Origin of the sequence: Aquirufa nivalisilvae (assembly GCF_004307455.1) — a bacterium.
Taxonomy (GTDB): domain Bacteria; phylum Bacteroidota; class Bacteroidia; order Cytophagales; family Spirosomataceae; genus Aquirufa; species Aquirufa nivalisilvae.
Genome location: NZ_SEWX01000002.1, coordinates 1 through 417074, shown reverse-complemented (window position 1 = coordinate 417074; position 417074 = coordinate 1). Strand labels below are relative to the sequence as shown.

At 38.6% G+C, this 417074-nt stretch carries 371 protein-coding genes, 6 tRNA genes, 1 rRNA gene and 2 riboswitches; of the genes, 175 read left to right on the top strand and 203 right to left on the bottom strand.

Translation table 11 applies throughout. From position 1 onward, the window contains the following. Positions 1 to 221: 221 nt before the first annotated feature. Positions 222 to 758: a class I SAM-dependent methyltransferase gene (locus EWU22_RS05225; RefSeq protein ID WP_130924680.1), complete on the top strand. Its 537-nt coding sequence runs from the start codon at positions 222 to 224 to the stop codon at positions 756 to 758. Between the two features lie 67 nt (positions 759 to 825). After that, positions 826 to 1455 carry a uridine kinase gene (gene udk / locus EWU22_RS05220; RefSeq protein WP_130924679.1) on the top strand — a complete coding sequence of 210 codons (630 nt, stop codon included), beginning with the start codon at positions 826 to 828 and terminating at the stop codon, positions 1453 to 1455. Here the strand turns inward: udk and nadB are convergent. Next, positions 1441 to 3024: an L-aspartate oxidase gene (gene nadB, locus EWU22_RS05215; RefSeq protein WP_130924693.1), complete on the bottom strand. Its 1584-nt coding sequence runs from the start codon at positions 3022 to 3024 to the stop codon at positions 1441 to 1443. The two genes, udk and nadB, sit on opposite strands and share 15 nt — an antisense overlap. A gap of 111 nt (positions 3025 to 3135) precedes the next feature. Here nadB and EWU22_RS05210 point away from each other — a divergent pair, with 111 nt between their 5' ends. Further along, positions 3136 to 4077 carry a hypothetical protein gene (locus tag EWU22_RS05210; protein ID WP_130924678.1) on the top strand — a complete coding sequence of 314 codons (942 nt, stop codon included), beginning with the start codon at positions 3136 to 3138 and terminating at the stop codon, positions 4075 to 4077. A 294-nt stretch (positions 4078 to 4371) separates the two neighbouring features. On the opposite strand, the gene EWU22_RS05205 is transcribed toward EWU22_RS05210, so the two are convergent. Further along, positions 4372 to 4899: a CPBP family intramembrane glutamic endopeptidase gene (locus EWU22_RS05205; protein WP_130924677.1), complete on the bottom strand. Its 528-nt coding sequence runs from the start codon at positions 4897 to 4899 to the stop codon at positions 4372 to 4374. Between the two features lie 1534 nt (positions 4900 to 6433). Next, on the bottom strand, positions 6434 to 10897 hold the full coding sequence (locus EWU22_RS05200) for a translocation/assembly module TamB domain-containing protein (RefSeq protein ID WP_130924676.1): 4464 nt from the start codon (positions 10895 to 10897) through the stop codon (positions 6434 to 6436). Positions 10898 to 10966: 69 nt separating this feature from the next. On the opposite strand from EWU22_RS05200, the gene tsaD reads away from it, so the two are divergent. Continuing rightward, positions 10967 to 11968: a tRNA (adenosine(37)-N6)-threonylcarbamoyltransferase complex transferase subunit TsaD gene (tsaD, locus tag EWU22_RS05195; protein ID WP_130924675.1), complete on the top strand. Its 1002-nt coding sequence runs from the start codon at positions 10967 to 10969 to the stop codon at positions 11966 to 11968. A 64-nt stretch (positions 11969 to 12032) separates the two neighbouring features. Here the strand turns inward: tsaD and EWU22_RS05190 are convergent, their stop codons facing one another. From EWU22_RS05190 to EWU22_RS05165, 6 genes are read right to left on the bottom strand one after another with little or no spacing between them, the layout of a single operon-like run. After that, positions 12033 to 12677, bottom strand: coding sequence for a hypothetical protein (locus EWU22_RS05190; RefSeq protein ID WP_130924674.1), 645 nt, complete (start codon positions 12675 to 12677; stop codon positions 12033 to 12035). Positions 12678 to 12681: 4 nt separating this feature from the next. Beyond that, on the bottom strand, positions 12682 to 13962 hold the full coding sequence (locus tag EWU22_RS05185; protein ID WP_130924673.1) for an adenylosuccinate synthase: 1281 nt from the start codon (positions 13960 to 13962) through the stop codon (positions 12682 to 12684). 21 nt (positions 13963 to 13983) lie between these two features. Continuing rightward, a complete protein-coding gene (locus tag EWU22_RS05180) occupies positions 13984 to 14469 on the bottom strand; it encodes a Fur family transcriptional regulator (RefSeq protein ID WP_109322291.1) in 486 nt (161 codons plus the stop codon). A gap of 49 nt (positions 14470 to 14518) precedes the next feature. Then, positions 14519 to 16768, bottom strand: a complete 2250-nt coding sequence (locus tag EWU22_RS05175; RefSeq protein ID WP_109322290.1) for a RelA/SpoT family protein — start codon at positions 16766 to 16768, stop codon at positions 14519 to 14521. A gap of 3 nt (positions 16769 to 16771) precedes the next feature. Further along, positions 16772 to 17251: a 2-C-methyl-D-erythritol 2,4-cyclodiphosphate synthase gene (gene ispF / locus EWU22_RS05170; protein ID WP_130924672.1), complete on the bottom strand. Its 480-nt coding sequence runs from the start codon at positions 17249 to 17251 to the stop codon at positions 16772 to 16774. Positions 17252 to 17253: 2 nt separating this feature from the next. Then, positions 17254 to 18495, bottom strand: coding sequence for a M16 family metallopeptidase (locus EWU22_RS05165; protein ID WP_130924671.1), 1242 nt, complete (start codon positions 18493 to 18495; stop codon positions 17254 to 17256). A 93-nt stretch (positions 18496 to 18588) separates the two neighbouring features. Between EWU22_RS05165 and EWU22_RS05160 the strand changes: the two genes are divergently transcribed. Both EWU22_RS05160 and EWU22_RS05155 read left to right on the top strand, forming a co-directional pair. After that, complete coding sequence (locus tag EWU22_RS05160) at positions 18589 to 19701, top strand: hypothetical protein (RefSeq protein ID WP_130924670.1); 1113 nt, start codon at positions 18589 to 18591, stop codon at positions 19699 to 19701. Positions 19702 to 19703: 2 nt separating this feature from the next. Beyond that, positions 19704 to 20405, top strand: coding sequence for a class I SAM-dependent methyltransferase (locus EWU22_RS05155; RefSeq protein ID WP_130924669.1), 702 nt, complete (start codon positions 19704 to 19706; stop codon positions 20403 to 20405). Between the two features lie 150 nt (positions 20406 to 20555). Here EWU22_RS05155 and EWU22_RS05150 read toward each other — a convergent pair whose 3' ends face one another. Beyond that, positions 20556 to 21485 (bottom strand): NAD-dependent epimerase/dehydratase family protein, encoded by a 930-nt coding sequence (locus tag EWU22_RS05150; protein WP_130924668.1) that lies wholly within the window; start codon positions 21483 to 21485, stop codon positions 20556 to 20558. A gap of 108 nt (positions 21486 to 21593) precedes the next feature. Here EWU22_RS05150 and EWU22_RS05145 point away from each other — a divergent pair, with 108 nt between their 5' ends. The 8 genes from EWU22_RS05145 to EWU22_RS05110 are packed head-to-tail and all read left to right on the top strand — an operon-like array spanning position 21594 to position 31436. Then, positions 21594 to 22697: a glycosyltransferase gene (locus EWU22_RS05145; protein WP_130924667.1), complete on the top strand. Its 1104-nt coding sequence runs from the start codon at positions 21594 to 21596 to the stop codon at positions 22695 to 22697. A gap of 60 nt (positions 22698 to 22757) precedes the next feature. Continuing rightward, entirely contained in the window at positions 22758 to 24254 is a 1497-nt protein-coding gene (locus EWU22_RS05140; RefSeq protein WP_130924666.1) for a polysaccharide biosynthesis C-terminal domain-containing protein, read from the top strand. Next, positions 24251 to 25474 carry a glycosyltransferase family 4 protein gene (locus tag EWU22_RS05135; RefSeq protein WP_130924665.1) on the top strand — a complete coding sequence of 408 codons (1224 nt, stop codon included), beginning with the start codon at positions 24251 to 24253 and terminating at the stop codon, positions 25472 to 25474. Before EWU22_RS05140 ends, EWU22_RS05135 begins: the two co-directional genes overlap by 4 nt. A 27-nt stretch (positions 25475 to 25501) precedes the next feature. Continuing rightward, positions 25502 to 26605, top strand: a complete 1104-nt coding sequence (wecB, locus tag EWU22_RS05130; RefSeq protein ID WP_130924664.1) for a non-hydrolyzing UDP-N-acetylglucosamine 2-epimerase — start codon at positions 25502 to 25504, stop codon at positions 26603 to 26605. Next, positions 26602 to 27873 (top strand): glycosyltransferase, encoded by a 1272-nt coding sequence (locus EWU22_RS05125; protein ID WP_130924663.1) that lies wholly within the window; start codon positions 26602 to 26604, stop codon positions 27871 to 27873. Before wecB ends, EWU22_RS05125 begins: the two co-directional genes overlap by 4 nt. A gap of 2 nt (positions 27874 to 27875) precedes the next feature. Then, positions 27876 to 28640, top strand: coding sequence for a glycosyltransferase family 2 protein (locus EWU22_RS05120; protein WP_231962731.1), 765 nt, complete (start codon positions 27876 to 27878; stop codon positions 28638 to 28640). A gap of 22 nt (positions 28641 to 28662) precedes the next feature. Next, on the top strand, positions 28663 to 29427 hold the full coding sequence (locus tag EWU22_RS05115) for a hypothetical protein (protein ID WP_130924662.1): 765 nt from the start codon (positions 28663 to 28665) through the stop codon (positions 29425 to 29427). Next, positions 29427 to 31436: a TonB-dependent receptor gene (locus EWU22_RS05110; protein ID WP_130924661.1), complete on the top strand. Its 2010-nt coding sequence runs from the start codon at positions 29427 to 29429 to the stop codon at positions 31434 to 31436. The genes EWU22_RS05115 and EWU22_RS05110 overlap by 1 nt, the downstream gene beginning before the upstream one ends. Here EWU22_RS05110 and EWU22_RS05105 read toward each other — a convergent pair whose 3' ends face one another. Together EWU22_RS05105 and EWU22_RS05100 are read right to left on the bottom strand one after the other, a co-directional pair. Next, on the bottom strand, positions 31437 to 32183 hold the full coding sequence (locus EWU22_RS05105; protein ID WP_130924660.1) for a LytR/AlgR family response regulator transcription factor: 747 nt from the start codon (positions 32181 to 32183) through the stop codon (positions 31437 to 31439). A 7-nt stretch (positions 32184 to 32190) separates the two neighbouring features. Further along, on the bottom strand, positions 32191 to 33249 hold the full coding sequence (locus EWU22_RS05100; protein ID WP_130924659.1) for a sensor histidine kinase: 1059 nt from the start codon (positions 33247 to 33249) through the stop codon (positions 32191 to 32193). Positions 33250 to 33480: 231 nt separating this feature from the next. Between EWU22_RS05100 and EWU22_RS05095 the strand changes: the two genes are divergently transcribed. Both EWU22_RS05095 and EWU22_RS05090 read left to right on the top strand, forming a co-directional pair. Then, positions 33481 to 34155, top strand: coding sequence for a hypothetical protein (locus tag EWU22_RS05095; RefSeq protein ID WP_130924658.1), 675 nt, complete (start codon positions 33481 to 33483; stop codon positions 34153 to 34155). 358 nt (positions 34156 to 34513) lie between these two features. Next, complete coding sequence (locus tag EWU22_RS05090; RefSeq protein WP_130924657.1) at positions 34514 to 34903, top strand: outer membrane protein; 390 nt, start codon at positions 34514 to 34516, stop codon at positions 34901 to 34903. A gap of 69 nt (positions 34904 to 34972) precedes the next feature. On the opposite strand, the gene EWU22_RS05085 is transcribed toward EWU22_RS05090, so the two are convergent. From EWU22_RS05085 to EWU22_RS05020, 14 genes are all read right to left on the bottom strand, one after another. Continuing rightward, complete coding sequence (locus EWU22_RS05085; RefSeq protein ID WP_109322273.1) at positions 34973 to 35488, bottom strand: NADH-quinone oxidoreductase subunit J family protein; 516 nt, start codon at positions 35486 to 35488, stop codon at positions 34973 to 34975. Positions 35489 to 35496: 8 nt separating this feature from the next. Further along, positions 35497 to 36015 carry a NuoI/complex I 23 kDa subunit family protein gene (locus tag EWU22_RS05080; RefSeq protein WP_109322272.1) on the bottom strand — a complete coding sequence of 173 codons (519 nt, stop codon included), beginning with the start codon at positions 36013 to 36015 and terminating at the stop codon, positions 35497 to 35499. Between the two features lie 4 nt (positions 36016 to 36019). After that, positions 36020 to 37144 (bottom strand): NADH-quinone oxidoreductase subunit NuoH, encoded by a 1125-nt coding sequence (gene nuoH, locus EWU22_RS05075; protein ID WP_130924656.1) that lies wholly within the window; start codon positions 37142 to 37144, stop codon positions 36020 to 36022. A gap of 5 nt (positions 37145 to 37149) precedes the next feature. Beyond that, on the bottom strand, positions 37150 to 38181 hold the full coding sequence (locus tag EWU22_RS05070) for a 2Fe-2S iron-sulfur cluster-binding protein (protein WP_130924655.1): 1032 nt from the start codon (positions 38179 to 38181) through the stop codon (positions 37150 to 37152). A 40-nt stretch (positions 38182 to 38221) separates the two neighbouring features. Next, the gene (locus EWU22_RS05065) at positions 38222 to 39382 is read right to left on the bottom strand and encodes a glycosyltransferase (protein WP_130924654.1); all 1161 of its coding nucleotides are present in this window, start codon (positions 39380 to 39382) and stop codon (positions 38222 to 38224) included. 2 nt (positions 39383 to 39384) lie between these two features. Next, the gene (gene nuoF / locus EWU22_RS05060) at positions 39385 to 40725 is read right to left on the bottom strand and encodes an NADH-quinone oxidoreductase subunit NuoF (protein WP_130924653.1); all 1341 of its coding nucleotides are present in this window, start codon (positions 40723 to 40725) and stop codon (positions 39385 to 39387) included. A gap of 6 nt (positions 40726 to 40731) precedes the next feature. Beyond that, a complete protein-coding gene (locus EWU22_RS05055) occupies positions 40732 to 41226 on the bottom strand; it encodes an NADH-quinone oxidoreductase subunit NuoE family protein (protein ID WP_109322267.1) in 495 nt (164 codons plus the stop codon). Positions 41227 to 41229: 3 nt separating this feature from the next. After that, entirely contained in the window at positions 41230 to 42465 is a 1236-nt protein-coding gene (locus tag EWU22_RS05050) for an NADH-quinone oxidoreductase subunit D (protein WP_109322266.1), read from the bottom strand. Positions 42466 to 42486: 21 nt separating this feature from the next. Continuing rightward, positions 42487 to 42996: an NADH-quinone oxidoreductase subunit C gene (locus EWU22_RS05045; protein ID WP_109322265.1), complete on the bottom strand. Its 510-nt coding sequence runs from the start codon at positions 42994 to 42996 to the stop codon at positions 42487 to 42489. A gap of 11 nt (positions 42997 to 43007) precedes the next feature. Continuing rightward, positions 43008 to 43556 carry an NADH-quinone oxidoreductase subunit B gene (locus EWU22_RS05040; RefSeq protein WP_109322264.1) on the bottom strand — a complete coding sequence of 183 codons (549 nt, stop codon included), beginning with the start codon at positions 43554 to 43556 and terminating at the stop codon, positions 43008 to 43010. A 49-nt stretch (positions 43557 to 43605) separates the two neighbouring features. Further along, positions 43606 to 43974: an NADH-quinone oxidoreductase subunit A gene (locus EWU22_RS05035; RefSeq protein ID WP_109322263.1), complete on the bottom strand. Its 369-nt coding sequence runs from the start codon at positions 43972 to 43974 to the stop codon at positions 43606 to 43608. A gap of 65 nt (positions 43975 to 44039) precedes the next feature. Next, the gene (locus EWU22_RS05030) at positions 44040 to 45389 is read right to left on the bottom strand and encodes a Gfo/Idh/MocA family protein (protein WP_109322262.1); all 1350 of its coding nucleotides are present in this window, start codon (positions 45387 to 45389) and stop codon (positions 44040 to 44042) included. 25 nt (positions 45390 to 45414) lie between these two features. Beyond that, the gene (locus EWU22_RS05025; protein WP_130924652.1) at positions 45415 to 46377 is read right to left on the bottom strand and encodes a formylglycine-generating enzyme family protein; all 963 of its coding nucleotides are present in this window, start codon (positions 46375 to 46377) and stop codon (positions 45415 to 45417) included. Positions 46378 to 46390: 13 nt separating this feature from the next. Then, on the bottom strand, positions 46391 to 47392 hold the full coding sequence (locus EWU22_RS05020; protein ID WP_130924651.1) for an FAD:protein FMN transferase: 1002 nt from the start codon (positions 47390 to 47392) through the stop codon (positions 46391 to 46393). Positions 47393 to 47490: 98 nt separating this feature from the next. Between EWU22_RS05020 and guaB the strand changes: the two genes are divergently transcribed. Beyond that, positions 47491 to 48960 carry an IMP dehydrogenase gene (gene guaB, locus EWU22_RS05015; RefSeq protein ID WP_130924650.1) on the top strand — a complete coding sequence of 490 codons (1470 nt, stop codon included), beginning with the start codon at positions 47491 to 47493 and terminating at the stop codon, positions 48958 to 48960. Between the two features lie 196 nt (positions 48961 to 49156). On the opposite strand, the gene hemE is transcribed toward guaB, so the two are convergent. Next, positions 49157 to 50188, bottom strand: coding sequence for a uroporphyrinogen decarboxylase (gene hemE, locus EWU22_RS05010; protein WP_109322258.1), 1032 nt, complete (start codon positions 50186 to 50188; stop codon positions 49157 to 49159). A 434-nt stretch (positions 50189 to 50622) separates the two neighbouring features. Next, entirely contained in the window at positions 50623 to 50826 is a 204-nt protein-coding gene (locus tag EWU22_RS05005) for a hypothetical protein (protein ID WP_130924649.1), read from the bottom strand. Positions 50827 to 50990: 164 nt separating this feature from the next. Between EWU22_RS05005 and yihA the strand changes: the two genes are divergently transcribed. Next, positions 50991 to 51608 (top strand): ribosome biogenesis GTP-binding protein YihA/YsxC, encoded by a 618-nt coding sequence (yihA, locus tag EWU22_RS05000; RefSeq protein ID WP_130924648.1) that lies wholly within the window; start codon positions 50991 to 50993, stop codon positions 51606 to 51608. A 29-nt stretch (positions 51609 to 51637) separates the two neighbouring features. Continuing rightward, on the top strand, positions 51638 to 52168 hold the full coding sequence (locus EWU22_RS04995) for a DUF5606 family protein (protein ID WP_161566796.1): 531 nt from the start codon (positions 51638 to 51640) through the stop codon (positions 52166 to 52168). Between the two features lie 55 nt (positions 52169 to 52223). Here the strand turns inward: EWU22_RS04995 and EWU22_RS04990 are convergent, their stop codons facing one another. The 10 genes from EWU22_RS04990 to EWU22_RS04945 all read right to left on the bottom strand — a co-directional run bounded on the left by EWU22_RS04990 (position 52224) and on the right by EWU22_RS04945 (position 62687). Further along, the gene (locus EWU22_RS04990; protein ID WP_109322256.1) at positions 52224 to 52550 is read right to left on the bottom strand and encodes a c-type cytochrome; all 327 of its coding nucleotides are present in this window, start codon (positions 52548 to 52550) and stop codon (positions 52224 to 52226) included. 84 nt (positions 52551 to 52634) lie between these two features. Then, the gene (gene murQ / locus EWU22_RS04985) at positions 52635 to 53462 is read right to left on the bottom strand and encodes an N-acetylmuramic acid 6-phosphate etherase (protein WP_130924647.1); all 828 of its coding nucleotides are present in this window, start codon (positions 53460 to 53462) and stop codon (positions 52635 to 52637) included. Next, a complete protein-coding gene (locus EWU22_RS04980; protein WP_130924646.1) occupies positions 53462 to 54835 on the bottom strand; it encodes a dipeptidase in 1374 nt (457 codons plus the stop codon). Before EWU22_RS04980 ends, murQ begins: the two co-directional genes overlap by 1 nt. Before the next feature lie 54 nt (positions 54836 to 54889). Then, a complete protein-coding gene (plsY, locus tag EWU22_RS04975; RefSeq protein ID WP_130924645.1) occupies positions 54890 to 55534 on the bottom strand; it encodes a glycerol-3-phosphate 1-O-acyltransferase PlsY in 645 nt (214 codons plus the stop codon). A gap of 133 nt (positions 55535 to 55667) precedes the next feature. Then, complete coding sequence (locus tag EWU22_RS04970) at positions 55668 to 58190, bottom strand: DUF5686 and carboxypeptidase-like regulatory domain-containing protein (RefSeq protein ID WP_130924644.1); 2523 nt, start codon at positions 58188 to 58190, stop codon at positions 55668 to 55670. Between the two features lie 73 nt (positions 58191 to 58263). Beyond that, on the bottom strand, positions 58264 to 58863 hold the full coding sequence (gene rdgB / locus EWU22_RS04965) for an RdgB/HAM1 family non-canonical purine NTP pyrophosphatase (RefSeq protein WP_130924643.1): 600 nt from the start codon (positions 58861 to 58863) through the stop codon (positions 58264 to 58266). A gap of 4 nt (positions 58864 to 58867) precedes the next feature. Beyond that, the gene (locus tag EWU22_RS04960; protein WP_130924642.1) at positions 58868 to 59764 is read right to left on the bottom strand and encodes an FKBP-type peptidyl-prolyl cis-trans isomerase; all 897 of its coding nucleotides are present in this window, start codon (positions 59762 to 59764) and stop codon (positions 58868 to 58870) included. Positions 59765 to 59769: 5 nt separating this feature from the next. Continuing rightward, on the bottom strand, positions 59770 to 60624 hold the full coding sequence (locus tag EWU22_RS04955; protein ID WP_161566795.1) for an FKBP-type peptidyl-prolyl cis-trans isomerase: 855 nt from the start codon (positions 60622 to 60624) through the stop codon (positions 59770 to 59772). A gap of 118 nt (positions 60625 to 60742) precedes the next feature. Then, positions 60743 to 61606: an FKBP-type peptidyl-prolyl cis-trans isomerase gene (locus tag EWU22_RS04950; protein WP_109322249.1), complete on the bottom strand. Its 864-nt coding sequence runs from the start codon at positions 61604 to 61606 to the stop codon at positions 60743 to 60745. A 52-nt stretch (positions 61607 to 61658) separates the two neighbouring features. Continuing rightward, positions 61659 to 62687, bottom strand: coding sequence for a DHH family phosphoesterase (locus tag EWU22_RS04945; RefSeq protein ID WP_130924640.1), 1029 nt, complete (start codon positions 62685 to 62687; stop codon positions 61659 to 61661). 72 nt (positions 62688 to 62759) lie between these two features. On the opposite strand from EWU22_RS04945, the gene EWU22_RS04940 reads away from it, so the two are divergent. Next, positions 62760 to 63179 (top strand): nucleoside-diphosphate kinase, encoded by a 420-nt coding sequence (locus EWU22_RS04940; RefSeq protein ID WP_109322247.1) that lies wholly within the window; start codon positions 62760 to 62762, stop codon positions 63177 to 63179. Here the strand turns inward: EWU22_RS04940 and EWU22_RS04935 are convergent, their stop codons facing one another. Then, positions 63180 to 64838 carry an ArnT family glycosyltransferase gene (locus EWU22_RS04935; RefSeq protein WP_130924639.1) on the bottom strand — a complete coding sequence of 553 codons (1659 nt, stop codon included), beginning with the start codon at positions 64836 to 64838 and terminating at the stop codon, positions 63180 to 63182. It lies immediately after the preceding gene. Beyond that, positions 64816 to 65451: a phosphatase PAP2 family protein gene (locus EWU22_RS04930; RefSeq protein ID WP_130924638.1), complete on the bottom strand. Its 636-nt coding sequence runs from the start codon at positions 65449 to 65451 to the stop codon at positions 64816 to 64818. The genes EWU22_RS04935 and EWU22_RS04930 overlap by 23 nt, the downstream gene beginning before the upstream one ends. A 62-nt stretch (positions 65452 to 65513) precedes the next feature. Between EWU22_RS04930 and EWU22_RS04925 the strand changes: the two genes are divergently transcribed. The 17 genes from EWU22_RS04925 to ftsA all read left to right on the top strand — a co-directional run bounded on the left by EWU22_RS04925 (position 65514) and on the right by ftsA (position 81161). Further along, on the top strand, positions 65514 to 66089 hold the full coding sequence (locus EWU22_RS04925) for a YceD family protein (RefSeq protein ID WP_109322244.1): 576 nt from the start codon (positions 65514 to 65516) through the stop codon (positions 66087 to 66089). Positions 66090 to 66111: 22 nt separating this feature from the next. Next, positions 66112 to 66300 (top strand): 50S ribosomal protein L32, encoded by a 189-nt coding sequence (gene rpmF, locus EWU22_RS04920; RefSeq protein ID WP_109322243.1) that lies wholly within the window; start codon positions 66112 to 66114, stop codon positions 66298 to 66300. Positions 66301 to 66428: 128 nt separating this feature from the next. Further along, positions 66429 to 67373: a phosphate acyltransferase PlsX gene (gene plsX / locus EWU22_RS04915; RefSeq protein WP_130924637.1), complete on the top strand. Its 945-nt coding sequence runs from the start codon at positions 66429 to 66431 to the stop codon at positions 67371 to 67373. A 23-nt stretch (positions 67374 to 67396) separates the two neighbouring features. Then, the gene (locus EWU22_RS04910) at positions 67397 to 68398 is read left to right on the top strand and encodes a beta-ketoacyl-ACP synthase III (RefSeq protein WP_109322241.1); all 1002 of its coding nucleotides are present in this window, start codon (positions 67397 to 67399) and stop codon (positions 68396 to 68398) included. A 15-nt stretch (positions 68399 to 68413) separates the two neighbouring features. Next, the gene (efp, locus tag EWU22_RS04905) at positions 68414 to 68977 is read left to right on the top strand and encodes an elongation factor P (RefSeq protein WP_109322240.1); all 564 of its coding nucleotides are present in this window, start codon (positions 68414 to 68416) and stop codon (positions 68975 to 68977) included. A gap of 66 nt (positions 68978 to 69043) precedes the next feature. Then, positions 69044 to 69508 (top strand): acetyl-CoA carboxylase biotin carboxyl carrier protein, encoded by a 465-nt coding sequence (gene accB, locus EWU22_RS04900; protein ID WP_109322239.1) that lies wholly within the window; start codon positions 69044 to 69046, stop codon positions 69506 to 69508. 46 nt (positions 69509 to 69554) lie between these two features. Further along, positions 69555 to 70898 (top strand): acetyl-CoA carboxylase biotin carboxylase subunit, encoded by a 1344-nt coding sequence (gene accC, locus EWU22_RS04895; RefSeq protein ID WP_130924636.1) that lies wholly within the window; start codon positions 69555 to 69557, stop codon positions 70896 to 70898. A 227-nt stretch (positions 70899 to 71125) separates the two neighbouring features. Further along, positions 71126 to 71569: a 50S ribosomal protein L13 gene (gene rplM / locus EWU22_RS04890; RefSeq protein ID WP_109322237.1), complete on the top strand. Its 444-nt coding sequence runs from the start codon at positions 71126 to 71128 to the stop codon at positions 71567 to 71569. Between the two features lie 39 nt (positions 71570 to 71608). Continuing rightward, complete coding sequence (rpsI, locus tag EWU22_RS04885) at positions 71609 to 71998, top strand: 30S ribosomal protein S9 (protein WP_109322236.1); 390 nt, start codon at positions 71609 to 71611, stop codon at positions 71996 to 71998. 81 nt (positions 71999 to 72079) lie between these two features. Continuing rightward, on the top strand, positions 72080 to 72889 hold the full coding sequence (rpsB, locus tag EWU22_RS04880) for a 30S ribosomal protein S2 (RefSeq protein ID WP_109322235.1): 810 nt from the start codon (positions 72080 to 72082) through the stop codon (positions 72887 to 72889). Positions 72890 to 72902: 13 nt separating this feature from the next. Then, positions 72903 to 73736: a translation elongation factor Ts gene (gene tsf, locus EWU22_RS04875; protein ID WP_130924635.1), complete on the top strand. Its 834-nt coding sequence runs from the start codon at positions 72903 to 72905 to the stop codon at positions 73734 to 73736. 250 nt (positions 73737 to 73986) lie between these two features. Further along, positions 73987 to 75321 carry a UDP-N-acetylmuramoyl-L-alanine--D-glutamate ligase gene (murD, locus tag EWU22_RS04870; RefSeq protein ID WP_130924634.1) on the top strand — a complete coding sequence of 445 codons (1335 nt, stop codon included), beginning with the start codon at positions 73987 to 73989 and terminating at the stop codon, positions 75319 to 75321. Continuing rightward, positions 75311 to 76486 carry an FtsW/RodA/SpoVE family cell cycle protein gene (locus EWU22_RS04865; protein WP_109322232.1) on the top strand — a complete coding sequence of 392 codons (1176 nt, stop codon included), beginning with the start codon at positions 75311 to 75313 and terminating at the stop codon, positions 76484 to 76486. The genes murD and EWU22_RS04865 overlap by 11 nt, the downstream gene beginning before the upstream one ends. Continuing rightward, entirely contained in the window at positions 76486 to 77598 is a 1113-nt protein-coding gene (gene murG, locus EWU22_RS04860; RefSeq protein ID WP_130924633.1) for an undecaprenyldiphospho-muramoylpentapeptide beta-N-acetylglucosaminyltransferase, read from the top strand. The genes EWU22_RS04865 and murG overlap by 1 nt, the downstream gene beginning before the upstream one ends. After that, entirely contained in the window at positions 77588 to 78964 is a 1377-nt protein-coding gene (gene murC, locus EWU22_RS04855) for a UDP-N-acetylmuramate--L-alanine ligase (protein ID WP_130924632.1), read from the top strand. Before murG ends, murC begins: the two co-directional genes overlap by 11 nt. 13 nt (positions 78965 to 78977) lie before the next feature. Then, the gene (locus EWU22_RS04850) at positions 78978 to 79769 is read left to right on the top strand and encodes a cell division protein FtsQ/DivIB (protein ID WP_109322229.1); all 792 of its coding nucleotides are present in this window, start codon (positions 78978 to 78980) and stop codon (positions 79767 to 79769) included. Between the two features lie 66 nt (positions 79770 to 79835). After that, a complete protein-coding gene (gene ftsA / locus EWU22_RS04845; protein ID WP_109322228.1) occupies positions 79836 to 81161 on the top strand; it encodes a cell division protein FtsA in 1326 nt (441 codons plus the stop codon). Positions 81162 to 81289: 128 nt separating this feature from the next. Here the strand turns inward: ftsA and lpcA are convergent, their stop codons facing one another. From lpcA to prmC, 5 genes are all read right to left on the bottom strand, one after another. Further along, positions 81290 to 81874, bottom strand: coding sequence for a D-sedoheptulose 7-phosphate isomerase (gene lpcA / locus EWU22_RS04840; protein ID WP_109322227.1), 585 nt, complete (start codon positions 81872 to 81874; stop codon positions 81290 to 81292). Positions 81875 to 81888: 14 nt separating this feature from the next. Next, the gene (locus EWU22_RS13540; RefSeq protein ID WP_262708114.1) at positions 81889 to 82626 is read right to left on the bottom strand and encodes a TPM domain-containing protein; all 738 of its coding nucleotides are present in this window, start codon (positions 82624 to 82626) and stop codon (positions 81889 to 81891) included. A 25-nt stretch (positions 82627 to 82651) separates the two neighbouring features. Next, positions 82652 to 83077, bottom strand: coding sequence for a TPM domain-containing protein (locus EWU22_RS04830; RefSeq protein ID WP_109322225.1), 426 nt, complete (start codon positions 83075 to 83077; stop codon positions 82652 to 82654). Positions 83078 to 83079: 2 nt separating this feature from the next. Then, positions 83080 to 83673: a LemA family protein gene (locus tag EWU22_RS04825; protein ID WP_130924631.1), complete on the bottom strand. Its 594-nt coding sequence runs from the start codon at positions 83671 to 83673 to the stop codon at positions 83080 to 83082. Positions 83674 to 83803: 130 nt separating this feature from the next. Beyond that, positions 83804 to 84658 carry a peptide chain release factor N(5)-glutamine methyltransferase gene (prmC, locus tag EWU22_RS04820; RefSeq protein ID WP_161566794.1) on the bottom strand — a complete coding sequence of 285 codons (855 nt, stop codon included), beginning with the start codon at positions 84656 to 84658 and terminating at the stop codon, positions 83804 to 83806. 166 nt (positions 84659 to 84824) lie between these two features. Between prmC and EWU22_RS04815 the strand changes: the two genes are divergently transcribed. The 3 genes from EWU22_RS04815 to EWU22_RS04805 are packed head-to-tail and all read left to right on the top strand — an operon-like array spanning position 84825 to position 88212. Continuing rightward, the gene (locus EWU22_RS04815) at positions 84825 to 85394 is read left to right on the top strand and encodes a gluconate 2-dehydrogenase subunit 3 family protein (protein WP_130924690.1); all 570 of its coding nucleotides are present in this window, start codon (positions 84825 to 84827) and stop codon (positions 85392 to 85394) included. A 25-nt stretch (positions 85395 to 85419) separates the two neighbouring features. Further along, positions 85420 to 87132, top strand: coding sequence for a GMC oxidoreductase (locus EWU22_RS04810; protein ID WP_109322222.1), 1713 nt, complete (start codon positions 85420 to 85422; stop codon positions 87130 to 87132). 57 nt (positions 87133 to 87189) lie between these two features. Further along, the gene (locus tag EWU22_RS04805; RefSeq protein ID WP_130924629.1) at positions 87190 to 88212 is read left to right on the top strand and encodes an SMP-30/gluconolactonase/LRE family protein; all 1023 of its coding nucleotides are present in this window, start codon (positions 87190 to 87192) and stop codon (positions 88210 to 88212) included. A gap of 113 nt (positions 88213 to 88325) precedes the next feature. On the opposite strand, the gene EWU22_RS04800 is transcribed toward EWU22_RS04805, so the two are convergent. Further along, the gene (locus EWU22_RS04800; RefSeq protein WP_231962725.1) at positions 88326 to 88547 is read right to left on the bottom strand and encodes a hypothetical protein; all 222 of its coding nucleotides are present in this window, start codon (positions 88545 to 88547) and stop codon (positions 88326 to 88328) included. Positions 88548 to 88593: 46 nt separating this feature from the next. Here EWU22_RS04800 and EWU22_RS04795 point away from each other — a divergent pair, with 46 nt between their 5' ends. The 6 genes from EWU22_RS04795 (at position 88594) to EWU22_RS04770 (ending at position 93290) form a co-directional block, all read left to right on the top strand. Continuing rightward, positions 88594 to 89490: an alpha/beta hydrolase family protein gene (locus EWU22_RS04795; RefSeq protein ID WP_130924627.1), complete on the top strand. Its 897-nt coding sequence runs from the start codon at positions 88594 to 88596 to the stop codon at positions 89488 to 89490. A 259-nt stretch (positions 89491 to 89749) separates the two neighbouring features. Further along, positions 89750 to 90505, top strand: coding sequence for a carbonic anhydrase family protein (locus EWU22_RS04790; protein WP_130924626.1), 756 nt, complete (start codon positions 89750 to 89752; stop codon positions 90503 to 90505). Positions 90506 to 90773: 268 nt separating this feature from the next. Then, positions 90774 to 91121 carry a helix-turn-helix transcriptional regulator gene (locus EWU22_RS04785; RefSeq protein ID WP_130924625.1) on the top strand — a complete coding sequence of 116 codons (348 nt, stop codon included), beginning with the start codon at positions 90774 to 90776 and terminating at the stop codon, positions 91119 to 91121. Then, positions 91115 to 92407 (top strand): type II toxin-antitoxin system HipA family toxin, encoded by a 1293-nt coding sequence (locus tag EWU22_RS04780; protein WP_130924624.1) that lies wholly within the window; start codon positions 91115 to 91117, stop codon positions 92405 to 92407. Before EWU22_RS04785 ends, EWU22_RS04780 begins: the two co-directional genes overlap by 7 nt. A 231-nt stretch (positions 92408 to 92638) precedes the next feature. Then, the gene (locus EWU22_RS04775) at positions 92639 to 92992 is read left to right on the top strand and encodes a type II toxin-antitoxin system RelE/ParE family toxin (protein WP_130924689.1); all 354 of its coding nucleotides are present in this window, start codon (positions 92639 to 92641) and stop codon (positions 92990 to 92992) included. Further along, positions 92976 to 93290, top strand: a complete 315-nt coding sequence (locus tag EWU22_RS04770; protein ID WP_130924623.1) for a helix-turn-helix domain-containing protein — start codon at positions 92976 to 92978, stop codon at positions 93288 to 93290. Before EWU22_RS04775 ends, EWU22_RS04770 begins: the two co-directional genes overlap by 17 nt. A gap of 260 nt (positions 93291 to 93550) precedes the next feature. Here EWU22_RS04770 and EWU22_RS04765 read toward each other — a convergent pair whose 3' ends face one another. Further along, the gene (locus EWU22_RS04765) at positions 93551 to 94255 is read right to left on the bottom strand and encodes a 3-keto-disaccharide hydrolase (protein WP_130924622.1); all 705 of its coding nucleotides are present in this window, start codon (positions 94253 to 94255) and stop codon (positions 93551 to 93553) included. Between the two features lie 142 nt (positions 94256 to 94397). On the opposite strand from EWU22_RS04765, the gene rimO reads away from it, so the two are divergent. After that, positions 94398 to 95723: a 30S ribosomal protein S12 methylthiotransferase RimO gene (gene rimO, locus EWU22_RS04760; RefSeq protein ID WP_130924621.1), complete on the top strand. Its 1326-nt coding sequence runs from the start codon at positions 94398 to 94400 to the stop codon at positions 95721 to 95723. Here the strand turns inward: rimO and EWU22_RS04755 are convergent. Further along, complete coding sequence (locus EWU22_RS04755) at positions 95720 to 96823, bottom strand: HesA/MoeB/ThiF family protein (protein ID WP_130924620.1); 1104 nt, start codon at positions 96821 to 96823, stop codon at positions 95720 to 95722. The two genes, rimO and EWU22_RS04755, sit on opposite strands and share 4 nt — an antisense overlap. 62 nt (positions 96824 to 96885) lie before the next feature. Further along, positions 96886 to 97125 carry a 50S ribosomal protein L28 gene (rpmB, locus tag EWU22_RS04750; protein ID WP_109322213.1) on the bottom strand — a complete coding sequence of 80 codons (240 nt, stop codon included), beginning with the start codon at positions 97123 to 97125 and terminating at the stop codon, positions 96886 to 96888. 150 nt (positions 97126 to 97275) lie between these two features. Here rpmB and EWU22_RS04745 point away from each other — a divergent pair, with 150 nt between their 5' ends. Next, positions 97276 to 98394 (top strand): endonuclease/exonuclease/phosphatase family protein, encoded by a 1119-nt coding sequence (locus EWU22_RS04745; RefSeq protein ID WP_109322212.1) that lies wholly within the window; start codon positions 97276 to 97278, stop codon positions 98392 to 98394. Here the strand turns inward: EWU22_RS04745 and EWU22_RS04740 are convergent. Then, positions 98391 to 99656 carry an aspartyl protease family protein gene (locus tag EWU22_RS04740; protein WP_130924619.1) on the bottom strand — a complete coding sequence of 422 codons (1266 nt, stop codon included), beginning with the start codon at positions 99654 to 99656 and terminating at the stop codon, positions 98391 to 98393. The two genes, EWU22_RS04745 and EWU22_RS04740, sit on opposite strands and share 4 nt — an antisense overlap. A 53-nt stretch (positions 99657 to 99709) precedes the next feature. Between EWU22_RS04740 and EWU22_RS04735 the strand changes: the two genes are divergently transcribed. Together EWU22_RS04735 and EWU22_RS04730 are read left to right on the top strand one after the other, a co-directional pair. Further along, a complete protein-coding gene (locus EWU22_RS04735) occupies positions 99710 to 101041 on the top strand; it encodes an APC family permease (protein ID WP_130924618.1) in 1332 nt (443 codons plus the stop codon). Positions 101042 to 101219: 178 nt separating this feature from the next. Continuing rightward, on the top strand, positions 101220 to 102458 hold the full coding sequence (locus EWU22_RS04730; RefSeq protein WP_130924617.1) for an ROK family transcriptional regulator: 1239 nt from the start codon (positions 101220 to 101222) through the stop codon (positions 102456 to 102458). Positions 102459 to 102496: 38 nt separating this feature from the next. Here EWU22_RS04730 and EWU22_RS04725 read toward each other — a convergent pair whose 3' ends face one another. Then, positions 102497 to 103771, bottom strand: a complete 1275-nt coding sequence (locus EWU22_RS04725) for a D-alanyl-D-alanine carboxypeptidase (protein ID WP_130924616.1) — start codon at positions 103769 to 103771, stop codon at positions 102497 to 102499. Positions 103772 to 103845: 74 nt separating this feature from the next. Here EWU22_RS04725 and EWU22_RS04720 point away from each other — a divergent pair, with 74 nt between their 5' ends. Next, positions 103846 to 105234 carry a sodium:solute symporter family protein gene (locus tag EWU22_RS04720; protein WP_130924615.1) on the top strand — a complete coding sequence of 463 codons (1389 nt, stop codon included), beginning with the start codon at positions 103846 to 103848 and terminating at the stop codon, positions 105232 to 105234. Here EWU22_RS04720 and EWU22_RS04715 read toward each other — a convergent pair. Continuing rightward, complete coding sequence (locus EWU22_RS04715; protein WP_130924614.1) at positions 105209 to 105649, bottom strand: NUDIX domain-containing protein; 441 nt, start codon at positions 105647 to 105649, stop codon at positions 105209 to 105211. The genes EWU22_RS04720 and EWU22_RS04715 overlap by 26 nt on opposite strands. A 98-nt stretch (positions 105650 to 105747) precedes the next feature. On the opposite strand from EWU22_RS04715, the gene EWU22_RS04710 reads away from it, so the two are divergent. Together EWU22_RS04710 and EWU22_RS04705 are read left to right on the top strand one after the other, a co-directional pair. Further along, positions 105748 to 106839 carry a Nif3-like dinuclear metal center hexameric protein gene (locus tag EWU22_RS04710; RefSeq protein WP_130924613.1) on the top strand — a complete coding sequence of 364 codons (1092 nt, stop codon included), beginning with the start codon at positions 105748 to 105750 and terminating at the stop codon, positions 106837 to 106839. 40 nt (positions 106840 to 106879) lie between these two features. Then, on the top strand, positions 106880 to 107698 hold the full coding sequence (locus EWU22_RS04705) for a zinc ribbon domain-containing protein (protein WP_130924612.1): 819 nt from the start codon (positions 106880 to 106882) through the stop codon (positions 107696 to 107698). Positions 107699 to 107754: 56 nt separating this feature from the next. Here the strand turns inward: EWU22_RS04705 and accD are convergent, their stop codons facing one another. The 9 genes from accD to EWU22_RS04660 all read right to left on the bottom strand — a co-directional run bounded on the left by accD (position 107755) and on the right by EWU22_RS04660 (position 120721). Beyond that, the gene (gene accD, locus EWU22_RS04700; RefSeq protein WP_109322203.1) at positions 107755 to 108600 is read right to left on the bottom strand and encodes an acetyl-CoA carboxylase, carboxyltransferase subunit beta; all 846 of its coding nucleotides are present in this window, start codon (positions 108598 to 108600) and stop codon (positions 107755 to 107757) included. Between the two features lie 75 nt (positions 108601 to 108675). After that, complete coding sequence (locus EWU22_RS04695) at positions 108676 to 111303, bottom strand: T9SS type A sorting domain-containing protein (RefSeq protein ID WP_130924611.1); 2628 nt, start codon at positions 111301 to 111303, stop codon at positions 108676 to 108678. 101 nt (positions 111304 to 111404) lie between these two features. Continuing rightward, positions 111405 to 112823 (bottom strand): RagB/SusD family nutrient uptake outer membrane protein, encoded by a 1419-nt coding sequence (locus EWU22_RS04690; RefSeq protein ID WP_231962721.1) that lies wholly within the window; start codon positions 112821 to 112823, stop codon positions 111405 to 111407. A gap of 17 nt (positions 112824 to 112840) precedes the next feature. Further along, positions 112841 to 115873: a SusC/RagA family TonB-linked outer membrane protein gene (locus tag EWU22_RS04685; RefSeq protein ID WP_130924609.1), complete on the bottom strand. Its 3033-nt coding sequence runs from the start codon at positions 115871 to 115873 to the stop codon at positions 112841 to 112843. Positions 115874 to 116013: 140 nt separating this feature from the next. Next, positions 116014 to 116661 carry an HAD family hydrolase gene (locus EWU22_RS04680; RefSeq protein WP_130924608.1) on the bottom strand — a complete coding sequence of 216 codons (648 nt, stop codon included), beginning with the start codon at positions 116659 to 116661 and terminating at the stop codon, positions 116014 to 116016. After that, positions 116661 to 117425, bottom strand: a complete 765-nt coding sequence (locus EWU22_RS04675; protein WP_130924688.1) for an MBL fold metallo-hydrolase — start codon at positions 117423 to 117425, stop codon at positions 116661 to 116663. The genes EWU22_RS04680 and EWU22_RS04675 overlap by 1 nt, the downstream gene beginning before the upstream one ends. A gap of 13 nt (positions 117426 to 117438) precedes the next feature. Beyond that, entirely contained in the window at positions 117439 to 117807 is a 369-nt protein-coding gene (locus EWU22_RS04670) for a response regulator (RefSeq protein ID WP_109322198.1), read from the bottom strand. A 139-nt stretch (positions 117808 to 117946) separates the two neighbouring features. Beyond that, complete coding sequence (locus tag EWU22_RS04665) at positions 117947 to 118453, bottom strand: DUF2911 domain-containing protein (RefSeq protein WP_109322197.1); 507 nt, start codon at positions 118451 to 118453, stop codon at positions 117947 to 117949. Positions 118454 to 118477: 24 nt separating this feature from the next. Beyond that, positions 118478 to 120721, bottom strand: a complete 2244-nt coding sequence (locus EWU22_RS04660; protein WP_109322196.1) for a DUF5916 domain-containing protein — start codon at positions 120719 to 120721, stop codon at positions 118478 to 118480. Between the two features lie 182 nt (positions 120722 to 120903). Here EWU22_RS04660 and EWU22_RS04655 point away from each other — a divergent pair, with 182 nt between their 5' ends. Together EWU22_RS04655 and EWU22_RS04650 are read left to right on the top strand one after the other, a co-directional pair. Then, positions 120904 to 121620: a YebC/PmpR family DNA-binding transcriptional regulator gene (locus EWU22_RS04655; protein ID WP_109322195.1), complete on the top strand. Its 717-nt coding sequence runs from the start codon at positions 120904 to 120906 to the stop codon at positions 121618 to 121620. Continuing rightward, the gene (locus tag EWU22_RS04650) at positions 121583 to 122539 is read left to right on the top strand and encodes a hypothetical protein (protein ID WP_161566791.1); all 957 of its coding nucleotides are present in this window, start codon (positions 121583 to 121585) and stop codon (positions 122537 to 122539) included. The genes EWU22_RS04655 and EWU22_RS04650 overlap by 38 nt, the downstream gene beginning before the upstream one ends. Positions 122540 to 122556: 17 nt before the next feature. Here the strand turns inward: EWU22_RS04650 and EWU22_RS04645 are convergent, their stop codons facing one another. From EWU22_RS04645 to EWU22_RS04615, 7 genes are read right to left on the bottom strand one after another with little or no spacing between them, the layout of a single operon-like run. Continuing rightward, entirely contained in the window at positions 122557 to 123303 is a 747-nt protein-coding gene (locus tag EWU22_RS04645; RefSeq protein WP_130924606.1) for an NUDIX hydrolase, read from the bottom strand. Between the two features lie 11 nt (positions 123304 to 123314). Further along, positions 123315 to 123971, bottom strand: a complete 657-nt coding sequence (locus EWU22_RS04640; protein WP_130924605.1) for a GDSL-type esterase/lipase family protein — start codon at positions 123969 to 123971, stop codon at positions 123315 to 123317. 2 nt (positions 123972 to 123973) lie between these two features. Then, the gene (locus EWU22_RS04635; protein WP_109322191.1) at positions 123974 to 124966 is read right to left on the bottom strand and encodes a Gfo/Idh/MocA family protein; all 993 of its coding nucleotides are present in this window, start codon (positions 124964 to 124966) and stop codon (positions 123974 to 123976) included. Positions 124967 to 124976: 10 nt separating this feature from the next. Then, the gene (locus tag EWU22_RS04630) at positions 124977 to 126059 is read right to left on the bottom strand and encodes an aminotransferase class V-fold PLP-dependent enzyme (protein WP_130924687.1); all 1083 of its coding nucleotides are present in this window, start codon (positions 126057 to 126059) and stop codon (positions 124977 to 124979) included. A gap of 7 nt (positions 126060 to 126066) precedes the next feature. Next, the gene (serA, locus tag EWU22_RS04625) at positions 126067 to 127977 is read right to left on the bottom strand and encodes a phosphoglycerate dehydrogenase (protein WP_130924604.1); all 1911 of its coding nucleotides are present in this window, start codon (positions 127975 to 127977) and stop codon (positions 126067 to 126069) included. After that, positions 127967 to 128962 (bottom strand): YheT family hydrolase, encoded by a 996-nt coding sequence (locus EWU22_RS04620; protein ID WP_130924603.1) that lies wholly within the window; start codon positions 128960 to 128962, stop codon positions 127967 to 127969. The genes serA and EWU22_RS04620 overlap by 11 nt, the downstream gene beginning before the upstream one ends. A gap of 4 nt (positions 128963 to 128966) precedes the next feature. After that, on the bottom strand, positions 128967 to 129791 hold the full coding sequence (locus tag EWU22_RS04615) for an SDR family oxidoreductase (protein WP_130924602.1): 825 nt from the start codon (positions 129789 to 129791) through the stop codon (positions 128967 to 128969). A 104-nt stretch (positions 129792 to 129895) separates the two neighbouring features. On the opposite strand from EWU22_RS04615, the gene hemA reads away from it, so the two are divergent. Both hemA and EWU22_RS04605 read left to right on the top strand, forming a co-directional pair. Further along, on the top strand, positions 129896 to 131182 hold the full coding sequence (hemA, locus tag EWU22_RS04610) for a glutamyl-tRNA reductase (protein ID WP_109322186.1): 1287 nt from the start codon (positions 129896 to 129898) through the stop codon (positions 131180 to 131182). A 6-nt stretch (positions 131183 to 131188) separates the two neighbouring features. Continuing rightward, positions 131189 to 131638: a regulatory protein RecX gene (locus EWU22_RS04605; protein ID WP_109322185.1), complete on the top strand. Its 450-nt coding sequence runs from the start codon at positions 131189 to 131191 to the stop codon at positions 131636 to 131638. 21 nt (positions 131639 to 131659) lie between these two features. On the opposite strand, the gene EWU22_RS04600 is transcribed toward EWU22_RS04605, so the two are convergent. Together EWU22_RS04600 and EWU22_RS13215 are read right to left on the bottom strand one after the other, a co-directional pair. Beyond that, positions 131660 to 143440, bottom strand: coding sequence for a T9SS type B sorting domain-containing protein (locus EWU22_RS04600; RefSeq protein ID WP_130924601.1), 11781 nt, complete (start codon positions 143438 to 143440; stop codon positions 131660 to 131662). A 317-nt stretch (positions 143441 to 143757) separates the two neighbouring features. Then, positions 143758 to 143934, bottom strand: a complete 177-nt coding sequence (locus EWU22_RS13215; RefSeq protein ID WP_161566790.1) for a hypothetical protein — start codon at positions 143932 to 143934, stop codon at positions 143758 to 143760. 299 nt (positions 143935 to 144233) lie between these two features. Here EWU22_RS13215 and EWU22_RS04595 point away from each other — a divergent pair, with 299 nt between their 5' ends. After that, positions 144234 to 145409 carry a pyridoxal phosphate-dependent aminotransferase gene (locus tag EWU22_RS04595; RefSeq protein ID WP_130924600.1) on the top strand — a complete coding sequence of 392 codons (1176 nt, stop codon included), beginning with the start codon at positions 144234 to 144236 and terminating at the stop codon, positions 145407 to 145409. Then, complete coding sequence (locus EWU22_RS04590) at positions 145399 to 146262, top strand: prephenate dehydrogenase (protein ID WP_130924599.1); 864 nt, start codon at positions 145399 to 145401, stop codon at positions 146260 to 146262. Before EWU22_RS04595 ends, EWU22_RS04590 begins: the two co-directional genes overlap by 11 nt. Positions 146263 to 146369: 107 nt before the next feature. Here EWU22_RS04590 and EWU22_RS04585 read toward each other — a convergent pair whose 3' ends face one another. The 10 genes from EWU22_RS04585 to yidD form a co-directional block, all read right to left on the bottom strand. Beyond that, complete coding sequence (locus EWU22_RS04585) at positions 146370 to 148328, bottom strand: M1 family metallopeptidase (protein ID WP_130924598.1); 1959 nt, start codon at positions 148326 to 148328, stop codon at positions 146370 to 146372. Positions 148329 to 148340: 12 nt separating this feature from the next. Continuing rightward, positions 148341 to 150122: an acyl-CoA dehydrogenase gene (locus EWU22_RS04580; RefSeq protein ID WP_130924597.1), complete on the bottom strand. Its 1782-nt coding sequence runs from the start codon at positions 150120 to 150122 to the stop codon at positions 148341 to 148343. Positions 150123 to 150263: 141 nt separating this feature from the next. Continuing rightward, complete coding sequence (locus EWU22_RS04575; protein ID WP_130924596.1) at positions 150264 to 151322, bottom strand: DUF4249 domain-containing protein; 1059 nt, start codon at positions 151320 to 151322, stop codon at positions 150264 to 150266. Further along, entirely contained in the window at positions 151322 to 153772 is a 2451-nt protein-coding gene (locus EWU22_RS04570; RefSeq protein WP_161566789.1) for a TonB-dependent receptor, read from the bottom strand. Before EWU22_RS04570 ends, EWU22_RS04575 begins: the two co-directional genes overlap by 1 nt. Positions 153773 to 153813: 41 nt before the next feature. After that, positions 153814 to 155367, bottom strand: a complete 1554-nt coding sequence (locus EWU22_RS04565) for an FG-GAP-like repeat-containing protein (protein ID WP_130924594.1) — start codon at positions 155365 to 155367, stop codon at positions 153814 to 153816. A 3-nt stretch (positions 155368 to 155370) separates the two neighbouring features. Continuing rightward, positions 155371 to 158637, bottom strand: a complete 3267-nt coding sequence (locus EWU22_RS04560) for an FG-GAP-like repeat-containing protein (RefSeq protein WP_231962735.1) — start codon at positions 158635 to 158637, stop codon at positions 155371 to 155373. 58 nt (positions 158638 to 158695) lie between these two features. Then, entirely contained in the window at positions 158696 to 161998 is a 3303-nt protein-coding gene (locus EWU22_RS04555) for a VCBS repeat-containing protein (protein ID WP_130924592.1), read from the bottom strand. A 103-nt stretch (positions 161999 to 162101) separates the two neighbouring features. Continuing rightward, positions 162102 to 163571 carry a RagB/SusD family nutrient uptake outer membrane protein gene (locus EWU22_RS04550; RefSeq protein ID WP_109322174.1) on the bottom strand — a complete coding sequence of 490 codons (1470 nt, stop codon included), beginning with the start codon at positions 163569 to 163571 and terminating at the stop codon, positions 162102 to 162104. A gap of 46 nt (positions 163572 to 163617) precedes the next feature. After that, the gene (locus EWU22_RS04545; protein ID WP_130924591.1) at positions 163618 to 166617 is read right to left on the bottom strand and encodes a SusC/RagA family TonB-linked outer membrane protein; all 3000 of its coding nucleotides are present in this window, start codon (positions 166615 to 166617) and stop codon (positions 163618 to 163620) included. A 446-nt stretch (positions 166618 to 167063) separates the two neighbouring features. Beyond that, positions 167064 to 167267: a membrane protein insertion efficiency factor YidD gene (gene yidD, locus EWU22_RS04540; RefSeq protein WP_269013337.1), complete on the bottom strand. Its 204-nt coding sequence runs from the start codon at positions 167265 to 167267 to the stop codon at positions 167064 to 167066. Positions 167268 to 167421: 154 nt separating this feature from the next. Between yidD and EWU22_RS04535 the strand changes: the two genes are divergently transcribed. Continuing rightward, complete coding sequence (locus tag EWU22_RS04535; protein ID WP_109322171.1) at positions 167422 to 168651, top strand: serine hydrolase domain-containing protein; 1230 nt, start codon at positions 167422 to 167424, stop codon at positions 168649 to 168651. Between the two features lie 17 nt (positions 168652 to 168668). Continuing rightward, positions 168669 to 169181, top strand: a complete 513-nt coding sequence (locus tag EWU22_RS04530) for a nuclear transport factor 2 family protein (RefSeq protein WP_130924590.1) — start codon at positions 168669 to 168671, stop codon at positions 169179 to 169181. A gap of 69 nt (positions 169182 to 169250) precedes the next feature. Here EWU22_RS04530 and EWU22_RS04525 read toward each other — a convergent pair whose 3' ends face one another. Both EWU22_RS04525 and EWU22_RS04520 read right to left on the bottom strand, forming a co-directional pair. Next, positions 169251 to 170081 (bottom strand): inositol oxygenase family protein, encoded by an 831-nt coding sequence (locus EWU22_RS04525; RefSeq protein ID WP_130924589.1) that lies wholly within the window; start codon positions 170079 to 170081, stop codon positions 169251 to 169253. A gap of 55 nt (positions 170082 to 170136) precedes the next feature. Beyond that, on the bottom strand, positions 170137 to 170607 hold the full coding sequence (locus EWU22_RS04520) for a DUF3592 domain-containing protein (protein WP_109322169.1): 471 nt from the start codon (positions 170605 to 170607) through the stop codon (positions 170137 to 170139). Positions 170608 to 170913: 306 nt separating this feature from the next. Here EWU22_RS04520 and EWU22_RS04515 point away from each other — a divergent pair, with 306 nt between their 5' ends. Then, the gene (locus EWU22_RS04515; RefSeq protein WP_130924588.1) at positions 170914 to 172104 is read left to right on the top strand and encodes a nucleoside permease; all 1191 of its coding nucleotides are present in this window, start codon (positions 170914 to 170916) and stop codon (positions 172102 to 172104) included. Here the strand turns inward: EWU22_RS04515 and EWU22_RS04510 are convergent. Both EWU22_RS04510 and EWU22_RS04505 read right to left on the bottom strand, forming a co-directional pair. Beyond that, positions 172101 to 172898, bottom strand: coding sequence for an SDR family oxidoreductase (locus EWU22_RS04510; RefSeq protein WP_231962718.1), 798 nt, complete (start codon positions 172896 to 172898; stop codon positions 172101 to 172103). The two genes, EWU22_RS04515 and EWU22_RS04510, sit on opposite strands and share 4 nt — an antisense overlap. A gap of 2 nt (positions 172899 to 172900) precedes the next feature. Next, entirely contained in the window at positions 172901 to 173995 is a 1095-nt protein-coding gene (locus EWU22_RS04505) for a homoserine O-acetyltransferase family protein (RefSeq protein ID WP_130924586.1), read from the bottom strand. A gap of 8 nt (positions 173996 to 174003) precedes the next feature. Beyond that, positions 174004 to 174116, bottom strand: a riboswitch (SAM riboswitch). Between the two features lie 225 nt (positions 174117 to 174341). On the opposite strand from EWU22_RS04505, the gene EWU22_RS04500 reads away from it, so the two are divergent. The 6 genes from EWU22_RS04500 (at position 174342) to EWU22_RS04475 (ending at position 177749) form a co-directional block, all read left to right on the top strand. Beyond that, positions 174342 to 174701 (top strand): hypothetical protein, encoded by a 360-nt coding sequence (locus EWU22_RS04500; protein WP_130924585.1) that lies wholly within the window; start codon positions 174342 to 174344, stop codon positions 174699 to 174701. A 102-nt stretch (positions 174702 to 174803) separates the two neighbouring features. Continuing rightward, entirely contained in the window at positions 174804 to 175865 is a 1062-nt protein-coding gene (atpB, locus tag EWU22_RS04495; protein WP_109322164.1) for a F0F1 ATP synthase subunit A, read from the top strand. Positions 175866 to 175903: 38 nt separating this feature from the next. Then, positions 175904 to 176149, top strand: a complete 246-nt coding sequence (gene atpE / locus EWU22_RS04490) for an ATP synthase F0 subunit C (RefSeq protein ID WP_109322163.1) — start codon at positions 175904 to 175906, stop codon at positions 176147 to 176149. A 126-nt stretch (positions 176150 to 176275) separates the two neighbouring features. After that, complete coding sequence (gene atpF / locus EWU22_RS04485) at positions 176276 to 176770, top strand: F0F1 ATP synthase subunit B (protein ID WP_109322162.1); 495 nt, start codon at positions 176276 to 176278, stop codon at positions 176768 to 176770. 25 nt (positions 176771 to 176795) lie between these two features. After that, positions 176796 to 177332 (top strand): ATP synthase F1 subunit delta, encoded by a 537-nt coding sequence (gene atpH, locus EWU22_RS04480; protein WP_130924584.1) that lies wholly within the window; start codon positions 176796 to 176798, stop codon positions 177330 to 177332. 42 nt (positions 177333 to 177374) lie between these two features. Continuing rightward, positions 177375 to 177749, top strand: coding sequence for a DUF423 domain-containing protein (locus EWU22_RS04475; RefSeq protein WP_109322160.1), 375 nt, complete (start codon positions 177375 to 177377; stop codon positions 177747 to 177749). Here the strand turns inward: EWU22_RS04475 and EWU22_RS04470 are convergent. From EWU22_RS04470 to EWU22_RS04450, 5 genes are all read right to left on the bottom strand, one after another. Continuing rightward, a complete protein-coding gene (locus EWU22_RS04470; RefSeq protein WP_109322159.1) occupies positions 177746 to 178768 on the bottom strand; it encodes a hypothetical protein in 1023 nt (340 codons plus the stop codon). The two genes, EWU22_RS04475 and EWU22_RS04470, sit on opposite strands and share 4 nt — an antisense overlap. Then, the gene (locus EWU22_RS04465) at positions 178768 to 180003 is read right to left on the bottom strand and encodes an MFS transporter (RefSeq protein WP_130924583.1); all 1236 of its coding nucleotides are present in this window, start codon (positions 180001 to 180003) and stop codon (positions 178768 to 178770) included. The genes EWU22_RS04470 and EWU22_RS04465 overlap by 1 nt, the downstream gene beginning before the upstream one ends. A 12-nt stretch (positions 180004 to 180015) precedes the next feature. Then, positions 180016 to 181305: a rod shape-determining protein RodA gene (gene rodA, locus EWU22_RS04460; protein WP_130924582.1), complete on the bottom strand. Its 1290-nt coding sequence runs from the start codon at positions 181303 to 181305 to the stop codon at positions 180016 to 180018. Further along, positions 181302 to 183143 carry a penicillin-binding transpeptidase domain-containing protein gene (locus tag EWU22_RS04455; protein ID WP_231962715.1) on the bottom strand — a complete coding sequence of 614 codons (1842 nt, stop codon included), beginning with the start codon at positions 183141 to 183143 and terminating at the stop codon, positions 181302 to 181304. The genes rodA and EWU22_RS04455 overlap by 4 nt, the downstream gene beginning before the upstream one ends. A 103-nt stretch (positions 183144 to 183246) precedes the next feature. Next, entirely contained in the window at positions 183247 to 183432 is a 186-nt protein-coding gene (locus EWU22_RS04450) for an AtpZ/AtpI family protein (protein ID WP_130924580.1), read from the bottom strand. A gap of 91 nt (positions 183433 to 183523) precedes the next feature. Here EWU22_RS04450 and porW point away from each other — a divergent pair, with 91 nt between their 5' ends. From porW to EWU22_RS04435, 3 genes are read left to right on the top strand one after another with little or no spacing between them, the layout of a single operon-like run. After that, on the top strand, positions 183524 to 185638 hold the full coding sequence (gene porW, locus EWU22_RS04445) for a type IX secretion system periplasmic lipoprotein PorW/SprE (RefSeq protein WP_130924579.1): 2115 nt from the start codon (positions 183524 to 183526) through the stop codon (positions 185636 to 185638). A gap of 1 nt (position 185639) precedes the next feature. Continuing rightward, on the top strand, positions 185640 to 187952 hold the full coding sequence (locus EWU22_RS04440) for a penicillin-binding protein 1A (protein WP_130924578.1): 2313 nt from the start codon (positions 185640 to 185642) through the stop codon (positions 187950 to 187952). A gap of 1 nt (position 187953) precedes the next feature. Further along, positions 187954 to 189432, top strand: a complete 1479-nt coding sequence (locus EWU22_RS04435) for an FG-GAP repeat domain-containing protein (RefSeq protein ID WP_161566788.1) — start codon at positions 187954 to 187956, stop codon at positions 189430 to 189432. On the opposite strand, the gene EWU22_RS04430 is transcribed toward EWU22_RS04435, so the two are convergent. The 3 genes from EWU22_RS04430 to EWU22_RS04420 form a co-directional block, all read right to left on the bottom strand. Beyond that, on the bottom strand, positions 189421 to 192915 hold the full coding sequence (locus tag EWU22_RS04430) for a VCBS repeat-containing protein (RefSeq protein ID WP_130924576.1): 3495 nt from the start codon (positions 192913 to 192915) through the stop codon (positions 189421 to 189423). The genes EWU22_RS04435 and EWU22_RS04430 overlap by 12 nt on opposite strands. A gap of 72 nt (positions 192916 to 192987) precedes the next feature. Continuing rightward, the gene (locus EWU22_RS04425) at positions 192988 to 194745 is read right to left on the bottom strand and encodes a RagB/SusD family nutrient uptake outer membrane protein (protein WP_130924575.1); all 1758 of its coding nucleotides are present in this window, start codon (positions 194743 to 194745) and stop codon (positions 192988 to 192990) included. 30 nt (positions 194746 to 194775) lie between these two features. Continuing rightward, a complete protein-coding gene (locus EWU22_RS04420) occupies positions 194776 to 198015 on the bottom strand; it encodes a SusC/RagA family TonB-linked outer membrane protein (protein WP_130924574.1) in 3240 nt (1079 codons plus the stop codon). Between the two features lie 523 nt (positions 198016 to 198538). Between EWU22_RS04420 and uvrC the strand changes: the two genes are divergently transcribed. After that, complete coding sequence (gene uvrC / locus EWU22_RS04415; RefSeq protein ID WP_130924573.1) at positions 198539 to 200347, top strand: excinuclease ABC subunit UvrC; 1809 nt, start codon at positions 198539 to 198541, stop codon at positions 200345 to 200347. On the opposite strand, the gene nuoK is transcribed toward uvrC, so the two are convergent. From nuoK to EWU22_RS04395, 4 genes are read right to left on the bottom strand one after another with little or no spacing between them, the layout of a single operon-like run. Beyond that, positions 200344 to 200649 carry an NADH-quinone oxidoreductase subunit NuoK gene (gene nuoK / locus EWU22_RS04410; RefSeq protein WP_109322147.1) on the bottom strand — a complete coding sequence of 102 codons (306 nt, stop codon included), beginning with the start codon at positions 200647 to 200649 and terminating at the stop codon, positions 200344 to 200346. The two genes, uvrC and nuoK, sit on opposite strands and share 4 nt — an antisense overlap. After that, positions 200642 to 201163, bottom strand: a complete 522-nt coding sequence (locus EWU22_RS04405) for an NADH-quinone oxidoreductase subunit J family protein (protein ID WP_130924572.1) — start codon at positions 201161 to 201163, stop codon at positions 200642 to 200644. Before EWU22_RS04405 ends, nuoK begins: the two co-directional genes overlap by 8 nt. Beyond that, positions 201160 to 202500 carry a 4Fe-4S binding protein gene (locus EWU22_RS04400; protein ID WP_130924571.1) on the bottom strand — a complete coding sequence of 447 codons (1341 nt, stop codon included), beginning with the start codon at positions 202498 to 202500 and terminating at the stop codon, positions 201160 to 201162. Before EWU22_RS04400 ends, EWU22_RS04405 begins: the two co-directional genes overlap by 4 nt. Positions 202501 to 202502: 2 nt before the next feature. Further along, positions 202503 to 204923 (bottom strand): alpha-ketoacid dehydrogenase subunit alpha/beta, encoded by a 2421-nt coding sequence (locus tag EWU22_RS04395; RefSeq protein ID WP_231962712.1) that lies wholly within the window; start codon positions 204921 to 204923, stop codon positions 202503 to 202505. Positions 204924 to 205087: 164 nt separating this feature from the next. Here EWU22_RS04395 and EWU22_RS04390 point away from each other — a divergent pair, with 164 nt between their 5' ends. Next, positions 205088 to 205465 carry a DUF1573 domain-containing protein gene (locus tag EWU22_RS04390; protein WP_109322144.1) on the top strand — a complete coding sequence of 126 codons (378 nt, stop codon included), beginning with the start codon at positions 205088 to 205090 and terminating at the stop codon, positions 205463 to 205465. Positions 205466 to 205528: 63 nt separating this feature from the next. Here the strand turns inward: EWU22_RS04390 and EWU22_RS04385 are convergent, their stop codons facing one another. Together EWU22_RS04385 and EWU22_RS04380 are read right to left on the bottom strand one after the other, a co-directional pair. After that, positions 205529 to 207394, bottom strand: a complete 1866-nt coding sequence (locus tag EWU22_RS04385) for a hypothetical protein (protein ID WP_130924570.1) — start codon at positions 207392 to 207394, stop codon at positions 205529 to 205531. Between the two features lie 13 nt (positions 207395 to 207407). After that, positions 207408 to 209210, bottom strand: a complete 1803-nt coding sequence (locus EWU22_RS04380) for a family 16 glycoside hydrolase (protein WP_130924569.1) — start codon at positions 209208 to 209210, stop codon at positions 207408 to 207410. Between the two features lie 155 nt (positions 209211 to 209365). On the opposite strand from EWU22_RS04380, the gene EWU22_RS04375 reads away from it, so the two are divergent. The 8 genes from EWU22_RS04375 to tnpA all read left to right on the top strand — a co-directional run bounded on the left by EWU22_RS04375 (position 209366) and on the right by tnpA (position 216186). Then, positions 209366 to 210424 (top strand): sensor histidine kinase, encoded by a 1059-nt coding sequence (locus EWU22_RS04375; protein ID WP_109322141.1) that lies wholly within the window; start codon positions 209366 to 209368, stop codon positions 210422 to 210424. Between the two features lie 2 nt (positions 210425 to 210426). Then, positions 210427 to 211194: a LytR/AlgR family response regulator transcription factor gene (locus EWU22_RS04370; protein ID WP_109322140.1), complete on the top strand. Its 768-nt coding sequence runs from the start codon at positions 210427 to 210429 to the stop codon at positions 211192 to 211194. Positions 211195 to 211283: 89 nt separating this feature from the next. Beyond that, positions 211284 to 212786 carry a lipopolysaccharide biosynthesis protein gene (locus tag EWU22_RS04365; protein ID WP_130924568.1) on the top strand — a complete coding sequence of 501 codons (1503 nt, stop codon included), beginning with the start codon at positions 211284 to 211286 and terminating at the stop codon, positions 212784 to 212786. Positions 212787 to 212799: 13 nt separating this feature from the next. Next, a complete protein-coding gene (locus EWU22_RS04360) occupies positions 212800 to 213129 on the top strand; it encodes a hypothetical protein (protein WP_109322138.1) in 330 nt (109 codons plus the stop codon). Further along, a complete protein-coding gene (locus tag EWU22_RS04355; protein ID WP_109322137.1) occupies positions 213126 to 213416 on the top strand; it encodes a cell division protein ZapA in 291 nt (96 codons plus the stop codon). Before EWU22_RS04360 ends, EWU22_RS04355 begins: the two co-directional genes overlap by 4 nt. 61 nt (positions 213417 to 213477) lie before the next feature. Continuing rightward, positions 213478 to 215055, top strand: a complete 1578-nt coding sequence (gene rny / locus EWU22_RS04350) for a ribonuclease Y (protein WP_130924567.1) — start codon at positions 213478 to 213480, stop codon at positions 215053 to 215055. A 137-nt stretch (positions 215056 to 215192) separates the two neighbouring features. Next, positions 215193 to 215621: a GNAT family N-acetyltransferase gene (locus EWU22_RS04345; RefSeq protein ID WP_130924566.1), complete on the top strand. Its 429-nt coding sequence runs from the start codon at positions 215193 to 215195 to the stop codon at positions 215619 to 215621. Positions 215622 to 215790: 169 nt separating this feature from the next. Next, complete coding sequence (gene tnpA, locus EWU22_RS04340; protein ID WP_161566787.1) at positions 215791 to 216186, top strand: IS200/IS605 family transposase; 396 nt, start codon at positions 215791 to 215793, stop codon at positions 216184 to 216186. 48 nt (positions 216187 to 216234) lie between these two features. On the opposite strand, the gene bioB is transcribed toward tnpA, so the two are convergent. The 3 genes from bioB to EWU22_RS04325 form a co-directional block, all read right to left on the bottom strand. Next, positions 216235 to 217254 (bottom strand): biotin synthase BioB, encoded by a 1020-nt coding sequence (gene bioB / locus EWU22_RS04335; RefSeq protein ID WP_109322133.1) that lies wholly within the window; start codon positions 217252 to 217254, stop codon positions 216235 to 216237. A 49-nt stretch (positions 217255 to 217303) separates the two neighbouring features. Beyond that, positions 217304 to 219079, bottom strand: a complete 1776-nt coding sequence (sppA, locus tag EWU22_RS04330) for a signal peptide peptidase SppA (protein WP_130924564.1) — start codon at positions 219077 to 219079, stop codon at positions 217304 to 217306. Between the two features lie 94 nt (positions 219080 to 219173). Continuing rightward, entirely contained in the window at positions 219174 to 219791 is a 618-nt protein-coding gene (locus tag EWU22_RS04325) for an inorganic pyrophosphatase (RefSeq protein ID WP_109322131.1), read from the bottom strand. A gap of 156 nt (positions 219792 to 219947) precedes the next feature. On the opposite strand from EWU22_RS04325, the gene def reads away from it, so the two are divergent. From def to EWU22_RS04310, 3 genes are all read left to right on the top strand, one after another. Next, positions 219948 to 220520 carry a peptide deformylase gene (gene def, locus EWU22_RS04320; RefSeq protein ID WP_130924563.1) on the top strand — a complete coding sequence of 191 codons (573 nt, stop codon included), beginning with the start codon at positions 219948 to 219950 and terminating at the stop codon, positions 220518 to 220520. Positions 220521 to 220526: 6 nt separating this feature from the next. Continuing rightward, positions 220527 to 222962, top strand: coding sequence for a phenylalanine--tRNA ligase subunit beta (gene pheT, locus EWU22_RS04315; protein ID WP_130924562.1), 2436 nt, complete (start codon positions 220527 to 220529; stop codon positions 222960 to 222962). 171 nt (positions 222963 to 223133) lie between these two features. Then, positions 223134 to 223544 carry a hypothetical protein gene (locus tag EWU22_RS04310; RefSeq protein WP_130924561.1) on the top strand — a complete coding sequence of 137 codons (411 nt, stop codon included), beginning with the start codon at positions 223134 to 223136 and terminating at the stop codon, positions 223542 to 223544. Positions 223545 to 223598: 54 nt separating this feature from the next. On the opposite strand, the gene ffh is transcribed toward EWU22_RS04310, so the two are convergent. Together ffh and purU are read right to left on the bottom strand one after the other, a co-directional pair. Then, positions 223599 to 224933 carry a signal recognition particle protein gene (gene ffh / locus EWU22_RS04305; protein WP_109322127.1) on the bottom strand — a complete coding sequence of 445 codons (1335 nt, stop codon included), beginning with the start codon at positions 224931 to 224933 and terminating at the stop codon, positions 223599 to 223601. A gap of 54 nt (positions 224934 to 224987) precedes the next feature. Continuing rightward, a complete protein-coding gene (purU, locus tag EWU22_RS04300; RefSeq protein ID WP_130924560.1) occupies positions 224988 to 225821 on the bottom strand; it encodes a formyltetrahydrofolate deformylase in 834 nt (277 codons plus the stop codon). 136 nt (positions 225822 to 225957) lie between these two features. Here purU and EWU22_RS04295 point away from each other — a divergent pair, with 136 nt between their 5' ends. From EWU22_RS04295 to EWU22_RS04285, 3 genes are all read left to right on the top strand, one after another. After that, the gene (locus EWU22_RS04295) at positions 225958 to 227190 is read left to right on the top strand and encodes an isocitrate dehydrogenase (NADP(+)) (RefSeq protein WP_130924559.1); all 1233 of its coding nucleotides are present in this window, start codon (positions 225958 to 225960) and stop codon (positions 227188 to 227190) included. Between the two features lie 336 nt (positions 227191 to 227526). Beyond that, positions 227527 to 227817, top strand: a complete 291-nt coding sequence (locus EWU22_RS04290) for a nucleotidyltransferase family protein (protein WP_130924558.1) — start codon at positions 227527 to 227529, stop codon at positions 227815 to 227817. After that, positions 227810 to 228121 (top strand): HepT-like ribonuclease domain-containing protein, encoded by a 312-nt coding sequence (locus tag EWU22_RS04285; RefSeq protein ID WP_130924557.1) that lies wholly within the window; start codon positions 227810 to 227812, stop codon positions 228119 to 228121. Before EWU22_RS04290 ends, EWU22_RS04285 begins: the two co-directional genes overlap by 8 nt. 118 nt (positions 228122 to 228239) lie before the next feature. Here the strand turns inward: EWU22_RS04285 and rplI are convergent, their stop codons facing one another. The 4 genes from rplI to EWU22_RS04265 form a co-directional block, all read right to left on the bottom strand. After that, on the bottom strand, positions 228240 to 228683 hold the full coding sequence (rplI, locus tag EWU22_RS04280; protein WP_109322124.1) for a 50S ribosomal protein L9: 444 nt from the start codon (positions 228681 to 228683) through the stop codon (positions 228240 to 228242). Positions 228684 to 228721: 38 nt separating this feature from the next. Further along, positions 228722 to 228973, bottom strand: coding sequence for a 30S ribosomal protein S18 (gene rpsR / locus EWU22_RS04275; RefSeq protein ID WP_109322123.1), 252 nt, complete (start codon positions 228971 to 228973; stop codon positions 228722 to 228724). Position 228974: 1 nt separating this feature from the next. Beyond that, entirely contained in the window at positions 228975 to 229337 is a 363-nt protein-coding gene (gene rpsF / locus EWU22_RS04270) for a 30S ribosomal protein S6 (protein ID WP_109322122.1), read from the bottom strand. 87 nt (positions 229338 to 229424) lie between these two features. Further along, entirely contained in the window at positions 229425 to 230402 is a 978-nt protein-coding gene (locus EWU22_RS04265) for a hypothetical protein (protein WP_130924556.1), read from the bottom strand. A gap of 111 nt (positions 230403 to 230513) precedes the next feature. Between EWU22_RS04265 and EWU22_RS04260 the strand changes: the two genes are divergently transcribed. Further along, positions 230514 to 231191: a YggS family pyridoxal phosphate-dependent enzyme gene (locus EWU22_RS04260; RefSeq protein WP_130924555.1), complete on the top strand. Its 678-nt coding sequence runs from the start codon at positions 230514 to 230516 to the stop codon at positions 231189 to 231191. Positions 231192 to 231194: 3 nt separating this feature from the next. On the opposite strand, the gene EWU22_RS04255 is transcribed toward EWU22_RS04260, so the two are convergent. Together EWU22_RS04255 and greA are read right to left on the bottom strand one after the other, a co-directional pair. Beyond that, positions 231195 to 233198: a BatA domain-containing protein gene (locus tag EWU22_RS04255; RefSeq protein ID WP_130924554.1), complete on the bottom strand. Its 2004-nt coding sequence runs from the start codon at positions 233196 to 233198 to the stop codon at positions 231195 to 231197. A gap of 64 nt (positions 233199 to 233262) precedes the next feature. Next, positions 233263 to 233736 carry a transcription elongation factor GreA gene (gene greA / locus EWU22_RS04250; protein WP_109322118.1) on the bottom strand — a complete coding sequence of 158 codons (474 nt, stop codon included), beginning with the start codon at positions 233734 to 233736 and terminating at the stop codon, positions 233263 to 233265. A 212-nt stretch (positions 233737 to 233948) separates the two neighbouring features. On the opposite strand from greA, the gene fmt reads away from it, so the two are divergent. Next, on the top strand, positions 233949 to 234866 hold the full coding sequence (gene fmt / locus EWU22_RS04245) for a methionyl-tRNA formyltransferase (RefSeq protein ID WP_130924553.1): 918 nt from the start codon (positions 233949 to 233951) through the stop codon (positions 234864 to 234866). Here fmt and EWU22_RS04240 read toward each other — a convergent pair. Genes EWU22_RS04240 through EWU22_RS04225 form a run of 4 tightly spaced genes read right to left on the bottom strand, consistent with a single transcriptional unit; the run spans position 234856 to position 238165 of the window. Next, positions 234856 to 235854, bottom strand: a complete 999-nt coding sequence (locus EWU22_RS04240; RefSeq protein WP_130924552.1) for a M15 family metallopeptidase — start codon at positions 235852 to 235854, stop codon at positions 234856 to 234858. The genes fmt and EWU22_RS04240 overlap by 11 nt on opposite strands. A 10-nt stretch (positions 235855 to 235864) precedes the next feature. Next, complete coding sequence (locus tag EWU22_RS04235; protein ID WP_109322115.1) at positions 235865 to 236518, bottom strand: LysM peptidoglycan-binding domain-containing protein; 654 nt, start codon at positions 236516 to 236518, stop codon at positions 235865 to 235867. A 3-nt stretch (positions 236519 to 236521) separates the two neighbouring features. Further along, positions 236522 to 237010 carry a 5-(carboxyamino)imidazole ribonucleotide mutase gene (gene purE, locus EWU22_RS04230; protein ID WP_130924551.1) on the bottom strand — a complete coding sequence of 163 codons (489 nt, stop codon included), beginning with the start codon at positions 237008 to 237010 and terminating at the stop codon, positions 236522 to 236524. 12 nt (positions 237011 to 237022) lie between these two features. Then, positions 237023 to 238165 carry a 5-(carboxyamino)imidazole ribonucleotide synthase gene (locus EWU22_RS04225; protein ID WP_130924550.1) on the bottom strand — a complete coding sequence of 381 codons (1143 nt, stop codon included), beginning with the start codon at positions 238163 to 238165 and terminating at the stop codon, positions 237023 to 237025. A gap of 84 nt (positions 238166 to 238249) precedes the next feature. Between EWU22_RS04225 and EWU22_RS04220 the strand changes: the two genes are divergently transcribed. After that, positions 238250 to 238834, top strand: coding sequence for a DUF6580 family putative transport protein (locus EWU22_RS04220; protein WP_130924549.1), 585 nt, complete (start codon positions 238250 to 238252; stop codon positions 238832 to 238834). A 40-nt stretch (positions 238835 to 238874) separates the two neighbouring features. Here the strand turns inward: EWU22_RS04220 and EWU22_RS04215 are convergent, their stop codons facing one another. From EWU22_RS04215 to rsmH, 7 genes are all read right to left on the bottom strand, one after another. Then, a complete protein-coding gene (locus tag EWU22_RS04215) occupies positions 238875 to 240146 on the bottom strand; it encodes a metal-dependent hydrolase family protein (protein ID WP_130924548.1) in 1272 nt (423 codons plus the stop codon). 120 nt (positions 240147 to 240266) lie between these two features. Continuing rightward, complete coding sequence (locus EWU22_RS04210) at positions 240267 to 241508, bottom strand: 3-phosphoshikimate 1-carboxyvinyltransferase (RefSeq protein ID WP_130924547.1); 1242 nt, start codon at positions 241506 to 241508, stop codon at positions 240267 to 240269. 13 nt (positions 241509 to 241521) lie between these two features. Then, complete coding sequence (gene mraY, locus EWU22_RS04205) at positions 241522 to 242733, bottom strand: phospho-N-acetylmuramoyl-pentapeptide-transferase (RefSeq protein ID WP_109322109.1); 1212 nt, start codon at positions 242731 to 242733, stop codon at positions 241522 to 241524. Positions 242734 to 242795: 62 nt separating this feature from the next. Next, entirely contained in the window at positions 242796 to 244256 is a 1461-nt protein-coding gene (locus EWU22_RS04200; RefSeq protein WP_130924546.1) for a UDP-N-acetylmuramoyl-L-alanyl-D-glutamate--2,6-diaminopimelate ligase, read from the bottom strand. Position 244257: 1 nt separating this feature from the next. Beyond that, entirely contained in the window at positions 244258 to 246387 is a 2130-nt protein-coding gene (locus tag EWU22_RS04195; protein WP_130924545.1) for a penicillin-binding protein, read from the bottom strand. Between the two features lie 3 nt (positions 246388 to 246390). After that, entirely contained in the window at positions 246391 to 246780 is a 390-nt protein-coding gene (locus EWU22_RS04190) for an FtsL-like putative cell division protein (RefSeq protein WP_130924544.1), read from the bottom strand. A gap of 1 nt (position 246781) precedes the next feature. Beyond that, on the bottom strand, positions 246782 to 247696 hold the full coding sequence (gene rsmH / locus EWU22_RS04185; RefSeq protein ID WP_130924543.1) for a 16S rRNA (cytosine(1402)-N(4))-methyltransferase RsmH: 915 nt from the start codon (positions 247694 to 247696) through the stop codon (positions 246782 to 246784). 124 nt (positions 247697 to 247820) lie between these two features. On the opposite strand from rsmH, the gene EWU22_RS04180 reads away from it, so the two are divergent. Genes EWU22_RS04180 through nhaA form a run of 3 tightly spaced genes read left to right on the top strand, consistent with a single transcriptional unit; the run spans position 247821 to position 250915 of the window. Then, complete coding sequence (locus tag EWU22_RS04180) at positions 247821 to 249056, top strand: peroxiredoxin family protein (protein ID WP_161566786.1); 1236 nt, start codon at positions 247821 to 247823, stop codon at positions 249054 to 249056. Beyond that, positions 249056 to 249763, top strand: a complete 708-nt coding sequence (locus EWU22_RS04175) for a phosphatase PAP2 family protein (protein WP_130924541.1) — start codon at positions 249056 to 249058, stop codon at positions 249761 to 249763. Before EWU22_RS04180 ends, EWU22_RS04175 begins: the two co-directional genes overlap by 1 nt. An 18-nt stretch (positions 249764 to 249781) precedes the next feature. Further along, a complete protein-coding gene (gene nhaA, locus EWU22_RS04170) occupies positions 249782 to 250915 on the top strand; it encodes a Na+/H+ antiporter NhaA (RefSeq protein ID WP_130924540.1) in 1134 nt (377 codons plus the stop codon). 91 nt (positions 250916 to 251006) lie between these two features. Here nhaA and EWU22_RS04165 read toward each other — a convergent pair whose 3' ends face one another. Together EWU22_RS04165 and EWU22_RS04160 are read right to left on the bottom strand one after the other, a co-directional pair. Beyond that, complete coding sequence (locus tag EWU22_RS04165) at positions 251007 to 252209, bottom strand: pyridoxal phosphate-dependent aminotransferase (RefSeq protein ID WP_109322102.1); 1203 nt, start codon at positions 252207 to 252209, stop codon at positions 251007 to 251009. A 110-nt stretch (positions 252210 to 252319) separates the two neighbouring features. Beyond that, positions 252320 to 254149 carry an ABC transporter ATP-binding protein gene (locus EWU22_RS04160; RefSeq protein ID WP_130924539.1) on the bottom strand — a complete coding sequence of 610 codons (1830 nt, stop codon included), beginning with the start codon at positions 254147 to 254149 and terminating at the stop codon, positions 252320 to 252322. 72 nt (positions 254150 to 254221) lie between these two features. On the opposite strand from EWU22_RS04160, the gene EWU22_RS04155 reads away from it, so the two are divergent. Continuing rightward, complete coding sequence (locus tag EWU22_RS04155) at positions 254222 to 255163, top strand: glycosyltransferase (RefSeq protein WP_130924538.1); 942 nt, start codon at positions 254222 to 254224, stop codon at positions 255161 to 255163. Here the strand turns inward: EWU22_RS04155 and EWU22_RS04150 are convergent. The 5 genes from EWU22_RS04150 to EWU22_RS04130 are packed head-to-tail and all read right to left on the bottom strand — an operon-like array spanning position 255160 to position 258685. Further along, on the bottom strand, positions 255160 to 256053 hold the full coding sequence (locus tag EWU22_RS04150; protein WP_231962710.1) for a glycosyltransferase family 2 protein: 894 nt from the start codon (positions 256051 to 256053) through the stop codon (positions 255160 to 255162). The genes EWU22_RS04155 and EWU22_RS04150 overlap by 4 nt on opposite strands. Next, positions 256053 to 256928, bottom strand: coding sequence for a glycosyltransferase family protein (locus EWU22_RS04145; protein ID WP_130924537.1), 876 nt, complete (start codon positions 256926 to 256928; stop codon positions 256053 to 256055). The genes EWU22_RS04150 and EWU22_RS04145 overlap by 1 nt, the downstream gene beginning before the upstream one ends. A gap of 4 nt (positions 256929 to 256932) precedes the next feature. Further along, on the bottom strand, positions 256933 to 257424 hold the full coding sequence (locus tag EWU22_RS04140) for an NADH-quinone oxidoreductase subunit C (protein WP_130924536.1): 492 nt from the start codon (positions 257422 to 257424) through the stop codon (positions 256933 to 256935). 10 nt (positions 257425 to 257434) lie between these two features. Then, complete coding sequence (locus tag EWU22_RS04135; RefSeq protein WP_130924535.1) at positions 257435 to 257947, bottom strand: NADH-quinone oxidoreductase subunit B; 513 nt, start codon at positions 257945 to 257947, stop codon at positions 257435 to 257437. A 3-nt stretch (positions 257948 to 257950) separates the two neighbouring features. Beyond that, positions 257951 to 258685, bottom strand: coding sequence for a gliding motility-associated C-terminal domain-containing protein (locus EWU22_RS04130; protein WP_130924534.1), 735 nt, complete (start codon positions 258683 to 258685; stop codon positions 257951 to 257953). Between the two features lie 69 nt (positions 258686 to 258754). Here EWU22_RS04130 and recG point away from each other — a divergent pair, with 69 nt between their 5' ends. After that, positions 258755 to 260848, top strand: a complete 2094-nt coding sequence (gene recG / locus EWU22_RS04125; protein WP_130924684.1) for an ATP-dependent DNA helicase RecG — start codon at positions 258755 to 258757, stop codon at positions 260846 to 260848. Positions 260849 to 260856: 8 nt separating this feature from the next. Here recG and EWU22_RS04120 read toward each other — a convergent pair whose 3' ends face one another. Then, entirely contained in the window at positions 260857 to 261426 is a 570-nt protein-coding gene (locus EWU22_RS04120) for a YqgE/AlgH family protein (RefSeq protein ID WP_161566784.1), read from the bottom strand. 40 nt (positions 261427 to 261466) lie between these two features. On the opposite strand from EWU22_RS04120, the gene folK reads away from it, so the two are divergent. Next, positions 261467 to 261955 carry a 2-amino-4-hydroxy-6-hydroxymethyldihydropteridine diphosphokinase gene (gene folK / locus EWU22_RS04115; protein WP_161566783.1) on the top strand — a complete coding sequence of 163 codons (489 nt, stop codon included), beginning with the start codon at positions 261467 to 261469 and terminating at the stop codon, positions 261953 to 261955. Here the strand turns inward: folK and EWU22_RS04110 are convergent. Continuing rightward, positions 261950 to 262594 carry a sterol desaturase family protein gene (locus EWU22_RS04110; RefSeq protein WP_109322092.1) on the bottom strand — a complete coding sequence of 215 codons (645 nt, stop codon included), beginning with the start codon at positions 262592 to 262594 and terminating at the stop codon, positions 261950 to 261952. The two genes, folK and EWU22_RS04110, sit on opposite strands and share 6 nt — an antisense overlap. A 74-nt stretch (positions 262595 to 262668) precedes the next feature. Beyond that, entirely contained in the window at positions 262669 to 263832 is a 1164-nt protein-coding gene (gene bshA / locus EWU22_RS04105; RefSeq protein ID WP_130924531.1) for an N-acetyl-alpha-D-glucosaminyl L-malate synthase BshA, read from the bottom strand. 92 nt (positions 263833 to 263924) lie between these two features. Between bshA and purN the strand changes: the two genes are divergently transcribed. Next, entirely contained in the window at positions 263925 to 264494 is a 570-nt protein-coding gene (gene purN / locus EWU22_RS04100; RefSeq protein ID WP_130924530.1) for a phosphoribosylglycinamide formyltransferase, read from the top strand. Here the strand turns inward: purN and EWU22_RS04095 are convergent, their stop codons facing one another. The 7 genes from EWU22_RS04095 to carB all read right to left on the bottom strand — a co-directional run bounded on the left by EWU22_RS04095 (position 264495) and on the right by carB (position 274041). Next, positions 264495 to 265919: a TolC family protein gene (locus EWU22_RS04095; RefSeq protein WP_130924529.1), complete on the bottom strand. Its 1425-nt coding sequence runs from the start codon at positions 265917 to 265919 to the stop codon at positions 264495 to 264497. It abuts the gene before it with no gap. Between the two features lies 1 nt (position 265920). Beyond that, positions 265921 to 269040, bottom strand: a complete 3120-nt coding sequence (locus EWU22_RS04090) for an efflux RND transporter permease subunit (protein WP_130924528.1) — start codon at positions 269038 to 269040, stop codon at positions 265921 to 265923. 9 nt (positions 269041 to 269049) lie between these two features. Then, complete coding sequence (locus tag EWU22_RS04085) at positions 269050 to 270171, bottom strand: efflux RND transporter periplasmic adaptor subunit (protein ID WP_130924527.1); 1122 nt, start codon at positions 270169 to 270171, stop codon at positions 269050 to 269052. A 6-nt stretch (positions 270172 to 270177) separates the two neighbouring features. Then, on the bottom strand, positions 270178 to 270444 hold the full coding sequence (locus tag EWU22_RS04080; protein WP_109322086.1) for a hypothetical protein: 267 nt from the start codon (positions 270442 to 270444) through the stop codon (positions 270178 to 270180). Between the two features lie 93 nt (positions 270445 to 270537). Beyond that, positions 270538 to 270792, bottom strand: coding sequence for a hypothetical protein (locus tag EWU22_RS04075; RefSeq protein WP_130924526.1), 255 nt, complete (start codon positions 270790 to 270792; stop codon positions 270538 to 270540). Positions 270793 to 270945: 153 nt separating this feature from the next. Then, positions 270946 to 271194, bottom strand: coding sequence for a DUF4834 domain-containing protein (locus EWU22_RS04070; RefSeq protein WP_109322084.1), 249 nt, complete (start codon positions 271192 to 271194; stop codon positions 270946 to 270948). A gap of 18 nt (positions 271195 to 271212) precedes the next feature. Continuing rightward, entirely contained in the window at positions 271213 to 274041 is a 2829-nt protein-coding gene (carB, locus tag EWU22_RS04065; RefSeq protein ID WP_130924525.1) for a carbamoyl-phosphate synthase large subunit, read from the bottom strand. A gap of 208 nt (positions 274042 to 274249) precedes the next feature. On the opposite strand from carB, the gene EWU22_RS04060 reads away from it, so the two are divergent. Together EWU22_RS04060 and EWU22_RS04055 are read left to right on the top strand one after the other, a co-directional pair. Further along, positions 274250 to 274741 carry a dihydrofolate reductase gene (locus EWU22_RS04060; protein ID WP_109324931.1) on the top strand — a complete coding sequence of 164 codons (492 nt, stop codon included), beginning with the start codon at positions 274250 to 274252 and terminating at the stop codon, positions 274739 to 274741. A gap of 1 nt (position 274742) precedes the next feature. Beyond that, positions 274743 to 275162, top strand: coding sequence for a molybdenum cofactor biosynthesis protein MoaE (locus tag EWU22_RS04055; protein ID WP_130924524.1), 420 nt, complete (start codon positions 274743 to 274745; stop codon positions 275160 to 275162). On the opposite strand, the gene EWU22_RS04050 is transcribed toward EWU22_RS04055, so the two are convergent. After that, positions 275123 to 276202 (bottom strand): long-chain-fatty-acid--protein ligase, encoded by a 1080-nt coding sequence (locus EWU22_RS04050; RefSeq protein WP_130924523.1) that lies wholly within the window; start codon positions 276200 to 276202, stop codon positions 275123 to 275125. The two genes, EWU22_RS04055 and EWU22_RS04050, sit on opposite strands and share 40 nt — an antisense overlap. Positions 276203 to 276275: 73 nt before the next feature. Between EWU22_RS04050 and EWU22_RS04045 the strand changes: the two genes are divergently transcribed. Beyond that, positions 276276 to 276830 (top strand): hypothetical protein, encoded by a 555-nt coding sequence (locus tag EWU22_RS04045; RefSeq protein ID WP_109322080.1) that lies wholly within the window; start codon positions 276276 to 276278, stop codon positions 276828 to 276830. A gap of 71 nt (positions 276831 to 276901) precedes the next feature. After that, positions 276902 to 279025: a S9 family peptidase gene (locus EWU22_RS04040; protein ID WP_231962707.1), complete on the top strand. Its 2124-nt coding sequence runs from the start codon at positions 276902 to 276904 to the stop codon at positions 279023 to 279025. Here the strand turns inward: EWU22_RS04040 and EWU22_RS04035 are convergent. Beyond that, entirely contained in the window at positions 279020 to 280435 is a 1416-nt protein-coding gene (locus EWU22_RS04035; RefSeq protein WP_130924521.1) for a hypothetical protein, read from the bottom strand. The genes EWU22_RS04040 and EWU22_RS04035 overlap by 6 nt on opposite strands. Positions 280436 to 280595: 160 nt before the next feature. Between EWU22_RS04035 and EWU22_RS04030 the strand changes: the two genes are divergently transcribed. Both EWU22_RS04030 and EWU22_RS04025 read left to right on the top strand, forming a co-directional pair. Continuing rightward, positions 280596 to 281258, top strand: coding sequence for a phosphatidylserine decarboxylase family protein (locus tag EWU22_RS04030; RefSeq protein ID WP_130924520.1), 663 nt, complete (start codon positions 280596 to 280598; stop codon positions 281256 to 281258). Between the two features lie 75 nt (positions 281259 to 281333). Further along, positions 281334 to 281837, top strand: coding sequence for a DinB family protein (locus tag EWU22_RS04025; protein ID WP_130924519.1), 504 nt, complete (start codon positions 281334 to 281336; stop codon positions 281835 to 281837). A 5-nt stretch (positions 281838 to 281842) separates the two neighbouring features. Here the strand turns inward: EWU22_RS04025 and EWU22_RS04020 are convergent, their stop codons facing one another. From EWU22_RS04020 to EWU22_RS03995, 6 genes are read right to left on the bottom strand one after another with little or no spacing between them, the layout of a single operon-like run. Continuing rightward, positions 281843 to 282337: a GAF domain-containing protein gene (locus EWU22_RS04020; protein ID WP_130924518.1), complete on the bottom strand. Its 495-nt coding sequence runs from the start codon at positions 282335 to 282337 to the stop codon at positions 281843 to 281845. 3 nt (positions 282338 to 282340) lie between these two features. Further along, positions 282341 to 282835: a hypothetical protein gene (locus tag EWU22_RS04015; RefSeq protein ID WP_130924517.1), complete on the bottom strand. Its 495-nt coding sequence runs from the start codon at positions 282833 to 282835 to the stop codon at positions 282341 to 282343. Positions 282836 to 282839: 4 nt separating this feature from the next. After that, a complete protein-coding gene (locus EWU22_RS04010) occupies positions 282840 to 283622 on the bottom strand; it encodes a (Fe-S)-binding protein (protein ID WP_231962704.1) in 783 nt (260 codons plus the stop codon). After that, positions 283600 to 284499, bottom strand: coding sequence for a sterol desaturase family protein (locus EWU22_RS04005; RefSeq protein ID WP_130924516.1), 900 nt, complete (start codon positions 284497 to 284499; stop codon positions 283600 to 283602). Before EWU22_RS04005 ends, EWU22_RS04010 begins: the two co-directional genes overlap by 23 nt. Before the next feature lie 3 nt (positions 284500 to 284502). Then, positions 284503 to 285498, bottom strand: coding sequence for an alpha/beta hydrolase (locus tag EWU22_RS04000; protein ID WP_130924515.1), 996 nt, complete (start codon positions 285496 to 285498; stop codon positions 284503 to 284505). A gap of 4 nt (positions 285499 to 285502) precedes the next feature. Further along, on the bottom strand, positions 285503 to 286825 hold the full coding sequence (locus EWU22_RS03995) for a (Fe-S)-binding protein (protein ID WP_130924514.1): 1323 nt from the start codon (positions 286823 to 286825) through the stop codon (positions 285503 to 285505). Positions 286826 to 287027: 202 nt separating this feature from the next. On the opposite strand from EWU22_RS03995, the gene EWU22_RS03990 reads away from it, so the two are divergent. Then, positions 287028 to 287648: a hypothetical protein gene (locus EWU22_RS03990; RefSeq protein WP_130924513.1), complete on the top strand. Its 621-nt coding sequence runs from the start codon at positions 287028 to 287030 to the stop codon at positions 287646 to 287648. A gap of 64 nt (positions 287649 to 287712) precedes the next feature. On the opposite strand, the gene uvrA is transcribed toward EWU22_RS03990, so the two are convergent. Then, complete coding sequence (uvrA, locus tag EWU22_RS03985) at positions 287713 to 290550, bottom strand: excinuclease ABC subunit UvrA (protein WP_130924512.1); 2838 nt, start codon at positions 290548 to 290550, stop codon at positions 287713 to 287715. A 79-nt stretch (positions 290551 to 290629) separates the two neighbouring features. Beyond that, entirely contained in the window at positions 290630 to 293497 is a 2868-nt protein-coding gene (locus EWU22_RS03980) for a TonB-dependent receptor (protein WP_130924511.1), read from the bottom strand. Positions 293498 to 293835: 338 nt separating this feature from the next. On the opposite strand from EWU22_RS03980, the gene EWU22_RS03975 reads away from it, so the two are divergent. Next, positions 293836 to 294900 carry a mannose-1-phosphate guanylyltransferase gene (locus EWU22_RS03975; RefSeq protein WP_130924510.1) on the top strand — a complete coding sequence of 355 codons (1065 nt, stop codon included), beginning with the start codon at positions 293836 to 293838 and terminating at the stop codon, positions 294898 to 294900. Here EWU22_RS03975 and EWU22_RS03970 read toward each other — a convergent pair. The 3 genes from EWU22_RS03970 to EWU22_RS03960 form a co-directional block, all read right to left on the bottom strand. Then, positions 294893 to 295777, bottom strand: coding sequence for a MerR family transcriptional regulator (locus EWU22_RS03970; RefSeq protein WP_130924509.1), 885 nt, complete (start codon positions 295775 to 295777; stop codon positions 294893 to 294895). The genes EWU22_RS03975 and EWU22_RS03970 overlap by 8 nt on opposite strands. Before the next feature lie 61 nt (positions 295778 to 295838). After that, positions 295839 to 296471: a carotenoid biosynthesis protein gene (locus tag EWU22_RS03965; protein WP_130924508.1), complete on the bottom strand. Its 633-nt coding sequence runs from the start codon at positions 296469 to 296471 to the stop codon at positions 295839 to 295841. Between the two features lie 24 nt (positions 296472 to 296495). Beyond that, positions 296496 to 297116 (bottom strand): NYN domain-containing protein, encoded by a 621-nt coding sequence (locus EWU22_RS03960; protein WP_109322066.1) that lies wholly within the window; start codon positions 297114 to 297116, stop codon positions 296496 to 296498. Between the two features lie 168 nt (positions 297117 to 297284). On the opposite strand from EWU22_RS03960, the gene EWU22_RS03955 reads away from it, so the two are divergent. Continuing rightward, positions 297285 to 298640 (top strand): alpha/beta hydrolase family protein, encoded by a 1356-nt coding sequence (locus EWU22_RS03955; RefSeq protein WP_130924507.1) that lies wholly within the window; start codon positions 297285 to 297287, stop codon positions 298638 to 298640. A 252-nt stretch (positions 298641 to 298892) separates the two neighbouring features. On the opposite strand, the gene EWU22_RS03950 is transcribed toward EWU22_RS03955, so the two are convergent. From EWU22_RS03950 to EWU22_RS03920, 7 genes are all read right to left on the bottom strand, one after another. After that, positions 298893 to 298966 (bottom strand) — tRNA-His (locus EWU22_RS03950). Positions 298967 to 299059: 93 nt separating this feature from the next. Continuing rightward, positions 299060 to 299671 carry a superoxide dismutase gene (locus EWU22_RS03945; protein WP_109322064.1) on the bottom strand — a complete coding sequence of 204 codons (612 nt, stop codon included), beginning with the start codon at positions 299669 to 299671 and terminating at the stop codon, positions 299060 to 299062. Positions 299672 to 299766: 95 nt separating this feature from the next. Next, on the bottom strand, positions 299767 to 300207 hold the full coding sequence (locus EWU22_RS03940; protein WP_109322063.1) for a nucleoside deaminase: 441 nt from the start codon (positions 300205 to 300207) through the stop codon (positions 299767 to 299769). Beyond that, positions 300207 to 301292 (bottom strand): chorismate synthase, encoded by a 1086-nt coding sequence (aroC, locus tag EWU22_RS03935; protein ID WP_130924505.1) that lies wholly within the window; start codon positions 301290 to 301292, stop codon positions 300207 to 300209. Before aroC ends, EWU22_RS03940 begins: the two co-directional genes overlap by 1 nt. A gap of 6 nt (positions 301293 to 301298) precedes the next feature. Continuing rightward, complete coding sequence (locus tag EWU22_RS03930) at positions 301299 to 302720, bottom strand: BatD family protein (protein WP_130924504.1); 1422 nt, start codon at positions 302718 to 302720, stop codon at positions 301299 to 301301. A 43-nt stretch (positions 302721 to 302763) separates the two neighbouring features. Continuing rightward, on the bottom strand, positions 302764 to 303510 hold the full coding sequence (locus EWU22_RS03925; RefSeq protein WP_130924503.1) for a transporter: 747 nt from the start codon (positions 303508 to 303510) through the stop codon (positions 302764 to 302766). A 37-nt stretch (positions 303511 to 303547) separates the two neighbouring features. After that, complete coding sequence (locus EWU22_RS03920; protein WP_109322059.1) at positions 303548 to 304393, bottom strand: hypothetical protein; 846 nt, start codon at positions 304391 to 304393, stop codon at positions 303548 to 303550. 232 nt (positions 304394 to 304625) lie between these two features. Here EWU22_RS03920 and EWU22_RS03915 point away from each other — a divergent pair, with 232 nt between their 5' ends. Beyond that, positions 304626 to 305453 (top strand): phytanoyl-CoA dioxygenase family protein, encoded by an 828-nt coding sequence (locus EWU22_RS03915; protein WP_109322058.1) that lies wholly within the window; start codon positions 304626 to 304628, stop codon positions 305451 to 305453. A gap of 32 nt (positions 305454 to 305485) precedes the next feature. On the opposite strand, the gene ruvX is transcribed toward EWU22_RS03915, so the two are convergent. Both ruvX and EWU22_RS03905 read right to left on the bottom strand, forming a co-directional pair. After that, complete coding sequence (gene ruvX / locus EWU22_RS03910; protein ID WP_130924502.1) at positions 305486 to 305896, bottom strand: Holliday junction resolvase RuvX; 411 nt, start codon at positions 305894 to 305896, stop codon at positions 305486 to 305488. A 24-nt stretch (positions 305897 to 305920) separates the two neighbouring features. Next, positions 305921 to 306466: a YcxB family protein gene (locus EWU22_RS03905; RefSeq protein ID WP_109322056.1), complete on the bottom strand. Its 546-nt coding sequence runs from the start codon at positions 306464 to 306466 to the stop codon at positions 305921 to 305923. Between the two features lie 96 nt (positions 306467 to 306562). On the opposite strand from EWU22_RS03905, the gene EWU22_RS03900 reads away from it, so the two are divergent. Continuing rightward, on the top strand, positions 306563 to 307066 hold the full coding sequence (locus EWU22_RS03900) for a phosphoribosyltransferase family protein (protein WP_130924501.1): 504 nt from the start codon (positions 306563 to 306565) through the stop codon (positions 307064 to 307066). Here the strand turns inward: EWU22_RS03900 and EWU22_RS03895 are convergent. Genes EWU22_RS03895 through EWU22_RS03885 form a run of 3 tightly spaced genes read right to left on the bottom strand, consistent with a single transcriptional unit; the run spans position 307063 to position 309273 of the window. Further along, positions 307063 to 307821 carry a shikimate dehydrogenase family protein gene (locus EWU22_RS03895; protein WP_130924500.1) on the bottom strand — a complete coding sequence of 253 codons (759 nt, stop codon included), beginning with the start codon at positions 307819 to 307821 and terminating at the stop codon, positions 307063 to 307065. The two genes, EWU22_RS03900 and EWU22_RS03895, sit on opposite strands and share 4 nt — an antisense overlap. A gap of 1 nt (position 307822) precedes the next feature. Then, positions 307823 to 308461, bottom strand: a complete 639-nt coding sequence (locus EWU22_RS03890) for a VTT domain-containing protein (protein ID WP_130924499.1) — start codon at positions 308459 to 308461, stop codon at positions 307823 to 307825. 50 nt (positions 308462 to 308511) lie between these two features. Continuing rightward, the gene (locus EWU22_RS03885) at positions 308512 to 309273 is read right to left on the bottom strand and encodes a phosphosulfolactate synthase (protein ID WP_109322053.1); all 762 of its coding nucleotides are present in this window, start codon (positions 309271 to 309273) and stop codon (positions 308512 to 308514) included. 155 nt (positions 309274 to 309428) lie between these two features. On the opposite strand from EWU22_RS03885, the gene EWU22_RS03880 reads away from it, so the two are divergent. Continuing rightward, a complete protein-coding gene (locus tag EWU22_RS03880; protein ID WP_130924498.1) occupies positions 309429 to 309851 on the top strand; it encodes a DUF2147 domain-containing protein in 423 nt (140 codons plus the stop codon). A gap of 30 nt (positions 309852 to 309881) precedes the next feature. Beyond that, on the top strand, positions 309882 to 310331 hold the full coding sequence (locus EWU22_RS03875; RefSeq protein WP_109322051.1) for a PaaI family thioesterase: 450 nt from the start codon (positions 309882 to 309884) through the stop codon (positions 310329 to 310331). On the opposite strand, the gene feoB is transcribed toward EWU22_RS03875, so the two are convergent. After that, positions 310332 to 312458, bottom strand: a complete 2127-nt coding sequence (gene feoB / locus EWU22_RS03870) for a ferrous iron transport protein B (RefSeq protein ID WP_231962701.1) — start codon at positions 312456 to 312458, stop codon at positions 310332 to 310334. Positions 312459 to 312466: 8 nt separating this feature from the next. Beyond that, a complete protein-coding gene (locus EWU22_RS03865; protein ID WP_109322050.1) occupies positions 312467 to 312697 on the bottom strand; it encodes a FeoA family protein in 231 nt (76 codons plus the stop codon). A 185-nt stretch (positions 312698 to 312882) separates the two neighbouring features. Between EWU22_RS03865 and EWU22_RS03860 the strand changes: the two genes are divergently transcribed. The 7 genes from EWU22_RS03860 to EWU22_RS03830 are packed head-to-tail and all read left to right on the top strand — an operon-like array spanning position 312883 to position 319030. Continuing rightward, positions 312883 to 313548 carry a heme exporter protein CcmB gene (locus EWU22_RS03860; RefSeq protein ID WP_109322049.1) on the top strand — a complete coding sequence of 222 codons (666 nt, stop codon included), beginning with the start codon at positions 312883 to 312885 and terminating at the stop codon, positions 313546 to 313548. Then, entirely contained in the window at positions 313536 to 314216 is a 681-nt protein-coding gene (gene ccsA, locus EWU22_RS03855) for a cytochrome c biogenesis protein CcsA (protein WP_109322048.1), read from the top strand. The genes EWU22_RS03860 and ccsA (EWU22_RS03855) overlap by 13 nt, the downstream gene beginning before the upstream one ends. Beyond that, on the top strand, positions 314213 to 314422 hold the full coding sequence (locus tag EWU22_RS03850; RefSeq protein ID WP_130924497.1) for a CcmD family protein: 210 nt from the start codon (positions 314213 to 314215) through the stop codon (positions 314420 to 314422). The genes ccsA (EWU22_RS03855) and EWU22_RS03850 overlap by 4 nt, the downstream gene beginning before the upstream one ends. A 4-nt stretch (positions 314423 to 314426) precedes the next feature. Next, positions 314427 to 314876 carry a cytochrome c maturation protein CcmE domain-containing protein gene (locus EWU22_RS03845; RefSeq protein WP_130924496.1) on the top strand — a complete coding sequence of 150 codons (450 nt, stop codon included), beginning with the start codon at positions 314427 to 314429 and terminating at the stop codon, positions 314874 to 314876. Next, a complete protein-coding gene (gene ccsA, locus EWU22_RS03840) occupies positions 314873 to 317425 on the top strand; it encodes a cytochrome c biogenesis protein CcsA (protein ID WP_130924495.1) in 2553 nt (850 codons plus the stop codon). Before EWU22_RS03845 ends, ccsA (EWU22_RS03840) begins: the two co-directional genes overlap by 4 nt. Before the next feature lie 4 nt (positions 317426 to 317429). Continuing rightward, positions 317430 to 317702, top strand: a complete 273-nt coding sequence (locus tag EWU22_RS03835) for a hypothetical protein (RefSeq protein WP_109322044.1) — start codon at positions 317430 to 317432, stop codon at positions 317700 to 317702. A 5-nt stretch (positions 317703 to 317707) separates the two neighbouring features. Then, a complete protein-coding gene (locus tag EWU22_RS03830; protein WP_109322043.1) occupies positions 317708 to 319030 on the top strand; it encodes a hemolysin family protein in 1323 nt (440 codons plus the stop codon). Here the strand turns inward: EWU22_RS03830 and EWU22_RS03825 are convergent. From EWU22_RS03825 to EWU22_RS03805, 5 genes are all read right to left on the bottom strand, one after another. Beyond that, positions 319027 to 320175 (bottom strand): chorismate-binding protein, encoded by a 1149-nt coding sequence (locus EWU22_RS03825; protein ID WP_130924494.1) that lies wholly within the window; start codon positions 320173 to 320175, stop codon positions 319027 to 319029. The genes EWU22_RS03830 and EWU22_RS03825 overlap by 4 nt on opposite strands. Before the next feature lie 77 nt (positions 320176 to 320252). Continuing rightward, positions 320253 to 320777, bottom strand: a complete 525-nt coding sequence (locus tag EWU22_RS03820; RefSeq protein ID WP_130924493.1) for an NADPH-dependent FMN reductase — start codon at positions 320775 to 320777, stop codon at positions 320253 to 320255. A 57-nt stretch (positions 320778 to 320834) separates the two neighbouring features. Continuing rightward, positions 320835 to 321827 (bottom strand): LLM class flavin-dependent oxidoreductase, encoded by a 993-nt coding sequence (locus tag EWU22_RS03815; RefSeq protein ID WP_130924492.1) that lies wholly within the window; start codon positions 321825 to 321827, stop codon positions 320835 to 320837. 63 nt (positions 321828 to 321890) lie between these two features. Continuing rightward, positions 321891 to 322358, bottom strand: coding sequence for a hypothetical protein (locus tag EWU22_RS03810; RefSeq protein WP_130924491.1), 468 nt, complete (start codon positions 322356 to 322358; stop codon positions 321891 to 321893). 27 nt (positions 322359 to 322385) lie between these two features. Continuing rightward, positions 322386 to 322805 (bottom strand): hotdog fold thioesterase, encoded by a 420-nt coding sequence (locus EWU22_RS03805; RefSeq protein WP_109322037.1) that lies wholly within the window; start codon positions 322803 to 322805, stop codon positions 322386 to 322388. A gap of 67 nt (positions 322806 to 322872) precedes the next feature. Here EWU22_RS03805 and EWU22_RS03800 point away from each other — a divergent pair, with 67 nt between their 5' ends. From EWU22_RS03800 to EWU22_RS03790, 3 genes are read left to right on the top strand one after another with little or no spacing between them, the layout of a single operon-like run. Further along, complete coding sequence (locus EWU22_RS03800) at positions 322873 to 323514, top strand: histidine phosphatase family protein (protein ID WP_109322036.1); 642 nt, start codon at positions 322873 to 322875, stop codon at positions 323512 to 323514. Positions 323515 to 323516: 2 nt separating this feature from the next. After that, a complete protein-coding gene (locus EWU22_RS03795) occupies positions 323517 to 324554 on the top strand; it encodes a sensor histidine kinase (RefSeq protein WP_109322035.1) in 1038 nt (345 codons plus the stop codon). A 27-nt stretch (positions 324555 to 324581) separates the two neighbouring features. Next, on the top strand, positions 324582 to 325325 hold the full coding sequence (locus tag EWU22_RS03790) for a LytR/AlgR family response regulator transcription factor (protein WP_109322034.1): 744 nt from the start codon (positions 324582 to 324584) through the stop codon (positions 325323 to 325325). Here EWU22_RS03790 and EWU22_RS03785 read toward each other — a convergent pair. Beyond that, the gene (locus EWU22_RS03785) at positions 325311 to 326408 is read right to left on the bottom strand and encodes an AI-2E family transporter (protein WP_130924490.1); all 1098 of its coding nucleotides are present in this window, start codon (positions 326406 to 326408) and stop codon (positions 325311 to 325313) included. The genes EWU22_RS03790 and EWU22_RS03785 overlap by 15 nt on opposite strands. A gap of 107 nt (positions 326409 to 326515) precedes the next feature. Between EWU22_RS03785 and EWU22_RS03780 the strand changes: the two genes are divergently transcribed. The 3 genes from EWU22_RS03780 to EWU22_RS03770 all read left to right on the top strand — a co-directional run bounded on the left by EWU22_RS03780 (position 326516) and on the right by EWU22_RS03770 (position 329825). Beyond that, a complete protein-coding gene (locus EWU22_RS03780) occupies positions 326516 to 327214 on the top strand; it encodes a response regulator (RefSeq protein WP_109322032.1) in 699 nt (232 codons plus the stop codon). A 78-nt stretch (positions 327215 to 327292) separates the two neighbouring features. Continuing rightward, a complete protein-coding gene (locus tag EWU22_RS03775; protein ID WP_231962698.1) occupies positions 327293 to 328762 on the top strand; it encodes a glycoside hydrolase family 10 protein in 1470 nt (489 codons plus the stop codon). Between the two features lie 10 nt (positions 328763 to 328772). Beyond that, positions 328773 to 329825: a ferredoxin--NADP reductase gene (locus EWU22_RS03770; protein WP_317127089.1), complete on the top strand. Its 1053-nt coding sequence runs from the start codon at positions 328773 to 328775 to the stop codon at positions 329823 to 329825. Positions 329826 to 329911: 86 nt separating this feature from the next. Here EWU22_RS03770 and EWU22_RS03765 read toward each other — a convergent pair whose 3' ends face one another. Then, positions 329912 to 330727, bottom strand: a complete 816-nt coding sequence (locus EWU22_RS03765) for an aldo/keto reductase (RefSeq protein WP_130924487.1) — start codon at positions 330725 to 330727, stop codon at positions 329912 to 329914. Positions 330728 to 330975: 248 nt separating this feature from the next. Between EWU22_RS03765 and EWU22_RS03760 the strand changes: the two genes are divergently transcribed. Then, positions 330976 to 332703 carry a M3 family oligoendopeptidase gene (locus EWU22_RS03760; RefSeq protein WP_130924486.1) on the top strand — a complete coding sequence of 576 codons (1728 nt, stop codon included), beginning with the start codon at positions 330976 to 330978 and terminating at the stop codon, positions 332701 to 332703. A 73-nt stretch (positions 332704 to 332776) separates the two neighbouring features. After that, entirely contained in the window at positions 332777 to 333010 is a 234-nt protein-coding gene (locus tag EWU22_RS03755) for a hypothetical protein (protein WP_109322027.1), read from the top strand. A gap of 54 nt (positions 333011 to 333064) precedes the next feature. On the opposite strand, the gene EWU22_RS03750 is transcribed toward EWU22_RS03755, so the two are convergent. Next, on the bottom strand, positions 333065 to 333514 hold the full coding sequence (locus EWU22_RS03750) for a hypothetical protein (RefSeq protein ID WP_130924485.1): 450 nt from the start codon (positions 333512 to 333514) through the stop codon (positions 333065 to 333067). Positions 333515 to 333516: 2 nt separating this feature from the next. Continuing rightward, on the bottom strand, positions 333517 to 335490 hold the full coding sequence (locus tag EWU22_RS03745) for a protein-disulfide reductase DsbD family protein (RefSeq protein WP_130924484.1): 1974 nt from the start codon (positions 335488 to 335490) through the stop codon (positions 333517 to 333519). Between the two features lie 198 nt (positions 335491 to 335688). On the opposite strand from EWU22_RS03745, the gene EWU22_RS03740 reads away from it, so the two are divergent. The 4 genes from EWU22_RS03740 to EWU22_RS03725 are packed head-to-tail and all read left to right on the top strand — an operon-like array spanning position 335689 to position 339958. After that, on the top strand, positions 335689 to 336981 hold the full coding sequence (locus EWU22_RS03740) for a serine hydroxymethyltransferase (protein WP_130924483.1): 1293 nt from the start codon (positions 335689 to 335691) through the stop codon (positions 336979 to 336981). A gap of 9 nt (positions 336982 to 336990) precedes the next feature. Next, positions 336991 to 337857: a twin-arginine translocase subunit TatC gene (gene tatC, locus EWU22_RS03735; RefSeq protein WP_109322023.1), complete on the top strand. Its 867-nt coding sequence runs from the start codon at positions 336991 to 336993 to the stop codon at positions 337855 to 337857. A 9-nt stretch (positions 337858 to 337866) separates the two neighbouring features. After that, a complete protein-coding gene (locus EWU22_RS03730; protein ID WP_130924482.1) occupies positions 337867 to 339726 on the top strand; it encodes an ABC-F family ATP-binding cassette domain-containing protein in 1860 nt (619 codons plus the stop codon). 10 nt (positions 339727 to 339736) lie between these two features. Then, positions 339737 to 339958 carry a VF530 family protein gene (locus EWU22_RS03725; protein ID WP_130924481.1) on the top strand — a complete coding sequence of 74 codons (222 nt, stop codon included), beginning with the start codon at positions 339737 to 339739 and terminating at the stop codon, positions 339956 to 339958. Positions 339959 to 340002: 44 nt separating this feature from the next. Here EWU22_RS03725 and EWU22_RS03720 read toward each other — a convergent pair whose 3' ends face one another. After that, the gene (locus tag EWU22_RS03720; RefSeq protein ID WP_130924480.1) at positions 340003 to 343374 is read right to left on the bottom strand and encodes a ThuA domain-containing protein; all 3372 of its coding nucleotides are present in this window, start codon (positions 343372 to 343374) and stop codon (positions 340003 to 340005) included. A gap of 89 nt (positions 343375 to 343463) precedes the next feature. Between EWU22_RS03720 and EWU22_RS03715 the strand changes: the two genes are divergently transcribed. Beyond that, entirely contained in the window at positions 343464 to 344297 is an 834-nt protein-coding gene (locus EWU22_RS03715) for a dienelactone hydrolase family protein (protein WP_130924479.1), read from the top strand. 26 nt (positions 344298 to 344323) lie between these two features. Here EWU22_RS03715 and EWU22_RS03710 read toward each other — a convergent pair whose 3' ends face one another. The 3 genes from EWU22_RS03710 to EWU22_RS03700 all read right to left on the bottom strand — a co-directional run bounded on the left by EWU22_RS03710 (position 344324) and on the right by EWU22_RS03700 (position 348103). After that, positions 344324 to 345670, bottom strand: a complete 1347-nt coding sequence (locus EWU22_RS03710) for a flavin monoamine oxidase family protein (RefSeq protein WP_130924478.1) — start codon at positions 345668 to 345670, stop codon at positions 344324 to 344326. Next, a complete protein-coding gene (locus EWU22_RS03705) occupies positions 345657 to 346991 on the bottom strand; it encodes a C69 family dipeptidase (protein ID WP_130924477.1) in 1335 nt (444 codons plus the stop codon). Before EWU22_RS03705 ends, EWU22_RS03710 begins: the two co-directional genes overlap by 14 nt. Before the next feature lie 371 nt (positions 346992 to 347362). Continuing rightward, complete coding sequence (locus EWU22_RS03700) at positions 347363 to 348103, bottom strand: phytanoyl-CoA dioxygenase family protein (protein WP_231962695.1); 741 nt, start codon at positions 348101 to 348103, stop codon at positions 347363 to 347365. Positions 348104 to 348281: 178 nt separating this feature from the next. Between EWU22_RS03700 and EWU22_RS03695 the strand changes: the two genes are divergently transcribed. Further along, positions 348282 to 349169 (top strand): AraC family transcriptional regulator, encoded by an 888-nt coding sequence (locus tag EWU22_RS03695; RefSeq protein WP_130924475.1) that lies wholly within the window; start codon positions 348282 to 348284, stop codon positions 349167 to 349169. A gap of 106 nt (positions 349170 to 349275) precedes the next feature. Here the strand turns inward: EWU22_RS03695 and EWU22_RS03690 are convergent, their stop codons facing one another. After that, entirely contained in the window at positions 349276 to 350325 is a 1050-nt protein-coding gene (locus EWU22_RS03690; RefSeq protein ID WP_109322013.1) for a TerC/Alx family metal homeostasis membrane protein, read from the bottom strand. 49 nt (positions 350326 to 350374) lie between these two features. On the opposite strand from EWU22_RS03690, the gene EWU22_RS03685 reads away from it, so the two are divergent. After that, positions 350375 to 351115 (top strand): glycosyltransferase family 2 protein, encoded by a 741-nt coding sequence (locus EWU22_RS03685; RefSeq protein ID WP_109322012.1) that lies wholly within the window; start codon positions 350375 to 350377, stop codon positions 351113 to 351115. A gap of 61 nt (positions 351116 to 351176) precedes the next feature. On the opposite strand, the gene EWU22_RS03680 is transcribed toward EWU22_RS03685, so the two are convergent. Beyond that, positions 351177 to 353627, bottom strand: coding sequence for a TonB-dependent receptor (locus tag EWU22_RS03680; RefSeq protein ID WP_130924474.1), 2451 nt, complete (start codon positions 353625 to 353627; stop codon positions 351177 to 351179). Positions 353628 to 353718: 91 nt separating this feature from the next. Further along, positions 353719 to 353814, bottom strand: a riboswitch (TPP riboswitch). A 70-nt stretch (positions 353815 to 353884) separates the two neighbouring features. Here EWU22_RS03680 and mfd point away from each other — a divergent pair. Both mfd and gldJ read left to right on the top strand, forming a co-directional pair. Continuing rightward, a complete protein-coding gene (gene mfd, locus EWU22_RS03675) occupies positions 353885 to 357235 on the top strand; it encodes a transcription-repair coupling factor (RefSeq protein WP_130924473.1) in 3351 nt (1116 codons plus the stop codon). Between the two features lie 63 nt (positions 357236 to 357298). Beyond that, positions 357299 to 358558, top strand: coding sequence for a gliding motility lipoprotein GldJ (gldJ, locus tag EWU22_RS03670; protein ID WP_226998257.1), 1260 nt, complete (start codon positions 357299 to 357301; stop codon positions 358556 to 358558). A 9-nt stretch (positions 358559 to 358567) separates the two neighbouring features. Here gldJ and EWU22_RS03665 read toward each other — a convergent pair whose 3' ends face one another. Next, positions 358568 to 359248 (bottom strand): ComF family protein, encoded by a 681-nt coding sequence (locus EWU22_RS03665; RefSeq protein ID WP_130924472.1) that lies wholly within the window; start codon positions 359246 to 359248, stop codon positions 358568 to 358570. A 148-nt stretch (positions 359249 to 359396) separates the two neighbouring features. Between EWU22_RS03665 and fusA the strand changes: the two genes are divergently transcribed. Together fusA and EWU22_RS03655 are read left to right on the top strand one after the other, a co-directional pair. After that, positions 359397 to 361490 (top strand): elongation factor G, encoded by a 2094-nt coding sequence (gene fusA / locus EWU22_RS03660; RefSeq protein ID WP_130924471.1) that lies wholly within the window; start codon positions 359397 to 359399, stop codon positions 361488 to 361490. Between the two features lie 106 nt (positions 361491 to 361596). Beyond that, complete coding sequence (locus EWU22_RS03655; protein ID WP_130924470.1) at positions 361597 to 362172, top strand: YdeI/OmpD-associated family protein; 576 nt, start codon at positions 361597 to 361599, stop codon at positions 362170 to 362172. 102 nt (positions 362173 to 362274) lie between these two features. Here the strand turns inward: EWU22_RS03655 and EWU22_RS03650 are convergent, their stop codons facing one another. Continuing rightward, positions 362275 to 363306, bottom strand: a complete 1032-nt coding sequence (locus tag EWU22_RS03650) for an acyltransferase family protein (protein ID WP_130924469.1) — start codon at positions 363304 to 363306, stop codon at positions 362275 to 362277. Between the two features lie 155 nt (positions 363307 to 363461). Between EWU22_RS03650 and EWU22_RS03645 the strand changes: the two genes are divergently transcribed. Both EWU22_RS03645 and EWU22_RS03640 read left to right on the top strand, forming a co-directional pair. Further along, on the top strand, positions 363462 to 364169 hold the full coding sequence (locus EWU22_RS03645; protein WP_109322005.1) for an ABC transporter ATP-binding protein: 708 nt from the start codon (positions 363462 to 363464) through the stop codon (positions 364167 to 364169). A gap of 314 nt (positions 364170 to 364483) precedes the next feature. Next, entirely contained in the window at positions 364484 to 365092 is a 609-nt protein-coding gene (locus tag EWU22_RS03640) for a Crp/Fnr family transcriptional regulator (RefSeq protein ID WP_109322004.1), read from the top strand. 444 nt (positions 365093 to 365536) lie between these two features. Here the strand turns inward: EWU22_RS03640 and rplS are convergent, their stop codons facing one another. The 10 genes from rplS to purB form a co-directional block, all read right to left on the bottom strand. After that, positions 365537 to 365890 (bottom strand): 50S ribosomal protein L19, encoded by a 354-nt coding sequence (gene rplS / locus EWU22_RS03635; protein ID WP_109322003.1) that lies wholly within the window; start codon positions 365888 to 365890, stop codon positions 365537 to 365539. A gap of 130 nt (positions 365891 to 366020) precedes the next feature. Then, positions 366021 to 366800 (bottom strand): tryptophan synthase subunit alpha, encoded by a 780-nt coding sequence (gene trpA / locus EWU22_RS03630; protein ID WP_130924468.1) that lies wholly within the window; start codon positions 366798 to 366800, stop codon positions 366021 to 366023. After that, complete coding sequence (gene trpB, locus EWU22_RS03625) at positions 366801 to 367985, bottom strand: tryptophan synthase subunit beta (RefSeq protein ID WP_130924681.1); 1185 nt, start codon at positions 367983 to 367985, stop codon at positions 366801 to 366803. Positions 367986 to 367995: 10 nt separating this feature from the next. Further along, on the bottom strand, positions 367996 to 368613 hold the full coding sequence (locus EWU22_RS03620) for a phosphoribosylanthranilate isomerase (RefSeq protein WP_130924467.1): 618 nt from the start codon (positions 368611 to 368613) through the stop codon (positions 367996 to 367998). A 1-nt stretch (position 368614) separates the two neighbouring features. Further along, positions 368615 to 369403, bottom strand: a complete 789-nt coding sequence (gene trpC, locus EWU22_RS03615; protein WP_130924466.1) for an indole-3-glycerol phosphate synthase TrpC — start codon at positions 369401 to 369403, stop codon at positions 368615 to 368617. A 1-nt stretch (position 369404) separates the two neighbouring features. Then, positions 369405 to 370394: an anthranilate phosphoribosyltransferase gene (trpD, locus tag EWU22_RS03610; RefSeq protein ID WP_109321999.1), complete on the bottom strand. Its 990-nt coding sequence runs from the start codon at positions 370392 to 370394 to the stop codon at positions 369405 to 369407. A gap of 3 nt (positions 370395 to 370397) precedes the next feature. Then, on the bottom strand, positions 370398 to 370961 hold the full coding sequence (locus EWU22_RS03605; RefSeq protein WP_109321998.1) for an anthranilate synthase component II: 564 nt from the start codon (positions 370959 to 370961) through the stop codon (positions 370398 to 370400). 6 nt (positions 370962 to 370967) lie between these two features. Next, positions 370968 to 372389, bottom strand: coding sequence for an anthranilate synthase component I family protein (locus tag EWU22_RS03600; protein ID WP_130924465.1), 1422 nt, complete (start codon positions 372387 to 372389; stop codon positions 370968 to 370970). 205 nt (positions 372390 to 372594) lie between these two features. Further along, entirely contained in the window at positions 372595 to 372987 is a 393-nt protein-coding gene (locus tag EWU22_RS03595) for a VOC family protein (protein ID WP_130924464.1), read from the bottom strand. A 4-nt stretch (positions 372988 to 372991) separates the two neighbouring features. Then, positions 372992 to 374356 (bottom strand): adenylosuccinate lyase, encoded by a 1365-nt coding sequence (gene purB, locus EWU22_RS03590; RefSeq protein ID WP_130924463.1) that lies wholly within the window; start codon positions 374354 to 374356, stop codon positions 372992 to 372994. 120 nt (positions 374357 to 374476) lie between these two features. Here purB and EWU22_RS03585 point away from each other — a divergent pair, with 120 nt between their 5' ends. After that, positions 374477 to 375505, top strand: a complete 1029-nt coding sequence (locus EWU22_RS03585; protein ID WP_130924462.1) for a sensor histidine kinase — start codon at positions 374477 to 374479, stop codon at positions 375503 to 375505. Between the two features lie 157 nt (positions 375506 to 375662). Here EWU22_RS03585 and prfA read toward each other — a convergent pair whose 3' ends face one another. Further along, positions 375663 to 376733, bottom strand: coding sequence for a peptide chain release factor 1 (gene prfA / locus EWU22_RS03580; protein ID WP_109321993.1), 1071 nt, complete (start codon positions 376731 to 376733; stop codon positions 375663 to 375665). Between the two features lie 97 nt (positions 376734 to 376830). Between prfA and EWU22_RS03575 the strand changes: the two genes are divergently transcribed. Beyond that, a complete protein-coding gene (locus tag EWU22_RS03575; RefSeq protein ID WP_130924461.1) occupies positions 376831 to 377316 on the top strand; it encodes a hypothetical protein in 486 nt (161 codons plus the stop codon). On the opposite strand, the gene EWU22_RS03570 is transcribed toward EWU22_RS03575, so the two are convergent. Both EWU22_RS03570 and EWU22_RS03565 read right to left on the bottom strand, forming a co-directional pair. Beyond that, entirely contained in the window at positions 377309 to 378094 is a 786-nt protein-coding gene (locus EWU22_RS03570) for a DUF2520 domain-containing protein (RefSeq protein ID WP_109321991.1), read from the bottom strand. The genes EWU22_RS03575 and EWU22_RS03570 overlap by 8 nt on opposite strands. 2 nt (positions 378095 to 378096) lie before the next feature. Next, on the bottom strand, positions 378097 to 378612 hold the full coding sequence (locus EWU22_RS03565) for an HNH endonuclease (RefSeq protein ID WP_109321990.1): 516 nt from the start codon (positions 378610 to 378612) through the stop codon (positions 378097 to 378099). 111 nt (positions 378613 to 378723) lie between these two features. On the opposite strand from EWU22_RS03565, the gene EWU22_RS03560 reads away from it, so the two are divergent. Further along, positions 378724 to 379917: a M20 metallopeptidase family protein gene (locus tag EWU22_RS03560; protein WP_130924460.1), complete on the top strand. Its 1194-nt coding sequence runs from the start codon at positions 378724 to 378726 to the stop codon at positions 379915 to 379917. On the opposite strand, the gene EWU22_RS03555 is transcribed toward EWU22_RS03560, so the two are convergent. Further along, on the bottom strand, positions 379914 to 380705 hold the full coding sequence (locus tag EWU22_RS03555) for a Rossmann-fold NAD(P)-binding domain-containing protein (RefSeq protein WP_130924459.1): 792 nt from the start codon (positions 380703 to 380705) through the stop codon (positions 379914 to 379916). The genes EWU22_RS03560 and EWU22_RS03555 overlap by 4 nt on opposite strands. 142 nt (positions 380706 to 380847) lie before the next feature. Between EWU22_RS03555 and EWU22_RS03550 the strand changes: the two genes are divergently transcribed. From EWU22_RS03550 to EWU22_RS03465, 18 genes are all read left to right on the top strand, one after another. Next, positions 380848 to 382098, top strand: a complete 1251-nt coding sequence (locus EWU22_RS03550; protein WP_130924458.1) for a metallophosphoesterase — start codon at positions 380848 to 380850, stop codon at positions 382096 to 382098. 200 nt (positions 382099 to 382298) lie between these two features. Then, a tRNA-Cys gene (locus EWU22_RS03545) sits at positions 382299 to 382369 on the top strand. 214 nt (positions 382370 to 382583) lie between these two features. Continuing rightward, on the top strand, positions 382584 to 383789 hold the full coding sequence (locus EWU22_RS03540) for a c-type cytochrome (protein WP_109321985.1): 1206 nt from the start codon (positions 382584 to 382586) through the stop codon (positions 383787 to 383789). A gap of 51 nt (positions 383790 to 383840) precedes the next feature. Continuing rightward, positions 383841 to 386888: a TAT-variant-translocated molybdopterin oxidoreductase gene (locus EWU22_RS03535; protein ID WP_130924457.1), complete on the top strand. Its 3048-nt coding sequence runs from the start codon at positions 383841 to 383843 to the stop codon at positions 386886 to 386888. 32 nt (positions 386889 to 386920) lie between these two features. Continuing rightward, positions 386921 to 388318, top strand: coding sequence for an NrfD/PsrC family molybdoenzyme membrane anchor subunit (gene nrfD / locus EWU22_RS03530; RefSeq protein ID WP_109321983.1), 1398 nt, complete (start codon positions 386921 to 386923; stop codon positions 388316 to 388318). 28 nt (positions 388319 to 388346) lie between these two features. Continuing rightward, complete coding sequence (locus EWU22_RS03525; RefSeq protein WP_130924456.1) at positions 388347 to 388868, top strand: DUF3341 domain-containing protein; 522 nt, start codon at positions 388347 to 388349, stop codon at positions 388866 to 388868. A gap of 38 nt (positions 388869 to 388906) precedes the next feature. Next, positions 388907 to 389518 carry a c-type cytochrome gene (locus EWU22_RS03520; RefSeq protein ID WP_109321981.1) on the top strand — a complete coding sequence of 204 codons (612 nt, stop codon included), beginning with the start codon at positions 388907 to 388909 and terminating at the stop codon, positions 389516 to 389518. A 33-nt stretch (positions 389519 to 389551) separates the two neighbouring features. Next, positions 389552 to 390913, top strand: a complete 1362-nt coding sequence (locus EWU22_RS03515; RefSeq protein WP_130924455.1) for a quinol:cytochrome C oxidoreductase — start codon at positions 389552 to 389554, stop codon at positions 390911 to 390913. Positions 390914 to 390945: 32 nt separating this feature from the next. Then, complete coding sequence (locus tag EWU22_RS03510; RefSeq protein WP_109321979.1) at positions 390946 to 392031, top strand: cytochrome c oxidase subunit II; 1086 nt, start codon at positions 390946 to 390948, stop codon at positions 392029 to 392031. Between the two features lie 29 nt (positions 392032 to 392060). Further along, a complete protein-coding gene (locus EWU22_RS03505; RefSeq protein WP_109321978.1) occupies positions 392061 to 393965 on the top strand; it encodes a cytochrome c oxidase subunit I in 1905 nt (634 codons plus the stop codon). Between the two features lie 71 nt (positions 393966 to 394036). Then, positions 394037 to 394942 carry a COX15/CtaA family protein gene (locus tag EWU22_RS03500; RefSeq protein ID WP_130924454.1) on the top strand — a complete coding sequence of 302 codons (906 nt, stop codon included), beginning with the start codon at positions 394037 to 394039 and terminating at the stop codon, positions 394940 to 394942. A gap of 1 nt (position 394943) precedes the next feature. Then, positions 394944 to 395795 carry a heme o synthase gene (gene cyoE / locus EWU22_RS03495; protein WP_130924453.1) on the top strand — a complete coding sequence of 284 codons (852 nt, stop codon included), beginning with the start codon at positions 394944 to 394946 and terminating at the stop codon, positions 395793 to 395795. 1 nt (position 395796) lies between these two features. After that, positions 395797 to 396375, top strand: a complete 579-nt coding sequence (locus EWU22_RS03490; RefSeq protein ID WP_109321975.1) for a cytochrome c oxidase subunit 3 — start codon at positions 395797 to 395799, stop codon at positions 396373 to 396375. Positions 396376 to 396386: 11 nt separating this feature from the next. Next, positions 396387 to 397154, top strand: a complete 768-nt coding sequence (locus EWU22_RS03485) for a cytochrome c oxidase subunit 3 (protein ID WP_130924452.1) — start codon at positions 396387 to 396389, stop codon at positions 397152 to 397154. Between the two features lie 19 nt (positions 397155 to 397173). Further along, on the top strand, positions 397174 to 397491 hold the full coding sequence (locus EWU22_RS03480; protein ID WP_109321973.1) for a cytochrome C oxidase subunit IV family protein: 318 nt from the start codon (positions 397174 to 397176) through the stop codon (positions 397489 to 397491). Positions 397492 to 397515: 24 nt separating this feature from the next. After that, a complete protein-coding gene (locus EWU22_RS03475; RefSeq protein ID WP_130924451.1) occupies positions 397516 to 398235 on the top strand; it encodes an SCO family protein in 720 nt (239 codons plus the stop codon). A gap of 1 nt (position 398236) precedes the next feature. Beyond that, the gene (locus tag EWU22_RS03470; protein ID WP_109321971.1) at positions 398237 to 398776 is read left to right on the top strand and encodes a DUF420 domain-containing protein; all 540 of its coding nucleotides are present in this window, start codon (positions 398237 to 398239) and stop codon (positions 398774 to 398776) included. Then, positions 398769 to 399056, top strand: a complete 288-nt coding sequence (locus EWU22_RS03465) for a hypothetical protein (protein ID WP_130924450.1) — start codon at positions 398769 to 398771, stop codon at positions 399054 to 399056. The genes EWU22_RS03470 and EWU22_RS03465 overlap by 8 nt, the downstream gene beginning before the upstream one ends. 1 nt (position 399057) lies before the next feature. On the opposite strand, the gene murI is transcribed toward EWU22_RS03465, so the two are convergent. Further along, positions 399058 to 399867 (bottom strand): glutamate racemase, encoded by an 810-nt coding sequence (gene murI / locus EWU22_RS03460; RefSeq protein ID WP_109321969.1) that lies wholly within the window; start codon positions 399865 to 399867, stop codon positions 399058 to 399060. A gap of 105 nt (positions 399868 to 399972) precedes the next feature. On the opposite strand from murI, the gene EWU22_RS03455 reads away from it, so the two are divergent. The 16 genes from EWU22_RS03455 (at position 399973) to mutL (ending at position 411057) form a co-directional block, all read left to right on the top strand. Continuing rightward, entirely contained in the window at positions 399973 to 400521 is a 549-nt protein-coding gene (locus EWU22_RS03455) for an RNA polymerase sigma factor (RefSeq protein WP_130924449.1), read from the top strand. After that, on the top strand, positions 400518 to 401315 hold the full coding sequence (locus EWU22_RS03450; RefSeq protein ID WP_130924448.1) for a hypothetical protein: 798 nt from the start codon (positions 400518 to 400520) through the stop codon (positions 401313 to 401315). Before EWU22_RS03455 ends, EWU22_RS03450 begins: the two co-directional genes overlap by 4 nt. A gap of 4 nt (positions 401316 to 401319) precedes the next feature. After that, the gene (locus EWU22_RS03445) at positions 401320 to 402498 is read left to right on the top strand and encodes an outer membrane beta-barrel protein (RefSeq protein ID WP_130924447.1); all 1179 of its coding nucleotides are present in this window, start codon (positions 401320 to 401322) and stop codon (positions 402496 to 402498) included. A 101-nt stretch (positions 402499 to 402599) separates the two neighbouring features. After that, a tRNA-Tyr gene (locus EWU22_RS03440) sits at positions 402600 to 402685 on the top strand. A gap of 42 nt (positions 402686 to 402727) precedes the next feature. Further along, positions 402728 to 402800: transfer RNA gene (locus EWU22_RS03435), tRNA-Gly, on the top strand. A gap of 87 nt (positions 402801 to 402887) precedes the next feature. Further along, a tRNA-Thr gene (locus EWU22_RS03430) sits at positions 402888 to 402959 on the top strand. An 84-nt stretch (positions 402960 to 403043) separates the two neighbouring features. Beyond that, complete coding sequence (gene tuf, locus EWU22_RS03425) at positions 403044 to 404231, top strand: elongation factor Tu (protein WP_109321965.1); 1188 nt, start codon at positions 403044 to 403046, stop codon at positions 404229 to 404231. Positions 404232 to 404393: 162 nt separating this feature from the next. Beyond that, positions 404394 to 405140 (top strand): NIPSNAP family protein, encoded by a 747-nt coding sequence (locus tag EWU22_RS03420; RefSeq protein WP_161566781.1) that lies wholly within the window; start codon positions 404394 to 404396, stop codon positions 405138 to 405140. A 62-nt stretch (positions 405141 to 405202) separates the two neighbouring features. Continuing rightward, positions 405203 to 405276: transfer RNA gene (locus EWU22_RS03415), tRNA-Trp, on the top strand. A gap of 36 nt (positions 405277 to 405312) precedes the next feature. Next, entirely contained in the window at positions 405313 to 405504 is a 192-nt protein-coding gene (gene secE, locus EWU22_RS03410; protein ID WP_109321963.1) for a preprotein translocase subunit SecE, read from the top strand. Positions 405505 to 405540: 36 nt separating this feature from the next. Continuing rightward, the gene (nusG, locus tag EWU22_RS03405) at positions 405541 to 406137 is read left to right on the top strand and encodes a transcription termination/antitermination protein NusG (RefSeq protein ID WP_109321962.1); all 597 of its coding nucleotides are present in this window, start codon (positions 405541 to 405543) and stop codon (positions 406135 to 406137) included. Positions 406138 to 406944: 807 nt separating this feature from the next. Then, complete coding sequence (gene rplK / locus EWU22_RS03400; protein WP_109321960.1) at positions 406945 to 407382, top strand: 50S ribosomal protein L11; 438 nt, start codon at positions 406945 to 406947, stop codon at positions 407380 to 407382. A gap of 38 nt (positions 407383 to 407420) precedes the next feature. Beyond that, entirely contained in the window at positions 407421 to 408119 is a 699-nt protein-coding gene (gene rplA / locus EWU22_RS03395) for a 50S ribosomal protein L1 (RefSeq protein ID WP_130924446.1), read from the top strand. A 2-nt stretch (positions 408120 to 408121) separates the two neighbouring features. Continuing rightward, positions 408122 to 408655 (top strand): 50S ribosomal protein L10, encoded by a 534-nt coding sequence (rplJ, locus tag EWU22_RS03390; RefSeq protein WP_130924445.1) that lies wholly within the window; start codon positions 408122 to 408124, stop codon positions 408653 to 408655. A gap of 66 nt (positions 408656 to 408721) precedes the next feature. Then, positions 408722 to 409108, top strand: a complete 387-nt coding sequence (gene rplL / locus EWU22_RS03385) for a 50S ribosomal protein L7/L12 (RefSeq protein ID WP_109321957.1) — start codon at positions 408722 to 408724, stop codon at positions 409106 to 409108. Between the two features lie 95 nt (positions 409109 to 409203). Beyond that, complete coding sequence (gene mutL, locus EWU22_RS03380) at positions 409204 to 411057, top strand: DNA mismatch repair endonuclease MutL (RefSeq protein ID WP_130924444.1); 1854 nt, start codon at positions 409204 to 409206, stop codon at positions 411055 to 411057. Positions 411058 to 411061: 4 nt separating this feature from the next. Here the strand turns inward: mutL and EWU22_RS03375 are convergent, their stop codons facing one another. The 7 genes from EWU22_RS03375 to rrf all read right to left on the bottom strand — a co-directional run. Beyond that, positions 411062 to 411787 carry a hypothetical protein gene (locus EWU22_RS03375; RefSeq protein WP_130924443.1) on the bottom strand — a complete coding sequence of 242 codons (726 nt, stop codon included), beginning with the start codon at positions 411785 to 411787 and terminating at the stop codon, positions 411062 to 411064. 132 nt (positions 411788 to 411919) lie between these two features. Continuing rightward, entirely contained in the window at positions 411920 to 412720 is an 801-nt protein-coding gene (proC, locus tag EWU22_RS03370; RefSeq protein WP_109321954.1) for a pyrroline-5-carboxylate reductase, read from the bottom strand. A 3-nt stretch (positions 412721 to 412723) separates the two neighbouring features. Then, positions 412724 to 413836 carry a peroxiredoxin family protein gene (locus tag EWU22_RS03365; RefSeq protein ID WP_130924442.1) on the bottom strand — a complete coding sequence of 371 codons (1113 nt, stop codon included), beginning with the start codon at positions 413834 to 413836 and terminating at the stop codon, positions 412724 to 412726. 9 nt (positions 413837 to 413845) lie between these two features. After that, on the bottom strand, positions 413846 to 415300 hold the full coding sequence (gatB, locus tag EWU22_RS03360; protein ID WP_130924441.1) for an Asp-tRNA(Asn)/Glu-tRNA(Gln) amidotransferase subunit GatB: 1455 nt from the start codon (positions 415298 to 415300) through the stop codon (positions 413846 to 413848). A gap of 58 nt (positions 415301 to 415358) precedes the next feature. Next, on the bottom strand, positions 415359 to 415757 hold the full coding sequence (locus EWU22_RS03355) for a MerC domain-containing protein (protein ID WP_109321951.1): 399 nt from the start codon (positions 415755 to 415757) through the stop codon (positions 415359 to 415361). A 19-nt stretch (positions 415758 to 415776) separates the two neighbouring features. Beyond that, on the bottom strand, positions 415777 to 416328 hold the full coding sequence (locus tag EWU22_RS03350) for a hypothetical protein (protein WP_130924440.1): 552 nt from the start codon (positions 416326 to 416328) through the stop codon (positions 415777 to 415779). Between the two features lie 658 nt (positions 416329 to 416986). Beyond that, positions 416987 to 417074: ribosomal RNA gene (rrf, locus tag EWU22_RS03345) — 5S ribosomal RNA — on the bottom strand; the annotation flags it as partial.

The window sequence follows — 417074 nt, the reverse complement described above, 5'->3', positions numbered from 1 at the left end:
TGTCTCCTATTGCATTTGAAAAAAAACTACTAAATTTAAATCAAGCTATAAGCTAAACACCTAAAATACTTGAATATGAATCAAGTATAAGTGACACAAAACGGTCAACGTCATTCAGGCATTCACATGGAATCCATTTATCATTTATAATTCATCATTTACAATTCCCAAATTCTACATTTCCAATCAACACTAACAACAATTTTCCTTTTCTTTGATGCATGAAACAATTACTAGAGCATTTTCCCTGGAAACCATCTGATACCTTGCTTTCCTTAGGTTGTGGATCTGGGTGGTGGGAGGTGAATCTCCTATTGCATCAACCTTGTCGAGAAATCATTCTAATTGACCCCAATACTCAAGTATTAAGCTTGGAAGCTGTACAAGAAAGCATTGTGTACTTTGAAAAAAAACAATCCTCATCATTTTCCACTCAGGTCCAAATTTTTCATTCTCCCATAACTGAGATTCCGATTGCCGCACAAAGCATAGATGGTATTTTCATTTTCAATGCATGGCATGAATTAGCTCCTTTAGAAGAAATTCTCCCTGTTTTAAAACGAATAGTGAAACCCGGCGGATGGATTCTATTAGAAGAGGAATTGTCGGTAGATCAGCGCCGCATCCATGAAGGCTGTGCACAAGAGCTGTATTTCCAAGAAGAAATAGACCTACAAATGGCTAGCATAGAATTCGAAATGAGTCAAAAACTAGTCAAGGAAAAGCAGACTTTTTATTTAAAATACGTGAAACGGTGAAAACATGTATTTTTTTGAGGTATAATTAAATGCTTTTCGCAAATTTGCATTCGAATTCGCTACATCAATGACCCCAACCAACGAAAGACCCTACATCATCGGAATCACCGGTGGAAGTGCCTCTGGAAAAACATTGTTTTTACAAAGGCTCATGGCCCAGTTTCCTTCCGAAGAAATCTGTCTTTTATCTCAAGATAATTATTACCGCCCCAAGCAGGATCAAACTAAAGACGAAAATGGGATTGAGAATTTTGATTTACCGGGAGCCATTGACGATGAAGCTTTTGCCAAAGATGTAGAAAAATTACGTGCTGGAGAAATTGTAACTCGGGAAGAATACACTTTCAATAACTCGAGTAAAGTACCTGATATCTTGCATTTTTATCCTCGAAAAATTTTAGTGGTAGAAGGCATTTTCGTCTTCCATTTTCCTGAAGTTGCCAAATTGCTGGACTTGAAAATATTCATTGACGCACAAAACAAAATCAAATTGAAGCGTCGTATCAAGCGTGATAACGAAGAAAGAGGTTATGATTTACAAGATGTGATGTACCGTTGGAAATACCACGTTAAACCTACTTACGAAGAATTTATTCGTCCGCACAAAAAAAGCTGCGACATTGTTATTCCTAACAACATCCATTTTGAAAAAGGATTGGAAGTGATTGTTCACTACCTCAAATCACGCATTAAGTAAATCCAGGTTATAGTGCAATCCCTTATTTTCTCTCTGGGCACGAGCATGCTTAATGATTAAATATGCCACATTAATCATGTTTCTTAATTCACACAGAGGAACCGTGATTTTAGATTGTTTGTACAATTCCTCATGCTCCAAATAGATCAATTCCAAACGATCATAGGCCCGTTTTAATCGTCGATCAGTACGAACTATTCCCACATAATTACTCATGATGGACTCCAATTCACGAGTCATCTCGGTTACCAAAACCATTTCTTCTGGATTTCTAGTCCCCTCATCATTCCAATGAGGAATACCAGCTGGAATGGTCTGTGTCCCAAATTCACCAATGGATTTTTCAAATGCACGGTGGGCATATACGATAGCTTCCAATAAGGAATTAGATGCCAAACGATTAGCGCCATGCAAACCGGTATGAGAACATTCGCCAGCGGCATACAGGTGCTCAATATTGGTTTGGCTATATTCATTCACAATGATTCCCCCACATAAATAATGTTGGCAAGGCACCACAGGAATCATTTCTTGCGACATATCTATTCCCAACTGGTCCAAGCAGTAATGGTAGATCATGGGAAAATGAGCAATAATTTCTTCTTTGGGAATATGTCGAGTATCCAGGTAAACATGATCCGTACCATTTTTCTTCATTTCTGAATCGATGGCCCTCGCTACAATATCCCGAGGAGCTAATGATAGGCGCTCATCATACTTTTCCATGAAGGTTGACCCATCCAGATTTTTCAATATCCCTCCATGCCCACGAACAGCTTCAGAAATCAAGAAATTGGGTTTTTTGCCAGGTTGATACAAAGCTGTAGGATGAAACTGAATGTATTGCATCCCTTTCACAAAACCTTTGGCACGGTAGGCCATGGCTATACCATCTCCCGTGGCAATGGTCGGATTGGTAGTCGATTGATACACTTGACCAATCCCCCCTGTGGCAAGCAAAGTCGTTTTCCCAATAAAGGTTTCAACTTTTTTGGTTTTCTTATTTAAGACATACACCCCAAAACATTTTTTGTGTGGGGTATCTTTGGTCACCTTCTCACCTAAATGATGTTGTGTAATTAGATCTACGGCAAAATAATGAGTAAAAAAATCAACAGAAGGGAATGATTTCACCTTTTCTAGCAAAGCCCTTTCAATCTCATTTCCTGTAGAATCTTTGTAATGTAAAATGCGCTTATCTGAATGTCCTCCTTCTTTCACTAAATCAAAACTTCCATCTGATCTACGATCAAAGTCTGTCCCGTATGAAATCAACTCTTTCAAGCGCTCAGGTGCTTCTTTTACCACCAATTCCACGACCTTAGGATCACTCTCAAAATCTCCTGCTACTAAGGTATCTTGTATATGTTTATCAAAAGAATCTTGTTGATCCCAAACGGCGGCAATTCCTCCTTGTGCGTATTTGGTATTGGTCTCTTCGGCAACCGTTTTGGTAATTAAGGCAATCTTGATGGAAATTTGTTTATCCTGGAAGTATTGGGCTACCTTAACTGTGTATGATAAGCCAGCGATTCCAGAACCCACCACAATAAAATCATACGTAGGCATATTCATGTCTTTCAGAGGCGCAAATTAACCAAAAGCCTATTTAAAAGAAAATATTGAATATTAATGTTAAATTTGCTTTGAATTAAACCCTTAAATAAACATTTCAAGCAAATGGAAACATCCAACAACACCTCAAAGATTGCCTTAATTGTATTGGCTGTATTAACAGCAGTACTTGGCGTCTTGTATTTCCGTTCTAACCAACTAACACAAGAACAAGCAGTCAATATTGAAGAAAAAGCCACTGAATTAGCGAATACGCGCATGAAACTGGACTCCATTTCTACTCAATTGGATGCTAAAATTGAGGAGATCAAAGCCTTAGGTGGACAAGTGAGTGATTTAGAAGCATTAAAATTACAGTTAGAACAAGATAAAAGCTCTTTGAAAAAAGCGAACCACGCTACGATTGCCTCTTACGATGCGAAAATCAAAGAATACGATTTAGTGTTGACTCAGAAAGATGCTGACATTGTTGAATTGAAAAAGCAGAATGGAATTTTGACGGAGAACAACCAAGTGTTGACTACACAAAATCAAACCTTGAATACCGAGAATTCAGGCCTAAAAACAGAAAACAAAACTTTGGTAGATACACTATCTGAAGTAACGGCTAAGAACAAGGAATTAGCTAGAAAAGTGAGCATAGCAGCAGCATTAAAAGCGCAAAGCTTACGCGTGTTATCCGTGAATAGCAAAGGAAAAGAAGCAGAGAAATCTCGTTTCAATGGTAAGAAAATTGAGAAGTTGAAAATCACGTTCAACTTGGCTAGCAACCCAATCACTAAATTAGAGAACAAAACTATTTTTGTTCGTGTATTAGATGCTGATGGCGCCATCGTTTCTGACGAAGCAGCTGGTTCTGGTAAATTCACTCAAGATGGAAAAGAAATGGTCTATACAGCTAAACAAGTAGTGACCTATTCCAACAACAACCAGGCGGTAGATGTATTCTATTCTCGTGGTGGTGTGGCTTACAAACCAGGTAAATACACGATTGAATTATACTCAGAAGGTTTTGCGATTGGAACGGGTGGATTTGAGGTGAAATAAGAAACTAGTTATTAGGTTTTAGTGATTAGAAGGAACTGCGAAAGTGGTTCCTTTTTTAATGCAGAATGTAGAATGGGAATTACAACTTCTCATATTTTCGCTCATAAAACACTAAGATGATTCCTAAAAATGGGGCATGTAGAATAAGTAAAACTCGAATCAATTTATCAATGGGGGAATAATACTTTGATTTTAATGTGATAACTATGGCGATTACAAGGGCTATCAAATAAAGAATAGAAAAGAATATTAATAGCCCTTCAAAGGGCCCTAAAAAACGGGGAAAAGATATGCTCATAAGAATAAAATATGTATGCTTGTAGGAATTAAATTCCAACAAACATGAAGTAAAAATGTCAAAACAAAAGCCTTATTAGCATCAAATTCCTTTTTGGTAAAATAGTAAACCAATGCTAATACCAAACCTGAATCCAATACTAAAAAGGGATAATAAGGATCATTGCCATAATGGGCTGCAGCAAATGATATGCTGGAAATACCAATAGATAGCATTCGACAAATTCTTTCTGAGAATTTATAAAACAAACGTTGGCATACGTTAATAATCAACCATTGAAATACCCAAGTTTCTATAAATGGTCCAACAAAGACCACCATTAGAAAGAAAGCTGAGTCCAATTTATATAAATCAAATAAACTATTTATTCGATGCTGCAGCACACGTTCAATATAAAATGCTATTGATCCTGTAATAAAAAATTGAAGAGGAAAATAATATTTGATAATAAACCAAAGTCTTGCCCCATACAATGGTTTGCTTTGGTATAACTCCACCCAATGAATTAATTTATTCTTCAACATAAAAGCCAAATCTGGCCTAAATATTGAATGATAATTTTAGAAAAGACTTGCGAAAACTCAAGAAATTAAGATTCAAAAAGAAAAGATGGACTACTTTTCTACATTCTACCTTCTACATTTAAAAGTAAATCCTAACGAAAAATTGGAACGAAGCATGAGCGAAGCAAAAGGAAATGGTAAATGATGAATTATAAAATATAAATGTTGGTAGCTCATTTAAATTCTAATCACTCATACCTATTGAGGTTAATCCAACGAAAGATGGGAACCCAGCATGAGCGAAGCGGCAGGCGGATATTTGACCTTGCGCATAGGCTATGTGCGATGGCGTCAAAGATTAAAGCCGTATGCGGAGTGGACATCGGTTCTGCGAAGCAGAATTCGTCTTTGGATTAACCGTATTTCTTCTGTTTTTTTTGTTTCTTTTTTTATGAAAAAAAAGAAAGACCATATGAATTAAATCTTCGGTAAAGCTATTTTGTAGAAGTTTGAACAATAACACTATGTTTCAGCAAATACTCGGGATTTTCTTTTTTTGGAGAAAAAAAGAAACAAAAAAACTTCTTTTTTTGTCGTTCAGCAAAGGCGAATTCTGCTTCGCTGAACCGTGATTCACTCCGCTATCACCTATACTTTTGACGCCTACGCGCATCGCCCATGCTAAGGTCAAAACCTCGTCTACCGCTACGTTCATCACCTTTCGCTCGTGCTGACCGACGGTATTTTCTAGAATAAATCACAAACTGTATTTTAAAAAATAAACTTTAATAAAAAAAACTAAGCAGCTATTCGACATGTTCTACAAGGCATGTCGAATTGTTAATTAGAATCTTCGATTCGCTTTCATCAGAGTATATGATCTTTTAGGTTACCATTGGTGGGGAATGTAGATCCTCCCGATTTGTAGTTCGACATAGCATATGTCGAACAGCGGTGAGGAAATTGTAAATGATGAATTATAAATGATAAATGGATTCCATCCCTTATTCTCCATTCTACATTAAACGGTTAATCCCAACGAAAGATTGGAACGAAGCTTGAGCGAAGCGGCAGGCGGATATTTGACCCTGCGCATAGGCCATGTGCGATGGCGTCAAAGATTAAAGCCGTAAGCGAAGAGACAATCGGTTCTGCGAAGCAGAATTCGTCTTAGGATTAACCATATTTCTACGTTTTTTTTGTTTCTTTTTTTATGAAAAAAAAGAAATACCAAATGAATTAAATCTTAGGTAAAGCTATTTTGTAAGACTCTTTCTTGTTGTTTCAAAATAACACTTCGTTACAGCTTATACTTAGGCCTTTCTTTTTTTGAAAAAAAAGAAACAAAAAAACTTCTTTTTTTGTCGTTCAGCAAAGGCGGCAAGGAAATGGTAAATGGTGAATTATAAATGATAAATGGATTCCATTCTTCATTCTACATTAAATGGTTAATCCCAAAGAAAGAGAGGAGAGGAAAGGACAACACATGAATTATAAATGATAAATGGATTCCATTCTTAATTCTACATTCTTCACTCCTCATTCTACATTATTTTCACTTCCCAAACAGCTTATTAAAGCTTCGGTTATACAACAAACTAGCACCAATGGTTTGGTTAATTTGGTAGGAGTTTAAAGAGCCTAGTAGGGTGGTTTGCACGTTACGATTATAGGTTTTCAAGCGAAGAGACCCATCTCTTTTTACAAAATATTCCAAGGCCCAGTCGCCTAGTAAAATCAAAGGACTCGTCTGATTTCGAGCATCGGTGAAGCCCCCACTTCGGGTAATCCGTAAGCGGTCATTCATATTATATGAAGCGCGTAATTGTAAATTAGATAAGATATCTTGATTCAAATTTCCTCCTCCTAAATACACATCAATGTTCAAATCCTTATTGATTTGAGAGGCCAAATTACTCAATTGATTGGACAGCATTTCCGTGAAATTACCCACTAAACTACCCAAGGCTATACCACTTCCTCCAAAAGGTGAAACCAATTGACCAAACAATAAGACATTCGAAACTTGTCGAGTTAACTCCTGCTCATCCGTCTTAATCCGATTGGTAAAGGCTGTTACGGCACCATTCAAATGTACATCTTTCGGGTAATCCCGTATCCCAATATCAAAGGAAATATTGGGTGACAACAAGCGATTTTGCAAGTTGATGGTCACATCCACTGGATAGCGTCTTTTAAACTCGGGCAAGTTGGATTTATTAGTCGTATCCAATAAAATTGGGAACAAGGAAGCGTACTGTGTGTAAATAGCTTTGATATTAACATTGGCCTCCAAAGGATCTCCTGTCCATGAAATCTTAGAGCCACGCTGAATCGCAAATCGTTTATTGATCAAATTTTGTAAGGTGAAAGTATAGTCTCCCTGATCAATAGCATAATCCCCAATCATCCGAAACTGCCCCTTTTTATCCAAGGTCATATTGATATTTCCTGTGCCATAAATCCGCATCAAATCCCCCTTCTTCTTATCTATTTGCACCTCGCCATAAGCCTCAGGAGTGAATGCCAAATCCAAGTCTAAACTGATTCCTCCTTCCTTTAATTTGGAGGTCAATTGCTGGTTCTCTGTATTTACATCAACCTGTAAGGATTTACTAAAAAACTCATAATCTTCCTCATTATCCGTACTACTTTCTCGATCTAATGGAATGTATAATCGGGTACCTTTTTCACTTTTCAAATCGGCAGTAATCAACAAATCATGTACCGTACCACGGATAGACATGGGGCCTGATGTATAACCTGTACCATAGTAAAATGAAGTAGGATCCCGTTGCGTATTCAGCAATTTGAAACGATTTAAATTCGCTTCAATATTCATTTCAAAGGGACTTCCAATCGGAAAAATAAAGTTGGCATTCAGCTTGGCGGTATTACCTTCTGGGTCAGAAATTTTCCAATTTCGACCTATGATTTGTCGGGTCTTAAACTCAACGGTATCCGAAAATGCCATGCTGGTTTTCAGGTAATCAAAGAATAACTTAGCCTTCTGAAGCACTATTTTACCTTCAATATCAGGATCATTCAAGGTCCCTCTAACCTTCAATTTACCTGAGGCATCCCCTGCAAGTCCAGAAAATACACCTTGCGTAAACGGCTCTAAAATACTCAGATTAGTCTTATTCAGCTCTGCTGTAACATCCAATTTATTTCTCGTTTCAAAGGGTTTATAAGTACCATCTACCTCCATCACCGACTCACCCAAACGGTTTAAATGATAATTCAAATCCATTGTTTTTAAATCGGCATTATAGGTTCCTACCCCTTGTAAATTACCAATGTAAAATGTATTCAAACGCAGCGAATCCACCAATAACCATGTGTCCAAACGAGTATGCTGATACCAATCTTGGATATTGATTTCGGCATTCAATTCTCCTTGAACTTTCAAAGAAAACAAAGGCGCTAATGTCCCTAATTGAAACTTATTTGCTCGGAGTCGCAAGGTCTCCGTGGAGTCCATGGATAAACTCCCTTGCAATGCAATAGACTGCTTTTGATTCGAAATCAAAAAGTGTTCTGCATTCAATTCCTTGCCTTGAATCGATATTTTATTCTCAGGATCGACTGCCCAATCTTGTCCCAAAATACGTAAATAAGTATCTTTAAATCGAAGCGATAAACCATCTTTCTCAAAGCGCCAAACACCCCCTAAATGGGCAGAATTATCATCCCCTTGCTGCTTAAAATCCAATTCAAAATTGATTCGATCTTGGTCCCAAAGGCCATCCAATTTCAAGTTTTCTGTCGGTGTTAAAAAGTTCAAATGCTGTCTTCTAGATTGAAAAACCAAACTACTTGAAACTTCTGGCCCGCCTAAAAATTTAGAACTTTGGAAGGAGAAAATGGATTGATAAAACTTATACCCTCCTAATACCAAGGTATCCGGATATGACTCCAAACTCAGAGAAACGGATCTTCCTTTATTAACACTCCCTGAAAAAACAGTGTTTTTGGCTAAGTCGATGGTAGGAAACCAACGGGTTAAAATGGGCTTGGCATCATGGCAAATAACCGTAAAGTCGGACACATATTTGCGACTAGTTTCATGAGATTTAGCGGCATAATAAGCTGCTCTTTCACTCTCGTTTTTGGTAAAATACAAGGTGTATTCTTCCCACAACTGACCCATATCTTTTTGCAGTTGAGAAGGAACAAAATCTCCTTCAGCCTCCACCGAAATCAAATCTGAGTTTAATCGATAGCGACGTTTGGCTCCCTTCAAATCTGAACTAAAAGTCAACAAATGTATCGGTAAATCCATCTTCTTGGGAGTACCCAAAATGGCTTCAGAAAAGATGGCTTTCCCCTCTAAATCGTCCAAATCATTCATGGCGATGTTAACCTGAAAATCACTCACCAGTTGCATAGGTGTATCCGTAATCTTCAACCTTCCCAAATCCACATGGTCTATACGACCTTCCAAATTATAGATGGGTTTTTCCTGTCTCAAATTAATTTCACCAGACATTTGAGCCAACAAATTACTATCCTTAACAGAGACCAAGCCTTTGAATAATTGGCGCTGCAAATTACCTTTCAAACTTACCCGACGATACGCATATCGTTTAATATTGATCTCGGATACTTGACCATCAAAATCTACTTTGGCTGAATTACTTGAAAAGCCAGACCCTTTCACTTGAGCTTCTAGGTCAACTGTTCCTAAATACTCCTCTAAACTGAATAATTTACCTAACTTAAATTTCTTCAATTTCAACTTCCCTTGGTACTTAGAAAAAGCCATGGAATCACTCAAATTCATCATCACATCTCCCTCCATATACCCTAAACCCGTGTTTAATTTACCTGAAGTACTGAAGTCCTTATTGGTTCCGGAGAACTTCCCACCAAAGGAAACGGGGCCCAATATATTCATTTTTTCAACAGCTGATTTCGACAAAAAGACTTGTAAATCTTGCGGATGAAACAGGGAATTCACCATGTCAAAATCCATCACAGTTTTGTCTATCTCAGGTAATCCTTTAAAACTAAAATCCCCTCGCAGTACACTTTTACTACCAAAGGCCATCTCAAAATTCTTCAGATTTAAGCGGGCAACAGGGCCCTCTAAATTACCTTTCAACTTATACATACCTTTGTATTGGTACATATCCGATACAAACCTTCCTAGATCCTCTCCTCTAATTTGACTGTTGTCAAAATAGGCTTTCATCCTCACTTTCTTATTCCAAAACTTAAAATCTTTGGTACTTGTATAATCGAAAACAATCTGGTTTTTGATCTGAGAATCATTGAAAAATAGATTCAGTTGATCGAAACGCATTTGCTTATCAGCATACATGAATTTGGTATCCAAGGCCTTGATATTCAAACCAGTCATAGGATCCAATGCTTTAAGCCCAATGGTTTGTAAACCCAATGTATCCCCTTGCACATAAAAGTCTTTGACCTTGGCATTAATGTGGGTAAAAATGAGGTGGTTCAGGTCAAAATGCCTCGCTGTAGCTTCACTCTTAATTTGTTGATCATCCAACATAAAAGAGCCATCCACGACTTCGGCATCTAAAATTTCAAATTTAGAACTTGGACCTGCCACACTAGGGCCAGGATTCAGCCAGTGATCGATGCGCAGAATAAATTCATCTAAATTCATTTTTCCTGATTTTTTTTCAAAAATCAGATGAACTTTAGGTTGATATAAGCGGGCATAATCAAGGTGAGGATTGCTTCCTTTGAACAATAAATCGGACAAATTAAAATTGACATCCAATCGTTCGATATAGACCATTTCCTTTCCCCAAGGGTCTTTGACCCGTAAACCCCAGAAACTTATTTCATCAAAAAACTTCAGTTGGATAGCCCGAACGGTGAGTGGATAGCCAATGGCTTTCTCGATTTTGGGCGCAAAATACTGGGCTAAAAGGGTTTGATTGGAAGGTACTCGAAGCAAAAGGACTGTTACAAAAAACAACAAAAAAATCCCCACCAAACCGTAAAGAATGGATTTAGCGAAGATTTTGGTTGCTTTAATCATATTTTCTTTTTCAGAAAAACCAACGATTACGGCATATTTTGCCTTATTTTTGCAGAGTTTTTATCCGATATGAATCTACTGGCTATTGAATCTTCTTGTGACGAAACCTCCGCTGCCATTATGGTAAACGGTGAACTTCGGTCGAACATTGTATCTACTCAACTGATCCATACACAATGGGGAGGAGTAGTTCCAGAATTAGCCAGCAGAGCTCATCAAAAATCCATCATCCCTGTCGTTCACGAAGCACTGCAAAAAGCAAATATAAACAAAAATGAACTGAATGCCATTGCCTTTACGCGTGGCCCTGGTTTATTGGGAGCACTATTAATTGGCACCTCCTTTGCCAAGGCTTTGGCATTAAGTTTAGATATACCGCTCATTGAGGTAAACCATATGGAAGCCCATGTTTTGGCTCACTTTATTGAAGACCCAAAACCTAGCTTTCCTTTCCTTTGTTTAACAGTCAGCGGGGGACATACTCAACTGGTTTGGGTGAAGAGTCCATTGGAGATGGAGGTCATTGGGGAGACACAAGATGATGCCGTGGGAGAGGCATTTGATAAAACGGCCAAACTCATAGGACTTCCCTATCCGGGCGGCCCTATGATTGACAAATTAGCGAAAGAAGGTAATCCTAATCGTTTCCCTTTTCCTTTAAGTGAAATGCCCGGTTTAGACTTTTCATTTTCTGGAATCAAGACAGCCATTTTATATTTTTTACAAAAAGAGCAGAAGAATAATTCACAGTTTATCGAGGAAAACAAAGCAGACATTTGTGCTTCTGTACAAAAGACTTTGATCGACATGTTGCTCCGCAAAGTGAAAAAGGCGATGAAAGAAAAGAACTGTCAACAGATTGCTATTGCTGGGGGTGTTGCTGCCAATTCTGGGCTTAGAAATGGAATTCAAGAGTTAGGTGCTCAACAAAACTGGGATGTCTTTATCCCCGCGTTTTCCTACTGTACAGACAATGCTGGGATGATTGCTATGGCTGGCCACTTCAAAGCAGAAGCTGGTATTTTCTGTGGCCAAGACGTAAGTCCCCTGCCGAGAATGGCAATGAAATAAATGGTGAATGGTGAATTGTAAATGGTGAATATTTGAATTTCTTCCATTCACCATTTACAATTCATCATTTACCATTAGAAATGATTTCCTTCATGCTATTCCAAAACGCCAATTTCAATGGTTTTTCAGAGTCTTTTAGACTGGAAATATATCGAGGAAAGTAATAGATGGCTTTGTTGCTAATTTGACTGATTTTACCTTCTGGTAATTGTTCTTTCCATGATGGAATTTGATCTCCTAGGAATACATAGATTTGAGCTTGAGTGCCTTCAACAAATTCAGTTAAAGAAAAAGAATCCATAGGTTCCAAGACCTGCCAATCTGTAGGCTGAAGAGAAACCGGAGCTGCCGAAAACACCAATTGCAATCGCTCTTTCTCTGTAGGATTAATCTTTCCTACAACGACCAAACGACAATTGACTATAGGTAGGACATTTGAATCTTGAGGAACGCTAGGTTCCATTGACTTCACCTCTTCAACCAGGCTGGCTTGTAAACCTGGACCTGAAGGGATACTCGGTTTTTCCTGAACAGGGATATTGATTTTTTCTTCAACAATAGCTGCCATGGGCGCTTCCAAAGCAGGTGCTGAGGCCTCTGTAGGCGTAAAAGTAGCTTCGGATGGAATGTTAGGGCGATCTGCTGGAATCCAGTAAATCTCATCGAATTTATACAATTCTGCCAAATCCATTCGATCCGAAGCCATCATCTTTCTATGCCAATGACCCTCTCAAAACACAGGCCTCACGATCTGGGCCGGTTGAAATGAAGTTGATCGGTAAATTTAAATGCTTCTCTAAAAAGGCAATATAATTAGTCAATTCAGCAGGTAATTCATTAAAATCACGCATTCCCTCTAAACTGCAATGCCATCCTGGTAGACTCGCATAAATTGGTTTTACTTTAATATCCGTAATCTCAAATGGAATTTGATCCGTCACGGTGCCATCAGGCATTTCATAGGCCGTACATATTTGAATCTCTTCAAAGATATTCAAGACATCAGCTTTCATCATAATCAATTGAGTCACTCCATTGATCATCATAGCATATTTTAAAGCAGGTAAATCAATCCAACCACAACGACGAGGACGACCCGTAGTTGAACCAAACTCACGACCTTCTTGACGCATCGCCTCACCCACTTCATCTTCCAATTCTGTAGGGAAAGGACCTGAACCTACACGAGTAGCATAGGCCTTGAAAATACCGAATACTTCTCCTATGTTTTTAGGTGCAACACCTAAACCCGTACAAGCACCTGCTGAAATAGTATTGGAAGAAGTTACGAATGGATAAGAACCAAAGTCCACATCCAACAAGGATCCTTGCGCTCCTTCAGCCAAAATCGTCTTTCCTAAATTAATGGCATTGTTCACTGAATACTCAGAATCCACCAAGGCAAATTGCTTCATGAATTCTACTGCTTCAAAAAAGGCAGCTTCCGCTTCCGTCAAATCGTATTCGTATTTATAAACATCCAAAATCGCTTTATGGCGATCCACAAGCGTTTTGTATTTTTCTGGAAAATTAGGTGAAATCATATCTCCGACACGTAAACCCTGACGAGATATTTTATCCGTATAAGTTGGTCCAATTCCTTTCAAAGTAGAACCAATTTTTTCCTTTCCTTTGGCTAACTCATAGGCTGCATCTAACAAACGGTGCGTAGGCAAAATGATGGATGCTTTCTTAGAAATTTCTAAGTTTTTCTGCAAATCCAAGTTAAAGTGTGCTAAGCCTTCTATTTCTTTCTTAAAAATAATAGGGTCTAACACCACACCATTTCCAATGATATTCTGTACTTCCTGACGGAAAATACCTGATGGAATCTGATGCAACACATGCTTAAAACCATCAAATTCCAAAGTATGACCTGCATTAGGTCCTCCTTGAAATCTTGCCACAACCTGATAACGAGGTGCTAATACGTCTACAATTTTCCCCTTTCCTTCATCACCCCACTGTAAGCCTAATAATACATCAACTGCCATAAAAACTATTGTTAAATTCTTTTATTCTTGGGACCTCGCTTGGAAATTAGCTCGGTGTTCACAATTCTTGTTGGTACATGATCCGTAGAAAATCAAAGAATGATGCATGACATTAAAATGCAACATTTCTCCCACTAAACTTTGGATGGTTTGAACGCGTGGATCACAGAATTCTGTCACCTTATGACAATCTGTACAAATTAGATGATCATGCTGTCTACGTCCATAAGACTTCTCAAACTGCGCTTGATTACGTCCAAACTGGTGTTTTACCACCAAATCACATTCTACCAAGACGTCTAAGGTATTATAAACTGTAGCCCTCGAAACTTGGTATTTCTTGTTTTTCATGGAGATATATAACTCCTCCACATCAAAATGGTCGTCGCGTAAATAGATTTCCTCCAAGATAGCAAATCGCTCGGGTGTCTTGCGCAGACCCTTGTTTTCCAAGTAGGCTGTGAAAATTTTCTTAACCGAATCGAACTTATCTATTTCTGTGGACATTTAGCGAAAAAAACGACGTAAAATAAGCTATAAAAACTGAAAAAAGCTATTATTCTTCTCTTGCAACCTCAATTACTCCCGCCACTCGTTCCAATTCCCCTACTAGGGCAACCAAGTGGTCAGTATCTTGTATCATGAGTGAAATTCGACCTTCAAATAGTCCATCTTTCACTCCAATATTCAATGCAGTAATGTTCACTTTCAATTCATCCGAAATTACCCGAGTCACGTCATTTACCAAACCTACTCGATCAATACCTCGGATGACCAAATCCACCACAAAGGACATGGCTATTTGACTAGCCCACTGTGCTTTGATAACACGATCACCATGTCGCGATAATAATTCAGGGGAGTTAGGGCAATTAGTTCGGTGAATTTTAATTCCCTCATTGATGGTTACAAAACCAAACACATCATCGCCAGAAATTGGATTACAGCACTTAGCCAAGGTATAGTCAACCTTATCCATATCTTCCCCAATCAACAATATATCAGCATCCTTACGGTCATGCTGTACACGTTTCATCTCCTTGGTAAAACTCTTATTGTCGACAATAGGAACCTGAATGGCCTTTTCAGCCTGTTTCCGCTCGTGCATCTCTTTGTCGGACTTCCAATGTTTCAGTTGTTCGATCGCAACATAGCCTTTCCCAAAACGATAGAAAAGATCATTGGCATCCTTAGCATTGTAATAAGCTCTTAGCTGATTGGTAATCTCCAAGGTCAAACTTGGATATCCCAAAATCTTCAACCGGTGTTCTATCATATCACGCCCTTTGATGACGTGCGACTTATTCTCCTCTTTAATGAAATCCTTAATCCTTGCTTTCGCCTTGGTGGTAGTAACGATACGCAACCAATCTTCTGATGGTTTTTGCTTGGAAGAAGTTAAGATTTCAATTTGATCACCATTACTCAGCTTGTGAGATAAAGGCACTAATTTCCCTCCAACCTTAGCCCCGATACACTTGGCTCCTACTTCTGAGTGGATTTCAAAGGCAAAATCCAATGCAGTAGAACCCACCTGTAAGACTACTAATTTACCTTTGGGAGTAAATACAAATACTTCCTCATGATACAAGGAGTTTTTAATATCATCCACCAATTCCACGGCCGACTGGCTCTTATCATTGGTTTCAAGAGCTTCACGAACTTGACTTAACCAAGATTCAAATGCTTGACTAGTGCGCGTATCCGTTCCTTTGTATTTAAAGTGAGCTGCAACCCCTTTTTCCGCTATCTCATCCATCCGTTTGGTCCGAATCTGCACTTCTACCCAACGTCCCTCTTTATCGTTGCCATAAGGCAAACTCATCACGGTAGTATGCAGTGACTCATATCCATTGGATTTAGGAGTTGAGACCCAGTCTTTTAGCCTACTTGGGTTAGGACGATAATGATCCGTCACAATGGAATAGACTTCCCAACAATCTGCTTTTTCTCTTTCTAAAGGCACATCAATCACCACCCTCACGGCAAATAAATCGTAAATTTTATCAAATGGAGTATTGCTACTTTTGATCTTGTTGTAAATCGAGTAAATCGACTTAGGTCTACCTTTGATTGTATAATTCAGATGCAATTCATCCAGCGATTTTTTAATTGGGCGAATGAAATGGTCGACAAAACTTTCACGGTTACGTTTGTTTTCTGTCAACTTATTGGCTATCTCCTTAAATGCCTCAGGCTCAGTGTATTTCAAACCCAAATCCTCTAATTCTGTTTTGATCGCATTTAAACCTAAACGGTGCGCCAAAGGAGCATATAGATAAATTGTTTCTGATGCGATTTTCAATTGCTTTTCCTTAGCCATGCTGGAAAGCGTACGCATGTTGTGCAAACGGTCTGCCAGCTTGATTAAGATAACGCGAATATCATCCGATAAAGTCAGCAACATCTTACGGAAATTTTCCGCTTGTTGAGATGTTCCGTATTCAAATGTCCCTGAAATCTTGGTTAGTCCATCAATAATGGAAGCAATCTTGGGACCAAAATCTTTTTCAATATCCGCTAAGGTAGTATCTGTATCCTCCACCACATCATGCAACAAGGCAGATATAATGGAAGTAGTTCCCAGTCCAATTTCCTCAACACAAATCTGGGCCACTGCTAAAGGATGATAGATATAGGGCTCACCCGATTTTCTTCGCATCTCCTTGTGTGCCTCCGCCGAAATCAAAAATGCCTTTTTGATTTGCTTAGCATCATCATCTTTTAAAAAGGGTTTAGCTGTACGAAGCAACTTGCGGTACCTTTTTAAAATCTCTAATCGCTCTTTTTCTAAATTGATAGGCATAGCTTACTCAGCAGTAATTAGAGCCACTGCCATGGCCGATATTCCTTCTCCTCTTCCAACAAAACCCATCCCTTCTGAGGTGGTTGCTTTCAAGGTAATTTGATCCAACTCTACAGCCATCACTTGAGCCAAATTGGCCTGCATGGCGGGTATATGTGGATTTAAATGAGGTTGATCTAAAATAATGGTCACGTCAACATTTCCAAATCTCCATCCCTTTTCTCGAATCATTTCTAAAACGCGAGTCAATAAGGCAATAGAAGAAACCCCTTTCCATTGAGGATCTTTATCCGAAAAATGAAAACCGATATTTCGCAGGTTGGCGGCTCCCAATAAAGCATCACAAATGACATGACAAACTAAATCAGCATCTGAATGGCCCAATGGACCCTTAGCTGACTCGATTTCAATCCCTCCTAAAATACAAGGTCTTCCTTCCACCCAGCGATGCACATCATACCCTTGTCCTACGCGTATCTTCATGACTAATTCATTTCTTTCTTATACCATAAGGTATTCGATTTCCCATCAATAAACAAGCTTTTAGCCCAAGATTGTACTTCCGACAAGGAAACAGCTTGAATTTTTTCAGCTTCTGTATTTACCCAATTGGGGTAACCGGCATTGGCAGCCATAGCTAAATTCATCGCTCGGTTCAAGACCTCCACCTCCATGAATACCAAGCTGGCCTCCGCTTGATTCTTTACTTTTTGAAGTGCCCCTTCCACTATTCCTGATTGAACAAATTCCTGAATAACTTTTTCCAAAGCCTGATCCGCAGCTTCTATATCCACACCCTCAGTCACTTGTCCTTGTATCACCAAAATACCTGGATCAATGGAACCCATTTGATAGGCATTTAAGGAATCGAAAATGCGCTCATTTTGTACTAAATGCTCATATAAATAGGACGACTCTCCCCGACCCATTAAGTCGGCCAACATATCAATGGCATGAAAACCAGGATGATAACGTCCCACCATGGGATAGGCTTTGTAAATCCTATCAGAAGGAACTTTGGCCGTAATTTCCATATGACGATTTTCCTGTTGCACATCTTCCTGTACCAATTGACGAATAGGCTTCACTCCACCAGGAATAGGTCCAAACCACTTCTCGGCTAAGACCTTTACTTCGTCCAATTTCACTTTACCTGCCACCACCAACACGGCATTGGTAGGCACATAATGTTTATAAAAAAAGGCCTTGACATCTTCTAAAGTCGCCTCCTCAATATGTTGAATATCCGCTCCAATGGTAGCCCAGCGATAAGCATGTTTTTGATAAATCAAAGGTCTAAACTTGAGCCACAAATCACCATAAGGTTGATTCAAATAGCGTTGTTTAAATTCTTCAATGACCACTTTTCTTTGAACTTCTAGGGAATTCGGATTAAATGCCAATTGCTTCATACGATCAGATTCCAACCAAAAGGCCGTTTCCAGGTTTTGATAGGGTAAGCTGATGTAATAGTTTGTTAAATCTGGCGTGGTAAAAGCATTATTCTCCCCACCTACTCGTTGCAAAGGACTATCGTAATTTGGAATATTTTCTGAGCCTCCAAACATCAAATGCTCAAATAAATGAGCAAATCCAGTCCTTGATGGATCTTCATCTCGAGAACCTACATCGTAAATTACATCCATCACGGCCAAAGTAGTGCTGGGGTCTTCATGTACGATCACACGTAAGCCATTGTCTAAGGTAAATTCTTGAAATGAAATCATTCGGGAAGTTTAATTATAAAATAGAAACAAAAGTAAAAAATTAGGCCCAAAAACCACAGTACTTACGTATTTTTGCAATTCAACTGAGCATCTATGCGTGGAATATTTATTGTCCTTTTTTGGCTCTTGTCTTGGAGTATTTCTGGGCAAATTTTATCCGATAATCAAGCTAAAGAATGGATCTCCAATGGATTGAACCACATGTACAACCATGAGTTCAAAGAAGCTTCCGACGATTTCAATGCATTAAAAACAAAATACCCTAAACATCCTAGTGGTTATTTACTATTAGCCATGCAATGGGAAAAACAATATTTTCCACTTAAAGACCACCCGAATCAAAGTAAAGCGTATTTGGCCTATTTGGAAAGAAGTTTTGAATTGGCTGAATTGGCTTTTGAAAAAAATGAAAATGATTTAGAAGCTGTTTTCTTTTGTATTTCCTCTACGGGCTTTTTGGCCGCATATGAGGCTGATAATCAAAATTTCATGAAAGCAGTTTCATATACCCGCAAGTCGTATTCTTTCTTGAAAATAGCGCTTAAAAATACCGATAAGCAACCCGAGTTTTTGTATTCAGCGGGGATCTACAATTATTATCGAATCGTGTACCCCGAACTCCATCCTGTCATTAAACCATTAATGGTCTTTTTTGAAGATGGTAATAAAAGAGCTGGATTAAACTACTTAGATCAAAGTACTAGAAAAACCATTTTTGTAAAAAATGAAGGTCGGTTCTATTTGGGATATGTGTACAATAAATACGAGGGTACACCTGCTAAAGCACTTCCGTTGAACCAAGCTCTACTAGAAGATTTCCCAAACAATCATTTGTTTATACTTCAAAGAGCCGAATTATTGGCATTGACTAATAATTTTGAGGAAGGAGAAATCTACAATGATAAATTAGAGAAACTAAAAATCCCATATTATACTGGATCAGTCTGCGTATTTAGAGGTATGGCTGATGAGTTTGGTAAAAGAAAATTAGCCCAAGCAGAAGCCCACTATTTGAAAGCTTTACAATATCCATTTGAAGAAAGATTTACTAAAGATATCCGTGGCTTAGCTTATTTAGGTTTATGCCGGATCGCACATAAGTCGGGCCAAAGAGCCAAAGCAAAAAAATACTTACACCAAGCCAAAGAGTATATTGAATATAAAAATTCGCAGGATGAGTATCATCGCTTATCCAAACTATTGTAATTATGGAAAGTAGAGAAGCTGGAGTTGAACGTCTATATCCCAAAATCTGGGGAAGGATGTCGGCTCGTTATTATTATTTGATTCAACTTAGAAAACAGTTAGAAAGAGTCATTGAATTGTTTGTCAAAAACTCTCCGCACCAATTATTGGCCGACTATGGCTGTGGTAATAAGCCCTATGAACCATTATTTGGTCCTTTTGTAGAACAATACATAGGTTTAGATTTAGCGCTCAATACCAAAGCTGATGTGGTTGTAGATCCTAAAGGCATCATTGATATGCCTGATGAAAGCGTGGGCTTTGTGTTATCCACTCAGGTATTAGAACATGTGGAAGATCCAAAATCTTACTTGAAAGAGGCTTGCCGGATTTTACAAAAAGATGGCAAATTGATCCTTTCCACTCACGGCTATTGGATGTTCCATCCTGACCCGACCGATTTTTGGCGTTGGACATCGACAGGCTTGCAAAAAATTGTCAAAGAAGCTGGCTTTGAAATTGTTTATTTTGAAGGAATACTTGCTCGTTCTTCCATGGGGCTACAATTATTCCAAGATGGCCTATTATTTAAATTCCCGAAAGTCATCCGACCTCTCTGGTCTATGCTCTTACAACCTTTCATCATTTTCTTCGACAAAATCGCTGGAAATAAATCCAGAAGAGAAGATGCTTGTACGTTTATATTGGTAGCTAAGAAATTGTAAATGGTGAATTGTAAATGATTAATTATTGCTTTTCTGACTTTAATTAATGTAAATAAGTTCCGTTATCATACTTTGATTAAACAATTAAGTACCTTTTAAAAGTGTTTTATAAAACTAAAAACACTTTTAAATTCTATCACTTACCATTCATCATTTACCATTTCTTTCCCATTTCCACGTTCTCTCCAGCGCTACATCAAATGGCGTTTTTTCGAATGGAATGAGAGATTCTATTTTTTTGATATCTAAACAGACGTGAGGTACATCGGTTGGTTTAGCTTCTTTGTACTCGACCTGAAAACCAGGAATTAGACTTTTGATTTTATCTAAAATAGTCGATAATGAAATAGCGGAACCATAACCAATATTGATGGTATCGTTTTTGTGGCCCGACTGCCACAGTTGAAATATAGCCTTAGCAATATCCTCCGCAAAAATATAATCCTTGGTTTGTCGACCATCTCCCCAAACCGTAAATGTCTCTCCACGCAAGGCTTTACGCAAAGCAATATTGATAACACCTTGTTGATCCGAATGATGAAAATACCCAAATGGATTCGACAAGCGCAAAATCAAATAATCAATTTGGTGTATTTTAGAATAAAGCTGAATGTAATGCTCCACGGCTAACTTGATAATGCCATAGGATGAAATAGGCTTGCAAGCCTGATTTTCATTTAATGCATTCAATCCAGCATTCCCATACACCGCACCACCAGAAGAAAAATAAACCAAGAAGCGACAATCATGCTGCCTCATTACCTCCAACAATTGAATCGTAGGAGTCAAATTAGCCTCTAAATCTTCAGATACATTTTGGGTAGAAGTGGCGGGAACAATGGTACTGGCAAAATGGAATACCTGATTAAACTTTTCTTCTTGAAATAAACGATTCAATAAAACAGAATCCCCATAATCTCCTTGTACAAATTTCACGTGAGGAAACCTTGCTAAGTCGGCATGATGATGCCTCGATAAAACAGTTAATGCTACTTTGGGGCCAGCCACTTGGTTTTCGAGAAATTGAATCCAATTCAATCCTAAAAAGCCTGCTCCACCAATAAGTAATATTTTTTCCATACCTGTAAATGCCTTGCAAAAATAGAGCTAAGATTTGATTAACCTAGTCGGGAAGGCTTTAAAATAATTTCGTATTTTCGTTAATTCATTCACCTCGAACCCCATTCGATGAAGCTTCTTATTGCTCGATCCAATTACTTTTCTTATTCTGAAACCTTCATTGATGAGCAAATCAAACAGCTTCAACCACACTCGGTTCTTTATGAAGGTTGGCAGCCCAGTCGCTTGTACCAAGGTGGATCCATTTATCCCTTCCCCCTAAATCAACTGGTGGTTAGAGGTGGCCTTCGTCGACTGTTACCTGATTTATACCAAAAGATTTACACGTATTTTCTAAGAAAATACCTCAGAAATAATCAAATAGATTCATTTTTAGCTAATTACGGGCCATTGGGAACGCATATTTTCGAAGCTTGTCAGGCCGAAAAAATACCGTTTGGAATCGTCTTTTTAGGATTTGACGCCAATGAAACCAAAACCTTGGAAAATTATGGCGCTAAGTATGCTCAAGTCTTACCCAAAGCTAAGGCCATCATTGTAGTGGCATCTGCCATGAAACCTACCTTGGAAAAGATTTGTGGCCCTTTGCCCAATCTTCATGTTATCCCTTGTGGTGTTGATCTAAAACAATTTTACCCTGCAAATCAAAAGACTAAACCCGCTCCTTTTCAGCTTATTTCAGTAGCTCGATTTGCGGCTAAAAAAGGTTCTTTGCTAAGCATCAAATCCTTTGAAATCTTGTTGAAACAATTCCCAGATGCTCAATTCAATATGGTTGGAGATGGTCCCTTATGGCAAGAAGCCAAAGACTATGTTCAAGAGCATCAGTTAGAAAATAATATCCATTTTTTAGGCGCAAAATCGCCCGCTGAATATTTACCCTTATTGCAAGCTTCGGATGTATTTATCCAACATTCCATCGTCACTCCATCGGGAGATTCAGAAGGTACACCTGTGGCAATTTTAGAAGCATCAGCCACAGGTTTGGCTATCGTATCCACTCGACATGCCGGAATACCGGAGGCCGTGATAGAAGAAGTTACTGGCATATTAGTGGACGAACATGATGTAGAGGCTATGGGAAATGCCTTAATCCGCTTGGCCTCGAATCCCGAATTATGCGGACAAATGGGGATAGCCGCAAGAAAGCATATGCAGGAACATTATGAAGTAAGTAAATTAAGTCAAAGTATTAAACAGTTATTGGCCTAAAATTGAATTCGTTCAATGAAGGCAATTGTGTAAATTTGTTGATTATTCTAAAAAAATCGCATGGGGATCGTCATCCGACAAAGTTTAAAAGGCTCTATTGTTACCTATCTAGGTACGGCCATCGGGACGTTCAATGTCATTTTTCTATACAATAAATTTCTAACCCAAGCGGAAGTAGGTTTAATAGCTGGAGCATTGGTCAGTATTCCTTTGATATTTTCTTCCTTCACGCACTTTGGTATACCTCATATCGCTGTCCGCTTTTTCCCACACTTTGATAATCCAGAAAATCAACATGGTGGTTTTTTTACCTTTCTCTTACTCTCTCCTCTGGTAGGATTAGGATTATTTAGCTTGGGATATGTCGCATTAAGAGGGGTTTTTAATCAATTTTACGCCGAAAATTCCCCCTTATTACCTACCTATTTTTATTACATCATCCCATTAACAGCCAGTTTTCTATACATGAGTGTATTAGAATCCTATGCACGGGTCCATTTACGCATCGTAGTTCCAGCCATCATTCGAGAGCTTTATTTACGAATCGCTAATGCATTATTGATTGTCGCTTATGGCTGGGGCTTTTTAAATTTCCATCAATTGGTTCAAGGAATCACGGTTTCGTATATACTAGCCGTGGTAGCACTTTTGCTGTACATTAAGCAGTTAAAACGATTTTATACCAAAATGGATTTCTCCTTTTTGAGGAAGCCTATTTTCAAAGAAATGGTAGGTTATGGTGCCTGGGTAATTCTAGCAGGAGCCAGTTTCACGCTAATTCAACATGTAGAAAAAATCATGTTGCCAGCTTATGCTGGTGGATTGGGAACCACGGCTATTTTCGACATCAACTCCCGAATGGCCTTGATGATTGCCATACCCAGAAATGTAATTGCCGCTATTTCAACCCCCTTATTAGCCCAAGCTTGGAAAAGAAATGATACCAGCCAAATAGAAGATATCTACAAGAAATCGTCTTTAAACCTGCTCTTAGTGGGTTGCTTCTTGTTTCTTTTGGTATGGGTCAATCTGGACCAAATCTACCAAATCATCCCGAGAAGTGAAGTCTATGCAACTGGGCGATGGGTTGTCTTGATGGTAGGTATCAGCAAGATCATTGATATGGGAACTGGTTTAAATTCTGAAATTTTAATAAACTCAAAATTTTATCGCTACGACCTACTTTTTTACATCATTTTGGCCAGCATTGTGGTCATAGGAAACCTCATATTTATTCCACTTTACTCGTTTAATGGGGCAGCCTTTGCCAGCCTTTTGGCATTATTCATTTATAATACCATCAAATACGTCTTCATTTGGGCCAAAATGGGCTTACAACCTTTCGAAATTCGCACCCTAGGTATCTTGGTAGTAAGTGGAATTATTTACCTGTTGGTCAATCAATTACCTGAAATTGGTGGAGAAAAATGGCTCAGTTGGTTTTTAAATCTAAGTATTAAGACCATCAGTGTGAGTATCTTGTTTTTATTGGCAGCCTGGAAGCTTAATTTAAGTCCAGATATGAACCAATTGATTAAAAATTATTGGAAGAAATGAAATTAATGTCCCTGGCCGGCGGCCTTCCTCATTATTATAATTTGGTGCTGAATAAATTACAGCATGAATTTGGTGTGGAAGTAGTTGTGGTGGTTCCCTCTGGCAATGGGGCAACATTAGGTGCTGGCGTATTTGAGAGCAAAAGTGGCATAGAATTCAAGGTAATCTATGCCGAAGAGTATACTACCTACTATGGCAAAAAGTTCTTTAAAGGCTTAAAGGATTTAATCCTTCAAGAAAAACCAGATGTATTGATGGTCAATTGGCCATACCAATTATCCTATGTTTTTTATCCTTCTTGGTATCGCTTTTTGCGCCAACAAAACGTAGCACTAATTTCTAAAGAGATTCCATTTCAAGTACCCAGCTACCCTGATGCTATTGATTACTATTTACGAGGTGGAGGTATTACTGAAAATAATCAACAACATCAGAAAAGCACATCACTGCTAGCCTATGTAAAATATTGGATAGTAAGAGAAAGTAGAAAGCGCTTTGTCAACTTAGTGGATGCTCATATCAATTATTTGGATGAAGCCAAGCAAATACATGCTAGCTACGGAGTCTCGGAGGAAAAAGTCTTTGTAACCGCCAATTCACCCGATACAGATTATATAGCTCAGCAATATGCGGCCATAGAAAAAGAAGGACTACCTGAAACACAGCCCTATCGCTTATTGCATGTGGGAAGATTAGTCAAATGGAAGCAGGTCGACTTGCTCATTCAAGCAACGGTGAAGCTTAAAGCTCAATTTCCACAAACAGAATTACATATTGTAGGAGATGGTCCAGAATTATCCACGCTCAAACAATTGGTTGAAAGCCTAGATGCAAATGAGTATATTCACTTCTGGGGAGGCATTTACGACATGCAAGAATTAGGTAAAATCACCCTAGCATCGGGTATTTATGTGTTAGCTGGCATGGGAGGCTTATCCATTAATGAGGCCATGTGTTTTGGCAAACCTGTGGTATGTTCGGTGGCTGATGGCACAGAAAAAAGGTTAGTTAAAGAAGGCATCAATGGTCGATATTTTGAATCAGGGTCATTGGAAAGTCTGGAGGGAGTCATTGTTGAATTATTCCAGCATCCTGAAAAAATCACAGCCATGGGTTTAGCTTCCAAAAAGATTATTGAACAAGAAATCAACATCCATACGGTTTTAAACAATTACATGGAGGCATTTAAATTTGCCTTAAGCCATCAAAATAAGCGGTAGTATTATTATCCATTAGACGACATCAACATGAAAGTATTACAAATAGTAGGTGCCAGACCTAATTTCATGAAAGTAGCACCGCTACACCGTGCCATACAAGCTATGGAAGGCTGGGAATCCAAAATAGTACATACTGGTCAGCATTTTGATGCCAAAATGAGTGATGTATTTTTTACCCAATTGGAACTACCTAAACCCGACTTTTTCTTGGGGATTGGTGGAGGTTCACAATCTGAAGTTACCGCCAAAATCATGTTGGCTTTTGAACCCATTGTACAAGCAGAGAAACCGGATTTGATCATTGTGGTGGGAGATGTAACCTCTACCCTAGCCTGTACCTTGGTGGCTATTAAGATGGATATTCCAGTGGCCCATGTAGAAGCTGGTTTACGTAGTGGCGACCGAAAAATGCCCGAAGAGATTAATCGAATATTGACAGATTCGGTGGCTAATTACCTCTTTGTTACGGAAGAAAGTGGCATGCAACACCTTAAAAATGAAGGCATTGATCCCGAAAAAGTATTCTTTGTTGGGAATGTCATGATAGATTCCCTAGAACGTTACCGTGAAAAAGCCAAACAGAGCTCCATCATGGAGGATTTGCAAGTTCAATCCAATCAGTTTATTGTGGTTACGATGCACCGTCCGGCTAATGTAGATACCGAACAAGGACTTCATTCCATCTTGGAATTGTTGGAATTGAGTAATGCTCAAACCAAGGTTGTATTCCCAATTCACCCAAGAACAAGAGCCCATATAGATAAATTTCAATTAACGAATCGCTTAAATCAAATCCCGAATTTGATTCTTACCGAGCCTTTGGGATATTTAGAATTCATTCAATTGATGTCCAATGCTTCGGCTATCTTAACCGATTCGGGTGGAATTCAAGAAGAAACAACGTATTTAGGCATTCCTTGCTTAACCTTCCGTGACAGCACAGAAAGACCGATTACGGTTACTTTGGGAACGAATCAATTATTGGCCGATTTAGATCCTAAGAAAACATATGCCGCTTTGCTAGCTATTTTGAAAGGAGAAGTCAAAAAAGGGGAAGTTCCTCCTCTCTGGGATGGACATACCGCAGAAAGAATTGCCGCCATCATTCATCAATTGTTCCCACATTCATGAATCTTGATAGACCCTTGAAAATCGTTCTACTTTCCTACCATAATCACAATGGAGGGGCAGCGATTGCCTGTGGTCGATTGCATGAAGCTTTGGAAAAAGCTGGACATCGCGTAACCACGCTTGTTCAAGAAAAAACGGGACAAGACCAAACGATTTCCCTTGCCTCTAGTCGCTGGAAAAAGTGGATGGCCTTTGTACGTTTTGTCGCAGAAAGACTCTATTTCGCTCGCTTTGAACGTGATAAATCAATCCGATTTCTATTTAATCCAGGTATTTTTGGGCAAGATGTCTCCCAACATCCTGCTCTCCAAGAAGCGGATATCATTCATTTGCATTGGGTCAATTTCGGATTTCTATCCATTGATTCCATTGAAAAAATTTTACGACTCAATAAACCTGTATTTTGGACTTTGCATGATATGTGGACGTTCACAGGTGGGTGTCACCACAGCGGAGATTGTTTAGGATTTGAGAAAGACTGCGGAAGCTGTAAGTTTTTAGCTCATCCTACACCTATGGACCTTTCTCATCAATTATGGGTTAAGAAAGTTAAGCAATTTCAATACCCCAATTTACACATCATCACCTGCTCCAACTGGCTAGGGAATCGAGCCACAGCAAGCAGTATTTTAGATGGAATCGAGATTAAAACCATTGCCAATCCCATCAATTTACAGGTTTTCAAACCCGGCGACCAAAATCTGGCCAAAATTCAATTAGGCCTAAATCCTAAAAAAAGTTATTTATTGTTTGTTGCCATGCGCGTCTCCGCCCCTGAAAAAGGTTTTTCTTATTTAAGAACGGCATTACAACAATGGGCTGAAAAGCATCCTGACTTAGCCCAACAAACCGAACTTTTGGTTGTGGGTGAAATTTCAGATCCGGATATCATGCAATCGTTGGCCTTACCTATACATACTTTAGGTAAAATTCAAGATGCATCCAAGATGATTCTGGCTTACCAATCGGCGGCCATGTTTATTACCCCTTCTTTGGAAGAAAATCTACCCAATACCATCATGGAAGCTATGGCCTGCGGAACACCTTGCATAGGTTTTCAGGTAGGTGGTATCCCCGAAATGATTAATCATCAAATCAATGGATATGTGGCTCAAAAACTTCAAGCTGAAGATCTTTGCCAAGGAATAGATTACATCTTTCCTCGTTCAGAAGCATTGGGTTTAGAAGCCAGGAGAAAAGTGGAAACTCATTACGAAGCCTCCATCATAGCTCAAACACATCTTGAGTATTACCAAACTTGCCTATAGATATGTCGAAACTTCTCAGTATCATCACGGTCACATACCAAGCTGAAGCCTTTATTGAAAATACGCTACGGAGTATTTTTTCACAGGATGAGCAAGATTTTGAAGTTATCATCATGGATGGCGGCTCGCGTGATCGGACCTTAGAATTGGTACAAACCTACGTAAAACAGATTGCTCATATCGTTTCAGAGCCCGACAAAGGGATTTATGATGCAATGAACAAAGGAATGGCCTTAGCTACAGGAAAATACATTTATTTTTTAAATGCTGGTGACACTTTTGCAGGTCCAGATACGCTTCGACAAATCTTGAAAGATTTGCACAATAACCCCGACGTATTATATGGTGATGCCATATTTGTTAATCCTTCAGGTAAGGCAATTGGCTTGCGTTCTGAAGTTAGTCCACATGCACTGCCTGAGCAATTAACGTGGAAGGACTTCAACAAAGGTATGGTGGTTTGCCATCAAGCATTTATTGCTAGGCGAGAATTAGCACCCAACTTTTCTATGGATTATCGCATGAGCTCCGACATAGATTGGGAGATCAATTGCTTGAAATTGGCTCACCAAATCCAAAAGACCCAATATCCCATTTGTCGCTATTTAATGGGTGGGGCTTCCGTCAAAAATTTAAAAACAAGCTGGAAAGAACGCTTTCAAATATTGAGCAAACATTTCGGTTTTTTTACAACTTGCTTTAACCACTTGATTATCATTCTAAGAGGCTTTGTTTTTAGCTGGCAAAAAAGAGGTAAATACTGGTAATCTTTTTTAATTTTACAGGAATATGAAAAGACTAAGCTACTTACTACTACTATTTTTACTTTCATCCTCACAAATTAGTTGGGGACAAAAGTTCAAATTAGAGACCAGTGTAGGTACTAGCCATATTATGTGGTATGAAAACCAACAAACCATTGATTTCTCCACCCAAATCACTTTTCAAAAGCCTAATGCGAATAAACTATTTTTCCTACGTTTAAAAACTTACGGGAATACCCATTATTCGCCTGTTGACCTAGCCAACTACAGTTTTATTGAACCGCAAAATGCCCCAGCTAATTTAAATGATTTGGAATCTGCCTATCGAGGCGGTGAGGCTGAATTAGGATTAAAATGGCAACATAAAGCCAAAAAAACAGATCCTTTTTTCTATCCTATGGTGAGTTTTTATAGTAAATCTTTAGCGAGAAGAATTTCCACGCCAAGTTACAAATACATAGAAGAGGAGAAATATAGCTTGCATGGCATTACAGCAGGATTTGGATTAAAAATTCCAGGTAAAAACGACTTTGCCTTATCAGCACAAGTATTTGAACCCATCATCCGCGAAGTAACCTTGTTTGGGCGCTACGTGGGTGTACCTTTTCAGACCTTAAGTAGTGAAAATGACTTCTCTTTCAAGGGAAAATTAGAATATAAACGCCAACAAATCGGGGCAACTTTCATGTATGAATTACTTAACTTGGGCTCGTCCTCGAATCCCAATTCTAAATCGATTCCTGCGTCGAAAGTCCATTTTCTTTCTGCCTACCTTACTTACTATTTTTAATGAAATTACTCATTACATTTTTCAATAGGATTTGTATTTTGCTACTTATCCCTACGCTAGCTTGGTCACAAACCAAAGATGAATTTTCAAATAAAACATTAGCCAACGTAGAAGTTCAAGCCTTTGAAAAGAAACGAAATCCTCTTCGTTCACCGGATGCAATCGTTTTATTAGATTCTAGCAAACTGCAAGTAGGAAATGCATTAAGTTTTTTACCTGCTTTAAACTCGCAAGCAGGTATTCGAATGGAAGAACGCTCACCAGGAAGTTATCGTTTAGCCATCCGCGGTAGCTCACTGCGTGCTCCTTTTGGAGTCCGAAATGTTAAAATCTATTGGAATCAAATGTCCTTCACGGATGCTGGAAATAACTCCTATTTTTCTTTACTAGATCCAGAGCAATTTCAACAATTAGTTGTTTCTAAAGGCCCAAGTGGAGGTCTTTATGGCGCTGGTACTGGTGGGGTATTATTACTTTCTAGTCAGGCTTATCAAGCCCCCTCGGTACAGCATCAAGAACTTTTTCATTCTTTGGGAGGATACAAACAATCTTGGGATATCCATTTGGGAAAACCAAGCAGCTCTCACCGATTTTACACCTCATTTTGGCAACAAAACGGATACCGTGATCAGTCGGCAATGAAAAAACAATGGTTCTCTTATGAATGGAATAAAAGCTTTGGTACCACTGGAGCCATTAACTTAATTGCTTATTATGGAGATTTAGCTTATCAGACTCCAGGAGGTTTAACCTTGAAACAATATCAGGAAAACCCTATTCAAGCTCGTCCTGCTGCCGGTATAAATAAAGGTGCTATCGAGCAAATGGCTACGTTTAAGTTGAAGAGTTATTTTGTAGGCGCTCATGTATCCAATGCTTGGAATGCCAATTGGGCTTGGGATGCTATACATGCCGTTCAAGTAAATAGCATTGAAAACCCCACCATTCGAAACTATGAGTTCAGAGAAGAACCGAACCTGAATAATCGAGGTGTGATACATTATAAACAAGCCGCTGGAAAAGGACAATTTACTTGGGATTTAGGATATGAATTTCAAATAGGACAATTTGATAGTCGGACCTATGGCAACCGAAAAGGGGTGAAAGACACCTTACAATTTGAACAAAATACCCGTGTGCAACAAGGGGGTATTTTCACTCAATTAGAATATGACGGCATCAAAAATTGGGCATTTACTTTGGCTGGTAGCTACAATAAGCTTTGGACAGAATTCCAATCCAGCGAAGGAATCTTTTCACCAAGATTAGCTATCATTAGAAGAATAGGTGCCAATCAGAATATTGTCGCTAAAATAGCCCATGGTTTTTCTCCCCCAAGCATTGCAGAAATCAGACCCTCTACCAATGTCATAAACCGTTCGTTACGAGCTGAAAAAGGCTGGAATTATGAACTTAGTTATCGTGGATGGAGTCCAGCTACCCAATTGACTTGGGACCTAAGTCTATACCAATTCAATTTGGATGAAACCATTGTCTTGCGCCGAGCAGCTGATGGAGCCGACTTCTATGATAATGTAGGAAAAACAACCCAGCAAGGAATGGAATTGAGTTTACAATGGACGGCTACACCTTTCCTTCAAGTATTATCTGCCACAACTTGGCAAAATTTCAGGTTCACCGATTATAGCAACTCAGGAAAAAGCTTTAATGGGAATTTCTTAACAGGAACAAGTCCATTCCAGCAATCCCTTCTTCTTTCATGGAAATTATTACCTGGATTGAGCTGGAATCAGCAATTCTTGATGACAGACTATTTATACCTAAATGATGCCAATACAGACGTTCTTCCGTCTAGCAGGGTTTGGAATAGTAAAATATCTTACAGAAAAAATGGGGCAAAATATTCCTGGGAATTATGGCTTGCCGCAGATAATATTGGCGACGAAAAATACAGTGCAGGACCAGACTTAAATGCTGTTGGAGCCAGATATTATAATGCTTCTCCTGGAAGAAACTTCTCGGGAGGACTAAAATTGAGCTTCTTTTAATTAAGACGGTCGAGTAAAATTCAACTTTTCCATTAATTCACTTGCATGTGAATCACTCACAGGTATTTCAAATGTACCTATTTTGATTCGTTGCTGTTTGATGGACTCAATTTTTCTCATGTTCACGATGAATGACTTGTGCACCCGCATAAATAGATGATTCGTCACTTTCGCTTCTATGGACTTCATGGTCAATTTCGTCAAGATTGGTCTTTTCTCCCCTTCTAAATAGATTTTAACATAGTCTTTTAAACCTTCTATATGTGTAATTTGAGGGATAGAAATACGCACTAAAGCATATTCTACATTCACAAAAAAGAAATCTTCTTGGGCTTGTATTTCTTGATTGACAGCCTTAGGTCCAGCTTCCAATTTGCTTTTCTTATGTTGAAATAACTCCAATGCCTTATGTGCAGCTAAACTAAATCGCTCAATGCTCACAGGCTTCATCAAATAATCCACCACGTCCAATTCATAGCTTTCTACGGCATAATGATCATAGGCTGTAACCAGGATGGTCAAAGGCTTTTCCTTCAAGGTTTGTAAAAACTGAGTCCCTAACATACCTGGCATTTGAATATCCAGAAAAATTAAATCGACTGTTTGAGTCTGTAAAACCTCCATTGCCTCGAAAGCATTCTTGCAAGATGCCACCAAGTGTAAGAAAGGTAACTGTCTTACGTTCTCTTCCAATAACTTTCTGCCCATGTTTTCGTCATCGACAACAATACAATTCAATTTGTCCATATGCCTATTATTTATGCAATTTCAATCTTAGTCCAACTTTAAAGTCCTTATCTAAATCCTCAATTTTCAACACATGTCTATTTTGATATAGTAATTCCAAACGTCGGATAACATTTTTTAATCCAATACCGGAGCTCTCATCTTTGACATTGGGATCTCTGTCCCCTTTTTTATTCTCTACTTTAAAATCTAAAATACCATCTTCTATCCCAAAGCTGATTTTGATAACGGGATCTATTACAAATCCTACCCCATGCTTAAAAGCATTTTCTACAAATGGAATTAATAACATAGGTTCAATGATGCAATTATTTACTTTGCCAATAACTTCAAATTCAATTTTTACATCATCATCAAAACGCATTTTTTGCAAATCAATGTAATTCTTCAAATATTCTAATTCCTTATTTAATGGAATCATGGATTGATCCGAATCATACAGCATATAACGCATTAAATTCGATAAACGAATGGTAACATCTTCCGCTTGCTTATCCGCTTTGGTACGAATCAAATACACAATACTGTTCAGTACATTGAAGATAAAATGCGGTGAAATTTGTGAACGCAGAAAGGATAATTCCGATTTCATTTGCTCATTTTTTGATTCCTCATTTCTGGCTTCAATCGTGATAAATTCGAGCAACAAACCATAGGTGGAAGCGATTCCCGTAATCATGATTAAGGGGAAAAAGCCCTTCAATGTGGGCCATTCTAAGGCTCTTTCATCAAATGGCAATACATAAGCCATCACAAAATACTGGATGAACCAAAAGGAAACTACCAATAAAATAACGGAAACAATGTAAGATAAAACTCCTCCTTGGCGGAATACAATAGGAATTAGCACTAAGGTGATGGTATAGAACAGAGGAACTACGGTGCAAATCTCAAGCCAAATATGCTCAGTAAACTCAGGGTTTTGATGTGGATGAGGGTGATCGTTGGAGTGCGACTGATGTACAGGACTTAATAAAGGTAAACCGATCCACAAGCCCCATAAAATAAGGTTGAAGAGTATCTTAAAAGTGCGCTGAGATTTAGGTTGTAATAAAGCTTTCCACATAATCGCTATATAATCCTTACAAAGCTAGCCAATCTGTATCAAATTAGAAATCCACTCTTCTACTCAGCAAAATGCATCGACGAATGAGCAAATTTCGACTTCCATTAAATATTTCCATTCTTATCGACAAAATAGGGGTATATATCCTCCTTTCATCTAGGCTAATCGAATATAAAAATATAGATCAAAATTGCTTTCTATTTTCGTTCTGTCAATTCAAACCACCATGTTATGAAACTTTATTCAATCCGCCCCTTTTTAATATGCTGCTTATCCGTGTTTATATCAACAAGTAGCTTTGCTCAAACTACACTATCAGCCCAAGATAGAAAAGAAAGCAAAGATGCATCAGAAACCAAAACTTTGTTTAAAGGAGGAGTTTCTCCCAAAATCAAAAGTTTTGGTTTATCTTTTGCTCCAATAGTTCAATTTGGACAATTAGGTCCTCAGCAAGGTGGAATTTTAGCCTTGCATCTTAACAATAAATGGGAAATTGGTGCAAGCTTTTTAGGTAGTATGCGCCACAGAAATGAAATTTATTCCAATGATTTGAGACAAAATTTCTCTGCTTTATCATTAGCTTATACACCCAATGCCAATAAATTAGTTCACCTAAGTTTCCCCTTGATGATTGGAGTTATTCGTTATCAAGACGATGCTATTTTGGCAAGTATGCCTGGCCCAGGTGGACGATTTGATAATTTTTATTGGAGAAATGGTCGTAATGCCTTTGGTATACAACCAGGTATCAATGCGGAATTAAATGTCCACAAATACATTCGTTTATTCGCTGGGGCTAATTATCGTTTAGCCGTAGGAAATGATGAACTACCTGAGCTTTCGGGACTTTCAGGTCAGATTGGTTTAAAAGTGGGATTCTTTAATCAAAAGATTAGTAAGAAATAATATCTGCTCTCTGTAATACGGAAAAGGCGAACCAATTGGTTCGCCTTTTTATTTTTAGGTCACTCTAAACAACAGTTGATTTAACGGTAATATACTCGTTGAACTCATAGAATTCCATTCATTTGTATATACATTAGCAACAAGTAATCTGTATTTCATAGGTGTAACCACTAAGGTATTTATACATTATTCAATATAATTACTTGAAATCATGAGAGCACTTGTAAAAATTGGTGCAATAGGAATGTTCTTTTGTTTATTGAATTAATTCCACTCCTTTAGTCAAGAATACAATAAACTTCCCAAACATACGATTGGCTATCGTTACTCCACCTTATGTCAAGGAATCGCTTTCCGGATGAAAGTATCCCCAGGTTCACAAGTAGAAGCTTTTGCTGGTCCCATTGAAAACGATCAAAATCTAAAAACTACTATTATGGGCGGTCGATTCATCCATACGTTTTTACAACCGGTGACCATGCCCATCAACCCCTACATTTTCATTGGACTAGGCTATGCCGTCAGTGAAATAAAAACACCTATACATTCTTATTCTTCTGTCACTCAAACAGAAATTGCCAATATGTTGGGCTATAGTACTGGTATTGGACTTGAAGCTAAGGTTATCGAAAAAATATCCCTGTTAGTGGAAGCATCTAATATAACATTATATAATGCACATGGCCCCAATTTAGGAGGAATATCCATCAATTTTGGCCTAAATTTTAGATTTGGAGGTGAAGATTAAAATTGAATTGGCTTAAACAAAAAAAGGCTGATAGAATCCCTATCAGCCCATTTACAAATAAGAATATTTTTAGAAATTTCTTTCTCCAGCTTCTCTTTTACCTAATAAAACCGCACCTACCATCGCCACAAAGAACAAGATAGATACCAATTCAAAAGGTAATAAAAACTCTCCATAAAGAACTTGGCCTAGGTTTTCCACCATACCAGTTTGGGAATTAAACTTCTCTACAGCCGGCGCAGGAATCGTATTTTTACGAATAATCGCAATAAGTATGACTAATAGAGTTCCTGCTACCACAGAGCCCGCCAATTTGGTTAATGAACTCTTTGATTCAGGTATGTTTTTCTTTAGATCAAACATCATGATCACAAACAAGAACAATACCATAATTGCTCCAGCATAAACGATGATGTTTACCGCCATCAAAAACTGTGCATTCAACAACACATAATGCGCTGAAATACAGAAAAAAGTAAATACCAAATACAAGACACTGTGAATGGGATTTTTAGAAATAATCACCATCAGAGCACTCAATAAAGTCAAGGCCGATAAAAAGTACCAAATATTAGAAATCTCCATACATCAATTTATTTCCAACCATCGCGCAAATAGCGATGATCCATTTTTTCAACTAATTTATCCTTACCCCAAATCACTTCATCACGTTGGTGGAATACAGGCACCATTTTATCGTGCTGCAAAAATATAGCCTCTTTAGGGCAAGCTTCTTCACATAATCCACAGAAAATACAACGTAACATGTTGATTTCATAAACCTTCGCATATTTCTCTTCACGGTACATCGTTTCCTCTCCTGCTTTTCTTTCTTCCGCCACCATGGAAATAGCTTCCGCTGGACATGCTACCGCACAAAGTCCACAGGCTGTACAACGCTCTGCTCCAGCCTCATCACGCTTCAAAATATGTTGGCCACGATAAACTGGACCTAAATACCTTGTTTGCTCAGGATAACGAATGGTAACGGGCTTCGAAAAGAAGTGTTTTAAGGTAGTGGCCATACCACCTACAATGGCAGGTAAGTACATGCGCTCAGCTAGGGTCATTTCCCCTTGCTCCAACACCTTGGTTTTATTGCTTAATTTCATATACCTAAGCGATTTTTTTCTTAACTAATAGTTGATCATACACGAACAATGCCGCGATTAAAAGTACCAATCCTGCAATAGAAACCATGAATGGTTTACCAATCAAAATGCCGAATCCAGTGACAACCACATTATACATGGCCAAAGGAATTAAACCCGTCCAACCTAAATTCATCAATTGGTCATAACGGAATCTTGGGATGGTCCAACGTACCCACATGAATACGAATACAAAGCCTAATGATTTACCTATCAAAGCTCCTACACCTACAAAGCTAGCTACATTACTACCAAATTGTTGGGTAACAAATTCAACGCCTGGATAATCATAACCACCAAAATATAAAGTAGCCATTACCGCACCCGAAATAAACATATTGATGTATTCAGCAAATAGGTAAAAACCCAACTTCATGGAAGAATACTCCGTGTGGTAACCACCAATTAACTCTGTCTCACATTCTGGTAAATCAAATGGTGTACGATTACATTCAGCAAAAGCACAAATAATGAAAATAATGAATCCCAAAGGCTGATAGAATATATTCCAATGTCCGTTTTGTTGCACTTCTACAATCTCTTTTGTGGACAAGGAACCCGTGATCATCAAAATGGTGATGATGGCCATACCCATCGCCAATTCATACGAAATGTTTTGAGAAGCCGCACGAATAGCTCCTAAAAGAGCAAATTTATTGTTAGATGCCCAACCACCAATCATGATGCCATAAACACCCAAGGATACAATCCCGAATACCCACAAAATACCGATGTTCACATCAATACCTTGTAAATCAAATGTAGCCCCTCCAATAGTCACTGAGTCACCAAAAGGAACAACTGCTGAAGTCATCAATGCCGTCAACATAGACAAGCATGGTCCAGCTATGAACAACCATTTATTGGAATTGGCAGGAATAAAATCCTCTTTCATGAACATTTTCACAGCATCTGCCAATGGCTGCAATATACCAAATGGACCTGCACGATCTGGACCAATACGGTCCTGCATGAACGCCGCAATCTTTCGTTCAAAATAAGTTGAATAAGCAGCAACCCCTAGTGTAATCGCAAATACGACTCCTACGATGATGGCTTTTGCTATAAAAACGGTATTAAGTAATTCCATAATTATTATTTCTTTTCTGAACTGGGAAGACTCTTTCTAGCAGGTAAAAAACTACGATCACGATCATCGTCAATCAACTTATATTCCAAAGCTGCTTGCTTGATTGGAAAGGAAGGTTGAATCAAATTAGCTCCATATTTATTGGCTGAAATAACCGAATGACGGGCTATTTTGGTTGGTCCTTCAATCACCCAATCCGATGTCTTCTTACGCTCAAAACGACAAGTATTGCAAATGAATTCTTTCACTTCGCCCCATTCATTTTTACGTCCAGTTACTCGGATAACTTCATCTCCACGATACCATAAAGTCACATTTCCAGAGCATTTGTCACAGTCGCAATGCGCATCTTCTGGTTTAGAGAACCAAACACGGCTTTTGAATCGGTAGGTTCTATCAGTTAATGCTCCTACTGGACAAACGTCAATTACATTACCAGAGAAATCATTATCAATTGCTTTCTCAATGTAGGTACTAATTTCGGCGTGGTCACCACGGTGCATAACACCATGAACACGGCCTTCGGTCAACTGATCAGCGGCATATACACAACGGTAACATAGAATACAACGATTCATGTTTAGTTTAATGTAAGGGCCTAAATCTACCGGATCAAAGGTATTTCTATCTTCAACAGTACGCGTAGCTGAAACGCCATGCTCAAAGGAGAAATCCTGTAAATGACATTCTCCTGCTTGATCACAAACTGGGCAATCCAAGGGGTGATTTAACAATAAAAACTCCACAATACCTTTTCTCGTTTCCAATACCTGCTCATTGATGGTATTTTCAACGATCATCCCATCTTGAACCGTAGTGATACAAGAAGGAACTAATTTAGGCATAGGACGAGGGTCTTTTTCAGAACCAGCAGTTACTTTCACTAAGCAACCACGGCATTTCCCACCCGTTCCTTTCAAAGGTTCATAGTAACACATAGCAGGCGGAGCAATCTCCGGACCAATCATCCTTGCTGCCTGCATGATGGTAGTACCTGGTTCTACCTCTAAAGTGATGTTATCAATTGTTACTTTCATTTTTTATTTTTAAGGGTTTTGACCCTTGATCCATGTTCAATTAAAGATCTTTTTCTAATTCAGCCCACCGCTCCATAAAGGCTTTTACGGTATATTGGGTTGATCTAATTTTCAATTTTTCACCTATCGTTGATCGATCTATTTCCGAGGTATTCAGCCAATGTACAATTAAATCCGCCATTTGACCTTCATCCATATAATCTACCAATAAACCCTCTAGTCCCTGTGTGAAGTCTGCAATGCCTCCACTTTCCTTAAACCCTAACACAGGTTTACCTTGGTGGCCAGCTTCTAACATTACCAAAGGAAATGGATCCTCCCGAGAAGACAAGAAAAACAAATCCATAGCCTCAAAATAGGCTCTAGTATCTGCTTTGGCAGGAATTAAATGCACTTGTGCACTGATATCCCATTTCTCTTTTTCCTCTATGAGTTCCGCTGAATACAGATTATCTCCCATGCCTAACCAAACAAAATGAACTTCGGGTTTTAAGCGAATCACTTGTCTAGCTACACGGATAAAGACATCCGTTCCTTTTCTCCATTCGGCTAATCCGCAACCCAAGACCAAAGGGCTAGAAGCTGGGATATTCAATTGTTCTCTTACCTGCTCAGATGAACTAGATTTGGCTTTTGCCAATTCAGCTACCGGAGGAAGTAGATCCAATTTCTCAAAGGGAATCTCATATTTCTCCTTCAACAATACTTTCACTTGCTCTGAAACAGCATATACATGCTTCACTTTTTGCGCCAAAAACTGCATATCTTTTTCCGAGGCATACGTCTCGCAAGAAAATTTCAATTCATGGACATAAGCGCCAAAAGCTATTTTTAAGGAAGTCAGCTGTTGCATCAAGGATAAAGATGCTACCGTATTTCCTAAAATTAAATCAAACTTTTGCTGGCGAAAATCGCTCAACATGGCTTGGATTTCAGCTTTATTGGGTTCCCGATCTGGTGAACTTTCCTCTCTTTTGAGAAAAGGTATTTTTTTAAATATATTTCTCGACTTATTGTGCTCTCTCCTCCAAATCCAGACTTCCGCATATTTCCGGTAAGTCGCTAATAAATCCCCTCCTTTTTCTAATAATAAATAACCCTTATGGCCATTTGCCGCATTTTCCTTAAGCCAATGCAATAGAACCAATTGTGCTCCCGCACGGTTAGCGTCATGCCCAACAAAAAGAATTTTGGCCCCCATCTTTAATTAGACCAGCTAGCTCCTGGTCGCATATAAACAGCTCCAGGTTGTGTCGCTAATTCAGGATGTTCAATATGCCATTCAAACTCATCTCTAAAATGACGAATCGCGGCAGATACTGGCCAAGCGGCCGCATCTCCCAATGGACAAATCGTATTTCCTTCAATTTTCTTAGCAACATCTACTAACAAATCAATATCTTCTTTTCGGCCTTGGCCTAATTCAATACGCTTAATCACTTTATCCATCCAACCCGTACCTTCTCTACATGGCGAACATTGTCCACAAGACTCATGATGATAAAAACGAGCAAAGGTCAATGTATTATGAACGATACAAGTCGTTTCATCCATCACAATAAATCCTCCTGAACCTAACATCGTTCCTGTAGCAAAACCACCGTCAGACAATGACTCATACGTCATTAATCGCTTCTCACCAGTTGCTGTCGTTAAGATCATTTCTGCTGGTAAAATAGGCACTGAAGAACCTCCAGCAACTACAGCCTTTAACTTATGTCCATCACGAATACCACCGCACCATTCATCTGAATAGATAAAATCCTCCACCGTAATTCCCAATGGAATTTCATATACTCCTGGCTTGCGGATATGTCCTGATGCCGAAATCAATTTAGTCCCTGTGCTTCTTCCTACCCCAATCTGTGCATAAGCATCACCACCGTTGTTCACAATCCATGAAGTTGCTGCAATAGACTCTACATTGTTTACCACGGTTGGGCATTGCCACAATCCTTTTACTGCTGGAAATGGAGGCTTATTACGAGGATTACCACGTTTCCCTTCCAAAGACTCCAATAAGGCTGTTTCCTCACCGCAAATATAAGCACCGCCTCCCGACTGAACATACAAGTCCAAATCATAGCCTGAGCCTAAAATATTTTTACCCAATAAACCTTTATCATAGGCTTCTTGGATGGCTTTTTCTAAAATATGAATCACATACATCAACTCTCCACGAACGTAGATATAAGATGTATTAGCTCCCAAAGCAAAACTGGAAACGATCATACCTTCAATCAAGGTATGAGGAGATTTCCACATCAAATAATGATCTTTGAAAGTACCTGGCTCTGATTCATCGGCATTACAAACTAAATAACGAGGGACACCCTCTGGTTTAGCCAAAAATGACCACTTCATTCCCACGGGGAATCCTGCCCCACCACGACCACGCAATCCTGATTTTTTTACTTCTTCAGTAACTTCATCAGGAGTCATTTTTTTCAATGCTTTTTCTACCGCTTGGTACCCACCATGCTTACGAAATACATCGATCGTTTCTATTCCTGGTACCTCAATATGTTCGGTTAATATCTTCATCCTCGCTTATTTTCCTAATTCATCAATGATTTGATCTACCTTCTCCTTCGTCAAGTGCATGTAAAACTTCTCGCGAATCTGAAATACAGGTCCCCAGCCACAAGCTGCCAAACACTCTACTTCTTTTACAGTAAACTTTCCATCGGCCGATGTTCCACCGGTCTCAACACCTAAACGCTTTTTCAAGTGGTCATATACTTCTACACCACCCATTAGGCAACAAGGACCTGTGCGACAATACTCAATGACATGTTCTCCTACTGGTTCCAAATGAAACATGGTATAAAAACTTGCCACTTCGTACACCTCAATAGGTTTGATGGACAACAAAGAAGCCACATAATCCATCACTTCTGGACTACACCATCTCCACTCAGCTTGTGCCAAATGCAAAATGGGCAAAAGTGCTGATTTCTGTTTCCCTTCTGGGTAACGAGCAATGATTTTTTTCACTAATTCCAGCGTTTCTGCTGGGAAAACGATGTTATTCTTACCTTCCATGTATTATGTATCTAACTCACCTGCAATCACGTTCATCGATGACATCGTCACAATGGCATCAGATAAAGTCGAACCTTTAATCATCTCTGGGAATGCTTGGTAATATATATATCCAGGTCTACGGAACTTCAAACGATATGGGGTACGTCCTCCATCCGAAACCAAATAGAATCCCAATTCTCCATTACCACCCTCTACAGAATGATAAACCTCTCCAACAGGTGCATCAATTTCTCCCATCACAATTTTGAAATGGTAAATCAATGCTTCCATGTTACGGTAAACCTCTTGCTTGGGAGGCAAATAATAATGCGGTGCATCTGCATGGTAAGGTCCTTCTGGCAAATTATCCATTGCCTGCTGAATGATGCGTAAACTCTGCCACATTTCCTCTTCACGTACTAAGAAACGATCGTAGGTATCACCTTTAGTTCCTACAGGAATTTCAAAATCAAAATCTTCATACGACGAGTAAGGATTCAATGAACGAACGTCATAATCCACACCCGCAGCACGTAAATTAGGGCCTGTAAAACCATAGTTTAACGCACGTTCCGCTGAAATAGCACCCACGTTTTGAGTACGATCCATGAAGATACGATTGCGAACCACCATACTCTCGAATTCCTTCAAAGCAGCTGGCAACTCCGCCAATATTTTTTTGATTTTCTCAATGGCAACTGGGCTCAAATCCCTTTCCATACCACCAAAACGACCCATGTTTGTCGTTAAACGAGCTCCGCAAAGCTCCTCGTAAATCTCATAAATAAACTCTCTCCATTGGTATACATACAAGAAACCAGTCAAGGCTCCCGTATCTACGGCCAAAATGGAGTTACAAATAATATGATCTGCTAAACGAGCCAATTCCATCATGATGACACGAATGTATTGCGCGCGCTTAGGAACTTCGATTCCTAATAATTTCTCTACCGTCATGTGCCAGCCCATATTATTGATAGGTGCTGAACAGTAATTCATGCGGTCTGTTAAGGTCGTTATTTGATAGAATGGACGACGTTCTGCAATTTTTTCAAATGCACGGTGAATATATCCCACCGTTTGTTCGGCATCCACGATTGTTTCCCCATCCATCGTCAAGATATTTTGAAAAATACCGTGAGTGGCTGGGTGGGTAGGCCCTAAATTTAGGGTTGTCAACTCGTTTACATAAGGTCCGCTTTTAGGCGTCTTATCTAGACCTACGTTGGGGTTATTTACTAATGCTACTTCAGACATGTTTCGCTCGTTGAAGGTAGATTATCTACCAAATAATTCATCTATTTTATCGTGACGGGTGGCATCCTCCAATGGATATTCCTTGCGCATCGGATGGTAATCCATATCCTCTACGTTCAAAATACGAATCAAATTCGGGTGACCTTCAAAAATAATGCCGTAAAAATCAAAGGCTTCACGCTCCATCCAGTTGGCAGTAGCAAATAAGCCTGTCACGGTAGGAACTTCCGGTTTTTCAATCGGCACATAAATCTTGATCCACAAACGCACGTTATTCTCTAAGCTGTGCAAATGGTATATAACCCCCAATTCTTGTCCTTTTGCCTCAGGAAAATGAATTCCCGCCAAATCTGTCAAAAACTGAAACTTCAATACCGGATGTTGATAAAGAAAATGAAGCATCGGAACGATGTGTTCTACTTCTGTAGTTACTTGTAAGATTCCATGGGATTCAGCGATTCCATAAATGGCTTCCTCACCGAATTGCCCTTGCAAGGCATCTATAATTTGTTGATTACTCACGTTTTCCATGCTCGATTTACTTATTCAATACCATATGATTCCAACAAAGCTTTATACTCTGGTTGGTTTCTACGACGAATAGACTCATTTTTTGCTAACTCTTGGATTTGCATAAAACCATCTAAAATTTGCTCTGGACGAGGAGGACAACCTGGTACGTATACGTCAACCGGAATAATACGGTCAATCCCCTGTAATACCGAGTAAGTATCAAAAATACCTCCAGAACAAGCACAAGCTCCAACCGATAAAACCCAACGAGGTTCTGCCATTTGCAAATACACTTGTTTTACCACAGGAGCCATTTTCTTAGCTATCGTTCCCATCACCATCAACACGTCAGCTTGTCGCGCAGAAAAACTCAAACGCTCTGCACCAAAACGACCAATGTCATAGTGAGAAGCCATAGTAGACATGAATTCAATACCGCAGCAAGATGTAGCAAAAGGCAAAGGCCAGAGCGAATTCGCTCTAGCCATCCCTACTAATGAATCTAAACTGGTAGCAAAAAATCCCTGACCCTCTAAACCTGCCGGCGCTTCTACGATATTAATTTTTGCATCACTCATATATAATCTTCTTTTCTATTAAAAATAAACCCAGCAAAAAGCTAAATGTTTATTTTTCCCAGGTTAAAATACCTTTTTTAATTACGTAGATAAATCCAGCTAATAATAAGCCCATGAATACGATCATTTCATAAAATCCATTCCATGCTAATTGCTTAAAATTCACTGCCCAAGGGTACATAAATACAATCTCCAAATCAAACAAAACGAACAATATGGCAACCAAGAAGTACTTCACCGAAATCGGTGTACGGGCATCTCCAATGGACTCAATACCGCACTCAAAAGAATCATCCTTTTTCGCAGAATGGCGTTTGGGACCTAAAGCATGTGTCAAGACCATGACCAATACGATAAAAGCCAATGCCGCTGCTAATTGAACGAAAATGGGTAAAAAATCTTGAGGTTGATAGTTCATCTTGTACTTCGCTAAATTTGAAGCGGCAATTTACTCACTAAAATCTAATTTTGAAGATTATTTTATTAAAAATACTTGGTTTTTCCTGGCACTGCTACTGGGTACAAACCATTCGCATCTGGCTTCAAGGGCATATCTGCATCCCAAGCAAAGCGACTTGGTGCAATATTGATCCCAGAGTTAATGGCTTTGTCCCATTCGATAATCTGTCCTGAATAGGTAGCCATCCTTCCTAAAATAGAAGTCATGGTGGAATATGCCCCATTTTCAGCATCCGCAAATTTGTATTCTCCCGCTGCTACTGTGGCCCACAATTCATCATGCTCGGTTTGATATGGATTATTCTCTTTTGTCTTTTTGTCAAAAGCATAATTCACATTTCCCTTCAAATCCAAAATTTTGGCAGAATCAAAAAGCACTTTTCCTTTCGTTCCAATCAAATGTTCGTCGACTTTAGTCCAGGTACCAGGAATATGACGGCATTGGCTATTCAAAATAGTTCCATCAGCATATTCAAATTCTACGATATGGTGATCAAAGATTTCACCATAATCTTTCCCTTTTCTCACTTCTCTTCCACCCGTTCCTCTTGCTCTAACAGGATAACCGTTTTTCGCCCAGTTGATTACATCAATATTGTGAATATGTTGCTCGGTAATATGATCGCCACAAATCCAATTGAAATAATACCAGTTTCTCATTTGGTATTCCATCTCGGTCTGTCCATCCTTACGTGGTTTAACCCAAACACCGTCATTATTCCACCAACAAGAAGCTGAAACAACATCGCCGATTTGTCCGTCCTGCACACGTTTCATCAAATCACGGTATGAATTTTGATAATGACGCTGTAAACCCACTACCACGTTTAATTTCTTCTCTTTGGCTATTTTAGCTGCTGCCAAAACACGTTGGATACCCGCTGGGTCAGTTGCCACCGGTTTTTCCATGAAAATTTGCTTTCCTAAACGAACAGCCTCCTCGAAATGGTAGGGACGAAAACCTGGAGGAGTCGTCAAAATCACCACATCTGCCAAGGCCATTGCTTGCTTATAGGCATCAAAACCCACGAATTTATGATCTTCAGGAACATTAACTTTCTGATTCACGGGCACAGCTTTAGCCGAAGTATCTTTGGCACGGGAATTCATCACACTCTTATAACAATCATCCAATCGATCTTTAAAGGCATCTGCCATAGCTACCAACTGAATATTTTCTTTTGTACTCAAAGCCTGAATGATAGCTCCTGTACCTCGACCACCACAACCAATTAAAGCTACTTTTAAGGTGTCTCCTACCAAACTTTGGCTAAAACTTACCCCTGGATTAGCCTGAGCCACTAGCGGTGCCGCTAACAAAGCTCCAGCTCCCAGACTAGACTGAACAATGAATTCTCTACGTGAATTTTTCATGTTAATTAGGTATATATTTTGAAGGTTAATAATCTTTTAAATACTGATCAAAAAATGCCCGCACTTCTTCAGGGCTTGGCTGCTTGGCTGGTCGCATGATACGAAAACCCACAAACGGAGCATCCGCATTCCACCATTTACTCTTAGGTTCTTGAGGATCTCTTCTGTTCCAAACAGGATCCGCCGCCAACCTACTGGCACTTCGGGCCAAGCTAGCCTCATCACGATAACTTCCTCCTCTCACGATTGCATCCGCATACTTATCTTTGAATATTGCTTGATGAGCTTTCTTATTAGCAGAATAAGCTGGTTCATAATGATCCAATACCCATTCATGCACATTCCCAATCATATCATGTAATCCCCAAGCATTGGGCTTTTTCTGAGCTACTAAATGATACTTATCTCCAGAATTGGAAGCAATCCAAGCATAATCTTCTAATTTCTCATTGGCACTGAGGGAAGAATAAGCTCCTTTTCCACCAGCTCGACAAGCATATTCCCATTCTGCCTCCGTAGGCAAACGGTAAAATATTTGGGTTTTGGCATATAACCATTTACAATACATGAGCGCAGCAAAATGCTGCATGGAGTTCGCTGGAAACCCACCAACTTTTCCCATACCTAATGTAAAATCAATGTAAGGTGGACTTGGACGTGTAATGGCATCTGGCCCTTCCTTGGCTGGTTTTGGCGCCGGATCACGATCCTCTTCAAAAAACAATTGGTATTCATCATACGTCACTTCGGTCTTTCCCATCCAAAATGCTTCCATGCTCAATTTTTGTTGCGGCCCTTCATCAGTATTCCTCCCAACCTCTGTACTTGGACTACCTAATACTAAATTACCCGCAGGAATAGCCTGCATATCAAAAGCCACGGTAGAATTAGGAATGATTTGTCGGTATGATTTCAATTGTTGACCTATTCCTATTTGACAAATCCCAACGCTCAAGGCCAGTACTATTACACGTATTTTTCTATTCATTCTTAAATTAATTCTAATCGACTTTCAAGATACCATGATTCAATAATATTTCCAATTCCCCATTTTGGTATTCCCATACAAGCACCTGCACCCTTGGAAATCGCTGAAGCATGATTTTTATATCCTCTATTTCCATGATAGTAGCGGCAGTTGCTATCCAATCTGCCTGAGCTCCATCAGGAGCAATGGCAGTAGCCGATCGTGCGTGTTCCAATCCCAAACCCGTTTTAGGATTGATAACATGGGAATAACTTTTCCCCGCAATTTCTACTTGTTGGTATGTTTTTCCCGAACTAGCAATTGACTGATTTTTGATTTCTAAAAAATCAGTCGAGATTTTTTTAGAATTTGGCAATTCAAGGCCTACCTTCCAAGCATCTCCCTGAGGATTCACTTGGCTGGCACTAATTTTTCCTCCTGCATCCACCAAAGCATATGGATATCCTGATTTCACTAAAAAATCCAATACCCTTTGAGCCACAAAGCCCTTACCTATTGACCCTACATCCAATTGGCAAGCTGAATTTGTTAATCGAATGGCACTACTGTCTGCATTAAATTCCAAACAGGGTGATTGCAATGCCTTAACCCAATCTTGAAGCATATGAGAAGCAGGAAGCTCTTTCGTTTTTCTAGCATTTCTCCAGGCAGCCACTAATTTGCCTATGAAAATGGTTAGATTCCCTTGGCTGTATTGATATGCCAACAAAGATTCTTTCAATATAGCCTTAAATGGCTCTTGAATAGGATAAAACTGACCAGTTCCAGCTCTTTGATTCACTTGGCTTAAATCTGAAATTGGCTGGTAATCGCTCAATTGCATTTCTAAGTTTTCTGCCAATGTCTGAGCTTTTTTAATTGTATTCGACAAGCCTACCGAATCTTGAGTAGAAACGATGATGCGAAATGGAGATCCCATTCTGGCTGTTTCAAATCGATATTTGATCCATTGGGCTTGAGTCAAAAAGCTACAACAAATAACGTAGGCCGTGACTAAGAGTGATTTTTTGTTCATCTTTCAAATATTACAAAAAAAATTGTAACTTTGTCTCGCAAATAAGGGTATGGTTCGCCTTCATCCGATAAATCCAATTCCCGTTCAAACTATTTGCCATGCTTGATTCATCCAAATTTCTTTTCGAAGCTCTTACCTACGACGACGTACTATTGCTTCCTGCGTATTCTGAAGTCTTACCTCGTGATGTAAAGACTCAAACTCGACTGACGAAAAACATCAGTTTGAATATTCCCATTGTTTCTGCTGCTATGGATACAGTTACTGAAGCTGATTTAGCCATTGCCTTAGCACAAGAAGGAGGTATTGGAATCATCCATAAAAACATGACTATTCAGCAGCAAGCGGCACAAGTTCGTAAAGTAAAGCGCTCTGAATCAGGAATGATCATTGATCCAATAACATTACATGATACGCAAACTTTAGGTGATGCTCAGCGCATCATGAAAGAATTCAAAATTGGAGGTATTCCAGTCATTGATACTCAAGGAATTTTAGTGGGTATTTTGACTAACCGTGATTTACGTTTCCAAAAAGAAACAGCTAGACCGGTGCATGAAATCATGACAAAGGTAAACTTGATTACTGCCAATGAAGGAATCAGCATGGAGGCAGCAGAGAGTATACTACAAGAGCATAAAATTGAGAAATTACCCATCATCGACAAAAATGGCCGATTGATTGGATTAATTACTTATAAAGATATTTTAAAACGCAAAAGCCATCCATTAGCATCCAAAGATTCTTTAGGGCGCTTACGTGTAGGTGCTGCTGTAGGAGTTACACATGATTTATTAGACCGTGTACAAGCTTTAGTTCAAGTGGGTGTAGACGTCATTAGTATTGATACAGCACACGGACATTCCAAAGGCGTTATTGATGCTTTAAAAACGGTCAAAGCATCTTACCCAACTTTAGATGTGATTGTTGGAAACATTGCTACAGGAGAAGCTGCCAAGGCCTTAGCTGAAGCAGGAGCTGATGCCGTAAAAGTAGGTGTAGGACCTGGAAGTATTTGTACTACCCGTATCATTGCGGGAGTAGGAATGCCACAATTAACGGCCGTTTATGAAGCAGCTAAGGCCTTAGAACCTTACAATGTTCCGTTAATTGCCGACGGTGGAATTCGTTTTTCAGGTGATATTGCCAAAGCCATTGCAGGAGGTGCTAGCACGGTGATGATTGGCTCATTATTAGCAGGAACCGATGAGGCGCCAGGTGAAATGATTATTTTAGAAGGACGTAAATTCAAATCATACCGTGGAATGGGATCATTAGAAGCGATGGAAGATGGGTCAAAGGATCGCTATTTCCAAGATGCGGAAGATGATATCAAAAAATTAGTTCCTGAAGGAATCGTTGGACGTGTACCATTTAAAGGTTCTGTGACAGAAATTTTATACCAAATGGTGGGTGGTTTGAAAGCCGGAATGGGCTATTGTGGAGCAGGAACTATTAGCGATATGCAACAAGCTAAATTTGTAAAAATCACTTCTGCAGGTGTGAAAGAAAGTCATCCACACGATGTTAGTATTTCAAAGGAGGCACCTAACTATAGTGCTAAGTAAAAATACCATTTTGCTTAAACGCTGTCAAGGTTTGAAACCTTGCCAGCGTTGCAAAAACGAATGAGAATTTGGATGTATTGTCCAAGAAATTGATAATCAAAAAAGCTCAGGGTTTAAACCCTGAGCTTTTTGTTTGATATTACTAATATGCTACACCAATGGGTAGCTGGTTTGAGCTTTAATATTGTAATAAGTTTTAAACAGGATAATTATGTACCGTATCCACGAAACACTTTACTTTATCTGGGTGAATATCAGGATAAACCCCATGACCTAGATTGGCAATGTAGCGCTGAGTACCGAATTGATCAATCATCTTCTTAGTCTCTGCCTCTACCGTTTTAAAATCTCCATAAAGCGCACAAGGATCTAAGTTACCTTGAAGGGTTCTATTTGAACCAACCAAACGCCTGGATTCTTGAATATCCATATTCCAATCCAATCCTATGGTGGCACAGTTTAATTGAGCCATCTCTTCTCTCGCAAAAAATGCTCCTTTAGCAAATAAAGTAACAGGAACCTCTGTTAGAGCATCGCAAATTTGCTTGAGGTAAGGAGTAGAAAAAGCACTGTACTGTGCTGGCGACAATATGCCTGCCCAAGAATCAAATACTTGAATCAGGTTGGCTCCTACAGCCACTTGTGCCTTCAAATAAGCTATAGTTGAATCCGTAATTTTTTGCAATAATGCATGAGCCAATACTGGTTCCGCATAAAGCATTTTCTTCGCTTGAGAAAAAGTTTTAGATCCCTTCCCCTCTACCATATAGCAGAAGATAGTAAATGGCGCTCCTGCAAAACCAATCAATGGAATTTTACCTGACAAATCACGCTTCACTATTTTGATAGCATCTAAAACATAGGCTAAATCCTCCTCGGGAACTGCTGTTTTCAAAGCATCAACATCCTGTTGGGAACGAATAACCTGAGGAAAAAGAGGTCCTTTTTGCTCTTCCATGACATAAGGAAGACCCATGGCTTCTGGAACTACCAAAATATCTGAAAAAATGATGGCTGCATCTACATCGAAACGATCCACAGGCTGAATAGTCACTTCGGCTGCCCATTCAGGATGTGTCGCCAATCCAATGAACGAACCTGCTTTAGCTCTTACTTCTCGGTATTCCGGTAAAATTCTTCCTGCTTGACGCATCACCCAAACAGGGATTCGATCAACAGGTAATCCTTTTGCTGCCCTAATCAGGCGATCATTTTGTAATACTTCCATATGCTTATTCAAGCCACAAAGGTAGTCAAGAAATGATAAATTGTGAATGGTATATGGTAAATGAAAAAAGAAACTTATTTCTGTTTGAGAGTTGTTACCACCAATTTAAAATGTACTTCCCTGATTAAAGTTGACCGGTTTATCAATTTTCGAATTCTACATTGTTCATTTTAAATTCTACATTGAACGGTTAATCCCAACGAAAGATGGGAACGCAGCATGAGCGAAGCGGCAGGCGCATCTTTGACCTCGTGCGTAGGCTAAAGCTAAGCTTCAAAGATTAAAGCCGTATGCGGAGTGACAATCGGTTCCGAGCAGCGGAATTCGTCTTAGGATTAACCGTATTTCTTCCGTTTTTTTTGTTTCTTTTTTTTTGAAAAAAAGAAATGCCAAAGAAAGTTAAGCTCAAGAAAAAGTGATGAATTCAAAAGAGTTTAAAATACTTTTCGTTTCATCAATTCACATGGATTTTCTTTTTTTTTCAAAAAAAGAAACAAAAAAACTTCTTTTTTGTCGTTCAGCAAAGGCGAATTCCGCTGCGCGGAACCGTGATTCACTCCGCTATCGCCTATATTTTTGACGCCGACACGCATCGCCTTTGCTAGCGTCAAAACCTCGTCTACCGCTGCGTTCATCATCTTTCGCTCGTGCTGACCGACGGTGTTTGTACTTCCCTGATTAGAGTTGACCAGTTTCTAATAATTTTTCATTCTACTTTCTACTCTCTACCCCACTAATACCTAATCACTTACATCTAATAACTAATATCCTCGTATCTTTGTAATCCTTTAATATTTACCCTATGCAAGTAATTAGTGCACAATTCATCACCAGTAATACCGATTACTTAAAATGTCCACCGGACAAATTCCCTGAATTTGCCTTCATTGGTCGTTCTAATGTGGGTAAATCTTCTTTGATCAACTCCATTACCTTTCATAAAAAATTAGCAAAGACCTCTCAAACTCCAGGTAAAACACAGTTAATCAATCACTTTTTAATTAACGACAACTGGTATTTAGTGGATTTACCAGGCTATGGTTATGCCCAAGTAAGCAAAGAAAAGAGAAAGGAATTCGAAAAAATGATTTTGGATTACCTAATCAATCGTAAAAGTCTAACCTGTTTGTTCTTATTGGTCGATCTACGTTTAAAACCTCAATCAGTGGATATTGCTTTCATGGAAAGAATGGCGGAAGAACAAATTCCTTTTTACCTTGTGTTCACTAAGGCTGATAAATTATCTCAAAAACAAGTGGATGACAATTTCAAACATTACCAAGACTTCTTGTTGCAATCTTGGGAAGCATTACCGAAAATGTTCATCACTTCTGCTGAAAAACATCAAGGTAGGGAAGAAATCTTAGCCAGTATTCAGGAATTAATTGACACATCTCCCTATAAATCAAGGAAATCTTAATATTTTTGCGACCGAATTAAACATCACACATGGAATTATTAAATGAAATTGCCCACATATCAGGCAAAAGCGGATTATTTAGAGTGTTGAAACCGACTCGTACTGGGGTTATAGTAGAAACATTAGATGCTCTAAAGCAAAAATCTGTTGTTAGCGGTCAAACACGTATCTCGGTTTTAAAGGATATTTCCCTTTATCTAGACGATCATCAAGACAGCACATTGCCTTTAGGTGATTTATTTCAATTGATTCACTCTGTTTGTCAAGGTTCTTTGAACATTGAACCTAAAAAGGCAAGTGATGCTGAATTATTTGGATTATTAGCAAGTATTGTTCCCAATTATGACTCTGATCGAGTTTATGCTTCCGATATCAAAAAAATCCTTTCTTGGTATTTGATCTTGGTAACTAATACTCCTGACATGTTCCAAACAGCTCCAGCCGCCGAAGAACCGAAAGCGGAAAAAGTGGCGAAAGCACCCAAAGCTGCTAAAGAAGTAAAAGAAGCAACAGAAGAAAAAGCAGCGAAAGCTCCCAAAAAAGCAAAAGCGACTAAATAAGTCGCTTCACAAATAATGACATAAAAAAATCCCGATTAATTCGGGATTTTTTTATTTATTTCAAAGAGTTGATCCAAGAAGCAATCTTCATGGCATCCGCCTTTGGCACATTTTTCAATGCCATCATTGGTGGGTAACCAGGCCAGTTCTCAGGCTTTGGATTCGCAATTAATTCTACAATTTTTGCATTGCTATACTTTTTCTTAGCAACATCCGTATAAGCCGGACCCACTAAACGAGCATCTACCTTATGGCAAGCAAAGCAAGTATATTTTTGCATTAATGGCTTAATATCAGCAGGAAAATCTTCCGCATTGGCCTGAAATCCAAATGCAAATGTTCCTAAAGTTACAGCCAAAATAAATTTTGATATTTTTTTCATTTTGATTGAATGTTTAATTGTTCACAAAATAAGGGATTAATACGTTATTTTCTATATGCTCTTGCGCATATTTCTCCCTTTTTATTAAATAGAAGCATGAAATGCATCCACAGCTGCTCTTACACTTCCATGTTGATCCAATAATTCCGAAGCTTTTTCTTCTGAAACTCCCGTGGCTTCCTTCACCATACGGATTGCTCTTAAAACCAATTTGTGGTTACTTAACGCCATATCCACCATTTTATTTCCTCGAACTCGTCCCAGGCGAATCATCACAGCAGTAGAAATCATATTCAACACTAATTTCTGCGCCGTTCCAGATTTCATTCGGGTACTACCAGTGACATATTCAGGACCTACCACCACTTCAATTGGATATTGGGCCACTTGGGCAATAGCACTTCCTTCATTACAAACAATACAGCCTGTTAAAACACCATGCGCATTAGCATCACGCAAACCTCCAATAACGTAGGGTGTTCTACCTGATGCTGCAATACCTATCACCACATCATTTTGATCAATATCATAGGCCTTCATATCCAACCAAGCCTGCTGTTCATCATCTTCCGCATTTTCCACAGCCTTACGAATGGCTCCATCTCCTCCTGCAATTAATCCTATTACCCAGTTATGAGGTACACCATATGTAGGCGGACACTCAGAAGCATCTACCACGCCCAATCTACCACTAGTTCCAGCACCAATATAAAATAGCCTTCCCCCCTTTTCCATGCGGGACACAATTTGCCCAACCAATTTTTCAATTTGAGGAATTACCTTTTCCACCGAATATGGAACAGTTTTATCTTCAGCATTGATTTGTCGTAGAATCGTTTCCACGGACTGTTTATCCAAATCCAAATAATTAGAGTCAGACTCAGTTGCTAGCTTACTTAAATTCTCTGCCATTATTTTGTAGAAAGTGCGTAAAAGTGCTTAAAAAAATGAGGTATCGTTTCAATCCCTTTATAAAAATTAAACAATCCAAAATGTTCATTGGGCGAATGAATAGCATCCGAATCTAAACCAAAACCCATCAAAACCGATTTAATTCCCAATTCTTTTTCAAAAACAGTAGGTACAGGAATACTTCCTCCTCCTCTAGTAGGTACAGGCTCTTTCCCAAATGTCTCTGCCAAGGCTTTCGATGCCGCTTGATAGGCAATCGTATCTGTTGGCATCACATATGCCTCACCTCCATGATGCGGTGTTATAGTTACTTTAACTCCTTTAGGTGCAATGGACTTAAAATGATCCGTAAATAATTGGGTAATCTTCTCTGAACTTTGATTCGGTACCAAACGCATAGAAATCTTGGCATGAGCCAAAGATGGCAATACCGTTTTAGCTCCTTCTCCAATATAGCCACCCCAAATACCGTTAACATCCAAAGTCGGACGTATAGAAGCACGTTCTAAGGTTGAATATCCTTTTTCTCCATGTACCGAGGCGATGCCCAAGTCCTTTTGGTAGGCATCTAAATCAAAAGGGGTCTGAGCCATAGCCGCCCTGTCAGAGGCACTTAACTCTTGAACAGCCTCATAAAATCCAGGTATGGTAATTTGATTAAATTCATCGTGCATCGAGGCAATCATCTCACACAATATATTGATGGGATTAGCCACTGCTCCTCCGTATACCCCAGAATGCAAATCACGATTTGGTCCCTGTACCGTAACTTCCAAATAACTTAAGCCTCTTAATCCCACATCGATAGACGGGATATCATTGGCTATAATGGCTGTATCTGAAATCAAAATAACATCGGCTTGGAGTAAGTCTTTGTTATTAGCCACAAATATGGCCAAGTTATTGGACCCGATCTCTTCTTCCCCTTCTATCATAAACTTGATATTACAAGGTAAGCTGTTGGTAGCCAACATGGCTTCAAAGGCCTTTATATGCATGAAAACCTGACCTTTGTCGTCACATGATCCACGGGCATAAATTATTTCATCTTTGATGACAGGCTCAAATGGCGGACTTTCCCATAATTCCAAAGGATCGGCTGGTTGAACATCATAATGTCCATATACCAACACCGTAGGAGCTTTTGGATCAATAATCTTCTCTCCATAAACCACAGGAAAACCAGCCGTTTCTTCGAGGCGAACCTGCTCAGCTCCAGATTGACGTAAATTATTAGCTATGAATTCCGCCGCTCTTCGTACATCACCTGCATAAGCAGGATCCGCAGAAATGGAAGGAATACGTAATAAATCGAGTAATTCTTCTAAAAAACGTGGTTGATTAGCTTGAATATAAGCTTGTGTTTTTTTCATATTGAGAGGCGAATGGGATTAAATCATTCACGCACAAAGATAAAAAAAAACGACTTAGGATTGTTTCTTTCGAGGGATTAGATACATTCGATTTTCAGTGCCCTGAAGAATGCGGGCAATATTTTTACGGTGCATAAATATCACTAAGAAGGCAACGATAAAACCGAAATAAATCAAAATTGGAAATTCATCTCCAAAGACTTTAAATACCATCAAAAATGGAAACATGAGTGAAGCCACCATCGATCCTAAAGAGACGAAATTTGATAAGTAAAATACCAATAAAAAAACGGCTATACTGACCAAAGCAGCCTCAGGATGTAAGGCTAAAACCATCCCCATCAATGTAGCTACCCCTTTTCCACCTTTAAAATCACAAAAAACTGGTAATAAATGACCCAATACAGCTAAAAACCCAAATACAATCTTTAGGGATACGCAGGTTTGCCAATCAATTAAATGAAGATAAAATAGAAATGTAGAAAGTGACGTTGCTAAAAAACCTTTAAAAGCATCCACAAATAACACGATGCTTCCTGCCTTTTTACCCAATACACGAAAGGTATTGGTTGCTCCAGCATTCCCACTTCCCAAGGTACGTATGTCCACCCCATGATAGGCTTCACCATACCAAATGGCTGTTGGAATTGAGCCTAAAATATAGCTCAACAAACAAAGCCCAATGAGAATTAAAATCATAATAATATTAAAGGTCACCATAATATAGAAAGGCGCTGAACCCAAATATAGGGGGGCTAAAAGCCAAAATCAAGAAGATTAAAAACATTCTTGAAATGTTTAAATTTTCATCTTCATAATATACCAAAAAAGCCTAAAATGAGAAATTAACGGAGGCCATCAAGCGAAAAGCTTTCGGCGAACCGTGATCCATATATGACAGTCGATGAAAGGCCTGAATCCTAAATAACTTAAAAATATTATCGATCCCATAACCTACTTCCGCATAGGGTACATTAGGATTTAACGAATCGAAAGAATACATGTCTAAAAACTTTGACTTCAACGGATTATTCACATCCTTCATGATGTCTCTATTTTCTTTTCTTTGGCTACCCCACAATAAATTTCCACTGGCAATAAATCTCCATTTCAATTTCTTAATTAGAGGAATTCGATTGAACAATAAACCTTCAAAATTATGATTGTATTGTAAGGAAATAAACTGGTCACTGACAAACTCAAAATAATTCATGGTAGAATAAGCACTGCGCACAAAAAACAGCGTCTCATTCCCTAAATGAGGGAATAATAAAGGCGCAGGCAAATTGGAAGGAGTATATCCCATAGATAGCGTATAATCAGATCGACCAAATGTTCCAACCCTAAAAGTCTGGTATGCCTTCAAGGTAAAACGTTCATAATCAAAATCTCCACCTAAAAATCCTTTAAATCCTCGCTGGTAGCGGAAAGTAACGACAGGAATACGCTTGGTGGCTAAGGTGATGCGTTCATTACCATTCATAATGAAGGTCTCTCCTTTGGCAAATCTAGCTTCTAATGTAACGAATGACTCCTGATAATAATCTTGCACAGGTGAGGCATTACCTAACTCTGGATTTAAACGATATTGAAATCTAAATAATGGATCAAAAGAACGCGTGTTCATTTGAGCCGTAAAACTCAAGCCTTTGGTAACTTCTGTGCTAAAAAATGCTTCACTTTCTCTCCTGAAAAAAGCTCCAGAAAAAGCTCCCCAACGGGTGAATGCATAAAACAGTCGATTATCTCCAATCAATTCAGGCGTTAAACCGACTCGTTCTATATCATAAGAATGTCGCAAACCAGCAATGGTCCATTTGGCCTTCGAGAATAGATAATTGACTTCAATCGAATATTTGGGCACTAAATCTCTGGTACCAAATCCTACATTTCCACGTAAAATCCAATGCTTGTCGAAATTAGAATTGGTTCTAAATCCTAACCTAAATCGAGCTCCCTCCAGTCTATTGACCGCTATACTGCTCAAATAAGGCCCCACTTCAATGTCGTTAAACTTCTTATAGCCACTCAAAGCTATCTCAGCAATTTCAACATAAGTTCGAACGATGGGTAAATTCTTCACAGAATCGATCAAAGCAAAGGCTGTTAGATCTTGTCGACTCAATGGCTCATATCTAGCATGTTTCCAATATTCTGGATCAGGCTCTTTCGCATCTTCTGCCACCTCAGATGTCAAATCATAAAACTCTACAGCTTTGGGCTTATTGACGATAAAACCTTTATTGGAAATATACATCTTCAATAGCATCCCAGCAGAACCTTTGGTCAACTCTTCAATATCAATCAAAAAACGGGTTCGAGAAGGTAACCATGCTCCATCGGCAACTTGCTCTAACTCTTGAGAAATTTTAATCTTATCGATGAAATTCAAATTCGCCTGTTTATCAATAGCGGCATCAATTTGAACCAAAGCAAAGCTGGTAGTATCAATCCACATTTGACCTGTGAAAACGAGGTCTAGAGGATTTTTAGGGTCAAAATCCAATTGAAAACACACATGACCGTCAACATTGACCGTATCACCTAAAAAATATTTATAGTTTCCCTTCCAATTATCTCCAATGGGGCTTGCAAAGTCTTTGCCAAAAAAAGGAACATAATTTTGATAAAAATTATAATTCGCAATCAAGTTTCCGCCCACCAATTGGGAAATAAAGCCCCCATCTTGCACTCCTACCCCCTTAATGTTGGTTTTAATAATCTTTTCCTTCTTTCGTCTCGGAGACTCTCGATAATAGAATTTACTGATAGATTCAGAGATATATGTCGGAATTACAGGCTTTCCATCTTCACCGGCTTCTTTCTCAAACTTCTTAATGGAAGATTCAATTTCTCGCATGATTTTCGTATTCCTCAATTTCTCCGAAATATTATCTACATCCAGTTCCATTTTGGTGTAAGAATCATATTCGTAAGCGGATAATTTATTCCGATCATGCAGGTCTCGTTGTTTGACCACTTGGCGCAATATCTTAAAGGCGGGATTCTCTCCTGAATAAACGATAACCTCTTGCAAGGCCTTTTGAGCAGGTTCCATTTGGAAATCAACTTCTTGAACTGCCTTCTTTTTATCGATGAATTTGACCCGCTTTTTATATCCAACGAAGGATACAAAGAGGGAATCTGTTAATACTTTGGAATGAAAGGTATATTCTCCTTGAAAATTGGTGGTAGTACCCAGATTAAGACCCACTAAACCAACCGATGCAAAGGGCACAGGGTCTCCATTAGAAGCATCTGTCACTCTTCCCTTGATCACATATTGCGCAGAAGCCCAATGTACACCCACCAAAAGAATCAGTAGAGCCAAAAAAATACGACTTTTCCAATTCATTAATCTACCATTAAACAAGGTTAAAGCTTATTAGATACTGTAACAAAAATACAGATTGATTGGAACAATCCCACTATTTGTCGTGAGATTTTCGATTTTCGTCGACAAATACTTTAAATTTTTGTAAAGCACGGGCACGATGTGCCATTTGATTTTTTTCTGACAAGGTCATTTCAGCAAATGTCCTTGTTAATCCCTCTGGTTGAAAAACAGGATCATAGCCAAATCCAGCATTTCCTCTAGCTTCTTGGATAATATTCCCTACTATTTCTCCCTCAAACTGAACAAATTTCCCATTTTCATGAAATGTTAAAATTGTCACGAATCTTGCTCTTCTATTTACTTCATGATGAAGGTTCTGCAATAACAAATTTAGGTTGTTCAGGTCATTTTTAGGCTCCCCTGCATATCTGGCTGAATAAACCCCAGGAGCACCGTGTAGGGCTTTTACTTCTAAGCCTGAATCATCTGATAAACAAGTCACATGGTAACGATCTGCAATGAATTTTGCCTTCAACATGGAATTCTCTTCCAACGTTGAACCTGTTTCTGGAATCTCCTCTTCTAGCCCTAAATCTTGTACTGTTCTAACCTCAAATTGACCATGCAATAAGGCCTTAATCTCTTCTACTTTGTGAAGATTTTGCGTTGCTAAGTACAATATAGGTAGCATGAAATTATTGAACAGGAACTTCTATTTCAAAACACAAAGGAGAGTTGGCTGGAATAGATCCTTGATTATTAGCACCATATCCCAATTTGGATGGTAATATAACAATCGCTTTTTCACCCATTTTTAACTTCATGATTCCTTCATCAAAACCTGGAATGAGTTGACCAGCGCCTACTAACATGGAAGCACCAGTGCGGGAATCAAAAATAGGATCATATACAACTTTGCCAGCTGCATCCAATTTTAAATAACTAAAACCTAAACGACCCGTATAATTCACCAAATAAGATTGAGTAGGTATCAATGCTTTTCCTGTAGGATTAGAAATCGTTTTTTGAAAGATCAAACCAGTACTTGTCACTTCAGGATTATTGACATTGTAGGTTTTCTTCATTTCTTCGATTACTTGATTTTCTGTTTGAACGGAAATCAATTCGATATCAATTTTAATAACAGAATAGGCTGGGATTAAACCATTCCCGTATGAACTCCCTCCAAAGGCTAAACTAGCTGGTAAAATAAATACCCCTTTATCACCTTCCTTCATGTAACGCAAAGGAAGCGTAAACACACTCTCGAAACTTCCTGTTACATAGCCACGTGGCTGTTTCAATAATCGGGAGGTGGAATCAACTTTAGATCCATTTAATAAAGTCATCACATAGTGATACTTGACTAAATCTGTATAAGCAGCTTGCTTGCCAGAAGTTCCTGCTGATAAGATGGAATAATACATCCCTTCAGGTGATTTCTGAACATTTAATTTATTATCTGCAATGTATTTTTGAATATCTTTTTCGTTGTTTTCTACCTGCTGATCAATGGCATTAAAATCACAACTTGATAATCCGAAAAGCGTAAATATTAAAACAAAACTTAGGTAAAATGTACTTCTGGTCATGGTAACTACTCGTTAATTTTGGCTAAATATACTTCGAACATCAAAGGTGTAAAACCAGGAATACTCCCTGAACCTGCTTGTCCATACCCTAAAGTGGATGGAAACACTAAAATGGCTTTCTCACCTAAACGCATTTTTTCTATTCCTTTTTGGAAACCTTGTACCGTCTGAGTTCCTCCAATGGTGACTGATAAACTATCTGTTTTCAACATATTACCGTCAAAAGCATATCCATTTAAGAATCTTCCTGTGTATTTAATCTTGACAATTTTCCCTGATGCAGGTAAATCACCTGTTCCTTTAACCAATTGGATAAATCGTAAACCTTCCGTGGTAGTTTCTGTCACGTTAAAGCCTTTTTTGGCAATAAATTCTTTAATATTATCTTCTTGGCTACGAACTTTATATGACTTAATGGTCACTTTCATAGGGGTGTAGGCAGGAAGACCAGGAAATTCCTGAGCTGTTCCAGGTAAAGCCATGATTGCTTGCTCCCCTTCTCGAATAAATGCCATCAAACGACTAAAAACAGGGTTGGTAAAACCATAGCGATAAATGTAAGGTGTATTTAACTTACGATCGGTACTATCTAAAACCTGACCTGTTAGCAAATTTGCAAATTCATAATGCACTGAAAGCGTATCGCCTTTGGTCGCTAACTCACCAGCCGAATTAGCATTCGTAACGACGTAGTAGGCCCCGTTTTCCATGGCAACAGGACTTTGTCCCAATTTTGAAAAATAAGTAGCAATCTGAGCTTGGTTTTCTTTCGCTCTAATCTCATCCACCAATTCAACATTGCTTAAGCAAGCCCCCAAACCCAAAGTCAAAGCCAAAAAAGCACTAATTCTAACAAACATTCGATTGACCATCATCATATACATTCACTAATTCACTCATTTTATTCCATCCTAAACGAATAAGGTTTCGGATTCGTATGGAATAAAGAAGAAAGGGGACCGAAATCCCCTTAAAAATTTATTTTTTGTTCAATAACTCTACTTCAAATACTAAAACAGAGTTCGCAGGAATAGGTCCGCGCTCTTGATCTCCATAACCTAAAGCTGAAGGAATCACGAAAACACCTTTTCCACCTTTTTTCAATAAAGTTAAGGCTTCATTAAAACCTGGGATCATTTGACCCAATGGCATTTCTGCAGCACTACCTTTATCAAATTCCTTTCCATCTACGAAAGAACCACGGTAATTTACGGTCCAAGTATCTCCCATTTTAGCAGCTACACCAGCACCTGGGCTTAGAATAGAATAATACAAACCTGAAGCAGATTTCTGGAAAGTTTTACCTGATTTGGCAATATAGTCAGCAATCACTTTTGGCTCTTGAGCTAATTTACCTGCTGCAGCTTGCTTATTCACGGCAGCTTCTTTTTCCATTTCCTTTTCAAATTCAGCACGAGATTGTACTTTCAATACCTTCACTGTGTATTTCAAATCAGAACCTGGCTTCAAGAATGGAGGAAGTGGCGCTTGAATATTTTTTGTTAAGCTATCAATAGGAACCAAAATAGTGGCACTATCTCCTAATGCCAATAAACGTAAACCGTTTTCAAATGTACCTTTGAATGAACCTGGAGCATTATTAGGAGCTTGGATCATTCCTTTACCTGGTTTTCCCTCTTTATATGTATCCTGTAAAACAGAATCTGTTGAATTTTTAATCACTAATCCAAAAGTAATGATGTCTCCATCTTTCAGCTTTTTGGCTTTGTCATCATGACTGTGAAATTGAATTTTTACGCCATCGATCACCTCGACTTTGTTTTGATTACATGCAGACAAAAATACGACTGCTGATAAAAGACCAATGAGTTGTTTACGCATGATTGTTTTGTTGAGACCGAAGTCTGTTATGGATTGTTTTAGATTGATTCGTTTATAAATTTTTAACTCGATTTATTTCAGAAAGATACAAAGGTAACACTTCTTGCAATTTTTCCTTCGCTCCTTCAATAGAGCTCGAAGAAAATCGACCACCTGAGGCATTTTTATGACCACCACCTTCAAAATAAGTCGATGCAAATTCATTCACAGCAAATGGCTCAATAGAACGAAACGATAATTTGATTCCATCAGGACGCTGTATTAATAAGATAGCCCATATTGCTCCCGCAATTTGTAGACCATAATTCACGATTCCCTCCGTATCTCCCGCTTGTGAATTAAATTGTTTTTGATCCTCTTCTGTAATCCACATCAATGCCAAATGATATTCAGGCAAATAATCCAGTCGATTCGCTAGCACATGCCCTAAAAAACGTAATCGATCTAAGCTCGCAGAATCAAATATTTTACGATGTACAGCATTTGTATTAACGCCTTTTTGAATGAGCTGAGCTACTACCTCATGTACATGGGCTGTGGTATTTGGATGGCGGAAAGAACCTGTATCGGTCATAATACCTGAATACAAGCAAGAACCCATGGCTTCATCAATCAGTGCATCATCTCCCCATTCTTGAATCAAATCAAAAATTAGCTCGCAAGTAGACGCAGCTGTTGTTCGATGATAATAATAATCCGCAAAATCTTCTGGATTCAAATGATGATCTATCACCACTTTGGTTCCTCGTGCTGCTTTGATGGAATGGCTTAAGCCATGCAAACGTTGCATACCTGAAAAGTCCAAACAAAAAATAAATTCGGCATCTTTCAACAGGGCCTCAATTTGAACCTTGTGTAAGGTATCTTCAAAATTGAGAATATTCTCAGATCCCGGCATCCATTTTAAATTAGCCGAAACTGCTGATGGTACAATAACACTTACATCCAAACCACGCTGGGTCAAATAATTTTGCCAGGCTAAAGATGAACCGATGGCATCTGAATCAGGGTTAAAGTGCGTCGTGATGACTGCCTTAGTACCAGAGTTTAATTGTGCTTGAAGCGCCGAAATGGAAGACATAAAATTGATAATGCGCCATAATAAATTTGGGCGTTCGCAAAGTTAAAGATAAATTTGAATAAAAATTTTACTATGCCTACAAATCGCACCTTTACCATGATTAAGCCAGATGCTGTTGCAGATGGATTCACAGGGCCTATCATTCAGCAAATTGAAGCTGCTGGATTTAAAATCATTGCTCTTAAAAAAATACAATTAAGTAGTGAAGAAGCAGGTAAATTTTATGCCGTTCATGCGGAGCGCCCTTTCTTCCAAAGTTTGTGTGATTACATGTGTTCGGGTGCTATCATTCCTATGGTGCTAGAAAAAGAAAATGCGGTGGAAGATTTCCGCACGCTAATAGGGGCTACCAACCCTGCCCAAGCTGCAGAAGGCACCATTCGCAAGCAATTTGCCAGGTCATTGGAATCCAATGCCATCCATGGTTCCGATTCAGATGAAAATGCAGCTATTGAAGGTGCGTTTTTCTTTACTGAAAAAGAATTAGCCTAGTTATTTGTGTTTATAAAATAAGAAACCATTCTCTTCTTTCATGAAGGTAATATGTGGATGATATTTCATGATATCATCCACATCGTTTTTCATGACGAAATAGGTAGGTCTATCCACGGTTTTCATACCTAAGAGGGTTTCTCCATCTGGAGAGGCGCTTCCTTTTTGAAAATATAAGAGGTGGGCAAAGGATTTAAAACCGACAGTTTCTATATACACCTTTTGACCTACTTTAGATTCATAAAAATCAATAACAGTAGCTTGAGTATATCCTTCTATTTTAGGGACTACCTGAGCCATGTACATCATAATGATGGCAATTCCTGTAATCATCAAACCATAGATACGCTTAGGTACTAATACACCCTTTTGAGCAATCCAATAAATGATCGCCAAAGCAAAAGCGACTCCGATCAGGATTTCAAAGCCTGACCAGTAGACTGGCGCTTGTAGATTTCCCTGAACAAACTTATCTTGAATCAAAGGTATTATCTCAAAAGAATGTGAGCCAATATAAGGCACTAAGGATAAGATCAATGAAAATAATAAACCAATGATCAGCAGGCCTATACTGTGACTCTTCTTCCAGGAACTGAAGCCCGATTCCCAATCACATAAAACACGTGCTGAAAAAAAGCTCAATGGAATCCAGCACATGGATGAATAATGCACAATTTTGGTTTTAACCAAACTGAATAAAATCAAGACTACCCAAAATAGGATTCGAAACCAAACACTAAGATTGCGCTCTTCCTGCGTCGCTAGATTCACATCAGATTTCTTTGATATCAATGGGCTGATGGCCCAAATGGATATAGGAAAACAACCCAACAATAACACCAAAGCATGGTAATAAAAAGGCTGACCATGTCCGGCATCACCCGTGGTTAATAAGCGAATTTGATAAGCAAAAAAATCAGCAATGATTCCTGTTCCGAATTTCATGGCAATGATTCCATACCAAGAAGCAAAGAAGAAAATCGCAATGATACTTACCCAAGTCAAAGCTTTCAACCAAGCTAGTAGTCGGCCCCACTCCGTCCGATTCAATAGTACATAAATAACAGCAGTTAGTCCCCAAATCAATAAGGCTACGGGGCCTTTCGTTAATAAGGCTAAACCGATGAAAATGGATGAAATGATTAGCTCTTTAGTGGCAAAATTTTTCCAAAAAGATAGGATCAACTGATATACACCCAAGAAAATCAACAAATTGAACAGAGGATCAATGATTCCTGAACTGGCGTAAACATGGGGCGTAATGGCAGCCAAATAGGAAAATGCCCACAAATGCCCCATTTTAGGTGAAAAATGCTTGGCTCCAATGCGGTACAATGTTAGCAAGGTGGCTATACCTATCAAGGCATTGGGAAAGCGAGCGGCAAATTCCATACTGGTCCAAGCCTTTTCCGTAAATGTCCCAAAGAATTGAAAACTTAAAGCTTGCAACCAAATAAATAAAGGAGGTTTCTCCCAAAAAGGCATAAAATTAATCTGCACACTAAGGTAGTCGCCCGTTTTAATCATTTCTCTTGCCGACTCGGCAAAATTGATTTCATCCCAATCAAATAAATGGCTCGCTCCAAGAAAAGGTATGTAAACCAAAGCGCCGATAAGGGCCCAAAAAAGATAAGGCTTACGCAGAAGGATTGGATTCATTAGCCAATTTTTTAAAGATGGTCAAATAATATAAGATAGCTGAACTCAGTACACCGATGATGGCCCCAACTGCAGTATCGATAGGAAAATGCTGAAAAAGATAAACACGTGATAGCGCTACCCCTGAGGCCATGCAAGCCATAAAAACACCCCAGCGGGCTGATTTAGCAGCTAAAGCCATCCAGAAAAACATAAACCAGGCCGCAGCTGTGTGACCAGAAGGCATACTATTAAATTCATTGATAAATACACCTGGAACAGTATACCATGCATAAGTTTCATTCCTAAAATAAGCAAAAGGCCTCAAGCTACCTTCAAAAACAAAATGCTTAAGCCCCTGTGTGATGAGGGTAGATAGCAAGTAAGAACCTAAATAAGGCAACACCCATTTCCTTTGTTTGAAATATAGAAATACAGCAAAAAGTAATGGGAGAAAAACTTCTGCTAAACTGGTGAAAAAACGAAATATGTGATCTAATATGGGTTGATGACACTCATTGATCCAGCGCACTTGATCAAAGCGATGAAAGGCTAAGGAGTATATCCAAACAATGACTTCGAAGAACAGCCAAGTCCGGATAAATGATCGAATGGAGGCGGGTAATTGATTCATGAGCTCAAAGGTCGTAAGATTTTATCAAATTGTTCCAGCATAGCCTTGCTGTTTCCAAAAAAATGACTAATTTTGCAATCCTTTTTACCCGAGAGACAATGAAAGTATTGGATGCCTATCAGATACCCATCATTTCCCTAGAAGACAAATCGTACCGATATAGCTTTGAGGGCGGAGATGATTTTTTTAAGGCTTTTGAGCAAGAATGGGTACAAAAAGGCAAGTTTCAGGCAGAGATAGAGTTAAATAAATCTGCTACAATGATTCAGGTTTTGATGAAGATCAAAGGCCATTTGAATTTAATTTGTGATCGATCCAACGAGGAATTTGAATTCCCTTTGGACATTCAGGAAAAGTTAATTTACAAATACGGGGATCATTTTGAGGACTTGGGCGACAATTTGTTTTTAATCGACAGAAAAGAGCCAAAACTTGATTTATCGCAGGATTTATATGATTTCATAGCTTTACAAGTACCTATGAAAAAATTACATCCTAGGTTTGTTAAACCAGAAGATGAATCAGCTGAAAACGAATTTTTATATACCACAGCTAAGGATACCGATATCCCCAAAACAGAGGAAGAAAGTATAGATCCACGCTGGGCAGCATTAAAAAAATTAACAGATAATAATTAGAAATTAATTCAATTTACATACAATGGCACATCCTAAAAGAAAGATTTCAACCACACGCCGTGACAAAAGACGTTCTCACGATTTTAGCACTCCAAGACAATTATCTGTGGATAGCCAAACAGGAGAAACTCATTTATTCCACCGTGCACACGTTCACGAAGGAAACTTATTCTATAAAGGAAAGATGATTGTAGAAGGTTATTCTTCTTAGTCTTATTTCTCTTTATCAAGGAAAAGAACTTATTTTTGCGACAAGCGAAAATATCCCGTTAAAATGCTATTTTTTGACTAAATTTAATACTATTTTTGCCCCAAGCTTTAGTAATTAAACATAATTAGATGAAAATAGCGGTCGACGTGATGGGTGGAGATTTTGCTCCAAAAGCAGTAATAGAGGGTATTCTTTTAGCTCTTCCCAGTCTTTCCAATAATGAAATAATTCTAGCCGTAGGTCCCCGTGATACGATCCAATCTATATTGGATGAACATCAATATTCGGGAACGCAAATACAAATCATTCACGCAGATCAAGTGATTGAAATGGGTGAGCACCCTACTCGAGCTTTATCCCAAAAACCCAATTCCTCCATCGGAATTGGGTTTGGTCTTTTAAAGGAAGGCAAAGCTGATGTCTTTGCTTCAGCAGGTAATACCGGTGCGATGATGGTTGGATCATTATTCTCCGTTAAAACCATTGAAGGCATTCAAAGACCAGCCATCGCAGGTTTTGTTCCTCAAACGGATGGCAAATACGCCGTCATGTTGGACATTGGTGCCAATGCGGATTGTAAGCCTGAAATGCTCGAACAATTTGCCTTACTTGGCTCAGTTTATTTCGAAGCCACTACAGGTATCAAATCTCCCCGTGTAGGTCTCATCAATATTGGTGAAGAGGAACAAAAAGGTTCTATTTTAGCTCAGGCTACACATGCTTTATTAAAAGCAAATTCTAAAATTAATTTTATAGGCAATATTGAAGGAAAAGATTTCTTCAAGGGAAAAGCTGACGTTATTGTGACGGATGGCTTTACGGGAAACATTATGTTAAAAATGGGTGAATCCATCTATAACATCATGAAGGACCAAGGAATGACCAATGATTTTGTTGAAAACACCAATTACGAAAAATACGGCGGTAGCCCTATCATTGGAATCAATGGCAATGTCATCATTGCACACGGCGCTTCGAGCCCCGTTGCTATCAAAAATATGATTGGACTTTGTAAGTCCGTAGTGGAATCGAAAGTCTGCGAGAAAATCAAAGACATTATCGAGAACAAATAAAAAATAGTTTAGGTTAAAGAAACATGACCCATAAAATAAACGCAGCTATTACCGGAGTAGCAGGATATGTGCCGGACTATGTGCTGACCAACGAAGAATTAGAAAAGTTAGTAGAAACTAACGACGAATGGATCACCACTCGTACAGGAATCAAAGAACGTAGAATTCTAAAAGGCGAAGGCTTAGGTACTTCATATATGGGAGCCAAAGCGGTTACCGACTTATTGAAGAAAACGAACACGAAACCTGAGGAAGTTGATTTATTGATTTGTGCCACCGTCACTCCCGATTATTTCTTTCCATCTTGCGCCAACCTGATTTGCAAATCAGTGGGAATCCGCGAAACTGCTTCTTTCGATTTAGCTGCGGCTTGTTCTGGCTTTTTAAATGCCTTAGGAACTGGTACCGCATTTATCGAATCTGGTCGTTACAAGAAAGTCGTTATAGTAGGAGCTGATAAAATGTCTGCCATTGTTGATTATGCTGACCGCACCACTTGCATTCTTTTTGGAGATGGAGCTGGAGCTGTGATGTTGGAACCGACAGAAGACGGAACAGGAGTTCAGGATTTTATTTTGAAATCGGATGGTGAAGGATGTGAAAGTTTGATGCAAAAAGGAGGAGGAAGTGCTTTCCCGCCGACGCATGAAACCATTGATCAAAAACTACATTACATTCGTCAAGAAGGTCAATCTGTTTTCAAATTTGCCGTGACTCGTATGGCCGATATTTCTGCTGAAATCATGGAGAGAAATCATTTGACTGGTGATGATATCGCTTATTTGGTGCCTCATCAGGCTAATAAGCGTATCATTGATGCCACAGCCAATCGCATGAACATTGGAGAAGATAAGGTGATGTTGAATATTCATCGCTATGGTAATACCACAGCGGCCACTATTCCATTATGTCTTTGGGATTATGAAAACCAATTGAAAAAAGGAGATAATTTAATTTTAGCAGCTTTCGGTGGAGGCTTTACTTGGGCATCAGCTTATGTAAAGTGGGCTTATAATCCGAAATAATTTTTCATTATATACATGGCAACTACAGCAGACATTAAAAATGGAATGGTAATCAAATACAATGATGACCTATTTTCCATTGTCGAATTTTTACACGTTAAACCTGGTAAAGGTCCAGCTTTCGTTCGTACGAAATTAAGATCTTTAACCTCGGGTAAAGTGATTGATAATACCTTCAACTCAGGAGTAAGTATTTACCCCGTTCGAGTGGAAAGAAGAAAATTCCAATTCATTTATAAAGATGAATATGGTTATAACTTCATGGACAATGAATCTTTTGAGCAAATCTTGTTAAACGACAACTTGGTGGTTATGGCAGATTTGATGAAAGAAGGACAAGAGGTTGAAATATTAATTAATACAGAGAATGATGAGGCTATTTCATGTGAATTACCTCCATTCGTTGAATTAAAAGTAACTTACACAGAACCAGGTGTTCGTGGAGATACGGCTAACTCCCCTAAAAAACCCGCGACCGTAGAGACTGGTGCCACAATTACCGTACCTATTTTTATTGAACAAGACGAAGTGATCAAAGTCGATACACGTACCTACGCTTATGCGGAGCGAGTAAAATAAACAGCTTATCTCATTTTTATTACATTTGTACCACAATACAAGCAGGTAAACCTAATACTATCAAGAATGGACACCAAAGAAATACAGCGATTACTGGATTATATCGCAAAATCACCTCTTGCAGAGGTTAGTATCGAAACTGAAGGATTAAAAGTTTCTGTTAAAAAACATGGAGAAGCGGCTCCAAGTGTACAGGTTGTACATACGCCTGCACCTGCAGCGGCACCAGTGGCAGCAGTAGCTGCGGCGGCTCCAGCAGCACCTGCAGCTCCAGCGCCAGTAGCAGACAATTTATATACGGTCAAATCACCGATGATTGGAACCATTTATTTAGCCCCTGGGCCAGAAAAAGGTAATTATGTAGAAGTTGGATCAAGCATCGAACCAGGTAAAACGGTTTGTATGATTGAAGCAATGAAATTATTCAACGAGATCGATGCAGAAGTATCGGGTAAAATCGTGAAAATTTTGGTGGATAACGCCACACCTGTTGAATTTGACCAACCCCTTTTCCTAGTAGAAAAAGCATAATAAACGCTCGATTTCCAATGGTATAGAGCGCCAAATAAGAATTACTATGTTTAAAAAAATACTCATTGCGAATCGTGGGGAGATAGCCCTTCGTATTATTCGTACTTGCAAGGAAATGGGCATCAAAACGGTTGCCGTATTTTCCACAGCAGATCGCGACAGCTTGCATGTTCGTTTTGCGGATGAGGCGGTTTGTATTGGCCCCCCTCCTAGCAAGCAATCTTACTTAAGTATTCCAGCTATTATATCAGCTGCTGAAGTGACTGGCGCAGATGCTATTCATCCAGGTTATGGATTTTTGTCTGAAAATGCTGAATTTTCTCGCATCTGTGAAGAGCATGGAATCAAGTTCATCGGTGCGTCAGCTGAGATGATTAATTCCATGGGAGACAAGGCCACGGCCAAGGATACCATGAAAAAAGCAGGTGTTCCTGTCATTCCTGGTTCAGATGGTTTATTGGATACGGTTGAAGAAGCTATTGCATTAGCTAAAATAATTAAATACCCTGTCATCATCAAAGCTACGGCTGGAGGTGGAGGACGTGGTATGCGTATCATTAGAGAAGAATCTGAATTTGCCAAGCTTTGGGATGATGCCAAAATGGAAGCGGCTGCAGCATTTGGTAATGATGGTATGTACATGGAGAAATTTGTGGAAGAACCTCGTCATATTGAAATTCAAGTAGTTGGAGATAAATTTGGTACGGTTTGTCACTTATCAGAACGTGATTGTTCTATTCAGCGCCGTCACCAAAAATTATGTGAAGAAACTCCTTCTCCTGCATTAACAGACGATTTACGTAACCGCATGGGAGCTGCCGCCGTATCGGGAGCTGCGGCTATTAGATATGAAGGTGCTGGAACCATTGAGTTTTTGGTAGACAAAAATGGTGACTTCTATTTCATGGAAATGAATACACGTATTCAGGTAGAACATCCAATTACAGAAGAAGTTACGGACTTTGACTTGATCAAGGAACAAATTAAAGTAGCTGCTGGAATTGCGATTTCGGGACAAAATTATTTCCCTAAATTATACGCTTTGGAATGCCGTATTAATGCTGAGGATCCATCCAATGGATTCCGCCCATCTCCAGGCAAAATCACCAATTTGCATTTGCCTGGCGGACATGGCGTGCGTATTGACTCCCATGTTTACTCAGGCTATACGATTCCTCCCAACTATGACTCCATGATTGCAAAGGTTATTGTTAGTGGTCAGAGTAGAGAGGAAGTTTTATTACGCATGAAACGCGCGCTTCAAGAATTTGTTATTGAAGGTATTAAAACAACCATTCCATTCCATATCAAATTGATGGATGACCCTGGTTTTCAATCAGGTAAATTCACCACAGCCTTTATGGACACCTTTGATTTAAGTAATTTATAAAAGCTTATATCATCATTCAAAGAAGGAGGCAAGCGCCTCCTTTTTTGTTTATGAACATATATTTTTATTTTTTAGTACGTCGCTTGGATATTAGTCTTTGAATTTCTAAATTTGCACTCCCATTTTTCGATTGAATGCCCGTTTAGTTGCAAAATAGGTCATAATCAAATCCTTAAGACAAATTCCGTGGTCTTGATGGTGCGATTCAACAGTTAAACAATACTATAGTGGATACTTTAAGTTACAAAACCATCTCCGCCAATAAGGCTACAGTACAGAAAGACTGGGTGGTGGTAGATGCTGAAAATCAAGTTTTAGGACGTTTATGTTCTGAAATCGCAAAAATTATTCGTGGCAAGCACAAGCCTTCATTTACTCCACACGTAGATTGTGGTGATAATGTCATTGTGATCAATGCGGAGAAAGTTCGCTTGACAGGAAAGAAAATGACTGACAAGGTGTACATCCGTCACACAGGATATCCAGGTGGACAGCGTTTTGCTACTCCACGTGAGGTGTTAGTTAAGAACCCACGCGGTGTGATAGAATCTGCGGTGAAAGGTATGTTACCAAAAAATCGTTTAGGTCGTGAATTGTTCACTAACCTATTTGTATATGCTGGTACCGAGCACCCACATGCAGCTCAACAACCAAAAGAAATAAAGTTTTAACGGACAATATGACCCAAAAATAGGTCAATCCTCAATCAAATGGCAGAATTAACAAGCAAAATCGGTAGAAGAAAGACGGCAATCGCCCGTATTTCAATGACCCCTGGTAAAGGCCAGATTAAAATCAACGGCCGTACGATGACTGATTACTTCCCATCTGAAATTCTTCAGATTGTCGTTAATCAGCCTTTCGCATTAACCAACACATTAGGTTCTTTTGACGTAACCGCTAACGTAGATGGTGGTGGAATCAAAGGACAAGCTGAAGCTTTACGCTTAGCTATTTCTCGTGCATTGCAAACGCAAGACTCGGAATTACGTTCACCTTTGAAAAAAGAAGGTTTCCTAACGCGTGATCCGCGTATGGTTGAACGTAAGAAACCAGGTAGAAGAAAGGCGCGTAAGAGATTCCAATTCTCTAAGCGTTAATCCCAAATTGCGTGGAAAGGGCTTGTCTGTTGCCGATGCCTTTTCCACATTTTTATTTTTCCTCATTCTTAAACTCAAAAAATGGCACAATTAAGCTACAATGAATTATTAGATGCAGGTGTACACTTTGGACACCTTACCCGTAAGTGGGACCCTAAAATGGCTCCTTACATCTTCATGGAGAAGAACGGGATTCACATCATCGATCTTAATAAAACTCTTTCTTGTTTAGACGAAGCTACTGCAGCAATGCGTGCTATCGTTCGTTCTGGTCGTAAGATCATGTTCGTTGCTACTAAAAAGCAAGCTCAAGAAGTGGTATCTGCTGAAGCAGAAAAATTAAAAATGCCTTACGTAACCGATCGTTGGTTAGGTGGTATGTTGACAAACTTCGCGACGGTACGTAAGTCCATCAAGAAAATGTCAAGCATCGACAAAATGTTAAAAGACGAAGTAATCGTCAAAACTCTTGCTAAGCGTGAGCGTTTAATGATGACTCGTGAAGAAGAGAAATTGAAGCGTGTATTAGGTGGTATCACTGAATTAACTCGTCTTCCAGCTGCTCTTTTTGTTGTTGACGTAAAGCGTGAGCACATCGCAGTAGAAGAAGCTAAAAAATTGGGTATCCCAGTTTTTGCTATGTGCGATACCAACTCAAACCCAGATTTAGTTGATTTCCCTATCCCAGCAAACGATGATGCTTACAAATCTATTGCAGTTATTACAGCTGCTATTAGTAAGGCCATCGAAGAAGGTTTAGCTGAAAGAAAACAAGATAAAGATGACGCTCGTTTAGCTGAAGAAGAGGAATCAAAGCGTATTGCTGATGAGGAATCACAAGAAGCAGCTAAAGTAGCCGCTAAGTACGAAAAAGAAGCAGAACAAGAATAAACATATTCATAAAATGTCAATTACAGCCGCAGACGTTAATAAATTACGCCAAATGACTGGCGCCGGAATGATGGATTGCAAAAAAGCTTTGACTGAAGCCGATGGCGATTTCGAAGCAGCTATCGATATACTTCGCAAAGCTGGTCAAAAGGTAGCCGCAAAACGTGCTGAAAATGCAACCAACGAGGGAGTAGTACTCGTAGCTCTTTCAGCCGATCATTCTAATGGTAAATTAATCGCACTTGCTTGTGAGACTGAACCAGTTTCAAAAGTAGCCGATTTCAATAACTTAGCTCAAAGCATTTTAGAAGTTGCTGTGAAATCACACGCTCCTAGTGCTTCTGCTCTTTTAGCTGAGCCTCTTTCAGATGGTCGTTCAGTAGAAGGTCACATCATTGAATTAACAGGTAAAATTGGTGAAAAAATCACTTTAGCTGCTTATGAAAACATTGATGCTGAGAAAGTGGTATCTTACATCCACTCAAACAACAAAATCGGTGTTTTAGTAGCATTCGAAGGTGTTGAAGGAACAGACGTAACAGAAGTTGGTAAAGATATCGCGATGCAAATCACTGCGATGAAGCCTGTAGCTTTAGATAAAGATGGTGTAGATGCGGAAACAATTCAACGCGAAATCGAAATCGGAAAAGACCAAGCTCGTCAAGAAGGTAAGCCTGAAGCGATGTTAGAAAAAATTGCCGTAGGTAAATTGGAGAAATTCTACAAAGAATCTACTCTATTGAACCAACAATTCGTAAAAGATTCTTCGATCAACATTCGTCAGTTGTTAGAGCAAACTCAAAAAGGTTTGACTATCTCAACTTTCAAACGTGTGGCTTTGGCTTAATTCCAAAACCAATCGAAATATCAAAAGAGACCAGCAATTAGCTGGTCTTTTTTTGTCCCCTATCCTCATTCAATGCTGTATTATCCTACATGGTATATATCCAGCAAATTTGTCCATTTCATAGGCTGACCCCATGAAAAAAAATGACAATTTTTAACCCAGAAGTCTACTCATGCATTTTCATTAGTCCAAGACATTTTCTAACTTGTAGTAAGTTTATATCTTTAGTTTTCCTTACTTTTTAAAGCAAATGTCAAAAATCGTAGTCCTAGGCGGAGGTGAGAGTGGCGTGGGGGCTGCCCTGTTGGTCAAACATGAAGGCTTCGACGTATTTTTATCTGATCAGGGGCAATTAAAACCAGAATATCAACAAAGTTTATTGGATGCTCAGATTCCTTTTGAGCAAGGTGCGCATTCCATGGACAAAATACTGGAAGCTCAGGAGATTATCATCAGTCCAGGTATACCAGAAAAAAGCCCAATAGTAAAAGAAATCAAGCAAAAAAACATCTCCTTAGTTTCAGAAATAGAATTTGCTTCTCGATATACCCAGGCCAAAATCATTGCTATTACAGGAAGTAATGGAAAGACCACAACCACGCTCCTTACCTATCATTTATTGAAAGAAGCGGGATTAAAGGTCGGTCTAGCAGGAAATATTGGCCATAGTTTTGCTAAACAGGTCATGGAAAAGCAACATGAGTATTATGTACTGGAAATTTCTTCCTTTCAGTTAGATCGTTGCTTTCATTTTGCCCCAGATGTAGCTGTTTTATTAAACATCACACCGGATCATTTAGATAGGTACGAATACCAATTTGAAAATTATATTCAATCAAAATTCCGCATTTTCCAAAATGCCCAAGCAAATACAACCTGCATCTTTTGGTCAGGCGATCCTGTACTTCAATCGCATGCAAGCTCTTTACCGAATCAAGCCAAGATTAAAACCATCAGCTTTGATGATTCAAATGCCAACATGTTGATCCAAAACGATCAATTGAAAGGCTCTTCCCAATTCCAATTAAACCTAGCGGATGCACCTCTAAAAGGCCCTCATAATGCCATTAATATGTCGGCAGCCATCCTAGCAGCAGAAGCTGTTGGAATCAGTGCAGAATCGATACATTTGGCTTTAAAAACTTTTGAAAATGCGCCACATCGACTAGAACCTTGCGGGACATGGAAGGGGGTTCAATTTATCAACGACTCCAAAGCTACCAATGTTGATGCCGTATTTTATGCCCTAAATAGCTTCAAACAGCCCATCATTTTAATAATTGGAGGAGTTGATAAAGGAAACGAATACGAGGTATTGGATGATTTAGTCAAAGAAAAAGTGAAGGGCATCATTTGTCTTGGAATCGATAATCAAAAATTAGAATCCCATTTTGGGCCTATTGGTACTTCCATATTTTCAACAGATAATCTACAAACTGCCGTTCAAAAAAGCATTGAATGGGGGCAATCAGGCGATATAGTGCTTCTTTCTCCTGCCTGCGCAAGTTTTGATTTATTCAAAAACTATGAAGATCGTGGAAATCAATTTAAAGCTATGGTAAAAATGCTCAACGATGGAAAATAGAATCTCTGAATTCATCAAGTCCAAATTAGCTGGTGATTACCAAATATGGTTCATCGTCTTTGTCTTAAATGCCTTTGGTTTACTCATTCAGTTTTCTGCCAAAGGAAGGATGGTCATGATGAATCCAATGGACCCCATTTTAAGTTTTATTAAGTCCTTAGTGATATTAACATTTTCATTTATTATGATGTCTTGGTTCTCTCGACAGAACTATTTGAAATTTGCTCAATACAGTCATATCGCCTTGATTTTTTCTTGGATGCTCATCTTATTTGCATTTATTTTTGGAGAAAGTAAAGGTGGTGCTAGCCGTTGGCTAGAAATTGGACCCATCTCCTTCATGCCATCTGACATGGCTAAATTGTGCTTGATTGGTAGCCTGTCTAAAGATTTTTCCACGCGTCAATCTAACCCCGAGGCATATAATTGGCAGTTTTTCCTTTGGTTATTAATTAAAATTGGAATCACCTGCTTTCTCATCATGCTTTCCAACTTTTCCACCAGCATTTTGATCTTCTTAACCAGCATCATTCTAATGATTTTTGGTCGAGTGCCATGGAAACAAATTGGTTATATCATAGCCTCTGTCGCTATTTTAGCTAGCTTGGTAGTCACACTTGAAATTGGACAAAGAGCTAAAACTGTAAAAGCAAGGATTGCTAACTTTAGCAATCGTGTAGGTAAAAAAGATAGTAAGTCCGTTGATAAAAAAGATGAGGACTATCAACTTTACCGCAGTTATTATGCCATTGCCACTGGCGCATTAAGTCCCAAAGGTCCTGGGCGTAGCCAACAACGTTACTTTCTATCTCAAGCAGAATCGGACTTTGTTTATGCTATCATTGTAGAAGAATACGGAATTGTGGTAGCCATTTTCATCCCACTCTTTTTCCTTTGGCTGATGTATCGAGGGGCTAATGCCGTCCGACATAGTGGTAAACCTTTTGGAGGATTACTATCGGCAGGCCTCACCTTTTCTATCGTATTTCAAGCATTTATCAATATGCTAGTGGCCGTAGGTGCTGGCCCAGTAACAGGTCAACCCATGCCCATGGTATCTGCAGGGGGTACTTCTTTGATATTTACAGCCATTAGTATTGGGCTCATCTTATCAGTCAGTCGAGATAAAGAACAAGAAACCAAAGATCTTAAAACCATTATTTAGTGAATCCAAATAGAATCATCATTTCAGGAGGTGGAACCGGTGGACATATATATCCAGCGATAGCTATTGCTTCCGCCATAAAGGAAATTGCTCCAAACAGTGAATTTCTATTTGTAGGTGCAGAAGGAAAAATGGAGATGGAAAAAGTACCTAAAGCAGGTTTTAACATTGTGGGCTTACCCATCGTGGGAATTAATCGTCAGCACATGATGAAAAACTTGTTATTTCCTTTCAAATTAATCAAAAGTCTTTCGAGAGCCTTTGCTATTTTAAATGAATTTAAGCCTGATATGGCCATTGGCGTGGGTGGTTATGCCTCTGGACCCATGTTATTAGCAGCTTGGGTAAAAGGCGTTCCCTATGTTATTCAAGAACAAAATTCATTTGCAGGTATTACCAATAAGTTCTTAGCTTCCAAAGCCCAGCGAATATTTGTAGCCTATCCCAACATGGAAAAATTCTTCCCAAAGGAGAAAATTCATTATTTGGGAAATCCAGTACGCAAGGATCTTATTGATCAAGTAGGTAAAAAAGAGAAAGCTATTGCTCATTTTGGTTTACAGACCGACAAACCCTGCATATTAATTATTGGTGGCAGCCAAGGAGCAAGAACCATCAATTTAGCTATTCAAGCAGGTTTAGAACAGTTAGCCAGTTCTCAAGTGCAAATTATTTGGCAAACAGGCATTCCATTTGAAAAAGAAGCACAAGCCTCTGTGCAAAATCAAGCGGACTTACATGCCTATGTTTCAGCCTTTATTTACGAAATGGATTTGGCCTATGCGGCAGCTGATTTAGTGATTTCTAGAGCTGGCGCCTTGTCTGTTTCCGAAATCTGTTTGGTAGGGAAAGCCAGTATTTTAGTTCCTCTTCCTAGTGCAGCAGAGGACCACCAAACGCAAAATGCACAAAGTCTAGTAACGCAAGGAGCCGCTATTTTAGTCAAAGATGTAGAGGCTAAACATACGCTCATTTCAGAGGCCATTGCTAGTCTTCAAAACAAAGCGCTTATAGCACAAATAGAAAAACAAAGTAAATCCATGGCCAAACCTACGGCCGCACACGATATAGCTACCAACATTTTATCCTTGTTGACCCCGAATGAAAAGTAATATTCAATTAAAAGATTTAAAATATGTGTATTTCCTTGGTATAGGAGGAATAGGAATGTCGGCTATTGCTCGATGGTTTTTACACAATGGATTTCCTGTGGCTGGTTATGATAAAACCGAAAGTCCACTGACAAAAACCTTAAGTCAGGAAGGTATGCAAATCCATTATACCGATGATATTGCTTGCATTCCTGCCGAAATATTGGCAGATACGGAACATAGCTTATTCATTTACACGCCAGCCATCCCAGCGGATCATGTAGAGAAAAACTACCTGTTAAACTTTGGAATACCCCTATATAAACGATCTGAAATACTAGGTTGGATTACCCAACAAATCCCTACCTTAGCTGTAGCTGGAACCCATGGAAAAACCACTACATCATCCCTATTGACGCATTTATTAATACATGCCAACAAAAATGTAACTGCTTTTTTAGGAGGTATTACACAAAATTATGGCACTAACTTTATCCCAAACAAGGACAAAGACAATATCATTTGTGTGGTAGAAGCCGATGAATATGATCGCTCTTTCTTAACCTTACATCCATATGCTGCGGTAGTAACTTCCACGGATGCAGATCATTTGGATATATATGGTGCTTCCGAACAAGTTGTGGAATCCTTTCAGTTATTTGTTAGCCAAATTCAAGACCAAGGTTTTTTCATTCAAAAAGTAGGTTTAGATTTAACATCTAACCAGAAAAATGCCACATTTGGCATAGAATCTGGTGATTTCCAGGCGGTTAATATCCGAATCCAAGACCATCGAATGGTATTTGATATGAAGTATCCAGGTGGAGAAATTATGGATATCCCGATGCGAATTCCTGGTTTTCATAACATTGAAAATGCACTTGCTGCGGCGGCTTTAGCCATGCAAGTTGGTTTATCAGGGGATGAAATCAAAGCAGGAATTGCCAGCTTTAAAGGAGTGAAAAGAAGATTTGAATACCACGTAGAATCGGATGAGCATGTCATGATTGATGATTATGCGCATCATCCTACGGAAATTGCTGCTTGCCTAAATTCGGTGAGAGCATTATATCCCAATGAAGAAATTGTAGCTGTTTTCCAGCCACATTTATTTTCTAGAACTAGGGATTTTTTAGATGATTTTGCTCAAAGCCTATCACTTGCTGATGAATTATATTTGCTGGATATTTATCCGGCAAGGGAACTTCCTATCCCTGGTGTAAATTCAGAAAAGCTCTTAGAAAAAGTCCAATTAGACAAGAAGCAATGCATTAGCAAAGATGATTTAAAACGAGCTATTCAAGACAAAAAACCACGATTATTAGTAACCATGGGGGCAGGAGATATTGACCTTCTTTTATCCGATTTGAAAAGCTCTTTACAATAAAATATAACATTACATGGCTCTATTAAATACAAGTAAGTGGGCACTAATCAAACGATTAATCAGCTTAATCATCTTGTTGAGCATGGGCGTTGCTGCCGTTATCTATTCCGATTTGGCGTACAATGACATTAAATGTACAGGGATCGTTGTTAAGTTAGATTCCGAAAACGAGAGACCCTTACTGGGGAAAAAAGACATCAATAATGTTGTTACCGAACAAGGAACGCGGTATTATGTAGGCAAATACCTTCAAAATATTTCTTTACACCAGATGGAAGAGCGCGTCAAGCGAATTCATTTGGTAAAATCCTGTGAAGCACATTTTGATTTTTCTGGTAAAATCATCATTTCTGTCAAAGAGTATAGTCCCATTGCACGTATCCTGAGAAATACCCTCAATGATTCTAATCTAAGCGACCAATACGTGACTCAAGATGGTAAGTTCATTGGAACAAGCCCTCTCTTTACTCCAAGGATATTGGTTGTATCTGGACCATTTTTCAAAAAGAACCGAAAAAACCTAAGTGACACTAAAGGAAAACACTTGATTCAGCTCTTTGAATTCATCAACAATAATGAATTCTGGAGAGCTCAAATATCCCAATTAGAGGTAGCTGAGGATGGTGGCGTTGTGATGATTCCTACCTTAGGAATTACTCGGGTCGACTTCGGTTTACCGATCAACATTGATACAAAATTCAAAAAACTTGCCCTTTTTTATAAGAAAATAATCCCCAATAAAGGTTGGAATACCTATCGTTGGGTACGCTTAAAATATAAGAATCAGGTTATTTGCGATTATTAGTCAAAATAGCTATTTTTAACCCTTTATGGCTTCCTTGTAGGCTAGAGTAATCTTCAATAACAAATTATGCGGAACGATTTAATCATCGGATTGGACATTGGTAGCTCCTTCGTTAGGGCTGTAGCTGGCAGACAAAATGCTTCTGGAAAATTAGAGATCATTGCATCTGGTAAAGCCAATACCATTGGAAATATTCTACAAGGAGAAATTGTCAATATCCATAAAACAACTGCTGCCATTGCAGAAGCTTTAAAAAAGATTTCTGGAGCATTGGAAGGTAAAAATACTGATTATTACTTTGCCTCCAATCTATCAGGTAGTCACATCAATGTGCAACCTTATTCGAGCACTAAAATTCGTAAAAACCCGCGTGAAGCAGTTTCACTTCAAGAGGTTTACGCTTTAATTGACGAAGCTAAAAAACCCATTGCAGAGAAAAATCCTTGCATTTTACATACTTTACCCATTGGTTTTAAAGTTGACAATTTACCAACCACTTTAGATCCAGTTGGACAGATTGGTCAAAAAATACAAGCCGATTTCATGGTTGTAACGGCTAATCCAGATAAATATGGCTTATTGGTTCAATGCTTGGTAGCTGCCGAGTCTGACCATATCAAAAAAGGCAATGTTTATTTCAGCCCGATTGCCGCATCTACTGCCGTATTAAGTCCTGAAGAAAAAGAAGAAGGCGTAGTTCTAGTGGATATTGGTAGTGGTACTACGGAAATCAGTGTCTATCAAAATAAAAGATTGGTTCAAGCAAGCATCTTAAATTGGGGAGGCGACCGTTTGACGGAAGATATTAGAATCGGTTTAAATGTTTCCTTAGAAAATGCCGAAGCATTAAAAACAACCTTTGGTTCTGCGGTTAGTAAATTGATTGACATCAATGAAGTAGTCATGATTCCTGGTATTGCAGGTCGTAAACCTACTCCGATATCTGTTAAAAACTTAGCCATTATTTTAGAAGAGCGCCTAAAAGAATTAGCCGCTAAAATTGTCGCTGAAATCAGTAAAGTAGGAGAACCACAAACCTTCAAAAGTGGTATCGTGCTATGCGGTGGAGGAGCTCAATTACCTGATATTGCAGAGTTATTCCAAAAAGTAACTGATTTAGAATGCCGAATTGGTGTTCCTATGGTCGTTCAAAACTCTCATGCGTCAGAAGAAATACATGATCCTTCCTTTGCTACTGCTATTGGTTTAGTTCAAGTCTACTACGAACAATTAGACCAAGCTATACCAGCAGAGGACCATGAACCAGCTACGATTGGAGATAGTCAAAAGGAATCCGGAAAAGGTGGAAATGATAAACCAGGTATTAAAAATATTTTCTCCCGCGTAGTGGATGTGCTCATGGGTAGTAATGAAGCGGAAGGAGAATACTAGATTTTTTTCAAATAAATACAAAAAGCCTCTGATATCTCAGGGGCTTTTTCATGAGATTCATTTTCTGGATGGAATAAAAAATGCCTTAGATCGATATCTAAGGCATTTGAATAAAGTTGGCACCTTGACTATTTTCGACCGAAAATATGGTACTCCACCAATTGAATCATGATATGAATTACCTTAATGTGAATCTCTTGGATACGATCTGCAAAACCTTCATGTTCCACACGAATTTCGGCATCTCCTAAATTGGCTAATTTACCTCCATCTTTCCCAGTTAGCAAAATCACTTTCATGCCTTTTTGCTTCGCTGCTGATACCGCCTCTATGATACTAGCTGAATTTCCACTCGTTGAAATGCCTACTAATACATCTCCTTCTTGTCCTAATCCTTCAATGAAACGAGAAAAAACAAAATTATATCCAAAATCATTGCTCACACAAGTGATATGAGAGGGATCTGAAATAGCCATAGCTGCTAAAGCTGGGCGATTTTCCCGATAACGACCTGATAACTCCTCCGCAAAATGCATGGCGTCACAATGACTACCACCATTGCCACATGAAATGATTTTATGGCCATTCTTTAGTGCCTCCACCAATACTTGTGCAGCAGCTTCAATGGCTTGTATTTGTTTGGGATTATTGACAAATCGGTCTAAAACCGATTGAGACTCCGCTAATGAATTTTGAATTAATTGTTGTACCATGTTATTTACATCTGTTAAAAATCTCCTCCTGCTCCTCCACCACCAAAATCGCCTCCACCAAAACCACCGAAGTCAAAACCGCCTCCTCCACCATTTCCACCAAAACCTCTTCCTGAGTTACCTCCACCCATAAAGATTGGTGGAAAAAACATGCCTCCACCAGTTGAACCTGGACCAGAACCCCCACCTCGATTCTTGATGGCACGAATGATCGTGATGATAATAAAGAATACTAAAATGATGAATACCAAAGGTATTCCATCTTGTTGCTCACCTTCTCCATCCGATTGAAAGGTCCCACTTGCCCGCTGCATCATTTCAGTCGTGGCGGCATCTATACCACCGAAATAATCTCCTTGTTTTAAGGCTGGTTTTAAAATTCGATTGATTATCCGTTTACAAATAGCATCAGGTAAAACTGATTCTAAACCTCTTCCTGTAACTATCCTAATCTTGCGGGTTTCCGAAGTGATCAACAGAACCAATCCATTGTTTTTATCCTTTTGGCCCACACCCCATGATTTTCCAATTTCCATGGCATAATCATACGGATCAGTATTACCGGTTGTAGGCACAATGACAATTTCCAATTGAGTGGATGTGCTATCCGCATAGCCCCTCAATTTCTGTTCTAAATTTTGTTTTTCTTCAGGGCTTAATTTATTGGACAAATCGACCACATAACCACTCGGCTTTTCAGGAATTCCTGATTGAGCCAAAAGTAAGGGCACAGACAGGCTTATGAAAGCCATGCTTAATATGAATAAGCGTATAATTTTAAGCCCCAAAGGACAACTCATCCGTGAGCTCATTGATATCGTCTTTTTGATAAGGAAAATACATGGTGAGCACTTCGCCAATCCGACGAACACCCCAAGCTAATCCTGCTCCTATTTCATTCTTGGCCAAATATGGCCTCATTTCATCTCGTATTGTTTCCCAAAATTCGGGGCTTACATGGGCATCAATCCCTTTGTCCCCAATAATGGCATATTTACGATCTTTAATGGCTAGATAAACCAAAACACCATTTTGCAAATCAGTTTGATTCATGCCTAATTGAAAAAAGAGCACCTTCGATCGCTCGATCGGGTGCCCTTCACAATGACTCTCTATATGCACACGAATTTCACCAGAAGTTCCTAATTCAGCTTCTTTAATGGCTTGTAAAATTTCAGCTTGTTGTTCCTGGCTAATGTGCATCTTTATTTCTTCTCGTCGAAATTAACTTCTGGAGCTTTATCAGAACCAGCTTCTGCTTCGAAATATCCTTTCTCCGTAAATCCAGAGAATGAAGCAATTAGGTTATTCGGAAAAGTAACCACTTTACTATTATAAGATTTAACCGATTCGTTGAAACGATCTCTCTCTTCTTTAATGCGGTTTTCTGTTCCTTCCAATTGAGCCTGCAATTCCGAAAAATTTTCTGTGGCTTTCAACTGAGGATAATTTTCTGCAACCACCATCAAACGAGATAATGCTCCACCCAAAGATGATTGAGCCGCTTGATATTTTTGCATATTTTCAGGACTTAAATCCTTGGCATCCAATTTCATTTGGGTAGCACTTGCACGTGCTTCAATCACCGCAGTTAACGTTGATTTCTCAAAATTGGCAACTCCTTGTACCGTTTTAACTAGGTTTGGAATCAAATCAGCACGACGCTGATAAGCCGATTGTACATTGGCCCAAGATCCTTTTACTTCTTGGTCACTAGTAGCCAATCCATTACGTACTCCGACTCCCCAAAAAATCACGAGAGCAATGACGCCCAAAGCAATCCAAAGTTTTCTGTTCATTGTTGATATTGTTTTAAAATTTTTGCTCTGCAAAGGTATACAAATTACTATCTGTCCTAAGCAAATTTCCATTAAAATGCTTTTTAAAGGATAAATGTTCCAATTCCCTGACAAATGTAAGATTCCTTATTTAAATGTCCTTCTGAGCTATAACAAAACGATCTTTCCCATGAAAATCTTGTTTCAATTCCACATTTTTCCAACGTTTCGTCGAAAAAAGAGCTTTTGTTTCTTTTCCGAGTGCTTGGTTAATTTCTAACATGATCCAACCACCCCCTCGAAGATGCTTGGATGCCATGCTTTCAAGCACCTGATAAAAAATTAGGGGATTAGCATCTGGGACAAAAAGCGCAAGTCCAGGTTCAAATGCAGTTACATGTTTTTCCATTTGTGCTGCTTCTTGAAACATCACATAAGGCGGATTGGACACTATGATATCCCAAGTTTCAGAATCGTTACGCGTAGACCATTGAAATACATCTTGTAGTTCGATGGTCACATGGGCATCAAGTGATTTTGCATTCTGTATTGCCTGTCTTTGGGCATCTGGAGAAATTTCCCAAGCAGAAACCTGGACTTGAGGTGCCTCCAACGCTATGGAAATCGCAATGCAACCAGAACCCGTACCTACATCCAATAGCCTACATGGCATATTTTCATGAGGTATTTTTCCCAAAACCAGTTCCACCAATTCCTCTGTCTCTGGCCTTGGAATCAAAGTATGTGGATTTAATCCAAAAATACGATCTCGAAACCAGCCTTTACCCAATACATATTGCAATGGTTCATGCTGTGCTAATCTAGCTAAGGAACTTTCCCAATTCGGGACTTCATCTACTTCTTTTCCCATCAAACAATCCATTCTTGAAGCACCTGTGCTCATCTCCACCATCAAATAGGCTATAGCATCTACTTCTTGAGGTGAATATAAGGATTGAATGGCTGACTGAACTTGACGAACTAAATCAGCGGCTAAAATGGGCATATACATGAATTATAGGCACAAATTACGTAATATTTTTTTTAGAAATGACCTCCAATACCCACTAGTATTTTTGCTATAATTGTATATATTTGAAATCCGTATGGAAAAAATTGAACTATTTCAATGCATTAACCTTGAATCCTTATAAATTAATTTGAATATGAACATTAACCGTAGAGAAGCTGTACAGCGTGTGGTCATGTTAATGGGTGGTGTTGTTTCTGCCCCTGCCATGGCTGGACTGCGTGGAGAAAAGTTAAACCATGGGGCATTTGTCAGTGTGACGGCTGATCAAGAGTCTTTATTAGCAGAAGTTGCCGATGTAATCATCCCAAACAGTGGTACTCCAGGCGCTAAAGCTACTGGTGTAGAAAAATTCATTGTTCGTGTGGTACGTGATTGCTATCCTAAAGAAGAACAAGAGCATTTTTATGCTGGTTTAGCGAAATTAGAAGCCAATTGTCAGGCCAAATCAGGCAAATCTTTTGCACAAGCTAGTGCCGTAGAAAAGAAAGAAGCACTTACTGGTATCATGCTGGAATCTGATTCGGAAAGAACTGCCAATAAAGGAAAAAAAGCTCCTACTCCTTTCTTTTTCATGATGAAAGAATTAACCACTACTGGTTATTTCACTTCTGAAATTGGTGCTACCAAGGCGTTGGAATACCTTCCAATCCCAGGTAAATTCGATGGCTGTATGCCATTAGCACCAGGACAAAAAACGTGGGCTCTTTAATTTTCATGTCAAGACTAGAATAACAATGAACTTAAATATAGATTCAATAAAAAATCAAACATACGATGCCATCATCGTAGGATCAGGAGTATCGGGTGGATTTGCTGCCAAAGAATTAACCGAGAAAGGTTTGCGCGTATTAGTCCTAGACCGCGGTCGTCAAATGGAGCACGTAACTGGTTATACCCCTAGCTACAAAGATCCTTGGGACTTTAAATACAATGGTTTATTAACCAACGAACAAAAGGCTACTCACCCAAAATTAGCGCGTGATTATCCCTACAATGAGATGACGGAAACCTATTGGTTCAATGATTCCGACTCCATGTACAAAGAAGAAAAACGTTTCGACTGGTTCCGTCCGAATATCGTAGGGGGAAAATCCATCATGTGGGGACGCCAAACCTATCGTTTAAGTGATATCGATTTTGAGGCCAACTTAAAAGATGGTATTGCTGTAGATTGGCCCATTCGTTACAAAGACATTGCTCCTTGGTATTCTTACGTAGAAAAACACGTCGGCATTTCGGGTGAAGCTTTGGGCCTACCTCAATTGCCCGATTCGGAATTTTTAAAACCGATGGACATGTATTGCGTAGAAAAAGAAGTAAGAAAACGTATTGAGAAAAACTTCCCAGGGCGTAACATGACGATAGGTCGTGTGGCTAACTTATCCGAAGCGAAACAAGCACAATTAGGTATTGGACGTAGTGCTTGCCAATACCGGAACAAGTGCCGTTTAGGTTGCCCTTATGGTGCCTACTTTAGTTCTCAATCTTGTACCTTGCCTCCTGCGGCTAAGACAGGTTTAATGACGCTTCGCCCAGATTCTTTGGTATCGGAGATTCTTTACGATGAGCAAAAACAAAAAGCTAAAGGTGTACGTGTGATTGATACAGTCACCAAAGATGTACGTGAATATTACGCCAAAATCATTTTTGTTTGTGGATCAACGGTAAGTACAACAGCCCTATTATTGAACTCTAAATCTCGCCGCTACCCGAACGGTTTCGGTAATGATTCAGGAGAATTAGGACACAACTTGATGGATCACCACTTCAAAATTGGTGCGAGTGGAGTTTGGGAAGGCGATGAAGATAAATACTACATCGGTCGTAGAGCTAATGGTATCTACATTCCTCGTTACCGTAACATTGGCAACGATAAGCGTGATTATTTACGTGGATTTGGATACCAAGGCAGTGGTTCTCGTCAAGGCTGGAATCGTGGTGTAGGTGATTTGAACTTCGGTATCGACTACAAAGAGTCGATGACTAAACCAGGTCCATGGATGATGGGCTTAAGTGGTTTTGGGGAGACTTTGCCATACCATGAAAACAAAATGTATTTAGATCCGACTACCAAAGATAAGTGGGGTTTACCAGTTGTGGTATTTGACGCAGAATTCAAGGAAAACGAAAAGAAAATGCGTAAAGACATTATGGAAGATGCCCGTGAAATGTTGGAAAGCGCTGGCTTGAAAAACGTAAGAGCATTTGATAATGGTTCTTATCCAGGTATGGCCATTCACGAAATGGGAACGGCACGTATGGGTCGTGATCCTAAGACTTCGGTATTGAATGCCAACAACCAAGTTCATGGAGTTAAAAATGTCTTTGTGACCGATGGTGCCTCAATGACTTCGGCATCTTGCGTAAATCCTTCCTTAACTTATATGGCATTAACAGCCCGTGCGGCCGATTTTGCCGTAAAAGAAATGAAGAAACATAATATATAAGTTGATTTTTTCAATGAAATGTGGGCCAAACCAGCCCACATTTTTTTTCTCAAGACCATGAAAAAAACCATCTTTTACCTCTTTTGCTGTTTAACAGGCAGCCTTTTTAGCATGAATGCACAGGAAAAAAGCTATCCGACCATTGGTAAGATTCATCGATTGGACTCTGCCTTGGACCAATTATTGGATGTTAATTCACCCATTGAAATTTTGGGAACTGGCTATACTTGGTCGGAAGGACCGGTATGGGTGAAAAAAGGGAAATATTTACTTTTCTCGGATGTCCCCGAAAATGTCATTCATAAATGGGCTCCAGGCAAAGAAGTGGAAGTGTTTTTAAAACCATCTGGCTATACGGGCACCGTTCCTTATTCGGAAGAGCCTGGTGCCAATGGATTGATTATCAACAAAAAAGGCAACTTGGTTTCATGTGAACATGGCGACAGAAGGCTTGCTGAAATGCCTTTGGACAATCCTGCCAAAAAGAAAACCTTGGCACATTTATTTGAAGGGAAAAAATTAAATAGTCCCAATGATTTGGTTCAACACAGCTCGGGGGATTATTACTTCACCGACCCTCCTTATGGATTACCGGGCAGAGGTAAGGACGAACCTGCTAAAGAATTACCCTTTCAAGGCGTGTATCGATTAAATAAAAAGGGTGAATTGAGCTTACAAGTGAAAGACATGACCCGTCCAAATGGATTGGCTTTTAGTCCGGATGAAAAAATCTTGTACGTAGGCCAATCAGATCCGAAAGGATTAATCTGGAAGGCATTCCCGGTCGATAAGGACGGAAACTTAGGCGAAGGTAAAATCTTCTTTGATGGAGCGGAATTAGCTAAAAAAGGTTGGCAAGGAGCACCTGATGGATTTAAAATTGACAAAGCAGGCAACTTATGGGCCACAGGACCAGGAGGCGTGTTAATCATTAGTCCAGCAGGTAAACTATTGGGGAGAATTGAGGCGGGCAGTGCTACAGCCAACGTTGCTTTTGGAGAAGATGGTTCTACCCTATTCATTACAGCAGATATGAATTTATTGAGAGTTAGAACGAAGACGAAAGGAATGGGGTGGTGAGGAAATTATAAATTATAAGTTATAGATGATAGATGGGGAAGGGGAATGGTAAATTGTGAATTGTAAATGGTGAATGGTCCTGCAGTTCCCGCTGTTCGACATGTTCCAAAGGGTCATGTCGAATGACAAATAAAATGGATTTGTAATCCACTTGTAGTAAGTAAATTTCCACTTTTCAACATGTTCCAAATGGTCATGTCGAATGACAAATAAAATGCATTTGTAATCCACTTGTAGTAAGTAAATTCCCACTTTTCAACATGTTCTGAATGGGCATGTCGAATGATAAATAAATGGGATTTGTAATCCGCATGTCGTAAATTTAACAAAGCCATATTATAAATAGTCCCAGCTTTTCTTCTCCATTCGTTTGACCTCATTATGAAAATCAAATTTTGCTCAAACATCTGTATTGGGATATTATTAATTTGCTTACCTCTTTCAGTATTTTCACAATCGACTGACTTGGTCATTCAAGACATCAAGTTTGAAAGTCAGGGCATCACCCTTGCAGGCTCAGTTTTGCTACCTAATAATCCATTTGCAGCCGTAGTCATTGTTCACGGTTCTGACCCTGTAAAAAGAGAAATGGAATTTGCAAAGCGACTTGCAAAAGCAGGTATTGCCGTATTAACATATGATAAACGAGGAGTTGGAGAATCTGGTGGTATATATGTAGGACCAACTGTTGGCACGAATAATATTGACACCACTAATCTTAATTTGTTATCTCACGATGCTAATTCAGCAGTCAATACGTTTCGAACCTATTTGAAAGGTAAAAAAATGCCCATTGGATTAGTTGGCTTCAGTCAAGCTGGATGGATAATTCCAATAGCTGCCAGCAAAAATCCCCATATAGCATTTATGGTTTTATTTAGTTGTCCTACCATTACCACGCTAGAACAGCTTCGATTTCAATTTTATACCAATGGAAACAATCACTTTTGGGAAAATCATACCGAAGAAGATGCTCGTGAACATACTAAAAATGACCCAGACAAGTATCAATTCGTAGCGACTGACCCTAAAACTTCTCTAAATAATCTTTCCATTCCTGGGCTTTGGCTTTTTGGCGAGAAAGACATCCAAATTCCTGTCAAGTTGTGTATGGAGCAATTAAATACATTTAAAGTTCAAGGCAAACCTTTTGAATACACCTTGTTTTCAAAATTAGGCCACAATACGGTATCTGATGACCGTGATAAGGCACCATTTGACATTTCAATTCAATGGATAAAACAGAAAACCTTAAATAGTAAGAAGTTTAAAGAATAAATCAACATCAAAGATTTTCGTTGTGTCCTACTAAAGTACAAACCGCTGTTAGACATGTTCTGCAGGGTCATATGGAACAACAAATGACTAGAGATTTGCAATCTCCATGTTAAATCATAGCGCCCAGTTTCTGATCATCCCTCCTATTTTCAATAAAAAAAATTCATAAATATATTTTATGAATTTCATATAAATATTAAATAAAAATTAATGGAATGTGTGTTTTTATTTTGTGTCGAAAAACATAAAACAAAAAAACATGAAACAAGTATTGATCCAAATCACACTATTGCTGACTACTGTTCAACTCTTCATTGCTTGTAATGCTAGTAATCAGAATAAAAATGTTGAAAAAGATTCATATTCTTCTTTGGCTTCGCATATTCCAACACATGTTTTGACAAAAGCTGAACAAGATGCATTAACACCTGATCAAGTTTTACAAGAATTCAAAGAAGGGAACGAACGATTTAACGCAGGAAACACCACGCGTCGGGAACATTCCGAAGCAATTAGAAAAGCGGCTACTGGCGGCCAATTCCCTAAAGCCATGGTGTTAAGCTGTTTGGATAGTCGGGTTCCCGTGGAAGATGTATTCGATCAAGGTATTGGAGATGTTTTTGTCGGTCGGGTTGCAGGTAATTTTGTCAATACCGACTTAGTAGGAAGTATGGAATTTGCCTGCAAAGTGGCTGGTGCAAAACTCATCATAGTTATGGGACATCAGCATTGTGGTGCAGTGAAAGGAGCTATAGATGACGTACAGCTCGGAAACATCACCGCCATGTTGTCCAACATCAAACCCGCTGTGGCTATGAGTCAAAGTTTTGCGGGAGAAAAAACTTCCAAAAATGAAGCTTTTGTGAAATTGGTTGCACAGAATAATGTGAGAAATGCCTTGGATCAAATTAGAAAAAGGAGTCCAATGCTTAAAGAGATGGAAGCAAAAGGGGAAATAAAAATGGTAGGAGCTTTTTATACCCTCCGAACAGGTAAATTAGAGTTTACTAACTAATTTAGGTATTTCCGTGGAAGAAAATGCCATTTGGTAAATACTTCATAAATAATGATACAGAAAAGGCTTGGGGGAATTCTCAAGTTTTTCTCTTAGTTGCCCTTTTGAATTATCAATTTATTGATAGTAAAATCCAACATTAGTATAATAAATTTGATATAAAGATGATTTTTACTCACAAATTAACGAATCATTCATACGTATACTTAAAATTATCATTACATTTGTTTGTATATACTAACATTATACAATTAAATTGATTATTAAGATGGAAAATACCAACACAAATTGGTCAATTAAAAGCGATCAATCTATCGTGGAATCCATTGGTGTTTATTTAAAACAAAGGCGACTGGATATCAATAAAACGCAGGCTCAATTAGCTCAAGAGGCTGGATTAAATCGCTGGACCGTAACCCAAATTGAAAAAGGGGAAGCCATTTCCTTAGTATCCTTGATTCAAATCATGCGGGCGCTGGACATATTGCATTTGTGGGACACCTTTTCAAGCAAAGAAAAAATCAGTCCATTGATATTGGCTAAACTAGCCAAAAAGAAGAAGCAAAGGGCACGCAGTCCCATAAATAAACAACTTCAAAGCGATTCATCATGGTAAATACAGCCATCATCAAGATATGGAATGAGGTCGTAGGTGCTGTGGCATGGAACGAAGAGGAAGGAATCGCGGATTTTGAATTTACCCCAAAATTCACTGAAAAAAACTGGGATTTATCTCCAATCAAAATGCCCATTGCAGCTAGCAAGGGCCGCATATTTTCCTTTCCTGAATTAAGAGCAAGCAAGACATTCAAAGGCTTACCTGGACTATTGGCAGATGTGTTGCCTGACGACTATGGAAATCAATTAATCAATAGCTGGCTTGCCCAACATGGGCGCGCAGAAAACAGCATGAATCCTGTTGAGCTATTATGTTTTATTGGATCCAGAGGAATGGGAGCTTTGGAATTTGAACCTAGTTCATACTCCCACATGAAAGGGGCTAATGACATTGAAATAGACAGTTTACTGAAAACTATACAGAAAATAGTCCATAAAAAAGAAGGCTTTGAAACCAATCTAAACCAAGATGAGGAAAAAGCCATGATGGATATTTTGAAAATTGGAACATCTGCTGGCGGAGCCAGACCTAAGGCCATCATCGCATATAATCCCAAAACCGGACAAGTGAAATCAGGACAAAGTATAGCTCCAGCGGGATTTGAGCATTGGTTAATTAAACTTGACACGGTAAGTGATGTGCAATTCGGCGAAAGTACAGGCTATGGTCGAATAGAAATGGCTTATTACTATTTAGCGAAAGCCTGTGGAATAGAGATGATGGAGTCTAGGTTAATGGAAGAGCATGGTAGAGCACATTTTATGACCAAAAGATTTGATCGAGGGGAAGGAAATCAAAAGCATCACATTCAAACATTTTGTGCGATGCAACATGCTGATTTCAACCAAATCACCAGCTTTAGTTATGAGCAACTCTTCCAAACCATGCGGCAACTTCGATTACCCTATCCAGCAGCGGAACAACTCTTTAGGCGGATGGTATTGAATGTATTGGCCAAAAATTGCGATGATCATACCAAAAACTTTGCCTTTCGATTACAAAAAGATCATAGCTGGGAATTGAGTCCTGCCTATGATGTTTGCTTTGCATACCGCCCTGATAGCCAATGGGTGAGCCAACATTCCTTAAGTGTCAATGGAAAAAGAGATGAAATAAAGAAACATGATTTGGAAATCGTGGCAAAATCCATGAACATTAAACATGCTACTGACATTATTGACCAAATCCATCAATTCGTGAAAAAGTGGAATGAGTTTGCAGAAATGACCCAAGTCAATCCGACCCAACGAGATAGCATCCGTGCCATGCTTGATCGGAATTAATTCAAAATGAATTCATAAATAGAAGGCTTGAGATAATTCTCAAGCCTTTTTTATGATTTAGAAACCAATTGCTCAATACGCAGATTATCAGTAATTAACATATTCATTTATACCTCTTCATTAAATTTGCGCATTAGTGTTCATACTCCCCATGATGCAAAAGCTTAATGAATATTACCATAAATATTCTAACTCTGCGATTGCAAAATGTTACCTAATTAGCTAACTTTGATGCAAGAAAAAACTTTTATTAGGGAGGTTTTCTATTACAAAAAATTTTATCTCGACTTCTTCTCAGAACTTAGACCAGAAGTTAAGAAAAAATTCAACTGGACATTACAATTAATTTCTACGGTAAATCGTGTCCCTGAAAAATATTTTAAACATGTAAGCGGTACAACGGGGCTATATGAAATACGAGTTGAATTTGGGTCTGATATTTTTAGAGTTTTCAGCTTCTTCGATAAAGGAAATCTAGTGATTTTAATCAATGGATTTCAAAAGAAAACTCAGAGAACTCCCAAAAAAGAAATAGAAATAGCTGAAAGACTTAAAAAAAATTATTTAGATGAAAAAGGAACATAAACATCTCACTTCATTTAAAAGTCACTTAGACCAACAATACGGTCAAAGAGGCACAATCATTCGTGAAGAATATGAAGAGGGATTTGAAGCTTTCAAACTTGGGGCCATGTTGCAAGATCTCCGTAAAGAACAAGGATTGACACAAGAACAATTGGCTCTTAAATGTGGTACGACCAAAACTTACATTTCTCGAATAGAAAATAATGCCAGTGACATCCGACTTTCCACCTTAATGAGAATCATCCATGAAGGACTTGGGGGACATTTGAAATTTAAAGTTGATATTTTACTGAAATAAGTAAAAGCTAAAGGACATGTTCCTCAGGGTCATATGAGATTTTCTATAACAAGAACTTGATTGAGCATTGATTACTTTGGTATTTCTTTTTTTTCATAAAAAGAAACAAAAAAACCAGCTGTTCGACATATGCTATTTAGAAAACAGATTCAAAGGATTTACAATCCCACTCAGGTTCAAATCATTATCAACAAACTCATATCCAACCCACAAAAAAAGCCTGAGATCTATCCCAGGCCTTTATCATCAATCTATTTCAACTACAATTTCTTAATCTTGATATTTCTAAACCATACTGGATTGCCATGGTCCTGCAATGAAATACGGCCTTTCATGTTCACACCAAAACCTGGCATGTTTTTGAATTTAGAACCAGCAATCATCTTTTTCCAGTTCTCATCGTCATAACGAGTTTCCACTACTTTCTCTCCATTTAAATATAACTGCAATAAACCGCGGTTATTCACAATACGTGCTGTATTCCACTCGCCAACTGGCTTAGCAGTCTCCTTCGATGAATGAATTAAATCGTATAAATCTCCTGCACGGTGATTAAAAATCTTTCCATCTGGGTGTCCGTCACTATCCAAAACCTGCATTTCTGGACCAGTATTATAAGAACTATGGTATTTTGGATCTTCCGTTACATTGAAAATAATACCGCTATTTCCTTTAGGTGAAATTTTCCAATCTACTGAAAAATCATAGTTTTCAAACTCCTGATCTGTGGTTAAATCCCCACCATCTTTTTTGGTCACATCAAATCCAATCTCTCCATCCGTTACAGACCATGAGGTCCCTATGGTTCCTGGTTTATTGTAAGCATGCCATCCTTTTAACGTAGTTCCGTCAAACAACAACTGATAACCTTCTTTCTTCTCCTTGCTAGTCAATGTATTAGCTTTCTGAGCCAAGGTAACAATCCCCATGGCCATCAAAGAGCAAGTTAAAATAAATTTCTTCATATTATCATTTAGATTTTGTGAACTGCAATACTATAAAAAGAATCTAAAATTTGTATCCCGAAAAGAAAAAATTACACAAAAAAGGTAAAAATCGAGGTTTCGTTCTTTCTTCGTAAATTGCACGTTCATTTAATCATGCTTCATGAAAACTAAAGTTGTCGCCAAACCTTCCATCAATATCATCACCCTAGGTTGTTCCAAAAACCTGGTCGACTCGGAAGTGCTATTTACCCAATTAAAAGGGAATGGTTTGGAAGTAACCCATGAAGCCAAAAAAGATAAGGCTAACATCGTTGTCATAAATACTTGCGGCTTTATTGATAATGCCAAACAAGAATCCATCGATACCATTCTACGCTATGCTGATGCCAAAGAAGCTGGCAAAATAGATAAGCTTTACGTAACGGGCTGCCTTTCCCATCGCTACAAAGATGACTTAGAAAGAGAAATCCCACTGGTGGATTCCTTCTTTGGAACCAATGAATTACCTCGCTTACTGAAAGCCTTAAAAGCAGATTATAAACACGAATTAGTGGGTGAACGCTTATTGACTACACCTGCGCATTATGCTTATTTGAAAATCGCTGAAGGTTGCGACCGCCCTTGCTCCTTTTGTGCCATCCCCTTGATGCGTGGTAACCACGTTTCTCGCCCGATGGATGAATTGGTGAAAGAGGCAAGTTCGCTTGCTAAGAAGGGCACCAAAGAACTCATCCTGATTGCCCAAGATTTGACCTTTTATGGTTTGGATTTCAAAGAAGCAGGAAGCCCAAGTGGTAGAAAATTAAAAGAATTATTAGAGCGTCTTTCCGATGTCAATGGCATTGAATGGATCCGTTTGCAATATGCTTACCCTGCAGGATTCCCAGTAGAAATTTTGCAGACCATGGCAGAAAGAGAGAACATTTGTAAATACTTGGATATGCCATTACAAAGTGGCTCAGACGCTGTTTTGAAGCGTATGCGCCGTGGTATCACCCGAGAAAAAACAGAGGCTTTGATTGAAACCATCCGTGGAACAGTGCCTAATATTGCTTTGAGAACTACACTGATTTCAGGTTATCCGGGTGAAACCGAAGAAGATTATGAAGAAACCTATTCCTTCGTAGAACGTATGCGTTTTGATCGTTTGGGGATTTTCAATTACAGTCATGAGGAAAACACCCACGCTTTCTCTGTTCAAGATGATGTACCCGAAGAAGTGAAGCAAGAGCGTTCGGACGACATCATGGCCTTGCAACAAGGCATTTCGGAAGAGCTAAACCAAGCTCGCGTAGGGAACACCTACAAAGTGATGGTCGACCGCAAAGAGAGTGGTTATTTTGTTGGTCGTACCGAATTTGATTCTCCTGAAGTCGATAATGAAGTATTAATTCCCGCAGAACAATATGCCCGTTTGGGAGATTTTGTTCAAGTCAAAATTGACCGTGCTGAAGAGTTTGATTTATACGGTACGATCGTTTCTTAATAACGAGGAATATCCGGATCTATGCGCCTAGACCAGGCGTCGATACCACCAGCTAGATTATACACATGTTTGAAGCTTGCTTGCTGCTGTAAGTAGACAATAACTTGAGCAGAGCGCATGCCATGGTGGCAAAGCACTAATCCTTTGGAGCCTTTGGGCAACATGGCTAGCTTAGATGGAATCTCATTCATAGGAATGTGGATGGCACCTTCGATCCGAGCAAAATCCCATTCATCTTCTTCACGTACATCTAAAAGATAGTCGATCTGACCAGCTTGCCATTGAGCAAAAGCCTCCTCTGGACTTAATTCCCTAACTTTCCCACTATCTTCCGTTTGAGGAAAAATCTTTTCTTCGGCCAATGGATCTCTTTCTAAAGCAAAAAAGTGGCTCCGCATTTCTTGTGCATCCCAGGTCATCAAGGCGCCTTGAGCGGGAGAAGGCATACCTGCCAAACAAAAAATAACTTCTTTGGCTTGCATGATGCCTAAAATACCTGGCAAAAAACCTAAAACACCCGCTTCATCACAGGTAGGTATTTCATTGGGCCCTGGTTCATTCGGAAAGAAACAACGGTAGGTTGGGCTCATTTTACCCGATGCCATCCGCATATTACACACACTTAAATGTCCTTCCCAGGTATGAATAGCTGCATAAATAAAAGGTTTTCCCGAGGCTACGCAGTGGTCATTAATTAAATAACGGGTCTTAAAATTATCGGTACAATCGATCACCAAATCCACCGACTGAATAAGATTTTCCGCATTTTCTTCTGTCAATTTTTGAGCAATCCCTTGAACTTGAATACTCGGATTTAAAGCCTGGAGATAAGCTTCGGCTTTTTGCGCCTTAAACTCCCCTAAATCAGCTTGTTGATAAATGACTTGTCGACCTAGATTGGATAGATCTACGGTATCTCCATCAATAATCGTGATGTTTCCAATACCGGCGGCTGCTAAATAAGGTAAAGCTCCGCTGGCTAATCCACCTGCACCTACTACCAATACCTTAGCCTGAGCTAAGCTTAGCTGCTGTTCTTCTCCCCAATCAGCCATTTTGAGCTGTTTTTGGTAGCGTATATAATCTTCAGATGAAAGCATGAGAAACAAAAAAAGCCTCTTTGAAAATCAAAGAGGCTCTAATTTCGTAAAAATTTTACAATCTATACAGATAAAGTTCCTTTACGTGCAGAAGCAATTAAAGTCTTTTCGAAACCATTCTTATTGATGGTACGAATCGCCTTAGCGCTTACTTTCATACGTACCCAAACACCTTCAGACTCTAAAAAGAATTTCTTTGTCTGTAAATTTGGGAAAAACTTACGCTTTGTCTTATTGTTAGCGTGAGAAACATTGTTTCCAACTCTTGTTCTTTTTCCAGTTAGTTGACAAACCTTTGCCATAATATTTGCTTTTTATTTGAGACTCGCTCTTGAATTATATTTGTTATCAAATCGGATGGCAAAAGTACTCATTATTTTATAAAATTGCAATCCTCTTTCTAAAATTTATAAAATATCTCTCCCATAATCATTCAATTGTTATCTTTGAGAATGGGTAAGCGTAAAACCTCCGAATCTCTTCCTAAGAAAATTATCTCCTCCATCATCTGGTTAGGAACTTTACCCTTGTGTTTATACACCTTATTGACCTATCTACTAAGTTATTCTTTAATCATTGACCATTGGTTGGCAGGATTCATCATGATGAGTATGCCCGTGGCTCAGATTCTCTGTTTCATTTCACTGATTTATTGGATATTTCAACGTGCCAAAAGGGCTTTATTACCCCTTACTGTATTGATTTTAGGCTACAGTTTCATCCAGCGTAGCATTGCCATCCATAACCCCAAAGAAAGCCTAGAGAAGCCCATAAAAGTATTGAATTACAATGTGTATGGTATGTATTCCAATGCCTATGAAAGCAACGAAGCCAATGTGGAAAAATTAAAAAAATTCATGCTGGACTATGAAGCGGACATCAAATGTTTTCAGGAATTCTATTCTAATGCTGACCGTCCAGCCTATAAAAGTATCAGCATGATGAAGCAACAATATCCGCATTATGCCATACAACCCCTAAAAAAAGAGATTTTTGATTCTAGAGAAAAGATGGGTCTAGCCATTTTCTCCAAGTATCCTATCATACATCAAGAAGGAGAACAGTTTAAAAATTCTGCCAACGGATTTCTATTTGTGGATTTAGTAAAGGATAAAGATACCATTCGTGTCATCAACTTACAGCTTTGGTCCATGGGAATTCGCGTAGGAAAAGTTACAGGGAAAATCAGAGATCAAGATTATGAAGATGCCAAGAAAGAAGGACGAGGCATTATAGCTTCCTTGAAAAAAGGCTTCATTCGTCACAAAGAAGAAATCAGCCAAATCAATCGAATCATTCAGCAAAGCCCCTACCCTGTCTTGGTGATGGGTGATTTAAACGAAACTCCATATGGCTGGGCCTATGGTACTCTCCGGGAAAGAATGGACAATGCCTTCGAGAGTGCAGGGCGAGGATTTGGATTTACCTTGAATCGGAGTCCGTATATGGTCAGGATCGACAACCAATTTTTCTCGAAAGAATTTGAAATTTTACAATTTACAACCTTGCGAAAAATCACCTATTCTGATCATTTCCCTATTGTAGCGAGCTACGTGATTAAGAAAAACTAGAATAGTTTTTTTAAGGTGATTTCTTTTAAATGCACTTCAGTACCTCTTTTGATCAAAAACATCACCTTATCTCCAGCTTTGGTTTGCAGAAGTCGATTCAACTCGTCCAACCTGTATTCGGTAGCTTTACGATTATTCACCATCCAGATTTCATCCCCAGCCCTAAAATCCACATCATCTGCCGGTGAACCATCTTGTACTGATTCCACTTTAAAGCGTCTAAATTCTGGAGCAATAGCCACCAAAGTAAGCCCTGAAAGCCCTTCTTCAAAAGGTCGATTCAATCGAGAAGCAATAGGTTTAAATACCACATAGTTATCCAGGTAATGAAAGGTTAATTTGAATCTTCGCAAAAACTCTCCCCCAATACTTCCTGATACAGGAGAAATCCCCTTCATTTGTTTAACCTGATACGATAAAGAATCAGGGAAAGAACTGACTACTTCATTCCATTTCCAAGGACCTAGTCCCACTTGTTTAATTCTGCCCAAATGCCCTAAAATCACACCATTTAATCCTTTTCCAAGTTGGAATTGGTATTTCGACAAATGAAATTTGGTCGTATCTCCTGTTTGTCCTTCGATGGAAAAAGCATGACCTGCACCTGAGTCCAACAAAAGCAAATCGGAAGTGGTGCTTCGTTTATTGGTCAAATTGACTCCTTGGATATAGGGCTTATTATCCAAAATCGTAATAGGAAACTTAAGACCTTTATTGGGGCGATACTTATAATTATTGGGATAACGTAGTTCTATTTTTCGATTTAAATAATCGATGGTCACAACTAAATTATTGAATAAATCAGCCCCGATAATCCCATGGATTTTAGTTCCAACAAAGCTGGATAAATCCAGCACGTCCGAATCCAAAAAAATAATGCTTTGTCGGTTGGCTTGCGCCTCTCCAATGCTCATTCGGACATCAATGACAATATTAGCCGTAATAGACTCCCCCATTCCCACTCCATTCACTCGAATTTTGCGAACGGATTTAAGGTTCAATTTTTTGGCGATTTCGGGATCCGATAAAATTGTGGTTCCTACTCCCGTATCTAAAATAAACTTGAGCGTGTCTGAACCATTGATGACCATGGGAATAATCACCAAATTAGAATACAAATCAAAAGGTATATAAACGGTCTTTTTGGTTTTCTTCCAATGAAAATTAATATACTCTTCCTTCACTGCTTTGGGCTTTTGAGCATAAAGAGCGGTAGAAATTAGTAATAGAACACACAGCTTAATGAAAATCAGTTTTTTCATTCATTTCGTGGTAAGCCTTGCAAGAAGCTAAATATATTTATTTTTGTTCAATTATGTCAAAAAATAAGACAACAAATCAACTTTGGAAAGTACTAGGTACTGGCTTTGGGGTGGCAGTCACCTTGGGGGGCACGGTGGGCACAGGTATACTTCGCAAGCCTGGTCCTATTGCTGATCAATTGGTCAATCCATATTTAATTGTCGGATTATGGATTTTGGTGGCTGCTTATGCGCTTTTAGGTATCAGTACTGTATTAGAACTTAGTTTGTCTATTCCCAAAGCTGGGGCATGGTATGGATATGCCGAAAGGGCTTTTGGCAGATACATTGGTTTTTTAGTGGGGATTAGTTCTTGGTTAGGGACAATAACAGCCTTGGCATTTGGTTCTTATACATTCAGTGAATATGTGGGCATTTTATTCCCCTATTTTGAACATCAGGAAAATTATGTTGCGGTAGGGACATTAGCGCTACTTTGGTTTTTCCATCAATTGGGGGTGGTTATGGCTGGTAAATCCCAGGAATGGCTCTCAGGAATCAAAGCTTTAGCATTACTTGGATTTATAATCCTATGCTTTGCATTTGGTTCAGGTGGCATGTGGCATGAACCCAGTGCAAGCCCTAGAGGACTTCCTCTTTGGTCGGGTATCATGACGGCTTTACTGTCAATTTTTTATGCTTTTGATGGTTGGCATACAGCTGCTTATTTCACGGAAGAAAATGCAGACCCCGTTAAAAGTATGCCCAAGTCCATGTACATCGGGGTTATTTCAGTGGCTTTGATTTACTTATTCATTAACATCTCCATTTTATATGTCCTTCCCTTAGAAGATGTACGTCATTCTAAATTAGCAGCAGCAGATGCCATCACTTGGCTTTTTGGAGCCAGTACTGGCAAATGGATTACAGCCTTTTTAGCAATTAGCATATTTGGCATATTAAATACACAAGTGATGTTTGCTCCTCGAGTGCTCTATTCGATGAGTCGGGATGGCTTATTTTGGAAAAAAGCAAGTGAAGTAAATAGCGTAGGTAGCCCAAGTTTTGCGACACATTTAACGGTGGGAATGTCCTGTTTGCTCTTATTGATGGGAAAAAATTTAAACGAACGCTTGTCGGATATCGCTACCTTTTTCTTCGTAGCAAGTTATATTTCTGGCTTTTCTTCTTTGATAAAATTACGTCAAGCCGAACCCCAATTACATCGACCTTATCAGGCTTGGGCATACCCATATGTCCCTAGCTTATTATTATTCATTTCCGTACTATTTTTAATGGGGACATTGATTCAAAACCCCACTAGTGGAATTTATGTACTCCTTTTCATTGCGGGTACCTATATTTTATTTCGGAATTTATTTCAATCCAATAAATCAGATTTTTAGTGCCAAAATATGGGAATTTATAGACTCGATTCCATTTCATTCATGACTTAACCGATTGATTTTCATAAGTTTTATACCAGATTTCTATGAATTGTTTATATTTAGTTAAACTTTAAACATAATTTTCTAGAAAAAGATCTATTAAGCTGTTGTTCAATCCATTTATACGCCTAAAACTATGTCAGATTTGTCGAAATCAATTTCTGAAAGTGATCATGAAGAAAAAGAATCTGTTGTTGACCTAAAAAAGAGTAAACTTAAAAGAAAGCTTCTTCAACATCTTTACACGCATGGTAGCTTTACTATAGCTCAATTGTCCAAACACTTACACACGAGTGTTCCGTCTGTAACCAGTTTAATTGAAGAATTAATCAAAGAAAAATGGCTAGTAGAAATAGGTCCTGCTGAAGTTCAGCTTGGCCGAAAACCTGCTTTATATCGACTCAATCCCCACGAAAGGTATGTTTTGGCGATTGATATGAATACCTATGCGAGTAAAGCTTATATACTAAACTTACAAAACGAGGTGATCTTTAGTCAAAAAATCGCCGTTGTCATCGAAAATAAACCCATTACAGAATCCTTAACCAAGGAAATACTAAAGGTTCTTCAATCTGCTTCTTGTCAAATTACAGACCTTGAAGCCATCAGTATTTCTATGCCCGGCCTTATCAATCCTAAAACGGGCATTAATTATACCTATCCCAATCTTTGCAAGGAGGGTAAAAGCCTACCTAATGAACTTGAAAAGTTACTAAATGTTAACACGTATGTTAATCATGACACGAAAGCAATCACCTTAGGGGAACATTATTTTGGCCTTGCCCAAAATATCGAACATGCAATCACGGTTAACATGGATTGGAATGGCGTGGGCTTTGGATTATTGGTGAATGGTCAAGTGGTACTGGGTGAATCTGGATTTGCCGGAGAGTTAGCTCACATACAAGTGAGACCACAGGGTGAATTATGCTATTGTGGTAAAGTTGGATGCTTAGACACCGTTACTAAAGCTTCCTATTTAGTTAAGAGAATCAAAGAACTTATTCAAGAAGGCCATGTTTCATTATTAGCTAATGAGAATTTCGAAAAAATAGACATTGAAATGGTCATTGATGCGGCCAACCGCGGTGATGAATTAGCCATTGATTTATTACAGGACATGGGGCATGAAATGGGAAAGGTGCTTGCCATCGCAGTTCATTTGTTAAATCCCAAAACCATCATTATCCATGGTGTATTGGCCAATGCCGGTAAGTTTATTAGCAATCCAATCGAACAAGCTATCTACAAATATTGCCTTGCCGATTATAAAGAAAGTCTACACGTAGAAATTTCTCAACTGGGTGAAATGGCCAAAATATTGGGATTACAGGCCTATGCAATCCATATGATTCTATCTGAAAACAATGATTAAATAAATATCAGGTTTAACCAAAAAAGGACGACTATCTTTTAGTTCAAGACATTTAAAAACTCCAAAATTTGTTTTTTATTGACACTCACTGATTGATTGGCCAAATTGGTCATAATAGTAAACAAATACAGCTTACCTTGAGCGTTTTGGTAATAGCCCGACAAGTTATACGTATTACCAAAGGATCCCGATTTAGCCCAAGCATGGGATTGAGGATTAGTCAATTTCATCGATTTTAAGGTCCCTGATTTACCCAATTCTGGTAAAAGAGACTTCCATTCTGATTCATTTAATTTTTCCTGCAAATGCTGTAAAATGAGGATCAAATCTTTCGGACGAAATAAATTGTACCGAGAAAGACCTGAACCATCTACCCATTTCACATGCTTTAAAAACTCAAATCCTGGCTCCTGTACCAATTTACTGATGATTTGGCTCGTTGGGCCATTCCATCCTCTTTGAGCTGCCATCAAATAAATCAATTGCTCCCCAATCATATTATCGCTGTTATGAAGCAAAGGGACTAACAAACTATCTAATTGGGCAGCATAAACCAATTTCGATTGATGTGGATTGCGTTGGATAGCTCGGTAATAAACAGGTTTATGCAAGGTATCAGACAACAATCTTGCAGTAAGCTCAGGTGAAGTTAGGTATGGAATGGTGATACTTTTGGGAGAAGTTTTGGCTTCTGGGGCAGGAAGATGAAATTGATTACTCAATCGATCCCGTGAAGCATCTTTGTCCAATGTGATACTTACACTAGATTGAAAACGCAAGGGATGAACTTTCCACGCATTCCCCAGATTCGTAAAATGTGCTAAATTCTCATAAAGTGGCAAAGATGAAATTTCAGCCGCATAATAATCTTGATAATCATCCCATGCCCAACCCGCACCTTGCGGAAGTGCTAATTTGGCGCCATCTGCATAGACCAAACTTTTGTTAGAAGCTTGTAAAAAATTCAACAAAGACCTATTCCTTAATTTGGCATGTAAGGTCGACGGATCACCCGTTCCCCAAAAATACAAGCTATCGCCTTGTTCCTGATAGGCAAAAGCAGGCACAGAATCCGGCAAAATCGTTTTGGCTAAGAGTAATGTCAATAATTTGGCATTAGAAGCAGGCATAAAATACTGATCCGCCTGTTGGGAAAATACTACCTTACCCGACTGTTCTTGAATGAGAATACCTGTATGTAATTGATGGAGTCCTGAATGTACAAAAGCCTTTTTCATCTTGACCGATTGACAAGAACTTAAAAACAAGCAAGCAAGGAAAAACAATAAGTAAGCGGGGTATTTACGGTTCATTCTATATAGATACGACTATTGAAATTGGAAAAGCGTAAAGAAAATTACGTATTTTTAAGCTCATTCTATTCAACATGTTAATCGCATTTGTACTTTTTTATCTGGCATTGAACTTGGCAGTGGGCTGGTGGGCGAGTAAAAAAGTACATACTACCCAAGATTTTGTCTTGGCCGGTAGAAACCTTCCCTTTGCATTAGCTACCATGGTCACCTTTGCTACTTGGTTTGGATCTGAGACCATATTAGGTGCGCCTAGGGAATTCGTACATGGGGGAGTTTTATCGATCATTGAAGAGCCTTTTGGTGCAGCCTTGGGTTTGGTTATTGTGGGAACAATTTATGCCCGAAAATTATACCCACTAAAAGTGTTGACTTTTAGTGATTATTTCCGACAAAGGTTTGGCCATTTCTCTGAAAAGCTTTCTGCCATCGTGATGGTTCCTTCCTATTTTGGTTGGATATCGGCGCAGCTAGTGGCTTTGGGATTGACCTTGCATTTGCTTTTACCTATCAGTACGGAATGGGGAATCGTATTCGGTGCACTCTTAGTCATGACCTATACATTGCTGGGAGGCATGTGGTCTATTTCTATTACTGACTTTCTACATAACATCATCCTCATCATTGGATTGGCATTTTTGGCTTTTCTACTATATCAAAAAACACCCGATGTAGGTGCCATTATTGAGCGTCAAAATGATAATTTCTTCCAATTCACTCCTCAAAAACAAGATGCCACTTCTTGGCTTACTTATCTAGCCGCTTGGATTACCATCGGTTTAGGGTCTATTCCTCAGCAGGATATATTCCAACGAGTGATGTCAGCCAAATCAGCTCATGTAGCAGGGATAGCTAGTTTTTCTGCAGGAATCATGTATTTAAGTGTCGCTATGCTCCCTTTACTGATTGCCTTTTTGGGGGTGAGTTTATACCCGAGTCTATTGTCGGACGACATGCTTTTAATTCCCCATTTGGTTATGAAATTCACGCCAACGGGAGTACAAATTTTATTTCTGGGAGCATTGCTTTCAGCTTTATTAAGTACCACCAGTGGAGCTATTTTGGCCCCCGCTTCCGTATTAGGAGAAAATTTAATCAAACCGATGATGAAGCATCCTTCCGACAGAAAGGTCTTACAAATCATAAGACTATCTGTCGTATTGGTTACTTTCTCTTGTATTTACATGGCCGTCAAAAGGCAAAATATTTTTGAATTAGTAGGAGAATCTTCTGCATTTGGTTTGGTTTCCCTTTTCATCCCGCTCAATGCAGGATTATGGTGGAAAAAAGCCAGTTCAATGGGTAGCCACCTGAGTATGATCTTGGGACTAGGAGTTTGGGGGTATTTTCAGTTTATAGCTCCCTCTGAAATTCCTTCCATTTGGCCAGGTCTAGCAGCGAGTTTGTTTGGATTACTCCTTGGAACTTATGTATGGCCTAATCCACCCAAGGCTGCTGAATAGCCCCTACATATTCCCCTTTCTTTTGCAAGAAAATCAAATCTTGTAAAGCCACCCCAACGTTCGGGTATAAATGAAGACTTGCTAGCTGGGAGATAGGAATCCAACATATTTCTTGAGCCGTTGTTTCATGAGCTTGCAATATGGGAATTCCAGAAACAATACTCCCTTCAAATAATATGTGTAAGGCACTTTTTTTATCTTCTTTACCTGGTATTTCTCCCATTAAAAGCAGCTTACCAACTTCTACTTCTACGGCTAATTCTTCTCGACACTCTCTAATAATGGTTTCTGGGAAAATTTCTCCTGGATCTGGATTTCCACCTGGAAAATTATACACCATTCCTGAGCCAAATTGGTATCGCATTAATAATACATGATCATTTTCTATGATCACTATGGCTGGTCTACATCGCATACGTTTAAATCAATTAGATAGGGTTCATCTGCTTAAATATAGCCATTTTTTTCAAAGCTCCCGAAAGAATTTTACCTTTGGTATACTAAAAAAAGAATATGAAGCTTGCAGACGTTTGCCGGAGTATGGAAGAGTGGGCCCCTTTGGCTTGGCAAGAATCCTATGATAATGCAGGATTATTGGTAGGAGACCCTACTATGGAGGTAAAAGGCGTATTAATAAGCCTAGATTGTACCGAAGAGGTGGTCGAAGAAGCCATCCAAAAAGGCTGTAATGTGATTATATCCCACCACCCCATTGTGTTCAAAGGTTTAAAATCTTTGACAGGTAAAAATTATGTGGAAAGGACTGTCATTAAAGCCATTCAACATTCAGTAGCACTTTATGCATCTCATACCAATTTAGATCATGCTCCAAAGGGGGTTTCGTATCATTTAGCTCAAAAATTAGGCTTGGCTGGCAAGGTCCTTTTACCAGCTGAAAATGCACTAAAACAAATCAGCTATTATGTTCCAGTAGAAAATCAGGAATCTGTACGCGAGGCTCTTCACGCTGCGGGTGCTGGAAATATTGGAGAATATTCGGCTTGTAGTTTTGCCTCGGAAGGTATAGGAAGATTTACCCCATCGAATGAGGCAAATCCGGTAATAGGCCAACGAAGCATAGCAACTGAAGTGAAAGAAGTGAAAGTGGATATGATTTTCCCAACTCATCTAGAATCTACAATACTACATGCATTGAAAAAAGCACATCCATATGAAGAGGTGGCATATTTTATTCATTCCTTATCCAACCGCTGGAATGAAGTGGGTGCAGGATTTATAGGTGAATTAGACAAGGCTATGTCGGGTGAGGACTTTATTCAATGGGTAAAGAAATCGTTGGATTTAACGGCTATAAGGCATACCCCATTATTGAGTAAGAAAATCAAAAAAGTTGCACTTTGCGGGGGAGCTGGCAGCTTTTTGATTGCTGAGGCGAAACGACAAGGTGCCGATGCATTCTTGACGGGTGATTTAAAATATCATGAGTTCTTTGATGGGGAAAATAGCTGCATACTTTGTGATATAGGGCATTATGAATCCGAAGTTATGATAAAGGATGCCATCCATACTTATTTATCAAATATTTTTAGTAATTTTGCCGTTCTGAAAAGCGAGACCTTGACCAATCCGGTCAGGTATGCATAAGAATTAAGAGAGTTAGACACTTTCAAACGTAACAATAATAATGGCTACAGCTACCGAAACTACGATTGCCCAAAAGTTAGAAGCATTATTAAAGCTTCAGACCATTGATTCAGCCTTAGATAATATCAAGAAAGTTAGAGGTGATTTACCCGAAGAAGTACGTGATTTAGAGGATGAGATCATGGGTTTAGAGACTCGTTTGTCTAAATTCCAACAAGAAATCGCGTCTTTTGAAGAGCAAATTTCTAACTACAAAAATTCTAAAAAGGATTCTGACAAGTTAATTGTGAAGTACAAAGAGCAACAAATGAACGTGCGTAACAACCGTGAATTTGAAGCTATTTCGAAAGAAATTGAACTTCAAGGATTAGAAATGGAGATCGCTGATAAGCGTATCAAAGAAATTGATTTCAAAGTTTTGAACAAAAATGACGAAATCGCTTCTGTTGAATCTACTTTGTTTGAACGCAAAAAAGATTTAGAGCAAAAGCAAAAAGAATTAGAAGTGATCATCAACGAAAGTGAAGAAGATGAGCAAAAGGCGATGAAAGATCGTGAGAAAGCTTTGAAACTAGTTGACCCACGTTTATTTAAGTCTTACGAGAAATTACGCGATAACGCTCGCAACGGTTTAGCCGTGGTGATGGTGAAGCGTGGTGCTTGTGGTGGATGTTTTAGTTCTGTACCTCCACAAAGACAAACCGACATCAAAGACAAAAAGAAAATCATCGTGTGTGAACACTGTGGTCGTGTTTTTGCCGGAGTGGAAGATGTTATTCCTCCTCCAGAGAAAGAAAAGAAAAGCCGTAGCAAGGCAGCGGCTGCCGCACCTGCTGCTCCAGCTCCAGCTGCTGAATAAATAAAAAAGTCTCCCGAAAATTTCGGGAGACTTTTTTTATGATGATTGAATTGGGATTACTTCTGCAGCATGCCCAACAAAGAAGTCAATTTATCTTTTAGGTCTTTACGATCTACGATGAAATCCAAGAATCCGTGCTCTAATACAAAATCAGCACTTTGGAAACCCTTCGGCAAATCCTTACCAATAGTCTCACGAATCACACGCGGTCCCGCAAAACCAATTAATGCTCCTGGTTCTGCAATATTAAAGTCACCTAGCATAGCGAAGGATGCTGTTACACCACCTGTAGTAGGATCGGTCAACAAAGAGATATAAGGAATCTTCGCTTCATCTAGCAATGCCAAACGAGCCGAAGTTTTGGCCATTTGCATTAAAGAAAAACCAGCTTCCATCATACGAGCACCACCTGAACGTGAAATCATCAAGAAAGGCTGCTTGTGTTCCAAAGAATAATCAATGGCTCTAGCTATCTTCTCCCCTACAACAGAACCCATTGATCCTCCAATAAAACTAAAATCCATAGCCGCTACAGTGATAGGCATGCCATTCATCTCTCCATAAGCAGAACGAACAGCATCTTTTAAACCCGTCTTTAACTCAGTAGCTTTTACTCGATCAGGATAATTCTTCGTATCCACAAAATTCAATGGATCACCTGAACTCATTAGAGCATCTAATTCGGTATAACGGGTTTGATCAAATAGTAATTCAAAGTAATCTTGAGAACCTATTTTCTCGTGGTAATTGCAATTGGAACAAGTATAAGCAAATAAACGATGTTCTCTTGTATGGATGGCCTTCTTACAGGAAGGACATTGATACCATAAACCATCTGGAGCTTCTCTTTTGAATTCGGTAGGAGTTTGAATTCCCTTATCTTTTCTGGTAAACCAAGACATATTTTCTTTTTTATAAAGGACTGCAAAGATAATTAAAAAGAGGTGGCATGGAAAACTAATTCCCTATTTAGATGTTTATTTCAACAAAAATACTCGTTTCACCCATTGTTGTTTTTCGGTCTTAACAATGCAAAAATAAGTCCCCGTTGGCCAATTTCCTGCCTCTATCTCCCTATCTAACATAGAACCGCCTACGTTTACTCGATCTTGATATACAACTCTTCCTTGTAAATCAACCACATGTAATTCCACGGTTTGACCCATTTGTTCTAAAGGCAACTGCACTCTAAATAAACCTTGACTTGGATTTGGTCGAATAAGTAATCCAGTAGCTTCAGTACCATTTTCTACTGCCAGAACCAATTTAGGTGGTGTGACCGCCTGAGCACCTTGGATATTTAAATTATCAATGGCCCATCCCCATCCGTAGGCGCCGATGTCGGAATGTAAGCGGAATCTCAATAAAACCTTATCCCCTGGATTAAATTTCCCTGAACCTAATATATCAATTTCTCTTTTCTGAAATAAGGTAGCCGTTCCTTTGAGCGTGGAGTTCCCGTTTTTATCTACATTCGTTCCTGTCCAAGCTTTTTGCCATTCCGAATAATCATTGGAATCCCATCCATCACGTAAATTATTCCAAGTAAGGCCACCATCCTTTGAACCTTGAACAATCACATAATCATAAAAAGAACGATTTACCGTACCATCGGCATTTAAGAATGAGGTACCAGTTGTCTCAGCCGTTTCCACCAAAACTACCTCATCAAATGTAATTCGAGCGGTATCAGCACGAACGATAATCGGTTTCAATAAAATGGCATCATTATTCGTGAATTTATCTGAACCTCCAGAATTATCGTAGGATTCTTCTGAACCATTGGCATATGGATGTTCACTATTCAAACCTAGAGAAGTAAAATTAGCAGGTTGATTGATAGCAAAACCTTTCAAATAAAAATCAGCTGTCGGTTTATTTTCAAAATCCGTTTTATACGTATTGACAGCATCCATGGAGGTCAATACCACAAACTCATAGTTACCTGTAGCGGGGAAATAGACATAATTGGCAATTTTAGCCTTGTCTTTCACAACCACTCGATATTTAATGATATCTCCAGCCTTAATCTGGCCGGTCGCAAAGTTAAACGCTCCATTATAACTGAATGCATCTGCCGTAGAGCGAATAAATCCTGATTTAATCACAGCGCCCGAACCGATGCTATATTCCATATACACCGTATCTATACCAATATTATCGTTGGCCAATAAGGTTGGTAAATTGATTTTGGTTTGATTGGAAAAAATATATTTCAGTGGATTAGAATAAATCGCTACTGGCTTTACGGTATCCTGTCCAATCGTAAATTTATAATAACTTGAGGTGGTAGTACCAGCAATCAGTGGGGCTTGTGCAGGTGTGGTAAATTTCTTTCCACTTGCTTCTTCAGCTGACCAATAATATGCGATGGTTCTTAATTTGGTGTCTTTAGGCAAAGTATAGGAATAGCTCGATCCAGACAAGGTTAATGGACGAGAAGTCGCATTTTGAATAGTACCGTCGGTAGAAAGCATCAATTTCAGCGAATTGGCTTTCACGATGGTGTCCGAATATACATTAACTGTAAATACATAATCCTTGGTAACATCCTCCGTATCGGTAAATAAATCGGCAGTGGGTACAATACTGGAAGAATACCACCCAAAATCATTGAATGCGGCAGGTACGATAGTTCCTAACTCACGAGTTATTTCTCCCTTAGCAATACTAGGGGTCATTAAGGCATTAGGATCCTTAGGGCGGTATTTTGAGGCATCGACGTGATAGATAGAAGACCCCTGAGTATAGGTATTAGGCGCATATAATTTTGCTTTCTCTTTATTATTCGCTGCCAATAATTTGGTTGTGCTTAAGAACAAATTTCCCGATGTTAATTGCGCTTTTAATTCGGGAGAATCATTTTTAAAATTAAGGGTATCTGTCAAACTAAGCCCCGTACTATTAACCATAAATTGATCAAAAATACCTGGATAAATGTAATAGGCTGTTGTATTATCTACCGCCACTTGACCAATAAATCCTAGACCATGACCAAATTCATGTAAAACTACTGAGTATAAATCAATCTGATTGATGGTAGGGACTCCATCCAATCCTTTGTACCAGTTGGCATAATCCGCATTAAAATTAGCTACGATATCAAAATCTGTCCCATTCAGGTTTTTATGAGCCATTTTCTCCGCTAAAGCAATGGGATAATAAGTGTTCACTTTGGCCGCTCCAGGGAAATTGCGAACGTTGGCTGTTGCACCTGCACTTCCCAATACATTGGTTGCTAAGCTTCTCCAGCGACAAAGCACCTTCACTTCAACATCCGAATTTAATATGGAAGCCCATGATTCGGCAGCTTTTTCAAAAACGGCTCTCACATCAGCAGGAGGTGGAGTTTCAAAACTTAAGGTGAATTTAGCCGCACTGGCAGAAGTTCTATTTTGAGTACTTTTACTTTCAATATTCTTTTTTCTAACCCAGTCTTGCATCTCTTGGGTATAGCCCTCAGGAAGTTCACGCTTGATTTTAGTGAATTCAGGAGTATATTCATCAATCATTTTACCTGGAATGATATCCATTTCATGATGTTGAGAATAACCTAATTGCCAGCTACCCAGCACTCCTAATATGATGTAAAGAAATTTCTTCATAAGTGGTATTAATTCCTAAATATAAAGATGTTCTGCTAATATATTAATCAAAAAAGTCCCACTGATGGGGACTTTTTCGATTAACACACAAAATACGTCGATTAATAATTCGGATTTTGTTGAATATTAGAGTTAACACGTAATTCATTGCTTGGTAGTGGTAATTGCAAACGGTAATCCGTAGCAGCTAAAGACAAGAAACGTGCAGGAGTACCTGTACCATCCGCTTTATCACCTCGAGAAGAACGAGAAATTCCATTTCCTTTACGTTTCAAATCAAACAAACGATGACCTTCGAAAGCGAATTCCAAACGACGTTCTAAATCGATGGCCGTTTTCAAGGCATTACCAGATTCTGAAAAATTACCTGCATCAAAATCCGTGTAACGATTTTTACGTAAGTTATTCAAAGCAGTCAAGGCTTCAGCATTTTTACCTAGATTAGCCAATGACTCAGCTAAATTTAACCAAACCTCCGCTACGCGAATCACTTTAGAATCTATTACGTTGGCATTACCCGTAGCTCTTCCAAACCATTTTGCCACGGAATTGTAAGGCTGGCCATTGAAGGTCGTCAAACGAACAGAAGCTGCCGTTCTCACATCATTGGCTTTGAAAGATTGTAAGAATAAATGATCCACGACATATTCATTACGAACACCAGAAGCTGAACTTTGGCTGTATTCTACACCCGGAGTGATACGGTCTTTATCAACAATCTGCAATTTTAGCAATACGCCCGTATTCACCGCATCTGTCCAAATTCTAGCATAATCAGCCAAACCACCAGGGTTTGAGCTTAGAGCTAATGAACGAGTAGCAGCATCCGCTGATTCCTGCCATTTACCTTCATAGAGGTAAACACGAGATAATAGAGCTGAAACGGCTGCCTTGTTGAATCGATAGATACCATTAGCTGAACCAATAGCTGCCTCAGCGGCTTTCAAATCTGTTTCAATCTTACTGAAATTGGTTTTAACAGATTCTCTACTTGGCTTCAATGTTGCATCGGTTGATGTCACGTAAGGAACTCCTAAGTCTGTATCTGATGCTTGAGTATAAGCTTTTCCATACAAACGAACCAAATCAAAGTGAGCCATAGCGCGGAAAGCTAGCGCCTCAGCTTTGTAATTCTCTTTGGATGCTCCCGCAGGTAAACGATCAATATTTTCCAATATGGCATTGGCGCGACGAATACCTGTGTAAGCTGTAGCAAACAATCCCCAAGTTCCATCAGCTGTATACCGCCATTCGTAAAAAGAAAGATTGGATAAACGACCCGTACGGGCTACTACAACATTATCTGATAAAATATCCGGTAAACTTATCATGGAACCTCCAAAATAAGAGCCTCCTAAAGCTGAGGCATACATACCTCTGACTGCGTTGGCAAAATCAGAATCCGATTCAAAAGCTTGTGCGATGGTTGCTGAGTTATATGGTCCCAGTTCCAATCCTTTTTCACAAGAGCCTAGTCCCACTAGGCAAACACTGCATATCGCTAGAATGAATTTTTTCATTTTCATGTCTCTACTAATTAAAATGTGATATCTAAACCTACATTGACCGTTCTAGTTTGCGGATAAGAATAAGCCGCAAATAAACCTTGAACTGTTCCTCCAGTACTCTCTGCTTGACCAAACCCAACTTCTGGATCTCCCTTAAACTCTGGAGCCCAATAGAACCAGTTTTGCGCTTGAGCATACACTCGTACCGACTGCATTTTGGCTTTCTTTACCCAGTTGCTAGGTAAATTGTAGGCTAAGGTTACGTTACGTAGACGGATATAATCTCCTTTTTGTAAGAAGCGATCAGAAGAGAAAGATTGATACAATTTACGTGGATCAGGCAAAACATTTACATCTCCTGCCTTTTTCCAATAATTCAATGCATCTACTGCCTGATTTTGATATACATTCTCTCCATCAGATGTCAAATCTTGCCATCTGAAGTTCATGATATAATGACCACCTTGATACACCGCATCAGCAGATAAAGTAACTCCTTTGTACGTCACCGTAGTACCTAAACCTCCGAAATACTTGATTTGACGAGATTTACCACTTAAAATAACAGCATCTCCAGCACTCCAAGTTTCTGTGCTTGATCCATTTTTATCTAAATAAATAGGTGCGCCTGTTTCTTTGTTAACACCTACATATCGGTTTAGATAATATACATCAATAGGCTCACCAATTTTCAATTTAGAAACACTACCAGAACGGTTTAAGTTATCTTCTGTCAACTCCACCACCTTGTTATTGTTGTTGGTAAAGTTCGCCGAGATATCCCAATACAAGTCTTTGGTTTGGATAATCTTATAATTTAACGTCAATTCCAAACCTGCATTTTCAACAGCTCCCACATTTTCAGTTCTACTAGAAAAACCCGTTGTAGAAGAAACTGGACGATCAAATAATAAGTTAGACGTTTTCTTTTGGTAGTAATCCACAGAACCTGTCAACTTGTTTTTCAACAATGCAAAATCAATTCCGATGTTAGCAGAAGCTGATTTTTCCCACGTTAAATTTGAGTTAGGTAATTGAGAAGGAAAAGTAGCTGAGGTAGTACCATAACTGGAATAACGATACAATCCTAAGGAAGTATAGTTACCAATACGATCATTACCTGAAGTACCATAACTAGCACGTAATTTCAGTTGATTCACGAAAGTTAAGTCTTCCATGAACGCTTCTTTAGAGATTTCCCAACCAGCACTTACTGATCCAAACAAGCCGTAACGATTATCAACTCCAAAACGAGAGGAACCATCGCGACGAATCGAAGCATCTAAGAAATAGCGTTGATTGTAATCATAACCCACACGTCCAAATAAAGAGAACAATGTCCAATCTGTCCTAGCTGACGTAGCTGAAACTGGAGTAGAGGCATTGTCCTGAGTGCTTACTTTACCATTAGGAAAACCTTTGGTACTAAAAGAGAAGGAACGGTAATTGTCATTGGTATACTCAACACCTGCTAAAGCACGAACGCTGTGTTTATCAGCAAAGGTATTCGTATAATTAATCGTGTTAGAAAATACGTAGTTGAATGACTGATAACCATTATCTGATTTAGAGCCGCGAGCAGCAGGGTCTCCCACGTACTGATCTAAAACGGAGTTTGGCTTGATGTAAGACTCACGATAATAATCTACCCAAGTTACCCCAGCTTGTGATCTAAACTCAAAGTTTTTCACTGGAGTTAAGGATATATAAGCGCTGGAAATACCTGTGTTAGTTGTTAAGCTTTCCGGGTTATTTTCCAAAGCTTCTGAAATTGGGAAACCTTGATGAGTTAGATTATAAGTCCCATCATCTAAACGTTCAGGCTCATAAGCGTTATATGCATAAAGAGCGAATGCCGGGTTCTGTGCATTGTAACGGTCACGAATTTCATTGGTCTTAATATTAGAAAAATTGATATTCGTTCCAATCTTAGCCCAATTATTCGGCTTGAATTCCACGTTTACACGACCTTGCTTTCTCCATAAATCAGATGCTAATTTGAAGATACCTTCATTGATCTGATTTTCTAAGGATAAATTATAGGTAAACATATCACTTGCCCCACTCACACCTACGCGTGTCACTTGGTTCATTCCACGACGCAACAAGGTATTGAACCAATCTGTTTTTTTAGATTCCAACGTCGCCCAAACTTTATCCAACTCAGCTTGTGTGGCACTTGCCGGACTAGTAATTCCTGCAGCATCAACATATTCATTGGCATAATCTAAGTCCCTTTCATATTCCAATTTTTGACGCATGTTCATCATTTGGAAATTGTCTGGTGTCTTCTCGTTGATACCATAAGAAGTTGAAACAGTCACTTTGGCATTTCCTTTTTTACCTCTTTTGGTTGTCACTAAAATAACCCCATTGGCTCCACGTGAACCATAAATAGCAGCAGAAGAGGCATCTTTTAAAATGGAAATATCCTCGATGTCATTCGGATTCAATGAACTTAATACGTTCACGCTTCCAATAACCCCTTCGCTATTAGCAGTTGGCACACCATCAATCACCACTAAAGGTTGAGCACCGGCTGTTAAGGTTCCTTCCCCACGGATACGTATAAACGCAGGCGCACCTGGGCGACCATTTTGAGCGGTTACTTGAACACCAGCAGCTTTTCCTTGCAATAAATTTTCAAAGCTGGTCACTGGCTTATTTTCCAATGCCTTGGAAGATACATTCACCTGAGCTCCAGTTAAATTTTGCTTTTTAGCTGTACCATAACCGATGACAACAACCTCATCTAGGCTGGCTGATTCTGGCACCAAGGATACATTAATAACCGACTTGTTGCCTACAGGTACATCTTGTCTTGCAAAACCCACAAAACTGAAGGATAAAACGGCATTCTTTCCAGGAACGGAAAGACGGTAGCTACCATCACTACCTGTGGTAATTCCACGTGAGCTTCCTTTGATGGAAACGCTCACTCCTGGCAAGCTTGCTCCATCTTCCGATGAGCTAACCTTTCCAGAAATAACTTGGTCTTGGGCAAGCACTGGAACTATCCAGAACAGCACCAATCCAAGGCTGAATAATAATTTTCTTTTCATAAGGTAACGTTTTTGATGAATTAATTATTAAAATAAGGAACAATGATGATTAACCATTTACGAACGTAAAGGTTTTGAAAATTAGGAAATATCCTAATTTTACCCAAGAAAATTTAGATTAATCTAAAAAAAGAGAATTATTATTTGGTTTGAATCAAATCCAGAAGTCCCTCGAAATTAGGTACTTGGATTTGGGTATGAGCCAGTTCTGCTGCAGTATGGGATGTGGTCATACCAACTACTTGCATGCCAGCAGATAAGCCAGCTTGAATTCCTTGAAGGGAATCTTCTACCACCCAGCAGTTGGCATATGCTACTCCTAATAAATCAGCGGCTTTCAAATAAATTTCGGGATCAGGCTTCCCTTTTTTCACTTCCGCCCCTCCTACTATCGCCTGAAAAAAATGACGAATCCCTAGACCATCTACAATAAAATCAATATTTCCTTGGCCTGCTGAAGTAGCCAAAGCACAAGCAATACCTTGCTGCTGCAATCCTTCCAAAAAGGAAATTAAACCTGGGGCAGCCTTGCGATGTGCGGCATAAAATTCCCGATAAATTGCTTCCTTTTTTTGCTCTAAATGTTCGATCTCCTCCAAAGACATCTCGCGACCATAAAACCACTCAAATGTATCTTTGGAATTCATCCCATTGAGCTCTTGATAAAATACTTCACGAGTTAATGGAATACCATGTTGCTCGCAAAACAACAACCAAGCATCCACGTGGTAAGGTAAATTATCTACCACCACTCCATCCATATCTAGTAAAACAGCTTCTACAGGCATTATGATAAACTTAATTGAAGGCCATCATAGGCCAAAAAAACATGTGGGGGTAATTCTTTTTGTACTTCTGCATGCAGACCCATCTGATGACTGATATGGGTAATATAAGCGCGCTCAGGCTTTACTTTCTCTATTACCTCCAAAGCTTCATCCAAGGTAAAATGAGAAATATGGGACGTTTTCTTGAGAGCATTAATGACCAGTACTTGTGAACCTTTTACTTTTTCCAATTCCTCTTCAGAAATATAATTGGCATCTGTGATGTAGGTGAAATCTCCGAAACGAAAACCGAACACATCCAACATGTAATGGCGGACTAAAATAGGTTGGATTTTTACCCCTTGAATTTCAAATACCTGATTCGTGATGGGGAATGTTTCTATTTCAGGAACTCCTGGGTATTTATTATCTCCGAAGGCATAGGCAAATTCCCTTTTAAGCTGGTCAATCACATTTACCTGAGCATACAAGGGAATACTGGATTTTTGAACATAATTAAATCCCCGTAAATCATCCATACCGGCCGTATGGTCTTTATGTTCATGGGTATAAATCACGGCATCCACGTGCTTTATACTTGCCCGTAACATTTGCTGCCTAAAATCAGGGCCCGTATCAATGATAAAACTTTTTCCTTGGGTTTGAATGTGCATAGAAACTCGCAAACGCTGATCATGTTGATCAGAGGAAGTACAAACTTCGCAAGAACAGGCTATCATGGGTATCCCCTGTGAGGTACCCGTACCCAAAAATTCTACCGAGATCGGCGACATGCCGTTATTCTGTTAATGCTTTAACTTGAGATACAAGTGCATCAAAATTCAAAGGCTTAGCTAAAAAATCATTGAACCCTGCTTCCTTGAAATCCTCCATGCTGTAATTTCTTGCATTACCTGTGATAGCAATCATAGGAATGTTGGATTTAGCTGAATCTGCTAAAGCACGAACCGCTCTTGCACATTCCATTCCATCCATGACAGGCATGTTAATATCCAAAAGAATGATATCAAAATCAGCTTTGGCTAATTCGTCTAACACTTGTTGTCCATTCTTTACTGCATGAATTTCAAAGTTTTGAAACTCTAATATCTTTCTAGCTAAATTTTGAATGACCGAACTATCCTCTGCAATCAATACTTTTTTCATAACACAATCTTGTTAAAATGGCTTAGGGGCACATGCCCATAATGGGGTAAAAATAACCAAAGCATTGAGGAATTCAAATGAATTTTTGACATAAAAAAAGCGAACCTGTTTGGTTCGCTTAAATTTTAATTCATTTACCCTATTTCACGTAGAAGGAAACAGAAGTTTTATCCCATTCTAAAGTCACTTGGCCTGTCTCTGTAACACCGATGTTAAATTGCTCGGTCATAGCATGCTCACTTGGTTTAGCTGTAACTCGTAAAGCATCTTGATCTGCTTTATAGGTGTAAGCTCCCCACATTTTTGACTCTTTATTGAAAATAATGGTCCACTCCGTTGGACCTGGAATGGATAACAAAGAATATACACCTTTGGCTAAAGGCTTGCCTTGAACTACGACATCCTTCGAAAATTCAATGGTTGTAGCTTCATTAGCTCCCGTTCTCCAAACCTCACCATATGGCACTAAGGCTTTTTGTTCTTTGGTTCCGAATACCAAGCGTCCTTTAACAGATGGTTTAGCATATTTAATCAAAACCTGAGTAGTACCCACTTTTTGAGAGGCTACTGCTGGAGGGGAAGCGGGGCTTTGAGCTAAAGCTCCAAAACTTAAAATACAAGAAAGAATAACAAGAAGTTTTTTCATGGTTGTGTTTGTTAATTTTTAGACCTACAAATTAAGCCAATAATTCAATTTTAACACTATGGAACGGTTTCTTATATGAAAATTCTCTGGTAAATAATTGTCGGTATAAACCAAGAAGAAATCCGAAGCTGGCTTGTAACGCCATTGTAAACGAGCGTTAAGATTCATGTTCTTGGTTTGTTGATTCAACTGAAAGAAGGTTGTGAAAAACAATTTATTGGTAAAGGTGATGTCCACTTTTGGTCTAATAATCCAAAATTCAGATGCTGAAATAATTTTAGTCGTACTTCCATCTGCCTGTGTAACGGGCACTTCCACACCCCAGATATTATTGTAATCCACTGCCATGGAAATCCCCACATGCGGTTGAAAACGATAACCCAATTCTCCCGTAATACCAGTTCTATTTCCATTACCATAATATCCTCCAAAACGAGAAGTGACAGAATAAGTAAACAATTTGATTGGAGAGGATGTGTAACCCAAACCTACTGAACGCCAAGTATGTTCAGACCCCTTTTTCTCAGGAATATTTCCCATACGCGTTGGGTCGAAATCATATAATAAACGAACATAATCATAGCCATGAAAAGCTGAGAAGCTCGCCTGATCTTTCATTTTTCCTTCTAAAGCTATATAGGTGGTATTATCTGTCAAACCTCCTGAATTATTCCAAAAGCTTAAGCTATTCAAACGAATTTGAGCATAAAATAACTTACTGGTTTTACTCTTTGGATAAAAGATTTTTCCTACTTCTGGGTTAATATTAGTATAATTAACACGAGGTACATACCCTACTTCTGGATTATAACTATCTCCTACCCACTGATGCTTCCAACTCACGATCCAATGATTGTCTTTATAAGCCAATGAGGCTGCATGAGCAAAATTATTAGCTTTGGCATCTGGACTAATCGATTGATAGTAGAATACTTTTCCTGTCCAGAAATTGTTGGAAGAGGCTAAATTATATTCCACCCCAATATTTCTATTGAATTCGGCAAAGCCATTTTGACGTTGTAATTCGGTATCAATGAACGACTGCTTGTTGATCATAAAAATACCGATATTGGAGCGAGCAAATAATTTTCTTTGCAGGGCCACCATGGAATAATTTTGGGTGGGTACGCCCTTATCATCAATTCGCTGAGATTGTACATTCAACAAACCAATTCTCCAGTCATTGGTTAATTTACCACTCACTCGAGCTCCGTAAGTGATAGGTGTTTGTTCATAAATCCCTGTTCTGTTATTTAATGCTAAACCAATCCGGCGAGAGAAAAATGGACGAATGGTTTCCGTTCCAAAGCCGTCAAATAAATCCGAGTTTTCAATAAAAAACTGACGTTTCTCAGGATAAAATAATTCAAAACGATCTAGGTTGGTTTGCTGACGATCCACATCCACTTGAGAGAAATCGGGATTAATGGTCAGGTCCATGTTCATACTTGAACTTAAAGCTACTTTGATATCCCCTCCAATCTGCTTTCTAAAACTAGTGGGATCTTGGGCTTCATAATTGCTAGTTACACCTGATAAAACATAAGGAATAACCGAAATATTTTGCTTAGGAGTTGGAGGTGGCGTTTCCCATAATAAAACCCCAGAATAGGCTAAAGAGGCCGTAGGGAATTGTCTTGGTACCGGCGCCCAAGCCGATTTTTCTTTCGCTTGCAAGTCCAATCGACTAAAATTAATTCCCCACCGAGTGCTATTGTTTTTGTAACGAATGGACTTAAATGGAATAGCTGCTTCCCAGATCCAAGATTCTTTATTGTAGGAAGTGGAAGACTCCCATTTATTATCCCAGTTTAGGTTTACTTTGGCCCCTTCCGACATCTGTCCGTCCCACTGTGCACCAGCAGCATTAGCCCCAAAAGAAAAACCGGTGGTTTTATCATCGAAAGTATCGATGAAAACAAGGAAATTATCATTAATACCAAAACTGAAATCTCGCTTCAAGGATTCCACCACATAACGTGATTGATCTTTCAGGAAACATTCGGCTGAAATATAGAGGTATTTATCATCATAGGTCATTCGAACGTCCGTACGGACATTGGAACAAAGTGTATCAGTAGGATTACACATAACAAAATCACTTACCTTGGCGGCCTCTAACCAGGCTGCTTCATCGAGCTTACCATCCATTTTAAGGGAACCTTTGGCAGGCTTAATAAGCATTTGAAAAATTTCGTTTCGTTTGGCTGTTTGAGCTAGAGATGAAAATGTAGTAAGCGTAAATAATAAGAGAAGAAGTCGCTTCATAAAAATGGTTGTCGTGAATCAATTAACTGCAATTTAGCCAAATTAAACGGAAGCTTAGGTAGGTCTTGTAGGGCAAGGCCTTGAAGATGATGTAAATAATTCTAGAGTTTTTTTATTTCAATCGACAAAAATCCTTTTGCTTGTTTTATTTTTGTAGCTAGTATTAATTATCGCAACGAATTATGGGAAGAGCTTTTGAATTTAGAAAGGCAAGAAAGTTTAAACGCTGGGGTCAAATGGCCAAAACGTTTACAAAAATCGGTAAAGACATTGTTATTGCTGTAAAAGCAGGTGGAGCAGATCCTACTGGAAACTCTCGTCTAAGGGCCATCATTCAGAATGCCAAGGCAGTTAATATGCCAAAAGATAATGTTGAACGTGCCATCAAAAGAGCCGTTTCTAAGGATCAAGAGGATTATAAGGAAATTGTTTATGAAGGATATGCCCAACATGGTATTGCTATATTAGTGGAAACCACAACGGATAACATCAATCGTACAGTAGCTAATATTCGCTCTTCGTTTACTAAATGCGGAGGTAGCTTGGGTACTCAAGGAATGTTGGATTTTATATTTACCCGCAAATCGGCTTTCAAGATTGCAGCTAAGCCTGAGATCGATTTGGAAGAGCTCGAGTTTGAATTGATTGATTTAGGAGGAGATGAGGTGTTTTTAGATACAGAAACCAATCAAATTAATATTTATGGAGAGTTTACCGCATTTGGCGCTATTCAAAAGTACTTAGAAGAAAAAGGGTATGAATTATTAGGGGCCGATTTTGAGCGGATACCTAATGAGACCAAAGAGTTAACAGACGAACAAGTGGCGGACGTTGAAAAATTGATTGAACGATTGGAAGAAGATGATGATGTTCAAAACGTTTACCACAATATGGGTTAAACCAAGCATTAAAAAGCACCTAGTGATAGGTGCTTTTTATTTGTTCTCATCATTCACCCTATCCGGGCAGATTCCAAGTTATCAATTTAAAAAAATAAGGGGTGTCAATCCGACAGCTCAACTGTATTTTCAAAAGCAGCTTTTAAGCCATAGTGCTACTGCTGACTTTCAACTACATGTTCAGGTAAAAGAATTTGATTTCTCTTCGAAGGAAACGTTCCAATTTCAAGCCGAAATATATGTAGATCGAGACTCCATCATAGGCCCTCAATTACTGTATACCTATAAAATCAGTTTCAAAACCCAAGGATTTAAAAGCAAATCAGCTCATTGGGAAGAAATGGCGAAATTAAGCTCTCAAAGTCTACAATCACAATTTGCCACTTGGTGGAAAAACAATTGGGATAAAGACCCTCATTTAATCCAAGAAGTAAGGGTAGAATTTTTACCTGATTATGTCCCCAAGAAGTTGGATCTAGATACCCTATTCTACGGCCAAAAGAAATTGGATTGGAGCGACTTTGTGGCCAAACCATATCCTGGTTCTCGGTTTGCCGCACAAATATTTAGCAATTTTGAATACCATGCAGCTCCTCGCATAGAGCGAGGTATTCTTTATCTCCCTATACAAGTAAAGGTGTATATGCTTCGCTCATCTTCTTGGAAAAAAGAAAATCTTCCAGATAGGGCCCTTGACCACGAGTCAACCCATTTCAATATTACCCAAAAAGCTGCCAATCTATTTAAGGAACAAATCCAACAAAAGAAATTAAGACCTCTTTGGTATGAAAGCGAGCTGCAATGGTGGTTTTTGGATGCTTACCGCTGGATGAATAGCACACAAAAGTCATACGATGATGATACGCAGCATGGCATCCAAGTAGCAGAACAGGAAATCTGGTATAATAAATTTAAATAGTTAGGTAACCGTTTAAATTAAAAATCAGATTCAGAAAGATAAGCTTTTGCTTTCTTCTCATCAAATCGATATAAATAGGGTGCTTTATGGGCTCCTCCTAGGTAGCGCTTTTCTAAGCGGACCAAAATATCCATACTTAAAATCTTCCTTTGGAAATTCGTGCGTACCAATTTTTTACCCAAAATAGTCTCATAGACTTGTTGCAATTCCGACATGGTAAATGTCTCTGCCAATAGATTAAAGGCTAATAATTTTTGATCCAAAGACCAACGCAACCTTTCTAAGGCTTTATCAATAATAGCCCGATGGTCCAAAAACATAGAAGGAATATCATGAATATCGGCCCAAGAGAATTGATCCGACATTTGGTCTAAATTGACATTAACTTTAGAGAAGTCCACCAAGGCATAATAGCCAATCGAAATATATCGGTCTGAAAGGAATGAAGTATCTACCCGAGTTTCTCCAATTTGTTCTTGAATCTTCTCATGCTGCTTGATGGCATCTTGATTCCTTTTAACATCGCCAAAAGTATAAAACTGCTCCAGATAAATATCTTTCAAGCCTGTTCTTTCAAACAATACTCGGCTAGCAGCCTGGTCAATGTCTTCACTGGATTTAACAAATCCTCCTGAGAGTGACCAAACCGTCGTATTTTTAAATTTCAATAAAAGTACCTTCAATTGATTTTCGTGAAATCCAAAGATCACGCAATCCACTGAAATATGAGGCAACCAATTAGCTCCTGAATAATTTTTCACCATAAACCTACTATTTAGGGATGCTTTTGAATAAATTCATGAATTTGCTTCACAAATAGTTGGTATCCCTTTTCATTCAAATGCAAGCGATCCGCAACAAATATATCGTCCATTAAACTGCCATCAGCACGGAAAAAAGGGCTTTGCATATCAATATAAAATCTTCCTTTTTCTTTGGCTATAATTTGCTGAATACGACCGTTTAAATCTTTTTGCTTATCTAACATGGCAATACGAGCTAAACTAGGTCTAGCAGCTATAAACACCAATTTTGTGTTAGGTAATTTTTCTTTCAAACGCTTGGAAAACACCACAAACTCTTGGGCAATAAACTCGGGACTTTGTCCTTTGGCCAAATCATTATCTCCTTCATACATAAATACCCAAGCTGGTTGGTATTTAAGTACCATACGATCAAAATAATATAAGGCTTCCTCTAAGGTAGAACCGCCAAATCCCCGATTAATGGACGGATATGCCGCCATATCTTGGTTGAAACTTTTCCAAAGGCGAAAACTGGAACTCCCGAAAAATAATCGAAGATTTTTTGCTGGCATAGCAAGTGAATCTTGTGATTCATATGCCTTAATTTCCTTTTCAAATTTGTCGATTTGTGCCCAAAGGCCTGTGCTGGATAACAGCAACAAACCTAGTAATAAGTGTTTTTTCATACTTATTCGTTAGGATAGACTAAGCCTATCTGTTTTCTAATTTCATCTAATAATCCCATTAACTCTTGACTAAACTGGTGTGTCATCCATTTGTTTTCTAATCGGCCTGCTCGTAAATCAGCTTGCACTGCTTCTGCCTCATAAGAATAACCCCATCCTTTGCGTTCGCATTCAAACTCTTCTACTTCACCTGACTCTAAAGTTACTGTAATTCCAAAGGTTTCATGAAAACGAGAATGCATCATTATTTTACCTTGACTACCGTAAATTGTACAAGTGGTATCAGTTTGAGCTGCTAAAGTAGAAAACAAAGTTGCCGTAGCACCACTTTCATAACTTGTCGCAATGGCACAATTCATGTCGACTCCCGTAGGTGCCATAGTACCTGTGGCTAGCAACGTTTTAGGTTGTCCTAACAACAATTTGGAAATAAATAAGGGGTATATCCCAATATCCATCAAAGAACCTCCAGTTAAAACGGGGTTGAATAAACGACTTTCCACATCGTATTCTGCTTTAAAGCCAAAGTCAGCCGCCACATGACGAATTTGACCAATCTTCCCCGACTCGATAATGTCTAATACTTTTGCTACAGATGGATGAAATCTTGTCCATAATGCCTCCATTAAAAACAAGTTCTTTTCCTTTGCTTTTTGTATCATTTCTGAGACTTGTCGGCCATTCACTGCAAATGCCTTTTCGCATAAAACAGGTATTCCAGCTTCTAGACACAATAAAGTATGCGCATGATGTAAACCATGGGGCGATGCCACATAAACCACATCAATCAGGCCACTGGAAAGCATTTCTTCATAAGAACCAAATGCCTTTGAACCTGGATAGTGTGACGCGAATTCTTCCGCACGATGGATATCTCTAGAGGACACAGCAGTCAGTTGAGCATCTGACACAAAAGCTAAATCATCGGCAAATTTACGTGCGATTTTTCCGCAGGCAAGTATGCCCCAACGAATGGAATTTCCAGGATTAATCATTTTCTTCTAATTAAATAGAGTTCAAGGTTTGTATCAATGCCTCTACCTGTTCACTTGAAACGGCAGGGAAATTAGCAATTCTTATTTGTGTTTCTTTCATTTTGCCATATCCTGCACCCACTATCATGCCTGAGGCATTTTTCACTTTTTGAATGACAGTCCCAGCTGCTTCTTGGCAATTCAAAACAACTACGGTTTGTGAACGATGTGATTCATTCTCAACAAAGGCCTCAAAACGATCCGATTTCTTAGCAAAATCATAGAGTGCTTTCGCCTTACGGTCCGTTTCTTTACGGATTTGATCCACACCAATTCGGTTGAAATCTTCTGCCACTTTACCTAAGACATAAATCCCCATCACATTGGGAGTTTCAGGCGTTTCAAACTTCTTATAATTCTCCCAAAGACTTGGTAATGAATGGTAGGTTCCAATCACACCTTCGTGTTTTTTCATTCTTTCTGCTTTCTCGAGCATGGCTTCATTGGCAATCCAAACACCTAATCCAGCGGGCATACCAAAGGCCTTTTGAACAGAGAAAAATGCAGTATCTACTAAATTAAAGTCGAGGTTAGTATAAGGAGCTGAAGAAACCATATCTACGGCCAAAAACTTATCCTTATTCGCTTTCTTTAATTTATGTATTTCTTGTGAACGCATTTGCACACCGGAACTGGTTTCATTGGCAGTAGCACAAATCAACTCGGCATACTCAGGTACATCCACATCAGAAGCATCAAAACCCTCACCAAATGGCTTATGCGCTGCATGGGCATATTTGTGCAACTCTTGAGCAAAATCAAAAAACTTCCTTGAAAAAGAACCATTCACTAAGTGGAAACACTCATGCTCCACCGTATTCATGATGATACGTTCCCAAATTTCTGTAGCAGACCCCGTAAAAAGGATGGCATTGTTTTGTTTAGGTAAATTAAACAACGTCCTCAATTGCTCATCGGCATGTTGGTATATCTTCCTAAACTGGGCTGAACGATGCGAAATGGAACCAATGGACAAGCGAAAAGCCTCCTCATAATGTCCTTGAACAGTAGGATAAAGTGCCGCTGGGCCAGGGGTAAAAAATACGGGCTGCATCATATAATTAGTAAAGCATTCTAAACTTAATGGTATTATCGATCAATTTCAATTCATTGACGATTTCTTCGGAATATTCTTTGGCCACATCTGTGATTACATAACCTGTTTTCTCCGTTGTTTTCAAGTATTGACCAATGATGTTAACGTGATACTTGGCAAATACATTATTGATTTGTGCCAAAATACCTGGTACATTCTGGTGGATATGTAATAAACGATGGGCATTTTCCAATGGAGGCAATTGTAATTCAGGGAAGTTTACTGAACCATAAGTACTACCATTGTTCATAAACTGCAACAATTTTGCCGGAACAAACTCCCCAATATTGGCTTGTGCCTCTTCTGTAGATCCTCCAATATGTGGAGTCAAAATAACATTTGGCAAACCTCTTAACTCATTAATGAATTCTTCGTCATTGGTCTTAGGCTCATACGGGAATACATCGATTGCTGCTCCCCACACTTTACCTGATTTAATCGCCTCTACCAAAGCTGGAATTTCCACCACATGACCTCTTGAAAGATTCAAGAAAATCACATTATCCTTCATCCAAGAGAATTCTTGCTTCCCAATGATGTTAGTATTTACCTTTCTACCATCCACGTGCAAACTCACAAAATCAGCCAAGTTCAACAATTCTTTCAAACTTGAACATTTTTTGGCATTCCCTAAGGCCAACTTATCAACGGTATCATAGAAATACACTTCCATACCTAGGGCCTCCGCAATCACAGAAATTTGAGTTCCAATATTTCCATAACCGATTAAGCCTAATTTTTTTCCACGAATCTCGTAGGAGTTGGTAGCTGATTTATCCCAAACTCCGGCATGCATGCGGGTCGACTTCTCGAAGATATTACGTGTTAGCATAACCATTAAGCCAATGGACAATTCCACGACAGAACGGGTATTGGAATAAGGCGCATTGAAAACTGCAATTCCCCGATTTTCGCATTCCGCTAAATCAATTTGGTTGGTTCCAATACAAAAAGCACCAACGCACATTAAACGAGCGGCATTGGGATGTTCCAATACTTTTTTAGTCAAATTGGTTTTGGAACGCAAACCAAGAATGGACACATCTTTGATTTTTTCAATCAATTCTGCTTCATCCAAGGCTCCTTTCAATAATTCAACTTGGAAACCTTCTTTCTTAAATGCTTGAACGGCATGTGGATGAACGTTTTCCAAAAGAAGAACTTTAATCCTAGATTTAGGATAAGACTGAGCACGGCTCAATCCATTGATGTATAAAAACTCGTCTAAAGATGGCACCACATGATCTGCTTTCTCCACCACCACTTTGCGAGATACATTTTCAGTAAAAGCAAAAAACTTATTGGCTAAACCTGCCTCACGCAATTCATAGTCGGTATACCCATCTCCAATAACATACACTTCTCCTTCCAATTGCAATGATTGCAAGAGGCTTACTTTACCGCGGTCTTTGGACAATAAATTATCGTGATCATATCCCGTAATATTACCTTCGGCATCATAGTTAAAGGTATTGGCAAAAACATTTTCGGCCGGAATGCCTAATTCTTGTACTACAGGAACAATGAAATCCTTGAAGCCGCTAGAAACAATTAGAATTTGCTCTGCATGTTCTTGGATAAACTCCTTATTTCTATTGAATGAATCTGATATTTTACCTTTCAAAAAAGCAATCAATTGGTCTACATGACCCCGATTGGCTGATAAAAGAGCAACGCGATCGCGCAACGAATCAGCAAATGAATAGGACCCTGACATCCCTTTTTCGGTAATTTCCCGAATCTTGGAGACAATCTCCTTTTGTTTCGGGTTTCCTTGTAAGGCGATATTCGCCAACTCATCTAGCCCTTCTACTTTGGTAAAAGTGCTATCAAAATCAATCACAATGTGCAATGGCTCCAACTGTTTATTCGACATAATTAATCGTTTCTTTATTCAAAAACCAATTCATTGCCCGTTGTTCCGACCACAAGGTTCCTCGATAATCTGAAGGATAGAATCCACAATGCCCACCTTGAGTGGGTAATTCCAAAAAGACATTTTCCCAGTTTGATGCCAGAGATGCCGGAAGGCATTCGGGCGATAAAAATGGATCGTTTTGGGCATTCACTACCAGGGTAGGAACCTGAATTTTATCTAAAAAATACAGCGAGCTATTTTGTTCGTAATAGTCTTCTGCATCTTTAAAACCGTGCAATGGACCCGTAATCACATCATCAAACTCCCTCAATGTTTTAATTCGTTTAAGAATAGCCACATCGACAGCCGTGGGAAATAGCACGGCTTTTTCTTTTGCTTTAGATAGAAGAGTTTGTAAAAATCGATGAGTGTAGAGTCCATTTTCTCGTCGTGCCAACTTTCGGCTACTACTTGAAAGGTGCAAAGGTACGGAAAATGCCACAGCTTTTCGAATCAAATTTGGATGATTTTGCCCTTGTTCCCCTAACCATTTTAAGGTAAGATTTCCTCCTAAACTAAAACCTGCCAAATAAATGCGATTCGCTCCTCGCTGAATACAGGTTTGAATCACCTCTTCCAAATCCTCGGTGGCACCACTATGGTAAAATCTTAATTTAAGATTCATCTCCCCAGAGCAAGATCGAAAGTTCCAAGCAAGCACATTGAAACCTTGTCCTATCATGGTTTTGGCCAAACCTTTAACGTATTGCGCCTGACTACTCCCTTCTAAACCATGGGAAATAATAAGTAATGGTTTTTCAGACAAAGGTGCATCGATGTACCAATCTAGATCTACAAAATCTTGATCGCTTAATATCAACCTCTCCCGATTAGGTGCTAGGTTATTTATTTTTCGAAATAAGGCGGTGAACATACTTTGGGTATGTCCTTCGGGTAACCAAAAAGGAGGTCGATAAGTGGGAACTGATTGAATTAAAGGCAAGGCATTAAATAAAAAAGTCAGGAATTAATTCATGATCACCCCACTTCGGGTTGACTTTGTATACATCAAAGTCGGTATAATTAGCAGCTCGTAAGACTTCTTCATCTATAAAAAACTGTCCTGTAGAGGTAACGTGGTCTTGTTTAAATATTTCATAGGCTGCATCTGCCATAATACTTGGCTTTCTAGACCGATCTAGCATATCTGAATTCCCAACGGCAAATTCAATAGCGGCCGTGGCTATAATGGTTTTAGGCCAAAGTGAATTAAAGGCTACTTTATTTTTAAACTCAGCTGCCATACCCAGGGTACAAAGCGACATACCGAATTTGGCCATAGAATAGGCCACATGGTTTTCAAACCAACGCGCTTCTATATTTAAAGGAGGAGAAAGCGTTAATACATGAGGGTTTTCCGCTTTCAACAAATGAGGCAAGCAGGCTTTGGATGTCAAAAAAGTTCCTCGGGCATTGACTTGATGCATTAAGTCGTACTTTTTCATGTCGGTCCACAAGGTCCCAGTCAAAGAAATGGCGGAAGCATTATTAACTAAGATATCAATGCCTCCAAAGGTCTCAACCGCTTTTTCTACCGCTTCAAAAACATGATTTTCATCACGAATATCCAAGACTAATGGTAAAGCTCGGCCGCCCAAACGCTCAATTTCCTCGGCTGCAGAAAAAACGGTGCCTGGTAATTTGGGGTGTGGGGTGGCTGTTTTAGCAGCAATAACTACGTTTGCGCCCACGGAAGCCATTTTTTTTGCAATTTCAAATCCGATACCTCTTGAAGCACCGGTAATAAAAACTGTCTTGTTGCTGAAGTCCATCTTGTGTTATTTAAACTTTGTCTAATTTACTATTTTCTTGTCAAGACAGTACATAAAATAAATTTTGGTTTGTACTTTTGTTAATTATTTTTCAAAACCACCGAATGTCAATTCCGTTTAAGTCTATTAGTATCTCTCATCGCTCTGCTCCTCTCACGATTCGTGAGCAAGTGGCATTAAATGAGGAAGAAAGTAGAGCCTTTGCTATTAAATGTAAAGATCTTTTTGGATTACAAGAAATGTTGATTGTATCTACCTGCAATCGTACAGAGGTGTATTACAATACCCCAGAAGATATTTCCCACGATTTAGTTAAGAGTTTATTGATTGAAAAGGGCTTGCATCAAACGCAAGAATACACCCCTTATTTCCATCATGAATCAGATGCAGAAGCATCTTTAAGACACTTATTCGAAGTAGCTACTGGATTACAATCTAAAGTGGTTGGAGATTTACAGATTCCCAATCAAATCAAAAAGGCATATCAACAATCTGCCGATTTAAATTTAGCTGGTCCATATTTGCACCGCTTAATGCATACGATTTTCTATGCTAATAAGCGAGTAGCACAAGAAACCTCGTTCCGTGATGGTGCGGCTTCAGTGTCATATGCGACTGTCGCCTTAGCGGAAGAATTGTCTCAGGCCATTACTCAACCCAAAGTATTGATTTTAGGTTTGGGGGAAATTGGCTTGGATGTGTGTAAAAACATGGAGGATAAAGATTTCGCAGAGATCACCATCATGAACCGTACCTTAGAAAAGGCGGAAAAAATAGCCCACGATAAACCTTTCCGTGTGGCACCAATTGAAGATTTGTGGAAGGAAATTGCGCAAGCAGATATCATTATCTCCTCAGTACGCAACCAAGATCCAATTATCACTCAAGCAGAATTAAAGAAACTATCGATATTGACTTTCAAATATTTCATTGATCTTTCGGTACCAAGAAGTATTGAAGATGGTATCGAAAAAATATCGGGTGTATTACTCTATAACATTGATTCATTGAAAGAACGAGCCGACGAAGCATTGCGTATTCGGATGGCCTCTGTACCCGATGTTCGTCGGATCATTGATGAGTCTGTGATTAGTTTCAATGATTGGTCTAAAGAAATGGAAGTTTCACCGACTATTCATAAATTAAAAAATGCACTAGAGCAAATCCGTAAAGAAGAAATCAATCGCCATCTAAAAGGCTTAAATCCTCAAGAGGCTGAGAAATTGGAGAAAATTACGGCTAGTTTAGTTCAAAAAATTATCAAACAGCCGATCATCCATTTAAAAGCCGCTTGTAAACGAGGCGAATCAGATAGTATGGTGGATGCGTTGAATGATTTGTTCAATTTGGAGGCATACGAGGAGGTTGATTCAAGCTCTCCTATCCAATAATTTTCCATGAAATCGGAGGTGTTACAGAAACTGGCTCGCTACTGCGCCTATCAGGAACGCTGTAAATGGGAAATTCAAGTAAAAATGGACTCTTTTTTGGTATTACCTGAGGACCAACAAGCCTATTTGGATTGGCTGGAAGACAACAACTACCTCAATCAAGAGCGATTCGCAAGGCTATTTGTCAGGTCTAAATTCAACCAAAAATCTTGGGGCAGAAATAAAATCAAGTTTGAGCTGAAAAGACTACAAGTTTCTGATGCTTTAGTTCAAACAGCCTTAAGTGAATTACGCGAACTCCCCTATGAATCCACCTTGGAATCCATGCTGAATGAAAAATTCAAGCACCTAAAAGATCTCAATGATTGGGCAAAAAAGCAGAAATGCTACCAATATGCCATGAGAAAAGGATTTGAGCCCGATTTAATTTCCCTGTACATTCAACAGCTCAATTAAAAAAGCTCAAATCCTATCACGCTATTTGGCTAATCGGTTGATATAAACAAAGGTTCTGATGTTAGGATATTTGCCAAAGAAATCCACATAATAGTAATAAGTCCCATCAGGTAACCTTCCATCATTAGTCAAAAGACCAATTGTCTTATCTGTCAAACCTCCCCAATTATTTTGGTAATTATTGGTTTCATAAACCACATCTCCCCATCGATTCACGATGACGAATCGATTCGGTTGCATTCTAAAAATGCCAGGTATCACGAGAACATCGTTGATTCCGTCTTGGTTGGGAGAAATAGCTTGAGGTGCAAAAACCTCACAAATATCCGCATCCACCCGATTGTCTATTCCATCTTGATCACAATCTAGCATGCCTCCATAATTGATATCATTTTCATAGACATCAATTATCCCATCATTGTCATCATCTGAATCACGGTAATCTGGAATACTGTCTGAATCCGTATCCAAAGGATGTAATGGGTCGGACCCAGCTTCAACTGTATCGCTGATTCCGTTATTATCTGAATCTACATCGCGGTAATCCGCTAGGCCATCTCCATCCGAATCTAGCGGCACATTGACATTCGGACCCACTTCTATCGCATCGGGGATCCCATCATTATCCGAATCAACATCACGGAAATCCACTTTTCCATCTAAGTCCGTATCCAAAGGGTGATAGACATCTGGACCAACTTCGATTATATCAGGTATGGTATCATTATCTGAATCCGCATCTTGGTAGTCTGGCTTCAAATCTAGATCCGTATCCACTGGCATTATTGGCGTTGGGCCAGCTTCCACTGAATCGGGAATCGTATCATTATCAGAATCCACATCTCGATAATCCGCCAAACCATCCCCATCAGTATCTACAGGAATTTGAGGATCAACTCCCGCTTCCACCGAATCAGGTATGGTATCATTATCCGAATCCACATCTCGAAAATCCTCTTTCCCATCTCCATCCGAGTCCAGTGGATGACTAGCATCTTTGCCTGCCTCCACGGCATCTGGAATACCATCATTATCCGAATCTGTATCTCGGTAATCAGGTTTGCCATCAAGATCTGTATCAATCGGCTTAGTCAAATCTTTACCTGCCTCTAAACCATCCAGTATACCATCATTGTCGGAATCTATATCTCGAAAATCGGCATGTCCATCCTCATCAGAATCCAAAGGCATTCTTGGTTCTGGTCCTGCTTCCACAACATCTGGGATCCCATCATTATCCGAATCCACATCGCGATAGTCGGGTTTACCATCTAAGTCTGTATCAAAAGGGTGAAGAAAATCTCCTGCCTCTACTGAATCAGGTATACCATCACTATCTGAATCCAAATCTCTAAAATCCTCTAAACCATCAGCATCCGTATCCAAAGGTTTATTAGGATTTAAACCTGCTTCTAAAGAATCTAACATACCATCATTGTCGGAATCCACATCCACATAATCTGTTTTCCCATCTCCATCACTATCCACTGGTTGGCTCGGGTTCGCACCAGCCTCTACTGCGTCTGGTATTCCGTCATTGTCAGAATCAAGATCTAAATAATCGGGCTTCCCATCTCCATCTGTATCCACAGGTTGGCTGGGATTTGATCCTGCCTCCACGGCATCTGGAATTCCATCATTATCTGAATCTACATCTAAATAATCAGGCTTCCCATCTCCATCCGTATCCACAGGTTTGGTCGGATTGGCACCTACTTCTATTGCATCTGGAATACCATCATTATCAGAATCTGCATCTTCAAAATCAAATAAACCATCTAAATCTGTATCCCATGGATCTTGGCAGTCGCCAGCTTCTTGACTATCCAATATTCCATCATTATCCGAATCCAAATCTCTAAAGTTAGGAATTTCATCCCCATCACCATCAGCACCTAATTCGATTCGATCAGGGATGCAATCATTATCTGAATCCAAATCTAGAAAATCAGAAGTACCATCTGAATCTGTATCAATGACTTTGACATATTGCCCTCGGTCATCCCAACCGTCATCTAAATCATCTTTCATTTGTTGACACGTGGCACACTTATTTTTCCCTTCCCATGCATCCGGAATACCATCGTCATCTGAATCCAAATCCAAGTAATTGGGAATACCATCCAAATCATTATCTACATTCCTTTCATCCTGATCTCCCAGCCAATCTCCATCTGAATCTAAATCTCGGTAATTTGGAAAGCTGTCACCGTCTACATCTTTCGTTCCTTCCATGCTATCCAAGATTCCGTCATTGTCTGAGTCCACATCTACATAGTCTGCCTTGCCATCATGGTCTGTATCAAGTACTGGCGCTGGGCTACCTCCAAAACCTGTTTCTAGAAAATCAGCCAAGCCATTTCCATTCGTATCAGGTAATAAGCCATTCTTATCCACTCGCCCATCGTAATTATCATCTATTACGCCTCGCTTATTATCTGTGGCTTCCCAAGCATCTAAAATACCATCATTATCAGAGTCCAAATCCAAGTAATTAGGAATGCCATCACCATCAGGATCAAATTCCCCTTCTATGGAATCTAAAATTCCATCGTTATCTGAATCTAGATCCAGGTAATCTGCATGGCGGTCTCCATCCGAATCACGATTCATTTCACGAGCATCTGGAATACCATCTCCATCTGAATCCAAATCATACGAATTCGGAATTCCATCGCCATCAAAATCCTGACAGTTCCCTAGTAACGTAAAGGTTTGATAGCATTCCATGGAATTGGGGATTCCATCGCCATCAAAATCAGCCATCAATATTTCAATCAGATTACTGGTAATTTGAACACCTGTACTACTTTTGAACATAAAATAGCCTTTGCCTTCTGGGCCTAAATACGTCATTCCCTTTTGACTCAAATTGACAATGCCTTGGACAAAGTCGCCCGCACTATTTAATTGATCTCCACCAGAAAGGCCAGAAATAAAACCAGGCAAAGTACTAGTTACCTGAATGGGATTTAACGCCGCGTTAAAATCAAGCACTCGATTTCCATAAGCATCCAAAGCACTCAATGTATTAACTCCAACAAAAGGCGTTTCTGTTGTTTGCGGACTAGTCATTTGTAAACTAAACTTAGCCAATGGCCCCGCTTTTACAGTTACATGCAACATGCTAGATACCAAGGTATCTTCCAATATATGAACCTGGATTTGGGCCAATGAAGCATGGAATAGCTTCATGGAAACCTGAGCGATCCCACCAACAAAATCAATGCTCGTTGCAGAACCGAAACTTCTTACTTGCGATTGATTATCAAGTACTTGAGGTTGAAGAATGGGGTTGATCGAATTTTGTGCTCCTGAAAACAACACTGTTTTGGTTCCTGTATAAGTATCAACTTTTTCTCCTAAATCATTCAATACATGAAGGCTAATAAGCTGTGAGCTTCCTGCTACTTGAACGGAATCTCCCAATAAGCGTAGCTGAGTAGGTTTAATAAGTTCAGACAAAATTTCAATCCTCGCCTTAGTTCCCAATCCTATGGCTGGTTGAAAAATCAAGGTATCTAAGCCAATAGCACCTGTATAAGTTATGCCCAATTGGGTTAAATTAGCCATGCCCTGCTGAAAATCACTGGAACTAACTAATCGATTTCCTCCTGATAAGCCTGAAATCAAAGCACCTTGACTCGTTGTGATAGTGATCGGATTTAACGTGGCGTTGAATGAACTTACAGGATTGTCATATTCATCTTCTACCAACAGTTTATTGAAACCATAAAAAGGCGTTTGATTAACTTGAGGACTTTGTAACTGTACGGCCAACTTTTGAAATGATTTGGCAGAAACATCCACTCCTAACCTGTCTAATCCAAGGGTCTGAATATACACATCTTGGGCACTAATAGAATCCAAACCTGATTTGTAAATCACCAAATCAACTTGGGCAATACCATTAACAAAATGAACTGGTGTTACTTGTCCAAAATTAACTCCATTCGCTTGAGATTTATAAGTAGGTGCTGAAGAAGAATTCGTCCCTGAAAATTGCAATTGCTTGTTTCCTGTATAATCCGTTACGATTGTTCCATTTTTAGTAGTTGCTCGAATGGTCACTGTTTGACTCGTTCCAGCTACTTGACTTGAACTTCCACTTATCACAAATTTAGAAGCCTGCCAAGTATTTAATATAGTTACTTGGGCAGTAGAGCAAACTCCCGTTGGGAGATAACAAACTTGATACGTAAATGACACAGAATCTGCATCCATTGCAGCAGGAGTGTAAACCATATTACCTGTGGAAACTTGGAAATTTAAGTTTCCGAGGGCTGTCCCTGAAATTTTACTAATACTTAAATTTGAACTTGGCAAGAAATCATCATTCTGTAATATATTCAGTGTTATGGGCCCAGCATTAAAATCTTGCTGGATGACATCATCATTGACTAAGGCAATCAAAGGATTAGGATCTGTGCCATTCGGATTCCCATCATTGTCTAGGTCATCATCACAAACATTCCCTAAGCCATCGTTATCTGTATCTAATTGATTAGGGTTATAGGTGCTTGGGCAATTATCTTCAAAATCAATAACTCCATCACCATCGGTATCTGTCACATCACGATACAATAATTTGGAAAAATAGGTCTTTTGTCCAACACCAATGGACTCTACTCCGACACTTATTACACTCAATTCGGCTCCCGTTTTCAACATATTTCGAGAATATGCATACTGATTTAATGTAAAATCACTGCTTGTGTTGTTTTGACCAATATCATAGCCCAATCGCAATGAACTAGTTCCATAAAATGTCCCTTTGGTAAAAATGGTAGCGAAATTTGAAAAGATCCCAAATTGATAATTTGGACCAATTCTTCTCAAGGTACTCGTTAAAAGCATCGTTCGATCTTTCACAATTCTAAATGAGCGTACCAAATGTCCATGATCGTAGAGATTGGGGCTTTCATTTTCAATCACAACTTTACCTGATTCTTGGTATATTTTTGAAACTACGCTAGCTGCATGCAAATCCTCTGGGTAATCCAATAAGTCTATTTGATGTCTTTTCTTTAACGTAATGGGATATGAATCCAACACTTGATGATTGGCATCCTGCATCTCGATGGTCAAATTAACCTCGTTTTGATTACCTAGTATGGAATAAGGAATCTCATTGTTTCCGTGTTGGCTTGATGAAATAATGATATTCCCTTTTTTTATCACATACCAATGCTGATTATTTAAATAATTGATACTTCGAATATTGATTCGAACAGTATGAAATGGGGATAAAAACCATAGTAGATTTTCATAGCGAATGAGTCGGTCCGCATGTACGGGCAAGGCATTCATAGCCGCTTCAGTGGAGGCATTTAAATTAAATTTGACTACATTTTTAAAAAATGGCACCAAATTGGTTTGGGTACAATTAGCCGCGGCTTGAGCGATATTACTGAGTGCGTCTTCAATGCTATTCACTTGTGGCATTTTTCTTAATTCCAAAAAGAATTTAGGGAATAAAATAGACCTTCCAAAAGTATCAAATATCCCTTGCAATAGCCCAACTGCTTTCCAGGCGGGTTCATCGTCTGTATTGGTACCAGTTCCTCGATTGTAATCATTATACCCTACACGATCCCATTTGGCCCAAACATTATAAGGATTAGCCTCTAAATCATTGATATAGCCAATAAAGTTCTCTTTAAACCATGAAATATTTGTCAGAGCCTCATTATACAATCGCTGGTTGGGGTCAGTTATTATATGATCAAAGGCATAAGCTGTAAATAAACTGGCAAAAGCCTCAGCCATACCCCCATTTTTTTCATTGGAATAAGGGGCATATGGGAATAGGACTTTACTACTAAAATCAAAGAAATTCCTTCCGAATTCGTAGGCCAAAATCACATCACGGTTAATGTTGGAATTAGTTTTTAGGTTATAAAAAATATTTTCAAAACCACTGACTTCAATCCCCTTGGCCCCAACTAAACCACAACCTGCTCCACAGGATGGAACACCAAAAAACACACTGGTTTTATAGCCAAAATTGGGATTACCTCCAGGAGGTTCATAGCCTAAGGTATTTTTATAAAATTCATACAGAGCATCTGTGCGCTCCACCATTTTGGCCAATGTAGTAACATCCGCCAATTGATCATTGGTGATTTTTGTCTTATCAATTCGTAATACCACATTTCTGCCTTGAATACTCCAAACAGGAATTTGTCTAGCATCAAAAGCAAAGTAAATGTCTTCAGTCAGTTCGTACTGATTCCCGCTTGTTGGGCTACTGAAATTTCCATCTGATACCTGAACAATTAATTTATCCGTTGTCAAATCACTCCCAATAGTCCCATCATGAACTGCAATGGTATCTTTTAGCGACAAATTGTACAAAATCATTTTGATGGTAGCAGAGCCCTCAAAAAACTGAATTGGGGTATTACTACCAAAAGGAATTCCATTGGCAGTAGCTTGGGTGCCCGAAATGCCCAAAGATGCAGATTCTGAAAATTGTAAATTTTTAATTCCTGAGTATGTTCTAACTAAAACCCCTTGGGCATCTTTCGCTTGAATTTTAATATATTGACTTCTCCCAGCAAACTGTAAATTAGACCCCGAAATAATCAATCGCTCTTCTTGACCGGCTATTTGGACTCCTGAAAAGGTGGTACTAATCAAACTAGATTCAAAAATTAAGGAAAAAATAAAACTAGGGTTATATGGATCTACTTGACTGTTCTGAGCCGCTTGAACCTGTTTCGTAGAATTGACCCATTTATTAGAACTTTTTGATGCAATGGATGAGCTATAATACAGGATACTCAAAGCTGTTAAATCAGCCACACCATTCACGAAATCGGTCGATTGATTTAGTCTATTTTCTTTCTCCAAACCCAATCCTAAAATATTGGCATTAGTCGATGTGGATACAGTTACAGGTGTTTTTGATGCATCAAAATTGAGGCACACATTTCCATAGGCATCTTTTACAGTTAAGGTATTTACTCCTACAAACGGATGGCCATTGGTTTGAGGACTACTTATGCTAGACACTATTTGTGCTACTTTATTAGCCTCCACTTGAATCGTCCATGAATCTCCTGCAATGGCCCCTGTATTTATGGACTCACGGGTTGTTAAAAATGCTTTTTCTGCCAAATACAAATTCAGCTTTACAAAGGCTCTGCCTCTAGTAAAATTAATTAGTATTGGTTTACCAAAATCCCCTTGAATCTTACTCAATGAATCCTGAATAGTCGACACATATTGACTAGAAATAGCTTGTCCTGCTCCATAAAACAAGAGTGATTTAGCCCCTTCATAATCAGTTACCGGTTGATCATTAGCATCAAGAGCTTGAATTTGAAACCATTGAGATTCTCCTGCCAATTGGCTGGTATGACCTGAAATATGTAAAAAAACAGATTGGGCCGACTTGACTATTTGGACTGAATTACTTGTTACACTTATTCCCGTTTTGGAAGTGAAAATAATTTGCTTATTCCCTTCCAAACTCGAAATATAGAGTCCTAATTGACTTAAATTGGCAACACCTTGAGTAAAATCAGTTGGGCGAGACAGGATCTTGGTATCTCCTAAACTCTTTAAACCAATGTTATCTTCACTTGTCAATGAAAGTGATATTGGATTGTTTGCCGCATTAAATTCCAAACAAACATTCCCATATTCATCCTTGGCAGTTAAGGTATTGGTTCCTGAAAATATTTGCCTCGTATATTGCGGACTGGTCAATGCAGGAACTAATTGATATAAATCTGCTGCTTTAACTTGTATCAATAATTTGTCTTGGTCTTGTGGTATAACATTGGTTCCCATTTCTACAGCACCAATAGTTGCCAGTTCTGATCGATATAATGTCAACTGAGCACGAGCGATACCTTGCTCAAAATACAATGCTGTCCGAGTTCCGAATGGAATAGGTAAATTCAAATTATTATAAACAATTGGACTCCCATTTTGAGCAAGAGAAGTATTGGCTCCAGAAAATATTACTTCCATAAATCCATTAAATGAATTTATAGGAGATCCCAAGGTGTCAAGGATGGCAATATTGAGCACTTGACTCCTTCCCGCTATTTGATTTGATTCCCCTAATATTTTAAACCTATATTTATTTTGTTTAGTTGGATAAACAACCACCAAAGCACTCTTCACTTTGATACCAGAAGCTGTTGAAAAAGTAAATGTTCCATCTCCCGGTTCTCCCAAATATTTAAATCCTATCGTTTTCAGATTAGCTATACCTTGGATAAATTGTGTTGATTGGTCAATGACTAAGGAAGAATTCCCATCCTTTCCAACGACGGTCCCTTGAAGATCTGTGCTTACTTTTATTGGATCTAAGGCAGGATTAAAACTAGTTGCCACATTCCCGTATGCATCCTTGGCAATTAATTGATTATTTTCTCCGATAACTTCATTTATTTGAAGCTCATTCTGTAATACTAGACTTAGATTATTGATTGGCGTTGCACTAACTTGAATCTCCCATGGACTACTTGATAATATCCCATCGGATACAACAATGGATGCCTTTTCTGCCTTGTACAATGTTAAATCAACTGTAGCAACTCCTTGATTAAACAATACCACTAAACCTTTATTCATCAATCCTGTGACATACCGACCTTTTATTAATGGATCCAATACGGGATTAATTGATGCATTCGCTCCTGAGAATGTAAGATTAACGTCTGCAAAACCAAACTTATAATTGGTATCTACATTTCCATATTCATCCAAGGTCTTAACTGTCAATGTCTGAATCGAGCCCGCTTGCTGGGTAGCATTTCCTCTAATTTCAAAATGTGTAGCTGAACCAGCATTTACTTGAATGGAGAAGGAATTCGATGCAATCGTTCCATCACTTGCCGAAATGGTGGCTTGCTCCGCTTTGAATAACATCAAGTCTACTAGAGCAATACCATTCGTAAATAGTACCTGAACAGGCTGACCAAAGGACACTCCTGAAACTGCAGGATTTCTTAATGGATTAGTCGTTGAGCCAGCTCCCGAAAAAATCAATGTTTTCGTGCCAGTATATTGATTATCCATATTGCCAAAGGTATCTACCGCATGAATATTCAACGTTTTTGAAGCTCCTGCTTGCTGAATTAAATTGCCACTAATTTCAAATTGAATCGCTGGACCAGCATTTACTTGAATGGTTAAGGCCTTGGAAGAAATAACTCCATCACTGACTAATATGTCTATTTGTTCTGCTTTATATATTGTTAGATCTACTTGAGCTTTGCCATTCACAAAATCAACCTGAACAGGTTGACCAAAATCTACACCTGATACACTTGGATTTCTTACTGGGTTTATTGTAGGACTAGCTCCTATAAAGGTTAAGGTTTTTGTTCCAAAATATTGATTATCTACATTTCCATAGGCATCAACTGCATGAATATTCAATGTTTGTGAAACTCCTGCTTGTTGACTCGACTGACCTATGATTTCAAAATGTGTTGCTGGATTAGCATTTACTTGAATGGAGAAGGAATTCGATGCAATCGTTCCATCGCCTGATGAAATAGATGCCAACTCTGTTTTATATAACATTAAATCTACCTGCGCAATCCCATTCACAAATTCCACTTGAACAGGCTGACCAAATTCCACACCTGAAATGGTAGGGTTTCGAGTTGGGTTTGTCGCTGGATTGGCTCCTGTAAAAGTTAAGGTTTTTGTTCCTGTAAATTCAATTACTTCATTCCCATAGGCATCTACCGCTTTAATGCTCAAAGTCTGGGTAATTCCCGCTTGTTGGATCGCATTCCCACTGATGACAAAATGGGTAGCTGGATTGGATTTTACCTGAATCGAAAACGCTGATTTCGCAGATAGGCTACCATCACTTACCTGAATATTAGCCATTTCCACTTGGTATAAGATCATATCTACTTGGGCTATTCCATTCGTAAATAGTACCTGAACAGGCTGACCAAAGGATACTCCTGAAACTGTAGGATTTCTTAATGGATTAGTCGTTGAGCCTGCTCCCGAAAAAATCAATGTTTTCGTGCCAGTATATTGATTATCCATATTGCCAAAGGTATCTACCGCATGAATATTCAACGTTTTTGATGCTCCTGCTTGCTGAATTAAATTGCCACTAATTTCAAATTGAATCGCCGGACCAGCATTTACTTGAATGGTTAAGGCCTTGGAAGAAATAACTCCATAACTAACCAATATGTCTATTTGTTCTGCTTTATATATTGTTAGATCTACTTGAGCTTTGCCATTCACAAAATCAACCTGAACAGGTTGACCAAAATCTACGCCTGATACACTTGGATTTCTTACTGGGTTTATTGTAGGACTAGCTCCTATAAAGGTTAAGGTTTTTGTTCCAAAATATTGATCATCTACATTACCATAAGCATCTTCTGCGTGAATATTCAATGTTTGTGAAACTCCTGCTTGTTGACTCGACTGACCTATGATTTCAAAATGTGTTGCTGGATTAGCATTTACTTGAATGGAGAAGGAATTCGATGAAAGCATTCCATTGCTTACTGAAATGGATGCTTGTTCGGCTTTGTACAATGTTAAGTCTACTGATGCTTCTCCTTGAGTAAATAACACAAGTAAACCTTGATTAAATATGCCTGTTTGATATCTGCCTTGAACAAGGGGATTCTGCTCGGGGTTAACAGATGTATTTGCTCCTGTAAAAACCAAACTAGCATCTGAAAGGCCTCCCATATAACCCTTATCTACATTTCCATAAATATCAAGAGCTTTGATACTCAATGTCTGCTTTGCTCCTGCTTGTTGACTCGAACTACCATTGATTTCAAAATGCGTTGCTGAACTAGCATTAACTTGAATAGATAATGGGGAAGTTGTTGAAATAACCCCATCACTCAACGAAATATTGGCTTGTTCGACTTTCTTAAAGACCAAATTAACCTGTGCAACACCCTTGGTAAAACTAACATCAATCTGATTTCCAAAATTAATTCCATTGGCTGTTGCGGCAAACAGCCCAATTACACTTGCCCCTGCGAACTCAAGCTTTTTAACCCCTGAATAATTAAAATCAGTCTGACCAACTACATTTTTAGCTACTATTTTCAATGAGTATATATTACCTGCTTTAGATGAATTACCTCCCACTAATTCAAAATAAGTAGCCTCTAAATCGTTAGGAATAATTTCTACCATGTCACTTTCTACATAATATCCATTCTCAGATGATGCTGCAAAGACGTCAAAATCAAAATACAATCCAGTATAAGTAAAACCTAGGGCTGTAAGATCAGCCACTCCAGCTACAAAATCTGTAGATTGATTCAATACATTATTACCATTTGACCCTAATCCTCTAATAACTCCGTTTAGTGCAGCACTTGTGAGAGTCACAGGATTTTTACTTGCATCAAAATCTAAAATAACATTACCAAAACCATCAATAGCCGAAATTTGATTAACTCCACTTATGGGTACTTGATTTTTAAAATTTGATTCTAATCTAATTTTAAAGCTACTCCACGCACTATTTTTAATCTGAATAGAAAGGGTATTAGATATCATTCCGCTTTCATCAGCTTGAATGGATGTTAATCCTGATGTAAATATTTCCATTACGACTTGAGCCTTCCCCTTGACAAAGTATGTGGGTGTGGGCACACTTATAATGGAACTATTAACTAAAGCAGGATAATCTAATAATTGATTTTCAAGAATAGAAAATAATACTTGTTTGAAGCCTTGATACCCAATATCGACTTGTCCTTGTGAATCGATTGCTTCAATATCAACATACAATTTACCACCTGCTTCAAGGGTAGTAATGGAAGAAGACAACCTTAATTGAACGGCCGTTTGGCTTTTTGAAGGTGTTTGAAAATGAACAGGCTTCTTAAATTCATTAATTTTAATATTACTTGAAGAATATATATTCTCAGAAATAAAAAATATGGTCAAAAAAAATAGACTAGACAGAATTGCCCTCTTTCTAAAAGAATAAGGAATTCTTAAGGTATTAGTGGTATACATAGTGGTTAGAAAATCAAAGTTTTCACTTTGATTCCAAAAAATAGAATGAAAAATAAGCAGATAATTGGGTTAGTATGTAAGAGCTCAGTCTCCTAAATACCTAGACGATTGCTTTTTCAAGAAAGCTATTTCTTCAAATAAAAAATCGCCAATAGAATAGACTTTTGAATCACAAAACGCTGTGGTCCAAATTCATCTTGATGAAGAATGAATTGTTTATAAAACAAGCCAAATCTAGCTGGGAAATAAGCCAATATGGCATCAAAAATAGATGCCCTAGGAGGGTTGATTGAAGAACACATGGTATATAATTTAGTGGTTAGATTGCCATTAGGCGACACTAAACTAGAAAATCACTTTTATGAATCCAATTAATTGGCAAGAAGATTTGTTCTCAATTTGGAATGTCTACTTTAGGCATCTCAACGAATGAGTTTGCATAAAAACATTTTTTTTATACCTTTGGCACATGATTATGCATTCAACTACTTATTACTATGCTTATTATTACGCAGGATATCCATCCTGCCAATAGGCTATTGTAGGTATAGATTTAATTTAAACTTATTATGAGCCGGCCCAAAGTCGGTTTTTTTGTTTTATGAGCTTCACCATTTCTCCAGCTTCTAGGTTACAAGTCGTACAAGAATACTACTTTTCTACCAAGCTAAAACAAATTGCAGCCTTGAAAGCTTCAGGTATCCCTGTGCTAAATCTTGGTATTGGTAGCCCTGACCTAGCTCCTTCAGATGCCACGATTCAGGCATTGATTACTAGCGCCCAAAAAAAAGAAAATCATGCTTATCAAGGTTATCAAGGTATACCAGCCTTGCGTGAAGCATTTGCTCAATTTTACCATAAACAATATCAAGTAGAACTTAATCCAAATTCGGAAATATTACCTTTAATGGGATCTAAAGAGGGCATCATGCACATTGCTATGGCCTATTTAGAAAAAGGCGATATTACTTTAATTCCGAACCCTGGTTACCCAACTTACCAAGCTGCTTGCGCCTTAACAGGGGCAGAAGTTCAAAGTTATGAGTTGTCAGAAGCCAATGGCTGGCTGCCCGATTTGGATGCCTTGGCCAAACGTGATTTATCCCAAGTAAAAATCATGTGGGTCAATTATCCCCATATGCCAACAGGCGCTAAGGCCGACAAAGCATTTTTTGAAAAACTACGTGATTTTGCCATAGCCCATTCTATATTATTGGTCAATGACAATCCCTATAGCTTCATCTTAAATGATGAACCTATTAGTATGTTAAGTATCCCTGGGATGAAAGATGTGGCATTGGAATTGAATTCACTTTCCAAATCCCACAACATGGCTGGTTGGAGAATTGGCGCTGTCATGGGAAAACAAGAATTCTTAGCCCCTATTTTGACTTTTAAATCTAACATGGACTCTGGCATGTTTTTACCTCTGCAAGAAGCAGCCGTAGAAGCGTTAAAAGCAGATTCCTCATGGTTTAAACAACAAAATGAGATTTATTCTTCTCGCCAGAAAGTAGTTTTCCAATTAATGGATTTACTAAAATGCACGTATGATCCTAAGCAAAGTGGTATGTTTGTTTGGGCTAAAATACCTGCTGATTTTGCCAGTGGATATGAACTTTCTGATAAGATTTTAAGTGAGAATGCCGTTTTCATTACACCTGGAGGCATATTTGGCAGTCAAGGGAATAACTACATTCGAATATCGTTATGTGCCCCCATTACCCTTTTTGAAACAGCTATTAACCGAATAAAAACACAGTCGAATGGAATCTAATAAAGTCGTTGGAATTTTAGGAATAGGTTTAATTGGTGGTTCCATGGCGCTTGGATTACGTAAAAGCGGATGGGCGAAAGAATGCATTGGTATCGATACTAATCGCCCTAACCAAAAAAGAGCCTTGGAATTAGGTCTAATTGATCGTCTTTTACCTTTGGATGAAGCATTGCAAGTAATCGATGTACTGATTATTGCTACCCCAGTTGATAATTTGGTCGAGCAATTACCCAAAATTTTGGACCAATTCAATGAAAAACAAATCGTAATAGAAGTTGGATCGACCAAAAGCCCCATTTATGAAGCACTTAAAAACCATCCTAGAAGAAAACAATTTGTCTCTACTCACCCCATGGCAGGTACTGAATTTTCTGGACCAGAAGCGGCTATCGATGGACTTTTTGAAGGGAAACGTTGTGTCATTTGTGACCAAGAATTAAGTGATCCAGATGCTGAAAAGACCATTGAGAGTCTCTACCAAGATGGCTTACACATGAACTTGATTTATATGGATTCCATCAGCCATGATGTCCATACGGCCTATATTTCTCATATATCCCACATCTGCTCTTTTGCCTTAGCTAATACCGTTTTGGAAAAGGAAAAAGATGAAAAACGTATTTTCGAACTGGCATCTACCGGTTTTGAATCTACGGTTCGTTTAGCCAAGTCGTCCCCCGAAACTTGGATTCAAATCTTTCACCAAAATCAAGAAAACTTGATGGATGTGTTGGATGAATACATCAATACCCTTTTGAAATACAAAGGTTTGATGCTATCCGGTAGTTATGATAAACTCAAAGAGGAGTTAGCTAAAGCCAATGATATTGGTCGGATTCTAAACCGTAAATAAAATATAAGCTCCAGACTTCTTGCGACGTCTGGAGCATGTTAGTTTTGCTGATGAAAGCATAATTGATAATGGGGTAGAACAAAGGTTTATTATCTTGGAAATCCTTACTAGTTCGACTTAGGTGCTCGATATGAATAAGGCTTCCAAGTATTATTTTGAGGATTCAAATCAGGGAATACATGATCTGGATCTATGGTTACTGACTTAATTGGCAAGCTTGTATTGGTCTTGAAATCCCAACTGCCTCCACGCTGCCAAATCTCTACTGGGAAAGTATAACGTTCTTTTTTACCATCAGATAATTCTACCTCGACGATTCCTGGCATAATCATTTTATCTAAATTCTTGATGGTCACGATGGCTCCATTGGCAGGATTTTGATCCACATACACCACATCACTTACCGTTTGATCTAACTTCCACAATTCAAAAAACCATTGTCTCCAGAACCAGGTTAGATCCTCTCCTGCTCCATCTTCCATGGCATGGAAAAAGTCATAAGGAGTCGGGTGTTTAAATGCCCAATTTTTGATATAATTCTTAAAGGCATAATCAAAACGATCAGCTCCTAAAATTTGCTCACGCAATATCTTCAATCCAAAACCTGGTTTATTGTAGGCTTCCCAACCTAAGTTTCTTGGCTGTACTACATCGGGAATCGACATGATTGGGTCAGCATTTTCTCTAAACATCGGTTTAGCGATTTGGTGCATGTCAAACTTACGGTTCTTATATTCCCCATCATTGAACGCATCTGTGGAATAAAAATTGATAAAGGTGTTGAATCCTTCATCCATCCAAGGAAACTTACGTTCATTGGTACCCACAATCATTGGGAACCAGTTATGGCCAAATTCATGGTCTGTTACGCCCCATAAAGCCGCTGTTTGATCACGAAATCCGCAGAAAATAATACCTGGATATTCCATTCCTGACACAATACCAGCCACATTAGTTGCGGTAGGATAGGTATACTCATACAACCATTTGGAATAGTATTCAATGGAAGCTTTTACATATTCGGTCGATCTTCCCCAGGCATTTTTACCATTGGATTCCTCTGGATAAACGGATATAGCCATGGATTTCTTTCCACTTGGCAAATTGATTCTTGCCGCATCCATAATGAACGACTTCGATGTCGCAAAAGCCACATCACGGGCATTTTGACATTTAAATTTCCAAGTCAATCGATCCTTGGCTGGTCGAGATGCAGGATTTTTCACTTCATCTTCACCACGAATCATAACCGTAGTTTCAGAATTCGCAGCTGCGTTCCAGCGTTTTAATTGCTCAGCAGTAAATACTTCAGATGGGTTTTGTAATTCTCCTGAACCTACTACGATATGCGATGCAGGAACATTGATGGCATATTCAAAATTGCCATATTCCAAATAAAATTCACCTGCTCCTAAATAAGGTAGTACGTTCCAGCCCTCAATATCATCGTACACACACATGCGTGGAAACCATTGAGCCACCTGAAAAATCATCCCATTTTTAGTATCCTGCAAACCCATGCGATCTGAGCCATTTTGCGGAGAAGTAAATGAATAAACAATCTTGATTTTAGCCTGTCCTAACTTTTCAGCCAAAGGTTGTGCCAAACGAATCTGCATCCGAGTATCTTCCACGATGAAAGGAGTGGCTTTACCATCCACTAATACGCTCTCTATTTTATATCCACCATCAAAACCCACATTACCAAAGCGGCCACCTGAAATTGGGGTCGTTTTACCTCCTCTGGATTGCGTATTAAAGGAGTTTTGATCCAATTGCAACCATAAGAAGCCTAGCTTATCAGGAGAATTGTTTTTATAGGTAATCTCTACATCTCCTGAAATTTTTCGAGCTTCTTCATCCAAACTCACCTGAATTTTATAGTCAGCGGAGTTTTGCCAATAAGATGGTCCAGGTATTCCAGAACCAGAACGATACGGCGAGTTGGATTGGTAATTCCATAGAGGATGAAATAATTCATATGCGCTATATGCCGACTTTGTTTGAGCATTTGCGGTCAACGTACAAATCAATATAAGGCAAGCGTATGCTACTATTCTTTTCATACAATTCATAATTTATGATTCAAATACAGTTAAATTCTCCGTATCTAGTAAACGTTTATTTAAACCCAAAGCCTTCGGCACTTCATAGTGATAGAAGAATTTCATGGTATGTAACTTATCCTGATAAAACTCTTTTTCCGTCGCAGAAGTACTGTTTTCTAATGATTTACTGGCCACCGTCCCTTGCTTTATCCACTGCCATGCCACTACGATCAAGCCAAATAATTCCATGTATAAAGTTGAATCCGCTAAGAATAATTCTGGTTTTCCTTCCGCTGCGATTTTCAACTTATGCATTGTTACTTGACCTAATTTGGCCACTTCTTGCTCTAACTCTTCTGCATAACGCTGAATATTGGTTTGCTTTTTAGCCTCCTCAATATCTTTTTGAATTAGATTCAACAATAACTTCAATGCCTTTCCTTGATTCGCTGGAATTTCCCTTCCTAATAAAGTTAATCCATGAATTCCGGTTGTTCCTTCATAAATGGACATAATCCGCACATCGCGAGCCATTTGCTCCAAAGGAAAATCTTCGGTATATCCATACCCTCCCAAAACCTGAACGCCTTGATTTACCGCTTGCAAGCCCATCTCGGCAGGATAAGTCTTAGCTACGGGTGTCATCAAATTCAATAAGGTATGGAAGTTCTCTGCCTCTTCTCCAGTCAAGCATTTGGAATAATCTTCCCACATAAAACACTGGAATAATAAGCCCATGGCTCCTTCTACAATCGCCTTCTGGAAGTACAACATGCGTTGAACATCTGGATGGTTTTTAATCAAAGTTGGAGGTGTTTCTGGATCTTTATTACTCAACTTTCTTCCTTGCGAACGTTCATTGGCATATTGCTTCGAGAAATGATAAGCCGCAGAGGCGATGTAAGCTCCTCCCATTCCTACTCCTAAACGAGCTTCATTCATCATTTGAAACATGTAGGATAATCCTTTATTAGGCTCTCCTACTAAATAACCGATGGAATCACCTTTATCCCCAAAAGATAAATGCAAAGCTGGTGTTCCTTTCTGGCCCATTTTATGGTAAAGTCCTAGAGAAATCACTTCATTAGAAACCAATTGACCATTTTCATTTCTGCGCTTGGGAACCACAAATAACGAAATCCCTTTGGTCCCTTTAGGAGCCCCTTCCAATCGTGCTAACACCAAATGAATAATATTTTCTGAAAATTGATTATCTCCTCCAGAAATAAATATCTTTTGTCCTTTAATGGAATATGTTCCATTGCCTAGATCCTTGGCTTGAGTAGACACATCATTCAGTGAGCTACCTGCCTGTGGTTCAGTCAAACACATGGTTCCAGTCCAACGTCCATTCAACATATTAGGCACATAGGCTGCTTTCAATTCCTCTGAACCAAAAGATGCAATCAAATGAGCTGCACCGTTGGTCAAACCAGTAAACATCACAATGGAATTACTTGCCGCTCCACGGATAAACTCGTGCGCTCCTCCTACCGTGCTAGGTAATTGCTGTCCTCCTTTTTCATATGAGAAAGTAGACCCAATCATACCTGATTCTCCCATTTCTTTCACATAAGCCTCCGTAGATGGATGTACATGAACTGTCCCATCAATTAATTCAGCGGGATGTCTATCAGTATCCACAAAATGAGGACGTAAGTATTTCTCAGCGATGGAATCAGCAGAGTCTAATACCATGTCAAACATATCGGGCGTATAATCCGCAAAATAAGGGTGAGAACATAAGGAACCGAAGTCCAACACTTCTTTTAAAATAAAGTCGAGATTCCGACGATCATATTCTTTTGCCATATCGATCTACAAATTAGAAATCCAAAAATGCAGAAAAAAAATATATTATGCAAGCATACTAGTTTGCGTTTCAATGGGCTGATTCTAACAACCTTTATGGATTGCGGAAATAAAGGGAAAAATGAATAAAAAAATTATTTATCAGTACACAGGTAAGGTCAATCCAACATTGTATGGAATCCATGCAGCTTGACGGCAATCCCACAAGGGGGAATTTTGATATCTCAATTTGTTAAACTCAATAAAATTAACAAGTTTTTGATACGATTCAGCCGGAATCCCATGATAGCGATCCACCAGCATGCGTTCTTTCGACTTGCCAGCCACCATAAAATAGCCTAATACTTGTCGGTCTGGCTTGTTCAAACAAGTCATATTTCCAATGATTTGCGCAGGTACCTTATCAAAAATCCCACCATCCAAGATGCGCTGGGCTTCTTGGCGTTTCCAGTACTGATGCGTCGCTTTATCTACATGGTAAACCTCCAGCTGTACAACCCATTCCGTAAAATCATCGTAGGGGATTGTTAACAAGGGTATATCTATTTCCCGTCCATCCAAAAAACTATCATCTGCTAATATGGGCTGGGTATTTTGATTTGCCTGCCAGCATTTATTGTAACAAATGGGTACCGGAGCAGGTGGTGGTGGAGGGTTAGGACAAGTAGTCAAAAACTGAATGAAATCTTGACGCTTAACAAAATAATAATCCTCCGTTCCGCGCGAATCTTGTACACTTGCCTGCAATTTAAAATACATGTTCTCTACCTTGTCCGCATCCTTATAGGTGGACGTAAATGACTTCAATCCAAGGGGCATCGATAGTTGCTGCCAATCCGATACAATATCAAGACCATCGGCTGTCCTAATTTCTAAGCGGTATTTTTTACCTACCTGACCTTGAAATGTGGCAGGCGTTTGATACATGCCTTTTTGAATCTCTTTGAGTGCAGCGATTGACCCAGTCTCATCCACAATCCGAATAGCTGCACCTGGAACCGGCTGACCTTGGAATTGTGTAGGATCAAATGGTGAGTAAGCTGAAGTATAGTTTAGTCGAACGGTGTAAGGCCCAGCCATATTTGACATCTCTCCATATACAACAAAGGCGTCACTCAAGTTTTCTGTCTTGAAATCCGTTATTTCAGTCTCACAAGAGAACAAACCTAATAAGCTGACCAAAACCAAGAATCTCTTCATCAGAATTTAAAATTATATGTCAAGGACGGAATGGCTGCTCCTAACACAGACAATTGATATGTACGCGCTTGGTTAATCAAACCTGTTGATGACCTAAAGAAAATGGAATAGGCATTTTCACGAGCAAAAAGGTTGTAGATGGAAAAATTCCAACTACCCTGCCAGCGTTTACCTTCCTTCGGTTCGATCGTGAACCCAATATCCAAGCGCATGTAATAAGGTATACGTTCTTGGTTACGCAAGGTGAAACTTGGACTTGAGTATCCGTCCAATAAGGGCTGTATGTTTGTCCCCGTCAAATAGGTATAGCTTGAACCTCCAGTAACAGGAGTCAAGCCCTGCCGAGGAAAAATCCCATTCGCATATCCATAATCATATAAATCATTGAACGCATAAACCTTATAACGGGCATTCGGGTAGGTAATCGGCCGACCAGAAGTATAGGTAAAATTCGCATTAAAAGTGATTCGTTTGGATAAACGATGATTCAACACAAATTTAAAATTGTGCGGCATGTCAAAGTTGGCCGGAAATTCCTTCCCAAAATTGGCCGACATTTGACTTCCATTGGCTTCAATCATCCGGAACGAACGTGCATAGGTATAAGAAACCCAGCCTGTCAGACGTTTCCCCCGTGCCTTTTTCAAAAAAAACTCAGCCCCAAAGGCTCGGCCCTCACCAACCAACAAATCAGTCTCAACGGTTGGATTCAAATAAAGAGCTGCCCCATCTATGTAATCAATTACATTACTTAATCGCTTGTAATATACTTCGGCAGATGCCTCAAAAACGGCATTTTGTGCATTGCTAAAATTCCGAAAAATCCCGATTGAATATTGATCAGCTACTTGCTGCGGCAAATATGGATTTGAATTTTTCCAAATATCCACAGGTGATACGGCCATCGTATTGGACAACAAATGCATAAACTGCTGCATACGGTTAAAGCCTATTTTAATGGAGGTATTCGTATCCAGTTTTATGGCCAATGACAAGCGAGGTTCAAAGCCTCCGTATGATTGAACCACATCGCCAGATTGAAAGAGTAACGTGTCTGTAATCGTATTAATGGCACGAGGTATTCCTGGTTTAAAGCGATAAAATTGTTGAGGACCCCGTAATTGATAATAGGCGTACCTTAAGCCAACATCAAGACTCATCCGCTTATATATTGGCATACTATGCCCAATATATACAGACATTTCACGTGAATATTCAGTTTGCATGGGAAAGGTATTCACCACAGAATTCATTGTACTTGGTCGAAAGGTTCCCGCGTCATTTCGGTAACTCGTAAATTCTACTCCAAAATCACTCCGTCCCCATTGTTTTAAATCCAGGCTTAAATCTTCCCGAAGGGTCTTTTGGGTAATCGACGGTCGCCAAATAAACTCATAGCCGGATTTCAAGCCCTCAATACCGTAGGCATATTCACTTGCAAATGCCGTAAAATGATGTGACCAATCTCGCCATAAGGCAAAGTGTTGGAGGCTGATGGTCTTGGTTTGCCAAGCATACATGGTATCTGCGGCAAATTTGAAGCCATCATAACTAGCATAAGCGGATAAGGAAATGCGCTGGTTTTTACCGATTCGGTGCGTCAATTTGAAATTCACATCGTAAAAATCGGCTTTACTTTTTTGAAGTGCCGGATTAGGGAAATACCCCAAATAAAAATCTGAAAGTGATCCTCTAACACCCATAATTAAAGACGTTTTGCCTTTAACCAAGGGCCCATCTATCAACAGCCGGCTGGATATGGGACTAATTCCTCCTTGGAATTGCCATTTTTCAAAATTCCCTTCTTTCATGCGCACATCCAACACTGACGATGCGCGACCACCATACTTACTCGGAATTCCTCCTTTGTACAAACTCAAATCCTGCACCATGTCGGCGTTGAAACTTGTAAAAAAACCGAATAAATGGGAAGTACTGAACAAAGGCACGCCATCCAGCAAGACCAAATTTTGATCTACATTACCACCCCGCACATTAAAGCCAGAAGCACCTTCTCCTACGGTTGAGACACCAGGAAGCAACATGATGCTACGAATCACATCTGCCTCTCCCATCAAATTGGGTAATTTTTTCAGCGTATTTGACGACATCTTTTCCACCCCCATGATAGTTCTGCTCACATTGGCATCAGACTTCTCCTCCGAAATGACTACTTCATCTAAAATTTGTTCCGACTTCTCTAAATAAATGGATATCTGGATATTTTCTTTTAAGTCAATTTTAGCTGTTTTATATTTATAACCAAGGCTGCGAAAAACGGCTCCGTAGGAACGGGCGGGAAGTGATAATGAAAAATGCCCAGAAGAATCTGTTCTTGCTCCAATGGAAAGACCCGAAAAAAAGATTGAAGCTCCTTCAATAGGTGCCTTTGTTTCTATATCATGGATGGTTCCTGAAAAAACAAAATTGCCTTTTTTTTGACCCAACATGGCGAAGGACAATAGGAAACAACACAGAAGCAAAACCTGTTTCATCGCTTCAGATTGCGTAAAATTAATACTCCTTTTGCTTGCTTCCAGGCAGGGTCAAAGCTCCCCTCAGGGAATTTTGCTACGGCATGACTGCCCAAAGCGATATCCAGATCTCCATCACCATCGAGATCACCTACATCCATCACGGACCAGCGGCCAAGATGCTGTATCGGCAAACTCTTTGTTTGGAAAAATTTACCTGTGTTTTCCAGATACAAAAATCCCTCTGCTCCCCGTTTTTGTACATCAGGAAAAAGGGCAATGGAAACCAAATCTTGATCTCCATCTAAATCAAAATCAGCTGCTAAAACTTTAGTGGCTCCATTTTGAGGAAAAAATGCGCGTTGTTTGAAAGTAAAGTCTCCTTCATTCGTGAATACATAAACACCATGATAAGGTTTTAAAACAGTTGAAAAATCTGCATTGTCGCCCGCTGTACAGACTATATCCCAATCTCCATCCTGATCCAAATCCGCTATATCAAAAGAGCTTGTTCCGTAAATGGGAGGAAAACGCAAGAGGATTTTTTGACTAAACTTTAGCTTTCCTTGGTTCAAATACAGGATAATTCGCTCATCTCCTTGCGCAAATAGAGCCAACATATCTTGCTTTCCATCTTGATTAAAATCTTTAATGATTACCCGAGTTGCCCCTGTTTGTGCCTCCACCACATGTTGAACCCAAGAACCTGTTTTTCCTTTTTTCCAAATGGATAATCCCCCTACTTGAAAACCAAATTCACATGAAATCAACTCATCTCCAGCATCTTCATCCATATTGGCAGAACTCACTTGCAAGGGCCGATTTAAGTTTTTTAAATCCTGTTGAATGAATGGGGTGCTTTCTTTTGTAAAATTCACTAATTGACTAACTCCATTCACATCTGGATTAGCCTGAGTAGTAGTACCAATATATGTAAAACGGTATTTTCCAGCACTCCCCTCCACATGTGTTAGAGCATTTTGATCTTTCCATTGCTGAATAGCTTTCCCCTGCTTATCTAATAACCAAATGATCCGATTCGACTGATCTCCTGCAATGATTTGCCTATTTCCTTCATCTATTTTAATGGCGGTAAAATTAGGGAAAGTACCTCCTTCTATTTTCAGTGGCAAATCCTCCACACCAAATAACTTTTCTATTGGGGCAATCGAACTTACTTTTGTTTCTGGAAATTTTGATGGAGACTCTGCTAAATAATATGCCTTGATCTTTTCCCAATCATCGTCGGAAATAAGAGCTTGGGGAGATTTTAATATGGCGTAATCCGATAATGGTTTCTGTAATTGATCGATTTCTTTCTGAACCCCCATGAGTGTTCCCATGTAAGGCAATGTACTGTACTTCCAAACATTATTAGGTAGTAAATCTGGGCTCGGTAAAGCATGACAAGTAGCACAATGTTGTTGTGCCAAGGCCTTTCCTTCGGCTACTTGAGTATCTTGACAATTCCAAGTGAGTAAAGATATACTCAGAACTGCCAACCATAGAAAGACTTGCACACCTTGGGGTGAATATGGATGAACTCGAAGCTTCCCATGGTTTAGCCCCATAGCTTATTTCAGTTTTTTAAAGACTTGTAACTGATCATTATTTCGACTAACCAGATATAAAATCCCTTTAGCCGTTTTGATTTGCTTGATATCTCGAATATCCCCTTCTAAGAGTAAACCCGTATCTGTAGGAATCAACGCTTTAAAATCGCCTCGACCATTTCCAGCCAAAATAAGTCCAAAGAAAGCATCATATCGCGCTTGATACATGGAGGCTCCATTAAAATTACCCCCAATAATCACATCTAAATTTCCGTCCATATTGACGTCTTCTGTCTTGATGACCATGATTTTGGAGACTTGAGCTAAGCTCGGTAAATCCTTTCTTTTAAATTTCCCTCCACCCAGGTTTTCCACGTAAATGGATTCGAACGTATTGATTCGTTTTTCAATGGCTCCTTCCAATTCCTCCTTTTCAAATAACTCATCAATGCTCAAACCAGCAAATTTCTTATAATCCGTAAATCGTTTATTGATAATACTTGGTATCTGTTTGCCCATTTCATCCTTACTGTTGATGGGATACCACGTATCCTTACCTGCACGGTTATAGGCTACAATATGTTCTTTGGTATCGTTGTGATCAATGTCTTTGATCAACATTTTCAACTCTCCGCCTGGATCTCTACGAAGCTTGGTGTTGGTTCCTAAATTGCCCACCACTAAATCCATGTCGCCGTCTTTGTCAAAATCTCCGACACTTAATCCTGCCCAAAAACCGCTTAACTCTGACAATTCATTTTCTTGTAAAGTCAATTTCCCTTGATCATAATAGAACATTTTGATGGGCATCCAATCGCCAATAACAACCAAATCCAGATCTTTGTCTTGATCCAAGTCAACCCAAACAGCATCACTAATCATACCCGCTTCTCTCAACCCTGGTGCCCTTTGCTGCGTTTGATCGCTAAATTTACCTTTACCATCATTGATCAATAAATAGGATTTAGGCGAAAGCCCATATTGATAGGCCAAAACCCTACCTCCTACAAACAAATCGGTATCTCCGTCTCGATCAAAGTCGACCGGTCGAACAACCGATTTATTGTCATACATCGGTGGAAGAGCCTTTGGATTTCGAGTAAAGTTCCCTTTCCCATCATTGATGTACAATCGATCAAATTGTTCTGGCATATTGTCGTAGAACTCATTTCCCCCACTGACCACATATAAATCCTGATCTTTATCTCCATCAGCATCAAAAAATAAAGCATCCACATCCTCTTGCAAAGAATCAGCTAAAAATGCGGCTTGCTTGGATAAAACAAATCCCGTACTTTTTTGTAGGTATAATTGCCCAGCTTGGTATTTTGCACCTCCCACATAAAAGTCTTCTAGTCCATCGCCATTCACATCACCAACAGCCAATTTAGGACCCTCAATCGACACCTTAAATGGAATTAACAATTCACGATTAAAGTCGAAATAGGTGTTTTCCTGATGCTTATAAGGAATATTTACCGCTTTGCTTACTTCTTCAAACAAAGGCTTAGGCTTAGTAACAAATGAAAAATCTTTCACTAGGATTGAAGCATTTTTCTGTTCTACCGTCAGTGTCGTATTGATAGTTGGCTTCGTCAAGATTTGCATCTTTTCATTTTCCCAAATCACCAAGACCGAATCTATCTGGCTTTGTTTTCCTATACCAAACAACAAACTGGGCTCAACTGAACTCATGAATCCGCGAGTAGGCACTAATTGTTGTAATTGCTGCCCATCCTTGGTTTTTAGAATCACTTTAGCTCCAATCCCAAAGGTGTTTTTATCCGAGCCCTTGAATTTGATTTTAATGTAATTATGCTTTAACAACTGACGCGCATTATTTTGATAGATTCCAGCAGCTTCATTTAGGTTATTCGTAATTAAGTCTAAGTCTCCATCATTATCTAAATCCGCATAGGAACTACCATTGGATATTCCTGCGGCCTCAAAACCCCAAGCCTGAGATTTATCCTTAAAACGTAAATCTTTGGACCCTTGAAAAAGGTAATTATGCCACTTACCGCTAGGCATCAAATCAATGGCTTTTTGATCCAATTGATGTGAAGTAGGTAAACCATAATGCAAGGAATCTCCTATGACAAATTTTAAATAATCCAGGTCATTCGGTCGACGTAAAATACCATTGGAAACAAAGATGTCTTTGATGCCATCCCCATCGTAATCAGCCATCAAAGTGCTCCATGACCAGTCGGTGGCAGCCACGCCAGAAGAAACAGCGACATCGCTAAATTTCTCCCCTCCCATGTTCAGCTGTAAGCAGTTGCGACTGTACTGATTGAAATACCCAAACTGCAATTTGTATAAATAGATATCCAAAGGGTCTTCTCCCACGGAAGATTTTTCCACTTTTTCATCCTCCGGATACATATCCAACGTCATGATATCTTGGTATCCGTCGTTGTTGATATCCGCAATGTCTGAACCCATGGAAAAGCGACTTAGGTGCTTAAAGTGCTCTTTAATACCCTCATGAAACGTGCCATTTTTCTGGTTGATGTAGTAATAATCATCTTCGTGAAAATCATTACTTACGTAAATATCCATCCAACCATCATTATTCAAATCAGCAACGGATATTCCCAAACCATATCCCATGGCTGCTTGATAAATCCCAGCTTCTTTGGATACATCCACAAAACGTCCTCCATCATTACGATAGAGATAATCTCCAGCTTCATTATCTTTCAACATCCGCGTATTCACTCGGTCATATGAGCGGGTATTGTGAACGGCGTGATTCAACAAATAACAATCTAAATCGCCGTCTTTATCGTAGTCAAAAAATGCTGCTTGAGTAGAAAACCCAGTAAAATCTAAACCAAATTGATTCGCTTTTTCTGTAAATGTTAAGTCGCCATTATTGATATACAATTCATTGGAACCTTCCATTCCTTTGAAATTACCCACAGCACAAACATAGATATCCAGCAATCCATCCCCGTTCACATCAGCCATGGTTACACCAGTTTTCCAATCAGAAAATCCTTCTATGCCTGCTTTTTGAGAAATATCCTCAAACTGCATATTGCCTTTGTTCAAATACAACTTATTTTTCCCTTGATTGGAAACAAAAAACAAGTCCACCAATCCATCATTATTGATGTCACCAGATGACACTCCACCCCCATTGTAGAAATAGAGGTAGTCTAAAATATTAAAATCTTTGGTTTCGGTAATCTGATTGATAAAATCAATTTTTGTATGTTTTGAATCTAATTTCTCAAATAAAACCACGTCAGAATCATTCGTCTGACAGGCAAACATCATACTAGATAAGAAAAGGGCTACTAGGGCTTTATTCACTACTTTCATGTAAAAAAACAGATCATTTAATCCATTGAAACAACTGAGCGGCTTCATTGTTTTTGGCTAAAACAAGAAGGATTCCTTGTTTTGCCGATTTAATTTTGGCCATATTGCGAACCTGGCCTAGGGTTTTAAATCCAGAATCTTTGGATTTAATTACATCAAATTTTCCTTGGCCTTTACCGACTAAAAGTAGGCCATAGTTGGCATCAAACCTTCCCCATTCAGGAAGAGTATCAAAGAAATTACCAGCTAAAAGTATGTCCAATTTACCATCTTGGTTAAAGTCACCCGTTTCAATAGCCTTAACCGGAGAAAACTGCGCTTCCACGGGCATGGGCACCAAACTAAAGTGGCCTTTCCCATTATTGATCATGAATGAGGATGAAGTCGTGGTTATTTGTTTAGTCACCATATCTTGTCGTTGATCTTCATCAAACAATTCATCAATGGTCTTATTGGCATAATCTTTATACTTGATAAACTTCTTTTTAATCATAGGCAAGGCACGCTGAATCTCTCCTTTCAGCACCATAGGGTAGGTATTTCCGTCTTCGGTGATGCAAGAAATGATTTGTTCAAAGCTTCCATTTTTGTCAAAATCATTGACATGCAAATAAGCAGGTTTCTCTACTGTGGCCCTAATTTTTGAGTTCAATCCCAAATTTCCCAGAATCAAATCCATATCTCCATCTCCGTCAATATCTGCTACCTTCATAGAACTCCATAAGCCTTCAGATCCCTTCATATCTTCCATCAGGGTGAGTTGTCTGCCTCGTTCATTTTTAAATATTTTGATGGGTCCCCAATCTTGTGCTACGACTAAATCTACATATCGATCTCCATCCACATCCACCCATTCAGCATCAGTCACCATACCCAACTCAGATAATTGAGGCATAAATCGTTTGCTTTGGTTTTTGAAACCACCCGTGCCATCATTGATATACAAATTACTCACTGGGTTTAATCCGTATTTAGAAGAAATCATGCGAGAACCGACAAACAAATCGAGATCACCATCATGATCAAAATCTCCTGCAGCTACTGTGGAGCCATTTTCATTAATGGCAGGAAAACGAGTATCTCGTTTGAACTGGCCTTTGCCATCGTTTAAGTACAATAAATCATGTAATTCTGGTGCATTGATTTCAAATTCATTACTTCCAGTAACCACAAATAAGTCGAGGTCACCATCCTTATCAGCATCAAAAAACAGGGCATCCGTATTTTCTGTGGTTTTATCAAAGGCGAAATCTGCTTGTGGAGATTCTTTAAAAACACCAGAAGCTTGTTGAATAAATAGTTTTTTATCTTGTCCTGCCGCACCACCTAAATAAATATCGTCTAAACCATCTCCATTAACATCCCCCACTGCCATGGCTGGTCCCATGGTAGAAAACTTTTGTTTCAATAAAACATCTCGGTCGTAATCATTGAAAATGCTTTCTTGATGAACATAATTCAGTTTTCCTGAAGTTACATCAGCAAAAAGCAAACGAGGATTGGCTGCCTTATTGACCCACTTATTCTTCGCTGCTGATTGATCCAAGACAATTAATTGATCCACTTTCACTTGTTGAATCACTTGATAAGAATCATCTGGCCAAACAATCTTTAACGAATCAATCTTTGAACGATCTCCTAAACCAAATACCATTTGATGGTCACTGGACGATTGAAATCCACGATTAGGCATTTGCTGCAATATTTTAGCATGGCCTTGCTGGTAAACTGTCACGGTCGAGCCGATTCCATTCAAGTTTTTTGCCTTGCCTTTAAGAGCAACACGTAAAAAATGGTGCTTCAACTTTTCTGTTGACTTATTTTTAAAGACAGACAAAGGAGCATTGACATTATTCACAACCAAATCTAAATCGCCGTCATTATCTAAATCTCCATAGGCAGAACCATTGGAAAAACCAGGTCCTTCAAGGCCCCAAGCTTTGACTTGATTGGTAAATTTAAAGTCTCCTTGATTTTGATAAGCATAATTAGGGATAGGTACTGATGAGATTTTATCCGTAAATTCTTTATAGTCAAATTTCTTTCCATTCAGCATTTGTTGCATGGTATTTCGGTCTCCAAGAAAGTCGACAAAATCCTGATCGGTTAAATCTTTGGCGATTCCATTGGCAACAAAGATGTCTTTTTTACCATCATTGTCCATGTCAAAAATCAAAGCTCCCCAGCTCCAATCGGTAGCATGTATCCCCGACAATTGTCCTATTTCACTAAAGGTGCCATCGCCATTATTTAAGTGTAAGTTATTTCTCATGTATTGATGCCAAAAACCTTGTTTCAGCTTTAGCTCCATGAGATTATAACCTTCAAAAATACTGGTGGTTTTCAAACGACGATCGTCGCCAGGTAACATATCCGTCACGAAAATATCTAGGTTCCCGTCATCATTGATATCAGCAATATCTGCCCCCATGGAGCTTAAGCTTATGTGAGGCATCGCCTTTTCCAACTCTTCTTTGAAAGTGCCATCGTGTTGATTGATGTACAAATAATCCCTTTCGTAGAAATCATTGGATATATAAATATCGGGCCAATTGTCATTATTAACATCGCCGATTGTAATTCCTAATCCAAAACCAATCAAACTTCCATAAATGCCTGCTTTTTCTGAAACATCAGTGAATTTGATCTGACCGTCACTATCATTTCTAAATAGTTTATCTCCTCCTAATTTATCGCGCTGTTCACGCAAATTCAAATAACCTAATTTGCCAATGGGTGTAAAGCTATTGTTGAGCAAATACATATCTAAGTCCCCATCTCGATCGTAATCAAAAAATGCCGCATGGGTAGAAAACCCACCGTCTTCCAGTCCTGCTTCTTTGGCAATCTCTTTATATTGTGGAATCCCTGCCTTAATACCTTGATTCAAATAAAGTTGATTTCCCCGTTGATCTCTTGAACCTGAATTACATACGTAAATGTCCATCAAGCCATCGCCATTGATATCGGCAAAAGTTACACCCGTAGACCAAAACTTTTTCCCTGTGATTCCTGCTTGCTGCGAAATATCCTCAAAATGCATACTGCCTTTGTTGAGGTATAATTTATTCTCTTCAAAATTAGATGTAATAAATAGATCAGACAATCCATCGTTATTAACATCCCCAATGGCAACGCCACCGCCATTATAAAAATTTCGGTAATTGAATATATTGAAGTCTTTTCTATCCAAACTTCGATTCACAAAATCAATCCCTGTCTCAGAAGCAGGTAGTTCTTCGAAAAGTGTGTCTTCTTTTGTCTTGCAAGAAAACAAGACGATAGAGAAAGAAAAAAACAGGAAAAACTGCTTCATGCTTATAAATTTCTAATTAAGGCTACAAATTACAAAGGGAATGGACAGAATAAAATAAAAAGGCAGAACCAGGGGCTCTGCCTTTTTATCATCAAATTAAAAATTAATACCCAGGGTTTTGTTTCAACAATGGGTTCGCGTCAATACGTGGTTGAGGTATTGGGAATAATTCACGCGATTTATCAGTTACTTTCATGAATTTACGTACTTGAGAGAAAGTTCCGAAACGAATCATATCGTTACGTCTCCATCCTTCCCAAGCAAACTCACGTCCACGCTCAGCTAAAATATCTGCAGCCGTAATAGACGTTAATGCATCCACACCAGAACGAGTTCTGATCGTGTTCAAGTCAGCTAATGCTTGAGCCGTATTTCCTAAACGGAAAGCAGCTTCAGCACGCATCATGATAGCATCTGCCAAACGGAAAACAACGTAGTCATTTGACTGATCTCCATTAGGGTTATTGCGTTGGATCTCATATTTCTGAGAACGAATACCTGCGATTTGGAATTCAGGATCTGCGTCTGTCATTTGATCTTTTTGGAAATCTGCCACGAAAGCCAATGGATTACCTTTGGCATCTGTTAATGGAGCTCCAGAAGCAGCAAATTGCTGACCTTTGATCCACATCGACTGACGTAAGTCTTTAGATTCAAATGAGTTATAAAAATCAGCTAAAGTACAGAAACCATTCCAAGGTGAGTTACCTAAACCGTATGTCTGCTGATTAGCATAGTGTAAGGTTCTCATTTGGAAGTTCATACCACCTGCTTTGAAGCTATCGAAAGGAATAGTCCAAATGTTTTCTCCTGATCCTTGGTTCTGAACAATGAAGTTAGAAACTGTAGAGGAAGACAAACTGTAGTTATTCGCAGATTTGATGACCGCATCAGCCGCATTGTAGGCTCCTTGCCAATCGGCAGTTCCAGAATAAACGGCAGCGTTCAACTTTAACTTCGCTAACAACATAGTAGCAGCATCCTTCGTCATACGAGAATATGCCTTACCAGCCACTAAGTTAGGAATAGAAGATTCTAACTCCGATTTGATGAAAGCATACACTTCAGCACGTGGCTTAGTATCACTTTTAGAAGTTGGATCAGTGATAATTGGCACATTACCAAATGCATCAATCGCCATGAAATAATAGAATGCACGGATAGCACGAAGCTCATCCACTGCCTTCTGATTTGTTTTCACTACTGGGATCAATTGATTTACCTGAGAAATGTTACCAAAAATAAATCCCCACATACCGTTGATTGGACCATGTTGTGGAGTCCAAGTATGACGAGAATAAGCCAACCAATCTCCACCATCGTACCAGTCTCCACCACGGGTTGGTACAATTAACTCATCAGAAGAAGCTTCACTTGGATTAAACCAATCCCAAGTAATACCTCTCAAACCTCCATAAGCAGGTCCAAGTGCCGCTGCAATCTGCGCATCCGTTTTCAAGAATTGATCTGCTGGAATTGCATCATACACTGGCTCAGTTAAATCTGTACAAGACGATAGGGCTAACGATGAAATTACACCTACTGAAAGTACTTTATATATGTATTTTTTCATATTTCAATGATATTAATTAATGTCTATAACTAATCTATTTGTATGTCTAGAACGTAAGATTAATACCCGCAGTTAATGCACGGGTTTTGTAATATGTCTCACGAACATCAATTCCTGGAGCCGCAGAACCAATCGTTAATGCTTGACTTACCTCAGGATCTACACCAGTATAACTAGTGAATACAGCTAAATTATTACCTGCTACATAAATACGTGCTCTCTTGAATACTCCTTTCACAGGTAAAGTATAACCTAAAGAAGCATTGTTAATACGGAAGAAATTTCCAGACTCTACGTAATAATCCATTGGGATGGTACGCTCATCATTGATTACTGAAGTAAGAGCTGATTTCAATGCACCAGATTCAGCAATACGTCCGTCTTGACGACCTAACAATAAGGCGTTTGTATTAACGATTTTCGCACCTAATTGGCTTGTTACTTGGAATTGGAAGTCAAACGCTTTGTAACGAACATTGGTTGTAATACCACCCACAAAAGTTGGGTTAGGATTTCCTAAATACGTTCTATCTTTTGCGTTTGGATCTACCACTCCGTCACCATTTAAGTCTTGGAATATGTATTTACCGTTTTCAATTCTAGCAATCTTAGCTCCGTAGAACTCTCCTACTGGGTGACCTGCTTGTAACACAGAGAAGTTAACAGCTGATGTACCACGGATAAAGCTACCTAATGAAGTAGATAAGAATACCTGATCTGGCGCAGCAAACTGATCATTTCTCAAGCTAACAATTTCATTCTGATTGAATGATCCTGCTAAAGTTGAATACACTGACCAATCTCCTTTATCTATCCACTGGTAAGTTAATGTTAACTCAACCCCACGGTTTTGCATCGTTCCAATATTTGCCAACATCGATGGATACACATAACCTTGCTCTTGTGGCACGTTAACTGTGTACAACATATCTTTTGTTTGACGCGTATACCAGTCAATTGAACCCGTTAACTTTCCTTTGTAAACAGAGAAGTCAATACCTGCACCGTAGTTTTCGTTCACTTCCCATTTCAAGTTAGGATTTGGGTTAGATTGAATAGCGTAAGCTGGCAAGAAGTCGTCAGCAGCTCCATCATAATAAGAACCAGAAGCTCCGTAGAATGATTTAGATAACAATGGACGAATACCTTCTGAGTTACCAGTTCTACCCCAGCTAGCACGAATTTTCATGTTATCCAATGTAGAAGAGCCTTTCAAGAAATCTTCTTCGCTGATAGCCCAACCCACAGAAATAGATGGGAAAAGACCCCATTTATTGTTGTCTCCGAATTTAGTAGAACCATCACGACGCATATTTACGGTAGCGAAATATTTGTTCAACAAACTATATTGAGCACGAGCTAAGAAAGAAACCAATTTGTACTCATTCTTGTAAGATCCTAATAAGTTCGGATTAGAACGAATACCAAGACCAGCACCTAAATTATTAGCTTCAAAAGCATCCGTTAAGAAATTATTGTTCGATGCACCAAAACCATCATTCACTACATCTTGGTATGTATAACCAGCTAAAACAACTAAGTTAGAAACATCATTCAATTTTTTCGTGTAGTTCAAAGTTGCTTCTAATTGCTGATCTGTCACGGAGTTCAAGAATCTTTGCGCAGAGTTACCACCTACGGTCAACAATAAGTTACCAGGAGTAGAACGAGAGTAAGCTGAGTTATCAGCTGTTTGAGTACGTAATGTTCCTGAAACTTTGAAAACTAAATCAGGTGTAATGTTGTAACCAGCTTGTGCATTGAATAAAAAGTCATGCAAACGTTGCTTGTTAGATCTGTTTTCTAAAGTTGCTAATGGATTGAAGTTGGCAAATGTTCCAGGAATCTGGAAATAAGTACCATCTGCGTTGTACACGGGATCAGTTGGACGCATGTTCATCGCAAAACCAATCGCACGGTTGTCAGTAAATTGACCATCCGTTTGCGAAGCTGACATATTGAACTTCATGTTCAACTTTCCGTCAATCGCTTTCGCATCTAAGTTCAAACGACCTGTTAAACGCTTTTTACCTGAACCAATCAAGGTACCGATTTGATCTAAATAACCTACAGAAGCACGGTATGCTAAATTTTCTGATCCACCAGAAACACCTAAGTTGTGGTTTTGAGAAACAGCATTACGAGTAATCACTTCTAACCAATCAGTATTTGCTCCACGGTCGTCAAAGTTTTGATTGTATTTCTTTGCCGCAGCACGGAATTCAGCACCGTTCAACAATTGTGGACGTTGTGAAATTGATTCGCTACCTACATAGGTAGAATAATCTACTGTAGGAATACCTGATTTACCGCGTTTTGTATTGATCAAGATAACACCATTAGCACCACGAGAACCATAAATGGCCGCCGCAGATGCATCACGTAACACGTCCATCGAAGCGATATCTTCTGGAGCAATGTTTTCGATAGGTGCTCCAATCACACCATCAATAACGTACAAAGGCTCAGAACCAGCGTTCAATGAACCTGTACCTCTCAAACGTACCGTTGGACGAGCATTAGGATCACCACTCGATTGAGTAATCACCAAACCTGCCACTTTACCTTGAGCAGCTGCTAATGGGTTTGTTACAACCCCAGCATTAAAATCTCTAGCTCCTAAGCTAGTTACTGTTCCAGAAATTTCTTTTCTTTTTTGAGTACCGTAACCTACAACAACAACCTCTTCCAAAGATCTAGCCTCTTGTGAAAGCTTAACCTCTAAAACTGATTTTCCTGCTACAGAAACCTCTTTGGAAGAATAACCAACAAAAGAAAATACCAAAGTCGCATTGGACGCAGCATTAATTTTGAAGTTACCGTTAACATCTGTTTGAGCACCTTTGGTGGTACCTTTAATCAAAACAGACACACCAGGAATACCCGAGCCATCACTAGCATCGGTCACTTTCCCTGAAACTGCATCCTGAGCGTAAGAACTCAAGGACATTAATAGTGCAAATGCAATACCAAAAACCTGTAACAGGCCAAGTTTGCATGCACCTGATCGCACAAGGCGACCCACTCTTTTGTAAGAATGCATCATAGGTGAATAATTAAGGGTTTAAAATGATAAATGATTGGGTAACCTAGAACAAGTAAGAGATTATTGGGTTTAATTTGGAATATGTAAACGCCAGAATAAGCTTACAATAATGGTTCGTGTTGTTTCTAAGTTTTCACAAAAAAACTAAGAATAAATGAGAAAAAAAATGATTAAACGGTAAAAGGTAGAATAATTCGACAAAAAAATAGGACTTAAAAGATAGAAATTGCCCCTTGTACTGAAATTGTAATGCAGCTAAAATCGGAGCTAGAAGGCCAATTTTAGGCGTTTATGGATGATAAAAGCCCAAAACAAGGCCCCAATACAAATACCAATTTTAAATACTCTTTTTAAAAAACAGGACTAAAATATTGTTAAATTTTATCCATTTTTTGGTAAAAATTTAAACAAAAGCGCTTTCGGTATATACTATATGTCGGAGATTTTCAATCCTCAGGTACAGGATCATACCCGCTTCCTCCCCAAGGATGGCAGCGAGCAATACGCTTGGCAGCTAGCTTACTTCCCTTCCAGATTCCATGCTTGATCAAAGCCTGTTTAGCATACTCTGAACAAGTGGGATTATATCGACAAGCATTAGGTAAAAATGGGGAAATCATTCCTTGGTAAAGCCGAAGTAGCAATAACATAAAATGCCTTACGAGATTGGAAAATATTCTCATTTTGATGAATGACTTCCCAAAATAAGTCTTTTTAATCTATTTTATTCGTTTTTACGGCAATTGAGTTGAAATAACTGTACATTTCTACTATATTGTGAAGCGTAAAAAGACCCAACTATTCATGAAATTGAATCTCCCCAAATCCATCTTTTTATTCTCCCTAAGTGCATTTATCGGGATTCTGTCTTGTTCACATCAACCAGGACACCTTTTTGAATTCAGTTCTGCGACAGAAAAAAGAAATGATAGTATTGCTTCCTTGTATAATCCAACCGTTGCTCAACAAAAGGCAGTAAAGCTGGATACGTTTTTCCAGAAACTTCATTCCAAAACTGGATTCAATGGAGTTGTCTTAGTTTCGCAGTATGGTAAAATCATTTATAAAAAGGCATTTGGCTTTGCGAATTATTTCACTAAAAATCCTTTAACTACCCAAACACATTTTCAGCTAGCTTCCGTTTCCAAACAGTTTACAGCGGTAGCCATCATGCAACTGAAGGAAAAAAATCAACTGAATTACGACGATCCTATTTATAAACATATTCCAGGCTTTCCATACGATTCCAGCTTAACCATCCGTAGTTTATTGACCCACCGCTCAGGTTTGCCCAATTATGCCTACTGCTTGGATAAGTTTTACGACAAGAAAAGTCCGTTGACCAATAAAATGGTAGTTGACATGATGATTCGACTAAAACCCCGAATCGATTATCGTCCCAATGCCAAGTTCAGCTATAACAATACCAATTATTTACTCTTAGCGTATATTGTAGAGCGTTTAAGCGGAGAAGATTTTCGTGGATACTTAAAGAAACACATTTTCGAACCTGCAGGCATGCACAATACTTTTGTCTATGACCCCATGCATCCTGAAATGTTAAAAACGGCTGCTACAGGTTATTCCCCTCGAAGAGGACAACCAGCTGTGGTAGGATTTGATCATTTGGATGGTGTGGTAGGTGACAAAGGCATCTATTCAACGGTAGATGATATGCATCACTGGGATATGGCTTTAAATGATGAATCCATCGTTAAATTAAATACCTTGGAAGAAGCCTTTTCTCCACAGCACCGAACACCTAATGTATTACCTAAAAACTATGGATTTGGGTGGAGATTAACCCAATTAGACAATGGTGAGTGGCTAACTTACCACACTGGTTGGTGGCATGGATTTAAAAATTATTATTTACACAATGCTAAAGACAATTCAGCCATCATCATTTTAGGAAATATGGCCAACCATTCTTTAGGAAAAGTCAATATTGTTCAATCTATTTTATACCCTGAAAAGACTGCACTGTTTATGAAAGGGGAAGCTCTTCCGATGGAATTTACCGGAGGCATTTAATTAAATTCAACAAAATCATGAAAATCAAAACTACTTTAATCACTTGTTTAGCTTGCCTTTGTTTCAGTACATTGGCCTGGGCACAAGATGACGATGCCATTAAAAGTACAGTCAATGCTTATTTAGATGGAATAACCAAAGGTGATACCGCTTTATTAGGAAAAGCATTTCATCCAACAGCCATTTTACGAACCTTCAATGCTAGCACTGGTAAAATCCAAGATTTCCCAGTTAGAAACTTTATTCGCAATACGCCTGTAGGTGGAGCGAAGGCTACAACCAAATTAGTCGGCTATTCCTATGCTGGAGTTTCTGCTACTGCCACCGTTGAACTAGAATTTCAGGATTTCAAATACATTGATTTATTGAGTTTACTTAAGGTCAATGATGAATGGAAAATTGTTTGTCGTGTTTTTAGTCGAGTAGATAACGACGTTCAAATAAAGGGTTCTGCTAGTTTAGCTGCCGCTAAAACACCAGCTGCTACGAACAAGAAAGTAGTAAAACCTAAAAAAGATGATGGCTGGTAAGAGAACATTTACTCCATAAAAAAAGGTCTGAAAATATTCAGACCTTTTTTATTTGTATCAACAAAGAAACTACCAATAGATAGGTCCTTTTCCTAAATACTTTTCTACGATCGGCTCATAATATGGCTTCAATTCGTTATAATCAGGTACTTTAGGTGATTTGGTATATAAATCATACTTGTTGAAATCCTTAATCCAATCTAAGTATTGCTCATCTTCCGCAGTCATAAACTGTTTGTATGCACCACCTGTATGCCAAGGGTAAAATGAGTGATAACGAACCATCACCATACCAGCATGAGGAATTTTATTGTCTTTGTGATTTTTTAACACTTGGTACAAGTATTCATCATGCCCCCAAGCCAATTCCAAATTATCTAAACCACATCCTGGTGCATAAACTCCTAAATCTGTATTGTAAAGATCAACCAATGAATCAGGATTCAAAGCATTGAATTCAGGATAAACGCAAGAGTCTGGAAATTTACATCCAACGGCAAAGACATCTCCAACCAATCCCCACTGCTCTGCTTGAGAAGTACCATCTTCATCACTACCAAACAAATACATGGCTTTGCCTAAATCGTGAATCAATCCAACTAATTGCATCCAATCCGGACGACCCTCGGCACGAAGACCTTCAGCGGTTTGTAACAAATGGATTACGTTAGGAAGATTTAAATCGGGATCACTGACATCCACTAAGGCATTTAAACGCTCCATCATATCCCATAAGTCCATCGGGCGCTCAAAAGTCAAATACTTTTTCTTCATCCTTTGAACATAATCATAGGTCTGACGCGAACGCATCTTTCTATAATGCTCTTTTACAGCAGCTGTGATATCTCCTTGCTCGTAATTTCTAAATTCAGTTTTTTCCTTGGCAATAGTAGTTTCCATGCTCATTTAAATAATTTGAAACACAAATTACAAACTAAGATTTTAAAAATAAAAATTAGGGATGTATAACTGATAAAATAATCGCGCTGATTAACATCAGTAAACCAAGAATAAAAAACACATTTGGGCTCAAGACAGGCACAGATTGGTCATTTAATGAAGCCTCATAGGGTTTTTCAGATAAATAACGTACTGGGATTTCCTGACCAATCTCATAATTTTTCATCAAGCCTCTTTCCGCTTCTCGACGAAATTCTAGTCCATTTACATGATAAGAGACAATGGGAAAATAGATTGGAAAACGACCAGCATGATCTCCACGAGCATATCGACGAGAAATCTCAACAACCTTTCCGTAGGTTAATTTACTATGTTCAATCCAAGCTTTACGTTTTTGATATAACCTACCCCCTACTCCTAACAGCACCAAAGCAATGATGGCAAACAAAGCCATGAACAAGGCCGTGGAGCCTTGAAAATTGCCTGTAGGCCTAGCCGAAATCAAAAAGATGAAATTCAATTCCATGTAATTAGTAAACAAATAGACTGTTAAAACCTCGAATTTTGGCCAAACTAACAACAAATATCGCTGAAAATCAAATACTTAAGACATCGCCATTGCAATGTCTATAATCCTCATTTGTGCTGTTTTATGAAATATTTTGACACATTTCATCTTTTCAGGTTTAAAATTTTGGTGATGAATTCAAAAAAAATCGAAAACACCAATTAAAGAGTTCAAATTTATCATCGAATGAGTCTAAAAATTATTTTCTAAAAGAAGTAAAATTCATTCAAATTTGTATTTTTGGTTCACTCAATATATGCTAAAATGAAAAACAGTACTCGAATTCAATTGATGGTCATGATGTTCCTTATGTTCTTTTCATGGGGATCGTGGTACGGTCAAATGAGTAAATACCTTTTAACGACGTTACATGCTACTGGAGATCAAGTAGGAAATGCATACACCACATTCTCCATTGCCTGTATTGCCGCTCCATTTTTTGTTGGATTAATCGCCGATCGATTTTTCTCCGCTCAAAAGGTGATGGGTGTTTTGAACATTTTAGGAGGTATTATTTTGTTTTTCTTGAGTCAAAATAAAGACCCTGAAACTTTCTTTTGGTATATCCTGGCTTATACGCTTTGCTTCGCGCCCAACTTAGCTTTGTCAAATTCCATCGCGATGAACCAAATGAATAATCCGGAAAAGGAATTTCCAAGCATTAGGGTAACGGGAACTGTTGCTTGGATAGTAGTAACCAACATCATCGGCTTCTTAGCTTTGGGTGACCAAGTCGCTATATTCCAAATTTCCATGGTTAGTTCCTTCATTTTAGGAATTTATGCTTTCTTCCTTCCAGACACACCTCCAAAAGCTGATAAAGACTCATCCATTGGACAGATTATTGGTTTAGATGCATTAAAACTTTTCAAAGATCGGTCCTTCCTTATCTTCTTTGTTTCCTCCATTTTAATCTGTATTCCACTATCGTTTTACTATGCTATGGCCAATCCGTCCTTAACTGATTCGCACATGCAAAATGTAGAAAATAAAATGTCATTTGGGCAAGCTTCAGAAGTCATTTTTATGTTATTGATTCCGCTTGCTTTTACGCGCTTAGGAGTGAAGAAAATGTTAATTGTAGGACTGGTAGCCTGGGTCATTCGATTCCTTTGCTTTGGTTACGGAGATGGAATCAGTACTGAATGGATTCTTTTTATAGGTATCATACTTCATGGAGTTTGCTATGATTTCTTCTTTGTGACGGGTCAAATTTACACAGATCAAAAAGCAGGTGAAAAAGTAAAAAATGCGGCTCAAGGATTAATTACCTTAGCCACTTATGGAGTTGGTATGGGGATTGGTTCCAAATTATCGGGAATCGTATTAGACCATTATACTGTCAATGGAATCCATGATTGGCAAGCGGTATGGATGGTTCCTGCTGCAATTGCAGGCTTAGTATTAGTCTTGTTTATACTTTTCTTCAGTGAGAAAAAAGAAGTTGCGGCTTAAGTATTTTTGATTTTTCTCATCATCCAAATCAATAAAGATGGACTGAGGCGCTTGACTAGCAAACCGAGCGCCTCCAGTTTACCTCCAATAAAGTATTCCTTCTTTCGGGCAAAAACAGCCTGGACAATTCCCTGAGCTGTGAGCATTGGATCTAAACCCTTGGCCTGATTGGGGTCCATTTTCCCGTAGGCTTGCCCATGCTCATTCATCGCATTCAAGGAAATATTTGTCTTGATATACCCTGGCAAAACAGTGCACACCTCAATTCCTTTGTCGTAAACTTCGGCCCGAACCGAGTCAAAAAACCCGATTAATGCGTGCTTGGATGCCCCATAAGCTCCTCTTCTCGGAGTTGAAATTCTTCCTGCGACCGAAGCAATAGGCACAAATGTGCCTGAGCCTTGTTTTTTAAATATGGGCAATAATTTTTGGGTCAATGCCACAATGGAAAAGAAATTGATTTCAAATAATTTCCGATATACTTCCAATTGGGTATCCTCTACAAATGATCGTTGACTTACTCCTGCATTCAATACCATGACATCGATGCGCCCATAGGTAGCCATGACATTTTCTAGCATCAAATCATGCTGATCCAATTGCGTCATATCAAAGGGTAAAACCAAAACGGAATGACCATGGACTTGGCAAAGACTAGCTACGCGTTGTAATTCTTCTTCCCTCCGAGCAGATAAAACGAGATGTGCTCCTTCTTGAGCAAAGGCCTGCGCTAAAGCTTCACCTATGCCTGAAGAAGCACCGGTGATCCAAACTACTTGATCGGTAAATTTCATGATTAAGAAGCGTAAGAAATATGTCTAATTTCTAATTCTTTGAAAAAATCGGCCATAGGATTCACTTCCAAACGAAGTAGCTTTTGCCATAGGCGGATCGCCTTGGTCATCAAACCACTTTCAATTAAAAAACCATCATGACCGTAAAGGGAATCTATCACTTGAAAAGATGCCCCTGGAATATGTTTAGCTAAGTATTCTTGTTCTACAATAGGAAACAAAGCATCCGACTTAATACCAATAACTAGGGTTTTGGACTTCACGGACTTCAAGGCTTTTACAACACCTCCTCTATTTCTCCCCACATCTTGGGAGTCCATCATCTTAGATAAAATATAATAGGAATAGGCGTTAAACCTGCCGGCTAATTTTTCTCCTTGGTAGCGCTGGTATGAGATAGCACGCAGCGACTCCCCTGTGGTATTTTCCTGACGAGCCTGCGTAATTTGATAAGTTTCGTAATTTCGGTAGGAGATTAACGCAGTTGCTCGTGCTGCTTTCATTCCTTCTATACCAGCTCTTGGTTGAGATTCCTTCCAAGTAGGATCCACTTCTATGGACATTCGTTGTGATTCATTAAAAGCGATACCCCACGGCGAATGAACCGCATTGGTGGCAATCAAAATCAGGTTTTCAATTAAATCGGGTTGGATGATGGACCACTCTAATGCTTGCTGGCCACCCAAGGAGCCTCCAATGCAGGTTTTGATACGTTCTATCCCCAAATGCTTTCTCAGTAATTCAAAGCTATTGACCACATCTCGAATGGTGACGGTTGGAAATCCATGATAAAAAGGCTCTCCTGTCGATGGATTTATAGAAAGTGGGCCTGTGGAACCATAATGAGAACCTAAAATGTTGCAACAGACTATAAAATGGTTTTCAGGATTAAACAATTTACCAGAGCCCACCAATCCTTGCCACCAATCAGACACTTCATGACTCCCTGTAAAAGCGTGGCATACCCAAACGACATTGTCTTTTTGGGTATTCAATTTACCCATGGTTTCATAGGCCAATTGAATCGATGGAAGTTGTCCACCCATTTCTAGGGCAAAAGTAGACGAGGAATTAAAATGATTAAACTCAGCTTGCATGTACAATTCGTTTATATTTCCCTAAACAGGCATTTGCCTGGGGTAGGAGTTAGCACCTTAGTTTTTCAACTGGTTGCCAGAAGTTCATTGAGCCTAGTCTCTCCCTTCTTCTTTATAAATCAATGCTGCTTGTGCGATTGACTTGGGATTACAAAGTAAAGGATGAAATGGAAGAATTCCAAAAATATTGCTGAATTGGGGAGGTCGGGGAGATTTGTCAACTTTTGAAAAGTTGACAAATCTGAGTTGACAAATCTGAGTTGATAATTATTACCTAGCTATTGGCAAAATAATTATTTAGTCAAGGATGGAAAAAATTCTACGACTTAATTCAGATATTTGCACCATGCTCAAATTAGTCAGCTTTTATGGAGGATTGGGATTAGTACTTTGGGGACTTCATCAAAGTAGCTTGGCCAGCTGGTTACATCAAGATGTTAAATTCATCTGGGCCTTCTTTTTCTTTTTAGCCTATTTAAGTCATGCCTTACATCAAATAGGCTGGAAAAATGATCGTGAAAAATTCATCCCTTTCCATATGGCTTCTCTCGCCATCCGCTTCATTGCTAGCCTCATTTTTATCGGTGTTTTTGGCTACATCGGAACTCCAGAAATGATCTTATTCGTTGGGAATTTTTTTGTACTCTATTTATGTAGTACAAATTTTGAAATAATTGGTTTGCTTCGTAACTTGCGACGTTTTTAGAAAAGGCCAAGGCCAAAAGTCGTAAAAATCCTTTTCTACATCCAGCTAATCAACGAATTAGCTATATTAATCAAAGAAATTAAAGTAAAAGCGAGCATTAAGATGTCGGGTAAGTCCATTTTCAAAAAAGTGTATTTTTCAAATATAATCCTCGGATTATTCATTTCCCTTTTCAGTTTCACCGCATGGGCCAACGAGCCTGTTGCTGCTGAAGCCACCGAACATGCTCCTCAACAAGAAGAGAAATTCGATGCTGGAAAAATGATCTTACACCACATTGCTGATGAGCATGAGTGGCATTTCTTCACAATTGGTCATTTTCATGCCACTGTACCTCTTCCTTGTATCGTATACACTGAATCAGCTGGTTTGCAGGTATTTTCTTCATCTAATTTCAAAAACGAACATCATGAAGAAGTTCCTTACCAAGGTTTAAAATTAGAACATGGAAAAATCCATGCTGAAAATGGAGAGCAGGTTTATGATATATCTATCACCAAAAATGTAGCTTCATTATTACTTTCAGCCGTATTATTACTAAGCATTTTCATTGGTATCGGTAAAACTTACAAAGAAAACCCTCACCGTGCACCTAAAGGAATTCAATCCCTATTTGAGCCTATCATCATTTTTGTTCGCGATGAAATCGCGAAAAACAATATTGGCGAAAAACACTACCGTCGTTTTATGCCTTATTTATTGACGGTGTTTTTCTTTATTTGGTTCAACAATATGTTGGGCTTGATTCCTGGTGGAGCCAACGTAACTGGTAACATCGCTGTAACGGCCGTTTTAGCTATCATTGCCTTTTTTGTAACTAACTTAAATGGTAAAGCTACTTACTGGACACACGTATTTGCTATGCCAGGTGTACCTAAATGGATGTTATTGATTATGACTCCCGTGGAAATTGTGGGTGTATTCATGAAGCCTTTCTCTTTAATGGTGCGTTTGTTTGCTAACATGACAGCCGGTCACATTATTTTATTGAGTTTAGTTTCCTTGATCTTTATTTTTGAGAATTCTGCTTTAGGAATCGCTGTAGTGCCGTTCTCTTTATTCATGAACGTGATTGAATTGATTGTGGCCTTCATTCAAGCCTTTATTTTCACCATGTTGGTTTCTACCTACATTGGAGCGGCAATTGAAGAACACCATCACTAGAATTTGTATTTTAATTTTTATTCATAAACCCAATTAGTATGTCTCTTTTATCAATTTTATTGGAAGTTTCTGTAGGAACTGGTCTTGCAGGTGTTGGAGCTGGTTTAGCTGCAGTTGGTGCTGGTTTAGGTATCGGTAACATCGGTGGTTCTGCTATGGAATCTATCGCTCGTCAACCAGAAGCTTCTGGAAAAATCCAAGGTGCGATGTTAATCGTAGCTGCTTTCGTTGAGGCGGTTGCTCTTTTCGCTGCTGTAATTTGTTTGTTGGTTACTTTAAAGTAATTCAACACCAGGTCATGCCTCGGGTTAGCCTTGGCAAATGACTCAAAAATTTCAAACGCAATTTGGTCGCACTAGGCACCAAATTGCGTTTTTAAGAAGATTCTAACATCTTAATTATACACAAGTATGGAGTTAATTACCCCAGATTTTGGACTTATCTTTTGGCAAATTCTCGTATTCGGAATTTTGTTTTTTCTTCTAGCAAAATTTGCTTGGAAGCCCATCATTCAATCATTACATGAGCGTGAAGAGTCAATCGACCAAGCGATCAAACTTTCTGAGGAAACTAAGAAAGAAATGGCTGAGCTTAAAGCTGGAAACGAGCAATTGTTAGTTTCTGCACGTGCTGAGCGTGATGCTTTAATCAAACAAGCAAAAGAAGCTGCTGATGCCATGATTTCTCAAGCTAAATTAGATGCTCAAACTGCCGCTAATCAAGAAATTGAAAAAGCTCGCGTAGCATTTGAACAAGAAAAAGTAGCCGCTGTAGCCTCTATTCGTAAAGAAGCAGCTAGTTTATCACTTGACCTAGCTGAGAAAGTATTAAAAAGCCAATTGAAAGACAAAGCAGCTCAAGAAAAATTAGTTTCTGAGTGGATTGCAGATGTCACATTAAAATAAGAAGCAACACCTTAAATTTGATCAAATGTCTGAGTTAATTGTTGCCCACCGTTACGCTAAATCTTTGCTTGATTTAGCCATTGAAAAAAAGGTGGTGGAAGATGTTTACCGAGATATGGTGAGCTTCCAAGAAACCTGCCAAAACAGTAAGGAATTGGTTCTAGCGTTTAAAAGCCCTATTATCAAGCACGGCACTAAAATGACTATCTTGAGTAAATTATTCAAAGATAAGTTTCATGCTGTTTCCTATTCTATCTTTGAAATTATCACGCGTAAAAACAGAGAACAATTCTTACCTGCTATCGCGAAACAATTCATTGAATTATATACTTCGTACAAAGGAATTCAAAAGGCTGATGTCGTAACCTCATCTACTTTAACAGAAGAGCAACGCAATCAAGTAATTGCCATTGTAAAAGAATATTCTGGCAAAGATGTTCAATTACACGAATCCATTGATGAATCCTTAATCGGAGGATTTATCTTGCGCGTAGGAGACAAACAAGTAGATGATTCTATCCGAAGGAAACTAAATGATTTAAAAGTTTCTTTCGCCTCATAATTTAAAAGCCTTGTTCATCAAGGCTTTTTTTATCCTTTTCCCATGAAACGTTTTTGCTTATTGTCTGGATCTATTTTAGCTACACTTTCCGTAGCCATTGGTGCCTTTGGTGCTCATGCTTGGAAAGCCTATTTATTATCCACACAACGTTTAGATACCTTTGAAACAGCCTCTAAATATCAAATGTACGGAGCGCTAGCTTTATTGCTATTGGGTATATGGCAAATCAATTCTGGAAATCGCTTTTTGAAATTAGCCTCTTATCTCCTGTTAGCTGGAAGTATTATTTTCCCAGGTGCTTTGTATTTGATATGCATCACCCAACAGAACATGTGGGGAGCTGTAGCCCCTATCGGCGGGCTTGCCTTGATTTTAGGATTTTCTTGTATGGCCATGGCAGCCTACCAAAAAGCTTAATGACGCATCACCAGCTCTAAACTACTCCAAACAATTTCACCCATCGTTTTACAGTTCAAAAAACGATCATCATTATAATGTCGCGCTAATTCCAAACGTAATTGCTCCATATTTTCAACAGGCGCAATATCATCCTTGGCCATCACTGTCATCAAATCATAAACCCGTTGACTTTCCGATTTCAGTCGACTTGCAATCATCGACCTTTCTTCAATTTGGTATTGCCAAACAGATTCGGGTGTCATAAACTTCATTCCCAATTCAACAAGGCGATTATTTTGTTTAAAATACTGTGGCAAATACACGGATCGCTTTCCCTCATAACATTGTTGATCAAAATCGATTGGTCTAATTCGATAATAGATATCATCAAAATCTGGGGTCGTTATCACCACATAATTCGTACTGTGCATATCCCCTAAAAGCTGTACCAAACAGCGCTCATTGAACTTGACAAATTCCTTGGCCAAACGAATGGGCGACTCTAAGTCATTCTCCAAGTCTTGCTTCAAAAAAACATCCCCAGGAACACCAGCGATATGCTCCTCCACCAAGGTATTGTCATAAGTCACGTAATTAATCCGGTTGGGAGAAAGAATATGCTCTAGTTCCAAACCATATACCCGAGAAGCATCAGCCACTTTGATGTAGAAATAATCAAAAATATCATTGACCTTATTAACGATACGTATCCGAAATGGATGCGTATTCCCATAAGTACAATAGTCGACCCGATCGATCACCAAGTGCTTAATGACTCCCTCATTACCATCCGTCTTTAAATCTGCATAAATATTTTTTAGAGATTCATGTACTTCTTCTTGATCCGCTGGAGAATAAAAAACAGTTTCCCATAAGGTATCATGACCATTTTTATCATATAAAGTGATGGCGTTATCATAGCGAAGTAAATCCTGGTAGCTAATATTCATTGCATGCTCGCGACCATACTTATGTAAGTAGCGCCTTAGCTGATTATTTATCCGATACAGGTTTTTCTTCCTAGATATTAATGCCATTATTCTTCTATAAAATCCAACGATTTACCAAAAGTCTCTTTCAATTGACTTACAGACCAAATCGACAATCCGAAACATAAAGCTCCCACGATTGCCGCTGAATTCACCATGCCAACATTAGGTATCAAAAACTTAAACAATAAGCTAATCGGAATCAAAGCTCCACGAACAAAATTAGGGACAGTGGTAGTCACTGTCATCCGTAAATTAGTTCCGAATTGCTCCGAAGAACTTGTCAAAAATACAGCCCAATAGCCTCCAAAGAATCCCAATAAAGTAATCATGATATTTCCATAGACTACAGAAATGTCTGACATCGCATATAGGAAATAGATAGTCAAAATCCACGCAATGATTAAATAGGTCATAACAGCTTTATTTCGACTTTTTAATACCTGACTTAAGTAGCCACTAGCAAAATCCCCCACCGATAAGCCTACATAACAATACATGATCGCATCTCCCCCCGTTATAACACCTTTTAAACCCATACCTTGTAATAGTTCAGGAGAAGAAAAAACTAAAATACCGATGATATACCAAATTGGAAGCCCCATTAAAATACAATACAAGTATTTTTTAAAAATATTTCTATGAGAAAACAATTGGAAGAAATTTCCTCGCTTAACATCCTTTTCTAACTCCAAAAACATGCCCGACTCAAAAGTCCCTAAACGTAAAAGCAACAAAGCTAATCCCATGCCTCCTCCAATAAAATAACATGTTCTCCACCATTCAGGATCCGAACTGAAATTGGAAACAATAGGCGCAAAAATGGCCCCTGATGCACCCACTCCGGCAATAATCAAAGTTCCTATTCCGCGTTTGGAAGGTGGTAAAGTTTCATTAACCAAGGTTATTCCTGCTCCCAATTCCCCTGCCAAACCAATTCCTGCTAGAAACCTCAACCAGGCATAAGTATCTAAATCATGAACCATTCCATTGAAGGCATTTGCCACGGAATACAATAAAATAGAACCAAATAAGACCGATTTCCTACCTTTTTTGTCTCCATAAATCCCCCACAAAATACCTCCTAATAACATCCCTCCCATTTGAATATTCATCAGGTTTAAACCTTGATTCAATAATTCAGGCCCTACAAGACCTAAACTTTTTAAACTGGGATTTCGAACTACTGAAAATAGAATTAAATCATATACATCTACAAAATAGCCTAGGGCTGCCACAGCTATTAAGAGTTTAGCTTTAGAACTTAGTTTTTCTTCTATCATAGGTTTAGGTAATTAACGAGAAAGCATATCCGAACGATGCGAATCTAATTTTAGAAATATAAACAATAGTATAGTAAATGACCAAAGAGATGAGCCTCCATAACTAAAAAAAGGTAAAGGAATACCAATGATGGGCATTAAGCCAATGGTCATACCAATATTGACCAAAAAGTGGAAAAACAATATTCCAACAACTCCATATCCATAGGCTCGCGCAAATCGGGACCGCTGCTGATCAGCTAAATACATCAGCCGCCATAAAAACACCATAAACAAGACGATCACCACCAGTACACCAAAAAATCCTTGCTCCTCTCCAATCGTACAAAAAATGAAGTCCGAACTTTGCGCTGGCACAAAATCAAATTTAGTTTGAGTCCCTTGAAGGTAACCCTTGCCCCAAAAACCTCCCGAACCAATAGCAATTTTGGATTGGGTTAGCTGATATCCCAAACCTCTAGGATCAAATGATGGGTCTATCAACACTTTTATTCGATTCCGCTGATGTTCTTTTAAGACCTTATTCACGGCAAAGTCAACCAAAAAAACCATGAACATAATCCCTACAATAAATAAAGCTGCTTTAATATAGGTTTGCTTTAAGCGCTGAATATAAATGGGAGAAAGACCAATGATACCTCCAGCAATGACAATTAAAGAGGCTAAAATAGTCCAGGGACTCAGCAGCAAAGCTGACACAAAAATCGTGACTGACCCAATGAATAAACCGGGATATTCTCCTGGTAAACCTTCCCGATAAAGTAAAATCAAAAAGGAGGCAAATACCAATGCTGAACCCGTTTCATTGGAGGCAATAATTAAAATCATGGGTAATCCAATGATGGCTGCTGCAACCCATTGATTTTTCCATTTAGATAAATTCACTTGAGGTTCATTGATGTATTTAGCCAACAATAAAGCCGTCGCCGTCTTAGCAAATTCAGCAGGCTGAATAGTGATAAAACCAAATTTAAACCAAGAATGAGATCCATTTACAGTGACTCCTAAAAATGGCACTAGAATTAGCAGACCAATAAAACTGGCATATATGATGGGGGCAAAGGCCTCAAAAAACCGAAAATCAATGGCAAAAATACAAATGATGAGAATCAAACTTGTACCAATCCAAATCAATTGTTTTCCCGCATTGGAATCATAAAACGCAGCATCAAAAATCGAGATATGCGTCTCAGGATTATATACGGCCGAATAAATATTCATCCAGCCCGCTAACACAAATAATGCATAAAGGGATATGGTAATCCAATCAACTTTACTCACTAATTGGTTTTGATTACTCATTTTAACGTATCTTTTTTAGTTTTCTGAGGTCTAGGGCCTGTAACAGATAACACATTTGGAAGATAGCTTTTATTCATGAATTTCTCTTCCACCGCCTTTCTATCAACTTTACCTTTCAAATATTTCTCAATAATTAGCGATGCGATAGGTGCTGCCGCAAAACCACCAAAACCAGCATTTTCTACAAAAACAGCAATGGCAATTTTGGGATTATCCTTTGGGGCAAAAGCAATAAACACGGAGTGATCTTCGCCTTTAGCATTTTGTGATGTTCCTGTTTTTCCACACATCACAATATCCGGAATTTTACCGTCACCCCCCACCGTTCCATGCAACACGGCATCTTTCATTCCTTCAATCACTACCCCAAAATGCTTGGCATCAATTCCCACAGAAACAGGTGTTTTATAAAATGGATCAACCACTTTTTTATCTCCGATCGCCTTCACTAAATGCGGAGGAATGTACCAGCCACGATTGGCAATAATGGCAGCGACATTGGCCATTTTTAAAGGATTTACGACCAATTCTCCCTCACCGATACTCAAAGAATAAATATTGGAAAACTTCCAAGTATTTTCTCCCTTGTACACTCGATTGTAATATTCAACATTGGGCAAAATACCCTTTTTCTCATTTCCTAAGTCAACACCCAACTTCCTCCCAAACCCAAAATTAGCCACTAATTCCGACCACCGCTGCAAACCTTGAGCCGATCGCTCGTAGGTATTACCTTGAGTATCCTCATACAAAATTTTTCGAAATGCATGATAAAAATACGGGTTACAAGACCACTGAATGGCATTATGCAAATCATTGTGCGACGTATTATGTGAGTGGCATTTAACTGGAGCGCCTGCATGCGTAAATACACTAGCTGGTGTGATGATACCTAATTGCAAACCCACTAAAGCTTGAATCAATTTAAAGGTAGAACCCGGTCGATAATACGCAGAAGGTGGACGATTCAACAAAGGCTTCATGGGATCCAAAGCCAGATCTCGATAATATTTAGAAAAATTTCGACCGGCCAATAAACTTGGATCATAGGAAGGTGCTGAAACCATGGTCAGGATTTCTCCCGTGGAAGGCTCAATGGCCACAACTGAACCGACTTTATGTTGCATTAAACTATCAGCATATTCCTGTAATCGGATATCAACCCCTGTATATAAATTTTTACCCGCAATAGGTTGGATGTCCAAACGCCCCTCTTTGAAATCTCCCTTTTCTACTCCATTACTATTAACCATTCGATACTTTACGCCCCTTTGGCCCCGCAAATCTTCCTCATAAAAACTTTCTATCCCAGAAACTCCCACATAATCTCCCTGGCGATAATAATCGTCTTTTTGATTCTGCAAGGAATTGGGATTGATCTCTGCCACATAACCTAATGCGTTCGAAAAAGCCTTAGATTGATATGTTCTGAAAGCTGTCGTAGTAAAGGTAAACCCAGGAAAATCAACCATGGCATCTTGAACTCGAGCAAAATCCTCTTTCGATAAATGCTTCAAGAACAGAAATGGCTTTACTCGAGAATAAGCTCTAGCTTGCTTACAAGTAGAATCAAAATAAGACCTAGTAATTCCGAAAAGCTGACAAAATTGTAAGGTATCTCGCACATGTGCTTTACGAGGAGTAATGTACAAATCGTACACGGGTGTATTGTAAACAATCAGTTTATGATGGCGATCATAGACTTCACCACGAAAGGGTATTTGAATGATTTTACGGATGGCATTGTTGTCTGCCGCCTTTTCGTAACTATCATCAATCACTTGAAGGAAAAATAGCTTCCCCAAAAACACCAATCCAATGATGATAAAGAACAACAAAAGAATTTGTCTGCGACCCTCGAACACGGAAAAATTGAGTTAATATGGAAAATCTCAGCAATTTACAGAAATATATCGGCTTATAAATCGCGCTAATTCGCAATTATTTTGGCAAACTACGAATCAATCCCACCATGGAAATAACAATAGAGCCTAAAGAGAAAACGATGGTCAACCAAGGCTTTTCCATATGAAAAAATCCATCTAAATACCTCCCCAACCAAACACCCAATAAGATGGTCACCAACATTTGAAATGCCGCTCCAATGTATTTTTGGTAAGAGTTCATCCGTTTGAATTAAATTAATCGTAAAGCCACGCTAAATTTATCCCTTTTTCGTTGAGATAAATTGTAAATTTGAACAATTTTGGTTTCCTACATGATTAAACGATATTGGCTTCTTGGTTTATTAGCCCTAGTGAGTGCTTGTTCTCAACAAAGCACAAAGCCAGCTGCCGTTGCCTTTCATAACCTGAATGCCAAATATAATGCTATTTGGCAAGCTGACCGCTTGAAAAAATCCTTACAAAAGAAGTTTTGGGAAGAGCATAAAGAGGATTATAAATCAATGCTTCCTATCATACCTGCCATTGATTCCACCTTTGGCCAACAACATGCAACTGATATCGATTTAGTCATCAAGAAAGCTTCATTGGTGATTGACCGTCACCAAAATTCCCATTTTGTAGATGATGCCTACACACTGATAGGTTGGGGTCGCTACATCAAAAAAGACTATAAAAATGCGTTAGAGACTTTCAAATTTGTTAACTCCATTGACAATGACCCACGTTCTCAAAGCACGTCTTTGATTCATCTATACCAAATTTATATCCATCAACATGATTTCACTTCCGCAGAAAAAGTAGGTGAATTCATTCAAAGTTTGGACCTTAGTCAAACGCAGAAAAACAATTATTTACTTTCTAGGGCATATTACCACCAGAGTAAAAAAGAACTGATTCCGACCATTGCTCTATTGGAAGAAATCATTCCTTCGCTTTCATCTGGAGAAGAAAAAGCTCGACTTTACTACATTTTAGGTCAACTATTTGAGTCGCAAGGCAAGAACCAATTGGCTTTGGAAAGTTATGCCAAAGTAAAAAAATCAAAGGCTAGCTATGAATTACAATTCCATGCGACTTTAGCCGTACATCAGTTAAACAATGCGCCTGAAGAATTGGAAAAAATGATTCGGGAACCTAAAAATGAGGACCATGTCCCTGCCTTATACGCTGCCTTGGGAGAAATCTATTTTAAGAATAAGGAATTCGATAAAGCTAAAGAATATTGGACCAAAGGAGGTAAAAGTGGTAGCGATCGAGGAGAACTTTATTTACAGTTGGGAAATCTCTTTGCGAAACAATTAAAACGCTTTGATGATGCCGCCAAATACTATGATAGTGCTGCTACTTACATGAGTCCCAACCATGCAGCTTACGCAAGTACGCAGAAACTAAAAACAACATGGTCTACTTATTTACAATTAAGTAAAGCAGTTAGTCAAGAAGACTCTTTGTTGAAATTAAGCAACATGTCTCTAGCAGAATTAACTGACATGTACCAAAAGACACAAAAAAAACAACAGAGAAAAGCGGATTCCATATTGACTAAAAATATACCCGTACAAAACACGGTTATTTTTACTCGTAGACCTGCTAGTCCAGAACAACAAAGTTTTTACTTTAACAATGACCAAGCTAGGATTCAAGGTCAACAAGAATTTAGCAATAAATGGGGATTAAGAACTTTAGAAGATTTTTGGAATCGTAAGAATAAAAACAATAATCTGACGAATCGAATTGTAGATTTAACTCAAAATACGAGTAATGCTTCGTCTGAAAACATAAAAGCTTCCAACGACATTCCAGTTTTAAGTGATTCCTTACAAATTTGGTTAAATACCATTCCAAAAAGTCCTGCCCAAGTTTCTCAAGTGAAAAAACGGGAAGAAGATGCCTTATTTGAGCTTGGAAAATTTGTTCGACTTGAATTAGGAGAAAAAGAACAAGCCAGCATTTTATTAAAAAAATTATTGACGAATTACCCAGGTACTAGTCATGAAGCCGAGGCTCTATATCTGTTATATTTAAGTAGCGACAAAGATTCTCCCGCACAAAAAAACTATAGAAGCCAATTATTTGACCGCTTCCCTACGGCCTATTTCAAGCAATTGATTTTGAAAATTGAAAATGGAAGTTTAACAGAAACAAATGAGCTGGCGGCACAAAAAGCCTATGAGTTAGCCTATGGACAATTCAAAGCCAATAATTATTCCGAAGCTTCCCGACAATGCCAGCAAATTTTACAACAATTCCCGGGTAGTAACTTAGAAGATAAAGTCGTATTTTTAAAAGCGCTTTGCTATGGTGGGTTAAAAGAATTCACTAGCTACCAAGATAATTTAAAAAACTTCATTCTGGCTTTCCCGAAAAGCCCATTAACAACAGAGGCAGAAGCTTTATTGAAAGCCTATACCAAAAATAAAAACTAACATGTTCGAATTTGAAGAGGGAAAATATCTAAAACTGATTCGATTTACGTATAAATTTCTATTAGGCTCAACGCTGTTTATAGTCTTATTTATCACTGCCGTCAATTTCAATTTCCTTTGGTTATTTGGCGGAATGCCTAGTCTCTATGAATTAGAGAACCCAAAAAGTCAGGAAGCTTCCTTACTCATTTCAGAAGATGGACAAGAAATAGGTAAATACTTTAGGGAAAATCGTAATCCTGTGGAGTTTGAAGATCTGTCTCCTACCATTATCAACACCTTAATGGCCACTGAAGATGCCCGATTTACAACGCACTCGGGTATCGACATGCGATCCATGATGCGTGTGGTTTTAAGTCTGGGGACATCTGGCGGCGGTAGTACCATTTCACAACAATTAGCCAAAAACTTATTCCATACCCGTTCTGTGGAGTTTGGGGAAGATGACCCACTTTACATGGGTCTACTCATGAAGATTGGAGGTTTAAAAACGGCCATTGCTAAAGTCAAGGAATGGATATTAGCCATCAAATTAGAAAGACGCTATACCAAACAAGAAATCATGGCGATGTACCTTAATGAGGTAAGCTTTGGCAATAATGCCTATGGTATACAAGTGGCTTGTCGGACCTATTTCCAAAAAGATGTAAAAACAGTTAGCTTACCAGAAGCCGCTACCCTAATTGGTTTACTCCAAAACCCATCATTATATGACCCGAGGATCAGACCTGAAAAGACCCTAGAAAGAAGAAATGTTGTGCTAGGGCAATTGGCCAAGTACGATTATGTCCTCGAAGATGAAGCACGAACAATGATGGAAAATCCTTTGAACCTAAAGTTTAAGGTAGAAAATCAAAATACAGGCGCCGCACCCTATTTCAGAGAAAGCATTAGAAAGCAGATTTTATCGGTTATCAAAGAAATCAATGCCGATCGTCCTGAAGATCAGCAAATTAACTTGTATACTTCAGGATTACGCATCTATACCAGCATCGATTCCCGCATGCAAAAATATGCCGAAGAGTCCATTCAGGAGCATATGAAAGCAGAACAAAGCTTATTCTATTCCCATTGGAAAGGTAGAAATCCTTGGGTGAACGAAGAAATGAAGGAAATTAAAGGTTTCCTAAAAGATGCTATGAAACGCACAGACCGTTACCGCGAGTTGATGGCTGCTTATAATAACGATGAATTTAAAGTTTGGGAAGAGCTCAATCGTAAAGTAAAAATGACGGTATTCTCATATCAAGGGGATATTGATACCACGATGAGCTCCATGGATTCTCTGAATTACTACAAGCGTATATTGAATTGTGGTTTTATGGCTATGGATCCCACCAACGGCCACGTGAAGGCTTGGATTGGAGGAATCAATTATAAGTACTTTAAGTTTGATCACATTACCCAAAGTAAAAGACAACCGGGTTCAACTTTCAAGCCCTTTGTTTATGGTGCTGCCATTGAAAATGAGATTGCTACTCCATGCGATGAGTTAATTGATGAGCCTGTGACATTCGGAGAGGAAGATGGCTTAACCAATGGAACATGGACGCCTCAAAATTCCGATGGAAAATATAGCTATGAAAAGCTAAAATTAAGAAGAGCTATGGCCTTATCCATCAATACCATTTCTGCCAAATTAATGAAAGAAATGGGGCCTCAAAAAATTGCTGAATTTGCTCATAAAGCTGGAATTTCTAGTCCTTTATATGAAGGCCCATCCCTTTGCTTAGGAGCCTCTGAAGTTTCTGTATATGAACAAGTATCTGCCTACAGTACATTTGCCAATGGTGGAGAGCGAATTGAGCCTATCTTAATATTAAAAATCACCGATAAAGTAGGTAATGTACTTCGTGAATTCTCTCCAACAGCTAAAGCTGCCATTAAACCTGAAACGGCCTATCTCATGACCTACATGTTACAAGGTGCCGTGCAAGAACCTGGTGGAACAGCAGAAGGATTAAAAAGAACGTCCATTGTATCAGGAAATGAAATTGGTGCCAAAACGGGAACGACTTCCAACTTCTCGGATGGCTGGTTCATGGGTGTTACTCAGAAACTAGTGGCAGGTGTATGGGTTGGTGGAGATGACCGAAGCATCCACTTTAGATCATTAGCGCTAGGCCAAGGTGCCAAAATGGCCATGCCAGCCTATGCCAAATTCATGGAAAAAGTTTATTCCGATCAAACATTAGCCATTGAAGGGTATCGAAAAATGCCTTTCCTTAAGCCTGAAAAATTTGTATTCGATTTCACTTGTAGTGGTAAAGTAGGCATAGATTCTACCGCTGTCCCAAATACCAATGTCCAATAACATGCGATTAATTGCCGCCTTATTTCTTTTCTCTTCTGCATTTATTTCTTGTCGACAAAGTGCTGAAGAAAAAAGTGAAGCTCTAGCTAAAGAGACTTGTTCTTCCTGCCATAAATTTCCAGATCCTTCTTTATTGGATAAAAAAACTTGGAAAGAGGGAGTATTACCTGAAATGGGCTATCGACTTGGCATTGGAGACCGCTTCCAATTAATGACTCGAATATCCGAGGAGCAATACCAAAGTGCCTTAGCCATGGATATCTACCCACTAGATCCCAAAATCAGTGAAGAAGATTGGCAATCCATTGTAGATTATTATGTTAAAAATGCCCCAGAGAAGCCACTTCCGCAAAAACAAAGAAGCCCAATCAGTACCTCTACTCTGCATTTTAAAGAAGAGTCATATATTTCTAAAAAAGACCCGTTTGGAGTTGTTATTTCTCTTCGAATTCATCCCGATAAACCGGAAGTTTGGGCAGGAACCCGTAACCGTTCTTTATGGGTTTTAGATGCCAATAAACAGATAAAAAATACCATTGAAACACAGAGTCCAGTTGCTCTTACTCAAATTTTAGCAGGTAATCCCTACCTATTGGCCATTGGTAAAATGTATCCCAATGATGAGAAAATTGGAACCATGTATGGAATCAATCCACAAGGCAAAATGGAAGCTGTGATTGACTCATTAAAACGTCCAGTGGATGTTCAAATTAGTGATTTCAATAGTGATGGGGTACAGGACTTTGTGATTTGCGAATATGGTTTTGAACGTGGTCAATTAACCTGGATTGATGGCAAGAATAAAAGTAAACATCTCTTAAAAGCACAAGCTGGTGCACGCAATGTGGTCATTAAAGATTATACAGGCGATGGAAAACCCGATTTGTTGGTATTAATGGCACAATCGCGTGAAGGTGTATCTTTATTTATCAATAAAGGCCAAGGTATTTTCGTAGAAAAACCCTTACTTCAATTTGACTCAGTTTTTGGAAGCAGCTATATGGAAGTGGCTGATATGAACAAAGATGGTTATGATGACATCATTGTTTCCAATGGAGATAACGCAGATTACTCTCGATCAAAAAAGGCTTTTCATGGAGTCCATGTATACTTAAACGATGGTAGAAACAACTTCAAAGAAGGCTATTTTTACCCATCTTATGGCGCATCTAAAACGGTAGCAAGGGACTTTGACCAAGACGGAGATTTAGATTTGGCGATGATTGCCTTCTTTGCAGAAAACGATAAAGGACACAATGAAAACTTTCTATATTTTCAAAACCAAGGAAATATGACCTTCCAAGTCAGTAATTTAAATATCGGAAATGGAGGGCATTACATCTGTATGGATGCGGGAGATGTAGATAAAGATGGAGACATCGACATCGTTTTAGGTAATTACCAATTCGGTGCAGTGAAACCAGGAACCAAATTGACTCCTGGACTTCAACTGACCTATTTCAAAAACTTAATTCGCTAAACTGGCTCCTTTCGGCACAAAACCCTGAGCTGAAGCACTTTGGCTCAAGTAAGAAGAACCATAGCTCCAGTTTACTTTTTGTTTCTTACCCAAGAATTGGTAGGTAAAATCCTTTGCTTCTTTTGCTAAAGGAACAAAACTTTTAACAGGCTTAAAGACGTGCATTGCTCCTCTATTTTGTAAAGCAATGAAACCTAACTGATCTTTACCCAAGCGAATACTAACCAATGATTTGGCATCGCTTGGCACAAAAAGGCCCGCATTCTGCTGATATTTAAACTTACCTTTTCCATCTCCTAATAAAACTCCACCATTCGAGGCATCGTATCTCCCAGTTGAAACTTCATTTCCAAAATTATTTCCAACAAATAATACATCTAGATATCCATCTTGATTGATATCGATCACTTGCATACCATTCATGGCTGAAACTTGGGCCATAGCTGGAAGCTCATGTACTGCAAATTTTCCTTTTCCTAAATTCTCGATGTAAACGGAAGCATTCTCGATAAAGGATAATTTAGATGATTTCTTCTTTTCTGCATCTGTAAATAGGTTCTCCTGTTTGGCTTTACCAAAGTCTTTGTAATACACATAACGTGCCCTTGTGGCATTCAACTGCTTATGTGTATCATCCTTACCAAACAAAGGATAAGATTCGTACAAACCTTTGGGACCTTGGAAATACACAAATGGAAAGATATCATATACTCCATTTCCGTCTAGATCCCCATGGACAATTTCCACTGGCTGTTTGCTATTCGCTCGTAAAATGGTGTTTTTACCCATATTCCCAGCAATGAAATCCATATCCCCATCTTGATCAAAATCCGCACTAGTGATAGATGCCCACAAGCCTGTATATTTCTCTAATCCAGTTTCACTCAATTTTTTCAATTTAGCTTTCTGGTTTTCAAATATTTGAATGGGTAAATACTCCCCAGCTAATACCAAATCCACCCAACCATCTTGATTCACATCTGACCAAATGGCATCACAAATTAATGACTCATTCAAAAGTTCAGGAGCCCAATTTGCCGTTTGATCAATAAATTTAATTTGACCAGGTTTAGAATCATTACGTAATAATCGAGAAATGGTACCTTTCGGATATTCAAATGGAACATTTCGTCCACTAACAAATAAATCTAAGTCCCCATCCCGATCAAAGTCAATGGATCTCACGGCAGAATTACTCTCTAAGAAAGTAGGCAATGCCTGAGTATCCAGGGTGAAATTTCCTTTACCATCATTCTTATATAGAACATCCTGAAAACTTGGTGAATTAGCCTTATCTTCTGCTCCCCCTCGAGTAATATATAGATCTAAATCTCCATCACGATCAAAATCCGCGAGTAAAGAACCTAAATCTTCTCCCATCTTTTTGGGTTGGTCGATAGCGCCATCCAAAGTTTTAGATACAAATTTGCCATTGGCTTGTTGCAAATAGAATTGTCCTGAATAAAACTTAGCCCCTCCAACAAAAAAGTCTTCTAGTCCATCCCCATTAACATCTCCCACCGAACAGCCTGGCCCTAATTGAGATAGTTTAAAAGGAGTCAATATTTGAAAGTTAAAATCAACGAAATCGTATTCATTATGTACATCCGTTACATTCAAACTGGCACTTATATCTTCTAATAGAGGTTTTTCTTGGTCAAACATCGATTGAATTGGCAATTTAGCATCCCCGATTTTGACAGTCAATACTTTATTTTTACCCGGATTTTTAATCACTTGCATCGAATCATTTGGCCAGAAAATCCGCATTTCTTTTATCGCGTATTTTGAACCTAGACCAATATGCGCTACAGTCTCTACACTCGATAGATACCCACGATAAGGTGTATTTTCATAATAAAAGCGAGAACCATCGGCAAAAACACCTTCAATTTTAGCCCCTATTCCCCACACATTTTTACCTTTTCCTTCAAACTTAACTCGTAAAAACTGTGCTTTTTCTTTGTCTTGATCAATCGTATTATTTTTATAGACAAATGCCTCGTCATTAATATTATTAACGACATAATCTAAATCACCATCATTGTCTAAGTCGCCATAAACAGCTCCATTGGAAAATGAGGCTACATTAATTCCCCAATTAGCACTAACATCATCAAATTTCAGGCCTCCCATATTTTTAAAGGCATAATTATTGATTTTAATGACTGGTAATTTTTCTAACATGATAGATTCTGATGTCAAACGTTTAGATTCCGCCTGATAAGACATGAAATCTCGGTCCGTAACATCCTTAGGAAATCCATTGGTGATCAATAAATCTCGGTAACCATCATTATCAAAATCAGCTAAAGATGGGCACCAGCTCCATTCTGTTTCAGCCACACCTGCCATCAAACCTATTTCTTGGAATGGATAAGGTTGACCGTTGGCTTGTTTCCCTGCATTCAATTGCAAAGTATTCCGCATATATTGGTAGGTATAACCATAGGTATCGCTATTCAAATATGTTTGATAATGATTTCCTGGAGCTAATTGTTTTTTACGGTCATTACTTTTAGGAAGCATATCCAAGGCAATTATATCGGCCAGTCCATCATTATTAATATCGGCCACATCATTCCCCATGGCACTTAAACTGGTATGTTTAAAATACACCTTAGATTGATCCGTAAAAGTCCCATTCTGATTATTGATATATAAAATATCATCAGATACATAATCATTCGTCACATAGATATCTGGCCAATTATCTTGATTAATATCACAGATATTGATTCCCAAACCAAAACCTTCCAAGGTAATTCCGGCTTCTTTCGATACATTGGTAAAAACAGGGTGTTTCATTGTATCTGACCAATCATTTCGGTACAAACGATCCGTATTAGGATAAGAACCATCTGTAACTTTTGGACGAAAAAGCGATGGGAATTCGGTGATTTTATCCGTTAATACATATAAATCTAAATCTCCATCTTTATCATAATCAAAAAATGCAGCGTGTTGACTATGTCCAGAATCATTGATGCCATATTCTACGGCCATTTCTTTAAATGTAGGAATCCCATCTTTAATGCCTTGGTTAACAAAAAGCATATTTTCCCGGTCTTTGTCAGCATTTTTTAAGGTCACAGAAACATACACATCCAGCAATCCATCTCCATTGATATCAACCACACTTACACCCGCACACCAACGGTTCTTAGTATCTATTCCAGCTTTCTTAGATACGTCTTCAAACTTCATCTCTCCTTTATTGAGGTACAAAGTTCCATTGGCTTGATTGCCTGAAAAGAACAAATCCAATAAACCATCATTATTAAAATCACCCATTCCAACCCCACTTCCATTGTAGAGGTATTCATACTTCAAGATACTCAACGTGTCGTTTTCGACAATTTGATTGGAAAAATGAATGCCTGTTTGATCACTAGGCAGTAGTTCGAAGGTAGTTTTACTTTTACAAGAAATAATTCCTAAAAAAAGTACACTTAAATAAAGTAGTTGTCGAGAATTCATCATTTTATAATTGCTAGGCTAAAATTAAAAAAGGTGGGAACAAGTTCCCACCTTTTCAAGAATTAAATCAAACGATTAATAACCAGGATTTTGCTTCAATAAAGTAGATCCTTGGATATCAATTTGAGCTTGTGGGATAGGAAGATATTCCTTACCTGTAGTGAATTTAGCTCCACCAAACATAGTTACTAAAGTTTTACCTTCGTAATCTAAGTAAGCTTGTAATACTTTAGGTGCATCACCCCAACGAACTAAGTCGAAGAAACGGTGACCTTCTGTAGCTAATTCCAACATACGCTCCATTTTAAGTGCTTTCATTGCCTCATCTGCACTAGCAAATGCTGTATAAGGAGCAATGACGTAATTGGCTTCTAAAGCACCTGTTTTCAAGTTTTTCACAAAACTTGCAGGGTTAGCAGCACGATTACGAACTTGGTTGATATAACCTAAAGCAGTTGCTAAGCTTCCACCACCTTTGATTTCAGCTTCAGCAGCCATTAACAATACATCCGCATAACGAATGATGTTGTAGTTAAGAGTAGCATAACCACGTGTCCAACCAGAACCATCAGTCAATGTATTTTCCTGAGATTTGTAGTATACATATTTCTTAGGAGAATATGGACCAGCATAAGTTTGGTCACGAATCCAGTTTTTACCAGGGTGCTCGATCCAGTCTAAGTATTGAATACCACGGCGACCGATAGTGTGGTCAATACGTGGATCCAAAGGACCGTTATCTTCAGTAAATGGATCACTTGAAGCTACTTTATAGTCATGCTTTACTGCATTTTCAGGTGCATTATAAGCAGGAGCTCCATTCGTTTCAGTCAACAATGGTAAACCATCCTTAGTACGGTATGAGTTAGCCAAAGAGAATGAAGGCTGGAAGAATCCGCAGCAGTTACCTGGACCATCAGTACCCGTGTTATAAGGGTAGTTCAATACGTCGAAAGCATTTGAGTTAGTTACACTACCTGAATTCATAGAAGACTGAATTGCAAATACTGCTTCTTCGTTGTTATCATTCTCAGCATTGAATACATCTTGGAATCTTGGCACCAAGCCGTATTTCTTGCCATTGGTAGTTTTACCACTAGCTACAACTGTAGTGAAGATAGCTTTTGCTTCAGCAAATTTTCCTTGGTATAACAAAGACTTACCTAAGTAAGCACCTGCTGCCCATTTATTTGCACGACCAGCTGAAGACTGAGTTTCAGGTAGGTTGTCATATGCAAATTTGAAATCTGCGTCAATTTTACCCCAGATATCAGGAGAGTTTCCAACTTTCTCAATGCCTTTACCATAATCCATTGTTTCATCAACATATGGAACTGAGTTGAATAAACGCTTCAACTCAAAGTAAAAGTGACCGCGTAAGAAACGAGCTTCCGCTATGATACGAGTTTTATCTGCAGCAGAAAGAGCTTTAGAATCATTCGCTAGATTAATAGTTCCATTTGCACGCGCAATACCTTCGTATTTTGCTTGCCATGTACCATTAATATCACCAGATACAGGAGATGACTCGTAACGTTGAATTGGGTTAATCGCTGTAAAGTCACCCGCATCCGTTCCTTTGTTGTTCTCTCCACCTAGAATCGAACCCCATAACCAGTTATTAGATGCTGCTACTTGTGTAAAGTTTTTTGCAGCTAAAGAAGAGTATGCTCCAATCAAAGCACCCTCAACACCAGCCTTAGAAGTTAATTGTGCCTGAGCCAATGAACCTGTAGGCAAAACCTCTAAAAACTGATCTTTACAAGCGAATGTCAAGGTAAATGCAGATGCACTTACTAAGGCTAATCGTTTTAAAATATGATATTTTTTCATTTTATTTTAATTTAAATTGGCTTTCGCGGATTAAAATGACAAGTTGATAGCAGCGTTGAATGAACGAGTAACTGGATAGTTACCTACGTCAATACCAAAACTAGTATCGGCTGCACCACCTACACCAGGATCTAAACCTTTGTATTTAGTGAAAGTCAACAAGTTATTAGCAGAAAGAGTCAACTTAGCACGCTTGATACCAAGCTTAGAAGAATATTTAGAAGGAATGTTATATCCTAATGAGATATTCTGGAAACGGATGTAGTCACCGTCTTCTACGTACCAAGAGTTCTCAGCACCACTGGTAGAAATATTAGATGCTGATTCCCAAATTGGAGCCTCTGCACTATTTCCTAAAGCTGGAGTCCAAGATTGCTTAGCGCGCTCTCCTTTACCTGAACCTTCAAATGTTCCGAAGAAATCAGTAAACCATTTAGATTGGTTCCAGATTTTGTTACCTGCAGAAGCATAAACATACATGTTCAATTCAAATGCACGGTAAGTTAAACCTACGTTGATACCACCAGTATAAGTTGGTACTGGAGAACCTAAATAAGTACGATCCTCTGGAGTGATTTTACCATCACCATTCATATCAGCATAACGGAAACGACCAACACCTGCACCTGATTGAGAAGGAGCACTTGTCACCTCAGCAGCTGAATTGAAATATCCGATTACTTTATAACCATAGAAAGAAGACAATGAACGTCCCACTTCCATACGGATTGGAGTAATTCCACGGAAACCACCACCTGTTAAGTTAGTAATACCCGGAGCAAATGCTACGATTTCGTTTTTCAAGAATGAGTTATTGAAAGTCAATTCGTATTTCAACTCATTCGTAATGTTACCACGGTTGATCACCTGGAAGTCGATACCTTCGTTACGCATTTTAGCTACGTTAACTGATGGAGCTGAAGCGTTAGTTCCAACAACCGCAGGAAGTGGTACGTTGAATAACAAATCACGCGTATCTTTTCTCCAGATATCAAATACAACTTCCCACTTACCATTTAAGAAAGTAGCATCAAAACCGATGTTAGTTGTTTCTGAAGTCTCCCACTTAGCAGCTGGGTTACCAATACGTGAACGGATATATCCTTCGTTAGCACCTGAGCTCTGACCATCGATTGGATAGTAAGAAAGATCACGGCTAGCAGCATATAATGAATATTGGTTAGCTGGGTTTACGTTATTTGAGTTACCCATTTCACCCCAACCTCCACGAATTTTCAAATCCGTGATTGCAGGAAGATCCTTCATGAATTCTTCTGAAGTCACACGCCAAGCTGCAGAGAATGCAGGGAACACACCATAACGGTTTTGAGCTCCGAAACGAGATGAACCGTCACGACGAACAACTGCTGTTAAATAATACTTCTCGTTGAAGTTATAATCAGCTTTACCGAATAATGAGTAAAAGTTAACACCGCTAAATAAACCTGAGTTAACTGTTGGAGATTGAACAGCGTTCAATGTAACGAAGTCTAAGTCCATCGAGAATGGGTTGATACCTCTTCCCGAAATACTACGACCACGACCTGTATTCAATGATTCTAAACCAGCTAAAGCTTTGATACCGTGCTTTCTCCACTGATATTTGTAAGCTACTGTATTAGAGAATACCCATGCAAATGAATAACCTGAACCTTCAGAAAAACTGTCAGAAGCTTCTGGCTCTGAGTCTCCTAAGTACTTATAGTTATAATCTACAAAGTATGAATTGTTGTATTGACCTCCAATACTTGATTTGATAACTAAATCCTTGATTGGCTCAACCTCAACATAAACATTACCTACTGCGTTAGCATTGTAGTTTTGGTCATTAATTTGGTTAGTCAACAATGAACGAACTGGGTTACGTGGGTTGTTGAAACCAGCAGCTTTTGTCGAAGCAAAACTACCAAAATCATCATAAACAGGAATAACTGTTGGCATACGGTAAGCAGATAAGATTACTGACTCATCACCAGCAATACCTAAACCACCATTACCACCTGATTGACCTCTCACTGAACGGTAAGTGAACTGTAAGTTCTCTCCAATTCTAACATGCTTTCCTAAGTCAAACTCAGAGTTGAAACGAGCTGAATAACGACGGAAATCATTCTCCAACAAGATACCTTGTTGCTCTTGAGCTGATAAACCAATGTAGAAACGACCATTGTCTGTTCCACCGCTGAATCCTAAAGAGTGACGTTGAGTACTACCAAAACGAGTAATCTCATCATACCAGTTAGTACCAGCTAAGTTAGGACGAATCACAAATGTTGTTCCTGGGCTAGCAGCATATGCCGCTTGTGCAGCAGCCATATCTACAGCACCTCTAACTCCATTTTGTCCATTAAAGTGCAAATATGTTGGTAAAGTAGCTTGTGCTGATGAACCGTATTGAGGGTGAGAATAAGAAACTGCCGTTCCGTTAGCAGCCGCATTGTTACGGTATGCTACGTGAGTCCAATCAGCTTGCTCTTGTGGAGTTAACATTTTTGGAGCTCCTCCTACGTTAGGATCTGTACCACCGTACAATCCATCATAAGTAATTTGCAAAGGTTTTTTTCCTTTATGACCACGCTTAGTAGTATAAACGATTACACCATTAGCAGCACGAGCTCCATAGATAGAAGCTGCAGCCGCATCTTTCAAAACTGTAGTACTTTCAATATCATCTGGTGATAAGAAATCCGTAGATCCTACGGGTACTCCATCAACAATGTACAATGGTTCGTTACCACCGAATGCACCAAAACCACGTACACGAATGATACTGTTAGTTCCTGGCTGACCATTTGTAATCAATGTAACACCGGCTACACGACCTTGTAATTGTTGTTCAACGTTTCCTGAAGGGGCAATTTGTAAATCTTTTGCTTTAACAATAGATGCTGCAGCAGTGGATTCTTTTTTGTTGGTTACTGAATAACCTGTTACGATAACTTCGCTCAATTGGCTTACATCTTCATCTAATGTAACCGAAATAGAGGCTTGTGAACCTACAGTAACTTCTTTTGTTTTGTAACCTACTGCAGAAATGGATATTACTGCGTTTCCAGATTTAACTGAAACCGAGAATGCACCATTCACATCAGTAGTGGTTCCTGTATTGGTTCCTTTTACCAATATACTCACGCCCGGGATACCTTGTAAATCAGTACCAACCACTTTTCCCGAAACCTTACGGTCTTGAGCAAATGACGCAAAGCTCCCAAGCACCATAATGGCAAGCAATAAGAAGCTTTTGAAAATTTGATAATAATTGTGTTTCATAAGTAATAGTTGATTAATTATTTATTTAAAATTATGCGTTTGAATAATCGCCATTTTTTAAACCATCAGACCTCCTTTCATTTTAAAGTATTTAAACAATTTGTAGAACTGGGACATATTCTTTAAAAAATACCAGAAGTCAGAATTCAAATGCATGCCATTTGCCTTTACTTTAGATATAATTCTTCTAAGAACTCAACTATCCTACACTGTCCTATGGTGCAGGATACTCCCAAATATGTATAATTCAATACTTATCTGCAAATATTAAATGCAATTTTTTAGTGGTAAAGTATTATTTATAGGTATACAGCCTAAAAAGGCAATATATTATATTACAGTGATACAATAGCACTGTGTTAAGTTTCCATTATATTATGATTATGAGTTAATGGCACAAGTGCCTTAACTTTTGTAGCAAAAAAATAAACTAAAAAAGCAAATAAATAACCATACCAAAACAATAATTCTTAGAAAAATCCAATTAAGTCAATATTCAAAATGAATTTGCTAAATTTGACCAATGAATAGCTTCGACCCCAAAAGCATTTTGCCTACACTTCCAGAAGAACCTGGTGTATATCGGTATTTTGATGTACATGATACAATCATCTACATAGGGAAAGCCAAAAACCTTAAAAATAGAATTAGTAGCTATTTCGTCAATCCTAAAAACCACGATACAAAAACGAGAAGGCTAGTCCAACAAATCTGCCGATTAGAATTCACCATCGTTCACTCTGAATTTGACGCCCTTCTATTAGAAAACACCCTAATCAAGCAATTTCAACCTAAATACAATATTCTACTGAGGGATGACAAAACCTATCCCTTTATTTGCTTGAGCCATGAACGTTTCCCCCGCCTTTTAACTGCCAGGAGAATCGATCATAAAATGGGTACCTATTACGGTCCCTTTGCCAACCCCAAATCCATGAATGCCTTATTGGAAATGTTGCATCAACTCTTTCCACTCAGGACATGTTCTTTGACTTTAAAACAAAGTGCTATTGATGACGGGAAATTTAAAGTATGTCTAGAATACCACATTGGTAATTGTAAAGGACCTTGCGAAAATTTGCAAAGCGAAGAAGACTATTTACAATACATTGAACAAATCTCCCAAATCCTGAAAGGTCACTACCAAAAACCTAAGCAGTTTTTTGTAGAGAAAATGCAAGCTGCCGCAGAAAAATTGGCCTTCGAACAAGCTCAAGAATGGAAAGAAAAATGGCAACTGCTCGAAAATTTCCAAGCTAAATCGACCGTGGTTAATCCTGCCATTCATGATGTCGACGTATTTTCTATTGTTTCAGATGAACAACTTTCGTACATCAATTTCATGAAAGTAACTAATGGAACCATCACGCAGTCGCAAACTTGGGAAGTTAAGAAAAAATTAAACGAAGAAGAGGCCGATGTCCTGACCATGTTAATCTGGGAAAAACGAGATGAATTCCATAGCAGTGCCAAAGAAATCATTTCCAATATTCCCATGGCAATTGAATTCCAAGGAGTTAAAAATACTCTTCCTCAAATGGGAGATAAAAGAAAGTTGCTCGACATGTCATTAAAAAATGTCTTGTACTTTAGGAAAGAAAAAGCTGACCGAAAAGCTGCGGAAGAAAGTGGAGGAGACCGAAAAATGCGTATCCTTCTAACACTCAAAAATGATCTTCATCTAAGTAAATTACCTCAGAGAATTGAATGCTTTGACAACTCCAATCTTCAAGGCACCAATCCCGTCTCAGCCATGGTCTGCTTTTTGCAAGGTGTGCCTGCCAAAAAAGAATACCGACTCTTCACGCCTAAAACCGTAGAAGGACCTAACGACTTCGCTACAATGACAGAGGTCGTTGGCCGAAGGTATTCCCGCTTATTGGAAGAAGAAGCTGAACTGCCAGACCTAATAATTATTGATGGAGGAAAAGGCCAGTTGAGCGCTGCTTGTGATGCGCTAAAAGCTATTGGAATATATGGACAGATTCCCATCATTGGCATAGCAAAGAGATTAGAAGAAATCTATTTTCCAGAAGACAGCCTTCCTTTATACATCGACAAAAAATCCGAATCACTTAAACTTATTCAGCAGCTTCGAGATGAAGCTCACCGATTTGGCATTACTGCTCATCGAAATAAACGCAGCAAAAATTTTATCGTGAGCCAATTAGAAGAACTAGATGGAATCGGAAAATTGACCGCCCAAAAACTTTTGAAAAAATTTGGCACGATAAAAAATATCGATGAGGCTCCTATGGAAGAATTAGAAAAAGTATTGGGAAAAATGAAGGCCTTAAGCCTGAAAAATCAAATCAAAAATTGGGTTGATTAAAATCTGGATTTTTCTGCTCCTAAATCAATGTTCTTGAATTGACGATATACTTGTAAAATGATAGCCAATGCTATGGTCATTTCACATACACCAATCACCAAAACAAATACTGAAAAGACCATTCCTTGCATCTGATCATCTTGTCTTGAAAAAGCAATCAAATTTAAATTAGCAGCATTCAGCATCAATTCAATTCCCATCAAGACAAATATCATATTGCGCTTAAGCAACATGATGCCTAAACCTAACGAAAACAGTAAGGCACTGACAATCAAAAAATAGCTTAAAGGAATATCATTCATGGTGTTTCGCTATATAAGTTGCCCCCACTAAAGCTATCAAAAGAAATACTCCCGCCAATTCAAATGCAAAGGAATATTCGGTCAATAACGCCAAACCTAAATGTGTCAATTTTGATGAACGTTGTATCTCCCCCGATGCGATACTAAAAGATGACATGGACCTAGTTAAGATAACGATTAAACCGAGAAAAATAGACAGACTAATAGATAATGCCCAAAATCTCCCTGATTGTTTTGTCCATAAATCATTTTGAGTCTCGGATACATTGGCTATAGGATTTTGGGTTAACATAATACCAAAGAGAATTAAGATCAACACCCCTCCTACGTAAATGAGTAAATGTGCTACTGCCATCACATCGGCATAAGCCATCACATATAAACCTGCCAAGCCTAACATACACATAAACATGGCTAAAGCAGCATGCAATAGATTTTTTGTCCATACCATAGCCAAAGCACTTGCGCTAGTCAATCCTGCCAATACCAAAAAAGAGACTATCATTGGATTCATGATTCTGTGGTTGGCGGCTTTGGTTTAAAACTTGGTTTAAATACAGGCTTGGCCGCTGGTTTTATTTCTTCTTCCTTAGGCTCCTCTGAACTAGCTTCTGTCTTAGGTTTAAAGCTTGGCTTAAATGCTGGCTTAGCCACCGGTTTTACTTCTTCTTCCTTAGGCTCCTCCGCACTTGCTTCTGCCTTTGGTTTAAAGCTAGGCTTGAAAGCTGGCTTAGCCACTGGTTTTATTTCTTCTTCCTTAGGCTCCTCCGCACTTGCTTCTGTCTTAGGTTTAAAGCTTGGCTTAAATGCTGGCTTAGCCGCTGGTTTTACTTCGTCCTTGGGCTCCTCCACACTTGCTTCTGCCTTAGGTTTAAAACTAGGTTTGAAAGCTGGCTTAGCCACTGGTTTTATTTCTTCCTCCTTAGGCTCCTCCGCATTAGTTTCTGCCTTAGGTTTAAAGCTAGGCTTGAAAGCAGGTTTAGCCACTGGTTTTATTTCTTCTTCCTTGGACTCCTCCGCATTAATTTCTGCCTTAGGTTTAAAGCTAGGCTTGAAAGCTGGCTTAGCCACTGGTTTTATTTCTTCTTCCTTGGATTCCTCTGCACTAGTTTCTGTCTTAGGTTTAAAGCTAGGCTTGAAAACTGGCTTAGCCGCTGGTTTTACTTCGTCCTTGGGCTCCTCCACACTTGCTTCTGCCTTAGGTTTAAAACTAGGTTTGAAAGCTGGCTTAGCCGCTTGTTTTACTTCCTCTGTTTTTAGCTCCCCTTGGCTAGCTGCTTGTTTCATGGCTTCTTTCTCTGCCACAAACTGCTCATACAACTGTTTCTTTTCTGCTGCTTGCTCAGGACTTAGATTAGCAAAAGAAAAATTGTGTTCTTTGACATCAAATACCGAAAAATCATATTCTGATGTCATGGTTAAGCATTCGGTCGGACAAACTGTAGTGCAAAGCCCACAAAAACAGCATTTCGACATATCAATATCGAATTTAGCTGCATACAAACGTATCGGGGAGCCATCTGAAGTATAACCAACCAAACCCGTAGCTTTAATGGGTTCAATCTCAATGCAATCCACGGGACAGACCTTCACGCATTTATCACAGACAATACAATCGTCCATTTCATTATGCAACTGATATCGCCCATTGACAGGTGCTGGGATTTCTTGATGTGGGTATTGTAAGGTAAAAACACCGTCGTTCGACTTAAAATAATCAGGATCTTGGACGTTCTGAATTGTTCTTTGTTTCCTTGCATTCCAAGCATGCTTCCAAGTTAAAGCCAAGCCCTTCCGCGTACTTGTGATAGCGGATTTAATGTTTTGGAAATAAAGAGCGATAGCCGACATGATTAGAAATAGATTGCGGGGAAAAGTCCAGGGTCAGACTCTCTCATCATTTCATAAATGGTATCTACCACATTCTCGACATTGGGCTTCGAGAAATAATCCCCATCCGAACTGTAAGCCGGACGATGAGGTGGTGCTGCTAAACAACGTGCCGGTGTGTCTAACCATGCAAAAGCGCCTTGTTTGTCTAAAACTTCTTGCATCATGTATGCCGTAGTTCCTCCAGGCATATCTTCATCTGCAAAAAGCACCCGATGTGTCTTTTGAATCGAAGCTGCAATACTTTGAGTTCGGTCAAATGGCAACAAAGTCTGAACATCAATCACCTCGACAGAAATACCCATTGTAGCTAGGGTTTCTGATGCTTCCATCACAATGCGACACATGGATCCATAAGTGACAATCGTAATATCTGTACCTTCACGCAGAACTTCTGGTATGCCCAAGGGAACAGTAATTTCATCTAAGTTTTCTGGCAAAGCTTCCTTCAAGCGATACCCATTTAAGCATTCCACTACAATACCTGGGTCATCTCCTTTTAGTAGGGTTCTGTACATACCTGCAGCCTGAGTCATGTTTCTTGGAACACAGAAATGAATTCCTCGTAATCCATTAATCAAGACTGCCATGGGACTTCCTGAATGCCAAATCCCTTCTAATCGATGCCCACGTGTTCGTAAAATCATTGGCGCCTTTTGTCCTCCAGCTGTTCGGTAATGTAAGCATGCCAAATCATCCGCCAAGACTGGGAATGGATAAAAGATATAATCCAAATATTGTATTTCAACAATTGGTCGCAAACCTCGCATGGATGCTCCAATACCTTGACCCACAATACTAATCTCCCGAATTCCTGTATCCGTGATTTTCAAATCTCCGAATACTTCTTGTAGGCCTGCTAATGTTTGATTAACATCCCCTATTTTACCAACGTCCTCTCCTAAAATAAACACCTTGGGATCTTCTAAAAAATGAGCAAAGCTCTTATTTAAAATCTCACGGCCATCAACAAAAGTTGCCTCTTTGGGATAAATCGGTTTTACCGGATTTACTAACAAAGGTGAATGCTGAGATTGACTAATTTGATGTGAACTGAATCTCAGACGATTTCTTTCTTCTAATTCACTTAGCCACTTTCTCAATAATTTAACTGCAGGTCCTTGATACACTCGAAATGCTCTCAAAGTCTTTCTACCTGCTCGAACTAAATCACTAAATATGGGATAAGGCAGCTGTTTTAACTCTTCCAAAATGGGGGATAATAAATTCCCTTCGTTGGTAGATTCCATTAAATTTTGAGCTACCCTTAAAAATGCTTTTTTATCTGGTTCGATAGAAGCCATATAAGCCGCAAAAGCTTCCTTCTGGTACTTCCTTGCTTCTAAAACCGCTGCTTCTTCTATTTCTTTTAATGCCTCCTCATTGGCAAATCCTTGATCCAAGACCCATTGACGAAACAAAACATTACAGTCCACATCATGCTCCCAAGCCAATCGCTCGGCAGATTTGTATCGTTCATGAGAACCGGAAGCCGAGTGACCTTGTGGCTGTGTACACTCAATCACATGAACTAAACATGGTACAAATTCTTCACGTGCTAATTTAGCCGCCTTTTGGTAAGCCTGAATCAAACCTGGATAATCCCAAGCTCTCACTTGAATGATCTCCAATCCTTTTTCTTTTTCGTTCCTTTGAAAGCCCGCTAAAACCTTGGATATCGACGACTTGGTGGTTTGATATTCAATGGGTACTGAAATACCATATCCATCATCCCAAACAGAAAATACTATAGGAATTTGCAAAACTCCAGCCGCATTGATGCACTCAAAAAACATTCCCTCAGAGGTAGATGCATCTCCGATGGTCGTATAACATACTTCTTTCCCATCCTTAGAAAAAAGTTCTTTCAAAGGAGCTAAATCTTCCCTAAACTGATACATTTTGGAAGCATAAGCGATGCCCAATGATCGAGGGATCTGCATGGCAGTAGAGGAAACTCCTGCCACAGAATTGTATTGATTGGTTTGATCCAACCATTCTCCTTGATCATCCAACCAACGTGTAGCATGGTGATTATTCATTTGTCGACCAGCCGAATGAGGATCGAATTGTCGATCTGGGTGACCATACAGTTGAGCAAAATATTGCGGCCAAGTTAAGTCCCCAATCGCCACTCCAATGGTTTGATCCCGATAATAACCTGAAATATAATCACCCAGTCGCATGGAACGCGCAAGGGCTATTTGGCACAATTCTTTACCATCGCCATAGATACCAAATTTAGCTCGACCAGAAAAAACTTCTTTACGAACCAGAAGGCTACATTGCCTGCTGATGACTGCCAAACGGTAATCTTCCAACACTTTGTCTGGATTGAATTCAATCTCAACACGTGAAAATTGGGTTGGCTTTGGTAGAATCAAAGGAGATTTGTTAAAATTTACGAGGTAAAAATACGATAAAATAATCGTGAGCCAAATACTGAGTCCTTCAATTCTTCGATAAAAAATAAGCAAATTCTTTTGCTGAATCTTTGCTTTGTTATAGCTTTGCTATACATACATTGAAAAATTTCAAACGAAAAAGCATGAAAAAATTAATTGGTATTTTGGCTTTGCTAGTAGGTTTTGCATTTCAATCCAACGCCCAAGGAGCTCTTAAATTCAAAAAGGAAAAGCACGATTTCGGTACGATTGCCGAAGGAGTTCAAGCAACATACAGCTTTGAATTCACTAACACAGGTAATGCGCCCGTGGTCATTTCAAATGTTCAGCCTTCTTGTGGTTGCACTACTCCAGATTGGACTAGAGAACCGATTATGCCAGGTAAAACAGGAAAAGTAACTGCGTCATACAACTCAACAGGTAGACCTGGAAACTTTAGCAAAACGATTACAGTGATAAATAATGGTTCTACATCTCAAATCATTTTGATGATTTCTGGTTCAGTTAAGCCAAAAGCTTAAGACTGTTTTTATCTCAAATAAAAAAGTCTCCTTTTTCAAGGAGACTTTTTTTATACACTAATATTAATCTCGATTAATTAAAGCATCATTCGCTTTCTTCTGGGTAAGTCCATTAATCCAAGACGCTATTTTGAGTACATCTTTGGCTGGCACATGCGACATCGGAGCCATTTCTGTAGCAAAGTCTGGCCAGTTTTTAGGATTCGGCTTATAGACTAAAGCCAAAATTTGCTTGTCGCTATATTTCCGTTTAGAAATGTCAGTAAATGAAGGACCAATCAATTTCTCTTCTCTAGCATGGCAAGCCACACAAGTATGCTTCTTTAATAATGCCATGGCTTCATTATCTGAAATTACAGTAGTCGCCTTCGCATTATCTACTTTCGATACTTTTTTCTCTACTGCCACTTTCTCTATAATTGGACTAGTCGACGCGTTTAATACCACTTTGTCTCCTGAAGGAATTTGATTCAACGTATAGTAAGCTGTTTCATGCAACAAGGGCTCTCCTGCTTCATTTTTCACACCAGTAAGTTTAAACTCGTGGATGAAATATTGACGAACTTGATCCAACACAATACGTACTTTCTTCTTATCGGAAGAAACCACAATGCCTTTAATGGCTAAATCTTTCACATCGACAATCGGGCTACCGTATTGGTGATGATATTTATAGATATAGGATCTCAAGGCATAAGATGCAGCCTTTTTCACCGAATTCACATCCACTGCTTGAGTAAAGCTAATTTCAAATCCATCTGAACGAGCCTCAATCATATTAATTTCAAATGGCATCAAACCATTCCAAACCAAACGTTGTAAGCCAAAATTATCTTTACCTGTTGAGCCCCATCCTCTGGAAGTCATCCCTACAAACATACTTCCATCCAATCCAAAACGCTCTCTCAAAATCCCAGATTGAAATCCTTCACGGTAATTAATGCAGAATCCTTGATAGACACCATTTACTTTCTCTAAGCCCATCCGCATTACTTTGGATTGTCCTTGGTCCGCCACAAAATACTGTCCAGGGAATGGGCTAAATTTCCCACCTGTAGTATCTTGTAAAATATCTGAGGTAGAAATACCCATGATGGCATGTGGAAACCAAACAGCAGGAAGCTTCAAGTTTTTCACTTTTTTGGCTGCCTCAAACATGGGAGACCCATTGTCAGGAATTTCTTCCAAAGTCAACTTAAAAGGACTATTCGGTTCTTTGGCCCATTTTAATCCACCAGGATTACCAGCAAAATCACCTTTGGCTAAATGAGTCACACGACCCGACCCAACCCAGTCACCTTGATTTTCTCCATAAAAAATATCTCCTTCTTGGTTGATGCTATAACCAGCAGGCGAACGTAAACCAGCAGCAAATGGCTCCAATTTTCCATCTGGGCTAATCTTCACTAACCAACCCCTCCATTTGGAAAATTTACCTTCTCCATAACCTACCCAAGCTAAATTGAGTGTTACCCACATATCTCCATTTTTATCAAAAACAGGTCCATAGGTATATTCGTGATAATTTCCCGAAAGTTGAAATTGATAAATGGGCTCATATCGATCTGCCACGCCATCTCGATCCGTGTCAGAAACTTTGGTTAATTCGCCACGTTGCGAACAATAAAATGCCCCGTCTTTATAGGCTAAACCTAAAATCTCGTGCATTCCACTTGCAAAACGACGGTAATAAGTTTGATGACTATCCTTTTGATAAGGATTCTCAATTATCCAAATTTCCCCACGACGAGTACTAACGCCTAAGCGACCATCAGGCATGGTGGCAATTCCACCAATTTCCAAGTAGATATCTTGAGGAATGGGTAACGTTTTTATTTCATAAAAATCCTTTTCAGTTTTCGTAGATGGGCTTTGGGCCATGACAAAGGTCGATATGAATAATAATAAGATACTTAAGTTGTGTTTCATGTTAAAATAAGGTTTACCAAATCACTTGATATGAAATACTATTTCCTGATATAGGAATGCGTACTTGCTGCTTCCCATTAGCTAGACTTTGCACCGATTCTGAACCGCCACTCCACTGAATGAAATATTGATTCCCATCCAATGAAATTAAACCAGGCTGCACTTTCACCACGGAAGCACTTGTTCCTAAGATTAAATCAAATGAAGGATTTGTTCCTTGGGTAGGCTTCCAACTCAGGGTTCTTGTCCAACCTGTTCCAGCCGAATTAGGAACTAAATTGTCTTCTAACAACACATTATTCCACTGGTATAAATAAACAGGTCTACCATGTTGAATTCTATATCCCTTATACATCCATTGACCATTATTAACTGAATCAGGTTGAGCTTGACCACTTGGTACTAAAGGAAACTTGCCATCCATCACCTGATTTAGGCCCAACGGTTCGGCAGTCTGCGGCTCTCCTCTACTTTCCCACATTTGAGTGGCATTAAGAAATTTACCTCTCCAAACCTGCAATAGAGCTCCTTGATTTAAATCATATGAATAATGTACACCGGAGGGATCACCTAAATGAATCACATGAGTCTTTTTAGTCCCTTGATGAAAAGCAAATGAACGCTGATAAACGGGTTCTACTTCTGCCTTTACTTCAATAAGGCCAACGGCCTCTGGATCAGGCAGCGAAGTTCTGGCATGCAGTGCTACTAAGGGTGAACCTATGCGTTTGACGAATAAGCCCAAGGCTCTATTTCCCCAAGAGAAATCTTTGCTGAAGCTTAATTTGAATGCATGTTTTCCTGCACTTAACACTTTGGAATGACTGACACGGTCTGAATACCAATAATCACCTTGGTTCAAGGTTTGTCCATCTACTTCCAATCGACCTTTACCTGTCCAATGTGTAATGAATTCATATGTATCTGCCTCTGGCACATTTAATTCTCCCTCATAAACTAATAAGAAGTCCTTTTGAACCTTGATGGTCTTGCCTGTAATTTCAGTGGTTTTACCTTTCAACAAAGGAGTAGCATTATTCGCTTGTAAATTGGCAAATGCTCCTTCATAATAAGCGTAGTTCAAGTCGCCCAGGCTAATTGTTGGCTTTTCGTATGTTTCATACCGTAAGTTTTTAAATGCCACTGGACCATGATCTCCTTGGATGGTAATTGGACCCATGGGAGCTTCTTTATCAAACAGAGCACCACGTGTCATCCCTGAAACTTCGATGTTCTCTTGAACCAAAATTCCGTTCAAAATCACTTTTTTGAAAATAGCATTTTTGATTTTTTTTCCGCTAGCATCAAATCGCGGTGCCTGAAAATCGATTTCAATGGTTTGCCATAAGCCTGGCGCCTTGCACGCATTTTGTCGTGGAGCATATCCTTCGTATCCTTCATTTCCTTTACCTCTAGCATCATCCCATCTTTCATATATTCCTCCACAGTCGCCATATTTCATACGCTGTTTCTTTCCATAAGAATCCAGTAATTGCACTTCATATCGACCTTGCAAATAGATACCAGAATTGGCACCTTTAGGAAGCATAAAATCAAGAATCAAACGGATATCTCCATGATTCAATTTGAATTTTAAATCATCGGAACGTTTGTATTTACCATTCCTTAAGGTATTGACTAAGATGCCATTACCTGGACTAACTTGAAAAGAGGTATCTGTGTAATTGGCCTTAACTGCTTGTTCGATGGTCCAATTATTACTTGGTTGATCAAACGCTCGAAGGTCGTTCAGAGGTATCTCCTGCTGGGCCCATGATACACAGGGCAATAGCAGAAAGAGGAAAAGTTTTTTCATTTTTTACAATTAGGTTTGGGTAATCTTGGGTTTAAATTCAATTCTACCGAAAAATCAATTGGCTACTTCATCGGCACAATTGGGAATATGGTAGAAAATTTATGAGAAATATAAGAATTATTAAGTTAATTTGAATTCGATGTACCCTAAAAACGATGCCAAATAAAATTTTTAGATTCAAACCCATTTTACTACATGTCATATTCTGGGCATGTTTCATGGCCTTGCCATATTGGATGAGACCTAGCCCCAATTCAACTGATCCACAGGCATTACAACGTTACAATTCTTGGACATTATTTTTCATTGCCTTTGCTTTCAGTAACATCCCTTTCTTTTATTTAAATACAGAAATTCTAATTCCTAAAATCTTAAAGAAAAAAGGGATTGTACTATACTTGATTTTACTCTCGATTGCTATCCCTGGCATGATTTGGGTGTATTATGAATTGCAAGAGTTTATTATTATTTCAGATCATGTTAAAGGACGAGGAGGCGGAGGCGGATTCAGAAGAGGGCCGTTTATGGGCACAATTTTCCAATTATTGTTTATCATTGCCATTGGTGTTTCTTATCGATTCTTATCAGATAATTTAAAAGAAAAAGAGATTCAAAAAGAAGAAGAAAATGAACGATTGAAATCGGAATTGTCTTTTTTAAGATCTCAAATTAGTCCTCATTTTATGTTCAATGTATTGAACAGCATTGTCTCTTTATCTAGAAGAAGACCCGAAATGGTCGAATCAGTAGTCATTAAATTATCGGAGTTAATGCGCTACATGATTTATGAAACGACTGATGCAAAAGTTGCGATTAGTAAGGAGATGGTTTATCTTGAAAATTACATCGAGTTGCAAAAAATTCGTTTTGGCAATGATATTGAAATAACTTTCAATCATAAATTGGCAGATGTTCCCAATTCCATTGAACCTATGTTGTTGATTCCATTTGTAGAAAATGCTTTCAAACATGGAGTTGGCATGGTCATGAATCCTATCATTGAAATTACCTTGTTGGATGACCGTGAAAAATTGTATTTTGGCGTTCGAAACAAGGTGAGTTCTCAAATTAGTGAGAAAAAAGATGATAGCTCAGGTATTGGATTAACCAATGTTAAACGTAGATTGGAGTTACTTTATCCGAATGAGCATCAATTAAAAATCACAGAGGAAGGGGAATACTATCATATTGAATTAGAAATTCAACACATTTAATTATGTCAGAAGAGGTCTCAAACGAAAAATTCACGGAAGTATCATCTACCATCCTTCGATGTATTGCAGTGGATGATGAGAGTTTGGCTCTGGATTTATTAGAAGACAATATTGCGAAAATTCCTTTTCTGAAACTGGAAGCTCGTTGCAGAAATGCCTTTGAGGCCATGGAATACCTTCAAAAATCACCTGTTGATTTAATCTTTTTGGACATTCAAATGCCTGGTTTAACAGGAGTGCAATTTTTGGAAGGCTTAACTCAGAAACCCATGGTGATCTTTGTGACGGCATATCAACAATATGCCATTGAAGGTTTTAACTTGGATGTGGTAGATTATGTGTTAAAACCTATATCGTTTGAACGTTTTCTAAAAGCCACCAATAAAGCCTTGGATTTCTTTAAAAGCAAGAAGTCATCTGGTCAGCATATCACGGATAATACCAAATTGGAATACATCTTTATCCATGCAGATTATTCGTTAATGAAAATTATGCTAGATGATATTTTATACATTGAGGGCTTAAAAGACTATATTAAAATCCATTTAAAGACCCAGAAATTTCCTGTGGTTTGTCGAATGACCATGAAATCTATAGAAGAGAAACTACCATCCACTGATTTCCTTCGAATTCATAAATCGTTCATTGTTTCCTTAAAAAAAGTGGAATCCATCCGCAACCAAAAAATCAAGATTGGAGAAAATCACATTCCTTTGAGTGAAAACTATGCGGAACATTTCTATCAAACGATTGGATATCAAAAACAGTAAGGAGGCCCAAAGGTATTCGTTAATTCTCAAGCAGGCATCCTTCATTCCTCAGTAAAAAATGTAACTTTGGTTTTTGGTAACATCAACCTATGTCAATACTTAAAAAATTAGCTGGCGAGACCCTTTCTTACGGATTCAGTACCATTTTAGGTCGGTCGCTCAATTTTTTACTTGTATTTGTCCATACATGGGCATTTCTTCCAGCTGAATTAGGCATCAATGTCAAGCTTTATGGATATATGGCCATCGCCAATATTGTCTATACATATGGCATGGAAACCGCCTACTTTCGCTTTGCAAAAGAGGCTCCTCAAAAATATTACAATCTGATTTTGTCAGCGATAATTGTCACTTCGGGATTATTTACACTGATATTATTCCTCTTTTCTGACCCTTTGATGGCTCAATTAGGGTATGCAGGTAAAGGCGTATTTCTGAAATGGCTTGCTTTAATTTTAGCCATTGATGCCATTACGGCTATTCCCTTTGCTCGACTGCGTCTGGAACAAAAGATTAAGAAATTTGTATTAGCTAAGATTATTTCCATTTTAATCAATGTTAGCTTAAACTTGATTTTTTTAGTGGGTCTAAAGCCATTACATGATGGAGTTTGGGGGGATTCTTGGCCTCATTTTTTACGTGATTTATATGATCCATCGATTGGGGCTGGATATATTTTCGTGGCAAATTTAATTGCCAATGCCAGCTTGTTTTATTGGTTAGGGACAGAGTTTAGGGCCTATCGCTGGGAATGGGATTGGAAAGAATTTAAATCCCTGTGGATTTACTCATACCCCATCATGTTCATGAGCTTGGCAGCTATGTTCAATGTCATGTTTGATCGATTATTACTTGAGGAATATTTACCGGAAGGGTTTTATCCGGGACAAACATCCCAAGATGCTTTGGGGATTTATGGGAATTGCTATAAACTTTCTGTCTTTATGAGTTTGGCAATTCAGGCATTTAAATATTCTGCTGAGCCATTTTTCTTGGGTAAGAAAAACAATGCCAACAATAAAGAGAATTTAGCTTTAGTCACGCATTGGTTTGTGATTGTTTGTACCTTGTTGTGGGTTGGGGTATCTTCCAATTTATTTTGGATACAACAATTATTTTTGAAAAAGGCCATTTATTGGGAGGGCATCGGTGTGGTTCCTATTTTATTGTTGGCTAATTTATTTTTGGGAATATATTATACACAATCCGTTTGGTTTAAGCAGACGAATAAAACCTACATGGGAACAATTATCACGTTGGTAGGTCTAGCGGTTACTATCTTAGGCAATATATATTGGATACCTACCTTTGGATACATGGCTTGTGCTTGGTCATTTCTTTTATCCAGTGTCATTATGACATTGATGTGTTATGTTGGAGGCCAAATATATGACCCTACACCTTATCGCTGGAAGGAGGCATTGATCTATATAGGTATGGGCGCTTTGGCCATTTATTCTGGTAATTACTTAGGTCAAATTCCTATCCCTATGTTCTTCACCCAAAATGCAGGATTATTAGTAATTTTAACCTTTCTCTTAGGTAAAGAATTTCAGTGGAAAGGCTGGAAACCCCAAATAAAAAACAGGTAATTTTCTTCGATTCATGAAGCAAGACATTAAAATGCAATACTTGAGCCTCCGACTAAAAATTAGTCAGATGGTCACACGTTTGCAAGAAAATGAAGGCACAATTCGTGAATTATCGCAGCAATTGCAATGGGCTCAAGAAAGGCTAGATCTTAAAATTGAGGAGCTAAATCGGTCGCAAAGACGTTTAAAAGAATTGGAGAAAAACTTTAAAAAATCAGATAAAATTGTTAAAATTGTAGTTAATACAGATAACACAGCGGTACCGACTGCTGAACTGAAGGAAAAGTTAGACGAATATATCGTAAAAATAGATCAGTGTATTGAGCAATTGCGTCAACCATGAGCCAAAACCTACCATGTAACCTAATATTGGGCATTCAAACCATCGCGATGAAGGTTGATCCACAAGAGGAAGCATATGTGAGAAATGCAGCTAATTTGGTTAATAGATTGGTCAAATACTATGAACAACAGACAAATAGTTCAGATCCAAGTGCTGTCATGGCTTTGGTCGCTTTGGATTTAGCCATGTGTGGCATCAAGTTTGATGAACAGCATCGTTCATTAGAATCCAACATACTGAATGAAAACAAGCAATTGTTAGAATTGACTGAAATTTACGCCATATAATTAATCCCCTTTTTCTTGATTCAGTAAGGACGGAGCCAATGTAAATAAACCCACAGGTTCCATGATAATAGAAATAGTTGTAGCCATCGTTTTTTTAGCAGGTGGTGTATTTACTGGAAAAGTTTTCTTTTCTAAAGTGAATAAAAACATAGAGGATGATGCCAAAAGAAAGGCGGAAGATATCCTTAAAAACGCAGAGATCTCTGCAGAAAATCTTAAGAAAGACCGTATGTTGGAAGCAAAGGAAAATTTCCTTCGCTTAAGAGCTGAATTTGAAGAAGATACTCAAAACAAAAAGGGCATTTTAGTTGAAAATGAGCAAAAACTACGTGAAAAAGAGCGTCAATTGACGCAGCAACAAGAGCAACAAAGGCAAGCTGATCAGGAGCTTCAATCTCAAAAGCAGAGCTTACAATCGAAAGAGGAAAATTACCGTAAGAAGTTAGAGGATGTTGAGAAAAAGCGATTAGAGGCAGAAGCTATGTTGGCTAATCAAATTAGTCAATTGGAAAAAATTGCAGGTTTATCTGCTGATGAGGCACGCCAGCAAATCATGGATGCGTTGAAAGCGGAAGCTGAAAGTAAGGCAAGTTCATTGGTAAAACAGGCTATTGAAGAGGCTAAATTAACGGCTACGAAAGAAGCCAAAAAGGTGGTTATTGAAACAATCCAACGTACCGCCGCTGAAAATGCTATCGAAAACTGTGTATCTGTTTTCAACATTGAGTCGGATGATGTTAAAGGAAAAATCATTGGTAGAGAAGGTAGAAATATTCGTGCTTTAGAGGCGGCTACAGGTGTGGAATTCATCGTTGATGATACTCCAGAAGCAATCATCATTTCAGGCTTTGATCCTGTACGTAGAGAGATTGCGCGTTTATCTTTACATCGTTTGGTACAAGATGGACGTATTCACCCGGCACGTATTGAGGAAGTAGTCAATAAGACTAAAAAGAATATTGAAGATGAGATCATTGAAATTGGAGAAAAAACAGTGATTGATTTAGGTATTCATGGATTGCATCCTGAGTTAATCAAAATGATTGGCCGTATGCGTTTCCGTTCTTCTTATGGTCAAAATCTATTGCAACACTCGCGTGAAGTAGCTAAGTTATGTGCTACTATGGCTGCGGAATTAGGTTTAAATGCTAAGTTGGCCAAACGGGCAGGTTTACTACATGATATTGGTAAAGTTTGGCATGAAGAGCCAGAGTTACCTCACGCCTTGCTAGGTATGGAATTGGCACAGAAATACAAGGAACATCCTGAGGTTTGTAATGCCATTGGTGCTCACCACGATGAAATCGAAATGACATCGATGATTTCACCCATCATTCAAGTTTGTGACGCGATATCTGGTTCTAGACCAGGAGCCCGTCGTGAAATGATGGAGTCTTACATGAAGCGTTTACGTGATTTAGAAGCTTTGGCCACCTCCTTTGATGGAGTTCAAAAATGCTATGCAATACAAGCTGGTCGTGAGTTAAGAATCATGGTAGATTCGGAAAATGTAAGTGATGAGAAAGCATCGAATTTGTCATTTGACATTTCTCAAAAAATAGAGAAGGAGATGCAATATCCAGGACAAATTAAAGTCACGGTTATTCGTGAAATGCGCGCTGTGAATTTTGCTAAATAATTATTGAGTTTTTGATTATTTGATTGAAATATCAATTTTCTGATTGGTTTATCGATTGAATTCGAGTAGTTTTATCCAACGCTGTCAAGGTTCTAAACCTTGACAGCGTTACATTTTCACCCCATTTTCTTTATTTCATGGAAATTCGTAGCCCAAATAATCCAGATGAATGGGAAGCTTATTTTCAGCTTCGTTTCAAGGTTTTACGAGAACCGTGGAATCAAGCAGCTGGTTCAGAGCATCTCCCAGATGATCAAAATGCTATTCATGTATTAGCTATAGAGAATAACCATGTATTAGGAGTTGCTCGAATGCATGAATCAAGTCCTCTGCAGGGACAGGTTCGCTGTGTGGCAGTAGATCATTCTCAACAGGGGAAAGGTATAGGTAGATTGATTATGAAATACCTAGAACAAAAAGCTAAAGAAAACCTTTGGCAAGAAATTATTCTGGAGGCTCGAGAAAATGCAGTTCCATTTTATAAAAGCTTAGGCTATCAGATAGAAAAAGAATCGTATCTCTTATTTGGGGAAATACAACATTACACAATGAAGAAGGTTTTCTAAGCAAATAGTTTTCTCAAAAGCTATTTGATTCCCCCAATAAATCCATATCTGAAATTTCAGTTAATTGATATTACATCTAAAAATTGATTCCTCTGTTTCAATTTATCAAAAAGTAGATTGTAAACTATTTCTGCATTCATGAAATTGAACTAATGATAATTTCATGAATATGTCGGACTCACTAATTCAAATTTATGTCCACGCCGTATGGACAACAAAAAATAGAGAGCCATTCATCCTACCTGAATTGAAAGATCCTCTATTTAAACATATTCAAGCGGAATTAGAAAAGATGAATTGTCAACTTATCATCATCAATTCCATGCCAAATCGCATTCATTGTTTATTTTCAATTTGTTCAACCAAATCGATTTCATTCATTATCAAACAGATTAAAGGGAGCAGTTCAAGGTATATTAATTTACAATACTCTCTTCCCAATAAACTTGAATGGCAAATTGGTTATGCTGCCTTTTCAGTCTCAAAATTGGCTTTGAATAAGGTCTATGAGTACATTAAATTTCAACATGATATCCATGGATTTAAATCCATGGATAATAAATAAAAAAGGCCGGGATTTAAATCCCGGCCCTCCCATTAACATAAGAAATTCTTAATGAATATGCTCTAACCCTTGAGCACTTGGTATTTGATTAAACTCAATACCAAGCTTCTTAGCATCTTTAAAAGCCTCTTTAGGTTTGATACTCAAAATCTGAAATAATTCAGCGTCCGACTTAGCATCTGGATTAGGTGTTGTCAATAACACATCCCCAGAAAATATAGAATTTGCTCCTGCCATAAAACAGAAAGCCTGACCTTCATAATTTAACTCCAACCTTCCTGCAGATAATCGAACAGCTGATTTAGGCATCATAATTCTAGCCGTGGCAATTACTCGTACCAATTCCCAAACAGAAGCCGTCTTTTGGTTCTCAAATGGCGTACCTTCTACAGGAACTAAATTATTAACTGGAACTGATTCAGGGTGCTCAGGTAAGTTAGCTAATGTTAACAACATACCTATACGATCATCCACACTTTCACCCATACCAATGATACCACCTGAACAAACAGAAATTTTTGCTTTACGTACATTTCCTAGAGTCTCTAAACGATCATCATAAGTACGTGTAGAAATCACATCTTCGTAATATTCTTCGCTGGTATCAATATTATGATTATATGCATATAATCCTGCTTCTTTCAAGCGCTCAGCTTGCTGCTCGCTCAGCATACCCAAGGTGCAACAAACTTCCATGCCTAGGGAATTAACTCCCTTCACCATATCTATTACTTTATCAAAATCAGAATTGTCCCTTACCTCTCTCCAAGCAGCTCCCATGCAAAAACGAGAACTCCCATTTTCCTTAGCACGTAATGCCGCTTCAATTACCTCATTATAAGGCAACAACTTTTGAACTTTTACATTAGTATGATATCGTGCTGCTTGAGAACAATAAGAACAATCCTCTGGACATCCTCCTGTTTTTATAGATAATAAAGTACTTATCTGCACTTCATTGGGGTCATGAAATTGGCGATGAATAGTGGCAGCTTGATAAACTAAGTCTAAAAATGGCTGATTAAAAATGGCCTCCACTTCGGCACGGGTCCAATTATTACGAATCATAATTCAAATTTTATTCAAAGATACTTTGAAAATCTTTTAACACGAAACTCTATTCCAATTCCATCATGTAAGGCATCATCGCTAAAAAGCCTTCGCGTTTTTTCAAACGATCTAATTCGAATACCGATTTAGCCCATGGTAAATTAGATTTTGCCCAACGCAGCTCCATTGCTTCCGAAGAAGTAGCTGATTCTAAAACAGATTCAAAAAAAGATTTAGCCTTGGGATAAACAGCAACTTTGTATTCACCATCTTTCAACTTAGACTTTTGAGCTGCTAAAGAAATCGCTTTGTCCAACCCTCCTAATTCATCCACTAATCCAATCTTTTTGGCTTGTTCTCCTGTCCAAACACGACCGCCAGCAATGGATTTCAATTTATCTAAAGACATTTTCCTGCCTGATGCAGCTTTACTTGTAAAGCTTTCATATCCTTCATTCACCATATTTTGAATAATTGATTTCTCAAAAGCGGTCAATGTTCCGGCCGAATTCATAAAATGAGAATGCTCATGGGTATTAACATGATCTTGTGTAATGCCCAATTTATTTTTAAAGAAATTTTCCAAATTCAACCATTGCGCAAATATCCCAATAGATCCAGTAATGGTTGTTGGCTGCGCTACAATAGCATCAGCTCCCATTGCCATATAATATCCACCAGATGCTGCATAATTCGACATAGATGCTATGACTGGCTTCACCTTCTTTGCCAATAAAATTTCCCTCCACATGATATCAGATGCCAATGATGATCCTCCAGGTGAATCAATTCGCAATACAATAGCTTTTACTGATGTATTATCTCTCAATTTGCGCAGTTCCTTCACGAAATCATCCGACCCAATGGACCCTTCTCCTCCCCTTGTTCCAACAATCTCTCCTTCTGCCACTAAAACAGCAATCTTCTTTGTTCCCTCTACTTCTGGAATTGGATTTTTAGCATGCAAATAGTCTGATAATTTAACAAAGGTCAACTTATCCTTTTCCCCAATTTTTACAGACTTCTTCAACATTGATTCAAATTGGTCCCAATAGCTCAACTTCAACATGCCTAATTTTTCTGCCTTATTAGGGTTCATCGCTTGTAAGCTATCAGCAATTCGATCTAATCGAGGAACAGAAATCCCTTTGCTCTGAGATATTTTATTGAATACCACCTGATTAATGGAGCGGATAAAGGATAAACTTTGCTCCTTGCTTTCAGGACTCATATCCTCTCGGATAAATGGCTCAACAGCTGATTTATATGTACCTACTCGAAATACCAAAGGTTCTATTTCCAACTTGTCAAATGCTTTTTTATAAAACATGTATTGAACCGAAATTCCATTAAAGTCTAATAAACCCGCCGGATTTAAGTATAATTGATTAGAAACAGAAGCTAAATAATAGGCCTTTTCGGAGTATGAATTAGAATAGGCATAAACGAACTTTCCTGATTTTTTGAATTTCTCTAGGGCATCACGTATCTCAGACAATTGCGCATATCCCGCGAAGGGGATACTTACATCTAAATAAACTCCTTTGATTTTATCATCTACTCGAGCCCGTTCCAGGGCTGAAAGAATTTGAATAAGCCCAACTTTCTCTGTACTAGAGAAAAACGGATTCGGAAATTCTGCAAAAGGATTGTCTTCGTTAGAAGCATTTTCTGCCATAGGTCGATTCAAATCCAATTTCAAAATAGAATTTTCCTTAACCTCATATTCTGAGTCAGATGAACTCATGGCTGATCCTATTCCAACTAGTAGGATGATGCTAACAAGCAGGAACAAAAACATTCCTACAATCGTCGCCAGGGTGTATTTAACAAATTGCCACATATCTATTTATTTTTTTGCGAATTTGATGTCATTACATAACAATCCATCACAAAATATGTTCAAAGGAAAAATCTAACAAACAACGGAGATATGACTATCCGAAGTTTTTACGATAATCTTCTCTTGATTGACGAATCACTTCATGTGCCACTTCTCTACCATAAACATCATCAATATCCACCGCTAAAGAACTGGTCTCTCCTGGCAACATTTTGTAAGTCCAAAAATAATGTCTCAATCGCTGAACGATATCCTTGGGAGCATCTGAAATATCTCTCCATTTACCGTAAATAGGGTCATCCTTTAAAACAGCTATAATTTTATCATCAGCCTCTCCTTTATCTATCATACGGATTCCTCCAATAGGTATCGCCTGACATAAAATATCACCATGTGTGATTGCTCTTTCGGATAACACACAAATATCTAATGGATCTCCATCTCCTTGTAAAATATCTTTTCCAGAATATTTTCTCGCTAATTCAGCAATCCCTTCAGCACAATACGTTTGAGGTAAAAAGCCATATAAGGCTGGAACTATATTAGAAAACTTTTGAGGACGATCAATCTTCAAATAGCCTGTTTGTTTGTCAATTTCATATTTAACGGTATCCGTCGGTACAATTTCAATAAAAGCCGTCACTAATTCTGGCATTTGATCACCAATTTGAATTCCGTGCCATGGATGCGCCTTAAAGAAGTTTCTATTCATGTTATTTTTTCTGGGTTAAATTGCTACTCAGGTTTTAATCCTACAAAATTACAAAAAATATGCTGAAATCAGTCCTGTTTAGACATTCCAAAGCATAAAGGTTTAGCGGGCATTCCATTTAATTTAGTTAAATTCGTAGTTTGAATTGCATTGAACATGATATATCCCATCATACCTTACGGTGACCCAGTCCTAAGAAAGGTAGCTAAAGACATCGAACCTAGCAGTATCGATTTAATTACCTTAACAGACGACATGTTTGAAACCATGTATGCTGCCAGTGGCGTAGGTTTGGCTGCTCCACAAATCGGTAAAGACATCCGTTTATTCGTGGTAGATGGACGCCCTATGAATGAAGGAGAAGAAGAGGAAGATATTGATACTTCACTCATCGATTTCAAAAAGGTATTTGTCAACCCTACCATCATTGATGAAACAGGTGAGGAATGGGGATTCGAAGAAGGTTGCTTATCTATCCCAGGCATTAGAGGAGAAGTATGGCGACCAGAATACGTCAAAATTCACTATTATACGGAGCATTGGGAGGAAAAAGAAGAAGTATTTGAAGGCTTAGCTGCTCGAATCATTCAACATGAATATGATCATATTGAAGGCATCCTTTTCACTGACCATTTAAATGTGGTTAAAAAACGCCTCATCAAAAATAAATTAACGGATATCACCCGCGGAAAGGTTTCTGTGGATTATAAAATGAAATTCCCTAGGTAATCGAATATGAAGATTTCAACAACTTGGCTTAACGATTTTATAGACTTATCACAACTTCCTCAACAAGGTAGTCCAGAAGAACTGGATGTCTTATTAACCAATACAGGATTAGAAGTAGAAGGTATTGAAGCGCACGATCAAATTCCTGGTGGCTTAAAAGGATTTGTAGTAGGCGAAGTCATCAGCTGTGAAAAATTCCAAGTCAAAGAAAAAATATTGAGTGCAACTACAGTTGATGTAGGACAAGATGAATTACTTCAAATTGTTTGTGGTGCGGCTAATGTAGCTCAAGGTCAAAAAGTTATCGTTGCCACACCTGGTACTACTTTATATGACAAAGAAGCTAAGCCCGTTTTTACCATTGAAAAGAGAAAAGTATACGGTCAAGTCTCTGAAGGGATGATTTGTGCCGAAGATGAAATAGGCATTGGCGATTCGCATGATGGCATTTTAGTATTAGAAACCAATCTAGCCAATGGTACTCCAGCTACCACCTATTTCAATATTCAATCAGATTTAGTACTAGAAATTGGCCTTACTCCTAACCGAGCAGATGCCGCTTCTCACTGGGGTGTAGCAAGAGATATTCATGCTGTCAGTGGATTGAACATCCAGTTACCTGATGTTAGTTCCTTCCAAGAGGGCACCAACACTTTCCCCATTCAAGTTCAAATTGAAGACGAAGGTTGTACTCGTTTTTGCGGTATTAGTATAGATCAAGTCAAGGTTGGCCCATCTCCTGAATGGCTGAAAGATCGCTTACAAGCGATTGGTTTACGTCCAATTAATAACATTGTCGATATCACCAATTTTATTTGCCATGGTTTAGGTCAACCTATGCATGCCTATGACTGGGAACAAATTAATGGTCAACAATTAATTGTTAAGTCTTTAGCCGCCGGAACTACCTTTACTACTTTAGATGGTACTGAACGTAAATTAGATGGGGAAGAAATCATGATTTGTGATGCATCTGGCCCAATAGGCTTAGCAGGAATCATGGGTGGCTCAAACTCTAGCATACAAGAAAATACAACTCGAGTATTTTTGGAAGTAGCACATTTTAGACCTGAACGCATCCGTAAATCGTCACAAGTCCATAGCCTAAAAACAGATGCATCATTTCGTTTTGAACGTGGTACTGACGTAGAAGCTAAATTATTGGCTTTACAATATGCCACGATCTTGATTCAAGAATTAGCAGGTGGGCAAGTAGCTTCTCAATTAGTTGACTACTACCCAAATCAACCTGAGTTGGCACATATCGACATGACCTATGAGCGTATTCATGCCATCATGGGAATTGAATTAGCGCCTGAGCGTATCCAAGAAATTTTAGTTGCCTTAGATTTTGAATTAAAGAATTCAAGTTCCACAGGTTTCACGGCGATTGCTCCTGCCTATCGAGTGGATGTAACTAGGGAAGCAGATGTCATCGAAGAAATTTTGAGAATTCATGGCTTGGATAATATCCCATTATCCGAACATTTAAGTGCACATTTCATCTCTGAATTTCCAGCATTGGACAAAGAGAAAGTCCAACAAACGATTGCTTATCAATTGGCAGCCAAAGGATTTCAAGAAATCATTAGCAACTCCCTAACTAAAGCTGAATTTCATACTTGGATCGAAAAAGATATTAGCTTTGAATCAGTTGAGATTTTAAATAAACTTTCTGAGGATTTAGGCGTGATGCGCCAGCACATGGTTTTCCATGGATTAGAGGCTTTAGCACATAATATCAACCGCCGTCAGAAGGATTTAAAATTAGTGGAGTTTGGTAAAACTTACCATAAAAAAGGCGCTAAATACATTGAAAAGCGCCATGCCGCTCTATATGCCACAGGTTTATGGCAAGGTGAAACATGGGATCAAGCTCCACAAAAAACGCAATTATATCATTTGTTTCAAGTGTGTAAAGCTGTGATGCAACACTTAGGCAACAAACCTTTTGATACGGAAGTTATTGAAGGATCATCCGTTTTTGCCTATGGATTACGCATCTCTGTTCAAAAGAAAACTTGCCTAGAATTAGGTATGATACATCCGAATTTAGCAGAGAAATTTGATGTCAAACAAGATGTATTCATGGCGGATTTCGACTGGGATTATTGGGTAAAACAAGAGAAAACAGATTTTGTCTACCAAGAAATAGCTAAGTTCCCCGAGGTGCGTCGTGATTTATCCTTGGTCATTAATAAAGAAGTGAGTTTCCAAGCGATCCAACGAGTAGCCGAACAAACCGAAAAAAATATCTTGAAACAAGTGGCCTTATTTGATGTCTATGAAGGCAAAAATCTAGGTGAAGGCAAGAAATCTTATTCCATCAGTTTCATCTTGCAAGATGAAAACCAAACCTTGACCGACAAGGTGATTGATTCCACCATGGAGCGATTCATCCAACGTTTTGAGAAGGAATTAGGAGCTATCATTCGGAAGTAATTCCAAATTCCATTCGTTTTAAATTATAAGTTTACTGATAAAAATTTATCAGTAAACTTATAATTTATTTATCCCCCTATTGTTCCTTCTATAAAATCCATATTTTGGCATAGTGAATAAGCCCCTTGCGTAAGCATAGGAATTCTTTATAATACATTAACCACTAATACATTGAATACGATTCTTTATTTACATAAAGTACCAGCGTACTTTACCCATATCATTCCAACCAAATTGGAAGTTGATGGTGTTATCTTCCCATTACAAGATGAAATTTACTTGTGGAGCATATCCAAAGGCTATGGCCATTACAAATTACGATTGGTTTTCTTTGGACTAATCAAATCAAAGGCTTTAATAATATCAGCAAATAAACCTTTCATACATTTGAAAGTGGTATTAATTCGGTATAAAATTCCTCGTTTTACATTAAGTATGATGGCCGTAAGTTTTCCATTAGTTTATAAAATCAATTCCAAAGTCATGGCCTACGCATTTCTAATTATTTCACCTATTACCTACATGTTGGATACGTTAACACATCTTGTCGAAATCCAAGAAACTAATCCACCTTCAAGATAAACCAACAAAAAAAGGGAGCCTAAGCTCCCTTTCTCTATATCATCATGGTAAAGCTTATCGCTTCATCATATTGGCCATGTTTGGCATTTTCATCTTGCCATCCTGCACCTTATTCATCATACGCATCATCTTACGCATATCTTCAAATTGCTTCAACAGATTATTCACTTGTTGAATCGAAGTTCCCGAACCCACAGCAATACGATTTTTACGAGAAGGGTTCAATATATCTGGATTTTGACGCTCTTTCAAGGTCATGGATTGAATAATGGCTTCAATAGGCTTGAATGAATCATTGGAAATATCCACATCCTTCACAGCTTGTCCCATGCCAGGTACCATGCCCATCAAATCCTTGATATTTCCCATCTTCTTGATTTGCTGCAACTGTGCATAAAAATCTTCAAATGAGAAATTATTCTGACGAATCTTCTTGTTCAATCGAGCGGCCTCATCCTCATCAAATGCCTGCTGTGCTCTTTCTACTAAGGAAAGCACGTCACCCATACCCAAAATACGGTTAGCCATACGATCAGGATAAAACTGATCCAGTGCTTCCATCTTTTCGCCGGTAGAGATAAACTTGATAGGCTTTTCTACCACCTGACGGATAGATAATGCCGCCCCACCTCGTGAATCCCCATCCAATTTGGTCAATACCACCCCATCAAAATCCAAACGATCATTGAAGGTTTTAGCTGTATTTACCGCATCTTGACCTGTCATGGAGTCTACCACAAACAAAATCTCCGTTGGCTTAATGGCTGCTTTTACAGCCGCAATTTCATTCATCATGGCTTCATCCACGGCCAAACGACCGGCGGTATCCACAATCACGACTTTCTTACCCATCTTACGGGCATAAGACAATGCATTCTCAGCAATGCTAACGGCATTTTTATTCTCAGGTTCCGCATACACCTCTACCCCAACTTGCTCACCTAATACTTTCAACTGATCAATCGCCGCAGGACGGTAAATATCACAGGCTACCAATAAAACTTGACGCCCTCCTTTTTTAATGTATTGAGCTAATTTTCCGGAAAAAGTAGTCTTACCCGAACCTTGAAGACCAGCAATCAATACCACCGAAGGATCACCCTTTAGATTGATTTCTTGTTTTTGCCCTCCCATTAATTGAGTCAACTCCTCATGTACAATCTTCACCAACAATTGACCAGGCTCTACCGAAATCAAAATCTTTTGCCCCAAAGCCTGCTCCTTAATCCGATCAGTTATTTCTTTGGCAACTTTATAGTTCACGTCGGCATCCATCAAGGCTCTTCTAATTTCCTTCACAGTTGCCGCTACATTGACATCAGTAATTCGGCCATTCCCCTTCAGGGTACGCATGGCAGAGTTTAACTTCGAACTTAAATTCTCAAACATAATTTTGAATCGATTAAAAAAAGGGAATGCAATTTACGCTTTTTCAAGCAAAAATTATTCAAAAAGTATGGTCTTGTTTTGATGAATAAACACTCGATCCTCCAAAACCAAACGTAAAGCCTTGGCTAAGACAATTTTTTCTACATCTTTCCCCGCCTTGGACATATCCTTAGCTGAATAAGTATGGTTGACTGGGACAATTTCCTGACAAATTATTGGGCCCTCATCTAAATCGTCCGTCACAAAATGGGCCGTAGCACCAATGATCTTTACTCCCCGATTAAAGGCTTGTTGATATGGTCTAGCCCCAATGAAAGCTGGCAAAAAGGAATGATGTATATTGATTAACTTACCTATATATTTCAAAGAGAATTGAGGCGTTAGAATCCGCATGTATTTAGCCAATACAATTAAATCAGGCTGATAATAAGCAATTTGCTGATTGACTAATCCCTCATGAGCCTCTCTATCCAATCCTTCCGCTGAAATAAAATGAAAGGGTATATGAAATTGTTGACACAAAGGGGCTAAATCTTCATGATTCCCAATAACAGCATCCACTTTAAAATTCAGATCTTGGTATTGGTACTTAATCAATAATTCGCCCAAACAGTGATGCTCTTTGGTTACTAAAATTAAAACCCGCTTTTGCTTAGGTGGAATAATTTCCACTTCAGCTTGCTTAGGTAAAATAGAGAACAATTGATCTTGAACTAAAGCCAAATCACAAAGACCCGTAAAGGAAATACGCATAAAGAAACGATCCGACTCCTCATCCACAAACTCATTGGTTCGTGTCACGTTGACTAATTGTTCAAATAAGATACCCGTGATTTTATGAACCAAACCCTTCTCATCCTTACATGCAATTTTAATAATCGTCTCCATGAAAAATTTATTCGTAAATTCTTCAAATTTAGCCTGAAATAATGGAGTAAAAAAGATTTAGTCTTTACCTTTGCAAGATTATCAAGACGTGGTCTGGTAATTTTGTGAACGTAACATCATTTACTTGTATAAAACAATGGAAAAAATTAAAGTAGCTAACCCTGTCGTAGAACTGGACGGCGATGAAATGACCCGAATCATTTGGAAATTCATCAAGGATAAATTGATCTTACCTTATTTAGATGTAGATATTAAGTACTATGACCTAGGTGTAGAATACCGTGATGAAACCAATGACCAAGTAACGATTGAGGCTGCTGAGGCAATCAAGAAATATGGTGTAGGTATCAAATGTGCAACCATCACTCCTGATGAAGCTCGTGTAACGGAATTTGATTTAAAACAAATGTGGAAGTCTCCTAACGGTACTATCCGCAACATCTTGGATGGAACAGTATTTAGAGAGCCTATCGTTTGTGCTAACGTTCCTCGTTTAGTACCTAACTGGACAGCTCCAATCATGATTGGTCGTCACGCTTTTGGAGATCAATACCGTGCAACTGACTTTGTAACCAAAGGAAAAGGTAAATTAACAGTTACTTTCACTCCTGAAGATGGTGGTGATGCTCAGACTTTTGAAGTATATAACTTTAAAGGTGATGGTGTAGCTTTAACGATGTACAACACGGATGAGTCTATCCGCGGTTTTGCTCACTCATGCTTTAACATGGCTTTGAGCAAAGGATGGCCTCTTTACTTATCTACGAAAAATACCATCTTGAAAAAATACGATGGTCGTTTCAAAGATATCTTCGAAGAAATCTTCCAAGCAGATTACAAAGCTCAATTCGATGCAAAAGGTATTGTATATGAGCACCGCCTAATTGATGATATGGTGGCTTCTGCCTTAAAATGGAATGGTAATTTTGTTTGGGCTTGTAAAAACTACGATGGTGACGTTCAGTCGGATACTGTAGCACAAGGTTTTGGTTCATTAGGATTAATGACCTCTGTGTTGATTACACCAGATGGAAAAGTGATGGAAGCTGAAGCTGCTCACGGAACGGTGACTCGTCACTACCGCGATCACCAAGCAGGAAAGCCTACTTCTACGAACCCAATCGCTTCGATCTTTGCATGGACTCGTGGTTTAGAATTCCGTGGTAAATTGGATAACAACCAGGCCTTGATTAATTTCTGCCAGACTTTAGAAAAAGTGTGCGTTGAAACGGTTGAGTCTGGAAAAATGACAAAAGATTTAGCGGTATGTATCCATGGAAACAAAGTTCAACATGGCGAACATTACTTATATACAGAAGAATTCTTGACAGCTTTAGATGAAAATTTAAAAGCGGCTTTAGGAAAATAATTCTTCTTATTAGTTAATTATAAGCAGATTAAATATTGTACTGCACCCAAAAAGTTGTCTAACTTTTTGGGTGTTTTTTTATGTGGTTAAACTTCCCCATTGCAAAGCTGAAATTGAATTAATCATTCCCGAGGGATACCAGGATATAAATTATTCGCTATCAGAAAAACTGAAACAAAGAAAAAATGAATAAAACAATCGGCTTACAAAAGCAGGTTGCGACATGCTCCTATAACAATAATGTGTCATATTCATTTAAAATATATACCAGTCATCCAGCTGGAAACCATCGTGACGTTTTAATAAACAATTGATTTCATTTCATATATTTGTTCCATGACTACATTATTGGACATACAAGAAACGCTCAAAAGCCATAAATCTAGACTTTCTAGTAAGTATGGATTAAGCAACATTGCCATTTTTGGAAGTTATGGTCGTGGTCAGCAGACGAATGATAGTGATATCGATATTTTGGTCGACTTTAACAGACCTATCGGAATTGAGTTTATCGATTTAGCGGAAGAATTAGAACTCCTTCTAAGAATTAAGGTTGATTTGGTTTCAAAAAATGGTGTAAAACCTGACTACTACAAACTAATTGAGTCGGATTTGAATTATGTCTAAAAGAGAACCCAAATTACTTCTATTGGATATTTTAGCTTCTATAGAAAAAATTCAATTATACACTTCAGAACATACATTTGACACATTTCTTGAAGACTCCAAAACACGTGACGCTGTCATAAGAAACTTCGAAATCATTGGAGAAGCAGCCAATAGACTTCCTGAAGAGTTCAAGGATTCGAACGAAGGTATTAATTGGTTCCGAATTCGTGGATTCAGAAACCGAATTGTTCACGATTATATGGGGATAGACTTTCAAATAGTTTGGACTATCATAGATAAAGTAAAGACCTCAAAAAGCTAGCTGAAGACATCCAAGCAATAGTTGACGAAATCTAATCAGCAATTACAAATCACTCTAAAACAAAAAAGTCGTACCAGATTAGCTCCGATACGACTTCCTATCAATTTCTAATTATCTCTTATTCTGAAACAACAGAGAAAGTTACTTTGTGCTTCACTTCTTTGTGTAAATCCAAAGTTGCAGCGTAATCACCAATGGTTTTTACTTCGCTATCGAATGAGATTTTCTTACGATCTACATCGAATCCTTTTTCTTTCAACATTTCTGAGATTTGAAGACTAGTTACGCGACCAAAGATTTTACCGCTATCACCAGTTTTAGCAACAATCGTTAAATTCAAGTCACCAATAGCAGCAGCTAAATCAGCAGCATCTTGACGAATTTTTTCCACTTTATGTGCCGCTTGCTTGATGTTTTCAGCCAAGACTTTGCGGTTGGACGGTGTTGCCATCATAGCAAAACCTTGTGGAATTAGGTAGTTACGACCATAACCTGGTTTCACAACCACGACATCGTTCTTGTAGCCTAATCCAGCAATATCCGTTTTTAATATTATTTCCATTTTTGTATAAAATCAAATGTTATTAGGATGTATCTGGTCTATTTTAAACCGTCAGCTACATATGGCATTAAGGCCAAGTGACGAGATCTTTTTACTGCTTGCGCAACTTTACGTTGAAATTTCAACGAAGTACCAGTAATACGACGAGGCAAGATTTTTCCTTGCTCGTTCACTAACTTTAATAAGTAATCTGGATTTTTGAAATCAATGTATTTAATACCCGACTTCTTAAATCGGCAATATTTCTTACGATTACTATTTTTATCTACAGGTTCGTTTACAAGTGTCATCTTATGCTTCTGTTTTTTCTGGTTTTCTACCTACTAAACCTTTTCTCTTTTTCTCATTATACGCAACTGCGTGCTTGTCAAGGGCTAATGTTAAGAAGCGAATAACCTTCTCATCACGCTTGTACTCAAGTTCAAGCTTAGCAATTAATGCTGGTGCCGCTAAAAATTCAAAAATCTGGTAATAACCTGTGTGCTTGTTCTGGATTGGATATGCCAACTTACGTAAGCCCCATGCATCTTCGTGAACAATTTGTGCACCGTTATCTACCAACACTTTCTTGAATTTTTCAACGGCGTCCTTTGTCTGTTGCTCAGACAAAACGGGAGTTAAAATGAACACCGTCTCATAGTTTTTTAATTCCATAAAAAATTGTTGTTAGTAAAAAATTAAAATTGGACTGCAAAAGTATCAAAAATACTTCACAATCAAAAACTTGTAAGAAATAATTGCTTATTTAACTTCGAAAGAACCAAGGCCAATCAGGAAACCTTCTGCATATAACTCAATTTCATGCTTCCCCTCTCGGTAAGGGACTGATCTAGCATAAATAAATTCTACAGACTGGTGATTGTTTTCATAAAATATACGCTGCTTGGCAGTATATGAAAGCTCCTTTCCCTTAAAACTTAAAGTTCCTGAACCCAATGAATAATCCGACAATGTCTGCCCCGTCGGTTCAATAATGCGCAAATAAATCGTTTTTACTTCCTTAGAAGCCAATGGATTTTCCTGCAAGTGGAAAATAACTCGAATCTTATCTATTTTTTTCGATTTATGAATCCCAACTTCTTTTCCTCGGGATGAAATAGCATACACATTCACTCCCTCTGCTCGCAATGCTGCGGCAACAGATACCTTTTCTACCAGCTCTTGATTTCTTACTTCCAAAATCCTGGATCGCTCATTTAACTCTCTTTGCTTTAAACCGAATGTTTCTGAGGAATCTTTCAAGGCTTTCTGAACATTGGATAAACCATCTTGCAATAATTTTGCCTCACGACTTAAGGAATCGTTTCTTGCTAACAAAAAGGTATTTTCCTTTCTTAATTTCTTAATTTCCTGATCTTTCAACCCCAATAAACGCAGATAATAAGCCAATTTATGCTTAAAATCAGCCTCATTCATTTTAGGATTTTCAGCTAATTCCTTTTTATCCCCCAAAATTTGTTCACGAGCAATTTCCAACTCACTCACTCGTCCACCTAATTTCTTGATTTGAATCATGCGCAATTGCAATTGCTTCGAGATAGAATCCAGTTGCTCACTGGCACTCTCCGCAAACTTCCCCTCCGTTTTACCTAAGGAAAAAAGTTGAATTTGATAATGTTCACACACCCAAAGCCCGCTCATTAATAGAAGAAGCAAAGAAAGCACTCCAATAACCCGCTGCTGACTTTTCTCTTTGGAACTCATAGTATCTGACTCCATGTTCAAATTTTTCTTGTAAGAGCCGACGTATATCATACTCCTAGAATCAAAAATAATAAATTAATTTTACTTTTATTTTTTTCTTCATTCAATCTTTTACAAATTTCAACCATGTCCATCGCTCAACATATTTCAACGATACAGTCACAATTGAAATCCAGTTCTGCGAAACTCATCGCCGTGACCAAAACCCGAAGTATTGAGGAATTGAAATCTACGTATGAAGCTGGTATTCTAGACTTTGGAGAAAACCGAGTACAAGAAATGGTAGAAAAACAAAGTCAACTTCCTCTTGACATCAGGTGGCATCAGATTGGTCATTTACAAACGAATAAAGTAAAATATATTGCTCCTTTTGTTCATTTGATTCATTCAGTTGACTCCTTTAAACTCTTAAAGGAAATTAATGCACAAGGGAAAAAACTGGGGCGTATCATTCCATGCCTGTTTCAAATGTACATTGCTCAAGAAGAAAGTAAATTTGGCCTAGATCAAAATGAATTATTGAGCATATTATCCAGTTCCGAGTTTGCGGAATTGCAACATATTAAAATCATCGGTCTGATGGGAATGGCTAGTTTTACTGAAAATGAAGCACAAATAGTAGCCGAATTTAGCTCCTTACATGATATATTTATCGAACTTCAAACTAATAAAACAGGATACTCGACTGGCCTAGTGGAATGGAAAGAATTGTCCATGGGTATGTCGGGAGATTTCCTTATAGCCGCCAAGCTAGGTTCAACCATGGTTCGTGTGGGATCAGCGATTTATGGTGCTCGTTCCTGAGAATCAACTATTCCAAATAACCAGTGCCATTTCTACCAAAAAGAAAAATAGGGCCAATCCAAAACAATGCATAGCCCAGCTTGCCTGAGGATTGTCTTCCCCTAAGTCCAAGGGAACTTGTTGACTAATACTTACCTGTTTTTGACCTTGATAATTCGCTTCTAATTCTTTAACAGAATAGGTAGCCAATTGACTGAACTCTTTCGGGTAATTAAGAGCTAGTATACTCATTGTTTTTCCACCTACTTGGGCCTCAATAAAACCATTTGCCCCAGATCTTATATCCTGCATCATACTTAGTGGAATACGACATAGCCATGATTTCCCCAGCCAATTTTGTTCTGGAATAAAGTTTTGACCTTGCTTATTCCAGCTCAATAAACTTTTCTCCGCAGATTCATATACAAAATCTGGGCTAGCCTTGATTTCTATTCCTTTGGAAGATATCCGTTGATGTAAAACTGGACTCAAAGCACTGGATAAGACCATTTCATGCCAAACAGGTAAAAATAAGCCGTGTTTATTAAATCCATCTTGCTGACTAAGTACATGGGATGAAAACAAAAATACAGCTCCTTGACCTACCTTAATTTTTTCTAAAAAAGGCTTCCCATTCATCCAAGAAATCAAGACTTCATTCCCTGGATTCCACTCCCAAAGCGGTTTGGAAGTCCATAATTTAGCAGCATTATTCAACAATTTTTTAGCTAATATTTCTTGAAAAAAAGATTGCCGAGTAGAAACCTGTTGAACTGGTAATTCGGATTGAGAGGTAGTTTCAATTTGCTTTCCTGTTCCAGATAAAAAACGATTGATATCTTGCAAAACGGCCTCATTGGGACCTTGATCAGGAATAATGGCCAAAGTATGTCCTTGAGCAACCCAAGCATTTAATGCTTTCCAATCGGAAGCTGATCTTCCCTCTACACCCACCAAACACACAAATGCATCATCAGGCAAATGTGAAGGCAATATTTCCGCCGCGGAAATAGCTTTGAATTCAAAAAACTCCTCTTGCTCAAATACCATTTCCAGATTTTGGGGATTACCAACTACGTCAATTTTACGTGGCGCAGAACTTTGTAACATGAAGTAAAAGCTGTTATCAAATGCCACGGGATCATCCGACATTAATTTTGCTTTATAAAGACCCGATTTGGCCAAAGAAAATGGAAAACGCAATTCGGTCACTTCTTCAGACTCTAAGGTAACAGATTGGGTAGCCATCTTGAAATCATTCAAATACAAAGACATTTGCCTGTTTTTAGCAGATTTGGTTCCGCCATTTTTCAACCGTACAATCAATTCATAACTGGTATTAGGACGAATAAATTTAGTGGATAAACGTAGGCTATCCACATATATATTATCAGAATCAATCCCTTTCAATGGATGTATGACATAATTCCCTTTTGAAGGAAACTGAGGTAAGGCTTTATTCTTTGAAAAATCGGAAAACCAATACAACAAGGGATCTTGATTATTTTCTTCAGCGATTTGTTGGGCATGAGCCAATACTTGTGCATTCTTCACAAGATCCATTCCTGGCCCACGTTGATTCCATTGTTCCCTGATTTGAGGCCATGCTTTAGGCTCAAAATCTTGACTTTCAAAATCATTGAAAAACAATTGAGCTTGCCCATTGGGGCTAGAAGGAAGGCTTTGGGATTTCTCTAAATATGCTTTTCTTGCTCCTATTACTTGAGCTGGACTATTATCAACATAAAGCACCAATTGAGTATGAGAACCTTGACCGATAGACATAGGTCCAAGAGGATTGGCAAATCCTAAAATCAAAAATATCAGACTGAGTAGTCTAGCTATTAAAAGCCAGATTTTCTGCACCTGTTTTAAACCTTTGCCTTCTTGATGAATCTTTTCAAGCCAACTTAAATCAGAATAATATAGCACTTTGGCTGCTTTTTTGTGATAAAAATGCATCCAAAGGGGTATGGCTAATCCCAATAAAGCCCATAAATACATGGGATGGGCAAAATGAATATTCATATCCTCTAAAATACAAAAAATCCCAATCGCTTGATTGGGATTTCAAGATTTGAATGTGATAATATTAACGAGTAAGAGATATAATTTCGAATTCCAATTTACCTGCTGGAGCTTGGATTTCTGCCAAATCTCCCACCTTCTTACCTAACAATCCCTTTCCAAATGGAGATGAAGCTGATATTTTACCTGAACGCAAATCAGCCTCTTCTTCAGACACAATGGTGTAAGTAACGACAGCACCTGATTTTGTATTCTTAATTTGTACAATAGAATAAATAGACACTTTGGACAAATCGATGGTTGATTCATCTAAAACACGAGCGTTGGCCACAATTTCTTCCATTTTAGAAATTTTCAATTCTAAAAGTCCTTGAGCATCTTTAGCTGCATCGTATTCAGCATTTTCACTTAAATCACCTTTATCACGCGCTTCTGCAATTTGCTTAGCCATATCTGATCTACCTTGAATCTTTAGGTGATGCAATTCCGCCTTTAACTTATCTAGGGCCTCTGCGGTGTAATATTGTAACTTTGCCATATGCTTTATTAATTATAAAGGGTGATAAAAACAAAATAGAACGGCCTCCGACCGTTCTACTTAATTTATTCGTAGTTTTGCTTCGGATTCGTTCCTAAAATAAATATTTTATAAATAACACGTAATTCGGTTTATTTTGCCCTGCAAAGGTAATTAAAAAGCTGAGAGATTCCCAAATCATTTCGAATATCCGAATTATTGATCATTTCTATATGCGCATTGTCTTTTTTGGTACTCCTGATTTTGCTGTTGCTAGCCTTGAAGCTTTAATTGAAGCTAATTTTTCGGTTGTAGCCGTAGTTACAGCCCCTGATAAACCTGCAGGTAGAGGCCAACAAATTCAAGCTTCACCTGTGAAAGTTTTTGCCGAAAGTAAAAACTTACCCGTTTTACAACCACTCAAGTTAAAAGACCCTGCCTTTTTAGATGAATTAAAATCATACCAAGCTGACTTACAAGTGATTGTCGCATTTCGTATGCTACCAGAAGCAGTTTGGAACATGCCCCCTTTAGGCACTTTCAACCTACATGCTTCACTTTTGCCCAATTACCGAGGTGCAGCCCCTATCCACTGGGCCGTGATTAATGGGGAAACCGAAACAGGTGTAACCACCTTTTTCTTGCAGCACGAAATCGATACAGGAGATTTATTATTTCAAGAAAAAGAATCTATCTCTCCGACGGATACCACCGGTCAACTCTATGAGCGTTTGATGAAAAAAGGCGCCAAATTGGTCGTTAAAACAGCACAAGCCATTCAAGAGAAGAATATCCATCCTACTCCTCAGCAACTAAATGGTGACATGAAACCTGCCCCAAAATTACATCGGGCAACAGGAGAAGTACATTGGTCAAAGTCGGGACAAGAGATTGTCAATTTAGTTCGTGGTATGCATCCATTCCCTGGATCACACACGCAGTTTCAAGGAAAAAACTGTAAGCTCATTCAAGTTGAATTTCATCCGGAAATCATACCCGATTTAGGTATTGGAGTGTGGGATTCGGATCAAAAAACTTACCTAAGGGTAGGATGTGCTGATGGCTACATTCAGATTTTGGAATGGCAGATGGAAGGGAAAAAACGCATGAAAATAGCTGAATTTCTAAGAGGTTACTCTTTCACATGGTAGATTGTCGCTGCCAAAAACCAAGCGGGAAAAAATATCCATTGCTCCCTCGCTGCACATAAGCCCATTGCTCCTTTAAATTAATGTGAATCCTAGGTTTAGGATTTTCCTGATAGATTTTCAACCAAGCTTGTGCATTTTCTGGTATGGTTTGAGCTCTCTCACAAAGACATGGTTGCTGCAAGCGAAATTCATTCATAGCTTCCAACAGGTCTTTGGTATCCTGAACTAAGTCTTCCCTCCCAATACTGGTTTTTTGAACATAAATTTGTTCATAATTACTTTTAAAATGCTCAAATTCAAATGCCAAATTGGGATGTTGACGGAGTAGCTCTGCCGAATTTTTGAAAGCCTGAATATGCCCTAAGTCAGGGAATCCAACAAAATCTCCTCCCCAAAACAAGCCTAAGTCTTTTGCTATAGTGCCCATTTTATCATACATCAATCCACGTTTCAAATAGCGTCTTTTGCGATAAATAGCTACATCTGCAGCTAAACTAAAATTATGCATCGATAAGGCTATCTTAGATTTTCCTCGTTTTTGTAAGGATAATTGTTGTTTCAAAGAGCGCGATTCCGACGAATAGCGCATGGAATAATATTTGAACTTGAATTTAGCTTGTAAACTATCCTTCAAGGAATTAAATTGGTTAATATCATCTGCTAATTCCAAAGCCCAAAAAGCCGTGAGATCTGGTTTATCTATCAGTATTCGTTGAGCTAGATATTCGTCTACCGAATCATTCTTCCGAAAAGTGCTATCCGATTGAAAGATCTTTTCTGTACGCAAACCTTGCGCGTCTTCCAAAATAAGCGTCAAATTGGGAAACGGTTCAAGCGTAGAAAGACTGTCTTGTTGAGCAAACATCCATACCAAATCCTTCCATTGAAGACTATCCAATCGACTAGTTTGACAGGTTCTTATAACAGATTGCGAATAAGCCGCGTGGCAAATAATGCTCAGAAATACGAGTATTAGCGCTTTCCGCATGAAATAGAAATTAATGTAAAGGGATAATCAGCTGCTCGCCGCGTAAGGTAATATCTTGATCTTTATGATTTACCTCCATCAAAGATTTTTTGGAAACACCATATTTGGCAGCTACTACCCGAAGCACATCTCCTGGGCCTACCGTATGAATAGTTTGGATTTTAACATTCAATTTCGTTACTCCCACTTTAATTCCATTGGGATCAACTCCTGGATTGAGTGCTTTTAATTGATCAGGCTTTAATCCAAAACGATTGGCTATACCAAAGAATGTCTCTCCTTTTTCCACCGTATAGGCATGACTTTTACCTCCAACATTTTTTAGGGATTCTGACTCAGGCACTTTTTCTGCTTCAGCTTCTTTTTTCTGCTCTTCCAATGCTTGTTGTGCTGCAGCAGCAGAATCATCCTGATTTGAAGAAGTAGTAGCAGGTTCCAAATCTTCTGTAGAATCAATGATGATAGGTGTTGGATCATCCAACAATGTTTCATCCTCCTCCATTTTCAGCTTTTCTGCCTTGACTAATTCTTCAGATTTCGGGCTCAAAAAATGTTCATAACCCACCATCATCAGCCCCAATAAGGTAGCCAATAATATCAGCAAGGTGATAATAGGCAGTTTGGCTGTAGAACTATCTTTAATGAATGAAAAAGGATTTTTCATGAATTATGACAAATTTGATTTTGTTTTTTTGCTCATCTCAGCCACTTTTTCAATTAAATCTTGCTTATAAGCCAATAATTTTTGAGATAATGCTTGATCCGAAATAGCTAACATTTGTATCGCTAAGATTCCAGCATTTTTGGAAGCATTCAATGCAACTGTTGCCACTGGAACACCATTGGGCATTTGTAAAATAGACAAAACAGAATCCCAACCATCAATGGAATTAGATGATTTCACTGGAACTCCAATGACTGGTAAAATCGTAGCTGAAGCTACCATACCTGGCAAATGAGCTGCACCACCTGCACCTGCAATGATTACTTGGACACCCCGCTCTTTTGCTGTTTGTGCATACTGGAGCATTTTAACAGGAGTACGATGAGCAGATACAATATCTACCTCATAAGCTACTCCAAATTCCTTACAGATTTCGATCGCATCTTGCATGACCGAAAGATCTGAACTACTTCCCATGATGATTCCTACCATATCTATTGCTGCTTAACTAATAACACGAATGATTTTTTTAATTTGATTTGCTTTCTCCTCTACTTCCTCTCTACTCTCACCAATAATACTCACGTGCCCCATTTTGCGAAAGGGTTTCGTTATTTTTTTTCCGTATAAAAATGGAAAAACACCTGGAATGGCTAATGCTTCCTCCAATCCTTCATATTTTACTTTTCCAGTATACCCAGCCTCGCCTAAAAGATTTAACATTCCCGCGAAAACAGTCGTGGAGGTATCTCCCAAAGGCAAGCCTGCGATGGCTCTTAAATGCTGCTCATATTGAGAAGTGGTATTTGCTCGAATCGTTTGATGACCTGAATTATGTGGACGAGGAGCAATTTCATTGATTAGTACCTGCCCGTCTTTGGTCAAAAACATTTCTACGGCCAAAAGACCCACCATTTTCATTTCTTGAATCAATCGAGTTGCAATGTCGACTGCTTGTGCTTCGATTTCATCTGAAATAGCGGCTGGCGAAATTAAAAACTCAACTAAATTCTGAACTGGATGAAAAACCATTTCCACAGCTGGAAAGGCCTTAACTTCCCCATGTATATTTCTCGCAACAATGACGGCCAATTCCTTATCGAAATCCACTGCTTTTTCTAATAGGCCAGGTGCATCAAATCCCTCAACGATTTGAGACGCATCAGCAATAAGCTGAACGCCTTTGCCATCATATCCCCCTTTTCCCAACTTTTGATAGGCTGGTAAAAAATCTAGATGTTGATTTATTTCTTCTCGCGACTCAATCAATCGGAAGTCGGCCGTAGGAAATCCATACTGCTGAAAAAACTGCTTTTGAGTTCTTTTATCCTGAATCATTCGGAGCAAATGAGGCTGCGGGTACACCTGCTTCCCTTCAGAGGCTAATTTCTCTAAAGCATCAATATTGACATGTTCAATCTCAATACTGATCAAATCATGTGCTTGGCCAAATTGATATACGGTATCAAAGTCTTGAAAAGACCCTTGTGTAAATTCGTATGCCAAGCGATGACAGGGTGCTTCTGGGTCTGGATCTAGGCAAGAAATTTGAAAATCCAAATCAATGCCTGCTTGTAAAAGCATGCGTCCTAACTGTCCTCCCCCTAATAATCCAATTTTTGGCAAATCCTGATACATAAATTCCATTCGAATGGATAAAATTACGGCTTTTGTTTTACCTTTGGAAATTATTTTCCTAGTCCAAAATAGATTCTTTCAAATTTTAAGATAATGTCGAAAAGAACGCTTACTCTCATTTGCATTTTATTGCTAGCCGTTGCTAGCCGACTTTTAATATTGGCTGGACCCGCTTGGGCTAATTTTTCTCCAATTACTTCGATGGCCTTATTTGCTGGAGCCTACTTTAGCAGTAAATCCCAATCCATTTCTTGGACTATTTTAAGTATCTGGTTGGCTAATTTAGTCTTAAACAACCTAGTTTACCCACAATACTACGAAGGATTTTCATTTGGTTTCGCTCCAATACACATGTCACTATTTGTGGGGATTTCTTTATTAGGTACCTACATGTTGAAAAACAAGATTACGGCATTAAACTTCCTTGCATCTAATTTAGCAGCCGTTATTGGTTTCTTTTTACTTTCCAATTTTGCAGTTTGGTTAAACCTTCCTAGCCTAGGTACGGCAATTGTAGGTGACGAATTAGTGTACACGAAAGACTGGAATGGATTAATGCAATGTTACGCCATGGGCTTACCTTTCTTGAAAAATAGCTTGGTAAGTCAATTCCTATTTTCAGGTATTTTCTTTGGGGGATTTGAATTACTAAAAAAACAAGTTCCCGCTTTACGTTAAGCATGGGCTAACACGAATAGCCAGCCCATGCTGGAAAATCTTATTCGTTTTTGTAAACTTTACCTTCTTTCATCACAAATTTCACTCGACTCATCGACTGGATGGTTTCCGCTGGATTTCCTTCTACGGCAATGATATCAGCCCATTTGCCTGGCTCGATTGAACCTAGCATATCACTTTGACCTAATAAATCAGCTGCATTAACGGTGGCAGACTGTATCGTTTCTAGTGCAGGCATGCCTGCTTCATGCATCAGCTCAAATTCTCGGGCATTTTTGCCATGGCCAAATACTCCTGCATCTGTTCCAAAGGCTATTTTAACGCCTGCTTTATACGCTTTACCAAAAGTAGATTGAATCATTGGACCAATGGCCAAAGCTTTTAAACGAACCACTTCTGGATAATAATTGGGAATTTTGGCTGAGTCAGCTGTTGATCTACCTGCAATAACTGTTGGCACATAATAAGTGCCATGCTTTTTCATCAATTCCATAATCTCCTCCGTCATATAGGTTCCATGTTCAATGGAGCTAACTCCTCCTAAAACAGCACGTTTAATTCCTTCTGCACCATGGGCGTGAGCTGCAACTTTAAATCCATAATCCTTAGCCGTTTGCACGATAGCCTGAACCTCCTCGACCGTAAACTGAGCACCCATACCATCCTTGGCATAGCTCAAAACCCCACCCGTTGAAGCAATTTTAATGACATCAGAACCTTCTTTATAACGTTGTCTAACTGCTTTGCGAGCATCATCTACACCATTGATAATGCCTTCTTCCGGCCCTAAATCTTTGGTATAATATTGGTTTACCCCATTAGTACCGTCCATATGCCCACCGGTAGTGGAAATAGCAACTCCGGCAGCAAAAATCCTTGGTCCTTCCACCAAACCACTATTGATGGCATTCCTTAAACTTATGCTGATCAGTCCTCCCAAATCACGAACAGTGGTAAATCCAGCCATTAGGTTTTTCTTTCCAAAAACTAGTGCCTGATAGGCTTGATCTCCTGGATTTTTCACAAAACGATCTAAATACGCATTGGGATTAGTCTCACTCCGCAAATGAACGTGCATGTCGATTAAGCCTGGCATCACGGTTCTATTTTTCAGATTAATTAGTATATCTCCCTTTTCAGGATTGATATAACCCGATGAAACACCGACAATCTTTTTCCCTTGAACTGTAATGGACATATTGGGTAAGACCTTCAATGTTTTCACATCAATTAAATTACCGCAATGAATGATGGTTTTTTGAGCTAAAATAGGCTGAACCGCCCACAATAGAATAAGTAGGATTTTTTTCATAGGATGTTGATTTAACAATTGCACCCTTGTCGAGCGTAGATTTGACAACCTTCCAAAGGTTGTCAAATCTAAGTGAAAATCAAGACATATCTACATACTACTGTAATAAATCCAATTTACTTATTCCTTAGAATCCAATATTTTATCGATATGAGACCAAAAACTTGGATATGATTTTGCCACTACACCTGGCTCATGAATAACAATTTCTGCTAATAAACCTAGCGGAGCAAAAGCCATGGCCATACGGTGATCATCGTAGGTTTCAAATTCAGGAACCGCTTGCTCATTTAATGTCAAGGAACCAGATAATTCGTATTTCAAACATGATTCTACCTCAACTAAATTTCCACCAATCTTCTTAAGTTCTTGTTGCAAAGCAAAAACACGATCCGTCTCTTTTACCTTCAATGACTCAATTCCTGTAAGTGTCAAATGGATATTTTTAGCTGTGGCTACCACACAAATGGTTTGAGCCAAATCTGGGCAATCCGTAAAATCCCAAGCTAAGCTTGATTTTGCTTCACATTTGGTCAGTAAAAACCCTCGACCTGTATACGTACTTTTAACCCCCATTTCAGCCATGATATACTGAATAGCGGAATCTCCTTGTAATGAATTCTCTTTTAAACCCAATAACTCTAAGGAAGCATCCTCATAAGGAGATAAAGCTACCATGGAATACCAATAACTGGCTCCAGACCAATCCGACTCCACTGCAAAGGGATTCACTTGATAACGTTGTGCTGGGATATTAATCACTGCCCTATTCCAATCTGCCTCGGCCTGAATACCAAAATGTTTCATTTGAGCCAAGGTCATTTCTACGTATGGTTTTGAACCTAAAGAACCCGTTATAGTTAATTCCAAACCTTCAGGCAACAAGGGTGCCAACATCAAAATAGCCGATATAAATTGAGAACTTACATCTCCACGAATGGACAAATTTCTATTCCCTGCAAAGGTAAAACCATTCAATTGCATGGGTGGATAACCCTCTTTATTCAGATAAGTGATATCTGCTCCTAAAGTTCTAAGCGCATCAACCAAAATACCAATAGGTCGTTCACACATTCGTGGCGTACCCGTCATTTTTTTCTTTTGTCCCTTAATGGCATAATAGGCCGTCAAAAAACGCATCGTTGTGCCTGCATCTAATACATCTGCTACCTCTCCATCTTCTGACAACAAGCGAATCATGGTTTGGGTATCTCTTGCTTCTGCCAAATTAGAGACGTTGGATAATGCTCCTCCTGCTAGAGCATTGATAATCAAAGCACGATTGCTTTCCGACTTAGAAGCCGGTAATGGTATAATTTCTTGAAAAGATTTGTTTCTTGGGAATAGGCGAATTTGACTCAAAACTTGGTAGCGCTTAGCGCAATTTTAAGGTGACAAGTGAAATAACTGCTAAAATAATGCCCACAATTAGAAAGCGGATAACAATTTTAGCCTCATGGTAATTTTTCTTTTGAAAATGGTGGTGCAAAGGTGACATCAAAAAGACCCTCCTGCCTTCTCCATACTTTCGTTTGGTATACTTAAAATAAGCCACTTGAATGATGACTGATAGGTTTTCTACCAAAAAGATTCCGCATAAAACGGGAATCAACATCTCTTTACGAATAACAATGGCCAGCGTGGCAATTACTCCACCCAACATTAAACTACCTGTATCTCCCATAAACACTTGGGCAGGATAGGCATTGTACCACAAAAATCCAATACAAGCTCCCACGAAAGCGGCACAAAAAATAGCCAGTTCTCCCGAATTAGGAATAAACATGACGTTCAAATATTGAGAAAATACTTTATTTCCTGATACATAGGCCAAAATAGCCAAAGTCAAACCGATTATTACCGAAGTACCCGCCGCTAATCCATCCAAACCATCCGTAATATTGGCTCCATTGGAAACGGCTGTGATGATAAATATAACTACCAAAACATACACCACCCATACATAATGGTCCGGTATAAAATCAGGCAAAAGCATGTTGTAGTCGAACTGGTTATTCTTCAAAAAAGGCACCGTTGTCATCAAAGATTTATGATCCGTGTATGTCTGTAAAGCTGTACCATCCGCTAAAACACTTACTTTAGAAAACAACCTAACTTTGATATGCTCATTGAAATACATGGTCAAACCAACGATGACCCCAAGGCCAATCTGACCCACTATTTTAAAACGACCAGATAGACCGTCTTTATTCTTTTTAAATACTTTGATATAATCATCTGCGAAACCCACAGCACCCAACCAAATAGCGGAGGTTAGTAACAATACGATATATACGTTAGTGATCTTAGCAAAAAGCAAGGTAGGTATAATCAATGATAAAAGGATAATAAATCCACCCATGGTAGGTGTTCCTTTCTTTTGCATTTGACCTTCCAAACCTAAATCACGTATTTCTTCTCCAATTTGAAGTCGTTGCAGGCGATAAATAACCGCTTTACCCCAGATGGCCGCAATTCCTAAGGAAGTGATGATAGCCATAAAAACGCGAAATGAAATATATTGAAATACCCCTGCTCCCGGAATGTTCCATTGCTTGTCTAGGTAATCAAAAAGGTAATACAACATATTCCTGAAATTTGGATTAGATATTAAAAACAAAAATGCAAAATTTTATAGCGATGTACAAATTAATTCAAAGCGTCAAAAGCTTCCTGAATGACCTGTTTATCATCAAAATCATATTTCACGCCTTGGATATCCTGATAGGTTTCATGCCCTTTTCCAGCTACTAAAATAATATCTCCAGCACCCGCCAATTGACGGATGGCATAAAATATCCCCTCTTTGCGATCAACTAACCTCGTCATTTTCACTTTATCTTCTCCACTCAATCCAGCCTCCATTTGATCCAAAATAAATTCAGGATCTTCTTTTCTGGGATTATCTGAAGTTAGGACAAATGCATCTGAATATTTAGCTGCTAATGCTGCCATAATAGGTCTTTTACCCGAATCGCGATTACCTCCACAACCTACTACCGTAATGATTTTTTGATTTTTAGATCGAATAGCTTGAATGGTTTTCAGCACATTTTCTAATGCATCTGGCGTATGAGCATAATCCACAATGGCCATTTTATGTTGACTCCCTGCCATTTGTTCAAATCTACCCGGGGCTGTTTTTAAGCTCGACAATTGAATCAAAACTTCCAGAGCATCCTCCCCTAAAATAATAGCAGTCGAATAAATGGCTAATAAATTATACGCATTGAATGTGCCAATCAATTGAGCATGCAAATGCTGCCCATTCATTTCCAATTGTAAGCCCGACAAACCATTGCTGATAATCTTGGCTTTAAAATCAGCTGCATTCAATAATCCATAAGTATATTTCTTGGCTTTGGTATTTTGCAACATCACCATGCCTCGCTTATCATCTACATTGGTCAGCGCAAAGGCAGAAGCCTGAAGGGCATCGAAAAAACCTTTTTTAGCGGCAATGTAAGCATCAAATGTCTCATGAAAATCTAAATGATCTCGAGTAATATTGGAGAATATGGCTCCACAAAATTGAACCCCAAAAATACGCTTTTGAACAACTGCATGAGAGCTTACCTCCATGAACACATGGCTACAACCCTCCTTCTTCATCTCTCTCAATAATGCTTGTAAGCTTAACGCGTCTGGTGTGGTATGTGTAGCAGGAATAACCCGATCTTCAATCTTATTTTGAACTGTAGAAATCAAACCACAGCGGTGACCTAATTTTCTAAATAGCTCAAATAACAAGGTGACAGAGGTCGTTTTTCCGTTAGTTCCTGTAATTCCTACTAATTTCAACTCTTTGGAAGGATGTCCATAAAATTCTGCTGCAGCTAAAGCCAGCGCTTCATTACTATCCTTCACTTGGACACAAATCACGTCGAAAGGAATATCTTTGGGTAATTGCTCTACTACCCAAGCTCTACATCCTTGAGCATATACTTGTGGCAAAAATTGATGTCCATCCACTTGGGTTCCACGCATGGCAAAAAACAAAGCACCTTCCTTTGCTTTTCTTGAATCAAAACACAACATCTCAACCGATTGATCTTGACCTGTTATTTGTACAACAGGTATCGATTGAAATAGGGTCTGAACAGATGCCATATTACTGTAGTTGAATTTGTAATAAAAGATTTTTTCGGGTTGGACTGCCTGGAGGAATGGATTGACTCACCACTGTTCCTAAGCCATTGGCCTTTACTTTGAGTCCTCTATTTTCTAAGGTAAATAAAGCGTCCCTTAAATTCATCCCTACCACATTGGGTACCGTCTTGGCAGGAAAACTCAAAGGTGTATTTTGAACCAATTGTTTATCCATTTTAAACTGAAGCCAACTTCCATCTTCTTCCACTTTAGGTAAACCAAAATTGGAATACAAGATAGTCTGATCCATGGGATGTACTGTATGAGACAGAGACGCTTTGTTTAAAGAATCAGGTAAGGTCCCCGTTAACTTTCGGTGAAGCTTCATGTCCCTTAAGTAAATATTATCTGAAATTTCCTTAAATACGGGTGCCGTTACTTGTCTGGCATAAGTAGCTTCAGCATGTCCTTGAGGATTATCGATTGATACTAAAATGGTGTACTTAGGTTTTTTCACTGGAAAGTACCCAATAAACGAAGTATAGTATTTCCCTGGAATATAGCGCCCATTAATAATTCGCTGAGCTGTACCTGTTTTCCCCGCTATTCCATAGCTTGTTCCTTTGATATTATTGGCTGTCCCTTTGGTTACAACCCCTTCAAGCATCGTTTTAATTTTTTCTAAGGTCTTAGGGGAACATAAAGGAGCTTGATCTCTTAGCTGCTTAGCCCGATAATCAATCACCACCTCATCAGCTCGTGTAGCTTTACTGACAATAATAGGCTGAACCCAATAACCATTATTCGCAATCGCATTATAAAATGAAATCAATTGCAATGGAGAGTATTGCGTTGAATATCCCACGGAAGACCAAAGCAACTGAAAAGCATCCCATTTGGCAGGAACAGGGAAATTAGGCCTCGGGTTGGGTTGGATTTGAAAATGCAATGATTCAATTAAATGGTACTTTTTCAGATAATCATAAAATTTAGCAGGCTTAGATGCAAAGACCTTTTTCATAAGCACCATGGTTCCTACATTGGAAGAGCTTTCGATAACTTGAGCTACCGAAATGGTCCCCATAGGGTGGGAGTCAGACATAGTCCCATTGTAATGGTGATACTTACCATTTCCTGTTGATACAGGCATATCCAATGGCAAATCAGCCTCCTCAAGCATGGCCATCATGGAAGGTAATTTAAATACGGACCCTGGGTCTCTAGCCTCTCGAATCGCATAATTAAAGCTCTCTGAATATCCAGTTGGAGAATTTGCATTTTTAGACAAATTGGAAATGGCTTTGATTTCTCCAGTAGCTGTTTCCATCACAATAACCACTCCGTAATCGCCCTCATAGGTTGTCATGGCTTTCATCAAAGCCGACTCTACAATATCTTGAATGTTAATATCTAAAGTGGTATAAATATCTAGGCCAGGCTTAGGAACAGACTCTTCTCCTCCTTCTACTGGTCTCCAAGTATTTTTATCCATTTTCTCAAATAATCCCTTCCCAGGAGTCCCCTTTAATTCTGAATTGAAACTCCCTTCGATACCTACGGCTACCTTATCTTTCAAATATCCAACAGTACGATAAGCCATCTGTCCAAAAGGAGCATAGCGAACATTCACTTTATCGAATACAATCCCCGTCTTGGTAGCTTCCCCTAAATTGAATAGAGGAAATTTGGCTACCTTTTTCCGTTCCTGAAAATCCAGCAATCGATTGTTTAGCAATAAATAATTTTTGCCGTTCTTCTTCGCCGAAACTATTTTATTCTTGTATTCTTCCGCTGAATGATCTTGGAAAAAATCAGCTAATGCATTGGCTAATTCATCAATATGTTCCTTAAACTTTTTTTCTGAAGTAGCATTTCGATTATATACGGAAGGGTCCAAACCCAATCTATATTTGGGCAAAGAAGTTGCTAATAAACTACCATCATCCGAATAAATATTCCCACGAGTAGCGTCTACGCTTCTTTCTTTGATGTAGGTATTAAACACATCATTGCGTAGAGTTTCTCCGTTGATAAAAACTATTTTATATAAGTTCACCACCAAGACAACAAACAACAAAATCACCACGATAAAAAAGGCGATGAATCGCTTGGTGATAATCTCTCGTATGTTTTGTCTTTTTACCTTTGCCATACGCTAGTCGTTGTTTTTAGCTTCTTTAGATTGATCAAAAACGACTTTAGTAGGCGGAGTTAAACTTAATTCCAAGGCATATTTCTTCATGGCTACGGCCAAATAGCTTTGCTTTCCAATCTTCATGAATTCGGCTTTTTGTGTCGTATAATCCGCTCGAATCTCTTCCAATTCTGCTTTGGTTTTAGCTATTTGATGAATTTTCCCATCGGCCAACATCGAATAATAAATATATACAATGATTAAAAATGCAATGAAAGCGATTCTTTTTACCAACTTAAAAGGCAACTCGCCCCCTGTTAAGGGATCCATATTGAACAAAAGATCCAATATCCCTTCTTGAGGAACGGAAGTTTTTGGAGCTTGTTCAGTATCAGACACTTGTTTCGCCATATTAAATTTTAGCTGCGATTCTCAATTTTGCACTTCGTGACCGTGGATTTCTTTTTAACTCTTCTTCGGAGGCCGTAATAGGTTTACGGATAATTGACTCTAGGGGTTTATGAACTACCCCAAACAAATCTTTATCTTCCTTACCTTGACAATCCCCTGTACGAATGAAATTTTTCACCAAGCGATCTTCCAAAGAATGAAAGGATAATACCACCAATCTGCCTTCAGGAGCTAATAAATTAGCCGCTTGATCTAAAAACTCTTCTATAACTGCTAATTCTTGATTTACTTCAATACGCACCGCTTGAAACGCTTGAGCAAAGTACTTAAACTCGCGAGATCTTGGAGCTAATTTAGCCAATATTTCTTTGAATTCCGATGTCGTTTTTAGGGCTTTTTGCGTTCTGGCTTGGACTACTGCTTGAGCCAAAGTACGCGCATTTTTGATCTCCCCATACATCCCAAAAATCTTTTGCAGATTCTCAGCCGAATATGAATTTAGAACTTCTGCAGCATCAGTAGATGCAGAAGGTCCCATCCGCATATCCAAAGGGCCATCAAAACGAGTTGAAAAACCACGCTCTGCTGCGTCCAACTGAAAAGATGACACTCCAAAATCAGCCATGATTCCATCTACCTGTTTGATCCCGTGTATCCGTAAATATTTCTGAATATGCCGAAAATTGGCTGTAATCAATTCCAAGCGATCATCGTCAATTTTTTCAGCTTGTCGCCATGCATCAGGATCTTGATCAAAGGCAAATAAACGCCCATCTGGACCTAATTTTTCCAAAATCGCACGAGAATGACCTCCTCCTCCAAAAGTAACATCTACATAAATGCCAGCTGGCTTAATGGCTAATCCATCAACGCATTCATGCAATAAAACGGAGGTATGGTATGGGTTCTCGATCATAGGGTCTATTCAAAACAAAATTACAAATTATCCTGCGGTCATTTCAGCAATTTTCGAAATTGTCGGCATTTTTTTTAAAGCCGCCTTGCTTTGTCCTATCTTTGCGAACAAGCATTTAATTAACATGACTAAACGACATTTATTTTTAGGGTTCATTGCTTTCTTTTTGACTGCCAATGTAATTGCCCAAACGAGTAAAAACCTACAATTAGGCCCTTGGAGAGCAGAGCTTCGTTCTCAAGGAGGTGGACTTCCAGTTAACCTTAGTGTTGCTCCAGGCAAAAAGAAAGATACTTATTTAATTAAAGTCATTAATGGCTCAGAAAGTTTTCATTTAGGCGAATCCTATTTTCGAGGCGATTCTTTGGTAATACCATTTGACCTATATGATTCAGAAATTGTAGCACATGTAGATGGCTCAAAAAAAATGTCAGGCTATTGGATCAAAAAAAGAAATGGGAAATTTGTTAACCAACTACCCTTTTCAGCTCAATATGGATCCAAAGAAAGATTCACAGCATTAAAACCGCCAACAGTCAATGTCAGTGGAACTTGGGACGTGGATATTTCTGTCAATGATAAGCATACTCCCAGCGTTGGTATTTTCAAACAAGTTGGGAATAAAGTAACGGGTTCTATTTTACAAACCTCAGGTGATTATCGCTTTTTACAAGGAAATGTGTCTGGCGACAGCCTATTGGTGAGTTATTTTGATGGAAGCTTTGTCCTGCTTTTCAAAACCAAAGTAACGGCTAAAGAAATCCAAGGAACCTTGTTTTCTGGTTTTGCTACCAAGAAAGAGTTTAAGGGGCGCTTAGATCCGAAGGCAAGCTTACCTGACTTGAAAAAATTAACTTTCTTAAAACCTGGATACGATCGTTTAAATTTCAGCTTACCTACTCCTAAAGGGGAAACAATTAGCCTGCAAGATGAGCGCTTCAAAGATAAAGTGGTCATCGTAGAAATCATGGGGTCTTGGTGCCCGAATTGTATTGATGAAGCCCGTTTTTTAGCTCCATTTTATGCTAAAAACAAAGCAAAAGGGGTGGAAGTCATTGGCGTTTCTTTCGAATACTCCCCGGATATGGCAGTTTCTGGTCCTAAAATTGAAAATTTCAAAAAGAAAATAGGCATCGAATATCCTTTAGTTTTTGGGGGCGTTCCCAATGATGACACCATAGCTCAAGTTTTCCCTATGTTGAATAAATTCTACGGCTATCCAACCACTTTCGTCATCGATAAAAAAGGAAAAGTAAGAGAAATTCACACGGGCTTCTCAGGACCAGGAACAGGTTTATACTATACGGATTGGGTTCAAGAATTTGAAAAAACTATCCAAAACCTATTAAAAGAAAAATAATGCCGTCTTACAAATATTGGGCTCTGGTTTGCTTGCTGATTCTAGGAATAAATGAATCATACGGACAAGAAAAAAAAAGTACTAAGCTGAAGCCCTGGATAGCTCCTCTAAGTTTAGGGATTGGGGGATTGGTTTTTTACAACCAAAGTGCTCGAGATAAACAGCTTACTTGGCATCAAGAGAACTACCCCAACTTTCAGACTTCGGCAGATGATTTTTTACAATATAGCCCAACTTTGATTCAAATCGGTGCCCGATTATTAGGTGCTAATGCAGTACATAAAACCAAGGATCAGTTAGGCTTATTTCTTTTAGGAACAGGTATTTATGCCATTAGCACTCAAGGCTTGAAGCGCATTGTTAATGAAACACGCCCCAACGGCACCGAACATTCCTTCCCTTCTGGTCACACCGCCACAGCATTTTTTGGAGCGACCGTTTTGGCAAAAGAACTGGGCAAGGATTATCCTTGGTTAGCTGTTACAGGATATACTTTAGCTGCAGGAACGGGTTACTTACGACTAGCTAACCATGAACATTGGGTAAGTGACGTCTTAGTAGGAGCTGGAATTGGAATCGCTTCGGCAGAATTAGCCTATTGTATTTATCCTAAATTGAAACAGCATTTTTCCCAAAAGCAAGCCTTTCAATGGGAACCAAGAATTGCTCCCAATTATTATGCAGCTAGCTTTAGTTACCATTTCTAAAATTCTTTCACCCATTCTATGAAGACTAGTAAATTGTTCAAAGAGTTTTTTGAAAGTGAAAAATCAAGTGGTATCATTCTGATTTTTTGTACCCTTCTATCTCTCTATATCACCAACTCTGAATGGGGAAATGCATACCATCACCTATGGAGAAGCGAAATTTTAGGCCATGCTTTAGAACATTGGATCAATGATGGATTAATGACCATCTTTTTCCTATTGGTGGGTTTAGAATTAGAAAGAGAAATTTACATTGGCGAACTTTCCAGAATCAAGGAAGCCTCTTTCCCTATCATAGGGGCATTAGGAGGCATGGTTGTTCCTGTCATTATCTATACTATTTTCAATTATGGCACGAGCACCATTTCTGGAAGTGCCATTCCTATGTCGACCGATATCGCATTTGCTTTAGGAATCTTGTCCCTTTTAGGAAATAAAGTGCCCTTATCGCTTAAGATTTTTTTAACCGCTTTGGCAGTAATTGACGACCTAGGGGCTATAGTCATCATTGGAACATTTTATTCTAGTGGCTTAGACTGGACCAATTTATTTTTATCATTAGGCACATTCGCTTTGTTAGGTGGACTGAATTTTGCTAAAGTCCGCTCCATACCCTTGTATCTAATTGGAGGTGTAGCCATGTGGTATTTTATGGGAAAATCTGGTGTCCACCCTACTATTACGGGGGTATTATTAGCATTTGCCATTCCATTTGATCAGGGGGACCAACAATCCATATCTACTAAAATTCAGCACTTTTTACATAAGCCAGTCAGCTTCGGAATATTACCCATATTTGCCTTGGCTAACACTGCTATCATCCTAAATACGGATACCACTAGCAAACTACTTGAAACATACAGTTTGGGCATATTCACTGGACTGAGTCTAGGTAAGCCCATTGGTATATTCTTATTTTGTTTTATTGCTTCCAGCTTGGGTATCAGTAAAATACCCAAAGATTTATCATGGGCATCCATTGTTGGCGTAGGATTTTTGGGAGGAATTGGATTTACCATGTCTATTTTCATCACCAACTTATCATTCAATCAAGAATCCATTGTAGACGTCTCTAAGTTCAGCATTTTATTAGCCTCCTTGGTTTCTGCCATTATTGGATTTAGTATGCTAAGCAAGACCTTGAAAAAGTAATAGTCTGAAACCTAAACAAGTATAATCACTAGGCATAAAAAAAGGTTAGCTGAATGAACAGCTAACCTTTTTTATATATATTAAAATTCGTTTATTTCAATTTAGCAACCGCATTTTTAATACGCTCGCAAGCTTCTTCTAATTGCTCATCAGCAGCTGCGGTAGAAATACGCATACAATTAGGAGCTCCAAAACCAGAACCTGCTACAGTGGCTACATAAGCTTCTTGTAACAACCAGTTACAGAAATCATCCGAATCATTGATGGTCGTTTTTCCATCAGATTTACCATAGAAATAAGAAATATCAGGGAATGCATAAAATGCACCATCTGGCATATTCACTTTAAATCCTTCGATCTCACGTAATTTACCTACTACCAATTTACGACGGCGGTCATAAGCGGCTTTCATTTCATAAGCATGATCCAAGGTTCCGTTAAATGCTGCAACGGCTGCTTTTTGAGCGATGGAGTTCGTACCTGATGTTACTTGACCTTGTAATTTCTCTACACCATCAGCAATCCATTTGGCTGCAGCAATGAATCCAATTCTCCAACCAGTCATGGCATGACCTTTAGCAACACCATTTACTGTGATAACACGGTCTTTAATCTCAGGAATTGAACCAATTGAAAAATGACCTCCTTGAGTAAAATTGATGTACTCATATATTTCATCTGCCAAAACAAAGATGCGCTCATGACGAGCTACAACATTGGCAATATCACGTAATTCTGATTCTGTGTAAACAGAACCTGTAGGATTATTTGGCGATGCAAACATCACCATTTTAGTCTTAGGTGTAATTGCCGCTTCAAATTGCTCAGCTGTTACTTTGAAATTATTCTCAAAAGAACCTTGAACAATCACGGAAGTACCTTCAGCTAATTTGACCATTTCTGAATAAGAAACCCAGTAAGGAGAGAAAATGATTACCTCATCACCTGGATCGATTAATGCAGCAATGGCATTAGCTAGTGAATGCTTAGCTCCTGTAGAAACAACAATGTTTTCAGAAGCCCACTCTAATCCATTATCACGTTTCAATTTGTTGGCAATTGCCATACGCAAATCTGGATAACCTGCTACCGGAGAATATCCGTGAAAACCATCATCGATGGCCTTCTTTGCTGCTTCACAGATGTGAGCTGGAGTTTTAAAATCTGGCTCTCCAACCGATAAACTTATTACTTTATGACCTTGGGCGGCTAATTCACGAGCTTTTTTAGTCATTCCTAAAGTGGAAGACTCTTCTAAAGCTTGAATTCGTTGTGCTAATAATGATGATGACATAGTAGATAATCAAAGCTAATTTACAATTCGAACGCAAAATTACCCTTTTCTAAATGGAATAACTAATCATTTCTTGATAAATCGATTCGTGTATCTATCAAATGGTCTGATTATTTGGAATGACTTAATTTAGCATAAAGTCCCTTCGAATCACGCATTAATTCCTCATGCGTTCCCCTTTCCATAATCTTTCCTTTTTGTACGACCAATATCTGATCCGCATGCTGTATGGTACTTAAACGATGAGCGATTACCAACACCGTTCTATTCTTCATCAGATTCGTTAAAGCTGCCTGAACTAATTTCTCCGATTCATTGTCTAGCGCACTAGTTGCTTCATCTAAAATCAAAATAGGTGGATTTTTCAATACAGCTCTCGCAATGGATATTCGCTGACGTTGCCCACCAGACAATTTTGAACCTCGGTCCCCAATATAAGCCTGATATCCCTCCGGATTGGCCATAATAAAATCATGTGCATTGGCGATTTTAGCAGCTTCTTCTACTTCTTCTTGACTAGCTTCCGTACCAAAGGCAATGTTGTTGAATATAGTGTCATTAAACAAAACTGATTCTTGAGTTACGATACCCATCAAGGAGCGCAAATCTTCTAGAGGCACTTGCTTAATTGGCACATCATCAATCAAAATTTGACCTGAATTAGGATCATAAAAACGGGGCAACAAATCCGCTAAAGTGGATTTACCACCACCTGACGGCCCAACCAAAGCGATGGTCTTCCCTTTTGGAATCTCAAAACTGACTTGATCTAATACCAATTTATCCTTTTGATAAGCAAAATTCACCTGATCAAAAACGATGGTATGAACCAATTCTTTCTTTGGAATAATTGGCTCCTCTGCTACAATACTAGGCTGGGTATCTAAGATTTCTATAATCCGGTCAGCACTTGCCACTCCGCGTTGAATACCACTGAATGCATCTGCTATTGCCTTGGCAGGTCGCATTACCTGTGAAAAAGTTGCTATAAAAGCAATGAAGGTAGACGCACTTAATTCTCCATCTCCAGAAATCACTAATGTTCCTCCATACAACAATATTCCTGTAACCACCAATACTCCCAAACTTTCCGAGACAGGTGAAGTCAATTCTTGTCTGAATACCATCTTCAACAAGGAATGTCGGTATTTCCCATTTTCTTGCTGAAATCGTTGATCCATCATTGGCTCTGCTCGAAATGCCTTCACCACACGCATGGCTCCAAAAGTCTCGTCCAATAAGCTAATCAAGCCACTTAAATGCTGCTGCACTTCTCCAGCTGCACGACGTAATCTTCGAGTAATGGTAGCAATAACTCCTCCTGAAAGGGGAAGTATCATAAGAGAGAATAAAGTCAATTTGCCAGACATACTAGCTAAAAAGACAAAAAACAAGACTAAAGAAAAAATCTCTTTGAAAGTAGCGGTAAAGGCCCTGCCGATACTATTTTCCACCTCCTGTACGTCCGTGGTCAAGCGAGACATCAAATTCCCCTTCTTGCGCTCACTGAAATAACTCAAATCCAAACGAATAGCTTGTTCGAATACGGCTTGCCTCAATGAAGCAATGGTGTCAGCCTCCACCGTTTTTAATACTCGCTGTGAAAAATAACGAAAGATATTAGACAAAATCACGGAAATCATGATTGCTCCACAGGCATACTGCAAAGCGCCAATTCTACCGTATTGCTCTAATGCACCATAGAAATAATGATTAAAAGCAAAAGAAAAATAATTGGGAGAAAAGCTGAATTCAGGAAGATTTCGGTATAATTCAATGTTAGATGTTGCAGCCTGATTGAAAAGCACATTCAATAGTGGAATCAACAAAGTGAAATTTAAGATTCCAAATAAGCTCGCCAATAATGAAAATCCGAAATAAGGAAATATATACTTCCGAATGGAAACGGCGTAGCTAAGTAGTCGGAGATAGGTTTTCAATGAGAATCTTTCTTAAATTTAGGCCAAATTACTACAATTTTAATAAACTACTTTAGAATTTATACCCTTTCAATGCCCTCAATACAGAATAACAAACGGAATCCTCCCTTAATTTCAATCGTCATGGCTTGTTACCAGGGAGAGAAATTTGTGGAAGAACAAATTCTCAGCCACTTAAACCAAGATTATCCACATCTTGAGTTTGTCTATTTGGATGATGCTTCCACCGATACTACTTGGTCCATTCTTCAAAAAATGGCACAACAAGATGCGAGAATTAAACTCTACCAAAACGAGAAAAATTTAGGCTATGTAGGAAGTTTTGAAAAAGCAATTCAATTAGCTCAAGGTGAATGGATTGCCCTATCCGACCAAGATGATATTTGGGAAAAACAAAAATTAAGTCGCTTATACCAATCCTTCGGGGCACATTCGCTGATTTATGCTGATTCTCAACTCATTGACGACAATGGACATGAGCTTCCTCAAAGAATGTCTGACCTAAAAAATCAAATTCCCTATACCTCTCCTCTCATGTACACGTTTGGTGCTTGGGCCCCAGGTCATAGTATGTTGTTTCAAAAATCCATATTGAAACATGCTTTTCCTTTTCCAAGATTTGTTTCCCACGACTACTACATTGGCTTTCTTGCAACCTGCTTTCAAGGGGTTACTTATTTGCCCGAAGTTTTGGTGCATTACCGTCAACATGATCAAAATGCCATAGGGGCCAACTTAAAAAAAGCACCCAAACATTATACAACTAGAAAACAACGAGACCTACGTATACAGCAGCGCGTTCAACTCTTGGCTGAACTTTGTCCCCCTGAAAAAATCCTGGAAAAAAAGTTACTTCGGCAATTAGCACATGATTTTAGTTCCTCTGGAATCTTCCATAGAATCAGGAGAACTTGCCTAGTCATGAAATACCGTGATGCGATGTTGGCCTATAAGAAAAAAGGGGCCTTGAGTAAATGGCTATATCCATTTAAACTACTTTTCACTATTTACTAAGCTTTAAAATGTAGGCTTAGTCGATAATACCAATTTTTGAGATGTACCCAAAAAGGGATTATTCGCTTTTTGAGAGGACCTGTAAAAGGCTTTCCCCTTTGTAAATAGTATTTGGAGAAAGTCCCAGAACTCATACCCCAAGTACGTATAAATTGATAGTACCCTTTATTTTGCTTGACCCTTTTGACGGAAATAGAACCAAAATGATACACACGACTACGTGCTACACCTTTAAATAAGCGAACACCTGCCTGCCATAATTTCATGGAAAAATCTGGATCTGAATACATGCCAGGAGAAAACTCCACGCTATAACCTCCTACCTGATCCCAAAGATCTTTATGTACTACATTGGGCGGCCAAGTACTCCCCTGCCAATCCTCTTTCTCCCAAGTATTCCATTCTTTCAATAATCGCTCTTCCTCAAAAGTCTCTAAATTATAGCCATAAGCCTGTTCAATGGAACAATTACTTTGAGCTCTTGGCTCAATCATGGTAGCAGAAATAAAGAAATAATTATCTGGACAAGCCAACACTTCCTCTTGTAAAATCCCATCCCAATTGGGTAATACATACATGTCGTCATTGAGATACAATAAATAATCCGCCGTAGCCAAGCTACGCATTGCATTCATGGCATAACAAACCCCCACATTTTCTTCACTGTGGGAATAAGCGATATCCCCTTGTTCTTTTATCCATTCCAAAGAACCATCTGTCCCTTCATTGAGATGTACCACCAACTGATAGGAAGTAGTAGAATGTTGGCGTATACTTCTGATACAATTTTGAAGAAATGCCAAATTATTCCATGTAGGAATCAGGATAGAAAAAAAGGGCTTGCTCTCCGAAACTTGCTGTGGGAAATAGGAAATTTTCTCTTCCATCATTAGATCATTCGGTAGTTTTTATACTCTCCTATGCGCCTACCTGTCCAATCTTCTATTTGCTGTAATACTTTTCTTCTGAGACTCATACGTTTTCTCAGTTCCTTAGAGTCCACTTGAAATGGCCAATTCTGCTGTGCTACTCTTGCCTGCATGACCCGGGGATGTGTCCCTTCAAAAAGTGTCAAACGCTCCGCATTTCCATAATCAAACTGATAATCCTGCGGAACATTCGCTTCCAGCCAAGCGTCGTCATGGTAAAATTGTGTAAAGTTTCTCACTTTATTATTGAGCCCTTGAGGAGGCTTAACCCATCCATAATGGAAAATATGAGCAGGAATCAGCTTAACCTGAATCTTTCTTCCCGCTTTTCTAAATCCTTGTGCGTCCTTGTAAGAGTGTACATTAGGATGAAATTTTACCACTCTAATTTCCCGACGATACCATCTCCGCGACACCGCCACGTGATTGTAAGACCCATAAAAATGACGGTAATGAAACAATAACCCTTCCACAGCCGAATCTGACAAATACTGCTGCATGGATTGCTTAATGATGGGCAAATCATTTTCATGGACACATTCATCTCCTTGAATATAAAAAGCCCAATCTGTATCGGGTGAAATGGCTGCGTATGCTTTGTCTGTTTCTAAAGCAAAGGTGCGACCACCTTCTCGCTGCGTGTCATCCCAAACCGTTTCTACAATTTTAATTTTTTCAGAAGGTATCGCTTGAATCAATGCCAAGGTATCATCTTCCGACTGGCCAACAGCTACCACAAATTCATCGCAAATTGGCAAAATGGAAGTTATTGCCTCTACAATGGCGTAATCATTTTTGATTGCATTCCGAATGAAAGTAAAGCCTGCTATTTTCATTCGACTAATATTTTACTTGAATCCCGTGATAGGTATCAGGTTCTTCATAATCTTTTCTCAAAGGATGTCCACTCCAATCTTCTGGCAATAAGATTCTTCTTAAATCAGGGTGGCCAGTAAATTTCACACCTACCAAATCAAAAGCCTCTCTTTCATGCCAATCGGCTGTTTTCCAAATGTGAGAAACCGTTGGCACCTCAGGTAAAGATCCATTAGGCAATTCACGTGGCACGACCACTCGAAGATGAAATGTCAAATGATTGGGAATGGAATACAAGGTATATATCAATTCCAAATCACCTTTCTCGGGACCATTATCGATGGCCGTCAAACAAGACAATGAATCAAAATATGCCTCAGGACTTCTCCATAACAAATCACAAACAGCTACTAAATCTTCTACTTCTAATGTAATACGTGCATTTGCTTCATCCCAATGTAGGCTTTTGCCTAAATTTTGCTCTATCAATTCCTTTATGTGTAGCACCGTATTCATCTGAGTCTTTTTATGCTATGGCTTCCAAAATACGAGCAGGAACGACCAAACTTTCCTTTTGAATTTTCTCCTGCAATTTAATAATCCCTCCCAATAAGGCTTCTGGCCTAGGCGGACAGCCTGGTACATACACATCCACGGGAATAATTCGATCCACTCCTTTCACTACGTGATATCCATGATCCCAATAGGGACCACCACAGTTAGAACAAGAACCCATAGATATCACATACCTCGGCTCAGGCATTTGCTCATACAAACGACGAATCCGATCTGCCATTTTGAAAGTAACCGTTCCAGCCACGATCATGACATCCGACTGACGAGGGGAAGGACGAGGAAATACTCCAAAACGATCCAAATCATATCCTGAGGCAAATGCCTGCATCATTTCGATCGCACAGCAAGCTAAACCAAAGCTCATAGGCCACAAAGAACTCGCTCGAGCCCAGTTGAGCAAATCCTCTACTTGGCTAATGACAAATCCTTCCGACTGAAACTGTTGATCTAATAAGCTTTTCATATATTATCTTACAATGGTCAAGTTACCATAAATAGTCCCATATTCCTCACTAGGTGTAATGCGGTACATGTATGTTCCAGAGGGCAAATCCTTCCCATTAAACTTCCCCTTGAAGGGTTTTTCTTCATATTGATACCCCGTACTTTCAAAAACAGGCTGCCCCCATCTGTCAAATATCACAATGTTGGCATCAGGATAATTGTATAAATAGTCAATAAACCATTCATCATTGGTATCATCCGAATTGGGAGTAATGGCATTGTATGGATGTATCTTAACTAAAACAACGACGTCAATGGTCGCAAAACTTTGACATGGTTGACCCGTAGTGGCGTCTTTACCGACTCCCGTAATAAAATAAGTTAAAGTAAAACTGGTCCCTTCTAAATCCTGATGACTCTGGATGATTTTCTGAATATCGAAGGTCGTATTTAATCTAGTAGAATCCGTTACGCCAATCTCTTGCCCTCGATTTGTACCTGCTAATGTCCATGTCCATTTAATATCCGCATTCTGAGCACCATTGACAGGAATAGGAATAGGACTAGGGTAAGGTTCACCTATAAGGCGATTGGGAGAAAACACCACTACTTTTTTTTCAGTAGCTACCCAAACCGGACATTGAGCCCATGAAGACACATAAGTTCCCAATAAAAAAACGAGTAACAAGAATGACTTTACACGAGTTAAAGAAGGGTATGTTAATCTAGAAATTAATAAAGTGTTTGTTAAAAACATAAAGCTTAAAAAATTCTCCCTAAGGTTTTGTAAATATACCTAAATTCACAAAATTTTTAAGGAATGCCCATGACCCATTTTTTTGAAACAGATTTAGCTCTATTACGCGGTATCACTCCCGCAAGGCTTAGTTTGCTTCAAACGGAGTTAGGTCTTTTTACCTATGGCGACTTAATTCAATATTTCCCCTTTCGCTACGAAGACCGAACAGCCATTTATTCCATTGACCAAATTACGGAACAAATGGAGCATGCTCAATTTGTAGGACGCATTCGTTACAAAGAAAAAATAGGTCAGGGACCCAAGCAAAGGCTCGTTGCCCAATGTTGCGACGAATCTGGCTGCATTGAACTCGTCTGGTTTCAAGGCATTAAATGGCTTGAAAAAACCTTAACGCCTGGGGTGGATTATTTATTTTATGGCAAGCCCACTAGCTTCAATGGGCAAATGCAAATTACGCATCCAGAAATGGAAGTATACAAGGGTAAAGCACAAAATGACACCTATTTTCATCCAGTTTATTCCTTAACTGATAAATTAAGAAAAAAATACATCGACAGTAAAGTGATTGCTCAATTGCAAAAAAATGTCTTGCAAGTGGCCTTCCCTTACATTCGAGAAACGCTACCCGCTGAAATTATTCAACAATTTAAACTCATTTCTAAGCAGGAAGCCCTATACCATATTCATTTACCCCAATCCGAGAATTGGTTGCATCAAGCCAAAAGACGTTTGAAATTTGAAGAGCTCTTTTATAACCAACTCCGATTAATCAAACAAAATTTAGTCAGGAAAACCGCGTTTCCGGGACAGGTCTTTTCTTCGGCTGCCCTACTAACCAATTTCTATCAGAATCACATGCCCTTTGAGCTAACCAATGCGCAGAAAAAAGTGATTCGAGAAATTTTTCAGGATATGAAGTCGGGCCAACAAATGAACCGACTCCTCCAAGGCGATGTAGGATCTGGCAAAACGATTGTTGCTTTTATAGCCATGCTTTTGGCTATTGATAATGGCACACAAGCCTGCCTAATGGCTCCTACCGAAATTCTAGCCGATCAGCATTACCAAGGTTTAAAGAAATTTGCTGATTTATTGGATATCCGAATCGCAAAATTAACTGGGTCAACTAAAAAGAAAGATCGACAAGTTTTGCATGAGGATTTAGCCTCGGGAAAACTGCATATTTTAGTGGGAACCCATGCCATATTTGAAGATGTAGTCCAATTTCATAATTTGGGACTATGCATCATTGATGAACAACATCGTTTTGGCGTAGCCCAACGAGCTAAACTTTGGGATAAAAACAAACAGACCCACCCGCATGTGATGGTGATGACGGCCACACCGATCCCGCGTACTTTAGCTATGACCTTGTATGGGGATTTAGACATTTCCATCATTGATGAAATGCCAGCAGGAAGAAAAGCCATTCAAACGATCAATCGTTATGATAGTCATCGGCTACAAGTATTTGGCTTTATTCAAAATGAATTGAGCAAAGGTCGACAAGTATATATTGTCTATCCTCTGATTGAAGAATCCGAAAAAATGGATTTCAAAGATTTAATGGATGGCTTTGAAAGTATTTCCAGAGCCTTTCCCGAAGTGCCTTTGGGTATTCTTCATGGTAAAATGAAGTCGGCCGATAAAGATTTTGAAATGGCTCGCTTTGTCAAAAATGAAACCAAAATCATGGTAGCCACTACCGTTATTGAGGTAGGCGTCAATGTCCCTAATGCCAGTATTATGATCATTGAAAGTGCTGAAAGATTTGGATTGGCACAACTGCATCAGCTTAGAGGCCGTGTAGGTCGTGGGGCTGAACAGAGTTACTGTATTTTAATGACCAATTATAAGTTAAGTGCCGATACCAAAAAAAGGATAGAAACCATGGTTAGAACCAACAATGGTTTTGAGATTGCCGAAGTAGATTTACAATTGAGAGGACCCGGCGATTTAGGAGGTACGCGTCAAAGTGGTGCTATTGATCTGATGATTGCTGATCTTGCCAAAGACGGCGAAATCTTAAAAGTTGCTAGAGAAACTGCTCAGAAAATATTGGATGAAGATCCTCAACTAACACATCCTAATCATCAGATGATTCGTGAACAGGTTGCACATCAACGAAGAGACACGACTAACTGGGCTAAAATAAGCTAAGAGACTCTTTAGTTTAAATTTGGGTCATCTGGATAAGTAGATAGCACCCGATAATCTCCTCCTTTATCAAACAAGACTTTCCTCCACAAATTCATAGTTGGTTCATCAAAAACATATTCCGCCTTGGCTGGATGTAGCATCCAAGCATTGGATTTCACTTCTCGATCCAACTGACCAGCACCCCAGCCTGAGTAACCAATAAAAAATTTAATTTCTTCAAAATTAATTTCTCCTCCTACCACTAATTCGATGGCTCTTTCGAAATCACCTGACCAAAATATTCCTTCTCCAATCTCAATTCCATCGGGTATTAAATCAGGCCTACGGTGAATAAATTGCATGATAGTGGGGTCAACTGGCCCACCCGAATAAAGCGGCACATCTTCCATAACCTTTTCATCCATGTAAGAATCCAACACAATTTCTTGTCGTTGATTTAACACCAATCCAAAGGAATGAGAGGATGAATGTTCACATAATAATACCACGGAACGATGAAAAGAGGGATCCTCCAAAAATGGTTCCGAAACCAATAGCATACCTGGTTTTAATTCCAATGGAGCATTTTTCTTAGGCATAAAAAAGAAATTTGTAAGTTTGTTAGAAATGAAATTGACCATGGCCACCAACATTTACCTCTCTTTAGGAGGCAATCTAGGAAATACCCTCGAAATTTTTAAAAATGTCTATCCAATTCTTGAAAAAAAAATAGGGCCAATACTTCAATTTTCATCCATTTATCAAACCAAAGCATGGGGAAATACGAATCAAGCAGATTTTTTAAACCAAGTTTTAGAATTACTGACCGAACTCCCTCCACAAGAATTAATCGCTGAATTATTAGCTATTGAATCAGAGTTAGGTCGAGTAAGAAAACAACAGTGGGAAGCAAGAATCATTGATTTGGACATTCTATTTTATGGAGATCAAATTGTCCAAGAAAGTAATTTACAAATCCCTCACCCCTTTTTACCTCAAAGAAAATTTGTATTAATTCCTTTGGCAGAAATAGCCTCAGCATTTATACATCCTGTATTGAAAAAGAACATGAGCACAATCGAATCCGAATGTCCAGATAGTTCAGAAGTCACGAAACTGTCATTATAAGTTTTCCTGAACCTTTGCTTTATCCATGGTATCCATCGTACCAAACACATAATCCCAAATAGGAGAAGAAACACCAAATACAGCATTTCCATCTTTATAATGGTGAACAGCATGATTAACCCAAAGCAATTTGAAATAGTTTTTGGGAGGAGGATAAGCATGTACACAATAATGCACTAATAAGTAAGATGCATAACCCCAGATGAATCCAGGAAAGAAAGCAAAAGCATAATTGTTTAAGGCAAAATAGGATATAGAAAAAAGCATTCCTACGACTAATACAGCAATCACTGGTGGCATCGCCAAGCGAGATTTATCTTTTGGATATTCATGGTGCACACCATGAGCAATGTACTGAAATTTGGAACGCGCTTCGGTGGTGGGCTCAATGTGATAAATGCTTCGATGCACCCAATATTCAATGAATGTAAATCCGAAAAATCCGATTAAAAATAGGCTTAAAATCACCATATTATCCAATACCGCATATGTAAATGCAAAGTACAAAAGCACCATGCCCGTTAAAAAAAATAAAGTTACTGGTATAGCAATATGAGTTCTTGACAACCTCTCCAAAAAAGGATTTTCAAATAATTGTTTGGAACCCGAATGCTTCGGACGTATGTTTTGTTTTTCCATATTTCGAATTTTTAGAAAAAAATCGGAATTGAATTGTTAGTAGACTTAGGCAATAGATACAAAAATAATAGAAACTATTCGCTATCCAAAAGATTCTGAGTAGGGAATTTCCAACTTTGACTTATAACTCTTTGATAGTAATTTTCGTAGAGTGGCAATATTTTCTCAATGTCGAATAATTGGGCTCTTTCCAATGAATTCTTCTTCATTTGCGTCAATAATGCTTCGTCTGAAAGTAGTTTAATGGTATTTTTGGCCATATCTTCAATATCACCAATTTCACTCACAAAGCCCGTTTCTCCATGAATATTAACTTCCGTAATTCCTCCAGCATTGGATGAAATCACGGGCACTTCACAGGCCATAGCTTCTAAAGCTGCCAAACCAAAACTCTCTTTTTCTGATGTTAAAAAGAAGACATCTGCTAAAGAAAGGGCTTCTTCAATGGTATCCAATTTGCCTAAAAAACGAACATCTCCTTGAACGCCTAAATCCCTACAAAGCGCTTCAATGGCAGAACGTTCTGGTCCATCACCCACTAACAACAATTTGGAAGGAATTACTTTACGGACTTTTTCAAATACATGAATGATATCTTCAATTCTTTTTACTTTCCTGAAATTGGAGGTATGCATCAACAGCTTTTCTCCATGTGGGCAAATAGCTATCTTGAAATGCTCTTTGGCTTGTTTTTTAAAGCGCTTGAGGTCAATGAAATTTGGGATAACTTCAATTGCACTTAAAATCTCAAATTCGGCATAGGTATCATTTCTAAGACTTTCAGATACTGCTGTAACTCCGTCAGACTCATTGATGGAAAAAGTAACAACGGGCTCAAAAGAAGGATCCCTTCCTACCAAAGTTATATCTGTTCCGTGCAAGGTTGTAATTACCGGCACGTGGATTCCTTTATACTTTAAAATTTGCTTCGCTAAATATGCTGCAGAAGCATGAGGAATAGCATAATGCACATGCAATAAATCCAACTTTTCATTGATGGTCACATCCACCATTTTACTGGCTAAAGCAGATTCATAAGGTAAATATTGAAACAAAGGATAAGATGCCACACTCACCTCATGATAAAAAATATTCTCGGAAAAGAAATCCAATCGAGGGGGTTGGGTATATGTGATAAAATGCACCTCATGGCCAACCGAGGCAAGGGCTTTTCCTAACTCGGTTGCCACAACCCCACTTCCTCCATACGTTGGATAACAAATGATTCCTATTTTCATGTTCCGATTTTGACCTGAAGAAACAAAACTTGAAATTTTGCCTAAAGGTTCCGCAATATGGCCTAAATTTGTAAGAAAATAATCGTTTAGGCTTGAAAAACATCGTCATTTTTGCTTCAGGATCAGGTTCCAATGCGGAAAAAATCATTCAACATTTACAAGGCTCCCTCTTGGCCCAAGTAAGTAGTATTTACTGCAACAATCCCGAAGCGGGCGTTATAGAACGTGCCAAACGACTAAATATCCCTTGTCGAGTTTTCTCCCGTGAAGAGTATAAAAATGGGGTTGTATTGAGCGAAATTCAAGCTTTGCATACGGATTGGATTGTATTAGCTGGATTCTTATGGCTGATACCAAGTAGTTTTGTTCAAGCATATCCTCAACGCATTGTCAACTTACATCCTGCCCTGTTACCTAAGTTTGGAGGAAAAGGCATGTATGGTCATTTTGTACATGAAGCCGTCATTGAAGCAGGAGAAAAGGAATCAGGTATTACCATACATTTTGTGAATGAAAAATACGATGAAGGGGCCATCATTCATCAAAGTTCATTCAGCATTGATCCTGGCGACAGCCCAGAGGATGTCGCCAGAAAAGGCCAAGTTCTCGAACACCGTGATTTCCCAGCAGTGATTGAAAAACTAATTGAGCAATCAAATTAATTACCAGCCTCCTCCCAATACTCGGTAGAGCTGAATGGCATGTATCCAACGTTTTCTTGAAATTTCAAGCAATTCCAATTCCGAACGTAAAGCATTTTGTTGGGCAGTAAGTACTTCTAAATAGTTTGCCTTAGCGGTGGTAAATAGTGTTCCCACAGTAGCGATGGCTGATTTTGTCAACATCACTTCTCGCTCCTTAAGCTGATCCATTCGCTGCAAATAAGCTAAGGATTTCACCTGAGTATCCCATTCCAAAAAACCTTTTAAAAGTGCATTTTGATAGGTTAAATCTAAGGCCTTCCATCGAGCATTTTCCCGACCAATTTGAGAATACAATGCGGAACGGTTTAACCAAGGTGCTGTAATTCCTCCAATTAATTGATAAGCCATGGAAGCGGGCAATTGAAACAAATAAGCTGGCTGAAAACCTTGAACACCTAACATGCCTGATAATACAACCGATGGTTTCAACGCCAAGTCGGCACTTTGCTTATTTAACAATTGTGCCTCCAATTCTAATCTAGCTTGACGAACGTCTGGTCTTCTTTCCAATTGATCAATCTGGATTTGCGCATACATAGAGCTGTCCAATGAACAATTGAAAGGATATTGAGATCGTGCTATCTTTTTATTAGGCTGATTTAACCAATACCTAAGCTGATTTTCTAATTCGATAATCTGTTGTAAAACCAGACCTTCCTGAGCTCGAGAATTCAACCACTGTGCCTCCAATTGCTGGACAGCAGACTCATTCACCACACCAGCTTCTTTCTGAATTTTAACCAAATTCAATGCACTGTATTGAATCCCAATATTGGTTTTCAGAATATCTAACTCTTGATCTAATGCGACTAACTGACCATACATGCCTGCTACTTCAGAAACCAAGGAAGTAATGTACCATTGTTGACCTGATTCCGTAGCTAAATACCGCAATGCACTCGCCTTTTTACGTTTAGAAAGCTTGCCCCAAATATCCACTTCCCAAGAAGCCTGCAAGCCTATCATCACATCGGGCAAATGCTCCGGGATAATTTGATCTTGGGAAATATTGGGCGAAAACTTAGTATCATAATTCCCTACACCATCCATGGTGTATTTACTGAATTTTCTCAAACTAGGTTGAATAACACCTGAAACTGTTGGCTTCATAGCACCTCGGTCAAATGTATATTGAGCACGACTAATGGCCAGATTTAGGAATCCAATTTTAATATCATTGCTGCGGATCAAGACAGAATCAATCAATTGCACTAATAAACTGTCTTTCTTCCAACAGGCTTCAATGCTAGAAACAGACTGTCCCAAATCTTTCATCCGATAAGATTCTAATTCCGCATCAATCTTTCGGGCGTCTCGGAAAATGGCTTGCTGACAAGACAGCAAGCTCATGGAAAATATACTTATTATGATAATTAGACGCATATTAAACCTTGGGTTTAGAAAATTTAGCAGATATACTAGCAAAGACAACAAACAATCCAGGAATAAGAATTAATCCTCCTATCGTTCCCATAATCATACCACCTGCAGAGGCTGTACCAATGGTTCTATTACCAATCGCACCTGCTCCACTTGAAATCATCAAGGGAATCAATCCCGCCACAAAGGCAAAAGATGTCATCAAAATAGGTCTCAATCGAGCAAAGGCTCCCTGTTTAGCCGCATCCATAATGCTGGCACCTTGTTTCATTTGCGCTAAGGCAAACTCGACAATCAAAATGGCATTTTTGCCCAACAAACCAATCAACATAACCATGGCTACTTGTGCATAAATGTTGTTTTGAAGTCCAAAAACCTGCAAGAATAAATATACCCCAAAGGCCCCCATCGGTAAAAAGATCAACACAGGGAATGGCATTAAAAATGATTCATACTGAGCAGAGAGCAATAAGTACACAAATACCAAACAAACGATAAAAATGAAAATAGCTTGATTCCCCGCTAAAAACTCCTCCCTTGTCATGCCTGACCATTCAATGGTATAACCTCTCGGCAGGTTTTTAGCCGCTTGAGTTTGTATCTCTTTCAAGGCCTCACCTGTACTAAATCCTGGAGCTGGTTCACCATTCACCATGGCGGAAGTAAACATATTAAATCGTGTCAGTTGCTCTGGACCATACACTCTCCTCATTTTCATGAATGAGGAATAGGGCACCATTTCTCCATCTTTATTTTTGGCATAAAACTTCATGACATCATCTGGATGAATACGATAACTAGGGTCCACTTGCACCATGACTTTGTACATCTGTCCAAATCGGATAAAGTTCGTTGCATAAAAACTACCTAGTAAGGTTTGCAAATTATCCATGGCCGTTAACACATTCACTCCTTTTTGGGCAGCAGCTGATTGATCCACTTCCAACATATACTGAGGAAACGTAGGGTCAAAACTGGAAAAAGTATTTTGGATGGCTGCTGATTCATTCAGCTTTTTAGCAAACTCCAATGTTACGGCAGATAATTTTTGTAAATCTCCACTACCTGTTCTATCCTGCACTCGAAATTCAAATCCAGAGGCATTTCCAAAACCAGGCACAGCAGGAGGAGGAATAAGCTGAATGCTTGCATCTTTAATTTCCTTTGTTTTTTCACGAACTTCCTCAATCACCTCATCGAGGTTTTTATCGCGCACATCCCATGGTTTTAAGGTCACAATACCCATTCCAAAAGAAGCCCCGCTTCCATCTGTTAATAAACTAAAGCCTGCCAAACTAGAAAAGGATTCTATGGCCGACACACTTTTAATTTGTTGGTACACATCATCCATCACTTTTTCTGTTCTTTCTAATGTCGCCCCAGATGGAGTTGTTACGTTCACATATAACGTTCCTTGATCTTCTGTTGGAATAAATCCTGTAGGTACTTGACGAACCAAAAACACGGTAGCTAACGTGAAAATCCCTAAGGTTCCCCACATGATGGTTCTACGATGAATGATAAACTGCACTACCCCAAGATACTTATTGGCAATCTTGTCATAGCGATGGTTGAAAGCAATAAAGAATCGACCCAATATATTTTTATCATCCAAATGAGGCTTTTTCAATAACAAGACACAAAGTGCAGGTGTTAGCGTTAATGCCGTTAATCCTGATAAGGCAATGGATATAGCCATAGTTACCGAAAACTGCCTAAAGAATACTCCCACAGGTCCAGATAAAAAAGCAACTGGTACGAAAACCGAAACCATCACTAAGGTAATGGCCATGATTGCACCTGAAATTTCAAACATGGCTTCTTTGGTAGCTGCTAGTACTGACATATGCTTTTCTTCCATTTTAGCATGGACTGCCTCCACCACCACAATGGCATCATCGACCACAATACCAATGGCCAAGACCAAAGAGAACAAGGTTAATAAGTTGATCGAAAAACCAAAAAAGAGCATGAAACTAAAAGTTCCGACCAAAGAAACTGGAACGGCGATAATAGGCACCAAGGTCGCTCTCCAATCCTGTAAGAATAAGAACACCACTAAAGCCACCAATAAAAAAGCTTCCAATAATGTCTTGATTACCTCATGGATAGATGCATCTAAAAAGCGGGAAACATCATAACTAATGGTATAACCCATACCCGGAGGAAAGGTGCTAACTTTTAATTCTTCTAAACGTTTTTTCACCGTGGCAATCACTTCTGCCGCATTAGACCCTGGTCTTTGTTTTAGTAATATGGCTGCTGAAGGTTTCCCATTTTCCTTAGATAATACATCATAATCTAATGATCCAAACTCGATATCTGCTACATCTTTTAATCGCAATAATTGACCCGATTCCGTGGACTTGATGATGAGATTTTCATACTCTGCCACTTGGGTAAACTTCCCCGTATATCGAAGCACATATTGCAATGCTTGGGCTCTTTTACCTGAACTCTCGCCAATTTTACCAGGTGCGGCTTCCACATTTTGACTCCTTAGAGCCGCCACTACGTCATCGGCTGAAAGTTTGTACGCAAATAAGCGGTCAGGGTGTAACCACACACGCATGGCATACTCTCTTGAACCCATAATATCCGCAAAACCCACCCCATTGATACGCTTCAATTCAGGCAATACGTTGATATCAGCAAAATTGTAAATAAACTTTTCATCAATGCTTGAATCCGAACTTAATAAGTTCACATACAGCAACATACTATTCACTTCCTTCTCTGTCACCACACCTGCCTTAATTACCTCTTCTGGCAATTCATCCAAAACCGTTTGAACTCTGGTTTGTACATTGACCGCCGCTACATCTGGATCAGTGCCTACTTCAAAATAAACTTGAATGATACTAGTTCCATCATTTCCAGAAACAGATGTCATGTAGGTCATGCCGGGCACTCCGTTGATGGCCCGTTCCAAAGGTGTCACCACAGCTTTTGCACATACTTCTGCATTAGCTCCAGTATATTTCGTTGTAACTGTCACCGCCGGAGGAACAATATCTGGAAACTGTGTAATGGGCAGTTGCTGCATAGAAATAACTCCCAAAATCACAATAAAGAGGGAAACAACAATTGCCAGAACCGGTCGGGTTATAAATTTTTGTACCATGGTTCTAGCTTAAAGTGTTTTAGATTTTTCCAAAATGCGACGCATTGGAATATACTCTCCTTTGATCTTTTGTCCCTGTTTCACCAGTTGAATACCTTCAACTAATAGGGTATCGGCAGAATTGAACCCTTTAACTAAATAAAAGTGCGGCATCCGAATCTCAGGTACTAGGCTTTTCATCTTCAACATACCCGTCTTGTCTTTGACAAAAACATAGTTTTTTTCCTGAATTTCGAATACCGCCTTTTGTGGAATTAACCAGTAACCATTCACCTTTTTGGGCATTTGAACGCGACCAGATGATCCATGTTTCAACAGTTTTTCTGGATTATCAAATCTTGCCCGAAAGGCAATATTACCTGTATTCTTATCAAACTCACCTTCAATTGTTTCCACCTTACCAGAATGTGGGTACAAATCACCGTTGGCCAATAATAACGTGACAGCGGTATTGTTTTTAAAACCTTCTCCCAATTCTGCAAATGCCAAATATTCCTTTTCAGAAACATTAAAATAGGCAAATACGTTTTTGGTATCCGATAAGGTGGTTAATAAAGTGCCTTCGTCGACTAAGCTACCCGATTTGAAGGGGAGCCGATCCACTACCCCATCAAATGGCGCCCGAATAGAAGAATATTCAACGCGTAATTGAGCCGCTTTTACGTGAGCTTCTGCTTCCTCTTTTTTCGCCTTTAATCCTTCTATTTTAGCTAATGCTATGGATAATTGGTTTTTCGCAATGACATTTCGATCTACCAGTAATCGGGTATTAATTAACTCCAATTCCTCCGCTTTAATATCAGCCATGGTTTGGTTTAACACCGATTTGGCTCGCATGACCTCAGCCAAATACTCCAAATTATTAATGGTGAATAAAACTTGTCCTTTACGAACTGCCTTTCCTTCATCCACATGTATTTTATCCAAATACCCTTTTACTCGGGCTCGTATTTCTACGTTGTTGATGGCATGTATATCTGCCACAAACTCCTGAGATATAGTTGTATCCATTTGGATAGGTACACTGACTTCTAGACTGGATATTTCCTGACTATTGGATTCATTTTTAGTACCGCATGCTTGCAAAAGGATAATTCCCATACATAACACTAGCTTAGACGCTCGATTCATTTTACTTTATTTAGGTTGGGCAATTGCCTGTTGTTTATAAGAACTTCGTTCTAATCCTTGGCTAACTTCTACGTTTTGTTCAATTAAGGTTTCTCTTTTTTGATACTTAGGAGTCTCTTTACTTACTTGTTTAGAATACCCTTTATTGATCACTTGAATAACTTTAGCTTCGGATTTAATATTTTTATTTATCTGGGCTTTATAATTAGCCGGTACTTGGCTAATCCCTATGTGTGCACAGAAAACACATAAGAATAGCATGAAATATTTCATATAATTCAAATTAATAGATGTGTGAAAGCTAAAAGCCCCACTCACCTGATACAAGAAATGTTTTTGTATTGTTTTGTTTCTAATTGTTCGGGGTTAGACCGACAATTGAGGAGGAGGACAAATCATGTCCAAAGAGATATCCTGATAAGGATTAGTCTTTAGCTGAACGACTAATTCAGGTTGATTCACTTGAAATAACTGAAAATGGGATGCGGGCTGAAGTAGAAATACAAATCCTTCTTCTTCCATGTCTTGCGCTTCATCAGAAGATTGACCTTCTGAATTGATGTCAGAGAACTGATCTACCCAAACTTTTGATGCTTCTTGAGTATTTTTAATCGTGCTCAAAATCAAGCTGTCGTTGATCATCAAGACGGCAAGCAAGAAAAAACACCACGTTAATAAATTCCTCATTTAGGCAAAAAAAGTACAATTGGTTTAAGAAAGGTATGCTATATTAAACCGAAAAACCACAAAATCGTTTTAAAATACTAAATAATATTATTCTTTAATCTCTTCAAAAGGCACATAATCGCCATCATCTACTTTGGTAGACCGAGGCTTTGATTTAGCTTGAGGCGGGACATAGTCCACATCTATACTTCCTTCTCTTTTTGTCTCTTTTTGTCGATAAGCCTGTTCAGATTGCTGTCTATGTACCTGAGTAATAATATAACTCTTAAACAGCAATTTGAACAAAGGCCTAATGACGTATATAAACAAGAAAATAAGACCGAGAATCTTTAACATATTTTTATTTTTTGTCTATTAACGACTTAAATATAAATTTCGTTCCCCATACACCTTTCTAAAAAACTCATCTTTTAAATCATCAATGAAATAAATGGCTTCTCCGGTGGATTTCATCTCGGGACCTAATTCCATGTTGACATTCGGAAATTTGTTGAAAGAAAATACAGGAATCTTTATCGCGTATCCTTTCTTAACGGGCTGGAAGTTAAAATCTTTTACCTTTTTATCTCCTAGCATCACTTTAGTAGCATAATTAACATAAGGTTCTTGATATGCTTTACAGATGAATGGCACCGTTCTAGAAGCTCTAGGATTAGCTTCAATGATGTACACCACTTCATTTTTAACTGCGAATTGAATATTCAACAAACCTTTTGTTTTCAATGCGACTGCGATTTTCTTCGTATGATCCTCGATTTGCTTGATCACGTTTTCAGATAAATCAAATGGAGGTAATACCGAGTGTGAATCTCCTGAGTGGATTCCAGCAGGCTCAATATGCTCCATTACTCCAATAATATACACATCTTCTCCATCACAAATGGCATCAGCCTCCGCCTCTATTGCATTTTCAAGGAAGTGATCAAGTAGAATTTTATTTCCAGGAATATCCCGTAAAATATCCACCACATGTTGCTCCAACTCTTGCTCATTGATTACAATCTTCATCGATTGACCACCCAATACATAACTTGGACGAACTAATAAGGGATACCCTAATTCACGACCTAAAAGCACGGCATTGTCGGCATCTTCGCAAACTCCAAATTTAGGATAAGGAATATCCAAGTCTTTCAAAAGGCTTGAGAATGCTCCGCGGTCTTCTGCCAAATCCAAGGCTTCAAATGAAGTACCTAAGATTTTAATACCATATTTAGATAATTTCTCTGCTAATTTCAAAGCTGTTTGACCACCCAATTGCACGATGACACCTTCTGGTTTTTCATGTTGAATGATATCGTATACATGCTCCCAGAAAACAGGCTCAAAGTATAGCTTATCTGCAATATCAAAATCCGTAGAGACTGTTTCAGGATTTGAATTAATCATGATGGTTTCATAACCTGCTTCCTTAGCCGCTAAGACACCATGTACACAAGAATAATCAAATTCAATACCTTGACCAATACGGTTAGGCCCCGAACCTAAGACAACTACTTTTTTACGGTCAGATGATTTAGACTCATTGTCCATGGAAGCAGTACTCTGTCCAAAAGTTGAGTAGTAATAAGGTGTTTTTGCTTCAAATTCCGCTGCACAAGTATCTACACACTTATACAAACGCTTGATTCCTAAACTATTACGCTTATCGTACACCTCTGACTCCAGGCATCGCATGGCATGGGCAATCTGGCGATCAGCAAAACCTTTATGTTTCGCTTCTTCTAATAAATCGGTTGGAATAGTAGCTAAAGTATATCGCTCAATTTCCTTTTCAACCCGAACTAAATCTTCAATTTGGTATAAGAACCATTTGTCGATTTTAGTCAATTGTTGAATCGTTTTGAAAGATATACCCATTTTAAAGGCATCATAAACGTGGAACAAACGGTTCCAAGATGGATTAGCCAATGAATGCATAATAGCATCTTGATCTCTCAATTCTTTTCCATCTGCACCTAAACCGTTACGCTTGATTTCCAAAGATTGACAAGCCTTTTGTAAAGCTTCTTGGAAATTACGACCGATTCCCATAGTCTCTCCAACAGATTTCATTTGAAGGCCTAAAGAGCGATCTGCACCTTTGAATTTATCAAAGTTCCAACGAGGAACCTTCACAATCACATAGTCTAAAGCTGGTTCAAAATACGCTGAAGTAGTTCCCGTAATTGCATTGGTTAACTCATCTAAGTTATAACCAATCGCCATTTTGGCAGCGATTTTTGCAATTGGATAACCCGTTGCTTTGGAAGCCAAAGCAGATGAACGAGAAACACGAGGATTGATTTCAATGGCAATAATGTCGTCTGTTTCAGGATTCAGTGCAAACTGCACATTACATCCTCCTGCAAATTTACCGATGGCATTCATCATCATAATGGCCATATCACGCATGCGTTGGTAAATTGTATCTGGCAATGTCATAGCGGGAGCCACCGTGATGGAATCTCCTGTATGTATACCCATTGGGTCAAAATTCTCAATGGAGCAAATGATGATAACGTTACCTAAATTATCACGTAACAACTCCAATTCATATTCTTTCCAGCCCATGATAGACTGTTCAACTAACACCTCATGAGTAGGCGATGCATGCAAACCTTTATTCAAAGCTGCATCAAAGTCCTTAGGGTCATTCACGAAGCCTCCTCCTGTACCTCCCAATGTGAAAGAAGGGCGAATTACTAGCGGGAAACCTGTTTCTTGGGCAATTTCTTTTCCTTCTAGGAAAGAACGAGCGGTTCTTCCTTTACAAACCCCCACACCCAATTCCAACATTTTCAAACGGAATTTCTCGCGATCTTCTGTTGTCTCAATGGCTTTGATATCAACCCCAATAATCTTTACACCATATTTTTGCCAAACTCCAGCTTCTTCACAATCAATAGCCAAGTTTAAGGCTGTTTGTCCACCCATCGTTGGCAACACAGCATCCACTTGGTGTCTTTCCAAAATATGAATGATAGAAGCTCTATCTAATGGCTTCAAATAGACATGATCGGCATTCATAGGATCCGTCATGATGGTGGCAGGGTTGGAATTGATCAGAATCACTTCGATTCCTTCTTCTCGCAATGAACGAGCTGCTTGAGAACCAGAATAATCAAACTCACAGGCTTGACCAATTACAATAGGACCAGAACCGATAATCAGAACGGAACGGATAGATAAATCTTTTGGCACGGTATTAATTTATTTTGTATCAATAGAAAACAAATTTTCAGACCTTTACACTTAGGCTCAAAAATTGTACAAAGTTAGTCGTTGAAGCCCGAATTGGGAAACGTTATTGAAAATAAAAATCAGGAATTTTAATCACAAACACCTTTTCCACAATTTGATTTCTTTTCGTCCCATTATTTCCCGTAATTTTGATAAAAATAAAAATCCCGTGATCAAGATAATCGTGGCTTGTGACGAAAAAAACGTCATTGGCAAAAACAATCAACTCATTTGGCACCTACCAGCTGACCTGAAACATTTCAAAAATTTGACCACAGGACATTCCATTATCATGGGGAGAAAAACCTTTGATTCCATTGGCAAAGCTTTACCTAATCGAAATAACTTGGTGGTCAGTCGACAAAACCAGATCCTTGCTGATGGGATAATTCTTTGTCACTCTTTGGAAGAAGCTATTTTGAAAGCTAAAAGTCTATCCAGAGATGATATCTTCATCATTGGTGGAGCCGAGATATATAAACAAGCTTTGGAAATAGCCGACCAAGTTATCCTCACACGATTGCACGACTATTTTGATGGAGATGCTTTCTTCCCAGAAATGCCTAGTCAAGAATGGGAAATTATTCAAACAGAAAGAGGTATTACCGATGAAAAGAACCCGTACCAATATAGTTTTTTAACTTACCAAAGAATTCGATAACATGGAAAGAAAAGTGGCTTTATTGGAACAAGCCATCCAATTGGATGATTTTTACCCATTTCTGCAAGACGATGTTGCAGGCGGAATTTGCTTGTTTATCGGCACCATTCGAAATAAAAATCAAAACAAAGAAGTGAAATCACTCGACATGGAAGCTTATCCTCCTATGGCTGTGAAACAAATAAACCTGTTAATAGATCAAGCTGGAGCAACATGGCCCATTCAAAAAGTGGTCATGGCTCACCGAACAGGCCCTTTACAAATTGGAGATATCGCCGTACTAATTGGAGTTACTTGCGTACATCGTGCAGAAGCATTTAAAGCTTGCCAATGGTTGATTGATCGCTTGAAAGAAGAAGTACCTATCTGGAAAAATGAATTTTATGAAGATGGTTCCTCTTGGTTGGTTCCCCATCCTTGAGCTAGCATCAAATTACATCCTCTTTGTTCCGAATTATCAAAGCGACCTAACACCTTAAATCGAATGCCGTCAGGTTCTAGCGAGCCTAAATCTTTGGTTTCAATAAAGGAACAAGAATCAATATTGGCGAGATCAATCACTTTGATTCCCCCCACTCGGCCTGCTTGTGTAACTTGTCCAAAGGGATCATTGACCTCCCTCAACAAAACCCGCATACTTACTCCAGGTGTAAAAACACCTGCTTGATCAGCATAAGCTTGAGAAAATAATTCCGTCATGCCATATTCGGAGGCAACTTGAGGCAAATGCATTTTTTCTTGTAGAAAGGCATGAACCTCCTCTCGCAACCACTCGGCGCGTCGGCCTTTCATCCCACCCGTTTCCATCACCATAACTCGACCTGCCGCTACGGCTTCTTTCCAAAAAGAAAAATCTTGTCCAGAATCTACCCAATCCAATAAGCCAAAAGTAACACCCATCAACCAGATCTTTCTGTCGGTCAGCAAAGCGGCCTTCAAATTTTCAACTAAAGCATCATATTGATTTAAATAAAAACCAGCGAGCTCGGATTGAGACTCTTTGATAAAATAATCCATCATGAAGACCAAGGAAGATGTGCTTCTTTCCAAGTAGGACGGCAAAAGAGCAAAAATATGGTAGTCATTTAATGAGCCATAATTCGATTCAAAAATTCTCTTGGCTTGACTTTGATAAAAAGCAGGATCACAAACAATGTGCTTGGAAGGAATTTGGCCAGTTGTTCCCGAACTTTCAAACTGAAATAAAATAGGCGCAAAGCCCGATTGAACGAGGTGGTTTTTAAATAACTCAATTGGCAAAAAAGGAATTTGGTCAATCGAAGCAATGCTGTTAACTTCTACTCCCAATAATCCTAGGTATAAATGATACAATGGATTATGGCTTGCTTGAAAGCGAAAAACGTCCAAAGCCAAGGTTTCAAAATCAGCATCTTGCATCTGACCCACTCGATTCTTCAAACTCAAAGAAAGGCTTTCCCAATCTTCGTTTTCACTCTGCATAGCTTTTTTTGAAATTATGCACAAAATTAATGCAAATCATTAACTTTACGCTTCTAATTACCACCGAATCTTCATGATTAAACTAGGTAGTCTCATCACCATCATTGCATTGTGCGCTTGGGCATTCATTGCCTGTGTACAAGAACCTGATTATAGCACCACGCCTAGCATTGAATTTGAATCCATTAAAAAAATCACGAAAATCAGTAATGACGGTTTTGGAGGTAAAGCCAAAATTGATTCCGTGGTGATGACCATCAAGTTTCAAGATGGAGATGGAGATTTAGGCATTACTACAGCGGAAAAAAATTCAGACCCTAAATACAAAGACTACCGTAATTTTGAGGTAGATGTATTATTTAAAAAGAACGGCAAATTCATACCCGTGACTTTCAGCCCCAAACTTGGTGGATTAATGAATTTCCCTTTTAAACCCGATCAAAAACCAGGGCCAATTGAAGGGTACATATCCTATTCCACTCAATTTGTGTATGCCTTTTATAAAGGTTATTCTCCGGATTTTACCGAGAAGAACGACACATTAGCATTCCGTATTTCCATTAAAGACAAAGCATTTCATCAAAGCAACACGATTGAGACAAGTCCTATCGTGATTTTTCAAGACTAAATATCCTTATGATTCTACGTTTTTTTCGCACCCTCAGCTTCGCTGTAATTTTTCTATTGGCTCATGTGAGCATGGCCCAAAAAAGTGTTAGTTTAGAAGATGTTTGGCAAAATTATACTTTCCGCCAAAGAAGCATTCAAAACCTTAATTGGACAAAAGACGGCCAACATTATACCGAGTTAAAAGAGGGGAAAATCATCAAATATTCTGTTGTCGATCCCAAAAACTCAGAAGTGCTTTTTGATGAAGAAATTCAGCGAGTAGCAGGTAAAAAGATAAAAGTAGAGTCCTTTAGTCTTTCATCTGACGAATTAAAAATCTTGATTTCCACGGAGTCTGAACAAATCTACCGACGCAGCTCAAAGGAAAACAATTTCATTTTTGACCGTCAAAACAAATCCATTACTCCTTTATCTAAAGCAGGAAAACAAATGCATGCTAGCTTTTCTCCCGATGGGAAAAAAGTGGCTTTTGTACGAGAAAACAACCTTTTCTTGGTGGATTTAATTTCTGGAAAAGAAAAAGCTATTACTACCTCTGGCAAATTTAACCATATTATTCATGGCGCTTGCGATTGGGTATATGAAGAGGAATTTTCCTTTGCTAAAGCTTTTCAATGGTCTCCAGATAGCAAAAAGATAGCCTATTATACCTTTGATGAAACAAAGGTTCCTGAATACAACATGCAAATGTGGGGGGAATTGTATCCGAAAGATTACCGTTTTAAATACCCTAAAGCAGGTGAAGCCAATTCCATTGTAAGCCTTAGCGTTTATTCTTTGACAAGTCAAAAAAGCATTCCAATTCAAGTTGGAAAAGATAAGGATCAATACATCCCAAGAATGAAATGGACAGCTAGCTCTGATTGGGTTTCTTTCATTCGCTTAAATCGCTTACAAAATCACATGGAAATCCTACATGCATCGGCAAAGGATGGAAACTCCAAAGTTATTTATGAGGAGAGAAGTAATACTTCCTTGGAAATTGAATCTGTTGGCAATGATATCACCTATTTAGCTGATCAAAAGCGGTTTATTTTCTCTTCTGAAAAGTCAGGATTTAAGCATTTATATGTTGCTGAAATTGCCACAGGAAAAGTAGATCCAATCTCAAAAGGAAACTGGGAAGTGGATGATTTTTATGGCTTTGATGAAAAAAGCCAAACACTTTATTTCAATGCCGCAGCGAAATCAGCGATACAAAGAGAAGTGTATAAAATTCAATTAGATGGTTCCAACTTCCAAATGATTTCTCAGCATGCTGGCACGAATACAGCCAACTTTAGCCCCGACTTCTCCTTTTATATGTTGTATTTCAGCTCAGCTAAAGAGCCTTTACAAATCAGCCTAAAGAGCAGTCAAGGTACTTTAATTCGTGTGTTAGAAGATAATACCAAATTAAAGCAACAGCTCAAAGACTATGCGATTTCTACCCGTGAATTCTTCCAAATCCCCTTAGCCAATGGTGAAAATTTAAACGCTTATACCATTAAACCTAAAAACTTTGATCCAAACAAAAAATACCCTGTTTTAATGCATGTATATGGTGGCCCTGGAAGTCAACAAGTATTGGATGCATATCCAGTAAGCAACGATTTTTATTGGTATCAAACCCTTTTGGACAAAGGCTACATAATTTATTGCGTCGATAATCGGGGTACAGGTGCTCGCGGAGTGGATTTCAAAAAAATCACTTACCAAAACTTAGGTAAAATTGAAGTTCAAGATCAAATTTATTCTGCCCAATATCTAGCGAAATTACCTTATGTTGACGCTTCCCGCATAGGAATTTGGGGATGGAGCTACGGCGGATTTATGTCGTCCAATTGCTTAATGCAAGGTGCAGATGTATTCAAAACGGCCATTTCAGTAGCGCCAGTGACTAATTGGCGTTTCTATGATAGTATTTATACAGAGCGTTATCAAAGAACACCACAAGAAAATGCGAAGGGGTATGATGAAAATTCACCCGTAAACCATGTTAGTAAATTGAAAGGTAATTTATTGTTGGTTCACGGAACCGGTGATGACAATGTCCATTTTCAAAATGCAGTGGCTTTACAAGAAGCGTTAATCAAGGCTAATAAACAATTTCAAAGTTTCTATTATCCCAATAAAAATCATAGCATTACAGGAGGAAATACCCGATATCATTTGTATCAAATGATGACCAACTTCCTTCTAAAGAATTTATAATGATTTGAGAATTTGATAAACTTCTGCGTTTAGGCGGTAAGTAAACATCCGTTGATCTTTCTCGTCAGGATGGACATCTAAAATTTGCTCTTTACCAAGTAATAAGCGCAAGGATTTGGTCAAATTCTCAAACATTTTTGCCCTAAATTGTCGCTGTGATTCGGGTGAACTTTTGTGTTTACCAAAGAAAGCGATGATTTGATGTCCTGAAATATTTCCTGTCGTATAATTTAAAATCAGGAAATCAAGGAGCATTTTTTCATTTTCACCCAATATAATTTTAAGGTTTTTTGCCAATCTCCGCTTTTTCCATTTTTGATACAAAAAGAAGGCTATGACTAGAAAACCCAAAGAAACTAAGATAACGGACCCTTCCAGAACAGATTGATACCAAGGTATTTGGCCAAGTTTTCCCACATATTCCGATTCTCGAAGTAAATCATTCACCATCATTCGGTGATTTTTAACTGTGCTAGGAGTAGATTGATTGGATAAATTTGTCCAAATTAACGTATCTCCATTGACATGAAAAGCTTTATCAAAATTCCCACTGTAGGGTCCTTCAACTACTAACCGATTATTGTTTTTCCAGCAATATGTTTTGAAATCATCCAAAACATCAATGATATACATCGTATCGAAATTTTTCTTACGACCAGATTTGTCCAATAAAAAGAAATAGCGCCCATTGAATAAATAATAACGGATTAAATCTTTCGATAAAAAGGATTTAATTTCTTCTAATTCAATTTTTCCAAGACTTGTAAATTCACTTTTCTCGAAATTATATTCATACATATTCCAATCCAACACATCTAAGCGATTCAAATCTGTTTCATTTATCTGATGGTTTCCCATGGTGATAAACTTATCCTGACTGGATACATAGGCTGTCAGGCCCATTGAAATTGCTGGAGGCACATCCCCTTTCGCTTGAATATTCAACCATTCCTTGCCCTCCGCATTGTATTTCGTTAAAATATTGGAGGAAGTCCCAAAGCCATATCCTCCAAAAGAGTATAGAATTCCATTTCGATAAAAAATACTACTCGAACAATTGGCACCCCTAAAATAGGTTGCGTCAATTCGCTTTAATATCAATTGCTTTTTATTGATTTGGTAGACTTGGTTGGTACAAGGTATTAACAGATAGGACCAATCTGAATGCTCTATTTTAAATTCTTTTACAGCATAATTAGCTGAAATCAAATCTTCATTTTTTACATTTTCAAAAGTCAATTCCCCTAAATTCATCCAGGGAAGGCCGTTCTTCGTTCTAGAAAGCTGACTATTCTCAAAATCAATTTTATAAAAGTACCCCGTGCTAGTACTAAACCATTCGATGCTATGAGCTTGGACATTTACGTGAATCAGTAAAAACAGTGATAAAATGTAATAGCCTAGGCGCATGATTTAGTTCTAATAGGTAATAAAAATGCAATTTTTTCAAGCAAAATTGTCAAATTATTAGGAATAGATTGAAGAGCTATGCCCAATTTTTCAACAAAATTGGCTAATTTTACGGATTAAAGTTTAATCCATACCCTGGATTAAACCATAAAAATCGCTTATGACCCTACACAGAGAAGGAAAAACCATTTTATTGACAGCTATTGTCATAGTATTAGCTATAAATGCCTTAGTGGCTTATTTTCTACCAGAGCAAGTTTATGTTCGTGAAGCTGTGGTGGTAATTACTGCTATATTTTATTTGCTTTTGGTGCAGTTTTTCCGTGTTCCTAAACGCGTAACTAACATCAACTCAAAGGATATCATTGCGCCTGCAGATGGCAAGGTTGTAGTGATTGAAGAGGCGGTGGAAACTGAATATTTCAAAGATAAACGCAGACAGGTTTCCATTTTCATGTCACCTATCAATGTGCACATCAATTTTAATCCAATTTCAGGAATCGTATCATATTTCAAATACCATCCTGGTAAATATTTGGTGGCTTGGCATCCAAAATCTAGCACAGAAAATGAGCGTACTACTTATGTAGTGAAGCATGAAAATGGCACAGAGGTCTTATTTCGTCAGATTGCTGGAGCATTAGCTAAACGGATTTGTTGGTATGCCAAAGAAGGAGATGCTGTTGTTCAAGGAACTGAGTTTGGCTTCATTAAATTTGGTAGTCGCATTGATATTTATCTTCCTTTAGATGCTGAAATCTGTGTTAAATTAGACGACAAGCCCGTTGGAGGAGAAACGGTCATTGCACGACTTGCACAATAGCCATTCATCATTTTGGCATGATTCTAACTAGGAAGATTACTTCCAATGGCTTAATTTTATCAAAAACCAACAGCCATGTTTAGACAATTAACTGATTTTTATCGAGCTTGGGCTTACGAATCTGAAAGCACTATCAAAATGTTTCAGGCCATACAAGCCGGTCATTTCAAAGATAACCCTAGCGAAAATTTCAGAAGTATGGCTCGATTATCGTGGCACATCACGGAATCTATCGCCGAGTTATTGCACCATGCTGGATTAAAGGAAGTAGATGGCATAGTGGATGCTAGTCAAGAAAAAAATGACTTGAACAAACTTATTGCAGAATATCAAAAATCCTCTGAATCCTTAGTTTTGGCATTAAAAAATCAATGGACTGATGAGATGCTAGGAGAGAAAGTTCCTATGTATGGTGATCATTGGGAAAGAGGAGCTGTTTTAAGTATTCTCATTCGCCACCAAACCCATCACAGAGGGCAGTTGAGCGTATTGATTCGTCAAGAAGGCCTAAGTGTTCCTGGCATGTATGGGCCTTCCAAGGAAGAGTGGCTAGCTATGGGCATGAAACCTTTAGCATAAAAGATTTAGGACCAAGAGGTGTGATTTTTTTCAATCAAATCAATAATAGCTTGCAAGCCCTCTCGGTCTATCTCGCTGAAATCATTTAATTGATCAGAATCAACATCCAAGACCATTAGCACTTCGCCAGCGGAATCCATCACAGGTAATACAATTTCTGATTTGGATGCAGATGCGCAGGCGATATGACCTGGAAATTCATCTACATTGGGGACAATAATGCTTTGTTGGGTTCTGTAAGCATGACCACAAACACCTTTGTGGTAAGGAATACGTGTACAAGCTACTGGTCCTTGAAAAGGTCCGAGAACCAGCTGGTCTTGTTTGTTTAGATAAAAGCCTACCCAAAAGAATCCAAAATATTCATGAATAGCAGCTGCAATATTTGCTAGATTGGCATATAAATCTGTCTCTCCTTGAATGAGTGCCGCCACTTGAGGAATAAGAGCTTGGTATTTATCTGCTCTACTTCCTTCCACTATCTGTAAATCTTCTGCCATAAACTATACGGATGCAGCTACAAAATATTTTTTAAGCCAAGAGTCTTTTGCTTTGGCTGGCCAATTGGCTCTATAATCTCCCAAATCTTTGACTTGTGGAATGGCGATTAAGGAATCTGCATTGATATGTCCCTCGTTGATCACTTGTTTTACTCCTAAAAGTGGAAATAAAATAAGGTTATCTTCTTGAACCAAAGCCACTGAACGATCAAAAAAATCCATTCCCATCTGAAATGCTAAATCCTTAAACCAGCCTGTTGAGGCATCAATGGAGCAGCCCGATGCCGCATGGTGATGCTCATCCACAGCAATAACAATAATCTGATTATATCGGATTTGGAATGAACCTGCTAAAGGAACTCCATGGGCATTCCAATCTTGAACTGCTTGTTTCAAATAAGATTGAACAAAAGTACTTTCTTGTTCATTAAATGCTCTGTTGGCTTGATATATCCAAACTCGAGCATGGGCAGGTAATTGTTGAAATTCTACGTACATATATTTATATCATGGTTTGCTGAACTAACTCAGCCAAATCTACTACTTGTATTTCTTTATCTTTTCCGTGTTTGTTCAATCCATCTTGAATCATAACCATACAAAACGGACAAGCTAAAGCTACCTTCTGTACCCCTGAATCAATGATTTCTTGGGATCTTTTGGTTTGAATGTCAATACTCCCTTCTTCGGGCTCTTTAAATACTTGAGCACCACCAGCTCCACAACACAAACCTTTGGTTCTACAACTTTTTAGCTCTTTTAGTTCCTTTTTCAGTCCTAGAATTATTTCTCGAGGTGCTTCATATATCCCATTTCCACGTCCAAGATAGCATGAATCATGAAAAGCTACAGCTTCTTTTTCTTCTTCCTTCAATTGAATTTTACCCTCAGCTAATAATTCAGCAAGTAATTGACTATGGTGTATAACCTCGTAATTTCCTCCTAATTCAGGGTACTCATTTTTCAATGTATTGAAACAATGCGGACAAGCCGTCACTATTTTCTTCACGCCATACATATTCAGTACCTCAATGTTGGACATGGCCTGCATTTGGAATAAAAACTCATTTCCACTCCTTCGAGCAGGATCACCTGTACAGGATTCCTCTGTTCCGAGTACGGCAAATGAAATTTCTAGGCTTTGTAAAATTTCACAAAAAGCCCTAGTTACTTTCTTATGACGATCATCAAATGAACCTGCACATCCTACCCAAAACAAAAACGCTGGGCTTTCTCCTTTAGCGGCCCATTCGGCCATGGTACTAATCTTCAGTTCCTTGCTCATCTTTTTTAAACTTATTTTGTTGACGCATTTGTTCTACGGTTAATCTAGAACCATCTGGACTCCAACCTGGAGGGCCTATGACATATTTCCAAGCAGCTGAAAGGCTTTTTGAATGAAAGATATCTTTGACAATTTGTAACCATTCAAAAAAGGCAATTTTGGCAGGATTATAACTTTCAATTTGCTTCGTCAATCCATAATTTGGCCTTTGATTTTCTTGTTGAAATGAACCAAACATCCGATCCCAAATGATCAAAATCCCTGCGTAATTCGTATCCAAATAGTCCAAGTCCGTTCCATGATGGACCCGATGGTGTGAAGGTGTATTGAAGATATATTCAAACCAAGCTGGCATTTTTTTAATCAATTCCGTGTGAATCCAATATTGATATAACAGGCTAATTTGTTGGAAAAAGAATACGATAAATGGATGTACCCCTAGTAACAATATCCAGATATAAAATAAAAATGCTCCCGATAAATTCCCCGTCCAAGTTTGTCGTAATGCCGCAGCTAAATTGTACTTCGGTGAAGAATGATGCACCATGTGAGAAGCCCAAAAATAGCGTACTTCATGGGATATCCGATGAAACCAATAATAGGTAAAATCATCGGCAAAAAAGGCAAAGACCCATACCCACCACCATGCTATGGAAAGATCAAATAGTCGCCAATGATCATATACATAAAAATAGCTGACATAGATGACTGATTTGGTCAATAATCCTATAAAAAGATTCCCTAGGCCCAATCCAATGGAAGTCAAAGAATCTTTTGTCTCGACAAAATCACGATGTTGTTTGAACACGACATACGATTCCAAGATGACCGTAATCAAAAAGAAAGGAACTGCATAAAGAATTAAATTAGGCGTCATAATTTATGGAAGATGAACTATTTCTTTCAAAAATTGAATGCTAGCCTTCAAGGGTAAATCTGTTCTTTTGGCTAATATATCCGAAGTAATGACATGGTTATCAGCTAAAGGGAAAGCCATTTCTTTTTTCTGAGCAGGACTTGTACCTAAATAAGGGAACATATGACGCATTGCTTTAACCGACACAACAGGATCTTGATGAGCATCATCTTTGTAATAATAGCCCATAAAAACGGGGCATTTTACTTGTTCAAAAACCTCGTCGGTCATTTGATTGGTAAGGAAATTCTGTAATTCTACCGCACCCTCTAAGCGATAATGCAAGTTCCAATATTGATTATGAGCTGAATTTTGAGCTGGAATATCTCGGTGATCGCCCCCAACTACCTTTCTAGCCAATTGAAGCCCCCAAGGATTGTCCATCAAAACGGCAGCTGGATCTGCAATAGCAATGCATGGGCTATACAACAATAATGCTTTAATTTCTGGATGACGGGAAGCTAGAGACAAAGACAAGGCTCCACCAAATGAGGTGGCCAACACGATGACATTCTCACCCATTTTTTTGGCCAAGGCCAATTGATTTTCTACACTTTCGTAATAATCGTCTGCTGTGACATGCTGCAACACGCTATCCGAGGTAGCAAAACCATGCCCTGCTACTCGAGTTAAGAGTAAATTGGCTCCAAATGTTTTAGCGATTTGTCGATGCACAGGATTCCCTTCCATTTGAGACGCCGAAAAACCATGGACATACATGAATACCCATTTCGTTTTTTGAGGATTTAGAGAATCTGCCCAAACTATTTTCGCCTCGTTATTGGGCTTAATTTGAGGGAATGAAGCTTCTTTATTTTGTAAATACTTAGATAAGGCAGGAAGAGAATCTGGAATATTTTTCCAAGTAACGCCTCGGTCTAAGGTAGGAGCTTGAGGACTAGGTCCAAGCGTAAAAAACAAGATTAGTCCAATGATGACTGGTATAAAAACTTTTTTCATGTGTTTATGATTTGGCCCAGTTTAAACGATCGGATGGATTAAATTTCCAAGGAGCTTGATTTGTTTCAATATTGGAAAACATGCTATTCCAAGCGGCTGGAGCATCAGATTGTTCCATGATTTGGTAGCGGCGCAATGCCAATATGATATTCAATGGAGACAGTTCCATGGGACAAGCTTCGACACAGGCCTGACAGGTAGTACATGCTCTCAATTCTTCAGCTGAAATATAATCGCCTAAGAGTGATTTCCCATCTTCCACCCATTTTCCTTTATTTTTTGCCAGACCTTTCCCAACCTCTTCTAATCGATCGCGGGTGTCCATCATAATCTTTCGTGGTGACAAAGCTCTACCAGTTTGATTGGCAGGACACTGTTCCGTACAGCGGCCACATTCGGTACATGAATAAGCGTCTAGGGCATTTTTCCAGGTTAAATCCATGACATCTTTCGCCCCAAATCGCATTTGATCCGGAGTGGCCGTATTAGGTTCAACGGGTTGTCCTAACATCAATTTTACTTCATGAGTGACGGAGGGCATATTACCCATTTTACTGGAAGGTTCAAGGCTTGAAAAATAAGCTGCGGGAAAAGCGAAGAAAATATGTAAGTGTTTAGAATAGGTCACATAGAAGGCAAATCCTAAAATACCAAGGATGTGAAACCACCACGCTACTCGTTCTAAAATCAATAAGATAGGAGTAGAAAGACTCGACAAAATAGGCATGAAATGCTGAGAAACGACAAATGCTCCTACAGGTTCAAAATGTTCCACTTGTCGTTCTTGAAGGATGGCATCACTCGCATTCATGGTCCACAGAGCTAGCATTAAAATACATTCAATGGCCAAAATGGTATAAGCATCTCGTATCGGAAAACCTTTCAATTCTCGATGCGCGCCAGACTGCAATCGCTGCACATGAATCACTCCCCTTCGAAGAAAAAACACAACACAAGCCACAAAGACACCTAAAGAAAGTAATTCGAAGAAGTTAAGTAATACAGGATAGATACTTCCCAAGAGAGGAGCAAAAATTCGGTGAGTTCCTAATATCCCATCAATGACAATTTCCAGAATCTCAACATTTATTAAAACGAAACCTAGGTAAATCAAAAAATGAAAAACTCCTACCAAAGGTTTTTGAAACATTTTTTTCTGCCCAAATGCTAATAAGAAAACTCGTTTCCATCTTTCACTAGGACGATCATTCAATTCAACTGCTTTAGCTAACTGAATCGTGGAGATGATAAGCTTAAAACGTTGCGTTACCAAATAACCCAGACCGAATAGTACTAAAATAAAAAGTACTTGGAGAAAAATATGCATGATTGATGAGTGTTTTGCTGAATCTTTTTCCCTTAACGCTGTCAAGGTTTAAAACCTTGACAGCGTTGTTGAAATGCCAATAAAGCTACCTTTTTTTACTCGAATTTTTCATCACATTTCTGATATTTTTTACCAATTTTTTAAGATTACATTTCTATGAAATTTGTAACATTTGTTTCATTTCATTTATCCACCACTAATCATGAAAAAAAATATAGCCCCAATGATTCCAGATCAATTATACCATGTATATAATCGTGGAATAAACAGAACTAAAATTTTCAAAGAATACAGGAATTACAGGTTCTTTCTAAGAAAATACCAAAAGTACATATGTCCTATTGCAGACACCTATGCCTATTGTTTATTAGGCAATCATTTTCATTTTCTGCTAAGAATAAAATCTGCCAACGAAATTTTTGAATTTAAAAAAATAAAAACAGAACAGAGGGAACATGTTGACCTTTCGAGATTAATTGCAACGCAATTTGGCACGCTATTTAATTGCTATGCACAGGCATTTAATAAAACCAATGATCGAACTGGGGGATTATTTGAAAATCCATTCAGGAGAATACAAGTAGATGATGATATTTATTTTACGCAACTGATCAAATACCTTCATTTCAACCCAGAAAACCATGGCATCGTACATGATTTTAAACAATACAAAAACTCTTCCTATTATGACATTTCAACGATGAAAAAGAGCTTTATCGATAAAAAATCGGTATTAGATTATTTCGGAGGATTAGATGAATTTCGACAATTTCACTCCATCGAATTGGATGAGAAAAACATAATCAGTTTACTGTTAGAATAAATTGAAAATCCATTCGTTTTCGCAACGCTGTCAAGGTTTCGAACCTTGCCAGCGTTAAGGAAAATCAAGCCAAATTTAGCTCTTTCAATAAAAACCTTCCTGTGTGACTTTTCTTTACTTTAGCCACTTCTTCTGGAGTACCCTCGGCCACAATTTGCCCTCCTGCAAGCCCGCCTTCAGGACCTAAATCAATCACGTGATCCGAAACTTTGATAACATCTAAGTTATGTTCAATAATCAACACCGTATTACCTCGATCCACTAATTTCTGAAGTACCTCCAACAATAATTTTACATCCTGAAAGTGCAAACCCGTAGTAGGCTCATCCAACACATACAAGGTTTTACCTGTGTCTTTTTTCGACAACTCCTCCGCCAATTTTACTCGCTGTGCCTCCCCTCCAGATAATGTCGTGGCATGTTGACCTAAAGTAATATAGCCTAAACCTACCTCCAATAAGGTTTTTACTTTACGGTAAATCTTAGGTTGATGCTCAAAAAACTCCAATGCTTGCTCCACGGTCATATCTAATACATCGGATATCGACTTGCCTTTAAAGCGAACTTCTAAGGTCTCACGATTAAATCTCTTGCCTTTGCATGACTCACATTCAACCAAAACATCCGGCAGAAATTCCATTTCAATTTTCTTTCTACCAGCACCTTCGCAGCTTTCACATCGACCACCTTTGACATTAAAACTAAACCGCCCTGCTTTATAACCACGAATTTTAGATTCAGGCAATTCACAGTACAATGTTCTAATATCGCTATACATATTGGTATAGGTGGCTGGGTTAGAACGAGGCGTTCTTCCAATGGGCGATTGATCTACTTCGATAACTTTATCAATCAATTCTAATCCTTCAATACCTTTAAAATCCTTCGGATCTCTTTTAGTTCGATCAAAATGCTGCTTCAATTTAAGCACCAATGTGTCGTGAATCAACGTAGATTTACCCGATCCAGAAACCCCTGTTACTGAGATCATTTTTCCCAAAGGAATACTGACAGTCACATGCTTTAAGTTATTTCCTGAGGCTCCAATTAATTTAATTACCTTATCAGTTCCTTTTCTGCGCTTCTCAGGAATTTCAATGGCTAATTGGCCATTTAAGTATTGTGCCGTAGGGGTTTGTAACTTCAAAAACTCAGCAGGTGTACCTTGCCCAACAATATGTCCTCCATGTCTACCTGCACCTGGTCCTATATCCAGCAAATAGTCGGACTCCAACATCATGTCTTTATCATGCTCCACCACCAACACACTATTTCCTAAATCCCGCAAATCCTTTAAGGCATGAATTAACTTTTCATTATCTCGCTGATGTAGACCAATACTTGGTTCATCCATGATATATAAAACTCCCACCAACTGCGTACCAATTTGAGTTGCCAAACGAATCCGCTGCGCTTCTCCACCCGATAAGCTTTTCATGGGCCTATCTAAGGTTAAATAATTCAACCCGATTTGAGTCAAGAATCCAATGCGCTTTTGAATTTCCTTCAAAACCTCAACTCCTATTTGTTGCTGTCTATCTGATAGTCGTAAAAACAAACCTTCGAACCAGTTCTCCAAGTCCAAAATATCCATTTGGGCTAACTCTCCAATATGTTTACCGTCTATCTTGAAACAAAGCGCTTCTTTTTTCAATCGATAGCCATGACAATCTGGGCAAGTTTTTACTTCCAAAAAGTCTTTTAACCAATCCTGAGTTTTCTCCGATCCACTTTCCTGTTGTCTTTTCAAAAAATGGATAATTCCATCATATTTGGTCGTCCATTCTGTTCCCACATATTTCTTGGATGGAACTGGTACGGGTTCATCAGTACCATATAACATCATTTCTACGGCCTTCCTTGGAAACTTAGCAATGGGAGTCGATAAACCTACTTGGTAGGGTTTCAACAAAACTTCTAACTGTTTAAATATCCATAAATCACGGTATTCACCGATGGGGGCAATTGCTCCACGAATAATACTTAACTCTGGATCTGGGATGACCGATTCTTCCGTAATTTCTTCGATTTGACCTAAACCATTGCAGCTAGGACAAGCCCCGTAAGGACTATTAAATGAAAATGTATTGGGTGCAGGTTCATCATAAGACAAACCCGTTTTAGGGTCCATTAATGTCTGCGAAAAATAATGAAGCTTCCCTTTCTCATCCAAAATAAACACTTGCCCTTTACCTAAATTCATGGCCGTTTGTAAACTCTGCGAAATGCGAAAACGGTCGTCCTCTTTCACCACCAACCGATCCACCACGATCTCTATATCATGCACTTTGAATCGATCAACTTGCATTTTTGGCTCCAATTCCACAATCTCCCCATCCACTCGCACCTTGGTATAACCCCATTTAGCTATTTGTACAAATAACTCACGATAATGTCCCTTTCTTCCTTTTACAACTGGAGCTAATAACTGGACCTTGCCACCTTGGAATTGCTGTAAAAGAGTATTGATAATTTGGTCAACCGATTGCTTGACCATTTTTTCACCAGAAAGATAACTAAAGGCCTCCGATGCTCGAGCAAAAAGCAAACGCAAAAAATCGTAAATCTCGGTGGTAGTTCCCACGGTTGACCGAGGATTTTTGGAAGTTGTTTTTTGTTCAATCGAAATAACAGGAGAAAGACCTTCTATCTTGTCTACATCCGGGCGTTCCATATTACCCAAAAAGCTTCTGGCATAAGCTGAAAAACTTTCCATGTAACGTCTTTGGCCTTCGGCATAAATCGTATCAAAAGCTAAGCTAGACTTCCCAGAACCTGAAATTCCTGTAATAACGACTAATTGATTCCTAGGAATTTGAACGTCGATGTTCTTTAAATTATGCTCACGAGCACCTAAAACTTCAATGTGAGAAAACCCTGTTAAATCTTTAGGTGGCTGCATATTTTGCTACAAATCAATCCACAAAGGTACAAAAAAAGAGGCTGCCCGAATAGGACAGCCTCAATAAAAATTTGAAGGATTATTTATTTAATAACTCATCAAATGTAATACTCACATAGTAAATGCTACCTACTGTTGGATTACCCCATCCTGTAGTGTAAGCTGTACCTAATAAGTTAGAAGCACCTACTTTTACAATGGATTTAATACTAGATAATTTCTTGCTAATCTGTGCATCCAAGGTACTGAAAGAAGGAATAACACTTTGTTGAGTTTGGTTAACTAACTGGTTAACAAAACTAGATTGCCAAACATATTCATCTTGATATCTCCAAACCGTGCTAAAGCCCCATCCTGAACCACCAATATTGCGGTTGCCTAAGGTGATGTTGGTGCGATAAGCTGGCGTATTATAAGCTAATTGATAATTGCTCAATCCACCATTATCATTCACCGTATTGTATGAAATGTTTCCACCCAAGGTCCAATTAGAAGCTAATCTATAATCTAAGCTTAAACCCCAACCACTTGTTTTAACTTGATTGTCTACGTTAGATGGGAAAGAGAAATAATTATATGAACCAACGATAGTCGTAGAAGGCTGTAACACCACTTGACCTGCAGAGAAATTAGTGAAAGTACTTTGGTAGTAATAAAAATCAGCTAATAAGTTACTTCCTAAATTTCCTTTATAACCCACTTCAAATGTACGAACCTGCTCTGGCTTCCAAGCTTTAGCTGTGTAAACTTCAGGCTTCCCTGCTAATACAGATTGTAAAGTATATGAGTTTCCTGATAATTTATAACGATCTTGAACTACTGGCAAACCTCCCAATAATCTAGCCGATGGAGTATTTAAATCAATGTATTGATCTTGTGTAGTTGGAATGCGGAAACCTGTTTGATATGACGCTCTGAAATTCGATTGACCAACCGTGTATACCCCTGATAATCTTGGGCTATATTGACCTTCAAAGTTTTCATTTTTATCATAACGCATCGAACCTGTCAACTTAAACTTATCTTGGAACATCTTCTTAGCCAACTGTAAATATCCACCGAATTCATTGATAGAGAATTCTTGTCCATTATCTTGACGAGCAAATAATGTACCTTCTGAGTTCAAAGCATAAACACGGTAGTTAGCACCTACTAACATTTCAAATTTATCATTCAACAGCTCACTGAAGTTATACATACCTTCATAGTGATATAATGCTGACTTATCTAAGAAACGAGCTCCTTGAGGAAGTGGTTTGCCTTTAATGGCTTCAACTGCTGTTGTAAAGCCAGCTGTTCCCGGAATCAAGCGACCCACATCAGCCGTTGCACGAGCGTTGTTGTGATAAGTAGGAAAGGCTGCCTGTGTTGTAGCAATGGCATTTCCTACAGCTAAAGTTGGATTACCAGTTTGAGCTAAGGTAGTAGCCAATACTGTTCCAAAATTATTTAATGCCTGGCCCGCAAATGTCGAGAAATATTGTGGGTACCAAGTTGTACTTGGTTTTGCTGCTTCATTCACTAATTGACCTAAAGTACCCGTTGCATAGGCATCACCCGAATTCTCTTGAGTCGTGTAAGCTCTTAAGAAGAAATTAGATCCCTTTAATTCTGCTTTGTATTGACCCATGCTAAAGTTTTTGATCGAGTAACGATCAGCACCTGTGTATACGGTTGTACCTTGTCCATATGAACCTTGCAAAATCAACTCCACTTTATCATTAAATCGATAATGTAAAGCCGCATTAAATTTCATGTTACGGTTTGCATAGGATGCCAAATCGCGTTCAGCATAACCTTCACGAGAAATATTGACATTGGGAACAATGTATCCCAAAATAGCTGCTGGAGTCAATAAACCTCCGGTAGCTTTTGAAATCTGATTGATTCCTGCAGTCAAAGGACTAGTAGGATCTTTTAGTAATGGAGTCAATGAACTCAACATATTCACGTTAGTCTCATCTCCATATAAGTTAACTCCATTATAAGCTAAATTGGTTGAACGTCCACCTAAACCAAGAGTTGTACCATTCAATAAACTTTGATCACGGTAATCAGATGCTTGCCAATCTTCCGCGCTTAACGTATTAAAATTTAACTTGAAAGCGACTTTGTTGTTGAATGCTTTCGCATAACGAATTGAAATATCACTGTAAGGTGTATTTTGTACTGTACGATTAGGAGCATCCATAAATCCTCCCTTGATTTGAGCACTCAAGCCTTGGTATAAAAATGGGCTCTTTGAGTTCATTAATACGATACCATTCATGGCATTCGGGCCATATAATGCGGAAGATGCACCTGGCAATACTTCCACATTCTCTAAATCTAATTCTGAAATTCCGACAATATTACCTACTGAAAAGTTCAAACCTGGTGCTTGGTTATCCATACCGTCAATCATTTGAACCACACGAACGTTACCATTACTACCAAAACCTCTCATGTTAATGGAAGAAAAAGAAACCGATTGGGTTACCATTTCCACTCCTTTCAAATTACGAAGGGCATCATAAAAAGAAGCTGAAGGTGTTTCTCTGATGCTTCTAATATCCATTTTCTCCACCGAAACAGGTGATTTCATGACACTTTCTTCTACCCTACTAGCAGAAACGACCACGTCCTGACCTAGTACTGATTGCTCTTTTAAGTTTATTTTTAAATCTGTTTTATTTCCAGAGATACTAATTTCTTGTCTTTCGTATCCAACCATAGAAACCACAATGGTGAATGGTGCGGGAGTCGAAGTGCTCAATGAGAAATTTCCTTTAGCATCTGTAATTGTTCCAATTACTTTACCCTTAACGGCAATACTAACACCAATTAAGGCCTCTTTGGAAGCAGCATCTGAAACTTGACCTCCCACTTTCGTTTGAGCAAGTACAGAAAAACTCATCAAAAACATTACTAAAATAGCGGGTAGGAATTTGGGAGATAGTCTTTTCATGTTGATAAATTTAGATAACATTTTAAATATGGCACTAGACCACAAACAAATCTAAGGAAGAAAATAGAATTGCGCACTCATTTTATTAAAAAATTACTAGTTTTTCAATAAATACTTAAATATTAACGTTTAAGTATTATTCCTTGATTTAGGTCATCTCAAAAGAACTTTAAATCCATTGAAATTCTTGTTAGCTTTGAATTGTAATTCCCAGATAACAAGGTATAGTTCTTGATTTCTTAATGGAATGAGCATAATGCTTTATTGAATTTTCTGATCAATCTTGGATAAAAATTCTCAGAAGCATTCGTTCAAATGAATTGAACGTATTAAAATTTATGAAAGACAATTACCTCATCATCATGGCTGGCGGAATAGGCACTCGCTTTTGGCCTATTAGCAGAAGTGCAAATCCAAAGCAGTTTCACGATGTTTTAGGGGTAGGCAAAACCATGCTCCAGCAAACTGCCGAACGTTTTCAAGGCATCATTCCTCAAGAAAATATTTATGTAGTCACTAGTGATGAATTTGCGGGATTAGTAGAAGAACAATTACCTTTTTTGAGCAAAGAGCAAATATTAAAAGAGCCTCAACGTAAAAATACGGCACCTTGTATTGCTTATGCTACCTACAAAATCTCCAAAAAAAATAAAAAAGCGAAATTCGTCGTGGCCCCTGCTGACCATGTCATTTTAAAAGAACAGGTTTTCCAAGAAAATATCCGAACAGCTTTAGAGGTTGCAGAGGAAGATGTTTTTGTAACCTTAGGCATCATTCCTACTCGACCTGATACCGGTTACGGATACATTCAATATGTTCCTAATGAGAACAAAGCTCAAAAAGTTAAGACCTTTACAGAAAAACCAAATCTAGAATTAGCCCAAGCTTTTTTAGAAAGCGGAGATTATGTTTGGAATGCAGGAATCTTTGTATTCAAACTTCCTACTTTCAAAAAAGAATTAGAAAAACATCAGTCGAGAATGGCTGAGCAATTTGAAGAGGGATTAACCCATTATTATACCAAAGAAGAAGACACATTCATCAAAAAGGTATATGGTGTTTGTAAAAACATCTCCATGGATGTAGGCATCATGGAAAAAGCTCAAGAAGTCAAAGTAATTCTTTCTGACATCGGTTGGTCTGATTTAGGTACTTGGCAATCATTGTATGAAATCAATGAAAAAGACTCCAATCATAACGTCATTGAAGGCAATGTGATGATTTATGATACAAAAAACTGCATCATTAAAACTCCGTCGGAAAAATTAGTTGTCATCCAAGGACTGAAAGGTTTCATTGTAGCAGAACATGGCAATGCATTGATGATTTGCCCAAAAGACCAAGAACAGGAGGTAAAGAAATTTGTGGAAGAAGCTACTGCTCGAGATCCTAAATTTAGTTAGAATTAGCTAAATCAATCAAATCCTGAAAATTTCGTAAAACTTGAATTGGTTGGGGTATACTTTGCCCCAAGGCTAATAATTGGTATCCAGTCAATAAAAAAATCGTGTTAGGCATTTTTTCCACTAGTTGTTCCAAATATCCAGGCATTTCATCTGGATTAGGTTGAGAAGTAAATACGCTCAAAATATAGTCAGGCTGATGAATTTCATGAGCAAGAACTAATTCTTCAAAAGGTAAAGATTGTCCTAAATAAACAACTTGATGTTTGCGAATTCTTAATAGATAATTGGCAAATAGCAGCCCTATTTCATGTAACTCCCCTTCAGGCAAATACAAAAGAAACTTCTTGGCGTTGGGCTTGTGACTTAAATCCAACTGGTCTATCGCCGCAATTACCTTTTGTCTAATCAAATGACTAATAAAATGCTCTTGGGCTGGACCTACTGAACCTGACAACCACAAGGTTCCTAAGCGCAACATAAAAGGATGGATAATTTGAATCAAATAATCTTCGAATCCATGTTTTTGAACAATGTTTTTAGTCAATTGTTGAAACATAGCCTCGTTTAATTCCAACATGGAAATCGTTAAGGCCTGAATCTGATCTGGAAAATGAAGATTTCCTTCTGATAAACGGAGCAAGTTAGCAGATCGCTCACTATCACTCATTCTAGCTATTTCAGAGATTTTAAAGTCCCCACGACTTTGTAAAATAGCAATATTTAAAACCAACTTTAATTCTTCATCGCCGTAAGTACGAATATTCGTATCTGTCCGATCTGGATTCAAAATACCATACCGTTGCTCCCAAATCCTTAAGGTATGAGCCTTTATGCCACTAAGATGTTCTAAATCTTTAATTGAATAAATACTCATGCGTAGTTTATCTATTATAAGACTAACCTAATAAGACTAAAAATTGTTTTCATGTGATGGATTATGCTTGTAAAAAAATCCAATGTCCCAAGAAAAACATGAATTGTAAAAGTAGTACCCAACGAAATAAAGAGGATTTACTAGTGAACTCTCCCGATTGAAATACCCAATGAAAAAAGAAACTTACTAGCCACCAAGCTCCAAAATTTTGAATAGGTACTTGCCCACCAGACCATTGCCAAAAATCAAAATGAATGGCCACAGGCTCAATCAATAAATCCAAAGCTGTCATCAATCCTGCTCCTAAAGCCGCGCGTCCTATTTTCCCTCCAACATTCCATTCTTCCACAACCGCACTCGATCCTAATAACAAAATAAGCCAATTAATGCCGATAGTAATGGGTACATCCATGACCTTAAAACCTAAGGTCTCTCCATAATGATACACCCCAAAAATCTTTCCAGTTCTCACCCCTACTACCTCCAAAAACCATGCTGCCACCACAATTCCCCCTAAGGTTAAATAAGCCGACATACTTGGCTTAGGAAAATAAAACAAGCAGATAAAACCTGTAAACCAAAGGGTTAATGGCACCAAGGAAATAAATAATTCCTGAGTAGCAGGCAAATTCATACCCACTAACCCTGCCGCATACAATACAATGAGAAACCTTTTTAAATATACTCCTGACATATCACAATATTCAATATAAAAATACTAAGCCCATTCATCGGGTCTCTCCAAAACAAACCCATCTTCTTTACGAACATGCAAAGGAAATTGATTTTCTACTAATTTTTTTCTTCCTATCATTTGAAATGCTCTAGCAACAGCAACAACAGACTCATTTCTTCTCAAAGGAGGAAAGAAAACCACCACTGATTTATCCAAAAAATGCTCATTAACACCCTGTATGCAGGGAACAAAATCACTATCCCCAGAAACAACAATGGCAATATCGTATTGATCTTGAAACGCGTCCATTAATAAATGAGTTGCCAAATTAACGTCCGTCATTTTCTCATTCGGAATAATCCAGCTATTACCACATTTTCTACAATCTGTAAATTTAGCTTGATAAGAGCCATATATAATATTCACACCAGTGGTTTCCAAGGCCTCCAAATAAGTCGTTTGACGCTTTTGTTTGGGTGGATTATGGGTAATCCTACTCGTAAAATATTTAATCTCAACAAGTTCTTGATTAGAGCGTAAAAAACTACGAATAAGCTTTTCTACATTCAACCACTTACAATTTCTAAAACCGGCATCAATCATTCCAAAATACAAATTGGAACCATCGATGTATGCTTTAACTCGATATTTTTTATCCTTCATGAACTTTTTTCTTCAATGAATTGTATCTTTGTGCAAGAACTTCTCCAAAGATAGCATCTTTGGAATGATGCCCCACCCAGGTGGGGCATTTACTTTTTCTGTGCTATCCTGCCACATAGATAATTAAACCAAATTATTGATTAATATCGTTGAATAAATTATTTAACGATGAAGTACTATTTATCCATTACCCTCTTTGTTTCTTCTCTTCTTCCCTTTGGAAGTTGGGCTCAAATAGCTAGAACCGCTGAACAAGATAGTATTTTAGCTGAACGAAATCGAAAAACTCAGGCTGACTACCAACAAATGTTGGAGCAACTTAACATCCAAAGCATTCGACCGGGTGTCAATGGAAGTAATCCCCAAGCTCCTAATGCCGCCAATTATGATGAATCAAAAGCCAATATTTACCCTAACATTCCAACCCTTTTACAATTAAATAACGGCAAAAAAGTGGATTCCAAAAGAGCTTGGAACTACCATCGGAAACCTGAGATTGTAGAAGATTTTGAAAGAGAAATTTATGGACGTATCCCGGATAACATCCCTCCCATTTCCTGGAAAATTATTTCAACAGAAAATAAAATGATGGCCGGGTTTCCGGTTGAAGTTCAAAAATTAGTAGGTACAGTCGACAATAAACGATTCCCTTCCATCTCTGTCCAAATGGAAGTGACCATTGGTTTTAGAAAAGACATCAAAAAAGCCATGCCCGCTATGATGGAACTAGCCTGGGTGTTTCCTCCAGGAATGAATCGACCTACAGCACCAGCCAATGAAATCCCTTGGACAGAACAAGTCATTGCTAAAGGCTGGGCATTTATTCAATTAAACCCAACCACAGTACAAGCTGATCACGGAGCTGGGCTTAAATCAGGTATTATTGGATTGATGAATCGAGGAGAATATAGAAAAGCTGATGATTGGGGATCTCTACGAGCCTGGGCTTGGGGAGCAAGTAAAGTGTTGGATTACCTAGAAACCATGCCTCAAATCAAATATACCCATGTAGGCATAACGGGACATTCTCGGTATGGTAAAGCCGCTGCCGTAGCTATGGCATTTGATTCGCGCTTTGCCATCGGATATATCTGTTCATCAGGAGCAGGTGGTCTAAAATTGTATCGAAGAAATTATGGAGAATTAATCGAAAACGTAGCCGCAAAAAATGAATACCATTGGATGGCAGGGAATTTTCTAAAATATGCAGGTCCTCTTCAATGGAATGATTTACCTATTGATGCACATGAATTAATTGCACTTTGTGCACCTAGGCCCATATATATTGGTGTGGGTGGTAATGGCGACAGCTGGGCAGATCCTTATGGGATGTATTTAGCAGGCAAAGAAGCTAGCCCAGTTTATGAATTACTAGGCAAAAAAGGCTTGGTTTCAGACAGCGCCCCTCGGATCAATGAAGCTAAAACCCAAGGTGAAATTGCTTTTCGTATGCATGACAAGGGCCATGTAACTGGCCCCAATTGGCCGAACTTCATTGAATTTGCATCGAAATACTTGAAGTAAATTGTAAATTATAAATTGTAAATGGTGATTGGATGTCGTGCCATTCTTAATTCGTATTCCAAATATCTAACAAAAATGAGGTTTATTCCTATGAAAGATTGGAACGAAGCGACAGTCGGAAAGAGAATTGTTAATGGTGATTTGATGTGGTGCCATTCTTAATTCTACATTCCTAATTCTACATTCTACATTAATTTATTTGGAAAAATATAGCAACAAAAAAAGTCCCAGTAAGAATACTGAGACTTTTTGGGCGGATGATGGGATTCGAACCCACTACCCCTGGTACCACAAACCAGTGCTCTAACCGAGTGAGCTACAACCGCCATTTGGGATTGCAAAAATACACAAATCAAGGTACATCGCAAATCCGAAGTGAAAAAAAATGGGGATAAAACCGAAATTTTATCCCCTAGCATTTATTTCTGAGCTGCTAAATATCTTTTTTCAGCTGCATTCCAATCGATTACATTCCAAAATGCATCCACGTAATCTGGGCGCTTATTTTGAAATTTCAAATAATACGCATGCTCCCAAACGTCTAAACCAATCACTGGGAAGCCTTTTACATCAGCAACATCCATCAATGGATTATCTTGATTTGGTGTTGAAGATACAGCAACAGAGCCATCTTTTTGAGCTACTAACCATGCCCAACCTGATCCAAAACGAGTAATTCCTGCTTTTTTGAATTCTTCTTTGAAGGCATCAAATGAACCAAATTTAGCATCAATAGCTTTTGCCAATGTTCCTACTGGAGCACCACCACCGTTAGGTGATAAAATATTCCAAAACAAATCGTGGTTATAATGTCCACCTCCATTGTTACGAATCGCAGGGCTTAAGCTTGAAATGTGGCTAAATAACTCCTCTAAAGATTTTCCTTCAGATGGGCTACCAGCTACAGCAGCATTCAAATTGGTCACGTAAGCATTGTGGTGACGGTCATGGTGGATTTCCATGGTTAATGCATCAAAATGCGGTTCTAAAGCATTGTTTGCATAAGGTAGGGGTGCTAGTTCAAAAGCCATAATATAGGTTTTATTAATATGTAAATGTTATCTAAAATTTTAATCCTAATTAGATAGGATGCATAGGTCTTAAACAAGTAAACCTACATTTCGGTTCAACGACGCATCGAAAAAAACTCTTTTAGTAAGGATTCAGACTCTTCAGCCCTTACTCCTCCAAGAATATCTGTTTTAGGATGCAAGACCGACTGCCCAACTCGCTCAAAGCCACGTTTTTCTTCTTTTGCCCCATAAACTAATCTTCCCAGTTGCGACCAATAAAGTGCACCTGCACACATGAGGCAAGGCTCTAATGTCACATACATAGTGCAATCTTTCAAATATTTAGCACCAATGGTTTGAGCAGCAGAGGTAATCGCAATCATTTCCGCATGTGCTGTCACATCCGTTAAAACTTCAGTTTGATTGTAAGCTTTGGCTACAATTCTACCTTGACAAACCACTACTGCACCTACTGGAATCTCTTCTTCTTCCAAGGCTTTTTGAGCTTGCATTAATGCCAAGCCCATGTAATATTCATCTTCCTGACTAAACATTAAGATGGCATTTGAATCACCCGATTTCTCAAGTAAAAATCTAAAATGACGATGGCAGCCATGGCTTCCACAATAGGTACTGCTCTAGGTACAACACATGGGTCATGACGACCTTTACCTGAAACTGTAATCTTGTCGCCCTTCTCATTGATACTATCTTGGTCTTGCATGATAGTAGCTACTGGCTTAAATCCAACTCGGAAATAAATAGGTTCACCATTGGATATTCCACCTTGTATTCCTCCCGAATGATTGGTCAAAGTACGCACTGTACCATCTGCTTCTTTCACAATAACATCATTGTGTTCCGAACCTTTCTTTTCTACCCCATCAAAACCACTACCGTATTCAAAACCTTTAACGGCATTAATACTTAACATGGCTTTGCCTAATTCAGCATGTAATTTATCAAATACGGGTTCGCCTAAACCCACAGGGCAACCTGTGATATATGCTGAAACAACTCCTCCAACGGAATCTCCTTGCTTACGTATATCATCAATGTATTGAAACATTTGATCCGCTAAAACTGGATCTGGACAACGAACAGCATTGGATTCAGTCAAACTCAAGTCCAATTGCTCTACTGGGGTACTAAGCTTCAAAGTACCTACTTGAGAAACATATGCCGTTATTTTTACCCCCAATTGAGACAAGACCAATTTAGCTAATGCTCCTGCAGCTACTCGGGCTACTGTTTCCCTAGCAGAACTACGACCACCTCCACGATAATCCCTTAAACCATATTTAGCAAAATAGGTGTAATCCGCATGCGAAGGTCTAAATTGATCAGCAATATGTGAATAATCTTTAGATCGCTGGTCGCCATTCCATACTAACATGGCAATGGGAGTCCCTGTCGTTTTGCCTTCAAACACACCAGAAACAACCTCGATACTATCCGCCTCTTTTCTTTGGGTAGTTATTCTGGATTGGCCAGGCTTTCTTCTGTCTAATTCCGACTGAATAAATTCTAAATCAAATGAAATTCCAGCAGGACAACCTTGAACCACGACACCAACTGCCGCACCATGAGACTCCCCGAAGGTACTAATCTGAAATATTTTCCCGTAAATACTCCCCATATCACTTTATTTTTTTGTTTTCCAAACCAGGAAAACCAAGACTACAAAAATTGAAAAAATGGTCAAATTGGCTAATTGTCTCCAATTTACCCACCTGTTCCACACGACTTCGTCTGAATTTAAGTTTTCGATTCCACGGTATAAGCCATCCATTTCTCTACTTGTATTAAGTCGTGAATCCGATGGTTGCCCTTGAATCTCTACATCGATCTTAGATCTCAACGTATCAAACTTTTCTGTACGTGTGTTAAAATAAATCCAGTAAAAATACTGCTTTAATGCAAATTTACCCGGTTGTTTAGGAATAATCTGTATAATTTCTGTTTTATTCCCCAACATTTTATCCATAGATGGATACACTGAACTTTGAGTAGACAGTCGATTAAAATCAATAAAATAATCTGACTCTAGTCCTTTGGAATCCCATAATATGCCGTTCCCATCTCCGATGACACTGGAACTATACAATAATTGCTCTCCCGTTTTAGCTTTAATTTTGGAAATAGATTCCTTCAATTCATAAATCCCCACAGGGACTTTACTTGCCAGCGGATGATTGGGCAATGACCTTGGTTGAATCAATAACGCAGGCGATTTGAACACAATGGGTACAGATTTTGCATCTACGCCCACTTTTTCTTTTTTCAATATCTGTAAACTGAGCGATGGAATTTGAATAGGTCGATTATTCAGGGCAAAATAGGTAGCTTGAAAAAACCGATATTCGGTATATTTCTTTTGATTAACTTCTACTTGAGAAACTTTTTCTACTTGCAAGCCAAAACTCTCTTCCCAACAATTCCTCGGTCTTAATTGCTGAATTAACTTAGGTATTTGAATATCATTTCTGTCAAATTCCAGCTCTTGCGTATTATTTTCTGGAACAAATAAAGAAAACTTTAACGTAAATCCTTGCCCTACAAAAGGTCGAACATGACTACTTGAAACCAATAAAAAAGGCTGGTTGGCTTTGGCCAAAACCTCATCTGAAATGGAAACTTCATTGGGATTGATGTCTGTGGAATTACCATTACTTGGACTAACAGATATATAAAAAGGGTCAAACTTTTGAGATTGCTGATTGACCATAACCTCCTCTGAAGGTATATAAAATTGGCCTACTCCAAGTGCTTGATAATGTTGCGAATAGATGATTCTTTGTTCTATTTGTCCATTCAAATAATTAGAAGACTTCCCTCTACTGATCCCCAGCTTTTGAAAATTAGCTAATTCTGGAAATTTATAAATAACAGATTCCGAAGTGGTTCCATTGGTAGGCACGGTAATAGATATCACAAAGGTTTCATCCTGAGTGATGTTCTTTGACCCGATTTGAATAGAAAAATCAACTTTGTTTTGAGCTAACAAAGTTTGGAACCCTAAAATAAAATAAAGAAATAAGCCCCAAAAGGCATTCCGTGAATTCATTCCGGCAATTTAAGCAATTGTCCTAAGCTCTAAAGGCTAGTTCCTAAAAAACTTTGAAACGAAATGATAATCCCAATGCGGCATACCAAGTATTTTCAATCTGCAGACTTTTGCCAGCGGAAATATCTAATTTGATATCATCGTTGATGTAATAAGCCAGACCACCATCTACCCATTGATCCGTTTGACTGGAAGACGGCATCCTGCCAAAAACTTCCACGTAGGCATATCCTCGCTTTCCAATATTCATATTAGGAGCAAAACGGTAAATAGCCTCCACGGTACCATTGCTGTGAACTTCCGCACCTACATTATATCCTAATCCAAAACCCTTTGGAAAATCATGCTGAATGGTAAAGACAAAATCCCCGACCGAGTGTCGCTCATTATTTCGCTCACTTTCATCCCTCTTTTGGTCGTTAACCCGGTAATGCGCAATTAAGGAAACACGAGCAAAAGATTTTTCAGGAAATAAAATGGCATATTTAAAACCTACGGCATCCGACTGGTAGGTAGATCGCCCTCCTTCTTGTCCCCAGACCGAAGTATAACGTGCTTCCCATCGTTTACCTAATCCAATTTTCATTAGGGATGTTGGATAGGTTAAAGTCATCTCGCCCGATTCAATCTGTCGATTAAAACCCCATTCCATTTGAATATAGCCCTTTTTAACAATAAAAGGGCATTCGGTTTGATCTGGACGGTCCGTCTCTATTCGACCTTCTTGCTGGGCAAAAAGGGAAAAACTGGACAGAAAAAATAAGATATAGATGTATTTAGCTCGCAACATAATGCGAGTTTACAAATTTTTAGGTTAAACTAAAAATTTATTTAGCCTTTCCTATAGAAAAACCTAGGGCTCCATAAAATTCGCCAAACCAAATGGTCTGAGAAGCATGATCGACTGACCTCCCTGTGGTATGAACTTCCCACAAATTAGTATAGCCTCCTTTGAACATGGCTTCAAAAAATAAGAGCTTCGTTAAGTTCAATCTCAAACCAGATTTGGCAGAAGCTCCTGCTCCAGCTAAATTCCAAAAATTGTTTGTTCCGACGGTAAACAAGCGAACATCTGATCTAGGCACCACCACACCAACACCTAATCCGTTCACCCAATCCAATTGAAAATTAGATTTTTCTTTCTTCCAAATTGGATGGTAATTCTCAATTTCAACGGCTGCATAATTGTAGCCGTCGGTATGTTCATATTGCAAAAAATCTTTTGATTGAATCACAAAGGGACTATTGGTATAATTACCCACATAAGCTGGATTAACAGGGATCTGAGGGCTTGAGACCAAAGGATCGATGTGACCTGTAATGTGAGAGGCTTGATCGGGGTTCATCACGTATTTCATGTGGTCCCAACCTAAGCTTATTGACCAGCTATCATTGATAAAGTAGCCTCCATGTAAATTGAACTGAGGAATGGAAAATAAGGAAGGGTTAAAGTACGTTTGAAAACCATCAAAGGGAGTTGGGGCATCACTTGCTTGCACAGCAGCTAGAGTGAAGTCGTAACCTGGACCTTGAAAGCGAATGTCAGAAGTAGGGTAAGCTGATCTATTATAGCCCCAAAAAACAAAGAAAGTTCCTTTCCGATGTAAATAATCGGATTGCGCTGATGCAAAAATTGGGATAAAAAAAAGAAAGAATAGGATGGACTTAGGCATGAACGGAAATATTAAATAATAATAAAATGAGATACGAATTCCTTAGGTGCAAAAAAGAATACAAAGCTGCTATTTTTTCTACAAAGTATGCTTAAAATATCATGATTTTCATCAGAAAATTAGGTTTTAATAATCAAATTTTAGTAACATTGACGTAACTTGCGAGTTCAAATTTAGAATTAGAGTACCAATACTAAGCGAGAAACAAAACGCGCAAAATTGGCCATATAATATGAAAAAATCATCACCAAAGTTTGAATACAAGACATTTACTTTAGGTAGTGAGATAACCCAGGAGCAGAAAGACTACTTTACCAAATTTGGAGTTATTCAGTTTAAGGGTTTCATTACCGATGAAACAGCCGAATTATTTATCCAAGAATTAGCTCAAATAGAGAAAAAATGGCTAGATGATAAGGTGGAGAAAATCAATGGAATTCCATTGAAATTTGGTAAAGATCCACAAGGTAATGACATGATTCAACGGATGTGTTTTACCAATAAATACAGCCCTGTTTTAGGTGAATTCTTGAAAGATCCTCGTTTTCAGTTATTAACTGAATTCTTAGCTCCCTATGAGGGGCGTCTCAGTGAAGATGAAAAAGATGGTTTGGTGTTTAACCACTATGTCAATCAACCCAATTCCAAATTCACTCAAATGGGCTGGCACACAGATAGCCCTAGAGATTTGTTTTTAGGTCAAAAGATTTTACCCATGTTAAACGTAGGAATACATTTGGATAATTGTCCATCTGCTAACGGAGGTTTACGTGTGATTCCTGGAACTCAAAATCAAAGTGTCCTTAAATTATTGTTTGGTAAGAAACAATTCATCGATCACCGTCCAGATCCACGTGAAGTGGCATTCGAAATTGAGCGTGGCGACTTAACTATTCACGATGGCCGTTTGTGGCACCGGGTGGAGGTTTCTCCCAACTATGGAGAGAAATCCCGCAGACGTGTTATGTACGTTCCGATTATCACAGGTAAGTTCAAACCTAAATCAGAAAATAGTAAAACACCATTCTACCATCGCTTTGCGAAAGTAGTTCAGAAATAAACAAAAAGCCCTCTATCGAGGGCTTTTTTATGTCATTTAGATTCCATATACGACTGCAATATGATGGTCGCTGAGACCCGATCCACTGTCGCTTTCACCCGTCGGTCTTTTTTCGACATTCCCCCTGCAATCATAGCCTTCATGGCCATTTGCGAAGTAAATCGTTCATCATGCAAGCGCAAAGGAACAGCAGGAAACTTCTTTTGAATTTGCTTGACTATATTCCTGACAGCTTGAGTAGAATCCGTATCTGTATTATCCAAATTCTTGGGCATACCAATGACCATTTCATCCACCTCTTCCTTAGCCATATAATTAGCTAAAAAAGTTAATAACTGATGAGAAGGAACAGTCTCTAATCCATTCGCAATAATTTGCAAAGGATCAGTCACGGCAATTCCCGTACGCTTTAAGCCATAGTCAATTGCCAGTATTCTTCCCATGTTGGATGATTCCTAAGAATCCTGTTATGACAATAAACCTTTGTCGCGTAAAATCTTATCCAATAATTTACGATCGTTATCACTTGTCAACACATTGAATGGAAGATGAATGAATTGATATTTACCCATCGTAAATACATAAGCATCTTTATCCTTATATGCACTAGTAATCATATCCCACTTGATCATACCTCCCTCTTTATCTGAGATTTTCATGAAAATCTGACGGCTATCAATTTCGTAACGATACTTATCAAACAATTGTTTGTACTGGGCTAGTTGCGTTATTCCTGTAAATTGGATCAACCAAAACAAGACATAACCAATCACACCTACCACGATGAAAATATAAATCCAGTAGTTTTTATAAACGGCTGTAAGGTTTAATGCCACGTTTCCAATAATCAAGGCTAAAGGCAAAAAAGACCATTTCCACTGATTAGAGAAGAGTTGACGCATACACAAGCCGATGTATTTATTCTTTTCAAGAGAAAATTTCTTCGTCTTAATTGCTAAAGGGTTACTGGGAGCTTGCTGAACTCGCTGCTGAGCCCCATACATTTTGGCCATATATCTATTATTTTAATCGCTAAATAAGTCGCAAAGGTACAAAATTTGAATACTTTTTGGTAATTTCAGAGGCTATTTTGAATGAATCCCATTAGCATGAATTCCAAACAAATACTTGACGGTCCAGCTTTACTTCAAAAAATTCGTCGGATTGCCTTTCAAATTTTTGAAAACAATTTTGAAGAAAAAGAAATCATCATTGCTGGTATAGTGGGTGAAGGCTTTTCTTTAGCCCAACTGTTGTGTCAAAATATCTTGGAAATTTCCTCCATCAAGGCCCAAGCTGTAGCTATTCAATTAAATAAGGACGTTCCTTACGAAAGTCCTGTTCAGTTTGATTGTGACAAAAGTATTTTTGAGGATAAGGTCATTATTGTCGTGGATGATGTGCTTAATACAGGAAGAACATTCTCCTATAGTTTGGCCCCATTCTTAAGTATGCACGTGAAAAAAATACAAGTGGCAGTAGTCGTAGACCGTAATTACCGAAAATTTCCCATTTCGGCAGATTATATAGGCTACCAAATGTCGACCACACTATCCGAACATGTGGAAGTCGTTTTATCTGACAAAACTAAATTAGGCGTTTACCTACGTTAGGCATTCCAAATTTCCCAAGCTTTGTCGGCCTGACCATGTAGCATTTCAAGGCCTTCATAAATCCCTCCTACCCCTTGAGCAATCCCTTTCTCTAGAAAAGCCGTACGCAAAGGATTGTAAACTATATCGTATAAATAATGTTGACTAGTCAATAAACTGTAATCGATTGGAGGGAAAGTATCTATTTTAGGATACATGCCCAATGGAGTCGAATTCACGATCAATCCTACTTCATCCATAGCTGCCGCTAAATCTTCATAAGAAATCTGTCCTTCTTCAGGCGTTCTTGATACTTTCCATACTTCCAGTCCTAAGTCTTCTAATGCCGCAATGATCGCTTTCGCTGCTCCTCCTTGTCCTAAAACAACGGCTTTCTTCAATTTAAATTCGGGAAAAGCCTCCCACGTTTCAATGGTTTGACGAAAACCCCAATAGTCGGTATTAAAACCTTTAGTCTTCCCATCCGGGTAAATTTTAATGGTATTGACTGCTCCAATCTTAGCCGCGGCTGGATCAATTTCATCCAACAAGGGCATAATTTGCTGCTTATAAGGAATTGTTACGTTTAAACCTTTCAATACATCTTTTTGTGCTGATTTTAGAGTCAAAAAATCTTCGATTTGAGGAATTTCGAATTGCTCATAACAATGACCTTCAGATAATCCTAAGTTTTCAAACTTCTCCGTAAAGTACTTTTTAGAAAAAGAATGACCTAATGGGTATCCAAGCAAGCCATATAGATGGGAAATAGACATATTACTTCGAAGAGAATTTTTGCTTAAGAATACCCAATAAGATCGGTAAAACCGAAACGCCAACAATACCTAAAACAACTTTTTCAAAGTTGGATTTAACCCATTCATTATCTCCCAAAAAATATCCTGCCAAGGTAATGCTAGTAACCCAAAGACAGGCACCTAGAAAACCAAATAACAAATACACTGAATAGGACATTCGACCGGCACCGGCGACAAAAGGGGCAACGGTACGTACAATAGGCACAAAACGAGCAATAATCACCGTTTTTACCCCATATTTTTCATAAAATTTCTCCGTTTCCTCGAAATGCGAGCGCTTTAAAAACAAGATTTTATCTTTAGAACGCACGTAAGCACTGAAATATTTACCCATAAAATAGTTCACCTGATCTCCACTTAAAGCTGCGAAAATCAACATAGGAATCACAATGGAAATGGATAATTGACCACTTGCTGCGGCAATTAAACCCACTGAAAACAGGAGTGAATCACCTGGCAATAATGGAGTTACAACCAAGCCCGTTTCCATAAATACGATGGCAAAGAGCAAGGCATAAGTCAATGAACCATGTGCTGCGATAAACTCCGTTAAGAAATGCAATGGATCTTTTAAAAGATCTAAGGCTTGCTGTATCATATAGGTTTCAATTAGGTAACATAAAAAACCCCGATACTTCGGGGCTTAACTTATTTGGTTAAGAAATGATCAAAGGTGTCTCCTCGTAGACCTAGTCGGATCGTTTCTAATGAAATCACTTCATTAGGAGCAATATTTCCTACGTTGACATTAGCCCCAACTAATTTCACGAACCATACTTGTTGTGATTTTTGTGGCGCTTCCCAAATGATACTTTCTTCTGGAATTTCTGTTAAAATTTCTTCTACTAAACCTTGACGAACTTCTCCTGATGAACGGAATAGTCCCACATTCCCACCTTCTCTAGCTTCTCCGATTACTTTCCATGCACCTGCTTCCAATTCCATGCGCATCAATTTAATCCACTTATAGGGAGGTATAATTTTTGCCTCATCTTTAGAACCCACTTCAGATAATACAGTCACTTGTTGGGATAATTGACGAATATATTCACATTTCACTTCGGAGTTCATTTCGACAGAACCATCTGAAATCTCCGCATATTCCATGCCATATTGGTCTAATACACGGCGGTACTCATCTACTTCACCACGGATATAAAATGCCTCAAATAAGGTTCCTCCAAAATATACAGGGATACCTGCCGACTTATAAATAGCTAATTTCTCCTTTAAATTTGGAGTTACATAAGAAGTTGCCCAGCCTAATTTTACTAAATCCGTATAACTTCCCGCGACCTCTAAAAAATCTTCAACTTGTCGAAGGCTAAGCCCTTTGTCCATGACCATGGTCAAGCCCTTCTGACGCGGCTTTTCAAATCTTTCAGGTATTTGCGATAAATTATAGTTCATATAGAAACAAGCATTAGGTTATTTGTTGACTTTTATTTTCCTGCTATCCTACAAAAATAAGCATTACATCTGATTGAGCCAAACCTCCTATAATCCAATTCTCATGAAAGCTCAAAAGAAGATATCCTTTTGTATATTTGTAAAAAAAATTAGACATGAAAAACGCGTTTTTACTTTTATTGTTTAGTGGCCTTTTTATCTCCATGAACATGGCAGAACCCCCAAGTGATATCATTTTAGGGGATTGGATTTCCCAAGATAAAGACGGGAAAATAACGGTATATAAACAAGGGGATAAATATTTCGGGAAAATATCTTGGAGTAAAACCCCAGGTAAAAAAGATGTAAAAAATCCAAATGAAGCTCTTAGAAGTCGAGATTTATTAGGAGCTGTTATATTAAAGGATTTCACCTTCACTGGATCCGCTTGGGAAAAAGGAACTATTTATGACCCCCATTCTGGAAAGACCTACGATTGCATACTAAAAGTAAAAAATAATAATAAGACACTCGATATTAGAGGATTTGTGGGGGTAGCTATGTTTGGAAGAACTAGCACTTGGACGCGTCCACAATAATATTTTAACACCGCCTACACATACATCAACATGAAAGCAAACGATAAAGCCATCGCATTTTTGTCCCAATATATTGGTAAAAAAATGGCCCATGAAAATCCGAATCCAATCACTCGTTATTTGGATGGTATTTTAAAATCTGTTTCTGCAGGGTCCATGACCGCCGAATTTGAAGTTAGAGAAGATCAATGTAACCATGCTGGCGTATTGCATGGAGGCGTAATATCTATGCTTTTGGATGAGATGATGGGAACAACGCTCATCACTTGTGATATCGAACATTTATATGTTACGATCAACTTGAGTATTGATTTTCTTTACGGAGCTAAGGCTGGAGAAAAAATTACCGTCGTTTCAGAAGTATTCCGAGTTGGTAAAAAAGTAGCCAATGTAGAAGCTAAAATGTACAATGCAGATGGCAAATTACTAGCCAAAGGTTCTAGCAACCTGGCGGCGACATCCATCCCCTTTAAAATGTAATTAAGATAATATTTGGTAGACCAAGAACGCGGCTAAATAAGCCAAGGTAGTCATATACCCAAATTGGATTAACGGATATTTCCAAGATTTTGTCTCGCGGTAAGTTGTCGCTAAGGTACTCATGCATTGCATCGCAAAGGCATAGAATATCAATAGAGAGAATCCTAAGGCGGCATCGTACATAGGTTTTCCTGTATCAGGATTTATTTCTGCCCGCATACGATTCTTGATGGTCGCATTTTCGTTGTCCACTTCACCTCCCAAGCTATAAATGGTGGACATGGTCCCCACGAAAACTTCACGAGCAGCAAAAGAGGTAATCAAAGCGATCCCAATTTTCCAATCATATCCCAAAGGCTTGATGGCAGGTTCAATTAGTTTACCAAAATGGCCTGCATAAGAATTCTCTAGTTTCTCTGATGCTATTTTGTTACTTAAGTCTACTCCAGTTAAAGTAGGGTTTTTCAATCTCACTTGCTCTTCAATCTTAGCCATACTATCCCCTGGTCCATAACTAGCAAATACCCATAAGACAATGGATATAGCGACAATGATCTTTCCTGCTTCAAAAATAAATGCTCGTACTGAATTGTAAATAGAAATGGCAACGTGCTTGAAACGAGGACCTTTATAAGTCGGCAATTCCATAATAAAATAGCTTCTTTCCTTAGCTCTCAATATTTTTTTCAATACCCAGGCTGAAAGCAAAGCCATAAAAAAACCTAAGAGATACAATCCAAAAAGAGCTACCCCTTGTAAATTAAACACACCAAAAAGCGTATTTTTTTCTGGCACGACCAAAGCAATTAATACCGTATAAATGGGTAATCGAGCAGAGCAAGACATTAATGGGGTTACCAAGATGGTAATCAAACGATCTTTCCAAGATCCAATGGAACGAGTACTCATAATGGCTGGCACGGCACAAGCAATCCCCGAAATCAAGGGTACCACAGATTTACCATTCAATCCAAAGCGTCTCATCATTTTGTCCATGATGAACATCACGCGCGACATATATCCTGTTTCTTCCAACATGGAAATGAAGAAGAATAAAAAGGCAATTTGAGGCACAAATATCAATACACCACCTACACCGGCTATTAGACCGTCAGTCAACAAACCTGTCAAAGGAGAGTCAGGCAATATGCCTTTCAACCAATCATTTAACTGAGCCACACCTCCATCAATCAAATCCATGGGATAGGTTGCCCAAGTAAATACCGCTTGGAACATCACAAATAAGATGGCCAAGAAAATCACATAACCCCAGAAAGAGTGGATAAACACTTTGTCCAATCGGTCTGTCCAGGTTTTTACTGGCTCAGCATCCCATTGACGATTCAAATTGATGACACAGCGCTCTACAACTTCTGAAATCTGCTCATAACGTTTTACTGTTTCGGCTGATTTATATTTCTTCGACTCAAAATGGTGCTTCTCCATCAAATGATCAAAGGACTCGCGCTGCGGTTGATCAAACATTTTCATGCGATCATGTTCCATTAACCATAAAAGAGAACGATATGGATCTGCTTCTCCAAATTGCTTTTGCACATCGTCAATCAATTCATCTGCTACGGGCAAAGGCAAGGCATCGTTGGATGCATAACGATGTTTCAAAGTCTTGATGACAGCTAACTTCAAACCACCTACGCCAATTCCCTTTTTGGCATTGATTTCGGCAACCTCTACATTCAACTCACGAGCCAACTTCAAGGAATTAATCACAAATCCCTGATTTTCAGCTACATCAATCATATTCAAAGCCAAAACCGTCGGAATTCCTAAATCTCGAACTTGAGAAAAGAGCAATAAATTACGTTTTAAATTGGAGGCATCCGCCACCACAATCGCCATATCTGGATAATCAGGATGCTTGGGATTGCCCAAAATATTAATGACTAACTCTTCGTCGATTGATTTGGGATATATACTATAGATACCCGGTAAATCCAGAATTTCAATATTTCTGCCTGGTTCCAATTCCCAAATACCTGTCAACTTATCCATGGTTACCCCTGGGAAGTTTCCTGTTTTTTGGTTCATTCCTGTCAATGTATTGAACAAGGAAGATTTCCCAGCATTTGGATTACCAATAAGCGCTATTCTGGTTACGTTAGCCAATGTTTAATTTATTTTCGTTTGATTTGAATAGTTGCCGCTTCCTCTCTTCTCATGGTTAAAGTATAACCAGAAACTTTCAAAGCAATGGGATCCCCAAAAGGAGCATGATGCGTTAATATCACTTCGGTACCAGGCAAACAGCCCATTTCTAAAAGCTTTAGTGAGAGTATTTCGTCCGTAAACCCTGTTATTTCGCCATGTTCTCCTATCCGTAAATCCGCCAGTGTTAGCATATTCAATCCTCTGTTCTTATTTAGAATAATTCAAAATTAGGCACAAATGTACTAAGTATTTCCGAGCTAAAAAATGATAATTCTTAGTTTTGGATAATTTGATTTTAATTCCCCAAAATACTCTGAGGAATATTCATCAAAGCCAACTTTCTGTCGTAAATTGCAGGTCCTTTACTAATTTGACATTGATAATGCTTCAGGAGATCAAGGTTTTGTTTCAAAAAGAATTACAAATGGAATGGCGACAAAAATATGCCGTTCACGGTTTGTTGCTTTACCTTGCCTCTACCATTTTCGTTTGTTATTTATCCTTTAAAGCCAAGCAAGAATCCATTAATCCTATTACTTGGAATGTCCTATTTTGGATTATCTTGCTCTTTATTGCCATCAATGCTATTGGTAAAAGCTTTACTCAAGAATCATCTCAACGAGGATTATTTTACTATACCTTAGTTAGGCCAGAATCGGTTATTTATTCCAAAATCTTGTATAATTCCGTCTTAATGATCGGTATTTCCTTGGTTGGAATTTTCATGTATTCATGGGTGATGGGAAACCCAGTTGGCAACATGTCACTGTATGTCATTGCCCTGATTTTAGGGTCCATAGGCTTCGCATCTACCTTATCTTTGGTAGGAGGAATTGCTGCACAAGCAGAAAATACGTCAACCTTGATGGCAGTATTAAGCTTCCCCATCATTATTCCTTTATTACTATTCTTGTTAAAACTATCTAAAAGTGCCCTTGATGGTATTTCGATTGCTGAAAACTGGGATGAAATAGCTGTTTTAGCCTCTCTTGACGTAATTGTCGTAGTTTTATCTGGTATACTTTTCCCTTATATATGGAGACATTAAAAAAATATTATTGGAAATGGGCTGGCATCGTTTTGCTAGTTTACACCATGTACATGGGTTTTGCAGGGCAGGTGCCCCGACAAGCCATTTTGAATGAGACGGTTCGGAACCTATACTTCCACGTGACCATGTGGTTTAGCATGATCGCCTTATTAGGTGTATCGGTGTATCATTCCATTCAATACTTGCGCAAATCCGACCCTATGGATGATTTGAAATCCAATGCCTATGTGATAACCGGTTTGGTATTTGCTACCCTAGGTTTATTAACAGGCAGCATTTGGGCCAAATTCACCTGGGGAGATTGGTGGACAAATGACCCCAAACTAAATTCCGTGGCCATCGGCATGCTCATTTATTTAGCTTATGGATTAGTTCGTTCTTCCTTGCCAGATGAACAGCAAAAAGCCAGAATATCATCGGTTTATAATATTTTTGCATTTATCATATTCATGGTACTTATCTGGATTTTACCCCGCATGACAGATTCCTTACATCCAGGAAACGGAGGTAATCCGGGTTTCAATTCCATGGATTTAGATAACCGCATGCGCATGGTATTTTATCCTGCCATTTTAGGCTGGATGTCCTTAGGTTTTTGGTATGCCCAGTTACGCATACGCATTAGAAAAATTGAAGTTTTATTAGAAGAAAAAGAACAAGCATGAAAAAATATATCTTAACCTTATTGCTCAGTTTTACTTGCTTTTTAGGTTTAGCTCAAAGCGAAATTGAAATGGCGGATAAATTCCGCGCTGACGGCAAAATCTATGTGGTCATTGCTGTGGTACTCGTAATTCTTACTGGACTATTCATTTACCTTATTAGTCTCGACAAAAAGGTAAGTGCTCTTGAAAAAGAACTCAAAAAATAAACATATGAAAAAGACGCATATCATTGGTCTGATTCTAATTGCTGTAGCTATTGGAATTATTTTGATTACTACCGGAGATGCCAGTACCTATGTAGGTTTTGATGAGGCTGAGCGTATATCTCAAAATGACCCCAATCAAAAAGTCCATGTAGTAGGTAAATTAAAAAAGGATGCCCAAGGCAAGATTGTCGGCATGCATTTTGATCCTGCCGTGGATGCCAATCGCTTGGAATTCATTGTTCAGGACAGCCTAGGTAGAGAAAATCAAGTGGTGTATGCTGCGCCTAAGCCTCAGGATTTTGAACGCTCAGAAAAAATCGTGTTGGTAGGTAGCATGAAGCAGGATAAGGTTTTCTATTGCGATAAAATTTTATTGAAATGCCCTTCCAAATATCAGGAAGGTAAAATTTCGGCTGATTCAACAGCCACATATGAAGCAAAAAAACAATTATGATACACGAGACAATCGGATCAGTTGGTCACCTATTAGTCATTATATCCTTTGTAACGGCCCTATTGGCAACATTCTCCTATTTCAAAGCCACTCAAACGGCCGACGAACTAGCTGCTAAAGATTGGGTGAAATTAGCCAGAGGTATTTTCATCGTTCACCTGATAGCTGTGATTGGTGTAGCATCTAGCTTATTTGTTATTATATACAATCACTATTTCGAATACCATTACGCCTTCTCCCACTCCTCCAAAGCATTACCCATGGCTTTCATGATTTCATGCTATTGGGAAGGCCAAGAAGGGAGTTTCTTACTATGGATATTCTGGCAAGCCATCCTAGGTGTGATTTTGATGATCAAAAACCCGAAATGGGAAGCACCTGTCATGACCGTTTTTGCCTTGGTTCAAACTTTTTTAACTTCCATGATTTTGGGGGTTATTCTTCCTTACATCGATTTAAAAATTGGTTCATCTCCTTTCTTATTATTGCGTGAAGCACAGCCAGATCTGCCAGTTTGGAGTTTACAGCCTAACTTTATTCCTAAAGACGGGCGAGGACTAAACCCATTATTGCAAAACTATTGGATGGTCATTCACCCTCCTACCTTATTCTTAGGATTTGCGTTAACCTTAGTTCCATTCGCTTATTTAATTGCTGGTCTTTGGAAAAACCAATTAACCGAATGGATAAAGCCTGCTTTACCATGGGCTCTATTTGGAGCTGGAATCCTTGGTATTGGTATTATGATGGGTGCCTATTGGGCCTATGAAACATTGAACTTTGGTGGATATTGGAACTGGGATCCTGTTGAAAATGCCTCTTTTGTTCCATGGCTTGTGCTCATCGGTGCTATCCACACCATGATTGCCTACAAGCATTCCAGCGCTGCCTTAAAGACTTCCATCATCTTGGTGATTGCCACCTTTATTTTGGTCTTATATTCTACTTTCCTAAATCGTTCAGGAATCCTTGGGAATGCTTCTGTTCACTCATTTACGGATTTAGGTCTATCCGGACAGTTGCTTATTTATATGCTAACTTTCTTATTTGTGGCCATATTTTTTGCAGTAAAAAGATGGAAACAATTACCAGTAGATAAAAAAGAATTAGGTATCTACTCACGTGAGTTCTGGATTTTTGTTGGGGCCTCAATTTTGGGATTATCTGCCTTCCAATTAATTTTCACAACCTCCATTCCCGTTTATAATAAAATCGCGGAGGCCTTTGGTATCGTATCTAACATTGCTTTACCTGCTGACCAAGTTGAACACTACAGCAAAATTCAAATTTGGATTTTCTTGGCCATTGCTGCATTAAGTGCAGTTGGGCAATACATTTGGTGGGGGAAATTAAAAGAATCTACTTCTTTTAAACCACTAACCAACTCGGCTTTAGTTGCTACGCTATTTACTGTACTTTTTGTCAACTTAGGCAAGGTTTATACCATTTCATATATCTTATTATTATGGACTAGTTTATTCTCCGTCATTGCCAATTTCAATATCCTGATATTCTTAATTCGTCAGCGATTTAATTTGGTAGGTGGAGCCATGGCCCACGTAGGACTGGCGGTTATGCTTATTGGAATCTTGTTTTCATCTGGTTATTCCAAAGTAGTTTCATTAAACCGCTCTGGTTTTGCTATTTCCAATAAAGTGGAGCAGTTTACCAAAGATGACAACAAAGAAAATAAAGAGAATCTTCCACTATGGTTAGGTCAAGGAGCTCAAATGCAAGATTATTTGGTGACTTATAAAGGCCGAATGATAGAATTGCGCGGTAAGCCTGGTTATTATCCTAGAAAAGATTTTGAAGTAATTGAAGGTGATTTCCATGCAGTAGCATTACGCAATGTGGAAAAAGACGGTCAATTGATTGCTAAAAAAGGGGATACCTTAACAGTAGAACCTGAAAATACCTATTATGAATTAGAATTTAAAAATGCCGAAGGGAAATCTGTTTCTTTATATCCTCGTTGGCAAGTAAATCCTAAAATGGGCACAGCCATTTCTCCGGACGTCAAACATGCTTGGAGCCACGACATCTATACCTATGTTTCGCTAGACCCTCGTTTGGCTGCTGAAGCAGGAGAAGAAAAACAATGGAGCCAAACAGTGAACTCGACGGTGAGTATTGGAGACACTTTATTCCTAAATGATTTTGTGGCTATTTTACAAGATGTATCCCGCGTGAATTCGGTAGAAGATATGACTTTAGGGCCCAATGATGCCGCCGTGAAAGCGCAATTCCAAGTTCTTGGTAAAAATTTCCAACAATTCTCGCTTGCCCCACTTTTCATCATCAAAGGAGGCATGGTAGCCATGCCAGCGTTTGAAAGTGAAGAAACAGGTATCAAAATTAAATTCACAGCCATTAATCCTAAAACTCAACAATTTAGTTTTGCGGTTAATACAACCCAACAAGATTTAATTATTATCAAAGCATTGGAAAAGCCCTACATTAATTTGGTATGGGTAGGTTCTATTTTGATATTTATGGGACTGTTTGTGGCCATGTACCGTAGATTGCAACAACCCAAAGCTGCTTAATCACATGACTAGGAAAGAAATCATTATATTATCAGCTGGAATTGGCTTTTTGATTATTTGGATCATTGATTTAAATGCTCCTACTCCCGTTGAAATCCAAGGAAATTTTTGGTTAGAAATTTACTTTCATTATGTTTGGCTTATGTTTGGTCTAGGTTCACTCCTTTACTTTCAATATTCCAAGAACTTGCGCATCAAGGAAGAAGAAAAAAAAGCAGGAGAGCCCAAACAAGATATCCGTAGCCGAGCTATGAAAAGTAACAAGCGCAAAAACTAAGTTAAATGGACCCAGATCCCGGATTATATACCACTCAAGTTGCAGGAATCATCATTTCCATGATATTCTCAGCCTTCTTTTCTGGCGTAGAAATGGCCTTCGTTTCCTGTAATAAATTGTATTTTGAGCTTAAGGCGAAGCAAAATATCCTGAGTGCCAAAATCATTTCCAACTTCAACCAATCTCCCTCTCGATTTATCGGAACCATGTTGATTGGAAATACCTTATCCCTAGTGGCCTATGGTATTTTCATGGAAGAATTTTTGCATCATCAAATTCTACAATACATTCCCTTTCTTCAAAATGAAATACTGGCTCGTTTGTTAGCTTCTATCGTAGCCACCATTTTGATTTTAATTACCTCAGAGTTTACGCCAAAAAGTATATTCTTAATCAACCCTGATGTTATTTTAGAATTCTTGGCCATCCTTATCTGGATTGTCTATGCGCTCATGTTCCCGCTTGTTTGGGTGACTGTGGGCTTGTCTAAATGGTTTATCACGAAAGTACTCCGACTTAATTACTCGGAAGAAAAACCCGCTTTTGGATTAACTGACCTCAATAATTATTTGCAAAATTTGAATCGCAAAGTCTCTACGGAAGAAGAGGCGGAAGTAGATACTAAAATCTTCCATAATGCATTAGAATTCAAGCAAGTAAAGGTACGAGACTGCATGATTCCTAGAACGGAAATCACTGCTATTGATTTGGAAGAAGGTATTGAGGGCTTGAAACAAGTGTTTATTGAATCTGGCCATTCCAAGGTTTTAGTATATAAAGAAAGCTTAGAGGATGTATTAGGTTATTGCCATTCCTTAGCCCTATTCAAAAAACCCAAGGATATTCAGTCCATTTTGACAAGCATATTAATAGTTCCAGAGGCTATGCCAGCGAATGATTTGATGCTTAAATTCTCTAAAGACAGAAAATCTTTGGCTTTAGTGGTGGACGAATTTGGTAGTACTTCCGGGCTAGTAAGTATGGAAGATGTGATGGAAAAGATTTTTGGTGAAATCCAAGATGAATACGATGATTCGGAAGACTGGGTGGAAAAGAAATTAGATGAGAATGCGTATCTATTATCTGGTCGACATGAGATTGATTACCTCAATGAAAAATACGATTGGAATTTCCCTGAGGGAGACTATGAAACATTGGGTGGCATGTTGATCAGCTTATATGAAGATATTCCAAAAGCCAATGAAATCATCACGTTAGCCCCTTTTCAATTTCAAATTTTGACCTCTACCGATGCCAGAATTGATACCGTCAAAATGACAATCGTAGGTAAAATTTCTCCTAAGGAAGAATCAAAAATTAAACATTAATTTTCTAGAACCCGTTGAAGTGTTTGGCATTTCATTACGGTTTCTTGCCATTCTTTTTCTGGATCAGAATCTTCTGTGATACCACATCCTGCAAAATAAGTCGCGCGACATGTTCCTTCACTTTGATCTACTTTTACGGTTCGTAGGTTAACAAATAGATGAATCTCATCCCCTAAATTGACAGGCCCTAAATAACCCGAATACAATTCACGCGCATGCTTTTCAGCTTTGGCAATCCATGCAATGGCTTCTTCTTTAGGTGTCCCGCAAACGGCTGAAGTTGGATGTAACAGAGATAATAAAATACCGGGCAATTGAGAGAAATTTAACGCTTGGGTATCCACCGTAAACTCCGTTTTAAGATGCAATAAATTTCCTGCCAAAATCGTCTTTGGACCAATCTCTTGGTATTCCCTTAAACGAATTTTCTTAAAACACTCTATGATATAGCGACAAACGTATGCTTGTTCTTCAATTTCTTTTTGCGACCAACGTGCATTTTGTGGAAGAATAATCTCTCCTAGCGGATCTATGGCAGATTGGGTTCCCGCCAAAGCTATGGTACGAAAAATCCCTTGTGCATTTTGTTCTACTAAGGTTTCTGGTGTAGCACATAACCAAGTACTTCCTAGTTCAGGAATATATAAAGCGCAAACAAAGGCATTAGGATAAGCTTGACATAATTGCCCAAATGCCTTGAGTGTCGAAAAATCACCTGGGAATTCAACTTCGTCGGTTCTAGAAAGTACTACTTTTTGAAAATGCCCTGACTGAATTTCTTTAATTGATTCACTTACCCAATGCGTAAAATGCTGGTGCTTCTCTTCGTTTTCTTCGACATTGTGCAAGGGTTTCAACAAAGAGGATCCAACTACTTCTTCTTGAACAATGGACTCTTCCAATAAAGTCTCTGCTTTTAAGAAATAAGGAAGACCAATGAAGGGAGCCACTAAAAATCCGGCTGGGAAAGTTTCCAAATCCAAAGAACCTAACCTCTCTCCACCAGTAGAATCTACTAAAAAATAGCGTTTATCACTTTTGGGTAATCTCCACACAGCCATGCCTCCGCGCTTTTGTTGCGTATGCTGCCACAACTGTTCCCAATCGAGCAAAGAGGTTAATGTATGAGGAAGCGTATTAGGCATGTTTAAAATAAGAATGACCAAAGTTAAAAATTAGCAATTAGAGATGAATGTTTACTAAGGACTTTTTTATGTCATTTTCAAAGTTCCATTTCAAAATGCCTGATTAAATTCAATAGCGCCACTGTCAAGTCCTCATCCAAGGGCTTTCCATCAGCATCAAGTTTCCCTTTTACTCCAGAAATCAACAAACAAGTATTTTCAGAAATCTTAGCATCAAGTGTTTTCATGATAAGTTTCAACTCCGCATGTCCCATTTTTCCACTGGCTGAAGCCGTTATAAGGCAGGCTGGCTTTTGGGTAAATACCGTTGTGGCTACACACCATTCAAGTAAGTTCTTTAATCCACTGGGAATACTAAAAACATACTCAGGACTACTAATGAGTATTCCATCGGCTGCCAAAATAGCTTGACGAATTTTCGAGATTAACGCTGGCGGATTATCTTGCGACTGTTCTGAATTAAAATGCGGTAATTGAGCTAATTGATCAAAAATTTCTATCTCCACTTCGTCGGAAATCAGATTACTGATATGCTGAACCAACTTTAAATTGGATGAATTCTCGCTGGCACTCCCAACAATGGCTAGAATTTTCTTTTTCATCAATGACATATACTAATATAAAACCTGTATCATGCTGCCGTTGAGGCATCCATTTTACTAGGAAGAAAGCGCTTGTTTCAAAATCGAATACGACTTCTTTTTCTTTTCCCCATCAAATATATAGGTAGCCACCATTAATTCATCTATACCTGTTTCTTCAATAAAATCGCCTAAATGATGTTGAAGTGTTTCCTGGCTACCATAAAAACTACAAGCTAACATTTTATCTGCCATAGCTCTGATTTCAGGAATTTGGTAAGCTTCTGGTAATGGCCCTGGAGGAGCTAAAGGTACACGTCGGTTGGTGATAATTCCTACAAACATGCGGATTAAACTACTACGAAGAAAAGCAGCCTCCTCATCTGTATCTGCTCCTACTACATTCACACAGGCCATCACGTAGGGCTTATCCAATTGTGAGGATGGGATAAAATTCTTGCGATATATATCTATTGCGGCACGAAATTGAGCAGGAGCAAAATGGGCGGCAAAGGCATAAGGCAAGCCCATTTTAGCAGCCAAATAAGCGGAATCAGTACTGGATCCTAAAATCCAAATGGGCACATCGATGCCTTCAGCAGGAAAAGCTCTCACTTGAGCCATGCTATTTTCTTCGCTAAAATACAATTGCAATTGCTCTACATCCTTAGGGAAATGGTAGGCCGTATCCATATTATCCCTTCTCAACACCCGAGCGGTTTGTTGGTCTGTACCCGGAGCACGACCCAGTCCTAAGTCGATCCGATTAGGGTACATGGACGCCAAAGTACCAAACTGTTCGGCTATAACTAAAGGACTATGATTCGGCAACATGATACCGCCTGAACCTACTCGAATTTGGGATGTTTTTCCTGCGACATGACCTATCAAAACGGAGGTGGCAGAACTGGCAATAAACTCCATATTATGATGTTCTGCCAGCCAGATTCGGTTAAAACCCAAAGCCTCCGCATGCTGCGCTATTTCCACGGTTCTTTCAATGGCCGTAGCGGCGGTTCCTCCTTGTGGAATGGGGGCTAGTTCTAATACAGATATGGGGATGTTAGGCATGAAATTCCTTTAGGATAAAGAAATTAAAACTACACTTCTTGAAAATATGTTCCCTTGCAGCACTTATAATTTCACCTGCCTACTATAATACTGATCATCCACTTTTCCATCTAGATCAAAATCTTCCACTCCCCAATATTCGATTTGATTTTTCTTGATTTTGAATCTAAACTTATAGGTGATACGCTTCGGAATGGTATCCTGGATGATTATGGTATCTTGAATAATCTGCCATCTTCCAGCTGGATCATAGGTGGTTTTTCCTTGAAGGTTACGGTGCAAAGAATGATAGGTTCCATCTGCAGCATAGGTGGTTTGGATATTTTTCACTTTCATTTTGGTCTCCCAATCCTTACCTAGCACCTCGATGTTTTGCGTACTATCTGAATTCTTATAGCTGGGCATGGTGATTTTTAAATGCGCTATTTCCCAAGTCCCTACAATAGCCCGAGAAGCATGTTGACTACAAGAGATCAGGATATTGAAAGCAAGAATTGAAATACAAAACAATAAATACTTGTTCGTCTTCATCTAAATTATAGGACAAATATTGAAATTTTATGCCGACAAAATCGCCACGGTCAATCGACTTACACAGACTAAATCCCCCTGTTCATTGTGAATCTTGATGTCATACACATGCATGGTTCTACCAATTCGAATCGGCGAACAAGTCCCAATTACCCATCCTTCGCGAACAGCTTTTAGGTGATTGGCATTAATCTCTACTCCTACGGCTTTCATGGTCTCAGGATCTTTGGCAACAAGCATAGTCGCGATACTCCCCATGGTTTCAGCCAAAACCACCGATGCGCCTCCATGCAACAGCCCGAACGGTTGTTTGGTCCGATGATCTACTGGCATACGGGCAGTGAAATACTCGGGGTGAACTTCTAGAAATTCGATTCCTAGATGCTCAATCATGTTGCCTTTACTGAAGCTATTTAGTTGTTCTGAAGTGATGGATGTATTAAACATATATTTCGTATTTTTGTGCCTAAAATTCGCAATAATTTACTAATTCCAACCTCAATTCGCCTTTTTTATGCACCCTATCAAAGACATTTACCTTATTCGCCACGGAGAAACAGATTATAATAGAATGGGGGTGGTACAAGGAAGCGGCATTGACGCTCATTTGAATGAATTAGGCCGTCAACAAGCCCAAGCATTTTTTGATCATTATCAAGACTTGTACATAGATAAGATTTACACTTCGGCTTTAGTTCGCACACACCAGTCGGTAGATGGCTTTATCAAGAAAGGAATTGCCTGGGAACAACACCCTGGATTGAATGAAATTTCGTGGGGAAACAAGGAAGGAAAGTCGCCCAACACGGATGACGACCTTTACTATAAAAATTTGACCAGAACTTGGCGAGAAGGGAACATTGATGTACCTTCGGAGGAGGGTGAGAGCCCTGTACAGGTTTTGGAAAGACAAAAACCCGTGGTAGATTTAATCCTATCTAGACCTGAAGAGCAAGCTATTTTGATTGCTATGCACGGTAGAGCTATGCGAGTTTTATTGACACATTTGTTTGAACAACCTTTACACAAAATGGATGATTTTGCACACAGCAATCTCTGTTTATACCATTTGCAATACTCTTACCCAGACCGTGCTTTTAAATTGGTGAAAGGTCCATTGACAGAACACCTGAAGCACTTGCCTGATTCCATGTAAATATGAAGAGACAAAAGCTTTATTGGGTATTACAATTTTCAGGCTGGTTTGCTTGGACGCTCAATGAGGCTTTATTGTACACCATGCAATACGGCTGGCGATGGGCTTGGCTTTATGCCTTTGTGGGCAATATTTCTTTAGCCATTTTATTGACCCATCAATACAAACAGATTACCCAAAAATATCAATGGCAAAATTATCCCCTCTTTAAATTATTGAGGAGAAATTTACAGGCCCTTTTGGCTATGTCAACTATCCTGTTGGCCTTTAATTTACCTTTGGATTTTGCCCTATTGCAAGAAAACTATGAAGTAAAATTAAATACCTTCATTATCCTGCAATACCTTTTCAACTTTATGAAACCTTTGGCCATTTGGCAGTTGATTTATTTCTTCTTCCAATACTCCCAAAGGAAATTAGAAATTGAAAGACAAAACGACCAACTGGAAAGAACCATTCAGGAAACAGAAGGTAAGGTCTTACGCGCTCAAATGAATCCACACTTTGTGTTCAATGCGCTCAACAGTATTCGGGCATTGATCACAGAAGATCCGAATAAAGCTAAAAAAGGGATTAACCAATTATCAAAACTGCTGCGCAGCTCATTGTTAACCGAAAGAAAAAAAACCATTCCTCTATCAGAAGAAATTGAGACAATCGTGGATTATCTTTCCTTGGAAAAAATCAGGTACGAAGATCGACTATTCTGGGAAGTTCAGATCCCCAAAGAACATGTGAAAGCAGAAGTGCCCCCCATGATTTTACAAACCTTGGTTGAGAATGCCATCAAACACGGAATCTCTCATTCGGTTAAAGGCGGCACCATTATTATCCAAGCACACAAAATAGGGAATTTATTACATGCCTATGTCATTAACCCTGGCACCATTAAAACCAAAGAAAGTGAAACTGGGGTTGGGATGAAAAACTCCATCTCCCGTTTGAAAATATTGTTTGGAGAGACCGCTCAACTAAGACTAAAACCATTCGACAAAAACCAAGTGATTGCCGAATTAATAATACCTTATCTTGTACCTTAATTCCTGTGTTTTTATAAAAACCCTATTATGAACGCTATTATCATCGACGACGAACGTTTAGCAAGAAATGAACTAAAACGATTATTAGAGAATTTCCCACATATCCAAGTTATAGGAGAAGCAGCTAATACAGATGAAGCTGGGGCCTTAATTGAAGAATTACACCCTGATGTCATTTTCTTGGATATTCAAATGCCTGGCAAAACAGGATTTGAGTGGTTGGAAGAATGGGATGGATATTTACCTGAAGTAATTTTCACCACAGCATTTGATGAATATGCTTTAAAGGCTTTTGAAGTCAATGCCCTTGATTACGTCCTTAAGCCAATTGAACTTTCTCGTTTAAGCGAAAGCGTACAAAAATTGGAAAAACAATTAGCTAATAAAACCAAAACTCATCCTGAGCAAGTTTCTGTTTCTCCTCAGCACTTTTTGAGTGCGCAGGATCAAATATTTGTCAAAGATGGAGAAAAGTGCTGGTTTGTGCGATTGGATAAAGTCCGTTTATGTGAATCGATGGGCAATTATGTCCGTTTATTTTTTGATGATCAAAAACCTTTAGTATTGAAATCCTTGAATGCCTTGGAAGATCGTTTAGATCCTAAGGTCTTTTTCAGAGCCAATAGAAAACACATTATCAACCTCAATTTTATTGAAAAAATTGAACCTTGGTTTTCGGGAGGACTGCAAGTGACATTACAAGGAAAAGGTGAGAAAATCGAGATTTCAAGAAGACAGTCGATTCGTTTCAAGGAGCTACTTTCCCTCTAATTTCTCTTCTGTTTCCACTATTTCTTCTTTCTTTTTACGAGAAGGGGCTTCGCCCAATATATATCCATAAGCTTGCAATGATGGCACATAGTCAAATATCACTTTGACTATGGCTGTCAAGGGCAATGCCAAAATCAACCCTGGAATCCCCCAAAGCATTTCCCCCAATAATAAGGCCAGCATAGCCACCATAGGGTTCACACTTACTTTAGATCCTATCACCACAGGGGTGATAAAATTAGCTTCGATAAACTGTACTGCTGCGACCCAAGCGATAACAGCTAGGGCATGGGAAGGGCTCAACACAATTAAGCTAAGTACAATAGGACCACTAGCACCCATCCAGATACCGATGTAGGGAATTAGCAATAATAAGCCAGTCAAAATGCCAAAAAAGTAGGGATAATCAACACCAATCCACCAAAAACCTATGGTATTTAAGATGGAAACAATCAGCATGACAACCATCAATCCGACCAAGTATCCTTGTACCACTTGACCAGTTTTACTCATAATTCCTTTCAATATGTGAGATTCCGTATTAGGAAAAACCATTTCTAAAAATTGAGCAAAAAAGCTTCTGTAATACAAGAAAAAGAATACGAAAATTGGGATTAAAATAATGGTAGTGATGGAATGAATGATGGTCCCGAAAGTGGTCGTTAGGATTGTTCCTGAATTCTTCAACAAGTTGATGGTTTGGTTACTGATTTCCACCATTTGTTTTTTCCGAGAGATATTGAGATTTCTAGACAAGAAACTCTGTAAACTAGAAATATAGGATTCGGCTTTTTTAATGAAAATAGGCCAATCTGACGCAAATTCAACCATTTGAACCGTCAAAATAGCTAATACTCCAGCTATAGCAGCCACCGTAATGATGAGGCAAATGGCAATGGAAACAGAACGAGGAAGACCTTTTCTTTCTAACCAGGCGGCCAATGGTAGCAAAAGCATAGCCAATATTAAAGCAGCGGCCAAGAGGATCAATAAATCCTGCAATAGATATAAGCCCAAAACCAAGATGGAAATGGAAATTAAAACAGAGGCTAAACGGACAATGTAGGAAGATTCTTTCGCCATAAACCAAAGCTAATGATTAAATTTAGTCGAAAAAAATTAATAATTTGGTAACATAGCCCTCTCTATATTTGCAGCAAGTTTTATAGGCACTTCACAAATTTCATCTTATGAGCCAGGCAACAGCCAATTCGATAAAAATTCTTCTGGTAGATGATGATCCTGATATTTTAGAATTATTGGAATATAATTTAGCAAAAGAAGGTTTTTTGTTAGCAAAAGCGTCCGATGGAAAAGAAGCCATTTCGATAGCCCAAGAATTCAAACCTCAGTTGGTGATTTTGGATGTGATGATGCCAGCGATGGACGGTATCGAAACGGCACGTCGCATGAAATCCATGCCCGAATTAAAAGATGCGCTCATTCTATTTTTAACGGCTCGCGGAGAAGAGTATACCGAAGTGGCGGCATTTGATGCTGGGGCACATGATTACATCATCAAACCCATCAAGCCAAGAGCTCTGGTAAGTCGTATCAAAGCGATGCTAAAGCGTGAAACGATGGAAGATAACCAAGATGTTATTGAAATCGGTGGATTACAAATCAATCGTACACAATACGCCGCTACCTTTGAAGGAAAAGCATTGGTTTTGCCCAAGAAAGAATTCGAATTACTTTCTTTCTTAGCTAAAAACCCGAATAAGGTCTTTAACCGAGATGAATTATTAGAGAAAGTTTGGGGTTCTGATGTGTATGTGGTAGAAAGAACGATCGACGTTCATATTCGTAAATTGAGGGAGAAAATTCCGGAATATTACATCAAAACATTAAAGGGTGTTGGTTATTTATTTTCGATCGAAAAGAACTAAGCATAGAAAATTTCCATCATTTATAGGTAAATTGCGCCCTCAATGAGGGGTTCTTATTTAATTCTAGCACTATTTTTTTTGATCCATTCCTTGGCGGCACAAAGCCCTAAGCGGGAATTGCGTGGAGTTTGGGTAGCAACTGTCCAAAACATCGATTGGCCTTCTGCCAGAAATTACAATAGTCTAAAGCAACGAGAGGAGTTTATTGACCTGATTGATTCCCATCATCGAACAGGCATGAATGCCATATTTGTACAAGTTCGCTGTGCTGCCGATGCACTTTATGCCAAAAGTACAGAACCTTGGTCTGCCTATTTATCTGGTTTTCAAGGCCAGGCACCTAGTCCTTACTATGATCCCATGGAATTCATGATTGAGGAAAGTCATGAACGAGGAATGGAATTTCATGCTTGGTTAAATTTAAATCGGGCAACCATGTCTTCCAAAACCATTTTGAGTTCCGATCATTTGGCACGACGCCATCCAGAATGGTTGTTTTCATATAATGGTCAATTGATATTAAACTTTGGTATACCTCAAGTTCGACATTACATTGCTGAGTTAGTCAAAAATTTGGTTAAAAATTACGATGTAGATGGAGTCCATTTTGATGATTACTTTTACCCTTACCCTGTCAAGGGAGCCACAATTCCAGATGAAAAAACATATCAGCAATACAAATTTCCGGAGGAAAGCTTAGCCGATTGGAGAAGGAGAAATGTGAACATGCTCATTCAAGAAATCGCTGAAACTGTTAAATCAACCAAACCCAAAGTAAAATTTGGCATTAGTCCTTTCGGAATTTGGCGGCATCAAAGTATTGATCAAGAAGACGGCTCTCCTACCCGCGCAGGCTTACAGTCCTACGATGATTTATTTGCGGACACGGAATTATGGATTAGAAAAGGTTGGGTAGATTATTTGGCCCCTCAATTATATTGGGGAACAACGCATCGCGTGGCACCTTACAAGGCTCTCGCCACCTGGTGGAATGAACATAGTTTTGATCGGCCTATTTACATCGGCCATGCGGCTTACCATTTGAGTGATATATGGGCTCCCAGTGAGTTGACGAAACAATTAAACATTTCAAGAAATTTACCTAAGGTTCAAGGTGCTATTTATTTCAGCTCTCGTCAAATTAGTCAAAATACGAAAGGTTGGAGAGATAGTTTACGAAGCAAGCATTTTGAGCATATTGCATTAATCCCGCCCATGTTATGGTTAGATAGCATAGCCCCCACGGCACCCCATCAAGTGAGCTTAACTAAGCAAAAAGACCAGTGGATATTGCGATGGAAAGAAGGGGAGCCTAGCTTGGATAATGATCCAGCACATTATTACGTTGTGTATCGGATTCAAAAAGATGAAATTGAACCTTTGGATAAGGGAGATAATATTATTTATAAAGGAAGTAGCAAACAAATAATAATTGACCCTAAGTGGATCAAATCTGGTACAGGATTTGTTGTTACAGCTTTGGACCGATTACATAATGAATCTATTCCAGGAACTATACAGTGGATAGTTCCAAACGTAGTTGAATAAATTGATGAACATGAAATTCTTGCATTTATCTGTTAAAGAAATTACTGAAGAAACGAATGATACCAAAACGATCCATTTTTGGCATCCAATACATGAGGCATTAAGCTATCATTCAGGACAGTTTTTAACTGTGATTCCTGAAATTGATGGAAAAAAGGTACGTCGTAGTTATTCTTTATCATCTTCTCCATTGATTGACCATTCCCCAGCGATTACGGTCAAACGCATTGCTGGAGGAGCCGTTTCAAATTATTTATGTGACCAGATCAAGGTGGGAGATAGTTTGGAGGTCATTGAACCTATGGGTAACTTCTTTATTGAGCCTGAGGCAAATGCTAGCAAAACCTATGTTTTCATGGGTGCGGGATCTGGCATTACGCCATTGATTTCCATGATTAAAACCTTGCTTAAGTCTGAGCCTCAATCCAAAATTCATTTGATTTATGGGTCAAGACATGAAGATCAAATTATTTTCAAGAAAGAATTAGAGCAATTAGAGCTGACAAATGTAGGACGTTTTCAAGTTTTACATGTTATTAGTAAACCTGCGGCCAATTGGCCTGGACTAAAAGGACGTATTAACAAGGCTTCTACTATATATTACCTGAAACAAGAGTTTGGCTTGAATATCTCTTTGGCGCATTATTACCTTTGCGGCCCTGCTGGCATGATGGATGAGATCCAAGAAGCTTTGGCTATGTTTGATGTACCTACAGAACATATACACCGAGAATTATTTCATAGCAATCCCCAGACAGAAGAAATCACGGAGGATGATGGCAGCTTGAAAGAGCAAGAGATTACCATTATTTACGAAGGAAAGGAACACCGAGTTACGGTGAAACCCCATGAGACTATCTTAGAAGCGGCCTTATCAGCTGATGTCGATATGCCTTATTCATGTCAAGCTGGTATGTGCACGGCATGTATGGGCTTATGCAAAAGTGGAAAAGTGATGATGGATGAAGAAGACGGATTGACAGACAATGAAATCAAAAAAGGATATGTCCTTACTTGTGTTGCACACCCATTATCTAGTGGTGTGGTGATTGATTTAGATTAGAATATCAATTACTTGATTCAATAAAATAATCGTTTATTCGTTAACCTTGACAGCGTTTGGAACGCTGTCAAGGTTTAAATTTTGCCTCAAAAATCTCTTGGATCCCAAGCTACTCGAGTATTATCATATAGCAGACTTAGTTTTTGCATATCCTCAGGTGAAATACAGAAATCAAACACCTCCATATTTTCCTGAATTCTCGCTCGTTTGACAGATTTTGGTATGGTTACAGCTCCTAATTCAATGTTCCAACGAACTAATAATTGATACGTGCTTTTTCCATAATGAGCAGCTATTTCGTTCAAAACCTCATCATCTTTTTTCCAACCACGAACTAGTGGAGCATATCCTTCCACTTGAATATCATTTTCCTGATTAAATGCGAATTCGTCCGGCATGTAACAAAATGGACTTAATTCAAACTGATTAACGGCAGGACATATATTAGCATGAAGAAACAGCTCTTCTAGGTGTTTTTTATAATAATTAGACACCCCTATGGATCGACATAATTTCTGATCATATAAAGTTTCCAAAGCCTTCCAAGTTTCTTTTCTTGCGGTATCCTTAGGCCAATGAATTAAATACAAATCCAAATATTCTAAGCCCAAATCACTCAAGGTTTTATCAAATGCTCGCAAAGTAGAATCATACCCCATGTCTTCCATCCACACTTTACTAGTGACGAACAAATCCTTTCTTGTCACACCTGATTCTATTATTCCTTGCCCAACTTCCTTCTCATTGGCATAAATAGCCGCTGAATCAATCAAGCGTATACCCAAATCCAAGGCATCTAGAACAGATTGTTTGACCTCATCTTGCTGTTTCGGTGCATACAAACCTAAGCCTAGTTGCGGCATTTGAATGCCATTATTCAATGTTACAAAAGGTATGTTCATGTTTATTAAATTCTCGTGAATTGTACTATGGATTATGAGTTAGTTGAAAAATTGAGTTGAAACTCCCTCTTTTCATACCCCCCGCCCCGCTTAGATTTGTCAACTTTTGAAAAGTTGACAAATCTAAAAAAAATCAATTCAAAAATGTAGCCCATTTTATCAAGCATTTGATTTCTTACAATCAAGAAACCTATTTTTTCATCTGCAAAAGCCAATTACCTTGTGTATTTTTGTAAAAAATTAATCGCATGAGTAGAAAGATCAGCGTAGAAGCGCCCAAAAGAAGTTTCCTTCCTTCTGATTTCCAATTAAGTACTTGGGAAAGTGTATTACCCTATTTTGAAAAGCTAAGCTCTTTGAGCATTCAAAACCTAGAAGAATTACAACAATTTTGTATCAGTCGCTCTGAACTTGAAAGTTATTTATCCGAGAATTTTGCTTGGAGATATATCAAAATGTCATGCGACAATCAAAATGAAGAGCTTCAAAAAAGTTACCAGCAGTTTGTCAACGATATCATGCCCAACGCGTCTATTTATGAAGATGCTTGGAATAAAAAAGTAGTTGAATCAGGTTATACCGATCAATTACCTGCACATGGATATGGCATTATGCTTCGTGGCATGAAAAAAGCCATTGAAATATTTCGGGAAGAAAACATTCCACTTTATACTGAGCTATCCAATTTATCCACTGAATACGGTGCATTAACTGGCGGATTGATGGTGGAAATTGACGGGCAAGAAAAAACGCTTCAGCAGGCCAATGCCTATTTGGAATCGACCGATCGAAATAAGCGCCAAGAGGTCTATTTACTGGTTGCCAATAAACGACTGAGCATTAAAAATGAATTGAACGAACTATTCAACAAATTAATTGAACGTAGGCATCAAGTGGCTCAAAATGCTGGGTTTGATAATTTTAGAGATTACTCTTTTGCAAGCTTAGGCCGTTTTGATTATACCGCTGCAGATTGTTTTGAATTTCATGAAGCTGTGGCTCAAACCGTAGTGCCCATGGTCAACCAGCAAGCTACCAAAAGAAAAGAGGTTCTTCAAATTGATGCCCTAAAACCTTGGGATAAAGCTGTGGATCCATGGGGAAGAAAACCTCTAGTGCCATTTACTACGGCGGATGACTTATTGACTAAAACCATCCAAGTATTTGATGAATTAGACCCATTCTTAGGAAATTGTCTAAAAGAAATGGTCAAATTGAACCGTTTTGATTTAGATTCTAGAAAAGGGAAAAACCCAGGTGGATATAATTACCCACTGGAAGAAAGCGGATTCCCTTTTATTTTCATGAATGCCGCAGGTCAAGTGCGGGATATGGTCACCTTATTACATGAAGGCGGACATGCCGTACATTCCATTGTAACGAAAGATTTAGCTTTAAATGCTTTTAGAAATGTTCCTTCAGAAGTAGCCGAATTGGCCTCAATGAGTATGGAACTGCTCACCATTGATCATTGGGATATCTATTTCCCAAATCCAGAAGAAGCAAAAAGAGCTAAAATCAAGCACTTAGAGGACATTTTAGAAACGTTACCTTGGGTGGCGACTATCGATGCCTTTCAACACTGGATTTATGAAAACCCAACTCATAGCCAAGCTGAACGAGATGCTGCCTGGTTGGAAATTATTGCCCGCTTCTCCGACAAAATCACAGACTGGTCTGGTTTAGAAGAGATTAAAACCAATATCTGGCAAAAGCAATTACACTTATTTGAAGTACCTTTTTACTACATCGAATATGCCATCGCTCAATTGGGTGCATTAGCCGTTTGGAGAAATTATTGCCGTCAACCTAAACAAGCATTGGAGCAATATTTACAAGCGCTGGAATTAGGCTATACAGAACCTATGAAAACGATTTATGCTGCGGCTGGCATTGAATTCAATTTTAGCAAAGCCTACATTGCTGAATTAATGAGCTTTTTAGCTGAAAAAATCAAAAATTTAGAAGAAAGCTAAGCTGCTTATTTAAAGAAATTTTTTTTGTACCAATTTTGGACTTATTTTTGCATCGGATTTTTTACACAACTATATGAAATTGAAAAGTTTATTGCCTGCCCTTCTTGTTGTTGCTTTAGCGAGCTCATGCGATTACCAAAAAAACAATCGAATTAAACAAAAAGATGTTCGTCAAGGCGATACCTATGTATACGGTGTTCATCCGGATAGTGCTGCTGCTCAAACGAAACAAACTTACACAGCTAAACCTGAGTTAGAAGTTAAAGCCAATGAGCTACGTGCTAAATTATACAGCGCCAAAAAATAATCGAGTTTAACTCTCTATTCAATGATATTAAAGCCTCCAAAATTTGGGGGCTTTTTATTTATCCATGAAATAATCGCGAATAAAATCTAATTGGTAAATCAAGGCAGTATAGATACTTGCCCATAAAAAGGCAGAAATAGCCATAAAAAACAAAATTCGGGGAAGTGGCACTTTAAAAGAAAGGGCCAATAAACTTCCGCCAATCGGTGTTAAAAATAAGGGGGTACAAGCTGCAATACCTTTAATGCCGAATTTCGTCCATATTTTGACCGCCATTCGAGCACGTTTACTAAATACCAATGGTTTTTGATGACGCCACTGAGCGATGTACTTGACCAACCATTGACCTAGGCTAATCATGAAACTGACGGTAATCATCATGCCTAACCAGGTGAAAAGTATCGTTTCCATCCAACTTAGACCTAAACTGAAACCTGTAATAGGACCAGCAATGAACTTGATGGCAGTAGCGGCCATAACAGCCGAATATGAAGACCAATCCATCTTTAGTTCAATTTATATTGACGTACACCTTTATCCAAAAACGCTACAAAATGATCGACATTGGCATCAAATGCCACTGGAGTTACCATAGGTGCACCCTCTTTACGAGGATCCAATAAAACATAATGTGGCTGAGCATTGGAGTTAAATCGACTAATCTGAAAATCCAAATTTTGGTCTCCTAGCGTTTTCTTTTCCTGCCCATCTACTTTAGAAACATACCATTGATCTGCTGGCAACTCAGTCTTGTCATCACAATACAAAGCTACAATCACGTATTCCTCTTGCAAGCGTTTCAAGACTTTAGGGTCTGACCAAACATATTCCTCCATCTTCCGACAGTTCACACATCCATGGCCTGTAAAATCTATGAACAAAGGTTTCCCTACTTGAACTGCATAAGCCTTAGCTTCTTGGTAATCAAAAAAGCCTGTAAGTCCCAAAGGCAACTCTAAAAAATCGCCATATTTAACCACGCCTGTAGAGCCTGGTTTAATACTAACTTCACCTGAGTTTCCTTTAAAATCTTGACTACTCATGGGTGGCAACCATCCAGATAAACCTTTCAGTGGGGCCCCAAACATTCCTGGAATTAAGTAGACAACAAATGCCAAAATAGCCGTGGCAAATAAGGTTCTCGGAATAGATAACTTCCCAGCAGGCCCGTCATGTGGCAAAGAAATTTTACCAAATAAATACAAGGTTAAAGCACTAAAAATAGCAATCCAAATCGCCAAGAATATTTCTCTGTCTAATAAATGCCAGTGATACACTTGATCTGCTACACTTAAAAATTTAAAGGCTAAGGCTATTTCTAAAAATCCTAAAACCACTTTCACTTCATTCATCCAATTACCTGACTTAGGCAATTTCTGCATGAATCCTGGGAAAATAGCAAATAAGGTAAAAGGAATAGCAAAGGCTAAAGAAAAACCCAACATTCCAATGATAGGCTTTACAAAAGCACCTTGAGAGGCCGCAATCAATATACTCCCAGCCAATGGTCCGGTACATGAAAACGATACCAATACTAAGGTAAAGGCCATAAAAAACACACCAATAATCCCTCCTTTATCCGATTTCGCATCCACAGAATTAACTATTCCAGAAGGTAATACGATTTCGAATGCCCCTAAAAAAGATATCCCAAAAAAGATGAATATGACAAAAAATAAGAGATTAGGAATCCAGTGTGTACTTAAAAAATTGGCAAAACTTGCTCCTGCAAAAAAGGCTAACAGAGTCCCAAAGAACACGTAAATCAATACAATGAAGGAACCATATAAAAAGGCTAAACCTTTCCCTCCTTTTTGTTTGGTGAAAAAACTCACCGTCATAGGAATCAGTGGATAAACACAAGGTGTCAATAAAGCTAAAAGCCCAGCACCCATGGCTATCCAAAAAAATTGCCATAACGATTCATTAGGTGCAACTGGAGATGCACTAGTAGTAACTACTGATTCAGGGATTTTTTTTTTTGCTTCGTCTGTCAATACATCCGAGGCGCTAGCAGAACTGGCTATCACGAAGGGTCCCTTGATGGGAACACAAAGTCCACTTTCATTGGAACAAGTTTGAGAATCATAATTTCCTTCAATCTTCCAATTTTCAGCTGTTATTTTGATTTTTTGTCTGAACTCTCCCTTTTCTGTGAAGTAGGTATATGTTCCGTTCCAAATCTCTTTGTCGAATTTGGAATGCGGATTAATCGCCTTTAATCCTCCCACTAATTCAAAACCAACTGGATTTTTAATAGTAACGGTGGTTACCACAGGTCCTAAATCTTTATCAAAATCGGAGGAATATAAGTACCAACCTTTTTCAATTTTCACTTGAAATACAATTTCTGCTTCTTGGCCTACCGCGGGTTTCGCTGGTTCTAATGCCCAAGACCATTTGGCAGGTGTCAACTTCTGCGCAAGCACCGGACTAAGCACAAAAAGGAAGAAGCTTAAGATGAGTAATTTATATTTCATATTTCAATATTTTCATTACCAAACGCTGTTTGGTATACAACTAGTTCGTGGGAGTGAATTAATTTTCAAAATTAAACAATTTAGTGGATATCTATGACAAATCTATAGAACGGAAAAGGCGATCAATTGGTTTTTCTATTCGGATAAAAAAACGTAATTTTGTGCCCATTCTCACGTAAATACGAACAATACATATCCATGGCTGCAAGCACATTCCCACAACAGCGCGATAACGAAATTTTTTCATTGATTAGTCAAGAAGCACACCGTCAGGAATTCGGTATCGAGTTAATCGCATCTGAAAACTTCACGTCTCCTCAAGTTATGGAGGCTCAAGGTAGCGTTTTGACGAACAAATATGCAGAAGGACTTCCTGGAAAACGTTATTATGGTGGTTGCGAGGTAGTAGATGAAGTAGAAACTTTAGCTATTGAGCGTGCCAAAAAATTATTTGGAGCAGCTTGGGCTAACGTACAACCTCACTCAGGTGCACAAGCAAATGCAGCCGTATTTTTATCATTTTTAAATCCTGGCGACAAGATTTTAGGTTTTGACCTATCGCATGGTGGTCACTTATCCCATGGTTCGCCAGTTAACTTTTCTGGAAAATACTTTCAAGCATTTTTTTACGGAGTAGAAAAAGAAACGGGTTTAATTGATTGGGATAAAGTAGAAGCTACTGCTGCCAAAGAAAAACCAAGATTAATCATTTGTGGTGCCTCTGCATATTCTCGTGATTGGGATTACGCTCGCTTAAGAGCTATTGCGGACCAAGTTGGTGCTATCTTATTAGCTGATATTTCACACCCATCTGCATTGATTGCTAAAGGTTTATTGAATAACCCGATGCAACATTGCCATATTGTTACTACTACCACCCACAAAACCTTGCGTGGACCACGTGGAGGTTTGATCATGATGGGAAATGATTTTGAAAACCCTTTTGGATTCAAAACATTGAAAGGAGACCTTAAAACAATGTCAGCATGTTTGGACGGAGCTGTTTTCCCTGGAACTCAGGGTGGTCCATTAGAACATGTCATTGCGGCTAAAGCAATCGCATTTGGTGAAGCTTTGACTCCAACATTTGAAACATACGCAAAACAAGTGCAAAGCAATGCTCAAGCGATGGCAAAAGCCTTTTTAGCTAAAGGATATGATATCATTTCAGGAGGTACAGATAATCACTTGATGTTGATCGACTTACGTCCTAAAGGATTAACTGGTAAGTTAGCAGAAAACACCTTGATTAAGTCCGACATTACCATCAATAAAAACATGGTTCCGTTTGATGATAAATCCCCATTTGTCACTTCAGGTATGCGTGTGGGAACAGCCGCTATGACAACACGTGGTTTGAAAGAAACAGAGATGGAACAAATCGTAGATTTAGTTGATCGCGCTTTGATGAACCACGAAAATGAGACTGTATTGGCTCAAGTAAAAACAGAAGTAAATCAGTGGATGAAGCAATTCCCACTTTATTTATAAAAGAAAAACATGGCATTAGATCAGGATTGGGACGACGAGGACCAGGATGAAGATAAGGACGGCACGGAAATGTCGTTTATGGATCATTTAGAAGAATTAAGGTGGCACATCATTCGCTCCTTAGCTTCTATTGTGATATTCACCATCATGGCATGGATTTTCAGAAATGAAATCTTTGGTATCATCATTATGGGGCCAACCAAAGTAGATTTCTACACCAATCAAGTCCTATGTCGTTTAGCCGAATTAACCGGAATGACCAGCTTGTGTATGCAGGCAGCTGATTTCATCCTTCAAAGTAGAGAAGTATCAGGTCAGTTCATGATGGCATTAACCCAGTCAATCATTGTCGGTCTTTTATTTGCCTTTCCTTATGCCTTTTATGAAATCTGGAGATTTATTCGTCCAGGCTTGAAAGAAAAAGAACAAAAAGCAGCTCGTGGAGCCGTATTCTGGGTTTCACTTTTGTTTTTTATTGGGGTATCATTTGGCTATTTTGTGGTTGCACCCATGGCCATCAATTTCTTGGCAAATTTCAAATTAGATCCTAGTATCCAAAATCAATTTGACATTAACGACTACATCTCCTTATTGTCCATGTTGACTTTGGCTTGCGGCCTTACTTTCCAATTACCGATGATTGCTTTTGTGCTTTCTCAAGTAGGCATTTTAACGCCTTCTTTCATGAGAGAATACAGAAAACATGCATTAATCGTGATTTTGTTAGTTGCGGCTATCATCACCCCTTCCCCCGATGTGATTTCTCAATTATTGGTGGCCTTCCCTCTCTTTGGCCTCTATGAAATCAGTATCATCGTTTCAGGAAGAGTATTGCGCAGAAAAATGAGAGAAGAAGCGCTCGAATCGAATTCCTAATTAGCAAACATGAATTACCTATCCGCGGAAAATATTTCTCGCAATTTGGGTGAAAGATGGGTCTTTAAAAACCTGTTCTTTGGCCTACAAAAAGGAGAGAAAGTATCCCTCATTGGAAAAAATGGTACGGGTAAAACTACCCTCATGGAAACCCTCATGGGTCTCCAAAGCCCAGATGAAGGTAAAGTAACTATCCGCAAAGGCATACGTGTGGGATATCTTCCTCAAAATCCGATTTTTCAGGAAAATGAGGAGGTACTGAACTACCTTTTTTCAGATGATCTCCCCAGTGCACAAGCCATCAAAGCCTATGAAAAGGCGATGATTTCAGGAGATGCTAAAGAGCTAGAAGATTCTTTTGCGCTCATGGAAGCTAACAATGCCTGGGATTATGAAGCTAGAGCTAAACAAATCATTACTCGACTTGGAATTCCCGACGGAGACCAAAAAGTAAGTACGCTTTCTGGTGGTCAAAAGAAACGCCTTTCTTTGGCCAAATTATTGATAGAAAGTCCAGATATCATGATTCTGGATGAGCCTACCAACCACTTGGATATAGAAACCATTGAGTGGCTAGAAGGCATTCTTTCGGGTCCGAACGTCACGGTATTAGTGGTATCTCACGATCGATATTTCTTAGATAAAGTATGTAATAAAATGTTGGAGTTAAGCAATGGCTCCATCTATACCTATGAAGGCAATTATGCTTATTTCCTAGAGAAAAAAGCAGAACGTGAAGCTTCCGAAGCAAGTACCATTTCCAAAGCTAAAAACTTGTATCGCAAGGAACTAGAGTGGATGAGAAGACAGCCTAAAGCTCGTGGTACCAAAGCCCAATCACGTATTGATGCTTTTGCAGAGACGGAAGAAGTAGCTCATCGTAAAACAGATGACAGCAAACTGGAATTAAACATCCAGATGTCACGCTTGGGCAATAAAATCATTGAAATCAATCACTTAAAGAAAGCCTGGGGAGAGAAAAAAATTGTCAATGATTTCACCTATACCTTCAAGAAAAAAGATCGTATTGGTATCGTTGGGAAAAACGGGGCAGGAAAAACTACCTTCCTTCAATTATTAACTGGGTTAGAACAACCAGATGCGGGCACAATCGATCCCGGAGAAACGCTAGTAATTGGCTATTATACCCAATTACCTTTTGAATTTAAGCCAGAACAACGCGTCATTGATACCATTACAGAAATTGCCGAAGTGATTCCTTATGGAAAAAATGAATCTTTGACACCTAGTCAGTTCTTAAGCAAGTTTTTATTTCCTACCGCCCAACAATATACTCCCGTAGAAAAACTATCAGGAGGAGAGAAAAAAAGGCTACAACTCATGCAAGTATTGGTCAAGAATCCGAATTTCTTGATTCTGGATGAGCCTACCAATGATTTGGATTTAGATACCTTACAGCTATTAGAAGACTTCTTAAGTGAGTTCCAAGGTTGTTTGTTACTCGTTTCCCACGACCGTTACTTCATGGATAATTTAGTCGATCAACTAATTTTAGTGGAAGGTGAAGGTGAAGTTAATTTTTTCAATGGTAACTATACAGATTATCGAATAGCTCTTGAAAATAAAGAAAAAGAACCTGTTGCGGAGAAAAAAAATCCTGTAGTAGCAGTAGAAAATAAACCTGCTTCCAAAGGAGCGAAACTAAGTTTTAAAGAAGCGAAAGAATTGGAAGAAATAGAAAAAGAAATGGCCGTGATGGAAGGGCAAAAAGAAGCACTGATTGAGCGCCTAAGTAAAGGTTCAGACGACTTTCAAGACTTAACGGCTTGGGCAGCGGAAATTGAGCGATTAAAGAATAGTTTAGAGGAAAAAGAAATGCGTTGGCTGGAATTATCCGAACGCGCTTAAATCATCCACAATGAGCGAAGAACAAGTATCCAATGACCCTTTGCATGGCAAAACCTTAGCCTTCATCATGGAGCAATTGGTGGAGCGTTATGGCTGGGATGAACTGGCACGAAGAATTCGCATTAATTGCTTTGCCATCAATCCAAGCATCAAATCTTCATTGACTTTTTTGAGAAAAACTCCTTGGGCCCGACAAAAAGTAGAAAACCTCTACATTCGTACTAAATGGTAATAAAAAAGGCTCCTTTCGGAGCCTTTTTTATGGATGATACTATCCTAATTCTCAAAATAGATTTCCTTCAATCCATACAATGGTTTATCACCTGCATTAGGATTAGAGAAGACAAAATATAAGTTCTGAGAACCCGATACATTCACTGGCATACTAGCTTGTCCTGTCGTATTAATATCGATCGAACCTAAAAGCGTACCAGTTGGACTTCCTGATCTCAATTCTAATTTACCACCAGCTGTTTGACCTGGCATCACAAAAGAAGAAACTTGGATCGACTTAATTCCTGTTAAATCAATCACACCAAAATTGGCATAACCTTTATCAGCTGTAGCTACCAATAACTCGCCAACCCCATCAATTTTATATTTCATGGTTTTAGAAGTTTGGTCAGCTGAAGCAGCCGCCACACGTGAATTACGCAAAGTAATCACTTGTTGGCCTGTAGCCGAACCTACTTTAGAACCTCCTTTATCTGTATAGCTTGCTACAAACAAGAACGTACCTGGTTTACCACTATCATTGGTCACATATTCCCCTTTCAATGGTTTAGATGTTTTCTTGGTATCAGATAAACTTAAGATATAACGAACCATTTCTTTAGCGTCATCTGATTTTATTTGTGGGTGAGCAGCCATTACTTGTTCTCCCCAAACTCCTCCACCACCACTGATAACTTTCTTCGCTAACATATCAATATTAGCTGTAGAAGCGCGGTATTTCTTGCTTACTTCAGTATAAGATGGTCCAATGGACTTCTTCTCAACAGCATGACAAGTTTTACAATCAGATAATTCGATCAAACGCTTTCCATTAGAGAAAGAAGTATTGCTTTGGTGTCCTTGCTCAATTAAGGTTTTATCAAATCCTTGTAAGTAGTTGATATTCAAAACCACGTCCTCTTCTGCAATTTTCTTGTTGCTTAAAGAACCATCTTCCTTATCTTCTACCTTCACTTGGTATTTTACGGGTTTGTCATTCCAATAGAATGATTTATTACCTTCAATACTCACATCCACTTTTGGAATTTCATTTCCAACCTTAATGATCGTCTCAGCTGAACTGACATTACCTTTTGCATCTTTAACCTTCAATACCGCTTTAAATACACCTGATTTAGTGTAAGTAATGGTAGGATTAGCCAAGGTACTAGTTTGTCCATCACCAAATGACCAAGCATATTTAACAGCATCACCGTCATAATCCAAAGTACCTTCTGATGAGAATTTCACCTTCAATGGAGATGCTCCTACTTTTTTATCTGCCGCAATTTCCACTTTAGGAGGGCGATTCCCGCCGTTATATTCAATTTTGTATAAAGTTGCCTCCTCATTTTGAGCAAACCAGTTTGGACCATATTCTAAACCATAGAATGTACCATCTTGGGCAAATTGCATGTCAATCGGGTGAGAAAACTTCACCGAAGGTAGGAAGCGCTCCATGGAATCAAAATCTCCATTTTGCTTCATACTTACCGTGTAAATGATATCTCTAGCCCAATCATAGGCAAACAATTTTCCATCATAATATGAAGGGAACTTAGTTTTAGAATTGGCTGGAAAATCTTCAGAATAATACACAGGCCCTGCCATGGCATTTCTAGATCCTTTTCCTATAACCGGACCAAAGTCTGGAGAGTCCACGTATGGATAGAAAATAAAGGCTTTTTGAGGTGTAGGCAAATGAGCAAAACCCGTGTTGTGCGGAGAATTGTTGATCGGAGCCTCTACACTAAACTTAGCCCAAGTACTGTCTTTCACAAAATCTCTTTGGTTGTATGTTTGATTATTTCCTACAAATAAAGGCCAGCCAAAATAACCTGCTTCACGTGCTTGATTCACCTCATCATATCCTCTTGAACCATATTTAGGCGAATTTTCACCTGCATCTGGACCTACTTCTCCCCAATACAAAAAGCCTGTACGTTGATCCACAGCTATGCGGTAAGGATTACGGTTACCCATTACATAGATCTCCGCTTTGGCATGTGGCGTTTTCTCTGGGAACAAATTACCCTTAGGAATAGTATATGAACCATCAGCAGTAGGCTTAATACGCATAATCTTTCCTCTTAAATCATTGGTGTTCGAACTTGTAGAACGAGCATCCCAACCAGCTCTTCCTGGACGATTATCGATGGGACCATATCCATTGGACTCAAACGGATTGGTGTCATCACCTGTAGATAAAAACAAGTTTCCTGCTTTATCCCAAGCAATGGAACCTCCTGTATGACAACATCCTGTGCGCTTAACTGGAACACGTAGCAATACCTTCTCTGTATTCAATAATAAGGTATCTTTCAAATCGTCGTAGGTAAAACGAGATAAATGCTGTGCTGTATCGGGTTGACCTGTTTGTGGAGAATAAAATAAATAAATCCACTTATTTTGATCATAATTAGGATCAATATTCATCCCCATTAATCCGTATTCAAACTTATTGAAAACATCCAAGTTGGCTACCACCTTTGTTTTACCTTTCTTAGGATCGTACATTTTCAATTTACCTTTACGCTCAGCAAAAAAGATTTTCCCTTGATTCGTCACGGCCAATTCAGTTGGCTCATCTAAATTACGATCTAAGGTAATCTTAGTAAACCTATTTTCTTCTGGAAGAACTCCTGTACGTAATTTTTTATTGTAATTGATATCAGCCCCAGAAGCCACCCACTGCAATCCTCCCCAAATGTGTTTCAATACTAGGTCTTCTGAAAATGTTTCATGTGTATGTCCCCAGTTGGTATAAAATGCACGGCCACCATCATATTCATGGTACCAAGCCATCGGGTGAAAATCACCCATTTTACCATCCTTGTAAGTTTTCTCATCTACAGTTACTAGTACTTTAACATCTTTATTAAATTCTTTGATGTCATAAAATTCATCCTTACGAATGAAACTAGCTGGCATATGTGAAGTAGAAATATGGCTTCCATCAACTACATTCATCTTTCCTTCTTGTACATTCGGACGACCAGGATGAGAGGCAAAATAACCTCCAGATAATTTACCATACCAAGGCCAATCGTATTCCGTATCGGTAGCCGCATGGATTCCTAAATATCCCCCACCTGCTTGAATAAAACGTTCAAACGCGTTTTGCTGTGGATCATTCAAGACATTTCCTGTCGTATTTAAAAATACCACGACACGGTACTTCTTTAAATTATTTTCGGTAAAAGCAGCTGCATTTTCCGTAGTATCCACCGAAAAGCCTTTTTCAGCAGCCATTTTCAAAAAGGCCACTTTGCCTGGTTCAATGGAACTATGACGAAAACCTTTGGTTGATGAAAAAACCAAAACCTTTTTACCTTTGAGTACGTTTTTATCTTGTGCTACAAGTGACAACGAAAATAAGCAGGCAAGACAGATGCTAGCCATGATTCGGACAGAGCCGAAGAATTTGTGTTTCATATTATATTTCAGTCTTAAAGAATAGGTAAAGTTAATTTAAATGCATCATTTTCGATTAAATTATTCAAAATTTTTATTCAAATAATACCATGAAAAAAATCGCCATTTTACTCGCCTTACTCGCTGGTTTTCAAGAACTAAGTGCACAATCCTGCTGCTTTCTAAAAAAAGATGATATGCAATTAATGGCTTCCAATAAAGCCTTTCAACGCTCGCATAAATTACCAAAACCCTATGTACACATCTCCAAAGCTGGAGGTGAAATGATTGAATTCAGCACGCCAGATGGCCAAAAAGCCCATGCTTTTTACATTAAAGCAGCTAAACCCACCACCAATACCTTGTTCGTATTTCAAGAATGGTGGGGCCTAAATGACCACATTAAAAGGGAAGCAGAACATTTTTACAGCACCTTAGGCAATGTCAATGTATTAGCTATTGATATGTATGATGGAAAAGTAGCTACTACTCGAGAAGATGCAGGCAAATACATGGGAGAAGCTAATCCAGCCCGACTAGAAGCCATTATTAAAGGGGCCATTCAACATGTAGGGCCTAAGGCTAAAATTGCTACCGTAGGTTGGTGTTTTGGAGGTGGACTATCCTTAAAAGCTTCCATATTAGCCGGGAAACAGGGAGTTGCTTGCGTGATGTATTATGGAATGCCGGTAAAAGATATCAATGAATTAAAAGCTTTAAATACGGATGTGCTAGGACTTTTTGCAGGTAAAGAACAATGGATTTCTCCCAAAGTGGTAGCAGAATTTGAAGACAACATGAAAGCTGCTGGCAAAAAACTACAAGTAAAAAGCTTTGATGCTGAACATGCTTTTGCCAATCCTTCTAATCCAGCTTTTGACAAAAAATCAACAGTAGAAGCTTGGAATATGGCCATAGCTTTCTTCAAAGAAAGAATAAAATAACATTATTGGGCAGCTTCTTGAGCCATTTATTTCAACACTTCAGAAGCTGCCCGATATCCTGATGAGATAGCCCCATCTAAATAACCACTCCATTTTTCTGCGGTTTCAGTTCCAGCAAAATGCACATGCTGAAAGGGCGTTCTGATTTGATGTCCAAATTGAGTTAAGGTATTAGGACCCATTAAACCCGTATAACAACCACGGGAATAAACTTCCTCTGTCCAACATTTATCGATGTATTGCATGGGCGTTGAAGCCTGATGACCAAAAATTTTCTCTACTCGTTCGATGATCATTTTCTTACGAATATCTTCTGCTAAGTCGATGAAATTTCGAGCATCATTTCCTTCCACAAAAACCAATAATACACCTTGATCTGCATCAGCATGTCCCACATCAAAGGTCACTTTTAATGGGTATTCATCACTTACAATTTGCCCACTAAAACCCAATTCTCTCCAAAAAGGTGTCGGGTAAATTAAATACACTTTCATGGCTGCCCCCATAGGCATACGTTGATACAATTGAGCTTTCTGTTGAGGTAAAGGTGGCTCAAATACGATGGAATTGATCAATACAGGAGGTATGGCTAGAATACATTTTTGCGCCCTAATCCTCAAATTAGGGGATTCTGCTAGTACTCCTCCTTCATTTTGGATCAACTTTAGCAGTGGTTCATTTAAGTGAATTTTATCCATAAACGAGACTGCTATTTTCTTGACTAAACCCTGAGTGCCTCCTTTCAGTATGCTTTGTTGAGCTCCATTTTTAATGGATATCAAGGTGTCCATGTTGTCCCCAGATTTAAAATAAAATAAGGCAAACAGGAGCGAAATTTCCGAAGCTTCTGCCGCAAAAACGGTTTGTATTCCAATTTCAAATAAATGCTTGGCCTTGGCAGTCCAAATATGTTTCTCCATCCAAGTCGCCAAAGTCATGGCATCATATTCCTTAGCTCTTGGGTGATTCCAAGGATCTGAAATGGATATTTGCTCTGAAAGCTTATTCATTTTACTAATTGCAATTCCTAAATCAATCAATGAAATCGGATCGATTTTAGGAATTGTACCCGTATATGAACTGATTTTATCTTTAAATTTCAATAGATTCTTTCCTTGGTCATAGGTATCATATGTATCCGTTTGGGTTTCCTTAATCCATTCCCAAACCAAATGTTGCGTAGGTCCAACCCACTTTGCACCCATATCTACCGTCACTCCTGACGCTAAATCCTCGGTCAGCGTTCTACCTCCTATCCGATCTCTAGCTTCCATGATGATGAAATCTTTTCCAGCAGCATGCATTTTTTTTGCCGCGGCAATTCCCGCATAACCTGCTCCAACAATCAAAATGTCTGTTTTAATTTCTTTCATGTTTCATTACCCTATTTTGCCATTTCCAATACAAGGAATATGCTAACGACCTTATGTTAAAGGTGCTATTCTTTTTTTGTTGTTCCAATTTTTCAACCAACTGAAGGCATTCCTTAATGGACTTCTGACTTAACTCTTCTCTCTTTTTCACATCCTTACTTACTGACAATAATTGATCTTCTTCTAACCATTCATTCTCTTTCTCTTGTTGAAATGACTGAATAACTGCATGAATGGATTTATAATTCGTCAATGCCTTCCGATGTATTTTTTCCCATTGCCACCAAAATGAATGATCAATACGCTGACTAGCCTGTGGAAACATATCCGTATTCAAGGTATTAGTCCCAAAGTAAAAAGGTTTAAAAACCGATAAACAAGGGGCCGATGATCCTGTAAGCCACACACTGGAATTAGCTTCATCTCGCAGCTCCACCACCATACTTCCCGTGGTTTGTGAGGGAGTCAAAATCCCTTGCGCATGTAAGCAAATGTTACCCATATCACCTCGACTAGGCTCAAAATTATCTTTGATCCGGTGACTTCTCAAAATCCTGAAAGTGTCTTGAATGCTCCATTTATTAGTAGTTGATAAGGGTACATGAAGTTCACATTGCTGTTTTCTAGATGCCCCTCGCCCCATCAAGGTCATGAATGGTTCAGAAAAAGCCTTTTGAAAGTCAAAAGGCACGTCCTCCTTTATCCAAGATTTTTGATAAGCGAACACTTTTGCATCTGGGTGTATTTGATCAAAATCCGTCCCAATGGTCAATAAATTGGAAATCGCATGAAATGATTGAATTTGTTTATATGCCCAAAATGGTCCAGCCGTTTCTAATACATAGGCAGAATGGGTATCCGCTATCAAAAAGCTATTGCTATAATACATCCCTTTATCTTGATAGCCTCCACAAGCATCTTGTCCATATTTCCCGAGGTATTCAAGGATCATTTCCAAAGCCAATTTGGCCGTTTTCGATTGCTCCAAAGCTAATCGCAAAAGATCCATCCCAGTCAAACCATCGTTTTTTCGGGCCAACTTAATTTTGGTAAAAACAGCCTCATTCCCTATGGCCACTCCATGTTCATTGACTCCCATTTCTGCTCCCCACATATGAAAAGGTTTAGAAAGAATCACTTCATGAACTTGTTCTGGGCAATCCACGGCAATAAAAGTTGCCTGCACTCGTTTTTCAAATCGGCTCTGAGCAGGAAATCGAACGATTTGTTGAGCTTCATTTGGCTCACGATCAGAATTTTTAGCCAAGATAGAGTTCCCATATACATTCCGATGAGAAGGGCTATAAAAAGTATCGCACATGTATGGAAGGTTTAGAAAGCTAAAATATGTTACAAGTATGGAATTTATTTCACGCTTCTCAAAAAATACCTTGACTAAAAACCAATCAAAGTATACCTGCAGGAGATTTCGGTCAAAAACCTTATGTTTGTAATCTATTAATTGTCGAAGCAATGAAATACCTCATTCTATTTTGCTTATTTTCTTTCAGCCTACCAGCTCATAGCGCAGTTGCAGATTCAAAAATAGAATTGAGTTATTCTAGTTCCAGTCAAAAGAAAGCTGCTAAATATCGCAAAAAGAAAGGTTTTCTTTGGGGACTTTTCAAAAAGAAGAAAAAAGGCTGCGATTGTCCAAAGCTATAACACGCATTTTTCATTTTGCCCTTAGCCTTAACCCAAGATAGGATTCAAGGCTGATGCTGCATATTGCCCTGGTGCTAAGCCTTGTAACCAACGCTGACGATCAGCTTCTTGATTAACATTTTGAGGCTCAATGATTTTAGCGTCCGCATCCATAAAAATGATGGTCATTATTTCCCGCATTTTATTCGAATGATTGCCTGGTGCGGAATGCAAAGTCCAACCTTTATGAAAAGTTGCATCTCCAGCTTTCATTGCTTTTTCAGCGACAATCGGGAAATTCTTTTCTTTGACAAATTGACTAATCATTTGCTCTGATTCATCAGAAATATTCACCAAAGGCAAGTTAACATCTTGAGTCCCAGAGGCAAAAGTAAGCATTCCCATCTCTTCGTCGATGTCCACTAAAGGCATCCACATCGTAACGGTATTTTTGGTATTTAAAGGCCAATAATATTGATCTTGATGCCAAGGAGTTAGTCCACCTTTAGGCTCTTTGAATAAAGCTTGGTCATGGTACAATCTAACCCGTTCAACACCCAACAAATCGGCTGCAATCTGAGCAAAACGTTTAGCTAAAGTAAATTCTTTGATTTTAGTATCTTCTTCCCACAAATTCATCATCTGCAAAAAGGCCTTACCATAAGTATCGCGTTCAGCTAAGGACTTTTGCTTCACGCGAAAATCCTTAGCCCAGCGATTGATTGCTTCCCGATAGGGTTGCAGATCATCGGCACTTAACACGTCTGGTAAAAAGACGTGTCCATTCATATTAAAATAGGTTTTGTCTGTGTTCTTAAGTATGTAAGCCTGATTAAGCATCTAGCTAAATTTTAATTCAAAGTTCCTAAAAAAGAATCCGACACTCTACCGTGAAATTTGTAAAAATTAATGCAATTTTACCATTGATTAATATTTTTGCCAACCAATCTGATAATTTAAAAATAAGATGAAAGCAAGTTTGGAGCATTTAGTTAAAGGAACCGAAGCTTTATCCTTTGAAATTAAGGAAGTAAAGCAAGCTCGTTTTGATGCTCCTTATCATTTCCACCCCGAACTAGAACTAACTCTGATTATTTCAGGTGAAGGCAAACGGTTTATTGGCAACCAAATCAGCGACTTTAGTCCAGGAGATTTGGTTCTATTAGGATCAAACTTGCCCCATTGCTGGCAAAATCACCGAAAAGATTGGCTAACAGAAGATTTAGAAGAAGATGCAGCTCAAGCCCTTGTAATTCATTTTTCAACTGATTTTTTGGGAGAGGCTTTTATGAATAAAAAAGAAAGTAGCGCTATAAAATCTTTATTGGAGAAAGCAAAGATGGGTTTTTCAATTCAAGGAAGTACTCAAGATAAAATTGCTAGAGAAATGCTCCTATTAAAAGGCTTAGCCCCTTTTCCTAGATTGTTAAACTTCCTGCAAATACTTCATACCTTAAGCACTCAAACTGCGGATCTTCAACCTATTGAATCCATTGAAAGTAGTTATACTTTATCAACTGTTGATTTAGAAAGAATTAATCGAGTATATGCTTATGTTATAGCCAACTATACCCATGAGGTGCATTTGGATGAAGTGGCTCATTTAGCTAACATGACCGAAACCGCATTTTGTCGATATTTCAAGAAAGTTACCAATAAAACCTTTGTAGAATTAGTTACTGAATTCCGAATTAAACATGCTTGTCAACTACTCAAAAGCACGTCGAAACCCATGATAGAAATCTGTTTTGAAAGTGGTTTTGGAAACCTTTCTCACTTCAATAAGCAGTTTAAACAATGGATGAAAATGCCTCCACTGCAATATCGAAAATTGACCTTAGAGTGGCATCAGTAAAGTGCCAAAATCCTTTAACGCTGTCAAGGTTTTAAACCTTGACAGCGTTGGGCAAATTTCACAATTTCCCTCCAATTACCCCATCAACAAACTGATAAAAAACTGATTATTTCTTCTCCGGGAAAAGCATACTTAATACGATACTCACCGTCAATATTCCAATAATAACTCCTAAAGAAGCCAAGGTTCCAAAACCTATCTGCTCCAAATAATGATGAGCTAACATCTTGATTCCAACAAAACTCAATAGCACGCCTAAACCCATTGGTAAAAAACGGAATAGGCCCATTAAGTTTGACAAGAAGAAAAATAAAGACCGCAATCCCATGACGGCAAATACATTGGAAAAGAAAACAATGTATGGGTCTTTTGAAATAGAAAAAATAGCAGGAATAGAATCCACTGCAAATAAAATATCGGTAAAGGCAATAACTACCACCACCACAAAAATGGGTGTTATATATAATTTGCCTGTTTTCATACGAATGAAAAAGCGGCCAATCACATTTCGTTTATATACATTAAAATACTTAGACAAAATCTTTACTACTGGATGATGCCCTGGTACCATTTCCTCTTCACTGTCTTTTTTAACAATGATACTAATACCCGTGTATACCAAAAACGCTCCAAACAAATAAATGATCCAATCAAACTTCTGTAAAAGCGCCGCACCTAAAAAGATAAAAATCAGTCGCAATACGATAGCTCCCAATACACCCCAAACCAAGATCTTTTTATAATAGCGCTTTTGAACCCCGAAGGAATTAAAAATCAAAATAAAGACAAAGACATTATCTGCAGACAAAGAGTATTCCACCAAATATCCAGTGATAAACTCCAAAGACATATTTTCTTGAAATACTGCCAGTTGATCCAAATATGAACCTGTACCTAAGTTAATTTGCTTAGCATACAATTCTTGAACAACTTGTAAACTTGGCACATCATGAATACCATGTACCATCCCACCATTAAACCTCAAAAAAAGATAAAATAATAAGGCCAAAACTACCCAAGCGCCGCTCCAAAACCCTGCCTCTCGAAATGTTACTTCTGACTGTGGCCCAGTCTTAAATACACCTAAATCTACCAACATCACTGCCAAGACTCCCACTGAAAACAGAATAAAAAACAAAGTTTCGCTCATAAATATCTAATTTTGCACCAAAGTCCAAAGTTCGCAAATCTTTGGCACACATTTTATGTACGAAGGAAAAAAGGTAATTGTTGTGATGCCTGCCTATAAAGCCGCACTCACTCTCGAAAAAACGTATAACGAAATTCCTCATGATTGGGTGGATGAAGTCATTTTAGTCGATGACCACAGTCCTGACAATACCGTGGAAGTCGCTAAACAAATTGGCATCCAACACGTGATTCGCCACGACAAAAACAAGGGTTACGGGGGCAATCAAAAAACTTGTTATACAAAAGCTTTGGAACTAAAGGGTGACATTGTCATCATGCTTCACCCAGACTACCAATATACTCCCTTGCTGCTTAAAGCAATGATTAGTATCATTGGCAATGGTTTGTACCCAGTGGTTTTTGCTTCTAGAATTTTAGGGAAAGGTGCCTTAAAAGGAGGCATGCCTATATATAAATACATCGCCAACCGTATCTTGACCTTGTACCAAAATATTCTTATCGGTCAAAAATTATCAGAATACCATACTGGATATCGAGCTTTTTCTAGAGAAGCTTTAGAAGCAGTTCCTTTCCAAGCATGCGACGATGATTTCATTTTCGACAATCAAATGGTGCTCCAATTATTTTGGAAAAACTTTGAAGTTGGAGAAGTGACTTGCCCGACCAAATATTTTGAGGAAGCATCTTCCATCAATTTTAAACGGAGTTCCATCTATGGATTTGGAGTTTTATGGTATTCCTTACGCTACCGTCTAGCGAAGATGGGCTGGACTTGGGACTTAATGGGAAAGTAAAATTCCTGTACTCAATAAAAAATCCCCTACCCAATCGGCAGGGGATTTTTGTTTAATTACCTTACAATCGAATAGAAAGACCAACTAAGAAGTTAAATCCTGCCTGAGGGTACTGAAAATTCTCCGTAATCACTTTTTGTTCATACACATAACTATAAGTGTATCCATTAGATGAGTACAACGTATTCGCTACATTATTTAACAACAAACTAGCTTGTAAATTCTTTGTCCAACTCGTCTTTATCGGATAGGTCAAACGAATATCTTGTGTCCAATAGGCTTTCAATTTCCTATTTTCATCCGAGGTATTGTCCAAATACTGTTGACCCACATATTTAGTTAACAAACTTGTCTCTAAACCCTTCCAAGAATAGGTCAGTTGACTGCCTGCAATGGTCGATGGTGAATAGGCGATATCAGTAGTTCCATGATTCACGATTTTGACGCCATAAGTATCATAATCAGGAATACTTTCAACAAAATTCAAGACCTTGTTTTGACTTAAAGTTACATTAGCCTGCCACGTAAAATGACGAGATAAGCGGTAGTTCAAACTTGCCTCAATTCCCATTCGATAACTATCAGGCACATTGGTACGAATAGCTTCTCCCACGCTATTGACAGCACCTGTCAATACCAATTGATCACGATATTGCATTCGATATGCATTCAACTGAAATGAATAGTTAGATGCCGCTCTTTCAAATCCCAATTCATAATCGGTCAAAAACTCAGATCGCGGAGTCGTACCTGGGTTATCAATAAAATCCTGACGACTAGGCTCCTTACTACCAACAGCCAATGAACCATAAATTTTACTTGATTCAGAAAGTTGATGCGTCAAGCCAAATTTAGGATTAAAGAAGTCATAGGTCCAAATTTGGCTAATATCCTGCATTTTATCTGCGGTACCTTGCATTTTGTATCCCACAGTACGGTACTGTAAGTCCAAATAACTTTGCCACTTAGTCGACAAGGCATAATTCATTTTGACAAACAAATTCAAATCTGTCTTCTGTGATCTACTTTGATACCAACGATGACCCAAGTAAGAACTAGGCAAATTATCACCAGAAATAACTTCCCCGAAGTGGCGACCTACATAACGGTTCCAAGCACCTCCAAATGTGAATTTAAAACCTTGATTCGCATCATAATTCAATGCAAAAGTGCTTCCATAAAAATCATTATCCAGCCATTTTCTTCGCACTAAATTGGTACTAGTCAATGTATTTGAGCCCATTTGAATAGGATCTAGACCATACTTAGACAAACTCGCATCAGCTTTATACTCTTCATAATAACCTCGGCCATATGTATAATGTCCATTTACATCCAAATTCCAATAAACTCCTAAACTATGATGGGATAAGAATTGGTAATGATCTTGAGCATAATTATCTGTTTGATTAGGATAGGTATAGTAATTATATGTCCTTCCACTCTCTAATAGATTCTTGGCTTCCGCTTCACTCAACCAATTTCGCTCGATATAAGCATTCATTCCAGCTACATCATTATTTACTCGACTTTCTGGAGTTCCATACCAAGATTGAAAAGTCTTTTCCTTTCCAATAAAATAATTCAATCGAAAAAAGGATTTCTTACCAAAATAGGCAGCAGACAAATACGCGGATTGTAAATTGGAGGATGCTCTATCCAAGTACCCATTGGAAACCACACGAGATAATCGTCCATCAATCGTCCATTTTCCTCCCAATAACCCTGTTCCAAGTTTCAAGGTACTTTTTAATGTACCAAATGAACCTCCAGATGCATTCAATTCTGCATATTGATCTTTCTCAAAACTATTGGTCTGCATATTCACCGACCCTCCAAAAGCTCCAGCACCATTCGTGGATGTTCCCACTCCTCGTTGGATCTGCACAGAAGCCACAGAACTAGCAAAATCGGGCATATTAACCCAATATGTTCCTTGAGATTCGGAATCATTGACTGGAATTCCATTGATCGTCACATTCACTCGAGTAGCATCAGAACCACGGATACGAATACCCGTATAGCCTACACCAGCTCCCGCATCAGATGTCGTGACAATGGATGGGGTGAAATTGAGCAATACAGGCATATCTTGACCCAAATTTGACTTCCCTAATTCCTTTGCACCAACATTTGTATAAGCCATGGCTGAATTCTCATCGGCACGTGTAGCCTTAACAACTACTTCATCATTTAAAAATGAAGATTTTGTCAGCTTTATAGTGATCGATTTTTCAGAAGAATTTAATTCTCTGATTTGGGTTTCATAACCAACAAAATGAATCGAAATACTTAAAGAAGATTGAGTACTTGTTAGCACAAAGTGCCCTTTACTGTCGGTCACAGTACCACGCTGGCTATCTTTTAACTTGATACTTGCTCCCCAAAGAGCTTGGGAATTTTCTTGGTCTACGACCATCCCTTCCCAACGGAAGGTTTTCTGAGCCCATACAGGCACAGCCATCATGGCAATCATTACTACTAAAATAATCTGTGTCGTTATCTTTTTCATTTTGAAAAGTTTAACAACAGGTAAAGGAGTCAAATCCTGTCTGATTTAACATATTAACCCTTACATCGATGATTTTTTTGAGTTTTCAGCGCTAAAAACTCGACAAAATCCCTTCGCCGGTACTAACCGAATCAGGTTCAATGGGTATAATCTCAGCCCAAAATATTGGGCACCCCTTTTTGTGGATGCACAAAGATACAAAAATTCCTACCTTTGCAAGCCCTAAGAAAAAATTGGCTGCCCTGATTCGGTAGATTATGATTGTAAAAGATTTTATTGCCCACTACCAACACGATGGAATAATTCAAACTCTTTCCTCGCAGATTCATCATGCCCCAAAAGGAAGTAAATATCACATAAAAGGCTTATCTGGCTCCCTAGACGCCATCCTTATGGCCGCCACTAAGCAAGAGAAAAGGCCTTATTTACTGATTTGCCAAGAAAAAGAGGAAGCCCATTATTTGCTAAATGACTTACAAGCCTTAATGGCTGATGCGGAAGTTTTACTATTTCCCATGTCCCACAAAAAACCGTATGAATGGGAAGAAATAGATAATGCCAATGTATTGATGCGTGCTGAGGTGCTCAATGTACTCAGCAATCTACCTAACAAAGACCTGTTTATCGTCACTTACCCTGAGGCATTAAGTGAAAAGGTAATCAATCGAAAATCATTAGTAAAAAACACGCTATCCATCCGTGTTGGAGATAAAATTGATCCCAATTTTGTTGCAGAAACACTCAACGAATATGATTTTGAGCGAACAGATTTTGTCTATGAAGCTGGACAATATTCGGTTCGCGGAGGAATCTTAGATGTATTTTCTTACGCCACAGAATTCCCTTATCGCTTGGATTTCTTTGGGAATGAGGTTGATAGCATTCGGACTTTCCATCCTGAAACCCAACTTTCCATCCAATCGGTTTCAGCTATGCATCTTATCCCAGATGTACAAACTAAGCTTATTCAAGAAAGTCGAGAAAGCTTTTTAAGTTTCTTCCCAGAAAACAGCATCATTTGGATTAAAGATCAAGAGATGCTCTTAGAAATCGTTCAAAACTACTTCCAAAAAACACATGATACTTTCAAAGAACTGAAAAGTCGGGGTGGTGATATCCAAATCATGTCAGACCCTTCAGAACGCTGGGAGAATAAAAAAGATTTTTTAAAATCCCTAAATCAATTCACGCAGGTTGAATTTGGGAAAAGAAATCACCTGAAAAATGCAGATACTATCACCTATGCATCAAAAAACCCAGGAGCATTTCATAAAGATTTTGAACGCTTAGCCGGAGCGTTGCTAGACAATCAAACTCAAGGTTATCAAAATATCATTTGTTCTGAATCTTCCCGACAGCTTGAACGCTTGGAAGTCATTTTCAATGAATTAAATACATCGATTCAATTTAAAAACCTGCAAATTTCCTTGCGAGAAGGTTTCATTGATGAGCAAACAAAAATAGCTTTTTACCCAGATCATCAATTATTTGATCGATTCCATCGATTCAAAGAGAAAAACAAATTCTCCAAGAATAAAGCGCTCACATTAAAGGAGCTGCGAAGCCTTCAAGTAGGTGATTTCGTAACACATATTGATTACGGTATCGGTCGATTTGCAGGTCTAAATTTAATTGAAACCTCGAATGGGGAGCAGGAAGTGATACGCTTGATTTATCGGGATGATGACGTGCTTTCTGTATCCATTCATGCATTACACAAAATCTCCAAATATTCAGGGAAGGAAGGTGCTCCTCCGAGTATGTCCAAATTAGGTTCTCCTGATTGGGATAACAAGAAATCGAGAGTCAAAAAACAAGTAAAAGATATTGCCAAGGAATTAATTTCCTTGTATGCCAAACGTAAATCTGCTCCTGGATTTTCATTCTCGCCTGATACGTATTTACAAGCCGAATTAGAGTCTTCCTTTTTATATGAAGATACTCCTGACCAAGCTAAAGCCACACAGGATGTAAAAGCTGACATGGAAAAGCCCCATCCTATGGATCGTTTGGTTTGCGGAGATGTGGGATTTGGAAAGACAGAAATTGCTGTTAGAGCTGCATTTAAAGCAGTGGCTGACTCCAAGCAGGTAGCCGTTTTAGTTCCAACCACGGTTTTGGCCATGCAACATTTCAGAACCTTTCATGACCGCTTAGCTGCATTTCCTTGTAAGGTCGAATACATCAATCGATTTAAGTCGCCCAAACAAATCAAGGAAACCTTGGAGCGAGTAGCTAAAGGTGTCACCGATATTTTAATAGGAACCCATCGCTTGGTGAACAAAGATGTTGTTTTCAAAAATTTGGGCTTGATGATCATTGATGAGGAGCAAAAATTTGGGGTGAAAGTGAAAGATCGATTGAAAGAAATGCGTGTCGATGTGGATGTCTTGACACTGACAGCTACACCAATTCCTAGAACCCTGCATTTTTCCTTGATGGGAGCCCGAGATTTATCCATCATTGCCACTCCTCCGCCTAATCGCCAACCAGTGGAAACTAAATTGGTCGTATTAAACGACGAACTTTTACGTGATGGGATTAGAGAAGAACTCTCCAGAAATGGTCAAGTTTTTGTGGTTTATAATCGAATTGGAGAATTAGAAAGTATTGCCAATCGTATTTTACGTTTGGTGCCAGATGCCAAAATTGCCGTGGCCCACGGACAAATGGATGGTGACAAACTAGAAAAAATCATGTTGGGGTTCATTGAGGGACATTACGACGTTTTAGTAGCCACTAATATCATTGAATCAGGTTTGGATATCCCAAATGCCAACACCATTTTTATCATCAATGCCAATAATTTTGGATTATCGGATTTACATCAAATGAGAGGGCGTGTGGGTAGGTCCAATAAAAAAGCCTACTGCTATTTAGTAACACCATCTTTGGCGAATTTGACGAGTGATGCGCGTAAAAGATTGAGTGCATTAGAGGAATTTTCCGACTTAGGGGATGGGATCAAAGTGGCCATGCGAGATTTAGATATTCGGGGGGCAGGAAACTTGTTGGGTGCTGAGCAAAGTGGGTTTATCAATGATTTAGGTTACGATATGTACCATAAAATCTTAGATGAAGCCGTTCAAGAATTGAAGGAAAATGAATTTAAAGCCCTATTTGAAGCTGATTTAACTGAAGTAGCAGAGACCCTGAAAGTAGATTGTCAAATCGAAACAGATTTAAGGGTATTAATTCCTGATACCTATGTGCAAAGTATTTCGGAGCGTTTAGCCTTATATACTCGATTGGATGAAATAGACCATGAGGAGGAACTTCAAAAATTCATTCAAGAAATAGAAGACCGATTTGGGAAATTGCCTCAAGAAGTAAGTGATATGATTGAATTGGTAAAATGCCGATGGAAAGCTCAAGTTTTAGGAATTGAAAAAATTCTCTTAAAAAACAATATCCTTAAACTTCATTTCGTTTCATCTGAGACACATCAAAAACATGCTAGTTCCATTGTTTTGAAGGTCATCAACTTTGTCAATACTCGAAAAGGACAGTGTCAACTTAGAGAAAAAGCGAACAAATTGATTCTTCAAGTTGACCGAATCAGCAGTATTGAAGAATTAAATACTATTTTAGTGGATATTTTAGGCTAGTTTTGAGCTTATTAATTGAATTTTATACCTTTGCTTTTCAAATTCTTACGATAAAAGATATCAATGATTGCTAAATTGAAAATTGTAATGGGGATTTGTGCTAGTGTGTTCCTCTTGACATCATGTCCTAGTGGAATCAAATCTGGCGTAAAACCTAGCAGTGTAAATATCGGTTCTAAATCCTCAGCTACAGGCATTGCCTACAATCAAAAGGGTGGATTTCAAGTAGATAAAAAATTCAGTGGCCAATTAACTGGCCCTAATTTAGTATTTATTGAGGGTGGCCGTTTCACGATGGGTTCTTTAGAAGAGGATGTATTAGGCATTCATGACAACGTAGAAAGAACCGTTTCCGTTCAATCATTTTATATGGATGAAACGGAAATTGCCAACGTACACTATTTAGAATATTTATATTCCGTTCAAAAAGATTCTACGCAAGATTTTTATGAATCTGCTTTACCTGATACCACTGTTTGGAAAAATGATTTAGCATTTAATGACCCATATGTGGAGCAGTATTTGCGTTTCCCTGGATTCCGCATGTATCCAGTAGTGGGTATTTCTTGGAAACAAGTAAACGACTATTGTGTTTGGAGAACAGCCGCAGTTAATCAACAATTAGCAGGCGCAGATAAAGTCAAAGAAAAAAAACCTAAAAAAGGTGCTACTACGGCTGGAACTGCTGCCACAGCTGCTACTACTCGTACCAATACAACGGCTCGCTTAACCATCGAATCTGGCCGAGTATTGCCTTCGTATCGCCTTCCTACTGAAGCGGAATGGGAATATGCGGCTAAAGCGATGATTGGAACCCAGCAAGAAGATGAGAACCAAATCAACCAACGTATTTATCCTTGGGATGGTCCATCTTTACGTCAATCACAAGGTAAAGCTAGAGGAACGATGTTAGCTAACTTCAAGCGTGGTCGTGGTGACTATGCTGGTATCGCTGGCAAATCCAATGACGGAGCTATTATTACGACTGAGGTTTACAAATATCCACCCAATGATTTTGGTTTATACCAAATGGCAGGTAACGTAAATGAATGGGTGCAGGATTTGTATCGTCCACTTTCATTCCAAGATTTCAATGACTTGAACCCAGTTCGTAGAAACGAAAAATTAGATAAGGCAAGTCGTTACGACAGCAAAAACAATAATTCCTTAATTGACAACAAGGTTCGCGTTTATAAAGGCGGCTCTTGGTCAGATGTGGCTTATTGGTTAGCCCCAGGGACTCGTCGTTATTTAGATGAAGATTCTGCAACGGCAACCATCGGTTTCCGTTGTGCTATGATTTCCGCAGGGACAAACAAATAGTTTCCCTTCTTATTGTAAAGCCGCCAGAGCTAAAAAAGACACTTGTCTAGCTCCGGCGGCTTTTATTTTTTGTCCCAAAGCTAACATCGTAGCTCCCGTAGTCAACGTATCATCCACGATTAGCACATGCTTCCCTAGAAAGGAAGATGAATCTGATACTTGATATACATCTTCCAAAACATGAAAACGTTCTTGTCGATTTTGATGAATCAAGGTTTGACTATTCTTAATTCTTTCTATCCCATCCGATAAGATCGGGAGATGAGTACTTAAGGCTATCCCTTCGGCGATGCATATAGCTTGATTATATCCTCGCTCTTGTATTCGTTGTTGATGCATCGGAATGGGAAGGATAAGCTCATATTCATCCGGCCAATTGTACTTATTCAATTCTGCTCCACACCAAATACCAAGAAATAGTCCCAAATCTTGAGCTCCTTTGTATTTAATTTGATGCATGAGGTGCTGAACTCGACCACCTTTTGAAAATAAAAAGAAACAATGTACGTCTTGATATTCCAACCAACCATCAAATTTCAGACTGAGCCAATTAGGCCTGGGAAGGAATAAACCTGGCCTTGGAAGCTCTAATCGACACCTAGTACAGAGTAAACCTTCGGATTCCAAAAGGGTATTGGAACACGCAAAACAGACTTCCGGATAAAGCAATTGTAAAATGCGCTTAAACATTTGAAAAAAGTTTTGTATTTAATTAAGATTCAGTAATTTTGCACCCCTAAATAAGAACCTAAATTTTACATGTTAAAACCATGTAGTTCAAGTTCTTGATAATCTTAGCGAAGAGTAAAAACACTTATATCATAATTAACCTTTAAAAATGGCACGCGATTTAAAATTCACTAGAAACATCGGTATTGCTGCGCACATTGACGCTGGTAAAACCACCACGACGGAACGTATCCTGTATTACGCAGGTGTGAGTCACAAAATTGGTGAGGTACACGATGGTGCGGCAACCATGGACTGGATGGAGCAAGAGCAGGAGCGTGGAATCACGATCACTTCTGCAGCAACTACTGTAAACTGGAAATACCGTAACGAAGATTACCATGTTAACATCATTGATACACCAGGTCACGTTGACTTTACTGTAGAGGTAAACCGTTCCCTACGTGTATTGGATGGTCTAGTTTTCTTGTTTTCTGCGGTAGATGGTGTTGAGCCACAGTCAGAAACTAACTGGCGTTTAGCGAACAATTACAACGTTGCTCGTATTGGTTTCGTAAACAAAATGGACCGTTCTGGTGCAGATTTCTTAAACGTGTGCAAGCAAGTGAAAGAAATGTTAGGTAGCTACGCAGTACCATTGCAATTGCCTATCGGTGCTGAAGAGCATTTTGAAGGAGTAGTTGACTTAGTTAACTTCCGTGGTATCAAGTGGAACGAGGCAGATAAAGGAATGACTTTCACTGAGGTGCCTATCCCAGATGATATGTTAGAAGAGGCGACTGAATACCGTGAAAAATTATTAGAAGCAGTAGCTGAGTTTGATGATACTTTGATGGAGAAATACTTCGAAGATCCTAACTCAATCACAGAAGATGAAATTTTAGCTGCCTTACGTGCTGCTACTATTTCTATGAAAATCGTTCCAATGCTTTGTGGTTCTTCTTTCAAAAACAAAGGAGTTCAAACTATGTTGGATTATGTGATGGCTATCTTGCCTTCACCGATGGACAAAGAAGGTGTTAAAGGAACAAATCCTGATACAGGAGAAGAAATCCTTAGAAAGCCATCTGAGTCTGAGCCATTTGCGGCATTAGCATTTAAAATTGCAACTGACCCTTACGTAGGTCGTTTATGTTTTATTCGTGCTTATTCAGGTGGATTGGATTCTGGTTCTTATGTATTGAACAACCGTTCAGGAAATAAGGAGCGTATCTCTCGTATCTTCCAAATGCACGCTAACAAGCAAAACTCAATTGAGCGCTTAGGTGCTGGTGATATTGGTGCAGTAGTTGGATTTAAAGACATCAAAACAGGTGATACTTTATCGGATGAGAAACACCCTATCATTTTAGAAGCAATGGATTTCCCAGAGCCAGTAATTGGGTACGCTATTGAGCCTAAGAAAACAGCAGATGCCGATAACTTCTCAAAAGCCATCACTAAATTGATCGAAGAAGATCCAACTTTACAAGTTGAGTCTAACGAAGAGACTGGTCAAACCATCATCAAAGGAATGGGAGAGCTTCACTTAGAGATCATCATTGATCGTATGCGTCGTGAGTTTAAAGTAGAAGTAAACCAAGGTGCTCCTCAAGTAGCTTACAAAGAGTCTTTAACTAAGACAACTGAGCACCGTGAGGTATACAAAAAACAATCAGGTGGTCGTGGTAAGTTTGCTGATATCGTATTTGAAATCGGACCAAGAGAAGACGACAAACCAGGTTTAGAATTTGTTAACAATATTGTGGGTGGTGTTATTCCTCGTGAATTTATCCCTGCGGTTCAAAAAGGTTTTGAAGAAGCCATGAAAACAGGTGCTTTAGCTGGATATCCAATGGATTCCATGAAAGTACGTTTGTTCCACGGTTCTTACCATGATGTCGATTCAGATTCATTATCTTTTGAATTAGCCGCTCGTATGGGTTACAAAGATGCTGCGAAAAGTGCTGGTGCTAAATTAATGGAACCAATCATGGCAGTTGACGTAGTGACTCCAGATGAGTATACAGGACCTATCACAGGTGACTTAAACCGTCGTCGTGGTATCATGAAAGGTATGGATTCTCGTCAAGGTGCCGTTATCTTAAAAGCAGATGTACCTTTGTCTGAATTATTCGGATATGTTACGGATTTACGTACTATGTCTTCAGGACGTGCTACAGCATCTTTAACTTTCTCTCACTATGAATTTGTTCCGCAAAACATTGCTGACGAAGTAGTAAAGAAAGCAAAAGGATTATAATACTAGCCTATGCTAATGGAAAGCCCTCGAAATTCGAGGGCTTTTTTTATGTATCAATCCTAAGAATTCTCCAATTTCATTAATATATTTATTCAAAATCATGTGAATGACAAATAATACTTCAGAAATAATTTCTTTCAAAACAAGTCAAGAATGGAGAGAATGGCTGGAATTACATCATGCAAGTTCCCCGAGCATATGCCTTAAAATCTCAAAAATCAAATCTCCAGAGCAAACTATTTCGTACCAATTAGCCTTGAATGAAGCCCTTTGCTTTGGTTGGATCGATGGCCAAAAACTACCCTACAACGAACATTTCTGGCTGCAAAAATTCAGCAAAAGAAAACCAAAAAGTACTTGGTCAAAAATAAATATTCAGCATATTGAGAGATTGACCCTAGAAGGCAAAATGATGCCAGCTGGGATATTGGCAGTTCAAGAAGCTAAGGATGATGGGCGATGGGAACAAGCCTATGATGCCCAAAGTCAAATGGTTATTCCCGATGATTTCTTAATGGAACTTAGTAAAAACAAATCGGCCGAACAGTTTTTCCAATCCCTCAATCGAGCCAATTTATTTGCCATCTACTTCAGACTTCAGTCGGCAAAAAAACTGGAAACAAGAAAAAAGAGAATGGAAAAAATCATCGAAATGCTTTCCAAAAATGAAAAATTCCATTGAAAAAATTCAACGCTGTCAAGGTTTTAAACCTTGACAGCGTTAGGCAAAAATACCAAATTCCCATACATTTCCCCTCCAGCAAACTGATAATCAACTATTCACCTATGCAAAATATCGCTTAAGTGATTGGATTGGTTTTTCGAATACATGGTAAGAAATAAAGCTAAACGCAAATAAGACTAGTATTCCATAAATATGGAATGGATCATAGATGGTTATATGAAGTCGATTCGTCAATTGATAAAACAAATCAGGAATTAACATATGATATAAATACAATCCATAACTCACTTTACCTATTTCTCTAAAAGGTCGAATGGATAAAATTTGAGCTAAATAACCAGGCTTCAAGGCCCCTAAAATTAAACCCGCAGAAAGAATCGAAGTGAATGTTCGAAAAAACAACTGCTTCCACAAATCTCCATCCGATAAGAACAAAGTCGTTGTTAAAAATCCGATTCCTACCAAAGGAAGCACCCAATTTGACAAAGCTCTTATCTGCTCTTCCTTTCCTTCTCTTAAATAATAAGCCAGTAAGCCTCCCCAAGCGAAAGTATCTACACAGGTAACCATATAAACCCCAATTCCAGCATATTGATGAATCAAGACATATCTTGCAAGAAGACCAAGTATAGTTGTTGTCCAAAGTAGAAACTTCAAACTTTTATTCGAAGAAATCCCTAAAATTAATATGGGCCATATAATATAAAACTGCTCTTCTACAGATAATGACCAATATGGGGAAAGCATGTCTGACCAATTTTGACTTTGCTCTAACCAATGGTTATATAAATACGACCAATAATAAATTGGATGAAGGTAAAAATCACTAACAATCTGAATTCCAACCTGTTTTAACACCAATAATGAAGCCAATACTGCATAATATATAGGAAAAATACGTAATGCTCTCCGCGCTACAAAATTGCCAAATGATTTTGCAAATGAGGATTTCTCTCGCTGGCTTAACAAAATGGAAGTAATCAAATAGCCACTCAATACGAAGAAAAGCGTCACTCCAACTGGACCATTGGGTAAGGTATTAATCCAATGATTCATGGGAAACCAATGAAAAATCAACACTAATAAGATTGCGATGGCCCTAATGCCATCCAAAGCTGGTATGTATTTCATCACTTAATTCTACAGCCAACAAAGCTAAAACATATTAAGCAATAAACCTCTTATCCTTGCTAGCGCTACTTTATCCATGCTGCGTATCTTTTGTAGAAAAGTGAAACTTCTTTCAGGTATTGGATGTATTTTTAAGATATTTTATTCCTGAGATTATGACCAAAATTATTGAAACGAGAAATATTTCCAAACGCTATGTGATGGGAGAAGAGGTAATTGATGCCTTAAAAAACATTAGCATTTCAGTGAATAAAGGTGAATATGTTGCATTTATGGGGCCGTCTGGTTCAGGTAAGTCCACATTAATGAACATCGTAGGTTGCCTAGATACACCCAGTACAGGCAAATACATATTAAATGGTCATGATGTCAGCGAAATGTCGGAAAATGAATTAGCCGCTGTTCGAAATAAAGAAATTGGTTTCGTGTTTCAAACATTCAATTTATTACCTCGACAATCTGCTTTAGATAATGTAGCGCTGCCTTTGATTTATGCGGGTTATTCCAAAAAAGAAAGAAATGAAATTGCCATGGAAACCTTGAGAGGCGTAGGACTTGACAACCGAGCTAGCCACAAGCCTAATGAGTTATCTGGAGGTCAAAGACAGCGTGTTGCCGTAGCTCGAGCATTGGTCAATGAACCATCTATTTTACTTGCGGATGAACCAACAGGAAACTTGGACACGAAAACCTCCTATGAAATTATGGACCTTTTTGACCAACTTCATAAAAAGGGGAATACGATAGTGATGGTTACCCATGAGGATGATATCGCTCAATATGCCCATCGGATTATCCGTTTAAGAGATGGTCTCATTGAATCTGACACCATCAATCAAAACGTTAGAAAAGTAATTAAGTAGTTTAGACTTATCATTTTGAAATCCTGAAATACAATTCAATACGTATTTCAGGATTTTTTTTGCCCTAGATCAAGCTTTTTTCTTGATATAACGCAAGAAATTAAATTCCAGAACAGCTTTACTTCCATCTTAATTGGCTATCTACCAATGGATTTATATCTTTGAATCGTTCTAAATGTATACTCTTTGACGATTTCGAATTCTACTTTTCTGAATCTCTGTCTAAACCTTTGCAAATCTTACAGGATTTCCAAAGTGAATGTATCCGTCTACATTTTAATTTCTCTAATCTTTATATATCATTCTATATCTATATGACCACTATTGCAAGCTTAGAAGCTTACCTTAAAACATTTAATTTACTGAACCCTGCTGAGACGAAGCAATTAGCTGGATACTTTAAACCAGCTGTCTTTCAAAAGAATCAAATCATCATTGCGGAAGGAGAAATTAATAGTAAATTTTATTTTCTAGCTTCCGGACTATTACGCGAATATTCTTGGGTTGATCAATTAGACATGCCAGAACCCATTTCGAGATGGTTCACATTACCAGGAAAATTTGGGATTTCTGCTGAAAGCTTTTTTCATCAGAGACCAAGTGAAATAACCCTAGATGCCCTAAAAAAGTCGGAAGTTTTCTATATGGAAAAAGAGGATTTGGAAAGGGCCTACATAGAAATTCCTCATTCCAATACAATTTGCAGAATCATATTACAAGAAACACTCGTTCAACACGAACGCATCACTTCGTTCTTACACATAAGAAATACCCAAATTAGATATGAGGCATTTCGTAAATCTTTTAAAGATATGGATGAACAAGTGCCCGACAAATACAAAGCTTCATTTCTCAATATGAGTCCCTCTGAATTAAGTCGAGTAAGACGAAAAATCATGGAAAATGGCTCGCTAATCGACTAATCTTGCGTTTTATCAACTTTATTTATTGATTTTTCGCAAGAATATTTCAGTTAATAATCCCGAATTTTGTACAGTAATAATCGTAACAAATTCTTCTAGTTTTCTATGAGAATTATAACGTTATCGATTAACAAGAGAAAAACATTACAATCTGTGTTCTAAATTAAAAGTTAAAACAGGAAGTAAAAGCGACCAAATTTTAACCCCATTCGAAACAAGTAATATTTACTTGTTTCAAACAAAGTTTAATACCTTATCTCTCTTGTTAATCACCTAATCACTAATAATTTATAATACAAAAGAGGAGCCTAAAAACTCCTCATTTGTAAAACCACAAGACAGGTATAAAAATCTTAAACAAGTATACATCTAACCACTAGTACCCTAAAACAAAAGAGCTGCCCTTTCGGAGCAGCTCTTTCTATTTCAAAGAATTCAAACCTCTTATTTTTTCTTCTCTTTAACACGAGCAGCTTTACCTTGCTTACCTCTCATGTAGTATAAACGAGCTCTACGTACTTTACCACGACGTAATACTTCAATTTTGTCAATGTTAGGAGACAAGATTGGGAAAATACGCTCAACACCAATTCCATTAGAAATTTTACGAACGGTAAATGATTCGCCAGCACCCGAATTCTTGCGCTGAATAACCAATCCTTGGAATACCTGGATACGCTCCTTGTTACCTTCACGAATCTTTACGTGAACATTAATCGTATCTCCTGCTGCAAATTCAGGATGATCTGCTCTACGAGCTGCATTTTCTGCTTCAACTAATTTAATTAAATCACTCATCTTAATAATTGTTCAAACTTTGGTGATTATCAGTGCTTAGCGGTCCAATCGTACATAAGCCTCACTGATTTGGGTTGCAAAGATAGAAAATTTATTTTTTCTAAAAAACTGTTACTCAAAAAATTGTGAATTATTTCACCCCTTTAATTCCCCGAACAAAGGTTACTATATCGCCTCGTAAATCACTCGATTGGGCCAATAACTTCACAAAGGCACTGCCAATAATTGCTCCTGAAGCTGATGCTGAGGCTTTCAAAAAGCTTTCTCTGTCTGAAATTCCAAAACCAATCAATCTCGGATTTTTCAAATTCATTCGATTGATTCTTTCAAAATACAACTCCTGCTCCGAGCTAATCCCCGTTTTAGCCCCCGTCGTACTAGCCGAAGAAACCATATAAATAAAGCCTTGACTTACCGAATCAATTCGACGAATACGCTCGTCAGCAGTTTGCGGAGTAATCAAGAAAATATTAAATAACCCATAGCGCTCAAATATTGATTGATATTCCGATTCATATTCTGCCATTGGCAAATCCGGCAAAATCAAGCCATCAACACCTACTTCTTGGCATTTTTGACAAAACCTCTCTACCCCAAATTGTAACACAGGATTAATATAGCCCATCAATAAAACAGGTACTTGAACCTTCGCTCTCATGTCTTTCAATTGCTCAAATAAATGGGCGACTGTCATTCCTTGATCCAAGGACACCTGATTCGACTGCTGAATGGTTTCTCCATCCGCCACAGGGTCAGAATAAGGCATTCCAATCTCAATAATATCCGCACCTCCTTCTTGAAGTGCCTCCAATACGGTCATCGTATCTCCAAAATTCGGGAAACCCGCCGTAGCATATACATTTAAAATAGGGCCTTTCGCCGCTTCAAAAACTGCAGATATTCGATTCATTTATAATAAATTTAATCTTTGTTGGTATGTAGCCAAATCCTTATCCCCTCTTCCAGACAAATTAATGACCACTACTTCATGAGGTTTAGCTTGCAATTTAGGCAATACCGCTAAGGCATGCGCTGATTCTAATGCTGGAATAATTCCTTCCAATTGACTTAGTTCCAAAGCTGAAGCTAAGGCTTCTTCATCCGTAATATCATAGAAATGGGCCCTCCCTGTTTTAAATAGATGGGCATGCATGGGACCAATTCCAGGGTAATCTAATCCAGCAGAAATAGAATATGGTTCAATCACCTGTCCATCCTCTGTTTGCATCAACAAACTCTTACTTCCATGCAATACACCTGACTTCCCTAAAAATGTTGTTGCTGCAGAATGACCCGAACCCACTCCTTGACCTGCAGCCTCTGCAGCAATTAACTGCGTTCTTGCTTCGTCTAAGAAATGATAAAATGCTCCTGCTGCATTAGATCCTCCTCCAACACAAGCCAAAACATAATCTGGGTAATTTCTTCCCAACTTCTCCGTTAATTGGGCCTTGATTTCCTCCGAAATTACTGATTGAAATCTTGCCACCATATCAGGATATGGATGAGGTCCCACCACAGATCCTATGATATAATGCGTATCAACGGGATTATTAATCCAATGGCGCATAGCTTCATTGGTCGCGTCTTTCAACGTTTTAGAGCCCGACTGTGCCGCTACTACTTTAGCCCCTAACATCCTCATTCTAGCCACATTAGGCGCCTGACGTTCTATGTCAATGGCCCCCATGTAAACAATGCATTCCAGTCCCATCAAAGCACAAACGGTTGCGGTAGCTACTCCATGCTGGCCTGCGCCCGTCTCCGCCACAATTTTATTTTTCCCTAATTTCTTAGCTACTAAAATTTGCCCAATCGTATTATTGACCTTATGAGCTCCGGTGTGACAAAGATCTTCCCGTTTTAAATATATTTGAGTTTGATATTTTTCGGATAATCTCTTTGCTTCAAACAAAGGAGTAGGTCTTCCTACATAATCTTTCAATAAATCGTGAAACTCCTTTTGAAATGAAGAATCGTTAATGATATCCAAGTAATGAGTCCTTAACTCCTCCACATTGGGATAAAGCATCTCAGGGATAAATGCTCCTCCAAATTCCCCATAATAACCTTTTTCGTCAACTTGATAAGTCATTGCCATAGCTCTAATTTTCTGCTAATCTTTTCGATATTTCTAGTACTTCTTGTACATCTTTTAATCCAGCTTTGATTTCAACTTTACTATTAAAATCAAAGGCGTGAATCGGATACTTTTTACCTAAATCAATGGCTTCATCCAAATTCTCCTTGGATAAGCCCCCCGCCAATAGAAAAGGTTTATCTAGCGTATATGCTGCTAATATATTCCAATCAAATCGTTGACCTGTGCCGCCCGTTTGCTTTCCTTTTTTGGTATCAAACAAATAGAAATCAGGTGCTAAACTCAAGCCTTTCACATCCTGTATATCTGCAACCGATATGGCTTTTATCACAGTTAAACCTGCTTTTTTCAATACCAAAATCTCTTCATCCTTTTCCTCTCCATGCAGCTGAACCCAATTAAATCCAGCTTTTTTAGATAAGGCAATGATGCTATCTACAGCTCGATTCACAAATACACCCACTGCTATAGTTTTACCTAGTACATCTTTAGGAATAACAAAGTCCTCTCCCACATACCTGGGTGAAGCTTCTGCCCAAATAAATCCCATATAATCTGGTTTAGCCTTGGCCACTTGCAGGATATTATCCATTTCTCGCATGCCGCAAACCTTCCATTTCATCTTAATCCTGATTTAAAAAATCCAATAAAGCTTTACCTGGAGCATCCGTTTTCATAAAACTTTCTCCAATCAAAAAACCCTTATATCCATATCCCCGCAATTCTTGTATGATGGAAGGTCCTGAAATACAGCTTTCTGACACCTTAATACATCTGGCAGGTATTTTTTCTGCCAAACGCTTAGATGCCTCCACATTCTGCTCTGCAAAATTCTTCAGATTGCGATTATTCACACCAACCACAGATATATAATCTCCTAAACTTCGACTCAACTCTTCTTCATCGTGCACTTCTAGCAAAGTTTCCATCCCTAATGATCGCGCCAAACTCCCTAATTGCTTAATTTCCTGAGGACTCAATGCCGCTGCAATCAACAAAATCACATCTGCCCCCATCGCTTTTGCCTCTACAATTTGGTACTCATCTACCATAAAGTCTTTACGTAGCATGGGCGTATGGGGATTAGCCCGACGAGCCTCTTCAAAATCCTGATCAGTTCCGCCAAAAAAAGGAGTATCTGTTAATACCGACAAACAAGCAGCGCCTGCAGCAGCATAGGCTTGCGTTACTTCTTTCACCGTTAAACGATCATTTATAACTCCCTTAGAGGGTGATTTACGCTTAAATTCAGCAATAATTCCTGTAGAAGCTGGTTGAGTTAATGACATCGATAAGGAATGGCAATTTCGAGCAAAAAAACCCGTTTTCTCCAATGCATGAATGGATATGCGCGATTTCCTTTCCGCAACTTCTTTCCTTTTGGATTCTAAAATTGTAGCTAAAATACTCATCTTAATCCATGATAAATTTCTTGAAAACTTGGAAAGCTCTTCCACTTTCCAGAGACTCTTTGGCCATCAAATAACCATCCGACATATTACTTACCTTCTCCGCTACTAATAAAGCAGCACCGGCATTGGCTAAAACCACTTGGGTTTGAGCTGGAGTACCTTGTCTTTGTAATATCTTATATAACATATCGGCCGACTGCTCCACATTAATGCCTCCACTTAAATCCTGAGATTGAAATGTTTCGCAACCAAAATCGCCTGGTAAATATCGCTTTTCTCCTTCTTTAGTTGTTAATAGAAAGGAACTCGTTAAGGAAATTTCATCGTATCCATCTTCACCAAAAACGATACCAAATTTCTTACTTCCCGACTCGTAAAATTGGACAAACAAGTCGTATACCTCTTTGGCATAAACCCCAGTTAGTTGCTTACTTACCAAAGCAGGATTCATCAAAGGTCCCAATAAGTTGAAAAAAGTTTTCATCCCTAATTCCTTACGAATGGGCCCTACGTGACGCATGGCAGGATGAAATAAGGGAGCATGTAAAAAACAGATTCCCGATGATTCCATCTTACGTTTTAAATAACTCGGATCATTACTGAACTTAACCCCTAAAAACTCCAATACGGTTGAAGAACCAACAGCTGAAGAAACACCATGATTTCCATGTTTAGCAATCTTTTGACCTGCACCTACTACTACAAAAGAGGACGTAGTACTAACATTAAAGGTATCTTTTCCATCACCCCCAGTTCCACAGACATCCATGGCATCAAACTCTGTCAAATCAATAGTCACGGCCAATTCCATCATGGCTGAAACAAATCCCTTTAATTCTTGAACTTGGATAGGGGTATACCAATAACTTGCTAAAAATGCTGCAATTTGACTTGGATTAATTCCTCCTTGACCTACGCGCAACAATACATCTTTAGCTTCTACTTCTGTTAAGGAGTATCCTTGAACTCGTTTACTTAATATATCTTTCATGTTTTATTGAATCCAATTTTTAATCATTTGCAATCCATGTTGCGTTAAATAAGCCTCGGGATGAAACTGCACTCCACGCACATCGTATGTTTGATGTGCCTCTGCCATCACATATCCTTTATCATCTACGGCTGTAATTTTCAAATCAGTAGGCATGCTATCTGGAATCACTGTCCAAGAATGGTAGCGACAAACCTCAAATCGGGCAGGAATTCCTTGAAATAATCTTTCTGTAGGATCCGTAACAACACATTCGGTCGTAACACCATGCAAAACCTCTCCCATATTTTGCAATTTTGAACCAAAAGATTCGGCAATCGCTTGATGTCCTAAGCATACACCTAAAATCCGCTTTGTCGATGCATATTCCTTCAATAAGTCCAACATAATTCCTGCTTCGGATGGAATCCCAGGACCCGGCGATAGTAAAATATGGTCATATGCCTTCACTTCTTCTAAGGCAATTTTATCATTTCTAAACACGTCTACCTCCGCCCCAATCTCTTTCAATAGGTATACCAAATTGTATACGAATGAATCATAGTTATCAATTACTAATACTTTCATGGCTTCTTATGCTAAATTTTCTGCTACATCCAAGGCCTTTTTCAGCGCAGCTAATTTGTTATGAATTTCTTGCATTTCACTGGCTACTATAGATTTAGCCACAACACCCATCCCGGCTTGATAAAACAAGGTATTCCCTTTACTCAAAAAGGTTCGAATAGCAATGGCGTGGTTGAAGTTGCCTTCAAAATCCATAAACCCGATAGCACCTCCATAAATATGGCGGTTGGTCGGTTCCAAACGATTAATAATCGTCATAGCATTATGCTTAGGTGCACCGCTTAAGGTTCCAGCAGGAAAGGTATCGGCCACCATTTGTAAAGGATTCACTCCTTTTTGTAAGGTTCCTGTCACCTTAGAGACTAAATGTATCACGTGAGAAAAGAATTGTACTTCTTTAAAAGTCTCCACCTTCACATTATCAGCACTTCTACTTAAATCGTTTCTGGCCAAATCCACTAACATCACATGTTCTGCTGATTCTTTAGGGTCTGCAATCAATGCCTGAGCTAATTCTGCATCGCGGGCATCATCCCCAGTCCGACGAAATGTACCAGCAATTGGATGAATTTCTGCCAAATCATGATCTATTTTGATTTGTTTCTCAGGTGAGGCTCCAAAGATGCGATATTGCTCATAATCAAAAAAGAACAAATAGGGCGATGGGTTAACTGAGCGTAAGGCTCGATAAACCTGAAAATCATCTCCTGTAAAATTTTGACTGAACCTTCTGGAAGGTACTATCTGAAATACATCACCACGTAAACAATGCTTAATGCAAGTCTTTACGATCTCTTCTGTCTGCTCCTCCGTTAAATTACTTTGTTCATCACCGACACGCTTAAATGCCTCCAACGTATAATGTGGCATTTCTAAATGGTAGGCCACAGCATCCAAACTAGGTGTTTCACCATCCAAATAACTATGGGCATACCATGTCATTTGGTTATTGAAATGATTCAATGCGACCACATAGCGATACACATAATAACGAATCGAAGGTATGGCTGTTTCTGGATTTTTATCTTGTATTTGAATATCTTCAAAATAAGTAACCGCATCATAGCTGATATGACCAAAAAGTCCGTTGGACATTGGTGAATCACCTACTTCTTTTTGGTAAGTAAAACGAGATGAAAAATCTTGTAATACCTTCACGGCATCTTTTGGATTTTCTAATCGGAAAGTTTCAACCGTTCCGTCGGGGAAAGTCTGTGTAACAAGCTGCTGATCCAAAACAAAACTAGCTACTGGATCAAAAGCAATATGAGAAAAACCATGTTCACGACCGTGATAATCAGCACTTTCAAGGATAACAGAATTTTTATAATTTTTTCTGATTTTCAAGAAAATACCAATGGGCGTTAGCGTATCAGCTAACAAGGTCTTCCTAGTGGTATGGATGGTAAATTTATTTGAACTGGACATGAGGCTATCGGCAAAATTAAAATAAAAAGGCTTACTGGGAACAGCAAGCCTTGAGTAAAACATATCATATACACACAGCAAAACTGTTCAAGGAAATTTTAGCCTTGCCACCAGTTTTTGTTGTATGTTGTTTTAGTCATTTCTATAATAATTTGATGCAAATGTAATCTGAAATATGGTAAATCAAAATTTCAAGATAAAAAAACTAGGCTTTCTTTTCCACTAAATCCCATAAATTACCATATAAATCTGCAAAAACGGCCACTTTACCATATTCTTCTACACTGGCTTCTCGAATTATTTCAATGTCATTTTGCAATAAATTTTGATAATCTCGATCAAAATCTTCCGTATGTAAAAACATGAAAACTCGTCCACCTGTTTGATTTCCAACACGGCTTTTTTGTTCTTCATTAGCTGCTTTTGCCAACAACAATTGACAAGAACCTTCTCCCACTGGTTTGACAATCACCCAGCGTTTCGTAGGGCTCAATACAGTATCCTCTACTAAGTCAAAACCCAGCTTTTGCGTATAAAAAGCGATGGCTTCATCGTAATCATCAACGACCAATGAAATTTGAGCTATTCTTTGATTCATCAGCTTAGTTTTCGTCTCTTCCCACGAAATTAAATGGTGAAATCAATAACAATTCAGCCTTGATGGCATCTGAAACCGCTAATCCTTGAATAAATCGCTGAAATACCGCTTGATCAATCTTGCCATGATGACGCGTTAATTCCTTCAAAGCTTCGTATGGTTTTGGATAAGACTCTCGGCGCAATACGGTTTGTATCGCCTCCGCAATCACCACCCAGTTTTCCTCCAAATCTTGGTGTATTTTGGATTCATTCAATTCCAATTTGCCTAATCCCCTTTGAAGTGAAGTCAAGGAAATAAGGATGTGTGCCAATGGAGTTCCGACATTTCTAAGAACCGTAGAATCGGTCAAATCTCGCTGCAAACGAGAAATTGGAAGCTTGGCTGACAAAAACTCAAGTAAGGCATTTGCAATGGCAAGATTTCCCTCCGCATTTTCAAAATCGATAGGATTCACTTTATGTGGCATCGCCGAAGAACCGATTTCTCCAGCCTTAATCTTTTGTTTGAAATAGCCCATGGAAACATAAGACCAAATATCACGAGCCAAATCCACTAAGATTGTATTCAATCGTTTTAAGCCATCAAAATAGGCCGCTAAATTATCGTAATGTTCAATTTGAGTGGTGTATTTGCTGCGTTGAATTCCTAATTTACTTTCCAACAAATTAGCTCCAAATTCGGGCCAATTAATCATTGGAAACGCAACATGATGGGCATTGAAATTACCTGTTGCTCCACCAAATTTTCCAGTAAAAGGAACTTGACCCAAAAGTTCCAATTGTCTATCTAGACGCTCTACAAACACCTGGATTTCTTTTCCTAAACGAGTTGGAGAAGCAGGCTGTCCGTGGGTATGCGCCAACATGGGAATTTCTTTCCAATCAGCCGCTAAAGCCGCCAACTGTTCTTTAACTTGTATATATGTTGGCCAAATTATTGCACGATGAGCTTCCAATATGGAAACAGGAATGGCGGTATTATTAATATCTTGAGAAGTTAAACCAAAGTGAATAAACTCTAAATATTCGCTTAAATCCCCAAATTGAGTAAAACCTTCAATTTTATCTTTAATGAAGTATTCAACTGCCTTTACATCGTGATTGGTTTCTTTTTCTTTTTCTTTGATCCAAAGTGCATCTTGCTCGGAAAAGTTTTGGTATAAACTACGCAAAGCAGGAATGGCTGCCGATGGAAAGCTTACTAGGGGAGCCAAAGGAATTTCGCATAAAGCAATGAAATATTCGATTTCCACTCGAACACGGTATTGAATTAATCCAAATTCAGAAAAATAAGGAGATAAGACTTCCGTTTGTTTTCGGTAACGACCATCAACGGGAGAGATGGCACTTAAGCGATTTAATTCCATGGTATTTTTTGTAAAGCGCAAAGGTACGAAAATGTGCGTAAAACCTGATTATACTAAAACAATTGGGCACATGATTCCCCAAAAGAAATTTAAATCGTAACTTGAAAACAAAAAAACAGCATGTTGAGCCCTAGATACCTCTCTCTATTATTGGCCTTTGTGATTGCTGGGGTTTGTACCTCTTTCCTTTCCTTTTTACCTAACACTGATTTCACCATACTCTTTGTTTGCTTTATCAGTTCCTTCATCTTTGGAAGTGCTGTCATTTATTTTGCCTTAGATAATTTAGTTTTCAAGGAGGTCAATAAATTATATGACCGTATCAAACAGATTAAAAAGAAGAATTTTTCTGTTATTCCTCGAAAACAGCTGATTGAGAAAGAAAACCCAATTGAGTTGTTAAAAGAGGAGCTGAATTCCTATGTAACCACCAAGGAAGATGAGGTTAAGGAATTGAAAAAGGCGGCAAAATACCGTCAGGAGTTTTTGGCTGATGTATCTCACGAATTGAAAACCCCAATTTTTGCTGCCCAAGGTTTTGTTCATACACTACTTGATAATCCAGAAGAAGACCCGGAAATCAGAAAAAGATTTTTGGAAAAAGCCGCTAAAAGTCTAGATGGGTTAGACATTTTGGTGAAGGATTTATTGACCGTTTCTCAAATTGAAACAGGCGCCATCAAAATTGATAAAAAGGCCCTTGATTTAAAGCCTTTAGTTATTGAAATCTTTGAACAATTGGAGGCTAAAGCCAAAGCTAAAAACATTGAACTAAAATTGATTGGCCACAATGGTCCGGTGCTTGTTAAAGCCGACTATCAGCGAATTAGTCAAGTATTGGTTAATTTAATAGATAATGGCATTAAATATGGGCATCAGGATGGCAAGGTTACTGTCCAATTAGAGGAAAAGAAAAAAGCTTTTTTAGTGATGGTCAAGGATAATGGACCTGGGGTGCCTGCAGAACATCTACCTCGCCTATTCGAACGATTTTATCGAGTAGATAAAAGTAGAGCAAAAATGAGTGGAGGATCAGGTTTAGGCTTGTCGATTGTGAAACACATTATCCAAGCCCACAATAGTAAGATTGCGGTATTCTCAAAAATAGATAAAGGAACATCCTTTCAATTTAAGTTGGAAAAGGCTTGAAAAAATCTTAACGCTGTCAAGGTTTAAAACCTTGACAGCGTTGGCGGTTTAACAATTTTCTCTCCCCTTTTGTTTCTATTTTTCAATCAGTTACTTGATAAAAAAAGCAGGCTTAGGTTTAAACCTAAGCCTGCTTCAACATCATCATCAAATTTTATTACATCGAACCCTCTTTCAAACGCTCGGCATTTTCTGCAATACGCAATTGCTCAATAAATTCAGCAATTTCGCCATCCATCACCACAGGTAAATTATACACCGTCAAACCAATGCGGTGATCCGTTACACGACCCTGAGGATAATTGTATGTTCTGATTTTATCTGATCGATCGCCCGATCCAACCATGGATTTTCTGTTTCCTGCTATTTCCGCATTCCTTTTCTCTAACTCAATCTCATATAACCTAGAACGCAACACCGTCATGGCCTTGTCGAAGTTCTTAATCTGAGATCTTTCATCTTGGCATTGCACCACTAAGCCTGAAGGAATGTGCGTCACACGTACCGCTGAATAGGTCGTATTTACCGACTGACCACCAGCACCAGAAGAACAGAAAGTATCTTTACGAATATCATTCATATTAATCTGAACATCCACCTCATCTGCTTCTGGCATCACAGCCACTGTAGCAGCTGATGTATGAATCCTACCTGCAGATTCTGTGGCAGGAACACGTTGTACACGATGTACTCCTGATTCAAACTTCAATTTAGCATATACATCTTCTCCTTGAACCGAAACGATAATCTCTTTAAAACCTCCCGCTGTACCTTCGGTAAAATCCATGATTTGAAAGGTCCAACCCATCTTCTCTGCATATCGCTGATACATACGAAACAAATCACCAGCAAAAATAGATGCCTCATCCCCACCTGTACCACCACGAATTTCCAGAATACAGTCCTTCGAATCATTCGGATCCTTCGGAATTAACATTTCCTTCAACTCCTCTTGCATTTCTTTTTCTTGAGGAACCAAAGTCTCTAATTCCGCTTTGGCCATATCTCTAAAATCCTCATCCTTTTCCGTAGCAATAACGTCTTTTGCCTCTTCAATGGATTTTAATAAATTTTGATAGGCCATATATTGATCTACAATCTTCTGTAAATCCTTGTATTCTTTACTTAAAGTTTTGAATTTCTTTAAATCAGAAACGATTTCAGGCATGGCAATTTGTTGCTCTACCTCTAAAAATCTTTCCCTAATAGCCTCCAGCTGCTCCAACATACTCGTATAATATTTTTAAAATTCCCCGCAAAGATAACAATTAAATTCATTGCCCTTTCTGCTTGGAAGGAATACCTTTGTAGAACAAATTCATCTCATGAAAAAATCACTTCTTTTTACTTGCCTTGCTTCAAGCATCCTTTCGCTTCATTCATGTGATTTCTCTAAGCGCATAGATACTACTGCTGCCGTGAAGGAAATGAAAAACCGACAAGTGAAGCGAATTCTTCCTCAGGACATTACCAATAAAGCCGATACATGGGGGCAGGAAATCCAAGCTATCATAGAAAACCCAACAAATAAATTAAGTTTAGATAGTATCTCTAAGCAATTTCAAATCAGCATACAATCTGGCAAAGCGATTACCTTAAAACAACGAAACAAGGATCAAAAAATTCAAGAAGTGTTGGATGCCTTAGATTACAGTCAATCCATAAAACAAGAAGTACCTCCTAGTATCCAAAAAAATACGACTGGGGATAGTCTTTATTATATCTTTATCAACAAAAAGCAAGACGTGATTTTATTGGGATTCAGCAAATCTCAAATAGTCATGAACATTGATAAACCTTTAATTAAGTAGTCTTTAAAATCTGCTGAACCATATTTCGGTATACCTCTTGCAGTTCCACTGTCGACAAAAAACCTTGTTGTTCAAACATCAAGCGTCCATCTTGAAAAGCATTAGCCTCAATTTGATTGGAAACAGGCAAATTTTTGAAATACGACTGAACATAGTTTTGAATCAAGCCTTGAAGCAGAGAAGTATCCAATTCAATGGAATGCAATAATCGACTTGCCTCTGCCCAAAGTTGCTGAGTAAATATTCCTGCTAAAAGCATGGATAGATAAATCTTCTTTCTTTCTTCTCCATTGACCAAATACATGGCATCGGTAATATCACGGGCCAATTGAACTAGCACTTGTTCTGTCTCTTCCACCATCACTTCTAAGCAAATAGGCATGTGACCCAAATTGATTTTTCTCCCACTTTGCAAATGTTGCACTGGGAAAAATATAGCTATTTGATTGGTACTTTCTCTGGCAGGATCATACCAAATAGAAGCCTCCGACAAGAGTACCGTTCCAGAAACCAACAATAAAGTGGCATATTTCGGAAGAATTAATTCTTTTAAAACTGTTGAATAAGCAATGTCTGGAACACAAAAGAAGAATACAGTAGATTTAGACTCTGAAAAATCCAAATGCTCCTGCACTTTAGCATTGTATAAATAACTAACTAAATCTTTCGCTTTGGCGGGATCTCGACTAAAAACTTCTTGAACACTATGTCCTGCATTTTCTAAAGCCTGCGATAAATGCCAGGCCACATGACCAGAACCAATAAAAGAAATATTCATGTTTAAACGATTTGTTCCATTTTAGATCCTACAAATGGAATCCATTGTTGATCCAAAATTCCTGAAAAATTCCGCAAAAACATAACAAAGGAAGGTTTAAATGGCCGTCTCTTTAAAGACATTCCCACTTCTTCAGGAGTATGATCTCCCTTTTTCGAATTACAATATTTGCAAGCAGTAGTTAAATTATCCCAAGAAGTTCGCCCTTGTCTTGATTTTGGCATCACATGATCTAAGGTTAAATGATCTTTAGAGCCACAATATTGACACATGTTATCATCCCGCTTAAAAATATTTTGCCGACTTAACACCACCCCTTTATATGGAAAATACACATATCGATTCAATCGAATCACGGAAGGAAAAGGAAATGTTTGTGTAATTGAATGAAGTTTTTCAGTGGTCGACTCGGCCACCAATTCCGCCTTATTAAGGTAGACCAACAGAAAGGCCTTCGGCATGGAACAGATGGTTAATGCACTATAATCTTGGTTTAAAACTAAAACTTTCCGACTCATAGGACAAAAGATTAAAGGTGAATACTCTCCTACACATCCCTTGTCTTTAAAGTTAAGAAAAAAACTCTTTGAAGCAATATTTTGTAGATTTGTAAAAAATTAAATTTTATTATGTCGAGTCTTCTTAAAAAGATACAGGAACTAGCTGAGCAACAGGCCAGTGCGAATATTGACACACGCCGTCATTTACACGCTCACCCCGAACTCTCCTTTCATGAATTCGAGACGCAGGCTTTTGTGGAAAAGCAATTGCATGATCTAGGCATTCCAACTCAGCGTATCGCCAATACCGGAGTGATTGCCATCATTGAAGGTAAAAACCCTAGTAAAAAAGTAGTGGCTTTACGGGCCGACATGGATGCCTTACCCATCCAAGAAACCAATAATGTCCCTTATAAATCCCAAAATCCAGGTGTAATGCATGCTTGTGGGCATGATGTGCATACTTCCTCTTTATTAGGAACAGCCCGGATCTTACAATCTGTTAAAGATGAATTCGAAGGTACAGTCAAATTACTATTTCAACCTGCAGAAGAAAAAGCTCCAGGTGGAGCTAGTATCATGATTCAAGAAGGGGCATTACAAAGCCCTAGCCCCGCTGGCATACTAGGCCAACATGTGGCCACCAACATCCCGGTTGGGAAAGTAGGATTTAGAGAAGGCATGTACATGGCAAGTGCCGATGAATTGTATTTAACCGTAAAAGGAAAAGGTGGGCATGGCGCCATGCCTGATCAATGCATCGACCCCATTGTGATTGCCTCTCATATTATTATTGCGATGCAACAAATCATTTCTAGAAATAAAAACCCTAGACTTCCTTCGGTACTTAGTTTTGGTAAATTCATTGCAGAAGGAGCCACCAATGTTATTCCCAATGAAGTGAAGATTGAAGGGACTTTCCGAGCCATGGATGAAGAATGGAGAGCGGATGGTTTGGCTAAAATGAAAAAATTGGCTGAAGGTATGGCTGAATCCATGGGTGGCTCTTGTGATTTCTTTGTTTTGAAAGGCTATCCTTTCCTAAAAAATAATCCCGAGTTAACTCGTCGCATGAAAGAAGCAGCCATAGCATATATGGGTGCTGACAACGTGATCGACCTAGACATTTGGATGGCAGCAGAAGATTTCGCCTTTTATACCCACCATGTAGACGCTTGTTTTTATCGTTTGGGAACAAGAAACGATGACAAAGGAATTATCAATGGTGTGCATACTCCCAATTTCAATATTGACGAGAAAGCCCTGAATGTGGGGCCTGGACTTATGGCTTGGTTGGCCATTCAAGAGCTAAGCATCGCTTAATTTTCGATCGGAAATAATAATGGATCTGGGTATTGAAACGAATAATTCAATGCCTGGATTAATTTGTCTGAAGTAATCACTTTAGTCGCATCCTTGTCTTCGAGGTATTCTACTGGTAAAACCAATCCTCGTCGTTCGCACTCCAATTTAACCAGTTCAGATTTAATAGGATGCTGAGGTGCTATCACATTAAAGGTACCATTAAGCTGACTTTTAATACTTTGAGCAATTATTTCAAGGACATCTGCCCGATGCACATAATTGACAGGATGGTTAGCTGCCGGTACTTTCTTACCCGAATAATATTTGGCTACAAAGCGTTCTCCTCCCATTAATCCGCCCAACCTTAACAAGAGTAGAGGGCATTGAACCCCATGTAAAATTTCCTCAGCCTGACACATTAAATTGTTTTCCAGAGCAGATTCTTCATTGACCAAACTATTTTCAGCTTGGTATATTGAAGTAGAAGAAAGGAAAATTACTTGTTGGTACGTTTTTTGGTTCAATAAGCGAACAAAATCTTGTAACACATCCAGGTAAAAATGATCTCCATTTTCTTTTCGACGAGGAGGAATAGTCCAAATAATCGTTTTGGCATCCAAAATTGATTCCCAAGCTTCGTTGGGCGAATTGACTTCCGCCCTCCACTGGACTAATTTAATAGTAGGATTTTGGATTGTTTTAGTTTGCGATGATTGACTTATTTGTACGGAATAACCCTTTTGTGATAATTTTTCCGCCAAAGGAACACCTATCCAACCTCCTCCTAAAATAGAAATATCAAACATAAATGTAAAAGAGGGAACAAAATATCCCCATTAGCCGTTAAGTCAGCAATTTAACTAGGATTATCCTGGGATAAATACCGTTTATCCAGATTATTTTTGATATTTCCTTGGATTGCCCCTATTTGCCACTCTAATTTAAGCCATGAATAAATTATTATTTATACCAATCATGAGTTTGCTAATTCTTGCCATTGATTATTATGTATGGCAAGCATTCAAAACAGGCTTTCAACAACAAAGTCAGTCGACCCAACAAATCATTCGATGGGTATATTGGGCAATATCTGCGAGTATCATATTTGGAATTATTGGATATAACTTTCTTCCATTGACTTATTGGAACAAAACGATTCGAACCTTCTTCATGGCCAGTGTTATGATTACGGTTATTTCCAAACTATTTGTCGTTATATTCTTGTTCATTGAAGATATCACACGCATCATTCGTTGGGCATTTACCAACAAAAACTTAGACATCATTCCGGGAGAGCCTGCGCCAGGACAGATCAGTAGAAGTGAGTTTTTATCCAAAACAGCCTTGGTTGTAGGAGCAGTCCCTGCGGCTACTTTTACTTTTGGGATACTTTCTGGAGCACATGATTACCGCGTGGAAAAGATTAGTTTAAAAATACCCAACCTACCTAAGGCATTTGATGGTCTACGCATTGCACAGCTTTCTGATATACATTCAGGCAGTTTTTACAATAAAAGAGCGGTACAAGGTGGAGTGGATATGGTGATGAAAGAAAAGGCTGACTTGCTGTTTTTCACGGGTGATTTAGTGAACAATGAGGCAACAGAAGTAGAAGATTATTTCCAAATGTTTTCCAAGTTACATGCTCCAATGGGGGTCTACAGCACCTTAGGGAATCATGATTATGGAGATTATGTAAAGTGGAAATCGCCACAGGCTAAAAAACAAAATCTACAAGATTTAATGAAGGCACATGAATTAATGGGCTGGAATCTCATGATGGATGAAAATAAAATCATCGAAGAATCAGGAGAAAAATTGGCTTTGATTGGGGTTCAGAACATTGGTGTAGGCCGTTTTCCTTGGTATGGTAATTTAGCCAAGGCTTATCAAGGAACAGAGGAAGCTAGTACCAAATTGTTATTATCTCATGATCCAACGCATTGGAATGCAGAAGTAACTCAAAAATATCAAGATATTGATGTGGCTTTTGCTGGCCACACCCATGGGACACAGTTTGGCGTAAAAATTGGCGATTTCAAATGGTCACCTGCGCAGTACGTTTACAAACAATGGGCAGGTTTGTACCAAGAAGGAAAACAACAATTGTATGTAAATCGTGGTTTTGGATACATTGGTTATCCTGGCCGAGTAGGAATGCCTCCTGAAATTTCTGTATTTACTTTAACTAGAGGATAAGAAAATGATTTCATCCTAAATGGAATGAAATCAAAGTGCGGTAAATGAGCGAAGTGTTATTAATTGAATGACCTAAAAACTTAGGTTGGAACGATTATTGGGGTAGTAAAACTGTTTTTTATTCCAATCTCTATCTTTAACAATTAAAAAACACTTGGCATTTTAACAAAAATGACCTAATTTTGTGTCCCCAAAACGATGGTTTCGTGGCCGAGTGGCTAGGCAGAGGTCTGCAAAACCTTCTACAGCGGTTCGAATCCGCTCGAAACCTCCCAAAAACCTCCCAATCTGGGAGGTTTTTTTATGCAAAATAATTTAGGTACAATTTATTATCAAAATATTGAAATTTAAGGTTTAGCTTATTTTGAAAAATTCTAAATAGAAGGGTAAAGCTTAAAAATTCCTGAAATTGAATGGCAAATAAATTGTTTCCTAAAAATTCGAATTGTAGTTTTGCGGACTGAATAAATAGGAGATTTTCAAACATGAATCGCAAAAATTTTACGCTCGTTAAATTCCTTTTCTCATTTCTGTTTTTGTTTGCATCAACATATGCAACTTTAGCGCAAGACGCTGCGGAGGGGGAAACATTGTTTAAAAACAACTGTGCTGCTTGTCATAGTAGTACGGATGAAGTACTCGTAGGACCTGGTTTAAAAGGTGTTGGAGAACGTAGACCCATCGAATGGATCGTTAAATGGGTCCATAACCCACAGGCAGTTATTGCATCTGGCGACAAATATGCCAATGAACTTTACAATAAGTTCAATAAGGCTGCCATGACTCCATATCCAAACTTCTCAGAAGGTCAAATTAAAAGCATTATCGCTTATATTGACGCTTCTAATGCTGCTCCTGCCGCCCCTGCAGCCGGTGCTGCTCCAGCAGGTGCTGCCGCGCCAGCTGCCGCTGCTAGCTCAGGTGGAATGATGGAAGTATTATTAGTTGGATTATTAGTGATCATGGTTTTTGTATTGATCGCCTTATTATCTATCGTAAGTACTTTAAGTAAATTAAGTGCTGGAGAAGCTGATTCAGAAGCTCCATTGATGAAAAGAATTGCTGAAAATGCTAAAAAATTAGCCGCTAATTCCGCTGTAAAAACAGGTATCATCATCTTCGCCTTATTGTTAGGTGGTAAAGCAACGATTGATGCAGCATATGGTGTAGGTATTCACCAAGGATATGCTCCAGAGCAGCCGATTAAATTCTCTCACAAGCTGCATGCAGGTCAATATCAGATCAACTGTAACTATTGTCATACAGGTGTATACGAAGGAAAAGGCGCTAATGTCCCTTCTGCTAACATTTGTATGAACTGTCATAATGCTATCAAAAGAGAGTCTCCAGAAATTCAAAAAATTTACCAAGCATTAGAAAAGGACGAACCAATTCAATGGGTTCGTGTACACAACCTTCCTGATTTAGCTTATTTCAATCACTCACAACATACCAATGTGGGTAATTTGGAATGTAAGAACTGCCACGGAGATATTGAGAAAATGGAAGTAGTAGAACAACGTTCTTCTTTAACCATGGGATGGTGTATTGATTGTCACCGTAATACGGACGTCAATGCAAAAGGCAATGCCTATTATGATAAATTGGTTGAAGTTCACAATAAGGATAGCAAGACTCCCCTTAAAGTACAAAACATTGGCGGTTTAGAGTGTTCTAAGTGCCACTATTAATAGTATACGCGTTATAAAAGATTCAATTTTAGTCTGAATAAGAAAGATTATATGGAAAATTCGAACAAGAGGTATTGGAAAGGGATTGAGGAGTTAACCAATGAACCATCGTTTGTAAAAAATATCCACAACGAATTTGGCAATATGCCATCGGAGAGCGATTCTAAAGGGGAAGCCCTTGTGGATGGTTCAGGAACTCATCGTCGTGATTTTCTTAAAATGTTGGGATTCGGTGTAGCAGCAGTATCATTAGCTGCTTGCGAGGCTCCAATAAAGAAAACCATTCCTTACTTGAACAAACCAGTAGATGTAGAACCTACCATTGCTAACTGGTATGCTTCAACGTATACAGATGGAGGTGAATACGCTTCTATCTTAGTTAAAACAAGAGAAGGTCGTCCTATCAAAATTGAAGGAAATAAACTTTCTGCAGTTTCTAAAGGAGTTCTTTCTGGTAGAGCACATGCTTCCGTATTAAGTCTTTATGACAACGAGAAATTAAAAGGTCCTCAAATTGGCGCTAAAGCTGCTGATTGGGCTCAATTAGATAAAGAATTCACAGCTAAATTAGCTGCGGCTGCAGCTAAAGGAGGACAAATCAGAATTGTATCTAATACCATTCTTTCTCCAAGCACGAAAAAAGTAATCGCTGAATTCACAGCAAAATATCCAACCACGCAACATGTGGTATATGATGCCAACCCAGCTTATGGTTTAACTCAAGCGCACGGTGGCATCCTACCTAGTATCGATTTCAGCAAAGCAAAAACAATTGTTTCTGTAGGTGCAGATTTCTTAGGTACTTGGGTTGCTCCTACTGAGTTTGCAGCACAATGGGCTGAAACTCGTCGTGTAGGATCAGCTAAAGATGGTAAAAAAGACATGTCTCGTCATTATCAGTTTGAGACTATCTTGTCCAATACAGGAGCTAATGCAGATTACCGTTCTGCTTACAAACCCTCTCAAGAAGGTTTAGTTGTAGTAAGCTTATACAACGCTGTTGCCAAATTAACAGGCGCAGCAGCATTAGCTGGAGCAGCTGTTAAATTAGATCACTTAGACAAAGCTGCGAAAGATTTAGTTGCTTCTAAAGGAGCATCGATTGTCGTAGCTGGTTCGAATGACCCAGAAGTACAAAAAGTAGTAGTTGCTATCAATGCCTTAGTTGGTGCTTATGGTTCAACTATTAACACAGGAGTAGCCGTTAATTACCGTCAAGGTAATGATATGGCTATGGCTAATTTCATTAAAGAAGCTGGAGCTGGAAAAATTGCTGCAGTTATTTTCTACAATGCCAACCCTGTTTATAATCACCCAATGGGAGCAGCTTTAGCAGCTGCATTACCAAAAGTGGAAGTTAGTTTAGCTACCAACGAACGTGCCGATGAAACAGCTTCATTGTGCCAGTTCATAGCTCCAGATTCTCATTACTTAGAATCGTGGAATGACGCAGAACCAAAAACAGGTTTCTACTCATTAACTCAGCCTACAATCTCGACAATTTTCAAAACTCGTCAAGCTCAATCCAGTTTATTAACTTGGGCAGGTTTGAATGGCGATTATGCAACTTACTTAGAGCGTAATTGGGAATCCAATATCTTGAAAGCAGGTGCAGTACAATGGAAAAATGCATTGCATGATGGTGTATTCCAACCAAATGCAGTAAGTATTTCTACAGCTGTACCATCCGTAGATGCTAATGCTGCTGCTGCTGCAATTTCAAAAGCATATACAGCTAATTCAACTGGATTAGAAATTTCAGTATACGAAAAAGTAGGTTTAGGTACAGGCTCTCAGGCAAACAACCCATGGTTGCAGGAATTCCCTGAGCCAGTATCAAAAGCATGTTGGGACAATTATGCATCTATTTCGCAGCCTACTGCAACTAAGTTAAACTTGAAACAAGGTGATTTAGTGAAAGTGTCCGCTAAGGGATATGAAGTTACATTACCTGTCTTAGTTCAACCTGGTCAAGCACAAGATACAGTAGCTATCGCGATTGGATACGGAAGAACAAAGGCTGGAAAATCAGCGGATGGAGTAGGTGTTAATGCTTATCCATTTATTTCAGAAATCAATGGTGCTTGCGTAGGTACTTGTACTCAAGGAGTATCGGTAAGCCCAACTGGAGATACAAAAGACATTGCTCAGACACAAACTCACCACACAGTGATGGCTCGTCAGGCAGTTGTTCAAGAAACTGTTCTTGGTGAATTTGTTAAAAATCCACAATCAGGACGTTTCAATCCAACGGTTGCAACATCAGAAGGAAAGAAAGACGCAACTGATTTAACACTTTGGAATGGTCACCAATACAACAACCACGCTTGGGGTATGGTGATTGACTTAAACACTTGTACAGGATGTTCTGCTTGCGTGGTTTCATGTTCAGCTGAAAACAACGTTCCAGTGGTTGGTCGCCAAGAGGTCATTAACCGTCGTGAAATGCACTGGATGCGTATTGACCGTTATTATTCTTCTGATGCTGAGGTAGAAGATTTGAAAGGATTAGAAGTAGCATCAGACAATCCTGAGGTTGTATTCCAACCAATGCTTTGCCAACACTGTAACAATGCTCCTTGCGAGACTGTTTGTCCGGTATTAGCTACGACTCACTCGACAGAGGGTCTAAATCAAATGACATATAACCGTTGTATTGGTACTCGTTACTGTGCTAACAACTGTCCATATAAAGTTCGTCGTTTCAACTGGTTCCGTTACTACCAAACTGATGAATATGATTTCCACTTCAACAATGACTTAGGTCGTATGGTGATTAACCCAGACGTAACGGTTCGTTCACGTGGGGTTATGGAAAAATGTTCGATGTGCGTTCAACGTATTCAAGAAGGCAAGTTGACTGCGAAGAAAGAAAAAAGAAGACCAGTCGATGGAGAGATACAAGTAGCTTGTGCTCAATCTTGTCCTACCAATGCCATCACATTTGGTGACATGAACGATCCTGCTTCTGAAATTTCTAAATTATTAGCTGTTGAGAAAGAAGGTAGAGCTTACGGAGTAATCGAAGAGATTAACGTGAAGCCAAACATCTCTTACTTAATGAAGGTTCGTAACAAGGACGTTAAAAAAGAAGCATAATTATTCAATCGTATTAAAAAGTAAATAAAAATATGTCGCACGTTGTATCACCCATAAGAGAGAAACTAGTTACTGGTGGCAAATCTTATTCCGATGTTACCCACGATATTTGCAAGCAGGTAGAAGGGGAACCCACCAAAGAATGGAAATGGGCCTTCGGTATATCTTCTATTGTATTTATCTATGGAGCTTACTGCCTATTCTATACCTGGTGGCAAGGTATTGGTGTTTGGGGTTTAAATAAAACAGTAGGTTGGGCATGGGATATTACCAACTTCGTATGGTGGGTTGGTATTGGTCACGCTGGTACATTGATTTCTGCCGTATTGTTATTATTCCGTCAAAAATGGAGAACCTCTATCAACCGTTCAGCGGAAGCGATGACAATTTTTGCCGTACTTTGTGCAGCATCTTTCATCTTGGCTCACATGGGCCGTCCTTGGTTAGCTCATTGGGCTTTACCACTTCCAAATGCTTTCGGTTCTTTATGGGTTAACTTTAACTCTCCATTAGTTTGGGACGTATTTGCTATCTCGACGTATTTATCCGTTTCTTTATTATTCTGGTACATGGGTTTAGTGCCTGATTTGGCTTCTATCCGTGACCGTGCTACTACGAAAGGACGTAAATTTTGGTATGGTTTGTTCAGCTTAGGTTGGACAGGGTCATCCAAGACTTGGGCTCGATATGAGTACATGTCATTAATCTTAGCAGGTATCTCTACTCCCCTAGTACTTTCGGTACACACGATTGTATCCATGGACTTTGCCACTTCAGTTATTCCAGGATGGCATACAACAATCTTCCCTCCGTATTTCGTGGCGGGTGCGATTTTCTCCGGTTTTGCGATGGTGCAAACATTATTGTTGATCACACGTGTCGTTTTCAAATTAGAAGATTACATTACGATTGAGCATATTGAAATGATGAACATCGTTATCACGGTAACAGGTTCAGTTGTAGGTATTGCTTATTTAACTGAATTCTTCATCGCTTGGTATTCAGGAGTGGAATATGAAAGCTATGCTTTCATTAACCGTGCAACGGGACCATATTGGTGGGCATATTGGATGATGATGACATGTAACGTAATCTCTCCACAATTATTCTGGTCTAAAGCAATCCGTACTAATTTAATGGTGAGCTTCTTCTTATCTATCGTAGTAAACGTAGGTATGTGGTTTGAGCGTTTTGTGATTATCGTAACATCATTACATAGAGATTACTTACCATCTTCATGGGCTATGTTCTCTCCAACGATGTATGATATTGGTGATTACATTTTCTCTTTTGGTTTATTCTTTACACTATTCTTCTTGTTCGCTAAATATTTACCAGTAGTTAATATGGCCGAGGTGAAATCAGTCATGAAAGGTGTATCAAGCAATTTCCCTGAAAAGAAAAAAGCAACTAAAAAAACCGAAGAATAATTTATTAGCAATTCGAAATTAAAACAATATGAGTTCGACAACTAACTACATTTTAGGTGTATACGATGATGAGGATGAGGTGTTACACGCAGTTAGCGAGGTAAAATCTAAAGGCATCAAAATTGAAGACGTATTCACTCCATTTCCGATTCACGGATTGGATCGCGCTGTAGGGCATGAGCGTACCCGCTTACCTATTGCAGCCTTCATGTTTGGTGTATTGGGATTAACCTGTGCTTTATCATTAATCAGCTACACCATGGTTTTTGATTGGCCTATGATTATTGGAGGTAAAGATTTCTTTGCATTACCTAACTGGATCCCTGTAAGCTTTGAAGGAACGGTATTGTTTACAGCATTTGGATTGGTCATTACATTTTGTATTTCCAATAACCTATATCCAGGTAACCAACCAGACCTATTAGATCTTAGAATCACGGACGATAAATTTGTTATGGCAATCAATGTTGACAAAAACAAAAAAGTAAGTGCCGATGATATCAAGAAAGCCTTGAAAGATTCAGGTGCGATTGAAGTAAATGTTAAATAATTAACCAAGAACAATTGTTCACGAAGAAGCATAACAAAATGTTGAATCCAAGATACCAATTCGTTTTATTTGCTGGTTTAGCCCTAGGCTTATTGTCCTCTTGTAGTGACGACCACAATGATACAGGAACAGAATTTGCTCCAAACATGTACCATTCCGTTGCTTATGAGCCAATGACTCAAACCGATGGCGATACCAATACCATCAATCCTCTCGGAATGAACATGCGTCAGCCAGTAGCAGGAACAGTAGCAAGAAGCAAATATGCAGGAAGTGATTCCTTACAAAAAGAATTCTTACATCAAGATTTGATTTCAAGAACTATTCCAAACGATAGCATTACCTATTCAGCGGCAGCTTTGAAAAACCCATTAGCTGCTACACCTGAAAATATCGAAGCTGGAAAATTACAATATGAAAGATATTGCCAGCACTGCCACGGTGAAACAGGTAAAGGAGATGGTTTGGTTGCTAAAATGTATAAAGGGGTTCCTGTATATTCTAGTGACGCATTAAAAGCCTTGAACGATGGTCATATTTACCACGTGATTACACATGGTAAAGGAAGAATGTGGCCTCATGGCTCACAAATCACTTCAGCCAATCGTTGGAAAATTGTACTTTATGTACATGAATTGCAAAAACAATAGTTCAATTAATTAAAAATTAAAATACCAGATAAAATGGCGGGACACTCACATTTTTCCCCAGCAAACGTTGAAGAGCATTTTGAATTCACTTCTGAAGGCAAAAAAAGAGTTATTTATGCTTTCATTGCCGGAATAGTAGCTTTAGTGCTTGGAATATATCTTTTATCCAAAGGTGAGGCTGGTGGCCACGAAGTTGCCAACGCAGGACATGAAGCTGTAAAAGCGGGTCATGAAGCTGCCTCAGAACACCTTTCAGGCGGAGCGGTATCCCACCAACCTGCAGCTGAAGAACATTATGATTGGACCAATCGCATTTGGGCCAACGTTTGGTTAAATGCCGTATTCTTTACTGGTATTGCCATCATTGGTATGTTCTTCGTTTCATTACAATACCTGACTAAATCAGGTTGGTCATCTGTGATGAAGCGTGTACCAGAGGCATTCCCTAAATTCTTATACATTACCCTACCTATTTTACTATTAGTATTCTTCTTTAAAGGAGATGCGATCTTCCACTGGATGCACCATGGTGTAACTGAAGTAGGAAATGAAAACTATGATAAAATCATAGCTGGTAAATCAGGCTATTTGAACAAGACATTCTTCTTGGTTCGCCTAGTTGGTTTCTTTGCTCTATGGATTGGTTTATGGTTAGTATTACGTAAAAAATCACTTGAAGAAGATTTAATTGGAGGAACAGATTTATTCACTCAATTAGTTCGTATCTCTACTGCATTTATTGTCATTTTTGGAGCATCAAGTTCTATGTTTGCTTGGGATTGGGTTATGTCCATTGATACTCACTGGTTCTCAACCATGTTTGGCTGGTACATGTTCTCATCTTGGCATGTTACGGGTTTAGCCGTTATTACATTGACCATCTTATTGTTGAAAGACAAAGGTTATATGGCCTATGTGAACGAAAACCACTTACATGATTTAGGAAAGTTGATGTTTGCATTCTCTATCTTCTGGACATACGTTTGGTTTGAGCAATTCTTATTGATTTATTATGCCAACATGCCTGAGGAAATCATTTATTTCTTAGAGCGTTGGGAAGGACACAACAAGATTTATAAAACTTCAGAAATTTTGATGGTTTTCTTAAACTTCTTCTTCCCTTTCCTAGTTCTTATGACACGTGATGCAAAAAGAACGCGTATTTTCTTGAAAATTGCGGCATTCTTTATCATCGTTGGACACTACATTGATTTTTACCAAATGATTATGCCTGGCGTTTTAGGAGGTCATGCAGGTTACGGTTTAGTTGAGTTTGGAATGGTTACTGTTTTTGCTTCTGCTTTTATTTACATTATTAGTGATGAATTAACAAAAGCTTCTTTAATAGCGAAAAACCACCCATTCTTACCAGAAGCGGTTCATCACGATATTTAGTATTTAAATTACGATTCTAACAAATAAAACATATGAATTACCTAGTTGGTCTTTTATCCGTTGTATTCTTCATCTTAGCGATTACTGTAATCAGCAAAAGCTTGAAGCTTAACAAAAACCTTAGTGGTGAAAATGAGTCAGATTCTGCTCTAGATTCACATAATAATACCAATGCTTTTGGATTCTTACTATTCTGGCTATTTGGAACAATTGCAGGAGTATGGTCATTCTTACATTCTAAGCCTGATTTTCTTCCTGTAGCTGCTTCAGAACACGGAGTAAAGACAGATTCTATGTTTTGGATTTCCATGGCTGTCGTAACATTTGCTTTTTTCATTACGAACTCATTATTGTTCTTTTTTGCATTCCAATATCGCAATGATAAAAACAGAAAGGCGACTTTCTACCCTGTCAACCATAAGCTTGAAATTATCTGGACAATTATTCCAGCTATTGTTATGGCGATTTTAGTTTTCACAGGTTGGAGAACTTGGAGAGATATTACTTCTCAAGCACCTAGTAACGCGGTAGTAATTGAAGTAACTGGTCACCAATTTGGTTGGTATGTACGTTATGCAGGTAATGATGATAGCCAATTAGGTAACATTAATTATAAATTGATTGATGAAACGAATAGCCTTGGTCTAGACTTTACAGATAAAAATTCATTTGATGATTTTACTGCCAATGAATTGCATCTTCCTAAAGGTGTGCCTGTCTTGTTGAAAATCAGAGCTCAAGACGTTTTACACTCGGTATATCTTCCTTTCCAACGTGTTAAAATGGATGCCGTTCCAGGTATGCCAACTAAGTTTTGGTTTACCCCAACGATTTCGACAGACGAAATGCGTGCTAAGCTAGGTAAGAAGGATTTTAACTTTAAGTTAAACTGTACTGAGATTTGTGGCCGTGGTCACTTTGGTATGGCCATTACTGTTTTCGTGGATGAACCGGCTGATTACAAAAAATGGGTATCGGAACAAAAACCATTCTTAACCATGAATCCTGCGTACTTGTCTAAAGTACCAGAGAATTTAAAAGCGAAAGCAAGTAAATATATTCCAGCTGAGCCTATCGCAGCAGATAGTACTGCTACAGAAGCTGTTAGTGTCAAATAATTAGAAAGAATTTAGAAAAAATAATACCTATGTCAACAGCCGTATCAACTACTGAAGAAGTACACGCTCATGGACACGATCATGGTCATGATCACGAGCATGAACATCATGAACTTGGTTTTATCCGTAAGTACATCTTTTCAGAAGATCATAAGACGATTGCAAAACAATATTTAATCTCAGGTATCCTTTGGGCATTTATCGGTGGATCATTATCGATCATCTTCCGTTTGCAATTAGGTTTCCCTGATATGAGCTTAGAATGGTTAAGACCTATTTTAGGTGAGTGGATTGATGAGTCAGGTAAATTAGATAAAGAATTCTACTTAGCCTTGGTAACGATGCACGGAACCATCATGGTATTCTTTGTATTAACAGCTGGTCTATCGGGTACTTTCTCAAACTTCTTGATTCCATTACAAATTGGAGCCCGTGATATGGCTTCTGGATTCATTAACATGTTATCCTATTGGTTCTTTGCCTTGTCTTCTGTGATCATGTTCTCTTCATTGTTCATTGAAACAGGTCCAGCTTCAGGTGGTTGGGTTATTTACCCTCCTCTAAGTGCATTGCCACAAGCTATGCCAGGTTCTGGATTAGGTATGACCTTGTGGTTAACCAGTATGGCCTTGTTTATTGTTTCTCAATTAATGGGTGGTATCAATTACATCTGTACGATCATCAACTTGAGAACCCGTGGTATGACATTTACAAAAATGCCACTAACTATCTGGTCATTCTTCTTTACAGCGGTATTAGGTTTATTATCGTTCCCAGTATTATTATCAGCGGCTTTATTGTTGATTTTTGACCGTAGCTTTGGTACATCTTTCTATTTATCTGAGATTTATATTCAAGGTCAAGCGCTTCCAAACATGGGAGGTAGCCCAATCTTGTACCAACACTTATTCTGGTTCTTAGGTCACCCAGAGGTATACATCGTATTATTACCTGCTTTAGGTATGACTTCTGAGGTTATTGCAACGAATTCACGTAAGCCAATTTTTGGATACCGTGCTATGATTGGTTCAATGATGGGTATCACCGTACTTGCCTTCATCGTTTGGGCTCACCACATGTTCGTTACTGGTATGAATCCATTCCTAGGATCCGTATTTATGTTCTTAACCTTAATCATTGCTGTTCCATCAGCAGTAAAAGGGTTTAACTACATTACTACGCTTTGGAAAGGTAATATCGTATTTACTCCAGCTATGTTATTCTCCATTGGTCTTGTATCCCTATTTATTTCAGGTGGTGTTACAGGTATCATTTTAGGTAACTCGGCATTGGACATTAACTTACACGATACCTATTTCGTAGTTGCCCACTTCCACTTAGTAATGGGTGCAGCTTCATTCTTTGGCTTGATGGCTGGTGTTTACCACTGGTTCCCTAAGATGTTTGGTCGTATGATGAATAAGACAGCTGGATATATCCACTTCTGGTTAACATTTGTGGGTGTTTACTTAGTATTCTTCCCAATGCACTATACAGGTATTGCTGGTTTCCCTAGACGTTACTATTCATTTACAGCTTTAGGAAATGATGGTGAATCAGCTTTCACGGATTTGAATGCTTTCATATCGATTGCAGCAATTATTACCTTTTCTGCTCAAGCTATTTTCTTCTTTAACTTCTTCTATTCAATCTTCAAAGGAAAGCGTTCTACACAGAACCCTTGGAAATCGAATACGTTAGAGTGGACAGCTCCTATCGTACCAGGACACGGAAACTGGGAAGGAGAAATTCCTGCCGTATACCGTTGGCCATATGATTATAGCAAGCCAGGTTCTGAGGCAGATTTTATTCCTCAAACTGTACCTCATTCTGCAACTCCTGAATCAAATCTTCCTGAAGAGAATGATGAGATTGCAAAAGAAAAGGAAATTGAAAGTTTATTAGCGGCTCAGAACGAGAGTTACAACCGATAAAAACCAATAACCTAAAAGATGCATCGAAATGATTCTCATTTGGATGCATCTTTTTTTTTCTCCCCACAACCATGACATTCCAAAAATTTGGCTTTGTTACTTTACTCTGTATTTACCTTCTCATTTTAGCTGGAGGAATTGTTCGAAGTACGGGATCGGGAATGGGATGTCCAGATTGGCCTAAATGTTTTGGTAGATTTATTCCTCCAACCAAAGCATCCGAATTACCCCTTCATTATGAAATTACCTACAAGGAGAAATTACATGGTGAAGTAATTTTCAACCCAACTAAAACGTGGATTGAATACATCAATCGTCTAATTGGAGCATTAACAGGGTTATTTGTTTTAATAACGACCCTATTAGCCTACAAAACAGGGAAAAAAGAATTTATACTTTCCTTTCTTGCCTTATTACTTGTATTAGGTAATGCAGTTTTAGGTAAGTATGTAGTAGATTCATTTCTTTTGCCAGGTGTTGTCACCATTCACATGCTATTGAGCATAGGAGTCTTGTTTCTGCTATTCAAGGCTTTACATGTCAAGCAAAGCACCATTGAAACTAGCTCTAACATACGATCGTGGATACTATTAAATCTACTAATCTGTGTGATTCAAATTATCTTAGGTACTCAGGTAAGAGAAGAAATGGATCACGTCATTGTTCAATATGGAGAAAACGCAAAATCTGAATGGGTTAGCCATTTAGGAATGATCTACATCATTCATCGAACATTTTCTTGGGTACTTGTGATTAGCCACTTAATTCTCTGGAATAAAATAAAAAAATCAAATTTTAGTTCATTAAAAAACTATAGTAGCTACTTATTAGTTTTTCTAAGTATATCCTTGCTAACGGGAATATTAATGGCGTATGTCGACTTACCTTTGGGTAGTCAAGCCATTCATTTAACCATATCGCTCGTCATCCTAGGATTACACATGAACACATGGATTAAAACAAGCACAAACACATAAGATGTCATCCATTAAGCCATATATAGCATTACTAAAATCCAGACTATCCATTACGGTAGCCTTCTCTGGAACATTTGGCTATTTATTGGCCCCTATTGAACATACGACACTACATATTGTTATTATTTCATTAGCTGGATACTTGCTTACAGGAGCAGCTAACATTGTCAATCAATTGAAAGAAATTGATTTTGATAAGTTGATGAAACGAACGGCAAAAAGACCATTACCAACAGAAGTTTTACAACCGCAGCAAGCTAAAATTTATGGAATAATCATTTTAATGGTCTCCATGGGCTTACTGAGTTATCTGTCTTGGAAAGCAGCCATCATTGGATTCATTTCCTATTTATTGTACGGCTTTGTTTACACCCCATTAAAACGTGTTGGACCAATCTCGGTATTTGTTGGTGCTATTCCTGGAGCCTTTCCTCCCATGATTGGATGGCTAGCGGCCACCAATGAATTTGGCTGGGAACCCGGTATATTATTTGCCATTCAGTTCTTCTGGCAATTCCCACACTTTTGGGCGATTGCCTGGGTTGCTGATGCTGATTATAAAAAAGCAGGATTTAAAATGCTTCCTAATGATGGAAAGAAAGACATGAAAACGGCTTTCACCATCATGATATATACCATCTTTTTAGTACCCTTGGGGCTTGTCCCCTATTTATTGCATATGACAGGAATTCAATCCGCTATTATTGCTGTAATAGCAGGTACTTTATTCCTTTGCCAAACTTTTTACCTGATGATGCGCCCGACAGATAAGGCCGCTCGATGGATGATGTTTGGATCTTTTTTCTATTTACTTGTAGTACAAATTGCCTTTTTATTTGATAAAATTTCATAACATGAACGCAGAAACCAATTCTATAGAAGCCAAAGCAACTCGTTCCGTGAATCCTAAAATATTCACCATGTGGTTGTTCATTGTATCTATTATTATGCTCTTTGCTGCCTTTACCAGTGCTTACCTAGTACGTAAAGCAGAAGGGAACTGGGTAGAGTTTCAGTTGCCGAATCTATTTTGGATTAGTACAGTAGTTTTATTACTCAGCAGTGCCTCCATGCATTTTGCATTATTAGCAGCAAAAAAAGACCAATTTAATGCGTTAAGAATAAGTATTTCTATTACTTTTGTGCTCGGATTATTGTTTTTAGTATTACAATATTTCGGATGGGTACAATTAGTCGAAATGAACGTTTATTTCGTTGGTAATCCATCAGGGTCATTTGTCTATGTTTTATCTGGTCTTCACGGTCTGCATTTAATCTCTGGATTAATTGTTTTGATTGTAGCCTTAATAGCTGCATTCCGTATGAAAATCAATGCCAAAGCCCTAACTCAAATTAAAATTTGCTCCACCTATTGGCATTTTTTAGATGCTTTGTGGATTTATTTATTTTTATTTTTAGTGTTTAACAATTAAGCTATTACCTCATGTCAGTTGCACACGCTGCCCCTTCTGTTCCTGAAAACTTAACCTGGACAGGTGGTTCTGAACCTCTTAAAGCTAGTTATGGAAAACTAATGATGTGGTTTTTCCTACTTTCTGACACCTTTACATTCTCGGCACTTTTAGTGACTTATGGAATGATTCGTTTCAGTCAACCAGCTTGGAAAGGAAGTCCTAGTGATTTCTATTTTTCAACACAACACTGGCCTATCCCAGAAAAAGTGTTTGAGGCAGTTCCATTCTTACACGGAGTGTCATTACCCTTGGTGTTTGTAGGTATCATGACGTTCATTTTGATTGCATCTTCAGTAACCATGGTATTAGCTGTTGAAGCTGGGCACCGCGGCGATCGCAAGGATGTTGAAAAATGGATGCTTTGGACCATCGTAGGTGGATTCACTTTCTTGGGCTCGCAAGCTTGGGAATGGAGTCACTTTATTCACGGACCTGAAGATTTGTCATTAGCAGCTAAACAATTAGTAGATGGTGTCATGACCCCTATTGAAGGAGCTAATTTAGTACGTAACCCATATGGCCCTCCTGCCTTTGCAGACTTATTCTTCTTTATTACAGGTTTCCACGGAACACACGTATTTTCAGGAGTTATCCTTAACATTTTGATTTTCTTCAATGCAGCTACTGGAGTATATGAGCGCAGAGGTCATTATGAAATGGTTGAGAAAGTTGGTTTATACTGGCACTTTGTAGACCTTGTTTGGGTATTCGTATTTACCTTCTTTTATCTTGTTTAATATTTAATTCTCTTAACATATGGCTTCGCACGTTACTGCACACGAAACCTCAGAAAAAGAAATTCCTGCTCCACAAACAGGCGCTATTTGGAAAACTTTTTGGATTCTTTTAATTCTTACAGCAATCGAATTCGTTATTGCCTTTACATTGCCAGCTAACACTTTGCGTGTTGCTATCTTTTCAGGAATGACTATCGTTAAAGCATTTTACATCGTAGGTGAATTCATGCACTTAAAGCATGAAGTAAAAACCCTTATCTGGGCTGTTTTAATCCCTACCGTATTCGTTGTTTGGTTACTAGTAGCTTTGATCTACGAAGGTGGACATTTGTATTAGTAGATCTTAATCTCTTATTGGCGCATGACTAAAAAGACAGGCATTTTATTAACCATTTTAATAGTGCCTGTCTTTTTATATTTAGGCTTGCACGAATTTGGTAATAATCATTTTCAATTACCTCGATACATTCCAGAAATTGATTCCACTACTGGTGAAGTCAAGATGGAAAAAAGAATCAATCCTCGTTGGAATGAATCTGATATGGATACCGTATTCTTTCGAATCCCCCCTTTTCAATTAACAGATCAGAAAGGGGTTCCATTTTCTTCCCAAATATTAGATAATCAGATTTATGTAGCGAGCTTTTTCTTTACTCGCTGTACGACCATTTGCCCCAAAATTACCTCACAAGTAAGTCGTCTCCAAGATGTATTCAGCAGAGAGGATGATATCAAACTAATCTCTATTTCAGTAGATCCTAAATTTGATACACCTGAAAAACTCGCTCAATATGCCCATCGATTTGACGCGAAACCAGGTAAATGGTATTTTTTAACCGGCGATAAAAAAACCATATATCCCTTAGCCTTAAAAGGTTTTCATGTTCCTTTAGCCGATGCGTCTGAATATGATCAGGCAATAAAAAATCCGGATGAAACATTTATACACTCTGAAAGGTTAATACTGATAGATAAAGAAAAACACATCAGAGGCTTCTACAATGGTACTGATAAGAAAGAAGTAGATCGACTTATGATGGAGATAAAAGTATTAAAACGCATTTATGATAGCGAAAAATAAGATGGCTGCATATAAAATTGAAAATACCCCTAAGAATAATCAAATTATCAATGTTTTATCGCTAGCGATTCCCATAGCAGTTGCTATGTTGAATGCGATACAAACTAAGTTTCCTTTAGGTGCATGGACTAAAATTCTTCCTCATATAAACGGTGTTTTAAATGCCACCTGTTCCATCATTTTGGTTCTAGGATTTATCGCCATTAAAAATAAGAACATCGATTTACACCGTAAATTAATGGGTGTTGCATTCGTTTTAGGAAGTCTTTTCTTAGTATCTTATGTATGTTATCACATTTCGAATGAACCTACAAGGTTTGGAGGAACAGGATGGCTAAGACCTACTTATTACATATTATTGTTTTCGCATATACTACTTTCCATAGGAGTAGTTCGCTTGGTTTTAAAGGCCATCTATTTTGCCTTAACAGATCAAATTGAGTCTCATAAAAAATTAGTTAAATGGGCGTTCCCCATTTGGCTATATGTCAGTATTACGGGTGTATTGGTTTATTTATTAATTGCCCCATATTATGTCTAAGAAATTACTATTTTTCATCTTTTTGTTTTTCTTACTTGTGCAGTTTGATAGCTCAGCTCAATGCGCTATGTGTCGTACAACGGTGGAAAGTACCATTTCCAATGGTCGTTCCAATATCGCAACAGGTTTAAATACTGGAATTTTATATTTACTTACGGCCCCTTATTTATTAGTGGGTGCTATTGCATTTTTATGGTTCCGTCAAAGTAAAAAAGAGCAACAAGATCGTATTGCTAAATTAAGAATCAGACAAAAAGTTAGTCAAATATTAGGCCAATAAACTAATCCCAAATAGGATATTGGGTTAATTTAATAGTCTCCCCAAAAAATAGTTGAGTAGACTTTTCAAAGGAGTCTGTATAATCCGAGACAAAAAATTGTCGAGATCCTGTTGCCTCTTCTTGTATAGACAAATCATATTGCTCTAATATGCGCTTAATTTCCTGAGCCACAATTTGCGATGTATCGATAACAGGAATTTGACCTTGATAAAATTGCTCAATTTGAGATTTAATCAAAGGATAGTGTGTACAGGCTAAAATCAAACCTTCAATATTTTTTAATACATCCTGTTCCAAATATTCTCGAATAATTTGTTCCGAAATCGTATTATTAAAAAAACCTTCCTCAATCATGGGGGCAAGTAAAGGCGTAGCCAGAGATTGAATATGAATATCTTTCCCTAAGGCCTCTGCCTTACGAGCATAAATCCCAGAATTAACTGTTTGTTTCGTTCCAATCAAACCCAAGGTTTTGCCGGCCCAATGTTGATCCAAATATTGAATGACAGGATCGATGACATTTACTACCACAGCCTTTGTTCCAACATATGTTTTCACTAAATCATAGGCCGCCGCTGAAGCTGAATTACAAGCAATTAAAATCAACTTGCAATTTTTCTCTAATAATAAATTACAAATTTTTACAGAATAAGCTTGAATGGCCGTAGCTGATTTATCCCCGTATGGTAAGTGAGCAGTATCCCCAAAATAAATAATAGGTTCTTGTGGAATCAGTTCTGTAATAGCGTGGGCTAGAGTTAATCCTCCTATTCCACTATCAAAAATCCCAATGGGTGCAGCGTTTGGCATATATATTAAATCTGCGTAAAGAAAGGAATTTTGAAAATCTTTTCAAACCCATGCAACCATTTATGTTTAATGCACATCTTTACGTTCAAATAAGTTCTATAATCATTGAGTAAAACTTTACTACCCTTCAAGAGCGAACAAGAGTTAATTCAGGCTTGCCAAAAACAAGACCGAAGAGCTCAACAAATTGTCTACCAGGTAAACGCTGGAAAGATGATGGCAGTGTGTAAGCGCTATTTAGGAGTAGGCCCCGATGCGGAAGATGCATTGATGGAAGGTTTCATGAAAGTCTTTAGTAAAATAGACAACTTTCAAGGCCAAGGAAGTTTTGAAGGCTGGATTCGAAAAATCATGGTAAATGAGTCACTTATGAAAATTCGGAAAACAGCTAACCGCTATGACCAAGACATTGATGAAACATATGATGTAGCTCATCCCGAGGATGCCTTAATGCATTTGGGAGTGGAGGAAATTCAAAACTTAATTTTGGAATTACCTCCTGGCTACCGAACGATATTTAACCTATATGCCATAGAAGGTTATTCACATGTTGAAATTGGCGATATGTTACAAATATCAGAAGGTACATCAAAGTCGCAGCTTTCACGAGCACGACAAATATTACAGAGTAAACTAAAGGAATTACAAGCATGAAAAAATCATCGGTTGACAATTGGGATTCCCTTGAAAAAAACTGGCGGGAAAAACTAGACTCTCACGAAGAGGAAGTTCCAGCTGCTATTTGGAATCAAATTGAGAAAAAGCTTGAAGAGAAAAAAGGAAAGGCTGTTCCATTCATCATTCATCGTAGACAATGGTCTTGGGCTGCTATATTATTGATTTCCTTTGGCTTAGGCTGGTGGCAATTATCCAATCCAGATGCTTTAGTGGACGATTCAAAAATAGCCCAGCACATTCAAACAGAGAACAATGCCCCTGTTCAAAATTTGCCGGATACCAATACACCTGAAATAGTAGAAAAAATCAGTTCGACTAATCCAAATAGGGCAAATCGTATGGTGCAAGTAGTGAGCCATACTTCCCATTCGGCTTCCATACAAGAAACAAGAAATACTCCAACATCTATTTCTACAATAGATGAAAATAACACCAATAGTAACCCAATTATTTTAGCAGATAATCGGTCATTGGAAAAAGAAAAACCCGCTTTATTGGCGAAAGAAGAAAGCGTCGAATTGTTAATTGACATTCAACCAAGCCAAGCGAACAACCAAGAAAAAGAAAATAGCTATGTTCCGGAGCCTAGCAAAAAAAGACATTCCTTGTTTGCGCGTGTAGTGAAACAATTAAGACAGGCCATCGATGGAGAACCTGTGGATTGGCAAACTTTAAAGCAGGGAGACCCCAAACTTGAAAACAGTATTCACCAGGTGGCGAATACATATATCAAAACCGAACAAGTAGTACAAAGAACATTTCAATTTTAAGTATATGAAAAATTTATTCATCTTAGGATTCATCCTAATTAGCACTAGCCTATTGGCTAGACCAAATCAAGATTCCTTATTATTAAAAATTGATAAGCGTAATCAGGAAATCATTGGCAATCCGAGTAATTCGAAAAAATCATTGAAAGAAGAATTACAAGCTATTTTTGCAAAAAATGGCATAGTGATGGAAGACAGCTTGTGGCAAAGTATCCGTAAGGCTGTACAAGCAGATAACGAAAAAGACACCTCGATTGTGGTCAGCTTAGGTGGGAAAAATGTCAATATTAAATTACATCAAAGTGGATTTAATGGGACAAAAAGCTTTTCCTCTACTAAAACAATTTCAGCTGGATCATCTGGTTCTAACGACAAGCAAGTGGAAGTCGGATTGAAGGGAATTCATGTTAAGGAAGGAAATGAAGAAGTCCATGTGGGCTGGAATGGGGTACAGGTCAAAGAAGGAAACGAAGTCACTCGGGTTATCTGGGGTAAAGATTCCACAAAAATCCAGGTTAAAGATCGAAATTTCTATCAAAGAAGAGGCTTAAACCTGTATTTAGGCTTGAATGGGACTTCTGGGAATTTACCTGCCATGAGTATAGCGCAATTTCCTGCCCCGCTATTGTCCACAGATTTTGCCTTAAAACCTTTGGGATCAAGATATGTTGGACTAGAAATATCTAGATCTATCCGACTTAGTTCTGGAGATAAATCTAGGTTCAATTTAGGGTATGGGATACAGTTTGATTGGTACAATTTCATGTTTGACCACAATCGAATCATTCAAAAAGGAACGGATGCTGTTATTTTCCAACCAATCCTAGATGCTAATGGAGGCGAGACAGTACTTTCTAAAAACAAAATGACTGTTAGTTATATAACCTTACCAATTATGCCTCATTGGACTTATTCCAAAGAATCGGCAGTGCAAATGATAGGGCTAGGTGGCTATGTTTCTTATCGATTGGATAGTTATACGAAAGCGATTGAAGACAAGACGGATAATTTACATAAAACGACCTCTAACCTTTTTGTAAATCAAGTTCGCTATGGTGTACGAGCTGAGTTTGCCTTGAAACATTTCCCAGATTTATTTTTCTCATATGATTTAAGTCCATTATTTGAGAAAGGAAAGGGACCCGAGGTACAGGCATTTAGCTTCGGAATACGACTATTATAAAATTAATTTATAATTTTTTCACCAAGGTGTTTGTGGATACCAAAATTTGAGCTACTTTTGCGAACTATTTCAGTAAAACGTTTGACTGAAATAAGAAAGAGGGGGATATACCAGAGCGGCCAAATGGGGCAGACTGTAAATCTGCTGGCGAATGCCTACGGTGGTTCGAATCCATCTGTCCCCACCATTCGCACACGGAAATGACCAAGTTTTTGTGTTGAAAGTACCAGCGGGAGTAGCTCATTTGGTAGAGCGATAGCCTTCCAAGCTATAGGTGGCGGGTTCGAGCCCCGTCTCCCGCTCAGTAATTGTCGTTCTATGAGGAAGCTCATAGACGACTTTTATATTTGGTAGGGCCCAGAAGACCTACTACTGGCCCTTGGGTAAAGGCCTTTGTAGCTCAGTGGTAGAGCACTTCCTTGGTAAGGAAGAGGTCGGCAGTTCAATCCTGCTCAAAGGCTCTAAAATACCAAAATTACTCGCAAGAGTAGCTTCGATTAGCACATTTTGAAACTTTTTATAACTAAATTAAGAACTAAATAATCATGGCAAAAGAGAATTTTGACCGAAGTAAACCCCACGTAAACATTGGTACTATTGGCCACGTTGACCACGGTAAAACTACCTTGACTGCTGCTATCACAAAAGTTCTTTCTGAAAAAGGTCTAGCTGAGAAGAAAGATTTCTCTTCCATTGACTCTGCTCCAGAAGAGAAAGAGCGTGGTATCACAATCAACACTGCTCACGTTGAGTATTCAACAGCTAACCGTCACTATGCTCACGTTGACTGTCCAGGTCACGCTGACTACGTGAAAAACATGGTTACAGGTGCTGCCCAAATGGACGGTGCTATCTTAGTAGTTGCTGCTACTGACGGACCAATGCCACAAACTCGTGAGCACATCCTATTGGCACGCCAAGTTGGTGTACCTCAATTGGTTGTTTTCATGAACAAAGTGGACATGGTAGATGATCCAGAATTATTAGAATTAGTAGAAATGGAGATCCGCGAGCTTCTTTCATTCTACGAATTTGATGGCGATAACATTCCAGTAATCCAAGGTTCTGCTTTGGGAGGTTTGAATGGAGATGCTAAGTGGGTAGCTACTATCGATGCATTAATGGATGCTGTAGATAGCTGGATTCCTCTTCCTAAGCGTGATGTAGACAAGCCATTCTTGATGCCAGTTGAAGACGTATTCTCGATCACAGGTCGTGGTACAGTAGCAACAGGTCGTATTGAGACAGGTGTTATCAACTCAGGTGAAGGTGTAGATATCTTAGGTATGGGAGCTGAAAACTTGAAATCAGTAGTAACTGGTGTTGAGATGTTCCGTAAGATTTTGGATCGTGGTGAAGCTGGTGATAACGTAGGTTTATTGTTACGTGGTATTGAGAAAACAGATATCCGTCGTGGTATGGTTATCTGTAAGCCAGGTTCTGTTAAGCCTCACACTAAATTCAAAGCTGAGGTTTATATCTTGTCAAAAGAGGAAGGTGGTCGTCACACTCCATTCTTTAACAAATACCGTCCACAGTTCTATTTCCGTACAACAGACGTAACAGGAGAAATCATGTTGCCAGCTGGTGTGGAGATGTGTATGCCAGGTGATAACTTGACAATTGAAGTTACATTATTGAACCCTGTAGCTATGGATAAAGGTCTTCGTTTCGCGATTCGTGAAGGAGGTCGTACTGTAGGTGCTGGTCAGGTAACTGAAATCTTAGACTAATTTATTAGTTGATATAGAAAAAGAGCGGCTTATCCCGCTCTTTTTTTTTGCTCAAAATTTTAAGATTTGACAACTTTCAAAAAGTTGTCAAATCTATAAGAAATCTATAAGAAATCTATTAGAACAAAATAGAAACGAATGAACCTTGAAATAAATTATCCTATGAAAAAGATCCTTGCGTTATTATCACTTATCTTATTAAGCCACTTGGCCATCAGCCAAGAATACTATGAAGTAAGAACCTACCAAATGAAATTCAGAGGTAATTTGGGAGTAGTTGAAAAATACATTTCCAATGCTTTAATCCCTGCATTAAACAAATATGGAGTCTCTAAAGTGGGCGTTTTCAAAGATTTAGGAAAGCCAGAACCCGCAATTTTAGTAGTTACTATCCCCTTTTCATCACTTGAGTCTTATGCTGGATACAAAGCTGCATTAGAAAAGGATGAAGCTTATTTACAAGCTAGCAAGGCCTACTTTGATATGGTTGGCTTGGACAAACCTCTATTCGAAAAAATATCTACTTATTTAGCTAAAGGCTTTAAAGGACATCCAGCTCTAACCTTGCCTACCAAAAATGAAGGTCGTATTTACGAATGGAGGACTTATGAGTCGTATAACGAAGATGCTTTACGTAGAAAAATTGCCATGTTTGATGATTCAGAACTTCAAGTATTTGAAAACGTGGGATTACATCGTGTTTTCTTTGGAGAGGTCTTAGCAGGTGAGAATACACCTTGCTTAACTTACATGGTTAGCTTTGAAAATATGGCTGAGCGTGATAAAAATTGGGCAAAATTTTCAGCAGATCCAGAATGGAAACGCATTTCCAATGACCCTAAATATGCCAATAGTCACTCCAGAACGGTCCGCCGTTTCTTGGAACCAACAGCATATTCTCAATGGTAATTGCTTTTAATTAATCGGAGGTTTGCGAATTAGGAAAATTTGCCTAAATTTGCAGTCCTTCTACGGGCATAGTATAATGGTAGTATGCAGGTCTCCAAAACCTTTGGTCAGGGTTCGAATCCTTGTGCCCGTGCCATGTAATAATTTTTAAAGCCGAATAATCGGTGAAAATATGAGCAACTTTACATCATTAATTAAGGAATCTTGGGTAGAAGTAACAGAACATGTTACTTGGCCTAAATTTTCCGAACTTCAAGCAAGTTCTATATTGGTTTTAGTGGCCTCTCTAATTTTTGCCATCTTGGTAGGATTAGTTGACTTGGCATTCAAATCTGGATTGGATTTATTTTATAGTTCATTTTAATAGGGCTTAACCCGATCCTTAACACGAAAAATAGCCATGGCAGAGACTAAATGGTATGTTTTGAGAGCAATCTCTGGACAAGAAAAAAAAGTGAAAACGTATATGGAGAATGAAATCGCACGCCAAGGCGTGGCTGATGCCGTTCCCCAAATATTGATTCCTACCGAAAAGATTTATGAAATTAGAAAAGGGAAAAAGGTCATTCGCGAGAAGAATCTATTTCCTGGCTATATCATGATTGAGGCGGATTTGGCAGGTGAAGTGAGTCACATTTTAACTTCTACACCGGGTGTCATTGGTTTTCTTCAAACCATGAATGAAGAAGTAGAAGAAACTAAAATTGAAGGCGGAAAGACGAAAAAGGTAAAAGTGGTTGTAAAAAAACCAATGCCATTAAGTCAATCTGAGGTAAATCGTATTTTAGGTAAAGTAGATGAATCAGCTGCGGTAGAAGACTTTGCTTCGGTATCCTTCATCAAAGGTGAAACGGTACGTGTTATTGATGGACCATTTGCAACCTTTGAAGGAACGGTGGAAGAGATTCACGAAAACAGCAAGAAATTATCTGTGATGGTAAAAATCTTTGGAAGAAATACTCCTTTGGAATTAAATTATTCTCAAGTAGAAAAATAAACACTCGTCCATTTTGGATTGAAAAACCCTAACCAAAGAAGGTTAGGGTTTTTTATTTCACTCCCATTTGATTTATTTGTGATAAAAAACAGATAATATTATCTGCTAACCACTAAACACATGCCAGATATCACATTTACCTACGAAGGTGCACTGCTTCGTTTTCAGCATCTTACCATTAAAAACGCACGAACTCAGGAAATCATTTGCAATAACCTGGAAAAACAAGACAATTTCATTTGCCGCCTGGCAATCATATCATTGAAATAAGGTATCGATTCAATATCTTCCTATATCCTTCCTCCCGATTTTCCCTAGATGTACCTGAAGGCAGGCATCTATACTTTGACCTTAAAGAAAAAGAAATTGCCCACTACCTTATTGCCCAATTAGTAATGATTCTAAAGCTCGCGATTGGGTTCATCGCAGCGCTTGTATTCCAAAGGGATCTACCTAGTACAATTGGGGGAGCCCTTATCGTTGCTACACCCATTTTAACCTACAACCAAATCCGCATATTGATTTTAAGACATCCATGGCAGCGTTTAAGCAATGGCTACCTAGAACTTAGACACGCTTGGGAATATTAATTTGAATTATTGTCAATTAGCTTTGCTTTATCAAATAAATCTCCTAATTTTGCAGTCCGTTTAAAAAGCGGCATTCTATTCGATTGATTATCAAACGGATGAATGGATTGGAAGGTTTGTTACGCTGGAAGATCAAAACGAGTTGCATCAGATAAGGAAGCTTCCACCCTTATTGGCAGATAAAGCTCAATAATTCACTTAAAAACGATGTTTTAATATGGCAAAAGAAATAGCTGGTTACGTTAAGCTTCAATGCAAAGGTGGCCAAGCCAATCCTTCACCGCCCATCGGTCCTGCATTAGGTTCGAAAGGATTAAATATCATGGAGTTCTGTAAGCAGTTCAATGCTAGAACTCAAGATAAAAACGGCGTAGTATTGCCGGTCCTAATTACTTATTACGCAGACAAATCGTTTGATTTCGTTGTAAAAACTCCTCCTGCACCAATTTTGTTATTGGAAGCAGCCAAGGTAAAATCAGGTTCGGCTCAACCAAACTTGAAAAAAGTAGGATCTGTTTCTTGGGATCAAGTGCGAGTTATCGCTGAGACTAAGATGCCAGATTTAAACTGTTTTACAATTGAAGCAGCAATGAGTATGATTGCTGGAACGGCACGATCAATGGGTATTACTGTTTCTGGAGAGAAACCGTTCTGATTGTAATAATCAGAATTTAACATTTTAATAAAAAGGTAATGGCAAAACTTACGAAGAAAAAAAAGGAAGCCCTTTCTAAATATGATGCGACGTTAGAGTATTCTCTAAACAAAGCAGCTGAAATTTTGAAGGAAATTTCCTATACAAAATTCGACGCCTCTGTGGACATTGATGTTCGCTTAGGAGTAGATCCCCGCAAAGCCGACCAAATGGTTCGTGGCGTGGTTGCCCTACCTCATGGAACAGGAAAAGACGTACGAGTTCTCGTATTGTGTACTCCTGATAAAGTAGAGGAAGCAAAAGCAGCCGGTGCTGACCATGTAGGATTAGATGATTATATTTCAAAAATCGAAGGAGGTTGGACCGATATCGATGTAATCATCACAATGCCTACGGTTATGGCCAAATTAGGTCGCTTGGGTCGTGTGTTAGGTCCACGTGGACTTATGCCTAATCCAAAGTCTGGTACAGTTACTTTGGAAGTAGGAAAAGCAGTAAATGAAGTGAAAGCCGGTAAAATTGACTTTAAAGTTGATAAAACAGGTATTATCCATACCTCTATCGGTAAGGTTTCATTTGACGCTAGCAAAATTGCTGAAAATGCGCAAGAAGTGATCAATACCTTGATCAAATTGAAGCCATCTTCTGCAAAAGGTACATATGTTAAATCGATCAATATATCTTCTACTATGTCTCCGGGCATTGTTATTGATAAGGCGACAGTAACTGGATTGTAATCATGACAAGAGAAGAAAAAAATCAGATTATTGATGAGTTGAGCGAAAAGTTCGCGGTAACTCCGTACTTCTACATTGCAAGTACAGCCGGTTTAACAGTAGCTCAAGCTACAGAATTCCGTAGAATGTGTTTTTCAAGAGGTTTAGAATACAAAGTATTCAAAAATACCTTGATCGCAAAAGCATTAGAAAAAACGGGAAATGACTATTCTGCATTCAACGAAGGTGTATTGAAAGGTATGTCTGGAATCATTTTCTCCCCAGAAAATGCTAAAGTTCCAGCTAAATTGATCAAAGACTTCCGTAAAGAAGCAGGAAAGGATAAAATTGCATTCAAAGGCGCTTCTATTGAAGGTGGTTTATATATTGGTGAAGACCAATTAACAGCACTTGAGAATATCAAGTCGAAAAACGAGATGATTGGAGAGGTTATTGGCCTATTGCAATCGCCTGCTAAAAACGTTATCTCTGCTCTTACAAGCGGTGAGAAGAAATTAGCTGGTATCGTTAAGACTTTAGGAGAGCGTCCTGAATAATTACCTGATATTACCGGGGTATAACCCCACAAAATAATTAATTCTTAACAATTAAATTTTCAAAAAATGGCAGATTTAAAAGCGTTCGCTGAACAATTAGTGAACTTAACTGTAAAAGAAGTAAATGAATTAGCTGCTATCCTTAAGGATGAGTACGGTATTGAGCCAGCTGCTGCTGGTGCTGTTGTAGTTGCAGGTCCTGCTGCTGGTGCTGGTGACGGTGCTGATGCTCCTGCAGAGAAAACATCTTTCGATGTTGTCTTGAAAGCTGCTGGTCCTAACAAATTAGCTATCGTTAAATTAGTAAAAGACTTAACTGGTTTAGGTTTGAAAGAAGCGAAAGATGTAGTTGATGCTGCACCGAAAGCTGTTAAAGAAGGTGTATCTAAAGACGAAGCTGAAGGTTTGAAAAAATCTTTAGAAGAAGCTGGTGCTGAAGTTGAATTGAAATAATTCACACACTGATTTTTTAAAAAAAAGGGGATGGCAACATTCCCTTTTTTTTGCTTTATTTGAATTCTAATTGCCTTTTACCTAAAACAAGACACATGCGTGATTTGATCCAACTACTTCCCGATGCTATAGCAAACCAAATTGCTGCTGGAGAAGTAGTACAAAGACCCGCTTCTGTGGTAAAAGAGCTCATGGAAAATGCTATCGATGCCAAAGCTACCTATGTCCAACTCATCATTAAAGATGCCGGCAAAGGAATTATTCAAGTCATTGATAATGGAACAGGAATGTCTGAAACAGATGCAAGAATGTGTTTTGAAAGACATGCTACCTCCAAAATCAGAAAAGCAGAAGATTTATTCAGTATCAAAACGATGGGCTTTCGTGGAGAGGCGATGGCCTCCATTGCTTCTGTAGCCCAAGTAGAATTAAAAACCCGAAGAGAACAGGATGAATTAGGCTCTTTAGTTAGAATTGAAGCCTCTGTACTAAAAGCTCAAGAAAGCATACATCATCCCATTGGAACTTCTATTACCGTCAAAAACCTATTCTATAATATCCCTGCTCGTAGAAATTTCCTCAAGTCGAACCCCGTTGAAATCCGACATATCCTTGATGAGTTTCAACACATGGCCCTAGCCCATCCTCATATCCGATTTTCCTTTGTTCAGAATGAACAAGAGACATATCAACTTCCTGCCGAAAAATTGGGTAAACGGATTGTCGATCTATTTGGGAAAGGCTACCGAGAACAATTGGCTTCTTGTGAAGAAGATACTTCCTATGTCAGCATTAAAGGCTATGTAGGTAAACCTGAACATGCCAAAAAAACTCGAGGAGAACAGTTTTTCTTCGTAAATGACCGCTTCATAAAAAATGCTTATTTAAACCATGCCGTAATGAGCGCATATGAACGCTTATTACCTGAAGGCTCCTTTCCTTTCTATGTCTTGTTTCTAAGCATCGATCCTAGCCATATCGACATCAATGTTCATCCAACCAAAACGGAGATCAAATTCGACGACGAAAGGTCTATTTACGCCATTGTTCAAGCTGCCGTTAGAAAGACATTGAGTATTCATAATTTAATCCCTTCCTTGGATTTTGATACCAATGTCAATTTTAACATTCCTCATCATCCTTCAGGAGAATCCTCTCAAAGTAGATCGAGTCATTTTTCTCCCAACACCAATAGCTCTTCCAACAGAAATGTACAAGATGCATGGAAAAAACTATACGAAGGATTACAAGATAATATACAAGCATTTGAACAACAAGCCCCAATTACTGTAAAGCCAGCGCTATTTGATCAACATACAACTAGTTCAGAAACCATCATTCAGAGTCGGGCCAACCAAAGAGAAAATACGGAGTTCAATTCCTCGAATTTCCAAGTCATTCAAATCTTACAAAAATACCTGGCACTAAGCTGGTCAAATGGTCTTATTTTGATCGACCAAAAAAGAGCCTATCAACGTATTTTATATGATCAGTTTATGGATCATTTGCAGCGCAAAAATGGAGCATCTCAGCAATTACTTTTCCCTAAATTATTGCACATCAGTCCTGCAGACCAATTGATATTAGAAGAAATCAAAGAGGACCTTTTGTACTTAGGTTTCCAGCTAGCTTTAGAAGATGGAGCCAAATATTGGGTCAAGGGAATACCTGCAGGCTTAGGAGAGGAAGATGGTCAATCACTATTGGAAGGGATATTGGAACAAGTAAAACATGAAGCTAGTGATTTAAGTAAACATAGGAATGAAAAAATAGCACAGGCCATGGCTAATCGATCAGCTATACGTTACCAACAGAAAAAATTGACTTCTGAGGAAATGAATGCCTTGGTCGAACAATTATTTGCCAGCAGCAATCCTAATTCTTCTCCCAATGGAGAACAAATTAGTCGTGCTTTACATGCACAAGAAATTATCGATTTACTTAACTAAAATACTATTTTTTGTATTTTGATTTCGATGGATTGAATTGCTTCTTTGCCATTTTTACCACAGCATAAATCATATTGGCTACCGTAGCAGGCACCATAGTAATCAAACCAGTCCCTTGTTTAAAGTCTGGATTTTGGTTTAAAAAATCATTGACATACTTATTTTTATGTCGTAATGTCTCAAAATTCAAACTTGTCTCTTCCATCTTAAATGGAGTCTTTCTGACACGGCTATACCTTTCAATTTCAAATAGATCATAAATCTTGTTTATGGTTGCTGTCTGGCCCGGTACATTATTCTCATAACGCAAGAAGTTTTTAGTATACTCCCTGATAACAGAATAAATAATCGGATTGATAGGATTGGAATAGAAGACAACCTTTTTCGACAAGTTCTTCAATTTAATGAATATCATTTCCCAAAGGAAATCATGATATGGCATTTTAACGATATGTCGATAATTTCTCTCTACCGATAAGGTAAGTCGGATAATAACTAAATCTTCATGCGTTAAAATGGTAAAATAGCAGAATCCAACCATTTTATCTTTAACCATAAAACTCCAGATAAAAACTTCATCAGGAACTGGATAACAAAACGATCCACCTAATGCTTCATCTAATGTGAGATTTGGCCCAATGGTATGTGTTAAAATAGTATAAATGCCCGAAAACAAGTCTGATTGAATGTCAATATCTTGTTTTTTTATGTGGTACTTTACAACCCTCATAGAACTTATTGAAATAAAAAAGTACCCTTCAATTTTAAAATTAAGCAATAAAGAAAGCTTAATTTTTTAAATTAATCATCCTTTAGAATAATATCACTTGAATAAATTCTTGAAATAACCGTTAAATAGTATTTATTTAGCCAATTCCACAGCACGATCTCTCGCTGCAAAAATACCTTTTTGTAATCCTTGTCCAACTTCTTTTTCACCAAAGGTCTTTAAAGCGGCTTCAGTGGTTCCTCCTTTAGAAGCAACCGCCTGAATTAATTCGTCCAAGGATTTATCACTGGTCTGCATGAGGTGGTAAGAACCTAGCATGGTTTGTTTAACTAATAATGCAGACATGGATGGGTCAAACCCCATAGCTATACCTGCATCAATCATGTTTTTAATCAAATAAAAGAAATAAGCTGGTCCACTACCACTTAATCCCGTAACGGCATCAAGTAGACTTTCCTCTTCTAGGAATACTGCCCGACCAGTGGAGTTGATTAAATTCTCTGCCAAACGAATGTCGGATAAACCAACTTCTGGCGCAGATGCAAATGCAGTCATACCCATACCCAATAAGGCTGGTGTATTGGGCATAGCACGAATAATTAATGGATAAGACAGACTTTCCTGGATCTTTTTAATTGGAATACCCGCCATAATGGAAAGAACCAATTGCCCAGGACGTAAATATTGTTTTAACTCATCCGAAACCGAAGGGTAGTCCTGAGGCTTTACGGATAGGATAACTAAATTAACAGAGGATATTTTTTCTGAAATAGTATCGACTACCACCCCTGCTTTCTGCTCTTGAAGAATATCCCCTCTTTCCTTATTTTTTTCAATCAATAACAAGTCTTCTTTCTTGACCAAATTATACTGAATAAATGAATTGGCGAAAGCCATTCCCATATTTCCACAACCTATGATTGCAATTTTCATATGTTATTTACCTTTAAATAGATTTTCCAAAAATTGATCTAAACTAGCCCCTCTGAGGCCTTTTGCCATAACTTTTCCTTCTTTATCCAACATGAAGGTCATAGGTATGGCCGAAACTTGATAGGCTTGAGCTGCAACAGAATTCCAGTATTGTAAGTCTGACACATGCTTCCATGTTAACTGATCTGTTTCAATGGCCTTCAACCATGCGCTTTTGTCTTGATCTAAACTTACTCCAAAAATCTCAAAACCTTTATCTTTAAAACGGGCATATGTTTTAATGACATTGGGGTTTTCTCGTCGGCATGGACCACACCAACTAGCCCAAAAATCAATCAATACATATTTCCCTCTCAATGAAGATAGAGCTACTTTTTCTCCAGAAGGAGAAGGTAAGCTGATTTCTGGAGCTTCAGAGCCTACGCTAACACCCTTCAAGCGTTTCAAATTTTCCAAAAATGGTTTTATCTGAACATGATTAGGTCTTTCTGCCTTAAATTTTTCAGCAATCATTTCCAAAGTCGCCATTTCCGTTTCTACTGGTAAGAAATTGGTCGTCCAAAGTGCTACTAAATTAGACCCCATTTGAGGAATAAGTGCTTTTATTTGACTTAAAGCTAGATTTTGAGCTGCTTCAAATTCCTTCTGTATCCGTGTTTGAGAGGCTGGAGTTTTTTGAATTTCGGCATTCCAAGCAATGACTTTTTTTTCAAGACCTTTGGATATGGCCATAACTTGGTTCATCATTTTAATATTAATTGACTCCCCCGTAACACTGTAAGAACCTGGTTTATCGGGCAAATTAACTCCATCTGCTTCTACCATTACCTTTTCACTCCCCTCTAGGATGACCATGACCTTCTGAGGATTGGCTATATCATAAAAATTAATCAGATAAAAGCCTCCATTATCCAATACCTTGCCGCGAAAGACACCACTATTATTTTGATCAGGACTTAAAGAATCAATCTTGATGGCTTGACCACGAGCATTCAGGAATTCTAAATAAATCTTCCTTTGAGGAACCAATTGCTTCACCTTGACTTGAATGGTAAATTCTTGAGCCTTCAAGGCAAATGAAAGTAAGATGAAAGCGAGTGCGCAAATTCGATTCATAGTTATGGATTATTGTGCCAAAGCTTCTTGGACTAACTGATTTACGAGTTTGGGATCTGCTTTACCTTTCGATTTTTTCATTACTTCTCCTATAAACAGGGCGATTAAGCCTTTTTTACCTTTATGGTATTCTTTTACTTTATCAGGAAAGGCCTGAATTACTTCTTGAACGAAATTAATCAGCTCATCATTGTTATCTGCCAAACCCCAGCCATTTTCCTCGACCAATTGTTTGGGACTCTTTGCTGTTTCCTGTAAGCAAAGTGGAAATAATTGATGTGCCGCTAAATTATGTGTAACCACCCCTTGTTCAACTAAATCGACAATTTCAGCTAAATTTTTAGGGCTAATTTCTAAATCTTGAATGTGCAATAAGCTTTCATTCATGTGGGATTTTACGGGTCCCATTAACCAATTAGATATGGCCTTATATGATTTAGAATGAGCTGCCGCTTCTTTGAAATACAAAGCCATTTCCTTGGTATCAGCTAAAAAATGAGCATCATAAACGGGTAGCCCAAACTGATCCATTAATTCTTGCTCTTGCTCCCAAGGTAATAAAGGCATGGTAGATTTCACTTCATTTATCCATTCTTGACTTATATGTAAAGGGGCTAAATCGGGTTCTGGAAAATAGCGATAATCATTCATGGTTTCCTTGACACGCATACTCGAAGTTCTTCCAGAATGTGCATCAAAAGTACGTGTTTCTTGAATGATGGTTTCTCCTGCATCTAGCATAGCCGCTTGTCTTGTACATTCAAATTCTATGGCACGCTGAATATTGCGAATGGAATTCATATTTTTGATTTCCACTTTGGTGCCTAGTTTAGTTGAACCGATAGGTCTTAACGAAATGTTAACATCAGCACGTAAAGATCCTTCTTCCATATTACCATCACATATTCCTAAGTAGCGAACTAATTTTCGAACTTCGGAAACTAAAGCAAATGCTTCTTCAGATGAATGTAAGGTAGGATCTGTAACCATTTCAATCAATGGTGTTCCAGCTCGATTGTAATCAATAAAACTAAACGGATTATCGCCTTCATGCAAGGATTTCCCTGCATCTTCCTCCAAATGTATATGATGAAAGGAAATGTATTTTTCTTCTGCTTTTAATTTAACTTTTATTTTTCCTCCAATGCAAATGGGCGTTTTATCTTGAGTAATTTGATACCCTTTAGGAAGATCCGGATAAAAATAATTTTTACGATCAAAATACTGCCATTCATTAATTTCAGAACCAATAGCAATTCCCATTTTAATGGCATACTCCACTACTTTCTTATTCAAAAAAGGTAGAGTACCTGGATGACCTAAACTAATGGGGGAAATTAACGTATTAGCATCTCTACCAAAGCGGACTGCATCACTCGCAAATATCTTGGAATCCGTTTGCAATTGTGCATGGATTTCAAGTCCGATAACTGGTTGATAAATAGTAGATTGAAATGTACTCACAGATTTGAAAAAATTAGATCATCAATAGTCTGTAAAGATACAAAAAAGGATAGGAAAGCTAGGCTTGACGCTTGATTTTACAAGTGCAGGCTACTTTATGCTTATAATTCACCCAATATCCTACGGAAATAAATATTCCAAGTAATAAACCAAAAGCCCAATCGAAGCTATTATTACCCAAAACTACTTCTATTAACTTAACCAATACAGCCAGTCCGAGGTAAACCATAGGTAAAGGTTTACGGTGTCTTTTAAAGTCTTGGAAAAGAAGAATAAAAGCAAGCAAAAAGCTAGTTGAAACTAAAAACCATTCGAAAGTGGAAGTAAAAGCAAAACTACTTGCTATGTAAGGTGCGAAAAACAAAAAGATAGGCAATGTCATGCAATGGATAGCACATGCAATAGAAAAAAATAAGCCCATTTTTTCCATGACTAATAAATGTTTGTATCTTTTCATTATTTAGATAGTTAAATAATTACTTAATTTCTAATTTGAAATCCAAATCAATATCAGTTGATCCAATTTCTTCATCGCCATTTTTTACTCTTTTCCCATTAGCTGGAGGTTGGTGTTTGAGTATAACATGCAGTTTACCTACACCTTTACCTTGGGTTTTACCTGTATTCTTAAGTCCAACAGGTAGGTTATTTTTATCTTTATCTTTCGCTTTTAATGAAAAAAGAGAGGCGGGTGTAACTTTAAAGACAAATAAATGAGCTTCTGCATCTTCTTCAATTTTCTTTGTCACATCGACGCGTGGTTTTCTAGATTCATCATATACTTTCACTTCCATTTCATAATTTTCATTTGCATCTAAAACGATGGATTCAAATTTATCAGGAGGCGTAATAGAATTGGCATCAAGATCCTGAAAGGCAAATGTTTTAGTTACGTTTTTGCTATCAGTGAATTGTAATTCAACGGTAGTAATTAATTCATTATCATCAGTGGGTTCTACTACGGGGTCTTTTTTACAAGAAAAAAGGGCTAGGCCAATAAACAACGCTAGTAAGAATTTGCTTTTCATGAGATTATCTTTTGCAATACTATTGCAAATATACAAAGAGAATTTATTATTGCAACACTGTTGCAATAATAAATTGTAAATGGAATAATTCTACATTCTTCATTCTACATTTCCCTTATAACTAAACCCTAATCCTTATTCAAAAGGTTAATCCTACGAAAGATGAGAACGCAGCAGGAAGGGAATGGTAAATGGTGAATTATAAATTGTAAATGATAAATTATAAATGGAATAATTCTACATTCTACATTTCCCTTATAACTAAACCCTAATCCCTTTTTAAAAGGTTAATCCTACGAAAGATGAGAACGCAGCATGAGCGAAGCGAAAGGCGGATATTTGACCATGCGCATAGGCTGTGTGCGTTGGCGTCAAAGATTAAAGCCGTATGCGGAGTGAACATCGGTTCCGCGCATGCGGAATTCGTTTTGGATTAACCGTATTTCTTCTGTTTTTTTTGTTTCTTTTTTTATGAAAAAAAGAAAGACCATGAAAAGGTTTATTCCAACAATGCTACACTAATTAATGGTAAATGGTGAATGATAAATTATAAATGGAATCATTCTACATTCTTCATTCTACATTCCCCTAATAACTTAAACACTAATCCCTAGTAAATAAAAAAGCCCACTAGAGACTAGCGGGCTTGATAATAATAACTTGGAGCTTACTTACTTTCCCGGGTTTGATCCCAGTATCATCAGCGGTGCGGGGCTTAACTTCTCTGTTCGAGATGGGAAGAGGTG

Coding starts and splice junctions, on each gene's coding strand:
- EWU22_RS03750 (WP_130924485.1), bottom strand. CDS start 333,514: ATGGATTGGTCTTCATATTCGGCTGTTATGGCCGCTACTGCCATCAAG.
- EWU22_RS04800 (WP_231962725.1), bottom strand. CDS start 88,547: ATGGCTTTGTTAAATTTACGACATGCGGATTACAAATCCCATTTATTT.
- EWU22_RS05120 (WP_231962731.1), top strand. CDS start 27,876: ATGTCGAAACTTCTCAGTATCATCACGGTCACATACCAAGCTGAAGCC.
- EWU22_RS04290 (WP_130924558.1), top strand. CDS start 227,527: ATGACTACATTATTGGACATACAAGAAACGCTCAAAAGCCATAAATCT.
- rplS (WP_109322003.1), bottom strand. CDS start 365,890: ATGAGTGATTTAATTAAATTAGTTGAAGCAGAAAATGCAGCTCGTAGA.
- EWU22_RS05005 (WP_130924649.1), bottom strand. CDS start 50,826: ATGATGAACGCAGCGGTAGACGAGGTTTTGACGCTAGCAAAGGCGATG.
- EWU22_RS05100 (WP_130924659.1), bottom strand. CDS start 33,249: ATGTGGAAAGCTTTATTACAACCTAAATCTCAGCGCACTTTTAAGATA.
- secE (WP_109321963.1), top strand. CDS start 405,313: ATGAGCAACTTTACATCATTAATTAAGGAATCTTGGGTAGAAGTAACA.
- EWU22_RS03520 (WP_109321981.1), top strand. CDS start 388,907: ATGTTGAATCCAAGATACCAATTCGTTTTATTTGCTGGTTTAGCCCTA.
- EWU22_RS05150 (WP_130924668.1), bottom strand. CDS start 21,485: ATGGAAAAAATATTACTTATTGGTGGAGCAGGCTTTTTAGGATTGAAT.
- EWU22_RS03550 (WP_130924458.1), top strand. CDS start 380,848: ATGAATAAATTATTATTTATACCAATCATGAGTTTGCTAATTCTTGCC.
- EWU22_RS03640 (WP_109322004.1), top strand. CDS start 364,484: ATGACCACTATTGCAAGCTTAGAAGCTTACCTTAAAACATTTAATTTA.
- EWU22_RS04360 (WP_109322138.1), top strand. CDS start 212,800: ATGAAGCAAGACATTAAAATGCAATACTTGAGCCTCCGACTAAAAATT.
- EWU22_RS05140 (WP_130924666.1), top strand. CDS start 22,758: ATGGGGATCGTCATCCGACAAAGTTTAAAAGGCTCTATTGTTACCTAT.
- EWU22_RS03450 (WP_130924448.1), top strand. CDS start 400,518: ATGAAAAAATCATCGGTTGACAATTGGGATTCCCTTGAAAAAAACTGG.
- EWU22_RS04775 (WP_130924689.1), top strand. CDS start 92,639: ATGCAAGAAAAAACTTTTATTAGGGAGGTTTTCTATTACAAAAAATTT.
- EWU22_RS04200 (WP_130924546.1), bottom strand. CDS start 244,256: ATGGCATCTGTTCAGACCCTATTTCAATCGATACCTGTTGTACAAATA.
- EWU22_RS03585 (WP_130924462.1), top strand. CDS start 374,477: ATGTTGAGCCCTAGATACCTCTCTCTATTATTGGCCTTTGTGATTGCT.
- EWU22_RS03490 (WP_109321975.1), top strand. CDS start 395,797: ATGAACGCAGAAACCAATTCTATAGAAGCCAAAGCAACTCGTTCCGTG.
- EWU22_RS04155 (WP_130924538.1), top strand. CDS start 254,222: ATGCCCTCAATACAGAATAACAAACGGAATCCTCCCTTAATTTCAATC.
- def (WP_130924563.1), top strand. CDS start 219,948: ATGATATATCCCATCATACCTTACGGTGACCCAGTCCTAAGAAAGGTA.
- EWU22_RS03500 (WP_130924454.1), top strand. CDS start 394,037: ATGACATTCCAAAAATTTGGCTTTGTTACTTTACTCTGTATTTACCTT.
- EWU22_RS04910 (WP_109322241.1), top strand. CDS start 67,397: ATGACCCATAAAATAAACGCAGCTATTACCGGAGTAGCAGGATATGTG.
- EWU22_RS04430 (WP_130924576.1), bottom strand. CDS start 192,915: ATGATGAATTCTCGACAACTACTTTATTTAAGTGTACTTTTTTTAGGA.
- EWU22_RS04995 (WP_161566796.1), top strand. CDS start 51,638: ATGGAATTATTAAATGAAATTGCCCACATATCAGGCAAAAGCGGATTA.
- EWU22_RS04345 (WP_130924566.1), top strand. CDS start 215,193: ATGGAAATTCGTAGCCCAAATAATCCAGATGAATGGGAAGCTTATTTT.
- EWU22_RS04605 (WP_109322185.1), top strand. CDS start 131,189: ATGAAATCGGAGGTGTTACAGAAACTGGCTCGCTACTGCGCCTATCAG.
- EWU22_RS04385 (WP_130924570.1), bottom strand. CDS start 207,394: ATGAAACACAACTTAAGTATCTTATTATTATTCATATCGACCTTTGTC.
- rodA (WP_130924582.1), bottom strand. CDS start 181,305: ATGAGTAATCAAAACCAATTAGTGAGTAAAGTTGATTGGATTACCATA.
- EWU22_RS04215 (WP_130924548.1), bottom strand. CDS start 240,146: ATGAAAAAAATCCTACTTATTCTATTGTGGGCGGTTCAGCCTATTTTA.
- EWU22_RS04440 (WP_130924578.1), top strand. CDS start 185,640: ATGTTCGAATTTGAAGAGGGAAAATATCTAAAACTGATTCGATTTACG.
- EWU22_RS03555 (WP_130924459.1), bottom strand. CDS start 380,705: ATGTTTGATATTTCTATTTTAGGAGGAGGTTGGATAGGTGTTCCTTTG.
- EWU22_RS03805 (WP_109322037.1), bottom strand. CDS start 322,805: ATGTTTAATACATCCATCACTTCAGAACAACTAAATAGCTTCAGTAAA.
- tnpA (WP_161566787.1), top strand. CDS start 215,791: ATGTCGGACTCACTAATTCAAATTTATGTCCACGCCGTATGGACAACA.
- EWU22_RS05115 (WP_130924662.1), top strand. CDS start 28,663: ATGAAAAGACTAAGCTACTTACTACTACTATTTTTACTTTCATCCTCA.
- EWU22_RS03915 (WP_109322058.1), top strand. CDS start 304,626: ATGAAAAAATCATCACCAAAGTTTGAATACAAGACATTTACTTTAGGT.
- EWU22_RS04530 (WP_130924590.1), top strand. CDS start 168,669: ATGAAAATCAAAACTACTTTAATCACTTGTTTAGCTTGCCTTTGTTTC.
- tsaD (WP_130924675.1), top strand. CDS start 10,967: ATGAATCTACTGGCTATTGAATCTTCTTGTGACGAAACCTCCGCTGCC.
- EWU22_RS05020 (WP_130924651.1), bottom strand. CDS start 47,392: ATGAACAAAAAATCACTCTTAGTCACGGCCTACGTTATTTGTTGTAGC.
- EWU22_RS03930 (WP_130924504.1), bottom strand. CDS start 302,720: ATGAATTCACGGAATGCCTTTTGGGGCTTATTTCTTTATTTTATTTTA.
- rdgB (WP_130924643.1), bottom strand. CDS start 58,863: ATGCTACCTATATTGTACTTAGCAACGCAAAATCTTCACAAAGTAGAA.
- EWU22_RS03905 (WP_109322056.1), bottom strand. CDS start 306,466: ATGGCCAAAATGTATGGGGCTCAGCAGCGAGTTCAGCAAGCTCCCAGT.
- EWU22_RS04285 (WP_130924557.1), top strand. CDS start 227,810: ATGTCTAAAAGAGAACCCAAATTACTTCTATTGGATATTTTAGCTTCT.
- EWU22_RS03890 (WP_130924499.1), bottom strand. CDS start 308,461: ATGATACAGCAAGCCTTAGATCTTTTAAAAGATCCATTGCATTTCTTA.
- EWU22_RS03925 (WP_130924503.1), bottom strand. CDS start 303,510: ATGTTGCGAGCTAAATACATCTATATCTTATTTTTTCTGTCCAGTTTT.
- atpH (WP_130924584.1), top strand. CDS start 176,796: ATGTCTGAGTTAATTGTTGCCCACCGTTACGCTAAATCTTTGCTTGAT.
- proC (WP_109321954.1), bottom strand. CDS start 412,720: ATGAAAATTGCAATCATAGGTTGTGGAAATATGGGAATGGCTTTCGCC.
- EWU22_RS03945 (WP_109322064.1), bottom strand. CDS start 299,671: ATGGCTTTTGAACTAGCACCCCTACCTTATGCAAACAATGCTTTAGAA.
- EWU22_RS04670 (WP_109322198.1), bottom strand. CDS start 117,807: ATGAAAAAAGTATTGATTGCAGAGGATAGTTCGGTCATTCAAAATTTA.
- EWU22_RS04180 (WP_161566786.1), top strand. CDS start 247,821: ATGACTAAACGACATTTATTTTTAGGGTTCATTGCTTTCTTTTTGACT.
- murI (WP_109321969.1), bottom strand. CDS start 399,867: ATGCCAAACGCTGCACCCATTGGGATTTTTGATAGTGGAATAGGAGGA.
- nrfD (WP_109321983.1), top strand. CDS start 386,921: ATGTCGCACGTTGTATCACCCATAAGAGAGAAACTAGTTACTGGTGGC.
- EWU22_RS04295 (WP_130924559.1), top strand. CDS start 225,958: ATGGAAAAAATTAAAGTAGCTAACCCTGTCGTAGAACTGGACGGCGAT.
- EWU22_RS05135 (WP_130924665.1), top strand. CDS start 24,251: ATGAAATTAATGTCCCTGGCCGGCGGCCTTCCTCATTATTATAATTTG.
- prfA (WP_109321993.1), bottom strand. CDS start 376,733: ATGTTGGAGCAGCTGGAGGCTATTAGGGAAAGATTTTTAGAGGTAGAG.
- EWU22_RS03510 (WP_109321979.1), top strand. CDS start 390,946: ATGAATTACCTAGTTGGTCTTTTATCCGTTGTATTCTTCATCTTAGCG.
- EWU22_RS03730 (WP_130924482.1), top strand. CDS start 337,867: ATGAATTACCTATCCGCGGAAAATATTTCTCGCAATTTGGGTGAAAGA.
- EWU22_RS03710 (WP_130924478.1), bottom strand. CDS start 345,670: ATGAAAGAAATTAAAACAGACATTTTGATTGTTGGAGCAGGTTATGCG.
- mraY (WP_109322109.1), bottom strand. CDS start 242,733: ATGTTGTATTACCTTTTTGATTACCTAGACAAGCAATGGAACATTCCG.
- EWU22_RS04080 (WP_109322086.1), bottom strand. CDS start 270,444: ATGAAATATTTCATGCTATTCTTATGTGTTTTCTGTGCACACATAGGG.
- EWU22_RS05145 (WP_130924667.1), top strand. CDS start 21,594: ATGAAGCTTCTTATTGCTCGATCCAATTACTTTTCTTATTCTGAAACC.
- EWU22_RS05095 (WP_130924658.1), top strand. CDS start 33,481: ATGAAACTTTATTCAATCCGCCCCTTTTTAATATGCTGCTTATCCGTG.
- EWU22_RS03810 (WP_130924491.1), bottom strand. CDS start 322,358: ATGAAGACGAACAAGTATTTATTGTTTTGTATTTCAATTCTTGCTTTC.
- ftsA (WP_109322228.1), top strand. CDS start 79,836: ATGCGGAACGATTTAATCATCGGATTGGACATTGGTAGCTCCTTCGTT.
- EWU22_RS03770 (WP_317127089.1), top strand. CDS start 328,773: ATGAAATTCTTGCATTTATCTGTTAAAGAAATTACTGAAGAAACGAAT.
- EWU22_RS03835 (WP_109322044.1), top strand. CDS start 317,430: ATGACTAGGAAAGAAATCATTATATTATCAGCTGGAATTGGCTTTTTG.
- EWU22_RS03695 (WP_130924475.1), top strand. CDS start 348,282: ATGAAAGCAAGTTTGGAGCATTTAGTTAAAGGAACCGAAGCTTTATCC.
- EWU22_RS04805 (WP_130924629.1), top strand. CDS start 87,190: ATGAAAAAAACCATCTTTTACCTCTTTTGCTGTTTAACAGGCAGCCTT.
- EWU22_RS04980 (WP_130924646.1), bottom strand. CDS start 54,835: ATGAAAAAAACACAAGCTTATATTCAAGCTAATCAACCACGTTTTTTA.
- EWU22_RS04535 (WP_109322171.1), top strand. CDS start 167,422: ATGAAATTGAATCTCCCCAAATCCATCTTTTTATTCTCCCTAAGTGCA.
- EWU22_RS04770 (WP_130924623.1), top strand. CDS start 92,976: ATGAAAAAGGAACATAAACATCTCACTTCATTTAAAAGTCACTTAGAC.
- EWU22_RS03700 (WP_231962695.1), bottom strand. CDS start 348,103: ATGAATGGACACGTCTTTTTACCAGACGTGTTAAGTGCCGATGATCTG.
- EWU22_RS05225 (WP_130924680.1), top strand. CDS start 222: ATGAAACAATTACTAGAGCATTTTCCCTGGAAACCATCTGATACCTTG.
- EWU22_RS04030 (WP_130924520.1), top strand. CDS start 280,596: ATGACCCTACACAGAGAAGGAAAAACCATTTTATTGACAGCTATTGTC.
- fusA (WP_130924471.1), top strand. CDS start 359,397: ATGGCACGCGATTTAAAATTCACTAGAAACATCGGTATTGCTGCGCAC.
- EWU22_RS04365 (WP_130924568.1), top strand. CDS start 211,284: ATGTCAATACTTAAAAAATTAGCTGGCGAGACCCTTTCTTACGGATTC.
- EWU22_RS04825 (WP_130924631.1), bottom strand. CDS start 83,673: ATGAACAGAAAACTTTGGATTGCTTTGGGCGTCATTGCTCTCGTGATT.
- EWU22_RS03560 (WP_130924460.1), top strand. CDS start 378,724: ATGTCGAGTCTTCTTAAAAAGATACAGGAACTAGCTGAGCAACAGGCC.
- ffh (WP_109322127.1), bottom strand. CDS start 224,933: ATGTTTGAGAATTTAAGTTCGAAGTTAAACTCTGCCATGCGTACCCTG.
- EWU22_RS04220 (WP_130924549.1), top strand. CDS start 238,250: ATGTCGAAAAGAACGCTTACTCTCATTTGCATTTTATTGCTAGCCGTT.
- EWU22_RS04765 (WP_130924622.1), bottom strand. CDS start 94,255: ATGAAGAAATTTATTTTAACTTGCTCTTTGATGGCCATGGGGATTGTT.
- EWU22_RS04555 (WP_130924592.1), bottom strand. CDS start 161,998: ATGAAGCAGTTTTTCCTGTTTTTTTCTTTCTCTATCGTCTTGTTTTCT.
- EWU22_RS04630 (WP_130924687.1), bottom strand. CDS start 126,059: ATGCAGCCCGTATTTTTTACCCCTGGCCCAGCGGCACTTTATCCTACT.
- EWU22_RS04615 (WP_130924602.1), bottom strand. CDS start 129,791: ATGGACTTCAGCAACAAGACAGTTTTTATTACCGGTGCTTCAAGAGGT.
- EWU22_RS13215 (WP_161566790.1), bottom strand. CDS start 143,934: ATGTGTTCTTCAATCAACCCTCCTAGGGCATCTATTTTTGATGCCATA.
- EWU22_RS03970 (WP_130924509.1), bottom strand. CDS start 295,777: ATGAGTATTTATTCAATTAAAGATTTAGAACATCTTAGTGGCATAAAG.
- EWU22_RS04380 (WP_130924569.1), bottom strand. CDS start 209,210: ATGAAAAAACTTTTCCTCTTTCTGCTATTGCCCTGTGTATCATGGGCC.
- EWU22_RS05110 (WP_130924661.1), top strand. CDS start 29,427: ATGAAATTACTCATTACATTTTTCAATAGGATTTGTATTTTGCTACTT.
- EWU22_RS04695 (WP_130924611.1), bottom strand. CDS start 111,303: ATGAAGAAATTTCTTTACATCATATTAGGAGTGCTGGGTAGCTGGCAA.
- EWU22_RS03745 (WP_130924484.1), bottom strand. CDS start 335,490: ATGAAATATAAATTACTCATCTTAAGCTTCTTCCTTTTTGTGCTTAGT.
- EWU22_RS04025 (WP_130924519.1), top strand. CDS start 281,334: ATGTTTAGACAATTAACTGATTTTTATCGAGCTTGGGCTTACGAATCT.
- EWU22_RS04705 (WP_130924612.1), top strand. CDS start 106,880: ATGGCTACAGCTACCGAAACTACGATTGCCCAAAAGTTAGAAGCATTA.
- yidD (WP_269013337.1), bottom strand. CDS start 167,267: ATGTTATTGCTACTTCGGCTTTACCAAGGAATGATTTCCCCATTTTTA.
- EWU22_RS05080 (WP_109322272.1), bottom strand. CDS start 36,015: ATGAAATTAAGCAATAAAACCAAGGTGTTGGAGCAAGGGGAAATGACC.
- EWU22_RS04040 (WP_231962707.1), top strand. CDS start 276,902: ATGGCCCAAAAAAGTGTTAGTTTAGAAGATGTTTGGCAAAATTATACT.
- EWU22_RS04795 (WP_130924627.1), top strand. CDS start 88,594: ATGAAAATCAAATTTTGCTCAAACATCTGTATTGGGATATTATTAATT.
- EWU22_RS03975 (WP_130924510.1), top strand. CDS start 293,836: ATGAAAGACAATTACCTCATCATCATGGCTGGCGGAATAGGCACTCGC.
- EWU22_RS04235 (WP_109322115.1), bottom strand. CDS start 236,518: ATGAAAAATCCTTTTTCATTCATTAAAGATAGTTCTACAGCCAAACTG.
- EWU22_RS04790 (WP_130924626.1), top strand. CDS start 89,750: ATGAAACAAGTATTGATCCAAATCACACTATTGCTGACTACTGTTCAA.
- EWU22_RS04265 (WP_130924556.1), bottom strand. CDS start 230,402: ATGGAGTCAGATACTATGAGTTCCAAAGAGAAAAGTCAGCAGCGGGTT.
- EWU22_RS03800 (WP_109322036.1), top strand. CDS start 322,873: ATGCACCCTATCAAAGACATTTACCTTATTCGCCACGGAGAAACAGAT.
- EWU22_RS05200 (WP_130924676.1), bottom strand. CDS start 10,897: ATGATTAAAGCAACCAAAATCTTCGCTAAATCCATTCTTTACGGTTTG.
- trpA (WP_130924468.1), bottom strand. CDS start 366,800: ATGAATCGAATATCTGCAGTTTTTGAAGCGGCGAAAGGCCCTATTTTA.
- plsY (WP_130924645.1), bottom strand. CDS start 55,534: ATGATTTTAATTCTCATTGGGCTTTGTTTGTTGAGCTATATTTTAGGC.
- EWU22_RS04740 (WP_130924619.1), bottom strand. CDS start 99,656: ATGAAAAAACTGATTTTCATTAAGCTGTGTGTTCTATTACTAATTTCT.
- EWU22_RS04325 (WP_109322131.1), bottom strand. CDS start 219,791: ATGAATAGAAACTTCTTTAAGGCGCATCCATGGCACGGAATTCAAATT.
- atpE (WP_109322163.1), top strand. CDS start 175,904: ATGTCTCTTTTATCAATTTTATTGGAAGTTTCTGTAGGAACTGGTCTT.
- rplL (WP_109321957.1), top strand. CDS start 408,722: ATGGCAGATTTAAAAGCGTTCGCTGAACAATTAGTGAACTTAACTGTA.
- EWU22_RS03655 (WP_130924470.1), top strand. CDS start 361,597: ATGACAAATAATACTTCAGAAATAATTTCTTTCAAAACAAGTCAAGAA.
- EWU22_RS03350 (WP_130924440.1), bottom strand. CDS start 416,328: ATGAAAAGCAAATTCTTACTAGCGTTGTTTATTGGCCTAGCCCTTTTT.
- EWU22_RS04945 (WP_130924640.1), bottom strand. CDS start 62,687: ATGTCTTCCATTTCGGCGCTTCAAGCACAATTAAACTCTGGTACTAAG.
- EWU22_RS03740 (WP_130924483.1), top strand. CDS start 335,689: ATGGCTGCAAGCACATTCCCACAACAGCGCGATAACGAAATTTTTTCA.
- nuoH (WP_130924656.1), bottom strand. CDS start 37,144: ATGGAATTACTTAATACCGTTTTTATAGCAAAAGCCATCATCGTAGGA.
- EWU22_RS03780 (WP_109322032.1), top strand. CDS start 326,516: ATGAGCCAGGCAACAGCCAATTCGATAAAAATTCTTCTGGTAGATGAT.
- tsf (WP_130924635.1), top strand. CDS start 72,903: ATGTCAATTACAGCCGCAGACGTTAATAAATTACGCCAAATGACTGGC.
- pheT (WP_130924562.1), top strand. CDS start 220,527: ATGAAGATTTCAACAACTTGGCTTAACGATTTTATAGACTTATCACAA.
- nuoF (WP_130924653.1), bottom strand. CDS start 40,725: ATGAAGATATTAACCGAACATATTGAGGTACCAGGAATAGAAACGATC.
- udk (WP_130924679.1), top strand. CDS start 826: ATGACCCCAACCAACGAAAGACCCTACATCATCGGAATCACCGGTGGA.
- rpsF (WP_109322122.1), bottom strand. CDS start 229,337: ATGGAATTAAAAAACTATGAGACGGTGTTCATTTTAACTCCCGTTTTG.
- EWU22_RS03875 (WP_109322051.1), top strand. CDS start 309,882: ATGAAAGCAAACGATAAAGCCATCGCATTTTTGTCCCAATATATTGGT.
- EWU22_RS03960 (WP_109322066.1), bottom strand. CDS start 297,116: ATGAAGGATAAAAAATATCGAGTTAAAGCATACATCGATGGTTCCAAT.
- EWU22_RS04135 (WP_130924535.1), bottom strand. CDS start 257,947: ATGAAAAGCTTATTAGATCAACAGTTTCAGTCGGAAGGATTTGTCATT.
- EWU22_RS04130 (WP_130924534.1), bottom strand. CDS start 258,685: ATGTTTTTAACAAACACTTTATTAATTTCTAGATTAACATACCCTTCT.
- EWU22_RS03995 (WP_130924514.1), bottom strand. CDS start 286,825: ATGCATATTTTTCTCCAAGTACTTTTTATTTTAGTACTATTCGGTCTG.
- EWU22_RS04935 (WP_130924639.1), bottom strand. CDS start 64,838: ATGAATCCAATCCTTCTGCGTAAGCCTTATCTTTTTTGGGCCCTTATC.
- EWU22_RS05155 (WP_130924669.1), top strand. CDS start 19,704: ATGGAAAGTAGAGAAGCTGGAGTTGAACGTCTATATCCCAAAATCTGG.
- EWU22_RS04190 (WP_130924544.1), bottom strand. CDS start 246,780: ATGGCGAAACAAGTGTCTGATACTGAACAAGCTCCAAAAACTTCCGTT.
- EWU22_RS13540 (WP_262708114.1), bottom strand. CDS start 82,626: ATGGCTTTCATAAGCCTGTCTGTGCCCTTACTTTTGGCTCAATCAGGA.
- EWU22_RS04435 (WP_161566788.1), top strand. CDS start 187,954: ATGCGATTAATTGCCGCCTTATTTCTTTTCTCTTCTGCATTTATTTCT.
- EWU22_RS03715 (WP_130924479.1), top strand. CDS start 343,464: ATGAAAAAAATCGCCATTTTACTCGCCTTACTCGCTGGTTTTCAAGAA.
- EWU22_RS05175 (WP_109322290.1), bottom strand. CDS start 16,768: ATGCCTATCAATTTAGAAAAAGAGCGATTAGAGATTTTAAAAAGGTAC.
- folK (WP_161566783.1), top strand. CDS start 261,467: ATGGCCACCAACATTTACCTCTCTTTAGGAGGCAATCTAGGAAATACC.
- EWU22_RS03420 (WP_161566781.1), top strand. CDS start 404,394: ATGAAAAAGATCCTTGCGTTATTATCACTTATCTTATTAAGCCACTTG.
- EWU22_RS03535 (WP_130924457.1), top strand. CDS start 383,841: ATGGAAAATTCGAACAAGAGGTATTGGAAAGGGATTGAGGAGTTAACC.
- EWU22_RS04355 (WP_109322137.1), top strand. CDS start 213,126: ATGAGCCAAAACCTACCATGTAACCTAATATTGGGCATTCAAACCATC.
- EWU22_RS03505 (WP_109321978.1), top strand. CDS start 392,061: ATGTCAACAGCCGTATCAACTACTGAAGAAGTACACGCTCATGGACAC.
- EWU22_RS04255 (WP_130924554.1), bottom strand. CDS start 233,198: ATGAATATTCATTTTGCCCATCCCATGTATTTATGGGCTTTATTGGGA.
- EWU22_RS03725 (WP_130924481.1), top strand. CDS start 339,737: ATGAGCGAAGAACAAGTATCCAATGACCCTTTGCATGGCAAAACCTTA.
- EWU22_RS04070 (WP_109322084.1), bottom strand. CDS start 271,194: ATGTTAAAGATTCTCGGTCTTATTTTCTTGTTTATATACGTCATTAGG.
- uvrC (WP_130924573.1), top strand. CDS start 198,539: ATGAATAGCTTCGACCCCAAAAGCATTTTGCCTACACTTCCAGAAGAA.
- EWU22_RS04110 (WP_109322092.1), bottom strand. CDS start 262,594: ATGGAAAAACAAAACATACGTCCGAAGCATTCGGGTTCCAAACAATTA.
- nusG (WP_109321962.1), top strand. CDS start 405,541: ATGGCAGAGACTAAATGGTATGTTTTGAGAGCAATCTCTGGACAAGAA.
- EWU22_RS04590 (WP_130924599.1), top strand. CDS start 145,399: ATGGAATCTAATAAAGTCGTTGGAATTTTAGGAATAGGTTTAATTGGT.
- atpF (WP_109322162.1), top strand. CDS start 176,276: ATGGAGTTAATTACCCCAGATTTTGGACTTATCTTTTGGCAAATTCTC.
- EWU22_RS05105 (WP_130924660.1), bottom strand. CDS start 32,183: ATGGACAAATTGAATTGTATTGTTGTCGATGACGAAAACATGGGCAGA.
- EWU22_RS04745 (WP_109322212.1), top strand. CDS start 97,276: ATGGGTAAGCGTAAAACCTCCGAATCTCTTCCTAAGAAAATTATCTCC.
- EWU22_RS04755 (WP_130924620.1), bottom strand. CDS start 96,823: ATGCTTTCATCTGAAGATTATATACGCTACCAAAAACAGCTCAAAATG.
- EWU22_RS04785 (WP_130924625.1), top strand. CDS start 90,774: ATGGAAAATACCAACACAAATTGGTCAATTAAAAGCGATCAATCTATC.
- EWU22_RS05165 (WP_130924671.1), bottom strand. CDS start 18,495: ATGATTTCATTTCAAGAATTTACCTTAGACAATGGCTTACGTGTGATC.
- EWU22_RS05050 (WP_109322266.1), bottom strand. CDS start 42,465: ATGTCTGAAGTAGCATTAGTAAATAACCCCAACGTAGGTCTAGATAAG.
- EWU22_RS05040 (WP_109322264.1), bottom strand. CDS start 43,556: ATGAGTGATGCAAAAATTAATATCGTAGAAGCGCCGGCAGGTTTAGAG.
- rpmF (WP_109322243.1), top strand. CDS start 66,112: ATGGCACATCCTAAAAGAAAGATTTCAACCACACGCCGTGACAAAAGA.
- EWU22_RS03900 (WP_130924501.1), top strand. CDS start 306,563: ATGAATTCCAAACAAATACTTGACGGTCCAGCTTTACTTCAAAAAATT.
- EWU22_RS04150 (WP_231962710.1), bottom strand. CDS start 256,053: ATGATGGAAGAGAAAATTTCCTATTTCCCACAGCAAGTTTCGGAGAGC.
- tatC (WP_109322023.1), top strand. CDS start 336,991: ATGGCATTAGATCAGGATTGGGACGACGAGGACCAGGATGAAGATAAG.
- EWU22_RS04000 (WP_130924515.1), bottom strand. CDS start 285,498: ATGAAAAAAGTTTTTATACCAGTCATCATTGGACTAATCTTGTTTTTT.
- EWU22_RS04970 (WP_130924644.1), bottom strand. CDS start 58,190: ATGAATTGGAAAAGTCGTATTTTTTTGGCTCTACTGATTCTTTTGGTG.
- murC (WP_130924632.1), top strand. CDS start 77,588: ATGAAAAGTAATATTCAATTAAAAGATTTAAAATATGTGTATTTCCTT.
- EWU22_RS03815 (WP_130924492.1), bottom strand. CDS start 321,827: ATGCCTAACATCCCCATATCTGTATTAGAACTAGCCCCCATTCCACAA.
- EWU22_RS04085 (WP_130924527.1), bottom strand. CDS start 270,171: ATGAATCGAGCGTCTAAGCTAGTGTTATGTATGGGAATTATCCTTTTG.
- EWU22_RS04165 (WP_109322102.1), bottom strand. CDS start 252,209: ATGTCATCATCATTATTAGCACAACGAATTCAAGCTTTAGAAGAGTCT.
- plsX (WP_130924637.1), top strand. CDS start 66,429: ATGAAAATAGCGGTCGACGTGATGGGTGGAGATTTTGCTCCAAAAGCA.
- EWU22_RS04730 (WP_130924617.1), top strand. CDS start 101,220: ATGTCAGATTTGTCGAAATCAATTTCTGAAAGTGATCATGAAGAAAAA.
- rplA (WP_130924446.1), top strand. CDS start 407,421: ATGGCAAAACTTACGAAGAAAAAAAAGGAAGCCCTTTCTAAATATGAT.
- EWU22_RS04375 (WP_109322141.1), top strand. CDS start 209,366: ATGCCAAATAAAATTTTTAGATTCAAACCCATTTTACTACATGTCATA.
- EWU22_RS03485 (WP_130924452.1), top strand. CDS start 396,387: ATGTCAGTTGCACACGCTGCCCCTTCTGTTCCTGAAAACTTAACCTGG.
- EWU22_RS04370 (WP_109322140.1), top strand. CDS start 210,427: ATGTCAGAAGAGGTCTCAAACGAAAAATTCACGGAAGTATCATCTACC.
- EWU22_RS05070 (WP_130924655.1), bottom strand. CDS start 38,181: ATGAAAGTAACAATTGATAACATCACTTTAGAGGTAGAACCAGGTACT.
- mutL (WP_130924444.1), top strand. CDS start 409,204: ATGCGTGATTTGATCCAACTACTTCCCGATGCTATAGCAAACCAAATT.
- EWU22_RS03470 (WP_109321971.1), top strand. CDS start 398,237: ATGGCTGCATATAAAATTGAAAATACCCCTAAGAATAATCAAATTATC.
- EWU22_RS03980 (WP_130924511.1), bottom strand. CDS start 293,497: ATGAAAAGACTATCTCCCAAATTCCTACCCGCTATTTTAGTAATGTTT.
- EWU22_RS04560 (WP_231962735.1), bottom strand. CDS start 158,637: ATGATGTTTGCCTGTCAGACGAATGATTCTGACGTGGTTTTATTTGAG.
- EWU22_RS03860 (WP_109322049.1), top strand. CDS start 312,883: ATGCTTCAGGAGATCAAGGTTTTGTTTCAAAAAGAATTACAAATGGAA.
- purU (WP_130924560.1), bottom strand. CDS start 225,821: ATGGAGACGATTATTAAAATTGCATGTAAGGATGAGAAGGGTTTGGTT.
- EWU22_RS04830 (WP_109322225.1), bottom strand. CDS start 83,077: ATGCACATTAGCCAGGAACAACAAGCTGAAATTTTACAAGCCATTAAA.
- EWU22_RS03990 (WP_130924513.1), top strand. CDS start 287,028: ATGAAAAAAAATATAGCCCCAATGATTCCAGATCAATTATACCATGTA.
- EWU22_RS05190 (WP_130924674.1), bottom strand. CDS start 12,677: ATGATGGCTTCGGATCGAATGGATTTGGCAGAATTGTATAAATTCGAT.
- EWU22_RS03785 (WP_130924490.1), bottom strand. CDS start 326,408: ATGGCGAAAGAATCTTCCTACATTGTCCGTTTAGCCTCTGTTTTAATT.
- trpC (WP_130924466.1), bottom strand. CDS start 369,403: ATGAGTATTTTAGCTACAATTTTAGAATCCAAAAGGAAAGAAGTTGCG.
- EWU22_RS03650 (WP_130924469.1), bottom strand. CDS start 363,306: ATGAAATACATACCAGCTTTGGATGGCATTAGGGCCATCGCAATCTTA.
- EWU22_RS04195 (WP_130924545.1), bottom strand. CDS start 246,387: ATGGCAAAGGTAAAAAGACAAAACATACGAGAGATTATCACCAAGCGA.
- efp (WP_109322240.1), top strand. CDS start 68,414: ATGGCAACTACAGCAGACATTAAAAATGGAATGGTAATCAAATACAAT.
- EWU22_RS04585 (WP_130924598.1), bottom strand. CDS start 148,328: ATGAAAAGAATAGTAGCATACGCTTGCCTTATATTGATTTGTACGTTG.
- EWU22_RS03765 (WP_130924487.1), bottom strand. CDS start 330,727: ATGAACATACCTTTTGTAACATTGAATAATGGCATTCAAATGCCGCAA.
- EWU22_RS03685 (WP_109322012.1), top strand. CDS start 350,375: ATGTACGAAGGAAAAAAGGTAATTGTTGTGATGCCTGCCTATAAAGCC.
- EWU22_RS04260 (WP_130924555.1), top strand. CDS start 230,514: ATGTCCATCGCTCAACATATTTCAACGATACAGTCACAATTGAAATCC.
- EWU22_RS05035 (WP_109322263.1), bottom strand. CDS start 43,974: ATGAACTATCAACCTCAAGATTTTTTACCCATTTTCGTTCAATTAGCA.
- ruvX (WP_130924502.1), bottom strand. CDS start 305,896: ATGGGAAGAATACTGGCAATTGACTATGGCTTAAAGCGTACGGGAATT.
- hemE (WP_109322258.1), bottom strand. CDS start 50,188: ATGGAAGTATTACAAAATGATCGCCTGATTAGGGCAGCAAAAGGATTA.
- EWU22_RS03830 (WP_109322043.1), top strand. CDS start 317,708: ATGGACCCAGATCCCGGATTATATACCACTCAAGTTGCAGGAATCATC.
- yihA (WP_130924648.1), top strand. CDS start 50,991: ATGCAAGTAATTAGTGCACAATTCATCACCAGTAATACCGATTACTTA.
- EWU22_RS03515 (WP_130924455.1), top strand. CDS start 389,552: ATGGCGGGACACTCACATTTTTCCCCAGCAAACGTTGAAGAGCATTTT.
- serA (WP_130924604.1), bottom strand. CDS start 127,977: ATGTCGAATAAACAGTTGGAGCCATTGCACATTGTGATTGATTTTGAT.
- EWU22_RS05085 (WP_109322273.1), bottom strand. CDS start 35,488: ATGGAGATTTCTAATATTTGGTACTTTTTATCGGCCTTGACTTTATTG.
- EWU22_RS04050 (WP_130924523.1), bottom strand. CDS start 276,202: ATGCAGAGTGAAAACGAAGATTGGGAAAGCCTTTCTTTGAGTTTGAAG.
- EWU22_RS04715 (WP_130924614.1), bottom strand. CDS start 105,649: ATGCGATGTAGACCAGCCATAGTGATCATAGAAAATGATCATGTATTA.
- EWU22_RS04735 (WP_130924618.1), top strand. CDS start 99,710: ATGTCAAAAAATAAGACAACAAATCAACTTTGGAAAGTACTAGGTACT.
- EWU22_RS04505 (WP_130924586.1), bottom strand. CDS start 173,995: ATGCAAGCTGAGTTTAATCATTTTAATTCCTCGTCTACTTTTGCCCTA.
- EWU22_RS03480 (WP_109321973.1), top strand. CDS start 397,174: ATGGCTTCGCACGTTACTGCACACGAAACCTCAGAAAAAGAAATTCCT.
- rsmH (WP_130924543.1), bottom strand. CDS start 247,696: ATGATCGAGAACCCATACCATACCTCCGTTTTATTGCATGAATGCGTT.
- EWU22_RS03880 (WP_130924498.1), top strand. CDS start 309,429: ATGAAAAACGCGTTTTTACTTTTATTGTTTAGTGGCCTTTTTATCTCC.
- EWU22_RS04650 (WP_161566791.1), top strand. CDS start 121,583: ATGATGATGTTCAAAACGTTTACCACAATATGGGTTAAACCAAGCATT.
- EWU22_RS04690 (WP_231962721.1), bottom strand. CDS start 112,823: ATGAAAAAATTCATTCTAGCGATATGCAGTGTTTGCCTAGTGGGACTA.
- EWU22_RS04005 (WP_130924516.1), bottom strand. CDS start 284,499: ATGACGCCTAATTTAATTCTTTATGCAGTTCCTTTCTTTTTGATTACG.
- ccsA (WP_130924495.1), top strand. CDS start 314,873: ATGATACACGAGACAATCGGATCAGTTGGTCACCTATTAGTCATTATA.
- EWU22_RS04120 (WP_161566784.1), bottom strand. CDS start 261,426: ATGCCTAAGAAAAATGCTCCATTGGAATTAAAACCAGGTATGCTATTG.
- EWU22_RS03665 (WP_130924472.1), bottom strand. CDS start 359,248: ATGTTTAAGCGCATTTTACAATTGCTTTATCCGGAAGTCTGTTTTGCG.
- EWU22_RS03755 (WP_109322027.1), top strand. CDS start 332,777: ATGAAATTGAAAAGTTTATTGCCTGCCCTTCTTGTTGTTGCTTTAGCG.
- EWU22_RS05160 (WP_130924670.1), top strand. CDS start 18,589: ATGCGTGGAATATTTATTGTCCTTTTTTGGCTCTTGTCTTGGAGTATT.
- nhaA (WP_130924540.1), top strand. CDS start 249,782: ATGAAGACTAGTAAATTGTTCAAAGAGTTTTTTGAAAGTGAAAAATCA.
- tuf (WP_109321965.1), top strand. CDS start 403,044: ATGGCAAAAGAGAATTTTGACCGAAGTAAACCCCACGTAAACATTGGT.
- EWU22_RS03850 (WP_130924497.1), top strand. CDS start 314,213: ATGAAAAAATATATCTTAACCTTATTGCTCAGTTTTACTTGCTTTTTA.
- EWU22_RS05030 (WP_109322262.1), bottom strand. CDS start 45,389: ATGAAAAATTCACGTAGAGAATTCATTGTTCAGTCTAGTCTGGGAGCT.
- murD (WP_130924634.1), top strand. CDS start 73,987: ATGTCAAAAATCGTAGTCCTAGGCGGAGGTGAGAGTGGCGTGGGGGCT.
- EWU22_RS03525 (WP_130924456.1), top strand. CDS start 388,347: ATGAGTTCGACAACTAACTACATTTTAGGTGTATACGATGATGAGGAT.
- EWU22_RS04565 (WP_130924594.1), bottom strand. CDS start 155,367: ATGGGGCTAAACCATGGGAAGCTTCGAGTTCATCCATATTCACCCCAA.
- lpcA (WP_109322227.1), bottom strand. CDS start 81,874: ATGGTACAACAATTAATTCAAAATTCATTAGCGGAGTCTCAATCGGTT.
- accD (WP_109322203.1), bottom strand. CDS start 108,600: ATGTCTTGGTTTACCAGAAAAGATAAGGGAATTCAAACTCCTACCGAA.
- EWU22_RS04035 (WP_130924521.1), bottom strand. CDS start 280,435: ATGCGCCTAGGCTATTACATTTTATCACTGTTTTTACTGATTCACGTA.
- EWU22_RS04420 (WP_130924574.1), bottom strand. CDS start 198,015: ATGAAACACAATTATTATCAAATTTTCAAAAGCTTCTTATTGCTTGCC.
- EWU22_RS05045 (WP_109322265.1), bottom strand. CDS start 42,996: ATGGAAAACGTGAGTAATCAACAAATTATAGATGCCTTGCAAGGGCAA.
- EWU22_RS03600 (WP_130924465.1), bottom strand. CDS start 372,389: ATGTCCAGTTCAAATAAATTTACCATCCATACCACTAGGAAGACCTTG.
- EWU22_RS05090 (WP_130924657.1), top strand. CDS start 34,514: ATGAAAGTATCCCCAGGTTCACAAGTAGAAGCTTTTGCTGGTCCCATT.
- EWU22_RS04780 (WP_130924624.1), top strand. CDS start 91,115: ATGGTAAATACAGCCATCATCAAGATATGGAATGAGGTCGTAGGTGCT.
- EWU22_RS04425 (WP_130924575.1), bottom strand. CDS start 194,745: ATGAAAAAATATCATATTTTAAAACGATTAGCCTTAGTAAGTGCATCT.
- EWU22_RS03475 (WP_130924451.1), top strand. CDS start 397,516: ATGACTAAAAAGACAGGCATTTTATTAACCATTTTAATAGTGCCTGTC.
- rpsR (WP_109322123.1), bottom strand. CDS start 228,973: ATGACACTTGTAAACGAACCTGTAGATAAAAATAGTAATCGTAAGAAA.
- purB (WP_130924463.1), bottom strand. CDS start 374,356: ATGGAATTAAATCGCTTAAGTGCCATCTCTCCCGTTGATGGTCGTTAC.
- EWU22_RS04710 (WP_130924613.1), top strand. CDS start 105,748: ATGAAGCTTGCAGACGTTTGCCGGAGTATGGAAGAGTGGGCCCCTTTG.
- EWU22_RS04595 (WP_130924600.1), top strand. CDS start 144,234: ATGAGCTTCACCATTTCTCCAGCTTCTAGGTTACAAGTCGTACAAGAA.
- EWU22_RS03720 (WP_130924480.1), bottom strand. CDS start 343,374: ATGAAACACAAATTCTTCGGCTCTGTCCGAATCATGGCTAGCATCTGT.
- EWU22_RS04225 (WP_130924550.1), bottom strand. CDS start 238,165: ATGGAATTTATGTATCAGGATTTGCCAAAAATTGGATTATTAGGGGGA.
- EWU22_RS04525 (WP_130924589.1), bottom strand. CDS start 170,081: ATGGAAACTACTATTGCCAAGGAAAAAACTGAATTTAGAAATTACGAG.
- EWU22_RS04575 (WP_130924596.1), bottom strand. CDS start 151,322: ATGAAGAGATTCTTGGTTTTGGTCAGCTTATTAGGTTTGTTCTCTTGT.
- EWU22_RS04015 (WP_130924517.1), bottom strand. CDS start 282,835: ATGTACGTAGAATTTCAACAATTACCTGCCCATGCTCGAGTTTGGATA.
- EWU22_RS04950 (WP_109322249.1), bottom strand. CDS start 61,606: ATGCGTAAACAACTCATTGGTCTTTTATCAGCAGTCGTATTTTTGTCT.
- EWU22_RS04570 (WP_161566789.1), bottom strand. CDS start 153,772: ATGTTGGGTCAAAAAAAAGGCAATTTTGTTTTTTCAGGAACCATCCAT.
- EWU22_RS04095 (WP_130924529.1), bottom strand. CDS start 265,919: ATGCGTCTAATTATCATAATAAGTATATTTTCCATGAGCTTGCTGTCT.
- purE (WP_130924551.1), bottom strand. CDS start 237,010: ATGGTAGGAATCATCATGGGAAGTAGTTCAGATCTTTCGGTCATGCAA.
- EWU22_RS03540 (WP_109321985.1), top strand. CDS start 382,584: ATGAATCGCAAAAATTTTACGCTCGTTAAATTCCTTTTCTCATTTCTG.
- EWU22_RS03605 (WP_109321998.1), bottom strand. CDS start 370,961: ATGAAAGTATTAGTAATTGATAACTATGATTCATTCGTATACAATTTG.
- EWU22_RS03920 (WP_109322059.1), bottom strand. CDS start 304,393: ATGCCTAAGTCCATCCTATTCTTTCTTTTTTTTATCCCAATTTTTGCA.
- EWU22_RS03620 (WP_130924467.1), bottom strand. CDS start 368,613: ATGAAATGGAAGGTTTGCGGCATGCGAGAAATGGATAATATCCTGCAA.
- ispF (WP_130924672.1), bottom strand. CDS start 17,251: ATGAAGATACGCGTAGGACAAGGGTATGATGTGCATCGCTGGGTGGAA.
- EWU22_RS04655 (WP_109322195.1), top strand. CDS start 120,904: ATGGGAAGAGCTTTTGAATTTAGAAAGGCAAGAAAGTTTAAACGCTGG.
- EWU22_RS04960 (WP_130924642.1), bottom strand. CDS start 59,764: ATGACCAGAAGTACATTTTACCTAAGTTTTGTTTTAATATTTACGCTT.
- EWU22_RS03885 (WP_109322053.1), bottom strand. CDS start 309,273: ATGAACTATAATTTATCGCAAATACCTGAAAGATTTGAAAAGCCGCGT.
- rplK (WP_109321960.1), top strand. CDS start 406,945: ATGGCAAAAGAAATAGCTGGTTACGTTAAGCTTCAATGCAAAGGTGGC.
- bshA (WP_130924531.1), bottom strand. CDS start 263,832: ATGAAAATAGGAATCATTTGTTATCCAACGTATGGAGGAAGTGGGGTT.
- EWU22_RS03795 (WP_109322035.1), top strand. CDS start 323,517: ATGAAGAGACAAAAGCTTTATTGGGTATTACAATTTTCAGGCTGGTTT.
- EWU22_RS03680 (WP_130924474.1), bottom strand. CDS start 353,627: ATGAAAAAGATAACGACACAGATTATTTTAGTAGTAATGATTGCCATG.
- EWU22_RS04090 (WP_130924528.1), bottom strand. CDS start 269,040: ATGGTACAAAAATTTATAACCCGACCGGTTCTGGCAATTGTTGTTTCC.
- hemA (WP_109322186.1), top strand. CDS start 129,896: ATGTCAATTCCGTTTAAGTCTATTAGTATCTCTCATCGCTCTGCTCCT.
- EWU22_RS04045 (WP_109322080.1), top strand. CDS start 276,276: ATGATTAAACTAGGTAGTCTCATCACCATCATTGCATTGTGCGCTTGG.
- EWU22_RS04955 (WP_161566795.1), bottom strand. CDS start 60,624: ATGTTTGTTAGAATTAGTGCTTTTTTGGCTTTGACTTTGGGTTTGGGG.
- EWU22_RS04465 (WP_130924583.1), bottom strand. CDS start 180,003: ATGATAGAAGAAAAACTAAGTTCTAAAGCTAAACTCTTAATAGCTGTG.
- EWU22_RS04450 (WP_130924580.1), bottom strand. CDS start 183,432: ATGAACTCTTACCAAAAATACATTGGAGCGGCATTTCAAATGTTGGTG.
- EWU22_RS04405 (WP_130924572.1), bottom strand. CDS start 201,163: ATGAATCCAATGATAGTCTCTTTTTTGGTATTGGCAGGATTGACTAGC.
- EWU22_RS05180 (WP_109322291.1), bottom strand. CDS start 14,469: ATGTCCACAGAAATAGATAAGTTCGATTCGGTTAAGAAAATTTTCACA.
- rplI (WP_109322124.1), bottom strand. CDS start 228,683: ATGGAAATAATATTAAAAACGGATATTGCTGGATTAGGCTACAAGAAC.
- EWU22_RS04680 (WP_130924608.1), bottom strand. CDS start 116,661: ATGCCTGTAGAAGCTGTTTTACTAGATATGGATGGAGTGGTGGTAGAT.
- nadB (WP_130924693.1), bottom strand. CDS start 3,024: ATGCCTACGTATGATTTTATTGTGGTGGGTTCTGGAATCGCTGGCTTA.
- aroC (WP_130924505.1), bottom strand. CDS start 301,292: ATGGGGAGTATTTACGGGAAAATATTTCAGATTAGTACCTTCGGGGAG.
- EWU22_RS04720 (WP_130924615.1), top strand. CDS start 103,846: ATGTTAATCGCATTTGTACTTTTTTATCTGGCATTGAACTTGGCAGTG.
- porW (WP_130924579.1), top strand. CDS start 183,524: ATGATTAAACGATATTGGCTTCTTGGTTTATTAGCCCTAGTGAGTGCT.
- EWU22_RS04240 (WP_130924552.1), bottom strand. CDS start 235,854: ATGCGGAAAGCGCTAATACTCGTATTTCTGAGCATTATTTGCCACGCG.
- EWU22_RS03845 (WP_130924496.1), top strand. CDS start 314,427: ATGAAAAAGACGCATATCATTGGTCTGATTCTAATTGCTGTAGCTATT.
- EWU22_RS04470 (WP_109322159.1), bottom strand. CDS start 178,768: ATGGCATTAATATCTAGGAAGAAAAACCTGTATCGGATAAATAATCAG.
- rimO (WP_130924621.1), top strand. CDS start 94,398: ATGAAAACTAAAGTTGTCGCCAAACCTTCCATCAATATCATCACCCTA.
- EWU22_RS04725 (WP_130924616.1), bottom strand. CDS start 103,771: ATGAACCGTAAATACCCCGCTTACTTATTGTTTTTCCTTGCTTGCTTG.
- EWU22_RS04550 (WP_109322174.1), bottom strand. CDS start 163,571: ATGAAAAAATACATATATAAAGTACTTTCAGTAGGTGTAATTTCATCG.
- recG (WP_130924684.1), top strand. CDS start 258,755: ATGACCCATTTTTTTGAAACAGATTTAGCTCTATTACGCGGTATCACT.
- EWU22_RS04865 (WP_109322232.1), top strand. CDS start 75,311: ATGGAAAATAGAATCTCTGAATTCATCAAGTCCAAATTAGCTGGTGAT.
- ccsA (WP_109322048.1), top strand. CDS start 313,536: ATGGAGACATTAAAAAAATATTATTGGAAATGGGCTGGCATCGTTTTG.
- EWU22_RS04810 (WP_109322222.1), top strand. CDS start 85,420: ATGAACTTAAATATAGATTCAATAAAAAATCAAACATACGATGCCATC.
- EWU22_RS03355 (WP_109321951.1), bottom strand. CDS start 415,757: ATGAAAAGATACAAACATTTATTAGTCATGGAAAAAATGGGCTTATTT.
- EWU22_RS04145 (WP_130924537.1), bottom strand. CDS start 256,928: ATGAAAATAGCAGGCTTTACTTTCATTCGGAATGCAATCAAAAATGAT.
- EWU22_RS04850 (WP_109322229.1), top strand. CDS start 78,978: ATGGCTCTATTAAATACAAGTAAGTGGGCACTAATCAAACGATTAATC.
- EWU22_RS04635 (WP_109322191.1), bottom strand. CDS start 124,966: ATGATTAATCCTGGAAATTCCATTCGTTGGGGCATACTTGCCTGCGGA.
- EWU22_RS03820 (WP_130924493.1), bottom strand. CDS start 320,777: ATGAAAAAGAAAATTCTAGCCATTGTTGGGAGTGCCAGCGAGAATTCA.
- rplJ (WP_130924445.1), top strand. CDS start 408,122: ATGACAAGAGAAGAAAAAAATCAGATTATTGATGAGTTGAGCGAAAAG.
- EWU22_RS04390 (WP_109322144.1), top strand. CDS start 205,088: ATGAAAAAATTAATTGGTATTTTGGCTTTGCTAGTAGGTTTTGCATTT.
- EWU22_RS05055 (WP_109322267.1), bottom strand. CDS start 41,226: ATGGAAGGTAAGAATAACATCGTTTTCCCAGCAGAAACGCTGGAATTA.
- EWU22_RS04930 (WP_130924638.1), bottom strand. CDS start 65,451: ATGAATCAATTACCCGCCTCCATTCGATCATTTATCCGGACTTGGCTG.
- murQ (WP_130924647.1), bottom strand. CDS start 53,462: ATGGCAGAGAATTTAAGTAAGCTAGCAACTGAGTCTGACTCTAATTAT.
- EWU22_RS04510 (WP_231962718.1), bottom strand. CDS start 172,898: ATGAAATTTACCGATCAAGTAGTTTGGATCACCGGTGCTTCTTCAGGC.
- EWU22_RS03790 (WP_109322034.1), top strand. CDS start 324,582: ATGAACGCTATTATCATCGACGACGAACGTTTAGCAAGAAATGAACTA.
- EWU22_RS03565 (WP_109321990.1), bottom strand. CDS start 378,612: ATGAGTCGGAAAGTTTTAGTTTTAAACCAAGATTATAGTGCATTAACC.
- cyoE (WP_130924453.1), top strand. CDS start 394,944: ATGTCATCCATTAAGCCATATATAGCATTACTAAAATCCAGACTATCC.
- EWU22_RS03365 (WP_130924442.1), bottom strand. CDS start 413,836: ATGAATCGAATTTGCGCACTCGCTTTCATCTTACTTTCATTTGCCTTG.
- prmC (WP_161566794.1), bottom strand. CDS start 84,658: ATGCCCATTTTAGCCGCTGATTTAGTTCGTCAAGTTCAGTCAGCCATT.
- nuoK (WP_109322147.1), bottom strand. CDS start 200,649: ATGAATGATATTCCTTTAAGCTATTTTTTGATTGTCAGTGCCTTACTG.
- EWU22_RS05210 (WP_130924678.1), top strand. CDS start 3,136: ATGGAAACATCCAACAACACCTCAAAGATTGCCTTAATTGTATTGGCT.
- EWU22_RS04645 (WP_130924606.1), bottom strand. CDS start 123,303: ATGGTGAAAAATTATTCAGGAGCTAATTGGTTGCCTCATATTTCAGTG.
- EWU22_RS03895 (WP_130924500.1), bottom strand. CDS start 307,821: ATGTCTATTTCCCATCTATATGGCTTGCTTGGATACCCATTAGGTCAT.
- EWU22_RS04500 (WP_130924585.1), top strand. CDS start 174,342: ATGCTCAAATTAGTCAGCTTTTATGGAGGATTGGGATTAGTACTTTGG.
- EWU22_RS03760 (WP_130924486.1), top strand. CDS start 330,976: ATGAGTAGAAAGATCAGCGTAGAAGCGCCCAAAAGAAGTTTCCTTCCT.
- EWU22_RS05065 (WP_130924654.1), bottom strand. CDS start 39,382: ATGGGGGCCAAAATTCTTTTTGTTGGGCATGACGCTAACCGTGCGGGA.
- EWU22_RS05185 (WP_130924673.1), bottom strand. CDS start 13,962: ATGGCAGTTGATGTATTATTAGGCTTACAGTGGGGTGATGAAGGAAAG.
- EWU22_RS04175 (WP_130924541.1), top strand. CDS start 249,056: ATGCCGTCTTACAAATATTGGGCTCTGGTTTGCTTGCTGATTCTAGGA.
- EWU22_RS04665 (WP_109322197.1), bottom strand. CDS start 118,453: ATGAAAAAACTTCTTGTTATTCTTTCTTGTATTTTAAGTTTTGGAGCT.
- EWU22_RS04660 (WP_109322196.1), bottom strand. CDS start 120,721: ATGAAGCGACTTCTTCTCTTATTATTTACGCTTACTACATTTTCATCT.
- EWU22_RS03940 (WP_109322063.1), bottom strand. CDS start 300,207: ATGTTTAGTCAGGAAGATGAATATTACATGGGCTTGGCATTAATGCAA.
- EWU22_RS04055 (WP_130924524.1), top strand. CDS start 274,743: ATGGAAAGAAAAGTGGCTTTATTGGAACAAGCCATCCAATTGGATGAT.
- EWU22_RS03375 (WP_130924443.1), bottom strand. CDS start 411,787: ATGAGGGTTGTAAAGTACCACATAAAAAAACAAGATATTGACATTCAA.
- EWU22_RS04640 (WP_130924605.1), bottom strand. CDS start 123,971: ATGAAAAAACACTTATTACTAGGTTTGTTGCTGTTATCCAGCACAGGC.
- EWU22_RS03445 (WP_130924447.1), top strand. CDS start 401,320: ATGAAAAATTTATTCATCTTAGGATTCATCCTAATTAGCACTAGCCTA.
- EWU22_RS04545 (WP_130924591.1), bottom strand. CDS start 166,617: ATGATGCATTCTTACAAAAGAGTGGGTCGCCTTGTGCGATCAGGTGCA.
- EWU22_RS04520 (WP_109322169.1), bottom strand. CDS start 170,607: ATGGAATTGAATTTCATCTTTTTGATTTCGGCTAGGCCTACAGGCAAT.
- accB (WP_109322239.1), top strand. CDS start 69,044: ATGGACACCAAAGAAATACAGCGATTACTGGATTATATCGCAAAATCA.
- EWU22_RS04940 (WP_109322247.1), top strand. CDS start 62,760: ATGCCTACAAATCGCACCTTTACCATGATTAAGCCAGATGCTGTTGCA.
- EWU22_RS04580 (WP_130924597.1), bottom strand. CDS start 150,122: ATGGCAAAAGAATATGATCGTCGGAATCTCGACTTTATTTTAAAAGAA.
- sppA (WP_130924564.1), bottom strand. CDS start 219,079: ATGTGGCAATTTGTTAAATACACCCTGGCGACGATTGTAGGAATGTTT.
- uvrA (WP_130924512.1), bottom strand. CDS start 290,550: ATGCAGCCACCTAAAGATTTAACAGGGTTTTCTCACATTGAAGTTTTA.
- guaB (WP_130924650.1), top strand. CDS start 47,491: ATGCTTGATTCATCCAAATTTCTTTTCGAAGCTCTTACCTACGACGAC.
- EWU22_RS03645 (WP_109322005.1), top strand. CDS start 363,462: ATGACCAAAATTATTGAAACGAGAAATATTTCCAAACGCTATGTGATG.
- EWU22_RS04020 (WP_130924518.1), bottom strand. CDS start 282,337: ATGGCAGAAGATTTACAGATAGTGGAAGGAAGTAGAGCAGATAAATAC.
- wecB (WP_130924664.1), top strand. CDS start 25,502: ATGAAAGTATTACAAATAGTAGGTGCCAGACCTAATTTCATGAAAGTA.
- EWU22_RS05025 (WP_130924652.1), bottom strand. CDS start 46,377: ATGAATAGAAAAATACGTGTAATAGTACTGGCCTTGAGCGTTGGGATT.
- EWU22_RS04925 (WP_109322244.1), top strand. CDS start 65,514: ATGACTAATTTTGCAATCCTTTTTACCCGAGAGACAATGAAAGTATTG.
- EWU22_RS03705 (WP_130924477.1), bottom strand. CDS start 346,991: ATGTGCGATACTTTTTATAGCCCTTCTCATCGGAATGTATATGGGAAC.
- trpD (WP_109321999.1), bottom strand. CDS start 370,394: ATGAAAGATATATTAAGTAAACGAGTTCAAGGATACTCCTTAACAGAA.
- accC (WP_130924636.1), top strand. CDS start 69,555: ATGTTTAAAAAAATACTCATTGCGAATCGTGGGGAGATAGCCCTTCGT.
- EWU22_RS04400 (WP_130924571.1), bottom strand. CDS start 202,500: ATGTCGGCTATCGCTCTTTATTTCCAAAACATTAAATCCGCTATCACA.
- EWU22_RS05125 (WP_130924663.1), top strand. CDS start 26,602: ATGAATCTTGATAGACCCTTGAAAATCGTTCTACTTTCCTACCATAAT.
- EWU22_RS03965 (WP_130924508.1), bottom strand. CDS start 296,471: ATGTCAGGAGTATATTTAAAAAGGTTTCTCATTGTATTGTATGCGGCA.
- EWU22_RS04685 (WP_130924609.1), bottom strand. CDS start 115,873: ATGAAAAGAAAATTATTATTCAGCCTTGGATTGGTGCTGTTCTGGATA.
- EWU22_RS03955 (WP_130924507.1), top strand. CDS start 297,285: ATGAAGTACTATTTATCCATTACCCTCTTTGTTTCTTCTCTTCTTCCC.
- EWU22_RS04010 (WP_231962704.1), bottom strand. CDS start 283,622: ATGAGCAAGGAACTGAAGATTAGTACCATGGCCGAATGGGCCGCTAAA.
- EWU22_RS03595 (WP_130924464.1), bottom strand. CDS start 372,987: ATGAATCAAAGAATAGCTCAAATTTCATTGGTCGTTGATGATTACGAT.
- EWU22_RS04140 (WP_130924536.1), bottom strand. CDS start 257,424: ATGAATACGGTGCTACACATAAAGGAATTGATAGAGCAAAATTTAGGC.
- EWU22_RS03570 (WP_109321991.1), bottom strand. CDS start 378,094: ATGAATATTTCTTTTATTGGTTCTGGTCATGTGGCCTGGCATTTATCG.
- rpsB (WP_109322235.1), top strand. CDS start 72,080: ATGGCACAATTAAGCTACAATGAATTATTAGATGCAGGTGTACACTTT.
- trpB (WP_130924681.1), bottom strand. CDS start 367,985: ATGACTTATCAAGTTGACGAAAAAGGTTATTATGGGGAATTTGGAGGA.
- fmt (WP_130924553.1), top strand. CDS start 233,949: ATGCGCATTGTCTTTTTTGGTACTCCTGATTTTGCTGTTGCTAGCCTT.
- EWU22_RS04515 (WP_130924588.1), top strand. CDS start 170,914: ATGAAAAACAGTACTCGAATTCAATTGATGGTCATGATGTTCCTTATG.
- bioB (WP_109322133.1), bottom strand. CDS start 217,254: ATGATTCGTAATAATTGGACCCGTGCCGAAGTGGAGGCCATTTTTAAT.
- rny (WP_130924567.1), top strand. CDS start 213,478: ATGATAATAGAAATAGTTGTAGCCATCGTTTTTTTAGCAGGTGGTGTA.
- rpsI (WP_109322236.1), top strand. CDS start 71,609: ATGGCAGAATTAACAAGCAAAATCGGTAGAAGAAAGACGGCAATCGCC.
- atpB (WP_109322164.1), top strand. CDS start 174,804: ATGTCGGGTAAGTCCATTTTCAAAAAAGTGTATTTTTCAAATATAATC.
- EWU22_RS05205 (WP_130924677.1), bottom strand. CDS start 4,899: ATGTTGAAGAATAAATTAATTCATTGGGTGGAGTTATACCAAAGCAAA.
- EWU22_RS03825 (WP_130924494.1), bottom strand. CDS start 320,175: ATGCCTAATACGCTTCCTCATACATTAACCTCTTTGCTCGATTGGGAA.
- gldJ (WP_226998257.1), top strand. CDS start 357,299: ATGATTGCTAAATTGAAAATTGTAATGGGGATTTGTGCTAGTGTGTTC.
- greA (WP_109322118.1), bottom strand. CDS start 233,736: ATGGCAAAGTTACAATATTACACCGCAGAGGCCCTAGATAAGTTAAAG.
- EWU22_RS04475 (WP_109322160.1), top strand. CDS start 177,375: ATGAAACGTTTTTGCTTATTGTCTGGATCTATTTTAGCTACACTTTCC.
- EWU22_RS03465 (WP_130924450.1), top strand. CDS start 398,769: ATGTCTAAGAAATTACTATTTTTCATCTTTTTGTTTTTCTTACTTGTG.
- EWU22_RS03575 (WP_130924461.1), top strand. CDS start 376,831: ATGAAAAAATCACTTCTTTTTACTTGCCTTGCTTCAAGCATCCTTTCG.
- rpmB (WP_109322213.1), bottom strand. CDS start 97,125: ATGGCAAAGGTTTGTCAACTAACTGGAAAAAGAACAAGAGTTGGAAAC.
- mfd (WP_130924473.1), top strand. CDS start 353,885: ATGATTGTAAAAGATTTTATTGCCCACTACCAACACGATGGAATAATT.
- EWU22_RS04990 (WP_109322256.1), bottom strand. CDS start 52,550: ATGAAAAAAATATCAAAATTTATTTTGGCTGTAACTTTAGGAACATTT.